Origin of the sequence: Pseudomonas lini (genome assembly GCF_030812475.1) — a bacterium.
GTDB lineage: Bacteria > Pseudomonadota > Gammaproteobacteria > Pseudomonadales > Pseudomonadaceae > Aquipseudomonas > Aquipseudomonas lini_A.
Map to the genome: position 1 here is coordinate 1 of NZ_JAUSSR010000008.1, position 345,504 is coordinate 345,504.

Annotated in this window: 286 protein-coding genes, 4 tRNA genes, 9 pseudogenes and 1 riboswitch; of the genes and pseudogenes, 143 read left to right on the top strand and 156 right to left on the bottom strand. The window is 59.5% G+C overall.

Translation table 11 applies throughout. The features are described 5' to 3' along the window. Positions 1–180 (top strand): hypothetical protein (locus tag J2W17_RS16210; RefSeq protein WP_307335887.1); only part of this gene is annotated, 180 nt, incomplete at its 5' end. Here the strand turns inward: J2W17_RS16210 and J2W17_RS16215 are convergent. The 11 genes from J2W17_RS16215 to J2W17_RS16265 all read right to left on the bottom strand — a co-directional run bounded on the left by J2W17_RS16215 (position 177) and on the right by J2W17_RS16265 (position 11,800). Continuing rightward, the gene (locus tag J2W17_RS16215; RefSeq protein WP_154852881.1) at positions 177–821 is read right to left on the bottom strand and encodes a methionine ABC transporter permease; all 645 of its coding nucleotides are present in this window, start codon (positions 819–821) and stop codon (positions 177–179) included. The genes J2W17_RS16210 and J2W17_RS16215 overlap by 4 nt on opposite strands. Next, entirely contained in the window at positions 811–1,944 is a 1,134-nt protein-coding gene (locus J2W17_RS16220; protein WP_307335892.1) for a methionine ABC transporter ATP-binding protein, read from the bottom strand. The genes J2W17_RS16215 and J2W17_RS16220 overlap by 11 nt, the downstream gene beginning before the upstream one ends. Positions 1,945–1,946: 2 nt before the next feature. After that, the gene (locus J2W17_RS16225) at positions 1,947–2,756 is read right to left on the bottom strand and encodes a MetQ/NlpA family ABC transporter substrate-binding protein (RefSeq protein ID WP_307335895.1); all 810 of its coding nucleotides are present in this window, start codon (positions 2,754–2,756) and stop codon (positions 1,947–1,949) included. 129 nt (positions 2,757–2,885) lie between these two features. After that, positions 2,886–4,253 (bottom strand): LLM class flavin-dependent oxidoreductase, encoded by a 1,368-nt coding sequence (locus tag J2W17_RS16230; RefSeq protein WP_307335898.1) that lies wholly within the window; start codon positions 4,251–4,253, stop codon positions 2,886–2,888. Then, on the bottom strand, positions 4,253–5,446 hold the full coding sequence (locus tag J2W17_RS16235) for an SfnB family sulfur acquisition oxidoreductase (protein WP_307335900.1): 1,194 nt from the start codon (positions 5,444–5,446) through the stop codon (positions 4,253–4,255). The genes J2W17_RS16230 and J2W17_RS16235 overlap by 1 nt, the downstream gene beginning before the upstream one ends. A gap of 37 nt (positions 5,447–5,483) precedes the next feature. Then, complete coding sequence (locus J2W17_RS16240; RefSeq protein WP_307335903.1) at positions 5,484–6,725, bottom strand: SfnB family sulfur acquisition oxidoreductase; 1,242 nt, start codon at positions 6,723–6,725, stop codon at positions 5,484–5,486. 325 nt (positions 6,726–7,050) lie between these two features. Beyond that, the gene (locus J2W17_RS16245; RefSeq protein WP_307335905.1) at positions 7,051–7,815 is read right to left on the bottom strand and encodes a hypothetical protein; all 765 of its coding nucleotides are present in this window, start codon (positions 7,813–7,815) and stop codon (positions 7,051–7,053) included. Positions 7,816–8,294: 479 nt separating this feature from the next. After that, positions 8,295–9,050 carry an L-cystine ABC transporter ATP-binding protein TcyN gene (tcyN, locus tag J2W17_RS16250; protein ID WP_307335908.1) on the bottom strand — a complete coding sequence of 252 codons (756 nt, stop codon included), beginning with the start codon at positions 9,048–9,050 and terminating at the stop codon, positions 8,295–8,297. Between the two features lie 4 nt (positions 9,051–9,054). Then, complete coding sequence (tcyL, locus tag J2W17_RS16255; protein WP_010464804.1) at positions 9,055–9,720, bottom strand: cystine ABC transporter permease; 666 nt, start codon at positions 9,718–9,720, stop codon at positions 9,055–9,057. Continuing rightward, positions 9,720–10,514 carry a cystine ABC transporter substrate-binding protein gene (gene tcyJ, locus J2W17_RS16260; RefSeq protein ID WP_307335911.1) on the bottom strand — a complete coding sequence of 265 codons (795 nt, stop codon included), beginning with the start codon at positions 10,512–10,514 and terminating at the stop codon, positions 9,720–9,722. The genes tcyL and tcyJ overlap by 1 nt, the downstream gene beginning before the upstream one ends. Positions 10,515–10,807: 293 nt before the next feature. Then, on the bottom strand, positions 10,808–11,800 hold the full coding sequence (locus tag J2W17_RS16265) for a D-cysteine desulfhydrase (RefSeq protein ID WP_307335914.1): 993 nt from the start codon (positions 11,798–11,800) through the stop codon (positions 10,808–10,810). A gap of 311 nt (positions 11,801–12,111) precedes the next feature. Between J2W17_RS16265 and epsC the strand changes: the two genes are divergently transcribed. Both epsC and betT read left to right on the top strand, forming a co-directional pair. Next, positions 12,112–13,038 carry a serine O-acetyltransferase EpsC gene (gene epsC / locus J2W17_RS16270; RefSeq protein ID WP_064675376.1) on the top strand — a complete coding sequence of 309 codons (927 nt, stop codon included), beginning with the start codon at positions 12,112–12,114 and terminating at the stop codon, positions 13,036–13,038. Between the two features lie 424 nt (positions 13,039–13,462). Continuing rightward, positions 13,463–15,418 (top strand): choline transporter BetT, encoded by a 1,956-nt coding sequence (gene betT / locus J2W17_RS16275; RefSeq protein ID WP_307336694.1) that lies wholly within the window; start codon positions 13,463–13,465, stop codon positions 15,416–15,418. Between the two features lie 26 nt (positions 15,419–15,444). On the opposite strand, the gene J2W17_RS16280 is transcribed toward betT, so the two are convergent. Continuing rightward, positions 15,445–15,705, bottom strand: a complete 261-nt coding sequence (locus J2W17_RS16280; RefSeq protein WP_307335918.1) for a hypothetical protein — start codon at positions 15,703–15,705, stop codon at positions 15,445–15,447. 105 nt (positions 15,706–15,810) lie between these two features. Next, on the bottom strand, positions 15,811–16,551 hold the full coding sequence (locus J2W17_RS16285; RefSeq protein WP_307335921.1) for an SDR family oxidoreductase: 741 nt from the start codon (positions 16,549–16,551) through the stop codon (positions 15,811–15,813). Between the two features lie 128 nt (positions 16,552–16,679). On the opposite strand from J2W17_RS16285, the gene J2W17_RS16290 reads away from it, so the two are divergent. Beyond that, positions 16,680–17,570: a LysR family transcriptional regulator gene (locus tag J2W17_RS16290; protein ID WP_307335924.1), complete on the top strand. Its 891-nt coding sequence runs from the start codon at positions 16,680–16,682 to the stop codon at positions 17,568–17,570. Positions 17,571–17,754: 184 nt separating this feature from the next. Here J2W17_RS16290 and tauD read toward each other — a convergent pair whose 3' ends face one another. From tauD to J2W17_RS16325, 7 genes are all read right to left on the bottom strand, one after another. Then, positions 17,755–18,597: a taurine dioxygenase gene (tauD, locus tag J2W17_RS16295; RefSeq protein ID WP_307335927.1), complete on the bottom strand. Its 843-nt coding sequence runs from the start codon at positions 18,595–18,597 to the stop codon at positions 17,755–17,757. A 144-nt stretch (positions 18,598–18,741) separates the two neighbouring features. Beyond that, positions 18,742–19,575, bottom strand: coding sequence for a taurine ABC transporter permease TauC (gene tauC / locus J2W17_RS16300; RefSeq protein ID WP_307335930.1), 834 nt, complete (start codon positions 19,573–19,575; stop codon positions 18,742–18,744). Continuing rightward, positions 19,572–20,366: a taurine ABC transporter ATP-binding subunit gene (gene tauB / locus J2W17_RS16305; protein WP_307335933.1), complete on the bottom strand. Its 795-nt coding sequence runs from the start codon at positions 20,364–20,366 to the stop codon at positions 19,572–19,574. Before tauB ends, tauC begins: the two co-directional genes overlap by 4 nt. Positions 20,367–20,381: 15 nt before the next feature. Then, on the bottom strand, positions 20,382–21,359 hold the full coding sequence (tauA, locus tag J2W17_RS16310) for a taurine ABC transporter substrate-binding protein (protein ID WP_307335936.1): 978 nt from the start codon (positions 21,357–21,359) through the stop codon (positions 20,382–20,384). A 405-nt stretch (positions 21,360–21,764) separates the two neighbouring features. Continuing rightward, positions 21,765–23,348, bottom strand: a complete 1,584-nt coding sequence (gene gshA / locus J2W17_RS16315; RefSeq protein ID WP_307335939.1) for a glutamate--cysteine ligase — start codon at positions 23,346–23,348, stop codon at positions 21,765–21,767. A gap of 255 nt (positions 23,349–23,603) precedes the next feature. After that, positions 23,604–23,987: a PaaI family thioesterase gene (locus tag J2W17_RS16320; RefSeq protein ID WP_307335942.1), complete on the bottom strand. Its 384-nt coding sequence runs from the start codon at positions 23,985–23,987 to the stop codon at positions 23,604–23,606. After that, positions 23,987–26,311, bottom strand: a complete 2,325-nt coding sequence (locus tag J2W17_RS16325) for a Tex family protein (RefSeq protein WP_307335945.1) — start codon at positions 26,309–26,311, stop codon at positions 23,987–23,989. The genes J2W17_RS16320 and J2W17_RS16325 overlap by 1 nt, the downstream gene beginning before the upstream one ends. A gap of 360 nt (positions 26,312–26,671) precedes the next feature. Between J2W17_RS16325 and ompR the strand changes: the two genes are divergently transcribed. Beyond that, the gene (ompR, locus tag J2W17_RS16330; RefSeq protein WP_307335947.1) at positions 26,672–27,412 is read left to right on the top strand and encodes an osmolarity response regulator transcription factor OmpR; all 741 of its coding nucleotides are present in this window, start codon (positions 26,672–26,674) and stop codon (positions 27,410–27,412) included. A gap of 101 nt (positions 27,413–27,513) precedes the next feature. Beyond that, a complete protein-coding gene (locus tag J2W17_RS16335; protein ID WP_307335950.1) occupies positions 27,514–28,827 on the top strand; it encodes an ATP-binding protein in 1,314 nt (437 codons plus the stop codon). Positions 28,828–28,940: 113 nt separating this feature from the next. Here the strand turns inward: J2W17_RS16335 and rimK are convergent, their stop codons facing one another. From rimK to rimA, 3 genes are read right to left on the bottom strand one after another with little or no spacing between them, the layout of a single operon-like run. Beyond that, positions 28,941–29,846: a 30S ribosomal protein S6--L-glutamate ligase gene (gene rimK, locus J2W17_RS16340; protein ID WP_128873839.1), complete on the bottom strand. Its 906-nt coding sequence runs from the start codon at positions 29,844–29,846 to the stop codon at positions 28,941–28,943. Continuing rightward, entirely contained in the window at positions 29,843–30,322 is a 480-nt protein-coding gene (gene rimB / locus J2W17_RS16345; RefSeq protein ID WP_064675392.1) for a retropepsin-like aspartic endopeptidase RimB, read from the bottom strand. The genes rimK and rimB overlap by 4 nt, the downstream gene beginning before the upstream one ends. Positions 30,323–30,338: 16 nt before the next feature. Further along, a complete protein-coding gene (gene rimA / locus J2W17_RS16350) occupies positions 30,339–31,118 on the bottom strand; it encodes a S6 modification regulatory phosphodiesterase RimA (RefSeq protein ID WP_307335955.1) in 780 nt (259 codons plus the stop codon). Positions 31,119–31,234: 116 nt separating this feature from the next. Here rimA and J2W17_RS16355 point away from each other — a divergent pair, with 116 nt between their 5' ends. The 3 genes from J2W17_RS16355 (at position 31,235) to J2W17_RS16365 (ending at position 34,457) form a co-directional block, all read left to right on the top strand. Next, a complete protein-coding gene (locus tag J2W17_RS16355) occupies positions 31,235–31,642 on the top strand; it encodes an RNA-binding S4 domain-containing protein (protein WP_307335958.1) in 408 nt (135 codons plus the stop codon). Positions 31,643–31,831: 189 nt separating this feature from the next. Then, positions 31,832–32,734 (top strand): Hsp33 family molecular chaperone HslO, encoded by a 903-nt coding sequence (gene hslO / locus J2W17_RS16360; RefSeq protein WP_307335961.1) that lies wholly within the window; start codon positions 31,832–31,834, stop codon positions 32,732–32,734. 181 nt (positions 32,735–32,915) lie between these two features. Further along, entirely contained in the window at positions 32,916–34,457 is a 1,542-nt protein-coding gene (locus J2W17_RS16365; protein ID WP_307335963.1) for a phosphoenolpyruvate carboxykinase, read from the top strand. A 74-nt stretch (positions 34,458–34,531) separates the two neighbouring features. Here J2W17_RS16365 and J2W17_RS16370 read toward each other — a convergent pair whose 3' ends face one another. The 5 genes and pseudogenes from J2W17_RS16370 to J2W17_RS16390 form a co-directional block, all read right to left on the bottom strand. Then, positions 34,532–35,803, bottom strand: coding sequence for a type II toxin-antitoxin system HipA family toxin (locus J2W17_RS16370; protein WP_307335966.1), 1,272 nt, complete (start codon positions 35,801–35,803; stop codon positions 34,532–34,534). Positions 35,804–35,805: 2 nt separating this feature from the next. Then, positions 35,806–36,294, bottom strand: coding sequence for a helix-turn-helix domain-containing protein (locus tag J2W17_RS16375; RefSeq protein ID WP_307335969.1), 489 nt, complete (start codon positions 36,292–36,294; stop codon positions 35,806–35,808). 363 nt (positions 36,295–36,657) lie between these two features. Then, positions 36,658–36,957 (bottom strand): annotated as a pseudogene (locus J2W17_RS16380) (hypothetical protein). A 386-nt stretch (positions 36,958–37,343) separates the two neighbouring features. Continuing rightward, positions 37,344–37,676: a hypothetical protein gene (locus tag J2W17_RS16385; RefSeq protein ID WP_307335972.1), complete on the bottom strand. Its 333-nt coding sequence runs from the start codon at positions 37,674–37,676 to the stop codon at positions 37,344–37,346. 274 nt (positions 37,677–37,950) lie between these two features. Then, positions 37,951–39,024 (bottom strand): S8 family peptidase, encoded by a 1,074-nt coding sequence (locus J2W17_RS16390; RefSeq protein WP_307335975.1) that lies wholly within the window; start codon positions 39,022–39,024, stop codon positions 37,951–37,953. Between the two features lie 266 nt (positions 39,025–39,290). On the opposite strand from J2W17_RS16390, the gene J2W17_RS16395 reads away from it, so the two are divergent. Beyond that, the gene (locus J2W17_RS16395; protein WP_307335979.1) at positions 39,291–41,219 is read left to right on the top strand and encodes a RecQ family ATP-dependent DNA helicase; all 1,929 of its coding nucleotides are present in this window, start codon (positions 39,291–39,293) and stop codon (positions 41,217–41,219) included. 191 nt (positions 41,220–41,410) lie between these two features. Beyond that, entirely contained in the window at positions 41,411–41,842 is a 432-nt protein-coding gene (locus tag J2W17_RS16400; RefSeq protein WP_307335982.1) for an acyl-CoA thioesterase, read from the top strand. A 69-nt stretch (positions 41,843–41,911) separates the two neighbouring features. On the opposite strand, the gene J2W17_RS16405 is transcribed toward J2W17_RS16400, so the two are convergent. From J2W17_RS16405 to J2W17_RS16420, 4 genes are all read right to left on the bottom strand, one after another. Next, positions 41,912–42,400, bottom strand: coding sequence for a glycine zipper domain-containing protein (locus J2W17_RS16405; protein WP_307335985.1), 489 nt, complete (start codon positions 42,398–42,400; stop codon positions 41,912–41,914). 345 nt (positions 42,401–42,745) lie between these two features. Next, positions 42,746–45,094 carry an FdhF/YdeP family oxidoreductase gene (locus J2W17_RS16410; RefSeq protein ID WP_307335988.1) on the bottom strand — a complete coding sequence of 783 codons (2,349 nt, stop codon included), beginning with the start codon at positions 45,092–45,094 and terminating at the stop codon, positions 42,746–42,748. Beyond that, entirely contained in the window at positions 45,091–45,945 is an 855-nt protein-coding gene (gene fdhD, locus J2W17_RS16415; RefSeq protein ID WP_307335991.1) for a formate dehydrogenase accessory sulfurtransferase FdhD, read from the bottom strand. The genes J2W17_RS16410 and fdhD overlap by 4 nt, the downstream gene beginning before the upstream one ends. Before the next feature lie 92 nt (positions 45,946–46,037). After that, on the bottom strand, positions 46,038–46,925 hold the full coding sequence (locus J2W17_RS16420; protein ID WP_307335994.1) for a LysR family transcriptional regulator: 888 nt from the start codon (positions 46,923–46,925) through the stop codon (positions 46,038–46,040). 136 nt (positions 46,926–47,061) lie between these two features. Here J2W17_RS16420 and lysM point away from each other — a divergent pair, with 136 nt between their 5' ends. After that, positions 47,062–47,502 (top strand): peptidoglycan-binding protein LysM, encoded by a 441-nt coding sequence (gene lysM, locus J2W17_RS16425; protein WP_307335996.1) that lies wholly within the window; start codon positions 47,062–47,064, stop codon positions 47,500–47,502. 124 nt (positions 47,503–47,626) lie between these two features. Here the strand turns inward: lysM and yrfG are convergent, their stop codons facing one another. Continuing rightward, positions 47,627–48,289, bottom strand: a complete 663-nt coding sequence (yrfG, locus tag J2W17_RS16430) for a GMP/IMP nucleotidase (RefSeq protein ID WP_307335999.1) — start codon at positions 48,287–48,289, stop codon at positions 47,627–47,629. Between the two features lie 90 nt (positions 48,290–48,379). Between yrfG and nudE the strand changes: the two genes are divergently transcribed. Both nudE and cysQ read left to right on the top strand, forming a co-directional pair. Further along, complete coding sequence (gene nudE / locus J2W17_RS16435) at positions 48,380–48,946, top strand: ADP compounds hydrolase NudE (protein ID WP_307336000.1); 567 nt, start codon at positions 48,380–48,382, stop codon at positions 48,944–48,946. Then, positions 48,943–49,770 (top strand): 3'(2'),5'-bisphosphate nucleotidase CysQ, encoded by an 828-nt coding sequence (gene cysQ, locus J2W17_RS16440; protein WP_307336003.1) that lies wholly within the window; start codon positions 48,943–48,945, stop codon positions 49,768–49,770. Before nudE ends, cysQ begins: the two co-directional genes overlap by 4 nt. A gap of 149 nt (positions 49,771–49,919) precedes the next feature. On the opposite strand, the gene J2W17_RS16445 is transcribed toward cysQ, so the two are convergent. From J2W17_RS16445 to J2W17_RS16455, 3 genes are read right to left on the bottom strand one after another with little or no spacing between them, the layout of a single operon-like run. Beyond that, a complete protein-coding gene (locus tag J2W17_RS16445) occupies positions 49,920–50,375 on the bottom strand; it encodes a thioesterase domain-containing protein (protein ID WP_307336006.1) in 456 nt (151 codons plus the stop codon). 40 nt (positions 50,376–50,415) lie between these two features. Beyond that, positions 50,416–51,810: a sigma-54-dependent transcriptional regulator gene (locus J2W17_RS16450; protein ID WP_307336008.1), complete on the bottom strand. Its 1,395-nt coding sequence runs from the start codon at positions 51,808–51,810 to the stop codon at positions 50,416–50,418. After that, positions 51,807–53,615 carry a sensor histidine kinase gene (locus J2W17_RS16455; protein ID WP_307336011.1) on the bottom strand — a complete coding sequence of 603 codons (1,809 nt, stop codon included), beginning with the start codon at positions 53,613–53,615 and terminating at the stop codon, positions 51,807–51,809. Before J2W17_RS16455 ends, J2W17_RS16450 begins: the two co-directional genes overlap by 4 nt. Before the next feature lie 131 nt (positions 53,616–53,746). Between J2W17_RS16455 and J2W17_RS16460 the strand changes: the two genes are divergently transcribed. From J2W17_RS16460 to fic, 7 genes are all read left to right on the top strand, one after another. Next, a complete protein-coding gene (locus J2W17_RS16460) occupies positions 53,747–56,659 on the top strand; it encodes an aminotransferase (RefSeq protein ID WP_307336014.1) in 2,913 nt (970 codons plus the stop codon). Positions 56,660–56,986: 327 nt separating this feature from the next. Then, positions 56,987–57,865: an N-carbamoylputrescine amidase gene (gene aguB / locus J2W17_RS16465; protein WP_307336018.1), complete on the top strand. Its 879-nt coding sequence runs from the start codon at positions 56,987–56,989 to the stop codon at positions 57,863–57,865. Positions 57,866–57,870: 5 nt separating this feature from the next. After that, the gene (aguA, locus tag J2W17_RS16470) at positions 57,871–58,977 is read left to right on the top strand and encodes an agmatine deiminase (protein ID WP_307336021.1); all 1,107 of its coding nucleotides are present in this window, start codon (positions 57,871–57,873) and stop codon (positions 58,975–58,977) included. A gap of 243 nt (positions 58,978–59,220) precedes the next feature. Beyond that, positions 59,221–59,433 carry a hypothetical protein gene (locus J2W17_RS16475; protein ID WP_307336698.1) on the top strand — a complete coding sequence of 71 codons (213 nt, stop codon included), beginning with the start codon at positions 59,221–59,223 and terminating at the stop codon, positions 59,431–59,433. 519 nt (positions 59,434–59,952) lie between these two features. Continuing rightward, positions 59,953–61,239, top strand: a complete 1,287-nt coding sequence (locus J2W17_RS16480) for an OprD family porin (protein WP_307336024.1) — start codon at positions 59,953–59,955, stop codon at positions 61,237–61,239. Between the two features lie 381 nt (positions 61,240–61,620). Next, entirely contained in the window at positions 61,621–61,884 is a 264-nt protein-coding gene (locus tag J2W17_RS16485) for a type II toxin-antitoxin system RelB/DinJ family antitoxin (RefSeq protein ID WP_138969480.1), read from the top strand. A 317-nt stretch (positions 61,885–62,201) separates the two neighbouring features. Beyond that, positions 62,202–63,326, top strand: coding sequence for a protein adenylyltransferase Fic (fic, locus tag J2W17_RS16490; RefSeq protein WP_128873813.1), 1,125 nt, complete (start codon positions 62,202–62,204; stop codon positions 63,324–63,326). A 64-nt stretch (positions 63,327–63,390) separates the two neighbouring features. On the opposite strand, the pseudogene J2W17_RS16495 reads toward fic, so the two are convergent. Then, positions 63,391–63,683: pseudogene (locus J2W17_RS16495) on the bottom strand (DUF3077 domain-containing protein). Between the two features lie 734 nt (positions 63,684–64,417). Next, positions 64,418–64,740: pseudogene (locus J2W17_RS16500) on the bottom strand (helix-turn-helix domain-containing protein). Between the two features lie 220 nt (positions 64,741–64,960). Here J2W17_RS16500 and J2W17_RS16505 point away from each other — a divergent pair. From J2W17_RS16505 to J2W17_RS16515, 3 genes are read left to right on the top strand one after another with little or no spacing between them, the layout of a single operon-like run. Continuing rightward, the gene (locus J2W17_RS16505) at positions 64,961–65,182 is read left to right on the top strand and encodes a tautomerase family protein (protein ID WP_064675421.1); all 222 of its coding nucleotides are present in this window, start codon (positions 64,961–64,963) and stop codon (positions 65,180–65,182) included. Next, positions 65,179–65,835, top strand: a complete 657-nt coding sequence (locus J2W17_RS16510; protein ID WP_307336029.1) for a DsbA family oxidoreductase — start codon at positions 65,179–65,181, stop codon at positions 65,833–65,835. The genes J2W17_RS16505 and J2W17_RS16510 overlap by 4 nt, the downstream gene beginning before the upstream one ends. Before the next feature lie 42 nt (positions 65,836–65,877). Further along, a complete protein-coding gene (locus tag J2W17_RS16515; protein ID WP_154979423.1) occupies positions 65,878–66,588 on the top strand; it encodes an SDR family NAD(P)-dependent oxidoreductase in 711 nt (236 codons plus the stop codon). Positions 66,589–67,535: 947 nt separating this feature from the next. On the opposite strand, the gene J2W17_RS16520 is transcribed toward J2W17_RS16515, so the two are convergent. The 3 genes from J2W17_RS16520 to J2W17_RS16530 form a co-directional block, all read right to left on the bottom strand. Next, the gene (locus J2W17_RS16520; protein ID WP_307336035.1) at positions 67,536–67,841 is read right to left on the bottom strand and encodes a rhodanese-like domain-containing protein; all 306 of its coding nucleotides are present in this window, start codon (positions 67,839–67,841) and stop codon (positions 67,536–67,538) included. 51 nt (positions 67,842–67,892) lie between these two features. Then, positions 67,893–68,570: an ArsR/SmtB family transcription factor gene (locus J2W17_RS16525; protein WP_307336037.1), complete on the bottom strand. Its 678-nt coding sequence runs from the start codon at positions 68,568–68,570 to the stop codon at positions 67,893–67,895. Between the two features lie 88 nt (positions 68,571–68,658). Beyond that, positions 68,659–69,435 carry a sulfite exporter TauE/SafE family protein gene (locus tag J2W17_RS16530; protein ID WP_307336040.1) on the bottom strand — a complete coding sequence of 259 codons (777 nt, stop codon included), beginning with the start codon at positions 69,433–69,435 and terminating at the stop codon, positions 68,659–68,661. Between the two features lie 360 nt (positions 69,436–69,795). Here J2W17_RS16530 and J2W17_RS16535 point away from each other — a divergent pair, with 360 nt between their 5' ends. After that, positions 69,796–70,419 (top strand): class I SAM-dependent methyltransferase, encoded by a 624-nt coding sequence (locus tag J2W17_RS16535; RefSeq protein WP_307336043.1) that lies wholly within the window; start codon positions 69,796–69,798, stop codon positions 70,417–70,419. An 87-nt stretch (positions 70,420–70,506) separates the two neighbouring features. On the opposite strand, the gene J2W17_RS16540 is transcribed toward J2W17_RS16535, so the two are convergent. The 11 genes from J2W17_RS16540 to J2W17_RS16590 all read right to left on the bottom strand — a co-directional run bounded on the left by J2W17_RS16540 (position 70,507) and on the right by J2W17_RS16590 (position 85,142). Then, on the bottom strand, positions 70,507–70,782 hold the full coding sequence (locus tag J2W17_RS16540; protein ID WP_307336046.1) for a hypothetical protein: 276 nt from the start codon (positions 70,780–70,782) through the stop codon (positions 70,507–70,509). Next, positions 70,779–71,759 (bottom strand): integrase domain-containing protein, encoded by a 981-nt coding sequence (locus tag J2W17_RS16545; protein WP_307336049.1) that lies wholly within the window; start codon positions 71,757–71,759, stop codon positions 70,779–70,781. The genes J2W17_RS16540 and J2W17_RS16545 overlap by 4 nt, the downstream gene beginning before the upstream one ends. Before the next feature lie 903 nt (positions 71,760–72,662). After that, positions 72,663–73,991 carry a tyrosine-type recombinase/integrase gene (locus J2W17_RS16550; RefSeq protein ID WP_307336051.1) on the bottom strand — a complete coding sequence of 443 codons (1,329 nt, stop codon included), beginning with the start codon at positions 73,989–73,991 and terminating at the stop codon, positions 72,663–72,665. A 421-nt stretch (positions 73,992–74,412) separates the two neighbouring features. After that, positions 74,413–75,231 (bottom strand): hypothetical protein, encoded by an 819-nt coding sequence (locus J2W17_RS16555; protein WP_307336054.1) that lies wholly within the window; start codon positions 75,229–75,231, stop codon positions 74,413–74,415. Further along, complete coding sequence (locus J2W17_RS16560; protein ID WP_307336057.1) at positions 75,231–76,772, bottom strand: AAA family ATPase; 1,542 nt, start codon at positions 76,770–76,772, stop codon at positions 75,231–75,233. The genes J2W17_RS16555 and J2W17_RS16560 overlap by 1 nt, the downstream gene beginning before the upstream one ends. An 11-nt stretch (positions 76,773–76,783) precedes the next feature. Beyond that, entirely contained in the window at positions 76,784–78,442 is a 1,659-nt protein-coding gene (locus J2W17_RS16565; RefSeq protein WP_307336059.1) for a restriction endonuclease subunit S, read from the bottom strand. Then, positions 78,435–79,982, bottom strand: coding sequence for a class I SAM-dependent DNA methyltransferase (locus tag J2W17_RS16570; protein WP_307336705.1), 1,548 nt, complete (start codon positions 79,980–79,982; stop codon positions 78,435–78,437). The genes J2W17_RS16565 and J2W17_RS16570 overlap by 8 nt, the downstream gene beginning before the upstream one ends. Positions 79,983–80,857: 875 nt before the next feature. Then, on the bottom strand, positions 80,858–81,838 hold the full coding sequence (locus J2W17_RS16575) for an integrase domain-containing protein (RefSeq protein ID WP_307336061.1): 981 nt from the start codon (positions 81,836–81,838) through the stop codon (positions 80,858–80,860). Then, positions 81,816–82,175: a hypothetical protein gene (locus J2W17_RS16580; RefSeq protein ID WP_307336063.1), complete on the bottom strand. Its 360-nt coding sequence runs from the start codon at positions 82,173–82,175 to the stop codon at positions 81,816–81,818. Before J2W17_RS16580 ends, J2W17_RS16575 begins: the two co-directional genes overlap by 23 nt. Continuing rightward, positions 82,159–83,559, bottom strand: coding sequence for a YfjI family protein (locus tag J2W17_RS16585; RefSeq protein WP_307336065.1), 1,401 nt, complete (start codon positions 83,557–83,559; stop codon positions 82,159–82,161). The genes J2W17_RS16580 and J2W17_RS16585 overlap by 17 nt, the downstream gene beginning before the upstream one ends. Before the next feature lie 1,082 nt (positions 83,560–84,641). Beyond that, positions 84,642–85,142 (bottom strand): LasR-specific antiactivator QslA, encoded by a 501-nt coding sequence (locus J2W17_RS16590; protein ID WP_307336068.1) that lies wholly within the window; start codon positions 85,140–85,142, stop codon positions 84,642–84,644. Between the two features lie 154 nt (positions 85,143–85,296). Between J2W17_RS16590 and J2W17_RS16595 the strand changes: the two genes are divergently transcribed. The 3 genes from J2W17_RS16595 (at position 85,297) to J2W17_RS16605 (ending at position 87,211) form a co-directional block, all read left to right on the top strand. Further along, positions 85,297–85,656 (top strand): hypothetical protein, encoded by a 360-nt coding sequence (locus tag J2W17_RS16595; protein WP_307336071.1) that lies wholly within the window; start codon positions 85,297–85,299, stop codon positions 85,654–85,656. A 68-nt stretch (positions 85,657–85,724) separates the two neighbouring features. Next, the gene (locus J2W17_RS16600) at positions 85,725–86,768 is read left to right on the top strand and encodes a hypothetical protein (protein WP_307336074.1); all 1,044 of its coding nucleotides are present in this window, start codon (positions 85,725–85,727) and stop codon (positions 86,766–86,768) included. Positions 86,769–86,863: 95 nt separating this feature from the next. Beyond that, the gene (locus tag J2W17_RS16605) at positions 86,864–87,211 is read left to right on the top strand and encodes a hypothetical protein (protein WP_307336077.1); all 348 of its coding nucleotides are present in this window, start codon (positions 86,864–86,866) and stop codon (positions 87,209–87,211) included. Positions 87,212–87,235: 24 nt separating this feature from the next. Here J2W17_RS16605 and J2W17_RS16610 read toward each other — a convergent pair whose 3' ends face one another. The 8 genes from J2W17_RS16610 to J2W17_RS16645 form a co-directional block, all read right to left on the bottom strand. Then, a complete protein-coding gene (locus J2W17_RS16610; protein ID WP_307336080.1) occupies positions 87,236–88,558 on the bottom strand; it encodes a tyrosine-type recombinase/integrase in 1,323 nt (440 codons plus the stop codon). A 164-nt stretch (positions 88,559–88,722) separates the two neighbouring features. Then, a tRNA-Thr gene (locus J2W17_RS16615) sits at positions 88,723–88,798 on the bottom strand. 129 nt (positions 88,799–88,927) lie between these two features. Next, positions 88,928–90,169: a nucleoside deaminase gene (locus J2W17_RS16620; protein WP_307336084.1), complete on the bottom strand. Its 1,242-nt coding sequence runs from the start codon at positions 90,167–90,169 to the stop codon at positions 88,928–88,930. Positions 90,170–90,466: 297 nt separating this feature from the next. Then, complete coding sequence (locus J2W17_RS16625) at positions 90,467–91,696, bottom strand: methyltransferase (protein WP_307336087.1); 1,230 nt, start codon at positions 91,694–91,696, stop codon at positions 90,467–90,469. Continuing rightward, complete coding sequence (locus J2W17_RS16630) at positions 91,677–92,366, bottom strand: ABC transporter permease (protein ID WP_307336090.1); 690 nt, start codon at positions 92,364–92,366, stop codon at positions 91,677–91,679. The genes J2W17_RS16625 and J2W17_RS16630 overlap by 20 nt, the downstream gene beginning before the upstream one ends. After that, positions 92,363–93,058, bottom strand: a complete 696-nt coding sequence (locus J2W17_RS16635) for an ABC transporter permease (RefSeq protein WP_128873806.1) — start codon at positions 93,056–93,058, stop codon at positions 92,363–92,365. The genes J2W17_RS16630 and J2W17_RS16635 overlap by 4 nt, the downstream gene beginning before the upstream one ends. A gap of 78 nt (positions 93,059–93,136) precedes the next feature. Beyond that, positions 93,137–93,883, bottom strand: a complete 747-nt coding sequence (locus J2W17_RS16640) for an ABC transporter substrate-binding protein (protein ID WP_307336097.1) — start codon at positions 93,881–93,883, stop codon at positions 93,137–93,139. A gap of 13 nt (positions 93,884–93,896) precedes the next feature. Then, positions 93,897–94,670 (bottom strand): ABC transporter ATP-binding protein, encoded by a 774-nt coding sequence (locus J2W17_RS16645; RefSeq protein WP_307336100.1) that lies wholly within the window; start codon positions 94,668–94,670, stop codon positions 93,897–93,899. Positions 94,671–95,231: 561 nt separating this feature from the next. On the opposite strand from J2W17_RS16645, the pseudogene gabP reads away from it, so the two are divergent. Beyond that, a pseudogene (gabP, locus tag J2W17_RS16650) lies at positions 95,232–96,622 on the top strand (GABA permease). A 75-nt stretch (positions 96,623–96,697) separates the two neighbouring features. Here gabP and J2W17_RS16655 read toward each other — a convergent pair. The 4 genes and pseudogenes from J2W17_RS16655 to J2W17_RS16670 form a co-directional block, all read right to left on the bottom strand. Beyond that, positions 96,698–97,150: a hypothetical protein gene (locus J2W17_RS16655; RefSeq protein ID WP_307336103.1), complete on the bottom strand. Its 453-nt coding sequence runs from the start codon at positions 97,148–97,150 to the stop codon at positions 96,698–96,700. A 6-nt stretch (positions 97,151–97,156) separates the two neighbouring features. Beyond that, positions 97,157–97,573, bottom strand: a complete 417-nt coding sequence (locus J2W17_RS16660; RefSeq protein ID WP_150763326.1) for a hypothetical protein — start codon at positions 97,571–97,573, stop codon at positions 97,157–97,159. A 37-nt stretch (positions 97,574–97,610) separates the two neighbouring features. Continuing rightward, the gene (locus J2W17_RS16665; RefSeq protein ID WP_307336107.1) at positions 97,611–98,585 is read right to left on the bottom strand and encodes an alpha/beta hydrolase family protein; all 975 of its coding nucleotides are present in this window, start codon (positions 98,583–98,585) and stop codon (positions 97,611–97,613) included. 116 nt (positions 98,586–98,701) lie between these two features. Further along, a pseudogene (locus J2W17_RS16670) lies at positions 98,702–99,139 on the bottom strand (DUF1016 N-terminal domain-containing protein); the annotation flags it as partial. A gap of 262 nt (positions 99,140–99,401) precedes the next feature. On the opposite strand from J2W17_RS16670, the gene J2W17_RS16675 reads away from it, so the two are divergent. Then, positions 99,402–99,851 (top strand): carboxypeptidase regulatory-like domain-containing protein, encoded by a 450-nt coding sequence (locus J2W17_RS16675; RefSeq protein WP_307336110.1) that lies wholly within the window; start codon positions 99,402–99,404, stop codon positions 99,849–99,851. A 150-nt stretch (positions 99,852–100,001) separates the two neighbouring features. Here J2W17_RS16675 and J2W17_RS16680 read toward each other — a convergent pair whose 3' ends face one another. The 5 genes from J2W17_RS16680 to J2W17_RS16700 form a co-directional block, all read right to left on the bottom strand. Then, positions 100,002–100,439, bottom strand: a complete 438-nt coding sequence (locus tag J2W17_RS16680; RefSeq protein ID WP_307336112.1) for a hypothetical protein — start codon at positions 100,437–100,439, stop codon at positions 100,002–100,004. Positions 100,440–100,670: 231 nt separating this feature from the next. Next, positions 100,671–100,746 (bottom strand) — tRNA-Phe (locus tag J2W17_RS16685). 103 nt (positions 100,747–100,849) lie between these two features. Beyond that, entirely contained in the window at positions 100,850–101,122 is a 273-nt protein-coding gene (locus J2W17_RS16690; protein ID WP_008149405.1) for an oxidative damage protection protein, read from the bottom strand. Beyond that, entirely contained in the window at positions 101,119–102,186 is a 1,068-nt protein-coding gene (mutY, locus tag J2W17_RS16695) for an A/G-specific adenine glycosylase (protein WP_307336119.1), read from the bottom strand. The genes J2W17_RS16690 and mutY overlap by 4 nt, the downstream gene beginning before the upstream one ends. After that, positions 102,183–104,399 (bottom strand): AsmA family protein, encoded by a 2,217-nt coding sequence (locus tag J2W17_RS16700; RefSeq protein WP_307336122.1) that lies wholly within the window; start codon positions 104,397–104,399, stop codon positions 102,183–102,185. The genes mutY and J2W17_RS16700 overlap by 4 nt, the downstream gene beginning before the upstream one ends. A gap of 238 nt (positions 104,400–104,637) precedes the next feature. Between J2W17_RS16700 and hisB the strand changes: the two genes are divergently transcribed. From hisB to J2W17_RS16730, 6 genes are all read left to right on the top strand, one after another. Then, entirely contained in the window at positions 104,638–105,231 is a 594-nt protein-coding gene (gene hisB / locus J2W17_RS16705; protein ID WP_307336125.1) for an imidazoleglycerol-phosphate dehydratase HisB, read from the top strand. Next, entirely contained in the window at positions 105,231–105,869 is a 639-nt protein-coding gene (hisH, locus tag J2W17_RS16710; RefSeq protein WP_307336128.1) for an imidazole glycerol phosphate synthase subunit HisH, read from the top strand. The genes hisB and hisH overlap by 1 nt, the downstream gene beginning before the upstream one ends. After that, the gene (locus J2W17_RS16715; RefSeq protein ID WP_050682512.1) at positions 105,870–106,127 is read left to right on the top strand and encodes a DUF2164 domain-containing protein; all 258 of its coding nucleotides are present in this window, start codon (positions 105,870–105,872) and stop codon (positions 106,125–106,127) included. It begins immediately after the preceding gene. Positions 106,128–106,169: 42 nt separating this feature from the next. Next, the gene (hisA, locus tag J2W17_RS16720; protein WP_307336135.1) at positions 106,170–106,907 is read left to right on the top strand and encodes a 1-(5-phosphoribosyl)-5-[(5-phosphoribosylamino)methylideneamino]imidazole-4-carboxamide isomerase; all 738 of its coding nucleotides are present in this window, start codon (positions 106,170–106,172) and stop codon (positions 106,905–106,907) included. 9 nt (positions 106,908–106,916) lie between these two features. Beyond that, positions 106,917–107,687 (top strand): imidazole glycerol phosphate synthase subunit HisF, encoded by a 771-nt coding sequence (gene hisF, locus J2W17_RS16725; protein ID WP_007897430.1) that lies wholly within the window; start codon positions 106,917–106,919, stop codon positions 107,685–107,687. Between the two features lie 80 nt (positions 107,688–107,767). Further along, positions 107,768–108,523 carry a substrate-binding periplasmic protein gene (locus J2W17_RS16730; protein WP_307336155.1) on the top strand — a complete coding sequence of 252 codons (756 nt, stop codon included), beginning with the start codon at positions 107,768–107,770 and terminating at the stop codon, positions 108,521–108,523. Here the strand turns inward: J2W17_RS16730 and J2W17_RS16735 are convergent. The 6 genes from J2W17_RS16735 to gpmI form a co-directional block, all read right to left on the bottom strand. Continuing rightward, positions 108,504–109,820 carry a Vps62-related protein gene (locus tag J2W17_RS16735; RefSeq protein WP_307336158.1) on the bottom strand — a complete coding sequence of 439 codons (1,317 nt, stop codon included), beginning with the start codon at positions 109,818–109,820 and terminating at the stop codon, positions 108,504–108,506. The genes J2W17_RS16730 and J2W17_RS16735 overlap by 20 nt on opposite strands. A 115-nt stretch (positions 109,821–109,935) precedes the next feature. Next, entirely contained in the window at positions 109,936–111,144 is a 1,209-nt protein-coding gene (locus tag J2W17_RS16740; RefSeq protein WP_307336161.1) for a trypsin-like serine peptidase, read from the bottom strand. Between the two features lie 103 nt (positions 111,145–111,247). Further along, positions 111,248–112,039: a divergent polysaccharide deacetylase family protein gene (locus J2W17_RS16745; RefSeq protein ID WP_307336163.1), complete on the bottom strand. Its 792-nt coding sequence runs from the start codon at positions 112,037–112,039 to the stop codon at positions 111,248–111,250. Between the two features lies 1 nt (position 112,040). Then, positions 112,041–113,360, bottom strand: a complete 1,320-nt coding sequence (locus J2W17_RS16750; RefSeq protein ID WP_307336166.1) for a S41 family peptidase — start codon at positions 113,358–113,360, stop codon at positions 112,041–112,043. A gap of 34 nt (positions 113,361–113,394) precedes the next feature. Then, complete coding sequence (locus J2W17_RS16755; RefSeq protein ID WP_307336169.1) at positions 113,395–114,693, bottom strand: murein hydrolase activator EnvC family protein; 1,299 nt, start codon at positions 114,691–114,693, stop codon at positions 113,395–113,397. 241 nt (positions 114,694–114,934) lie between these two features. Beyond that, positions 114,935–116,464, bottom strand: coding sequence for a 2,3-bisphosphoglycerate-independent phosphoglycerate mutase (gene gpmI, locus J2W17_RS16760; protein ID WP_307336172.1), 1,530 nt, complete (start codon positions 116,462–116,464; stop codon positions 114,935–114,937). A 154-nt stretch (positions 116,465–116,618) separates the two neighbouring features. Here gpmI and J2W17_RS16765 point away from each other — a divergent pair, with 154 nt between their 5' ends. Genes J2W17_RS16765 through secB form a run of 3 tightly spaced genes read left to right on the top strand, consistent with a single transcriptional unit; the run spans position 116,619 to position 117,815 of the window. Next, positions 116,619–117,032: a rhodanese-like domain-containing protein gene (locus tag J2W17_RS16765; protein WP_307336176.1), complete on the top strand. Its 414-nt coding sequence runs from the start codon at positions 116,619–116,621 to the stop codon at positions 117,030–117,032. Position 117,033: 1 nt separating this feature from the next. Further along, positions 117,034–117,288 (top strand): glutaredoxin 3, encoded by a 255-nt coding sequence (gene grxC / locus J2W17_RS16770; protein ID WP_307336179.1) that lies wholly within the window; start codon positions 117,034–117,036, stop codon positions 117,286–117,288. A gap of 41 nt (positions 117,289–117,329) precedes the next feature. Beyond that, positions 117,330–117,815, top strand: a complete 486-nt coding sequence (secB, locus tag J2W17_RS16775) for a protein-export chaperone SecB (protein WP_307336184.1) — start codon at positions 117,330–117,332, stop codon at positions 117,813–117,815. Positions 117,816–118,000: 185 nt separating this feature from the next. Here secB and J2W17_RS16780 read toward each other — a convergent pair whose 3' ends face one another. Then, the gene (locus J2W17_RS16780; RefSeq protein WP_007949025.1) at positions 118,001–118,456 is read right to left on the bottom strand and encodes a tRNA (cytidine(34)-2'-O)-methyltransferase; all 456 of its coding nucleotides are present in this window, start codon (positions 118,454–118,456) and stop codon (positions 118,001–118,003) included. On the opposite strand from J2W17_RS16780, the gene J2W17_RS16785 reads away from it, so the two are divergent. Next, positions 118,455–118,895: a hypothetical protein gene (locus tag J2W17_RS16785; protein ID WP_307336189.1), complete on the top strand. Its 441-nt coding sequence runs from the start codon at positions 118,455–118,457 to the stop codon at positions 118,893–118,895. The two genes, J2W17_RS16780 and J2W17_RS16785, sit on opposite strands and share 2 nt — an antisense overlap. 858 nt (positions 118,896–119,753) lie before the next feature. On the opposite strand, the gene ntrC is transcribed toward J2W17_RS16785, so the two are convergent. The 5 genes from ntrC to glnA all read right to left on the bottom strand — a co-directional run bounded on the left by ntrC (position 119,754) and on the right by glnA (position 125,341). Next, positions 119,754–121,190 (bottom strand): nitrogen regulation protein NR(I), encoded by a 1,437-nt coding sequence (ntrC, locus tag J2W17_RS16790; protein ID WP_150763344.1) that lies wholly within the window; start codon positions 121,188–121,190, stop codon positions 119,754–119,756. Continuing rightward, positions 121,187–122,272, bottom strand: a complete 1,086-nt coding sequence (gene glnL, locus J2W17_RS16795; protein WP_307336195.1) for a nitrogen regulation protein NR(II) — start codon at positions 122,270–122,272, stop codon at positions 121,187–121,189. Before glnL ends, ntrC begins: the two co-directional genes overlap by 4 nt. Positions 122,273–122,502: 230 nt before the next feature. Further along, the gene (locus tag J2W17_RS16800; RefSeq protein ID WP_307336198.1) at positions 122,503–123,123 is read right to left on the bottom strand and encodes a DUF4124 domain-containing protein; all 621 of its coding nucleotides are present in this window, start codon (positions 123,121–123,123) and stop codon (positions 122,503–122,505) included. Next, positions 123,120–123,635: a DUF4124 domain-containing protein gene (locus J2W17_RS16805; RefSeq protein ID WP_307336200.1), complete on the bottom strand. Its 516-nt coding sequence runs from the start codon at positions 123,633–123,635 to the stop codon at positions 123,120–123,122. The genes J2W17_RS16800 and J2W17_RS16805 overlap by 4 nt, the downstream gene beginning before the upstream one ends. Positions 123,636–123,934: 299 nt before the next feature. After that, complete coding sequence (glnA, locus tag J2W17_RS16810) at positions 123,935–125,341, bottom strand: type I glutamate--ammonia ligase (protein WP_307336202.1); 1,407 nt, start codon at positions 125,339–125,341, stop codon at positions 123,935–123,937. A gap of 332 nt (positions 125,342–125,673) precedes the next feature. On the opposite strand from glnA, the gene thiI reads away from it, so the two are divergent. Together thiI and typA are read left to right on the top strand one after the other, a co-directional pair. After that, positions 125,674–127,128, top strand: coding sequence for a tRNA uracil 4-sulfurtransferase ThiI (gene thiI, locus J2W17_RS16815; RefSeq protein WP_307336205.1), 1,455 nt, complete (start codon positions 125,674–125,676; stop codon positions 127,126–127,128). A gap of 139 nt (positions 127,129–127,267) precedes the next feature. After that, positions 127,268–129,088, top strand: coding sequence for a translational GTPase TypA (typA, locus tag J2W17_RS16820; RefSeq protein ID WP_150744900.1), 1,821 nt, complete (start codon positions 127,268–127,270; stop codon positions 129,086–129,088). A gap of 179 nt (positions 129,089–129,267) precedes the next feature. On the opposite strand, the gene J2W17_RS16825 is transcribed toward typA, so the two are convergent. Next, complete coding sequence (locus tag J2W17_RS16825) at positions 129,268–129,708, bottom strand: YkgJ family cysteine cluster protein (protein ID WP_102136469.1); 441 nt, start codon at positions 129,706–129,708, stop codon at positions 129,268–129,270. 258 nt (positions 129,709–129,966) lie between these two features. Between J2W17_RS16825 and J2W17_RS16830 the strand changes: the two genes are divergently transcribed. From J2W17_RS16830 to J2W17_RS16850, 5 genes are all read left to right on the top strand, one after another. Beyond that, positions 129,967–132,417 carry a glycogen/starch/alpha-glucan phosphorylase gene (locus J2W17_RS16830; protein WP_307336210.1) on the top strand — a complete coding sequence of 817 codons (2,451 nt, stop codon included), beginning with the start codon at positions 129,967–129,969 and terminating at the stop codon, positions 132,415–132,417. A 302-nt stretch (positions 132,418–132,719) separates the two neighbouring features. After that, positions 132,720–135,941, top strand: coding sequence for a DUF2339 domain-containing protein (locus J2W17_RS16835; protein ID WP_307336212.1), 3,222 nt, complete (start codon positions 132,720–132,722; stop codon positions 135,939–135,941). Then, the gene (locus J2W17_RS16840; protein WP_307336216.1) at positions 135,938–137,308 is read left to right on the top strand and encodes a DUF3999 domain-containing protein; all 1,371 of its coding nucleotides are present in this window, start codon (positions 135,938–135,940) and stop codon (positions 137,306–137,308) included. The genes J2W17_RS16835 and J2W17_RS16840 overlap by 4 nt, the downstream gene beginning before the upstream one ends. A 303-nt stretch (positions 137,309–137,611) precedes the next feature. Then, positions 137,612–138,622 carry a class 1 fructose-bisphosphatase gene (locus J2W17_RS16845; RefSeq protein WP_307336219.1) on the top strand — a complete coding sequence of 337 codons (1,011 nt, stop codon included), beginning with the start codon at positions 137,612–137,614 and terminating at the stop codon, positions 138,620–138,622. A 3-nt stretch (positions 138,623–138,625) separates the two neighbouring features. Further along, positions 138,626–139,228 carry a DUF924 family protein gene (locus tag J2W17_RS16850; RefSeq protein ID WP_307336222.1) on the top strand — a complete coding sequence of 201 codons (603 nt, stop codon included), beginning with the start codon at positions 138,626–138,628 and terminating at the stop codon, positions 139,226–139,228. Between the two features lie 118 nt (positions 139,229–139,346). Here the strand turns inward: J2W17_RS16850 and J2W17_RS31140 are convergent. Continuing rightward, positions 139,347–139,489, bottom strand: a pseudogene (locus J2W17_RS31140) (hypothetical protein); the annotation flags it as partial. A gap of 236 nt (positions 139,490–139,725) precedes the next feature. Between J2W17_RS31140 and J2W17_RS16855 the strand changes: the two are divergent. Together J2W17_RS16855 and J2W17_RS16860 are read left to right on the top strand one after the other, a co-directional pair. Continuing rightward, positions 139,726–139,980: a hypothetical protein gene (locus tag J2W17_RS16855; RefSeq protein ID WP_128872236.1), complete on the top strand. Its 255-nt coding sequence runs from the start codon at positions 139,726–139,728 to the stop codon at positions 139,978–139,980. A 31-nt stretch (positions 139,981–140,011) separates the two neighbouring features. After that, a complete protein-coding gene (locus J2W17_RS16860; RefSeq protein ID WP_307336226.1) occupies positions 140,012–140,581 on the top strand; it encodes a lipocalin family protein in 570 nt (189 codons plus the stop codon). 201 nt (positions 140,582–140,782) lie between these two features. Here the strand turns inward: J2W17_RS16860 and J2W17_RS16865 are convergent, their stop codons facing one another. Next, a complete protein-coding gene (locus J2W17_RS16865; RefSeq protein WP_307336229.1) occupies positions 140,783–142,147 on the bottom strand; it encodes a formimidoylglutamate deiminase in 1,365 nt (454 codons plus the stop codon). Between the two features lie 200 nt (positions 142,148–142,347). Between J2W17_RS16865 and hutC the strand changes: the two genes are divergently transcribed. The 11 genes from hutC to hutG all read left to right on the top strand — a co-directional run bounded on the left by hutC (position 142,348) and on the right by hutG (position 155,640). Further along, positions 142,348–143,016, top strand: coding sequence for a histidine utilization repressor (gene hutC, locus J2W17_RS16870; protein ID WP_237140722.1), 669 nt, complete (start codon positions 142,348–142,350; stop codon positions 143,014–143,016). Positions 143,017–143,025: 9 nt separating this feature from the next. After that, positions 143,026–143,595 carry a HutD/Ves family protein gene (locus tag J2W17_RS16875; protein ID WP_307336232.1) on the top strand — a complete coding sequence of 190 codons (570 nt, stop codon included), beginning with the start codon at positions 143,026–143,028 and terminating at the stop codon, positions 143,593–143,595. Positions 143,596–144,118: 523 nt separating this feature from the next. Next, positions 144,119–145,801: a urocanate hydratase gene (gene hutU / locus J2W17_RS16880; RefSeq protein ID WP_307336235.1), complete on the top strand. Its 1,683-nt coding sequence runs from the start codon at positions 144,119–144,121 to the stop codon at positions 145,799–145,801. A gap of 144 nt (positions 145,802–145,945) precedes the next feature. Then, positions 145,946–147,418, top strand: coding sequence for a purine-cytosine permease family protein (locus J2W17_RS16885; protein ID WP_307336238.1), 1,473 nt, complete (start codon positions 145,946–145,948; stop codon positions 147,416–147,418). A 68-nt stretch (positions 147,419–147,486) separates the two neighbouring features. After that, a complete protein-coding gene (locus tag J2W17_RS16890) occupies positions 147,487–148,455 on the top strand; it encodes an ABC transporter substrate-binding protein (protein WP_307336241.1) in 969 nt (322 codons plus the stop codon). A 70-nt stretch (positions 148,456–148,525) separates the two neighbouring features. Continuing rightward, positions 148,526–149,377, top strand: a complete 852-nt coding sequence (locus J2W17_RS16895) for an ABC transporter permease (RefSeq protein ID WP_008058061.1) — start codon at positions 148,526–148,528, stop codon at positions 149,375–149,377. After that, positions 149,374–150,204, top strand: coding sequence for a quaternary amine ABC transporter ATP-binding protein (locus J2W17_RS16900; RefSeq protein ID WP_307336245.1), 831 nt, complete (start codon positions 149,374–149,376; stop codon positions 150,202–150,204). The genes J2W17_RS16895 and J2W17_RS16900 overlap by 4 nt, the downstream gene beginning before the upstream one ends. A gap of 144 nt (positions 150,205–150,348) precedes the next feature. Beyond that, a complete protein-coding gene (gene hutH, locus J2W17_RS16905) occupies positions 150,349–151,872 on the top strand; it encodes a histidine ammonia-lyase (protein WP_307336248.1) in 1,524 nt (507 codons plus the stop codon). Positions 151,873–151,989: 117 nt separating this feature from the next. Continuing rightward, on the top strand, positions 151,990–153,522 hold the full coding sequence (gene hutH / locus J2W17_RS16910) for a histidine ammonia-lyase (protein WP_307336251.1): 1,533 nt from the start codon (positions 151,990–151,992) through the stop codon (positions 153,520–153,522). Positions 153,523–153,623: 101 nt separating this feature from the next. Further along, positions 153,624–154,847: an imidazolonepropionase gene (gene hutI, locus J2W17_RS16915; protein WP_307336254.1), complete on the top strand. Its 1,224-nt coding sequence runs from the start codon at positions 153,624–153,626 to the stop codon at positions 154,845–154,847. Beyond that, positions 154,840–155,640, top strand: coding sequence for an N-formylglutamate deformylase (gene hutG, locus J2W17_RS16920; protein WP_307336257.1), 801 nt, complete (start codon positions 154,840–154,842; stop codon positions 155,638–155,640). The genes hutI and hutG overlap by 8 nt, the downstream gene beginning before the upstream one ends. Before the next feature lie 26 nt (positions 155,641–155,666). Here hutG and J2W17_RS16925 read toward each other — a convergent pair. Beyond that, positions 155,667–155,744 (bottom strand): annotated as a pseudogene (locus J2W17_RS16925) (outer membrane lipoprotein carrier protein LolA); the annotation flags it as partial. Between the two features lie 119 nt (positions 155,745–155,863). Here J2W17_RS16925 and pip point away from each other — a divergent pair. The 6 genes and pseudogenes from pip (at position 155,864) to J2W17_RS16955 (ending at position 163,908) form a co-directional block, all read left to right on the top strand. Continuing rightward, entirely contained in the window at positions 155,864–156,835 is a 972-nt protein-coding gene (gene pip, locus J2W17_RS16930) for a prolyl aminopeptidase (RefSeq protein WP_307336260.1), read from the top strand. Continuing rightward, positions 156,832–157,269, top strand: coding sequence for a D-aminoacyl-tRNA deacylase (dtd, locus tag J2W17_RS16935; protein ID WP_307336264.1), 438 nt, complete (start codon positions 156,832–156,834; stop codon positions 157,267–157,269). The genes pip and dtd overlap by 4 nt, the downstream gene beginning before the upstream one ends. A gap of 319 nt (positions 157,270–157,588) precedes the next feature. Continuing rightward, positions 157,589–159,409 (top strand): glucan biosynthesis protein, encoded by a 1,821-nt coding sequence (locus J2W17_RS16940; protein ID WP_307336268.1) that lies wholly within the window; start codon positions 157,589–157,591, stop codon positions 159,407–159,409. Continuing rightward, positions 159,402–161,972 carry a glucans biosynthesis glucosyltransferase MdoH gene (mdoH, locus tag J2W17_RS16945; RefSeq protein WP_307336271.1) on the top strand — a complete coding sequence of 857 codons (2,571 nt, stop codon included), beginning with the start codon at positions 159,402–159,404 and terminating at the stop codon, positions 161,970–161,972. The genes J2W17_RS16940 and mdoH overlap by 8 nt, the downstream gene beginning before the upstream one ends. Positions 161,973–162,168: 196 nt before the next feature. Then, positions 162,169–163,181: pseudogene (locus J2W17_RS16950) on the top strand (transporter substrate-binding domain-containing protein). Continuing rightward, positions 163,174–163,908, top strand: a complete 735-nt coding sequence (locus J2W17_RS16955; RefSeq protein WP_307336274.1) for an amino acid ABC transporter ATP-binding protein — start codon at positions 163,174–163,176, stop codon at positions 163,906–163,908. Before J2W17_RS16950 ends, J2W17_RS16955 begins: the two are co-directional and overlap by 8 nt. A gap of 398 nt (positions 163,909–164,306) precedes the next feature. Here the strand turns inward: J2W17_RS16955 and J2W17_RS16960 are convergent, their stop codons facing one another. From J2W17_RS16960 to ubiE, 11 genes are all read right to left on the bottom strand, one after another. Further along, a complete protein-coding gene (locus J2W17_RS16960) occupies positions 164,307–167,906 on the bottom strand; it encodes a fibronectin type III domain-containing protein (protein ID WP_307336277.1) in 3,600 nt (1,199 codons plus the stop codon). 368 nt (positions 167,907–168,274) lie between these two features. After that, on the bottom strand, positions 168,275–170,191 hold the full coding sequence (locus J2W17_RS16965) for a methyl-accepting chemotaxis protein (protein WP_307336280.1): 1,917 nt from the start codon (positions 170,189–170,191) through the stop codon (positions 168,275–168,277). A gap of 218 nt (positions 170,192–170,409) precedes the next feature. After that, positions 170,410–171,117, bottom strand: coding sequence for a 16S rRNA (uracil(1498)-N(3))-methyltransferase (locus J2W17_RS16970; protein ID WP_307336283.1), 708 nt, complete (start codon positions 171,115–171,117; stop codon positions 170,410–170,412). Then, positions 171,114–171,908 carry a twin-arginine translocase subunit TatC gene (gene tatC, locus J2W17_RS16975; protein WP_373459985.1) on the bottom strand — a complete coding sequence of 265 codons (795 nt, stop codon included), beginning with the start codon at positions 171,906–171,908 and terminating at the stop codon, positions 171,114–171,116. Before tatC ends, J2W17_RS16970 begins: the two co-directional genes overlap by 4 nt. Next, positions 171,905–172,357 carry a Sec-independent protein translocase protein TatB gene (gene tatB, locus J2W17_RS16980; RefSeq protein ID WP_307336285.1) on the bottom strand — a complete coding sequence of 151 codons (453 nt, stop codon included), beginning with the start codon at positions 172,355–172,357 and terminating at the stop codon, positions 171,905–171,907. The genes tatC and tatB overlap by 4 nt, the downstream gene beginning before the upstream one ends. Before the next feature lie 10 nt (positions 172,358–172,367). Then, positions 172,368–172,646, bottom strand: coding sequence for a twin-arginine translocase TatA/TatE family subunit (locus J2W17_RS16985; RefSeq protein WP_064675486.1), 279 nt, complete (start codon positions 172,644–172,646; stop codon positions 172,368–172,370). 25 nt (positions 172,647–172,671) lie between these two features. Then, positions 172,672–173,004, bottom strand: a complete 333-nt coding sequence (locus tag J2W17_RS16990) for a phosphoribosyl-ATP diphosphatase (protein ID WP_003220849.1) — start codon at positions 173,002–173,004, stop codon at positions 172,672–172,674. Next, positions 172,997–173,398 (bottom strand): phosphoribosyl-AMP cyclohydrolase, encoded by a 402-nt coding sequence (gene hisI / locus J2W17_RS16995; protein ID WP_307336311.1) that lies wholly within the window; start codon positions 173,396–173,398, stop codon positions 172,997–172,999. Before hisI ends, J2W17_RS16990 begins: the two co-directional genes overlap by 8 nt. Positions 173,399–173,479: 81 nt before the next feature. Next, positions 173,480–175,084 (bottom strand): ubiquinone biosynthesis regulatory protein kinase UbiB, encoded by a 1,605-nt coding sequence (gene ubiB, locus J2W17_RS17000; RefSeq protein ID WP_307336314.1) that lies wholly within the window; start codon positions 175,082–175,084, stop codon positions 173,480–173,482. Beyond that, entirely contained in the window at positions 175,081–175,704 is a 624-nt protein-coding gene (locus J2W17_RS17005; RefSeq protein ID WP_307336317.1) for a ubiquinone biosynthesis accessory factor UbiJ, read from the bottom strand. Before J2W17_RS17005 ends, ubiB begins: the two co-directional genes overlap by 4 nt. After that, a complete protein-coding gene (ubiE, locus tag J2W17_RS17010; RefSeq protein ID WP_007989286.1) occupies positions 175,704–176,474 on the bottom strand; it encodes a bifunctional demethylmenaquinone methyltransferase/2-methoxy-6-polyprenyl-1,4-benzoquinol methylase UbiE in 771 nt (256 codons plus the stop codon). Before ubiE ends, J2W17_RS17005 begins: the two co-directional genes overlap by 1 nt. A 155-nt stretch (positions 176,475–176,629) precedes the next feature. Here ubiE and J2W17_RS17015 point away from each other — a divergent pair, with 155 nt between their 5' ends. The 3 genes from J2W17_RS17015 to J2W17_RS17025 all read left to right on the top strand — a co-directional run bounded on the left by J2W17_RS17015 (position 176,630) and on the right by J2W17_RS17025 (position 178,420). Next, positions 176,630–176,905 (top strand): polyhydroxyalkanoic acid system family protein, encoded by a 276-nt coding sequence (locus tag J2W17_RS17015; RefSeq protein WP_307336320.1) that lies wholly within the window; start codon positions 176,630–176,632, stop codon positions 176,903–176,905. A gap of 248 nt (positions 176,906–177,153) precedes the next feature. Beyond that, positions 177,154–177,576 (top strand): phasin family protein, encoded by a 423-nt coding sequence (locus J2W17_RS17020; protein WP_307336323.1) that lies wholly within the window; start codon positions 177,154–177,156, stop codon positions 177,574–177,576. A 10-nt stretch (positions 177,577–177,586) separates the two neighbouring features. Further along, entirely contained in the window at positions 177,587–178,420 is an 834-nt protein-coding gene (locus J2W17_RS17025; RefSeq protein WP_307336326.1) for a phasin family protein, read from the top strand. A gap of 174 nt (positions 178,421–178,594) precedes the next feature. On the opposite strand, the gene J2W17_RS17030 is transcribed toward J2W17_RS17025, so the two are convergent. The 10 genes from J2W17_RS17030 to J2W17_RS17075 form a co-directional block, all read right to left on the bottom strand. Beyond that, positions 178,595–179,215: a TetR/AcrR family transcriptional regulator gene (locus J2W17_RS17030; RefSeq protein ID WP_307336328.1), complete on the bottom strand. Its 621-nt coding sequence runs from the start codon at positions 179,213–179,215 to the stop codon at positions 178,595–178,597. Between the two features lie 177 nt (positions 179,216–179,392). Next, positions 179,393–181,075, bottom strand: a complete 1,683-nt coding sequence (gene phaC / locus J2W17_RS17035; protein WP_307336330.1) for a class II poly(R)-hydroxyalkanoic acid synthase — start codon at positions 181,073–181,075, stop codon at positions 179,393–179,395. Between the two features lie 128 nt (positions 181,076–181,203). Next, positions 181,204–182,058 (bottom strand): poly(3-hydroxyalkanoate) depolymerase, encoded by an 855-nt coding sequence (phaZ, locus tag J2W17_RS17040; RefSeq protein WP_307336334.1) that lies wholly within the window; start codon positions 182,056–182,058, stop codon positions 181,204–181,206. A 154-nt stretch (positions 182,059–182,212) separates the two neighbouring features. Continuing rightward, complete coding sequence (gene phaC / locus J2W17_RS17045) at positions 182,213–183,892, bottom strand: class II poly(R)-hydroxyalkanoic acid synthase (protein WP_307336337.1); 1,680 nt, start codon at positions 183,890–183,892, stop codon at positions 182,213–182,215. Positions 183,893–184,146: 254 nt separating this feature from the next. Further along, positions 184,147–184,524: a DUF971 domain-containing protein gene (locus J2W17_RS17050; RefSeq protein WP_307336340.1), complete on the bottom strand. Its 378-nt coding sequence runs from the start codon at positions 184,522–184,524 to the stop codon at positions 184,147–184,149. Positions 184,525–184,665: 141 nt separating this feature from the next. Continuing rightward, on the bottom strand, positions 184,666–186,003 hold the full coding sequence (hslU, locus tag J2W17_RS17055; protein ID WP_154853144.1) for an ATP-dependent protease ATPase subunit HslU: 1,338 nt from the start codon (positions 186,001–186,003) through the stop codon (positions 184,666–184,668). A gap of 55 nt (positions 186,004–186,058) precedes the next feature. Continuing rightward, a complete protein-coding gene (gene hslV, locus J2W17_RS17060) occupies positions 186,059–186,589 on the bottom strand; it encodes an ATP-dependent protease subunit HslV (protein ID WP_007948954.1) in 531 nt (176 codons plus the stop codon). A 232-nt stretch (positions 186,590–186,821) separates the two neighbouring features. Further along, on the bottom strand, positions 186,822–187,529 hold the full coding sequence (locus J2W17_RS17065; protein WP_307336348.1) for an SPOR domain-containing protein: 708 nt from the start codon (positions 187,527–187,529) through the stop codon (positions 186,822–186,824). Position 187,530: 1 nt separating this feature from the next. Continuing rightward, the gene (gene argS / locus J2W17_RS17070) at positions 187,531–189,267 is read right to left on the bottom strand and encodes an arginine--tRNA ligase (RefSeq protein ID WP_307336351.1); all 1,737 of its coding nucleotides are present in this window, start codon (positions 189,265–189,267) and stop codon (positions 187,531–187,533) included. Between the two features lie 237 nt (positions 189,268–189,504). Then, a complete protein-coding gene (locus tag J2W17_RS17075; protein WP_307336354.1) occupies positions 189,505–191,724 on the bottom strand; it encodes a primosomal protein N' in 2,220 nt (739 codons plus the stop codon). A gap of 285 nt (positions 191,725–192,009) precedes the next feature. Here J2W17_RS17075 and rpmE point away from each other — a divergent pair, with 285 nt between their 5' ends. Both rpmE and J2W17_RS17085 read left to right on the top strand, forming a co-directional pair. Further along, entirely contained in the window at positions 192,010–192,240 is a 231-nt protein-coding gene (rpmE, locus tag J2W17_RS17080) for a 50S ribosomal protein L31 (RefSeq protein ID WP_007899231.1), read from the top strand. Positions 192,241–192,636: 396 nt separating this feature from the next. Beyond that, positions 192,637–193,905 carry a malic enzyme-like NAD(P)-binding protein gene (locus J2W17_RS17085; protein WP_064675503.1) on the top strand — a complete coding sequence of 423 codons (1,269 nt, stop codon included), beginning with the start codon at positions 192,637–192,639 and terminating at the stop codon, positions 193,903–193,905. 270 nt (positions 193,906–194,175) lie between these two features. Here the strand turns inward: J2W17_RS17085 and J2W17_RS17090 are convergent, their stop codons facing one another. After that, complete coding sequence (locus J2W17_RS17090) at positions 194,176–196,626, bottom strand: penicillin-binding protein 1A (protein WP_373459987.1); 2,451 nt, start codon at positions 196,624–196,626, stop codon at positions 194,176–194,178. A 214-nt stretch (positions 196,627–196,840) separates the two neighbouring features. Between J2W17_RS17090 and J2W17_RS17095 the strand changes: the two genes are divergently transcribed. The 11 genes from J2W17_RS17095 to hemE all read left to right on the top strand — a co-directional run bounded on the left by J2W17_RS17095 (position 196,841) and on the right by hemE (position 212,812). Further along, a complete protein-coding gene (locus J2W17_RS17095) occupies positions 196,841–197,905 on the top strand; it encodes a pilus assembly protein PilM (RefSeq protein WP_307336362.1) in 1,065 nt (354 codons plus the stop codon). Continuing rightward, positions 197,905–198,468 (top strand): PilN domain-containing protein, encoded by a 564-nt coding sequence (locus tag J2W17_RS17100; RefSeq protein WP_307336366.1) that lies wholly within the window; start codon positions 197,905–197,907, stop codon positions 198,466–198,468. Before J2W17_RS17095 ends, J2W17_RS17100 begins: the two co-directional genes overlap by 1 nt. Beyond that, on the top strand, positions 198,465–199,088 hold the full coding sequence (pilO, locus tag J2W17_RS17105) for a type 4a pilus biogenesis protein PilO (protein WP_307336368.1): 624 nt from the start codon (positions 198,465–198,467) through the stop codon (positions 199,086–199,088). Before J2W17_RS17100 ends, pilO begins: the two co-directional genes overlap by 4 nt. Continuing rightward, the gene (locus tag J2W17_RS17110) at positions 199,085–199,612 is read left to right on the top strand and encodes a pilus assembly protein PilP (RefSeq protein ID WP_307336371.1); all 528 of its coding nucleotides are present in this window, start codon (positions 199,085–199,087) and stop codon (positions 199,610–199,612) included. The genes pilO and J2W17_RS17110 overlap by 4 nt, the downstream gene beginning before the upstream one ends. A 13-nt stretch (positions 199,613–199,625) precedes the next feature. After that, entirely contained in the window at positions 199,626–201,704 is a 2,079-nt protein-coding gene (gene pilQ / locus J2W17_RS17115) for a type IV pilus secretin PilQ (protein ID WP_307336374.1), read from the top strand. A gap of 4 nt (positions 201,705–201,708) precedes the next feature. Next, the gene (gene aroK / locus J2W17_RS17120) at positions 201,709–202,227 is read left to right on the top strand and encodes a shikimate kinase AroK (RefSeq protein ID WP_010464421.1); all 519 of its coding nucleotides are present in this window, start codon (positions 201,709–201,711) and stop codon (positions 202,225–202,227) included. Between the two features lie 150 nt (positions 202,228–202,377). Beyond that, the gene (aroB, locus tag J2W17_RS17125) at positions 202,378–203,478 is read left to right on the top strand and encodes a 3-dehydroquinate synthase (protein ID WP_064675510.1); all 1,101 of its coding nucleotides are present in this window, start codon (positions 202,378–202,380) and stop codon (positions 203,476–203,478) included. 9 nt (positions 203,479–203,487) lie between these two features. Then, positions 203,488–205,083: an AAA family ATPase gene (locus J2W17_RS17130; RefSeq protein ID WP_307336380.1), complete on the top strand. Its 1,596-nt coding sequence runs from the start codon at positions 203,488–203,490 to the stop codon at positions 205,081–205,083. Between the two features lie 509 nt (positions 205,084–205,592). Further along, positions 205,593–210,038, top strand: a complete 4,446-nt coding sequence (gene gltB / locus J2W17_RS17135; protein WP_307336383.1) for a glutamate synthase large subunit — start codon at positions 205,593–205,595, stop codon at positions 210,036–210,038. 33 nt (positions 210,039–210,071) lie between these two features. Next, positions 210,072–211,490, top strand: coding sequence for an FAD-dependent oxidoreductase (locus J2W17_RS17140; RefSeq protein ID WP_064675513.1), 1,419 nt, complete (start codon positions 210,072–210,074; stop codon positions 211,488–211,490). 254 nt (positions 211,491–211,744) lie between these two features. After that, positions 211,745–212,812: a uroporphyrinogen decarboxylase gene (hemE, locus tag J2W17_RS17145; RefSeq protein ID WP_307336388.1), complete on the top strand. Its 1,068-nt coding sequence runs from the start codon at positions 211,745–211,747 to the stop codon at positions 212,810–212,812. Between the two features lie 180 nt (positions 212,813–212,992). On the opposite strand, the gene J2W17_RS17150 is transcribed toward hemE, so the two are convergent. Further along, positions 212,993–214,234 carry an MFS transporter gene (locus J2W17_RS17150; RefSeq protein WP_444965462.1) on the bottom strand — a complete coding sequence of 414 codons (1,242 nt, stop codon included), beginning with the start codon at positions 214,232–214,234 and terminating at the stop codon, positions 212,993–212,995. Between the two features lie 151 nt (positions 214,235–214,385). Between J2W17_RS17150 and J2W17_RS17155 the strand changes: the two genes are divergently transcribed. The 3 genes from J2W17_RS17155 (at position 214,386) to J2W17_RS17165 (ending at position 216,451) form a co-directional block, all read left to right on the top strand. After that, positions 214,386–215,288 carry a LysR family transcriptional regulator gene (locus J2W17_RS17155; RefSeq protein ID WP_307336395.1) on the top strand — a complete coding sequence of 301 codons (903 nt, stop codon included), beginning with the start codon at positions 214,386–214,388 and terminating at the stop codon, positions 215,286–215,288. Between the two features lie 533 nt (positions 215,289–215,821). Then, positions 215,822–216,157: a DUF6124 family protein gene (locus J2W17_RS17160; protein WP_307336397.1), complete on the top strand. Its 336-nt coding sequence runs from the start codon at positions 215,822–215,824 to the stop codon at positions 216,155–216,157. A 6-nt stretch (positions 216,158–216,163) separates the two neighbouring features. Further along, positions 216,164–216,451: an addiction module antidote protein gene (locus J2W17_RS17165; RefSeq protein WP_307336400.1), complete on the top strand. Its 288-nt coding sequence runs from the start codon at positions 216,164–216,166 to the stop codon at positions 216,449–216,451. Positions 216,452–216,546: 95 nt separating this feature from the next. Here J2W17_RS17165 and J2W17_RS17170 read toward each other — a convergent pair whose 3' ends face one another. The 19 genes from J2W17_RS17170 to J2W17_RS17260 all read right to left on the bottom strand — a co-directional run bounded on the left by J2W17_RS17170 (position 216,547) and on the right by J2W17_RS17260 (position 234,034). Next, positions 216,547–217,773, bottom strand: a complete 1,227-nt coding sequence (locus tag J2W17_RS17170) for a beta-ketoacyl-ACP synthase (protein WP_307336403.1) — start codon at positions 217,771–217,773, stop codon at positions 216,547–216,549. Beyond that, positions 217,773–218,501, bottom strand: a complete 729-nt coding sequence (fabG, locus tag J2W17_RS17175) for a 3-oxoacyl-ACP reductase FabG (protein ID WP_307336406.1) — start codon at positions 218,499–218,501, stop codon at positions 217,773–217,775. Before fabG ends, J2W17_RS17170 begins: the two co-directional genes overlap by 1 nt. Next, a complete protein-coding gene (locus tag J2W17_RS17180; RefSeq protein WP_307336408.1) occupies positions 218,498–218,959 on the bottom strand; it encodes a hotdog family protein in 462 nt (153 codons plus the stop codon). The genes fabG and J2W17_RS17180 overlap by 4 nt, the downstream gene beginning before the upstream one ends. Continuing rightward, complete coding sequence (locus J2W17_RS17185) at positions 218,956–220,152, bottom strand: beta-ketoacyl-[acyl-carrier-protein] synthase family protein (RefSeq protein ID WP_307336411.1); 1,197 nt, start codon at positions 220,150–220,152, stop codon at positions 218,956–218,958. The genes J2W17_RS17180 and J2W17_RS17185 overlap by 4 nt, the downstream gene beginning before the upstream one ends. Continuing rightward, entirely contained in the window at positions 220,149–220,631 is a 483-nt protein-coding gene (locus tag J2W17_RS17190) for a hypothetical protein (RefSeq protein ID WP_373459988.1), read from the bottom strand. The genes J2W17_RS17185 and J2W17_RS17190 overlap by 4 nt, the downstream gene beginning before the upstream one ends. A gap of 143 nt (positions 220,632–220,774) precedes the next feature. Beyond that, positions 220,775–222,022: an NAD(P)/FAD-dependent oxidoreductase gene (locus J2W17_RS17195; RefSeq protein ID WP_307336416.1), complete on the bottom strand. Its 1,248-nt coding sequence runs from the start codon at positions 222,020–222,022 to the stop codon at positions 220,775–220,777. Then, positions 222,009–223,169, bottom strand: a complete 1,161-nt coding sequence (locus J2W17_RS17200) for a sodium:proton antiporter (RefSeq protein WP_307336419.1) — start codon at positions 223,167–223,169, stop codon at positions 222,009–222,011. The genes J2W17_RS17195 and J2W17_RS17200 overlap by 14 nt, the downstream gene beginning before the upstream one ends. After that, complete coding sequence (locus tag J2W17_RS17205) at positions 223,166–225,505, bottom strand: MMPL family transporter (RefSeq protein ID WP_307336422.1); 2,340 nt, start codon at positions 225,503–225,505, stop codon at positions 223,166–223,168. The genes J2W17_RS17200 and J2W17_RS17205 overlap by 4 nt, the downstream gene beginning before the upstream one ends. Next, positions 225,489–226,193 (bottom strand): outer membrane lipoprotein carrier protein LolA, encoded by a 705-nt coding sequence (locus J2W17_RS17210; protein ID WP_307336425.1) that lies wholly within the window; start codon positions 226,191–226,193, stop codon positions 225,489–225,491. Before J2W17_RS17210 ends, J2W17_RS17205 begins: the two co-directional genes overlap by 17 nt. Beyond that, positions 226,190–226,615, bottom strand: coding sequence for an acyl-CoA thioesterase (locus tag J2W17_RS17215; protein WP_307336428.1), 426 nt, complete (start codon positions 226,613–226,615; stop codon positions 226,190–226,192). Before J2W17_RS17215 ends, J2W17_RS17210 begins: the two co-directional genes overlap by 4 nt. Continuing rightward, positions 226,608–228,152: an HAL/PAL/TAL family ammonia-lyase gene (locus J2W17_RS17220; protein ID WP_307336431.1), complete on the bottom strand. Its 1,545-nt coding sequence runs from the start codon at positions 228,150–228,152 to the stop codon at positions 226,608–226,610. Before J2W17_RS17220 ends, J2W17_RS17215 begins: the two co-directional genes overlap by 8 nt. Beyond that, a complete protein-coding gene (locus tag J2W17_RS17225) occupies positions 228,133–229,074 on the bottom strand; it encodes an LpxL/LpxP family acyltransferase (protein WP_307336434.1) in 942 nt (313 codons plus the stop codon). The genes J2W17_RS17220 and J2W17_RS17225 overlap by 20 nt, the downstream gene beginning before the upstream one ends. After that, complete coding sequence (locus tag J2W17_RS17230; protein WP_307336437.1) at positions 229,071–229,805, bottom strand: glycosyltransferase family 2 protein; 735 nt, start codon at positions 229,803–229,805, stop codon at positions 229,071–229,073. Before J2W17_RS17230 ends, J2W17_RS17225 begins: the two co-directional genes overlap by 4 nt. Further along, positions 229,798–231,480 (bottom strand): acyl-CoA synthetase family protein, encoded by a 1,683-nt coding sequence (locus tag J2W17_RS17235; protein WP_307336440.1) that lies wholly within the window; start codon positions 231,478–231,480, stop codon positions 229,798–229,800. Before J2W17_RS17235 ends, J2W17_RS17230 begins: the two co-directional genes overlap by 8 nt. Continuing rightward, positions 231,477–232,022: a hypothetical protein gene (locus tag J2W17_RS17240; RefSeq protein WP_307336444.1), complete on the bottom strand. Its 546-nt coding sequence runs from the start codon at positions 232,020–232,022 to the stop codon at positions 231,477–231,479. Before J2W17_RS17240 ends, J2W17_RS17235 begins: the two co-directional genes overlap by 4 nt. Continuing rightward, the gene (locus tag J2W17_RS17245; RefSeq protein ID WP_128872907.1) at positions 232,019–232,273 is read right to left on the bottom strand and encodes an acyl carrier protein; all 255 of its coding nucleotides are present in this window, start codon (positions 232,271–232,273) and stop codon (positions 232,019–232,021) included. The genes J2W17_RS17240 and J2W17_RS17245 overlap by 4 nt, the downstream gene beginning before the upstream one ends. 9 nt (positions 232,274–232,282) lie before the next feature. Next, complete coding sequence (locus tag J2W17_RS17250) at positions 232,283–232,543, bottom strand: phosphopantetheine-binding protein (RefSeq protein ID WP_307336450.1); 261 nt, start codon at positions 232,541–232,543, stop codon at positions 232,283–232,285. Beyond that, positions 232,524–233,333: a lysophospholipid acyltransferase family protein gene (locus J2W17_RS17255; RefSeq protein WP_307336453.1), complete on the bottom strand. Its 810-nt coding sequence runs from the start codon at positions 233,331–233,333 to the stop codon at positions 232,524–232,526. Before J2W17_RS17255 ends, J2W17_RS17250 begins: the two co-directional genes overlap by 20 nt. Then, positions 233,309–234,034 carry a beta-ketoacyl synthase chain length factor gene (locus J2W17_RS17260; protein WP_307336456.1) on the bottom strand — a complete coding sequence of 242 codons (726 nt, stop codon included), beginning with the start codon at positions 234,032–234,034 and terminating at the stop codon, positions 233,309–233,311. Before J2W17_RS17260 ends, J2W17_RS17255 begins: the two co-directional genes overlap by 25 nt. Before the next feature lie 353 nt (positions 234,035–234,387). Here J2W17_RS17260 and J2W17_RS17265 point away from each other — a divergent pair, with 353 nt between their 5' ends. Next, on the top strand, positions 234,388–235,158 hold the full coding sequence (locus tag J2W17_RS17265; RefSeq protein ID WP_154992687.1) for a ParA family protein: 771 nt from the start codon (positions 234,388–234,390) through the stop codon (positions 235,156–235,158). 169 nt (positions 235,159–235,327) lie between these two features. On the opposite strand, the gene trxC is transcribed toward J2W17_RS17265, so the two are convergent. Beyond that, entirely contained in the window at positions 235,328–235,762 is a 435-nt protein-coding gene (gene trxC / locus J2W17_RS17270; RefSeq protein ID WP_307336461.1) for a thioredoxin TrxC, read from the bottom strand. 195 nt (positions 235,763–235,957) lie between these two features. Here trxC and J2W17_RS17275 point away from each other — a divergent pair, with 195 nt between their 5' ends. Both J2W17_RS17275 and J2W17_RS17280 read left to right on the top strand, forming a co-directional pair. Continuing rightward, complete coding sequence (locus J2W17_RS17275) at positions 235,958–236,245, top strand: type II toxin-antitoxin system HigB family toxin (protein ID WP_307336464.1); 288 nt, start codon at positions 235,958–235,960, stop codon at positions 236,243–236,245. A 5-nt stretch (positions 236,246–236,250) separates the two neighbouring features. Beyond that, a complete protein-coding gene (locus J2W17_RS17280; RefSeq protein ID WP_307336466.1) occupies positions 236,251–236,652 on the top strand; it encodes a helix-turn-helix domain-containing protein in 402 nt (133 codons plus the stop codon). A gap of 6 nt (positions 236,653–236,658) precedes the next feature. Here J2W17_RS17280 and selO read toward each other — a convergent pair whose 3' ends face one another. From selO to J2W17_RS17295, 3 genes are read right to left on the bottom strand one after another with little or no spacing between them, the layout of a single operon-like run. Then, entirely contained in the window at positions 236,659–238,122 is a 1,464-nt protein-coding gene (gene selO, locus J2W17_RS17285) for a protein adenylyltransferase SelO (RefSeq protein ID WP_307336470.1), read from the bottom strand. A 48-nt stretch (positions 238,123–238,170) separates the two neighbouring features. Further along, positions 238,171–241,521: a mechanosensitive channel MscK gene (mscK, locus tag J2W17_RS17290; protein ID WP_307336473.1), complete on the bottom strand. Its 3,351-nt coding sequence runs from the start codon at positions 241,519–241,521 to the stop codon at positions 238,171–238,173. Positions 241,522–241,555: 34 nt separating this feature from the next. After that, the gene (locus J2W17_RS17295) at positions 241,556–243,298 is read right to left on the bottom strand and encodes a potassium/proton antiporter (protein ID WP_307336475.1); all 1,743 of its coding nucleotides are present in this window, start codon (positions 243,296–243,298) and stop codon (positions 241,556–241,558) included. 314 nt (positions 243,299–243,612) lie between these two features. Here J2W17_RS17295 and J2W17_RS17300 point away from each other — a divergent pair, with 314 nt between their 5' ends. Next, positions 243,613–243,843, top strand: coding sequence for a hypothetical protein (locus J2W17_RS17300; RefSeq protein ID WP_307336478.1), 231 nt, complete (start codon positions 243,613–243,615; stop codon positions 243,841–243,843). Next, positions 243,840–244,142, top strand: coding sequence for a cell division protein ZapA (locus J2W17_RS17305; protein WP_064675547.1), 303 nt, complete (start codon positions 243,840–243,842; stop codon positions 244,140–244,142). Before J2W17_RS17300 ends, J2W17_RS17305 begins: the two co-directional genes overlap by 4 nt. Positions 244,143–244,388: 246 nt before the next feature. Here J2W17_RS17305 and J2W17_RS17310 read toward each other — a convergent pair whose 3' ends face one another. Beyond that, the gene (locus J2W17_RS17310) at positions 244,389–246,191 is read right to left on the bottom strand and encodes an acyl-CoA dehydrogenase (protein WP_307336482.1); all 1,803 of its coding nucleotides are present in this window, start codon (positions 246,189–246,191) and stop codon (positions 244,389–244,391) included. Between the two features lie 245 nt (positions 246,192–246,436). Beyond that, positions 246,437–250,387 (bottom strand): trifunctional transcriptional regulator/proline dehydrogenase/L-glutamate gamma-semialdehyde dehydrogenase, encoded by a 3,951-nt coding sequence (gene putA, locus J2W17_RS17315; protein WP_307336486.1) that lies wholly within the window; start codon positions 250,385–250,387, stop codon positions 246,437–246,439. A gap of 463 nt (positions 250,388–250,850) precedes the next feature. On the opposite strand from putA, the gene putP reads away from it, so the two are divergent. The 3 genes and pseudogenes from putP (at position 250,851) to J2W17_RS17330 (ending at position 255,578) form a co-directional block, all read left to right on the top strand. Next, positions 250,851–252,335, top strand: a complete 1,485-nt coding sequence (putP, locus tag J2W17_RS17320) for a sodium/proline symporter PutP (protein WP_307336489.1) — start codon at positions 250,851–250,853, stop codon at positions 252,333–252,335. Between the two features lie 318 nt (positions 252,336–252,653). Then, a pseudogene (locus tag J2W17_RS17325) lies at positions 252,654–254,558 on the top strand (RHS repeat-associated core domain-containing protein); the annotation flags it as partial. Between the two features lie 180 nt (positions 254,559–254,738). Next, a complete protein-coding gene (locus J2W17_RS17330; protein WP_307336492.1) occupies positions 254,739–255,578 on the top strand; it encodes a 23S rRNA (adenine(2030)-N(6))-methyltransferase RlmJ in 840 nt (279 codons plus the stop codon). 163 nt (positions 255,579–255,741) lie between these two features. Here J2W17_RS17330 and msrA read toward each other — a convergent pair whose 3' ends face one another. The 5 genes from msrA to aceE all read right to left on the bottom strand — a co-directional run bounded on the left by msrA (position 255,742) and on the right by aceE (position 265,754). Further along, positions 255,742–256,389: a peptide-methionine (S)-S-oxide reductase MsrA gene (msrA, locus tag J2W17_RS17335; protein WP_307336494.1), complete on the bottom strand. Its 648-nt coding sequence runs from the start codon at positions 256,387–256,389 to the stop codon at positions 255,742–255,744. Positions 256,390–256,559: 170 nt separating this feature from the next. Continuing rightward, a complete protein-coding gene (locus tag J2W17_RS17340; protein WP_307336497.1) occupies positions 256,560–259,253 on the bottom strand; it encodes a putative bifunctional diguanylate cyclase/phosphodiesterase in 2,694 nt (897 codons plus the stop codon). Between the two features lie 222 nt (positions 259,254–259,475). After that, positions 259,476–260,870, bottom strand: a complete 1,395-nt coding sequence (locus J2W17_RS17345) for an alkaline phosphatase D family protein (RefSeq protein WP_307336500.1) — start codon at positions 260,868–260,870, stop codon at positions 259,476–259,478. Between the two features lie 268 nt (positions 260,871–261,138). After that, the gene (gene aceF, locus J2W17_RS17350) at positions 261,139–263,097 is read right to left on the bottom strand and encodes a dihydrolipoyllysine-residue acetyltransferase (protein ID WP_307336503.1); all 1,959 of its coding nucleotides are present in this window, start codon (positions 263,095–263,097) and stop codon (positions 261,139–261,141) included. Positions 263,098–263,108: 11 nt separating this feature from the next. Continuing rightward, the gene (gene aceE, locus J2W17_RS17355; RefSeq protein WP_307336506.1) at positions 263,109–265,754 is read right to left on the bottom strand and encodes a pyruvate dehydrogenase (acetyl-transferring), homodimeric type; all 2,646 of its coding nucleotides are present in this window, start codon (positions 265,752–265,754) and stop codon (positions 263,109–263,111) included. Positions 265,755–266,137: 383 nt separating this feature from the next. Here aceE and glnE point away from each other — a divergent pair, with 383 nt between their 5' ends. The 16 genes from glnE (at position 266,138) to J2W17_RS17435 (ending at position 285,097) form a co-directional block, all read left to right on the top strand. After that, complete coding sequence (glnE, locus tag J2W17_RS17360; RefSeq protein WP_307336510.1) at positions 266,138–269,074, top strand: bifunctional [glutamate--ammonia ligase]-adenylyl-L-tyrosine phosphorylase/[glutamate--ammonia-ligase] adenylyltransferase; 2,937 nt, start codon at positions 266,138–266,140, stop codon at positions 269,072–269,074. Between the two features lie 183 nt (positions 269,075–269,257). Continuing rightward, positions 269,258–270,292, top strand: coding sequence for a lipopolysaccharide heptosyltransferase II (gene waaF / locus J2W17_RS17365; RefSeq protein WP_307336513.1), 1,035 nt, complete (start codon positions 269,258–269,260; stop codon positions 270,290–270,292). Next, positions 270,293–271,354, top strand: coding sequence for a lipopolysaccharide heptosyltransferase I (gene waaC / locus J2W17_RS17370; RefSeq protein ID WP_307336516.1), 1,062 nt, complete (start codon positions 270,293–270,295; stop codon positions 271,352–271,354). It begins immediately after the preceding gene. Then, entirely contained in the window at positions 271,354–272,478 is a 1,125-nt protein-coding gene (locus tag J2W17_RS17375; protein WP_307336519.1) for a glycosyltransferase family 4 protein, read from the top strand. The genes waaC and J2W17_RS17375 overlap by 1 nt, the downstream gene beginning before the upstream one ends. After that, complete coding sequence (gene rfaP, locus J2W17_RS17380; protein ID WP_307336522.1) at positions 272,475–273,281, top strand: lipopolysaccharide core heptose(I) kinase RfaP; 807 nt, start codon at positions 272,475–272,477, stop codon at positions 273,279–273,281. Before J2W17_RS17375 ends, rfaP begins: the two co-directional genes overlap by 4 nt. Then, complete coding sequence (locus J2W17_RS17385) at positions 273,281–274,015, top strand: lipopolysaccharide kinase InaA family protein (protein WP_307336524.1); 735 nt, start codon at positions 273,281–273,283, stop codon at positions 274,013–274,015. The genes rfaP and J2W17_RS17385 overlap by 1 nt, the downstream gene beginning before the upstream one ends. Continuing rightward, positions 274,012–274,764, top strand: coding sequence for a lipopolysaccharide kinase InaA family protein (locus J2W17_RS17390; RefSeq protein WP_307336527.1), 753 nt, complete (start codon positions 274,012–274,014; stop codon positions 274,762–274,764). Before J2W17_RS17385 ends, J2W17_RS17390 begins: the two co-directional genes overlap by 4 nt. Further along, complete coding sequence (locus J2W17_RS17395) at positions 274,764–276,215, top strand: lipopolysaccharide kinase InaA family protein (protein WP_307336531.1); 1,452 nt, start codon at positions 274,764–274,766, stop codon at positions 276,213–276,215. The genes J2W17_RS17390 and J2W17_RS17395 overlap by 1 nt, the downstream gene beginning before the upstream one ends. Positions 276,216–276,465: 250 nt before the next feature. Beyond that, positions 276,466–276,798, top strand: a complete 333-nt coding sequence (locus tag J2W17_RS17400; RefSeq protein WP_307336714.1) for a YceK/YidQ family lipoprotein — start codon at positions 276,466–276,468, stop codon at positions 276,796–276,798. Between the two features lie 176 nt (positions 276,799–276,974). After that, positions 276,975–278,732 (top strand): carbamoyltransferase family protein, encoded by a 1,758-nt coding sequence (locus J2W17_RS17405; protein ID WP_307336533.1) that lies wholly within the window; start codon positions 276,975–276,977, stop codon positions 278,730–278,732. Further along, the gene (locus J2W17_RS17410) at positions 278,716–279,846 is read left to right on the top strand and encodes a glycosyltransferase (RefSeq protein ID WP_307336536.1); all 1,131 of its coding nucleotides are present in this window, start codon (positions 278,716–278,718) and stop codon (positions 279,844–279,846) included. Before J2W17_RS17405 ends, J2W17_RS17410 begins: the two co-directional genes overlap by 17 nt. Next, entirely contained in the window at positions 279,846–280,742 is an 897-nt protein-coding gene (locus J2W17_RS17415; RefSeq protein WP_307336539.1) for an antimicrobial resistance protein Mig-14, read from the top strand. Before J2W17_RS17410 ends, J2W17_RS17415 begins: the two co-directional genes overlap by 1 nt. A gap of 8 nt (positions 280,743–280,750) precedes the next feature. Further along, positions 280,751–282,181 carry a PIG-L deacetylase family protein gene (locus J2W17_RS17420; protein WP_307336542.1) on the top strand — a complete coding sequence of 477 codons (1,431 nt, stop codon included), beginning with the start codon at positions 280,751–280,753 and terminating at the stop codon, positions 282,179–282,181. Further along, positions 282,178–283,134, top strand: coding sequence for a glycosyltransferase (locus J2W17_RS17425; RefSeq protein ID WP_307336545.1), 957 nt, complete (start codon positions 282,178–282,180; stop codon positions 283,132–283,134). The genes J2W17_RS17420 and J2W17_RS17425 overlap by 4 nt, the downstream gene beginning before the upstream one ends. Positions 283,135–283,189: 55 nt before the next feature. Further along, positions 283,190–283,951: a glycosyltransferase family 2 protein gene (locus J2W17_RS17430; RefSeq protein WP_307336547.1), complete on the top strand. Its 762-nt coding sequence runs from the start codon at positions 283,190–283,192 to the stop codon at positions 283,949–283,951. Positions 283,952–283,999: 48 nt separating this feature from the next. Continuing rightward, entirely contained in the window at positions 284,000–285,097 is a 1,098-nt protein-coding gene (locus J2W17_RS17435) for a glycosyltransferase family 4 protein (RefSeq protein ID WP_307336550.1), read from the top strand. Here the strand turns inward: J2W17_RS17435 and J2W17_RS17440 are convergent. Next, positions 285,092–285,658, bottom strand: a complete 567-nt coding sequence (locus tag J2W17_RS17440; protein WP_307336553.1) for a toluene tolerance protein — start codon at positions 285,656–285,658, stop codon at positions 285,092–285,094. The genes J2W17_RS17435 and J2W17_RS17440 overlap by 6 nt on opposite strands. A 149-nt stretch (positions 285,659–285,807) precedes the next feature. On the opposite strand from J2W17_RS17440, the gene J2W17_RS17445 reads away from it, so the two are divergent. From J2W17_RS17445 to hldE, 3 genes are all read left to right on the top strand, one after another. Beyond that, the gene (locus J2W17_RS17445; protein ID WP_307336557.1) at positions 285,808–286,980 is read left to right on the top strand and encodes an O-antigen ligase family protein; all 1,173 of its coding nucleotides are present in this window, start codon (positions 285,808–285,810) and stop codon (positions 286,978–286,980) included. 15 nt (positions 286,981–286,995) lie between these two features. After that, entirely contained in the window at positions 286,996–288,804 is a 1,809-nt protein-coding gene (msbA, locus tag J2W17_RS17450) for a lipid A export permease/ATP-binding protein MsbA (protein WP_307336560.1), read from the top strand. A 181-nt stretch (positions 288,805–288,985) separates the two neighbouring features. Further along, positions 288,986–290,410, top strand: coding sequence for a bifunctional D-glycero-beta-D-manno-heptose-7-phosphate kinase/D-glycero-beta-D-manno-heptose 1-phosphate adenylyltransferase HldE (hldE, locus tag J2W17_RS17455; RefSeq protein ID WP_307336563.1), 1,425 nt, complete (start codon positions 288,986–288,988; stop codon positions 290,408–290,410). 258 nt (positions 290,411–290,668) lie between these two features. On the opposite strand, the gene J2W17_RS17460 is transcribed toward hldE, so the two are convergent. The 4 genes from J2W17_RS17460 to J2W17_RS17475 form a co-directional block, all read right to left on the bottom strand. Continuing rightward, on the bottom strand, positions 290,669–291,637 hold the full coding sequence (locus J2W17_RS17460) for a metal ABC transporter ATPase (protein ID WP_307336566.1): 969 nt from the start codon (positions 291,635–291,637) through the stop codon (positions 290,669–290,671). 32 nt (positions 291,638–291,669) lie between these two features. Continuing rightward, the gene (locus J2W17_RS17465; protein ID WP_307336569.1) at positions 291,670–292,482 is read right to left on the bottom strand and encodes an aldo/keto reductase; all 813 of its coding nucleotides are present in this window, start codon (positions 292,480–292,482) and stop codon (positions 291,670–291,672) included. Then, positions 292,479–293,654, bottom strand: coding sequence for an NAD(P)/FAD-dependent oxidoreductase (locus J2W17_RS17470; protein WP_307336571.1), 1,176 nt, complete (start codon positions 293,652–293,654; stop codon positions 292,479–292,481). Before J2W17_RS17470 ends, J2W17_RS17465 begins: the two co-directional genes overlap by 4 nt. A 197-nt stretch (positions 293,655–293,851) precedes the next feature. Then, positions 293,852–294,184, bottom strand: a complete 333-nt coding sequence (locus J2W17_RS17475; protein WP_008027887.1) for a DMT family transporter — start codon at positions 294,182–294,184, stop codon at positions 293,852–293,854. 103 nt (positions 294,185–294,287) lie between these two features. Between J2W17_RS17475 and J2W17_RS17480 the strand changes: the two genes are divergently transcribed. Further along, entirely contained in the window at positions 294,288–295,208 is a 921-nt protein-coding gene (locus J2W17_RS17480) for a LysR family transcriptional regulator (protein ID WP_307336578.1), read from the top strand. Further along, a complete protein-coding gene (gene waaA / locus J2W17_RS17485) occupies positions 295,201–296,478 on the top strand; it encodes a lipid IV(A) 3-deoxy-D-manno-octulosonic acid transferase (protein ID WP_307336581.1) in 1,278 nt (425 codons plus the stop codon). Before J2W17_RS17480 ends, waaA begins: the two co-directional genes overlap by 8 nt. A gap of 124 nt (positions 296,479–296,602) precedes the next feature. On the opposite strand, the gene J2W17_RS17490 is transcribed toward waaA, so the two are convergent. Then, positions 296,603–298,036, bottom strand: coding sequence for a TolC family outer membrane protein (locus tag J2W17_RS17490; protein ID WP_307336584.1), 1,434 nt, complete (start codon positions 298,034–298,036; stop codon positions 296,603–296,605). A 191-nt stretch (positions 298,037–298,227) separates the two neighbouring features. Beyond that, positions 298,228–298,333: riboswitch (TPP riboswitch) on the top strand. A gap of 163 nt (positions 298,334–298,496) precedes the next feature. On the opposite strand from J2W17_RS17490, the gene thiC reads away from it, so the two are divergent. Together thiC and cytX are read left to right on the top strand one after the other, a co-directional pair. Further along, complete coding sequence (gene thiC, locus J2W17_RS17495; protein ID WP_307336587.1) at positions 298,497–300,386, top strand: phosphomethylpyrimidine synthase ThiC; 1,890 nt, start codon at positions 298,497–298,499, stop codon at positions 300,384–300,386. A 165-nt stretch (positions 300,387–300,551) separates the two neighbouring features. Further along, positions 300,552–301,844 carry a putative hydroxymethylpyrimidine transporter CytX gene (cytX, locus tag J2W17_RS17500; RefSeq protein WP_307336590.1) on the top strand — a complete coding sequence of 431 codons (1,293 nt, stop codon included), beginning with the start codon at positions 300,552–300,554 and terminating at the stop codon, positions 301,842–301,844. Here the strand turns inward: cytX and J2W17_RS17505 are convergent. Further along, positions 301,813–302,559 (bottom strand): RsiV family protein, encoded by a 747-nt coding sequence (locus J2W17_RS17505; RefSeq protein ID WP_307336593.1) that lies wholly within the window; start codon positions 302,557–302,559, stop codon positions 301,813–301,815. The genes cytX and J2W17_RS17505 overlap by 32 nt on opposite strands. A gap of 206 nt (positions 302,560–302,765) precedes the next feature. Between J2W17_RS17505 and J2W17_RS17510 the strand changes: the two genes are divergently transcribed. The 9 genes from J2W17_RS17510 (at position 302,766) to J2W17_RS17550 (ending at position 312,190) form a co-directional block, all read left to right on the top strand. Next, positions 302,766–303,383 carry an NUDIX domain-containing protein gene (locus J2W17_RS17510; protein WP_307336596.1) on the top strand — a complete coding sequence of 206 codons (618 nt, stop codon included), beginning with the start codon at positions 302,766–302,768 and terminating at the stop codon, positions 303,381–303,383. After that, positions 303,374–303,826 (top strand): DUF1249 domain-containing protein, encoded by a 453-nt coding sequence (locus J2W17_RS17515; RefSeq protein WP_307336598.1) that lies wholly within the window; start codon positions 303,374–303,376, stop codon positions 303,824–303,826. Before J2W17_RS17510 ends, J2W17_RS17515 begins: the two co-directional genes overlap by 10 nt. 97 nt (positions 303,827–303,923) lie before the next feature. Next, positions 303,924–304,739: a 3',5'-cyclic-AMP phosphodiesterase gene (gene cpdA, locus J2W17_RS17520; RefSeq protein ID WP_307336600.1), complete on the top strand. Its 816-nt coding sequence runs from the start codon at positions 303,924–303,926 to the stop codon at positions 304,737–304,739. Positions 304,740–304,960: 221 nt separating this feature from the next. Further along, the gene (locus tag J2W17_RS17525; protein WP_307336602.1) at positions 304,961–305,569 is read left to right on the top strand and encodes a YqiA/YcfP family alpha/beta fold hydrolase; all 609 of its coding nucleotides are present in this window, start codon (positions 304,961–304,963) and stop codon (positions 305,567–305,569) included. Positions 305,570–305,610: 41 nt separating this feature from the next. Then, positions 305,611–307,515 carry a DNA topoisomerase IV subunit B gene (gene parE, locus J2W17_RS17530; RefSeq protein ID WP_307336604.1) on the top strand — a complete coding sequence of 635 codons (1,905 nt, stop codon included), beginning with the start codon at positions 305,611–305,613 and terminating at the stop codon, positions 307,513–307,515. Then, positions 307,515–308,504, top strand: a complete 990-nt coding sequence (locus tag J2W17_RS17535; protein WP_307336606.1) for an esterase-like activity of phytase family protein — start codon at positions 307,515–307,517, stop codon at positions 308,502–308,504. Before parE ends, J2W17_RS17535 begins: the two co-directional genes overlap by 1 nt. Then, a complete protein-coding gene (locus J2W17_RS17540; RefSeq protein ID WP_307336608.1) occupies positions 308,501–309,025 on the top strand; it encodes a retropepsin-like aspartic protease family protein in 525 nt (174 codons plus the stop codon). Before J2W17_RS17535 ends, J2W17_RS17540 begins: the two co-directional genes overlap by 4 nt. 7 nt (positions 309,026–309,032) lie before the next feature. After that, positions 309,033–311,300: a DNA topoisomerase IV subunit A gene (gene parC / locus J2W17_RS17545; protein WP_307336612.1), complete on the top strand. Its 2,268-nt coding sequence runs from the start codon at positions 309,033–309,035 to the stop codon at positions 311,298–311,300. 176 nt (positions 311,301–311,476) lie between these two features. Next, on the top strand, positions 311,477–312,190 hold the full coding sequence (locus tag J2W17_RS17550; protein WP_307336615.1) for a PqiC family protein: 714 nt from the start codon (positions 311,477–311,479) through the stop codon (positions 312,188–312,190). A 249-nt stretch (positions 312,191–312,439) separates the two neighbouring features. On the opposite strand, the gene J2W17_RS17555 is transcribed toward J2W17_RS17550, so the two are convergent. Then, positions 312,440–313,969: an AhpA/YtjB family protein gene (locus J2W17_RS17555; protein WP_307336618.1), complete on the bottom strand. Its 1,530-nt coding sequence runs from the start codon at positions 313,967–313,969 to the stop codon at positions 312,440–312,442. 134 nt (positions 313,970–314,103) lie between these two features. On the opposite strand from J2W17_RS17555, the gene serB reads away from it, so the two are divergent. Further along, positions 314,104–315,318 carry a phosphoserine phosphatase SerB gene (gene serB, locus J2W17_RS17560; protein ID WP_307336621.1) on the top strand — a complete coding sequence of 405 codons (1,215 nt, stop codon included), beginning with the start codon at positions 314,104–314,106 and terminating at the stop codon, positions 315,316–315,318. A gap of 146 nt (positions 315,319–315,464) precedes the next feature. On the opposite strand, the gene J2W17_RS17565 is transcribed toward serB, so the two are convergent. Beyond that, complete coding sequence (locus J2W17_RS17565; protein ID WP_307336624.1) at positions 315,465–317,243, bottom strand: molecular chaperone; 1,779 nt, start codon at positions 317,241–317,243, stop codon at positions 315,465–315,467. Positions 317,244–317,556: 313 nt separating this feature from the next. Here J2W17_RS17565 and J2W17_RS17570 point away from each other — a divergent pair, with 313 nt between their 5' ends. Next, on the top strand, positions 317,557–317,958 hold the full coding sequence (locus tag J2W17_RS17570; protein ID WP_150797022.1) for a lectin OAA family protein: 402 nt from the start codon (positions 317,557–317,559) through the stop codon (positions 317,956–317,958). Between the two features lie 56 nt (positions 317,959–318,014). Here the strand turns inward: J2W17_RS17570 and asd are convergent, their stop codons facing one another. From asd to J2W17_RS17585, 3 genes are read right to left on the bottom strand one after another with little or no spacing between them, the layout of a single operon-like run. Next, entirely contained in the window at positions 318,015–318,875 is an 861-nt protein-coding gene (asd, locus tag J2W17_RS17575) for an archaetidylserine decarboxylase (RefSeq protein ID WP_307336629.1), read from the bottom strand. Positions 318,876–318,893: 18 nt separating this feature from the next. Continuing rightward, on the bottom strand, positions 318,894–319,709 hold the full coding sequence (rhdA, locus tag J2W17_RS17580; protein WP_307336632.1) for a thiosulfate sulfurtransferase: 816 nt from the start codon (positions 319,707–319,709) through the stop codon (positions 318,894–318,896). A 43-nt stretch (positions 319,710–319,752) separates the two neighbouring features. After that, positions 319,753–321,291, bottom strand: a complete 1,539-nt coding sequence (locus J2W17_RS17585) for an HDOD domain-containing protein (RefSeq protein WP_307336634.1) — start codon at positions 321,289–321,291, stop codon at positions 319,753–319,755. A gap of 178 nt (positions 321,292–321,469) precedes the next feature. Between J2W17_RS17585 and motA the strand changes: the two genes are divergently transcribed. Beyond that, entirely contained in the window at positions 321,470–322,321 is an 852-nt protein-coding gene (gene motA, locus J2W17_RS17590) for a flagellar motor stator protein MotA (protein ID WP_307336637.1), read from the top strand. 3 nt (positions 322,322–322,324) lie between these two features. Then, a complete protein-coding gene (gene motB, locus J2W17_RS17595) occupies positions 322,325–323,353 on the top strand; it encodes a flagellar motor protein MotB (protein WP_307336640.1) in 1,029 nt (342 codons plus the stop codon). Between the two features lie 90 nt (positions 323,354–323,443). On the opposite strand, the gene rsgA is transcribed toward motB, so the two are convergent. Then, positions 323,444–324,475: a small ribosomal subunit biogenesis GTPase RsgA gene (gene rsgA / locus J2W17_RS17600; RefSeq protein WP_307336644.1), complete on the bottom strand. Its 1,032-nt coding sequence runs from the start codon at positions 324,473–324,475 to the stop codon at positions 323,444–323,446. A gap of 107 nt (positions 324,476–324,582) precedes the next feature. Here rsgA and orn point away from each other — a divergent pair, with 107 nt between their 5' ends. Together orn and J2W17_RS17610 are read left to right on the top strand one after the other, a co-directional pair. Next, positions 324,583–325,125 (top strand): oligoribonuclease, encoded by a 543-nt coding sequence (orn, locus tag J2W17_RS17605; protein ID WP_307336647.1) that lies wholly within the window; start codon positions 324,583–324,585, stop codon positions 325,123–325,125. A gap of 200 nt (positions 325,126–325,325) precedes the next feature. Next, the gene (locus J2W17_RS17610) at positions 325,326–325,937 is read left to right on the top strand and encodes a trimeric intracellular cation channel family protein (RefSeq protein ID WP_307336652.1); all 612 of its coding nucleotides are present in this window, start codon (positions 325,326–325,328) and stop codon (positions 325,935–325,937) included. A 94-nt stretch (positions 325,938–326,031) separates the two neighbouring features. Here the strand turns inward: J2W17_RS17610 and queG are convergent, their stop codons facing one another. Further along, the gene (gene queG / locus J2W17_RS17615) at positions 326,032–327,096 is read right to left on the bottom strand and encodes a tRNA epoxyqueuosine(34) reductase QueG (protein WP_307336656.1); all 1,065 of its coding nucleotides are present in this window, start codon (positions 327,094–327,096) and stop codon (positions 326,032–326,034) included. Positions 327,097–327,159: 63 nt separating this feature from the next. Here queG and J2W17_RS17620 point away from each other — a divergent pair, with 63 nt between their 5' ends. From J2W17_RS17620 to J2W17_RS17675, 12 genes are all read left to right on the top strand, one after another. Continuing rightward, complete coding sequence (locus J2W17_RS17620; protein WP_307336659.1) at positions 327,160–328,659, top strand: NAD(P)H-hydrate dehydratase; 1,500 nt, start codon at positions 327,160–327,162, stop codon at positions 328,657–328,659. Continuing rightward, positions 328,647–329,117: a tRNA (adenosine(37)-N6)-threonylcarbamoyltransferase complex ATPase subunit type 1 TsaE gene (tsaE, locus tag J2W17_RS17625; RefSeq protein ID WP_307336662.1), complete on the top strand. Its 471-nt coding sequence runs from the start codon at positions 328,647–328,649 to the stop codon at positions 329,115–329,117. Before J2W17_RS17620 ends, tsaE begins: the two co-directional genes overlap by 13 nt. Next, on the top strand, positions 329,118–330,545 hold the full coding sequence (locus J2W17_RS17630) for an N-acetylmuramoyl-L-alanine amidase (protein ID WP_307336665.1): 1,428 nt from the start codon (positions 329,118–329,120) through the stop codon (positions 330,543–330,545). A gap of 8 nt (positions 330,546–330,553) precedes the next feature. Further along, positions 330,554–332,446 (top strand): DNA mismatch repair endonuclease MutL, encoded by a 1,893-nt coding sequence (mutL, locus tag J2W17_RS17635; RefSeq protein ID WP_307336716.1) that lies wholly within the window; start codon positions 330,554–330,556, stop codon positions 332,444–332,446. Then, on the top strand, positions 332,446–333,417 hold the full coding sequence (gene miaA / locus J2W17_RS17640; RefSeq protein WP_307336668.1) for a tRNA (adenosine(37)-N6)-dimethylallyltransferase MiaA: 972 nt from the start codon (positions 332,446–332,448) through the stop codon (positions 333,415–333,417). The genes mutL and miaA overlap by 1 nt, the downstream gene beginning before the upstream one ends. Before the next feature lie 95 nt (positions 333,418–333,512). Further along, positions 333,513–333,779, top strand: a complete 267-nt coding sequence (gene hfq, locus J2W17_RS17645) for an RNA chaperone Hfq (protein ID WP_064675613.1) — start codon at positions 333,513–333,515, stop codon at positions 333,777–333,779. 12 nt (positions 333,780–333,791) lie between these two features. Then, the gene (gene hflX / locus J2W17_RS17650) at positions 333,792–335,093 is read left to right on the top strand and encodes a ribosome rescue GTPase HflX (RefSeq protein WP_307336673.1); all 1,302 of its coding nucleotides are present in this window, start codon (positions 333,792–333,794) and stop codon (positions 335,091–335,093) included. A gap of 96 nt (positions 335,094–335,189) precedes the next feature. Beyond that, positions 335,190–336,362, top strand: coding sequence for an FtsH protease activity modulator HflK (hflK, locus tag J2W17_RS17655; protein ID WP_154847981.1), 1,173 nt, complete (start codon positions 335,190–335,192; stop codon positions 336,360–336,362). Further along, a complete protein-coding gene (hflC, locus tag J2W17_RS17660; RefSeq protein ID WP_154847982.1) occupies positions 336,362–337,231 on the top strand; it encodes a protease modulator HflC in 870 nt (289 codons plus the stop codon). Before hflK ends, hflC begins: the two co-directional genes overlap by 1 nt. Before the next feature lie 314 nt (positions 337,232–337,545). After that, the gene (locus J2W17_RS17665; protein ID WP_307336680.1) at positions 337,546–338,733 is read left to right on the top strand and encodes an ATP phosphoribosyltransferase regulatory subunit; all 1,188 of its coding nucleotides are present in this window, start codon (positions 337,546–337,548) and stop codon (positions 338,731–338,733) included. Between the two features lie 54 nt (positions 338,734–338,787). Then, on the top strand, positions 338,788–340,077 hold the full coding sequence (locus J2W17_RS17670; protein WP_307336683.1) for an adenylosuccinate synthase: 1,290 nt from the start codon (positions 338,788–338,790) through the stop codon (positions 340,075–340,077). Between the two features lie 150 nt (positions 340,078–340,227). Beyond that, positions 340,228–342,162 carry a methyl-accepting chemotaxis protein gene (locus tag J2W17_RS17675; protein WP_307336686.1) on the top strand — a complete coding sequence of 645 codons (1,935 nt, stop codon included), beginning with the start codon at positions 340,228–340,230 and terminating at the stop codon, positions 342,160–342,162. A 115-nt stretch (positions 342,163–342,277) separates the two neighbouring features. Here J2W17_RS17675 and J2W17_RS17680 read toward each other — a convergent pair whose 3' ends face one another. The 4 genes from J2W17_RS17680 to J2W17_RS17695 form a co-directional block, all read right to left on the bottom strand. Beyond that, positions 342,278–343,843: an ABC transporter permease gene (locus tag J2W17_RS17680; RefSeq protein WP_307336689.1), complete on the bottom strand. Its 1,566-nt coding sequence runs from the start codon at positions 343,841–343,843 to the stop codon at positions 342,278–342,280. Next, positions 343,843–344,853, bottom strand: a complete 1,011-nt coding sequence (locus tag J2W17_RS17685; protein ID WP_307336692.1) for an extracellular solute-binding protein — start codon at positions 344,851–344,853, stop codon at positions 343,843–343,845. Before J2W17_RS17685 ends, J2W17_RS17680 begins: the two co-directional genes overlap by 1 nt. A 307-nt stretch (positions 344,854–345,160) precedes the next feature. Further along, positions 345,161–345,247, bottom strand: a tRNA-Leu gene (locus tag J2W17_RS17690). A gap of 165 nt (positions 345,248–345,412) precedes the next feature. Continuing rightward, positions 345,413–345,499, bottom strand: a tRNA-Leu gene (locus tag J2W17_RS17695). Positions 345,500–345,504: the final 5 nt, after the last annotated feature.

Below are 345,504 nucleotides of genomic sequence, written 5' to 3' on the forward strand. Positions count from 1 at the left end.
ACCATCGCAAGCAAGCTTGCTCCCACAATGGATCGCGTCGTACGCAAATCCTGGGTTCACAACCGATCAACTGTGGGAGCGAGCCTGCTCGCGAAGGCGATATCACTGGCGCCTGATGACTTGGATCAGACTCGGCTGCAAGGAGCTACCGCAGGCTGCGATCTTTTGATCTTTGCTTAACGCTTGTTCAAACCTCGCGCCAATCTATCGCCGCCCAGTTGGATGATCGCCACCAACACCACCAGCAACACAATCACCGTCAACATGATCTGGCTGTCGAACCGCTGATAGCCATACCGATAGGCAATGTCTCCCAACCCACCGGCACCAATCGCCCCGGCCATGGCGGAGGAGTTGATCATGGTCACCAAGGTGATGGTGAACCCCCCGACAATCCCCGGCAACGCTTCAGGCAACAGCACATGCCAAACAATATGCCAACGCCGACACCCCATCGCCTGCGCCGCTTCGATCAGCCCATGGTCGACCTCGCGCAGGCTGACCTCGGCAATACGTGCAAAGAACGGCGTGGCGGCAATGGTCAGCGGCACTACGGCGGCCCAGACACCGTACGTGGTGCCGACAATCAACCGGGTAAACGGAATCAGCGCCACCATCAAAATCAAAAACGGAATCGAGCGGAACAGGTTCACGAACGCGCCCAGTGCGCGGTTCAATGCCGGCGCTTCGTAGATGCCGCCCTTGGAACTGGTCACCAGAATCACTGCCAGCGGTATACCCGCCAGCAGTGCTATCAACGACGACACGCCGACCATCAGGAAGGTGTCGATGAAACCTTGCAGCAAGCGATCAAACCACATAACCCAACACCTCCACCTGTTGTGCCCAACGGCCGGCGCGTTGACGCAACTCTTCGGCACCGAGGGACGAACCGGTTACCGCCAGCAGCAGCTGCCCGAGGGCATGGCCCTGAATCCGTTCGACGCCACCTTGCAACAAGCGCACGCGGCCACCGAGGGCGCTGAACAGTGCGGCCACGTCTGGTTCCTCGTGTGCGGCTCCGGTGAATTGCAGTCGCAGCACCACGGCGTCCTCGGCAGACGTTGGCTGCGAGCGCAACCGGCTTTGCAATTCTTCCGGCAGCGCGTGTTGCAACGGCGCGAGCAACGTCTTGCTGACCTCATGCTGCGGATTGCCGAACACCTCCCACACCGGTCCTTGCTCGACGATGCGTCCATGCTCCAGCACCACGACCCGGTCGCAGATATCGCGAATCACCGCCATCTCGTGAGTGATCAGCACAATGGTCAGACCCAGGCGCTGATTGATCTCGCGCAGCAGGCCGAGGATCGATTGCGTGGTTTCCGGGTCCAGCGCTGAAGTCGCTTCGTCGCACAGCAAAATCGCCGGGTCATGCACCAGCGCCCGGGCGATGCCGACACGCTGCTTCTGCCCGCCTGACAACTGCGCCGGATAAGCTTTGTGCTTCTCTTGCAGGCCGACCAGTTCCAGGAGCTCGCGGACTTTCTGTTCGCGCTTTTCCTTGGGCACCCCGGCCACTTTCAGCGGCAACTCGACGTTCTGCCAAACCGTCTTGGCCGACATCAGGTTGAAGTGCTGGAAGATCATGCCGATGCGTCGACGCAGGGTTACCAGGCGGTCTTCATCGAACTCGCCAATATCGATCTGGTCGATCAGCACGCGACCGGTGCTCGGTTGTTCCAGACGATTGATGGTGCGGATCAGCGACGACTTGCCGGCGCCGCTGCGGCCGATGATGCCGAACACTTCACCGCGCTGGATCGCCAGGTCGATGCCGTGCAATGCCGCCACTGGACCTTGCTGACCGTTGTAGGTTTTGCCCAGGCCGATAAAGCGCACGTGGGCGCGATTGAGGTCCGGGTGCAATTCAGTCTGGTCGACAGGCTTCGGGATAGGGCGGGCCTCTGGAGTTTCCAGTCGCCGTTGGATCGCGGCCGTCATGCTCAGCTTTCCCAGCCGGCTTGGTAGAGCTTGCCATGGGCTTTATCCAGGGCTGCGCGAACGGCGGGCGAGTGCTGATAGATGTCGACGAACTTGATCAGGCGTGGATCGGTCTTGCTGTTCGGCTGGATCACGAACTGAATCACGTATTCCTTGTGGTCGAGGCCGTCGAACAGCAGGGCAGAGCCGGCATCGAAGGTCTTCGACAGGCGGATGTAGGCCGGGTAGCCCTGGACCAGATCGGCGTCGTCATAGGCGCGTACCAGTTGCACTGCTTCGACCTGAAGGATTTTGATGTTCTTCGGGTTGGCGATGATGTCTTCTTCGGTGGCCTTGTAGCCGACACCGGGTTTAAGCGTGATCAGGCCAGCCTTGGCCAGTAGTTGCAGACCACGACCGCTGTTGATCGGGTCGTTGGCGATGGCCACGCTGGCGCCTTCGGGCAGCTCATCGAAGCTTTTGTATTTTTTCGAATAGAGGCCGACGTTGTTGATGATTCCCGGGGCGAAGGGCACCAGGTCGAAACCGGCGGCGGTCTTGGCGTTTTCCAGGAACGGGATGTGCTGGAAGTAGTTCACGTCGATGTCGCCGGCGGCGAGGCTGACGTTGGGGGCGATCCAGTCGCTGAATTCCACCAGGTCGACTTGCAGGCCTTGTTTCTTGGCTTCTTCGACGGCGGCTTCCAGGGGGATGGCGAAGGCGGCGGTGGTGCCGACTTTCAGCGGCGCGTCGGCGGCGAAGGTGATGGAGCTGAAGAGGCCCAGGGCCAGAGCCAGTGCTTTGACTGGGTGAGAGAGGTGGTTCTTTTTCATGATGGAGTTTCCAGTCAGTGCATTAATTTTTTCGGTGTCTGTTCGGGCCTCTTCGCTGGCAAGCCAGGTCCTACACTGGATCTGTGAACGCTATAGATCCCTGTAGGAGCTGGCTTGCCAGCGAAGCTTTTAGCGGCGGTACGTCGAACCGGTATGTTGCGCAGGCAGATATGCCCCTTCATGAAACAGCTTTTCGCGCAAAGAGCCCTTGTCGTAAGCCGTCTTGTACGACCCCCGACGCTGCAACTCCGGTACCACCAGCTCAATGAAATCCACATAGCTTTCCGGGGTGACAATCCGTGTCAGGTTGAAGCCATCGAGCCCGGTTTCAGCAATCCACGATTCCAGCTCATCAGCCACTTGCTCAGGCGAGCCAACCACCGTGATGTAGCGTCCGCCGAGGGCGTGTTGCTCGAGCAATTTGCGCCGGGTCCAGTCGTTGTTTTGCAGGTTCCTGGTGGCCGACTGAATCGCGTTGCTCTTCACGTACTGGATCGGCTCATCGATCTCGTATTCGGAAAAATCGATCCCGGTGGACGCCGAGAAATGCGCCACCCCGGCTTCGGCGCTGGCATGGCTCAGATACTCGGCATGCTTGGCCCAGGCTTGTTCTTCAGTGGCGCCGACAATCACATTCAGTCCCATGAACACCTTGATGTCCTCGGGGTTGCGCCCGGCCTCGACCGCACTGGCGCGAACCTTGTCCACCTGAGCCTTGGTCGACGGTTTGTTCTGGCCGCTGATGAACACGCACTCGGCATGGCGCCCGGCGAACAGCAAACCGCGATCGGAGCTGCCCGCCTGGAACAGCACCGGCGTGCGCTGCGGCGACGGCTCGCAGAGGTGATAGCCCTCGACCTGATAGAACTCGCCCTTGTGTTCGACCTTGTGCACTTTTTCCGGTTGGGCGTAGATCCGTTGTTTTGGATCGTTGAGCACCGCGCCGTTTTCCCAGCTGCCTTCCCAGAGTTTGTAGAGCACTTGCAGGTATTCGTCGGCCTGGTCGTAGCGGCGGTCGTGCTCGACCTGTTCGCTCAGGCCCATGGCCTTGGCGGCGCTGTCGAGGTAGCCGGTGACGATGTTCCAGCCGACCCGGCCGCGGCTCAGGTGATCGAGTGTCGACAGGCGTCGGGCGAACAGGTACGGCGCTTCGTAGGTCAGGTTGGCGGTCAGGCCGAAGCCAAGGTTCTTGGTGACGGCGGCCATGGCCGAGACCAGGAGCAGCGGATCGTTGACCGGTAACTGAATCGACTCTTTCAACGGCACGTCCACCGAATTCTGGTAGACGTCGTACACCCCGACGATGTCGGCGATGAACAGTCCATCGAACAGCCCGCGCTCCAGCAGTTGTGCCAGTTCGGTCCAGTATTCGATGGTTTTGTACTGGGTGGAGTTATCCCGTGGATGCGTCCACAGGCCGTGGTTGATGTGCCCGATGCAATTCATGTTGAAGGCGTTGAGCAGGATCTTTTTTTTGCTCGTTTGAGGCGTCGCCATTAGAGGGTCCCCCGCAACGGCGGGTTTTCATCGTTGAGGTAGTAGTTGCCGATGGCGTGATACTTCCAGCGCACCGGGTCGTGCAGGGTATGCACCCGAGCGTTGCGCCAGTGACGATCCAGACCGTGTTCGGCCAGCGTGGCCTGGCTGCCGGCCAATTCGAACAACGTGCTGCCGGCGGCGAGAGAGATTTCGGTGCTGATGGCCCGGGCTTCGGCGACGGCAATCGATGCGGCGGCGACGGTCTCTGCGTCAGTCTGGGCCTGGGCCTTGTCGAGCAATTCGCCGGCGCGTTCCAGCAGCGCTTCGGTGGCGTGCAGACGAATGCTCAAGTGGCCGAAACTCTTGATGGTCAGGGGGTCTTCGGTGGCTTTGTCGTTGCCCGAATCGATCCACGGGCGGGTCTTGGTGCGCACGAAGTGCAGCGCATCTTCATAGGCGGCGCGAGCGATGCCGGTGTCGATGGCGGCGTGAAGAATCTGCGCCAGCGGACCGACGGTGGTCGGACGTTCGAAAGCGCTCTGGAACGGGATCACGTCTTCAGCGGCGACATAAACGTCTTCGAAGACCACCGAACCGCTGCCGGTGGTGCGCTGGCCGAAACCGCTCCAGTCGTCGATGACCGTCAGGCCCTTACTGTTGCGAGGTACGAAGGCCAATTGCTGCACGCCGTGTTCGTCCACCACCGAGGTCGGGATGCGCTGGGCGTAGATGGCGCCGGTGGCGTAGAACTTGCGGCCGTGGATGCGATAGCCCTCGCCGTCGCGAGTGAGGCGGGTAACGCGGTCGTGGGCGGTTTTTGTGCCGAGTTCGGCCAGTGCATTGCCAAAGCGCTGACCGGCCAGCACTTCTGCGTACAGACGTCTTTTCTGCTCGGCGCTGCCATTCACGCGCAGCACTTCGAGGGCATAGAAATGGTTCTGCGGAATCTGTCCAAGCGAGCCGTCAGCCTGGGCGATCAGCGCGATCACCTTGGCCAGCGTGACATTGGAAACGCCGGCACCGCCGTACTCCTTGGGCACACTGATGCCCCACAGGCCCGAGCGGGAAAACACTTCGAGTTCCGGGTGTGGCAAACGCCGTTCGCGATCGCGCAGGGCGCTGTCGCGTTTGAAGTCCTCGGCCAGATCACTGGCGACAATCAGGGCTTGCTCGTCGCTGGTTATGACCGCGACGTGGTGAGAAAAAGTCATGTGTTTCTCCAGAGATCTGGTCAAAAGGTTCTGGTCGTCAAATCCAGGAGTGGCGTGCGGGCAGCGTGCCGTTCAAGTGGTAGGTGCCAACGGCGTGGTATTTCCAGCGAACGGGGTCGTGCAGCGTGTGCACGCGAGCATTGCGCCAGTGGCGGTCGAGGTTGAATTCGGCGAGGGTGGCGCGGCTGCCGGCCAGCTCGAAGAGTTTTTCACTGGCCAGCAACGAGATCTCGGTGGTCAGCACCTTGGCTTCGGCCACGGCTATCGAGGCACGCGCGGCGGATTCGGCAGTGAGCGGTGCGGCGTTGACCTGATCGAGCACTTGCCCGGCCTTGCGCAACAAGGCTTCGGCGGCGTGCAATTCGATCTTCAGTTTGCCGATGTCAGCGATCACGTAAAGGTCGTCGCTGGCCTTGTCGACCTTGGCATCGATCCATGGCCGGGCCCGGGTTTTCACGAACTCAATGGCGTCGTCGATGGCGCCCCGGGCGATACCGGCGTCGATGGCCGCCTGAATCAATTGCGATACTGCCCCCTGGATGTTCGGCCTGTCGTTGATCTTCCAGGTATCCACCACCAGCTCGGCGTCGACCCGCACGTTGTTGAGCAAAATCGTGCCGCTGGCAGTGGTGCGCTGCCCGAAACCGGACCAGTCATCGACGATGCGCAGACCCGGTGCGCCGCGACGGACGAAGGCCAGCACTTGCCTGCCATCGTCGTTCAGCGCCTTGACCGCGACCCAGTGGGCGAACAGGGCGCCGGTCGAATAAAACTTCTGGCCGTTGATGACGAAGCCATCGCCGTCGGCGGTGATCCGCGCTTTGAGTTCAAGGGTGTTTTTGGTGCCGCGCTCCGGTCCGGCATTCCCGATTCGCCAGCCTTCGAGCACGCTTTTGAACAGCTGCTTTTTCTGTGATTCGGTGGCGCTGCCGAGCACCAGGTTGAGTATGCCGAACTGGTTCTGCGGAATTTGCCCGAGCGCCGGGTCGGCCGCGGAAATGATCGCGAACACATCGGCCAGGGTGACGAATGAAACCTGTGGGCCACCGTACTCGCGCGCAATGGCAATGCTGCCCAGCCCGCTACGGGTGAACTGTTCGATTTCCGACCATGGCAGCTTGCGCTGGCGGTCACGTTTGGCCGCTTGAAGGCGGGCGACTTGCGCCAGCTCATGGGCGGCCTTGATGGCTTGAGCGTCGTTGCGCAAGACTTGCGCGGGCAACAACAAGGGGGCGATGTCCAGATCACTCTGAACGATTGCATCTGCCAGACTGGACATCAGTGCCGCTCCTTGGCTGCACGCAATGCCCTGGCGATCTGCACTGGGGTGATTGTGTTCCGGACCATACCTACCTCACATCTCATGAAAACGCCGCGATCAGTGCGGCGAACGAAAACAAGAATGTCCGGTGGTCCGGTTCATATACCCTAAGCGTGTATAAAAATAAAATAAACTAACTTTTAGGAATATAGATAGAAGAGGTGGCACATATCCCTGTAGGAGCGAAGCTTGCTCGCGATGGTCGTTAACGATAACGCGTGCTTACTGGCTAAACGCGGCGCTCTTGGGTCCATCGCGAGCAAGCTTCGCTCCTACAGGGATCTCAGTGTTTGCGGGCTTCGGCGGCCATGAGCAGTTCCTTCGGCCGGGCTTTCAAGTACGGATTCGCACAACCGATCTTCAACCTGCGCGGCGGTGCCCAGCGCGAATTGTTACCGACCCGATCGAGGATGCAGTACGTCACTTCCAGCCGAAGGTCTTCCCCTGCCTCGAGAATGATTGCCGGCGGCACCCAGACCTGGATCGGGCGGCCGACGTCGCAGGCCTTGAGACTGGGCAAGTCCATGCGCACGTCGCCCCAGCGCAGGGTTATTTCGTCGTCAGCGGCCATGTTCAGATAGGGCTCGATGGTCACCGGAACGCCGCGCTTGATCTGATTCGGATTGACCCCCTGACGACGAATCGTCTCGGGGAGGCTCACTGGCGCCAGGCTCTGGTTTTCGTCGCCGAACATTGCGCACGGTTGGCCACCGGGACAGTCGAGTTTGATCTGGACGCGCACGGCGGGTGACAGGGCTGCACACAGACCGACTCGCATGATCCGGTAGTGGATGCGTGAAGCACCGTTGGCAATAAAGCTTTCCGGTACCCGCAGGCTGACAGTGTTGCCGACATCGTGGGCACTGAGCACCCTGGAGGCCACGTAACAGTTGTCCCAGAACAGTTCGATCAGGTCGCCTTCATCCATGCCGGGATAGGGCGCCACGTCGACCAGCAGGTGAGCCGCCGAGGTGATGTTGATACCGTTCTTATGTGATTGCGCCAGGGAGGGCGTAGCCAGTTCGGGCTTGTTCGAGATGCTTTTCATGGGTTCTCCTTGAAGTCTTGCAACGAAGTCCATTTCTGAAATAAAAAATGCGAATTCCAAACAATAAAATCGCTTATTACCTGAATTGAACAATGATTGAGCGTGTCGACAATCTATTGCTGGAAGCTAGATAAGAGTGAACTTGTATAAGTGTCAATAGAGTGGATTAGTCAAAAACAAAATTCGGCATAATTCAGAAAGTTCCTACGTGTCGAGGTTAAGAAGCCCTATCAATCTGTCGAAGATACCTGTTGAATCTCCCTGTTTTTGGCAGATGATGCGGTGGTTGGACGTCTGTGACCAAATGTCAGGCTCAAGCGTATTGGATGTGGTCAATCTGTGAAAGGGCATATGAATGTATCGCGCACGCGCACAAAAACTTATGAATTGCGCGGAAACATTCAACTAAGTGCAGGGGGACTGATTGAAGAGAAGAGGGACTTCCATCCATGGAAGTGGACCTGTATTGCGTGGGTGTTTCAGGAGTGGGCGTTAGTCAGGAACTTGCTGAGAAACTGTTTCGTCCGTTCTTCTTTCGGGTTGGCGAACAATGCCTTGGCTTCGCCTTGCTCGACGATGACCCCTTTGTCGAAAAATACCACACGGTTGGCCACGTCCCGGGCGAAACCCATTTCGTGGGTGACGATGACCATGGTACGTCTCTCTTCGGCCAGGCTGCGGATGGTCGCCAGCACTTCGCCGACCAACTCGGGGTCGAGGGCCGAGGTGGGTTCGTCGAACAGAATCACTTCCGGCTCCATCGCCAGCGCGCGGGCAATGGCCACACGCTGTTGCTGACCACCGGAGAGGCGACGCGGATAAGCGTCTTCCTTGCCCGCCAGGCCGACCCTGGCCATCAGCTTTTTACCCAAGGCGATGGCTTCGGCCGGGGGGATTTTTTTCACGATGATCGGGCCTTCGATGACGTTTTCCAGCGCGGTTCGGTGGGGGAACAGATTGAAGTTCTGGAACACAAAGCCCACGTGCTGACGCAGGCGACGCACCAGGCTCTGCTGCTGGTTCAAAGGGCGGCTGCCATCGATCTCGATGTCACCGACCTTGATCCGGCCGCTGGTGGGCTCCTCAAGGAAATTCAGGCAACGCAGGAAGGTGGTTTTGCCCGAGCCGCTGGGCCCGATGATCGCCACCACCTCACCTTCCTTCACTTGCAGATCGATGCCGTTGAGCACCACTTGACCCTTGAACTGCTTTGTCAGTTTTTCCACGACAATCATTGGGTCAGGACTCCTGGTCGTGCCGATTGACCCGCTCTTCCAACTTGTTCTGCAGGTGCGAGAGCACCGTGGCCAGAATCCAGTAGATCAGTGCGGCGGCAAGGTACATGGTGAACACTTCGAAGGTGCGTGCTGTGATCAGTTGCGCCTGGCGGAACAGCTCCGGCACCTGGATGGTGGCGGCCAGCGCAGTGTCCTTGACCAGCGAAATGAAGCTGTTGCCCAGCGGCGGCAATGCGGTGCGCATCGCTTGCGGGATGATGGCCCGGCGCAGGGTCTGCGCACGGGTCATGCCGATGCTGGCGGCAGCTTCCCACTGACCGCGCTCGATGGAGCTGATCGCGGAACGCAGGATTTCACAGGCGTAAGCGGCCATGTTCAGCGAGAAGCCGATCAGGGCCGCCGGCAGCGGATCGAGTTCCATGCCCAATTGCGGCAAGCCGTAATAGATCACGAACAGTTGCACAAGCAACGGCGTGCCGCGAAAGAACGACACGTAGATGCGGGCGATCCAGCTCACCAGCTTGAAGCGCGACAGGCGCATCAATGCCAGGCCGAAGCCCAGCATGAGGCCGAAGAACATCCCGCCCAGGCTCAAGATGACCGTGTAGTAGGCCCCCTTGAGCAGGAAGGGCAAGGAGTCCAGTGCGAGTTGGAAAGCTTCTTCCATTATTGAGTGACGTCAGCGCTGAAGTATTTTTCCGAAAGCTTTTTCAGCGTACCGTCGGCACGCAGCTTGTCGATGGCTTTGTTCACCGCAGCCAGCAACTCAGGCTCGCCTTTGCGCAGGGCAATACCGGCTTCCTGGCGGGAGAACGCTTCGCCGGCGGCGACAGTGTCCTTGGCCTTCTTGGCGTATTCCAGTGCGGCGAGGCGGTCGATCAGAATGGCGTCGATGCGGCCGACGCGCAGATCCTGGAACTTGGTCGGATCATCGTCATAGGTCTTGATGATGGCTTTCGGTTGGTTGTCCTTGAGCCATTGTTCGTAGTTGGTGCCCAGGCCTACACCGACTTTCTTGCCGGCCAGGTCGGCGGCGGTCTTGATGGTGTCTTTGTTCTTGGTCAGGGTCAGCGCCTGAATCCCGGAAACGGTGTACGGCTCGGAGAAGTCGTACTTCTTCTTGCGCTCTTCGGAAATGGTCACCTGGTTGACCACGGCGTCCAGACGCTTGGATTCCAGGGCTGCGAGAATGCCGTCCCATTTGGTCGGTTGCAGTTTGACCTTCACGCCCAGCTCTTTGGCCAGGGCTTCGGAGAACTCGACTTCGAAGCCGGCCAGTTTTCCGTCGGCGTCGACGAAACTGAACGGTGGGTAAGTGCCTTCCAGACCCACGTTGATCACGCCGGCGTCCTTGATTTTTTGCAGCTGCTCACCGGCAACCGCTTGCCCCAAGAAGCCGGCGCTGAGTGCCAAGCCGAGCGAACCGACCAGCAGATTTCGACGTAGTGCGGAAAAATTCATGACAAGCCCCTGTGTTTTCTTATGAAGACGCTTTAGGAAAGTTGGCAAATTCGGGATTTGAACGACTGCGATATCCTGCCCTAAAGCAGTCTATGCGTCTTGTTTCAAATTCGCCTGCGGCGTGACTATATGATGAGCTTTTTAGATTGGAAAATAATAAATAATCTTCTTGTTATTATTTTTTAATATATGCAATGTTTTCTGAAAAGATCGCAGCCTGCAGCACTCCTACATGGATGGGGGTACACCTGGGAGCTGCCGAAGGCTGCGATCTTTTTGATCTTCTGTGCCGTTTAAAGAAAATCTTTATAGGCAAACAACGCCGGCGCCCCACCGGTGTGCAGGAAGATAATCGGACCCTCATCGAAACGCTGACGCCCGATTCCATCCAACAACCCGGCCATGGCCTTGCCGGTGTAGACCGGGTCGAGCAACAATCCTTCCTGACTCGCCACCAGCTTCACCGCCGCTAGCGTGCCGGCATTCGGCTCGCCATAGCGCGGGCCGAAATATTCGTCCCACAGCTCGACTTTGAAACTTGCAGGCAGGCTTACATCCAACAACTTCGCGGTCCGCTCGGCGAGGCCCTGGACCTTCGGTCGCTGATCTTCATCGCTGCGCGAAACCGTGACGCCGATTACCGGCAATTGCGGCAGTGCTTCGCTCAATGCCAGCGCCAGGCCACTGTGGGTGCCGGCGCTGCCCGAGGCCAAAACAACAGCGGCGAAGGTGATGCCGGTGTCCTTGATCTGCTCGGCCAGTTCCAGCCCGGCGCGCACATAACCCAGGGCGCCCAATGCATTCGAGCCGCCAATAGGAACCAGATACGGTTTTTTGCCGTTGCTGCGCAGTCGTGCGGCCAACGCCTCCAACTGTTCATCGGCCTTATCCAGGTTTTCTACCAACTCAACCTTGGCATCGAACAGATCCAGCAACAGCCGATTGCCATTGCCCACATAGTTTGTGTCGTCGGTGCCAAGAGGATTTTCCAGCAGTGCCACGCAGCCGAGACCAAGCCTGGCCGCCACGGCAGCGGTTTGGCGCACATGGTTGGACTGAAGCGCACCCGCGGTAATCAATGTGTCTGCGCCTTGTGCCAGGGCATCGGCCGCCAGGTACTCGAGCTTGCGCAACTTGTTGCCGCCCATGGCCAGTGGCGTCAGGTCATCGCGCTTGACGTACAGATCGCGATCCAGCCAGGCCGACAGGCGTTCGAGTTTTTCCAGGGGGGTAGGGTGGCCGAGCAGATCGAGGCGGTCAAAACGGGCGAGCTGTTGTTTGATCATGGTTTTCCGTACTGGCGCAAGAATGTAGGAGCGAGCTCGCTCGCGATGATCGCTAACGATAACGCGATAAAACTGACACCCTGCGTCGGGTTCAGGTTTTTCGCGAGCAATCGAGCGTCGACCGGCTGCTCCTACAGGGAGAGGTCTCAGGACTATAGGCAGGCCTATTTATCGGAGCAACCGCCAATCGCTTATAGCCAAAAGTGTGTGGGTCAGCACTATTGGTTCTTAATTCGTCGTCCAGACCTTGCCGTAAAGTAATCGCCGTCAGCGCGGCCAGGCAGTCCGGCCGCCCATGAGGAGTTTTTACCTTGAGCGAGCGTTCCAGCCATTGGCAATTGCAGACCATCGTCAGCCAGCTGCGTTCGGCGCGTGACGAATGGCGTGCCCAAAACGGCCGCGCCAGCGGCGAACAGGGCGGCCGCGAGTTGCCTTCCCGAGCGGCCATGGCGGAGATTCTCGAAGCCTTGTGTGGTGCGTTGTTTCCGATGCGCCTGGGGCCGGTGGACCTGCGCGAAGAGAGTGAAGACTTCTATGTCGGCCACACGCTGGACGTGGCATTGAATGCATTGCTGGCCCAGGCGCGACTGGAACTGCGTTACGCCGCGCGCCACGGTGCCCGGGGCGAGACCGAAGTCGAGGCCAGGACCATCCAGATCATTCAGGACTTTGCACTCGCCCTACCAGGCTTGCGCAGTCTGTTGGATACCGACGTGCTGGCGGCATATCACGGTGACCCGGCGGCGCGCAGCGTCGATGAAGTGCTGCTCTGCTACCCGGGTATCCTGGCGGTGATTCACCATCGCCTCGCCCATCACTTGTATCGCGCCGGGCTGCCGCTGCTGGCGCGGATAAGCGCGGAAATCGCGCACTCGGCCACCGGTATCGATATTCATCCGGGAGCGCAGATCGGTCGCAGCTTCTTCATCGATCACGGGACGGGCGTGGTGATCGGCGAGACCGCGATCATCGGCGAGCGGGTACGGATTTATCAGGCCGTGACCCTGGGCGCCAAGCGCTTCCCGGCGGATGAAGACGGTCAGTTGCAGAAGGGCCAGCCACGACATCCGATTGTCGAGGATGATGTGGTGATCTATGCCGGGGCGACCATCCTGGGCCGGATCACCATCGGCAAGGGCTCGACCATCGGCGGCAACGTCTGGCTGACCCGTAGCGTGCCGGCAGGGAGCAACCTGACTCAGGCGAATCTGCAGCATGATGACGGGACGCAGAAGTAAGACCCGACATCTTTATTGTCATGACGCCGCCTTCGCTGGCAAGCCAGCTCCCACAGGGGGTATTTGTGTTCACGGAATTTGTGTACGACACATAACCTGTAGGAGCTGGCTTGCCAGCGAATGGCCTCAAGCCGAATCGAGATAACGGCATTTGGCTGATTTCCTGGTGAACGAATCCCCCAAACCCCGCGTCATACCCATCCTTAAGCTAGCGTTCAAGCAGCATCGCCAAGCCCTGCGATTAGTCCTTAGCACGCTATTTATGTTTAACTTGAACGCTCATTCAAGTTAAACCGCCGGTTTGCTGCCCGCTCACAACAGGATGCTTGCCTTTGCCGAGTCCGTTTCTGATTGCCCTGCTTCACCCCCGCGAGGTGCATCTTTCATGAGTGCATCGTCCCTTCCTCCAAGCGGCCAGGTCCGCATGAATCCGCCGGTGTTCTACTTTGCGGCGAGTTTCATTCTGTTGTTCGGCGGCGTCGTGATCGCCATGCCCGAACAAGCCGGTGCCTGGTTGCTGGCAGCGCAAAACTGGGCGGCCAATACGGTCGGCTGGTACTACATGCTCGCGATGACGCTGTATCTGGTCTTCGTGGTGGTCACCGCCTTGTCCGGCTACGGCAAGATCAAGCTCGGTGCCGACCACGACGAACCCGAATTCAGCTACCTGTCCTGGGCCGGCATGTTGTTCGCCGCCGGGATCAGCATCACCTTGTTTTTCTTTTGTGTGTCGGAACCGCTGACCCACCTGGCGCAACCGCCTCAAGGTGAGGCGGGCACGGCGGACGCGGCACGTCAGGCGATGCAGATTCTGTTTCTGCACTGGGGCCTGCACGGCTGGGGTGTGTTCGCCTTTGTCGGCATGGCCCTGGCTTACTTCGCCTATCGTCACAACCTTCCGCTGGCCCTGCGTTCGGCGCTCTATCCGCTGATCGGCAAGCGCATCAACGGCCCGATCGGTTACGCGGTGGACGGCTTTGGCATCATCGCCACGGTATTCGGCCTCGGTGCCGACATGGGCTTTGGCGTGTTGCACCTCAACTCGGGGCTGGACTACCTGTTCGGCATCGCTCATACCCAGTGGATTCAGGTCGGCCTGATCACGCTGATGATGGGCGCCGCCATCCTGGTGGCCGTGTCCGGCGTCGATAAAGGTGTGCGGGTGATGTCCGACATCAACATGCTGCTGGCCTGTGCCCTGCTGCTGTTCGTGTTGTTCGCCGGGCCCACCCAGCACTTGCTCAACACCCTGATCCAGAACGTCGGCGACTACCTCGGCGCCTTGCCGATGAAGAGTTTCGACCTCTACGCCTACGACAAACCCAGTGACTGGCTGGGTGGCTGGACGGTGTTCTACTGGGCCTGGTGGATTGCATGGTCGCCGTTCGTGGGCCTGTTTATCGCGCGGATTTCCCGTGGCCGGACCATCCGTGAGTTCGTTTTCGGCGTGCTGCTGATTCCGCTGGGCTTCACCCTGGCCTGGATGTCGATCTTCGGCAACAGCGCCATCGATCAAGTACTCAATCACGGCATGAGCGCCTTGGGCATGTCGGCGATCGACAATCCATCGATGACCCTGTACCTGCTGCTGGAAACCTACCCGTGGAGCAAAACCGTGATCGCGGTCACGGTGTTCATCAGCTTCGTGTTCTTCGTCACCTCGGCCGACTCCGGCACCGTGGTGCTGTCGACGTTGTCCGCCAAGGGCGGCAATCCGGATGAAGACGGGCCGAAATGGTTACGGGTGTTCTGGGGCGCCATGACCGCACTGGTAACCAGTGCGCTGCTGTTCTCCGGCAGCATCGATGCACTGAAGTCAGCGGTGGTGCTGACCTCCTTGCCGTTCTCGTTGATTTTGCTGTTGATGATGTGGGGGCTGCACAAGGCGTTCTATCTGGAATCGCAGAAGCAGATCGCGCAACTGCATTCCCTGGCACCAGTCTCCGGCTCGCGCCGTGGCGGTTGGCGTCAGCGCTTGAGTCAGGCGGTCCATTTCCCGTCGCGGGATGAGGTCTACCGTTTCCTCGACACGACGGTGCGTCCGGCGATTGAAGAAGTGACTGCAGTATTTGCCGAGAAGGGATTGCACGTGGTCGCGCAGCCCGATCCGGCCAATGACAGCGTCAGCCTGGAAATCGGCCATGGCGAGCAGCATCCGTTTATCTATCAGGTGCAGATGCGTGGCTACTTCACGCCGTCCTTCGCCCGTGGCGGCATGGGTTCCAAGGAGCTCAATAACCGTCGTTACTACCGGGCTGAAGTGCATTTGAGCGAGGGCAGTCAGGACTACGATCTGGTGGGTTACACCAAGGAGCAGGTCATCAACGACATCCTCGACCAGTACGAGCGGCACATGCAGTTTTTGCATTTGGTGCGTTGAACCCATCGGCGGCGGGGTTGGAGTGTTCAGGTTTCGGTGCTCAGCACCATGAACAACACCAGCGCCGCCACCGGCACGCCAAACACAATGCTGCCTACCACCATTTCTGTCGTGACGGACTGGCCGGCGGTGACCACGCCGACGACGCCGTTGATCATCGTCAGCGCCAGCCATAGCACGATGAAGCTGTAGGTCAGCGTCTGGCGGCTGAAGCCGATTTTTTCGCCGATGAACAGCATCAGCGCCAGCAGGACAAGGCCGAAGAAGATGATGATGGTGGTGTGCATGGTGGGTTTTCTCCCTGCGGATGTTTGGTGCTTTTGAGGCGGTCTTCGCTGGCTTGTCGGATTGCCGTACCGCAGCGAAGGCGTCGAGCCTGCCTACACAGCAGCTTAAACCAACCCACCATTGACCCGCAGAATTTGCCCGTTGACCCACCCCGAGCCGGGACCCGCCAGGAAGGACACAACGCGGGCGATGTCTTCCGGCTGTCCCAACCGTTCCAGCGGGGCCATCCTGGCGAAATTCTGGATCTGCTCTTCGCTCTTGCCGTGCAGGAACAGCTCGGTGGCCACCGGTCCCGGGGCCACGGCATTGACGGTAATGTTGCGCCCGCGCATCTCCTTGGCGAACACCTGGGTCAGGGACTCCACCGCCGCTTTGCTGGCGATGTACACCGCGTAACCCGGCAGGTTCAGGCCGACGGTGCTACTGGAGAAATTGACGATCCTGCCGCCGCTGTTCAGCCGGTTGGCGGCTTCACGCAGGGTGTTGAATGTGCCGCGAGCGTGGATGTTGAAGTTCTGGTCGAACAGCTCGTCCGTGTGTTGCGCCAACGGCATCACTTTGAGGATGCCTGCGTTGTTCACCAGCACGTCGACCTTGCCCAGTTGCGTTTCGGTTTCGTCGAACATCCGCCGCACATCGTCGGCGTTGGCTACGTCAGCCTTGATCGCTATAGCCTGATGGCCGGCCTGACGCAGTTCAACGACCAGCTTCGAGGCTTCAGTGGCGCTGCTGGCGAAGTTGATGGCAACGGCGAAGCCGTCGCTGGCGAGTTGTCTGGCGATGACCGCGCCGATGCCGCGGGAGGCGCCGGTCACGATGGCAACTTTCGAAGTTTGAGTAGTCATGGCGATGAATCCTTTAAAGGTGTTTGCTGGGGTGAAGCCAGATTCACATGTTTACTCCGGCCGATAAATGCATGAGAGTTGCCTTGACTGTTCAATAATCGCCAACAATCAACGGCCCGGAGTGCAACGTGGATCAAGTCAAAGCGATGAAGGTTTTCGTACGGATCTACGAGCGCAGCAGCTTCACCCTGGCTGCTGATGATCTGAACCTGCCACGGGCAACGCTGACCCACACGTTGAATCAGTTCGAGGCCTGGCTCGGTACGCGATTACTCGAGCGCAGCACTCGTAAGGTGCGCCCGACGCTCGATGGCGAGGCTTACTACCAGCGTTGCGTGCAGTTGCTGGCGGAACTGGAGGAAGCCGAACTGGCATTTCGCAGCGTGGCTCCGAAGGGTCGATTGCGCGTGGATTTGCACGGCACGTTGGCCAAGCATTTTGTGATTCCGGCGTTGCCGCAGTTCATGGCACGTTATCCGGACATCGAATTGTCCATCAGCGAGGCAGACCGTTTTGTCGACCTGATCGCCGAGGGTGTCGATTGTGTGTTGCGTGCAGGCACCCTCGGCGACTCCGCGCTGATCGGCAAACGCGTCGCCAACCTGCGACAGATCACCTGCGCAAGCCCCGCCTATCTGCGTAAGTACGGCGAACCGAGAAACCTCGAAGACCTGAAAAACCACCGCGCGGTGAACTACGTTTCGCGCACCACTGCCAAGTTGTTTCCGTTCGAATTCATGGTCGATGGCGAGTTGAAAGAAGTCGCCATCGATGGCGCGATCTCGGTGTTCGGCGCGGAGATTTATGCCGCTTGCGCCATTGCCGGACTGGGCTTGATCCAGTGTCCGCATTACCGGATGGAGACCCTGATTTCACAGGGCATGGTGCAGGAAATCCTGATCGATACGCCGCCACCGCCGATGCCGGTTTCAGTGTTGTACCCACACAACCGACACATGTCGCCACGGGTTCGGGTGTTTGTGGACTGGGTGGGGGAGGTGTTTGCTCAAATTGCGTAAAGATAAAAAGATTGGAGCCTTCGGCAGCGCCTTCACCAACAGATATACGCCGAGCATTGTAGGAGCCGGCTTGCTGGCGAAAGGGCTTCAGGCCATACGGTGCTCCAGGGGACGCCTTCGTTACGGTGCGGCGATCCGACTTGCCCGCGATGGGGCCATCAAATTCAGTAAAGAGACTGGATATTCACCTGAAAAACGGCACATCCCCCAACACCGTAGCCCGCTGCATCACCCGCCGCGCCGGCCGGTAATCATCGACCGCATAGTGCTGCGTCACGCGGTTATCCCAGAACGCCACGTCATCCTTCTGCCAGCGCCAGCGAATGGTGAATTCCGGCCGGGTCGAATGGGCGAACAAAAATTTCAGGATCGTCTCGCTTTCGGTCTCCGACAGTTCGTTGATCTTCGACGTGAAACCTTCATTGACGAACAACGACCGCCGCCCGCTCACCGGGTGCGTACGAATCACCGGGTGTGACAGCGGCGGATTTTTCCTGCGCGTTTCTTCCCATTGGGCCAGCGCTTCGGGCGTGTTGCCATAACGCTCCAGCGGGAACGAGCGGGTGAAGTCGTGGGTGGCGGTCAGTCCTTCGAGCAAGCTTTTCAGCGGCGCAGACAGTGCTTCATAGGCCGCAATGCCGCTGGCCCACAGCGTGTCGCCACCAAACTCCGGCAGCAACTTGGCGCTGAGTACCGCGCCCATGGCCGGGGTCGGCAGGAAGGTCACGTCGGTGTGCCAGATCGCGTTGTCACGCACATCGGTGACGGCGGTATCGAGGATCAGCACTTCCGGCTGCTCCGGTACATTGGGGTAGATCGGGTGTATGTGCAGGTCGCCGAAACAGGCAGCGAAACGCGCTTGCTGTTGCGGCTCGATCGGCTGGTCGCGGAAAAACAGCACCTGATGTTTGAGCAGCGCCTGCTCGATGGCGTCGCGCTGTTGCAGGTTCAGCGGCTGGCTGATGTCGACGCCGCTGATTTGCGCGCCGAGGGCCGAGCTTAAAGGGACGATTGTCAGGCTGCTCATGGTATTTCTCTTCGAGTTCGGGGGGCGAGTTTTTGTGGGAGCGAGCCTGCTCGCGATAGCGGAGTTTCAGGCGACATGGCTGTGGCTGATACACCGCTATCGCGAGCAGGCTCGCTCCCACAGGGTTTTTCATTTGATGATTTTTCAGTGAGCCTGGCCATGCCATGGCACCAGCTTGCGTTGCAGGGTGCGCAGGCCCATTTCCATGGCGAAGGCGATCAGGGCGATGACCAGAATTCCCAGCACCACCACATCGGTGACCAGGAACTGCGCAGCCGACTGCACCATGAAGCCCAGGCCGCTGGTGGCGGCGATCAACTCAGCGGCGACCAGGGTCGACCAACCCACGCCAAGACCAATGCGCACACCGGTCAGGATGTCCGGCAACGCGCTCGGCAGAATCACATGGCGAATCAACTGTGCCCGGGTCGCGCCCAGCGACTGCGCGGCGCGCAATCTGGCCGGATCGACGGTGCGCACGCCGGTCGCGGTAGCGATAGCGATCGGGGCGAAAATCGCCAGGTAGATCAGCAGCACCTTCGACAACTCGCCGATGCCGCACCAGATCACGATCAGCGGCAGGTAGGCCAATGGCGGGATAGGGCGGTAGAACTCGATCAGCGGATCGAGAATGCCGCGGGCGACGCGATTGTGGCCGATGGCGATACCGACCGGGACCGCGGTCAATATCGCGAAGCCAAGCCCCAGACCGATCCGGCCGAGGCTGGCGCCCAAGTGCTGCCACAAGGTCGAATCCATGTAGCCGGTGGTTACCAGCAGCCAGCCTTTTTGCAGCACGGCGGACGGTGACGGCAGGAACAACGGCTCGATCATTCCGGTGGCGGTGACAGCCCACCAGATGACAATGAGCGCGACCAGTGTCAGCACACTGATCCAGCGCGTGCTCAAACTGCGACGGACCGGCGTCACCGTAGCGCCCGGTTTCACCGCCGCAGCGGGAATTTCATAACTGCTCATGCGCGCTCCTGCCGCGTGACGGCGCTGCGTTGGGAGAACACTTTGGCGAGCACGTGTTCGCGGGTTTCGATAAAGCGCGGGTCGGACTTGATTGCCCGTGCCGATTCACCGGCGGCATACCGCTGACCGAAATCCAGGCTCAGGCGCTCGACGATTTGCCCGGGATTCGGCGCCAGCAGAATCAGATCCGTGGCGAGAAATACCGCCTCCTCAATATCATGGGTAATCAGGAACACCGGTTTGGCGGTGCGCTGCCAGACTTGCAGCAGCAACTCCTGCATCTGTTCGCGGGTGAACGCATCCAGGGCGCCGAAGGGTTCGTCCATCAGCAGCACGCGAGGATCGGCAGCGAGCGCGCGGGCCAGGCCGACACGTTGCTTCTGGCCGCCCGAGAGCTGCCAGATGCGGCGGTTCTCGAACCCGGAAAGATCCACCAGCGCGAGCATTTCCCGGGCGCGGATTTCGCGTTTGTCCCGGGTTACACCGGCCAGTTCCAGGCCGAATCCGACGTTGGCCAGCACGTCCTGCCAAGGCAGCAGGGCATCGTCCTGGAACACTACGCCACGTTCGGCGCTCGGGCCTTTGACCGGCACGCCGTCAAGGGTGATGCGTCCGGCGCTGGGGTCGACGAAACCGGCAATCAGGTTCAACAGCGAAGTCTTGCCACTGCCGGACGGGCCGAGGGCGACCAGCAATTGCCGGGGCCCGAGGCTCAAGGATATATCCGCCAGCACAGGGTCGGGGCTGCCGGGGTACTGTGCGCTGATGCGCTCCAGCTGAAGCAAGGCCATCGCGGTCAACTCCGATCAATTGGTGATGAATTTGGCACTGACGTAGGGGGCGTAGTCCGGCAGCACGGCTTCGACCTTGCCTTGTTCCTTGAGGAAGGTGGCTGTGTCGGTGATGGCCTTGGTGGTCGGCGCGCCGAGGCTGATCACCTGATCGGCCGCCAGCGGGTAGACGTTGCCTTGCAGCAGCAATGGAATGTCGCCGGCCTTGGCGCCAGACAGTTTTACAAGCTTGTCGACGTTGCTTTGATTGGCGAGCCAGGCTTTCGGGTCTTTGCGGTAATCGGCGTAGGCATCGAGCGTCACTTTGGCGAATGCGGTGACGATTTCCGGGTGCTTCTCGGCGAAGTCCTTGCGCACGATCCAGGCATCGAACGTCGGCGCACCGAACTTGGCCAGTTCGCCAGAGGTGATCAGTACTTTGCCGTTTTCCTTGGCCACACCGAGCGCGGGGTCCCACACGTAAGTGGCGTCGATGTCACCGCGTTTCCATGCAGCGATGATCGCGGGCGGTGCGAGATTGAGCACGGTGACTTTCGACGGGTCGATGTTCCAGTGCTTCAGGGCGGCGAGCAGGCTGTAATGGCCGGTGGATACGAACGGCACGGCGATTTTCTTGCCGACCAGATCCTGCGGGGTCTTGATCCCGGAACCGTCGCGGGCGACCAGAGCTTCGGCGGCACCGATCTGGGTGGCGATGAGGAAGGTTTCCACCGGTACTTTACGGGTAATTGCGGCGGTGAGGGGGCTGGAGCCGAGGTAGCCGATCTGTACGTCGCCGGAAGCGATGGCGGCGATAATGTCGGCCCCGTTGTCGAATTTGCGCCAGTCGATTTTGGCGTTGGTGGCTTTCTCATAGGCGCCATCGGCCTGGGCGACTTTGGCCGGGTCGACGGTGGTCTGGTACGCGACGGTGACCTCGGCGGCCTGGGCAAAGAAACTCACCGCAGCCAGGGATGCGGCCGCCAGGAGGCGAAGGGGGAAATTCAGTTTCATCGAGAAGCTCCTTGTCAGGCGACCGGGTGTCGGCGTGAAAGGAGACTAAATGATCTAAGAACTCGAAAATAAATAACTTTTTAGAATGAGCTTATGAGCGGAAAATTCTAAGGGAGATCGCCGCCCGGCCTTCACTGCAGGAGCGAGCCTGGTCGCGAAAAAACCCGACAACGCCGCGGGGTATCAGGTTTGCAGCGTTATCGTTGACGATCTTCGCTGGCAAGCCAGCTCCTACAGGGGGGTGTGTTGGGCCCGTGATTTTTGCGGGAACCCCGATCTGTAGGAGCCGGCTTGCTGGCGAAGGGCCCTTGAGGCATGCGGCGGTGCCAAGCGCCCCGTCGCTACCCGGTGCGGCGATCCGACAAGCCAGCACCTACAGTGAAAGCTCCGCAGTGCCTTCAGAGGTTAGTTGCTAATGGCCAGAATGCTCGCCTGATACGACCCGACAAACACATCGAAATCGCCGACTTCGTTCTGCTCCAGCTCCACCTGCTGCGCCAGCGACGAACGCGCCCGCTCTTCGAACTTCGCCTGCTCCTCAGTGCTCAGCGGCTCGCTGCGGAAAAACTCCGCATGCACCTGGCTCTGACGCAAGGAAAACTGAGCAAAACTTTCCTTGTGCTCAGCCATCGCCGCCAGCACCTGGGCCGATGGCGTCAGGGACGGATCCCGGACCTTGGCCAGTTGCGCATCCAATGCCTTGCTGTGGGACTCGCCGCCGTGGCTCTGGTCCAGCAGCGCGGCCAGCGGCGCAATGTTCTCCAGCAGTTCGCTGGCCCACTCTTTCATGTCCACCGACTGACCATCGCGTTGCAGTTGCAGGCCCGGACGGCGACCCTCCTTGACCACGCTGAGGAAGTTCGAGGTCGCATTACCGCATGAGGTACTGGCCAGCAACGGGCTGTCGTTCAGCGCGCAATACAGCAGGAATGCGTCGAGGAACTGCGACTCCGGCAGGTCGATGCCCATTGGCAGGAATGGGTTGATGTCCAGGCAGCGCACTTCGACATACTGGATGCCACGGGCCACCAGCGCCTGGATCGGCCGTTCGCCGGTGTAGGTCACGCGTTTGGGGCGGATGTTGGAGTAATACTCGTTCTCGATCTGCAGGATATTGGTGTTGAGCTGGACCCACTCGCCATCCTTGTGCGTGCCGATCTCGACATAGGGCGCATAGGGTGTGGCCACCGCTTTGCGCAGGCTGTCGGTGTAGCTGGCCAGATCGTTGTAGCAGGGCGTCAGACCCGCCTGGGCGTTGCTTTGGTAGCCCAGGTCGCTCATGCGCAAGCTGGTGGCATACGGCAGGTACAGGGTGTCCGGGTCCAGTTGTTCCAGTTGATGCGAACGGCCGCGCAGGAAGCCGGCGTCCAGCGCTGGCGAAGCGCCGAACAGGTACATCAGCAACCAGCTATAGCGACGGAAATTACGAATCAGCGCGATATAGGCCGACGACTGATAGTCGCGGTCGGTGCCGACGAAGCCCTCAGAGGCCTTGAGCAGCGGCCAGAGCTTCTCCGGCAGGGAAAAGTTGTAATGGATCCCGGCAATGCACTGCATGGTCTTGCCGTAGCGCAGGGCCAGGCCCTTGCGGTAGACGTACTTGAGCTGGCCGATGTTGGAGGTGCCGTAATAGGCGATCGGGATATCTTCCTCGGCCGGCAGCGGGCACGGCATCGATGGGCTCCACAGGTACTCGTTGCCGAGCTTGCTGTAGGCAAAACGGTGAATCCTGTCCAGGCTCGCCAGGGTGTCTGCCGGATCGGGCAGGGCGGGGGTGATGAACTCCAGCAGCGACTCGGAATAGTCGGTGGTGATTTGTTCGTTGGTCAGCGCGGAACCCAATTCTTCCGGGTGCGGCGTTTGCGCCAGGCGACCTTCGCCGGTCACGCGCAGGCATTCACGTTCGATGCCGTGAAGACACTGCTCGAGCAGAGAGAGGTTAGCGCGCTCGCCGAGCAGAGCCAGGCGGCGGTTGAGAAGTTCGCTCAAGTTGGATTCCTTCACGCGTCAGTCGCCCCAATATGGGGGTGGGCAAGACGGTCTACAAGGGTGAAGTTAAAACTGGCGTTTTCGCCTGGTTTTGGATCGCACAAACCTTCCCCTGTAGGAGCGAGCTTGCTCGCGAAGAGCCTGAGGGCGGCGCGTTCATTCAGAAAGCACGCGTCATCGTTAACGTCCATCGCGAGCAAGCTCGCTCCTACAGGATGCATTGCGCTGAAATTAACTCAAATCGATGAGATCTAGCTACAGGACAGCGAACGTGCCCTGTGCTTTTGCGACAAGTTTTTCGCCTTGCATCACGTCAGCCTCGACCACCAGCGTGCGGCGGCCCGGGTGAATGACCCGCGCCGTGCACATCACCTCACCGTCGGAAACGGCGCGAATGTAGTTGATCTTGCACTCGATGGTCACGCTCTGCTGGTCAAAACCATGGCTGCTGGAACAGGCCAGCCCCATGGCAATGTCCGCCAGACTGAACAAGGCCCCGCCGTGCAGCTTGCCGCCGCGGTTACGCAACTGCGGCTCAAGCGCCAGGGCGACTTGCGCCACCCCGGTTTCCAGGCTGTGCAAGCGACAGCCCAACAGCTTGAAATACGCGCTTTCAGTCAGTCCGGCAGGAATGTCCATCAGCGTTTCTTCAACTGCTTGGCGTTGGCGAACAGCGAAGCCATGGCGTTGTTGGCCGGGGCTGCTGCCGTGGTTTCCTTGCGCGGTGCGCTGTTCTGGGACTGGCGCGGCGCCGACCCGGGACGCGCGCCACGGGCACCGTCGATTTTCTCGCCAGGGGTGTCGCTCATGCGCATCGACAGGCCCACGCGTTTACGCGGGATGTCGACTTCCATGACCTTCACTTTCACCACGTCGCCTGCTTTGACCGCTTCGCGGGGATCCTTGATGAACTTCTCCGAAAGCGCTGAAATATGCACCAAACCGTCCTGATGTACGCCGATGTCGACGAACGCGCCGAAGTTGGTCACGTTGGTCACCACGCCTTCGAGGATCATGCCTGGTTGCAGGTCCTTGAGGTCTTCGACGCCGTCCTGGAACTCGGCGGTCTTGAACTCGGGACGCGGGTCGCGGCCGGGTTTTTCCAGCTCTTGCAGGATGTCGGTAACCGTCGGCAGACCGAAGGTTTCGTCAGTGTACTTCTTCGGGTCAAGACGCTTGAGGAACGTGGCGTCGCCGATCAGCGAGCGGATGTCGCGGTCGGTCTCGGCGGCGATGCGTTGAACCAGCGGATAGGCTTCGGGGTGAACCGCAGAGGAATCCAGCGGGTTGTCACCGTTCATTACCCGCAGGAAGCCGGCGGCCTGTTCGAAGGTTTTTTCACCCAGGCGCGCGACTTTCTTCAACGCCGCACGGGTCTTGAAGGCGCCATGCTCGTCGCGATGGCTGACGATGTTCTGCGCCAGGGTCGCGTTGAGGCCGGAGATACGGGCCAGCAGCGCCACGGACGCGGTGTTGACGTCGACGCCCACGGCGTTCACGCAGTCTTCGACTACAGCGTCCAGGCCGCGCGCCAGCTTCAGCTGTGAAACGTCGTGCTGGTACTGGCCGACACCGATGGATTTCGGATCGATTTTCACCAACTCGGCCAGCGGATCCTGCAGACGGCGGGCGATCGACACTGCGCCACGGATCGACACGTCGAGGTCCGGGAACTCCTTGGAAGCCAGTTCCGATGCCGAGTAAACCGAAGCGCCGGCCTCGGAGACCATGACTTTGGTCATCTTCATCGCTGGGTATTTTTTGATCAGCTCAGCCGCCAGCTTGTCGGTTTCGCGGCTGGCGGTGCCGTTGCCGATGGCGATCAGGTCCACCGAATGCTTGGCGCACAGGGCGGCAAGGATCGCGAGGGTCTGGTCCCATTTGTTGTGCGGCACATGCGGGTACACCGTGGCGTGATCCAGCAGCTTGCCGGTGGCATCGACCACGGCGACCTTGCAGCCGGTGCGCAGGCCCGGGTCGAGGCCCAGGGTGGCGCGTGGGCCCGCAGGGGCCGATAGCAGCAAGTCATGCAGGTTGTGGGCGAACACGTTGATGGCTTCGGTTTCCGCGCCATCGCGAAGCTCGCCCAGCAGGTCGGTTTCCAGGTGGGTGTAGAGCTTGACCTTCCAGGTCCAGCGCACCACTTCACCCAACCATTTGTCGGCGGCGCGATTCTGGTTCTGGATGCCGAATTGCTGGCCGATCATGCCTTCGCACGGGTGCATGGTGCCCGGCAGCTCGTCGCCGACTTTCAGTGCCGAGCTGAGGATGCCTTCGTTGCGGCCACGGAAAATCGCCAAGGCACGGTGCGAAGGCATGCTTTTGAGCGGTTCGTCGTGTTCGAAGTAGTCGCGAAACTTGGCGCCAGCCTCTTCCTTGCCGGCGATGACGCGGGCACTGAGGGTGGCTTCCTGCTTGAGGTAGCTGCGCAGCTTGTCCAGCAGGCCGGCGTCTTCGGCGAAGCGTTCCATCAGGATGTACTTGGCGCCTTCGAGGGCTGCCTTCACATCCGCGACGCCTTTTTCGGCGTCGATGAAACGGGCTGCTTCGGTTTCCGGGCTCAGGGTCGGGTCGTTGAACAGGCCGTCGGCCAGCTCGCCGAGGCCTGCTTCCAGGGCGATCTGGCCCTTGGTGCGGCGCTTCTGCTTGTACGGCAGGTACAAATCTTCGAGGCGGGTCTTGGTGTCGGCGAGCTTGATGTCGCGTTCAAGCTGCGGGGTCAGCTTGCCTTGCTCCTGGATGCTGGCGAGGATGCTGATGCGCCGTTCGTCGAGTTCTCGCAGGTAACGCAGACGCTCTTCCAGATGACGCAGCTGGATGTCATCGAGGCTGCCGGTCACTTCTTTCCGGTAACGGGCGATGAAGGGCACCGTGGAGCCTTCATCGAGTAGCGCGACGGCCGCTTCGACCTGTTGTGGGCGGACACCGAGTTCCTCGGCGATGCGGCTGTTGATGCTGTCCATAAAACCACCTGACAAATTGTGAAAGCAGGCTCGCAGGCGCAAAGATAAAGGCTTGGCGAGTCTGGTTGAGCGGCCTGGCCTGCGCCGCTACCTGGATCAACAGGCTTCCCGTTGACCCGTGAAATCGAACATTTACTGCCGGCGCCATGAAAATAAAAAGCGGCCGCTGCAGGCATGATCAGACGTTGCCTGACACAAAAGGCCGCGCATTATAACCAGCGTTCGGTCATTCGGGGGCATCCGAGGCTGCAGGCACAATGCCTGGATTCCTGGCGGTGAAGGAAAAATCTGCTAACAATGCACACGGTGCGTATAACGACAGCTACGCCATAATGCGCGCCGAGATCAAAGGAGCATCCAATGAGCAGCACTGCAAACATTGCTGAAGGCGAAAAAATTCTTATCGTTGACGACGATCCTGGGCTGAGCAGCCTGCTGGAACGTTTTTTCGTCAGCAAGGGCTACCGCGCCCGCGCCGTCCCGAACACCGAACAAATGGACCGCCTGCTGGCGCGTGAAGTGTTCAACCTGGTTGTCCTCGACCTGATGCTGCCTGGCGAAGACGGTTTGACCGCCTGCCGCCGGCTGCGCGGCGCGAACAATCTGATTCCGATCATCATGCTCACCGCCAAGGGCGATGAGTTGAGCCGCATCAAGGGCCTGGAACTGGGTGCCGACGATTACCTGGCCAAGCCGTTCAACCCGGACGAGCTGATGGCGCGGGTTAAAGCGGTCCTGCGGCGTCAGGCAGCACCGGTGCCGGGCGCACCGGGCAGCGAAGACGAAAGCGTGACCTTCGGTGACTACGAGCTGTCCCTGGCGACCCGCGAACTCAAGCGCGGCGACGAAGTGCACATGCTCACCACCGGTGAGTTCGCGGTGCTCAAGGCGCTGGTGATGAACGCTCGTCAACCGCTGACCCGCGATAAACTGATGAACCTGGCCCGTGGTCGCGAGTGGGATGCGCTGGAACGTTCCATCGATGTGCAGATTTCCCGTCTGCGCCGGATGATCGAACCTGATCCGTCCAAGCCACGTTACATCCAGACAGTATGGGGCGTAGGTTACGTGTTCGTGCCGGATGGCGCTGCCACCAAGTGATCGGCAATTTGTAGGAGCGGGTCTTGCGGATGAGTTGTCCGCAGACTCGTGAACCGCAATGTGCGAGCATCGCTCGCTCCTGCAAGCGTTAACGGTTATTCATGAAAACCCCGGTCTGGTTTCCCCAAAGCTTCTTCTCCCGCACCCTGTGGCTGGTGCTGATCGTCGTCCTGTTTTCCAAGGCGCTGACCCTGGTTTATCTGCTGATGAACGAAGACGTGCTGGTGGACCGCCAATACAGCCACGGCGTCGCACTGACGCTTCGCGCCTACTGGTCGGCTGATGAAGAGAACCGCGAGAAGATTGCCGACGCGGTGCCACTGATTCGAGTAGTGGGTGCCGGCGTGCCGGAAGGCGAACAGCACTGGCCCTACAGCGAGATCTACCAACGGCAGATGCAGACCGAATTGGGCCCCGACACCGAAGTCAGACTGCGCATGCATTCGCCACCGGCGCTATGGGTCCGGGCACCAAGCCTGGGTGACGGCTGGCTGAAAGTGCCACTGTATCCGCACCCTCTGCGCGGTCAGAAAATCTGGAACGTACTCGGCTGGTTCCTGGCCATCGGCTTGCTGTCGACCGCTTCGGCGTGGATCTTCGTGAGTCAGCTCAACCAACCGTTGAAACGTCTGGTATTTGCCGCGAGGCAACTTGGCCAGGGTCGCAGCGTGCGCCTGCCGATCAGCGACACGCCCAGTGAAATGACCGAAGTGTACCGAGCCTTCAACCAGATGGCCGAAGACGTCGAACAGGCGGGCCGCGAGCGCGAGCTCATGCTGGCCGGGGTGTCCCACGACTTGCGCACGCCGTTGACCCGTTTGCGGCTGTCCCTGGAGTTGATGGGCGACCACAGCGACCTGACGGACGACATGATCCGCGACATTGAAGACATGGACGCGATTCTCGATCAGTTCCTGGCCTTCATCCGCGACGGCCGTGACGAGTCGGTGGAAGAGGTGGACTTGACTGACCTGGTGCGCGAAGTTGCCGCGCCGTACAACCAGAATGAAGAAAAAGTCCAGCTGCGCCTGGAGCCCATTCAACCCTTTCCGTTGCGACGGGTGTCGATGAAGCGGCTGCTGAACAACCTGATCGGCAACGCGCTGCATCACGCTGGCAGCGGGGTCGAAGTGGCGGCTTATGTGTCCGGGGATATCAGTGCACCCTATGTGGTGCTGAGTGTCATGGACCGTGGCGCGGGGATTGATCCGTCGGAGCTGGAAGCGATCTTCAACCCGTTCACTCGCGGCGATCGTGCCCGGGGCGGTAAGGGGACCGGGTTGGGGTTGGCCATCGTGAAGCGGATCGCCTCGATGCATGGCGGCAATGTCGAGTTGCGCAACCGGTCCGGTGGCGGGCTGGAAGCGCGGGTGCGATTGCCGTTGGGGTTGATGTTGCCGCGGGATGCGGTCTGACGACAGCTACAAGCCTCAAGCCTCAAGCCTCAAGCTCAAGCGAAAAGCAGGTCCAGCGTTAGACCGCCGTCGCTTTTCCCTTGCAGCTTGAAGCTTGCCACTTAAAGCTGCCTTTATCCTTTGCCTTTGGTCCGAGTCATGTTCGGCCCGCCATTCTTCTCCAGATGCTCGATGATGATCCCCGCGACATTCTTGCTGGTGGTGGTTTCAATACCCTCCAGCCCCGGCGACGAGTTCACTTCCATCACCAGCGGGCCATGATTGGAGCGCAGGATATCCACACCGGCCACCGCCAAGCCCATCACCTTTGCCGCACGCAATGCCGTCATGCGCTCTTCCGGCGTGATCTTGATCAGGCTGGCGCTGCCGCCCCGGTGCAGATTGGAGCGAAACTCCCCGGGCTTGGCCTGGCGTTTCATCGCCGCAATGACCTTGTCGCCGACCACGAAGCAGCGAATGTCCGCACCTCCGGCTTCCTTGATGTATTCCTGAACCATGATGTTCTGCTTGAGGCCCATGAATGCCTCGATCACCGACTCCGCTGCGGTCGCGGTTTCACACAGCACCACACCGATACCCTGGGTGCCTTCCAGCACCTTGATCACCAGCGGCGCGCCATTGACCATCGCGATCAAATCGGGAATGTCGTCCGGGGAGTGGGCAAAACCGGTGACCGGCAAGCCGATCCCGCGCCGAGACAGCAATTGCAGCGAACGCAGTTTGTCCCGCGAGCGGGCGATGGCCACCGATTCGTTGAGCGGAAATACGCCCATCATTTCGAACTGGCGCAACACCGCGCAGCCATAAAACGTCACCGACGCACCTATCCGCGGAATCACGGCGTCGAAACCTTCCAGTGGCTTGCCGCGGTAATGAATCTGCGGTTTGTGGCTGGCAATGTTCATGTAGGCGCGCAGGGTGTCGATCACCACCATTTCATGGCCACGTTCGGTCCCGGCTTCAACCAGACGACGAGTGGAATACAGACGCGGGTTCCGCGACAGCACAGCGATCTTCATGCAACACCTGTGGAAGAGGTAGATACCGGGAACACCGGCTTGTCTTGTACGTATTTAATGCCCGGATTGACCACCAGCTGGCCGTCGATCAGGGCTTTGGAACCGAGTAACAGGCGATACCGCATGGATTTGCGGCAGGCGAGGGTGAACTCGACCCGCCAGACCCGATCCCCGAGGGCCAGGGTCGTGCTGACCACGTAACGCATCTGCGCGTGGCCATTGGAGCTCTTGATGGTTTTGCGCGTCACCAGCGGCGCTTCGCAGCGCCGGTGACGCAGTTGCACCACCGTGCCCAGGTGCGCAGTAAAGCGCACCCACTGTTCGCCCTCGCGCTCGAATGGCTCGATGTCGGTGGCATGCAGGCTGGAGGTGCTGGCGCCGGTGTCGATTTTTGCCCGCAGGCCCGCGACTCCCAAATCCGGGAGCGCCACCCACTCGCGCAGACCGACAACGGTCAAATGGTCAAATGTCTTCAATAGGAAAAACCGGCGGTTAACGCGTCCAGGCGCCAGGTGGGACCTGGGCCAACGCTTTGAATGCGGGCCTGGCGAACCAGTAGCCCTGCATCAGAAATATTCCACAGTCCGCCAGGAAATCCCGTTCTCCAGCGCTTTCAATGCCTTCGGCAATGACTGTAACGTCCAACTCCGCACAGATTGTGACGATCCCTCTCACGATAGCCTGACGAACACGATCGCGGTCGACATCGCGTATCAGTGCCATGTCGAGTTTGATCAGGTCCGGTTGGAAATCAGCCAGCAGATTGAGCCCCGAGTAGCCGGCACCGAAATCGTCGATGGCGGTCATGAAGCCGAATTCGCGGTATTCACGCAGAATATTGGTCAAATGGCGATAGTTATCTACGTGCTCGCTTTCGAGGGTTTCGAAAATCAGCCGCTCGATGGGAAAGTTGTGCTTTTTAGCCGCCTCCAGGGTACTGCGAATACACAGCTCCGGACGGTACACGGCGTTAGGCATGAAGTTGATCGACAAGTGTGTCTGCATATTTAAATTCGCCGCGCCTTCAATGGCCCGGGTCCGGCAGAGCTGGTCGAAGCGGTAGCGATTGTCGTTGGTGATCCGGTCGAGCACCGACAACGCACCCTCTCCGGCAACGCCCCGTACCAAGGCTTCATGGGCGAAAATCGACCGGTCGCGCAGATCGACGATCGGCTGATAGGCGAAGGCAAAGTCGAAACCCAGTGGCTCGCTTTGTTGGCAGCCCAGGCAAACAGCCTTGGGCGAGGTCAATGACGACGGAAATAGGGTCACTCGATCACTCCATGCCGGTGAGCCGGCCTTGATCACATTCTATCTGGCGAGCCTGCTTCTTGCGCCCGACAGAAACGGTAGTACAGTTCCGACTATGGGCTCAAAGAGGAATTCAAGTGACACAAAAACAGGAAGAGGACGACAAGGTCCGTCTCGATAAGTGGTTGTGGGCTGCGCGTTTTTATAAAACACGTGCCTTGGCCAAGGCGGCGATTGAAAGTGGCAAGGTGCATTGCCGGGGCGAGCGCTGCAAACCGGGCAAGGAACCCAGGATTGGTGACGAGTTTCAGATTCGCCAAGGCTTCGAGGAGCGCACGGTGGTCGTTCGGGCGTTATCCGTGGTGCGCCGTGGTGCGCCCGAGGCTCAGGCGCTCTATGCTGAAACCGAAGCCAGCGTCGCCAAGCGCGAAGCGGCGGCGGCCATGCGCAAGGCCGGTTCGCTGGGCATGAGTACCGATGGCAAGCCCAGCAAGAAACAGCGACGGGATTTGTTCAAGTTTCGCGGCAGTAGCAACGACGAGTAGTCCTGTTGATTCTGTGTCGTTCGGGCGAAATCTTGCGAAACTCGAGCAGCGCAGGTTTCACCTTGCTTGGAACAAACTGCGGATTGTTCATAAAATGCCTTCCTTGGCTGAATGTTGCGCACACGGGTGCAACAGTCGCAATGTTCACCGCTTGTAACCCTATCGCCATTACTTCAGATACCCAGACCTATGACCGACCTGACGGATACCGACTACACCCAACGCTTCATCTTCGATGACAGCGACACCCGCGGCGAGCTGGTTACGTTGGAGCGAAGCTATGCCGAAGTCCTTGCCAAACACGCCTATCCGGAGCCGGTTGCACAACTGCTCGGCGAACTGATGGCGGCAGCATCGTTGCTGGTCGGCACCTTGAAGTTCGACGGCTTGCTGATTCTCCAGGCCCGTTCCGATGGCCCGGTGCCGCTGCTGATGATCGAATGTTCCAGCGAACGTGAGATCCGCGGCCTGGCCCGTTACGAGGCCGACAGGATCGCCCCTGATGCGACCCTCGCCGACCTGATGCCCAACGGTGTATTGGCGCTCACCGTCGATCCGACCCAGGGCCAGCGTTACCAGGGCATTGTCGACCTCGACGGTGAAACCCTGTCGGACTGTTTTACCAACTACTTTGTCATGTCGCAGCAGGTGAATACCCGTTTCTGGCTGTACGCCGATGGCCGTCGTGCCCGCGGCCTGTTACTGCAGCAATTGCCCGCCGACCGTCTGAAAGATGAAGAAGAACGCGCTGCCAGCTGGCAGCACATCACCGCGCTGGCTGGCACCCTGACTGCCGACGAATTGCTTGGTCTAGACAACGAAACCGTACTTCATCGCCTCTACCACGAAGAGCAAGTCCGTCTGTTCGATGTGCAAAAACTGCGCTTTCGTTGCAGCTGCTCGCGCGAACGTTCTGCCAATGCATTGGTCAGCTTGGGACTTGAAGATGCGCAGTCCCTGGTCATCGAACACGGTGGCAACATCGAGATAGATTGCCAGTTCTGCAACGAGCGCTACCTGTTCGACGCCGCCGATATCGTTCAATTGTTCGCTGGTGCGGGCGTCGATACGCCGTCAGATACCCGTCACTAAAACGGTTCAGCGCAGGTAAATTCACTGGTTAGTGCCGGATTAACGCCGTTACGACGGGAGGGCCCTACTATTTTTGGGCTTTTCTGGCATAATCCGGCCCACTTTTTTCGCGGTAGTAGTGCACGACTTTCTACTACAAAACGTTTGGAGCACACTCGGCCATTGGCCGACGGGGAACCTCATGACGCAAGCCAATAACGCCGTGTACACCGATCTGAGTGTTGATGATCTGGTTAAAGAAGCCCTCAATCGCGGTGAAGGCGAGCTTGCCGATACCGGCGCGCTGGTTGTTCGCACCGGTCACCGTACCGGCCGCTCGCCAGTCGATCGTTTCATCGTTGAAGAACCGACCACCCAGGACGCCATCGCCTGGGGCCCGATCAACCGCAAGTTCCCGGCCGACAAGTTCGATGCCCTGTGGGCTCGCGTCGAGGCGTTCAACAACGCGCAAGAGCACTTCGTTTCCCATGTGCATGTAGGTGCGTCGGAAGACCACTACCTCGCCGTGAAGATGACCACCCAGACTGCCTGGCAGAACCTGTTCGGTCGTTGCCTGTTCATCAATCCGCAAAAGTACAACCCTGCTGGCCGTGATGAGTGGCAAGTGCTCAACGTTGCCAACTTCGAGTGCGTGCCAGAGCGTGACGGCACCAACTCCGACGGTTGCGTGATCCTCAACTTCGCACAGAAGAAAGTGCTGATCGCCGGCATGCGTTACGCCGGTGAAATGAAGAAAGCCATGTTCTCGGTGCAGAACTTCCTGCTGCCGGCCGCCGACGTGTTGCCGATGCACTGCGCCGCCAACATTGGCGAAGCGGGCGACGTGACCCTGTTCTTCGGCCTGTCCGGTACCGGCAAGACCACCCTGTCCGCCGATGAAAGCCGTTACCTGATCGGTGACGACGAGCACGGCTGGGGCGAAGGCGTTGTCTTCAACATCGAAGGCGGCTGCTACGCCAAGTGCATCGACCTGTCCGAGAAGAACGAGCCGGTCATCTGGAAAGCCATCAAGCACGGCGCGGTCCTGGAAAACGTCGTTATCGATGACGCCAAGCACGCCGATTACGCTGATGTCAGCCTGACCCAGAACAGCCGCGCCGCCTACCCGCTGGAGCACGTTGCCAAGCGTTCAGAGAAAAACCTCGGTGGCGAGCCAAACGCTGTGATCTTCCTGACCTGCGACCTGACCGGCGTGCTGCCGCCAGTGTCGATCCTCAGCGAAGAACAAGCGGCCTACCACTTCCTGTCCGGCTACACCGCATTGGTGGGCTCGACTGAAATGGGTTCCGGCAGCGGCATCAAGTCGACCTTCTCCACCTGCTTCGGCGCACCGTTCTTCCCGCGTCCGGCCGGCGAATACGCCGAGCTGCTGATCAAGCGCATCCGCGGCTTCGGCTCCAAGGTCTACCTGGTCAACACCGGCTGGACCGGCGGCGGCTACGGCGTCGGCAAGCGCTTCAACATCCCGACCACTCGCGGCGTGATCGCGGCGATCCAGAGCGGCGCGTTGATCGGTGCTGAAACCGAACACCTCGACACCATCAACCTCGACGTGCCACTGGCCGTACCGGGCGTTGAGACTGGCTTGTTGAACCCACGTAACACCTGGGCCGACAAGGCTGCTTACGATGAGTCCGCTAAAGCATTGGCTGGGTTGTTTGTTGAGAACTTCAAGAAGTTCGATGTGAGCGACGCGATCAAGGCTGCTGGGCCTAAGCTGTAAGGCTTGGATTTAGCGAATGAAAAGCCGCCCTTCGGGGCGGCTTTTTTGTAGGCGAAAGGCGAGCAGTACGTGAGTCACTTGGCAGACAGGTGAAACGCGGGAGCCATATTGTCTTGTTCTCGCTTTGACAGCCCCACTGCGCTGGCCACTTTTGCCCACTGACCCACGACCTCTTGGAAACTCTCAATAATTTCTTCCGCATCAACACGGCTAACTCGAAAGTATCCTGCCACTTCGCGAGCAAGTTCGAGATCCAAAGCATTGTCGGCATCTGTAATGTTGAGCTTTAACCCCTCGGCTTGTGCTACCGGGTTCATGTCGTAGGCGTCAGACAGGCGCCACCCCCGGCCGGGGTCAAGGAGAAAGCCATGGTTGCGCATGTGGTCGTCGGTATTGGAGACCAGGATGTTGAACACGATGCGCGACCATAACTCGCGCAGGTCTTTGTCGGGTTCTGAGCCATGCTCCATGAGTACTTCTGCCAGCTCCAGATAGCTGGCGCCCACCGATGCATCGTCACCGTCCACGCGGTCAGTCATCGTCATGGCTGAGGCGAAATGTAGCCGCCTACCCGTTTCGGTACGGTCGAAGCGTTTGACCATGAAGCAGTGATGGTCGCTCGCATAGCATTGTGCAATACCCTTCGCCACTCGCAGACCGCATTGATTCGCCAGAACACTCACCACGAATTCCCATCCGCCGACGTCATAGTCGTCCCGGGTGCTCGGAAACTTGGCGATCCACAGATGACCATTCTTGTCAGCAACACTGGCTTTGGGCCTGGCGCCGCCCAATGAACCACCGGGTGCGATCAACATTCTCAGCCACTCGCGCCCATCGAGTGACGTATTGTCTGGATCGTTTTCCAACGCTCGACTTGCCTGCTCCAACGCGCGTAACTCGACAAAAGGAGGCGCCGCCAATCCATCTCGGTCATCCAGAAAATTGCCTTCGTCATTGAGCTTGTAGCGAATAGCACCGACTCGATAAAGGTCATGGACGCCTAACAGGAAATCCGCCTCATAGAGCTTGGTACCCTTCGGAGCCAAGCCGTCGCGGATGTCCCGTTCCAGTCGGCGTTTCATCAGCAATTGCCCCCAGCGATCCGGGCTTGAGTCGGCAAAAACGCCGAAGCGGGTCTGGTGCTGCCCTGGGAACTGTCGCCCTTCGAAGAGTTTGATGCGGGGATCCAGCGTCGTGAAATTCAACTCGGGATCGGCCAAAGCAGCAGTGTCGTACTCAAACTCGAACACGTTAGTGGAGCGAGTCTTTCCGGCATGAAGAAACCCAAGACGCCTTGGTCTTTGCAGGGTTTCCCAATCGGCATACACCGCGATCAGTGTCATTTTTAATCCGTCCCGGGTTTAGTTTTTTTCTTGGTAAACAAACTGGAAAAAGAGTGGGTGTTCAATGGGAAATCAACCTCAAGATCCGAATCGGAGATGGGGCTTTCCGGTGTTTGCGTCGCCCGCTCTTGAATGGGTGACGATGCTTTCGGTGGAGCCACGTTGCGCACTCGTCGGCGTTTACTGGTTGCGGCGCTCGCTCGTTGAGTTAATTGCGCGTCTTGCAGTTGGCGTCCCAACTCATCCGTTGCGGCGAGCTTGCTCAAGTCTTTCTCCAGGCCCAGAACCTGCATCACGGACATATAGGCCCCCATCGTCACGCCTGAGCCGCCTGACTCCAATGAGCGTAGCGTCGTCAGCGACATGCCTGCTCTCTCAGCCACTTGCTTGGCTGTCAGCTTGCGACGTAGCCGAGCGAGTTTGAGTCGTTCGCCAAACTCGGCGAGCAACCTGGATGCAGCCGGCAACAGGGGCGCTGTTTTTTTAGCCATGTGCCATTATTCCTTCGTTTTTAGGCCTTAACTGCCAGAATAATAGCACTTATATGGTGATTTGCTGGGTTAGGTCCAACGAGTAGCAAGGCCTTTTCTGCCAAACGCCACTCAAGATATAAGTGGGAGGCGATTATGGAAACTGCCATTATTCCAACTTAAATTGCAAAAAAAAGCCAGAATATTGCCACTTAAGTGGTTGGATAGATCTCTTCCAGAGTTTTTGTATCCCACCGTTGCGACTTTGATCGTTCTAGGTCTGAGTGGGAATGCAGCCCGAGACCTACTGCGTCCCAAGAGCCGAACGCGGAGCGTCCGTAGAGACATTCCCACGCAGCGCGTGGGAACGATCGCCAGGTCGCGTCAGGCCGGGGCTTTCCAGTTCAGCATGCGTTGCTGGGCGACTTTTAGCAGGTCGCAGCCGTCCTGGGTCAGGAGGTAGAGCGCGTGGGTGATGTGGGGGATGTCTTCGAGATCACCTTGCTAGAAGCCTTGGCAATGCAGGGTTCGGAGCAGCTCGCTGGAGGCTCGGATGCGCTGGAGGGCGGCTTCGAGTATGTCTTGGGGGTTGGCTTCTGTGTCGATAATCAGGGGCGGGGAATCGGTGAGGTTGGTTAGGAGTGGGCGGTAGCGATCGTGGGTGAATGGATTCCATTTATTCATGAAGTGCAATCTCGAGTGCGTCAAAAGGAGTCGCCGTCATCGTGACCAAACGATGGGAGGCGACTGTGTTCAGGTTGGTCAACCGGTGAGATCGCACGCTTACCCGGTACGCCCGAAGGCGTCCCAAACACAGCCGCCATAAAGCGTGCTGACGCAAAAAAGCGCCGGCAGCATACAACGGGTGCGTGCGTAGATCTAATTCAGGTGACCAAACCTGCGTCGCTGATTTGGCAGCGACAGTTCGGACTATAGATATGAGTCACCGGTTGGCGATAGTCGACAAGGCGTCTGTGGTTGTAGGACCGGGATGAAGCTTGGATAGGGCATTGCCTACAGACTTATCCCTTCCGGGTTTGAGCGGTTTGGTTTTTATCTGGTAAACCGCGTTATCGTTCTTCGCGAGCAGGCTCGCTCCCACAGGGACATCGACTGGCGGTGGTTTTTGGTAATCGCTGGCGGGCGACTTCGAGCAGTTCGTGACCGTCCTGTGTCAGCAGGTAGAGGGCGCTGACGATGTTTGGGATGTCACTCGCGTCGGCCTGTTTGAAGCACAGGCAGTACAGAGTCTCGAGCAGGTCGCTGGCGGCGCGGATGCGTTGGTGGGCGGCGTCGAGGATTTCGTGAGGGTCGGCTTCGGTGTCGATGACCAGCACGGGGGTGTCGCTGTAGCTTGTCCTGAGCGGGCGGTAGCGGTCTGTGAGCGGATCGGGGTTGTTCATCGAGGTCAGTCCTGTGGGTAAGTCGGGCAGTCTCGCCGGCAGGCCGACATTACTGTTTCAGCCTCGCTGGAAACTATAGAAGGGGGACGCGCTACGGGACAAGACGGCCGCGATGGACAGGTTTTGTAGGGGGTTTACCGGCCCTTTGGGATTCGGACTACAGGTTTGCGCGGCTTTTTACAGCAGATTCCCTGAAAGTAAAAAATCCCACGGGTTTGTCAGGCGGAGCGCGACACTCCTCGGTACGGCGCTCGCCAGACTGTGTACGACTTTTCTAAAGTATCTGGTCGTGATTGCTGGCCGGGGGCTGGCGTGAGGCCGCTTCCAGGTCCATCAATCCTCTACCGTACGCTTCACTGTTGGCATAGATGCCCGTCCGGTTCGCCGTTGCCAGCAGGCGTTCGCGTACTTGCTGCGCGGTAAGCTCGGGATAGCGGCTGTGCAATGCCGCCAGGGCACCACTGATCAGTGCAGCAGCTGGCGAGGTGCCTGCGGTCTGTACATATTGCCCGTCCTTGCTGGTGGTCAGCAGGCCTTGCCCTGCGCCGGAATCGCCACCCGGTACGGCGATGCACCAGGCTGCTGCCACACCGCAATAGTTGGACTTGGCGTTGATGCCGCTGCCGTCGCTTTTTAATGCCACCACGGCGATCCAGCCCTTTTCCAGTTCGGGCAGGGCGAGAGGCAAGCCGGGTTCGGCCAGGGGTTCGCGTTTCAATTCGTTACCGGTAGGGAACACAAATACCGCGCCGTCCCGGACCAGTTTTCGCGCGGTCACCAATGACTCCGGCATGACCTGGTTGTAGCGTGCCTCGTTGATCTCGGGCGCCGGGATGGCATTGGCCCACGAATTGTTGAGAATGCGCGCGCCCTTGTCAAAACCGGCCTGCCAGGATTGTGCAATCTCACTGTCAAAGAAAAATGGCTCGTTGTCGTCGCCGAAACGAAAGGGGATCAGTTGTGCGTTGAACGCGACGCCGTGCATGCCATGGTCATCCTTGTTGGCCGCGAGAATGCCGGCCATCTGGGTGCCGTGACCGATCCGGTCGAGGGTGCCGGCCTTGTTCTCGACATAATCGAAGCCCGGATCACGGATTCTTCCCTGAAACGCTGGCAGGCTGCTGTTCAGGCCTGAGTCGACCAGGGCTACGGCCACCCCTTGACCGGTGCCGCCGCGGGCATAAAGGGTTGACGCGTGAATGACTGCCAGGCCCTTCTGGGCTCGATACTCCGGTGTTTCGAACCGGGTCGGATCGGTGGCAGGTTGCACAGGGTTTGTGAGGCAGCCACTTAACAGCAATGGCAGCGCCAGCGCAGGGGCGAGCGAAAAGCCGGATGGTTGAAGCATGGTCGTTCCTTGATGGATATCCGCGCGCCTCGGTTGTCCTGCCGTGATGAAATTTCGCGCAGAGCGGTTATTCGAAGGTCAACCTTACCGGCGCAATGGAGTGCACGGGATAGGGGCAAAGTGCTCCGATTGTTTCGACCTGTGGCGAGGGTTGACCCGGTGGACGCTGTATCATCCCGTATCGTTTTTGCCCCAAACCTTTTCTCGACTCGCTGCGATCGCCGGCTAGGCTTTTGGCATCGCAGCAGTCAACGGAGTGACAGCTTATGCACAACACCCTGGAGCAGGTTTTCGGTTATCCACAGTTTCGGCCCGGTCAGGAAGCGGCGGTCAGCGCGGTGCTGGCCGGGCGCTCGGCGGCGGCGATTTTTCCGACGGGCTCCGGCAAGTCGCTTTGCTACCAGTTGCCGGCCTTGTTGCTGCCGCACCTGACGTTGGTGGTCTCGCCGTTGCTGGCGCTGATGCAGGATCAATTGGCCTTCCTGCAACGCCACGGCATTGCGGCGGGCAGTATCGATTCGGCCCAGAGTCGCGAAGACGCCAATGATGTGATGGCCCGGGCGAAGTCCGGCGAGCTGAAGATTTTGATGATCTCCGTGGAGCGCCTGAAAAACGAACGTTTCCGCAATTTCCTGCAGCAGGTACCGATCTCGCTGCTGGTGGTGGACGAGGCCCACTGTATTTCCGAATGGGGTCATAACTTCCGTCCAGACTATCTCAAGCTTCCCGACTACCAGCGCCAGTTCAACATCCCTCAGGCGCTGCTGCTGACCGCCACGGCGACACCCAAGGTGATCGCCGATATGGAAGCGAAATTCGCCATCGCCCCGGATGATGTGGTGACCACCGGCTTCTATCGGTCCAACCTCAATCTGTTGGTGGAACCGGTGCGCGGGCAGGACAAGCGCCAGCGCCTTGTCGAGTGGATGAGCCAGCGGCCCGGTCAGCCGAGCATTGTCTACGTCACCCTGCAGAAAACGGCCGAGCACATCGCCGAACACCTGGGCCGCAATGGCATTCAGGCCGAGGCGTACCACGCCGGTCTGCCCCATGAGCAACGGGAAGCGATACAGAAGCGGTTCATGGGCGGACAGTCCAATTGCATCGTCGCCACCATTGCCTTCGGCATGGGCATCGACAAGAGCGACATCCGCAACGTGGTGCATTTCGACCTGCCCAAATCCATCGAAAACTACAGCCAGGAAATCGGCCGCGCCGGGCGTGATGGCAAGCCGTCCGACTGCCTGGTCTTGGCCAACCGCGACAGCCTCAACGTACTGGAAAATTTCGTTTACGGCGATACACCGGAACTGGACGGCATCCGCTGCGTGCTGGATGAGTTGCAAGCCGCCGCGCCCGAGGGACAGTGGGAGTTTCTACTGGGACCGCTGGCGGATCAGAGCAACATTCGTCAGTTGCCGCTCAAGACCTTGCTGGTGCAGCTGGAGCTGCGCGGGATCATCGCGCCGCGATATGCCTATTACGCGGAATACCGTTTCAAGTATCTGCAGGAGCCCGAGTTTCTGCTGGCTCGTTTCGAAGGTGAGCGCAGGGATTTCGTCGCGGCGATCGTCCAGACCTCCACCCGTGCGCGGAGCTGGGCCACGGTGAACTTCGAGGCGCTATACCAACAGTATCAAGCCGAGCGCAATCGAGTGGTCAAGGCGCTGGATTATTTCCAGGAGAAGGGTTGGGTAGAGCTTGAAAGCAAGCAGATGACCGATGTCTACAGCCTGCTGCAAACGGATTTCGACAGCGAGGCCCTGAGCGCCGAGCTGCACGCTTGTTTCACTCAGCATGAACGCACGGAAATCGCGCGGATTCACGCCATGCTCGAGCTGTTCGCCACCGATCATTGCCTGGGTTATCGCCTGGCGGCGTACTTCGGTGACGAGAATGCGCCGCGGCAATGCGGGCATTGTTCGGTGTGTCACGGGCAGGTGGCTCGACTGCCGGCACCCCCTGAGCTACCGGCGCTTGTGGATAAAAACTTCGAAGCGTTGTGCACCAATTTTATCCACAGGCATGAGCAGTACACCGGCAGCGTGCCATCGGCCGAGCGTGTGACGCGGTTTTTGTGCGGGATCAGCGTACCGCTGTTTACCAAGCTCAAGGCGCGGTCGATTTCGGGTTTTGCGGTGCTGGAGGATTATCCCTATGCCGAAGTGCGGGAATGGGCCGAGATGCACCTCTGACCTGTACGAGCTGCCGCAGGCTGCGATCTTCTGATCTTGATTTTTGGCCATTCCGGCACTGCCAAAAATCAAAAGATCGCAGCCTGCGGCAGCTCCTGCAGGTGAGGGTTGTCTTTGGTCGACTTGCTCGCGAAGAACGATAACGCGGTGTTCGCCTTAAACTCGCCATCCAACTCCAGGAACCGACACTGATGTCCACCCCGATGCCCCAACGCACCGACTATTTCCACTTCCAACCTATCACCACCCGCTGGCATGACAACGATGCCTATGGCCACATCAACAACGTCACCTACTACAGCTTTTTCGACACGGCGGTGAATACCTATCTGATCGAAGTCGGCGGCCTGGATATCCATGACGGCGAAGTCGTGGGTTTTGTCGTGAGTTCGGCTTGCGATTACTTTGCCTCCATCGCCTTCCCTGACCGGATCGAGATCGGTTTGCGCGTGGGCAAGTTGGGCAACAGTTCGGTTCAGTACGAGCTGGCGGTATTCAGGGCTGGCGAAGATGAAGCCTGTGCGGCGGGGCGCTTCGTGCACGTGTTTGTGGATCGTGATTCGAATCAGCCGGTGGCGATTCCTTATCGGTTGCGCGAGGCGCTGGAACGGCTGGTGGCTTGACGGGCAAAAAAAATCGCAGCCGTTGGGCTGCGATTTTTTGATCTACCAGGCAGTGAAGCCGTTCAGGCCTCAGCGATGACGGTATTTGTTGTGGTGTTTGCGATGCCCATAGGCATGGCCACGACCCGGGTGGCCGTCCCGGTAGTAGCGACGGTCATCGCCGCCACGATGGGAGCGACGATTATCATCGTCGTCATCGCTCTTGTTGCCCATGTAGTTACCCAGCGCGCCACCGGCGCCGCCACCTGCTGCGGAGCCGATCAGGCTGCCGGTGGTGCCGCCCATGCTGCGGCCGACCACGTTACCGCCTGCTGCGCCCAACGCACCGCCGATGGCGGCTTCGCCACGGCTGCGTTTGTCTGCGCCAACTGCGCTACCACCCGCGCCGCCCAGGGCCGCGCCAATGGTGGAACCTGTACTGCCGCCCAACGACTGACCGACGACCGAGCCCAAAACCCCGCCCAATGCGCCGCCCACACCTGCTTCGGTGGTGCCGCCGGCAGAAGCGAAGCCACTGACCAGGCCAAGGGACAACAAGAGAATCGAGGAGAACTTCATAGAGAAACCTCAAGGGGATGACGACGCGATCCTGAGGCTGTCTCATGGTTGTGACAATCGAAATCCGACGAGTAACACGACTTCAACACATTTCTATAAGTTACTGTTTTTTAGGCGGAACTTAATGATTTTTAGCGGGTCTTTAGTTACTTCGGAATGGCCGTTTTTGTGATAGAACGGCCTTTTTTGTGGGTGTTTGAAAAGTAATTGACCCGCAAGATTCATTGAATGTTCTATCGCCTTCGCGAGCAAGCCCGCTCCTACATTCGATCGCGTTCCTTCTGGAAGAACTCGGTCAACTGTGGGAGCGGGCTTGCTCGCGAATAGGCCGGCTCAGGCGCCGCATCAAGCCGATTTGGTCATGATAAGCCCAGTCTCGCTCGCCGCTTCCAACCGGATCGCTACAAACTTCGACGTCGGCGTCTGGCTGCCATCTCCAATGCTTTCCAGCGGCACCAGCGGATTGACCTCTGGATAGTACGCCGCCGCTTGCCCGGCAGGAATATCAAACGCCAGCAGCGTAAAGCCTTTCACCCGGCGCTCGCGACCATCATCCCAAATCGAAACAATGTCCGCCTTCTGCCCTGGTTTGAACCCCAGGCGAATGATGTCGGCCTCATTCACAAACAACACGTCGCGCTGTCCTTTGACCCCGCGATAACGATCATTGAGGCCATAAATGGTGGTGTTGTACTGATCGTGGGAGCGCATCGACTGCATGATCAGGTCCGGCAACACCCCGGTGGCACGGGTGCGCTCGTGCACCAGATCCTTGGGCAGGCTATTGGCGCGGAAATTCGCCCGACCGGATGGCGTTTTCCAGCGACGGGCCGCGGCGCTGTTGTCCAGGTAAAAGCCGCCTGGAATGCGAATCTTATCGTTGAACTCGCGAAAGCCTGGAATGGTGTCGGCGATCAGGTCGCGGATACGGTTGTAATCGGCCACCAGCCAGTCCCAGTCCACCGGCTGGCTACCCAGTGTTGCAGCAGCGATACCCGCGATAATCGCCGGCTCCGAGCGCATCTGGTCGGACAGCGGCTGCAATTGGCCGTTTGAGGAATGGACCATGCTGAACGAGTCTTCCACGGTCACCGCTTGCGCGCCTTCGGTCTGGATGTCGATGTCGGTGCGGCCCAGGCACGGCAGGATCAGCGCGTCCTTGCCATGGGCCAGATGGCTGCGATTGAGCTTGGTGCTGATCTGTACGGTCAGGTCACAGTTGGTCAGGGCCTGGAAGGTGCGGTTGCTGTCCGGTGTGGCTTGGGCAAAGTTGCCGCCCAGGCCGATGAACACTTTCGCCCGGCCATCGGCCATGGCATGAATCGCCTCGACCACGTTGTGGCCGTTTTTCCGCGGCACCTTGAACTGGAAGCGTCGCTCCAGCGAATCGAGGAATTCCGCCGGTGGACATTCGTTGATGCCCATGGTCCGGTCGCCCTGCACGTTACTGTGGCCACGTACCGGGCACAGGCCGGCGCCCGGACGGCCGATGTTGCCGCGCAGCAGCATCAGGTTGGCGATTTCCTGAATGGTCGCCACCGAGTGGCGATGCTGGGTGATGCCCATGGCCCAGCACATGATCACGTTATTGCTCTTGGCGTACATGCGGGCGGCTTGCTCGATCTCCAGCAGCGTCAGGCCGGACTGCTCGACGATATGCTCCCAGGAGGTGTCGTCGATGACGCTGAGGTAATCCAGCACGTTGACGCTGTGTTCATCGAGGAATTCATGATCAAACACTGCGGGTTTGCCAGCCTTCTGTGCGTCGCGCTCCCATTGCAGCAGGTATTTGGCCATGCCGCGCAGGATCGCCATGTCGCCGCCCAGCGCCGGGCGGAAGTAGGCGGTGTTGGTGGGCTTGTCGCCGTTGGTGAGCATTTCGATCGGGTGCTGGGGGTGCTGGAATCGCTCCAGTCCCCGCTCTTTCAATGGGTTGATGCAGACCACCTGCGCGCCGCGTTTCACTGCTTCGCGCAAAGGCTCGAGCATCCGCGGATGGTTGGTGCCGGGGTTCTGGCCCCATACGAATATCGCATCGGAGTGTTCGAAGTCATTGAAGGTTACGGTGCCTTTGCCGACGCCGACACTTTGCGCCAATGCCACGCCGCTGGCCTCGTGGCACATGTTCGAGCAGTCGGGGAAATTGTTGGTGCCGTAGGCGCGCACGAACAGCTGGTACAAGTACGCCGCTTCGTTGCTGGCTCGACCCGAGGTGTAGAACTCGGCCTGATCCGGACTGGACAGCCCTTGCAAGTGTTTACCTATCAGCGAAAACGCCGCTTCCCAAGTGATCGGCTTGTAGCGATCGGTCTCGGCGTCGTAGCGCATCGGCTCGGTCAGACGGCCCTGGTATTCCAGCCAATAGTCGCTTTGTCCCAGCAACGAACTGACGCTGTGCCTGGCGAAGAACGCTCCATCGACACGCCGTTTGGTCGCTTCCCAGTTCACCGCTTTGGCGCCGTTCTCGCAGAACATCACCAAGCCCTTTTCCGGAGAATCGCCCCATGCACAACCGGGGCAGTCGAAGCCGCCGTTCTGGTTGGTCTTGAGCATGATGCGCAGGTTTTTCAGCGCGTTGTCGCTGGTCAACCAGGCCTGGGCCACGCTGATCAGGGCACCCCAGCCACCTGCCGGGCCCTTGTAGGGCTTGTAGCGGGGGACGGGTTTCTGGTCGGCTTGACGATGTTGACTCACGCTTGATTCTCCAATGCCGGGCTGTAGACCCGCGGTGCATTTTTCTGGGGCAGATGGATGAGGTTGAGGTTGTGGCGGCGGGCCCATTGCACGGCAAGGCCGGTGGGCGACGACAGGCTGACCAGCGTCTGGATGCCTGCTCGCAGTACTTTCTGGATCAATTCAAGGCTGCAACGGCTGGTGACAATCGCCAGGCCGCCTTCAGTCGGAATCTTCTGGCGGATCAGCCCGCCAATCAGTTTGTCGAGGGCGTTGTGCCGGCCGATGTCTTCACGGCCCAGCAGCAATTCGCCCTTGGCGTCCATGAACACCGCCGCGTGCACCGCGCCGCTGTACTGGCCGAGGGGCTGGAACGCGCCGATGCGCTGGCGCAGGCCATCGAGCCATTGCGCAGGCGGCAGTGGGGCGCCGGGCAAGACTTTGAGGTCGGGCAATGCCTGTTCGACCGCCTCAACCCCACAGAGTCCGCAACCGCTGGTGCCCGTCATTTGCCGACGCTGTTGCTTGAGGTTCCAGAAGGCTCGGTTGGCGATTGTCACTTGCGCGTACTGCGCCGAACCCGAGCCGCTGAGTTGCAAGTCGTAGATGTCGCAGACGTCTTCGATGATGCCGCTGCCGAGGCTGAAGCCGACAATGAAATCCTCGAGATCCGTCGGCGTCACCAGCATGACTGCCTGGCTGATGCCGTTATAGGCAATCGCCAGCGCGACTTCCTCGGCCAGCGCGGTGCTGTCCGATTCGGCATTTTGCGGTTCGGTGTGAGGAAGGTTGCTGTAGCTGTAGGTCTGGCTGGCAGCGGGCGCAGGCGTTTCGAGTGCAGGCGCCGCGCCAACAGGGCGCTTGGCGTTCATGGTGTCACCGACGGGTTGGTCAGCTTTAAGCCTAGGCGCGTCAACTTGTCGCGTCTAATCGCTATTACTGATCTGCTGATAGATGCCATCGATCAAGAAGCTATCGACGATTGCTGGTAAATCGCGAAACACGCCTCTGCCAATGCCGAACGCGGTGCACTGCGACGCATGATCAGACCCAATTTGCCGAGGGTTTGCGCGTTTTCGATGGGCTGCAGGCGCAAATGATCGGTGATGTTTTCCAGGCCGCCCTCCAATGGCATCACGGCGCAGCACAGGCCCCCGTGCACGGCTTGTATCAATTGATGCACCGCGTCGGTCTGTAACAACGGCTGCGGGGTCAGGCCGCGGTTGTGGAAGTTTTGGTCGATGGACTGGCGAAAGTGCATGCCGCTGGTCAGCATGCCCAGCGGCAACTCGATTAGCGATTCCCAACTCAACGCTGCTTCGCCGAACGTGTAGAAGCGTTGATCGTAGAGCAGACCCATCCGGGTTTCACTGAATGCCAGTGAATCGAAGCGCTCGCCGTCCAGGCGTTCCAGGTACGAGACGCCGATGTCCAGACGATTGTTTGCCAGTTGCTCGAGGATTTGTTCGGAACTCAGGGACGAGAGTTCGAAGCGCAGGTTGGGGTGCTCGGCGTGCAGTCGTTGCATCAATGGCAGCGGATCGAAACTCGACAGTGGCACTACGCCCAGCCGCAGGGTACCGACCAGGTTGCCGCGACAGGCAGCAGCTTCAGCCTGCAAGCCGTCGCAGGCGGCCAGTACGGTGCGCGCCCATGCCAACACCCGCTCGCCCGGTGCGGTAAAGCCTTCGAAACGCTGGCCACGGTTGACCAAGGGTAACTCGAGCTCTTCTTCGAGGCTGCGCAGGCGCATGGACAGGGTCGGCTGAGTAATATGGCAGCGCGCGGCGGCCTGGCCGAAATGTCGGGTTTCGTCGAGGGCGATGAGGAATTTCAGCTGCTTGATGTCCATCTTCGCTCCAGGGTGCGGTGAGGCTCCGGATTCTAGCGCCTGGGGGGAAGCGGCGTCATTGGTCGGGTGGCAATCGCGGTCCGCCGGCTTGGTCTAATCTTTTGCCTCTGGACCCCACTCCCAAGGAGAAAACACCATGAGTATTTTTAGTTTTGTGAAAGAAGCAGGCGAAAAGCTTATCGATCTGCTGACGCCGGGCAATGCCAATGCCAGCGAGCAGTTGAAGGAGCACATCAGTAAGGTCGGCCTGGGTAACCCGAATGTGCAGGCGACAGTGGATGGCGACAAGGTCACCGTGAAGGGTGAAGTCGGCAGTCAGGAAGAGAAGGAAAAGATTCTGTTGGCGGTGGGCAACATCGCCGGCGTGGGGAGCGTCGATGACCAGATTACGGTGACCGGGCCGGTGGTGAAGGCTGCAACCTTTGTCACGGTTGTGAAGGGCGACACCCTTAGTGCGATTTCCTTGCGCGTGTATGGCGATGCCAACAAGTATCAAAAAATCTTCGAGGCCAATAAGCCGATGCTCAAGGATGTGAACAAGATTTATCCGGGGCAGTCGTTGCGGATTCCGGAATAACCTTTAGACCGAGTCGCCTGCATCGCGGGCAAGCCCGCTCCCACACGTTTTGTGTCGTTCACAGGCTTCGTGAACAACCCAGATCCTGTGGGAGCGAGCCTGCTCGCGAAGCAGGCGACCCGGTCTAAAGCCCTGCAATGAGCTCCCGATAATCCCCGACAGCCGCAAACTCCGCCGTATCCTTGGGCCCCTTGCGACTGTCCGGCTCACTCACCGCCAACAAATGCGCCACGCCAAAATCCCGCGCACTGCGCAGAATCGGCAAGGTGTCGTCAATAAACAGGCTGCGCGCCGGATCGAAACCGATGTCCGCCTGCAAGGCATCCCAGAACTGCGGGTTTTCCTTGGCGAAACCGTAATCGTGAGAGCTGATCAACCGCTCGAAGTACGGCGCCAGTTCGATTCTTTCCAGCTTCAGTGACAGCGAATCGCGATGGGCGTTGGTGATCAGCACTACGCGCTTGCCAGCCTGTTTGATCGCCGCCAGGAACGTGTCCGCGTCCGGACGCAGGGCGATCAAGTGAGCGGTTTCCAGTTTCAGCTCGCGCACCGACAGCTTCAGTTCGGCGCTCCAGAAGTCCAGGCAGTACCACTGCAACTGGCCAGCATGACGCTCGAACAGTGGCTGCAGTTCCATCTCGGCCATGGCCCGGCTGACCCCGTGCAACTCGGCGTAACGCTGGGGCAGGTGCTCCATCCAGAAATGGTTGTCGAAGTGCAGGTCCAGCAGCGTGCCGTCCATGTCAAGCAGAACGGTGTCGATGTCGTGCCAGGGCAGCAGGGACATAAAAAACTTCTCCAGCGGTAAAAAAGATATCCGGAGTAAACAATCAGGATAGGCCGGGTATAGTAACCCGCTATCACCCAGGAGCCGCTCATGCGCCAGAAACCCACCATCCTCGCCCGCGAGATTGTCGCCACCAGCCGTTTATTTTGCGTCGAAGCGTTGCAGTTGCGCTTTTCCAACGGTGTGGAGCGCACGTATGAGCGACTGGTCGGCAAGGGCGCCGGGTATGGCGCGGTGATGATCGTTGCGATGCTGGATGCGGACCATGCGGTACTGGTCGAAGAGTATTGCGGTGGCACCGATGAATACGAGTTGTCCCTGCCCAAGGGCTTGATCGAGCCAGGCGAGGACGTGCTGGCGGCGGCCGAGCGTGAGCTCAAGGAAGAGGCCGGGTATGGCGCGCGGCAACTGGAGCATTTGACCGAGTTGTCGTTGTCGCCCGGTTACATGAGTCAGAAGATTCAGGTGGTACTGGCCACCGATCTGTATGAAGAACGTCTTGAAGGCGACGAGCCTGAGCCCATGGGCGTGGACAAGATCAACCTGCGTGAATTGTCGGCGTTGGCGCAGAACCCGCGGTTCACCGAAGGGCGTGCCTTGGCGTCGCTGTATCTGGTCCGGGATCTGCTGACTCAGCGCGGGGTGTTTCTGCCATGAACTTCCCTCATCCGTTGATGGCACCGGTGGTCGAGCTGGCATTGAAGGCGGGAGAGTCGATCCTGCCGTTCTGGCGCATCGGCACTGCGGTGACCGCCAAGGCTGACGACTCGCCGGTCACTGCCGCAGACCTGGCCGCCCACCATCTGATTCTGGATGGGTTGACCGCGCTGGACCCGACAATTCCGGTGTTGTCCGAGGAGGACGCCAACATCCCGCAGAGCGTCCGCGCCGGCTGGCAGCGCTGGTGGCTGGTGGATCCGCTGGACGGGACCAAGGAATTCATCGCCGGCAGTGAAGAATTTACCGTCAACATCGCATTGATCGAGCAGGGGCGAGTGGTATTTGGCGTGGTGTCGATGCCGACCAACGGCCGCTTTTATGTCGGTGGCGCGGGGCTGGGCGCCTGGCGTGGCGACAAGGGTGGCGAACCGTCGCCGATTCAAGTGCGTGACGTTCCAGCGATGGGTGAAGCGTTCACGGTCGTAGCCAGTCGTCGGCATTCCAGTCCAGAGCAGGAGCGTTTGCTGGCCGGTTTGAGCGACAGCCTCGGTGAACTGCAATTGGCCAATATCGGCAGTTCGCTGAAGTTTTGTCTGCTGGCGGAAGGGGCGGCCGACTGTTACCCGCGCCTGGCGCCTACTTCGCAGTGGGACACGGCCGCAGCGCAGGGTGTGTTGGAAGGGGCCGGGGGCGAGGTATTGGATCTGCGCGGGCAGCCGTTTTGCTATCCGGCGCGGGAGTCGTTGTTGAATGAGTATTTCCTGGCGCTGCCGGCGAAGGCTGCGTGGCGGGAAAAACTGCTGCAGCTGGCACGCTCCTGACGGGGACGAGACAACTTGCCCAAATGCCAGCCAGCTCCATGAACCAAGCGGGCTTGCTCGCGAAAGCGGCATGCCAGTCGCCATCATCGTTGACTGACACGACGCCTTCGCGAGCAAGCCAGCTCCCACAGGTTTTGTGGTATTCAGATTTACCTGTGCAGCACGTACTGTCCGGTAAACGTCACCGCATCCTCCTCACTCCCCGCATTCACAATCCGTGAATGCAACGTCAACCGCGCCCGGCCATAGCGCTCATACATCGCCATAAACTTCTTCCACACCGCCGCACTCGGCGCCTGGCAAATTGCCGTGGCATCGCTGGTCACCGGCAGCGGATAGCTGATGTGACCTTCCTGAATCACGATATGCCCGTCCTCGATGCCGGCTTCACGCAGGCGCAAATGCAGCCAGCCCCAACCGGCCAGCACCGCGCCGCAATACAGACTGCCGCCGAACATGGTGCTCTTGTGGTTGACGTTGGCTTCCAGCGGCAGGTGCAGGCGCAGTTGCTGGTCGTGCCAGTCGAGTACTTTGAGGCCCATGTCCCGCGTCAGGGGAATGTCGTGGTGAAGGATCGATTCCAGGTGATGGCTGTCGCGGTTCATTAACGGGCCTCAGGCATGAAGACGATGGTTTGACGGTCGCTCAGTCGAGCTCGTCGTTGGTGGGATGGGCACCGCTGTCGGCGAAGTTCAGCCCGTGTTTACGCAATTTGTCATGCAAGGTCTTGCGCGGAATGCCCAAGGCTTCGGCAAGGCTGCGCACGGAACTGTGAGAGCGCGCCAGTTCTGCGGCAATCAGGCTCTTTTCGAAGTTTTCGACTTGTTCGCTGAGACCACCGCTGACCATCTCTACCGTACTCCCAGCCGCCGCGTCAGGGGCGCTGTTGTCCAGCGCAAGTTCCAGGCCCAGGGCAAAGCGTTCGGCAGCGTTCTGCAGTTCACGCACGTTGCCGGGCCAGGTGTGGCGCAGCAGCAGGGCGCGTTGCCCCGGTTGCAGTTCATGGGGTGGCAAGCCATGACGGGCGCTGGCTTCATCGGCGAAATGCTGGAACAGCATCAGCGCATCTTCACCGCGCTCACGCAGGGGAGGAATGCGCAGCGGCGCAACGTTGAGGCGGTAATACAAGTCGGCGCGGAAGCGTCCCTGATCGGCGGACTGGCGCAGGTCTTCCTTGGTCGCGGCGATGATGCGGATGTCCAGCGGTATCAGCTGGTTGCCGCCCAGGCGCTCGACCACGCGCTCCTGCAGCAAGCGCAGCAATTTCACCTGCACGTCCAGGCTCATGCTTTCGATTTCATCGAGGAACAGCGTGCCGCCGTTGGCGAATTCGAACTTGCCGATGCGGCGCTTCTGCGCGCCGGTAAAGGCGCCGGGCTCGTGGCCGAACAGCTCGCTTTCAACCACCGACTCGGCCAGGGCCCCGGCGTTGATCGCCACGAACGGACCGTTACGCCGACTCGACAGGTCATGCAACGCCCTGGCCACCACTTCTTTGCCGGCACCGGTTTCGCCGAGGATCAGCACGTCGGCCTTGGTCGCGGCCAATGCCCCGATCTGTTCGCGCAGGCGCAGCATCGGCGCCGATTGCCCGACCAGCCGGGCGCTGAGCGCGTTACGATCGCTCAGCGCCAGACGCAGGCTACGGTTGTCCAGCACCAACCGGCGCAAGGCCAATGCGCGACGTACGCTGTCGAGCAGCGCGTCACTGGCGAAGGGTTTTTCCAGAAAGTCATAGGCGCCGGCGCGCATGGCTTGCACCGCCAGCGGTACATCGCCGTGACCGGTGATCAATAGCACCGGCAGCTCCGGATCCTGGGCGTGAAGCTCGGTCAGCAATTCGATCCCGTCCATGCCGGGCATACGGATGTCACTGACCACCACGCCGGGCCAGTCGCGCTCCAGTTGCCCGGCCAGGCCCTGGGCTTCGGCGAGCGGCAGGATCTTCAGGCCGGCGAGGTCCAGGGTCTGGCCCAGGGCCTGGCGCAGATGGGGATCGTCGTCGATCAACACGACCTGTATGCGATTGTCGATGGTCATGCACTTCGGTCCTCGGACGGTTGCAGGCTCACGCCCGGTGCGCCTGGGCGCAACTTCAGGGTAATCAGGGCGCCGCCTTCCTTGTGGTTGGAGAACGACAGTTCGCCGCCGAAGGCGCGCATCAGGGTTTCGCAGATCGCCAGCCCCAATCCAAGGCCCTGAGTGCGGGTCTTGGTGGTGTAGAACGGCTCGCTGGCGCGACCCAGTGCTTCCAGGCAGAACCCGGGCCCGTTGTCGCGAATGTACAGCGTGACGCCGTCGGCGGTGGATTGGGCACTCAACCAGAGTTTACGCGGCGGGCCTTTTTCCGTCAGGGCGTCGAGGGCATTGGCCAATAGATTGCCCAGCACCTGGCGCAGACGGGTTTCCCCGGCCTCGACCCACAGGGCGGCGGCCGGCAGATCCCGGATCAATTCGACTTCCATGCTGCGGCGGCGCTTGGCCAGCAGCGCCAGGGCATCGTCCAGCGCCGGTTGCAGGGCGACGCTCTCCGGGGCGTGGCGATCACGCCGGGCGAAGGCGCGCAGGTGAGCAATGATCGAGGCCATGCGCCCGGTCAGTTCGCTGATCAACTTGAGATTGCCGCGGGCATCGTCGGTGCGCTGGTGGTCCAACAGGACTTCGGCGTTCTCCGCGTAACTGCGGATCGCGGCGAGCGGTTGATTGAGTTCGTGGCTGATGCTCGCCGACATCGTGCCCAGCGCCGACAACTTGCCGGCCTGCACCAGATCGTCCTGGGCGCGAACCAGCTCCTGTTGGGCCTGTTCGCGCTCGAGCACTTCCTCTTTCAATCGTCGGTTGAGGCCTTCCAGGTCGCTGGTCCGCTCGGCTACCCGACCTTCCAGTTCGTGCCGGGCCTTGGCTTCGAAAGCGATCCGGTCCAGGTAATGGCGTCGGCGCTGCATCATCAGGCCGAGCAACAGCATCAACACCAACAGTGTCGCGCCACCGATGGCGACCACGGTGCGCACCGGGCGATCGATCAGGGTTCGAGGGGCGAGGATGCTGACGTTCCAGCCGGTTTCTTCGATCTGTTGGGTCTGGGTCAACCAGGCGGCGGGGTTGAGATTCAATGGTTTTGGATCGCGGGTCGGGTAGGGTTGAATCGCAATGATGGCCTTGCGTTCTTCTTCACTCAACGGCCGGGTCGAACGGAATCGCCACTCGGGCCGTGAAGTGAGAATGACCACCCCGTTATGGTCCGTCAGCAGCAATTGTTCCGGGGTATTGCCCCAGAGGCTTTCGGTATGGTCCAGGTCAACCTTGACCACCAGCACGCCGAGAATTTTCTCGCCATTGCGCACTGCAGCGGCGAAGAAGTAACCGCGTTTGGCCGACGTGGTGCCCAACCCGAAGAAGCGTCCGAGCCGCCCAGCCATCGCTTCGCTGAAATAGGGCCGGAAGGAAAAGTTACGTCCGACGAAACTGTCGTGTTTATCCCAATTGGACGCGGCCAGGGTCTTGCCCGTGGTGTCCATCAGGTACATGACCTCGGCACCGGTCTGGGCGCTGATATTTTTCAACAAACGGTTGGCGTTGCCTTGGGTGACGCTATCGTCCGGCGCGCCCAGGACGGCTCGCAGGGCCGGCAGCTCACCGAGGATCTGCGGCAGCACTTCATAGCGGTGCAGGGTGCCCAGCAGGTTGGCGACGTAGAGATCGAGGGTCTGACGGTTCTGTCCGGCCAGTTCGCTGCGGTAATAGCGCTCGGCCAGATGCTCCAGCGGCCAAAGCAATGGCGCCAGGCATAGCGCGAGCAGCGCCAGGCTGCGCCAGCGGGGTCTGCGAGGTAGGGTCGAAGTCATGAGCATCAAACGCCTGGGGGTACAGGCGCATTATGCCTAGGCTTGCGGGCGCAGTCTGCGCGGCGTGGGGGTTGTGTATTGTCCCCGGCAGTGGCGATATAAGCGCCTAATAAAATTTCAGGGGTCATTGTATGCCGCTTGCCACGTTGATTCATCGCGCCAGTCTTCCCGGTCCGCAAGTGTCCGTGGAGCAGGCTGTGCAGTTACTCGAAGGGCATTACGGGCTGAGCGGCAAGTTGAAGGCCCTCGGCAGCCAGCAAGACCTCAACTACCGCGTTGACAGTGACCAGGGCCAATTCGTCCTGAAAATCTGTCGTGGCGATTACTCCGCGCTGGAGCTGCAAGCCCAGCATGCGGGGCTCAGGCATTTGGCTGAACATTGCCAGGTGCAGGCGCCGCGGGTGATCCCTGCGAAAACGGGTTCAGACCTGCTTACCCTTGAAGTCGACGGCCAGGCGGTGCATGTGCGCCTGCTTGATTTCATCGAAGGGCAGTCCCTCACGCACCTGGACCATCTGCCGGTTTCGGTGGTGGCCGGGTTCGGTCGACTGTGTGGCGAAATGGATCTGGCGTTGGCCAATTTCGACCATCCGGGTCTCGAACGCACGCTGCAATGGGACGCTCGCCATGCCAGCGCGTTAATCGCCCATTTGCTGCCAATCATCAAGGACGACCAGCAACGCGCGCTGATCGCCGGCGTGGTCGAGCGTGCCGAGCGCCAATTACAGCCGCTTGTGGATAAGTTGCCGGTGCAGGCCATCCACATGGATATCACCGATGACAACGTGGTCTGGCAGCGCGATTTGCAGCGCCAATGGCAATTGCAGGGCGTGATCGATTTCGGCGACCTGGTTCGCACCTGGCGCATCAGCGATCTGTCGGTGACCTGCGCGGCGTTGTTGCATCACGCCGGTGGCGATCCTTTCTACATCCTGCCGGCGGTCCAGGCTTATCACGCGCTAAATCCGTTGCAGCCTGCAGAACTGCGGGCGCTCTGGCCGCTGATTGTCACGCGGGCGGCGGTGCTGGTGCTCAGCGGCGAGCAGCAGGTCAGTATCGATCCGGGTAATGAATACAGTCGTGACAACCTGACCCATGAATGGGAGATCTTGCGCGTTGCCACCTCGGTGCCCTCGGCGTTGATGGAGGCAGCGATTCTTGCCGCGGTCGGTCAGAGCCTGCCGAGCATCGAGGACGAAGGTTTTGCACCGCTGCTGCCGGGACTGGTGGGGCGTGAGTTTGCCCTGATCGATTTGGGCGTGCTCAGCCCGCATTTCGACGCGGGTAACTGGGAGCAGGCAGGAATCGACCAGCGCCTGTTGGCCGAAGCCGCGACAACGCACGGTCTGGCGGCCAGCCGTTATGGGCAGTACCGGCTGTCTCGTACCCGACCGGACAGCGCGATTGAGCCGGACACTTTCCCACTGCACGTCGAGTTGCAAGTGCCCCATGGCACTGCTGTGGAATCGCCGTTTGCCGGAGTGGTGCATCAGCCTGCGCCAAATTTGTTGCAACTGGACGGCCCGCAATTGAGCGTGCGGTTATGGGGCGTGACGCCGTCGCTGCACAGCGGTGCGGCGCTGGTCAAAGGCCAGGTGCTGGGTTCAGTCAGCGGGCCGCTGGTGGTGCAGTTGTGCCGAGGCGCATCGTTCGATGCTCCGCTGTTTTGCACGCCATCGCGCGCTGCCGCCTGGCAGGCGTTGTGCCCGTCGCCGGCGGCGTTGCTGGGGCTGGCCTGCGACGCACAGGAGGAGCTCGACTCGGCGACATTGCTGGCGCGCCGCGACGCCAGTTTCGCCCGCACGCAAAAACACTACTACCTCGACCCGCCACGCATCGAGCGCGGCTGGCGCAATCACCTGATCGATATGCAGGGCCGGTCTTACCTCGACATGCTCAACAACGTCGCGGTGCTGGGCCATGGTCACCCGCGCATGGCGGCGGTCGCCAGTCGCCAGTGGTCGCTGCTCAACACCAACTCACGTTTCAACTACGCGGCGGTTGCCGAGTTCTCCGAACGCTTGCTGAAGTTGTCACCGGACTCCATGGACCGCGTGTTCCTGGTCAACAGCGGCAGCGAGGCCAATGACCTGGCGATTCGCCTGGCGTGGGCCTACAGCGGCGGGCGCGACATGCTCAGCGTGCTGGAGGCTTATCACGGCTGGACAGTGGGCGCGGACGCGGTCTCGACCTCGATCGCCGACAACCCCAAGGCGTTGAACAGCCGCCCGGACTGGGTGCATCCGGTCACCGCGCCGAACTCTTATCGCGGCGAATTCCGGGGTGCCGACAGCACACCGGACTACGTGCGCAGCGTCGAACACAACCTGGCAAACATTGCCGGGCAGAACCGTCAGCTCGCCGGTTTCATCTGCGAACCGGTGTACGGCAACGCCGGCGGTATCTCGCTGCCACCGGGCTACCTGAAGCAGGTCTATGAACTGGTTCGCGCCCAAGGCGGCGTGTGCATCGCCGACGAAGTGCAGGTCGGGTACGGGCGCATGGGCAACTTCTTCTGGGGCTTTGAAGAGCAGGGCGTGGTGCCGGATATCATCACCATGGCCAAGGGCATGGGTAACGGCCAGCCGTTGGGCGCAGTCATCACCCGCAGGGAAATCGCCGAAGCGCTGGAGGCCGAGGGGTATTTCTTCTCGTCGGCAGGCGGTAGCCCGGTCAGTTGCCAGATCGGCATGGCGGTGCTGGATGTGATGGAGGAAGAGAAACTGTGGGAAAACGCTCAGGTCGTGGGCGGATATTTCAAGCAGCGTCTGGAGGCGCTGATCGATATCCATCCGCTGGTGGGCGCGGTGCATGGTTCGGGCTTTTATCTTGGGGTCGAGCTGATTCGAAACCGTGAAACCCTGGAACCGGCGACGGCAGAAACCACGGCACTGTGTGATCGTCTCCGGGAGTTGGGCATTTTCATGCAGCCGACCGGTGATTACCTGAACATTCTCAAGATCAAGCCGCCGATGGTCACCTCGCGCCAGAGTGTGGATTTCTTTGTCGACATGCTGGCGAAGGTGCTCGCCGAAGGTCTGTAAACACCCGACCCCTGTAGGAGCTGGCTTGTCGGATCGCCGCACCGCAGCGAAAAACGCCAAGGCACCGCGTTCAAGCAGAAAACACGCGTTATCGTTGACGGCCATCGCGAGCAGGCTCGCGCCTACAAAGGGACTGAAAATATCGATTATTATCGGTTTATTTTCCTGAAAATAAGACAGAAGGAAGTGGTAAGGCTTTTAAAGCCGATTTTTATCGGCTATAAAGTCACCGCTGCCCCGGTGTGCCTCACCACACCCGGTGCTTCCCATTTCTGTCATCGGTCGATGCCACACTCGACCCTCAAGCACCTGCTCAGGAGCCGATTCATGAGCCGTATCGTTACCGTCGCCGCTACCCAGATGGCTTGTTCCTGGGACCTGGAAGCCAACATCGAGACCGCTGAGAAGCTGGTCCGTGAGGCCGCGGCCAAAGGCGCGCAGATCATTCTGATCCAGGAGCTGTTCGAGGCTCCCTACTTCTGCCAGAAGCCGAACCCGGATTACCTGCAGCTGGCGACGACCGTTGAAGACAACGTCGCGATCAAGCATTTCCAGAAAGTCGCCAAGGAACTGCAAGTGGTGCTGCCGATCAGCTTCTACGAATTGGCGGGGCGTGCACGTTTCAACAGCGTCGCGATCATCGATGCCGACGGCAGCAATCTCGGGATTTATCGTAAAAGCCACATTCCGGACGGCCCTGGCTATCACGAAAAGTACTACTTCAACCCGGGTGATACCGGCTTCAAAGTCTGGAACACCCGTTACGCGAAAATCGGCGTGGGCATTTGCTGGGACCAGTGGTTCCCCGAGTGCGCCCGCAGCATGGCGCTGCAAGGTGCGGAAATCCTGTTCTATCCGACCGCCATCGGCAGCGAGCCCCACGACAAGACCATTTCGTCCCGTGACCACTGGCAGCGTGTGCAACAAGGCCATGCCGGCGCCAACCTGATGCCGCTGATCGCCAGCAACCGCATCGGTAACGAAGAGCAGGACGGCTACGACATCACGTTCTACGGCTCGTCGTTCATCGCCAACCAGTTCGGTGACAAAGTTCAGGAGCTCGACAAAACCGAAGAAGGTATTCTGGTGCACAGTTTCGACCTCGACGAGCTCGAGCACATCCGCAGCGCGTGGGGGTCGTTCCGTGATCGTCGCCCGAACCTGTACGGCGCGCTGAAAACCCTCGACGGTTCCCTGGAGTCCTGATCGCCATGACCACTTTGAACAGCACCCCTCGCGCCGACGGCTTTTACATGCCGGCCGAATGGGCACCCCAAACCCAGACCTGGATGATCTGGCCCGAGCGCCCGGACAACTGGCGTCTGGGTGGCAAACCGGCGCAAGCCGCGCACGTGGCGGTGGCCAAAGCCATCGCCCGTTTCGAACCGGTGACCGTGGCGGTGTCCGCCGGTCAATACGAAAACGCTCGCGCCCGTCTCGACGTACCGAATATCCGTGTGGTCGAAATGTCCAGCGATGACGCTTGGGTTCGCGACACCGGCCCTACGTTCGTGATCAACAACAGCGGCGAAGTCCGCGGTGTGAACTGGGACTTCAACGCGTGGGGCGGTTTCGACGGAGGCCTGTATTCGCCATGGAATCGTGATTCGCAGGTCGGCGGCAAGATCCTCGAGATCGAGCGTAGCCAGCGCTACCGTACCGAGGGTTTTGTGCTCGAAGGCGGCTCGATTCATGTCGATGGCGAAGGCACGCTCATTACTACTGAAGAATGCCTGCTTAACCGCAATCGCAATCCGCACATGAGCCGTGCAGAAATAGAAGCGGTGCTGAGCGCGAATCTGGCCGTGGATAAAATCATCTGGCTCCCGGACGGCTTGTTCAACGACGAAACCGATGGTCATGTGGATAACTTCTGCTGCTACGTGCGTCCGGGTGAAGTGCTGTTGGCCTGGACCGACGATCCGCAAGACCCCAACTACCCACGCTGCCAGGCCGCCATGAAAGTGTTGCAAGGCAGCACAGACGCCAAGGGTCGCCCATTCACGGTGCACAAGATGCCGATTCCGGGGCCGCTGTATGCAACCGAAGAAGAATGCGCAGGTGTCGACCCGGTGGATGGCACTCAGGAACGCAATCCGACGGTTCGTCTGGCCGGTTCCTATGTGAACTTTCTGATCGTCAACGGTGGCATCATCGCGCCAAGCTTCGACGATCCCCTGGACGGCCCGGCAAAAGAGTTGTTGCAGGCGCTGTTCCCACAGCACGAAGTGGTGATGGTGCCGGGGCGGGAATTGTTACTGGGTGGAGGCAACATCCACTGCCTTACCCAACAACAGCCGGCGCCACACCTGCAATGAGTGCAGTTGTAACAGCTTGAGTTACATGCAAAATCCACCGGGCAAGGCGTTTTTCCCGGCGCTTTGCAAAGAGCCCGCGGCCCATCAGGGTTGCGGGCTTTTTTGTATCCGTCGGTCGACGAGTCCGAAACCTTGGCACAGCTCTTGTATCTGTTCTGGAGTAGAGCAGGGGGGGAGAACTGCGATGTTCTGTCATAAACCTTGGATAAGTTAGCCGCTCACGAACCAGGAGAGCGCGTGGAAATGAACGCCGAAGTGAATGTAATGGGAGAGCGGGCGTTGCATCCCCTGGCAGTAAACAGCGAATCGCTCCAGATCCTGGCGCACTGGTTAAAGTCCAATGGAACGCGTCCGATCGAAGACACAGATCCGCGCCTGATGATGATCGAGCGTTACCCTGCTGGCTTATTCAGCGAAGCGGAGCTGGAGGCGCTGTGGGATGTGATGGAAGGATAAGAAGCACAACAACGGATTGATGGAAGCGCTGCCGGGATGGTGGCGCTTTTTTTATGGCGAGACGTTTTTCGGGGGGTATCTGTGATTGAAGGCGATGTAAGAGGTTTCAGATCATGCTCACCCAGGCTACGCGGGTTACGCCCGATGACATTTGCGCTGTAACTGTGCCAATGACATATTCTCAAATAGATTGTTTGTAACCCCTTATATGACTCATTAACGTGTTTGCGCTCAAGATAAAATGGGTTAAAGCGGGCAGGCATTTAACACAGATAAATCTTTTCTCGGACGATTTCTGCCTGTTCACAGACGATGCATGAAATTGACACGTTGTTGACGGCGCGGCTACGATTCGCCCAACGCCTGTGGCTAACCGCCATGACTCATAAAATTACAATAAGGCCCGCCGCGACTCGTCGTGGGCGGGCCTTATTGTTTTAAGGTGAAAAAAGAGCGCAAAAGCGCCATTTCAGCCGTTGGACACAGCGCGTATCAACCCGTAATAAGGAAAAGAACAAAATGTTGAACAAGCGAATCAGCCTGATCGCTCTGGGGATGTTGAGTGCCACACAAGCCATGGCCAACGACCAGGCCGAATCCAAGGGTTTTGTTGAAGACAGCAGCCTCAAAGTGCTGCTGCGCAATGCCTACATGAATCGCGACTACAAAGACGGGAACCCGGACAAAGCCGAATGGGGCCAAGCGGCCATCGGTACCTTCTCGTCCGGTTTCACCCAAGGGACCGTGGGTGTGGGCGTGGATGCTTTCGGCCTGTACGCATTGCGTCTGGATGGCGGCAAAGGTCGCAGCGGCGCACAGGGTATCGACTTCTTTAAAAAGGGCGACAGCGGCAGCGCGGCAAATGACCTGTCCAAGGGCGGGGCGGCGGTCAAGTTCCGTCTCTCCAGCACGACGCTGACCTACGGCGACCAGATGCCGGTGTTGCCGGTGCTGAGTTACGACAACTCGCGCCTGCTGCCGGAAAGTTACACCGGCACCCTGATCACCTCCAAGGAGATCAAAGGCCTGGAGCTGAACGCCGGTCGCTTCACCGCCGAGTCGCGCAAAAGCGCGGAAGGCCGTGACAGCGGTGGCTTGAAATCGATCAACGTGCTGGGTGGTAGCTACCAGTTCACCGAGCAGTTCAAGGCTGCGTTGTACGCCTCCGACGTCGAAGACGTGCTGAAGAAGCAATATGTGAACGCCAACTACGCGATCCCGATCGATAAGGATCAGTCCCTGAGCCTGGACTTCAACGGCTACCGCACCAAGCTGGACGATTCCTATGTCCGCGAAAGCGGTGCCACGGGTGATGACAACAAGATCTGGAGCCTGGCCGCCACCTACGCCACCGGTCCCCACTCGTTCACCCTCGCGCACCAGCGCAGCACAGGTGACAGCAACCTGGGCTACGCCTACGGCGGCTACCAGAGAGATCAAGGTCGCGTCGGCGATGGCGGCAACACCATCTACCTGGCGAACTCCTACTGGTCCGACTTCAACGCAGAAGACGAGCGCAGCTGGCAGCTGGGCTACGGCCTCGACTTCACCACGTTCGGGGTTCCAGGCCTGACCTACAACGTCGCCTATGTGCGTGGCAGCAACATCACCACGTCCACCAGCGAAGGCGGCACCGAGCGCGAAATCTTCAACCAGTTCAAGTACGTCGTGCAAAGCGGCGCGGCCAAAGACCTGAGCGTGAGACTGCGCAGCTCGGTCCTGCGCGTGTCGCAGAAATCCAGCGAATACAACGTCAGCGGCAACGAAGTACGAGTATTTGTGGATTACCCGATCAACGTTTTCTGATGATCGGTTGCGGTATACAGGCTTGATTCAAGGCTGAGAGAAAACAAGCCCCGACTGGTTCGTAATGCTGGTCAGTTAAGCCTTTGTAGGAGCGAGCTTGCTCGCGATGGTCGCCAACGATAACGCGTGTTTGCTGGATAACACGCGGTGTTCTGGAATCCATCGCGAGCAAGCTCGCTCCTACAATGTCCTTAACTGAACAGCATTGCCGAATGGTTCGGGGCTTTTTTGTGCGTGCGATTCAGAGCTCGGCACTGTCAGAAATTTCCTCCATTGAATCGGGACGGTTCTGGAGTGCGAAAGGGATCAGGCTGATATTTATTGCGTGCTTGAACGATTGAAAATGCTGGACCAGAAATCCAACTGATGGTGGTTATTACTATGGTTGTATTGTTGAAATCCACATATGTGTGTTGTCGAATTGATAAGGATCTGAAGGCGTGTGCGGCTAAAGTCTTGAGCGCCAGCGGTCTTAGTATCAATGACGCCATGCATCTTTTTCTTCGTCAGGTCGTAGCAACTCAGGGGCTTCCGTTCGAACCGCGACAACCATCGGAGAAGACGGCCAGTGCCATGATGGAAGCACGAGATATTCGCCAGCGATTTTGCTCGAAAAAGGACGAGATTTCTGATGAGTGCGGATAGCGCTGTATCACTGTGCAAACCGTGATCGTCAATTAGAACACCGAACTCTGTGGGAGCCAGGCGTGCTGGCGAAGGCGTCCTCAGGATCGCTATCGCCGGCAAGCCTGGCTCCTACGAAAAGCGATCACAACGCTCATGTCGTCAAAATCCCGTTTCGGTAACACGTGTCGCCAACATGTCGTCCGCGGCGACATGTTCCCAAGACGTGTCGCAAAAAGCGGAAAATTGCGACACGTTAAGGCCTCATGTCTACACTGGCGACATGAGTGAAGCCTCTCTCTGCTCAAAAAACATACAAAATGATCAGGAATGCATCCATGACCGAACCGCTTCTGCCATGGCAGGCCGACAGGCCCTACAACCAACTGCCGCTGCTACCGCCAGCGATCGAGCTGGAAACACGTGCAGTCCTCAAAAAATGCATTGAGGCGCGCACCGCGCTGGCCGAGTTGAAACAGGCAGCAGAGCTGATTCCGAACCAAACGGTCCTGATCAATACCATTCCCCTGCTGGAAGCCAAAGACAGCTCGGAAATAGAAAGTATCGTCACTACCACGGACTTACTGTTCCAGCATGCTCAAGACACTGAAAACCATGCGGACCCGGCGACCAAGGAAGCATTGCGTTATCGAACAGCGCTGAACCAAGGCTTTCTATCCTTGGCCCAACGACCGTTGTCCACCAACACCGCCGTAGAAATCTGCCGCACCCTGAAAGGCGTGAAACTGGATATCCGCCGCACGCCAGGCACTCAGCTCGCGAATGACCGCACCGGTGAAGTCATCTATACCCCGCCCGAAGGGGAGGAGCACTTGCGCGACCTTCTCGCCAACTGGGAGCGCTTTCTTCACAACGAAACCGAGCTCGATCCCCTGGTTCGCATGGCTGTCGGGCATTATCAGTTTGAAGCGATCCATCCCTTTATCGACGGGAACGGTCGTACAGGACGGGTCCTCAACACCCTGTTTTTGATCCAGGAAGGCCTCCTGAACCTGCCGATCCTCTACCTCAGCCGCTACATCATTGCCTACCGTGCCGATTACTACCGGCTACTGCTGGAAGTTACGACCAAACAAGCCTGGGAACCATGGCTGTTGTTCATGCTAAGCGCGGTAGAAGAGACCGCTCGCTGGACGACGGCCAAGATTTCGGCCATCCGTGCATTGTCCGAACACACCATGCAGTTTGTGCGTGAGCAACTGCCGAAAACCTACACGCGCGAACTGGTGGATGTGATTTTCGAGCAGCCTTATTGCCGTATCAGCAATGTGGTCGAAAAGAAAATTGCTCAGCGTCAGGCTGCATCTCGTTACCTGAAAGATCTGGTAGAGATTGGCGTATTGGAAGAGATTCAGGTGGGCAAGGAGAAGCTTTTTATCCATCCGAAGCTGATGCAATTACTCATTCGCGACAGCAACGAATTCAGGCATTACGTTGGTTGAGAGGTGGCTTTTGAACCTCGGAAAGCCCCGATCAATTCGGGGCTTTTTCATACATGCGATTCGCCTATGGAGCGAGGTTGCTGGCTCGGTTGTTACATGGTGCGTCGAGCACCTTCACCACATCATCGATGATCGCCTTGCTCATATCCTGCAAATAATGCGACGCCCAGGCATGCCGGTCGGTGTCGCGAACCATGGCCGCATCGGATGCGAGCAGTTTGGCAACGTGGAGCAGATCGGAGGCGTGAGAGAGGGCTTGGATCACCGGGACACCGGCGTTGATGCGGAACAGCGGTTCGTTGGCGTGGTAAGAGAAGTGGTGAGACCGATGGTTTTCAGGTTTTGGGGGTTGGTCATTGTGCGCCTCCGCTTTTTGGACGGTGGTGGGTGATGACCGGTGCAGCAAAGGTGGAAATTTTCGACGGTACTATGGCGGGCATTAGCAAAAACTCCTGAATCAAGTTAGAGCTACCACGTTCGTTCTCAGGCGAATGGGTGGCAGCTATGCGCGGGCTGAGAAACCGGAGATACAGGAACCCGGCAGACCCGAAGGTCTCCCACGCACAGCCGCCATTACACGGAAATGCAGGCACAAAAAAACGCCGACAATCGTGACTTGGGGCGCTTGTGCGCCTGTATCTTACTTGGGTTCTCAGGCCCGGTCGCTGAATTGGCAGCGACGGTTTTAAGATAGCTTGAGGGCGGCGGATGCGCAATCGTGGCCAGGTGCTGGTGTGGGTTGAAGGTTTTTGTGATTTTTATGACTCGGCAATAATTATTGGCCAGCCATGATGTTCATAATTTGAAAGCCTGCCGATGGCCTATTTGTATTGCTGAAGGAGGCATTTAGAAATGGACATTGAATTGGGTCAGTTTCAAAAGGATTTGCTGGAATCTGTATGCGAAATGAATGAGTGCCAAGCCCATCCTATCGCTGAGGTTAGGCCATTAATGCAGGAGCGATTTGATTCAAACATGTCGTCGTCTGCGACACGTTCACATAACATGTCGCAGAAATTGAAAAAATGCGACACGTAACAAAACGGACTACATCAGAAGGGGCTGAGTCCTACAGTAAAGTCGTACAACATCTAGCAGGCGTTAGCTTGTGAAATAACGATCTGAGGCGTGGCCCCGGCATCGTTGAACGGCAATGTAAAAGTGGCGCGAAAGCCCAGTTTATCCAGCATGTCCATCATTGCATCGATCGTGAATTTCTCGATCTTCCCAGTGGTGAGCTCTGAAATGCGTGATTGGGTCACGTTCAACCTGGTTGCGGCCGCACTCTGGTTAAGACCAAGGGTTTGATGCAGTCAGTGATGAACACCGAAAGCTCCATCTTCAGCGCGATTTTACTGGCGACTTCTTTTCCATGCGTGACATGGAATGGACTGTCGAAAAATTGAATGGCCATGAATGTCTCACTCCTTTGAGTTATCTAAAATTTTCGATAAATGCAGGCTATTCGATTGATCCTTTATAGGCAAACGAGTAGTGCTTGCGCGACAGCATCCATTACACCAAGTAACTAATGATGTTCCCGCCCCCATCTTTATCCCCCGCAGCCAACCTCATACATTGAGCTCCAACACCTACCCATCACCCCGATGAGCAGGTCACTGGAGATCTTCCTCATGCCTTTCGTAAGCGTACGCATCACCCGCGATGGCGTTACCTCTGAGCAGAAAGCTCAGGTGATCGCTGAAATCACTGAAACACTGGAACGCGTGCTCAAAAAGGATCCGCACCTGACCCACATCGTGATCGAAGAAGTCGACACCGATAACTGGGGCTACGCCGGCATCACCACCACCCAATACCGCAAGCAACTGGCTGAAGGGGAGGGCAAGTCGTGACGCCGTCGGTCTCCATCGATTTCATCTCCGACGTGGTGTGCCCTTGGTGCGCCTTGGGTGCAACGGCACTGGAGCAGGCGATCGAGAAGGTGGCGGGTGAAGTTTCGGTCGAGCTGACCTACAAGCCCTTCGAGTTGAACCCGGACATGCCGGCGGAAGGCGAGAAAGCGGTCGAGCACTTGATGCGCAAATACGGGCGCACCGCCGAAGACGTCGCCGCTGGCAAGGCGATGCAGATCGAACGTGGCGCGACCATCGGTTTCACGTTCGATCTGAAGAAGCGCACTCACTTCTACAACACGTTCGATGCTCACCGGCTGATGGTGTGGGCGTTGCAGGAAGGGCGGCAGGTCGCACTCAAGAAAATCCTGTTGCGCGCTTACTTCACCGATGGCCAGAACCCGAGCGATCGCGAGACGCTGGTTCGTCTGGCCACTGAAGCAGGACTGGATGCGGCGGCGGCTCACGAGGTGTTGGCGTCCGGAGCGTATGCCAAAGAAGTGCGTGAGCTTGAAGGGTTTTACCGCCAGCGCGGGATCAATTCGGTGCCGGCCATGATCCTCAACGGTCGTCACCTGGTGTCCGGTTCGCAGTCGGTCGAGTACTACGAACAGATGTTGAGACAAATGGCGAAGGTCCCCGCTGAAGCCTGATTACTTACTTTTCAAATCATCATTTATTAGTAGAGGTTCATCATGAGCAATTCGAAAAAAGTCATCGTTATCACTGGCGCCTCGCAAGGTCTCGGCGCAGGCATGGTCAAGGCTTTCCGTGACCTGGACTACAAGGTCGTCGCCACTTCACGTTCGATCAAACCATCCACCGACCCGGATATCCTCACTGTGGCGGGCGACATCGGCAACCCGGAGGTCGCCCGGCAAGTTATCCGTGAAACGATCGAACGTTTCGGCCGCATCGACACCTTGGTTAACAACGCCGGAATCTTCGTCGCCAAACCGTTTACCGAGTACACCGCTGAAGACTACGCCAATGTGCTCTCGGTAAACCTGAATGGCTTCTTCTACATCACCCAACTTGCGATTACCGAGATGGAGAAACAAGGCAGCGGTCACGTGGTGAACATCACCACCAGCCTGGTGGACCATGCCATTGACGGCGTGCCGTCGGTACTCGCTTCGCTGACCAAAGGTGGCCTGAACGCGGCGACCAAATCCTTGGCCATCGAGTACGCCAAACGCGGGATTCGGGTGAACGCGGTTTCTCCTGGCATCATCAAGACGCCGATGCATGGTGAGGAAACTCATGAAGCGCTGGGGAATCTGCACCCGGTTGGGCATATGGGTGAGATCAGTGACATTTCTCAGGCGGTTGTGTATCTGGACAGCGCCAATTTTGTTACCGGGGAAATTCTGCACGTTGATGGTGGGCAGAGCGCCGGTCACTAAGGCCAGTTTTCCAAATAGCAGTTACAACAAAGCCCTCGAGGAAATGCGAGGGCTTTGTTGTAGAGAGACAGGACTGATGAGCTTATTAGGGTGCTGCAGATGTCGAAAAAGTTGTCCTTTTTTTGCTATCACAAGCGAATACGTGGACTTAGATGAGAATCAACAGAATATTTGGAAAAAATAACCCGTGGCTGCAGTGGATCAGAACTATTGTGATGTGATGACTGGCACTTCGCCACTCATCATCTACAGGTGAATTCGATGGAGCGGTATAAAAATCTCAGTGGCGATTCGAATGTAGTCGCTTATGAGCTAGGACAAGGATCAATCACTGTTCAATTCGCTACCGGTACGCATAGGACGTATCTCTATGATTCGGTTAGGCCCGGCGCGGCGATGGTCACAGAGATGCGACGTTTAGCAGTGGCGGGACGGGGGTTGAACAGCTACATCGGGCGTGTTGTGAAGGGCGGCTACTCAGGGAAACGATAATCAGGTAGCAATATTTCCAAGGAGCTGAGCCAGAATTTCGAAACCCCAGAAACATCAAAGCCCTCGTATTTCTACGAGGGCTTCGTTTTGTATGGTGCCGGCACCAGACGAACGGTATGTTTCGGCGGGGCTAGGTTTTTCGGGCGTCTGGAGTTCGTTGGAAAATTCGGCGTACCCCAACTAGTAACTATAAAGAAATCAGATAGTTATGGCGTTCGATGGAATCGAACTTGGGATTTTTGAGATGTCAGCACGTTGTCGGTCTGCAAGTAATTCAGAGCCGCATACGAATGGTAAACCTCCTGAATTTGAACATTGTCGATCATCCCTTCCGTAGAGAATAGGCAGGAATCCGCCAGTAGCAGCCCATCGCGAAGGCTGTGCCCGACAAATAGCAGACGCTCAGCGAGCTTGCTAACACCTGCTAAATGCATCGGAAATGACGGGGCTCAGTCCTACTCTGCCTGCCAGTCTTTGACGCCGCCGCTCAAGGGGCGGACGTCCGCGAAGCCCGACGCCTGTAGTAAGTCGGCTGCCCCACATGAACGCTGACCACCAAAATTGCAGACGGTTACGATAGTCCCGCCAGGTGCAAGCTGGCTGGCATGCGACTGCAAGTGGTCGGCGGGTATGTTAATGGCACCTTCGACATGGCCTACCGCGAATTCCTCGGGTGATCGCACGTCGATGATCGTTAACATTTCCTTATGCGCCATTAACGCCTTAAGTTCGTTGGGCTGGATGAAGGTACGCTCGCTCATGGGAATGCTCCTGGTTTGGATTAAAGCTTTCCGCCAGAACGCGAAGCGTAGTTAGGCGGAGGTCGATTCGGTAGCGAGCCCAGCGGCGCGCCATTCTGGATAGCCTTCCTCCAGACGTCGAACGTTGTAGCCCTTGCCTCGCAGGCGAACGACCGCGTCGAACGACATCACGCAGTACGGGCCACGGCAGTAGGCAACGATCAGTTGCTGTTTCGGCAACTGCTCTAGGCGATATTCCAATTCGCTCAACGGCATGGAGAGGGCGCCTGGCAAATGGCCAAGGTCAAACTCATGCTCAGGCCGCACGTCGATCACCGTTACTTCCCCGCCGCGCAATTGTTCCAGCAGCTGTTCGCGACTCAGTGCATCAAGATTGTCACGCGCTTGGAAATAGTCGGTCATTACCTGCTGTACTTCCGCACGATTGCGCTCGCCGACCCGGCCCAGGGAGCCAAGAAGCCCTATCACCGCCTCATGGCCGGCCAGTCGGTAGAAGACTTGCTTGCCTTGGCGTTCGGTTTCCACCAAGCGGGCGCGCCGCAGAATCTGTAGATGACGAGATGTATTGGCAAAGGTCAGTTGGCAGCTCTGCGAGAGTGATTCAACGCTATGTTGGCCCTGACCCAGCCGTTCGAGCAGTTCGATCCTGTGAGGATGACCTACTGCCTGGGCAATTTCTGCCAAGCTTGCGTAGATTGCCTGCTTGGGGCTGGGCTGCGTTGGGTTCATGGATCGCATCGCTCATTCAGCAGATTAATGGAATAACCCAGCGACTTTAAACCGTTGTGCTGTCGGCGCCTACCGTCAGGCTCACCTGCTACGCGAAGGCACGCCAGATGTAGTGCAGCCCCACGACGATACCGATAGCACCCAGCATGCGCCTGAGTAATTTCTCGGGTAACCAGGGTTGCAGTGCAGCTCCTGCATAAGTACCTGCGAAACCGCCTGCGCCCAGCGCAAAACCCATTGCCCAATCAGGAGAAATAGCGCTGCCGTTGGCAGCCGCTATAAGTAAATAGGTGGCAAGCCCGGCAATCGAAGTGACCAACGTTGAAGCCAGCGCCGCAGGCGCCACTTCAGCCACTCCATACCCCATGCCGACCAAAATGGGCGCTAACAACGAGCCCCCGCCGATGCCATAAATCCCACCAATCATGCCTACGATCAATGCTATGCCGAGGACAGGCGCCCGATGCTTGAGGTGTACCTCGCCAGTGCCTAAGGCGGCACTATTGCGTCCAAATACCAGCCAGATACCCAAGGGGATCAGCACCCCGGCAACCACCAGTAGGAACGCCCCAGGCCCAGTCAGCCAGTAAACCCTGACCGCTGCTCCCGCAATAGTCCCAGGGATGGTGCCGATGATGAGCAGACGTGTCAGTGACCACTGGATCTTGGCACGGCGGTTATAGCGCAACAGCCCGCCAGGTATCGCTACAAGGTTATAAAGAAGGTTAGTCGGAGTGGTCGCCGTGGTAGGAACCTGCAACACGCTCATCTGTACAGGCAGCAAAAACACAGCCCCAGAAACGCCTACTGGCGCGGTGATGGCGGCTATCAAGAATGCAAGGCATGCAGCGATCAGTAGTGTCATTGCGCCACCTGCCTAAAATCTTGAGAGGCCCGCCCGGTTGAAGGGATCAAGTGCCGGATTTGAAGATAGAGAAGACGCATATTTTCACCATTCGAATCGATCAATCATTATTGAAACCGATTGAATGATAGCGATCAAGCTGGTTTACTTTTGTAGGTTCTCTAATTTTCAGAAATCTCAAAACTTCGCGATCTCAGTCAGATGTGGCGCTGGCTTTTGATTTGATGGGAGCGCAGAACCTTATGTTGTGGACTTCCTATCCATGCTCAGGGTACGAGCACAACGGCTTTCCTGACGTGGAGCTGGTCGGCTGGTTGACCTATTTTTCACCAGCCCAGCAAGCGATTTGAAGAGGTGTGTATGCAAAGCAAAGATCATTGGGAAAAGGTCTACAGGGAGAAGCCATTTGACCGTGTCAGCTGGTATCAGGAGAACGCTGAGATGTCTCTTGCCCTAATTCGTCGGTTCGTACCACACCTGGACGCCCAACTGATCGATGTCGGCGCAGGAGCTTCGACCTTGGCTGACGATCTTCTTCGCCTGAGCTATGAGAACCTAACGGTGCTTGATATTTCAGCTGCCGGATTAGACGTGGCGCGCAAGAGACTGGGAGCGAATGCAGAAAGGGTCACTTGGATAGAGGCAGACATTACATCCGCCCCTCTTCCAAGTCATCGATACGACCTATGGCATGACCGAGCGGTATTCCATTTTTTAACGGAACCGGAGGATCGAGCCAAGTACATACGAGTCATGAGTGCAAGCCTCAAACCTGGCGGAGTTGCGATCATCGGCACGTTCGCTGAAGAGGGGCCCAGTCATTGCAGCGGACTTCCGACCGAGCGCTACAGCGCTGCAAGTTTAGCCACAATATTTGGTAGCCAGTTTGAAGTGCTTGAGCATGCGTATGAAGAGCACTGCACACCCAACGGCGGTACGCAGAAATTCCTATACGTTTGTTTTAAAAAGCTACCCCCACAATAAGATCTGACCATTGCACTGCTCAGGCCTTCATGACCAGCCTTCCGCTGCATCGACCGGTTGAATCCACAGTCGTTTTCTGAGCTTTGTTTAGCGGTTGAACTGCCAGGGTTTTCCTAAGCGATGAGTGAGTAATTGCATTGTCAGCAAATAGTAATAGCGCGTCGATTCATTGTGCTGGTTTAGGTGGTGATTCAAAAACCACGCAAGGTGTTTTCTCTGCCAAGTCCATGGATTGTCGCGTTGCCAGCGACTAGCAATCGCCATCTGAATAGCCTTCGCTTGGCGAAGGTGACGCTGACGCGTGGAATGCGACCCTGTCAATACACCCGCCAGGAAAAGCTCCATATCGAATGGTTTGCTCATGGTCGACCGCCGATGTACGCCGAAACCACGTCGATACGACCGTGCCCCAGCTCATAGCTGATTCGTGCGCGTGCCTCCTGATCGAGGCGTCGGTCGAGCTGGCAGCACCTGCCACCGTTGATGGGTGCAAGATGCTGAGTGATTTGCTCGTAGCGTTCGCACGCATAGGCTGCCCGCAATTCGTGGAAGCCTTTGAGGTTGTGTGTATGGAGGACCTCCCGTGCGGGGCGGACGATTTCCCGTTGGAAATCAAGGTAGCTTTGATTCGGTGCCAGTAGGTTGCGGCTGCCATGCGGTAAGACCTGCTCGGCATATCTGAGTGCTTCGCGAACATGGTCATCCACCATGATCCAGCGAGGTGCTGTTGCTCCGCCGCGGCCACCTTTGGTTCCGTCCTGGATGTTGATCCTCCCGAGTTGCTCGGCTTCCCGTTGCAGTCGAGGAAGGTCGGCCAAAATGGCCTCGCGCAAGCGCATTCCGGCGGCTCGCGCCAAGTGCACAATGGCGGTAGCGCGTTGCATTTGGTGTTCGCAGAGTACGTCGACGATCCGTTTCACATGTTCGCGGTCTTGGCCTTGCGGCACTGAATGACGAACACTAGTGCGCCGCATTCCCAGCGCCTTACTCGGGCTCGGCACTTTCACATATTGATCACCGCGAAGCGCGGCCATGGTCCGATTCACACTGGACAACCGGTTTTGCGCAGTGGCGATGGCCAGCTCACCTTGTTCAACTTGTTGGCGCAGATGTCCGGCGTAGTCCAGCAAGGTCTGGCAATTAATCTGACGCGCATTGTTAAACCCCGGCCCTTCCTCCGACCGACACCAGCGTACAAACGCCTGCCAGCGATCACTGTGAGCCTTGACCGTGCCGTAATGCCCGCCGCCGAATAGATCGCGCAACGCCTGCGGTCCGGCATAGTTCAGTTGCCGGCCATAGCCAAAATTGCGCCCATCACGTTTACCTACCAGTGCCATGATCAAACTCCTCTCGAAGCCAAAACTTTTAAAACTTTCCCCACGTCATCCCGCCAAGAATGTTGAGTGTTATCAGGGATCAAGGCCCCTGCGACCTGTGAGGGTTGTCCACTAACGCGGGACTGACGACTCCTTACGACCGGGAGTTTGGGCATCTCATGATCTGGCCTCCTGAACACTTCCGAAGAAGTGGGCGGGTGGAAGCTGCATTGGCTGACGAGACCGACGCCGCGAGATCCTGAGTCGGGTGAAGGCAGTGACGCGATGACCGGGGCATGCCTGACTGTCAGTCAGGTGCAGTCCATTCCGTGGGCTGCGGCACCATAATCTGCATCGCTGTTGCTGGTGACTTCGGTGTTTGTCACGCCGATTGTCACTAGGGGGAATGCCGCAAAGCCTTTTACGAGTTGGGCTGCAGCAGCGGTTGGAGCGCCCGTCTCTTTCCGGGAGAAAGAGACGGGCGCAGGTTGGCGCAGTGAAATGGCCAAGCGGAAAGGTTGCTGCAGGGCAGCTGGGTAGGGGATGTATTTGCCGCAATGGCAACGTTCTGAAGTAGGCATCCATCACTCGGTGAGTGACCGTGCGAGCCGCCGGACGCTAATCGCACTTTGGGAGAACCACCACAATGTGGCGTAGCCTTAAAGGTTCTGGCTACCTGGGTTGCTGTCAACGACAGCGCTTGCCCGATCTTTTCTACGCCTGTGGATAATTTGGGTCAAGGCTCGAATTTTCGGGAACTCTGCGGCTGTGGATGAAATTATCCACCGGTGGAAATCCGTGGTTTTCCACAGACAGTTGCGTGGGCTTTATATTTTATAAGTGAGGTCCATCCAAGCAGGGCGGCTTTGCAGCCCCGCTTGGATGGACCCGCGTGGAAGGGCGGACTGCGGTGATCTCATTGGCTTACCCACGTTTGGATGCGCCACGGCTATTTTGTAGGGCGGTGATGTTGTCGCCGACGGGGTGAGCGAATTCGTGGGGCGTCACATGCCCATGGCGGTTGGCGTCGATGTAGTTGCTCCACCACGCCATGATCAGCCGGCGCTGCTCCAGAAATTCAGCTTTGTGGATATACGCGGCGCGCACGCGGTTGCGTTCCTTGTGGCTCATTTGTCTTTCGATGGCTGCGTCGGTCCACAACCCGGACTCCAGCAGGGCGCTACAGGCCATGGTCCTGAAGCCGTGGCCGCACACGTCCTTGCTGGTGTCATAGCCGACGTTGCGGAGCATGGTGTTCACCGTGTTCTCGGACATAGGCTTCCAGTACTTGTGGTCGCCCGATAGCACCAACTCTGAAAAGCGACTGAGGCTGCGCAGGCGCTCCAGTATTTCGATGACCTGTGGCGATAGCGGAACCATTTGAATGTCGCCATTCATCTTGGTCTCTCGTGTGGAGTTGCGTACCCCTTCAATCGGTGTGCGCGTATCGGGGATTTCCCACATGGCGCGTTGGAGGTCGAACTCACTCCATCGAGCGAAGCGCAGTTCGCTGGAGCGGACGAAAACATGCAACGTCAACAGGACGGCGAGGCGCGTCAGCTCGCGGCCGTTGTAGTTGTCGATCCGGTGTAGCAGTTCGGGTAGGCGGTTGAGGGAGAGGGCCGGGCGGTGGACTGTGCGCGGGGCGTGAATCGAGCCTGCCAGATCCAGTGCAGGATTCATGGTGATCTGCCGAGCCCTTTTGGCCCCGCGCATGATGGTGGATAAGTAGTTCTGTACCCGTAACGCCACATCCATGGTGCCGCGTTCCTTGATGCGCTGGGTGATCTCTAGCAGGTCATGGGTATCGAGTTCAGCGATGGGTCGTTGGCCGATCAGAGGGAAGACGTGGGTACGCAGTCGGCTCATCACGGTTTTTGCGTGTCCTTCGGTCCAGCGACGGGACATATCGGCATGCCACTCCAGAGCAACGGTTTCGAAAAGCAGTGCCGCCCGCTGGGCTACGATCTTGGCCTTCTTCTTTTCTTCCATTGGGTCGAGGTTGTCGAGCAGCAACGCCTTGGCTTCGTCTCGCTTACGTCGTGCGACGGAAAGGGTAACGATGGGGTAATTGCCGATGATGAGCGTACCTTCCTTGCCGCTGGGCTTGGTGTACTTCAAGCGCCAGGTCTTCACGCCATTGGGTTTGACGAAAAGGTACATGCCGCCGCCGTCGAACAGTTTGTAGGCGCGTTCGCGGGGTTTGGCCGTGCGGCATTGCAGGTCGCTGAGGGGGATCGCTAGACGTGGCATAGGGGTACGCGCTCCTGACCGGGAAATCGCAGTACCCCTAACATACCCTCGGGGAAGGGGGATTTTGTTGGATCCCGACAGAGGGTCCTGGAACGAAAAAACCCGCCAAAGGGCGGGTTTTCGGGGCTTCCAGAGCATTCGGTGGAATGCAATGGAGCCTAATGTGGTGCGGCACCAGGAGTCGAACGTCAGGGCTTTTGGCGAGTAAAATATATAATTCATGGTAAAAATTATTTGGGAGTACCCCCATTTGTACCCCTAAAAAGCAGCAAGCCGGTCATATTATGTGACCAGAGAGTGTTCGATTGGAAGGACGGTACGCTTCCACGTGAGTGGTAAAATGGAAGCGTCGACGCCGATTTTTACCCGTCTTCAAGAGACTAAACATATTTTCCCGTTAAATAACAATAGGATTGTAGTGTTAATCTATTTGTAGGATTTCTTTAATTTCTGGAAGATCCCGATGTTGACGCATAAAGACAATAGCTGCCCTAGAAAGCATTTCGGTGTCTCTAACCATCTTCCGTAGACTGATTTTCGCCTCCTGTATAGATTCGCTGTCTCGTTCGGTCAATGCTTTTTTTAGTTTGTTTATATGCTTTTCAATATTCAGTCTAACCTGATTTCTTTTTCTTACGATTTTTGACTCGTGCAGGTGAAAAATATCGATGGTATTCTGCACTTTTTCGTTGTTGGCTAATTCGGAACTAGGGTTTAACATTGGCTTTCCGTCATTATCGAACCAAAGTAGCTTCCAGTCTTCAGGGTCGAGAGGGTCAAGGAAGTTAGGCTCTTCCAACACCTCAGCTCCAGGAATAAAAGCTCTGTTTGAAGGATTGATTAGAGGGAACTTACAGCCTTTTCCTCCGGTCGATTCTTCAAAGTTTCTAAGGCTGTTACAGAACGTACAGGCACACCTATAGTTCTTCCAGTCAAAAGAAAGCCACCAGTAACCATTATGACCTTGTTCACCTTCGATCTTACCTTTGGGTCTAAAGTGATCAACCGGCATGTCAGACCGTATTTCTTCAGACTCACAGTACCAACATTTTTTCTTTAAATGTTCTGGCAGAAGTTCGTAGAAGTCGCGCCATACCTTGCTGCTTGAAGAAAGCTTAAGTACGGCTTTTTTTTCTTCGTTCGTTACAGCTATATCCAATGTAGCTCTCGCATTACTCGCTGCAAGTCTCCAACGTTCTGTTAAACGCTCCTCGATGTCGTCTTTGCAAATCCATCGCATTAGAGTGGTACCTTGGGTGTGGAGTGGTATTTGCTTAACAAGTAGTCCATATAGTCTGGATCATCGCTGGATAGACTGAATCCAAGATTATCCAGCTCTATGTTTTTTTGTCTAAGCTCTAGATCCTCAGTAGGAGAGAGCGTTTCTTTACTGGCAAGTTGGTTTCTTCGCGTCAAGGTTTCGTGTGTGATACTATCTAAGGTGGTTACTAGGCCGAAAATATCACTCCGCAGTATTAAATTAATGCCCATGCCTCTTGGGCTTTCAATTGGCATCGCAGCGTGAATTTTTCCATCTTCTCTCTTCATTACCTGAACCTGGCCTTTCTCTAGTTCCGCAATCGCTAGAGGATGGTGGGTCACCATTAGTAGATGGCTTGTACTGTGGCTGGGTACAAATTCCCGAAGGAACTCAAGATACTTTACGGCCCAAGAGGGGTTAAGGTGTGTGTCGGGCTCATCTAGAAGAAAAAGTGAGTCCTTGCCGCCTGTGAATTTAAGTAAGCCTAGTATAGTGAGTAACTGTTGTTCTCCTTCGCTTAACTCCCGAAAGGTAAGTGCGGTTTCGCTATTTGTGACTTTGACTCGAATGCTAACTTCCGAAATTATTTCTGAAAGTAATGTGCTTTCAAGCATTTTGAAAAGCTCGTCAGGAGTCAGATCTTTTGCGAAATCTTTAAGTGAGTTTAAATCAGGTAAAAAAAGATGGAAAAATTCATTTTTGATGTTTTTTCCTGTAAGAGTTGTGTCTTCCTTTCGAGTTACTTTTACGGGCGCGATCGCGTACGGGTAAAGAGCATCCAGAAATTTACGTACAACACCTGATGCACCCCAGAATAGCTCCGACTTGTCTTTGGCCCATGACGGTTGACGCATTACAAAATGGATGCTGTCTAAACTTTCTATACCTAAATGTTTACATATGAAGAGGCGCTCTGGGCTATCTTTTTCGGCCAAGAAAAAGGCAAGTAGCACAAATTGGCTATGATTCGGTTTTGCGTAAAATAGAGGGCGTATATCTCCCTTCAAATTGATGTCGTTTTTTAAAAGCTTCTGATAAAAGTCGGTTCGGTGTTTCCGAAAGTATTTTTCAAGTCTATCACTAGGGCCGGAGTAATATGCAAATAGGTATTTAGGTAGATACTGCGCTACACCAGTTTTCTTATTTCTGGAAACCTTTGATAGTGGGGTTGCTATATTGTCATCCGCAGTTTCTAAATGGTCATTTGCTTTTTTTAAGTTCCGTACCGTAATTTCATATTGCTTTGTAAGTGCCCCTCTTGTGGGGTCGGCGTCAATAGTGATTTCTTCCCAGCGGCCGGAATTTTTTTCTCCGAGCTGATAAGTAATGACGTAGTAAAATGGCGGTGACTCTCCAAGATCTAAGTTTCTAAAAATCGAAACCAGCGCTTCCAATACGTTCGACTTTCCTGAGCCGTTACGACCAACAATGACCGTCATAAGATGATTTTCATCAAAGTCTACTTGTACATTCTCTAGGTTTTTAAAGCTAGAGCGAATATATAATTTATCGACTTTCAATGTTTAGTCCTTTAACTTAACGAAAAGTAGTCTTGGTCGTTGATCTTTGAGCGCTTTTTAGTTATGGTTCCAGAGATAAGGTGAGCTCTAATATCTAAAAAAAATTGTTCCATTTGCTCGGTGCTGGCATCTCTTGGATAGCCAGATTGCTTCAAAAGATCTTGACCTGTCAGAGCAGTGCCAGCGGCTGAAAGTGCTTCAATAACAGAGACTATTTTGCCAAGTTTCATGCTAATACCTAGCTTTGGTTTATCCGGTTTTCTGAAGCTTTTTGGAATGGGGGCTTCGGCTTGGTGAGATCGGATGCGCGCGAGAAGGTCGCAGACCGGCTCTTCATCGTAATCTTGCGAGACTAACTCACCTCGAAATGCTTTGGCTAGGATACTTTTTGATAAGTTTCCAATTAGTGATTTTGCTGAATTGGCCTTGCTTTCTAGTTGGTCTGCAAATGTGAAAAGCTGCTCTATTCGATGGATTATTGCAGTCTGTTCAGCTAAGGGTGGCATAGTAAAAGTTAATGATTTTATTTCTTCGCTATTTATATTATTGACGCCACTTGTTGATTTTGCGATACGCTCTATTGTTTCTCGAATGACAGGTGATTTAATCCAGAAATTAACATATTTAGATAATGCTTTATTTTTGTCGAGGCGGGCGCGTATTAAATACCCAGCAAAAAGAAGTCCTGACTCTCTTCGAGTTACTAATGCCGATCTGCCGACAAGCTCTACACTGCCGTTTGAACGGACTATAACTAAGTCATCTTCTTCTAAGGCTAGTTTTAGTATTTCTGACTCTTTGAAATTTGACGATTTAAGGTCTGAAAGACTGATGCCGCTTTCACCTATATTTGGAATTCTTAAGACACCTACAGTACCCCCGTCATACTCGCACTTCTGAGCAGTTCCGTACCTAAGATCTAAAATTACTGAGGAGAAATTTACTTCCTTCCAGCCAGAAGGGAGTATTTTATTGTCCTCCTCGGGGGGATTCTGAGGTTCCAAATCAGGCTGGTTTTGGTTCTTAAAACGCCAGTCTTTGGTCAGTTCGCCCGAGATGGCTGCTGATAGAACGGATTGACGAAAGCGTCTTAAAAGGTGTGGTATCGCGTTAATTCTGGTATTGAGAGTTTCTACCTGAGCTAGTAAGTCATCAAGTTTCTGGGCGATGCGTATCTGTTCACCTTGCGGGGGGATCGGAAGCTTTAACTCTCCAAGTTTCCCTCTTGCAATTCTTTTTCTTGTTGTGCCTGATGAGTTTAGTTCAATTTCTGCCCTGATAGATGGTGAGTTTATAAGATGCATCAAGAATTTACTTGAGATGCCGGTCTTTCCTGTACGAAAAACTGCAACGTCTACGACAGTAAGGCATCGTTGGGAAAGTTTTGGCATCAGACACGCACGACCTAATGGGTCAGGCATACGTGCAATCAGAACATCACCTTCCTTGAGTTCGGTGCAGTTCAAAGACTCAAATTTTTCATTGTTTACAAAACGAGAAGACTTATTCGCGAAATAGCCGTCCCCAATGTCAGCTAGCTGAAGTAACCTATTTTCACCCTTAGGGTCTTGATCTTTACTTTCGATCCAGTCACCGTCGGAGAATAGGCATCCATCCCCCAGTAGCTCATTCAATGATGCAAGGGCCCAATGTTCGGGAATTTCATTCATCTTGGAACTCCTCCTCCAAAACTAGTCCCATGACTTCAGCCAAAAGCTTCTTTTGAGCTATCACCTCATCACCCGCGCCGAGCGCTTTCATTAACTCATCTAACTCGCGCATTGCTTCTGTGAGCTCAGCCATGGCCTCACCCGCGAGTACTTCGGGAGGTGGAAGATCATCGCCGTTGACGGCATCAGTATTCTTCAGCCAGCTTATATCTAGAGAGTCCGCTCTCTCACGAATGAATTCGCGCGTAAATACACGAAAGCGGCTCATCTCTCCAATTCCTTCGATATTCTCGGCGCGCGGACTTTCGCCATCGCGGTCAACGCCGAATGCGTCTTCAAAGGGTTTGAGATAAGCTGAGCCGAATGGATTGCGTTTACCAAACCGAGGCATATTGCTTCGAAGATCGTATACCCATACCCGAGTCGTACATCCTTGCTCTTGATTAATGTTTTTGGGGCTGCCTTTTTGAAAGAACAGCACATTTGTTTTCACGCCCTGGGCATAAAAAATCCCGGTTGGTAGTCGAAGAATAGTATGAAGATTGCATTTTTCCATTAGGTCTCGACGAACATCTGCACCAACACCAGCTTCAAAAAGAACATTATCTGGCAATATAACTGCTGCACGACCACCCGGTTTTAGTCCGCGATAGATATGTTGTAAAAAAGACAGCTGCTTATTGCTGGTGTAGTAGTCAAGGTCTTTCCGGGTTGGACCACCCCCACCTTTGGCGCTACCGAAGGGTGGATTGGAGAGAATAATATCTACCTTTGGTAGTTCTTCTCCAGTGTGGCCTAGGGCATTTCCTAAGTTAATAATACCTTCATGGTTACCTTCGATTCCATGCAATAAAGCATTCATCAATGCTAGACGGCGAGTGCCAGGGACTAGTTCGACACCAATGTACGCTTGCGTACGCTGAAAGTCTCGGGCTCTTTCATCTAGACTTTTAAGGTCGTTAGTTATGGTTTTTATATAAGCATCCGCGGCTATTAGAAAGCCCGCAGTCCCTGCCGCAGGATCTTGAATTGTCTCTCCAGGCTTTGGCTTCACACATCGTATAATGCTGTCAATTAGTGGGCGAGGTGTAAAATATTGCCCAGCACCCGATTTAGTCTCGCTAGCATTCTTTTCTAGCAGGCCTTCGTACAGATCTCCCAAGCCATCTTCGCGGATGCTAAACCAATCAATGCTGTCGAGTGTTTTGATAAGCTGTTCGAGGTGCCGTGGTTCTTTGAGGCGAGTTTGAACTTCGGCATAAATTGCGGAAATTCGTGTGTCGCTGTTTGTTCCTAGACTGCAAAGTGTCTGCTGGTAATGTTCCAGTAGTTTGGTCCCTGTTTTTTGGGCTAGGTCTGGCCAGCGTGCGCCGTTGGGTAGCTTATGACCGAAATCGTCCCTGTTCTGTACCTGCTCGTATTCCATTTTGATAAAAAGAAGCAGCACTAGCTCCGTGACGTAATCGCTATAATTGATTCCGTCGTCACGAAGGATGTCGCATAGGCTCCAGAGTTTTTGCACTATGTCGCTGTTGGTCATGGTTGGCCTGTGTATACGTTGTGAGTGCGGCATGTACGTTCCGCTGTGTGCTTGGATAGGTCCATGCTCCAGCCTTGCGTTGACTTCAATGTGTTCGTTCACCGGCAGATACGTCTGCTCCTGCTCATGCCGTAGACATCCTGTACTGAGCGTGACCTTATCCAGCATACGGGTTACCTGAAATGCCTCCGCCAGGACGAAAATGTTGCGATCCCTAGGCTAGAATTCTCATGTCATGGGTACTGGCTCGTCGTGAGGCCGGATTCATCCGCTACTCTGTGAATTTATTTCCAGCGCAGATTTTACCCTACTGTAGGCTATAGGTTGTCATTCGACGCTACCTAAGGAGCAAATACGCTCATCGGCCTGAAGGCTGCACCTGTTGATGGTTTTCATATCGGCACCTGTCCTACAGACGTTGACGTGCGATCGGTTTGTACCGACCCGATGATTTTAAAAGTGCTCATCTCTGCTTTTCTGGGCAGAAAACTGAGCATCCGGGCATACCTAGCCGTCCCGGCCAAGACATTTTCCATGCGTAGAGGTCACCCAGGCCGTGTTAGACGCAGGTAATGATCCAGGGTGAACCTCATGAAATTATCTTGCCAAGGTGAGAGACCAGTTTTTTTTTAGGCGTCTGCAAATTAACTGCGTCGTGAGGAGATAAGAGTAGCGGGTTGCTGGAGCGTGATTTTTTAGATATCGACTCAGGAACCATCGAATGTGCTTTAGCTGCCAGCGCCATGGAGTATCGAGTTTCCATCGCTTTTGAATAGCAATGTGCATGATGTGTGCTTGTCTACGGTGGCGCTGTCGGGTGGCATGGGCGCCGGAGAGCAATCCGTCGAGGAATAGCTCCATATCGAAGGATTTGCTCACTTTCGACCTCCGATGTAAGCGGATGCAACATCGACTCGGTTGTGACCAAGCTCGATGCTGAGTTGTTTGCGGGCTGTACGGTCCAGCTGGGGATCTTGTAGGTACCCCTTACCGCCGTTCACCGGGGCAAGGTGCCCGGTGATCTGCTCATACCGCTCGCAGGCGTAGGCTGCTCGTAGTTCGTGAAATCCCTTGAGGTCAAAGTTGTGCAGGATATCCCGAGTGGGGCGAACGACTTGCTGCAGGAACTGCAGGTAGCTCTCATCTCGAGAAAGCAAGTTACGGCTGCCGTTGGGGGAGCAGTTTCGGGCAATTTGCAGTGCATTTTTCACCAGTTCGGTGGCGACTATCCAACGTGGAGCTGATGCGCCAGATCGACCACCTTTGGTGCCGTCTTGAATGTTGATCCTGCCAAGTTGTTTGGCCTCACGATGCAGTCGTGGCAGGTCAGCCAATATCGCTTCTCGAAGGCGCATTCCGGTTTCACGTGCCAGAAGCATGATGGCGCAGACCCTGTGTTGCTTCTGATCGTTGAGCTCCTGTGCAATTCGCTCAATTAGCTGTCGATCCTGGCCTTGCGGCGCGATACGGCGAATTGTCGAGCGCTGAAATCCTAACGCCTGGCTCGGGCTCGGGATCTTCACATACTGATCACCGCGAAGCGCTGCCAACGTCCGGTTGACGCTGGACAATCGGTTTTGCGCGGTGGCGATGCTGAGGGCACCGTGGTCGATTTGCTCACGCAGGTGCTGGGCGTATTTCAGTAAGGTTTGCCGACCAATCTTCCGTGCATCGTTGTAGCCTGGCCCCTCTTCGGATCGACACCAGCGCACGAACGCCTGCCAGCGGTCATTGTGGGCTTTGACTGTTGCGAAATGACCACCACCGAACAGATCCTTGAGCGCCTGCGTACCGGCGTAGCTCAGTTGGCGGCCATAGCCAAAATTGCGACCATTACGCCTGCCGACCAGGGCCATCCTGGATCTCCTTTTCATGCTGGCGCAGGTAAGCCAATAGCTCGCGCCAATGGTGACCGACAAGAGTAAGTTGGCCCCAGTCGCTGGGACGAAAACACAGCCTGTTGTCTATGATGAATAGTTCGGCACCTTCCTGGTGTAGGCGCTCAATCACGTCGCTGATGTGGGACCCGTTCCCCTGTTTTTTGGCGACAGCGGCGACAGCGGCGACAAGCCCCGTGGTACCTGGCTTGGAGCGTGGCGACAATGTGGCGACAGTGGTGGCGACAAGTTGTAAATGTTGAGTGTTTTTCGCTTGGGCGCACCGATTGCGTAGGGCTTCATTGAGTCGAAACATGGCGCACCTCGAAGGAGTGTCCGTCTGTGCCCAGCCATTGATGGGTGATCAACTCGACCAGCAGGGCCAACGTGTGATGGCTACTTTTGCGCGCGAAGCGCGGGCCGTTGCGCAACAGATCCCGAACCGTGAAACGGCACCACTGTTTTTCCTGCAGCCAACGCAGCAGCCGATCGGCTTCTTCACGCTGGGTGTTGACCGGTTCCTGCTCAGTCAGCCGTTGGATCTCGGTCAGGTAGTAATCCATCAGCGAGGAAGCGCGCTGGATGTGGGTGACCTCGATCAGTTCGCGGTCTTCCAGTACCGCAAAGACGCCGGCGATCCGTAGCAGATTGTCCGCGGCCTTGGAGGCGCTGGGGCGCACGTTGGCTAGTTCGTCGAATTCGCCGAGTTGGGCTTCGATGGTGTCGTGCAGGTTGATCCAGATTTGCCGGGCCAGGCTTCTGAGGGGCAGGGCTTTGGGGTGTAACGCGCCATCGCTGCCGATTGCCCAAGGACGTTGCAGCAAGTCGGTGATTCGCTGGGTGTAGCGTTTGAGGCTGATGTCTTGGGTGAGATCCACCGGCTGATAAAAGCGCTGTCCGGCCAAGCTCTGTGGCCAGGTGATCAGGCAACGGGCGAAGATGCCTTGGCCGTTGAGTAGTGGATCCTTGAGCAGTTGTCCCGCCAAATAAGGTTGCAGCATCAAATGCAGGCTCAAGCGCCGGTCATAGGCGCGCAGGCTTTCTCCGGCCATGGAACGAGAGCGATCGATGGGGTTGCCGTCCCACAGCGAGGACAGGGTGGTCACGGCCTTGAGGCGGTTGTCCCGGCTCATGGTGCTACTGCCGAGGAATTGGCCGCCCTCGTCGCTGAACAGCCCCATGCTGGGCAGACCCAAACACAGGCTTTTGGTCAGGGCTTCGATGGTCGGTTCGCAGCTGATCAGTCGTGGTGCTACGGGCTCTGACTCTATCTGGATTGGCGTGTCGGTATGGCTATCGATCGTTGCCATCTGCTTCTGAGATCGCACCAGCGTGGCGCGGTAGCGACTGAGTTTTTCGTGGTAGGCCTGCCACTGCAGGCGTTCCCATTCGCGTGCTGGCTGCAAGGCCAGCTTATCCACCGCCGTCTTGCGATCACCTGAAGCCGCAACGGTGAGCAGGTACAGCGACAGCGGATAGACCCGGCCATCCAGCTGCACATTGGCATGCCCCTGAGTGGCCAAGGCCGAGGCCGCCAGCACCGATTGTGCGGCCATGGCCTGCGGCACACCCATCACATCGGCTATGCGCTCGACGGCCGGTCCCAGCAGATCACCGAGGGCTGCCACCGGATAATTTAATGGCGTCGGGTTGGCCTCCAGCAAGGGTTGCGGCGGCAAGCTCCAGGTTGATTGCAGCATCATCTGTCTCCTGTTCAGCAGTTGTTTCCCTCACGCTCCCGCCACGGATGTTGAGTGTTATCAGGGATAAAGGCCCCTGCGACCTGTGAGGGTGTTCACTGACGCGGAACGGACGGCTCTGTACGACCAAGAGCGCGGGCATTTCCCATCGTCTGGCTTCCTGAACGCATCCGAAGATGCGGGCGGGTGGAGGCTGCACCGGTTGACGAATCCGGCGCCGCGAGATCATGGGCGGGAGGAGGGCATCATCGTCGCGAGCGGGGCATGCCTGACTGTCAGTCAGGTGCAGCCTGTCCTGGGCTGCGGCACCGTCGCCAGCGTTAATGCGAGATGTGTCGAATCGGTTTTGTCACGCCGATTGTCACGCGGTGAAGTGCCGCAAAGCCCGTTCAGACGTGGGCTGCAGCAGTGGTACGAGCGCCCGTCTCTTTCCCGGAGAAAGAGACGGGCGCAGTCTGGCGCAGCGAGATGAGCCAAGGGAGGAGGTTGCTGCAGGGCGCATGTGAAGAAGCAGGCAGTCTGCGGCACAGACGCACAGGAAGAGTAGGCATCCGTCACAAGGGTGTTGTGAGCGTGCGAGCCACCGGACGCTGATCGCACTTAGGGTTGAACCACCACTGTGTGGCGTAGCCTCGAAGGTTCGGGCTACCTGGGCTGGTGCTGTCAACGACAGCGATCCATGCGCCAGTAACTACGCCTGTGAATAAAATCGGTCAAGCCTTTAACCGACACCGGCGACAAAATGGCGACTGTCGCCACAGGTGTCGCCACGCGCAAAGCCAGATACCACGGGGCTTGTCGCCGCTGTCGCCGCTGTCGCCAGTATCCTTAACAATTAGCTGTTCGCCGCTAGGAGAAGTGGAAGGTCAACCCATCGTCGATCTATGAATCCCACGGAGATGCGAGGAATGCATATCGCTTGAATGTCGTGGTGATCTTGATATCGCTAGGCTAAATCTCCGGCAAGCGGCGTGAGCAAGCTCTCTTGGCCGGAGCTTTTTGAGTAAAACGCACAGGGCTAGACGTGTCTGGCCCTGTGGCTCTCATGCTTCAAAGCGGGTGGATGTGGGAGGTGGAGTAGACTACAATTGCACTAGTCGTTGCTGCAAACGTAACAAGAAGCCTGCTTCGAAGGAGTCCTGGCAATCGCCCGCCCAATGTCTTTTACGGTGGTGGGAAAGGGCCCACCAAAGGGGAAGCGATGATGAATCATCCAGCCATTCTTCTGCACATAGCACGCCGTCTTCGATCATGGGGGCGTAGTCGGTGCTCCAAGGCGTTCGGATACCAGGTATGCCATCCGCAGCGGGAATCGAGTAGTACTCTTTATATTTTCGTTTTGCCCGTTCGGGAGGGCGCCCCAATAAGCGTTGGAAGGCCATGTCGTACAGCACTGCCGCATCGTCTAGTAATTCAACCACCAAATCTTGCTGCCCTGCGGCATGTAAGACCAGGCTCTGAGCCCCGTTCAGGCGAAGGCGGGCAGATCGGCGCAAGGTTACGGCAACTTCTTCTTGACTCAGTGATGAGGTATCGATGGTTTTAGGTTTGGGTAAGCTGCTCAAGAGGGAATGATCAAGCATGGGGAGGTCCTCCCCGTTGGATTGAGACAATGATTAACAGTCCCTGCAGACATCATTTTTGATGCGCTTCCTTGAAATCAGCATGCTTCGCATCCATGAATGCTCGGTCTGCTCGAAAGGACTTAGGGTCCTTATCCACCACCGAGGAAATGCAATGATCGAACCCTACGAGAAGAGTCGAACACCAGAGCTAAAAAAGTTGCTTAAGCTGTTTTCGGAGCATCAAGTCTCTAACCCAGATGATGATCCAGACCTCTCCGGCACCTCTTTCAAGAATGCCACCGACCACCGAAGCCAAGAGTTGCTAGAAAAAATCGAAGAAGTCGGCCGAGTCGTTCTGTTCGATCACAATGGAAATCAGCAGGGGCAGAGTCGTGCAGCAATTCGCCGCGCTGGATTTCGCGTTGCTGTGGTGGGGGACCCCTACGATGAAAACGAGCGTTACAAGACGACAGTTCAAATTGAAACCCCACATGGCCATGTGACCATTGACGCATCCCGCATCACCCGCTGACTGCTCAACTTGTAGGTAACCGTCGACTGCCTATTGTTTCAGGACCGAGAATGAGGATGGCAAACGTCATGGAAAACCCAGAACCAATTCTAGATGCGGAATTCCCGATGCATGATGATTTGGCGCATGCGTGCAAGCACGTCGCTACTTTGGGTGTTCACCGCTATAGACCGGACCGTCAGTTTGTGCCGCATCCAGATGAGCCAACCGGTACCGTGACCTTCATAAGGCTGAGAGAAAAAACATATGCGGTTACTGCGGCTCACGTGGTGGAAGAACTAAATAAGTATGCAGTTAAACACGGTATACCGGAGGGGAGCTTCTTCTGTCCTAAAGCCCCCGGTGTTCAGATTTCTGGTCCTTTTTTGGTGCCCCCGGCTACATACCCTTTTCCTTCTCCGGACCTTGCCCTGCGGCCTATCAATCCAGAGCTACCGGCCTATCTTGATAAGGTCGCATTCGAGATTAGGCCGGAGGACGAACCAGAGTGGCCGCTTACGCATGGTTTAGCCGTTGGATTCCCTACTCTAGAAAAGCACGACATTGATCACCAAAATCATGGAACTCAGGTGAGCATGCGTTGTGTGCATGCGGTTGCAAGGGGGCTCACCAGTCGTGGTGACAGTGACCAAATGCAATTCCACAGCTCTCTGGCCTCATTGCCCGATGTTAAAAGTCTAAGCGGTGTAAGCGGGGGCGCGATTTTCTGGAGCAGCGAAGATCGTTATGGTCTAGTTGGTTTCGTCAAAGAGGCTTTAGATGTGATTCCAAAAGAGGGTGAAGAATCATTCTATAGTGAGCCCAAGGTCCACTTCCTCGGTACCCGAGCTGACTACCAGACATTATTGCGATGGGCTGACTATGTAGATGCAAACTGGCAGAAAGAGCGGGACATTATCAACCAGACAATTCGTCTGGAGGAGGAAAGTAAGCGTCCTACCATACCTCCTCCGGAAGGGCACAATGTCATCACCGAATACGGTGTCCAAGAGCGAGTTCTCCCGGGGGATCTGCTTTGGCGTCACGAAGAATCCAAATGGGCAGTCGCCAGCACCTCTGAGGTTGGCAGTTGGCTCGTTGGCTATCACGGTGTAGCTCGTCAATGCTCCTAGCTTGTATGCTTGCGGCTGCCTATGGCTATCCCCAAGAGGGGCTAGCCTCTGGGTAAGGTGCTCAGTCGACAATCCGTGCATAAAGTGAGGTTTACATGAGTTACAAAACTGATGAGGACTCCGAGGAGTTGCTCGCCCGACGTATCAAGGCGATGCACATAGCTGCAGCTGCTGCTAATGGGACGCCAAGAGATGCGGCGGACTTTAATTACGATCAAACTATGGCGCTCAGGGAGCACTACAGCGGAGATCCAGGTGTGAACCCGGTCGAGGGTGTCTTCATAAATCCTGAGGGAGAATCTCTTGATCACCCCGAGCCAGGCTCGGCTGCGGCAGCAATCAAAGCAAACGGAATTCTGAAGGATTTGTTGGGCGACGAATTTTCACCTAAACACCAATGGAATGTAGCCCACTTCGTGAAGCTGGATGCCGATAAAAAGTGAAAGTCTGTCACTTTTATCTTCCCTCTATACGTCCACGCCATGCTTTTGCTTGATACGAACAACGTTCTTGCCAACATGATTGGCGAATTCGTGGGGAGTTAAGTGCTGGTACTGGTTGGCGTCGATGTAACGACTCCACCATGCCATGATCAACCGACGCTCCTCTATGAACTCAGCTTTGTGAATATAGGCGGCCCGCACATTGTTGCGTTCTTTATGGCTCATCTGCCGTTCAATTGCTGTCTCCGACCATAGCCCCGACTCGATCAACGCACTACAAGCCATGGCTCTAAATCCGTGACCGCAAAGCTCAGTCTTGGTGTCGTAGCCCATGGTGCGGAGCGCCTTGTTAACTGTGTTCTCCGACATGGGCTTCCAGTACTTCGTGTCTCCTGGAAAAACCAATTCAAAGCGTCCGGTCAGCTCACGAATTTGTTCGAGTAAGACAAGTGCCTGAGGGGATAGGGGAACAAGGTGGATGTCTCCTGCCATCTTGGTGCCGCGTGTAGAAAACGGTACGCCTTCCAAAGCAGGCCGGGTATCCGGGATTTCCCACACACCTCGTTTGAGATCAAATTCGCTCCAGCGAGCGAAGCGCAGTTCGCTGGAACGTACGAATACGTGCAAGGAAAACAGAACGGTCAGGCGAGTCAGATCGCGGCCATGATAGGTCTCGATACGCCCAAGCAGCTCGGGTAGCCGGTTGAGGGGTAAAGCAGGACGGTGGACTGTCTTTGGCATTTTGACCGTGCCGGCGAGATCTAGGGCCGGATTGGCACCAATCTGCCGTGCGCGTTTGGCTTGACGCATTATACTGCTCAGATAATTTTGTACACGTAAAGCAACATCGAGGGTGCCACGTTCTTTGATGCGTTCAATGGGCTCTAGCAAGTCGTGGGTGTCGATGTCGGCAATAGGGCGCCGACCAAGGAAGGGAAATACGTGAGTTTTGAGACGACTCATGACGGTGGTTGAATGTCCCGGAGCCCATTTGCGGGACATTTCAGCATGCCACGCCAATGCTACTTCTTCGAAGCGTAAGCCTTCCCGTTGCGCTACGGTCTTGGCCTTCTGCTTCTGCTCAATAGGGTCGAGACCTTCCGCCAGAAGTGCCCTAGCTTCTTCACGCTTTTTCCTGGCTGATGCAAGCGTTACGACAGGGTAGTCCCCGAAAACGATAATGCCTTCCTTGCCGCTGGGCTTGTAATACTTCATGCGCCAGCTTCTTACGCCGCTGGTTTTTACCAGCAGAAACAGACCACCGCCGTCGAACATTTTGTAGGGGGAGTTACGAGGTTTAGCCGAGCGGCAAAGGGCGTCACTGAGGGGGGCACAAGTGCGAGGCATAGGGGTACGCTCCCAATTGTCGAACCGTTGTATACCCCTACTAATACCCCTAAAAAATGCGGTATTCAAAAGAATCCGACGGAACGCCAAAACGAAAAAACCCGCCAGAAGGCGGGTTTTTCGGGGGTTTCAGAGATTTTGAAAGCCTTCTCTGGAACCTTGTATGGTGCCGGCACCAGGAGTCGAACCCGGGACCTACTGATTACAAGTCAGTTGCTCTACCAACTGAGCTATACCGGCGTGTTGGGCGACGATTATAGCGATTGGGTTGGTTCTGTAAACCCCTGAATTCAGACTATTTTTGCGCAAGCGTCAGGCCAGCCCCGCAGACGCTTGCGCGGGGCTGGCCAATGGGATTGCTTTAGCGCCTTACACGCCGTTTTTGACAGCGTTGATCAGGTCCTGGCTCAGCACCTGCGCCGGCGCCACTTGTACGCTTTGGGTGTAGAACGGCGGCAGGTTCTGGGCCAGTGTCGACAACGCCTGTGCAGTGGTGGCGCCCGGGAGCAGCACGTATTGCAGGTTGGACGGATAGCTCTGTGGCACGGGGCCTTCCATGGTCGAGCCGTAAGCACCGAAGGTCATCACGGCCTGCGGTGTGGTGGGGTCGGGGGCATAGAGGAACACGAAGGTGCCGTACTTGGGGTGCGTCAGGTATTGCTCCGCCTGGGCGCGAACGGCCGGGTCGGGGTCGTTCATCAGGGTCCAGCGCAGGAGTGCGTAGTTGCGGGTGGTTTCCATGAAGGCTGTGCGAATCGGTGACTCATCCTCGACGCCGGCCTGGCACACCAGCAGGTTGCCGAACGGGTCGATGAGGGCGACCGAGTTGAAGACTGTGCCTTGCTGCGCGGTTTTCAGTAGCGGCGTGGCGAGTTCTGCGCCGGGGTCGCGGGGGGTGGCGGATTGGACGGTCAGGGCAAACGGGGTGAGTGCGGTCAGTGCCTGGCGCACTTTGCTGTTGGCCGGCAGGTTTGCCGGGTTTTGCAGTTGATCCGGCGGCAGGCCGCTGTTGTTGCTGGCCTCGCGCACGGTGTTGACGCTGGCGGAGAAGATGGAGCTGGTGAGGAAGTAGGCCGCCGAATCGATGGTCTCGCCACCGAACACCGGGCTGTTCGAGCCCTGATAGGCGCGGCTGACCGGTGCCGCAATCGCGTAATAGCCCCAGGTGTCTTGCGCCTGTTGGCGGATCTGCGGCGGTAGCGACGGGAAGGTGAACTGGCTGTTGTAGTTGATGCCGGCGTAGTCATCGATTGCGCTGACGGCGATGTTGAAGCCTGCGGTCAGTAGTGAACCGGCGCACATGGCACAGGGATCCAGGGTGGTGACTACGGTCAATTGGCCGGGTGGTGGCAGGTTCAGTGGCGCGACGTTTTCGTAGTACCAGTCCACCAGTTGTCGTTCACCGTGGGCGGTCGGGTCATGGGGCAGGAAGTAGGGGGTGCCACCGCCAGGAAAGGGCATCAGCACGTTGTTATGCAGCGCGGCGATGACTTCGCCGGTGGCATTGTTGATGATGGCGCCGCCTACGGCGAAGGTTTGCTGCAGCGCCGCCTCGATGGCCTGGTTGGCGACGGTGTCGACGGCTTCCTGTGCACTGTTCAATATGCTCATGCTTTTCCCAGCTCCTTGCTGATTGCGCGTCAGACAATTCTGGCGCTTGGCAAAGATAGTCGAGGAACTACGGGGTGGTTATGTTCATTTGGCGTAGCGCTTATGCACAACGAGATCTTTCCTGCACCTGCTTAGAGACAAAATTGCGGATCCATTCTCGTTTGCTCGCAAATACCTGTTTTTCCGGTTTTTTTACAGGTGTACGAAATTTGAACAGTTGTGTTTCAGCCCCGAAACAGCCGGATATATTGGATCCAGGAAAATTTCATCAACAGACTTATCCACAGGCTGAGGCGTTTATGAACGCTCGGCGAGGAGCAGGAAATTACGTGGCGTCAGTGCAGTATCACAGAAGGTGCCGAGGCGAACGGTGTATGCCTGCTCGGAGAGGAAAAGCGCCCGATCGAGATTCAGCCACAGCTCCAATGGGCGTCGGAAAAGTCCGCGCAGCAACTCCAGGTTGCGCACTTCGGCCAGCCGCAGCCATCCGGCCGCTTCCAGGGCTGACCAGTCCTGCTGTCCGATTGTGGATAAGTCTTTAAGCGCGGCCAAATGATGGCAGTAATCGGCGAAGGATCTATCCAGCCAGGCGCTGGGCAGGGAAGGGGTGGGCAGGTATTCGTCAATGCCGCGCAGTTGCCGTTGCAGCAAGTCGAAGCCCAGGCGCCGGGCCATTGAAGCGTCGCGCTGACGTCGGACGCGGGCGCCTGCGGTGACTGTTTCGCTCATCGGTAGCGAAAGGTCATCAAGTGACAGTTGCAGGTCGGAACCCTTGGCCGTGACGGATAGCGGCTGATACTGGCTGCCACTGATCCGGTTGTAGCAGCAGGGCGCAATGGCCATCTGTTTGCAACCTGCCGTGCTGGCGAGCTGCATCAGACGCACATGCAGATCACCACAGGCGTGCAACGCGACTGGCGTGTGATCAGTATTCAATAAGGCGGTGACATCCGGCGTGAGTACGTCTTGCTCGACATGTAGCGCATGCAGGTGATGCCGTTGGCTGAGGGCCTGGCCGCTGGCGACCAGCGCCGGATCATATTCCAGGCAAGTAAGCTGCTGGCCGGTTTGCAGCAAGCGTCGCCCCAGATGTCCTTTGCCCGAGCACCAATCCAGCCAGTGTTTCGGCACAGTGACAAATGCCAGCCGGCTGGCGAACGCCTCAATCTGCTGCCACTTGCGCCCTGGCACATCGACGTTCAAGCGATGGGGGGCCGCTTCAAGCGCGTGCGCCGGCAATTCACCCACCGCGCTTAATTCTCGGGACAACGTCGCCAGTGAAGCATAGGGCTGCGGTGCATCCACCAAGCCAGGTTGGTTATGGCTGTTTTCCGCCTCTTCCAGCGAACGCTTCCGTAGCCAAAGCGCCAACGCTGGGTATGACGTTTCCCAGGGAAGTTGCAGATGGGTGAAGGGTCGCGGTTTCCACAGCGCTTGATGCTCGAACAGAAAAGCATCCAGCGCGGCGAAACGGGCGAGCAAGTCGTCGCCCGTCAGCACGCGACAGTCAGCGACCCTGGCAGGCATCGACGCGCAGCCAGCGCTCCAGCAGCTTGAAGCCGCGAACCAGCACATACGCCATCAACAGGTAGAACATGCCCGCGGCGAAGAAGATTTCCACCGGCAGATAAGTCCGGGCAATGATGGTGCGGGCCATGCCGGTGAGCTCCAGCAGGGTCACGGTGCTGGCCAGGGCGCTGGCCTTGAGCATCAGGATCACTTCGTTGCTGTAGGCCGGCAGGCCGATACGCGCGGCCCGGGGCAGGATGATGTAAAACAGTGCCTTGGCTTTGGACATGCCCAGCGCCCGCGCCGCTTCGATCTCACCCGGTGGAATCGCCTGGATCGCGCCGCGCAGGATCTCGGCGATGTAGGCCGCGGTATGCAGGGTCATGGTCGCGGTGGCGCACCAGAACGGATCGCGCAGGTACGGCCACATCGAGCTGTTGCGGATCGCGTCGAACTGCGCCAGGCCGTAGTAGACCAGGAACAACTGGACCAGCAGCGGCGTGCCGCGGAAAAAGAAGATGTAGCCGTAGGGAATTGCCCGCACGTACCAGAGGCGCGAAGAGCGGGCGATGCCCAGCGGAATCGCCAGCAACAGCCCGGCAATCACGGCGATAGCGACCAACTCCAGGGTCAGGGTCGCGCCCTGGGCCAGTTTCGGCAGCCATTTGATGATGACTTCCCAGTTCATTGGGTGCTCCTCGCGAAGCCGCGAGCGGCGCGTCGTTCCATGAAGTGCATACCGGTCATGGCCAGTATGGTCAGGCCCAGGTACATGAAGGCGGCCACCATGTAGAAGGTGAACGGTTGCTTGGACACGGTCACGCCGATTTGCGCATGACGCATGATTTCTTCCAGGCCGATCACCGACACCAGCGCGGTGTCCTTCATCAGGATCATGAACAGGTTGCCCAGGCCCGGCAGGGCGATGCGCCACATCTGCGGCATGATCAGCCGGGTGAAGATGCGAAACTTCGACAGGCCCAGCGCCACGCCGGCTTCACGGTGACCCTTGGGGATTGCCAGGATCGCGCCACGAAACACTTCCGTGGCGTAGGCGCCGAAGCACAGGCCCAACGCAATCACGCCGGCGGCGAAGGCATTGAGTTCGAGGTCGGGGTTGCCGAAGAACTCGCCCAGGGCGCGCATCAGGTTGACCGTGCCGAAGTAGATCAACAGCACCCAAAGCAATTCCGGGATGCCGCGCACCAGGGTCGAATAAGTGCCGCCAAGCCATTGGAGCGGCTTGTACGGGGAAGTCTTGGCCAAGGCGCCGAGCAGACCGAGCACCAGCCCCACGCACAAGGCCGAGAGTGCCAGTTTCACAGTCATCAGCGCGCCAGCGGCGAGCGCCGGGCCGAATCCGTAGAGATCGATAGTCATGGGTGTCTTTTCAAATCGCGGCAGGCAATGCCAGGGACGGGCGTCGTCAGAGAACGGCACCCGTCAGGCACGTCAGGATCAATAGATGCTGAACGGGAAGTACTTGTCGTTGATCTTCTTGTAGGTGCCGTCAGCGACGATTTCTTTCAGCGCGGTGTTCAACTTCTCGCGGATCGGGTCGTTTTTACGCACCGCGATACCGATCTTGTCGCTTTCTTCCACCGGGTCGCCCTTGAATTCGTAAGCGCGGCCGGCGTCGCTTTTCAACCATTCATAGTTGACGTACTTGTCGGCCAGGATGCCGTCCAGGCGACCGGAAGTCAGGTCCAGGTAGGCGTTTTCCTGGGTGTCGTAAAGTTTGACTTCAACGCCTTCCATGTTGTCTTCCAGCCAGGTACCGGCGAGCGTCGCACGTTGAGCGCCGATCACTTTGCCTTGCAGGGAGTCCTTGTCGGTTTTGAAGTCGACGTCTTTCTTGGCGATGAATTGCAGCTTGTTGGAGTAGTACGGGTCGGTAAAGTCCACCGCTTGCTTGCGCTCGTCGGTGATCGACATCGAGGAGATCAGGAAGTCGAACTTCTTGGCGTTCAGGGCCGGGATAATGCCGTCCCAGTCGGAGGTGACCACGGTGCATTCGACTTTCATCTTGGCGCACAGGGCGTCGCCGATTTCCTTGTCGAAGCCGACGACATTGCCACTGGCATCTTTATTGTTGAACGGCGGGTAGGCCGCTTCGATGCCCATCTTCAAGGTCTCGGCGGCGGCACCGGCGCTGAAGGCCAGGGTGGCGGCGGCAGCCAGGAAGATCTTTTTGTAGTTCTGCATGCGGGTAGCTCCGTTAGCGGTTGCTGGACATGAATTGTTTGCAGCGCGCCGAAAGCGGGTTTTCGAACACCTGCTGTGGCGATCCTTGCTCTTCTACCAGGCCCTGGTGGAGGAACACCACTTCGCTGGAAACCTGACGGGCGAATCCCATTTCATGGGTGACCAGCAACATGGTGCGGCCTTCTTCGGCCAATGCACGGATGACATTAAGTACTTCCTGGACCATTTCCGGGTCAAGGGCAGAAGTGGGTTCGTCGAACAGGATCACCTTGGGTTGCATCGCCAGGGTGCGGGCGATGGCCGCGCGCTGCTGTTGGCCGCCGGAGAGTTGTGCCGGGTAGGCGTGGCGCTTGTCGGCGATGCCGACCTTGGCCAGCAGGGCTTCGGCGACTTCGGTGGCTTCGGCCTTGCTTTGACCGAGCACGCGGCGCGGGGCTTCGATGATGTTGTCGAGCACGCTCATGTGCGGCCATAGATTAAAGTTTTGAAACACAAAACCGATCTCGCTGCGCAGGCGGTTGATCTGCTTGCCGTCGGCAGCGACCAGTTCACCATTCTTCGCGGCCTTGAGCTTGAGTTCTTCACCGGCCACCAGGATCTGGCCCTGGTGCGGGTTTTCCAGCAGGTTGATGCAGCGCAGGAAGGTGGACTTGCCGGAACCGGAGGAACCCAGGATCGAGATCACATCGCCGTCGCGGGCGGTCAGCGAGATGCCTTTGAGCACCTCAAGCTGTCCGTAGCGTTTGTGCAAGTTGCGGATTTCAAGCGCGGGCGCGGCCTCAGCCATGTGCGTTCCTCATAATGTTTCGCTCCTGCTGTTGGTGGCCTTCCTGGCGAGGCGGCCAAGCTAGCATAGCGTCTGAACGGCAGCCAACAGCGCTACGAGCGGTAAACGGGCGGTGTGTGACAGGTTGTCGCATCGGTACAGCAGACTGTCGCGCTGCTATCAACCGAACAACCGTTTGAACCCTGCTTTTCTTGAAAAGCGGGGCGGGTCTCACAAAAAGGGGCGCGATGTTGCCAGCTTTGGCAGGGAGGTGGAAGCGCTAACCGCCCAAACGTTGCGGATCTGCACTTTTATTGTGCGTCAAGAATTTTTCGGGTGTGTTTCCGGTGCGCTGTTTCGTTCTTGAAATGGGTCGCAGGGTAACGTTCTGGCGAAGTGCCATGTATTTCAATGACTTGCGATGACTGCCCAGGCTCGCTACAAGCCCCGGCTTTGGGGAGCTTGTAATATTTTGGCGCAATTATTGCGTGCAGAATAAGGAACGCTCCGTTGGTTTCTTTTTACAAGAAGGAATGTCCGACGGGATGTACGCATTCGCTTTTCCTTACAAAGGTAGTTTCAATGAGCAGTTCCCCAAGCTCCAATGGCCTCGAACAGGGGCTCAAACCGCGTCATGTGACCATGCTGTCGATCGCCGGGGTTATCGGTGCCGGCCTGTTCGTCGGCTCCGGCCACGCCATCGCCGCAGCGGGCCCTGCTGTGCTGTTGGCCTATGCCGCCGCCGGTACCCTGGTGGTGCTGGTGATGCGCATGCTCGGCGAAATGGCCGTGGCCTCGCCGGACACCGGTTCCTTCTCGACCTACGCCGATCGCGCGATCGGCCACTGGGCCGGTTTCACCATCGGCTGGCTCTACTGGTGGTTCTGGGTTTTGGTGATCCCGCTGGAGGCCAACGCCGCCGCAACCATCCTGCATGCCTGGTTCCCCAACGTGGCGATCTGGGCGTTCACCCTGGTCATCACCTTGCTGCTGACAGTGACCAACCTGTTCAGCGTGAAAAACTACGGTGAATTCGAATTCTGGTTCGCCCTGGTCAAAGTCCTGGCCATTATCGGTTTTATTGTCCTGGGCGTTCTGGCGATATTCGGCTTTCTGCCAACCAGCCAGGTCAGCGGCGTATCGCATCTGTTCGATACCAAGGCTTCTTGCCCAACGGCATGGGTGCCGTGTTGGCGGCGATGCTGACGACCATGTTCTCCTTCATGGGTACCGAGATCGTGACCATCGCGGCTGCGGAATCGAAGAACCCGGGCCAGCAAATCTCCAAGGCCACCAACTCGGTGATCTGGCGGATCGGCTTGTTCTACCTCGTGTCGATCTTCATCGTCGTGGCGCTGGTGCCGTGGAATGATCCGGTTCTGGCCGCCGTCGGTTCCTACCAGACCGTGCTTGAGCGCATGGGCATCCCGAACGCCAAGTTGATTGTTGACATCGTTGTCCTGGTTGCCGTGACCAGCTGCCTGAACTCGGCGCTCTACACCGCCTCGCGGATGTTGTTTTCCCTGGGCAAGCGCGGCGATGCACCGGCCGTGTCCACGCGCACCAATGGCAGCGGCACGCCGTATTGGGCCGTAATCCTGTCCACTGCAGCTGCGTTCCTGGCGGTATTCGCCAACTACGTTGCTCCGGCCGCCGTGTTCGAATTCCTGCTGGCCAGCTCCGGCGCCATCGCGTTGCTGGTGTACCTGGTGATCGCGGTTTCCCAACTGCGCATGCGCCAGAAGCGCGTGATTGCCGGCGAGAAGATTGCCTTCCGGATGTGGCTGTTCCCTGGCCTGACCTACGCGGTGATCGTGTTCATCGTCGGCATCCTGACGATCATGCTGTTCCAGGAAGCCCATCGCGTGGAGATCCTGGCGACCGGTCTGCTGAGTCTGTTGGTGGTGGCTACCGGTTTGCTCGTGGCTCGCCGTCGCAAGCAGCAGAAGCTGGGTGCGGTGGTGCTGAACTGATTCGTACCCCGTGACGCAAAACGGCCGCTGTCAGTGATGACAAGCGGCCGTTTTGGTTTTTGAAGGAGAGGGTGGTTACTCGCCTTTTTCTTCCTGTGCATCCAGCGTCTTGCTATAGGTATCCAGCGCCTTGCCGAAGTCGGTGATGAACTGCGGATCGGTCAGCCAGGCCTGGGCCACATCGCGGTCCATGCCGTCGGCCCACATGCGGTAGTCGATCAGCATGTCGGCAGCCAGGTGGGTGGCAGCCATGGCTTCGTTGTCGGCGTTTTCCATGTCAAGCAGGTCTGGATGGTCGCTGATGATGTCGGCGAGATTCGACAGCAAGGTTTGCAGCATGTCGTCGCGGCTGGTGGCTTCCGCGTCGCGCATTTTGCTGAACATCGCCAGGGTGTATTCCGGAATCGGTTCGCCGATGTCGCCCAGGTCATCGTCCAGTGCAGCGGGTTTTCTGCCGTGGATGTTGATTTGCCTGGCTTTGATCTTGGCGCGTTTGGCGCGTTTCTGTTGCTTGTTCAGGGAGGCCATGGGAACTCAGTTCGGTTTCTGTTGGTTTTGGGCTGCGATGATTTCGGACGCGGCCACGTAATCTGCCTGGAAGGCCGGGGATTCGATCCACGCCAAGGCGCCGGCTTCGTCCACTTCGGTGGACCATTGGCGGTACTCGATCAGCGCGCCGATGATGAAGTCGGTCGCTGTTTCTTCACCTTCCTGCTCAAGCACCAGCGCGAGCAGCGGGTGTTCAAGAAAGGCCGCGCACATGGCTTGCTGGCTGATCTTTTGCGCCTCGATCATTTCTTTGAACAGGTCGGTCAGGTCCACCGATTCGAAGTCGATGCGATCGTCGTTCGGGTCCAGCTCGACCGGCGCGGCAGCCCGTTGGGTGCGGTTCTGCTTGGCCTTGGCCTTGGCGCGGGTGGCGCGTTTTTGCTGTTTGTTGGCGGAAGCCATGGGCGTCGTTCCGTATTTCGTTAAGAGGGCAAGTCGATCAACTGCGTGGCACTCGCCGCCCGGGGGTATCGGGGGCCAGTTCGCCGCTTAGCAGCCAGGACAATGCAATGGGCCATAGTGTGGCTTGGTATGGGCTGCGAAAAAAGGCGAAATGTCCGACTTCTTCTTCGCCGATGTCTTTAGGAGCGATTCGCAGGTGGGTGTTCGTGCTGTTACTGAAGTAGCCCAGCAGGCGTTCGATGGCCGGGATTGTGCCGTAAGGATCGTCGCTGATGCTGATGGCCAGGGTTTTGGCTGTGACTGAGGCGAAGGGCAGCCCTCCGGCGTTGGCAATGATTAGTCGACCACTGGGGCGCGTTTCGTATCGAGTGGTGGGCGTGCTCCAGTCGCGGACTACGCCGGCGGGCGTATCTTCCAGCCAACCGAGACGTTTTCCGGGGAAGTAGCCGTAGACCATTGTCAGCAGTGGCATCACCAAGTGCCACTTGCCGAACATCCGCCAGCGATGAGCGGGCGCATAGTCGCGCCAGTAAGCGAATTGCGCACCCACGGTCACCAGGCGCCGGATCAGATGCCCAGAGGCTCCCAGGCCCGCTGCACAGCCTCCAAAGCTGTGGCCGACGACATCGATGGGCTGGCCCGGAAACTCTCGCTGGGCGCGCTTGAGCATCGCCTCGAAATCCAGTGCGCCCCAGTCGGACCATGTGGCTTGCAGGCCTTTGAGTGAAGTCGGTCGAGACTCACCGATGCCGCGGTAGTCATAGGTGATGACGTCGAAGCCGTTGGCGAACAGGTAATCGGCAAAGCGCGAGTAATGCCGGCAGCGAACCGAAGTGGCGGCGTTGATGATGACGATCGGGCGCGCGATGTCCGCAGAGGCGTGCCGCCAAGTGAAGCCGCCGAGGATGAAGCCGTCTGCGGCGGGCTCCCTGAACGCTTCGCCAGCAGTGGCGGTGTACGGCGGTAACTCGATTTGAGAGGGCGCCAGCGGTGGCATGTCCTGCAAGTTCATCGGCTTCGGACCTTTGCGGGTAGCTGCCAACGATAATCCTCGCGCAGCTTATGGACAATCCATCCGTATGGGGCCGTGTGCCTGATTCAACAGCCGCTCTTCAATTGCGGCCCGTTCTGGCGTTCCAGGGCGCGAGATGACCAGTTCTGGATGGCTGATTCATTCATGTACCAATGGCGAGCGTGTTCGTTCTCGACGCGCAGCAATCTGCGGTAGTGGGTCCAGCTCAATTCGTGACGCAGTGCGTCACGAATCGGGAATGCCTGGTAAAACAGGCGCATGTAGCGAAGGTTGGAGATGTCAAAGCCTTTGCCAAACTCCTCTGTCAGGCTTTGCGCCAGCTTCGTCAGCAACTGTTTCCCATATTCCGCCCGCCGAGCCCCTTCCTGCTCGAACTCCACAATATGCCGCCCGATCTGCCAGCAGGTTTGCACCTGAACCGTATCGACCGCTCGTAGCACCTTCTGGCGTGCATCGCGGATCAATTCGCCAAGATTGCCAAGCAGCGAGGCGAGTTGGGGGTCTTGAGTGTTATCGGGCTTGAGTGCGCTCATGAAGTCTTCCGCCAATGGATGAACAGGCAGAAGAGGATTGCAGAGGCGGATGGGTCGACGATGCCGGGCGTATCCGGGAAATGAGAAGGAAAGCCCGATCGGTTTTGCGGGAACGCTCCGACGGCCATCACAGCTTGAGCGATACAGCCTGTAGTCCATTTCGCAGTGAGCCCAAGGTCGAATCAGTCTAAAACTTGGCCGGATGGAGGGAAATCCAAGAAATGGTAACGATTGGGTTCTGCAGAGCCCAGGAGTACCCATCATGAAACATGTCCATGCATTCATTTTGCCGCTCGCCGCGATGGGGTTGTTGATGTTCCCCGTCATGTTGCAGGCGGCCAGCCTGGAGCCGATCGACAGCTCAGGTGTGCAAGTACAACGGCAGGAGCAAAACGGGATTACCTACCTCTCCGGCGGAGTTGGCGAGGATGAGGCCAAGGCCATCCAGCAGGCCACTGGCTACAACCTGCACATGACGTTCGCAATCGGACCGGAAAACAAATACATCCCCGATGTGGATGTGGTCATTCAAAAAGCCCAGGGGCAAACGGTGCTGACCTTGAGTCAGGCCGGCCCGCTGGTCTACGTTCAGCTGCCGCCCGGGAAGTACACCGTAGTCGCGACGCGTAATGGTGAGGAGCGGCGTGACACAGCTGAGGTTGGCAGTGGTGGCGCGCACAATCTGGTTTTTCACTGGAATGGTGGTGAATAGCTGCGTTGTCGAGACAAGCGATTTCGTTAGCGCTCAAATCCGCAAACAGTCGATTTTGACGAGCTGTTTGCGGAGTGCCACGCGCCAGGGTTTGCGGTTTGCCAAAGCGCGACGGATGGTTTGCTGACGAATCACCTTGGGGAGGATGAGTTAGCGGATGCTGCGGATGTTGCCTTTGTTGCCTTTTACGGTGACGGAAACTTTTTTGAAGATGAAGTAGTTTTCTTCGCTCACTTCATAGCGTGGGGCGACGATCAGGTCGGCGCCGGAAGACTTGACCGCTTTGTAAGCCGCTGCCGATTTGACCGCGCTGACGGGATCCAGGCCAAGGCTGCCCAAGCCACCACTCTGGCCGCCATAGCTCACGCCATCGGCGAACTGGGAGTCGCCGCCAAACTTGAGGAAGCCGAACAGGACGTTGACCGAAGACTGACCGGAGATGGCGTCACCGACAGCGATGTCCGCTTTCAGGTCTGCTTTGACGGTGCTGTCAATCGGCGACGATGGCTGGCTGTTGTTGTAGCTGACACAGCCGCTGGCTGTGGCAATGATTGTCGACAGGGCGAGGAACTTCAAAAGCGTATTCAAGAAATGTTTCCTTACTTTGAAACGTTGAATGCAGGCAAATTTGCTGCTGCATTAGTTTCGCTTTGTAAGGGCGGAGACTCCATGAGACGCATCCTGAAGCGATGTATGAAGGCTTTGTACAGTTGGAAGGAAAAGGACGTAATGGATGTAGGAATATTCAGTGGTGCTGGGGCTTGCTAAATCCCGGGCATAAAAAAACCCTGAATCTTGCGATTCAGGGTTTTCGGTATTTGGTGCCCAGAGACGGAATCGAACCGCCGACACGGGGATTTTCAATCCCCTGCTCTACCGACTGAGCTATCTGGGCAACGGGGCGCATTAAACGGGTTTTTCAGGGGGTCGTCAAGCAAGTTTTCAAAAAATATTTAATTATTACCGTCGCTTACGATCCGGCCCCCGAGAAAGCGGGGTCATTCGGCCGGCGGAACGTAGCCGTCAGCCTTGGCGTATTCCTCGCCGGAAAAGAACTTGTCCATCTCGCCCTGAAGATATTTGCGGTCTTCGGCGTTCATCATGTTCAGGCGTTTTTCGTTGATCAGCAGGGTCTGGTGTTTTTGCCAGTCGGCCCAGGCCTTGGCCGAGACGTGGTCAAAAATGTCCTGGCCTTTGGCGCCCGGGAATGGAGCGCGCTCCAGGGCGGGCAGTTCTTCTTTGTACTTGCGACACATGATGGTGCGGGTCATGACGACTCTCCTGCGTTCAATACGGCAGCCGCGCGTTCGAGCAAGGTTTTGACCGGGGCGGCAAGGCCCAGGCGCGGCGGGGTGGCGAGGTTATACCAGAGCCAGTCGGCCTCGGCCACGTGATGGCCAGCCTCCTGGACCTGAACCAGCCAGGGTTCGATAGCCAGCTGGAAATGGCTGAAGGTATGGATCAGGCTCGGCAATGCCTGTTGGCTGCCAAGCTCCAGCGAGTGCTGCGATGCGAGATGTGGCAGGTCATCGAGGTCGTCGAGTTCCGGCAGGCTCCAGAGACCGCCCCACAGGCCCGTGGAAGGGCGCCGGTAAAGCAGGATCGCGCCTTCGCCGTTGGCGAGCATCGGCATCAGCGTGCGCTTCTGGGGGATGGCCTTGCGCGGCTTGGGGATCGGGTAGCGGGTCTCGAGGCCGAGCATGTGCGCCTCGCAGCCCTTTTCCAGCGGGCAGAGCAGGCAGCTCGGCTTGCTGCGGGTGCAGAGCGTGGCGCCCAGATCCATCATCGCCTGGGTGTAGGCATTGACCCGATCATGCGGCGTAAAGCGCTCGGCATTGGCCCACAGCTGCTTGGCGACCTTGGGCTCGCCCGGGTACCCCTCTTGCGCGGTAAAGCGCGCCAGCACCCGTTTGACGTTGCCATCGAGGATCGGCGCCCGCAGGCCCATGCTCAGGCTGGCGATGGCGCCCGCCGTGGACAGGCCGATACCCGGCAGATCCGTGAGTTTGTCCACGTCCCGCGGAAACTCGCCGCCATAGTCGGCGACAATGATCTTCGCGGTCTTCTGCAAGTTGCGCGCGCGAGTGTAGTACCCGAGCCCGGTCCACAGGTGCAGCACTTCGTCCTCCGGTGCGGCGGCCAGGGCTTCGACCGTCGGCAATGACGCCATGAAGCGGTCGAAGTAATTCAGCACGGTGCTGACCTGGGTTTGCTGCAACATGATCTCCGAGACCCACACCCGATAGGGGGTGATGCCCTGTTGCCAGGGCAAATCGTGGCGGCCATGGCGGTCGTACCAGTCCAGCACCGCCGAAGAGAACTGCTCGTCTCTCATCGCTTGAACAGCCCCTTCAGCGCATCTTTCAGTTCAGGACTGACCTTGTCGCCCAGCTTCTCATCGATCTTTTCGCTGATTTTGTCGCCGGCCATCTTGCCCGCGACCTGGCCCATGCGTTCGTTGTCGAGGCGGCAAGCCTTGGCGCCGAGCTCAAGCGGACCGCGGCAACGCAGCGGCCATTCGATGCCGACGAATTTCTCGCCCACCTGGCAGGCCGGGTCCGGCATGTCGCTCTTGTCGCCTTCGACGATAATGCCCACGCGGTAATCCATGCCCAGTACTCGCAGGTCGACATCGCCGTCACCGTTGACGGTCATGCCCGGGATCCGCACTTTCAGGTCCGGGTTGCTGGCCACGCCATTACGCAAGGTCAGGTTGCCCTTGAGCTCCTGGAACGGCGTGTCCTTGCCTCTTGGCTCTCCGCTGAGGGTTTTGCGGTTGAGGGTGGCGATGCCTTTACAAAGTTGCTGCTCGAGATTGGCATTGAGCAATACGCCATTGTTGATGACGAAGCTGGCGTTGCCGTTGAGGCTGTCGATCAGCGCGCTCTGGCTGTTGCCGCTGCCGGTCAGGTTGCTGTTGAGCGTGACCAGGCCTTTGACCGGCGGATTTTTACCCTGGCTTTCGAGGATTTTTTCCACCGGTACCTGGGTAATGCGCGTCTGCATGTTCAGCGCCGGCACCGACTGGCGCACGTCCAGGGTGCCCTTGGCTTCGAAGTTGCCGTCGTACAGGTTGCCGCGCAGGTTCTCCAGCGTCAGCAGGCCGCCCAGGCCGGTGGCCTTGAGTGCAGCGTTCTGGATCGGCAGCTTGTCGAGGGTCAGCTGGCCGAAGGTCAGGTCGGCGTCTACATCGAGTTTGCTCAGGCGTTCCACCGGCAGCAGTCGCGCAGTGCTCCACGGGCCTTTGGTCGGTGATTGCGGCAATGGAGTGCTGCCGGCACCGGCCATGGCATTGGCCTCGGTGTTGGCGACTTCGGCCTCGCGCACCTGTTTCGCGCTGTTGGCTTCGGCGGATTTTGGCGGCAAGTAACGATCGACATTGAAGGTGTCAGCCTTGAGGCTCGCCCGCAGCGATTGTTTGGCGAAGTCCTCGACGGCGATACGACCGCTGAAGGTGCTGTCGTCGACCTTCAGGTTGATGTCGTCGAACGACACGCTGGTCGGTGTACCGGAGAGGCGGCTGGCCAATTCGACTTTGCTCAGGCTGCCTTCAGCCATGGCCGGGAGTTTCTGGCCGATGCTGTCGACGAATTTCGCCAGGTCGAACTGGGCAATCGACAGGCCGCCGCTGATCTGCGGGGTCTTGTCGAGGTCGTTGACCTTCAGTTCACCCAAGGCGCGCAATTGGTTGGCAGATAGCTTGATGCCGGTCCATTCGGCGACGTTAGCCGCTTTATCCAGCAGCAATTGGCCTTGGGCGGCGAAGGTGATGGTTTTGCCTTGCAACGGATCGCCGGCGACTTCACCGGACAGTTTCATGTCTTCGAATTTGTAGCGCTGCAGCGCACGCTCGAAGCGCAGTTCGCCATTGAGCTCGGTGCGGACTCGCAGAACTGGTTGGTTGGAGCCGAGAAACGCGGTGAGCTTGATTGGAATATTGGTCGAGTCGTGAACCGGCCCGGTGCTGAGCTGAATGCTTTCGGCGCTGTACAGCTTGCCGGTTTTTTCGTCGTTGTATTCAACACGGGCGTTATTGACGGTCAGGCTGTCTATGTCCAGGCGGATCGGCTGGGCCGGTTTTTCCGCTTGGGCGGTGGTCTGCGATGCTGGTGATTCGGTGGTGGCGGGTGGCGTGGTCGACGCCGGGGCCTTGCCGATGTCTTCCCAGTTTCCGTGGCCGTTCATGTCGCGATTCAGGCGCAGGTTCAGGCCCTCGACGCGTACGTCGCTCATCTGCACTTCACGGCGCAACAACGGCAGCACGCGCACCGAGAGGCCCAGCATCTTCAAGTCAGCGAACGGCTCGGTGGGTTTGGTCAGGGTCGCGACACTGGCTTCGTGCAATTCCAGGCCCAGCCAGGGAAACAGGCTCCAGCCGATGTCGCCATTGAGCGTCAGCTCGATGTGGGCCTTGTCGCGGGCAATCTGGCGAATCTCGTCTTTGTAGTCGTTGGGATCGAAGAGGTGGGTCAGGGCAAAGCCCAGCGCCACAATGATCAGCAACAGCCCGAGGAGTACCAGACCCAGGATTTTGCCGAACGCTTTCATGGGCGAGTCCTTGTAGTTAGTCGAATTTGAAATTTAGCCGGGGAGTATAGCGCTCCGAAACGGGTGACCGGTCAGCGATGATGCAGCCGTTCATAATGATTCCGGGTTGTATGGACATGTCTATCGCCGACGGCACTGAATTCAGTCCGTCAGTGATATCACCTCTCGTGTTTCTGTTTCCGGCCCGCGCCCCTATAATGGTTGCCTTTTTCGCCCAATGATTTTTGCGGAGCTGGTGATGGCCGAACGTATGGCGTCTGTCGAGCGCGACACTCTGGAAACCCAGATCAAAGCCTCGATCAACCTGGATGGCACCGGAAAGGCCCGATTTGATATCGGTGTTCCTTTTCTTGAGCACATGCTGGACCAGATCGCCCGTCACGGGCTGATCGACCTGGATATTGTCTGCAAGGGCGACCTGGAAATCGACGACCACCACACCGTGGAAGATGTCGGTATCACCTTGGGTCAGGCCTTCACCAAAGCCATCGGCGACAAGAAAGGCATCCGTCGCTACGGCCATGCCTACGTGCCGCTCGATGAAGCGCTGTCGCGCGTGGTGATCGACTTCTCCGGTCGTCCGGGCCTGCAGATGCATGTTCCTTATACCCGCGCCACCGTCGGCGGTTTTGACGTTGACCTGTTCCAGGAATTCTTCCAGGGCTTCGTCAACCACGCCAACGTCACCCTGCACATCGACAATCTGCGTGGGCACAACACCCACCACCAGATCGAAACCGTGTTCAAGGCTTTCGGCCGCGCCCTGCGCATGGCTGTAGAGCTCGATGACCGCATGGCCGGTCAGATGCCGTCGACCAAAGGCGTTCTGTAATGCAGACGGTCGCGGTTATCGATTACGGCATGGGTAACCTGCACTCGGTGGCCAAGGCCCTCGAGCACGTCGGTGCCGGCAAGGTCCTGATCACCAGCGATGCCGATGTGATTCGCGAAGCCGACCGGGTGGTATTCCCCGGCGTTGGCGCGATTCGCGATTGCATGGCGGAGATCCGGCGTTTGGGTTTCGATTCGCTGGTGCGTGAAGTCAGCCAGGACCGTCCGTTCCTCGGCATCTGCGTCGGCATGCAAGCCTTGCTCGACCGCAGTGAAGAGAACGACGGCGTCGACTGCATCGGCCTGTTCCCGGGCCAGGTGAAGTTCTTCGGCAAGGATTTGCATGAAGACGGTGAACACTTGAAAGTGCCGCACATGGGCTGGAACGAAGTGAAACAAACGGTCACGCACCCGCTGTGGCACAACATCCCGGACCTGGCGCGATTCTACTTCGTGCATAGCTACTATATCGCTGCCGGCAACACTCGGCAGGTGGTAGGTGGCGGTCATTACGGCGTCGATTTTGCTGCGGCGCTGGCCGACGGCTCGCGTTTCGCCGTGCAGTTCCACCCGGAGAAGAGCCATACCCATGGCCTGCAATTGCTGCAGAACTTCGCTGCGTGGGATGGTCGCTGGTAAATGGCCGTCAAGAAGAAGCCGCCGATCCTGACCCTCACTCCTGAGCAGGAGAACGAGGCCAACCAGAAGATCAAACGCTTCATGGAGGATCGCTTCGAGCTGGACCTGGGTTCGTTCGAAGCGGCCGAAATCCTTGAGCTGTTTACCCGCGAAATTGCGCCGCATTATTACAACAGGGCGATTTTCGATGTGCAGACGCACCTCAAAGAGAGGTTCGAAAGCATCGAAAGCGACTTGTGGGCGCTCGAGAAAAACTGATTTTCGAGCGAAGCTGAACAATCGAATTTGAAGGTTTGCCAGATGCTGATTATTCCCGCTATCGATCTTAAAGACGGTGCCTGTGTTCGTCTGCGCCAGGGCCGCATGGAAGATTCCACAGTGTTCTCCGATGACCCGGTGAGCATGGCTGCCAAGTGGGTGGAGGGCGGCTGCCGTCGTCTGCATCTGGTCGACTTGAATGGCGCTTTCGAAGGCCAGCCGGTCAACGGCGAAGTGGTGACCGCCATCGCCAAGCGCTACCCGAATCTGCCAATCCAGATCGGCGGTGGTATCCGCTCGCTGGAAACCATCGAGCACTACGTGAAAGCGGGCGTGAGCTACGTGATCATCGGCACCAAAGCCGTGAAAGATCCGGCTTTCGTTGCTGAAGCCTGCCGCGCGTTCCCGGGCAAAGTAATCGTCGGTCTGGATGCCAAGGACGGTTTTGTCGCCACTGACGGCTGGGCTGAAATCAGCACCATTCAGGTGATCGACCTGGCCAGGCAATTCGAAGCTGACGGCGTGTCCGCGATCGTCTATACCGACATCGCCAAAGACGGCATGATGCAGGGCTGCAACGTTCCGTTCACCGCCGCGCTGGCTGCAGCCACCCGCATTCCGGTGATCGCGTCCGGCGGTATCCACAATCTGGGTGACATCAAGTCGCTGCTCGACGCGAAAGCGCCAGGCATCATCGGCGCGATCACCGGTCGGGCGATCTACGAAGGCACCCTCGACGTCGCTGAAGCACAAGCTTTCTGCGATTCGTACAAAGGCTGAGGACTGACCATGGCGCTGGCCAAACGCATCATCCCTTGCCTGGACGTGGATAACGGCCGGGTGGTCAAGGGCGTCAAGTTCGAAAACATCCGCGATGCCGGTGACCCGGTGGAAATCGCCCGTCGTTACGACGAGCAAGGTGCCGACGAGATTACCTTTCTCGACATCACCGCCAGCGTCGACGGTCGCGACACCACGCTGCATACCGTCGAGCGCATGGCCAGCCAGGTGTTCATCCCGCTGACCGTGGGTGGCGGCGTGCGCACTGTGCAGGACATTCGTAATCTGCTGAATGCCGGCGCGGACAAGGTCTCGATCAATACCGCTGCGGTATTCAATCCGGAATTCGTTGGCGAAGCGGCGCAGCATTTCGGTTCGCAGTGCATTGTCGTTGCCATCGATGCCAAGAAGGTCTCCGGCCCGGGCGAGACCCCGCGCTGGGAAATCTTTACCCACGGCGGTCGCAAACCTACCGGGCTCGACGCGGTGGAGTGGGCGAAAAAAATGGAAGGCCTGGGCGCCGGTGAAATCCTGCTGACCAGCATGGACCAGGACGGCATGAAAAACGGCTTCGACCTGGGCGTCACCCGTGCCATCAGCGATGCCTTGGGCATTCCGGTGATCGCGTCCGGCGGTGTCGGCAACCTGCAGCACCTGGCCGACGGGATTCTAGAAGGCCATGCCAGTGCGGTGTTGGCGGCGAGCATTTTCCATTTCGGCGAATACACCGTGCAGGAAGCCAAGGCGTACATGGCACATCGCGGAATCGTCATGCGCTAAAACAAATCGATGCCGGGCCAGTGGACAGCATGGCGGGCTCAAGGCACTCTTGAGCACGCCATGGATTTCGGTAGCCAGACATGCTTAGACGCCTTCTTCTTGCCCTCGCCAGCGCTTGCGTATTGCTCGTCAACGGGGCTCATGCGGTAGAAAGTCTTGACGCCGACCTGGTGCTGCTGACAGAAAATTTCCCGCCCTACAACATGGCGAAGAACGGCAAGAATTTCGCTCAGGACGAGAACATCGAAGGCATCGCCGTGGACATCGTCCGCGAGATGTTCAAACGCGCCGGCATCACCTACAGCCTGACGCTACGTTTCCCCTGGGAGCGAATCTACAAGATTGCCCTCGAGAAACCTGGTTATGGCGTCTTCGTGATGGCACGGTTGCCGGACCGCGAAAAACTCTTTAAATGGGTCGGCCCGATCGGTCCGGATGACTGGATCATGCTGGCCAGGGCGGACAGCAAGATCAGCCTCGAAAAACTGAACGACGCGCGCAAGTACAAGATCGGCGCGTATAAGGGCGATGCGATTGCCGAGACGCTGGCTAAACAAGGCTTGAAACCGGTAGTGGTGCTGCGCGATCAGGATAATGCCAGGAAACTGGTCAACGGCCAGATCGACCTCTGGGCCACCGGTGACCCGGCCGGGCGCTATCTGGCGCGCCAGGACGGAGTGACCGGTCTCAAGACCGTTTTGCGTTTCAACAGCGCAGAGCTGTACCTGGCATTGAACAGGAACGTTCCGGACGATGCAGTCGCCAAGTTGCAGGCCGCGCTGGATCAGATGCGCAAGGACGGTGTGGTCGACGAGATCATGGCGCGGTATCTATAGCTGTCGACACGTCTGCCTCTGGCAAAGTGGCGGTGGTTTCACTGTCTACCTCAGGCGGATATTCGGCCAGGTAGAAACTGTCGCTATCGGTGTAAGCGATGTTGACCCCAGCCTGTGAGCCGTCTTTGCGCAGAAGTTCGTAGTGGCTCTGCAGCTGATATACCGCCAGGATCTTGTTTTTCGGAATGATGGCGACGACTTCTACGGATTTAGATGTCATCCATCCGCTGGATGATGTTTCGGTGCGAGTGAAACTCTTGCTCAATCTTGCCGAGAATTTTATTGGCAAGACACGCCCCGACGTCGCGATCGGCCACTCGGTTCTGAACTGTATGGATGTGTTGTCGGTGAATATCCGCAGTAGGGTACGGTCCAGAACCCGACGCGCTGTCCATCTGAAAAACTTGCCCTTGGTTCCTGTGTTATGGCCGTACCCGACCAGCACGTATCTGTCTGTTCTTTCCAACTGGTAGAGCGGTGATCTGGTTAATTTTTCGATAGGTTCCAGGGCATCGTCTTCCACTGCGAACCAGGGAATAGTGGCAACCTGAGTGGCCTCGGATGATTCATGTGGTGGAGCACTGAATCCCGTGAGTACGGGAACTTCTGATGGGGGATTTGCCTGGAGGGGGATTTGCATCCGCAATGAATAAGCAGCGACGTGCGTCGCAGGTTTGGAAAAGCTGGCGGCACCGATGAAGGTGCCCGATGCAAAGTAGATTTCTCCCGCCGCTGCGACCGGAGGATCGGTGCTCCAGGCGCTGAAGTTCTGTTTGGCGCCGCTGCCCCGGTCGTTCCAGATCACGTCGCCGACGCTTGACGCGATCACCAGGTCTGCCCGGACACAACGTACTGCATTGAGCGAAGGCTTTTCATGGTTATTGGAGCTCACCAGACCCAACGCCACATAGCCATCAGGAGGGATCGGACGCCATATCGAACCGTCCGTCCTCGATCCTGAACCCGAATCTTTCCAGACTTGTTCATAGTCATTGGGCCGGCTGAGTGCTTTTCCCTTGGTGGCACCCTCGCTCTGCGGATCACCCTCACAGACAACCGCCATCACTCTTTTTCCGTTGATGTTGTCGTGTCCGGAGACGGCAAGGTCACCCAGCGGGAAGAAGCCAGGTAGTGCATCAGGGGCCGGGGTTGGGCGCCAAAAGGCCCCTGGTTTTGCTTTCGAGCCCTTGGTATCCCAGATCCGGTGAAACTCCGTCGTGAAGTTGATCAGCAGGTTTTCTACTTTTAATGATTCCATTTGCCTCGCGGGCAATGCGACATCGTCATTAGTGTTCATGATCAATCCTGATAGTTGAAAGGCGACTCGGGGGAGTCGCGACCTGTTGCAGGTCTCACTATTCAGGGATTGGCTAGGTAGCTGGCGGTAACTATGTATAGGTCGTGACCGGGTATTACCGTCTTGCCAAAAACACAGCTCTGGTAAACACGTTATTCAATGTTGCCCTTGTCAGGCTCTGTTGAGCGGAGCCGACGCCGATGATGCAAAGTGCATGCGCACCGATTGCCGGCCCGATTTCGTTATTGATGTAAGCGTCAGCAGTGTTGATGGCGGCGCTGTAGTGCTGGGGAGCCTTGCAGTCCTTGGCATCACGGACTGTTTTATAGCGATAGAAGGGCGCATCGAGCGAAAAACGGAAGTTCCAGGTCGGCAGCACAACCTGTCCATCCACATTTTCTGTGCGATGAACGTATGACTTTAGATTCCAGGGCTGTGCGACGGTCAACTCGACCGTTTCCAAAGAACAGTCCGGTCCATTAGTCGTGAAAATACCGTTGATAAAACAGGCGTTCAGGAAGTTGGCAGGGTAGCTGTAGTTGAAACGGGCAGCCATGCAGGATGGCGAATCCTCGCAACCGGGCGGCACTGGCGTATTACCCGATATCGCGATTTTGCTGACAATGCCGGTTATCTCATTGGTGCGGCGGTTCAGCATCGGGCTGCCGGAGCTGCCAACATGCAGGTCGCATCGGTTTCTCATGGCTAAAGGGAATACCCCCGGATGATCAATGAACGTTCCAGCGGTTTGCTCGGTGCAAGCGCTCAATCGAAGCCCGTTTTCCCTGAAGCCTCCAGGTGCGCCTACGTTAAGGACGTCTTGACTCTGATCGGTTTGATGAGACGCCAGATTGAGCGGATTGATGCCGGCCTGGATCAACGACGCTAAAGTGGCGTCTACCTCCAGTACGGCGAGATCGGTCCCGACCAGGCTGTTCCATCGTGCGATCCGGACTGCGTATGGACGTTGCCGCTCGGGAGTATCATGAAAGTATTTGAAGGTGACGACTGCCCTCATCGGCAGATTTGTTCGCGCCGAGCCGTATTCAAAAAGTACGCAATGGCCGCTGGTAAGCAGATAGCCAGGACCTGTGGCTTGACCTTGCCTGTTTCGCGTGTTCAGGAGAACGGCGCTACAGGTTTCTCCGGATTGCAGGGTCAGTCGCCCGATGCCGCTCCATATTTCGTAAAGGCGTTCGCTGTTTTGCAGCGCTCTCGACATCGAGCCGTTGACTGCGCCCTCTCCGAGGTCGCGTGCCATTACCGCTGAATCTGGCAAGAGGCCAATCAGGGCAGTGAGATAGAAGCAGTTGAGATATTTCATGGCAATCCTTGGTGATGAAATTCAGGTGTGCACGATCGTGGCACGGCGCTGAACACCAAGAGACATACATAGTTATTGCGCGATAAAGGTGTGACTGGGGCAACTATCGGGCGGGAAGGGGGCGGTACACGCCATCCTTGCCGTGCGCATCCGTTGCACGGTTACCACGCACGCTGATCATCTGCCTGATATCGATCCAGTCGATTCCCTGAGCCTTGAGCTTGGGCAATTCACGCTCCAGCACCGCCAATGTCTGCGGGTACGGATGCCCGATCATTACGGCCGAACCCTGCTTGCGCGCCAGGCTGATGGCGGTCTGCAGTTGCGTGAAGATCGCCGTTTCCGTTGGCTCGTCATCCAGAAACACATCCCGCGAAACGCTCGCCAATGCAATCTTCTGCGCTTGGGCTGCGGCGACGGTCTGGGCGCTGGTTCGACTGTCGACGAAAAACTTGTGTCGCCGCTGCAAATCAGCCATCAACCAGGCCATGGCGGCCGGTTGAGCGGTCATGCGGCTACCCATGTGGTTGTTGATGCCAGCGGTGTAGGGGACGACCTTGAGCGCCGCATTCAAGCGTTTCTCGAGTTCTTCGATCGGTAACTCGGGATGCCAGGCGAACGGTCCGGTGGCCGGGGCCATCGGCATGTGCAGAATGACGATCTTGCCGGCGCGATGGGCTTCGCGAGCGAACTCGGTGGCGTGGGGGGTATCGGGCATGATCGCTGCAGTCACCGGCCCGGGCAGGGCCAGTACGCGGCGGTCCTGGTGCAGGTTTTGCCCCAGGTCATCGATGATCAGGCTCAAATAGGCCTTTTGAGGCGGCGTCGCGACGGGCGTCGCGTGAGCAACACCCGCCAGAGAGCCCAACAGTGCGAGGATGAACCGCAAGCGCATCTCAGCGGCCAGAGGTGATGCTCAGGCCTTTGAGCAGGCTCAAGGCCTGGGCCAACTGATAATCGTCATCCTGCGGCATCGCCTTGGCTTTGCCGCCCGAGCCGGTAGGCTTGTCGGCGCCGCCATTGCCATTGCCCAGGTGGCCTTGCAGATCGGCTTCCTTGAAGTACTCGCCGTCCTGCTCGTTGGTGATCTTGGCCTTGCGCACTTCGATGTCCGGGACGATGCCCTGCGCCTGGATCGAGCGACCGTTAGGCGTGTAGTACAGCGCCGTGGTGATTTTCAGTGCGCGCTCGTTATTGAGCGGCAGCACGGTCTGGACCGAGCCCTTGCCGAAACTGGTGGTGCCCATGACCACCGCACGTTTCTGATCCTGCAAGGCGCCGGCGACGATCTCCGAAGCCGAAGCGCTGCCGCCGTTGATCAGCGTGACCATCGGCACGGCTTCGCTTTCGTCCTTGCCGGTGGCGGAGAAGCGCAGTTCGGAGTTGGCGATGCGGCCCTTGGTGTAAACGATCAAGCCCTTGGTGATGAAGTGATCGACCACTTCCACTGCCGCTTGCAACACGCCACCCGGGTTGTTGCGCAGGTCGAGGATGATCCCGTTGAGCTTCTTGCCGTTGTCTTTGCGCAATTTGGCCAGGGCCTTGGACACCTCTTCGCCGGTCTTGACCTGGAACTGGGTGATGCGGATGTAGCCGTAGCCGGATTCCAGCAACTGGCTCTTCACGCTCTTCACTTGAATGATGGCGCGGGCCAGGGTTACGTCGAACGGCGTGCCGCCGTCGCGCACCAGGGTCAGGGTGATTTTCTGGCCGATCTTGCCGCGCATCTTGTCCACGGCTTCGGTCATGCTCTGGCCGCGGGTCGGCTGGCCGTTGATCTTGACGATGAAGTCGCCGGCCTGAATGCCAGCCTTGGACGCCGGGGTGTCATCGATCGGCGAAACCACCTTGATGAAGCCGTCTTCGGCGCCGACTTCGATGCCCAGGCCGCCGAATTCGCCGCTGGTGCTTTCCTGCAATTCAGCGAAGTCTTCCGGCCCCAGGTAAGCGGAGTGCGGGTCGAGATTGCTGAGCATGCCCTTGATCGCGTTTTCCAGCAGGGTCTTGTCGTCTACCGGTTCGACATAGGCCGCCTTGATCCGGTCCATGACCTCGGCAAAGGTGCGCAACTCCTCCAGCGGCAAGGGCGCCTTGGTGGTCGCAGCAGTGCCCGCAGGTGCGACCGCCGGAGCAGGTTGAGCGGCGAACGCCAGAGGCGCGCCGATCACCAGGGCGATCGTCAGGGCCAGCGAGGTAAGGCGAGACAAATACAGCATGTCGAACGAACTCCTAATGTAGGTGATTCAGCGCCTATCCTTGCGCGCGGCACCATTGCGCCGGATCACTCGGGTGACCCTGCTGACGAATTGCGAAATACAGCGCTGGTGTGTCCTGACCGCCACTGTTACCGACGGTGGAAATGGACTCACCGGCTTTTACCACGTCACCCGCAGCCTTGAGCAACGTCTGGTTGTGACCGTAAAGACTCAGGAAACCGTTGCCGTGGTCGAGGATCACCAGCAATCCGGCGCCACGCAACCAGTCGGCGAACACCACGCGACCGCCATGCACGGCGTGTACCTGGCTGCCGGCGGAGGCGCTGATCATCACGCCGTCCCACTTGGTGCGGGCGTCGTCGCCACGGCTTTCGCCAAAGCGTGCCAGCAGTCGACCATCAACCGGCCACGGAAGTTTTCCCCGACTTGAAGCAAAGGGGCCGCCAAAGGTCTCGCCTGAACTTGAAACCAGAGCGCCGGGTGTCGATTTAACGGGTTTACGTGGGGCGTCAGTGGCGTCTGCATCTGCTGCAGCCTGAGCCTCACGTAAACGCTTTTTTTCGGCTTCCTGCTGGGCGATCAGCGCTTTTTGCCGCGCTTCCTCTGCCTCACGAGCCTGGCGGGCCAGGGTTTCCTCGATGGTTTTAAGGACTTTAGACAGGTCGGCTTGATCCTGCTCGCGGGCGGCAAGTTTCTGATCGCGCGCCTTGACGTCGTCGTTGAGCTTGGCCAGGACTAGCTGGCGCTCCTTGCGGATTTTGTCGAGTTCGTCGCGCTGGCTGTCGAGGCTGCTCTTCTGCACGAGCAATTGCGCCTGCTGCATGGCGATGTCTTTTTCGACATTGGCCAGTTGGCGCAAGGTTTCGTTGAAGTTCTTCAGCTGCTCCAGGCGAGCCTGGCTCAGGTAGTCGTAATAGGTGAGGGTGCGGGCGAATTTTTCCGGGTTTTGCTGGTTCAGCAACAGCTTCAGGTACTCCTGACGACCGTTCTGATAGGCCGCGCGGGCCTGAATGGCGATCAGTCGTTGCTGTTCAATGCGCGCGCTCTGGAGTTTTTTTTTCTCTGCATCGAGTCGCTGCAGCTCGGATTCGCTTTTCTGCAGCTCTTTTTGCAGGGCATCGACCTGCTTCTCGAGCTTGCCCATCTCGGTCTCGGTGCCCTTGAGATCTTTTTGTACCCCGGACTTTTCTTCCTGCAACTTGCCCAGCAGTTTCTTCAGCTCGGCGATGTCCTGACGCGTGGCGTCCAACTGTTGTTGGGTTTGTGCGCGCTCGTCAGCGAAGGCCGGTTGGAGCAGGCAAGTCAGGGCGAGGGCTATCAGGACGCGAAGCATAGAGGCGGGTGATACCAGGGAAAGGGACGCCCTAGTATGCCCGGCAAGCGCTGCAAAAAAAACGCCCAATTGGGGCTGTGTGATGACTGGCCCCGAGTTGCATCGAAAAACACCCCAAAACCACTGTGGGAGCGGGCTTGCCCGCGATGGCGTCCTGACATTCAACATAGATGTTGGCTGTCAGATCGCTATCGCGAGCAAGCTCGCTCCCACAGGGTTTGGTGGTGTTTGGAAGGTTGGATTACACCAGTATCGAAGTCCCGGTCATTTCAGCCGGCTTTTCCAGGCCCAGCAGCTTCAGCATGGTCGGCGCCACATCCGCCAGAACGCCGCCTTCGCGAACCTTCAGGTCCCGCTTGCCGACATAAATGAACGGCACCGGCTCGGTGGTGTGGGCCGTATGCGCCTGGCCGGTGGATTCGTCGGACATTTGCTCGACGTTACCGTGGTCTGCAGTGATCAACGCTTCGCCACCGACTTTCTCCAGCGCCTCGACGATCCGGCCGACGCACAGGTCCAGGCATTCGACGGCTTTGACTGCCGCGTCGAACACGCCGCTGTGGCCGACCATGTCGCCGTTGGCGTAGTTGACCACGATCACGTCGTAACGCTGGTTTTCAATGGCATCGACGATGCGGTCGGTGACTTCCGGCGCGCTCATCTCCGGCTGCAAGTCATACGTGGCGACTTTTGGCGACGGGATCAGGATGCGTTCCTCGCCCGGGAACGGTTCTTCACGACCGCCGGAGAAGAAGAAGGTCACGTGAGCGTATTTCTCTGTTTCGGCAATGCGCAGCTGGGTCTTGCCGTTTTTCGCCAGGTAGTCGCCCAGCACGTTGTCGAGGCTGCCGGCGGCGAAGGCTGATGGCGCAGGAATGCTGGCGGCGTATTGGGTCAGCATAACGAAGCCGGCCAGTTTTGGCTGGCGTGCACGTTCGAATTCCTTGAAATCGTCTTCGACGAATACACGGGTCAGTTCGCGGGCGCGGTCGGCACGGAAGTTCATGAACACCACGGCGTCGCCGTCTTCGATCTTGACCGGCTCGCCGATGGAGGTGGCCTTGACGAATTCGTCGCTCTCGCCACGTTCGTAGGCGGCTTGCAGGCCTTCCTGGGCGGTGGCGGCATTGAATTCGCCATTGCCATCCACGATCAGGTTGTAAGCCTGGGATACGCGGTCCCAACGGTTGTCGCGGTCCATGGCGAAATAACGACCGATAATGCTGGCGATCCGACCTTTGCCGAGGGCCTGGAAGGTCGCGTCGAGCAGTTCGATGGACGACTCAGCGCTTTTTGGCGGCGTGTCGCGGCCATCGAGGAAGGCGTGCAGGTAGATTTTTTCAGCGCCGCGCTTGTAGGCCAGTTCAGCCATGGCCACCAGATGATCCTGGTGGCTGTGGACACCGCCATCGGACAGCAGGCCCATGAAGTGCACGGCTTTGCCTGCGGCAACCGCTTTATCGACGGCGGCGCAAATGGTCGGGTTTTCGAAAAACTCGCCATCGCGGATCGATTTGGTCACGCGCGTAAAGTCTTGATACACAACCCGGCCGGCACCGAGGTTCATGTGGCCGACTTCGGAATTGCCCATCTGGCCGTCCGGCAAGCCGACGTCCATGCCGCTGCCGGAGATCAGGCCGTTCGGCACGGTGGCCCAGAGTTGGTCCAGCACGGGCTTCTTCGCGGCAAAGATGGCGTTGGATTCAGGGCTCTCACTGTGACCGAAGCCGTCGAGAATAATCAGGACCAAAGGTTTGGGCGTGGTAGTCATGGATTCTACTCTGGCTTAAGTTAAAAAGAGGGCGATGGAAAAGGGAGTGGCAGTTTAAAGCGAAGTTCCGGCGCCGTCACCGCCGGACGGGGTTTGGCCCACCATAGTGGCTGTGTATACTGGCCGACATTTTAACGCCCTGGAACCTCCTTCGATGGTTGCTCACCTGATTGAATTCGCCACTAACCACTATCTGCTCGTCGGTATCTTCGTCGTACTGCTGGCGTTGCTGATCGCTTATCAGATGCAAGGCGGCGGCCGCAGCCTGAGCACCGGTGAACTGACCGGGCTGGTCAACAAGGACGCAGGCGTCGTCATCGACATTCGTTCGAACAAGGATTTTGCCGCTGGTCACATCGTGGGTGCGGTGAACATTCCCCACGACAAACTGGCCGCTCGTGTCGCTGAACTTGAAAAGCACAAGGCCAAGACCATCATCCTGGTCGACGCCATGGGCCAGACGGCCGGCACCCATGCCCGCGAACTGATGAAATCCGGCTTCACCGCCGCCAAGCTCTCCGGCGGTATTTCCAGCTGGAAGGGCGACAACCTGCCACTGGTGAAGTGATATGAGCAACGTCGTCGTCTATTCCAGCGATTACTGCGGTTATTGCTTCCGGGCCAAACAACTGCTCGAGAACAAAGGCGTAGCCTTCGAAGAGATCAAGGTCGATGGCAAGCCGCAAGTGCGCGCCGCCATGGCCCAGAAAGCGGGGCGCACGTCCGTGCCGCAGATATGGATCGACGGCACCCACGTTGGCGGTTGTGATGATTTGTTTGCCCTGGAGCGCGCCGGTAAGCTGGACGCCATGCTCAAGGCGTAACGCCTTCCCTATTAAGACCCCTAGATCAGAAAGGATCTGAGATGACTGACCAACAGAACACTGCAGCTAGCGAAGAAGAAACCGCACCGCAATTCTCCTTGCAGCGCATCTACGTACGTGACCTGTCCTTCGAAGCCCCGAAAAGCCCGGCGATTTTCCGCCAGCAGTGGGAGCCGAGCGTCGGTCTGGATCTGAATACCCGTCAAAAGGCCTTGGAAAACGACTTCCACGAAGTCGTTCTGACCCTGTCCGTGACCGTGAAAAACGGTGAAGAAGTGGCGTTCATCGCTGAAGTGCAACAGGCCGGGATCTTCCTGATCAAGAACCTGGATGACGCTTCGATGAGTCACACCCTGGGCGCGTTCTGCCCGAACATCCTGTTCCCGTACGCGCGCGAAACCCTGGACAGCCTGGTGACCCGTGGTTCGTTCCCGGCCCTGATGCTGGCCCCGGTGAACTTCGACGCGCTGTACGCACAAGAACTGCAGCGCATGCAGGCGGCGGGCGAAACTCCGACTGTGCAATAAGCGTTCGATGCAGTAACGAAAAAAGCGCCGTAACAGGCGCTTTTTTCATGGGGCATACGAAAACCGCGTGGCCGGTGGAGACCCCCGTAGGAGCTGGCTTGCCAGCGAAGAGGCCTTAACGGTCAACATTTGCGTTGGCGTTACACCGCTTTCGCTGGCAAGCCAGCTCCTACAGGATTGTGGTGTTATTTGAAGCCTAGCTGGCGCCAGCCTTCATACACGGCAACAGCCACTGTATTCGACAGGTTCAGGCTGCGGCAGCCTTCACGCATCGGCAAGCGCAGGCGTTGTTCGCCGGGCAGGGCATCGAGCACCTCCGCCGGCAGGCCTCGGCTTTCCGGGCCGAACAGGAACGCGTCACCCTCGGCGAAGCTGGCATCGTGGAACGGCCGCGAGCCCTTGGTGGTGAAGGCGAACAGCCGAGGATGACCAAGGCTTTCCAGGCAGCTGGCGAGGTCTGCGTGACGCTGCAGGGTGGCATACTCGTGGTAATCGAGGCCGGCGCGGCGCAGGCGCTTGTCGTCCATCTCGAAGCCCAGCGGCTCGATCAAATGCAGGTGGCAGCCGCTGTTGGCGCACAGCCTGATAACGTTGCCGGTATTCGGCGGAATTTCCGGTTGGAAAAGGATGACGTGAAACATGCACGGCTCCGAAGGTAAAGATGACCGGCATTCTACGCCGCCAGTGGACAAGCGATCGAAACTATTCCCGCGGGTGATGGCTTCGCTGGCGATTGTCGGGGTGATGGTGGGGCTGATGATCGGCCGATTGACCACCCCCGACCCCAGCGAACTGCAGCAGGTCGAGGTGACGGGCGACGGGCTGGTAGTGTGGTTCAACAATGAACCCAAGAGCCGTGGCGAATTCGTCGACGGCAGCCTCGCGCTGTTGTTCGAGGCCGAAGGCAAGGCACAGAAAGGTCAGCTCAAGCTCAACGACAAGCGTGCGAACTGGCAAGTGCGGTTAAGTGATAAGGGGTTGTTGCTGACAGTGGTGGCGGCCCGGCCGCTGCAGGGCGAGTGGACCGGTAGCGAGGTCGATGATCGCTGGCGACTGGAGATCCATCTCCGAGAGCAATAAAAGAGGGAATCCCCGGCCTGCCTGTACCAAGGTTCCCGAAACGGGCGGGCTCATCGCTAGTGCGTTGTGAGCCCGGTGTAAAAGAGGGAATCCCCGGCCTGCCTGTACCAAGGTTCCCGAAACGGGAGGGCTCATCGCTAGTGCGTTGTGAGCCCGGTGTAAAAGTGGGAATCCCCGGCCTGCCTGTACCAAGGTTCCCGAAACGGGAGGGCTCATCGCTAGTGCGTTGTGAGCCCGGTGTAAAAGTGGGAATCCCCGGCCTGCCTGTACCAAGGTTCCCGAAACGGGCGGGCTCATCGCCAATGCGTTGTGAGCCCGGTGTAAAGAAGGAACCCCTGACCTGCCTGTATCAGGGGCCCCAAAACTGCGGGGCTCGTCGCTTGTGCGGTGTGAGCCCGATGTAAAGAGGGGAATCCCCGGCCTGCCTGTACCAAGGTCCCCGAAACCGGGTAGTGAACTGAATCACTGAATGGACTATTGCAGGGGGCATGCCAGGTTTTAACAAGTTGATACAGAAAGACGCTGTGCAGCATTGAAAGCCCCGTATTTAGGGGCTTTCGTGTTTTTTCGATAGGGATTCGATTGCGAACGCGGGCGGGATTTCGAATCAGTTGCCGTGCGCTATTGCGGTTCGCGATGCATTAGTGCGGTGCATGGAGTTCTAAATGTGGGAGCGGGCTTGCTCGCGAAAGCGGTGTCACAATCAACGATGATGTTGAACGTGATGGCCCCCTTCGCGAGCAAGCCCGCTCCCACATTCGTTCGGTGTTGACCACACAATGATGGTCTTGCACAAAACCAGTGGGAGCGGGCTTGCCCGCGATTGGATGTAACTGTCAGCGAGTTTCTAAAGGCTGTTTAACCCTCTTCCCCTTCATCATCATCCCCACCATCAACCTTCATCCCCAGTTCCTTGATCTTGCGCGTCAGGGTGTTACGCCCCCAACCCAGCAATACCGCGGCATCGCGACGGCGGCCGGCGGTATGTTTGAGCGCAGTCTCGATCATGATCCGCTCGAAGGCGGGCACCGCGCTGTCGAGCAGGCTCGACTGACCGCGCGCCAACGCCTGATCGGCCCACTGGCGCAGCGCCTGCTCCCAGTTGGTCACCGGTGCCGAATCCTGCGGCAGGCTCAACAGTTCCGGCGGCAGATCACTGATATGCACTTCGCGACCGGACGCCATCACCGTAATCCAGCGGCACGTGTTCTCCAGCTGGCGTACGTTGCCGCCCCACGGCAGGTTTTTCAGGTATTCCTCGGTTTCGCTTTTCAGCAGCTTCGGTTCCACCGCCAGTTCTTGCGCGGCGCGGCTGAGGAAGTGCTTGGCCAGGGTCGGTATATCTTCGCGACGGTCCGACAGCCTTGGGATATGAATGCGGATCACGTTGAGACGGTGGAACAAGTCCTCACGGAATTTCCCCGCGTGTACCAGGGTTTCAAGGTTCTGGTGAGTCGCGGCGATGATTCTCACATCGACCTTCACCGGCACGTGGCCGCCAACGCGATAGAACTCGCCATCGGCCAGTACCCGCAACAGACGGGTCTGGGTGTCGGCTGGCATGTCGCCGATTTCATCGAGGAACAGCGTGCCACCGTCCGCTTGCTCAAAACGCCCTCGGCGCAAGTTGGCTGCACCGGTGAACGCACCTTTCTCATGGCCGAACAGCTCGGACTCCATCAGGTCTTTCGGGATCGCCGCCATGTTCAGCGCGATGAACGGCGAAGATGCCCGTGGGCTGTGACGGTGCAGCGCGTGGGCCACCAGTTCTTTACCTGTACCGGATTCGCCGTTGATCAACACGGTGATGTTGGAGTGGCTCAAGCGCCCGATGGCGCGAAACACTTCCTGCATCGCCGGCGCTTCGCCGATGATTTCCGGGGTGCGGGTCAGGGCGACCGGGACTTCCAGGCCTTGCTGTTCCTGGGCATGTTGGTTGGCGCGCTTGACCAGAGACACCGCTTCGTCGACATCGAACGGCTTGGGCAGGTATTCGAACGCACCGCCCTGATAGGACGCGACAGCGCTGTCCAGGTCGGAGTGCGCAGTCATGATGATCACTGGAAGCCGTGGGTGTTGTTCGCGAATCCGCGCCAGAAGGTCCAGGCCGCTGGCACCGGGCATGCGGATGTCGGAGATGATCACATCCGGTTGCTGGCGCGCCAGGCGGCTCATCACGCCATCGGCGCTGTCGAAGCTTTGCGTGGTCATCCCTTCTTGCTGCAGGGCTTTTTCCAGGACCCAACGGATAGAACGGTCGTCATCGACGATCCACACGGTTTCACTACGGCTCATGTCGATGTGGCTCCTTGTTCCAGTGGCAGAAAGATCGAGAACGTGGTGTGGCCTGGATGGCTGTCACATTCGATCAGGCCCTGGTGCTGGCTGATGATGTTCTGGGTAATGGCCAGGCCCAGCCCGGTACCGTCCGGGCGGCCGCTGACCATGGGAAAGAAGATGGTTTCCTGCAGCTCGGCGGGAATGCCCGGACCGTTGTCGATGATTTCGATCTTGGTCACCAGGCGATGGCGCACGTGGCCGATGGTGAACTGGCGCATGGCGCGGGTGCGCAGGGTGATGCGGCCAAGGCGCAGCTCGTTCTGGGTGCTGATGGCCTGCATCGCGTTGCGCACGATGTTCAGCACTGCCTGAATCATTTGTTCGCGATCGATCAACACATCGGGAATGCTTGGATCGTAGTCGCGCACCAAAGTGATGCAACCCTGGCTTTCAGCCTCGACCAGTTGGCCGACGCGCTCAAGCACTTCATGGATATTGCACATGGCCAGGGACGGCAGCTTGTTGGAGCCGAGCATGCGATCGACCAGGTTACGCAGGCGGTCGGCTTCCTCGATGATGACGTTGGTGTAGTCACGCAAGCTTTCTTCCGGCAATTCCCGGGCGAGCAATTGCGCCGCGCCGCGAATCCCACCCAGTGGATTCTTGATTTCGTGAGCGAGGCCGCGCACCAGCATCTTGCTGGTTTCCTGCTTCGACAGCTGGGCCTCTTCCTTGGTGATCCGCAGCAGGCGGTCACGGGGATGGACTTCCAGTAGCAACAGGGTGGCGCCGCTGGCCAGGATTGGCGTTACTGCGTAGTCGACGGTCAAAGTCTGGCCGGTGAGGGCCGTGAGCATCGCTTCGCGCTTGGTGAACGGGTGCGCCTGCTCGACCGCCTGGCGCAGGGAGTTAAGGGCTTCGGTGGATTCGGTGAACAACTCGCTGATGAACTGCCCATGGCTGCGCTGGCCGCTGATGGCCAGGAGCATCTCCGCCGCCGGGTTCATGTACTCGAGGCGCAGATCGGCATCGAGCAGGATGGTGGCGGTCGTCAGGTTGTCGAGTAGCAAACGGTGTAGTGCGTCGCTTATGGTCATCAGGACCTCTTTTGGAGCGGAGCGTGCGCAAGAAACAAGCGTTGGTTGAAGGAAAATGCAAAAACCAAACCAAGGCTCCGAAAAGAAGCGTTTAAAGCCATAAACAGGCGATTGGCGCTCGTTTGCGTGGCGTACTGCCGGCTTTCACGGGTACTTTCGAACCAAAATGGGTTGGCTTATGCGCAAGCGGCAATTTGACGCCCCAATATAGTGCGCAAAGCCGAGGAAAGTTAGAAGAAGGGCAGGAAGGAGCTTTTCTGTTCTTCGGGTCTGTCTTTGAGAGGGCATTCAGGTCGTTGGCCGTAATCTTCCTGCGCGCAGGGTTTGGCCTGACGTTTCTGCGCGAGGGATATGCGCAGCATGTGGAACGGCTGATTGGCCGTGCGCTCGACGGTGCGGCCCTGTTCGTCGAGGATCTCCACGGACAGGTGATGACTGCCGCGGTCGACGTCGCTCAGGGGAAAAACCGGGCTGGGACCGGGTTCGGCAACGGGTTCGTCATCGAGTAACAGACGGAAACGGTGACCGCGTTGCAATCCGGGCTCGCTGGTGACGCTGACGATCAGTTCACCGGCGCTGCTGCGGACAGTGGCATCGGGCTCCGGTATCAGCACTCGCACCATGTCGTAGTGGAAGGGCGCCCTGGCTTCATTCTTTTTACCTGCCGCAACGGGTGGTGCAGCGGTCGGGTTGGCGGACATGCGGTTACTCGGGGTAATCGGCACTCGCTTGGCGTTGCCGGCGCCGGGCCGGTCGGTGAAGACGCGATTGCCCTGGGCGTCGATGTAGGTGAACACGTCAGCCGTTACGGGCAGGGCGATCAGGCAGGCGACCAGCAGCCAATACCTCACGGCTTATGCACCCGTTGTACGGTGAAGGTCACGCTCGGACTCTGCTGGACGATGCTTTCCCCATCGATGACCTGCACGGCGAGGCTATGCAAGCCGCGATCGATGTTCACCAGTTGCAGGGCAGGTACGTTGCTGGGCTGGCCGTAGGGTTGGTCGTCCAGCAACAGCCTGAACAGATGCGGACCTTGTAGGCGGGGCTTGATCAACACGGTGACGGTGAAGGTGCCGTTGTTGGCGCGCAGGGCTTCGGTGGTCGGCAGGCCGGTCAACTCCAGCACCTCGTAGGCACTGCGAGGTTGCTCGCGACCGGTGGCGTCGGCAGATGGCGCGGGTACGCTTGGCGTCGGGGACTCGACACTGTTGAGCGGCGGCAGCTCGACCGGCTGCGCCTTCACGCCGTCGGGCGGTTGGTTGCTGTAGGCGGTGTTGCCGTTGGCGTCAGTGTACTTATAGATCTGCGCTGCGGCGGGCAGGGCGAGCAGCAGCAGGATGAATGGAAGGCAGCGACCCATAAAAACGACCAGAAACGAAAGCGTTGGAGTGCAGCATAGGTCAGGGGTGGCGGCTGACCCAAGTTGTTAACATTTGGGCATGATTTACCATGTCTCCCAAACACCACAGAACCCCCTGTGGGAGCGAGCCTGCTCGCGAAGCGCCGGGTCAGTCAATATCAATGTTGAATGATCGACCGCTTTCGCGAGCAGGCTCGCTCCCACAGTGTTCTGCGTCGGTCGCTGAATCGTGGGCATAAAAAAGGCCTCCTGCGAAGGAGGCCTCTTTTTGTCACGCTGCGTGTCGCAGCGCTACCGGATCAGCAGCTGTAGTACAGCTCGTATTCCAGTGGGTGTACGAAGGTACGTACTTTGATTTCTTCTTCGCTTTTCAGGGCGATGTAAGTGTCGATGAAGTCGTCGCTGAAAACGCCGCCTTTGGTCAGGAACGCACGACCTTTGTCCAGCTCTTCCAGGGCTTCTTTCAGACTGCCGCAAACTTGTGGGATCTCTTTCGCCTCTTCAGGCGGCAGGTCGTACAGGTTTTTGTCAGCTGCGTCGCCAGGGTGGATCTTGTTCTGGATGCCGTCCAGGCCAGCCATCATCAGGGCCGCGAAAGCCAGGTAAGGGTTGGCGGCCGGGTCCGGGAAGCGCGCTTCGATACGGCGACCCTTCGGGCTGTTCACGTAAGGAATGCGGATCGAAGCGGAGCGGTTGCGTGCCGAGTAGGCCAGCATGACCGGTGCTTCGAAACCTGGGACCAGACGCTTGTAGGAGTTGGTCGACGGGTTGGTGAAGCCGTTCAGGGCTTTACCGTGCTTGATGATACCGCCGATGAAGTACAGGGCGGTGTCGGACAGGCCGGCATAACCTTCGCCGGCGAAGGTGTTCTTGCCGTCTTTGGAAATCGAAACGTGAACGTGCATGCCCGAGCCGTTATCGCCGTACAGCGGCTTAGGCATGAAGGTCGCAGTGCGGCCATAGGCATCCGCAACGTTGTGCACGCAGTATTTCAGGGTCTGAACTTCGTCAGCCTTGGCGACCAGGGTGTTGAACTTCACACCGATTTCGTTCTGGCCGGCAGTCGCCACTTCGTGGTGGTGAACTTCGACGGTCTGGCCCATTTCTTCCAGTGCGTTGCACATGGAGGTACGGATTTCATGGTCGAAGTCGAACGGCGGGACAGGGAAATAGCCGCCTTTCACGCCTGGACGGTGGCCTTTGTTGCCGCCTTCCACGTCCTGGTCGGTCATCCACGAGCCTTGCTCGGAGAAAATTTTGAACATGGAGCCGGAGATGTCGGATTTGAACTTCACCGAGTCGAAAATGAAAAACTCAGGCTCCGGACCGAAGAAAGCGGTGTCGCCGATACCGGTGGACTTGAGGTATTCCTCGGCACGGTGGGCGATGGCGCGTGGGTCGCGGTCATAGCCTTGCATGGTCGAAGGTTCGATGATGTCGCAGACCAGGATCAGGGTCGGCTCTTCGGTGAACGGATCGAGCACGGCAGTGCTGTCGTCTGGCAGCAGGATCATGTCGGAGGCTTCGATGCCTTTCCAGCCGGCGATGGAGGATCCGTCGAACATCTTGCCGACTTCGAAAAAGTCGTCTTCCAGTCCGTCGCGAGCCGGCATGGTCACGTGATGCTGAGTGCCTTTGGTATCCGTGAAGCGCAGATCAATCCACTTGACGTCATGATCTTTGATGAGTTGAACCGACTTCGACATAGTGTCCTCCGGGTGGATTCGGGCTTTGGTAGTGGATGGCCCTTGAAATGTGGGTGATGCCGGCGCGAATACTCTGCCAAGGCAACCTGCCTCACAAGGGAGCAAATTGCATGCCAGTGCCCCATCATGGTTTTTTTGCCCCAAAATCACGCTTATAAGGGTGCAATCCATCATAAAGAACAAAACAGCGCCCTGTTTTGTGGCGCACAATTCAACAAACGACCTGTTTTGGTGCGCGACAAACCTTCTGTACATTAACTGGTTAAACCTTGAGCAATTTCCGCTATAATCCGCGCCCCCCTTTTTCGGCTGGCCCAGCGCGCGCTGTTTTCATGAAACTAATCGTAAAAGTCTTTCCCGAGATCACCATCAAGAGCCGCCCGGTACGGATGCGTTTCATCCGCCAATTGGCCAAAAACATCCGCACCGTGCTCCGCGACCTGGACCCGGCCGTGGTGGTGAACGGTGTGTGGGACAATCTCGAGCTTGAAACCCGCGTAGCCGAGCCCAAAGTACTGAAGGAGATGACCGAGCGTCTGAGCTGCATGCCGGGTATCGCGCATTTCCTGCAGGTCGACGAGTACCCTTTGGGCGACTTCGACGACATCGTTGCCAAGTGCAAACAGCACTTCGGTGATGCATTGGCAGGGAAGATTTTTTCGGTGCGTTGCAAGCGTGCCGGCAAGCATGAATTCAGCTCGATGGACGTCGAGAAATATGTCGGCAGCCAACTGCGTCGTCAGTGCGGCGCCGCCGGAATCTCGCTGAAAGAGCCGGAAATCGAAGTCCGCATCGAAATTCGCGACAAACGGTTGTTCGTGATCCACAACCAGCACAACAGCATCGGCGGTTATCCGCTGGGTGCCCTGGAACAGACGCTTGTGCTGATGTCCGGCGGCTTCGACTCCACCGTGGCCGCGTACCAGATCATGCGCCGCGGCCTGATGAGCCATTTCTGCTTCTTCAATCTGGGCGGAAGGGCCCATGAGCTGGGCGTCATGGAAGTCGCGCACTTCATCTGGAAGAAGTACGGAAGCTCCCAACGCGTGTTATTTGTCAGTGTGCCGTTCGAGGAAGTACTGGGAGAAATTCTCGGGAAAGTCGATAACAGTCATATGGGTGTAGTTTTGAAGCGTATGATGTTGCGCGCTGCTTCCCGTATTGCCGATCGGCTGGAGATCGAAGCGCTGGTCACCGGCGAAGCGATTTCCCAGGTGTCGAGCCAGACGCTGCCGAACCTGTCCGTGATCGATTGCGTGACCGACAAGCTGGTCTTGCGTCCGCTGATCGCCAGTCACAAACAGGACATCATCGACCTGGCCAACGAAATCGGGACCGCCGACTTCGCCAAGCACATGCCGGAATACTGTGGGGTCATCTCGGTGAACCCCAAGACCCACGCCAAGCGTCCGCGCGTGGAGCATGAAGAGAAAGAATTCGACATGGCGGTGCTTGAGCGTGCGCTCGAGAACGCCAAGCTGGTGCCGATCGATCGCGTGATCGACGAATTGGGCCAGGACTTGCAGATCGAAGAAGTCAGCGAAGCACTGGCGGGCCAGATCATCATCGATATCCGTCACCCGGATGCCGCTGAAGACGAGCCGCTGGAGCTAGCTGGCATTGAGGTACAGACGATGCCGTTTTATGCATTGAACGCTCGTTTCAAGGAACTGGACCCTACTCGCCAGTACCTGCTGTATTGCGACAAAGGCGTGATGAGTCGCCTGCATGCCCACCATTTGCTCAGTGAGGGGCATGCCAATGTGCGCGTTTATCGACCGAGCTAAGAGCCCGGGGCTGTTTGCCTGTGGCCTGCGTCACCGGCCCCCCGACGCCGCCGTCAAGCAGTAACGGCAAGGCCTGACTCTACTGTTAATCGCTGCCAAGACTTGTCAGCACACCGAATCCTCTGATCGAGATACACAAGTGATCGAAAATCTACGCAACATCGCCATCATTGCTCACGTTGACCATGGTAAGACCACCCTGGTAGACAAACTCTTGCGTCAATCCGGCACCCTGGAGCGCAACGAGCTCAACGACGAGCGCGTGATGGACTCCAACGACCAGGAGAAAGAGCGCGGTATTACCATTCTGGCGAAAAACACCGCCATCAACTGGAACGGCTACCACATCAACATCGTGGACACCCCGGGCCACGCCGACTTCGGCGGCGAAGTTGAACGCGTAATGTCGATGGTCGACTCCGTTCTGCTGCTGGTTGACGCTCAAGACGGCCCTATGCCGCAAACCCGTTTCGTGACCAAGAAGGCGTTCGAAGCCGGCCTGCGTCCGATCGTGGTGATCAACAAGGTTGACCGTCCAGGCGCGCGTCCGGACTGGGTTCTGGACCAGATCTTCGACCTGTTCGACAACCTCGGTGCTACCGAAGAACAGCTGGACTTCAAAGTCGTCTACGCCTCGGCCCTGAACGGCATTGCCGGTCTGGAACACACCGACATGGCTGAAGACATGACCCCGCTGTACCAGTCGATCGTCGACAACGTACCGGCGCCGAAAGTCGACCGTGACGGTCCGTTCCAGATGCAAATCTCGGCACTGGACTACAACAGCTTCCTGGGCATCATCGGCGTTGGCCGTATCGCTCGTGGTCGCGTCAAGCCGAACACCCAGGTTGTGGCGATCGATGCCGACGGCAAGCGCCGTAACGGCCGTATCCTGAAGCTGATGGGTCACCACGGCCTGCACCGTGTAGACGTTGAAGAAGCAGCTGCCGGCGACATCGTCTGCATCAGCGGCTTCGACCAGCTGTTCATCTCCGACACTCTGTGCGACCCACTGAACGTCGAAGCGATGAAGCCGCTGACCGTTGACGAGCCAACCGTTTCCATGACCTTCCAGGTTAACGACTCGCCGTTCTGCGGTCGTGAAGGCAAGTTCGTCACCAGCCGTAACATCAAGGAGCGTCTGGACAAGGAACTGCTCTACAACGTTGCCCTGCGCGTTGAAGAAGGCGACACCGCCGACAAGTTCAAAGTCTCCGGCCGTGGTGAGCTGCACCTCTCGGTACTGATCGAAACCATGCGTCGCGAAGGCTTCGAAATGGGTGTCGGTCGTCCGGAAGTGATCATCCGCATGGTTGACGGCGTCAAGCACGAACCGTACGAAAACGTGACCATCGACCTGCCGGAAGAATCGCAAGGTTCGATCATGGAGCAGATCGGTATCCGTAAAGGCGACCTGACCAACATGGTTCCGGATGGCAAGGGCCGTGTGCGCCTTGAGTACAACATCCCGGCTCGTGGCTTGATCGGTTTCCGTAACGAGTTCCTGACCCTGACCTCCGGTGCAGGCATCCTGACCTCGATCTTCGACCGTTACGACGTGATGAAGTCCGGCGACATGTCCGGCCGTCAGAACGGCGTGCTGGTGTCGGTTGCCACTGGTAAGGCTCTGACTTACTCGCTGGAAACCCTGCAAGCTCGCGGCAAACTGTTCCTGGGTCACGGCGAAGACGTGTACGAAGGTCAAATCGTCGGCATCAACAGCCGCGACAACGACCTGGGCGTCAACCCAACCAAAGGCAAGAAGCTCGACAACATGCGTGCTTCGGGTAAAGACGAAACCATCGCTCTGGTTCCGCCTATCCGTTTCACCCTGGAACAAGCGCTTGAGTTCGTGCAAGAAGACGAACTGTGCGAAGTCACTCCCAAGTCCATCCGTCTTCGCAAGAAGATCCTGGGCGAAAGCGAGCGTACCCGCGCTGCCAAGAAAAGCGGCAACTGAGTTTCGACTTCGTTAGCAGCTAAAAAAACGCCCCCGGATCGTGAGATCCAGGGGCGTTTTTTTATGTCTGGGATTTATGCGGTGTTTGTTCCGGCCTCTTCGCTGGCAAGCCGGCTCCTACAGGTGTACGCGGTCAATTGTAGGAGCTGGCTTGCCAGCGAAGGCGGCTTAACGGTCGATCAGAACTTCTCGAGGGTCCGACGGCTCTCGCTGGTCTCACGCGCCACTTCTTTAGGTTTGTAAGCGCAATACCCCGGCCGAGGTCCGATTTTCGGGTGATTACGGCAGGTATCCGGGCGCTTTTCATAAATAGTGCACAGACGGCTCTTACGATCCAGGTACAGGCAATCGTTGTTGCTCATGCGCTGGAGGGTGAAGATTTCGGATTTCTGATTGTAGCGCTCGACGATCCCTTCCTTCTGCAGGCGCTTGGCGATGTTTTTCGCTGGCTCGCCGCGCTCGAATTCGTCGACAATGCCGATCCGGATCAGGTCCTTGATCTTGACCTCGACCGGCAGTGTGCAGCAACTGGATACACAGGAGCCGCACATCGGCGCAGAGTATTTGGCCCAGGTATCGAGGCGATCGATTTCCGCGGCGGCGATCAGGTTGGACTTCATCATCGGTTGTACCAGCGTGTGCATCAGGGCGCGCGATCATACCGGGACTGGTGGATTTTTGAACAACCTTTCGCCAGAATTTTTCATGAAATGCCCAATAACGGCTGTATTCCGGCACGGGGCCTGCATTCTTTCCGGTGTGCGACAAGGTAATGTCCATCTATCTCGCACTAACGGGACAAACTGCCGAACCAGAGTTCCAACGGCCTGTCTGACCGTCTAGGCTCAACTATTCCATGCTCGCTCGAGGTCCTATCGATGACTCAAGAACCACTTGTTCGCGAAGCAGAGGTGGCCGCATTTCGCGACGCCGTCTTGACCAAACTCACCTATGCGGTGGGCAAAGACCCGGATCACGCCTTCGACCACGACTGGTTCGAAGCCATTGCCCTGGCCGCGCGCGATCACATGGTCGAGCACTGGATGGACCATACCCGGCAGATCTACCGCAAAGGTCAGAAGCGGGTTTACTACCTCTCCCTGGAATTTCTCATTGGCCGGCTGCTCTACGATAGCCTGAGTAATCTCGGTCTGCTGGATGTGGCCCGCGAGGCGCTGACCGAACTCGGCGTCGACCTCGAGCGCATCCGCCTGCTGGAGCCCGATGCGGCCCTTGGCAACGGTGGCCTCGGTCGTCTGGCCGCATGCTTCATGGAAAGCATGTCGACCCTGGGCATCGCCGGGCACGGCTACGGCATTCGTTACGAGCACGGCTTGTTCCGTCAGGCGATCGTCGATGGCTGGCAGCAGGAACAGACCGAGCACTGGCTGGATTTCGGTAACCCGTGGGAATTCGAGCGGCCGGAGGTGGTTTATCCGATCGGTTTTGGCGGCAGCGTCGAAACCGTTACCGACGACACAGGCAAATCCAAGCAAGTCTGGACCCCGGCTGAAACCGTTCGCGCGATCGCCTACGATACCCCGGTGGTCGGCTGGCGCGGGTCGAGCGTCAACACGCTGCGCCTGTGGCGTGCCCGTGCCATGGAAGATTTGCACCTGGAGCGTTTCAACGCCGGCGACCACTTGGGTGCCGTAGCCGAAGTCGCCCGGGCCGAAAGTATTTCCCGCGTACTCTACCCGGCCGACAGCACCGAAGCCGGCCAGGAACTGCGCCTGCGCCAGGAATACTTCTTCGTCGCCGCGTCTTTGCAGGACTTGCTGCGGCGCCATCGCAACATGCACACCTCGGTCCTGACCCTGGGCGACCACGCGGCCATCCAGCTCAACGACACTCACCCCTCGATCGCAGTGGCCGAGCTGATGCGTCAGCTGGTTGACGTGTACGACGTGGCATGGGATGCCGCCTGGCAGGTCACCGTCGACACGCTGTCCTACACCAACCACACGCTGTTGCCGGAAGCGCTGGAAACCTGGCCGGTCGGGTTGATGGAGCGCATGCTGCCGCGGCACATGCAGATCATTTACCTGATCAACGCCCAGCACATCGACTCGCTCAGGGCCAAGGGGGTCCATGACTTCGAAGTGCTGCGGGCGGTGTCGCTGATCGAGGAAGACAACGGTCGTCGTGTGCGCATGGGTAACCTGGCGTTTCTTGGTTCCCACAGTGTCAACGGCGTGTCCGCGCTGCACACGCAGCTGATGCGCAAAACGGTGTTCTCCGAGCTGCACAAGCTCTATCCGGAGCGGATCAATAACAAGACCAACGGCATTACCTTCCGCCGCTGGCTCTATCAGGCCAACCCCGAACTGACCTCGATGATGGTCGATGCCCTCGGCCCGGATCTGCTCAATAACCCTGAAGAGCGTTTGCGCGACCTGGAACCTTTTGCCGAGAAGGCCGTGTTCCGCAAGGCGTTTGCCGACCAGCGCCTGCACAGCAAGAAAGCCCTGGCGTATATCATCCACGAGCGACTGGGGGTGGCGGTCAACCCGGCGGCGATGTTCGACGTACAGGTCAAGCGGATACACGAGTACAAACGCCAATTGCTGAACTTGCTGCACACCGTCGCGCTGTATCAGGCGATTCGGGCGGAGCCGGAAATCGACTGGGTGCCGCGGGTGAAGATTTTCGCCGGCAAGGCCGCCGCCAGTTATCACCAGGCCAAGCTCATCATCAAGTTGACCAACGACATTGCCCGGGTCGTCAACAACGACCCCACCGTGCGCGGCTTGCTCAAAGTGGTGTTCCTGCCCAACTACAACGTCAGCCTGGCGGAAAGCATCATTCCGGCTGCGGATTTGTCGGAGCAGATTTCTACCGCAGGGTTCGAGGCGTCGGGCACCAGCAACATGAAGTTTGGCCTCAACGGTGCGTTGACCATTGGCACCCTGGATGGCGCCAACGTGGAAATGTGCGAGTTCATCGGTGCCGAACACATGTTTATCTTCGGCCTGAGCGCCCAGCAGGTCGAGGCGCGCAAGCAGAACCAGGAGTTCAATGCGACGCCTGATATTGCCGCGTCCCATCGGCTCAATGACGTGCTGCAGGCGATTCGCGGCGGCGTGTTCTCGCCAGATGATCCGTCCAGGTATACCGGGCTGATCGATTCGCTGATCGACTATGACCGCTTCCTGGTCTGTGCCGATTTCGATTCGTACTGGGATGCGCAGATGCGAGTCGAAGCCCATTGGCACGATTCTCAGGCATGGTGGCGTTCGGCGGTATTGAACACCTCGCGGATGGGCTGGTTCTCTTCCGACCGGACTATTCGTGAGTACGCCACGGATATCTGGAAAGCGCTGGAATAACTTTTAACAGTAATTGCGAGCCAGGTCCGACGGTTGTCGGGCTTGATCGATATACTCGGCACCAACCTGATCCCTGTGGGAGCGGCGGTGCGGCGATCCGACTTGCTCGCGAAAGCGGACTGACATTCGACATCATTGTGAATGTGATGGCCTCTTCGCGAGCAAGCTCGCTCCCACATTGGGTTTGTGGTGCAGATGCAAGCTGCGCTCACACTGGATTCCGGGGGGCTGGTCATTAGACTGAACCAGGCGCTGTACCGTCTGGATTTGCCCCACGGTGGGGCTGCTTAGGGATATCGACCATGCAATGGATGCTCATGCTGATTGGGCTGGTGCTGGGCTGGATGCTCGACGAGTCGTTCAGCGATGCGCTGTTGGGCGCACTGCTCGGATTGGGGATCGGTCAAGCCATCCGTATCAGCCGTCTGGGTTCACAGGCGGCGGAGCAACGCTTGCTGCTTGAGCAGGCACAGGTTGCGCTGCATGCGGTGGAGCAACGTCTGGCTTTGCTGGAGGTGTCGGGCTGCAAACTGCCTGAAGCCAGTGAACCCGCTCCGTCCGCTGACATCATTGTTGATATAGCCTCTATCGAATTCCCCGAATTGATCTGGGAGCTGCCGCCCGAACTCGAACCGATGGCCGTCGCGGCCATCGAAACCACGCGTGCGCCCTATGTCGATGCCTGGAAACCCGAACCGGTTTCCCGCGAACCTCAACCGCCCACAATTCCCCGCGACCCCGATTTCATAGAGCGCACGATCAGCGTCGCCCGCGCCTGGCTGTTGGGTGGCAACACCGTGCTGCGAATCGGCGTGGTGCTGTTGTTCCTCGGCCTGGCGTTCCTGCTGCGCTATGCCACCGAAGGTATGGTGGTGCCGATTGAATTGCGTTACGCCGGTGTCGCGACGGCGGCATTGGGCCTTCTGGGGCTGGGTTGGTGGCTCAGGGCGCGCAACGGTCATTACGCATTGATGTTGCAAGGTACCGGGATTGCGGTGTTGTACCTGACCGTGTTTGCCGCGATGCGCCTGCATCCGCTGCTCGATCCCTCCGCCGCGTTAGGCTTGCTGGTCGCGGTGACAGTGTTCTCGGCGATTCTGGCCATTACCCAGGACGCTTTGGGACTGGCTGCCGCTGCGGCACTTGGCGGTTTTGCGGCACCGCTCCTGACCTCCACCGGAGCCGGCAGCCACGTCGCGCTGTTCAGTTACTTTGCCTTGCTCAACGCCGGCATCTTCGCCATCGCCTGGTTCAAGGCCTGGCGGTTGCTCAACCTGATCGGTTTCGTCGGCACCTTTGGCATCGGTGTCGCCTGGGGCCTGCGTTCCTATACGCCGGACCTGTTGTGGAGCACCGAGCCGTTCCTGATTCTGTTCTTCCTGATGTACCTGGCCATCGGTCTGCTGTTCGCCCGGCGCAAGCTGCTGGAAATGCCCGACGCGACCGAGGAGGACCGTCGCGAGGCCCTGCTGCGTGGGGTGGCGCGCAAGGGCGACTATGTCGACGGCACCCTGCTGTTCGGCCCGCCGCTGGTGGGCTTCGGTTTGCAGTTCGCGCTCGTCCAGCACTTGGAGTTCGCCGCGGCATTCAGTGCGTTGGCGCTGGGCATGATCTACCTGGGGCTCGCCCGATTGCTGATGGGGGGCCGGGCCTTGCTGCTGGCAGAGACCTGTCTGGCGTTGGGTGTGATCTTCGCCAGCCTGGCGATTCCGCTGGGGCTCGACGCCCGCTGGACAACTGCAGCCTGGGCAGTGGAAGGCGCGGGTATTTTCTGGCTCGGCCTGCGTCAGCAACGAACGCTGGCCCGGGCCTTTGCCTTGCTGCTGCAACTGGGTTCGGCACTGGTGTTCCTCAGTGAACTGCGAGCGGGCGAAAGCAGCCTGCTCGACGGGGCGCCGTTGGGTGCGTTGATGCTCGGCGCGGCGTTGTTGTTCAGCTTCTATCAGTTGCGCAGAGCTTTGCCTGAACAGATTTCGCGGTGGGAGCGTGACGGGCAGCCGGTGCTGGCCAGCCTCGGCCTGGCCTTTCTCTACTTGCTGGCGCCGCTGGTCTTCTTCACCCAAGGTACGGCAATCAGTTGGGCGCTGGCGGGGTTGGCGACGCTGTTTGTCGGCCTGCGCCTGCATTCGCGGACGTTCCTGTTCAGCGCTTTTGCCGTGCAATTACTGGGCGGTGCGGCGTTCCTGCTGGCCGGGCACGGTCTGCTCGGGCCATTGGCTGGCGAAGGTCTGCGCCCCTTGGCGCATGGCGGTTTCTGGCCCCCCCTGGTGCTGGGCCTGGCCGCGCTGGTCGGAGCCTGGCGTTTGCAGCTCGGCAACCATGGCATGGCTTTTGATTCATTGAACATGCCGCGTTTGTCCGACGTGTTGCTGATGTGGGGCGCGGGCTGGTGGACGCTGGCGTGGCTCAGTGAAGTGCTGCGTTTTGCTCCGGTGCATCTGCAAGCGACGTTGTTGCTGTTCGTCGCGGCAATCAGTGTCGCCTTGTGGGCAATGTTGGCGCTGCGTCTGAAATGGCCGTCGCTGGGATTGCTCTGCACCGTACTGATCCCCGCTGCCGGTCTGGTGTTGCTGGCGGGTTGGCACTCGCGTTATCACCCGGCTGCCAATATCGCCTGGCTAGCCTGGGCAGCAGTGTTCGTTGTGCATTTCATCTCCCTGCGGCGCCTGGCGCCGATGATGCCGGCGCGCCCCCTGGGTGTCGCCCATGTCCTCGGCTGTTGGCTGCTGATCGGTGTGCTGGCGCTGGAACTGCGCTACGGCTTGCTGTCGTTGTCCGAGCATTACAACGCCTGGCGCTGGTTGGGTTGGGCATTGCTGCCGAGCCTGTATCTGGTGCTCGCGGCGGTGCCCCGTACCTGGCCTTGGCCGGTGTCGGCTTATCCCCTGCAATACCGAGTGTACGCGGCAGTGCCCCTGGCAATCTTGATGCTCGGCTGGTTCTGGCTGGCGAACATCGTCAGTGATGGCGCTGCCGAGCCGCTGCCCTATGTGCCGCTGATAAACCCGCTGGAGTTGGGCCTGCTGTTCACGCTGTTCGGCCTATTCGTCTGGTCCCATAGCGCGGTGACGCAAGGGGGGATTCGCAAGGATTGCGCCGCGCATGCCACGCAGTTGATCGCCGGGATTTCGCTGTTTGCATTCTTTACCGCGCTGGTGATGCGCACCGCCCACCACTGGGGCGATGTGCCGTTCGAGCTGGATGCCTTGCTCGAATCCATGCGGGTGCAGGCCGGTCTTTCCATCGTCTGGACCTTGATCGCCCTGAGCCTGATGATCGGCGGTCATCTGCGACATCGCCGCGAGGTCTGGCTGATCGGAGCGGCGCTGATCGGCGTAGTGGTGGCCAAGCTGTTCTTCGTCGAATTGAGTAACCGCGGTGGGCTGGCACGGATCGTGTCGTTTATCGGCGTCGGCGTATTGCTGTTGGTGGTCGGCTATTTCGCCCCGTTACCTCCCAAGCGCACTGATGCTGTGCCTGATCCTGCAGCACCGGCCCCGCAAACCGAAGGAGTGTCACCTTGAGTCAGAAGCTGATCCTCTGGTTGGGCGCTGTTGCGATGGGTGTTGCGCTGTCGGCTCATGCCCGGGAAACACCGGCGGATTTCGCTACGCAGGTGCCGTTGACCGTCAGTGGTCAAGGCCCATGGTATCGATTCGAGTTGCCTCTGGATGTGCAACTGAAGGCGCGACAAACCGACCTGGGCGATGTGCGCGTGTTCAATGCCGCCGGTGAGGCCCAGGCCTACGCCCTGGCTCGGGCGCCCGTGCGAACCAGCCAGAACCGCACCCTTACCGAGGTGAAATGGTTCCCGCTGTACAACTCGGCGGATGCCGCCGAGCAAGCGCCGAGCATCCGGGTGCGATCAAGCGCCAACGGCACGCTGGTCGACGTGCAACCCTCCACTCAGCTGGAGGCGGGCGAAGAAGTGCTGCGCGGCTGGCTGCTCGACGCCAGCGGTATCAAGGCGCCGTTGCAGCAATTGATCCTCGATTGGAGCAGCGAGCGCGAAGGCTTCCAGCGTTTCAGCATCGAGGTCAGTGACGACTTGCAGCATTGGCAATCCTGGGGTGAGGGCCAGATTGCGCGATTGACGTTTGCCGACGAACGGGTCGAGCAGCATGAAATCGCTCTTCCAGGTCAATCGGCGCGCTATCTGCGCTTGCTGTGGAATGCGCCGCAGTCGGCGCCGATACTGACTTCGGCGCAACTGGAGAGTGTCACCACTCGCAGCCTGCCGACGCCATTGGTCTGGTCACAATCATTGGCCGGCACTGCCATCAAGGCCGGTGAATACACCTGGCAATTGCCGATGGGTTTAAATGTCGAGCGTTTGCAGGTTGAACTCAGCCAACCCAACAGCCTGGCCCCCGTGACCTTGTCCGGCCGTCGGGAAAGCAGTCTACCGTGGCAGCCGTTTGGCGCTGGTTTGCTCTATCGACTGACCCAGAATGGCGAGGATGTGGTGCAGAACGAATTGCTGCTGCCGGGGCATACCGTGCAGCAATTGAAGCTGACAGTGGATGAGCGAGGCGGAGGCATCGGTGAGCAAGCGCCGACGGTGAAGTTTGCGGTGCGCTCCATACAACTGGTGTTCCTGGCGCGCGGAGCCGGCCCTTACACGCTGGCGTTGGGGAATGCGACGGTGAAGGCGGCGAACCTGCCGCTGTCGACGCTGATACCGGACTTCAGCGCGGCGAAGTTGGCGACGTTGGGCAAGGCTACGGTTGATGGCGGGGCGGTTGGCACGTCGACTTCGACGGTAACAACGGCGGTGACACCTGACGCGAACTGGAAGACATTCGGGTTATGGGCGGTGTTGTTGCTGAGTGTTCTGTTCCTGGGGGCGATGGCGTTCAGTTTGTTGCGCAAGCCTGCTGCCAGATCCTGAGAATGGCTGGCGCTGCGCGCCATTCGCGAGCAGGCTCGCTCCCACAGTTGTTCCCGGCCGTACTCAGAACTTGTGCCCGCTGGAGATCAAGTGTGGGAGCGAGCCTGCTCGCGAAGACTGAATGACAGGCAAAGAAAATCTCGAATCTGCCATCAATCTTCAGCTCACATCCCATCCGTTTCGAACTACGCTCAACTGGGCACATGAACTCTATTGGGTGTAACACGTCTGATAGGAGGAAATGCGCCCCGACTCGCGTTAAACTGCGCGGGTTTTTAGCCCCCCATTCCACCGGAGCCGTCCATGTCCCGCGTTACCCTGAGTCGCTATTTGATTGAGCAGACCCGTAGCAATAACACCCCTGCCGATCTGCGTTTCCTGATCGAAGTGGTGGCGCGTGCTTGCAAAGAGATCAGCCACGCCGTGTCCAAAGGCGCCCTGGGTGGTGTTCTGGGCAGCATGGGCACTGAAAACGTCCAAGGCGAAGTGCAGAAGAAACTCGACGTGATCTCCAACGAGATCCTGCTCGAAGCCAACGAATGGGGCGGTCACCTGGCCGGCATGGCGTCCGAAGAAATGGACAACGCCTACCAGATCCCGGGCAAATACCCGAAAGGCGCGTACCTGCTGGTATTCGACCCGCTGGACGGTTCATCGAACATCGATATCAACGCACCGGTCGGCACCATCTTCTCGGTACTGCGTTGCCCGAACGAGCATCTGAGCCAGAACGAATCCCTGAGCGAAAAAGCCTTCCTGCAGCCAGGCACCCAGCAAGTTGCCGCCGGTTATGCGATCTATGGTCCACAGACCATGCTGATCCTGACCCTGGGGGACGGCGTGAAAGGCTTCACCCTGGACCGTGAAATGGGCAGTTTCGTGCTCACCCATGAAGACATCAAGATCCCGGAGTCCACTCAGGAGTTCGCGATCAACTCGTCCAACCAGCGTCACTGGGAAGCTCCGGTACAACGCTACGTCAGCGAATTGCTGGCCGGTGAAGAAGGCCCGCTGAAAAAGAACTACAACATGCGCTGGGTCGCCGCGATGGTTGCCGATGTGCACCGCATCCTGACCCGTGGCGGCTTGTTCATGTATCCGCGCGACAGCCGCGAGCCGTCCAAGCCGGGCAAGCTGCGCCTGATGTACGAAGCCAACCCGATGTCGTTCCTGGTTGAACAGGCCGGCGGCGCTTCCACCGATGGCCATCAGCGCATCCTCGACATTCAGCCTGAAGGCCTGCACCAGCGCGTGGCGGTGTTCCTCGGCTCGAAAGAAGAAGTCGCACGCGTCACGGCTTACCACAAGGAATAAACCATGCCCGCGCCCTGGCAGCCGTTGCTTGATTGGTGGTTCGGAAGCTCCGGGTCAGCGAGGGAAGTGGCGGCGCAGAAGGGCAAGTTGTGGTTTGGCAAGCGCGACAGCCAGGACCTCGATGCGCGCAAGCGTTTCGGGGACTGGACCGGGCAGGCACTGGCCGGCGGATTGACCGAGTGGATGCAACATCCCGAAGGTTGGCTGGCCCTGGTGCTGTTGCTCGATCAAATCCCGCGAATGATTTTTCGCGACTCTCCCAAATCCTTTGCTGGCGATCTCAGAGCTCAAGCCCTGGTAGCGCAAGGCATTGCTGCGGATTTTGATTGGCAGTTGCGGCCTATCGAACGGGTATTCATCTACCTGGTGTTCGAGCACTGCGAAAATCTGGCTGTGCAGAATGAGGCCGTTTCCCGGTACATCGATCTGGTTGCGCAACAGCCGGAGTCCGATCGGACACTGTTCAATGATTTTCTGAATTATGCCGAGAAGCATCAGCAGGTGATTGCGCGGTTTGGACGGTTTCCGCACAGGAATGCGGTGTTGGGAAGGGAGAGTACGGCTGAGGAGTTGGCGTTTCTCTCCAAGCCTGGATCAAGGTTCTAGATATTTGTTGTTGCTGATGCCGTCATCGCGGGCAAGCCCGCTCCCACAGTGTTCTCCTTCGTACACAGATTTGTGGTCATCGAAGATCGCTGTGGGAGCGGGCTTGCCCGCGATGAGGTCAGTGAGAGCGATTTAGCCTGAAGCTCCCCACCAACTGCTTCAATCGCGCCGCTTGCCGCTCAAGATCGGCACACGCACGCAATGTCGCCTGCAGGTTCTCCACCCTTGCTGGTTCAGCGTGTTGATCTCGGTAATGTCGACTTGTGTAGGAGCGAGCTCGCACCTACTTGTGTCGACTGGCCGGCGCCTAAGATTAGGCGACTTTCGCCAAAAACGACGAAATATCCAACCGCACAATAAAGGGGCTGATTTTGCGCAAATCACGCAGACCGATGGCAAAACAAATAGCCGAACGGTCAGGGAACCACATGAGGGTTTTCTCTTCTAAGCTTCTGCTTGGCAGACATGCCATTCCCTTTCGCCCCAGGAGCTACACCATGTCGCTGCGTTCTATCGCCCTGCTTTCGTTTTGCGTGTTGTTGGCTGCGTGCAGCAAGGTCAATCAGGAAAACTATTCGAAGCTGTCGGCAGGCATGCCCAAGGCCGAGGTGGAAACCTTGCTGGGTAAACCTGCCGACTGCTCGGGCGCGCTCGGCATGTCCAGCTGCACTTGGGGCGACAAAAACAGCTTCATCAGCGTGCAGTACGCCGGTGACAAAGTGCTGATGTTTTCCGGCCAAGGTCTGAAGTAATCCGGGGCTATACGCCCACGGGAGAAAAACAATGAAGCGGTTACTGATCTTACTTTTTGCCGGCCTGATACTAGCCGGCTGCGCCACTTCTGGCGAAGACCCGTTGGCACCCAAGACCGTCGACAGTGTCAACCTCAAGCGTTACCAGGGGACCTGGTACGAACTGGCTCGTCTGCCCATGTACTTCCAACGCAACTGCGCGCAGTCCGAAGCCCATTACACCCTCCAGCCTGACGGCAACGTGCTGGTGTTGAATCGCTGCCTGACTTCGGACTGGCAATGGGAAGAGGCCAAAGGCACGGCGTATCCGCAGGTACCGGGCAAGACCGACAAGCTCTGGGTCGAATTCGACACCTGGTTCTCGCGTTTGCTGCCAGGTGTGGCAAAGGGGGAATACTGGGTGCTGTACGTCAGCGACGACTACAAGACCGCCATCGTCGGCGACCCGAGCCGCAAGTATCTGTGGCTGCTGTCACGCACCCCGACGGTCAATGGGGTCGTGCGTGAAGAACTGCTGAGTAAGGCGCGTCAGCAGGGTTACGACACCACGCGGCTGATCTGGCGCACGTCGGACACGAAGATGGCCAAGACCTCGAACTGAGTACGCATACCCCCTGTAGGAGCTGGCTTGTGTAGGAGCTGGCTTGCCAGCGAAGGCGGCCTATCAGTCAACATCATCGTTGAATCTGGTAGGTGGCCTATCAGGCAATATCATCGTTGATTCTGATGCCCTCTTCGCTGGCAAGCCAGCTCCTACAGGGGTTATGCGTCAGTCCAGCCGGTCGCGTACAGGGGTTTTGCGTCAGCCCAGCAACTCGCGCAAGACCCGGGTAAACGCCCGATTGCTCTCTTCTTCGTCGGCATGACGCCTGTCACGCACAACCCACTGGCCATTGACCAGCACATCGCGCACCTGGCGATCGCCACCGGCAAACAACCACCGATTCAAAATCCCGTCACCACTGGCCGTAGCCAGGTATGGATCATTGCCATCCAGCACCAGCCAATCCGCGCGCTTGCCAACTTCCAGTGCGCCGATCGCCTGCCCCAGCGCCTGAGCCCCGCCATCCAGCGCAGCGTCATACAGCGTGCGGCCAACCATTGGCTGATCCGCGCCATACAGCCGGTTGCGCCGCTGATCACGCAGACGCTGGCCGTACTCCAGCCAGCGCAATTCTTCCACCACACTGAGCGACACATGGCTGTCGGAACCGATGCCCATGCGCCCGCCCTGGGCAAGGAAATCCACCGCCGGAAAAATCCCGTCGCCGAGGTTGGCTTCGGTGGTCAGGCACAGGCCGGCGATGGCGCGACTCCTGGCCATCAGTGTGACTTCTTCCGGGTTGGCGTGGGTGGCGTGGACCAGGCACCAGCGTTGATCGACTTCGGTGTTTTCGTACAGCCATTGCAGCGGACGCCGGCCACTCCACCCCAGGCAGTCATCGACTTCCTTCTGCTGTTCGGCGATGTGAATGTGTACCGGACACGTTTGGTCGCTGGCAGCCAGCACTTCGCTGATCTGTTGCGGTGTGACTGCGCGCAACGAGTGGAAACACAAACCCAGCGACTGTGCCGGCTGTTGCGCCAGGATGGGCTGCAAGCGCGACTGCAGCTTGAGATAGCTGTCGGTGCTGTTGATAAAACGCCGTTGGCCGTCGTTCGGGGCCTGGCCGCCGAAACCGGAATGGCTATACAGCACGGGCAACAACGTCAGGCCGATGCCGGCGGAACTGGCCGCCTGGCTGACGCGCAGGGCGAGTTCGGCGGGGTCTGCGTAAGGCTGGCCATTGCCGTCGTGATGCACGTAATGAAATTCCGCGACCGAGGTGTAACCGGCCTTGAGCATTTCGATGTACAGCTGACGCGCGATGACGCCCAGTTGATCCGGGCTGATTTTTCCGACGAGGCGATACATCAGATCGCGCCAGGTCCAGAAACTGTCGTTCGGATTACCCGCCACTTCCGCCAGCCCGGCCATGGCCCGCTGGAATGCGTGGGAGTGCAGATTGGGCATTCCCGGCAGCAGCGGACCGCTTAGCCGTTCGGCGTCATCTGCATGAGAATCGGCCTGGATGTGGGTCAGGATGCCCTCGGCATTGACCTCAAGACGTACATTGTTGGCCCATCCACTAGGCAGCAGCGCGCGTTCGGCAAAGAAGGCGGACATGGTTCAGCACCCCATCGTGTGTTATTTGTATATACATATACAGACGTTTGCCTGCCCGGTAAACTCCGGCAAGCTAGCAATCTCTATCAGATGAACAAGGATTCACCGTGCCGACTCCGCCAGCCACATTGCCGCCAAATGCCAATCTGAGCGCCAATCTGGGCGACAGTCCGGCGCCCTTGTACGCCCGCGTCAAGCAAATGATCACCCAGCAAATCGACAGTGGAAACTGGCCGCCGCACTACCGCGTTCCGTCGGAAAGCGAGCTGGTCAGTCAGCTGGGCTTCAGCCGCATGACCATCAACCGCGCCCTGCGCGAGATGACCGCCGACGGTCTGCTGGTGCGCATGCAAGGCGTCGGGACTTTCGTTGCCGAGCCAAAAAGCCAGTCCGCGCTGTTTGAAGTGCACAACATCGCCGACGAGATCGCCTCCCGCGGCCATCGCCATGCCTGCAAGGTGATCATCCTTGAAGAAGAAGCGGCCGGTTCCGAGCGGGCCCTGGCGCTGGACATGCGTGAAGGCCAGAAAGTTTTCCACTCGCTGATCGTGCATTTCGAAAACGATATCCCGGTGCAAATCGAGGACCGCTTCGTCAACGCGCTGGTGGCGCCGGATTACCTCAAGCAGGACTTCACCCTGCAAACGCCCTACGCCTATCTGAATCAGGTCGCGCCGCTGACCGAAGGCGAGCACGTGGTCGAGGCGATCCTGGCCGAGCCGTCCGAATGCAAATTGCTGCAGATTGAAAAAGGCGAGCCGTGCCTGCTGATTCGTCGCCGGACGTGGTCCGGCCGTCAACCGGTGACGGCCGCCCGTTTGATCCACCCGGGTTCGCGCCATCGCCTGGAAGGGCGCTTTCACAAGTAAGGGGCATTGATGAGTCAGTTGAAGATCTTGCGCGCGGCCGACTACCCGCGCATGCCGTGGAAAAACGGCGGCGGTAGCACTGAAGAAATTACCCGTGATGCAGGCGCCGGTCTTGATGGTTTCGGTTGGCGCCTGTCGATTGCCGACATTGGCGAATCGGGCGGCTTCTCGACGTTCGCCGGTTATGAGCGGGTGATCACCGTGCTGCAGGGCGAGGGCATGACCTTGCGCGTCGACGGCCAGGACACTCGGCCATTGTTACCGCTGGACCCGTTCGCCTTCAGCGGCGAGAGCCAGGTGTCCTGCGCACTGCTTGGCGGGCCGATTCGCGATTTCAACCTGATTTATGCACCGCAGCGTTATAGCGCACGGTTGCAATGGCTGGCGGGTGAGCAGCGGTTTTTCAGTTCGGCCGGGACTGTGCTGGTGTTCAGTGTTACCGAAGCGCTGGAAGTGAAGGTAAGTGACAGCGACGCTCAGTTGGGTCGCCATGATTGCCTGCAGCTCGACGGTAACGCGGGTTTGCTGGACGTCTCCGTGAACGGCCAATGCTGCGTGATTGAACTGACTGCACGCTGATCCACCACCCTGTCGCGGGCAAACATGGCCCCTTGTAGGAGCGAGCTTGCTCGCGAAGGTCGTGAACGATAACGCGTAGAACCAGATGCCCCGCGGTGCGTTCAGGTTCTTCGCGAGCAAGCTCGCTCCTACAGGGGGTCATGTTTGCCCGCGATGTCGTTTCCCTCCCCCAAATCCGTTTCTCACAGCGCACCAACTTGTTACCGAACGCCCCAGCGTGGCGCAAAACCATGCTCAAGTAACAGCCTTCACCCTCCCGCAAAAACTCCCCCGAAAAATTTCATCTTCGTCAGAGCCCTTGATCCAGGGCTCTTTCAGCCCTTTCAAAGCTTTTCTTGAATTCTCATCCAACAAGTTGGCCGCTCGATTGCATATGCTTGTATGTACAAGTAAAGACGTATGCGTATGAGTCGATCGAGACTCCTCGCAACGTTCACTGATTCGCTTGTGGCGCAACGATGCGCACAGGCTGGCTTGCCCACCGCCAGGGTTGGTTTGGATTGATCGCTGAGGAGTCTTTTTCGTGACTGAGAATAAACCTACAAAGTTTCGTAACGTTGAAATCCGCGCTGCCCGCGGTACCAAGCTGACCGCCAAAAGCTGGCTGACCGAAGCGCCGCTGCGGATGCTGATGAACAACCTCGACCCGGAAGTTGCCGAGAACCCTAAGGAATTGGTGGTTTACGGTGGTATCGGTCGTGCGGCACGTAACTGGGAATGCTACGACAAGATCGTCGAAAGCCTGACCAACCTGAACGACGATGAGACCCTGCTGGTGCAATCCGGCAAGCCGGTCGGCGTGTTCAAGACCCACAGCAATGCCCCGCGCGTACTGATCGCCAACTCCAACCTGGTGCCGCACTGGGCGAGCTGGGAACACTTCAACGAACTCGACGCCAAAGGCCTGGCCATGTACGGTCAGATGACTGCCGGCAGCTGGATCTACATCGGCAGCCAGGGCATCGTCCAGGGCACCTACGAAACCTTCGTCGAAGCCGGTCGCCAACACTACAACGATGACCTGAAAGGTCGTTGGGTCCTGACCGCAGGCCTCGGCGGCATGGGCGGCGCTCAACCACTGGCCGCCACCCTGGCCGGCGCTTGCTCGCTGAACATCGAGTGCCAGCAGGTCAGCATCGATTTCCGCCTGAACAGCCGTTATGTCGATGAACAAGCCACCGACCTCGACGACGCGCTGGCCCGCATCGCCAAATACACCAAGGAAGGCAAGGCGATTTCCATCGCGCTGCTGGGTAACGCGGCTGAAATCCTGCCGGAACTGGTCAAGCGCGGCGTGCGCCCGGACATGGTCACCGACCAGACCAGCGCCCACGACCCGCTCAACGGTTACCTGCCGGCCGGCTGGACCTGGGAAGAGTACCGCGCTCGCGCCAAGACCGAGCCTGCTGCCGTGGTCAAAGCCGCCAAGCAATCGATGGCTGTGCACGTTAAAGCGATGCTCGAATTCCAGAAGATGGGCATTCCAACCTTCGACTACGGCAACAACATCCGTCAGATGGCCCAGGAAGAAGGCGTGGAAAACGCATTCGACTTCCCAGGCTTCGTACCGGCTTACATCCGTCCGCTGTTCTGCCGCGGCATCGGTCCATTCCGTTGGGCCGCGCTGTCGGGCGATCCGCAGGACATCTACAAGACCGACGCCAAGGTCAAAGAGCTGATCCCGGACGACGCCCATCTGCACAACTGGCTGGACATGGCCCGCGAGCGCATCAGCTTTCAGGGTCTGCCGGCACGTATCTGCTGGGTTGGCCTGGGTCTGCGCGCCAAGCTGGGTCTGGCTTTCAATGAAATGGTGCGCAGCGGTGAGCTGTCGGCACCGATCGTCATCGGTCGCGACCACCTGGACTCCGGTTCCGTAGCCAGCCCGAACCGCGAAACCGAATCGATGCAGGACGGTTCCGATGCCGTTTCCGACTGGCCACTGCTCAACGCTTTGCTCAACACCGCGAGCGGCGCGACCTGGGTTTCCCTGCACCACGGCGGCGGCGTCGGCATGGGCTTCTCCCAGCACTCGGGCATGGTGATTGTCTGCGACGGTACTGACGAAGCGGCCGAGCGTATCGCTCGCGTGCTGCACAACGACCCGGCGACCGGTGTCATGCGTCACGCCGATGCGGGTTATCAGATCGCGATCGATTGCGCCAAGGAACAGGGGCTGAACCTGCCGATGATTACCGGCAAATAACACCGGCCTAGGCTTGACGCAAAACCTGTAGGAGCGAGGCTTGCCCGCGAAGGCGTCTTTTCTGACACACCGCGGTTCGCGAGCAAGCTTCGCTCCTACAGGGGATTACACCAACACCGAATAACAATCCACAGAGGTTGAATCATGGCTGTTAACAGCGATCGTGCAGGCAACAAACCGTTGATCGAGAAGCGCTCGATCGACTACATCCCGGAAGCGGAGAGACACGGTCGTCTGTTGAGCCAGTTCACCCTGTGGATGGGCGCCAACCTGCAGATCACCGCGATTGTCACCGGGGCTCTGGCCGTGGTGCTGGGCGGTGATGTGTTCTGGTCGTTGATCGGTCTGTTGATCGGTCAACTGCTCGGCGGTGGCGTAATGGCGTTGCATGCGGCCCAAGGGCCAAAGCTTGGCCTGCCGCAGATGATTTCCAGCCGCGTGCAGTTCGGCGTGTATGGCGCGGCCATCCCGATCGTGCTGGTGTGTCTGATGTACCTGGGTTTCACCGCAACAGGCACCGTACTTTCCGGCCAGGCTTTGGGCCAGTTGTTCGGCGTCAGCGACAGCGTCGGTATCCTCATCTTCGCCAGTGTCATCGTGCTGGTCACGGTGCTCGGTTATCGGGTGATCCATTTCATCGGCCGTGTCGCCAGCATCATTGGCGTGATTGCCTTCGTTTACCTGTTCAGTCGCCTGATGAGCCAGACCGACGTTGGCGCACTCCTGCAAATCCGCCACTTCAGCTGGACCAGCTTTCTGCTCGCGGTGTCGCTCGCGGCGTCCTGGCAGATTGCCTTCGGCCCCTATGTGGCTGACTATTCACGCTACCTGCCGAGCAAGACTTCTTCGGTGAAGACCTTCTTCGCTGCAGGCGCGGGTTCGGTCATAGGCGCACAGGTGGCGATGATTCTCGGCGTCTTTGCCGCCGCCATGGCCAACGGGCAATTCGCCGGCCATGAAGTGGCCTACATCGTTGGTTTGAGCGGCAGCGGTGCCACCGCCGCGCTGCTGTACTTCAGCATCGCGTTCGGCAAGGTCACCATCTCCACGCTTAACTCCTACGGCAGCTTCATGTGCATTGCGACCGTCATCAGCGGTTTCCGTGGTGATCTGAAAGTAACGCGCTTGCAGCGTCTGGTCTTCGTGCTGGTCATCGTCGGCACTGCGACCCTGATCGCGTTGCTCGGTCAGCACTCGTTCCTCGGTGCGTTCAAGTCCTTCATCCTGTTCTTGCTGGCGTTCTTCACGCCATGGAGCGCGATCAACCTGGTGGACTACTACTGCATCACTCGCGAGCGTTATGACGTGCCGGCGCTGGCCGATCCAAAGGGTCGCTACGGCCGCTGGAACCCCCTCGGTATCAGCGTCTATGTCTTCGGTGTGCTGGTGCAATTGCCGTTCATCTCCACCAAGTTCTATACCGGTCCGTTGGTGGAGGCCCTGGGTGGTGTGGATATTTCCTGGATCATCGGTCTGGTGCTTCCCGCAGCCCTGTATTACGTGTGTGCAAAAAGATGGCACAGCGCAGTACCTGATCACCTGATCCTGCCGGTCGAGCAGGACAGCGATGTACAACCTGAAACAAGCGGGGCCGGTCGCGCTGCTGCGCAGGCCTGATTGGACGTGGACAGGGCTGGATGCCTCTTGACTGCCGTAAGCCCATTCATGATTAGGAGCGTCACATAATGAAATCGAACAAGACCCTGCTGACCACATTGCTTTCCATGGGCCTGCTCGCCAGTGGCGGCGCCACCCAGGCAGCCGGTTGGTGCGAGTCGGGCAAACCGGTGAAATTCGCCGGCCTGAACTGGGAAAGCGGCATGCTGCTGACCGACGTCATGCAGGTGGTGCTGGAGAAAGGCTACGACTGCAAGGTCGACAGCCTGCCTGGCAACTCGATCACCATGGAAAACGCCCTGAGCAGCAACGACATTCAAGTGTTCGCCGAAGAATGGGTCGGCCGCAGCGAAGTCTGGAACAAGGCCGAGAAGGCCGGCAAGGTCGTCGGTGTCGGCGCTCCGGTCGTCGGCGCGATCGAAGGCTGGTATGTGCCGCGCTACGTGATCGAAGGCGACGCCAAGCGCAAGCTGGAGCCAAAAGCCCCGGACCTGAAGGCGATTGCCGACCTGGGCAAATACGCCAGCGTGTTCAAGGACCAGGAAGAGCCCTCCAAGGGCCGTTTCTATAACTGCCCGGCCGGCTGGACCTGTGAGCTGGACAACAGCGAAATGCTCAAAAGCTATGGTCTGGAAAGCACCTACACCAACTTCCGCCCAGGCACCGGCCCGGCGTTGGATGCGGCAGTGCTGTCGAGCTACAAGCGTGGCGAGCCGATCCTGTTCTACTACTGGTCGCCCACCCCGCTGATGGGCCAGGTCGATCTGGTCAAGCTGGAAGAAAACCCCGGCGTCGACAAGAGCGTGACCATCAAGGTCGGCCTGTCCAAGACCTTCCACGAGCAAGCCCCGGAACTGGTAGCCGTGCTGGAAAAGGTCAACCTGCCGATCGACCTGCTCAACCAGAACCTGGGACGCATGGCCAAAGAGCGGATCGAGTCGCCAAAACTGGCGAAAATCTTCCTCAAGGAACATCCTGAAGTCTGGCATGCATGGGTAAGCGAAGACGCCGCCAGGAAGATCGACGCGGCCTTGTAGGTCGAGCCTCACCGACTGCCGTCAGCGGCAGTCGGATGCTTGATCGCAACCCCTTGATTGAGAGCCTCTTATGTTTCCCGAAAGCTTTACCTTTTCCATCGCCGACTGGGTCAACGGTTGGGTCGATTCACTGGTCACCAACTACGGCGATGTGTTCCGCAGCATCTCCGACACCCTGTTGTGGGCCATCGTCAATCTTGAAGGGCTGCTGCGTGCGGCGCCCTGGTGGCTGATGCTGGCGATCGTGGCGGGCGTTGCCTGGCACGCGACCCGTAAAGTCGTGACCACCGCCGTCATAGTCGGTTTGCTGTTTCTGGTAGGCGCGGTCGGCCTCTGGGACAAGCTGATGCAGACGCTGGCACTGATGATGGTGGCAACGGTCATCTCGGTGCTGATCGGCATTCCGCTGGGCATTCTTTCGGCGCGCAGCAATCGCCTGCGTTCGGTGTTGATGCCGCTGCTGGACATCATGCAGACCATGCCGAGTTTCGTGTACCTGATTCCGGTGCTGATGCTGTTCGGCCTGGGCAAGGTCCCGGCGATTTTCGCCACCGTGATCTACGCCGCGCCGCCGCTGATCCGTCTCACCGATCTGGGCATTCGCCAGGTCGACGGAGAAGTAATGGAAGCGATCAACGCCTTCGGTGCCAACCGCTGGCAGCAACTGTTTGGCGTGCAACTGCCGCTGGCCCTGCCGAGCATCATGGCCGGGATCAACCAGACCACCATGATGGCCCTGTCGATGGTCGTGATCGCCTCGATGATCGGTGCCCGTGGCCTGGGTGAAGATGTGTTGGTGGGGATTCAGACCCTCAACGTCGGACGTGGCCTTGAAGCCGGTCTGGCGATCGTGATTCTGGCCGTAGTGATCGACCGCATTACACAGGCGTACGGTCGTGCACGGCATGAGGTGAGCAAATGAACAACGCAACCGTGAGCAAGATCGAAGTCAAAAACGTCTTCAAGATTTTCGGCAACCGTTCCAGGGAAGCGCTGGCCATGGTCGGCCAGGGCAAGACCAAGGATCAGGTGCTGGCCGAAACCGGCTGCGTGGTCGGCGTGAACGATTTGTCCCTGAGCATCGGCAGCGGCGAGATCTTCGTGATCATGGGCCTGTCGGGTTCCGGCAAGTCCACCCTGGTGCGTCACTTCAACCGCTTGATCGACCCGACCAGCGGCGCGATCCTGGTGGACGGCGTGGACATCCTGCAATACGACATGGAAGCCCTGCGCGAATTTCGTCGGCGCAAGATCAGCATGGTGTTCCAGAGCTTTGGCCTGCTGCCGCACAAGACCGTGCTGGATAACGTCGCCTACGGCCTGAAAGTGCGGGGCGAGAGCAAGCAGATGTGCGCTGAGCGCGCGCTGCACTGGATCAACACTGTGGGCCTCAAGGGCTACGAAAACAAATACCCACATCAGTTGTCGGGCGGCATGCGCCAGCGTGTAGGCCTGGCACGCGCATTGGCGGCGGATACCGACATCATCCTGATGGACGAGGCATTCAGCGCCCTTGACCCGTTGATCCGCGCCGAGATGCAGGACCAGCTGCTTGAGCTGCAAAAGACCTTGCACAAGACCATCGTCTTCATCACCCATGACCTTGATGAGGCGGTGCGGATTGGTAACCGCATTGCGATTCTCAAGGATGGGCGGTTGATTCAGGTGGGCACGCCGAGAGAGATCCTGCATTCGCCGGCGGATGAGTACGTCGATCGGTTCGTACAGCGGCGGGCGGCGGTGGTTTAAAGAGATTTGCGGTGTCTGTGCCGGCCCTTTCGCGAGCAGGCTCGCTCCCACAATTGGAATGCGTACCCCCTGTGGGAGCGGGCTTGCCCGCGAAGGCGTCGGTGAAGCTGCATCAATATTCAGGTTGTACGCACGAGGTCAAAGATGTCCCAGGCTGAAAAAATCGTTATCGCCGACGCCCCCTTGCGTTGGCAGGATGTGGTCGCCGTAGCGCGCCATGGCGCTCAGCTCGAGTTGTCGCCCCAGACCTGGGCGCGGATCGAGAATGCGCAGGCCATCGTCCAGCGCATCGTCGCCAGCGGCGAGCGCGCCTATGGAGTCAATACCGGCCTGGGCGCGCTGTGCAACGTCTCGCTCAAAGATGAGCAACTCAGCCAGCTGTCGCGCAATACATTGCTCAGTCACGCCTGTGGCGTTGGCGCTCCGTTGGCCGACGATCAGACCCGCGCAATCATGTGCGCCGCGATCCGCAACTACTCCCATGGCAAATCCGGTATTCACCGCCGAGTGGTCGAGGCTCTGCTGGCGCTGCTTAACCGCGGCATCACCCCGCAGGTGCCGTCCCAGGGTTCAGTCGGTTACCTGACCCACATGGCCCACATCGGTATTGCGCTGCTGGGTGTCGGTAATGTGAGCTATCGCGGGCAAGTTGTTTGCGCGCAACAGGCCCTGAGCGAAGAAGGTCTGCAACCGGTTCAGCTCGGCGCTAAAGACGGGTTGTGCCTGGTCAACGGCACGCCCTGCATGACCGGTCTCAGCTGCCTGGCGATAGCCGACGCCACGAATCTGGTGCAGTGGGCTGATGTGATCGGGGCCATGAGCTTCGAAGCCCAGCGCGGTCAGATCGCAGCGTTCGATGCCGAAATCATCGCGCTTAAACCGCATCCGGGCATGCAACAGGTCGGGATCAACCTGCGCGCCTTGCTCGATGGCAGTGAAGTGATTGCCGGCAGCAAGGGCATTCGCACGCAGGATGCATTGAGTATCCGCTCGATCCCGCAAGTCCATGGCGCTGCTCGCGACCAGTTGGAACACGCCAGAAAACAGATCGAAACCGAACTCAACGCCGCCACCGACAACCCGCTGCTGCTGGGTACGCCGGACAATTTCCGCATCATGTCCCAGGCCAACCCGCATGGTCAGTCAGTGGCATTGGCTGCCGATTTGCTGGCCATCGCCATGGCCGAAATCGGCTCGATCGCCGAGCGCCGCCTTGACCGTTTGATCAACCCGCACGTCAGCGGTCTGCCGGCGTTCCTGGTGGCCAACCCGGGGGTGAACTCCGGGATGATGATCGTCCAGTACGTCGCTGCTTCCTTGTGTGCGGAAAACCGCCAGTTGGCGCAACCGGCCGTGCTCGACAACTACGTCACCTCGGGCCTGCAGGAAGACCACCTGAGCATGGGCACCAATGCGGCACTGAAACTGCATCGCGCCCTGGAAAACTGCACGCAGATTCTCGCCATCGAGTACTTGCTGGCGGCTCAGGCATTTGAATTCCTCAAGGAACAACGCTTCGGCGCCGGCACCGATGCCGCATGGCGCCTGCTGCGCGAGCGGGTTCCAGCCTACGATCAGGACCGCTGGCTGGCACCGGACATCGCCGCTGCGGCCGGGGTTTTGAAAGATTCGAATGTGCTGCACAAGGCTTTGCCGAACCTGAACTGATTTCTACATCAAACCAGCGTGCCAAGGCGCCAGCCCCCTACAAGGCGGGAAGCGACGGACAACGGACATCTCCGGAGCGTCTGGTTAGTTCATAAAACTCTCAAAAGGAGAATAAAAGTGACTGCGCTAAACCTGATTCCCGGCCAACTGAGCCTTGCCCAACTGCGCGATATCTATCAGCAGCCGGTGAAAATCACCCTCGATGACAGCGCCTCGGCCCAGATCGAAGCCAGCGTCGCGTGCGTGGAGCAGATCCTCGCCGAGAACCGCACGGCTTATGGCATCAACACCGGTTTCGGCCTGCTGGCCTCGACCCGCATCGCCAGCGAAGACCTGGAAAACCTCCAGCGCTCGCTGGTGCTGTCCCACGCCGCCGGTGTCGGCGAGCCGATCAGCGATGCCCTGGTGCGTCTGGTCATGGTGCTCAAGGTCAACAGCCTGAGCCGTGGTTTTTCCGGCATTCGCCGGGTGGTGATCGACGCGTTGATCGCGCTGATCAATGCCGAGGTGTATCCGCACATTCCGTTGAAAGGCTCGGTCGGTGCCTCCGGCGACCTGGCGCCGCTGGCCCACATGTCGCTGGTGCTGCTGGGCGAAGGCAAGGCGCGCTACAAGGGCGAATGGCTGGAAGCCACCGAAGCCTTGCACATCGCCGGCCTCAAGCCGCTGACCCTGGCTGCCAAGGAAGGTCTGGCGCTGCTCAACGGTACTCAGGTGTCCACCGCGTACGCATTGCGTGGCCTGTTCGAAGGTGAAGACCTGTTCGCCGGTGCCGTGGCGCTGGGTGCCCTGACGGTCGAAGCGGTATTAGGCTCGCGCTCACCGTTCGACGCACGCATTCATGCCGCACGCGGCCAGAAAGGCCAGATCGACGCCGCTGCGGCTTACCGCGATCTGCTGGGCGAGCGCAGCGAAGTCTCCGATTCGCACCAGAACTGCGACAAAGTTCAGGACCCCTATTCCCTGCGCTGCCAGCCGCAAGTCATGGGCGCCTGCCTGACCCAGTTCCGTCAAGCCGCCGAAGTGCTTGCCGTCGAAGCGAACGCGGTCTCCGACAACCCATTGGTGTTCGCCTCTGAAGGGGATGTGATCTCCGGCGGTAACTTCCACGCCGAACCGGTGGCCATGGCCGCCGACAACATGGCCCTGGCCATCGCTGAAATCGGCGCGCTGAGCGAACGCCGCATCTCGCTGATGATGGACAAGCACATGTCGCAATTGCCGCCGTTCCTGGTGGCCAATGGCGGGGTGAACTCCGGCTTCATGATCGCCCAGGTGACCGCGGCGGCCCTGGCCAGCGAGAACAAGGCGCTGTCCCATCCGCATTCGGTAGACAGCCTGCCGACTTCGGCGAACCAGGAAGACCACGTGTCCATGGCGCCGGCGGCTGGCAAGCGTCTGTGGGAAATGGCGGAAAACACCCGTGGGGTGCTGGCTGTGGAGTGGCTGGCGGCAGCTCAGGGCCTCGACCTGCGTGAAGGTCTGAAAACCTCGGCCAAACTGGAAAAGGTCCGGGAGATTTTGCGGGCTGAAGTGCCGTTTTATGAGAAAGACCGGTTCTTTGCGCCGGACATCAATGCGGCGACCCAATTGTTGGCGACGCGTTGCTTGAATGAGCTGGTCACGGCGAAGTTTTTGCCTAGCCTGTGATGGCCTCTTCGCTGGCAAGCCAGCTCCTACAGGGGATCGCGTGAACCCGGTAGGAGCTGGCTTGCCAGCGAATCGATTTTGAACAAGACGAGGAACTCGGGATGAAAACTCTCTGGCAACACTGCCACGTCGCAACCATGGCGCAAGGCGTCTACTCGATCATAGAGGATGCGGCCATCGTGACGTCCGGTGCGCACATTGAGTGGATCGGCCCACGCGCTGAACTGCCGTCGGGTGAATACCCGGCCGTCAACGATTTGAAGGGGGCCTGGGTGACGCCGGGCCTGATCGACTGCCACACCCATACGGTGTTCGGCGGAAACCGTAGCGGTGAATTCGAACAGCGACTGCAAGGCGTCAGCTACTCGGAAATCGCGGCAGCCGGCGGCGGCATCGCCAGCACCGTGCGCGCCACTCGCGCGGCAACCGAGGACGAACTGTTCGCCAGTGCCGCCAAGCGTCTGAAAAGCCTTATCCGCGACGGGGTGACCACGGTCGAGATGAAGTCCGGCTACGGTCTGGACCTGGCCAGCGAGCGCAAGATTCTGCGGGTGATCCGCCGTCTCGGTGCCGAACTGCCGGTCAGCGTGCGCAGCACCTGCCTGGCCGCCCACGCCTTGCCACCGGAGTACAAGGATCGCGCGGACGACTACATCGATCACATCTGCGCCGAAATGCTCCCGGCCCTGGCCGCCGAAGGGCTGGTGGATGCAGTGGATGCATTCTGCGAATACCTGGCGTTCTCGCCGCCACAGGTCGAGCGCGTGTTCATCACCGCACAGGAACTGGGCTTGCCGGTAAAGCTGCATGCCGAGCAGCTGTCGTCCCTGCACGGTTCGAGCCTGGCGGCGCGTTACCAGGCACTGTCGGCCGATCATCTTGAGTTCATGACCGAAGACGACGCCATCGCCATGGCCGAGTCCGGCACCGTCGCGGTGCTGCTGCCTGGCGCGTTCTATTTTCTGCGGGAAACGCAACTTCCGCCGATGGACGCCCTGCGCAAACACGGGGTGAAAATCGCCATCGCGAGCGACCTCAACCCCGGCACCTCGCCGGCGCTGTCATTGCGCTTGATGTTGAACATGGCCTGCACCTGTTTCCGTATGACCCCGGAAGAAGCCCTTGCCGGTGCGACGATTCATGCCGCCACCGCGTTGGGCATGGCCCAGACCCATGGTTCGCTGGAAGCCGGCAAGGTCGCGGACTTCGTCGCCTGGCAAATCGATCGTCCCGCCGACCTGGCGTACTGGCTGGGCGGTGACCTGGAAAAACGCGTCGTGCGTCACGGCGTCGAAACAAGCATTCAGGAGAACAGTCGTGGATAAGGTTCTGAACTTCAAACAAGGCCGCGTACCGCTGCTGATCAGCATGCCCCATGCCGGTCTGCGCCTGACCCCGGCGGTCGAGGCCGGGTTGATCCCCGATGCGAAAAGCCTGCCGGACACCGACTGGCACATCCCAAGGCTTTACGACTTTGCCGCAGAGCTGGGTGCCAGCACCCTGGCCGCCGAGTTCTCGCGTTTCGTCATCGACCTGAATCGGCCATCCGATGACAAGCCTTTGTATGCCGGCGCCACCACCGGACTGTACCCGGCGACGCTGTTCGACGGCATTGCGTTGTTCCGGGAGGGCATGGAACCGTCGGCGGCCGAACGCGCGACCTATCTTGAGCAGATCTGGACGCCGTACCACCGCGCCTTGCAGAGCGAGCTGGCGCGATTGAAAGCCGAATTCGGTTACGCGCTGCTGTTCGATGCGCACTCGATCCGCTCGGTCATCCCGCATCTGTTCGACGGCAAACTGCCGGACTTCAACCTCGGCACCTTCAACGGCGCCAGTTGCGATCCTCTGTTGGCCACTCAGCTGGAAGCGATCTGCGCGCGTCACGCCGATTACAGCCATGTGCTGAACGGTCGCTTCAAGGGCGGCCACATCACCCGTCACTACGGCAATCCGGCCGAGAACATTCATGCGGTGCAACTGGAGCTGGGTCAGTGCACGTACATGGAAGAGTTCGAGCCGTTCCGCTATCGACCGGACCTGGCAGAGCCGACGCAGGTAGTGCTCAAGGAATTGTTGCAAGGGTTGTTGGCCTGGGGTGAAAAGCACTACGGATAACAGGGTCCGACGCAATCGCCGGCCCCTGTAGGAGCGAGCTTGCTCGCGAAAAACCTGAGGGCGCCGCGGGGCGTCAGACTTGACGCGTTATCGTTAACGACCATCGCGAGCGAGCTCGCTCCTACAGGGGATCGTGCTCAGACGTAATTCGGGTTTATGATGCCGGACGGCAGACTAATAGAAGTCCCCCCAGGGATGACCTCGACCCCTTACGGAGCGCGCAATGCAGACTTTGTACCCGCAGATCAAACCCCACGCCCGGCACGATCTGGCCGTCGATGCAACTCACACGCTGTATGTCGACGAAAGCGGTTCACCGGAAGGATTGCCGGTAGTGTTCATTCACGGCGGCCCGGGCGCAGGGTGTGATGCCCAGAGCCGCCGGTATTTCGATCCGAATCTGTATCGCATTGTGACTTTCGACCAGCGCGGTTGTGGTCGCTCCACCCCCCACGCCAGCCTGGAAAACAACACCACCTGGGATCTGGTTGCCGACCTCGAGCGTATCCGCAAACACCTGGGGATAGACAAGTGGGTATTGTTCGGCGGCTCCTGGGGTTCGACCCTGGCGCTGGCCTACGCGCAAACCCACCCCGAGCGTGTACACGGCCTGATTCTGCGCGGGATTTTTCTCTGCCGTCCGCAGGAAATCGAGTGGTTCTACCAGGCGGGTGCCAGCCGCCTGTTTCCTGACTACTGGCAAGACTACATTGCACCGATCCCGTTGGATGAGCGCGAAGATTTGCTCTCGGCTTTCCACAAGCGCCTGGTCGGCAACGACCAGATCGCACAGATGCACGCGGCCAAGGCCTGGTCCATGTGGGAGGGCCGCACAGCGACCCTGCGTCCGAACCCGCTGGTAGTCGACCGTTTTTCCGAGCCGCAGCGCGCATTGTCCATCGCCCGCATCGAATGTCATTACTTCACCAACAATGCCTTTCTCGAGCCGAACCAGCTGATCCGCGACATGGGCAAGATCGCCCATCTGCCCGGGGTGATCGTCCACGGTCGCTACGACGTGATCTGCCCGCTGGACAATGCCTGGGAACTGCATCAGAACTGGCCGAACAGTGAACTGCAGGTGATTCGTGACGCTGGCCACGCCGCTTCCGAGCCAGGTATTACCGATGCGCTGGTGCGTGCCGCCGATCTGATGGCCCGACGCCTGCTCGATCTGGCGCCGGACGAAGCATGAAGGCTCTGCTGCAACGCGTGCGAGGCGCGCGGGTCGAGGTAGCAGGGCAGGTGGTTGGTGCCGTGGACCAGGGTTTGCTGGTGCTGGTGGCCGTCGAGCCAGAGGACACTCGAGCCAGTGCAGATAAACTTCTGCATAAGCTGCTTAACTATCGAGTGTTCAGCGATGCCGAGGGCAAGATGAATCTGTCCCTGGCAGATGTCGACGGCGGGTTGCTGCTGGTCTCTCAGTTCACCCTGGCTGCCGATACCCGAAGCGGGCTGCGTCCGGGTTTTTCGACCGCTGCCCCTCCGGCCCTGGGAGAAGAGCTTTTCGGCTATCTATTGGAAAAGGCAAAACAGGTGCATGGCACTGTGGCATCAGGTAGATTCGGCGCGGATATGCAGGTGCACCTGGTCAACGATGGACCGGTCACCTTTCTGTTACAGACCTGAAAGTGCTTGAAACATGCTTTTTAAGCGCTTTTCGGCTGGAAACAGGGAATTTTCGCGAGAAATACTGGGCTGCCCCTGATGTGTTGTAACGCGGCATACTAGATAATCGCGCGTTACGGGGATCAGCATTCGTTGGCCCATTTTGACTTAGGTAGAGACTTGTCCGGGACCTGTTGGGGAATCATTTAGCCCCAAAGGGGTCGGAACAATGCTCGCCAACTTGGCAAGAGTGGTTCGCAGGGTCGGTTTTTCACCGCACACCGTGCGGGCACTTTAACTGGCCGTTGGTTTTTTGATCTGTTTTCGGCGAGGGTTGCTCGTGATTGTTAGTCCCTGTAATGCACCAAAATTGTCTGCCAAACGGTTCCGAAGCGCTCTGGTAGCGGGCTCTGCACTGCTCTGCCTGCTCAGCGCCGGCCAGCTTTGGGCATTCAACCTGGATGATGTATCGGTCAAGGCAAAAGAGCTGGCCGGGCAAAAATACGAAGCCCCGCGCAGTAACCTGCCGAACGAATTCCGCGAAATGAAATTCGCGGACTATCAGAAAATTCGTTTCCGCACAGAGAAAGCCGAATGGGCCGATCAGAAAACCCCGTTCAAGCTGTCGTTCTATCATCAGGGCATGCATTTCGATACTCCGGTTAAAATCAACGAAATCACGGCTAACACCGTCGAAGAGATCAAGTACGACCCTGAACGGTTTGATTTCGGCGACGTAAAGTTCGACCCCAAAGCCACCGAGCAACTGGGTTATGCCGGATTCCGTGTGCTGTACCCGATCAATAAGGCCGACAAGCAAGACGAGATCATGACCATGCTCGGCGCGAGTTACTTCCGCGTTGTCGGCAAGGGTCACACCTATGGCTTGTCCGCCCGCGGCATGGCCATCGACACCGCGTTGCCGTCTGGTGAAGAATTCCCGCGTTTCACCGAGTTCTGGATTCAACAGCCGAAACCGGGTGACAAGCACCTGGTGATCTTTGCCCTGCTGGATTCGCCGCGTGCCACCGGTGCTTATCGCCTGACCCTGCGTCCAGGCAGCGATACCGTGGTCGACGTCAAGGCCAGAATGTTCTTGCGTGACAAGGTCACCAAGCTTGGCGTTGCGCCATTGACCAGCATGTTCCTGTTCGGCGCCAACCAGCCGTCGAAAGTGCTGAACTACCGTCGCGAACTGCATGATTCCAGCGGCCTGTCGATCCATGCCGGCAACGGCGAATGGATCTGGCGTCCGCTGAACAACCCGAAACACCTGGCTGTCAGCAACTTCTCCATCGAGAACCCGCGCGGTTTCGGCCTGCTGCAACGTGGCCGCGACTTCAGCCACTATGAAGACCTCGACGACCGCTACGACAAGCGCCCGAGTGCCTGGATCGAACCGAAAGGCGATTGGGGCAAGGGATCTGTAGACCTGGTCGAAATTCCGACCGCCGACGAAACCAACGACAACATCGTGGCGTTCTGGAGCCCGGAAAAGTTGCCTGAACCTGGCCAGCCGCTCGACGTTGCCTACCGCATGCACTGGACCATCGACGAAGCCGCGCTTCATGCGCCGGACAGCGCCTGGGTCCAACAGACCCTGCGCTCCACCGGTGACGTGAAACAATCCAACCTGATTCGTCAGGTGGATGGCAGCGTTGCCTACCTGGTGGACTTCGAAGGCCCGTCGCTGTTGGCATTGCCTGCAGATACGGAAGTTCGCAGCCAGGTCAGCGTCGGCGAGAATGCCGAGCTGGTCGAGAACAGCGTACGTTACAACCCTGAAACCAAGGGCTGGCGCCTGACCTTGCGCATGAAGATCAAGGACCCGAGCAAGGCCACGGAAATGCGTGCCGCGCTGGTCAAGAACATCGTGACCGCCGACCTGGCCAAGCCCGTACCTGCCTCCAACTCTTCCGTTGCCAAGGCCGACAAGGTCGCCGCCAGGCAGCAGGAGAAACTGGATAAGGAAGCCAAGGAAGCCAAGCAAGCTGAAGCCAAACAGGCCGAAGCCAAGCCTGCGGCAGACTCCAAGGATCCGGACAACAAACACGCCAAGCAGCCTGCAGCTGCCGACGCGGCCCCAGCCACACCGGAATCGGCGCCGACTGAAGAAGTCCTGACCGAGACCTGGAGCTACCAGTTGCCTGCCGATGAGTAATTCTCAAGTACAGCCAGAGACGCTTGCGGAGTATCTGGCGCATCTACCGATGACCGACGAGCAGCGCGCGGAACTCGCGGGCTGCCAGTCCTTCAGCGAATTGCACGAACGCTTGTCGTCTTCGACGTTCGACGCACCGACCGAGGCTGCGCAAGCCTCGGTGGGTCGTCGCCTGACCCTGAACACCGCCGAAGAACTGGCGGACGCCGAAATGCTGGTGCTCGACGCCAGCGGCCGGGTCTGCCTGCGGGCGACTCCGCCGATTCGTCGGACCAAAGTCGTGCCGGAGCCATGGCGTACCAATATTCTGGTGCGCGGCTGGCGCCGCCTGACCGGCCGCACCAACCCGCCGAAGCCACCGAAAGACGAAAACGTGCTGCCGGCGGCTCGCTGGCGCACCGTCGGTTCGATCCGGCGCTACATTCTGTTGGTACTGATGCTCGGTCAGACCATCGTCGCCGGCTGGTACATGAAAGGCATCATGCCGTACCAGGGCTGGTCGTTCGTCGACTTGAATGAAGTCCTGCACCAGCCGTTCCTGCAAACCGTCACGCAAGTGCTGCCGTATGCGCTGCAAACCAGCATCCTGATACTGTTCGGGATTCTGTTCTGCTGGGTGTCGGCCGGTTTCTGGACTGCATTGATGGGCTTCCTCGAGTTGCTCACCGGCCATGATAAATACCGGATTTCCGGGAAAAGCGCCGGTAACGAACCGATTCCGAAGGACGCTCGAACCGCCCTGGTGATGCCGATCTGCAACGAGGACGTGCCGCGGGTGTTCGCCGGTTTGCGAGCGACCTTCGAGTCGGTCGCAGCAACGGGTAATCTTGATCGCTTCGACTTCTTCGTGCTCAGCGACAGCAACGACGCCGACATTTGTGTGGCCGAGCAACAAGCCTGGCTGGATGTCTGCCGCGAAGCCAAGGGCTTTGGCAAGATCTTCTACCGTCGCCGTCGCCGCCGCGTGAAACGTAAAAGCGGCAACCTCGACGACTTCTGCCGTCGTTGGGGTGGCGATTACAAATATATGGTCGTGCTCGACGCCGACTCGGTGATGAGCGGCGAATGCCTGACCAGTCTGGTGCGCTTGATGGAAGCCACGCCGGACGCCGGGATCATCCAGACCGCGCCGCGGGCGTCGGGCATGGACACGCTGTATGCACGCATGCAGCAGTTCGCGACCCGTGTATACGGCCCGCTGTTCACTGCTGGTCTGCACTTCTGGCAGTTGGGCGAATCCCACTATTGGGGCCACAACGCAATCATCCGCATGAAGCCGTTCATCGAGCACTGCGCCCTGGCGCCTTTGCCCGGTAAAGGCGCGTTCGCTGGCGCGATTCTGTCCCACGACTTCGTCGAAGCTGCGCTGATGCGCCGTGCCGGCTGGGGCGTGTGGATTGCCTACGACTTGCCCGGCAGCTATGAAGAACTGCCGCCGAACCTGCTGGATGAACTCAAGCGTGACCGTCGCTGGTGCCACGGCAACCTGATGAACTTCCGGCTGTTCCTGGTCAAAGGCATGCACCCGGTACACCGGGCGGTATTCCTCACCGGCGTGATGTCGTACCTGTCGGCGCCGTTGTGGTTCTTCTTCCTCGTGCTGTCGACGGCGCTGCTGGCGGTCAACACGCTGATGGAGCCACAGTACTTCCTCGAACCCCGTCAGCTTTATCCGCTGTGGCCCCAATGGCACCCGGACAAGGCGATCGCGCTGTTCTCGACCACCGTCGTGCTGCTGTTCCTGCCGAAGTTGCTGAGTATCATCTTGATCTGGGCCAAGGGCGCGAAAGAGTTCGGTGGCAAGTTCAAGGTGACGTTGTCGATGCTGCTGGAGATGTTGTTCTCCATGCTGCTGGCGCCGGTGCGGATGATCTTCCACACCCGTTTCGTGCTCGCCGCGTTCCTCGGCTGGGCCGCGACCTGGAACTCGCCGCAACGTGACGATGACTCCACACCGTGGAGCGAGGCAGTAAAACGCCATGGTCCGCAAACCTTGTTGGGCTTCTTCTGGGCGCTGTTGGTGATCTGGCTGAACCCGAGCTTCCTCTGGTGGCTGGTGCCGATCGTCGGTTCGTTGATGCTGTCGATCCCGGTGTCGGTGATCTCCAGTCGTGTCGGCCTGGGCCTCAAGTCCCGTGACGAAAGCCTGTTCCTGATCCCCGAGGAATACAATCCGCCACAGGCGCTGCTGGCAACCGACCAGTACACCCATGAAAACCGCTGGCATGCGCTGAACGACGGCTTCGTCCGGGCTGTGGTCGATCCACAGCAGAACGCCCTGGCGTGCTCGTTGGCGACTTCGCGCCACCTTCAGGCCGAGCCGATCGAATGGCTGCGGATCGAGCGGGTTCGCCACGCAATGAAAGTGGGGCCGGACGGGCTGACCAATAAAGAGCGTGTGGAGTTGCTCAGTGATCCGGTGGCCCTGGGTCGCTTGCATGAGCAGATATGGGACGAAAGTCACCCGGAATGGCTGCAAGCATGGCGCAAATCGGTGAAGGCCGATCCCCATGCGCCGCTGTTGCCACTCAAGCCGCTGAGCGTGCAGCCTCAGTTGGCGTGATCAAAAATCCCGCGAAAGCGGGGTTTTTTTTGTGCGCCAGGGATGGCGCGTTGCGCGCAAGCGCAACCAGCTTGGCTGTGGTGGCCTCGCTGGTGACTTGGAGGTGCAAGTCCTCTACACACCCGGCAAGGGGAAGTGTTAGCCGGAGGCAAGGGTGTCGCGGGTGACTGCGAATCTGAAGGAAGCCCGAGGCAAAATGCTGGTCGGCGTCACGGCTTTGGTTGCAATCAACACGGCGCAGGCCGGTGCCATCGATGACGCGGTCAAGCGCGGCACGCTGAAAGTCGGGATGGACCCGACTTACATGCCGTTCGAAATGACCAACAAGCGCGGCGAAATCATCGGTTTCGAAGTCGACATCCTCAAAGCCATGACCAAGGCCATGGCGTCAAGCTGGAGCTGGTGTCCACCGGCTACGATGGCATCATCCCGGCCCTGATGACCGACAAGTTCGACATGATCGGCAGCGGCATGACCCTGACCCAGGAACGCAACCTGCGCCTGAACTTCAGCGACCCCTTCATCGTGGTCGGCCAGACGCTGCTGATCCGCAAGGAGCTTGAAGGCACCATCAAGTCCTATAAAGACCTGAACACCGCCGACTACCGCATCACCTCCAAGCTCGGCACTACCGGTGAAATGGTCGCCAAAAAGCTGATCTCCAAAGCCAAATACCACGGCTACGACAACGAGCAGGAAGCCGTGCTTGACGTGGTCAACGGCAAGGCCGACGCGTTCATCTACGACGCGCCATACAACGTTGTAGCGGTGAACAAGGTCGGTGCCGGCAAGCTGGTGTTCCTCGACAAGCCGTTCACCTACGAGCCGCTGGCCTTTGGTTTGAAGAAGGGTGACTACGTGGCGGAGATCATCCGTTCCGGTGTGCAGTCGATCGCCCGAGGCCAGAATGAAGCGGCGCGCTCTCTGGGTTTGAGTGCCGGTCAATCGATGCGACATGTCGTGCTGCCTCAAGCATTGAAGCGCGTACTGCCGCCCTTGGCCGGGCAGTTCATCAGCCTGGTGAAAGACACCTCATTGGTGTCGGTGATCGCGATTACTGAATTGCTTAAAAGCGGCCGCGAAGTCATCACCACCTCGTTCTCGCCGTTCGAGATCCTGTTCTGCGTGGCCGGTCTTTATCTGTTGATCAACCTGCCGCTGTCGAAAATCGCCAACCGGCTTGAACGGAGGCTCGCGCAAAGTGATTGAAGTTCGCGATCTGGTAAAAGTCTTCGACACCCGCGGCCAGGTGGTTCTGGCTGTGGATAACGTCACGACGCACGTGAAACGGGGTGAGGTGCTGGTGGTGATCGGCCCGTCCGGCTCCGGCAAGTCGACCTTCCTGCGGTGCCTCAACGGTCTGGAAGAATTCGATTCGGGTTCCGTGAGTATCGACGGCCTGCAACTGGCCGATCCTAAAACCGACGTCAACGCCTATCGCCGTGAAGTCGGCATGGTGTTCCAGCATTTCAACCTGTTCCCACACATGACCGTGCTGGAAAACCTCTGCCTGGCGCAGAAAGTTGTGCGCAAACGCGGTAAGAAAGAGCGCGAGGCCAAGGCGTTGGCGTTGCTGGAAAAGGTTGGAATCGCACAGAAGGCCAATGAATTTCCATCGCGCTTGTCCGGCGGACAGCAGCAACGTGTGGCGATTGCCCGCGCGCTGGCGATGGAACCGAAGGTCATGCTGTTCGATGAACCGACCTCGGCGCTCGATCCGGAAATGGTCGGCGAGGTGCTAGACGTGATGAAGACCCTGGCCGTGGAAGGCATGACCATGGTCTGCGTGACCCATGAAATGGGCTTTGCCCGGGAAGTGGTGGATCGGATGTTGTTCTTTGATCACGGCAGATTGTTGGAAGATGCTTCGCCGGACGAGTTCTTTGCATCGCCCAAGGATCTGAGGGCTCAGGCGTTTTTAAGGCAGGTGCTGTAAGGTTCCTGGCGAATAAGGCCGTGAAGATCACAGTCTGCGGTTGCTGAAAACTTCATCCGCACAGTTTTCAGCGGGATTTCCAAAGGTGCTACGTACACGGGCCGCTCGTATTTCGACTCCCCATGACGGCATGCCTCATGCAGCCGTCATGGTGGACCGCTTTCATCCAAGCCCGCGAAGTTGGCCTTGCTGGCCGCCTGTACCTTCGATCAACCTCTGATAGAGGCTGGGTCGGAGTATTTCCCATCGCGTATCGCGCGCACCTCGAAGAGATACGTAGTACCCGCTGCCAAATCATTGAACATGAAATTAAGTTCCGATATCTCCCGGATGACGCGTCCATCCCGAGATAGCCCAAGGCAATCGGCTGCAACGCTGAAGCGATGTACTTGCGACGCCTACGGGCTCGTGGCTGGGTCTGAGTCGGTATAGTACCCGTCAACATCCTGTGCCCGCACCACGATTGACCACGGAGTAACCACGTCTTCGGTCATAAAGGCTAGCGTGCCCGAGTGGTGATTGACCTTGCCCACCGGATCGCCGTTTCGCCGAATCTCATAGAAGAAATCTTTATTGCTCGTCGAACCGTCCCACATTATGTAGGTGCGGCCCATCAGGTCCGTGGCCTTGACGTTGGTTGGCTTGGAAGGGCCGCTTGTGTCTATTGTTTTGACTGGCAGTGTATCGGAGTCGGCATAGTTCCCCGCAGCGTCCAGCGCGCGCACTTTGAAATAATAGGAGGTAGCACTGGTTAAGCCACTGACCGTGTAACGAGTGTTGTTAATTGTGGTGATCGGATCGTTGTTGCGGAAAATTACATAGCCCGTGACCGCGACGTTATCACTGGATGCTGCCCACTCCAGCGTGACGGAGTTACCGGTGATGCCGGTGGGTCGCAAGTTTAATGGCTTGGAAGGGGCGGTTGCGTCTGGTGTGGTGACAGGCAGTTCATCGGAATCGGCAAAGTTACCCGCAGCATCCATCGCGCGCACCTTGAAAAAATAGGAAGTACCGTCGGTCAAGCCATGGGCGAGGTACAACGTGATGTCGGTCATGTCGATCGGATCGTTATTGCGGAAGATTCGATAGCCCGTGACCGCGACGTTATCACTGGATGCATTCCACTCCAGGACGGCGTAGTCGCTTGCGAGGCCGACGGTTCGGAGGTTGGTTGGCTTGGAAGGGCCGGTTGTGTCTTGTGTTTGGACTGTCAGCGGATCGGAATCTGCAAAATTTCCGGCAGCATCCAGGGCGCGCACCTTGAAGGTATAGGTTGTACCTTGGGCCAAGCCGGTGGCTGTATAGCGGATACTGCCAACGGTGTCGATCACCTCATCGTTTCGGAGGATCTGATACCCGGTCACCCCGACGTTATCAATTGACCCTACCCACGACAGGGTGACGGAATTGTCGGTGACCGCCGTGGCTACCAGGTGGGCTGGCTTGGATGGGGCGGTTTCGTCTGGTGTGGTGACGTGCAGTTCATCGGAATCGGCAAAGTTACCCTCAGCATCCAGCGCGCGCACCTTGAAAATATAGGAGGTAGCACTGGTTAAGCCACTGACCGTGTAACGGGTGTCGTTGATTGTGGTGATCGGATCGTTGTTGCGGAAAATCTGATAGCCCGTGACCTCGACGTTATCACTTGATGCTGTCCACTCCAGCGTGACGGAGTTGTCGGTGATGGTGGTGAGTCGGAGGTTGGTTGGCTTGGAAGGGGCGTTATGCACTGTCTCGGAATCGGCAAAGTTTCCAGCAATATCCCGTGCCCGCACCCCGATTGACCACGGAGTAATCACGTCTTCAGTCATAAAGCTTAGCGTGCCCGAGTAGTGATTGACCTTGCCCACCGGTTCGCCGTTTCGCCAAATCTCATAGAAGAGACCGTCATTGCTCGTCGAACCGTCCCATACTATGTAGGTTTTGCCACCATAGTCCGTAGCCTTGAGGTTGGTTGGTCTGGAAGGTAGTGGCATGCCAATCCTGAACCTTAACTCGTCGGAGTCGGTAAAGTTTCCACTCGTATCCAGAGCGCGCACCTTATAAGTGTAGGTACCGTCGAGGACGGTTTCGCTGAAAACGTTACTGTCAACCGTTCCAATCGGTGTCGAGTTGCGGATGATCTGGTAGCCGGCGACGGCAACGTTATCACTGGACGGATCCCACTTCAGAGTGACGGTATTATCATACGTCGCAGTGGCTTCAAGATTGGCAGGTTTGGTGGGTGGTATCAGGTCGCCGATCGCTGACAGCGGATCAGAGTCAGAATAGTTGCCGCTGGTATCCACAGCGCGAACTACGTAGGTAACCCCAGAAGTTTCATTGATTTGAAAGAGTTCATCAGTGGTTGTACCTATTGGGTTGGTTTCGTGGTTGCGATAAATCTTGTAGTGTCTGACGGCGACGTTATCAGTCGACTTTTCCCACGAAAGGAACGATATCGTGGGATTAGTAAAATCATAGGTCTTGATGCGCAGGTGATAGGGTCTGCTGGGGCTTGTGACGTCTGGAATTGCCAGGGTAGCTTCAGCAACAGCACCGATTCCATCGGTGAAGTTGGCGATAACCTGGAAGTGATACGTTCTTCCGTCAGCTAATCCTGTGATCGAATATTCTCTGGGGTGGGAAGGGACGGTAGCAAGATAGGTTCCGTTCTGGAAAATATTGTAGTCGCGAAGGCGTCCAGTTTCTGATGGGCTCTCCCATTTCAATTGAGCGTCATGTTTGCCTATCAGGTTGACGGTAAAGCCCGAGGCGACAGTTAACGCGGCTTTATTTGCCCTGTCTCGCGTGGCATTTATGCATCTGTCGACTACGCCAGTTCCAGCGAAAAAGTCGAGGTAAATCATATTGCCCCTGGTGGGCTGGCGATAGCTACTCGATCCCACGCGGCTAAAAAAACGCTCCCAATGAATCGCTGAAGAGTTAAATCGTATAGGGCCCAAAATATCGTAGCCGCATGCAAACACTGACCAAAGTCCGGTTGGCTGCGTTTTGCCCCAGATGTCGTCCATGTGCATGGCAACGGAGTGTTCGTCATTTAAATCCTGTTTATTCCATGTTTGGCTAACAGTTGTCCAGCAAACTGGATTTGGAAGGCTCCAGGCGACAATGACATTCTTGCCAGGGTATCGTTTTCGGATCTGTTTGATCGTCAGGTCACGCGCGTCGGCGGGAATGCAGTGATCACGGAGTACAAATAACAACTGTTCTAAGGCGGCCAGTTGAACTGTCTGGTCTTGATCAACTTTCTGAAAATCTAAGATCACTATCTCCCCGGGATTTTGTGCTGCGAACTCCTTGACTGCATTGATGCAATGGTATAATCGACGGCTTGCGTGAAAGCCGCTGTGTTCAAACCTGTAACCGTGGTCCGCCCAAACCATGCGCAGATCAAACGCTCGAATACCATTCTTCAGTTGATAGGCGAAAGAGTCGTCTTGACAAGCCCCCCATTGATCCGCCGGCCAACCAGCGCCTTCCTGGTCGACACCCGCATGATGGGTTTCGGCTAATACCAGATCATGTATTTTCAAGTGTTCCAGGGAAGTGCCGATATCTGTCATCCAGCGGCTGTAATCAGTCAAGACTATAGGGTGTTGAAACATCAGGTTGTAGCGGATACTGCTGAAGGATTGTTTTTCCAGTGTGCCATCGTTACTGACCATCAGGATGATGACAAGGTTTGTGTTGTCGCCCAACTTGGCCAGCTCATCAAGTGGCAGTTCACAGGAGAATGTTGATGCACCTGTCGCATCGTCCACGGGTATGGCTTCTGCCAATTCAATGACACCGCGGCGCCCATCGGCGTAAGTGCATTCGCAATGTAGCCATAGTTTTGACTGGCTGTTGATTCCGATCCAAGGCGGAACTTTTACGATTGGGCTGGTCGTGAGGTTGTTGTAGTTCAATACATCATTTTCTGTGTCAGACACGGTGGGCGGTAATAAAAAAGAGTTAGGTGTTTGAAGTTCGTGATTTTGTTCCTGGATTGACATGAGGACACCTTTGGATGAGGGTTAACAGGGTTGATTAACACTCAAAAAAGCCTCGGCGACCACTATCAGAACTGTTAGTGGATAACGCGTTTAAAGAGGTCTAGCATCAAAGTTTTGTTTGGAATAAGGCTCTGATTTCCCCCATTCAAGAATGACCTGGCCTCTGATTGGATAAGCCCGACGCTGCTGTCAGTCAGGCTGCGACCTTCTGATCTGGGACGGTGAGGTTCGATTCAAATGTATCGAGCTACCTTCGGGACAAAGGGTCGCGGGCCTGTTGATAACCTGCCATTGTCGAAATCGCCAGTCAGCTTGAGTGGAGGCGTTCTAGCGGCAGGTTTTGTCACTCTGAAGTTTTGTGGTGCTTCCTAAACCTTGAACCGTCCCACCAGCATCTGCAGATGCGTTCCCAACCGCGCCAGTTCAACACTGGAGGCTGCAGTTTCCTCACTGGCAGCCGAAGTCTGCTCGGACACGTCACGCACGTTCAGCACGCTGCGGTTGATCTCTTCGGCCACGGCGCTTTGCTGCTCGGCTGCGGCGGCGATCTGCTGGTTCATCGACTGGATCGCCGACACGGTGCGGGTGATGTTGGCCAGTGAGCCACCCGCGCGGCGGGTCAGTTCGACGCTGCTGTCGGTCAGGCTGCGGCTGTTGTCCATGATGGTCGCCACTTGCTGGGTGCCGGTTTGCAGGCCGACGATCAGCTCTTCGATTTCTTCGGTGGACTTTTGGGTGCGCAACGCCAGGCTGCGGACTTCGTCAGCGACCACGGCGAAACCGCGCCCGGCTTCACCGGCGCGTGCGGCTTCGATGGCGGCGTTGAGGGCCAGCAGGTTGGTTTGCTGGGCCACGGATTTGATCACGTCGAGCACGCTGCCGATCTTGTCGCTTTCGCGCTTGAGATCGCCCATGGCGACGGTTGAGTGGCCCACTTCGAGGGCCAGGCGCTCGATCTGGGCGATGGCTTCGCCGACCACTTTGTCACCTTCGCGGGCCTGCTGGTCGGCGGCGACGGCGGCTTCGGAGGCCTCTTCAGCGTTGCGCGCGACCTCCTGGACCGTGGCGGTCATTTCGTTCATGGCAGTTGCAACCTGATCGGTCTCGACCTTCTGGCTGTTGACTCCGGCGCTGGTCTGCTCGGTAACGGCGGATAGCTCTTCAGCCGCGCTGGCGATTTGCGTGACGCCATCGCCGATGCCGCCGATCAGTTCGCGCAGGCCTTGGGTCATGCTCTGGATGGCGCGTTGCAGCTGGCCGAGTTCGTCCTGACGCTGCGAAACGAGATTGTGCGTCAGATCACCCGCGGCGATGTGCTCGGCGACTTTGAGTGTCTGGTTGAGAGGAGCCACGATCTGACGGGTGATGACCCAAGCCGCGAGCACACCGAAAGCCAGGGCCAGCAGGGCCGCCAGCAACAGCATGTTTTTGGCGTGCGCGGCATCGCTGTCACGCACCACGGTTTGCGACGCCGTCAGCTTCTTGCTCAGATCGATCAGGATGTTGCCTTGTGTAGCCATGTATTGCAGGGCGGTGGCGTTTGCCACCTGCGAGTCACGGAACTGGCTGACGGCAGCGCGATAACCTTTCAGCGATTCGGTGGCCTGTTGCAGATTGGCGAGGTGCTGAACCGGCACTTTGGACGGCAGGTCCGCGAGGCTTTGCAGGGCTTTTTCGATAGCGTCCAACGCCGGTTGTTCGGCTTCGGCCTTGCCGCTGTAGGTATAGCCGCGAACCTGATAACGCGCTTGCTGGAGCAGTTTGCTCAGCTCGATCACGTTGTTGTAGTCGGCGACGCTTTCACCTTGCAGCAGGGTTTTTTCCACTTCGGCGACCTGGGCCACGGCGTTGTCGGCGGTCGCTCCCAGCTTGCTGCGGGCGTCTTCACGAGTGGCGTTGGCCTGGGTCATGTCGGCAAAGGCACGCTTGTACTCGGCAACGGCAGCCAATTGCTGGTCGACCATGGCGGCGTCGGCGGGTTGTTCGATCATCCTGCGGGCGGTTTTCAAGCCGGTGTCGAGCTGGCCCAACAGGTCGTTGACCGCTCCCGGGCCCTGTTCGCCGCGACGCATGTCGTATTCCAGGCGGGCAATGCGCAGGTCCTTGCTCAGCTCATTGAGGCTGGAAATGAACCCGAGTTTGTCGCCACGGTTTGTCACCCCGTTCAGGCCGGTCCAGCCGGTGAAGGTGATCAACAATGTCAGCAGCAGCACCAGACCGAAGCCGACCCCCAGTTTGCGATTGACGCTGACGTTCCCCAGTTTCTCGGCTAGCCATTGGTACATGTTGCAACTCCATCGAACCATATATTGGTTGTATCAGGGGTATATCGGCTGGCGGGCGGGAATCTGTAGGGGTACAGGTTGGCTGGGACGATGAATTTTCCTGTGGGAGCGAGCTTGCTCGCGATGGCGGTGGGTCAGTCAACACATGTGTTAACTGGCAGTCCGCAATCGCGAGCAAGCTCGCTCCCACAGGTTCTATGTCTAGAATGGAGTGCGGATTAGTACAGGCGGGCGAGCAACGCGGTGACGGCGGTTTCGACCCGCAGGATGCGTTCGCCGAGCTGCACCGGTTGCAGGCCGGACTTGCCCAGCAAGTCGATTTCGTAAGGGATCCAGCCGCCTTCGGGGCCGATGGCCAGGGTCACCGGTTCATCCAGGCCACGAGGGCAGGGCGGGTAGTTGCCAGGGTGGCCAACGAGGCCGAGGGTGCCTTCGGTCATCGCTGGCAGGCGATCTTCGACGAATGGCTTGAAGCGCTTCTCGATGATGATTTCCGGCAGCACGCTGTCCCGCGCCTGTTCGAGGCCGAGGATCAATTGCTCACGAATAGCTTCCGGCTCCAGAAAAGGGGTTTGCCAGAAGCTCTTCTCGACGCGGTAGCTGTTCACCAGCACGATTCGCGGCACACCCATGGCCGCAACGGTCTGAAACACCCTGCGCAACATTTTGGGCCGTGGCAGGGCCAGTATCAGGGTCAATGGCAGCTTGGCTGGCGGGGTTTGGTCGAGGGTAACGCGCAACTCCGCTTCATCGGCGTCCAGGCGCAGCAATTCGGCCGAGCCCATCAATCCGCCGATACGCCCGACCCGCAGGCTGTCGCCCACCACCGAACGATGGACTTCCTGCATGTGAGTCAACCGGCGATCGCGCAGGATGGCGCGGTCGGCCGCAATGAAGTCGGCCTCTTCGAGGAGCAGCAGGTTCACGGCTGGGTCGCTGGCGGCTGGTCGTTGTGATCGTCAGCCGGCTGGTCGTCCGGGTGCTCGCCGCGTTTGCTGATCAGGCCGCTGAACAGGATGCCGATCTCGAACAGCAGCCACATCGGTACCGCCAGCAGGGTCTGCGAGAAGATGTCCGGCGGAGTGAGGATCATGCCGACCACGAAGCAGCCGATGATCACATAGGGACGGATCTTCTTCAGGTAGACGACGTTGACCACGCCGATCCACACCAGCAGCACTACGGCTACCGGGATTTCGAACGCCACGCCAAAGGCGAAGAACAGTGTCATGACGAAGTCGAGGTAGCTGCTGATGTCGGTCATCATTTCCACGCCGGCCGGGGTGGCGGCGGCGAAGAATTTGAAGATCAGCGGGAACACCAGGTAATAGGCGAACGCCATGCCGGTGTAGAACAGCAGGATGCTCGATACCAGCAAAGGCACCGCGATGCGTTTCTCATGCTTGTACAGCCCCGGCGCGATGAAGCCCCAGATCTGATGCAGGATCACCGGGATTGCCAGGAACAGCGACACCATCATGGTCAGCTTCAGCGGCGTCAGGAACGGCGAGGACACGTCGGTGGCGATCATCGTCGCGCCGACTGGCAGGTACTGGCGCAGCGGCGTGGAGACAAAGGTGTAGATCTGCTGGGTGAAGGCGAACAACCCGGCGAAGATGATGAAAATCGCCGCTACACAGCGCAGCAGGCGGGTACGCAACTCGGTGAGGTGCGAAACCAGCGGCATGTGCTGGTCGTTTTCAGGAAGATCGCTCATGGGGCTCGCGGCGGCAATGTGGGGTCATGAGGGGCAGGCGCCACAGGCGCAGCCGCGGGTGTGACGGGTTCAACCGCAGGTGCTGCAACCGCCGGCGGTTCAATGACAGTCACCGTTTCGGTAGAGGCAGCAGGCGCAACGACTGTCATCGGCGATTGAACTGTCTGCTCCGTCACAGGCGCAACGGGTGTCGGTTCCTGCTGGGTCGGCGCGAAAATCTTCCGCGCCTCCTGCTCCATCGACAGAATGTGCTCGTTGTGCAATTGCCGACGGATCTCGTCGGCACCAATTTCACGTTCAACTTCCTGTTTGATCGCGTTGAAGCTGCGCTTCAGGCGCCCGACCCACAGGCCGGCGGTGCGCGCGGCGCCCGGAAGACGCTCGGGGCCCAGCACCAGCAGGGCCACGAGGCCGACGAGCAGCAGTTCAGAGAAGCTGATACCAAACATTAGTCAGTGCTCACACGTCTTTGCGAATCGGCTCTTCGACTTTTTGCGCCTGCACGTCGATGGTGTGCGGCGGGTTCACGGACTGTGTGGTCTGAGGTTGAGCAGGCGGAACCGGTTGTTGCGGGGTCACCGTCGGGTCAGCCGGCTTTTCGTCATCGTTCATGGCCTTGCGAAAGCCCTTGATCGACTCGCCCACGTCGGTGCCGAGGTTTTTCAGCTTTTTGGTGCCGAACACCAGCACCACGACAACCAGGATGACGACCCAGTGTTTCCAGTCAAAAATGCCCATGATGCTGCTCCTCTCAAATAGTTGTTCAGGCGGACGGGCGCGAGGCTTTCTCGACGTGTCCGGACAGACCGAAGCGACGGTCGAGTTCATCGAGCACAGCCTGTGGATGTTGCCCCAGTTGGGCGAGCATGACCATGCTGTGGAACCATAAATCGGCGGTCTCGTAGATCACATCGCTGCAGTCGCCGCTGATGGCGGCATCCTTGGCGGCAATGATGGTTTCGACCGATTCTTCGCCGACTTTTTCCAGGATCTTGTTCAAGCCCTTGTGGTACAGGCTGGCGACATACGAGCTGTCGGCGGCGGCGCCTTTGCGCTCTTCCAGTACCTGGGCCAGGCGGGTCAACGTATCACTCATGGGTGTGTCCTGTGCTGTAGATGGCGTGCGGGTCTTTCAGGACCGGATCGACGGTTTTCCATTCGCCGTTCTCGAAGACACGGTAGAAGCAGCTCTGGCGGCCGGTATGGCAGGCGATGTCGCCGATCTGTTCGACCATCAGGATGATCACGTCGGCATCACAGTCCAGGCGCATTTCATGCAGCGTTTGCACGTGGCCGGACTCTTCGCCCTTGCGCCACAGCTTGCCACGGGAACGTGACCAGTAGATGGCGCGATTTTCGGCAGCGGTCAGTTCCAGCGCTTCCCGGTTCATCCAGGCCATCATCAGGACGCGTCCGGTCTTGTGATCCTGGGCAATCGCCGGCACCAGGCCATCGGCGTCCCATTTGATCTCGTCCAGCCAGTTTTTCATCATCGACTCCGACAGCGGGCCCGACACTTCATTAGTCGGGCACAGGCGTTGAAACAGTGTGCCAGCGTGCGGTGGCGCTGGCTATCGACGAACGACCAGATACAAGCCGACGGCCACCATGATGCCGGCCGGCCAATGGCCCATTTCGTTCAATGGCCCGCCCGCGGCGAGTATCGTCCCGCCGGCCAGGTGCGCACAACCGAGCAGGCGCAGGAGCCAGTCGTCCTTGCGTCGATGCCAGGGTGGTGGTGGATCATTGGCGTGGGGCTGGGACATGCGTTCGAGCAGGTCGCGGGCCATGTTCGCCAGGTGCGGCAATTGTTCGAACTGGCTCTGCACGTTGCCGAGCAAGGCTTTGGGGCTGACCCTCTCGCGCATCCAGCGTTCGAGGAACGGCTGGGCGGTGTTCCACAGATCCAGGTCCGGGTATAGCTGACGGCCCAGGCCTTCGATGTTCAACAGGGTTTTCTGCAACAGCACCAGCTGCGGCTGCACTTCCATGTTGAAGCGTCGAGCGGTCTGGAACAGGCGCATCAGTACCTGGCCGAAGGAAATATCTTTTAACGGTTTTTCGAAGATCGGCTCGCACACGGTACGGATCGCCGCTTCGAATTCGTTGAGTTTGGTTTCCGCCGGTACCCAGCCCGAATCGATGTGCAATTGCGCCACGCGACGATAATCGCGCTTGAAGAACGCGAACAGGTTGCGCGCCAGGTAGTCCTGGTCTTCCGGGGTGAGGCTGCCGACGATGCCGCAGTCGATCGCAATGTATTGCGGGCTCCACGGGTTGACCGTACTGACGAAGATGTTGCCCGGGTGCATGTCGGCGTGGAAGAAGCTGTCGCGGAACACCTGGGTGAAGAAAATCTCCACACCGCGCTCGGCGAGCATTTTCATGTCGGTGCGCTGATCGGCCAAGGTGGCCAGATCGGTGACCTGGATCCCGTAGATGCGCTCCATCACCAACACTTTCGGCCGGCACCAGTCCCAATAGACTTGCGGCACGTACAGCAGCGGCGAGCCGTCGAAGTTGCGCTTCAACTGGCTGGCGTTGGCCGCCTCGCGCAACAGGTCGAGTTCGTCGTAGATGGTTTTTTCGTAATCCTGGACCACGTCCACCGGGTGCAGCAGACGCGCGTCCGCCGAGAGCTTTTCGGCCGCGCGGGCGAGGATGAACAGCCACGCCAGGTCCTGGGCAATGATCGGTTTCAGGCCCGGGCGGATCACCTTGACCACCACTTCTTCGCCGGTTTTCAGTTGCGCGGCATGCACCTGCGCCACCGAAGCCGAGGCCAGCGGTTCGACGTCGAAGCGGCTGAACACTTCACTGATCTTTTTGCCGAGCTGCTCTTCGATCAGCCTGATCGACACTTGCGAGTCGAACGGCGGCACCCGGTCCTGCAGTTTCATCAGCTCATCGGCGATGTCTTCCGGCAGCAGGTCGCGGCGAGTGGAGAGAATCTGCCCGAACTTGATGAAAATCGGTCCCAGATCCTGCAACGCCAGACGCAATCGCGCTCCGCGGCTCAGGTCCAGGGTCTTGCGCGGGAACCAGCGCCACGGCAAGGCGTAGCGCAGCGCCAGCAAAAACCAGGGCAGGGGCAGCGCGAACAGCAGGTCATCGAGGCGGTAGCGGATCACAACGCGCTGGATGCGCAATAAACGGCGGACGGCAAGCAGCTTCATGCGTTATCGCTTGGGTCGAGGGATCGGGAGAGGCGCTCGAAACGCGCCTCGAGACGTTCCAGATCGAGTTTGATCTGGTCCAGTTCACTGAAGCGGGCTTCGGCTTCGCGCTGACCGACGAGGGTGCGCGACTCTTCGGCCAGGTATTCGCCCAGGTTCTGATTCAGGCTGGCGAACCCTTGCTGATACCAGCGAGCGCGACTGCGCAGGTGACCGCCGAGCAGATGCGTGGCGACCGGACCCAACCAGCGCGAAAGTTCGTACTCCCAGTCCAGCTCAAGATCCTGAAGAATCGCCGCCAGTTCCAGCAGCACACCGCTGTCGCCGTCGAGTTCGACTTCCGGACCATGCAGGACCGAGGTCTTGTCCTTGCTCATCGCCAGTTTCAACAGGCTCGAAGCGGGAGCACGCAGGGTGCAGTCGGCGCCGGTTTCCCAGTGGGAAGCGAGCATCAGGCCTTCATCACTGGGCAGGATGAACAGCTGCAGTGCCGGGTTGCGGCAGTCGACGGCAATCACCTTGCCACTCAAATGCCCCAGTCGCGGCAACGCCGTGCTGTCGAGCCGCAGCACCCGGTTCAGACCGAGTTCGACGCTGGCGAGCAGGCCGGCCAGCAACATCAGGGTTTGATGCCGCGGTGCAGGGCAACGATGCCTGCGGTCATGTTGTGATAGGTCACGCGGTCGAAGCCGGCCTCGACCATCATCGACTTCAGGGTTTCCTGATTCGGGTGCATGCGGATCGATTCGGCCAGGTAGCGATAGCTTTCCGAGTCGTTGGTGATCAACTTGCCCATCAGTGGCATGAAGGCGAACGAGTAGGCGTCGTAGGCCTTGGACATCAGCGCATTGGTCGGCTTGGAGAATTCCAGCACCAGCAGACGACCACCCGGTTTCAGCACGCGCAGCATCGAGCGCAGGGCGTCTTCCTTGTGGGTGACGTTGCGCAGGCCGAAAGCAATGGTCACGCAGTCGAAATGGTTGTCCGGGAACGGCAGTTTTTCCGCGTCGGCCTGGACGAACTCGACGTTGCCGGCCACACCCAGATCCAGCAGGCGGTCACGACCGACCTTGAGCATGGATTCGTTGATGTCGGCCAGCACGACCTGGCCGGTCGGGCCTACCAGGTGCGAGAATTTTCTGGTCAGGTCACCGGTACCGCCGGCGATATCCAGCACACGGTTGCCGGTGCGAACGCCCGACAGCTCGATCGCGAAACGCTTCCACAGACGGTGCATGCCGCCCGACAGGAGGTCGTTCATCAGGTCGTACTTGGCCGCTACGGAATGGAATACCTCGGCGACTTTTTCCGCTTTCTGGCTTTCCGGAACGTTTTTGAAGCCGAAGTGAGTGGTGGGTTCGGCATCGCTGCCTTTGCGCTGATCAGTCATATCGCTGTCACCAAAAGAGAATGCGGGACATTCTAATCCCGGTGGCCTGCTTTGTCTTGGCAAGGCTGAGGGTAAGATGGGCAATCGCCGGGACGTTTTGCCGCAGCAGCGGTCAAGATGCTTCAGGAAAGTATCCATAAAACAGGAGTCATTCGATGGCCCATATCAGTGTTGAACGTGCCCACGGCCTGGGCAAGGAAGCGGCCCGCGAGAAGGCCGACAAGTTGGCGCAGAAGCTGTCCGAGCAATATGGCCTGGTGCCGCAATGGTCCGGCGATACGCTGAACCTAAAGCGTTCAGGTGTGAAAGGCGAGGTGCATGTGGGTGAGGATTCGATCAGGGTCGATGTGGAGCTGGGTCTGTTGATGTCGGCCATGAGTGGCACCATCAAGTCGGAAATCGAGAAGGCGCTGGATAAAGCGTTGGCCTGATCCGCGACCTTCTATGAAATGCGATTGAATGTGGGAGCGAGCCTGCTCGCGAAAGCAATCTTTCAGTCAACATCAATGTTGAATGTGAGGCCTTATTCGCGAGCAGGCTCGCTCCCACATTTTTTGCGGCGTACCCAAGGGTTGATGTCAGTTGTTAGGGTGCCGTTTCTAATTATTCTCACTACTTTGTGCCTGAGCCCGACGCTTTCGCGGGCAGTTCCTCAAACCTTCTGCGCGTGAGGTGCACCATGGCCAAAGTTATTCTGAAGAAAAAAATCGACGCTTCGACAACGGCTCTGAGCGACGTCAAATCCTATGCTCGCAAGATCTGGCTGGCAGGCCTGGGGGCTTACGCCAGGGTCGGCCAGGAAGGTAGCGAGTATTTTCAAGAGTTGATCGTGGCCGGTCAAGCTGTTGAAAAGAAAGGCAAAGAAGCCGTTGTTGAGAAACTTGAAGCGGCTAATGCCGAAATCGATGAAGCCAAGACTGAAGTCAGCTCTTTCAAAGACAAGGTCGAAGTTCAACTCGACAAAGTCGAGAGGGCTTTCGACTCGCGTGTCGCAAGTACCTTGAATCGTATCGGCATTCCGTCTAAACATGACGTGGAGACACTCTCTGCCAAGCTCGATGAGCTGACGGCATTGCTCGAACGCGTCGCGCGTAAATCTTAAGGAGAACGGGATGGCTGGTAAAAAGAACACCGATAAAGAAGGCAGCTCGTGGATTGGGAAAGTCGAAGACTACTCCCGCAAAATCTGGCTGGCTGGTTTGGGCGTGTACTCGAAGATCGACACTGACGGCAGCAAGCTCTTCGATGCATTGGTTAAAGATGGCGAGAAAGCCGAGAAGCTCACCAAGAGCGCTGTCGATAAGAAAGTCGATGCCGCCAAGGATTCCGCTACTTCGGCCAAGTCGCGTATCAGCGGTGTGAAAGATCGTGCAATGGGCAAGTGGGATGAGCTGGAAGGGGCTTTCGACAAGCGTCTGAACAGCGCCATTTCGCGCCTGGGTGTACCGAGCCGCAATGAGGTCAAGGCACTGCACAGCAAGGTCGATACCCTGACCAAGCAAATCGAAAAACTCACCGGCGCCAAGGTTGCGCCTGTTGCGGCGAAAACCGCGGCAGCCAAACCTGCGGCAAAATCGACGGCCAAGCCGCTGGCCAAGGCTGCCGCCAAACCGGTAGCCAAAGCCGCAACGAAAGTCGCATCCGCGGCGAAGTCGGCGACTAAAACTGCCGCCGCTAAACCGGCAGCAGCCAAGACGGCGGCCAAATCGGTTGCTGCCAAAACTGCGGCTGCCAAGCCGGCCACCAAGCCAGCGGCAAAACCTGCCGCCGCGAAGAAGCCGGCTGTGAAAAAACCGGCAGCGCCGAAAGCCGCTGCACCAAAACCGGCAGAGGCTACCGCGAAACCGGCGACCCCGGTCAGCGCATCGAACTCCGCTGCTGCACCGACCCCAGCTGCAACTTCGACTGCCGCGCCAGCTCCATCGACGCCAACCAGTCAGTCCTGATTTTTCCGGGACTCAAGAAAACGCCCGGCCTGCAAAGGTCGGGCGTTTTTGTTTGTGCAATAACCGCTGCAGATCCCCTGTAGGAGCTGGCTTGCCAGCGAAAGCGTCCGTTCAGGCGAGGAATGTTTCGACTGACCCGCCGCCTTCGCTGGCAAGCCAGCTCCTACAGGGGGGTTATTCGTGTTCTTCGAGGTATTGGAGCGCCATTTGCTCGGTCGCCGCCTTGATCGGCGGCCGCAAATGCGGTGCCACCAACATCATTATCTGATACACCACCAATCGCACCTCACCCTCACGATCAAGAATCCGCTGATAGTCCAGCGAGAACAGCAGTGTCATGGTGATCTGCTCGACCAACTGCCCCAGCGCCTGGGTGTCGCTGACCAACTGCCCCTGGGCCTTTAATTGCGCCAGCAATGACGCCAGCGTGCGCTTGAGCGCGTTTAGCAGGTTGCGGATGCCCTTAGCCAGCTTCGGCAGGCGTCCGGCCAGGTTCGACAGGTCCTGGAACAGAAAGCGGTAGTGCGCCAGGCGCTCGACGATCAGGTGCAGGAACAGCCAGTAATCTTCGGGGCCCAGTTCGACATCGGACGGCGGATCGAGCAGTGGCGCAAGTTCAGCCTGGAAGCGCTCGAACAACCCGAGTATCAGCGGTTCCTTGCCGTGGAAGTGGTAGTAAAGATTGCCCGGGCTAATCCCCATTTCATTGGCAACTTCCATGGTGGAGACGTTCGGTTCGCCCTTTTCATTGAATAATTGCAGGGCACATTCGAGGATCCGGTCGCGGGTTTTCATCCAGTCTTCTTAATGATCGAGTCATGCCACTGCCAGTGCCTGTCCCTGTAGGAGCGAGCCTGCTCGCGAGAAACGAAAGGAGCACGTGGTTGACCAGGCAGCACGCGTTATCGTTAACGTCCATCGCGAGCAAGCTCGCTCCTACAGGATTGAAGGCTGGCTGCAGCGTTTTAAGGTTCAGCGCACGCGCACGTAGGTGCCGGGTGCTGCCTCCATCGGTGGATAATTCGGATTTCCAAGCGTCACCCGGGTTTCTTTCAGTGCGCCCGAGCGCTCCTGAATCCAGCCCAGCCACTGAGTCCACCAGCTGCCGTCGACCTGCTTGGCGTCGTAATACCAGGCCCGTGGGTCGCTGCTCAGCTTCGTACTTTCGACGAAGTTGGCTTTCGGGTTGGAGGGCGGGTTGAGAATGCTCTGCACATGCCCGCTATTGGAGAGTACGAAGCGCCGCTCGCCACCCAGCAGCAGGGTGGAGCGATACACCGCGTCCCATGGGGTGATGTGATCGTTGATGCCGGCGACGCTGAAGCTGTCGACCGTGACTTTCTGCAAATCGATCGGAGTACCGCACACTTCAAGGCCGCCCGGATGATTCAATGGATTGTGCTTGAAGAAGTCCAGCAGGTCGCCATGGAGGGCTGCTGGCAGGCGGGTGCTGTCGTTGTTCCAGTAGAGGATGTCGAACGCCGGCGGTTCCTTGCCCAACAGGTAGTTGTTGACGAAGTAACTCCAGATCAAATCGTTGGGGCGCATCCAGGCAAAGACCTTGGCCATGTCTCGACCGTCGAGCACGCCTTTCTGATAGGAACGGCGCTTGGCCGCCTCGAGGGTCTGCTCATCGGCGAACAGGGTCGCGGGCGAGTCCATCTGACTGTCGAGCAGGCTCACCAGGTACGTCGCGCTGGATACCCTGCGCAGTTGTCGCTTGGCCTGCAAATGCCCTTGCAGGGCGGCAATCGTCAGGCCGCCGGCGCAGGCGCCCATCAGGTTGACCTCCCGGGCGCCGGTGATCGCCCGGCAAACGTTCATCGCTTCTTCGACGGCTTCAACGTAGGTCGACAGTCCCCATTCGCGATGGCGCACATCAGGGTTGCGCCAACTGATCATGAAGGTTTGCAGGCCGTTCTTCAGCGCAAACTGGACGAAGCTGTTGTGGGGGCTCAGGTCGAAAATGTAGTACTTGTTGATTTGCGGCGGCACCACCAGCAAGGGTTTGGAATACTGCTTTTCGCTCATCGACTTGTACTGGATCAGCTCCAGCAGCTCATTGCGAAACACCACGGAGCCGGCAGTGGTGGCGACCGTTTTGCCCACTTCGAAAGCCTGCTTGGTGACCTGTCTGGGCAGGCCGTCGTTGTGCAGGAAGTCGTCGACCAAATGACTGATGCCACGCACCAGGCTGTTGCCGCCGGAGTTGAAGATCTCCTTAATCGCCAGCGGATTGAGCAGGCTATTGGATGGCGCCAGGGCGTCGTTGAGCAAAGCGAACGCGAAGTGAGCGCGGGCACGATCGTCCGGGCTCATGTTGCTCTCGTCGATCCAGTTTTTGACTTGTTTCTGCCAGCTCAGATAAGCCTGCAAGCTGCGGCGATAAAAAGGGTTGAGACTCCATGCGGGGTCGGCAAAGCGATTGTCATGCGGATTGGTCGGGTGCAGGGTTTCACCCAAGAGCACTCGACCCAACTGGCCGCCCAGTTTCAAGGCGTGTCGGGCGGTGTGCACCGGGTTGCGCAAACCATGGGTGGCAACGCTGCGCAGGGTTGAAAACAGATCCCGACCACGCAGGCCGGTAATCGCACTCTGTGCGTTGATGAACGCGGCGGGAGTCGGTGAAAACTCCCTCGCTGGTTTGTCGCGCATGACTCAACACTCCTTGGTCTTCAGGCCTAAAACAAACACGTCGGACCAGAACACCATAGACGCTGTTACGGGTTGTTGCGCGGGCCGGCGTCCTGCCGACCCCTCTCGTGAACAAAAACCGGGGCCGGTTAACCGCCCAATGGTGCCGGATGCGGATGCATGACCGCTCGCTGTCGTTCCTCCTCGAGGAATTTCATGATGATCGGTGCCACTGCTTCGGCCCGGGTAATCAGGAACAGATGCCCGTCATCGATGATGTGCAACTGAGCATTGGGAATCCGCCATGCCAGAACCCGCATGTTGATCAGCGGGATAAGCGGATCGTCGTCACCGGCCAGTACCAGGGTTGGCTGGTTGATTTTGTGCAGCCAGTGAATGCTGGTCCAGCCGACGCCCGCGAACAACTGCCAGTAGTAACCGAGCTTGCCCGCGGAGCGCACCTTGGCGGCGTGGCTGGCGGCGAGGGTTGGATCGCGCCGGAACGCACCGCCGTAGATCATCGGCGCAATGCGGATCACGTGAGACGGCTGGATATAGCGACGTGGGCTGGCCATCAGCCAAAGCACTTTGGGCTTGCCCGGCACCATCACCGCGCCGGCTGCCGTAGCCGCCAGAACGAGTTTTTTGCAACGCTCGGGATAGTCGTAGGCGAACTGCTGGGCCAGGGCACCACCCCAGGACACGCCGATCACGTTGACTTGTCCATAGTCGAGATAGTCGAGCATCCGCGCCGTGAGTTTCGCCAGGCCCGGAAAACGATACGGTCGGTTTGGTGTCGACGAGCCGCCGACACCGGGTACATCGAATGCGATGACTTCCAGGTCCGGGTCCAGCGCTGCGACGAACGGAAACACCAGCTCCAGGTTGGCGCCAATGCCGTTGAAAATCAGCAAGGGCGTCAAGTGAGGCTTGCCGGGGCGTACCGCCGTGCGGAGGGTCTGGCCATCCAGGTCGACGGTACGAAAGATGAACTGTTGCGGCATGCTTCAGGCCCTGTGGGTTGATTCGTTCCCGATCCCTTGCAGGAGCGAGCTTGCTCGCGAAAAACGTGAGGGCAACGCGTTATCCAGGGATTAAGCGTTATCGTTAACGTCCTTCGCGAGCAAGCTCGCTCCTACAGGTTGCGAGGTGTATCGGTTACCGCTCGTGTACGTAAGTGCCGGGTGCCGCCTCGCCTGCCGGATACGCCCTGTTGCCCAGTTTCGCCGGGGCCTTTTTCAGGTTGCCCGAACGCTCGGCCTGCCAGGCCTGCCAGTGCAACCACCAGGAGTCCGTGTGCTTGGTGGAGTTTTCCTGCCAGTCCTCGGCCTTGACCGGCATTTCGGCGCTGGTCATGTAGCGCGATTTCGGATTGCCCGGCGGATTCAGGATGCTCTGGATATGCCCGCTGCTGGACAGCACGAATTCCACCTTGCCGCCGAACAATTGCGCCGACTTGTAGCAGGACTTCCACGGTGTGATGTGGTCGTTGGTCCCGGCCAGGGAATAAATGTCGACCGTGACCTGCTTCAGATCGATCGGCGTACCGCACACTTCCAGTGCATCGGCGCGGATCAACGGGTTGGTTTTGAACAATTCGATCAGGTCACCGTGGAATGCCGCAGGCAACCGTGTGGTGTCGTTGTTCCAGAACAGAATGTCGAATACCGGGGGCTCGTTGCCCAACAGGTAGTTATTGACCCAGTAGTTCCAGATCAGGTCATTGGGGCGCATCCAGGCGAAGACTTTCGCCATGTCGCGGCCTTCCAGCACCCCTGCCTGATAAGAGTGGCGCTTGGCGGATTCGAGGGTTTGTTCGTTGACGAACAGCGCCACGTCGCTGTCCAGCGTGGTATCCAGCACGCTGACTAGCAGGGTGAGAGCATTGACCTTGTTCTCGCCGAGCGCCGCATAGTGGCCCACCAGCGCGGTGCAGGTGATGCCCCCGGAACAGGCGCCGAGCATGTTCACGTCTTTGCTGCCAGTGATCGCGGTGACCACGTCGACCGCTTCCTTGAGCGCCTCGATGTAGGTCGACAGCCCCCACTCGCGCTGCTCCTTGGTCGGGTTGCGCCAGCTGACGATAAAGGTCTGCACGTTACTGCGCAGGCAAAAGCGCGCCAGGCTCTTGTCCGGACTCAGGTCGAACACATAGAACTTGTTGATCTGCGGCGGTACCACCAGCAAGGGACGTTCGTACACCTGCTCGGTGGTCGGCCGGTACTGGATCAGCTCCAGCACGTCATTGCGGAAAACGACTGCGCCTTCGGTCACGCCCAGGCTTTTGCCGACTTCAAAGGCGCCCATGTTGACCTGGCTCGGCATGCCGCCGTTGTGCACCAGATCCTTGGCCAGATGCGAGAGGCCGTCGAGCAGGCTTTTGCCGCCGGTTTCGAAGAAGCGTTTGACCGCCGCCGGGTTGGCCGCGCTGTTGGTCGGCGCCATGGCTTCGGTCATGAGGTTGATCACGAAATGCCCGCGACTGGCATCGTTGGGCGACAGATTGCTGTGCTCGATCCAGTCGTGGAGTTCCTTGCGCCACGCCAGGTAGGTTTGCAGATAACGTTTGTAGAGCGGGTTCTGGCTCCAGGCCGGATCCGCGAAGCGACGGTCATCGCTTGCCGGTTGCAACCCGGACTTGCCGAGCAGCACGTGCGTGAGTTCACGACCGAAATGGGCGACATGCCTGGCACTGTGAATCGGTTGCTTGATGGCTTGCCTGAGCACCATCCGGGCAGACGCCAGTAGATCCTTGCCACGCAACCCAACGACAGGATTCAGCCCCAAGGTATTTTCCGAGGCCTGATACTTCAAGTCATCGTTATTCTTGTTACTCATCTACGACGCTCCATTGTCCCGACGAATACCCGCGCCGGCTGCGCAGTCTCACAGCCAACGCCAGGTACTACTGCTCGGGTGACCGTTAATTCTGATCGCTGCTTTTCAGTTCAGCGAGCACTGCAGGGACCTTGCCAGTTCCATTGGTTACCCGAGTTTAATTTTTTTCGCAAGCAGGCCAATCGTTGGCCTGTAAGCCGAGCATTCAAACAGATGAAATTAGAAAATGCCCTCTAAAGAGCAAGAGGTCCGACTTAGAGCATCAACTTGACGACGGATTCGTTCGGGTCGCGGGTTTTTCCAGCCGCTTTGAGCTCGGCAAGATAATCGCTCCAGAGATCCTCTTGGCGCACGCCTAACTGGTACAGATACTCCCAGGTGAACAGGCCGCTGTCGTGGCCGTCGTCGAAGGTCAATTTCAGGGCGTACTGACCGGCCGGTTCGACCTTGGTCAGGCCTACGCCGATCTTGCCAAATTGCAGGATGGGTTTGCCGTGGCCCTGGACCTCGGCGGAGGGAGAGTGCACGCGAAGGAATTCGGCGGGCAGGTGAAATTCCTCGCCGGACGCATATTTCAGCGACAGGGTTTTCGAGGCTTTGTGCAGTTTGATGTCGGTGGGGAGTTGGGTCATGGCCGAATGTCCGTCTGTGCGGAACCTTGTGGGAGCGAGCCTGCTCGCGAAGGGTTATCACATTCAACATCATCGTTGACTGTTATACCGCTTTCGCGAGCAGGCTCGCTCCCACAGGTCCGCTACCGCTGTAAGAGTTTCTTACAGGATATAACGGGACAGGTCTTCGTTCTGCGCCAATTCACCCAAATGATTGTTGACGTAGTCCGCGTCGATCAGGATCGCCTTCTCATCGTGGGCGCTGGCCAGATCGCCGGCGCTGAACGACACCTCTTCGAGCAGGCGCTCGAGCAGGGTGTGCAGGCGACGGGCACCGATGTTCTCGGTCTTCTCGTTGACCTGCCAGGCGATCTCGGCAATACGCTTGATACCGTCCGGCTGGAACTCGATGACCAGTCCTTCGGTTTTCAGCAGTGCGCAATACTGCTCGGTGAGCGATGCGTGCGGCTCGCTGAGAATACGTTCGAAGTCTTCAGGCGTCAGTGCCTTGAGTTCGACGCGAATCGGCAGACGGCCTTGCAGCTCCGGTACCAGATCGCTCGGCTTGCTCAGGTGGAACGCGCCGGAGGCGATGAACAGGATGTGGTCGGTCTTGACCATGCCCAGTTTGGTGTTGACGGTGCAGCCCTCGATCAGCGGCAGCAAATCGCGCTGCACGCCTTCACGGGACACGTCGACGCCGCCGGAATTGCCGCGCTTGGCGACCTTGTCGATCTCGTCGATGAACACGATACCGTGCTGCTCGACCGCTTCCAGCGCCTTGGCCTTCAACTCTTCTTCGTTGACCAGGCGACCGGCTTCTTCGTCACGCACCAGTTTCAGCGCTTCCTTGACCTTGATCTTGCGGCTCTTGCGTTTGCCCTTGCCCATGTTGGCGAAGAGGCTCTGCAACTGGTTGGTCATTTCTTCCATGCCCGGCGGCGCGGAGATATCCACGCCAACCACTTCGGCGACTTCGATTTCGATTTCCTTGTCGTCCAGTTGACCTTCGCGCAGGCGCTTTCGGAACAGCTGGCGGGTATTGGAGTCGGTCGACGGCGCGGCGTCTTCATTGAAACCCATGCGTGCCGGCGGCAACAGGGCGTCGAGGATGCGCTCTTCGGCGGCATCTTCGGCGCGATGGCGAACCTTGGTCATTTCCTGTTCGCGCAGCAGTTTGATGGCCGCGTCGGCCAGGTCCCGAATGATCGATTCAACGTCACGACCGACATAACCGACTTCGGTGAACTTGGTCGCTTCGACTTTGATGAACGGCGCGTTGGCCAGTTTGGCCAGGCGACGGGCGATCTCGGTTTTACCTACGCCGGTCGGGCCGATCATCAGAATGTTCTTGGGCGTTACTTCAACGCGCAGCTCTTCAGGCAGCTGCATCCGGCGCCAGCGGTTACGCAACGCGATGGCGACGGCGCGCTTGGCATCGTCCTGGCCGATGATATGGCGATTGAGTTCATGGACGATTTCACGGGGAGTCATGGACATAGTATTTGGCGGACCTCAAGCAAGAATGAGCCGTGGCACAAGGGCCTGAACAGGCTTATTCGGCGCAGTCCTGCTCCTCAATGGTCTGGGTGTGGTTGGTGAATACACAGATGTCGCCGGCGATGCCGAGTGCGGTTTCGACGATTTCCCTGGCGGACAGATCGGTTTTCTTCAACAGCGCGCTGGCGGCGGCCTGGGCATAACCACCCCCGGAACCCATGGCGATCAGCCCTTCTTCGGGTTCGACCACGTCGCCGTTGCCGGTGATGATCAGGGACGCGTCTTTGTTGGCGACCGCGAGCATGGCTTCAAGGCGGCTGAGGGTACGATCGGTACGCCACTCTTTGGCGAGTTCGACGGCGGCGCGAACCAGGTGGCCCTGATGCTTCTCGAGCTGGCCTTCGAAACGCTCGAACAGGGTGAAGGCGTCAGCGGTGGCGCCGGCAAAACCGGCGATCACCTGGCCGTGATACAGGCGGCGAACTTTCTTCGCATTGCCTTTCATCACGGTATTACCGAGGGAAACCTGGCCGTCGCCGCCCATGACGACTTTGCCGTGGCGGCGAACTGAAACGATGGTGGTCAAGGGAGAGTCTCCACGCAGCGGGGCGAAAATGCCTTCTGCCAACTCATATGGGGGTGGTGATGGGTTTTTCAACTGCGGGGAGGGAGAGAGGACGAGCGGTGTGTGGCGGGGGAGGGTGTGTTGATAGGGCAGGCGCCTTCGCCGGCAAGCCGGCTCCTACAGGGGAATCGCGTAAATCCTGTAGGAGCTGGCTTGCCAGCGAAGAACGACAACGCGGTGGTGCTGACGTAAATCAGCGGCTCTGGCGTTGTTGTAACAATAAATTGCTGAAACCGCTGCCGGCCAGTTGTTTCTGGGCGGTGGTCAACTGCTCGCGGTTGCTGAACGGTCCGACCAATACCCGATACCAGGTTTCATCCTTCACGGTCCCGGATTCAACCGCCACCGCCTGTCCAAGCAGGATGATCTGCGCCCGAACCTTGTCCGCGTCTGCCTCCTTGCGGAACGAACCGGCCTGCAGGAAGAATCTGGTCACCGGTGCCGCTTTGGACACCGGAGGCGCTGGCGGCGGGGTAATCCCGGCCAATGCAGCCTGAGCGCGCGCGGTGTCGATCTTCGCGGCTTGCTCCGGCGTCACCGGCGTGGTCGCAATGGCCGGCACTTGCGGCGTCGGCAGGGTTTTCTCCGGCACGGCATCCGGCGGCACGATCACTTCCGATTCCGGCAGCAAGGTATAGAAGTCGTATTTCGGCTTCGCTGGCTGTGTCGGGCTCGGCGGGGTCTTGTTGGCCTCGGCGATCCTGGTGGCTTTCTGTTGCTCGACTTTCTCGCGCTTGACGCTCTCGCTGCCCTTGCCCGGTTCCAGCTTCATCAGGAACACGATGAACGCGCCGACCGTCAGGCCGATGGCCATCCACAGCCAACCCGGGATCGGTTGCTTCGCAGGAGCTTGGTAACGGCTGGCGCCACGCTTGGGTGCAGGTTTTTTCTTGGCGGCCAACTTACATACGCTCCAGAGTTTCCAGACCCAAGAGTTCCAGGCCTTGCTTGAGAGTGCGACCGGTCAGCGCGGCGAGGCGCAGGCGGCTTTGCATTTGCGCCGGGGTATCGGCACCGAGGATCGGGCAGTTCTCGTAGAAACTGGAGAACAGGCCGGCAACATCGTACAGGTAGGTGCACAGAATGTGCGGCGTACCTTTGTCAGACACGTTATTCAACACTTCACCGAACTGCGCCAGTTTCGCTGCCAGTTCGTGTTCGTGTGGCGCTTCAAGGACGATCTGGCCCTCGACTTCGCTGAAATCCTTGCCGAGTTTGCGGAACACGCCGGCCACGCGGGTGTAGGCGTACAGCAGGTACGGCGCGGTGTTGCCTTCGAAGTTCAGCATCAGGTCGAAGTTGAAGCTGTAGTCGCTGGTGCGATGCTTGGACAGATCGGCGTACTTCACGGCGCCGATACCCACCACCTTGGCGATGTTGCGCAACTCGGCTTCGGCCAGCTCCGGGTTTTTGTCCTTCACCAGGGTATAGGCACGTTCCTGGGCTTCGGTCAGCAGGTCGATCAGTTTCACGGTGCCGCCGTCACGGGTCTTGAACGGACGGCCATCGGCGCCGTTCATGGTGCCGAAGCCCATGTGTTCCATTTCCATCGGATGAGTCACGAAACCGGCCTTGCGAGCGACGGCGAACACCTGCTGGAAATGCAGGGCCTGACGCTGGTCGACGAAATACAGCGCGCGATCAGCGTTCAGCTTGCCGCTGCGGTAGCGTACCGCCGCCAGGTCGGTGGTGGCATACAGGTAGCCGCCGTCGGCCTTGACGATGATCACGGGCAGCGGGTCACCGTCGGCGTTCTTGAACTCGTCGAGGAACACGCACTGGGCGCCGTTGCTCTCGACCAGCAGGCCGGCGGCCTTGAGGTCGTTGACCACGTTGATCAGGTCGTCGTTGTAGGCGCTTTCGCCCATCACGTCGGCCATGGTCAGTTTTACGTTCAGCAGTTCGTAGATTTTCTGGCAGTGGGACAGCGAGATGTCTCTGAACCGGGTCCACAGCGCCAGGCAGTCCGGGTCGCCGGCTTGCAGCTTGACCACCAGGCCACGGGCGCGATCGGCAAACTCTTCGGATTCATCGAAGCGTTGCTTGGCCGCGCGGTAGAAATTTTCCAGGTCCGACAGCTCGTCGCTGGTGATCGGGTTTTCCTGCAGGTAGGCCATCAGCATGCCGAACTGGGTACCCCAGTCGCCGACGTGGTTCTGACGGATCACTTCGTCGCCGAGGAATTCGAGTACGCGGGCCACGCCGTCGCCAATGATGGTCGAGCGCAAGTGGCCGACGTGCATCTCTTTGGCCAGGTTCGGCGCCGACAGGTCGACCACGGTGCGCTGGACGGGACCCGCCTTGCGCACGCCGATCTTGTCATCGGCCAGGGCGGCATCCAGGCGAGTGGCCAGGGCTTGGGTGTTCTGGAAGAAATTGAGAAAGCCCGGGCCGGCGATTTCGGCTTTGGAGACGTTTTCGTCAGCCGGCAGCGCGGCGATGATTTTCTCTGCCAGGTCGCGCGGCTTCATGCCGGCCGGCTTGGCCAGCATCATCGCGATGTTGCTGGCGAAATCGCCGTGAGTCTTGTCGCGGGAGTTTTCCACCTGTATCGCCGGCGACAGGCCTTCAGGCAACACACCTTCGTTGACGAGTTGGGTGATGGCTTGTTGGATCAGCTGGCGAATGGTGTCTTTCATGGTCTTCTCTTTCGACCGCAAGCGCGGCGGCGCTTCGATGCGCTGGTGGAAAAACTGGGCATTATCCGTGGCGAAGGCGGGCTTGCCAACTATAGCGGGCAGGATGTGGATATATGGTGACTATTCGGCCGCTTTCGCCGGCAAGCCAGCTCCTACAACGATCTCGGTTGCTCACATATTATGTGCCCACCACAAATCCCTGTAGGAGCTGGCTTGCCAGCGAAGACGATCTTCCAGTCAATACAAATCCACCGGATCCACATCCAAAGACCACCGCACCGCCCGCCCACTCGGCATCTGCTCCAAAACCAACAGCCAGCTGCTTAACAGTCGGTGCAGCGGCGCCCGCGCCGTCGCCTGCAACAACAATTGCGCGCGATAACGTCCGGCGCGCCGTTCCATCGGCGCCGGCACCGGCCCCAGCAGCTCAATCCCGCTCAGGTTCTGCTCAGCCAGCAAACGCTCGGCTTCGCTGCACGCCTCGTCGAGAAAACCTTCGGCCTGCCCGGGTTTGTGCGCTTCGGCTCGCAGCAGCGCCAGATGTGCAAAGGGCGGCAGCCCCGCCGCGCGACGTTCGCTCAAGGCCTGCTCTGCAAACGCGAAATAGCCCTGTTCGGTCAATTGCACCAGCAGCGGATGATCTGCAAGGTGGGTTTGAATAATCACCTTGCCCGGCTCTTCAGCCCGGCCCGCCCGGCCTGCAACCTGGACGATCAACTGCGCCATGCGTTCGCTGGCGCGGAAGTCGCCGGAGAACAGCCCGCCATCGGCATCAAGTATCGACACCAGGGTCACCCGGGGGAAGTGGTGCCCTTTGGCAAGCATCTGCGTGCCCACCAGGATGCAGGGATGGCCTTTCTGGATGGTGGCGAACAGCTGGTTCATCGCGTCCTTGCGGGAAGTGCTGTCGCGGTCGACCCGCAGCACCGGGACGTCGGGGAACAAAATCCCCAGTCGTTCCTCGGCGCGCTCGGTGCCGGCACCTACAGGGCGCAGGTCGACCTTGCCGCACTTGGGGCAATGCCGGGGTACGCGTTCGACGTACCCGCAATGGTGGCAACGCAGCTCGCCGGAGCGCTGGTGCACTGTCATTCGTGCATCACAGCGTTGGCACTCGGACATCCAGCCGCAGTCGTGACACAGCAGCGTCGGCGCAAAACCGCGCCGGTTGAGAAAAACCAGCACCTGCTGGCCCGCCGCCAGCGTCTGGCCGATGGCCTGTTGCATCGGCCCGGAAATGCCGCTGTCCAGCGGGCGACTCTTTACGTCAAGACGCAGGAAACGCGGTTGCCTGGCGCCACCGGCGCGCTCATTCAGGCGCAGGAGTCCGTACCGGCCGGTGTAGGCGTTGTGCAGGCTCTCCAGGGACGGCGTGGCGGAGCCCAGGACAATCGGAATGTTTTCCTGCCGTGCACGTACCAAGGCCAGGTCGCGAGCGTGATAGCGCAGGCCCTCCTGCTGCTTATAGGAACCGTCGTGCTCTTCATCGATGATGATCAGGCCGGGGTTCTTCATCGGGGTGAACAGTGCCGAGCGGGTGCCGATGATGATATCGGCCTCGCCGTCCCGCGCGGCAAGCCAGGCTTCCAGGCGCTCACGATCATTGACTGCCGAGTGGATCAGCGCGATGCGTGCGTTGAAGCGCTGCTCGAAACGCGCCAGGGTCTGCGGGCCGAGGTTGATCTCGGGGATCAGCACCAGTGCTTGCTTGCCCGCTTCGAGTGTTTCGCGAATAAGCTGCAGATACACTTCGGTCTTGCCGCTGCCGGTGACCCCGGCCAGCAGAAACGCGTGATAACTGTCGAAACCGGCGCGAATCGCTTCATAAGCCGCGCGCTGCTCGGGATTGAGCGGCAACTCAGGTTGCGCCAGCCAGTGTTCGTGGCGCGCGCCAGGGGCGTGCCGGCGGATGTCCACCTGCACCAGGTCTTTGGCCAGCAACAGGTCGAGGCTGTCCTTGCTCAGCATCAGTTTGCTCAGCAACTGATGGGCGACGCCGTGGGGGTGCTGGGCCAGGGTCGCCAGGGCCTCACGCTGACGCGGAGCACGGGCGATGCGCGGGTCATCGAGGCTGGCGCCCGGCGCAGCAGACCAGAAGCGCTCCTGACGCGCTTCGGCCAGCTCGCCCTGGCGCAACAACACCGGTAGCGCCCAGCTCAAGGTATCGCCGAGGCTGTGTTGGTAATATTGCGAGGTCCACAGGCACAGCTTGAACAGCGCTGGCGGCAATGGCGGCGTGGCGTCGAGCAGGGCCAGCGCCGGCTTGAGTTTTTCCGCCGGGACTTCGCTGGTGTCGGTGACCTCCACCAGGATCCCGATCATCTCCCGTCGTCCGAACGGCACCCGCAGGCGCATTCCCGGATGCAACTGGGCGCGCAGGACGCCGGCCGGGGCCCGGTAATCGAACAGGCGGCGCAGTGGCGAGGGCAGGGCTAGGCGCAGTATGGCGTCGGGCACGCGGGGGGATCTCTTTGGGCGGGCAGTAAGAAAGGCTGAGCACAATCCCTGTGGGAGCGGGCTTGCTCGCGAAGGTATTCCAGCCGCTGAGTGGCGTTGGTTGTACCTTTTTCGCGAGCAAGCTCGCTCCTACAGAGCAATGTGCTTTGGGTCGGGAGCCTAGCAGACGGTCGGTGTAAGGGACAGCTTGCGTGATTTCAAACCTCTGGTAGAATCCGCGGCCTAATTACGTGCGGTATTCAACAATGGTGTTGAGTGGCGGCACGCTAGCCTGAGGAATTCACCATGAAAGCCGATATCCATCCAACATACGAAATCACCGCAGTTACCTGCAGCTGTGGCAACAAGTTCGAAACTCGTTCGAACCTGGCCAAGCCTCTGGCGATCGACGTATGCAACGAGTGCCACCCGTTCTACACCGGTAAGCAGAAGACTCTGGATACTGGCGGCCGTGTACAGCGCTTCGCAGACCGTTTCGGTGCTTTCGGCAAGAAAGCTCCTGCTGCTGCAGAGTAAGGTTACAAAGCCCCACGGGTTTTACCTTGCTGATAAAAAAGGCGTCCCTTGCGGGCGCCTTTTTTGTGTCTGCGTTTTGGCGGTGTGCTGCCCAGGCTTTTTGCCGGTCCGCGGTGGCTTGGCGTTGGTCGCACGGTGGTGGTCTGAAAAACGAGCCGGTACGTTGGTTAGTGCCCTTGACCCGGCGGGCGATGTTGCAAGCACCGACCTGAAGAAAAATTGTAGACATTTTTTGCGACGATTGTGAACAGTCTATCCCTTGTGTTCCGTGGCTCTTGGCCCAAAGTCTTAGGGAAGGCCGCTTGACAGGGGTGACCAGTCAGTCTTGTAGGGACTTTGCGACACGCGTATCCTCGGCGGTCCGTCTGTCCAACAGTAAAAAAGCGGAATGCCCACATGTCTGATCTGAAAACTGCCGCTCTCGAATATCACGCCCATCCTCGTCCAGGGAAGCTGAGTGTCGAGCTCACCAAGGCCACCGCTACCGCCCGCGACCTGTCGCTGGCCTACAGCCCCGGCGTAGCCGAACCAGTTCGCGAAATCGCTCGCGATCCTGAGCTGGCCTACAAGTACACCGGCAAAGGCAACCTGGTTGCAGTGATTTCCGATGGCACCGCGATTCTCGGCCTGGGTAACCTCGGCCCATTGGCTTCCAAGCCGGTCATGGAAGGCAAGGGTGTACTGTTCAAGCGCTTCGCCGGTATCGACGTGTTCGACATCGAAGTCGACTCCGAAAGCCCGCAAGCCTTCATCGACACGGTCAAGCGCATCTCCATCACCTTCGGTGGCATCAACCTGGAAGACATCAAGGCCCCTGAGTGCTTTGAGATCGAACGCGCCCTGATCGAGCAGTGCGACATTCCGGTGTTCCACGATGACCAGCACGGCACCGCGATCGTTACCGCGGCCGGCATGATCAACGCCCTGGAAATCGCTGGCAAAACCCTGGCTGACGCCAAGATCGTCTGCCTGGGCGCCGGTGCTGCCGCCATCTCCTGCATGAAGTTGCTGGTGAGCATGGGTGCCAACATCGAAAACATCTACATGGTTGACCGCACCGGCGTGATCCACTCCGGCCGTGACGACCTGAACCAGTACAAGGCTGTGTTCGCTCACGCGACCGAGAAGCGCTCCCTGGCAGACGCGCTGGAAGGCGCGGACGTGTTCGTTGGCCTGTCCGGCCCGAACCTGCTGAGCGCTGAAGGCCTGAAATCCATGGCGGCCAACCCGATCGTGTTCGCGTGCTCGAACCCGGATCCGGAAATCTCCCCGGAGCTGGCCCATGCCACCCGTGACGACGTGATCATGGCCACCGGCCGTTCGGACTACCCGAACCAGGTCAACAACGTACTGGGCTTCCCGTTCATCTTCCGTGGTGCCCTGGACGTTCGCGCCAAGCGCATCAACGAAGAAATGAAAGTGGCTGCCGCCAACGCCCTGCGTGAACTGGCCAAACTGCCAGTGCCTCAGGAAGTATGCGACGCCTACGGCGGTATCAAGCTGGAATTCGGTCGTGAGTACATCATCCCGAAACCAATGGATGCCCGCCTGATCACCCTGATCTCCGATGCCGTGGCCAAGGCTGCGATCGAGACCGGTGTGGCGACCCTGCCGTATCCGAAGAACTACCCGCTCAAAAGCGTGGATGATGTGTTCAACGGCTAAGCCGTAGTCGCATCAAGCAAAAAGCCCTGGCTCTAATGAGTCGGGGCTTTTTTTTGTCTGTGGGTTTTTGCGGTGTTTGTGCGGGCCTCTTCGCTGGCAAGCCAGCTCCTACAGGGGGCCGTTGCACGCCTCAGATCCCCTGAAGGAGCTGGTTTGCCAGAGAAGACGGTCTGACAGGCGACGGGCCTCTTCAGTCTGTACCCAAAATCCACGTGCAAAAAAAGCCCCGCGCTTCTCTCGAAGGCGGGGCTTTTTGGAGTAGCTACGCGATCAGAACAAATCGATCGGTGCGCCTTCATCCGCAGGCAGCGGGCTGCCCGGCGCATTGCCGTTGCCCAGCTCGTTACCCGACGGTGGCGTGTCCTCGGCCTTGAACAGTTCGAAGTAGGCGCCTGGGGTGCCTGGACTGGCTGCACGGCCACTGATCGGGTCGACCCGCAGGCTGAGGATGCCTTCCGGCTCCCGCTGCGTATGGGGCGGCTTGTCTTTGAGCGCGGCGCCCATGTAGCTCATCCAGATCGGCAGCGCCACAGTGCCGCCGAACTCCCGGCGACCCAGGCTTTCAGGCTGGTCGAAGCCGGTCCAGACGGTGGTCACGTAGTCAGCGTTGTAGCCGGAGAACCAGGCGTCCTTGGATTCGTTGGTGGTGCCGGTCTTGCCCGCAATGTCGCTGCGGCCCAAAGCCAGGGCGCGGCGGCCGGTGCCGCGTTTGATCACGTCCTCAAGCATGCTGTTGAGGATGAACGTGGTGCGGCCATCGACAATGCGTTCAGCCACGGCTGGGGGTGGTGGCGCTGGCTGGGCCGTCAAGGTGTCGCTTGGCGTTGCGCTGACGGTGAAAGCGTCGGCAGTCGGAGCCGGGGCCGGGGCCGCTATGCCGTCGCTGACTGCTTCGCCTTTCGGAACGCTTGGCGGGTTGGCGACGAACAGCGTGTCGCCGTTGCGGCTTTCGATCTTTTCGATGATGTACGGCGTGATCTTGTAGCCGCCGTTGGCGAAGGTGCTCCAGCCGGTGGCGATTTCCATGGGTGTCAAAGTGGCGGTGCCCAGGGCCAGGGACAGGTTGCGCGGCAGGTCCTGTTTGTTGAAGCCGAACTTGCTGATGTAGTCGATGGTGCGATCGACACCCAGCGCTTGCAGCAGGCGGATCGATACCAGGTTGCGCGATTTGTAGAGCGCCTCACGCATGCGGATCGGGCCGAGGAAGGTGTTGGTGTCGTTCTTGGGGCGCCAAACCTTATCCAGGTATTCGTCGACAAACACGATAGGGGCGTCGTTCACCAGGCTGGCGGCGGTGTAGCCGTTATCCAGCGCGGCGCTGTAGACGAACGGCTTGAAGCTCGAGCCCGGTTGACGCTTGGCCTGCAAAGCGCGGTTGTAGTTGCTCTGCTCGAATGCAAAGCCGCCGACCAGGGAGCGAATGGCTCCGTTTTGCGGGTCGAGGGACACCAGTGCGCCCTGGGCTTGTGGGATCTGGCTGAACTTGAGCGAGTTGTCTGTCTGACGCTGGACGCGAATCAGATCGCCGACCTGGGCCACATCCGACGGCTGCTTCGGATTAGGACCCATGCTGTTGGTGTTCAGGAACGGACGCGCCCATTTCATGGTGTCCCAGCTGACGTGTTCTTCCCCGGTGCGGGTCAGCACCTGCAGCCCGGTCTTGTCGACCTGAATGACAATGGCCGGCTCAAGGCTGCTGATGGTGCGCTGTTTGGTCAGTTCGGTAGCCCAGGCCTCGCGGGTCTTGCCCGGCAGGCGTGACTCGGGGCCACGATAGCCATGGCGCTGGTCGTAGCTCATCAGACCTTCGTGGACCGCGGTGTTGGCCATTTCCTGCAGGTTGCTCGGCACCGTGGTGGTGACGCGGAAGCCTTCGGTATAGGCATCGCTGCCATAGCGTCCGACCATTTCGGCGCGGGCCATTTCGGCGATGTACGGCGCATTCACCTCCGGAGTCGGCACGTGATAGCTGGCGTTGAGCGGCTCGTTTATCGCGGCGGTATACTCGGCTTCGGTGATTTTGCCCAGCTTGTACATGCGCCCCAGGATCCAGTCGCGACGCTCCTTGCTGCGGGTCGGGTTGGCCAGCGGGTTGAAGCGCGACGGCGCTTTGGGCAGGCCGGCGATCATCGCCATCTGTGCCAGGCTGACGTCTCGAATCGATTTGCCATAATAGACTTGCGCTGCGGCCTCGATGCCGTAGGCGCGGTTGCCCAGATAGATCTTGTTCACGTACAACTCAAGGATTTCGTCCTTGGTCAGTTGCCGTTCGATCTGCAGGGCCAGGAGGATTTCGGTGGTCTTTCGCGAGAAGCTGCGTTCACTGGTAAGGAAAAAATTCTTCGCAACCTGCATAGTGATGGTGCTGCCGCCGGACTGGATGTGTCCGCTCTTGATCAATTGAGTGGCGGCGCGCATCAGGCTGCCGGGATCGACGCCGTAGTGGTTGGCGAAATTGTCGTCTTCGGCGCTGAGCAGGGCATTGATGAAATTGGGGGGGATGTCGGCGAAACGGATCGGCGTGCGGCGCATTTCGCCAAATTCCGCGATCAATTTGTCGTCGCTGCTATACACGCGCAATGGAATCTGCAACTGAATGCTTCTCAGTGCCTCCACGGATGGCAATCCGGGGCTAAGGTATAGAAACGCGCCGCTCAGACCAAGGAGCAGTCCGCAGAAGACGGCGACGATGGACCACCCGAAAAATTTCAGCAGACGAATCAAGGCTTTTGGATATCCAGGGCAAAGAATGAATTAGGCTCAGGGTTCAGGTAAACAGGAAAACCCGCGCTTGAGTAAATGCGGAAAAAAATCGCTGGGCATTATAAGCATTTTTCCGTCGAGGGCGTCATTTGCGCTGCTGTCAAGACGGGTGGTTTGAACGCAATGGGTATTACGGAGTCCGTAACTCACGGAAAGTCATAGGGAATTGGTAGTGCTAGGACTCTTCAATAAAAAGGCCAATACGCTCCTGGGGATCGACATCAGTTCCACGTCGGTAAAGCTTCTGGAGCTCAGCCGTCAGGGTGATCGCTATCGGGTCGAGGCCTATGCGGTCGAGCCGCTGCCCCCCAATGCGGTGGTCGAGAAAAATATCGCCGAGCTCGAAGGCGTGGGTCAGGCCCTCGCACGCGTGCTGCTAAAGGCCAAAACCAGCCTGAGAAACGTCGCCGTGGCCATCGCCGGTTCGGCGGTGATCACCAAGACCATCGAGATGGATGCCGGTCTTTCCGACGACGAGATGGAAAACCAGCTGAAGATCGAGGCCGATCAATACATCCCTTATCCATTGGACGAAGTCGCCATCGACTTTGAAGTCCAGGGTGTGTCGGCGCGCAGCCCCGAGCGGGTCAACGTGCTGCTGGCGGCGTGTCGCAAGGAGAACGTCGAAGTCCGTGAGGCGGCCTTGGCCCTGGCAGGCCTCACCGCTCGGGTAGTCGATGTCGAGGCCTACGCGCTGGAGCGATCATACGGCTTGCTGACGCGTCATCTGGCGGCCTCTCAGGAGGGGTTGACGGTGGCGGTGGTCGACATCGGCGCCACCATGACCACCCTGAGCGTGCTGCACAACGGGCGCATCATCTATACCCGGGAGCAATTGTTCGGCGGTCGTCAGCTGACGGAAGAAATCCAGCGCCGTTACGGGCTCACTATCGAACAGGCGGGGCTGGCGAAGAAACAGGGCGGGCTGCCGGACGATTACGTCAATGAAGTCCTGCAACCATTTCGCGAGGCGCTGGTGCAGCAAGTGTCCCGTTCATTGCAGTTTTTTTTCGCCTCCGGCCAGTACAACTCGGTTGATCACATCCTGCTGGCCGGCGGTACCGCTTCGGTCTCGGGGCTGGACCGCTTGATCGAGCAGCGACTGGGCACTCCCACGCGAGTGGCCAACCCTTTCTCCGAAATGAGCCTGAGCAGCAAGGTCAACGCCGGTGCCCTGGCCAGTGATGCGCCGGCCTTGATGATTGCCTGCGGGCTGGCCCTCAGGAGTTTCGACTGATGGCGCGGATCAATCTTTTACCCTGGCGCGAGGAGCTGCGTGAAACGCGGCGCAAGCGCTTTTTGCTGGCGTTGGTCGGTGTGCTGGCGGGTTCGGTGGGTGCGGTGCTGATTGCCGACCAGGTCATCAAAGGCGCCATCGATCGACAAGTGGCCCGTAACGACTACATCGGCAAGCAGATTGCCGTGGTCGATGAGCGGATCAAGCAAATCAGCGACCTCAAGGCCCGTCGCCAGCAACTGGTCGAGCGCATGCGCATCATCCAGGATCTGCAGGGCAATCGACCCATCAGCGGGCGAATCTTCGATCAGCTGGCGCGTACCTTGCCGGAGGGCGTGTATTTCACCGAAGTGAAAATGGCCGACAAGACCTTGTCCATTTCGGGTGCGGCAGAATCCAATAATCGGGTGTCGGACCTGATGCGCAATCTGGATGCGTCCGACTGGTTCGATGCGCCCAACCTCACGGAAGTCAAAGCGACCACCGCCGGTCAGCTGGATCAGGCCAATGTCTTCCAGTTGACTGTTCGTCAGACCCAGCCGGCTCTGGAGGGCGCCAAATGAGGCTTTCCGAATGGTTCGAAGGCTTGCGCAAGATCGATATCAACGATCTGGATACCAACAACATGGGCTCCTGGCCGCCGGCGATCAAGGCATCGGCGGGTATCCTGCTGATGGTATTGGTGCTGGCGCTGGGGTACAGCTTGTACGTCAGCGATCTGGAGGGTCACCTCGATCTCAAGCGCGAGGAAGAATCGGCACTCAAGGAGCAATTCGCCACCAAGGCCCACATGGCAGCGAACCTGGAGCTGTATACCCAGCAGATGAAGGAAATGGAGAACTCCTTTGGCGTGCTGCTGCGGCAATTGCCCAGTGATACCGAAGTGCCCGGCCTGCTGGAGGACATCACCCGCACCGGCCTGGGCAGTGGCCTGGAGTTCGAAGAGATCAAGTTGTTGCCGGAGGCCTCCCAGCAGTTCTATATCGAGCTGCCGATCCAGATCACCGTCACCGGTGCCTACCATGACCTGGCAACCTTCGTCAGTGGCGTGGCGGGGCTGCCGCGCATTGTAACCTTGCATGATTTCGATATTGCTCCGGCCAATCCCGACGGCGGCCCGAGGTTGCGCATGAGCATCCTTGCCAAGACTTACCGCTACAACGACAAGGGGCTGCAAAAATGAGCCCGATTCGTTGTGTCTCGATGATGGTATTCATCGCCGGCCTGGCCGGTTGTGGCGGCGACAATGACGTCAGCGACCTCGATGCCTACATGAATGAAGTGCGCCTGCGACCGCGGGGCAAGATTGAACCAACCCCGGTATTCCGGTCTTACCCCACGTTCACCTACAGCGCCGCCAACCTGCGAAGCCCGTTTTCCAAACAGGTCAGAGTCGATCTGGCGGGTCAGAAACACGGCTCGCGCAACGTCAAGCCCGACCCCGGTCGGGTCAAGCAATACCTCGAAGGTTTCAACATCGAGCAGTTTGAAATGGTCGGCACCCTCTCCAATGCGACCGGTTCCTTTGCGCTGTTGCGCGGAGCGGGCGGTGTGCATCGGCTGAAAGTCGGCGATTACCTGGGACGTAACGATGGGCGGATCGTCGCCATCAGCGGCTCGCAGGTCGATGTGGTCGAAATCGTTCCGGACGGCCAGGGCGCCTGGCTGGAGCGGCCGCGGACCATTCCTTTGAAAGAGCACTCATAGTGGAACTCGAACAATGAACAGGATTTTCTCCACCCTCGGTATTTCGCTATGGATAGCGCTGCTGTCGCCGATGGTGCTAGCGGCCAACCTCAAGACGCTGGAGGTCTCGGCGTTACCGGGCGATCGCGTCGAGTTGAAGTTGTCTTTCGATGGACAGCCCCCGACGCCTCGTGGTTACACGACGGAGTCGCCGGCACGGATTGCACTGGATCTGCCCGGGGTGGTCAGTCAACTGAAGAGCAAGAATCGTGAGCTGGGGGGCGGCAATGCCCGCAGCGCCACGGTAGTGGAAGCCAAGGACCGCACGCGGCTGATCATCAACCTGACTCAGTTGGCCCCGTATAACGCGCGGGTCGAGGGCAACACGCTGTTCGTGGTCGTCGGCCAAGGCGCCGCGAAGGCCGCGCCCCGACCCGCCAGTGCACCTCGTGCTGCCACCGCAACGCCAGCCCCGGCCAGGACGTATGCGCCGGTGGGCAAGGCCATCCGGGGCGTGGATTTCCAGCGCGGCACCCAGGGCGAAGGCAATGTGGTCATCGATCTGTCGGACCCTTCCATCGCCCCGGACATCCAGGAGCGAGACGGCAAGATCATTCTCGGCTTCGCCAGGACCCAGCTGCCCGAACCATTGCGGGTGCGCCTGGACGTGAAGGACTTCGCCACTCCCGTGCAGTTCGTCAATGCCAGCGCGACAGGCGACCGGGCCACCATCAGCATCGAGCCCACCGGAGCCTTTGACTATTCGACCTATCAGACCGACAACAAGCTCACGGTCAGCATCCGGCCGATGACCGTCGACGACCTGCAAAAACGCAACGCCGAGCGTTTCGCCTACACCGGCGAAAAGCTCTCGCTGAATTTCCAGGACATCGATGTGCGCTCGGTGCTGCAGCTGATCGCCGATTTCACCAACCTCAACCTGGTGGCCAGCGACACGGTGCAGGGCGGCATCACCCTGCGGTTACAGAACGTGCCATGGGACCAGGCGCTGGACCTGGTGCTGAAAACCAAAGGCCTGGACAAACGCAAGATCGGCAATGTGTTGCTGGTAGCGCCCGCCGATGAGATTGCCGCGCGCGAACGCCAGGAGCTCGAATCGCAGAAGCAGATTGCCGAATTGGCGCCTTTGCGTCGCGAATTGCTGCAAGTGAACTACGCCAAGGCGAAGGACATCGCCGAGTTGTTCAAGTCAGTGACCAACAAGCAGGCGGAAACGGACGAGCGCGGCTCGATCACCGTCGATGAGCGGACCAACAACATCATTGCCTACCAGACCCAGGACCGCCTTGACGAACTTCGCCGTATCGTTGCGCAGCTGGATATTCCGGTGCGGCAGGTGATGATCGAGGCGCGAATCGTCGAGGCCAATGTCGACTATGACAAGAGTCTCGGGGTGCGCTGGGGCGGTTCGGTGCAGAACAAGGGCAACTGGAACGCTTCGGGGGTCAGCTCCGGCTCGTCGACCACCATCGGTACGCCAGGCAGCACCAGCACCAACTCGCCGTTCGTCGATATGGGGACCACCGGCAATACTTCGGGGCTGGGCATCGCGTTCATCACCGACAACGTGTTGCTCGACCTCGAGCTGACAGCGATGGAGAAGACCGGCAACGGCGAAATCGTCTCGCAACCCAAGGTGGTCACGTCCGACAAGGAGACCGCGAAAATCCTCAAGGGCACTGAAATTCCCTACCAGGAGGCCAGTTCCAGCGGTGCCACGTCGGTGTCGTTCAAGGAGGCCTCGCTATCGCTGGAAGTGACGCCGCAAATCACCCCTGACAACCGGATCATCATGGAGGTCAAGGTCACCAAGGATGAGCCGGACTACTTGAACAAAGTCCAGGATGTGCCGCCGATAAAGAAAAACGAGGTCAATGCCAAGGTGCTGGTCAATGACGGCGAGACCATCGTAATCGGTGGGGTTTTCTCAAATACTCAGAGCAAGGTTGTAGATAAGGTGCCATTTCTCGGCGATGTGCCGTATCTTGGCCGCCTTTTCCGGCGTGACGTGGTTTCGGAGAAAAAATCCGAGCTGCTGGTATTTCTCACTCCGCGTATCATGAACAATCAGGCGATTGCTGTGAGTCATTGATTCTGTGCGAAATTTGATTCTTGTTGGACCGATGGGGGCTGGAAAAAGCACCATCGGCCGTTTGCTGGCCAAAGAGCTGCGCCTGCCGTTCAAGGATTCCGATAAGGAAATTGAATTGCGCACGGGCGCCAATATCCCGTGGATTTTCGATAAGGAAGGCGAGCCGGGCTTTCGTGACCGCGAGCAGGCGATGATCGCCGAGCTGTGCGGCTGCGATGGCGTGGTGCTGGCAACCGGTGGCGGCGCGGTCATGCGTGAAGCCAATCGTCGGGCGCTGCATGCCGGTGGTCGGGTGGTGTATCTGCACGCGTCCGTCGAGCAACAGGTCGGTCGCACCTCGCGTGACCGCAATCGTCCGTTGCTGCGTACTGCCGATCCGGCCAAGACCCTTCGAGACCTGCTGGCGATTCGCGATCCGCTTTATAGGGAAATCGCCGATCTGGTGGTGGAAACCGATGAGCGCCCGCCGCGAATGGTGGTGCTTGATATTCTCGAGCGCTTGCAACAGCTGCCTCCCCGTTAAAGCGCAGCGCGAAATGCGCTATCCTCGGGCGCTGTCACGGCCGCTCAAGGTTGTGGCGCATGGCTACCGAACGGCGTCACACCAGCAGACGCCGTAGACATTGGTTAACCCAAGGCAGGACGCCTGATTCCATCTTTACTGTGGGGACACATGCAGACACTCAAGGTCGATCTAGGCGAGCGCAGCTACCCGATTCATATTGGCGAAGGTTTGTTGGATCAGCCTGAGCTGCTGGCCCCGCATATCCGCGGACGGCAAGTGGCGATCATCTCCAACGAAACCGTTGCGCCGCTCTATCTCGAGCGTCTGACCCGCAGCCTCGCACCATTCTCGGTCATTTCCGTGGTGCTGCCCGACGGCGAAGCCTTCAAGACCTGGGAAACCCTGCAGCTCATCTTCGACGGGCTGCTGACCGCGCGTCACGACCGTCGCACCACGGTGATTGCCCTCGGTGGCGGCGTAATCGGTGACATGGCCGGTTTTGCCGCCGCCTGCTACCAGCGCGGTGTCGACTTCATCCAGGTCCCGACCACGTTGCTGTCGCAAGTCGACTCGTCGGTGGGCGGCAAGACCGGGATCAATCATCCACTGGGCAAGAACATGGTCGGCGCCTTCTATCAGCCGAACGTGGTGCTGATCGATACCGCCACCCTCAATACCCTGCCGGCCCGCGAACTGTCTGCCGGGCTTGCTGAAGTCATCAAGTACGGACTGATCTGCGATGAGCCGTTCCTGACCTGGCTCGAAGAAAACGTCGATCGCCTGCGTGCCCTGGACCAGGTTGCCCTGACCTACGCCATCGAGCGTTCCTGTGCCGCCAAGGCAGCTGTCGTGGGTGCCGACGAGAAGGAGACGGGCGTTCGCGCCACGTTGAACCTGGGTCACACCTTCGGTCACGCTATCGAAACCCATATGGGCTATGGTGTCTGGCTGCATGGTGAAGCGGTGGCAGCTGGCACCGTAATGGCTTTGCAGATGTCCGCACTCCTGGGCTGGATCAGCGAGCAGGAGCGCGATCGGGGCATTCGACTGTTCCAGCGCGCCGGGCTGCCGGTCATCCCGCCTGAAGAAATGACTGAAGCCGATTTTCTCGAACACATGGCAATTGACAAGAAAGTGATCGACGGTCGTTTGCGCCTGGTGCTGCTGCGCCACATGGGCGAAGCGGTGGTGACCGACGATTATCCGAAAGAGGTTTTACAGGCCACGCTGGGAGCGGATTACCGCGCCCTGGCTCAGCTTAAAGGTTAATAGATCCCGATGACTAGTTTGCATGCCGACGAGGCTTTCCTCGGCCATTACCAGTTGAGCCATGACCCTTTTGCTCCGCGGGTGCCTGGTTTCAAGTTTTTCCCTGCCCAGCGCAAGCCGGTGCTGGGACAGTTGCATCACCTGGCGCGCTATAGCCAGTTGCTGTTGGTCGTCACCGGTCCGCAAGGCAGTGGCAAGACCCTGTTGCGCCAGGCCCTGGTGGCCAGTACCAACAAGCAGACTGTGCAGAGTGTGGTGGTTTCCGCCCGTGGTGCCGGTGATGCAACCGGCGTGCTGCAGCAGGTGGCCCAGGCGCTGAACGTTGCACAGCCGGAGATCGGAGCGATTCTGGCTCAAGTGGTGCAACTGGCGCTCACGGGGCAGGAAGTCTACCTGCTGGTGGATGATGCCGAGCAACTCGACGAGTCCGCGCTGGACGCCTTGATGGCCTTGGCGGCGGGCGCACCGGAAGGTCGTCCGCATGTGTTCCTGTTCGGCGAGTCTTCGCTGATCGCACAGCTGGATGCATTGACGCTTGAGGAAGAGCGTTTTCACGTTATCGAGTTGCAGCCCTACACGGAAGAAGAAACCCGGGAATATATGGACCAGCGGCTCGAGGGCGCCGGTCGCGGAATCGAACTTTTCACCGCAAAACAGATCTCTGATATTCACGAAAGCTCCGACGGTTGGCCTGGCACCATCAACCAGGTTGCCCGCGATGCGATGATCGAAGCCATGATTGCCAGCCGCTCAGCGGTCAAGCGTCCAAGTATGGGGTTCAATATGCCGAAGAAACACGTATTGGCGATTTCCGCCGTCGTCGTGGTCGCGGTAGCCGCCGCCTGGTTGATGCCGGGTCGCAGCAAAGCACCGACCACTGGCGCGCCCGCCAACGAACAGGCGCAACAACAGCCCGGTCAGGGTGCGCCGCAATCTGACAGCAACGGTGCTCCGGCCATGGAGTTCAACGGTAATTCGCAACCGATGCCGTTACCGCTGGTCGGTAACTCGCAACCGGTCATGCGCGGTCCCCTGGCCGAAGCGGCCGGCGGTATCACCGAAGGCGACGACGGCGTTCCGATTGAGGGTTCCAGCGCCACGCCGCCGACCGTGACGACAACTGCGCCACCTGCCGGCATCCAGCCAGGGCCGGCACCGACTCCGGCGACCAAGCCAGCGCCTGCTCCGACTCAGGTCGCAACGGCCAAGCCTGCCCCGGCACCTGCGGCGAAACCGGCTCCGGCTCCGGCGCCCGCCAAGCCAGCCGTTGCGCCTGCCAAGCCTGCCGACAAGCCAGTCACCGTGGCTAAAGCCGCCGGTGGCACCTGGTACGCCGGTCAAGCACCGACCAACTACGTGGTGCAGATCCTCGGCACCAGCTCCGAAGCGTCCGCGCAAAACTTCGTGAAAGAGCAGGGCGGCGAGTACCGTTATTTCAAGAAAGTGCTCAACGGCAAACCGCTTTACGTCATCACCTATGGTAGCTTCACCAACCGCGATGCAGCCCTTAGCGCCATCAAGGCCTTGCCAGCGAAGGTTCAGGCTGGTAAACCTTGGCCTCGCACTGTCGCCAGCGTCCAACAGGAACTGGCAGCAACTCGCTGAAGATTCGGCGGCCTTACCCAGGCCGCCTCTCCAGGCACCTCAAAATTTTCCGCAAGTGTGCGCTGCCTAAAGGGGGCTGCTGGCGCTTGCTGACGACCGCGTTGCGCGCCAACTAGCGCGAGGCTGCGTTGCGGGATTTGCCAAGGGAAGAGCCATTGGCAGCATTCCGCGCCTTGCCTCGCACATGTTGGCATCGCAACGCGGTTCGTCAGCAAGCACCAGCGGACCCTGGGCCGCGTGCCTTGTGGTGTCTGCGTCACAGTAGTCTTTGAGTCGTAGCGGTCAAAATTAAAAAAGTTTTGACTAGCACAGCGGATCGCTTTAAACCTTTCACAAATGCGACATAGATTTGCGACAGTTCGTCGCCAAATTTGTGAGGCCAAGTGTCGGTGTGTACAATGACCTCCCTTTTGCCCCTGCAAAGCTGACGTACGTTCGGCGCGGATGGCAAGCGGTTGAATTGAAAAGAAATTTGCCCTGATAAGGGGCAGCCTGGTGAGAAAGTGTCTATGAAAGCAGGTCTGTACCAACCAGATGAATTCAAGGATAACTGCGGTTTCGGCCTGATAGCCCATATGCAGGGCGAACCCAGTCATACCCTTTTGCAAACGGCCGTAGAGGCCCTGACCTGCATGACCCACCGCGGTGGGATCAACGCCGACGGCAAGACCGGTGACGGTTGCGGTCTGCTGATTCAAAAGCCGGACGTGTTCCTGCGAGCCATCGCCCAGGAAACGTTCGGCGTCGCACTGCCCAAGCAATATGCAGTGGGCATGGTCTTCTTCAACCAGGACCCGGTCAAAGCCGAAGCCGCTCGCGAGAACATGAACCGCGAGATCCTGGCCGAAGGTCTGACCCTGGTCGGCTGGCGCAAAGTGCCGATCGACACCAGCGTCCTCGGCCGCCTGGCCCTTGAGCGCCTGCCGCAGATCGAGCAGGTGTACATCGGCGGCGAAGGCCTGAGCGACCAGGACATGGCGATCAAGCTGTTCAGCGCTCGTCGTCGCTCGTCCGTGGCCAACGCCGCCGACGTCGATCACTACATCTGCAGCTTTTCCCACAAGACCATCATTTACAAAGGCCTGATGATGCCGGCGGATTTGACCGCCTTCTATCCAGACCTCAGCGACGAGCGCCTGCAAACTTCGATTTGCGTGTTCCACCAGCGCTTCTCCACCAACACCCTGCCGAAATGGCCGCTGGCTCAGCCGTTCCGCTTCCTCGCCCACAACGGCGAGATCAACACCATCACCGGCAACCGCAACTGGGCCCAGGCCCGGCGCACCAAGTTCACCAACGATCTGATGGATCTGGAAGAGCTCGGCCCGCTGGTCAACCGCGTAGGTTCCGACTCCTCCAGCATGGACAACATGCTCGAGCTGATGGTCACCGGTGGCATCGACCTGTTCCGCGGCGTGCGCATGATCATTCCGCCTGCGTGGCAGAACGTCGAAACCATGGACCCGGACCTGCGGGCGTTCTACGAATACAACTCGATGCACATGGAACCGTGGGACGGCCCGGCCGGCGTGGTAATGACCGACGGTCGCTACGCGGTGTGCCTGCTCGACCGTAACGGTCTGCGTCCGGCGCGCTGGGTCACCACCAAGAATGGCTTCATCACCCTGGCCTCGGAAATCGGTGTCTGGAACTACCAGCCTGAAGACGTGATCGCCAAGGGGCGCGTCGGCCCGGGCCAGATCTTTGCCGTGGACACCGAAACCGGCCAGATCCTCGACACCGATGCCATCGACAACCGCTTGAAGTCCCGTCACCCGTACAAGCAATGGCTGCGCAAGAATGCCCTGCGCATCCAGGCGACCATGGAAGACAACGACCACGGTTCGGCGTTCTACGACGTCGATCAGCTCAAGCAGTACATGAAGATGTACCAGGTCACGTTCGAAGAGCGCGACCAGGTGCTGCGTCCGCTCGGCGAGCAAGGCTACGAAGCTGTCGGCTCGATGGGCGACGATACGCCGATGGCCGTGCTGTCCCAGCGCGTGCGCACGCCGTACGACTATTTCCGTCAGCAGTTCGCGCAGGTGACCAACCCGCCGATCGACCCGCTGCGCGAAGCGATCGTCATGTCGCTGGAAGTCTGCCTCGGCGCCGAGCGCAATATCTTCCAGGAGTCGCCGGACCATGCCTCGCGCGTGATCCTCAGTTCGCCGGTTATTTCCCCGGCAAAGTGGCGCTCGCTGATGAACCTCGACCGCCCAGGCTTCGAGCGTCAGATCATTGACCTCAACTACGACGAGAGCGTTGGCCTTGAAGCGGCGGTGCGCAATGTCGCCGATCAGGCCGAAGAAGCCGTTCGCGCCGGTCGCACCCAAATTGTGCTGAGTGACCGTCACATCGCCCCGGGCAAGTTGCCGATCCACGCTTCGCTCGCTACCGGTGCGGTGCATCATCGCCTGACTGAAAAAGGCCTGCGTTGCGATTCCAACATTCTGGTCGAGACCGCCACTGCGCGCGATCCGCACCACTTTGCAGTATTGATCGGTTTCGGCGCCTCTGCCGTTTATCCGTTCCTGGCCTACGAAGTGCTGGGCGACCTGATCCGAACCGGTGAAGTGCTGGGCGACCTCTATGAGGTGTTCAAGAACTACCGCAAAGGCATCACCAAAGGTCTGCTCAAGATTCTCTCGAAGATGGGGATTTCGACCATTACTTCGTACCGCGGTGCGCAACTGTTCGAGGCTATCGGCCTGTCCGAAGAAGTCTGCGACCTGAGCTTCCGTGGTGTGCCAAGCCGCATCAAGGGCGCGCGTTTCGTCGACATCGAAGCGGAGCAGAAAGCCCTGGCGGCCGAAGCCTGGAGTCCGCGCAAGCCGATCCAGCAGGGCGGCCTGCTGAAGTTCGTCCACGGTGGCGAATATCACGCCTACAACCCGGACGTGGTCAACACCCTGCAAGCCGCTGTGCAGCAAGGCGACTACGGCAAGTTCAAGGAATACACGGCGCTGGTGGATAACCGCCCGGTGTCGATGATCCGCGACCTGCTCAAGGTCAAGACCCTCGATACGCCGCTGGACATCAGCGAGATCGAACCGCTGGAATCGGTGCTCAAGCGCTTCGACTCCGCCGGCATCTCCCTTGGCGCCCTGTCGCCGGAAGCCCATGAAGCCCTGGCCGAAGCCATGAACCGGCTCGGTGCGCGTTCCAACTCCGGCGAAGGCGGCGAAGACCCGGCGCGCTACGGCACCATCAAGAGCTCGAAAATCAAGCAAGTCGCGACCGGCCGTTTCGGGGTGACCCCGGAATACCTGGTCAACGCTGAAGTGCTGCAGATCAAGGTTGCCCAAGGCGCCAAGCCTGGCGAAGGCGGTCAGCTGCCGGGGGGCAAGGTCAACGGTCTGATCGCCAAACTGCGTTACGCAGTGCCGGGCGTGACCCTGATCTCGCCGCCGCCGCACCACGACATTTATTCGATCGAAGACTTGTCGCAGCTGATTTTCGACCTGAAACAAGTCAACCCGAAGGCCCTGGTCTCGGTGAAGCTGGTTGCAGAAGCAGGCGTCGGCACCATCGCCGCCGGTGTGGCCAAGGCCTACGCGGACTTGATCACCATCTCCGGCTACGACGGCGGTACCGGTGCATCGCCGCTGACTTCGATCAAGTACGCAGGCGCTCCGTGGGAACTCGGCCTGGCCGAAACCCACCAGACCCTGCGCGGCAACGACCTGCGCGGCAAAGTCCGGGTGCAGACCGACGGCGGCCTGAAAACCGGCCTCGACGTAATCAAGGCGGCAATCCTCGGCGCTGAAAGCTTCGGCTTCGGCACCGCGCCAATGATCGCCCTGGGTTGCAAATACCTGCGCATCTGCCACCTGAACAACTGCGCTACCGGCGTCGCGACTCAGAACGAGAAGCTGCGCAAGGATCACTACATCGGTACCGTCGATATGGTGGTGAATTTCTTCACCTACGTCGCCGAAGAAACCCGTGAGTGGCTGGCGAAGCTGGGCGTGCGCTCCCTCGAAGAGCTGATCGGTCGTACCGATCTGCTGGACATCCTCGAGGGCCAGACCGCCAAGCAGAACCACCTGGACCTGACTCCGTTGCTGGGCAGCGATCACATCCCGGCAGACAAGCCTCAGTTCTGCCAGGTCGACCGCAACCCGCCGTTCGACAAAGGCCTGCTGGCCGAAAAAATGGTCGACCTGGCCACGTCGGCCATCAACGACATGAGCGGCGCCGATTTCGCCCTGGATATCTGCAACTGCGACCGTTCCATCGGTGCACGGATCTCCGGTGAAATCGCACGCAAGTACGGCAACCAGGGCATGGCAAGCGCGCCGATCACCTTCCGCTTCAACGGGACGGCCGGTCAGAGCTTCGGTGTGTGGAACGCCGGCGGCCTGAACATGTACCTGGAAGGCGATGCCAACGATTACGTCGGCAAAGGCATGACCGGCGGCAAACTGGTCATCGTTCCGCCCAAGGGCAGCATGTACAAGACTCAGGACAGTGCCATCATCGGCAACACCTGCCTTTACGGCGCCACCGGGGGCAAGCTGTTCGCCGCCGGGACCGCGGGCGAGCGCTTCGCGGTGCGTAACTCCGGTGCTCACACCGTGGTTGAAGGCACTGGCGATCACTGCTGCGAATACATGACCGGTGGTTTCGTCTGCGTCCTGGGCAAGACCGGTTACAACTTCGGCTCAGGCATGACTGGCGGTTTCGCCTACGTGCTCGACCAGGACAACTCCTTCGTTGACCGGGTCAACCACGAACTGGTGGAAATCCAGCGGATCAGCGGTGAGGCGATGGAAGCCTACCGTAGCCACCTGCAACGCGTGCTGAACGAATACGTCGAGGAAACCGACAGCGAGTGGGGTCGTAACCTCGCCGAAAACCTCGATGACTATTTGCGTCGTTTCTGGCTGGTCAAGCCCAAGGCTGCCAACCTGAAATCGTTGCTTTCCAGCACCCGTGCCAACCCGCAGTGATATGCGCCTGAAGAGTTTGATGAGGTTTTAACAATGGCTGAACGTCTGAATAACGACTTCCAGTTCATCGATGTCGGGCGCAAGGATCCGAAGAAGAAACTGTTGCGTCAACGCAAGAAAGAGTTCGTGGAAATCTACGAACCCTTCAAACCCCAGCATTCGGCCGATCAGGCCCACCGCTGCCTGGGTTGCGGTAACCCGTATTGCGAATGGAAGTGCCCTGTGCACAACTTCATTCCGAACTGGCTGAAGCTGGTGGCCGAGGGCAACATCCTCCAGGCCGCCGAACTGTCGCACCAGACCAACACCCTGCCGGAAGTCTGCGGCCGGGTGTGCCCGCAAGATCGTCTGTGCGAAGGTGCCTGCACCCTCAACGACGGTTTCGGCGCGGTGACCATCGGTTCGGTCGAGAAGTACATCACCGACACCGCGTTCGCCATGGGCTGGCGCCCGGACATGTCCAAGGTCAAGCCGACCGGCAAGCGTGTCGCGATCATCGGTGCCGGCCCTGCCGGCCTGGGTTGTGCCGACGTGCTGGTGCGTGGCGGCGTGACCCCGGTGGTGTTTGACAAGAACCCGGAAATCGGTGGTCTGCTGACCTTCGGCATCCCTGAGTTCAAGCTGGAAAAGACCGTACTGAGCAATCGCCGCGAAGTCTTCACCGGCATGGGCATCGAGTTCCGCCTGAACACCGAAGTGGGCAAGGACGTGACCGTCGAGCAACTGCTCGAAGAATACGATGCCGTGTTCATGGGCATGGGCACTTATACCTACATGAAAGGCGGCTTTGCCGGTGAGGATCTGCCGGGCGTGCACGACGCTTTGGATTTCCTGATCGCCAACGTCAACCGCAACCTGGGCTTTGAAAAGTCGCCGGAAGATTTCGTCGACATGAAAGGCAAGAAGGTGGTGGTGCTCGGTGGTGGCGACACGGCGATGGACTGCAACCGTACGTCGATCCGTCAGGGCGCCAAGTCGGTGACCTGTGCCTATCGTCGTGACGAAGCGAACATGCCGGGCTCGCGCAAAGAGGTGAAGAACGCCAAGGAAGAAGGCGTGAAATTCCTCTATAACCGTCAGCCTATCGCGATCGTCGGTGAAGACCGCGTCGAAGGCGTGAAGGTGGTCGAGACCCGTCTCGGCGAACCGGACGCTCGCGGCCGTCGCAGCCCCGAGCCGATCCCGGGCTCCGAAGAGATCATCCCGGCGGACGCCGTGGTCATCGCGTTCGGTTTCCGTCCAAGCCCGGCACCGTGGTTCGAACAGTTCAGCATCCAGACCGACAGCCAGGGCCGCGTCGTGGCGCCGGAGCAAGGTCAATACAAGCACCAGACCAGCAACCCGAAAATCTTCGCCGGTGGCGATATGGTTCGCGGGTCCGACCTGGTGGTGACGGCGATCTTCGAAGGGCGTAATGCCGCGGAAGGGATCCTGGATTACCTGGGCGTCTAAACCCTGATTTCGATTTGAAATGGGATCAAAATGTGGGAGCGAGCTTGCTCGCGATAGCGGTGGATCAGTCGACAGAAGTGTTGAATTTGACGCCGCCATCGCGAGCAAGCTCGCTCCCACAGTTGTTTCGCGGTGTTGCTAAATTCCGCATTCCACCGCGACAAATTGACCCGATAGACAAAAGGCTGACCTGCAACCGTGCCTTTTGCGTCGCGCTCTGAGAAAATGCCCGCACTTTTTTTCCGGATGCCGACATGACTGCCCTGAAGAACGACCGTTTCCTTCGTGCCCTGCTCAAGCAACCCGTGGACGTCACCCCTGTGTGGATGATGCGTCAGGCCGGTCGCTACCTGCCGGAATACCGCGCCAGCCGTGCCAAGGCCGGTGATTTCATGAGCCTGTGCATGAATCCGGAGTTCGCTTGCGAAGTCACGATGCAGCCGCTCGACCGCTATCCGCAACTGGACGCGGCGATCCTGTTCTCCGACATCCTCACCATCCCGGACGCCATGGGCCAGGGCCTGTACTTTGAAACCGGTGAAGGTCCGCGCTTCAAGAAAGTCGTCAGCACCCTGGCGGACATCGAAGCCCTGCCGATCCCGGACCCGCACAAAGACCTCGGCTACGTCATGGACGCGGTCAGCACCATTCGCCGCGAACTGAACGGTCGCGTGCCGCTGATCGGCTTCTCGGGCAGCCCATGGACCTTGGCCACCTACATGGTCGAGGGCGGCTCGTCGAAAGACTACCGCAAGACCAAAACCATGCTCTACGACAACCCGCAAGCCTTGCACCTGCTGCTGGACAAACTCGCGCAGACGGTCACCAGCTACCTCAACGGCCAGATCATGGCCGGCGCACAAGCGGTGCAGATCTTCGACAGCTGGGGCGGCAGCCTCTCGGCGGCGGCGTACCAGGAATTCTCCCTGGCTTACATGCGCAAAATCGTCAGCGGCCTGATCCGCGAACACGAAGGCCGCAAAGTACCCGTCATTATCTTTACCAAGAACGGCGGCCTGTGGCTGGAAAGCATCGCCGACGCCGGCGCTGACGCACTGGGCCTTGACTGGACTTGCGACATCGGCAGCGCCCGTGCTCGCGTCGGCGATAAAGTCGCCCTGCAAGGCAACATGGACCCGACCGTGCTCTACGCCAAGCCTGAAGCCATTCGCACCGAAGTCGGCCGCATCCTCTCCAGCTACGGCAAGGGCAGCGGCCATGTGTTCAACCTCGGCCATGGCATCACCCCCGAAGTCGATCCGGAACACGCCGGTGCGTTCTTGCGTGCAGTGCATGAGTTGTCGGCGCAGTATCACGAGTGATCGTGACCCGATAAAAAACGCCCGGCATTCGCCGGGCGTTTTGCATGAGGTATCAAGTAAAATCTCGATCAATGTGGGAGCGGGCTTGCTCGCGAATGCGGCTGAACATTCACATTGATGTCGACTGACCCACCGCTTTCGCGAGCAAGCCCGCTCCCACAGGGGGAAGTATCTACAGCTTCAGGCTTTTACATCGCCTAATGGCGGCAACTTCGCCAGCTTCAAAGCGATCAGCAATGCCACCACCAGCAGCGCTCCGATAAACAGCCCGATCCCGTTCCACCCGCCCAGATGCCAGAACACCCCACCTGCCGTGCCGGCAATGCTCGAGCCGGCGTAATAGCTGAACAGGTACAGCGATGACGCTTGCCCCTTGGCCTTGAGCGCACGGCGGCCGATCCAGCTGCTGGCCACCGAATGGGCGCCGAAGAAGCCGAAGGTGAAAATCAGCATGCCGACGATCACCATCGGTAACGGCGTGAACAGGGTCAGGGCGAGGCCGGCAATCATCAGCACGATGGTGGCCCAGAGCATTTTGCGCCGACCGAGTCTGTCAGCCAGGGCGCCGACTTTTGCCGAGCTGTAGATGCCCGACAGGTACACCACCGAGAGCAGCCCGACAAAGGCCTGATCCATGTGATACGGCTCGGCCAGCAGGCGATAACCGATGTAGTTGAACAGGGTGACGAACGCGCCCATCAACACAAAGGCTTCGAGGAACAACAGCGGCAGGCCGGCATCGCGAAAGTGCAGGGTGAAGCCGTCCAGCAGGCTGCGCGGGTGCAATGAGCGAGGGCGGAAGTTGCGCGACTCGGGGAGAATCTTCCAGAACACCGCCGCCGCGATCAGCGCCAGGCCGCCGATCACCAGCATCGCCGCGTGCCAGCTGATGAAGTCGATCAACACCCCGGTAATCAAGCGTCCGCTCATCCCGCCGATCGCGTTGCCGGCGATGTACAGGCCCATGGCCAGGCCAAGGTGCTGCGGGTGGATCTCTTCGCTCAAGTACGTCATGGCCACCGCGGCCAGCCCGCTCAATGACAACCCGATCAGCGCACGCATGAGCAACACGCCGTGCCAGCTCGGCATCATGGAGCTGGCGATGGTGCACAGCGCCGCCGCGAACAACGCCGCAACCATGACCGGTTTACGCCCCACACGGTCAGAGAGGGGGCCGGTGATCAACAAGCCGATGGCGAGCATGCCAGTGGCCACCGACAGAATCAGGCTGCTCTGGGCCGCGTTGATGGCGTACTCGTGGGACAGCAGCGGCATCATCGGTTGCACACAGTACAGCAGGGCGAAGGTCGCGAAGCCGGCGGAGAATAACGCCAGCACCGTGCGCATGAACAGCGGCGTGGCTTTTTCGATGTAAATGTCATTCACCTGCGCGACGACGTCGACTTGCACGGCGGGCGGAATGTCATGGGCGAGTGGAGCGACAGCAGTTTTCACTTCAGACCTCGGAGGGCGCAGCCGATCAGGCAATGGAAAAAGCATATAGCTGCCTAATGATTCAATCCAATATATTGTTCGACCTGTTTGAGAGGTTTTACGACCTAATGGAGCTTTCATGGAACTGCGTCATCTGCGCTACTTCATCGCCGTTGCCGAAGAACTGCATTTCGGCCGCGCTGCACAGGTGTTGGGCATCTCCCAGCCGCCGCTGAGTCAGCAGATCCAGGCGCTGGAACAGGAAGTGGGCGCACGGCTGTTCGAACGTACCAATCGTCGGGTCGAGCTGAGTGAGGCCGGTCGCTTGTTTCTGGAAGAGGCGCGATTGGTGTTGGCGCAGGTCGATAAAGCGGCGGATGTGGCTCGGCGGGCACAGTTGGGTGAGTTGGGCGAACTGAAGATCGGCTTCACCTCGTCCGCCCCATTCAACTCGACGATCCCTCAGGCGATTTTTTCGTTTCGCCAGCGCTTCCCTGCCGTGCATTTGAACCTGCGGGAAATGAGCAGCACCCAGGTGGCCGACGCACTGCTGGACGATTCGATCGAGGTCGGCATCATGCGCCCGCTCGGGCTGCCGGACTCACTCAGCGTGGTGGAGCTGATGCGCGAACCTCTGGTGGCGGTCCTCAGTTCCAAGCATCCGCTGGTGGCCGGTAACGAAGAAGGATTATTCCTCTCGGCCCTGGCTCACGAACCCTTCGTATTTTTCCCGCGCAGCTACGGCAGCGGCCTGTACGCACAATTGCTCAGCCTGGCCCGGGATGCCGGCTTCAACCCGCACTTTGCGCAAGAGGCGGGGGAGGCGATGACCATCATCGGTTTGGTCGCGGCGGGATTGGGGGTATCGGTGCTGCCGGCGTCTTATCAACGGATGCGCATTGATGGTGTGGTCTATCGGCCGTTGCTGGATCCAGCGGCGGTGTCGGCGGTGTGGCTGGTACAGCGCAAGGATCAGAAGTCGCCGATGGCGAAGGCGTTTATCGAGCTGCTGACGAGCAAGGTAGAGCCGCTGAGGCCGTGACTGCTGCGTCCGAACGCGGCCCGAGTCAATCGCGGGCAAGCCCGCTCCCACAGGTCCAGCGGTGTGAACCCGATTTTCGCCCCACTGCCGAACCCTGTGGGAGCGGGCTTGCCCGCGAAGGCGCCAGCAAGAACACCAAAAAAGGGGCAGTTGTCCAAGACGATGGAGTATTCACCCTATCAGAAGATATACCGCTTGCTGTAGGACGTCTCCGAAGTAATCCGGAGAGGCTACAGCGCCTTGCGGTGTTGCCTACAACTAATCCAGAATCCGCCGGCTTGTGCGCCTTGGGACCCGCCGGTAACTTGATTCGCGTCACTGATTCCCAGTGATCGGGTTTAGTAGCCCGGTGTTTTCCAGGGCGTATAGCGCATCAGACAGTCAGGTACCCCATCCCTGCACTTTATGGTGGCTGTGCGTAGGGCGCTCTCGGGCGCGCCGGCTTCCTGGATTCCCGGTCTACTAACCTGCGTACAGCTACCACCTCTTGTTTAGTAGCTTGATGGTGGTCGCCCTGACTTTGGTATCCAGGAATGCTCAAATCGACTACAAGTTCACCGGACACTGATCCGTCCGCTTTATCCGAATCTACCGATTCAGAAGCGCGCGACGAAGCCGCCGATAGAGCGGCGCCCACTAACCAAACACAACGCACACCCAGCGAAATCTTCCTCATCGCCCCCGGTATCGACAATCTAACCCTGCTGGAATACGCCTGCGAATCCCTGGCATCAGCGAATGTCATGGCGAGTGACTTCGCGAGGTATCTGCAAGGATCGCAATGCAACACACTGCTGGGGATTCAGCAGTCGATCATGTTGGGAGAGCTGGCGGTGAATCGGGTGCTGGATAACCTTGATCCACGCTAATAGGCCATGACCGAACAGTTCACTCGCTGGGACTCTGCCGAATACCTCAAGACCGAAGAGGACATGGCTAATTATCTGGACGCTTGCATGGAAGAGGCGGGAGATGATCTCGCGTTCATCGCCAAGGCTCTCGGGACCATTGCACGTGCACGCGGCATGACTCAGGTCGCTAGGGGTGCAGGGCTTTCTCGGGAAAGTATCTACCGCGCCTTGTCAGGTGAGGGGAATCCTGATTTCGGCACCATTCTGAAAGTCATCAAGGCGTTAGGATTGAAATTACACGCCAGTACCTGACTTGCCGAAATAAAAATGGCAAACGGAAGTTGTGAAGGGGCGCCGAAAGGCGCCCTTTGTCGTTCTGGTGGTACTGGAAACGTTGAACCACCCGGCTACGCCCACCGCCGAAAGATCAACGACGTATTAACCCCGCCAAACGCAAAATTATTGTTCATCACATACTGATTGCTCATCTGCCGAAACTCGCCGCGCAGGTAATCGAGCTTGCCGCAGTTCGGGTCGACCTCATCCAGGTTGAAGGTGTGGACGTACAGGTCGCGGTTGAGCATTTCGATGCTGAACCAGGACTCCAGCGCACCGCAGGCGCCCAGGGTGTGGCCGAGGAAGCTCTTTTGCGAGCTGATCGGCATGTGTTCGCCGAACAGGCTGCTGGTGGCCAGTGTTTCAGCGATGTCGCCTTGTTCGGTTGCCGTGCCATGACCATTCACGTAGCCAATGTCCGAAGGCTGCAGCCCGGCGTCTTCCAGGGCCAGTTCCATGGCCCGGCGCATGGTGGACTGCTCTGGTCGGGTGGCGTGTTGGCCATCGGCATTGCTGCCAAAACCGACGAGTTCGGCATGGATATGCGCGCCGCGAGCCAGGGCATGCTCCAGTTCTTCGAGCACCAGCATGCCAGCGCCTTCACCAATCACCAGGCCGTCGCGTCCGGTGTCATAGGGGCGCGGGCTGGTTTGCGGGGCATCGTTTTTCAGGCTGGTGGCGTAGAGCGCATCGAATACCATGGCTTCGGTGGGGCAGAGCTCTTCGGCACCGCCGGCGAGCATCAGTGGCAGGCGCCCGAATTTGACCGACTCGTAGGCGTAACCGATGCCCTGGCTGCCGCTGGTGCAGGCGCTGGAGGTGGGGATCAGGCGTCCGGTGAGGCCGAAGAAGATGCTGATGTTCGCCGCGGTGGTGTGCGGCATCATGCGCACGTAGGAGTTGGCGTTCAGGCCTTCGGCCACCGAATTGAGCAGCATGTTGCCGAAGGCCTTGATCTCGTCGGTGCTGCCGGTGGACGAGCCACAGGCCACGCCCATGCGCCCGTCCTTGATCAACGCGTTACCCAGCAATCCGGCATCGGCCAACGCTTGCTCGGCAGCACTCACAGCCAGCCGCGAGACGCGGCCCATGCTGCGCAATTGCTTGCGGGTCCAGTGGCTCGGTACCTTGAAGTCATCGATCGGCCCGGCCAGGCGCGTGTTGAGTTCGGTGAAACGATCCCACTCGTCCATCCGGCGGATACCGCTGCGGTTGGCCGCGAAGTTACCGGCGATGGTCGCCCAATCGCTGCCCAATGACGTGATGCCGGCCATGCCGGTGACGACGACGCGTTTCATCAGCACAGGCCTCCATTGACGGCCAGTACTTGCCGGGTGATGTACGAGGCTTCCGCCGACATCAGGAAATTCACCGCGCCAGCCACTTCTTCAGGCGTGCCCATGCGTTGTGCGGGGATCATTTTCATCAGTTCTTCCACCGGCACGTTTTCGTCGAGCATCGCGGTGTCGATCAGGCCGGGTGCGACACAGTTGACGGTGATTTTGCGCTTGCCGAGTTCGATCGCCAATGCCTTCGCCGCGCCGATCAAACCGGCCTTGGAGGCGCTGTAGTTGACCTGGCCACGGTTACCGATCAACCCGGACACCGAGGTTATACAGACAATGCGCCCGGCGGCGCGACGACGAATCATCGGCATCATTACCGGGTGCAGCACGTTGTAGAAACCATCGAGGTTGGTGCGCATCACCACATCCCAATCATCCTCGCTCAGGGCCGGAAAAGCACCGTCGCGGGTCAGGCCGGCGTTCAGCACCACGCCGTAATAGGCGCCGTGGGTTTCCACGTCGGCCTCGAGAACGGCTTTGCAACCGGCGCGGTCGGACACGTCGAATTGCAGGATGCGCGCAGCGCGTCCCAGTGCCTCGACCTCGGCTTTCACGGCGACGGCGTCAGTCAGGCCGCTGCGACAATGCAGCACGATGTCATGCCCGGCCTGAGCCAGGCGCAAGGCGATGGCGCGGCCGATGCCACGGCTGGAGCCGGTGACCAGTATGGATTCAGTCATGACTGGACTCCTTGGGATTCATGAAGGTATTGGGCGGCCTGAGGCGGGCGGAACACGTTCAGACGGGCGGTGGCGTGTATGCCGGGAGCATTGATGTGGCATTCGAACACGCCCATGCCGTTGTCGTCCTCCAGAGAGCGCAGCCCATGGATGGTCAGCTCGGTGCCGGCGGGAAAATGTTCGACGTTGCACTCGAATTTACGCGTACCCAGCAGGAACCCCAGCGCTACCGCATCACCGCGCTGGCGCGCATGGCAGCCGGCATAGGCGGCAACGCTCTGGGCCATCAGTTCGATACCGACCCACGCCGGCAGGCTGCCGTCGGCACGGCTGAACAGGCCATCGGGCCTGACGGTGAGGCGAGTGTGAATCTGCTCGTCATCGAACGACAAGATCTGTTCGATCAGGATCATGTCGCCAGCATGGGGCAGCAGTTCGGCGAGCGGCCAGTCAATCATGGGGCGTCTCCGATAATCAGGCTGACGTTATTGCCACCGAAGGCAAAGGAGTTGCTCATCAGGTAGCGAGGTGCAATGGACGTCAGGCGATCGGCCGGGGTCACCCACTTCAAGGCCGGCAGTTCGGGGTCAGGCTGGCCGTCCCAGATATGCGGCGGCAGGGCGTGCTCGCGGTTCTGCGTGCTCAGGCTCAGCCAGCAGAACGCCGCTTCCAGTGCGCCGGCAGCGCCCAGGGTGTGACCGGTCATCGGTTTGGTCGAGGAGCAGGGCACTCCATGGGGGAACAACGCCGTCACCGCCAGGCTTTCCATGGCGTCGTTGTGTTGGGTGGCGGTGCCGTGCAGGTTCAGGTAGTCGATCTGCCCGGGTTGCAGGTTGGCGCGGCTCAAGGCCTTGCGCATGGCTTGCAAGGCACCGCGACCGGTCGGCTCCGGCGCGGAGATATGATGCGCGTCGGAGCTGGCGCCGCTGCCCAGCAGGGCAATCGGCGGGTTGTCGCCTGCATTTTTTGTCATCAGAAACAGCACCGCCGCTTCGCCGATGTTGATGCCGTTACGGTTGACCGAGAACGGATTACAACGCTGTTCAGAGACCGCTTCCAGTGCCGAGAAGCCGTTGAGGGTCAGCTTGCACAACGTGTCGACACCGCCGCACAACACTGCATCGCAAAAGCCCAGGTCCAACAGGCGCTGGGCACTCATCAGCGCCCGGGCGCTGGAGGTGCAGGCGGTGGAAATCACATAGGCCGGGCCGCTCAATTGCAGCCAGTCGGCGAGGAAGTTCGCTGGTGCGCCGAGTTCCTGCTGCTGATAGTCGTAATTGGCCGGGAACTCATGCTCACGAATGTAATGCGCCAGGCCCTGGCTGGCTTCATCGATGCCTGACGTGCTGGTGCCCAGAACGACACCGATACGGTCGCGGCCGCAGGTCTGGATTGCCTGGTCGATGTCTTCGCGGATTTGCAGCGCGGCTTGCATCAGCAATTGATTATTGCGACTGCTTTGCTCGGACAGCTCAGGTGGAATCGGCGGCAATTCAACCTGTACAGCCGCCACTGGCAACGAGCGCTCCGCCACCCAGCCTGCTGTGGTGCGCATGCCAGAGCAGTCACCGGCAAACAGGTTGCGGGCGACTTCGGGCTTGTCGCGGCCCAGGGCACAGATCACCCCGAGGGCGTTCAGATAAGCGGTCATGGCGCGTCCCCGTTCAGGGGCGTGACTTGATAACTCGGGCCTTTGGGCAGGTTCAATTCAAAGCTCATCGGTTGTGAATAACGGACATCCCAGCGCGAGGGCAGGGATCGTTGCGAACCATGTTGCCAGGCAGAAGGGTAGTTGCCCGAGAGTTCTTCCTTGGGCGTCAGCGCAAACAGCAGGGCGGCGAACAGTTCCCGCGCTTGCGGATTGGGCGGCAGCAGACCGTCGGACTGCCACTCGCCGTCGACCAGTTTCTGCCGCGCCTGCGGAATGCCTAGCAAGTCCATCATCGACCAGCGAATGCCAGGGTCTTCGCGCTGGATCACCAGCACCCAGTCCTGACGTTGGCCGGCCTCGAGTCGCTGGATGTGCAATTGCAGCGGCAGCGCCAGGTTCGGGGTTTGCTCGGGCAGTGGCGCCCGGCTGGCGCAGGCGCTCAGGAGCAGGACTGCGCCGAGTAGCAACAATTGCATCAACATCGCACACTTTGTAAAAGCGAGCCTGCTCGCGAATGCGTCGGCACATCCAACACTTCTATTGACTGACGCACCGCTTTCGCGAGCAGGCTCGCTCCCACAGGGTTTTGTGAGAGTAAACATCAAACAGCACCTTCCAAGACTCACGTGGCATCCCTTGCACAGAGTTCCGACAGCATTCGCAGCCGACGCCTGGGTTCGGCGACGAACGGATTGCGCTCGTCCCAGGCATACCCGGCAAGGATCGAGCTGATCATGCGGCGGATGTCGGGCGAGCCACCCTCATGATAAATCACATCCTGGAAAGTTCCGGCGTACCAGCCTTCGACATAGCAACGAAAGGTGTCGACGCCACGCTTGAGCGGTGTGGCGAACTCGGTTTGCCAGTCGACGCTTTCGCCTTGCAACTGACGGTGCAGGACCGCAGCGGCCATGCTGGCCGAACGCATGGCGATGGTCACGCCGGAGGAAAACACCGGGTCAAGGAACTCGGCGGCGTTGCCCAGCAAGGCAAAGCCCGGCCCGTGGAGGGTTTTGACGTTGGCCGAATAACCGCCAATGGTCCGCGCCGGGGTGTCCCACACGGCGTTGGTCAACACACCGGACAAGCTTGGGGTTTGCGCGATGAACCCGCGCAGGCAGTCGTCGAGATTCTCGGTACGGCCTGCGAAATGTTCGGCGGCCGCCACCACGCCCACCGAGCAACGACCGTTGCTGAACGGAATGGTCCAGAACCAGATGTCGCGATGGGTCGGATGGGTGGTGATGAGGATTTTTTCCCGCTCGAAAGCCGGGTTGTCGATATGGTCTTCGACGTGGGTGAACACCGCCTGGCGCACAGGGAAATTCGACGGGGCTTCAAGGTCGAGCAAGCGCGGCAGGACACGACCGTAGCCGCTGGCATCGAGCACGAAAACGGCTTCGACGCGGTACTGGCTGCCGTCTTCGCGCTGCACATCGAGTTGCGGTCTGGCCAGGGTGAAATCGGCACTGACGATCGCTTCGCCGTAGCGTACTTCCACGCCCTGGAGTGCTGCCTGATCGGCCAGCAGCTTGTCGAAGTCGGCGCGCTGGACTTGAAAGGTGGTCGGTTTGCCATCGCCGAAGGTGTCACCGAAATCAAAGGCGCTGTAGTGCTCGCCCCAGGCGAATGCGGCACCGTTTTTCAGCTGGAACCCGGCGGCGTTGACCGCCTCGAGCATGCCGGCTTCTTCGACGAAATCCAGGCAGTGGGACAGCAGGCTTTCACCGATGGAGAACCGCGGGAAATGCTGGCGTTCGATCATCAGCACGTCGTGGCCTTTGCGCTTGAGCAGCGCGGCGGCGATGGCGCCCGAGGGCCCCGCACCGATCACCACAACCTGGCGACGTTCCATTTCAACTGTTGGCACTGGAGCTCCTTGCCGGGACGGCGATGTTCAAACGGGTTCGATGCATGCCGACGAGCGCCGGCAGCAGTGTCGCGATCAAGCCCATCACCATCAGCGCAAAATACAGCGCCGGGCTGATGAGCTGTTGTTGTAGCAGCAGGTTGAGAAAGACGATCTCGCTCAAGCCACGAATATTGAGCAGGATACTTTCCCGCCAGCGACTGGCGCCTTCAAACGAGGCGCCGGCCCAGCCGAGGCCCAGCCAGTTGCCCAGCAGTTTACTGATAATCGGCAACAGCAGCAGCGCAGTCAGTTGCACCCAGCCGAGGCTGGTCATGGCCGCGTGGACGTTGATCTGCACGATGCCGAACGTGAGGATCAGCGGGATCGCGATATACGTCTGCACATGACTCATCCAGATCACCGGCAACGGCAGCACCAGCGGCACCTTGAGCACGGCCATGCACAACAGGTAGCCAATGCCGACAATCAATGCATTGAGCTTGAAGTGCTCCGCCGCCACCAATAGCGCGAAGAAGCAGACGCTATGCAACAGCGGTTGGCGCAGGCGCAGCAGGCGCAACAGTAACGGCAGGCAGGCCGCGGCCAGCGGCAGCAGCAGGCTGCTCAGGTGCAGGCTGCCCTGGGCGATGGCGAACAGGGTCCAGCAGGTGAGGTCGATGAGGATGGCAGTCTGCACCAGGCGCCGGGTAGCGGCAGGCGGGTAGTGGATGTGCCGCAGGTACAGATACAACACCGGAATGGCGGTGATGGCGAACAGCAGGCCGACCGCCAGGGAACTGATCCAGAGTTGCGGCGGTAACAGCCAGACCGCTGTCGCGAGCCCGCAGGTGAACGGAATGCAGAAGCTCGGCAGGGCGATTTTCAGGCTCTGGCGGTCGAGTCGCAGGTCGATCACGTCGCTGAGAATATGCCCCAGGAGCAAGGCAAAGCTCAGGCTGTAGAGATTTTTCAGCCAGGCCGGCGCCACCAGGGCGGCACCGCTCAGTTGCCATTGGGGTTCGATCCAAAAGAACATCAGCAACGGCAGGCCGAAGGTGGCCAGCAGCAACTGGCTGACGATCGGGATCACACCGAAGTGACGACCGACACGGGTGGCCACGGCGAACAACACCAGGGCCATGAGCCAGAACAGGACGACCATCATGCTGCCGGCTCCGTGACCGCGACCGCATGGACCTGGCGTCCAGCCCAGGGTGCGAGGAGGAAACTGAAGGCCAGGCCGAGGCTCACCGACAGACCGAAGTTGCTCACCGCCGGCGTACTGGACACCGCCAGCAGCCCGAACGACAGCCAGGTGGTCAGCGCCGCCAGCAGGGTGCCCAACAGGCTCACGGCGACGCCGCCGACCTGTTCGCGCATCAGGATCGCGTAGTCGACGCTGATGGCCGTGACCAGCAGCAGGCCGAACAGGCTGAACAGCGTCAACGGCTGCCCGAGCCAGCCGAGACTGGCCAGGCTGCACAGCGCCGCCAGCAGTGGCAGGGCGACGATGCGTAGCGCGCCGCCCAGGCCGAACGGCAGGATCAGTACCAGCACGATCAGCACACAGGAGGCGAGTTTCAGTTCAGCGGCACTGACCTGGGTCTCGGCGAAGACCTCGTTCAGTTCGCCGAGGCGATCCACCAGTTCCACGCCGGGCAAATCCATGGCCTGGACCCGCAACAAGGACGGGTTGTTCAGGCCTTGCAGGCTGACCATCGCCGCTACGCCGTCATCGATCGGGCCTAGCCACAGGGCGCGATAAGGTTCGGCCAAGGGACCGACCAGCGCCGCGTCGATATCTTCGATCGGCAGCGCCTGCAACCTGGCCAGTTCACCTTGCAGTGCGGCGGCCGGCACGCCGAGATCGAGCAAGGGTTGCCAGAATTGCGGCAGCTTTTTCAACGCCTCGCGCACCCGCAGCTGTTCGCTGGGCGGGCTGACCAGTTGATTGAGTGACAGATAACCCTCGAGTTTGTCCAGGTTGACCAGCTGATCCAGCCGCTCGCCCAGCGCGGTCTGGCGTTCCAGCAGTTGCTGCTGATTGGCCGCGCGCACCAGGAAGAACTGGCTGGTGGGTTGATAACCGGTGATGCGCGCAATGGTCTGGGCTTCGTCGGTCAATTGCTGCGGTGCGCCGACCCACTGGCGAATATCGTTGCGGGCCTCGAGCTGCAACAGACCGCCCACACAAAAGGCAATCAGCAGAGCCAGCAACACCGGGGTGCGCGCAATGTTCAGCAGCGCTTCACGGCGATCCAGCAAAAACTCGGCAACTCGCAGTGGCCACTGCGCCGGACGCAATTCGACACCTTTAAGCAGTGCCGGCAACAGGCACACGGCGCACAGGTAGGCGCCCACCAGCCCGGCGGCGGAGAACACGGCAATCTGGGTCAGTGCCGGGAACGGCGTCCAGGCCAGAGCCAGGTAGCCGATGCAGCTGGTGATCAGGCTCAGGGTCAGCCCGGGCAGGGTCAGGCGCAACGCCGGCCAGCTGTGCCAGGGTTTCAGGCTCCAGCTCTTGGACAGGTAATGCAGCGGGTAATCGACAGCGACGCCGATCAGGCTGGAGCCGAGCACCAGGGTCATCACGTGCATGTGCCCGAACATCGCCACGCAGGCCACCGCACCGAACAGCATGCCCACCAGGACCGGTACGAATGCCAGCAACACCCGCCAGCGGCGGAAGGCAAGCAACAGCAGCAACAGAATGCCCGCCGTGGCGCCGCCGCCGACCCAGGTCATTTCCCGGGTGGCTTGCCGTTGACCACTGGCGGCGTAGAGCAAGCCGCTGGCGGCCAGCAATTGCACATTGGCATGGGCGGCTTGTTCCCGGCTTTGCTGGAGCAGATCGGCCACTTGCAGCGGCAGGTTCATGTCGAAGGCGTTGCCGGTGGTCCGCGCCCGCAGCAGCACCCAGCTCTTGCCGTCGGCATCGGCCACCAGCGCACCGCTGCCGATGTCCAGTTGCACGGAGCCGTGTTGCGGCTGGCTGTTCTGGACGCGCCCGGTCAGGCCCAGCCAGTCATCCTCGCTGGGTACCAGGCTGAAGCCGGTGAAGGGGTCGAACAGTGCCTGGACCCGTTGCTGGATAAACGCATCGGGGTGCTCGATCAATTGTTGCCGATCCGTCGCCGAAAGCATCGCCAGGCGACCTTGCAGCAATTGCGTGCGCAACGCAGGCAAATCCGCTTGCAGGTTCCACTGGACCTTTTTGAACAAACCGCTGGCCTGCCACTGCTCACCCAGTGTCTGCGCCATGGCGATGGCTTGCGGGCGATCCTTGTGGCCGACCAGCACCAGCATTTCGCGGTTCAGCGGTTCTTGCATGCGTTGCTCGGCGCGCAGTTCCAGCGCATCCGGCGCCGTGCCCGGCACCAGTTCCATCAGGTTGGCCGACAGCGGTGCGCCGTCACGCCATTGCCAACCTGCAAGCGCGAGCACCGCCAGCAGCACGATCAAAAACAGCTGCGGCAGCCTCCGTTCACCCGGCAAAATCATGTTGCTCCGCTTCGCTCAACGGTTGAGTGCCGGTGCTGTCCTGCATGCGCAACAGCGTGCTGTCGCCCTGGGTTTCCAGCAGCTGGATGCTGTGCACCAGTTCGCCGCCGGTGATATTGATCTGATTGAACACCTGCTTGAGCAGCATCGAGCGCGGCACCAGGGTCAGTGTCCAGTTCTGCGCGTCGCCGCTCAGGGACAACTCGAAGTCCCGTTGCAGTCCGCTGCTGTCACCTTGCAGCACGGCGAGGAACAAGCGGTTCTGCTCGGCACCGGCACTCTTGCCGGGCAGCATTTGCCAGCCGCTGGCATCACGTCGGGCAATGCCTTTGGCGTTGATGCGGTAATCCTGTTGCAGCGGAGTTTTGAGTAGCCACAGCAGGCCGTGGTTTTTCGCCAGGACAAAGGTGCCCTTGCTGGTCAGCGGCTGGGGCAGGGCGCGCAGGTGTTTTTCCTGGATGAAGTTGCCGTGGATTACCTCGGGTTTGCTCAACTGATCGCTCAACTGCTGCAAATCAAATGCGTTGGCCAACCCAGGAATGCTCAGTAACACGCAGAACACTGTAGGAGCGAGCTTGCTCGCGAAAAACCTGAGAGCGCCGCGGGGTGTCAGGTGCCCAGCGTCATCGTTAACGACCATCGCGAGCAAGCTCGCTCCCACAGGGGAGTGGGGGTGGCAGTAAATCATGGCAAGGCCCTCTCTACGGCGTCGGTGAACACCTTCGGCGAAGCCAACTGCATTTCACGACTGCCCATGTCGACGGCCACCTGCACGGAACAGGCCCGGGTCAGGCGTTCGCCGGTGTGCAGATCGCTGATCAGGTAGCTGATCTTCAGACGGTTCTCCCACTCCACCAGATTGGCCCGCACATTCAGCTTCTGGCCGAACACGGCCCCGCGCACATAGCGCAACTGCAAGTCGATCACCGGCCAGGCGTAGCCCGAGGCAACCATGGCGTCGTAGTTGTGGCCGATCTTGTCCAGCAGCGCACAGCGGGCGACTTCCAGGTATTTGACGTAATGGCCGTGCCAGACGACGTTCATGGTGTCGACGTCAAAAAAAGGCACCAGGATTTCAGTATCGGCATGAAGCACTCCCTTGCTACGCATGCAGCCTCCAGTGTTGTTCGGCAATACGTTTCAGGCACAGGCGCAAATCACCCTCCAGGGCACGGTCTTCGATGACCGGCGCAAAGTCCTTGGCCAATTCCTCGTGCATGGCGGCCAGGGCGGGTGGCAGGGGGCGGGCATCTTCAGCCAGGCCGCGCAGCCACACGCCCTGGTTGGCCGCCAGCAGCGTGGCGGCGGCCACCTGTTCGGTCAGCTCCAAAACGCGGATCGCGTCCCGGGCGGCAATGGTGCCCATGCTGACTTTGTCCTGGTTGTGGCATTCGGTGGAGCGTGAGAAAACGCTGGCTGGCATGGTGTTTTTCAGCGCTTCGGCCGTCCAGGCGCTGGTGCCGATCTGCACCGCCTTGAAGCCGTGGTTGAGCATCGCCCGGTCGGCGGTGGCGCCGGACAGGTTACTCGGCAAGCCGTGGTTGTAACGCTCGTCCACCAGCAAGGCGAGTTGACGGTCGAGCAGGTCGGCGACGTTGGCCACCAGGTTTTTCAGGCTGTCCATGGCGAACGCGATGTGGCCGCCGTAGAAGTGACCGCCGTGCAGCACGCGTTCGGCTTCGGCGTCGATGATCGGGTTGTCGTTGGCGCTATTGAACTCGATCTCGATGAACGAGCGCAGCCAGTTCAGGCTGTCGGCCAAGACGCCGAGGACGTGGGGCGCGCAACGCAGGGAATAACGGTCTTGCAAGCGATGCAACGGCGCGGTGGGTGCGTCGATCGCCAGATCCTTGCGCAGCCAGGCGGCGACTTGCATCTGCCCCGGGTGCGGTTTGGTGGCGAACAGACGCTCGTCGAAATGCTCCGGGTTGCCTTGCAACGCGACCACGTTCAGCGCGGTGATGCGGGTGGCCAGTTGCAGCAGGTAATCGGCGCGGGCAAAGGCCAGGCACGCCAGGCCGGTCATGACCGCGGTGCCGTTCATCAGTGCCAGGGCTTCTTTCGGGCGCAGTACCAGCGGTTGCCAGCCGAGTTCGCGATGCACGTCGGCGGCTTGTCGGCGTTCACCGCGGAACATCACTTCGCGCTCGCCGGACAAGGTCGCGGCCACATAGGACAGCGGCGTCAGATCACCGCTGGCACCCACCGAACCTTCTTCCGGTATCAGTGGCAGGATGTCGTGTTCGAGGAAGGCGTGCAGGCGTTCGAGCAGTTCCACGCGAACCCCGGAGACCCCGTGGCACAGCGACTGCAAACGCGCCGCCAGTACCGCGCGAGTGGCCTGGGCATCGAGTAGCTTGCCCAGGCCGCAGCCGTGAAAGGTGTACAGATGACGGGGCAACGCCTCGACGTGATGCAACGGCACCGCGACCACGCAGGAATCGCCGTAACCGGTGGTCACGCCGTAGATCACGCCTTCCTTGTCCAACAGGGAATCGAGGAATCGCGCGCCCTTGGCGATACGCTCGCGGTACGCGGAGTCGCCTTGCAACTGCGTCGGCACCTGACGGTTGGCCAGGGCCAGCACGTCTTCGATACGCAGAGGGAGTTCGCCGAAGGTTACCGGCTCAAGCGTTGACGTCGTCATCGGTCTTCCAGAAAGGGTAAAAGTTGAACCATTGTTGGGGCGCTTGCAGGCAATAGTGACTCAGGCGTTCGGCGTAGCGGGCCGCCCACTGATGAATGACCTGATCGCGGTCGCTGCGCTTCCACACCACGGCCTGGGTAAACGGTTCGAGGGTCACCCGATATTGGCCCGTCGGTTTTTTCAGGCACATCAACAGATTGATCGGGCATTTGAGCAAACCGGCCAGCAACCACGGGCCTTGGGGGAAGGCGGCTTGATGGCCGAGAAAATCCACGGTCACGCTCCGTCCGCCGTGCAGCGGCACGCGGTCGCCGGCGATCGCCAGCCACTCGCCGCGCTCCAGGCGCTCATGCAATTGCAGCATGATGACCGGGTCGAGCTCGCTGACCTGGATCAGCCGCAGGTTGGTCGCGCCCGCTTCACCCAGCAGGCGATTGAATTGCTCGGCGTGCTTGGTGTGCACCAGGACGTTCATGGTGACCTTTTCGCCGATCTCCGCCAGTGCGCGGCAGACCTCGAGGTTGCCCAGGTGCGCACCCACCAGCATCTGCCCGCGTGTACCGCGCAATTGATTGCGCAGCAGCGCCGGGTCGATGATTTCGATCTGCTCGATGCTCAGCTTGCCATTCCATACGTCGAGCTTGTCGAGCATGGAATCGGCGAACGCCATGAACTGGCCGAACACTCGCCAATGGGTCGGGCGCAGTTCAGTGCGACCGCTCCAGTCGGCGAGCCGTTGCTGGTATTGCCAGGCACTGTGGCGGGCGCTGCGTCCGAATACAAAAAAGTACAGGACGATGCCGTACAACAGTGGGCTCAACAGTCGACGGCCAAGCACCCTGGCGCCGAACGCCGTGAGTTTCATCAGCCAGAAACTGCCGCGCTCCTGGCGGTCGGCCCAGTGTTGCCGGTCTGCGCTCATGCTCGCCACCGCCGCCAGAGGATCATCGGGGCCCGCACCAGCATGCCGAAGAACAGGCGGGTGTGCATGCTCGTTATCAGCACGTTGTCGCGGAACAGGCGGAAATGCGAGACGCCGTCCAGCGGGTAGTGAACCCTGGTTTGCAGCCACTGCATCGGCTGGTTGCGCCAGGCCAGGCGTACCAGGATGTCCGAGTCGAAGTCCATGCGCTTGCCGATCTTGGCGGTGTCGATCAGTGCCAGGGTCGGTGGCAGCGGGTACAGGCGAAAGCCGCACATGGAATCGCGGATCTGCAACGACAAGGTGTTGATCCAGACCATGACGTGAGTCAGGTAGCGGGCGTACAAACGACCTTTGGGCACGCTGGCATCGTACTTGGGATAACCACAGATCACCGCCTCGGGGTGCAGGCGCGATTGTTCGATGAAGGTCGCGACGTCCTGCAGGTCGTGCTGGCCGTCGGCATCGACCTGCAAGGCATGGCTGAAACCCAGGCGTGAAGCTTCGCGAAAGCCGGTCATGACGGCGGCACCCTTGCCCTGGTTAGAGGCCAGGCGGATCAGGAACACGTTGTCGCGCCGGGCCAGTCGATCCAGTACCGCGGCGCAGGCCTTATCGCTGGCGTCGTCCACCAGCAGGCACGGCAGGCCGCTGTCGAGCACGGCATCGACCACCGTGGTGATGGCGGTTTCGTGGTTGTAGACCGGGATGACGGCGCAGGGGTTATGCATCACCCGCAGCCTCCAGCAATATCCGCCCACTCGAGCAAGTAGCGGTCTCGTTGCGATAGGCGAAATACAGCTTGCCCCGTGCCGGGTCAAAACGCAGGTGCAGTTGGATTTCATCTCCCGGGCGCACCAATTGCTGGAATTTCAGCACTTCCATGCCGGCGAACTTTGCCGGCAGGACCATCAATCGTTGGCCCAGCGTGAGCGCCCACTCCACCTGCACTACGCCGGGCAATACCGGCGCCTGGGGGAAATGGCCACTGAAATACGCCAGGTCCGGCGGCACTGCCAGTTGCAGGCTCCACTCGCCATCGACTTCGACCTGTTCCAGCACCTCGGGCGCCTTTGGGCGCGGCGCCAGCAGCTGGGCTTCAACGTCGGCCTGGGGCAGTTTGCCTTGGGCGTTCAGCGGCAATTGACGCAGCAAGCGCCAGCGGCGTGGCAGGGCAATAGCCTCGCAATGCTGGCTCAGGTGCTGACGCAATGCTTGCGTCAGGGTCCGCCGGCCTTGATTGCGCAAGGCATGCAATCCCCGTTCGCTCAGCACCAGCAGCACGCCTAATGAGGCACGATTTTCCTGAACCACGCCAAGGCGCGCTTCGGCAACCCACTCGTGGTCCATCAACGCCTTTTCCAGCATCGGCAGGGAAATGCGTTTTTCTTCCAGTTTGACGATCCGGTCCAGTCGCCCGAGCAATTCGAAGCGGCCATCGGCTGCGATTCGCGCGGCATCCGCGGTGTGTTCGATATGGCCGGACGGCAAGTAGGGCGAGGCAATGAGCAGCGCACCATCGCTGTCCTGGCTCAACTCGATGCCGGCAAAGGGCTGCCAATAATCCTGTCCCAGGCGCCAGGCAATGCCACCGGTTTCCGAGCTGCCGAAGATTTCCGTCGGCCATTGGCTCAAGCGGTCGTGCAGGCTTTGCGCGGCCTCGGCCGGTAATGCGCCGCCGGAGGAAAACACCCGTCGAACTGCGCTCAGGGCCGGCCAGTCGAGATTGTCGCCCATGCGCTTGAGCAGCGCCGGGCTGGCGACCCAGGCGAACGCCGGGTGTTCACGGCTGGCGCGCTGCAAGTCTTCCGGAAAGGCCAGTTGCTTGCGCACGAACGAGCGCCCGGCGCACAACGGCCACAACACCCGGAACAGCAGGCCGTAGATGTGCTGGGTAGCAACGCTGCCGATGATGCAGGCCTCATCCAGATCGGCACCCCACAGACGCTCCAGCGCGTCGACTTCATTGGCCAGCTGACGCAGGCTTTTGTCGATGCGCTTGGGCTCACCGCTGGACCCGGACGTGCACAGGCTAAGCTGGCAGCGATCCAGATCCAGCGTGGCGGCGCTCAGTGGCGAATGCCGATAATCGCTCAGCTGCGCGTCTTCGGCCTGATCGGTCAGCCACAGATCGACTTCCTTCGACCAGCGCTGGCGAGTCTGGGCTTGCAAGTCGGCAGGCAGCAGCACGCTGACCCCGGCACGCCAGGCGCCGAGCAGGGCAATCGCCAGGTCGGCGGCGTCTTCCAGGTGCACGGCAACGCGCTGTATACCCTGGGCCTGCAGGCCCGCGGCCAGGCTCAATGCCTGGTCGCACAGTTGCGCGTGATTCAGCGCCGGCCCGGCCGTCACGGCACGTTCCGGCTGAGCCTTGAGCAACAGGTGCTCAAGTTTTGTCCAATTCATGGGTGGCCTCGTACCCGTTGTCGCATGAGCCATTCAATGGCAAACAGCAGGCCCATCAATCCATAGGAAATCAGACCGGTGTACAGCATCCACCACTTCAGCGGCGCCCAGAGTGTCAGGGCGGCGGCGAGCAAACCGTTACAGAGGAAGAACACACACCAGACGATGGTCACCTGGCGGGTATAAACAATCGCCTTCGCCGGCAGCTGCGGTTCACGCAGGCGTGCCAGCCGTTCGACCGTCGGCGGGCCATACTTCAGGCTCAGCCCGAACAGCCCGAGCATGAATGCGCTGATCAGTACCGGGTACCAGCGCAGCAACAGTTGGCTATCCAGCAGCGCCAGCAACAGGCAAAAAGTGATCGCGCCGATCGCCATCCACAGACTGCCGGGCTTGCGCGCACCGAACAGCGCCCGGGCCACCCACAGGCTGCCCAGCAGCAGACCGAACTGCCACGGGGCAAAATGCTCCATGCCGAAATACACCGCAAAGGGGTACAGCAGGGCCGCCAGCAGCAGGACAAGGCCGATCAATCGACTCATGCGGCCGGATGAACCAGTCGATAGACCGCCTCGACCACGTCGCTGACGGTACGCACCGATTTGAATTCTTCGGCGGCGATTTTCTTGCCGGTCTGGCGCTTGATGTGATCGATCAGGTCGACTGCGTCGATGCTGTCGATTTCCAGGTCCTGGTACAGATTGGATTCGAGACTCACACGCTCCGGGTCCAACTCGAAGAGTTCGACCATGGCATCGCGCAAGGTGTTGAAAATGTCGTCACGAGTTTGCATGGTCCGGTCTCAGGCTGCCTGTTTTGCGGTGACGAACGCCGCGAGGCTCGCCACATTGCTGAAGTGATTGCGTGTGTCCTTGGCGTCGGCGTCGATCTTGATACCGTACTTTTTCTGGATGGCCAGGCCGAGTTCCAGTGCGTCGACCGAATCCAGGCCCAGGCCTTCGCCAAAGAGCGTCTGGTTATCGTCAATGTCTTCGACGCTGATGTCTTCAAGGCCCAGGGCGTCGATGATCAGTTCTTTGATTTCACGGTGTAGATCGCTCATCTTCGGCGAGCTCCTTGATAAAGTAATGATGCAGATAATCGTTGAGCTTGCGCGACGCCTGAGGAGCAGGGCCCAGCGCAGCGAAGGCTTGTGGATCTATATCGGCTCCGACACGGAAACTGAAGTGCACGCGACGTTTGGGGATCCGATACCAGGGCTCGGCCTTGGTCAACGTCGTGGGGCTGACCTTGATGATCACCGGGGTGAGGATTTTCGCACCGCGCAACGCGATGGCCGCTGCACCCCGATGAAAGGCTGGCGCGTGGCCTGGCCGGGTGCGCGTGCCTTCGGGGAAGATGATCAGGGTCTGACCACTTTTCAGTGCATCCGCAGCCGCATCGAGCATATCCATACTGCCATCATTGCTGATGTATTCGGTGCGGCGTAGCGGGTCGCGGGTAAAGGGGTTCTCCCACAGGCTTTGCTTGACCACGCAATTGGCATGGCGCACCAGACCGATCAGGAACACGACGTCGATCAGCGATGGGTGATTGGCGATGATCATTTGCCCTGGTCGACCGAGCTTTTCAGCGCCCTGGATGTCGTAGGTCAGCACACCGGTGCGGGCCATGAAGCGGACGAAAAACCAGAAACATCTACTGACAGTTTGCCGCGCCCGCAACCGATGCTTCCGCGCATCGCCGGGCAGGCAGCTCAGTAGCGGGAAAACCACCAGGCGCAGGCACAGCCCGCCCAACCCGAACAGGGTGAAGCTTGCGGCGGTAGCCAGCAGACGCCAGTAATAGGCGTCCCGGTTTTTATCATTTACAGGTTGCGTTGCCAGGTCCATACACGATTTTTCCAGGCATGTTGGCAGGTAGTCTGCTGGCCGAGCAGCGTACGCAAGAGATCCAGGGCATGGGGCCAGTGGGCTTTGGACAACGCATCCGGGTTGCTGTTCAGGGACAGCTGCCAGTCATTGCCCTGGGTAATCAGCAGGCCGACCGCATAAGGAAACGGCACATCGTCGATCCAGGTGGAATAGGCTTCGGGTGGCTGCTCTTCAGTGACCACCAACAGGACAGCCGTTGCACCTTCGGCAAGCAATGCCGCGGCCTCCAGCATGCCGTGTTCAAGGCCGTCGCCGGCTGCTGCGAGGGCCGTCATCTCACTGGTTTCGCCACGCAGGATCGACCACAGGCCGATCACCGCGTTGTGCACCGACAGGCTGAACTGGGTAGGGGACAGCGGTTGATCGGCCGCCAGCTCGCTGAGGATTTCAAAGGTGCGCGGGGTTTCGCCGTGGCGGGAAATAAAGACCAACGGCAAGTCCTGGCGCCCCTCGGCCAATGGCCAGCCAACACTGAATGCCATTCGCGCCAGGCGGCTGAGTCGCCGGCGTTGCATGGCCGGTAGAAAAGAGACGTCGGGGGCGGCATCGCTGCCCGGGAGCACGACCGGCTGTCGGCACCAGGCCTGCCAATCGTCCACGCTGTCGAGCCCGGGGGCCCACGCGCGCCATCGGGCGATGTTGAAGTTAATCACAGACATTCATCCCGCCCCTGCGGGCTTCCTTGACGCGGTGAATCGCAAAAACAGCGAAAGACGCTACCGTGGCGCATAACGCCGAGTGGCGCGCATTATCCCGGTGCGGCGAGCCCGTAGCAAATGCTGGTTACATTTTGCTCAACAAACGGACCGGTTGGTGCGCATCGATCTTCGTATGGCCATTATCCATAGTGCGCCTGCCATGTCTGTCGGCTCATTTTGCGATCAGTGGATGACTTAGCCGCTTTTTCGTCAAGAGATCGCACCTGACTGTGTAGTCCCTGTGCCGGCGAGGTAGCTAAGCAGAGCCGTGGCCTACTACACTCGATCATTCTTTGATACACGGAGGTTTTGACATGCGGCGCGTGGTGTTCAATCAGAAAGGTGGCGTAGGCAAATCGAGCATTGCCTGCAATCTGGCGGCGGTCAGTGCCAGCGAGGGTTATCGCACCTTATTGGTGGATCTCGATGCCCAGGCCAACTCCACTCAGTACCTGACAGGACTCACCGGCAATGACATCCCGATGGGCATTGCCGATTTTTTCAAGCAGACGCTGTCTTCCGGGCCGTTCTCGAAAAAAAGCCAGGTCGATATCTACGAAACCCCGTTCGACAACCTCCACGTTATCACCGCCACGGCCGAGCTGGCTGACTTACAGCCCAAGCTCGAAGCCAAACACAAGATCAACAAACTGCGTAAATTGCTCGAAGAGTTGGACGGCGACTACGACCGTATCTATCTCGATACACCACCAGCGTTGAATTTTTATGCAGTTTCGGCATTGATCGCCGCTGACCGCGTGCTGATCCCCTTCGACTGCGACAGTTTCTCGCGTCAGGCGCTATATGGCCTGCTGGCGGAGATCGAAGAATTGAAGGATGACCACAACGAAGGGTTGGAAGTCGAAGGCATAGTCGTCAATCAGTTCCAGGCCCGTGCCAGCCTGCCCCAGCAAATGCTCGACGAACTGATCGCCGAGGGCTTGCCGGTGCTGCCGGTGTATCTGGGTAGCTCGGTGCGGATGCGCGAGTCGCATCAGGCCAATACGCCGCTGATTCATCTCGATCCTCGGCACAAGCTGACCCAGCAGTTCGTCGAGCTGCACAACCTGCTCGAAAACACCTGAGTCCGGCAATCAACACCGAACCACTGTGGGAGCGAGCTTGCTCGCGATGGTCGTTAACGATAACGCGTATTTGCTGGTTAAAAGCGGCGCTTTTGAGTCCATCGCGAGCGAGCTCGCTCCTACAAGTCGGATCGCCGCATCGCCGCTCCCACAGTGGTTTATGGTGGCTTTAGATCCCCTGACTACGCAACCAACTCATCAACTGCGGTAAAGGGAAGGCCCCGCTCTGGCGCGCCACTTCCCGGCCGTTCTTGAACAGAATCAGGCTCGGGATCGAGCGGATTCCTAACTGCGCCGACAACTGCTGATTCGCCTCGCTATCGAGTTTCGCCAGCCGACACTTGCCAGCCAGCTGACTCGCGGCCTGCTCGAACACCGGCGCAAACGACTTGCACGGCCCGCACCAGTCCGCCCACACATCCACCAGCAGCGGCAGGTCGCCCTTGATCTGACTGGCGTAATCGCCTTGTTTCAATTCGAACGGTTTGTCGAGCAGGACCGCGGCCTTGCAGCGACCGCATTTTGGATGGTCGTTGAGGCGCGCGGCGGGAATGCGGTTGAGGCCGTTGCAGTGGGGGCAAGGGATGAGCATTGGATCGGTCATGAGAGTGGTCCTGTTAGAAGCCGATCATTCCTATTTGGAGACGTTTGCTCATGTTTTCAATCGAGCGGCACCCGGAGGTGACACTACGCTGGATTGAGTCAGGAGAGACCGTTGGTCTGTTCGACCTGTATCGCAGCTTGCGATAATTTTGGTCTGTGATTAACTTCCCATAGCAGAATGCGATAAAGATGTTGCATGCATGTCATCACTGAAAAACGTATCCGTGAAGCCAAGACCAAATGGCCAAATGCAGCCACCGCATTGGATCACTGGTATCACTTGGCCGCAGGAGGTAAACCATCGGATTTTGCGGCGATGAAGGCCCTGTTTCCTACTGTCGATAAGGTGGGTGAGTTTCACGTTTTCGATATCGGTGGCAACAAGTTACGCCTGATTGCCTACGTCAGATATCGATCTCAGAAGCTATACATCAAGCATGTGCTGGATCACCGCGAATACGACCGCGGAAAATGGAAGGAGTAAGTAGCATGAGTGTTCTGATCAAAAGAGCTGCCGAGCATTGGGAGTTCGTCTCGCCCTTGCTGCGCAAACCCAAAAATGAAAATGACTACGACATGTTGGTGCAGGCGCTAGACGAGTTATTAGCGATGACCGGCGATGATGAGTCCCATCCGTTAATGAGTCTGGTGGAGATCATTGGTGACTGGATTGAAGAGTGGGATCACAAGCATCACCCAATGCCCAAGCCCAGCGGTGTCGATGTTCTCGGCTATTTGATGCGTGAACACGGCCTGACTCAGAGTGACCTGCCCGGGGTCGGTACCCAATCGGTTGTTTCGGAGATTTTGAGCGGCAAGCGCCAGCTCAACCTGCGCCAGATACGCTGGCTGGCTGAGCGCTTTGGTGTATCGGTGGAGACCTTTATCTGACCAGTCTCACGACGAGCAACTGATCTCCAGATGCTTGCCCCATTCCGGCGGCCGCTCGGCGTAACCCTGCATTCCCGGCTGCTCCTCGAACGGATTGCTCAGCACCGCATGCAGCCGACGAACTTCTGAATAGTCGCCACTTTCCGCCGCATCGATGGCTTTCTGCGCCAGGTAGTTACGCAGGATGTAGAGCGGATTGACCGCATGCATCCGTTTGCGGCGCTTTTGCTGATCTGCCTCGCCTTCACGGGCAACCCGAGCGACATAGAGCTCGCCCCAGGCATCGAAGCCCTTGATGTCGACGAAGTCGTCGCGCAAGCGGGCGAGCGCCTGCTCAGGTGATTCGTCCCCCAGGCGGCGGAAGAACAGGCTGTAGTCGACGCCACTGTTCTGCATCAGTTGCAGCAGGTGTTCCAGCAGTTTCTGGTCATCGTCCTCGGCAGTGGTAAAACCGAGGCGGCGGCGCATCAGGTCCAGGTAGTGGGCCTGGTACAGCGGCAGGTACAGCCCGAGGGTTTCGCGCAGGGCCTCGACGCTGATGAATGGCGTGAGGGCCTGGGCCAGAGCGCTGAGGTTCCACTGGCCGATCGGCACCTGGTTGCTGAAGGAATAACGGCCCCGGTCATCGGAGTGGTTGCAGATGAAGTGGGCGTCGAAGTCGTCGAGGAAAGCGAAAGGGCCATAGTCGAAGGTGATGCCCAGGATCGACATGTTGTCGGTGTTCATCACCCCATGGCAGAAGCCATAGGCTTGCCACTTGGCAATCAGTTCGGCATTGCGCTCGACGATCTCGCGGAACATCGCCAGGTAGGGCTCGGGTTGTTCCAGGCACTCCGGAAAGTGCATGGCCAGCAGGTAGTCGCCGAGTTCTTTCTGCTTCTCGGGGCGCTTGGTGTAATAGAAATACTCGAAATGGCCGAAACGCACATGGCTCGGTGCCAGGCGCAGGACCATCGCCGCGCGTTCCTGCTTTTCGCGCCAGACCGGGGTGTCGGAGCCGATCACGCACAGTGCGCGGGTGGTCGGAATATTCAGGGCATGCAGCGCTTCGGAGGCGAGAAACTCGCGAATTGATGAGCGCAGCACCGCGCGTCCATCACCCATGCGCGAAAAAGGCGTCTGGCCAGCGCCCTTGAGGTGCAGGTCCCAATGCTCGCCGGCCTGGTTATAGACCTCGCCCAGCAACAAGCCGCGACCGTCGCCCAACTGAGGGTTGTAGGACCCGAACTGATGACCGGAATAGACCATCGCCCTGGGAACCGCGTCGGCCCAGAGCTTGTGGCCGCTGAACAGCTCGGCGAACGCCGGGGTTTCGGCCTCGGCCGGATCGAGGTCGAGCAGCGCCATGGCGGCGGGGCTGGCCACCACCAGGCGCGGATTGTCGATGGGCTCGGGCAGCACGTGGACGGAAAACGTATCGCCCAGGCGGGCGAAGCGGTTATCGAAGGTCAGTTCGTCGAGGGCTTTCAAGGGCCATCTCCAGCAGAATGTCCGAGCATTCTGCTAGGGATAGGCCGGTTAGTCGAGCTTGGCGGCCGGCGGCTCTTGAGGAACTTGACCCTCGGTCTTGGGCACGATGGTTTTGGCTTCCGGATCGACTGGCACCATCCTGTATTCCTGACCCTGGATGTTCTTGAGGTAAACCTCCATCTGCCGGAACGAAATGTTGATGTGCTGCTTCTTGAATTCGCGGTTGATGAAGCGATTGACCTCGTCGAGTACCGGGTTACGGTCACCAAGGTCGCGCACGTGCATGCGCAACTCGTGGTCGAGGGTGCTTTCGCCGAAGTTCAGGAAGTACACATGGGGTTCAGGCTCTTTGAGTACCCGTGGGTTTTCCCTTGCCGCCTTCAGCAGAAGTTCTTTCACCAGATCCAGATCCGAGCCGTAGTCCACCCCGAGCTTGAGGGTGACCCGGGTGATGGTGTCGGTCAGGGACCAGTTGATCAATTGACCGGTGATGAACGTTTTGTTCGGGACAATGATGTCCTTGCGATCGAAGTCGGTAATGGTCGTGGCGCGGATCCGGATCTTGCTCACCGTGCCCGACAGGTTGCCGATAGTGATCGTGTCGCCGATTCGCACCGGGCGTTCGAACAGAATCATGATCCCGGAGATGAAGTTGGCGAAAATCTCCTGCATGCCGAACCCCAGGCCCACCGAAAGCGCCGCCACCAGCCATTGCAACTTGTCCCAACTCACGCCGAGGGTGGACAGGGTCGAGACAAAACCGATACCGGCGATCACGTAGGACAGCAATGTGGTGGTGGCGTAGGCACTGCCTTGGGCCAGGTTCAGCTTCGACAGCACAAACACTTCCAGCAGACCTGGCAGGTTGCGGGCGAGGGCGAAGGTGATGCCGATGATGATCAGTGCGCCGAGCATGTCGCCGATGCTGATCGGCACCATGCTCATGTTGGCACCGGTGCCGCTGGTGTATTCGTAGAGGGTGATGTTGTCCAGGTACGAAAACACCGAGATCAGGTCCGACCAGACCCAGTACAGCGCCGCCATGAACCCGCCGAGCAGCGCCAGGCGGATCAGGCGCAGGGACTGTTCGTTGACCTTCTCGATGTCCAGGGTCGGCTCTTCGATCACCGCTTCGCCGTCGCCCGCTTCCTTGGCGGCCTGGCGTTTGGCCAGGGCGCGCTGATAAGCCAGGCGCCGCGCCGCAACACTGAGGCCGCGCACGAAGGTCGCCTCGATCACCAGCCAGAACATCAGCAGGTAAAGGGTGTTGATCAACCGGTCGCTGAGTTTCAGTGCGGTGTAGTAATAGCCGAAGCACACGGCCACGAACAAGGCGATCGGCAGGGCGGTGAACAAGATGGCCACGGCCTTGCGGAACAGCGAGGCGTTTTCGTGGGTAGGGCTGCTGATCAACAGGCGGCTGAGCAACCAGGCCATCAGGGCGTAGCACGTCAGCACCACAGGCATGCCGAGCACGTCGTCAGCCAGCGCCGCCGGTTGCAGTTCGGCGACGGCCACCACCGCGACCAGGGCCATTACCACCAGCCCGAGTCGGCGAATCCAGCCCTGGAGGAATTCGACCTGGGGTTTTTCCCAGCGGAAATGCAATTCGGCTACGCCACCGGGTGAGAGGATCCGGTAGGCGGTATAGAACACCAGCCAGGCCTGGGCCATCTGCAGCAGCGCCGCGCCCATGTTGGCGTTCTGCCCGCGAGCGTCAATCTGCAAGGCCAGGCCGCACAAGGCCAGGCCCAGGGCGACCGGCATTGCCAGTAAAATATTGATCAGGATCGCTTGAGGCGTGTGCCACTGGCTGTCGCGCTTGAAGTGACCAATGTCCTGGTGAACCTTGTTCAGGCGGGCGTACAAACTCGTGCGCCGCCACAGCAGGGCGCCGATCAGCAGCGCCAGCGGCAGGAACAACAGTGGTCGCTGGGTCAAGCCGTCGGTGAGTTCACTCAGGCTCGAAGCCCATGGCAGCGTAGTCACCTGTCGTTGCAGGCGCTCCGGCACGGCGCGCATCCATTCAGGATCGAGTGGCTTGTTGCTGGGAATCCAGAACATCTGCTCTTCCAGCGTCGCCCTCAGGCTTTGCGCGGTGCTGAGCAGTTGTTTTTGATTGAGTTGCAACGTGATGGATTCGTTGAGCACGGCGCTCAGTTCGCGGTTCAATCGCTCCAGCAGGTCGGCGCGAGTGAGGGCCAGTTCCATCAGGCTCTTGCGCAGCTGCGGGGTCACTTGCTCCGGCGGCTGGGCCGCCAGCAGGTTATCGACGTACGTTGCCGGATTGCTAAGCAGTTCCCGCTGCTGGCTGACTTCGAACTGATACAGGCGGATGTCGGCGATCTGGTCGGCCAGGTCGCGGTCGACCTTGAGGTGCGGCAGACCCTGCTTCTGCTTGTAGAGAATCTTGGAGAGCAGCAGGCTGCCCTTGAGCACGTTGATTTGCTCGTCCAGGGCTGAATCGCTCTGAGTCACGTTGTCCAGCTGCTGTTTGGTCTGCAGGTTCTGCTGGGTGACTTCGTTGAGACGGTCGGTGCTTTTGAGCAGGTAGTCCGAGAGTTTCAGGTTGGCCGCACTTTCGGTGGCCAGCAGAACGCTGCCCCCGGACTTCTGTGCTTCGATGGACTGCTGGGTCACCGTCTCCTGGGACTGGGCCAGGCGTTTCTGGCTGATCAGGTTTTGCAGCTCCTGGATTTCCCTTTCCAGGCGGTCGGATTTTTCCGAGAGCAAGTCATGCTGGCTGTTGCCCAGATCCTGCAGCTGACTGTTGCCGGCCAGTTCCTGGCGACGCAGGGGGATCAAGGCATTGAGCGCCGCGAGTTCAGCACTGAGCTGGTCCCGTTGCTCGCCGCTCAAGGTCTTGCCGTTCTCTTTGCCGGCCTTGAGGATGTTGTTGATCTGCTGGATGCGCGTCTGGCTGGCGGAAATTTCCGCCTGGGCGCGCTCGGGGCGGGTCTGGGCGGTAATGACCAGGCTGTTGGCGTCGGCCAGGGCTTTTTGCAGATCGCTTTGCTGGGTCGAGCGCTCGGTCAGCATTTGCTCGAGCTGCTGAATCGACTCCTTGGCGTAACGCTGCGCCACCGGCACCACGCTGGTGGCCTTGAGGCGGGTCAGTTCACGCTGATTCTCGATGTTCTGCTTTGGCGCGGTGGCCAGTTGTTGCTTGAGCTCAACCAGCTTCTGCTCGTAATCACGCTTGCTGGTGAGCTGTGTCAGGGTGCTTTGTAGAATGCTCTGCAGGGCTTTTTGATCAGCTTCCGGCAGTTTGCGCTCGGCGATCTTGTCCAGGTTTGTCTGCACGGCTTCGCTGGACGGCGGCTCTGCCGCTTGCAACGTGCCGACAGAAAGACTCAAGCCCAGCAGGGCCGTGACGAAAAAGGTGCGCAGGGTTGACATAGAGACCGATCGAAAACGAGGCGAAGTGTGGAGTTTAGAGGAAGAGGCCGGGACCCGGGCGACTTCCTTCGGGGAATCTGACGCCCACTTTGCCGATCTTGTTCCCTTCCATGACCGCGACGGTCCAGATGGTGTTGTTCCACTCAACCTGGTCGCCGACTACAGGCGCACCCCCCACTTTATGGGCAATGAAGCTGGCCAGGGTCATGTCCGGATCGATGCCTTCGACTTTCAACCCGTACAGGGCTGCAACCGCGGCCAGCTGGGCGTCTCCTTCAAGTACGAAGTCGCCGAAAAAGCGCAGATCGAGGCCCCGTTGCGGCGCCTGGCTGAAGAGCTTTCCGAGGGCCGGAAGATTGTGCTCATGGCCGATAACACAGAGCAAATCGTCGACTTCGAGCACTGTACTACCCGACGGATGGAGCAGTTGCTGACCCCGAAACAGTGCTGCGATCCGGGTACCTTCGGGCATTTTCAGTTCGCGCAGGGGGGAGCCGATGCACCATTTTTCGGCCCCGAGGCGATAAACGAACAATTCCCACTCGCTGGTGACGTGGACTTCCAGGGCTGATCGGGAAATCGGCAAGGGCTCTGGCGGGACGGTCACTTTCAAAAGCTTCGCCACCCAGGGCAGGCTGGTGCCTTGCACCAGCAATGACACCAGCACGATAAAGAACGCCAGATTGAAATACAGCTGAGCGTTAGGCAGCCCCGCCATCAAGGGGAACACTGCCAGAATGATCGGGACCGCGCCGCGCAGGCCAACCCAGGAAATGAATGCTTTCTCACGTCCATGGAACGCCTTGAATGGCAGCAGACCGACCAGCACCGACAGCGGACGGGCAAACAGAATCATCCACAGCGCCAGGCCCAGCGCCGGCAGGGCGATCGGCAGCAGGTCATGGGGGGTCACCAACAGGCCCAGCACCAGGAACATGCCGATCTGGGCCAGCCATGCCATGCCGTCGAGCATATGCAAAATGCCGTGTCGGCTGCGGACCGGACGGTTGCCGATCACCAGGCCGCACAGGTACACCGCCAAAAAACCGCTGCCGTGCAGGGCGTTGGTCAGGGCAAACACCACCAGGCCACCGGCAATCACCAGGATTGGATAAAGCCCGGCGGCCAGGTGGATACGGTTGACCAGTTGCAACATCAGCCAGCCGCCCCCGAGGCCGATCACACCACCAATGCCGAACTCGCGCACCAAATGTACCAGCAGGTTCCAGTGCAAGCCGGTCTCGCCGCTGGCGAGCATGTCGATCAGGGTCACGGTGAGGAACACCGCCATCGGATCGTTGCTGCCGGATTCGATCTCCAGGCTCGCGCTCACCCGTTCGTTCAGGCCTTTGCCGCCCAGCAGCGAGAACACCGCTGCGGCGTCGGTAGATCCCACGATAGCGCCGATCAGCAGGCCTTGAATCAGATTGAGGTCGAACAGCCAGGCCGCCGCCATGCCGGTCAGCCCCGTGGTGATCAACACTCCGACCGTGGCCAGGGACAGCGCCGGCCATAACGCAACGCGGAAACTGGATACCCGCGTGCGCAAACCGCCATCGAGCAGGATCACGGCCAGGGCGAGGTTGCCCACCAGATAAGCCGTTGGGTAGTTATCGAAAATAATGCCGGCGCCGTCGACCCCGGCCGACATGCCTACCGCCAGGATAATCACCAGAATCGGGATGCCGAGGCGGGACGAAAGTGAGCTCACCAGAATGCTTGCACCTACCAGCAACGCGCCGATCAAGAACAGGCTGTTGATGGTCGTCGCATTCAAAGGCAGTACTCCAGAAAGCTGAAAGGCGGGCACAAACTGACCATGCAGTCTGCGTGCCAGCGATTCTAACCTGTTGAAATGTGATGCTGTCAAAAAGGTTTTGCGACAGGAGAGGACCAAGGCGCTCTTGGGTTTTTATCCTGCAACCGTCCCGGCGACGAAGTGCAGGAACCAGATTGGCCAATCAGAGTCTCTACAGTTCGCGAAGAAGGTCGTCCGCCAGCAAAATCAAGGCCTTGAGCCCGGATAACCCTGGCATACGTGGTGACTTTTCTTTATCGTACGTGCCCTTTGAAAACGCCTGGAAAATCAAAATGTTGGAAGCATCCCTTAGCCAATTGGAACAACTGGTCAGCGATCTGGTGCAACAGAACCAGGCGCTGCTTGCCACCAACCAGTCCCTGAACGCCGAACTGGCTCAGACCAAGGACGAAAACGAAAGCCTGCAATTGAGCCTGATGGAACAGGAAGAGAAACAAGGCGCCACCACGGCCCGCATCCAGGCGTTGGTTGAGCGCGTCAGCGCCAGCCCGGTCAGCGCATGAATCACGGCGCCGCAGAGGTGAAAGTCGTCTCGATCCTGGGGGAGGACTATTCGATCAGGGCGCCGGCCGGGGAAGAGCAAACCCTGCTGGACGCCGCGCTGATGTTGAAGGCTGCACTGGCCGACACTAAAAAGAAATACCCGACACTGATCGGTGACCGCTTGCTGGTATTGGCCGCCATGAATCTGTGCTCCCAGCAGATTGAAATGAAGAAACAGCATCAGCAGGAACTCGACCGTTACCAAGAGCAAGTCAGCGCCACGGTTGAAGTGATCTCCAAGACGATCAATCAGGCCTGATCGGCTTTGCGCACAACCAAAGAATTGCTGTGAGGATTGTCAGACTTCACAGCGGTTGGCGGATGATCTGGCGCGGCAGATGGGTCGGTTTCGGTTGAGCCGATTCGCCGTCAGCGCGGGCCTCTTCGCGGGCAAGCCCGCTCCCACACTCGATCTGCTGTGAACACATAATCTGTGAACGCCGATGATCAAATGTGGGAGCGGGCTTGCTCGCGAATGGATTTCAGCTGCCCAACAAGGCTCAAATCAGAACCACTCATCCCGCATTCCCAGACACACATCATCCCGCGCCTCAAGAATCGCCAGTTCATGGTGGCAACCCGGCACTTCCCATGTCAGGAAATATCGCGCCGCTTGCAGCTTGCCTTTATAGAAGTTCACATCTGCCCCATTGCCCCTGGCCAGTCCATCCTCGGCGCGAATCGCCTGTTCCAGCCAGCGCCAGCCAATCACCGTGTGCCCGAACACTTTCAGGTACAGCGCCGAGTTCGCCAGGCTGCTGTTGACCTTGCCTTGCCCCAGATCCGTCAGCAGGCCGAGGGTCACCGTTTGCAGGCGCGCCACCAGTTTCTCCAGGGGCTCGCGCAACCTGGTCAGCGACCCATGCGCCTGCGCCCGCTCGGCCGTGTCGGCGATCAGGCGGATCAATTGCTTGAGCCCCGCGCCGCCGTTCTGGGCCAGTTTGCGCCCCAGCAAATCCAGCGACTGAATGCCGTGCGTACCCTCATGGATCGGATTCAACCGGTTGTCGCGATAATACTGCTCCACCGGATATTCACGGGTGTAACCGTGACCGCCAAGAATCTGGATCGCCAGTTCGTTGGCCTTCAGGCAAAACTCCGATGGCCAGGATTTGACGATGGGTGTCAGCAAATCCAAGAGCTCATGGGCTTGCTTGCGTTCGGCCTCAGTCTCAAGGGTTGTGGTGTCATCGAACAATCGTGCGGCGTACAGGCCGAGGTCAAATGAGCCTTCCACGTAGGCTTTCTGGGTCAGCAACATGCGTTTGACATCGGCATGCCGGATGATCGCCACCGGCGCAGTATTCGGGTCCTTGCTGTCAGGGACGCGACCTTGCGGACGTTCGCGGGCGTATTCCAGCGAGTACAGGTAACCGGCGTAGCCGAGCATCACCGCACCCATGCCGACGCCGATCCGCGCCTCGTTCATCATCTGGAACATGTAGCTCAGCCCGTGGTGCGGCTTGCCCACCAAGTAGCCGACACACTCGCCGTTGTCGCCGAAGTTCAGCGCGGTAGAGGTGGTGCCGCGCCAACCCATCTTGTGGAACAGGCCTGCGAGAAGCACGTCGTTGCGTTTGCCCAGGCTGCCGTCCTCGTTGACCAGAAACTTGGGGACGATAAACAGCGAGATTCCCTTCACGCCGGCTGGTGCATCCGGCAACTTGGCCAGGACCATGTGCACGATGTTTTCAGACAGCGGATGATCGCCGCCGGAGATGAAAATCTTGTTGCCCTTGAGTCGATAGGTACCGTCAGACACCGGCTCGGCTCGGGTACGAATATCCGATAACGAAGAGCCGGCATGCGGTTCGGTCAGGGCCATGGTGCCGAAGAAGCGCCCGTCGATCATCGGTTGCAGGAAGCGTTGCTTCTGCTCATCGGTGCCGAAACTTTCAATCAGGTTGGCCGCGCCCATGGTCAAAAACGGGTATGAGGTCGATGCCGCATTAGCCGCTTGAAAGTGAGCGAAACAGGCTTGGGACAGTAGGGTAGGGAGTTGCATGCCACCCGCATCGAAACTGCGCGCCGCATTGAGGAAGCCGGCTTCGAGGAAAGCATCCACCGCGGGCTTCACTTCCGGAATCAGGATCGCCTGACCGTCTTCGTAGCGCGGTTCGTTCTCGTCGCCCTTGCGGTTATGCGGGGCGAAGAACTTCTCGGCGATGCTGCGAGCGGTACCGATGGCGGCATCGAAGGTTTCGCGATTGTGTTCGGCAAAACGCTCACGCCGGGTCAGGCCCTCGGCATCGAGGACTTCATACAGCTCGAAAGCCAGATTGCGGGAACTGAGCAGCGTCTCGGACATGGCGGCCTACCTTTTTTTGGGTTGGGCCGAGTCTAGGCGTGGGGAGGGCGGGCTGAAAGGATGATTGATGTGGGTGATGGTGCAGTCCGGGCACCGCTAATCAAATGTGGGAGCGAGCCTGCTCGCGAAGAGGTCGGCACATTCAACATCTATGTTGGATGTGCCGACCTCTTCGCGAGCAGGCTCGCTCCCACAGGGATTCAATGAGCCAGGCATCCATTGCGAACGCCTGGTTTTGACGCGATTTAGCCGATCGTCATCAAGCTCGCATTACCACCCGCCGCAGCCGTGTTGACGCTCAACGCCCGCTCGATCACCAGGCGCTCCAGCGCAATGCCGGTTTCGCCTTGCGACAAACCATGAACCCCAACGATCGCGCCAGCACGCTTGGCCACTTGCTGGCACACCGCACGCAGCTGATCGGAATGGCCATGATGCAGCACCGCATCAAACACCACTTCATCCTTGTTCCAGTCGGCAACCAGCTTGATCCGTGCCTGAACGTCTTTCGGCAGACGGGCGAACACTGCCTTGGTCAACTCAGCTTCCGGCCACACTGCCGAACCGCCCACCGCCAATACCGCGGCGAGTTGGGTCAGCAGATCGCCTTCGACGTCCGCCAGGCACAGCACGTGTTCACGCGGCAGGATGGCATAGCTGTTGCGTTCGCCGGTCGGGCCTGCCAGGACACGCGTGATCCCGCTTTGCGATTGCGCGGCGAACTGCACGCACAGGGTGCTCAGGTCGGCGAACTTGTGTTTATCGGCCCAGGCCTTCAGGGCCGTCAGCGGTTTGCTCATGGCATCGCGCAGACGAACATCCGGCGCAGTAATCGCGTCACCGCGAGCGAAGGATTGTTCAATCGCATCGGTAGGACGCGTCGACAGCAGACGGTACAGATACAACGGACCACCGGCTTTCGGGCCGGTGCCCGACAAGCCTTCGCCGCCGAACGGTTGCACGCCCACCACGGCACCCACGATGTTGCGGTTCACGTAGACGTTACCGGCGTTGACGTTGTCGATCACCTTGGCGATGGTTTCGTCGATACGGGTGTGCACACCCAGCGTCAGGCCGTAGCCGGAGGCGTTGATCTGAGCGATCAGTTGGTCGATGTCTTTGCGCTTGTAGCGAACCACGTGCAGCACCGGACCGAAGATCTCCCGTTGCAGCTCGTCGAAGCTTTCCAGTTCGATCAAGGTTGGCATCACGAAGGTGCCGCGCTTGACTTCGTCGGTATTGGCGATGGCCACCTGGTACACGCTGCGGCCTTTGTCGCGCATGCCCTGGATGTGCTTGTCGATGCCCGCCTTGGCTTCGGCGTCGATCACCGGGCCGATGTCCACGGACAAGCGCTCCGGGTTGCCTAGACGGCATTCAGCCATGGCACCCTTGAGCATTTCGATGACGCGGTCAGCGGAATCTTCCTGCAGGCACAGGACCCGCAGCGCTGAGCAACGCTGGCCCGCGCTGTCGAAGGCCGAGGATACGACGTCGATCACCACTTGTTCGGTCAGCGCCGAAGAGTCGACGATCATCGCGTTCTGGCCGCCGGTTTCGGCGATCAGCGGAATTGGACGGCCTTGGGCATCCAGGCGACCGGCGACGTTGCGTTGCAGCAAGCGAGCGACTTCGGTAGAGCCGGTGAACATCACGCCTTTGACGCGATCGTCGCCAACCAGACGAGCACCGACGGTTTCGCCACGGCCCGGCAGCAGTTGCAGCACGCCTTCGGGAATTCCGGCCTCGAGCATCAGGCGCACGGCTTGAGCCGCCACCAGCGGAGTCTGTTCTGCAGGCTTGGCCAGCACCGGGTTACCGGCAGCCAATGCAGCGGCGACCTGGCCGCTGAAAATCGCCAGAGGGAAATTCCACGGACTGATGCAGACCACCGGGCCCAGTGGGCGGTGGGCGTCGTTGCTGAAGTCGTTGCGGGCCTGAACCGCGTAATAACGCAGGAAATCCACGGCTTCGCGCACTTCGGCGATGGCGTTGGCGAAGGTCTTGCCGGCTTCGCGGGCCAGCAAGCCCATCAGCGGCTGAATCTCGCCCTCCATCAAATCGGCGGCACGTTCCAGGATCGCGGCGCGTTCGGCGGGCGGGGTGGCCTGCCAGATCGGTGCGGCTTTCAGCGCGCACTGAATCGCGTTGTCGACGTCTTCAACAGTCGCTTCCTGCACATGACCAACCACATCACGCAGATCGGAGGGGTTCAGCACCGGTGCAGGGGTTTCGCTGCTGGACGCGCAACCGAGCATCGGCGCGGCTTTCCAGTGGTTGTGTGCGGTGGCCAGCAAGGCACAGGACAGCGAAGCCAGACGATGTTCGTTGGCCATGTCGATGCCGCTGGAGTTGGCGCGCTCGGCACCATATAGATCACGCGGCAGCGGAATACGCGGGTGCGGCAGGCCGAAGCCGCCTTCCAGCGTCGCCATCTGCTCGATGCTGGCCACCGGATCGGCCACCAGCTCCTGAATCGAAATGGACTGGTCGGCGATGCGGTTCACGAACGAGGTGTTCGCACCGTTTTCCAGCAGGCGACGGACCAGGTACGCCAACAGTGTTTCGTGAGTGCCGACCGGTGCGTACACGCGGCACGGACGGTTCAGTTTGCCGTCGGAAACCTTGCCTACAACCTGTTCGTACAGCGGTTCACCCATGCCGTGCAGGCACTGGAACTCGTACTGACCGGGGTAATAGTTCTGACCGGCGATATGGTAAATGGCCGACAGGGTGTGGGCGTTGTGCGTGGCGAACTGCGGGTAGATGACTTCCGGGACCGACAGCAGTTTGCGGGCGCAGGCGATGTAGGACACGTCGGTGTACACCTTGCGGGTGTAGACCGGATAGCCTTCCAGGCCTTCGACCTGGGCGCGCTTGATCTCGCTGTCCCAGTACGCGCCTTTCACCAGGCGGATCATCAGGCGATGACGGCTGCGACGGGCCAGGTCGATCACATAGTCGATCACGTAAGGGCAGCGCTTCTGGTAAGCCTGGATCACGAAGCCGATGCCGTTCCAGCCGGTCAATTGCGGCTCGAAGCACAGGCGTTCCAGCAGATCCAGCGACAGCTCGAGGCGGTCGGCTTCTTCGGCGTCGATGTTCAGGCCGATGTCGTATTGCTTGGCCAGCAGGGTCAGCGACAGCAGGCGCGGATACAGCTCCTCCATCACGCGCTCGTACTGCGCACGGCTGTAACGCGGGTGCAGGGCCGACAGCTTGATGGAAATGCCCGGACCTTCATAAATCCCGCGACCGTGGGACGCTTTGCCGATCGAGTGAATCGCTTGTTCGTACGAGGCCAGGTATTTCTGGGCGTCGTGCTCGGTGAGTGCGGCTTCACCCAGCATGTCGTAGGAGTAACGGAAACCCTTGGCTTCGAACTTGCTGGCGTTGGCCAAAGCTTCGGCGATGGTTTCGCCGGTGACGAACTGCTCGCCCATCAGGCGCATGGCCATGTCGACGCCCTTGCGGATCATCGGTTCGCCGCTCTTGCCGATGATGCGGCTCAGGGACGAAGTCAGGCCGGCTTCATTGTGGGTGGCGACCAGTTTGCCGGTCAGCAGCAGGCCCCACGTGGCGGCGTTGACGAACAGCGACGGGCTGTTGCCGAGGTGCGGGTGCCAGTTACCGGTGCTGATCTTGTCGCGAATCAGTGCGTCACGAGTGCCTTTGTCCGGGATACGCAGCAGCGCTTCGGCCAGGCACATCAGCGCCACGCCTTCCTGGGACGACAGTGAAAACTCTTGCAACAAGCCCTGAACAATACCGGCACGGCCGCCGGCGCTCTTCTGATTGCGCAGTTTCTCTGCAATCGAGGCGGCGAGTCTGTTGGTGGCTTCGGCCATCGCAGCCGGCAGGCGAGCCTGTTCGATCAGCATCGGCACCACTTCGGGTTCCGGGCGACGGTAGGCGGCGGTAATCGAAGCGCGCAGCACTGATTGCGGCAGGATGCTCTCGGCAAACTCAAGGAAGCACTGATGGGCATGATCCAGCGGCACGTCGACGGCTTCGTCGGAATCCTTGGTCAAACCGTTCAGCTCGGTCAGGGTTGCACCACCCTCGAGTTTTTCCAGGTAATTGAAAATTGCCTGCTTGATCAACCAGTGCGGCGTGCGGTCAATCGAGGTCGCGGCGGCCTTGAGGCGCTCGCGGGTCGGGTCGTCAAGTTTGACCCCAAGGGTGGTGGTAGCCATATTTTTATCCTCATGTTTGCCACGACCACGTGGCATCAGCTGGGGGCAAGATTAGCTGCGCAATCGGCGAGGTGCAACCGGGTGCAACCCTTTTTTTGTCGGAAGGGGGCGCAGCTCGTCAGGAAGTCAATTCCCCGACCCTCTATCGTGCTTGCCGTGGTTCAGTTACTTCCGGTTACGAGCTCTGCATGCACTGAAAGGGCGCAAAAACAGGGCTTTTGCGGATAAATCCGACTAGGTGCAACTTATTCCAGAGAAACTGGTTGCACCTTATTTGCTTTGTTGAATAGCATTCGAGCCCAAGGTGCAACCGGTCATAAAAGTCTGGTGTACCGGCTGATGGCTTTCCTGGGGAAACATCAGTCATAAATGCGCGGAATCCAGGATCGTCTGTCAAACGTCATCGTTTGCGAGCGGTTCACCAGCCGCCGCTACATAAAAACAAAGCCAGGGCGTCACTTAAATGAGCGTAAGCAATCCAACCCTGATCACGTTCGTGATCTACATCGCAGCAATGGTGCTGATCGGCTTCATGGCCTATCGCTCCACCAATAACCTTTCCGACTACATTCTCGGCGGTCGTAGCCTGGGCAGTGTCGTGACGGCATTGTCCGCCGGTGCCTCCGACATGAGCGGCTGGTTGTTGATGGGCCTGCCGGGCGCCATCTACATGTCCGGTCTTTCCGAAAGCTGGATCGCCATCGGCCTGATCGTCGGTGCTTACCTTAACTGGCTGTTCGTTGCCGGTCGTCTGCGCGTGCAGACCGAGCACAACGGCGATGCACTGACCCTGCCGGATTACTTCTCCAGCCGTTTCGAAGACAAAAGCGGCCTGCTGCGGATCATTTCCGCGGTCGTGATCCTGGTGTTCTTCACCATCTATTGCGCCTCCGGCATCGTGGCCGGTGCCCGTCTGTTCGAAAGCACCTTCGGCATGTCCTACGAGACGGCGCTGTGGGCCGGCGCTGCGGCGACAATTGCCTACACCTTTGTCGGTGGTTTCCTGGCCGTCAGCTGGACCGACACCGTACAAGCCACGCTGATGATCTTCGCCCTGTTGCTGACGCCGATCATCGTGCTGCTGGCCACCGGTGGCGTCGACACCACATTCCTGGCGATCGAGGCGCAAGACGCCAGCAACTTCGACATGCTGAAAAACACCACCTTCATCGGCATCGTCTCGCTGATGGGCTGGGGCCTGGGCTACTTCGGCCAGCCGCACATCCTGGCGCGCTTCATGGCGGCGGATTCGGTCAAGTCGATTGCCAAGGCTCGCCGTATCTCCATGGCCTGGATGATCCTGTGCCTGGGTGGCACCGTGGCGGTGGGCTTCTTTGGTATCGCTTACTTCTCCGCACACCCTGACGTGGCCGGTCCCGTGACCGAAAACCACGAGCGTGTGTTCATTGAACTGGCGAAAATCCTGTTCAATCCGTGGGTCGCCGGTGTGCTGTTGTCGGCCATTCTGGCGGCGGTTATGAGTACCTTGAGCTGCCAGCTGCTGGTGTGCTCGAGCGCCCTGACCGAAGACTTCTACAAAACCTTCCTGCGTAAAACCGCTTCCCAGGTTGAGCTGGTCTGGGTCGGTCGCGCCATGGTGCTGCTGGTTGCCCTGGTCGCCATCGCATTGGCCTCCAACCCGGAAAACCGCGTATTGGGTCTGGTCAGCTACGCCTGGGCCGGTTTCGGCGCCGCGTTCGGCCCGGTCGTCCTGATCTCCGTGATCTGGAAGGACATGACCCGCAACGGCGCACTGGCCGGTATCCTGGTCGGCGCGATCACCGTGATCGTGTGGAAACACTTCGAGCTGCTGGGTCTGTACGAAATCATCCCGGGCTTCATCTTCGCCAGCCTGGCGATCTACCTCGTCAGCAAGCTGGGCGCGCCGACTGCCGGTATGCTGCATCGCTTCGCGGCAGCCGAGGCAGATTTCCGTTTGAACAAGTGATTGTGATGGGGTGAGCGCTTCCCATCCCTGATAAAAGAACGGCTCGCAGCCTTAAGCTGCGGGCCGTTTTTTATTGGTGCGGGGCAATGTCTGTAGTTATTTGTTCCGATTCTTGTGGGAAATAGCTCTAAAAAAGCAGGACACATCTGAATTTTCTCCCGGCTCCTCACCACCCGTTATCGCTCATGCAGAATCGCCCCTCTTCACTTTGCAGAGACACATCGGATGTTCGTTCCTGCTAATCAACTGCCTTACACGTCAGCGGTCGATGGCCTCGACCTCACCGATGCCAGCGAGCCCGTGAGCTCTGGCAGCGACTATCGCTATGATGAAAATGGTCGATTACTGTCGATCCGCTACCCGGACAACAGCCAGCATGTCTTCGTCTGGAATGGTCCCGGCCAACTGGTTGAAGAAACACTGCCGGACGGTGGTCAGCGGCGCTTTTCCTACGATGCATTGGGTCGGCAGATCAGCCGTCGGAACGAACACGGTGCTATCACCCGGTACCGGTGGGACGCCTTCAGCCGCCTGATTCAAACGACCCTCCCCAACGGTGCCAGCCGCACCTTCAGCTACAACGCCGACGGCAAGATCAGCGCCGAGCGCGATGAATTCGGTCAAGTCACTCAATACCAATACGCCGATGATGGGCTGCTCATCAGCCGGATCGATTCCGCCGGTACGCAGCAGTGTTATCGCTACGACAGCGCACAACGGTTGCTCACGGAGATCGAAAACGAATCCGGCGAACAGTACCGGCTGGAGTACACGCCCAGCGGTCTGATCCGCCAGGAAACCGGTTTCGACGGTCGTCGCACCGCGTATACCTACGACCCCAATGGCCGCCTGTTGGAGCAAACCGAATTCGGCGATGAGGGGTTGCAACAGATCACTGGCTTTCAACGCGATGCAGCGGGACGGTTGCTGGTCAAGAGGTTGCCCGATGGCAACAAGGTGAACTATCGCTACGATTGTCTCGGCCGCCTGGTCGGGGTCGATGACGGACAGTCCCATCCGCTGGCATTTGAGTACGACCAACAGGACCGCCTGATCACCGAGCATCAAGGCCGGGGTACACTGCGTTATGGCTATGACGCCTGCGGTCAGCTCACTCACTTGTGCCTGCCTGACAACAGCCAAATCGATTACCGATATGCCAAGGGCGGCGCGTTGACAGCCATCGATCTCAATGGCACACGGCTCACCACCCACGAATTCGTCTTCGGCCGTGAACAGCAACGCCAGCAAGGTCAACTGACCAGCCAGTACCACTACGACGAGGAGGGTCGATTACAAGCCCACGCGGTCAACCAGCCAACTCGCCCATTGTACATGCGCCACTACTGCTACACCGTCAACGGCAACCTCGCCTCCATCGCCGACAGCCGTCATGGTCAACGCAGCTATTATTACGACGCCCGCAATCAACTGACCCGCCTTCGCCACACCCGTGACGACGTGGCGCAAAACTTCGGCCACGACCCGGCGGGTAACTTGCTCATGCAGGATCGTCCAGGCCCGGCCATCGTCAAAGGTAATCGACTGTTGATGCAAGGCGACTGCCATTACGACTATGACGCCTTCGGCAATCTGATCCGTGAACGTCGCGGCATCGGGCAAAAAATCGTCACCGAATACCATTACGATTGTCAGCACCGGTTGGTCGGCATCACGCTTGCGGATGGCAGCAGCGTCAGCTACCGCTACGATGCCCTCGGCCGTCGCATCGGCAAAACCGTCGACGGCAAAACCACCGAGTTCTTCTGGCACGGCGACCACCTCGTCGCCGAACTTAGCCAGAACCATTACCGTAGCTACCTTTACGAACCCGGCAGCTTCCGTCCGCTGGCCTTGCTTGACGGCGAAGGGTGCCACCAGGAGGCCTGCGCGTTTTATTACCAGCTCGATCACCTGGGGACGCCGCAGGAGCTGACGAGTTGCGGCGGCGAGATTATCTGGTCGGCCAAGTACGACGCCTTCGGCAAAATCGCCCACCTGTGGTTACCAGAGGCCGATCGGGTCGAGCAGCCGTTGCGTTTCCAGGGGCAATACTTCGATGCCGAGAGTGGCCTGCATTACAGCCGGCATCGCTACTACAACCCGGATACGGGGCGCTACCTGACACCCAGACCGCTCAATCTGGAGGGCGGTATGAACCCGTACCGATACGCGCCAAATCCGACGGGGTGGATTGATCCAATGGGGGTGGCTTGCCAACCGTGGCCTGCAGAGAAGGGGCGGCGAAATATCAGGGTGAGGTCGACGGACGTGTACTTCAGGTCGTAGCGGTTCATGAGCGTGTTCGGTCCGCGCAGGGTTGCCGCAACCGCCCGCTCGGCTGCGAATCCCTGACGTCCAGCCCGGTACAAGGTAAACTTGGCGCCCTTCGCAGGAGCAGCCATGAATTATCGTCACGCCTTCCATGCCGGCAATCACGCCGATGTGTTCAAACACCTGACCTTGACCCGCCTCATTGCCTTGATGTCGCGCAAGGAACAGCCGTTTGCCTATCTCGACACCCACGCTGGCATTGGCCTGTATGACCTGCAGGGCGATCAGGCCAGCCGTACCGGTGAGTACCTGGAAGGCATCGCGCGGTTGTGGGATCAGCCGGATCTACCGGCATTGACCGCCGATTACATGAAGGTGCTGCACGAGATGAACCCGGATGGCCAGTTGCGCTATTACCCGGGATCGCCGGAGTTGGCGCGGCGCCTGACCCGAGCGCAGGATCGAGTGTTACTAAACGAGAAGCACCCCGAAGACGGTGTATTGCTCAAGGACAACATGAAGGGCGATCGTCGGGTGAAGGTGCACCTGGGCGAAGGCTGGCACGTGCCGCGGGCAATGTTGCCGGTGCCGGAGAAACGCGCGGTGATGTTGATCGATCCGCCGTTCGAGCAGCTCGATGAGATGCAGCGCTGTGCGGCGTCGTTGAAAGAGGCGATCGGCCGGATGCGCCAGACCGTGGCGGCCATCTGGTATCCGGTGAAGGATCAGCGCCTGTTGCGGCGTTTTTATCAGGACCTGGCAGGCACAGGCGCGCCGAAGTTGTTGCGGGTGGAGCTGCTGGTGCATCCGCTGGATACGCCGAACAGTCTCAATGGCTCGGGGTTGGCGATTGCCAATCCGCCGTGGGGGCTTGAGGAAGAATTGCGTGAGTTGCTGCCGTGGTTGTCCAAAAAGCTTGGGCAGACTCAGGGTGGGTGGCAGATGGATTGGTTGATTGCCGAGAGTTGAATTGTTGCATGAGTGGCGTCTGATCCGACGCCATCGCTGCGGTGTGGCGATCCAGACACATAACCCCCTGTAGGAGCTGGCTTGCCAGCGAAGGCGGCCCCGAGCCTTGCATTGCCCATGAAGACGCCTTCGCCAGCAAGCCGGCTCCTACAGGGGGCCTGTGTCAGATCGGGCAGGTCACGCCTGTGCCGCCAATCCCGCAGTAGCCTTCAGGATTCTTGGCCAGGTACTGCTGGTGATACGCCTCGGCGAAGTAGACCGTCGGGGCTTGTTCGATTTCGGTGGTGATGGTGCCTTTGCCGGCCTTGGTCAATTCGACCTGGAACACTTCTTTGCTGTGTTCGGCGGCGGCCAACTGCGCCGGGCTTGTGGCGTAGATGACCGATCGATACTGGGTGCCGATGTCGTTGCCCTGACGCATGCCCTGGGTCGGGTTGTGCAGTTCCCAGAACATCTTCAGTAGCTCGTCGTAGCTGGCTTTTTCCGGCTCGTAGACCACCAGCACGACTTCGGTGTGCCCGGTCAGGCCCGAGCAGACTTCTTCGTAGGTCGGGTTCGGCGTGAAGCCACCGGCATACCCCACCACGGTGCTGACTACGCCTTCACGCTGCCAGAAGCGACGTTCCGCACCCCAAAAGCAACCCAGGCCGAAGATTGCAAAGTCGACATTGGTGGCGAACGGGCCCAGTAGCGGGGCGTCGTGGACGAAATGTTTTTCCGGCAGGGACATTGGCGTTTCACGGCCGGGCAGAGCTTGTTCTTTGGTAGGGAGCACGTTTTTGTTTACCAGAATTTCCGAGCGCAGAACCATTATCAGTCCTCTCAGTCAGGTTGAATGTGAATTGTCAGACATGCAGTTTGCCCAATGCCGGCCGGTTACGCACTACCTTGTGGGAGCGGGCTTGCTCGCGAAAGCGGTGTGACAGTCAACATCAATGTTGTGAGATAGACCGTATTCGCGAGCAAGCCCGCTCCCACAGGTCAGGCGATCGGGCCACGCGGGTAGCGTTTGAGCTTTTCGATCAGATCGGCGCCCGGAATCGGTCGATCGAACAGGTAGCCCTGACCGACGTCGCAACGGTGGCGCCGCAGGAAAGCCAGCTGCTCGGCCGTCTCGATGCCTTCAGCCACGACCTTGATTTTCAGATTGTGGGCCATGGCAATCACCGCGGAGGTGATTTCCATATCGTCCTGGTTGTCGGGGATTTCATGGATGAAGCTTCGATCGATCTTGATGATGTCGATCGGGAATTTTTTCAGGTAGCTGAGCGAGGAGTAACCGGTCCCGAAATCGTCCATGGCCAGGGTCAGGCCCAGGCGTTTGAGTTGGTCGAGCTGCAAATGGGTGTCTTCGGTGGCTTCGAGCAGCAGGCCCTCTGTCAATTCAAGCTCCAGCAGATTCGCCGGCAATGCTTCTTCCTTGAGGATACTGGCGATGGACGCCACCAGGTCCGGGTCTGAGAACTGTTTGGGCGACAGATTGATCGCCACCTGAAGATTGCCCAGGCCCGCGGCCGTCAGGTCCTTGCTCATGCGGCAGGCCTGGCGTGCGATCCATTTACCGATCGGGATGATCAGGCCGGTTTCTTCGGCGACGCTGATGAACTGATCCGGGCGGATCATGCCTTTTTCCGGATGGTTCCAGCGCAGCAAGGCTTCCATCCCCAGCAGGCGACCGCTACGCAGGCAGAGCTTGGGCTGATAAAACACGTCCAGTTCGTTCTGGGTCAGGGCGCGGCGCAGGTTGTTTTCGACGAACAGCTTGTAGCTGGCCTCGGCGTTCAACGCTTCGGTAAACACCTGGACCTGATGTTTGCCATTGGCCTTGGCCTTGTGCAGTGCCAGCCCGGCGTTGCGCATCAGGGTCTGCGGGTCGCGCCCGTGCAGCGGCGCGCAGGCCAGCCCCACGGAACCGGTAACGCTGATCAATTGGTTGTCGACGAACATCGGCTTGTCGAGGGTCGCCAGCAACTGGTTGGCGACTTGCTGGCCTGCCGAGATGTCGGTGTTGTCCAGCAGCACAGCGAATTCGTTGCTGGCAAAGCGCGCCAGACTGCCACTCGGGCTGAGGCTGTTGCGCAGCCGCCGGGCCAGGCTGATCAGCAACTTGTCACCGGTCTGATGGCCAAGGCTGTCGTTGATCCGCTTGAAGTTGTCGATGTCCACCAGCAACAGGCTGATCGGCGTATCGCGGTCCCGGGCGAAGCGTTCATCGAGGTTGCGGATGAATGCCGGGCGGTTGCCGAGGTTGGTCAGGTTGTCGGTGTAGGCCAGGCGCTCGATGCGCTGCTGGGCAAGCTTGGTCTGGGTGATGTCTTCGTAGATGCCGATGTAATGGGTCAACTCGCGGTTGTCACCATAGACTTTGGAAATCGACAACTGACCCCAGTAGGGTTCGAGGTTTTTGCGCCGGCTTTTGAATTCACCTTGCCAGCTGTTGCTCATGGTCAGCGCAGACGGGGCGTCAAACAACAGTTCGCTGAGGTTTGCCAGCGCCGGCAGTTCCGACAGTCGCTGGCCGTGGACTTCATCGGTGGTGTACTGAGTGATCTCGGTGAAGCTCGGGTTGACGTACTCCACCACACCGTCGCAATTGACCAGCAGGAAGGCGTTGGCGCTTTGTTCCACCGCACGCTGGAACAGGTGCAAGGCGCTGGTGGCGGTGCGGCGCTTGTGGTTGTTGATGACCTGGGCAAACTGATCCGCCAGCTCGCCCGCGAAGGCGATTTCATCCGACTGCCAGGGACGGGTCGTCCCGGTCTGTTCAAGACAGAGCACGCCGACGACCTGGCCATCGACACGAATACTGGCGTCGAGCATGGCATTCACGTCGCGCGGGCGCAGGCTTTCGGCCATTACCCGGGTGCGCGGGTCACGCATGGCGTTGTGGGCGTCAATGGCGCGGCTTCCATGCAGGGCTTCCATGTAATCGGGGAAGCCACTGACGTCGATCGACTCTGGCAGTTGATATTCCTGGGTGGCGCGGTGATAGGCCGAGATGGGCGAGAGTTGCGAACCTTCGAGGTTCCACAGGCTGGCGCAGTCGATTTCGTAGATCTCGCAGGCGCTACGGGTGATCAGTTGGGCCGCTTCATGCAGGGAGTTGTTGGAGCTGTAGCGTTGGCGGGTCAGCAGCAGGATCAGGTCTTGTTGGGCGCGCACCCGGTCCAGGTGCAGGAGTTGGTCCTGCTGGGCGCGCTGATTGAGTTCCAGCGCGATCTGCAGGCGCGAGTTCTGGGTTTCCAGATCCAGCGTCGTCAGTCGTTGTTCTTCCGCGAATAATCCGTCTGCGACCATCAGGTAGCCGCGCAGCAGGTGGCGATTGTGCTGTCGGTAGGCTTCGCCGAGTTCGAGCAGGTTCAGGGAGCCTTTGGCGGTGTGCAGAGTATAGCGCACCAGGTAATGCGGGCTGGTACTGAGTTGCAATTGAATCGCGTCGTGCAGTCGATAGCGCGCTTCGGGCTCCATCAGGCTGGCGTAAGGCGAGTCGACCAGGGCACAAAGCTCCGTGGCCGGCTGACCAAACTGTCGTTCGCAATTGGGGTCCAGAAACAACAGCGCCCAGCTCGGTTCATTCAGCCGTTCGAAACGCAGCATGCCCAGCCGCGAGGGCACAGGCAACTGCGTCACTACCTCGGCCACCATACGGCTGGCGGCATCGGGCTGGCTTTTCATGAGGGGAGACTCGCTTCGAAGGTGCTGGTCGCGCCGGGCTCGCGCCCTCTTTTCTGTTGCGTGACGCAAGGTTGCATCATTGCGCCACCGCCTGACAAGAGAGATGAAAGCCAAGTGCTATAAGAATGTGTCGGCAGGGAGCAGGAATTCTGCAAGGGCGGTACGAAAGTAGTGTTCCAGCCCGTAAGGGTCGCAGCACGGCAGGCTGCGACCGGGAAGTTTTCAGCGCAATGGAATGTCGATTCTCTGCAACAGGTTGCCCGTCCTGCCGTGATAGCTGATGCAAATCTTTGCAGTTTCGATCACCAGATGGGCAAAGTTGTCCTGGCTGACCACCTCGCCGGCCAGCTCATGGCGATACTCGCCCGATTCGGTTTTGGCCAATGGCTGATCGAGAACGAAGCTGGAAACCTTGGCATAGGGCAACATTTTGCTGTTGCTCAGCGGCGATGACACCAGGGTGTGAATCTCGAATTCCGGGTCCTCGCTGTGGGTCATTCGGCTGACCAGCGAGCCATGCACGTCGCCCGAGACGATAAAGACGTTCCTGAGGCGGTGCTTGCGGATGGTTTCCAGCAGGCGCAGTCGTTGCTCGGGAAACCCTTTCCAGCCATCCTCAGCGCCTTTTATCAGGTCGGGGTACAGCATTACGCTGGTGACCACGAACTTGACCCGGGCGGTGCTGTTGATCAGCCACTCGCACAGTGCGTGCTCCTGCTCTTGATCAATCATGCGTCGGTCATTGCCTGCGAGATTGCGCCGGGTGCGGCAATCGATGACGAACCATTCGATATCTCCCTCGGAAAACTGATACCAATATCGCTCGGATGCTGGATTGATCTGGCCGTTATCGAGCAGTGGGTGAGTCGGGCTGTGGCTGGCCTGATATAGCTCGTAAGCGAGCATTGCATTTTTATACATATAATCGTCACCAGGTTTTCTCCTGGCCGGCCAGTTGTCCTCTATTTCATGATCGTCAAGAATCATGTAAGTGGGAATTGTGGACATCAGCTGACTTATATTGGGTTGGGAAAAAGCCGTGCGATATCTGACGAGCATTTGATTGAGCTCGCGGTCGGGAGCAATTGCGTTCAAGTCATCCAGATAAACCTGGTCGCCGATCATCAACATTGCGCTGACAGGAGGATCACTTTGCTTTGCCAGCGTTGTGATCGAGGCGAAAATCCGGTCGCTGAGGTGCGGCAATATCGGTACTCCGCCAGTCAACTGCAGGTATCGGCACGAGCCGAAGATATAAGCGCGTGGTTGATTGGCTTCATCGGAAGGCGTGCGAAACTGGTAAATGTCCTGGGGCCATTGCAGTGGAAGCTCCGCGACTGTCTCCAGGGTATGCGCCGGGCTTGCAAGGCTGAACCAGCCGGCCTGGTATTCGTATTCAGTGTCGGCAACGAGATCATTGAGGGCAATGACCTGGGACATGTCGCGTACGGATTCGAGTTTGGTAAAAACGCTATCCAGCCAACGTTGGTCTCCCCGCGGTCGATATCGGATACCGGCAAATGTCCGGGCGTTCATCTGGAACTTGCCACGCACAAAAATACGCACGTGGTTAATTGTCGTGTGGCCAATAATCGGGCCGACCGTTGGTTTGAACATACTAGAGTCCATTCAGTGTTGCGCTTATCAATCGACTATTGATTTGGCGCGCATCGTTAGAGTCGTCTCATCAAGACTATTGATTGGACCCTAAAAAATACTGGGCAGAAATGGACTGGAGTTGTGGGCGATATCAGCCACAACTGTAGGAAGTAAAAACATCAGACAAAAAAAAGCCCCGCCAAATGGGCGGGGTTGAGGTACGAGCGTGGCGCTCGGAAAACGTGGAACGCAACGGGCCCTCCGGTGAAGGAGGGCCGGTGGCGTGTTACAGCAGGATGGTGCGGATGTCCGCCAGCAGGGCGCTCAAACGCTGGGTGAAGCGTGCTGCAGCAGCGCCGTTGATCACTCGGTGATCGTAGGACAGCGACAGTGGCAGCATGAGTTTCGGCTGGAAGGCTTTGCCGTCCCAGACTGGCTGGATGGTTGCCTTGGAGACACCGAGGATTGCCACTTCCGGCGCGTTGACGATCGGCGTGAAGCCGGTGCCGCCAATGTGGCCGAGGCTGGAAATGGTGAAGCAGGCGCCTTGCATGTCGTCAGCGGTGAGCTTCTTGTCGCGGGCCTTGGCCGCCAGTACGGCTGCTTCGGCCGCCAGCTGCAACAGGCTCTTCTGGTCGACGTTCTTGATGACCGGTACCAGCAGGCCATCTGGCGTATCGACCGCGAAACCGATGTTCACGTATTTCTTGCGGATGATCGCCTTGCCACTTGGTGCCAGCGAACTGTTGAAGTCCGGCAGCTCCTTGAGCATGTGCGCGCAGGACTTGAGCAGTAGCGGCAGGATGGTCAGCTTGACGCCGGCCTTTTCCGCGACGGCTTTCTGAGCGACCCGGAAGGCTTCCAGCTCAGTGATATCAGCCGAATCGAACTGAGTCACGTGCGGAATGTTCAGCCAGCTGCGATGCAGGCTCGACGCGCCGATTTGCATCAGGCGGGTCATTGGCACTTCTTCGATTTCGCCGAAACGGCTGAAGTCGACGACCGGAATCGGCGGGATGCCCGCGCCACCGGTTGCACCGCTCGCGGCGGCCGGTGCTTCCTTGGCCTTCTGCATCATGGCCTTGACGTAAACCTGCACGTCTTCCTTGAGGATGCGACCGTGCGGACCGCTGGCGCCGACCGCGTTCAGCTCGACGCCGAATTCACGAGCCAGCTGGCGAACAGCCGGGCCTGCGTGAACCTTGGCGCCGGGCTTGGCCGGTGCTGCAGCCGGTGCCGCGGGTGCCGCAGCAGCCGGCGCAGCGGCGGCTGGAGCTGGAGCTGGAGCTGGAGTGCCAGGAGCCGCAGCGGCAGCAGCGGCCGGAGCGGCAGCAGGCGCGGCGCCTTTGACTTTCAGTTTCAGGATCAGGTCGCCGGTACCGACTTCGTCGTCCAGCTTGATGGAAACGCTTTCCACCACGCCTGCGGCAGGCGATGGAATTTCCATGCTTGCCTTATCGGATTCCAGGGTGATCAGCGACTGGTCGGCTTCAACGGTGTCGCCGGCCTTGACCAGGACTTCGATGATCTTGGCCTTGCCCGCCGAACCGATGTCCGGGACATGAATGTCCTGAACCGTGTCGGCAGCCGGGGCCGCCGGGGCCGCAGCGGCGGGTGCCGGAGCAGCGGCGGCAGGCGCAGCAGCCTGGGCAGGCGCGGCAGCAGCCGGTGCCGCAGCGCCCGCCACTTCCAGATCCAGAATCAGATCGCCAGTGCCGACTTCGTCGTTGAGCTTGACGCTGATGGCCTTGACCACGCCAGCGACAGGCGACGGGATTTCCATGCTGGCCTTGTCGGATTCCAGGGTGATCAGCGACTGATCAGCCTCGACGGTGTCGCCGACCTTGACCTGGATCTCGATGATCTGGGCTTTGCCCGACGAACCGATGTCCGGCACGTGCACTTGCTGAACCGAAGCGGCAGCAGGCGCGGCGGCAGGTGCAGCAGCCGGTGCAGCTTCAGCCTTGGCAGCCGGCGCAGCAGCGGCAGGCGCAGGGGCCGCAGCAGCGGCACCTTCGACTTCCAGCTCCAGCAGTTCGTCGCCTTCTTTCAGGCGATCGCCCAGCTTCACTTTCAGGCTCTTGATGATGCCGGCTTTCGGCGCAGGCACTTCCATGCTCGCCTTGTCCGACTCAAGTGTCAGGATGCTCTGCTCGGCTTCGATACGGTCGCCGACCTTCACAAACAGTTCAATTACTTCACCTTCACCGCTGCCGATGTCAGGTACGCGAATGAGTTCGCTCACAGAGTGTCTCCTCAGCAGTCCAGTGGGTTGCGTTTTTCCGGGTTGATCCCGAACTTGGCGATGGCTTCAGACACCACTTTAGGTTCGATATCACCACGGTCAGCCAGTGCTTCCAGGGCTGCCAACACCACGAAATGACGGTCGACTTCGAAGAAGTGACGCAGCTTCTTGCGGCTGTCACTGCGGCCGAAACCGTCGGTGCCCAGGACTTTGAATTCCTTGGACGGGACCCACTGACGAATTTGCTCGGCGAACAGCTTCATGTAGTCGGTAGACGCGATGACCGGACCTTTACGGCCGTTCAGGCACTCTTCGACATAGCTCAGTTGAGGCTTCTGGCCCGGGTGCAGACGGTTGCTGCGCTCGACGGCCAAGCCATCGCGACGCAGTTCGTTGAAGCTGGTAACGCTCCAGACGTCAGCGCCGACGTTGAACTGTTCACGCAGGATCTTCGCCGCTTCACGGACTTCACGCAGGATGGTGCCGGAGCCCATCAGCTGAACGTGGTGCGCCGCTTCGCGGGTGTCTTCTTCGAGCAGGTACATGCCCTTGATGATGCCTTCTTCGACACCGGCCGGCATGGCTGGCTGTTGGTAAGACTCGTTCATCACGGTGATGTAGTAGAAGACGTCCTGTTGCTGTTCGGTCATCTTCTTCATGCCGTCCTGGATGATCACCGCCAGCTCGTAGCCGTAGGTTGGATCAAAGGTGCGGCAGTTCGGGATGGTGGCAGCCAGGATGTGGCTGTGACCGTCTTCGTGTTGCAGGCCTTCGCCGTTCAGCGTGGTCCGGCCTGCGGTACCGCCGATCAGGAAGCCACGGGTGCGGCTGTCGCCAGCGGCCCAGGCGAGGTCGCCGATACGCTGGAAACCGAACATCGAATAGAAGATGTAAAACGGCAGCATCGGCTGGTTGTGGCTGGAGTACGAAGTACCGGCAGCGATGAAGGAGCTCATGGCGCCCGCTTCGTTGATGCCTTCTTCGAGGATCTGGCCTTTCTTGTCTTCCTTGTAGAACATCACCTGGTCTTTATCGACTGGCTCGTAGAGCTGGCCGACGGAGGAGTAAATGCCCAACTGGCGGAACATGCCTTCCATACCGAAGGTACGGGCTTCGTCCGGAATGATCGGGACGATGCGCGAACCGATTTCCTTGTCCTTGACCAGCTGCGCGAGGATCCGCACGAAGGCCATGGTGGTGGAAATTTCACGGTCGCCCGAGCCGTCCAGGATTGCCTTGAGGGTATCCAGCGGTGGCGTCGGGATGTCGAAGCTCTTGGCGCGGCGCTGTGGCACGAAACCGCCCAGTGCAGTGCGGCGCTCGCTCAGGTAGCGGGCTTCGGCGCTGTTCGGCTCCGGCTTGAAGAACGGCAGGTTTTCCAGTTCTTCGTCCTTGACCGGAATGTCGAAGCGATCACGGAACAACTTCAGGCTGTCGACATCGACTTTCTTGGTGTTGTGCGCAGTGTTTTTCGCTTCGCCAGCACCTGTGCCATAACCCTTGATGGTCTTGGCCAGGATGACGGTCGGTTGTTCTTTGTGGTTGACCGCTTCGTGGTACGCCGCGTAGACCTTGTACGGGTCGTGGCCGCCACGGTTGAGCTTCCAGATCTCGTCGTCGGACAGATCGGCAACCATCGCCTTGAGTTCTGGCGAGTTGAAGAAGTGCTCACGCACGAATGCGCCGTCTTTGGCTTTGTAGTTCTGGTACTCGCCGTCGATGACTTCGTCCATGCGACGTTGCAGGATGCCGTCGACGTCCTTGGCCAGCAGTGGGTCCCAGAAACGGCCCCAGATGACTTTGGTCACGTTCCACTGCGCACCGCGGAACACGCCTTCGAGTTCCTGGATGATCTTGCCGTTGCCGCGAACCGGGCCATCGAGGCGCTGCAGGTTGCAGTTGATGACGAAGATCAGGTTGTCGAGCTTCTCGCGGCCGGCCAGCGAGATCGCGCCCAGGGATTCCGGCTCGTCGCACTCGCCATCGCCCAGGAAGCACCAGACTTTCTGCTTGCCTTCAGGGATGAAGCCACGGGCTTCCAGGTACTTCATGAAACGTGCCTGGTAGATCGCCTGGATCGGGCCCAGACCCATGGATACGGTCGGGAATTGCCAGAAGTCAGGCATCAGCCAAGGGTGCGGATAGGACGACAGGCCCTGACCGTCGACTTCCTGGCGGAAGTTGTTCATCTGGTCTTCGGTGATGCGGCCTTCCATGAACGCGCGGGCGTAGACGCCTGGCGAGGTGTGGCCCTGGAAGTAGATCAGGTCGCCGCCGTGCTCGTCGGTCGGAGCCTGGAAGAAGTAGTTGAAGCCGATGTCATACAGGGTCGCACTGGAAGCGAAGCTGGAGATGTGACCACCCAGGTCAGAATCTTTCAGGTTCGTACGCATTACCATGGCCATCGCGTTCCAGCGTACCAACGAGCGAATGCGGCGTTCCATGAACAGGTCGCCAGGCATGCGTGCTTCGTGGGTAACGGGGATGGTGTTGCGGTACGGCGTGGTGATGGCGTAAGGCAACTGCGAACCGCTGCGGGTCGCGAGTTCACCCATACGGGTCATCAGATAGTGAGCACGGTCTTCGCCTTCTTTGTCGAGAACCGATTCCAGGGCGTCCAGCCATTCCTGGGTTTCGACGGGATCGAGGTCTTGCATGGCTTGCTCCAGGGCGGAAAGGCTTCCAGAATCGGTTGCCTGAGTTTGCGACTGGCCTTGTGGGCAGACGATATAAATTCTTGGATTGCCGAGAGGTAGTTCCGGCGGCGTGTAGTTTTACTACAAATCATCGGGCATTTCAGCCTTTCGAATGTATAGACGAGTAGTAAAACTACAGATGAGTGGCTTGTCGCCTCCAGCTGCGTTGTGAGAATAATCGTTAAGGTTGGTCTTTTGCCAACCAGAAAAGGTGAAAGCTTGATGCTGTCTGCCAAAAATGAAGAAATTTCCGCTATTTCTAACCTTTGTTCGACAGTCGATCAGGTAGTGTGTTTTCGAAAATCACTACATGCAGCCCTCTACACGCCGACCAAGGATAGACCATGAGCCTCCCTTCGCTTGTTGAACTGCCCGCCGGCCTCCTGCCGTTTGTCTCCCGCGCCGAGCAGTCGTTCCGTACGGCCGCCGCCGGGCTGGACGACGACCAGGGTCTGTCCGGCTGGCCACCTGAGCGCTGGGCTCAATTCGCCCGGGTCACCGCTGCCAGCGACTTCGTGATTGAACAAACTGCGCGCGACCCTTCCATGTTGCTGGAGCTGGTGCAGTCCGGGGAACTGGACCGCAGTTATGCGCCCGGTGAGTTGTGCGGGCAGATTGCAGCCGCGGTGAGTTCGGTTGAAACCGACGATGAACTCGGTCGGGTCCTGCGCCGCCAGCGAAATCGCCACCAGGTGCGAATCATCTGGCGCGACCTGACCCGTCAGGCCGATCTGGTCCAGACCTGCCGCGACCTCTCGGACATGGCCGATGCCAGCATCGATCAGGCCTATCAGTGGTTGTACTCGCGGCATTGCCAGCAATTCGGCGTGCCGACCGGCCGGCGCAGTGGCGAACCGCAACAGATGGTCATCCTCGGCATGGGCAAGCTCGGCGCGGTGGAGCTCAACCTGTCGTCGGACATCGACCTGATCTTTGCCTACCCCGAGGGTGGAGAAACCGTCGGCGTGAAGCGTTCGCTGGATAACCAGGAGTTTTTCATTCGTCTCGGCCAGCGTCTGATCAAGGCGCTCGACCCGATGACGGTCGATGGCTTCGTGTTCCGCGTCGACATGCGCCTGCGGCCATACGGCTCGTCAGGCGCACTGGTGCTGAGCTTCAACGCACTGGAGCAGTATTACCAGGATCAGGGCCGCGACTGGGAACGCTACGCCATGATCAAGGCGCGGGTGGTGGCCGGCGATCAAGTGGCCGGCGCGCAGTTGCTCGACCTGTTGCGGCCGTTCGTTTACCGGCGTTATCTGGACTTTTCGGCCATTGAAGCGCTGCGCACCATGAAGCAGCTGATCCAGCAGGAAGTCCGACGCAAGGGCATGGCCGACAATATCAAGCTCGGCTCCGGCGGGATCCGAGAGGTCGAATTTATCGCCCAGGCCTTTCAGTTGATTCACGGTGGTCGCGACCTGAGTCTGCAGCAACGTCCTCTATTGAAAGTACTGAGCACCCTGCAAGACCAGGGTTATTTGCCGCCGGTGGTGATCAGCGAACTGCGCGAAGGCTACGAATTCCTGCGCTACACCGAACACGCCATCCAGGCGATTGCCGACCGTCAGACCCAGATGCTGCCGGACAGCGCTCAGGATCAGGCGCGCATTGCCTTTATGTTGGGTTTCGACGATTGGGCCGCTTTCCATGAGCAGCTCATGTATTGGCGCGGTCGGGTGGCGTGGCACTTCGCTCAGGTGATCGCCGACCCCGACGAAGAACAGGGCAGCGAAAGCGAAGTGGTGGTCGGCGGTGAATGGCTGCCGCTGTGGGAAGAAGCCCAGAACGAAGAAGCGGCCTGCCGCCAATTGGAAGAGGGCGGGTTCACCGATGCCACCAAGGCGCTGAAAGCCTTGGCCGGCCTGCGCGGCAGCCCGCAGCTGCGCGCCATGCAGCGCCTGGGACGCGAGCGCCTCGATGCCTTCATCCCGCGCTTGCTGGCGCAAGCCGTGGAACACGCCAACCCCGATCTGGTGTTGGAGCGGGTGCTGCCATTGGTTGAAGCCGTGGCCCGTCGTTCTGCATACCTGGTGCTGCTGACCGAAAATCCCGGCGCGCTGCGGCGCTTGCTGACCCTGTGCGCCGCGAGCCCGTGGATCGCCGAACAAATCACGCGCTTCCCGCTGCTGCTCGATGAACTGCTCAACGAAGGCCGGCTGTTCAAGCCGCCCTTGGCGCCGGAACTGGCCGCCGAGTTGCGCGAGCGCCTGACCCGGATTCCCGAGGACGACCTCGAACAACAGATGGAGGCCCTGCGGCATTTCAAACTGGCGCACCGCTTGCGGGTGGCGGCCTCGGAAATCGCCGGCAGCCTGCCATTGATGAAAGTCAGCGATTACCTGACCTGGCTCGCCGAAGCGATTCTCGAACAAGTGTTGGCCTTGGCCTGGCGCCAGACCGTGGCGAAGTACGGCACGCCACTGCGTACTGACGGCACGGTGTGCGATCCAGGGTTTGTCATCGTCGGTTACGGGAAAGTCGGTGGCCTGGAATTGGGGCACGGTTCGGACCTGGACCTGGTGTTCATCCACGACGGCGATCCGCAGGCGGAAACCGACGGGCCCAAACCTATCGATGGCGCCCAGTTCTTCACTCGGCTCGGGCAGCGGATCATTCACTTGCTGACGACCCAGACCAACTCCGGCCAGCTCTACGAAGTGGACATGCGTCTGCGTCCGTCCGGTGCCTCGGGGTTGCTGGTGAGTTCCCTGGGTGCGTTTGCCCGTTATCAGGAAAACGAAGCCTGGACCTGGGAGCACCAGGCGCTGGTGCGGGCGCGGGTACTGGTGGGCAGCGAAGATGTCGGCCGGGCGTTCGAACAAGTTCGTGCCGCCGTGTTGGGCAAATCACGAGATCTGGCGACCTTGCGCCAGGAGGTCAGCGAGATGCGCGCCAAGATGCGCGATAACCTCGGCAGCAAGAGCACCGCGGCAGGCACCGGGGCAAATGCCTTCGAGGCCACGGCGCCATTCGATCTCAAGCAAGACGCCGGAGGTATCGTCGATATTGAATTTATGGTGCAATACGCGGCTCTGGCGTGGTCGCAAACGCATCCGTCATTGCTGCGATGGACCGATAACATCCGCATTCTGGAAGGGCTGGAGGAGGAAGGGCTGATGCCCGCCGAAGACGCCAGCCTGTTGCGCGAGGCTTATAAAGCCTACCGCTCCGCCGCCCACCGGCAGGCCTTGCAGAAGGACCCCGGCGTGATACCCGGCGACCAGTTCGCGGACGAACGACGGCAGGTACTGCGGATCTGGCGTGAGCTAGGGTTGTAGGAGCTAGCTTGCTCCGGGCGGCGTTCCGACGATGGTCGTTAACGATGACTCGGCTAACCTGATACCCCGCGGTGTGCTCAGGTTCATCGCGAGCAAGCTCGCTCCTACAGTAGATCTGCAGTGTTTTGTAGAGTTCTCGAGGCGGGGAGGCATATGCCTCCCCGGTTCGTTTATGGAAACCACATGAAAATTCTGATCGTTGGGCCCAGTTGGGTCGGTGACATGGTGATGGCGCAGACACTTTTTCAGTGTCTCAAGCAACGCCACCCGCAATGCGAAATCGACGTGCTGGCCCCCGAGTGGAGCCGGCCGATTCTCGAGCGCATGCCCGAAGTGCGCCAGGCCCTGAGCTTTCCGCTCGGCCACGGCGTCGTGGAGCTGGCGACCCGTCGACGCATAGGCAAATCCCTGGTCGGCCAGTACGACCAGGCGATCCTGTTGCCCAATTCCCTGAAGTCGGCCCTGGTGCCGTTCTTCGCCGGTATCCCGAAACGCACCGGCTGGCGTGGCGAGTTCCGTTATGGCCTGCTCAATGACGTGCGCACGCTGGACAAGGAACGCTACCCACTGATGATCGAGCGCTTCATGGCCCTGGCTTACGAGCCCGGCCTTGAGCTCCCCGAGCCCTATCCGCGGCCGAGCCTGCAAATCGATCCGGTCAGCCGGGAAGCGGCACTGGCCAAATTCGGTCTGGCCCTAGACCGTCCGGTATTGGCGCTGTGCCCCGGTGCCGAGTTCGGCGAATCCAAGCGCTGGCCGTCCGAACACTACGCCAAAGTCGCCGAAGCGAAGATTCGTGAAGGCTGGCAAGTCTGGTTGTTCGGTTCGAAGAACGATCATGCCGTCGGCGAAGACATCCGGTCGCGGCTGATTCCCGGCTTGCGTGAAGAGTCGGTGAACCTCAGCGGCGGCACGTCGCTGGCCGAAGCCATCGACCTGATGTCCTGCGCCGACGCGGTAGTCTCCAACGACTCCGGCCTGATGCATGTCGCCGCTGCGCTGAATCGCCCCCTGGTGGCGGTCTACGGCTCGACCTCGCCGGGTTTCACGCCGCCATTGGCCGAACACGTCGAGATCGTGCGCCTGGGCATCGAATGCAGTCCGTGCTTCGATCGCACGTGCCGCTTCGGGCATTACAACTGCCTGCGTCAGCTGATGCCGCAAGCGGTGAACGAAGCCTTGCAGCGGTTGCAGGGCACTGTGGTCGAGGTCAAATAATTGCGGGTTCTGCTGATCAAGACTTCTTCGCTGGGCGACGTGATCCACGCGTTGCCGGCGCTGACCGACGCGGCGCGAGCGATCCCCGGCATCCAGTTCGACTGGGTGGTGGAAGAGGGCTTTGCCGAAATTCCGACCTGGCACCCGGCTGTGGGCAAGGTGATCCCGGTGGCGATTCGTCGCTGGCGCAAGCATATCTGGCAGACCCTCAAGAGTGGCGAGTGGAAACGCTTCAAGCAAAGCGTTCGCGCCACCCACTACGACTTGGTGATCGATGCCCAGGGCCTGCTGAAAAGCGCGTTGCTGACCCGTTACGTCAAGGCCCCGGTGGCCGGGCTGGACAAGGATTCGGCGCGCGAGCCGATCGCGGCACGCTTTTATTCCCGGCGCCTGGCCGTGGCCCGTGGACAACACGCGGTGGAGCGGGTGCGTCAGCTGTTCGCCGTGGCGTTGGGTTATGACCTGCCCAAAGGGTTGGGCGACTACGGACTGAATGTCGAACGACTGGTGGAACTGCCGCGCAAGAATCCTTACGTAGTGTTCCTGCACGGCACCACCTGGGACACCAAGCACTGGCCTGAAGCCTACTGGCGGGAGCTGGCCGAGCGAGTCGGCTATCTCGGTGTAGCGGTGAAGCTGCCGTGGGGCAATCCGATCGAGAAAGCCCGGGCCGAGCGCATCGCCAAAGACATGAGGCACGTCGAAGTGCTGCCCAAACTGAACCTGGCGGGTGTCGGCAAAGTGCTGGCCGGCGCGCAGGCCTGCGTGGCGGTGGACACCGGTCTCGGTCACCTCGCCGCAGCGCTCGACGTGCCGACTCTGTCGTTGTTCGGGCCGACCAATCCGGGTCTGACCGGTGCCTACGGTAAAGCGCAGATTCACATCGCCAGCGATTTTCCCTGTGCGCCGTGCATGCAAAAGAAATGTACGTATCAACCGACGGCCGAAGATGCCCGTCAGTTCGATCTTAAGCGCGAGTGGCCCCTGTGCTTCACGCGTCTGAACCCCGAGCGTGTCGCGAGCCGATTGAGCACGTTGTTACTGGCTGAGGAGCTGCGCTGATGCAATTGGCATTTGTCTTGTACAAGTACTTTCCTTTTGGCGGCTTGCAGCGTGATTTCATGCGCATCGCCCTGGAATGCCAGCAGCGAGGCCATCAGATTCGCGTCTACACGCTGATCTGGGAAGGCGACATTCCACCGGGCTTCGAAGTGCTGGTGGCGCCGGTCAAGGCGTTGTTCAACCACCGGCGCAATGAAAAGCTCAGCGAGTGGATGGAAGCGGACCTGGCCAAGCGTCCGGTAGACCGTTTGATCGGTTTCAACAAGATGCCGGGCCTGGACGTTTACTACGCCGCTGACGGTTGCTTCGAAGACAAGGCGCAGAATCTGCGCAATTCGCTGTACCGTCGCTGGGGTCGCTACCGGCACTTCTCCGAGTACGAGCGCGCGGTGTTCGCCAAGGACGCCAGGACCGAAGTGCTGATGATTTCCGAAGTGCAGCAGCCGCTGTTCATCAAGCATTACGGCACGCCGCTGCAGCGCTTCCATCTGCTGCCGCCGGGCATCTCTCAAGATCGTCGCGCGCCAGCCAATGCCGCCGAAATTCGTGCCGATTTCCGGCGCGAATTCAACCTGAAGGACGATGAACTGTTGCTGGTGCAGATCGGTTCAGGGTTCAAGACCAAGGGCGTGGATCGCAGCCTCAAGGCGCTGGCCGCATTGCCCGCCAATCTGAAGAAGCGCACCCGGCTATTTGTAATTGGCCAGGACGACCCCAAGTTATTCCAAATGCAAAGCGCTGCCTTGGGGCTTGGCGACAACGTGACGTTCCTCAAGGGCCGTAGCGATATTCCGCGTTTCCTGCTCGGTGCCGATCTGCTGATTCACCCGGCGTACAACGAGAACACCGGGACCGTGTTGCTCGAAGCCGTGGTGGCCGGGTTGCCGGTGTTGGTGAGTGCGGTATGCGGGTATGCCCACTACATTGCCGAGGCCGATGCCGGTCTGGTGCTGGACGAACCTTTCGATCAGGCACAGTTGACGCAATACCTGACCGGTATGTTGAACGACGATCAAGCACGGGCGGCCTGGAGCCGCAACGGTCTGGCTTTCGCCGAGACGGCCGACCTCTATAGCATGCCGCAGCACGCGGCCGATGTGATTCTGGCGGAGCACGTGCAATGAAGTTGATGCTGGCTGAACCGTTCAAGAGCCTCTGGGCCGGACGCGACCCGTTCGTCGAAGTCGAGAAGCTCGAGGGCGAGGTGTACCGCGAGCTTGAGGCGCGCCGCACGCTGCGTACCGTCGTTGACGGCAATGGCTTTTTCGTGAAGATCCACCGCGGCATTGGTTGGGGCGAGATCGTCAAGAACCTGATCACCGTCAAGCTGCCCGTGCTCGGTGCCGGCCAGGAATGGAAAGCCATTCAACGCCTGCAAGAAGTCGGCGTGCCGACCATGACCGCCGTCGCTTACGGCGAGAAAGGCAGCAACCCGGCCGATCAACACTCGTTCATCATTACCGAAGAACTGGCACCTACCATCAGCCTCGAAGATTTCAGCATCAATTGGGTCAAGCAGCCGCCATTGCCCAAGCTCAAGTGTGCGCTGATCGCCGAAGTTGCGCGCATGACCGGCATGATGCACCGCGCCGGCGTCAATCACCGCGACTGTTACATCTGCCACTTCCTGCTGCACACCGACAGGCCGGTAACGGCTGAAGACTTGAAGCTGTCGATAATCGACCTGCACCGCGCCCACACCCGCCCGACGATTACCCAACGCTGGCGTAACAAGGACCTGGCGGCGCTGTATTTTTCGGCGCTGGACATCGGCCTGACCCGTCGCGACAAACTGCGCTTCCTCAAAGGTTATTTCCAGCGGCCCCTGCGGCAGATCCTTGGCGAAGAGGCCGGGTTGCTCAGCTGGCTCGAAGGCAAGGCCAACAAGCTCTATGAGCGAAAACAGCGATATGGGGACGCGCTCTGATGGCGGGTTGGAAACTGGAGCCTGCTTACAGCGATCTGGCAGAAGATTTCGGCAGCCTCGAGGCGGTGTTTGCGCTTGAGGGTGAGCGTTTGACCCGCGACCCGTTGTCCGAAGTCATTCGCGTCAAACGCAATGGCGTCAACTATTACGTCAAGCGCTACGTCGGTGCGGGCAAAGGTCTGCGTCGTTACCTGGGCAAGCCCCGGGTCAAAGCCGAGTGGCAGAACCTCAAGCGCTTCGCCAAATGGGGCATTCCCACGGCCGAGGTCGTGGCCTGGGGCCTGGAGCGGCGCGGTGCGGCTTACGATCGCGGCGCGCTGATCACCCGTGAGCTGCCCAATACCGAAGATCTGTCCGCCCTGGCCGAACGGCATGATCCCAAGCTGGCGGACCGCGCCTGGGTCGACTCCGTCAGTCGACAGTTGGCCAGCTACACCCGGACCATGCACGATCATCGCTTCACCCATAACGATTTGAAGTGGCGCAACCTGTTGATCGACGACCAGGCGCGGTTGTTTCTGATCGACTGCCCCAACGGTGATTTCTGGCGCGGCTTCTGGCTCAAGTACCGTATCACCAAGGATCTGGCCTGCCTGGACAAGGTGGCCAAGTATCAACTGTCGGCCACCCAGCGCCTGCGCTTTTACCTGCAATACCGGCAACGTCCCCGGCTCGATGCGGCAGACAAAAAACGGATCCGCCACGTGGTGAGATTTTTCGAGGGGCGCGAATGACTGATTTTCTCGCCCCTGAAGACCGGGCGCTGCTCGCGCGTCACGGCCTCGACACCTTCGATGCACTCTGGGCCAGGCAACTCGACGCAGTGGATGAGCCCAACACCGCGCGCGGGGGCTGGAGCAGTGTGTATCGGCTTGATCTGGAAGGTCAGGGGTTCTACCTCAAGCGCCAGAGCAACTATCAGATGCGGACCTTGCATGCACCGTTTGGCGAGCCGAGTTTCGCCCGTGAATTTCGCAACATCAGTCGCTATGAACGCTTCGGGATACCCGCATTGAAGGCGGCGTTTTTCGGTGAGCGCAAAGTCGACGGCGAGGTTCGGGCGATTCTGTTGACCCGTGCCCTGGATGGCTGGGATGACCTGGATTCGTTGTTGCAACGCTGGTCGGACTTGAGCGCCGCCCAGCACTCGATGATTCTGCAAGCCTGTGGACAATTGGCCCGGCGCCTTCATGGCGCCCGTCAGGTTCACGGCTGCTTCTACCCCAAGCATATTTTTCTCCAGGCCGCCGGCGAGGGTTATCAGGCCAAGCTGATCGACCTGGAAAAGACCCGCCCGTTACTGTTCGGTTCGCGTGACCGGGCCAAAGACCTGGAGCCGTTGCTGCGCCGGGCGCCACAGTGGAACGACGCGCAGTTGCGCGAGTTGCTGGCTGCCTATCTGGATCAATCCCCGGACAGCACGCTGATCGACAGCTGGCTCGCGCGACTGACCGCGCGACGTAGCCATAAGGAGACCCGCTGATGCGTTTGTCCGAGTTGAAAAATGCTGGCCGCAGTCCTGGCCTGCCATTGAGCATTTCCCTGGCCGATGCCGCCGGCCCTGCCGAGTTGCAGTTGCTGAGCTTGTTACGGGTATTGCCAGGGCAGCGTTATGTCGGCGCGGGTGTCTGGCGTGGTCGGCCGGTGTTGGCCAAATTGTTGGTCGGCAGCAAGGCGGCGCGACATTTTCAGCGTGAACTGGATGGCGTGCGCTTGCTCGCCGCCCAAGGCCTGACCACTCCGCAGCTGTTGGCCGACGGCCTGAAAGAGGGCGAGGGCGGGTGGCTGCTGTTTGATTTTCTTGAAGGCGCCGAGAGCCTGGGGGAGGCCTGGAAGCAGGTCGAGCAGTTGCCCGTGTTGGCAGATGAGCAATCGGCGGTCCTGGCGGATGCGCTGGGCGCGATTGGTCAGCTGCACCGCAAAGGCCTGTGGCAGGAAGACCTGCATCTGGACAATCTGCTGCGCCAGCGCGGCCGGCTGTATTTGATCGATGGCGCGGGCATCCGTGTCGAGACGGCCGGAAAGCCGCTGTCGCGGCAGACTGTGCTGGAAAACCTCGGCGTGTTTTTTGCCCAGTTGCCCAAGTCACTGGAGCCCTTCACCGAAGAGCTGCTGGTGTATTACCTGCTGAGCAACGGCGAGCACGCCCTGCCCATGGAAGCCTTGCAGGCGCAGATCGACAAGGTTCGGCGCTGGCGCCTCAAAGACTTTCTGATCAAGGTCGGCCGCGAATGCACGCTGTTCAGTGTCCAGCGCGGGGCGTTCGGTTTGCGGGCGATTCGCCGCGAGGAAGAAGCCGCGATGCTGCCGGTGCTGGCGCAGGCCGACGCGTTGCTCGACCAGGGTCATCTGTACAAGACCGGCGGTGCGGCGAGCGTCGGCAAGGTTGACGTGGCGGGTCGTACACTGGTGATCAAGCGCTACAACATCAAGGGCTTCGCTCACTGGCTCAAACGCTTCTGGCGTCCGAGCCGGGCCTGGCACTCCTGGCGCGAAGGCCATCGGCTGGCGTTTCTGGGTATTGCCACGCCCAAGCCACTGGCATTGCTGGAAAGGCGGTTTCTCTGGTTGCGCAGCCGGGCTTATCTGATCACCGAGTACTTGTCGGGGCCGGACATCATTGAGCGCTTTGCGCCGTACATTGAGAGTGGCGATGCGCCGGAGGCTGAGCTGGCGGCGCTGGATCATCTGTTTGCGCAGTTGATTAGCGAGCGGATCAGCCATGGGGATTTCAAGGGGCATAACCTGTTCTGGCAGGAGGATCGCTGGGCGCTGATCGACCTGGACTCGATGTGTCAGCATGGCTCTGCGGGCAGCTTTGCCCCGGCGTATGCGCGGGATCGGGCGCGGTTCATGCGTAACTGGCCGGAAAGTAGCGCGCTTTATAAAGTCATCGATCAGCGTCTGCCCAGAGACATCTCCAGCGCTGCCTGAATCGGGTCTTCGACCCTATCGCGGGCAAGCCCGCTCCCACAGGTATGGTGGGTGACGCAGGATTTGAGCAAGACGCGGACACTGTGGGAGCGGGCTTGCCCGCGAAGAGGCCGGCACCTCCAGCGAGAATGTCGTGAGTGTCACGAGAGGACAATTTTTTCTGAAAAGTCCTACATGAACTCCAGACCCCATGAACTATGCCCTCGATAGCCACGATGCTAGCTTGCCTGATGTATTTAGAGGGCAGGTAGTGGCTATGAAAAGGGCTGTTGTAATTGGAGCGTTCTCACTGGCCTTATCCGGCTGCGGGACTGCCGTGACAATGCTGCAGGATGATGCCGAAACAGCAAAGGATCTCCGACAAAGGCAGACCTACTGTCAATCCATCCCGCGTGCCTACAGCGGCCTGGCCTACGATTTCTGCATCCTCAATGCGCCGCCTGGCAATACGGCAGGTACAGCGCAAATGGGGTTTATACCCCTGATCTTTTTCGACCTCGTCGCTTCCGGGGTACTGGATACGGTCATCCTGCCTTACACCATTTATCTCCAGAGTCAGGACGGGAGCCTCTGGATCAGGTGAGGCACCGCAATAGCGGTGCGTTCTGTCGCGACAGACCTGTGTAAACAACCGCAGGGTCATTCCCGCCATGTTTACGCTATAATCCCGCCCTTTAGCTGTCACTCGCCCCTTGCGAGGGGCACATCAATTTTCGAGGCGCATTGCGCCTGCATGCAGACTAAAGAGGCTAGACCCCTGTGGCATTGACGATTCTTGGCCTGTCCGGCGCCCTTAGCCATGATCCTTCCGCAGCCTTGTACATCGACGGCAAGCTGGTGGCGGCAGCTGAAGAAGAGCGCTTTGTACGCGATAAACATGCAAAGAACCGCATGCCTTACGAGTCGGCGAAATTCTGTCTCGAGCAGGCCGGCATCAAGCCGTCCGATGTCGACGTGGTCGCGATTCCGTTCGCACCGATCAGCCTGTTCGGCAAGGCCCGTTGGCAATACGCCAAGCGCTACTGGTACGCCCCGGACCGCGCCCTTGACGCGATCCTGATGGGCAACCGTCGCTACAAGCGCTATCGCAACAAGATTGTCTGGTGCCTGGAGCAACTGGGCTTCGATCCGAAAAAGATCAAGATCGAGCCGGTCGAACACCACCTGGCCCACGCCTCCAGCGCATACCACTGCTCCGGCTTCAAGGAGAAAACCGCGATCCTGGGGATCGACGGCAAGGGTGAGTACGCCACGACCTTCTTCGGCTACGGCGAAAACGGCAAGATCCACAAGATCAAGGAATTCTTCGATCCGGACTCCCTCGGCGGCCTGTATGGCGCGATCACCGAGTTCCTCGGTTTCGAGATGCTCGACGGCGAGTTCAAGGTCATGGGCATGGCGCCGTACGGCGATGCCAGCAAATACGATTTCTCTCGGCTGGCCTCGTTCGAGAACGGCGAACTGGTGATCAATACCGAGTACGCCAACGTCATCGGCCTGCGTCGCTATAAAGAAAAGGGCAAGGGCTTCTACTTCTCGCCGAAGCTGATCGAGTGGCTGGGTCCCAAGCGCGAAGGCGATATCGCCGACGAACCGTACATCCACTACGCCGCGAGCATGCAAGCGCTGTTCGAGAAACTGGCGTTGCAGATGATCGACCATTACCTGGGCGATGTGCTCAAGGAAACCGGCAAGCTGGCCTACGCCGGCGGCTGTGCATTGAACGTCAAGCTCAACCAGAAAATCATCGCGCGCGATGACGTCAAGGAACTGTTCGTCCAGCCTGCGTCCGGCGATGCCGGCACCGCGGTTGGCGCGGCAGCTTATGTGTCCCACGCCCGAGGTGTGCCGGTCGAGAAGATGGAACACGTCTACCTCGGTCCGTCGTACAGCAACGAAGACGTGCTCGCCGCCTGCGCCCGTCACCCGAGCAAGCCGGTATGGCGCAAGCTTGGGAACATGCCGGAGAACATCGCCAAGATCATGGTCGATGGCCATCCGGTGGCCTGGTTTCAGGGCCGCATGGAGTTCGGTCCGCGTGCCTTGGGCGGTCGTTCGATCATAGGTTGCCCAAGCGCGACTGGCGTGGCTGACCGCATCAACCACCAGATCAAGTTCCGCGAGCGCTGGAGGCCTTTCTGCCCGTCGATGCTCGACACCGTTGCTCCGCAGATGATCAAGATCGATCACCCGGCGCCGTTCATGACCTTCACCTTTGAAGTGGCTGAAGAATGGAAGACCCGCGTGCCGGAAGTCGTCCATGAAGACGGCACTTCCCGGGCCCAGGTGCTCAAGCGCGAATACAACCCGCGCTACTACGACATGATGAAAGCGCTGGAAGTGCTGACCGGCAACGGCGTGTCGCTGAACACCTCGCTCAACCGTCGTGGCGAACCGATGATCTGCTCGCCGACCGATGCCTTGAACATGTTTTTCGGTTCCGATCTACAGTATTTGATCATGGAAGACATCCTGGTGGTCAAAGAGGGCGCGAACGCATATGACACGCTCGGCTGAACGCCATGTGCTGCAGTTCTGTCACGGCTATGACGGGCCGTTCCTGGACTGCGCACGGCAGTACGCCAGCCTGTTCGCGGGGACCGGTTATCGAGTGACCACGGTGTTTCTGACCGGGGTTGCCGATGCCGAAGTCGCCGCGGGCTGCGCTTCCGATGAAGTGCTGTTCATGGAATACAGCTCCAAGGCCATCCGTGGCCTGAAGCTGGGGGCCATCGGCGATTTGCGCAAGATCGCCGCCTCGCGCAATTTCAGTTTCTGTATCGCTCACCGTTTCAAGCCGATTTATATCGCCTTGCTGGGCACTTCGCTGCCGGTGATTGGCGTGCATCATGCCTTTGACGATTACAAGCGTGGCACCCGTAAGCTCTTCGCGAATATTTTTCGCAAGCGCTTGTGCCTGCTTGGGGTTTCCGATGCGGTGCGTGACGACATGCGCAGTTGCCTGCCGAAATGGCCGACCGCGCGTATTCAAACGCTCTATAACCGAATCGATGTACCGGCCTTGCAGGAGCGCCAGTTGTCGGTTCGCGAAGCTCGGGAATCCCTTGGTCTGTCGATGGATGCCTGGATCGTCGGCAACGTCGGGCGACTGCACCCGGACAAGGATCAGGACACGCTGTTGCAAGGTTTTGCCACAGCGTTGCCGGGTTTGCCGATCACCAGCCAACTGGTGATTCTCGGCGCCGGTCGACTGGAGCAGGACCTCAAGGCGCTGGCGCGTGAGCTGGGTATCGGCGACCGCGTGCTGTTCCTCGGCCAGGTGCCCGAGGCTCGACGTTATTTCCGGGCCTTCGATGCATTTGCCCTGAGCTCCGATCACGAACCGTTCGGCATGGTATTGCTGGAGGCCATGGCCGCCGGTGTGCCGTTGCTCGCCACAGCGTGTGGCGGTGCGAAGGAAGTGGTCGAAGGCGTAGGCATTCTGTTCCCGCTGGGCGATGCCGGGCGTTTGGCTCAAGGGCTGCAACATCTGGCCGCAATGGACGAGCAGCAACGTCGTCAGTGTGCCGAGTTGATGCTCGACCGCTTGCAAGAGCGCTTCTCCGACCGCGCGGTGCGTGACGCCTTCTGGCGTTTGCCGCCTGTTACCGAACTGGCACCGAGGGGCTGATGCTCAACCGATTTCAAGGCTGGCGCGAACGTGGCTGGACGGTCGTCGACGCGTCGACCTACGCCGAAGCCTGGCAACGTTATGGCGGCAGCGTCGCGACTCATCCCATGGTGGTCGAGCGGCTGGCGCGGCTGGCTGACATCCCGGTGCGCTACCTGGCCTGGGAGCAAGACGGCGAAGTTAAAGCCGCGATCCCGACCTGGGGTCGCGACCTGGCCTTATCCAAGGATGTGCTCAAGCGCCAGGGTAAAAAGGGCTTGTTCGACCTCGGCAATGCCGAATTCATTCTGCCGGCGGCGGTCGATGCCCAGGCCCCGCTGCGCCATCGCGGGCGCTATCTGTCGGCGTTGAATGAAGGTCGCTTCACCGGTATCAGGTTGCAGGCCGAACAATTGGCCATGGCCCGCACTCCCGAAGAACTGTCGAAGAAGTTCCGATACAACCAGCGCCGCGAATTGCGGCTGCTGGAAGAAGCGGGTGGAGTGGTGCGACCGGTCAGCGAGTTTTCCAGCAGCGAGCTGGCGGCCATTTATTGCGATCTGTTCCAGCGTCGCTGGGGTTTCCCGGCGACGGGCGCCGAACGCATGGCCGAGGTCATCGGGTTGTTGCGTGACCTGTTGATCGGCTCGGTGATTTTCCTCAACGATGCGCCGATAGCGATTCAACTGGTTTACCGTGTGGAGACACCCGAGTGGATCAGTGTCGAGTACATCAACGGTGGCGTCGATCCCGAAACCCGTGAATTCAGCCCTGGCAGCGTCTTGAGTTTTCTCAACACCCAAAGCGCCTGGGAGCATGCCCGGGCGCTGGATAAACCTCTGCGCTTTTCTTTCGGTCGCGCCGACCGTGAATACAAGGACCGCTGGTGCAATCCTGTGCCGGTGTTCACCGTGTGAGCCCGCCCATGAACCGCAAACAGCAACTGCTCAAGCGCCATCGGCGCAATAAACGCATCGGCCTGTTGATTGCGCTGGCGCTGTTGATTGCCTGCGGCGTGCTGGTGGTCTGGTGGCTGCCGGTGCTGCTTGCGGTCCTGGGCTGGATTGCCCACGAGGCATGGTTTGCCGACCATCTGTTTTATTCGCCCTCCGACGATTACCAGTACAGCTTCCCACCGTATACCCAGCAGCCCAAGGTGCACCTGGACGGGGACCGGTTGCGGTTGGACGAAGGCGTGATGCTGGTCGATAACGCCACCCTGATACTGGCGCTGCGGATAAAAAGCACCTGGCTGGGACGCTTTATCGACCCCGTTGTCGAGCTGGCCGGTGGTGCCGATCCGGACCACCAGACCTTCGAGCGTGGCGTCGATGGTTTGCGTTACCTCAATCTCACGGGGCAGGCTTCTGTTCTCTCGCAAGGCGAGTTGCGTCTGCGCGGACGCTTCTGCCGATTGCTCGGCGAGCCAGTGCTCTGGGCGTTCGAACATCCGGATTACAGTCGTCAGCGGGTGATGGTGATCGCGCCCCACGCCGACGACGCCGAACTCGCCGCATTCGGCTTGTACAGCAGTGCTGAACAAAGCTGGATCGTGACCCTCACCGCCGGTGAAATCGAGGCCGGGCACTACCGGCAAATGGGGCTTGATGGCGTCGAAGCGTCTCGGCTGAAGGGTTCGCTGCGCGCCTGGGACAGTGTCAGCGTGCCATTGTGGGGAGGCGTGCCTCAGCAACGCTGTATTCAACTGGGTTACTTTTGCCTGCAGTTGCCTGCCATGCAGAGCGCACCGACCGAAGCCGTAGCGTCCCGTGAGGCACAGCTGGGCGATACCCGATATTTCCGCCGATTCAATCCATTTGCCCTGGGCAGCGACGTCGATGGCATGCCATCCTGGAATAATCTAGTGGCTGATCTGCGTGAGTTGATCGAGCGCGTCGAGCCGCAGATCATTGTCTTGCCGCACCCGCACCTGGATCCGCATCCGGACCACCTGTGTTCGCAGCAGGCGGTGATGCAGGCCTTGAGTGGCACGGCGTGGCAGCCGGAAACATTGCTGCATTATGCCAATCACCTGCACGACAACGATCGTTGGCCAATGGGCGACGCGGGCACAGGCGTGGCACTGCCGCCCCAGATCGGAGCGCATGAATCGTTGCGTCCCTGGACGCTTTGTCTGTCGACCGACATCCAGTGGCGCAAGGCTATGTCGCTGGGCATGATGCACGACCTTCAACCCCCGCCGCCCTTCAAGCGTCTGCTGCGCCGGGCGATACAACGTTGCCTGGCGGGCCGACGCTGGCGGGCGTTCGGCGAAAATGATTTTATGCGTAAAACGGTACGACGCCACGAGTTGTTCTGGGTCCAAGAGTTGTCTGGAAAGAGAGAGTCCAATTGAAAGTCCTGTTTCTGGTGCAGAAAGAGCAGCGGGCGATTCTCGATCGGCTGTATGACGGCATCGCCGAGCATTGCGAGTGCGACAAGCGCGAACTGTCCAGTGAAGAGCAGGACGACTTGCGTGGGTATTTCCGCAAGAATGTCGATGTGACCCGCTATGACCGTATCGTGTTTTTCCTGCGCTTCAAAAAGGAAATCAGGCAGGTAAGGTTCATCCAGACCGTGCCCAACCTGGTCATTCTCGAGCACGATGCCTACCAGAATTACATTCCCTGCAAATACACCGGCAAGTTCAGCGCCCATTATCGCAAGCTGCCCTGGGCGCGGGTGATCAGCTCCGGTTTCATGGTCAGCGAGCGTTTGCGCGCAGAGGGCTTCGACGCGGTATTTGTTCCGAAGGGCTACGACCAGACGTTACTGCAGGACCAGGGCCGTGAACGGGATATCGAGCTGGCGTTTGTCGGCAGTACCAACAGCGTCGCCTACAGTGGCCGCAAGGCGCTGCTCGATGAGTTGGGACGAGTCGAATCGATGGTCGTCACTCGCACCAAGTCCGGTGAAGAGTACTGTGACACACTCAACCGCATTCGCTTCTTCGTCAGCGCCGATGTCGGCATGGGCGAATTCATGATCAAGAACTTCGAGGCCATGGCATGCGGCTGTGTGTTGCTGGCCTACGATCAGGGCTCGGCGGAAAGCAGCGCGCTGGGTTTGCAGGACATGCATAATGTGGTGCTCTATCAAGATGTCCCGCAGCTCCAGCAGAAGCTGGCCGTCTTGCGGGCCGACCCGGAGCTTGCGCAGCGCATCGCCGTCAATGGTCGCGAACTGGCGGTCAGCCAGTTCAGTTTCGCGCGGATTGGCCAGCGTATCGTCGAAGCGCTCGAGCCTGCACTGCGCCCTGGCACCCCGCTGGGACTGCTGGAAAAAGTGCGTCTGAAACTGGGCGTTTGACAAGGGCTGTCCAGCCGTTGACAGGGCTGGCACTTTGACTTTAATCGGAAATCAGGTGCACTTTTCTAAAGAAAGTAACATCACATTAGTGGTTACCAGCTGTGGCCGCCTGGACCTGCTCAAGATAACTCTCGAGAGTTTCGACCGGTTCAATACCGCCGCGATCCGCGAAGTCTTCATCACTGAAGATGCCGGCGATGATCGGGTGCACTCGGTCATTCCCGTCCATTGGAAAGATCACTGCACGGTGTTCGTCAACCGCCCGAAGCTCGGCCAGCTGGCGTCGATCGATCTGGCGTACGAACACGTCAGCACGCCCTACATCTTTCATTGCGAGGATGACTGGGAGTTCTATCGCCCGGGGTTTGTGGAGGATTCCATGGCCATCCTCGAGTTGCGCCCGGAAATTCTCCAGGTGTGGTTGCGCAACTATATTTACGATCTGTGTGTGCACAGCCCCTACATTCACCTGGGAGCCCGTGAAATTATCGGTGGGGTGCCGTGTTACCCGCTAATCTCCGATAAACCCGAGTGGCAGAGTTTTTCGCTGAACCCCGGGCTGCGTCGCATGAAGGAATATCGGCTCTGTGCCCCCTTTGCCGAACACGGTGGGGAAAAGGCGTTGTCGCAGCGTTACGCACAGCTCGATTTGACTGCGGTGACGCTGGAAGGTGATGCCGTTCGGCATACCGGATTTGGCCTCCATGTACAGACGTCGGTTGAGCGTCGCCGCAAGGCGCGGCGCAGTCGACGTGATCATGTGAAGTCCGGGTTGCTACTATTGCTGGGAGTCTGCATTGGCTGGTTCATCAACTAAGTGCACCACCGCTTGTCACTCAGGACCCATGCATTGGCTTGTTGCTCTATGAATATCCTTAACGTCATGTGGTCCGGTGGTGCTCCATACGCATCGATTCACAAGGTTCATCAGCAAATTCTCTCGCAGGCTGGCCCCACTGCATCAGTGAAGACCTGGCTGCTGCAAGGCAGCGTGTCCGAGTGTGGGCTGAGCGTTGGCGACGCCCGGGAATGGAAACTGTCCTCAGCCCGTCTGAAAGGGCGGCATTTCTGGCGGTTGACGAAGCCCTGGATGCAGGCCGGCTTTCAGAAGGCGCTCACGCAGAGCGAGGCGCACCTGCTACTGCTCGATGGCCTGGGCGTCGCACGCACGGTTTTGCCCCTTCTCAAAACAGTGCCACGGATCCGCGCGGTGGTGATTTTCCATGGTTCCACGCGTCTGCGTGCTGCTGATCGAGCGCTTTTCGAGCAGCTCACTGCGTCTTCCCGGCTGACCCTGGTTGCAGTGTCCAATACCCTGGCCACCCAGTTGAGCGCCGACCTCCAATTGCCCGTGATGACCATGCGCAGTGCGTTCGACCCGGCCTCCTTCCGTTCGGCAGTGCTCTCGCGAGAGCAGGCCCGTGCCCGGTTGGGATTACCCCTGGACAATTCGCCGGTGCTGGGTGCGGTCGGACGATTCGAGGATAAGAAGGGGTTTGCGTGTTTGATCGACGCCTTTACTTCGGCCTTGCGGCAACGACCCGATTTGCGCCTGGTGATCATTGGCGAAGGATCGACCCGGACAGCGCTGCAAGCACGCATCGATCACCTGGGATTGGGTGCCCGTGTCTCGTTGCCAGGTCATCTCAACGAGGCTGCACAGCTTTACAGTGCCTTCGACTGGGTCGCGATCCCTTCGCTCAGCGAGGGGCTGGGGTTGATCATGCAAGAGGCGGTGATGGCGGGCGTGCCGGTCATGTCCAGCGAATTGGCGGTGTTTCGCGAGCAGCTGGCTCATACGGGCTGGTACGCCGCCGTCGATGATGTCAGTGCCTGGAGCGATGCCATCGTGCGCGCGTTCAGCGTCTCTGCGAAAGACGTCGCAGCGAAGCAGTATCTGGAACTGGCGCCGGACCAGGCCTGGTCGGACTTCACTCAAGTTGCCCGTCAATTGCTCTCATGACGGCAGAACGGCTCGCTCCAATGCTTGCATTGGAAAGCTGCCGTTCAGGTTCTCTCGGGCAATATAGCGAGCGAAGTGTTGCAGGTTGCGCTTGATCAGATGCCTGGGCAGCGGGGCCCGCAGGAAACGCATGTCCGCCACATCGATCAGGCCCATGCGATTGTCCGGCGTCACCACGATGTTTCCCAGGTGCAGTGAACGAAAGTAGATACCCGAGGCATGAAGACTGCGTATCAGGCCCGCCAGGGCAGGCAGGTTCTGCTGCCAGTTGAAGCCCTCCTTGTCGGCAATCTGGCGCAGGGTTTCTCCGGGTAAAGGCCGGTAGAGCACAGCCGTCATGCCAGGGGCCTGCAGTCGAAAGAACTGCAGGACCTCAAAGGTCGGCACACCCAGCTTTTGCAATTCGATGGCATTGTCGATGAAGCGCTTCGAATACGGACGAAACATCGCGGAAGAAAAAATACGCTTGCGCCGGAACAGTTTGAGGATATTCCCATCCTGCAACAGGTAGACTTTCGGGCCGAAGCTATCGGCCTCCAGAATTCTGGCGCCTTCAATCATTCGATTTAAAGCGTCTTGCGCAAGTCGGGAGCATTGCATGTAGGAAGCCTTGTTGGAATAGCGGGGCACTGTGGCGGGCAATGATGCCGAAAAGTTTCAGTTTTAACCATGCCGGGTTAGGCGGGGTGAACCAATCAAGGAGCACATTGATGCAGGAAACACGCTGGGCGCAAGCATGGATGACGATCGGTCTGCTGTGGTTCCTGTTGGCCATCGCCCTCGCGCCGACAAATAAACTCTATCAGCAAGGTCTGGTCGCAATGCTCTGGCTGCCGGCCATGATGTTCGCCTGGTCGGCACGGGCCAGGCTCGCGGAACTGATTGACAAGCAACGCTGGGTCTACCTGCCATTGCTCGGTCTGATGGTCTGGTCATTGATCAGTCTTACGTGGACCAACGCCGAGGACCCGGGTCGCGAAGCCAAGCGTTTGTTGTATATCAGTGTATTTCTGCTGTTCTTCCCGGTCTTTGCCAATGCCCGACCCGAGCGGGTCATACGCGTCATGCAATGGGGCGGCTTGGGGTTGGCGTTGACCGCGTTGGCGGCGATGGTCAAATTCTACGTGATCAATGGCAGCGTCTGGTATGCGCGCGTCGAGGGTCTGGGCGAATTGGCCCATCCGATTCTGGGGGGGTATGTCATTGGGCTTGCGGCCGTGTGGCTGATGCATTGGGTCCCAAGCGATCGCCGGCTGCAAGCAGTCTGGGCGCTCGCGCTGGGGTTGCTTGGGGCCTTCGTAGTGCTGAGCCAGAGCCGTGGCGCCGCATTGGCGCTGTTCCTGACGTTGCTCGCCATGCCCATCTGGTGCCGCGATCGTCGCAGCCGCATCGTTGCCGTGTCGGCATTGCTGGTCGCGATGCTGGCTTTCTGGTTTCTGGAACCTTTGGTGTTGGCCCGCGGTGTTTCCTATCGTCCGCAAATCCTGATGGCAAGCCTGCAGATGATCGCCGAACATCCCTGGCAGGGGTTGGGACTGGGTGGCGCCTACAGGGTGTTCGCCGACGGCATTTACTTTGACCATGCCCATAACCTGTTCACCCATGTCGCTATCGAGCTGGGCGTGCCGGGCCTGTTATTGTGGTGTGCGGCCTGGATTGCAATCCTGCATGGGGCCTGGAAGGCCCGGGAAACACTCTATGGTCAAGGTATCATCGGCATCTGGCTGTTTTCATCCCTGGCCATGCAATTCGACGCGGCCAGCCTGACTGGAACCCCAAGGGCGGAGTGGTTCATCAGTTGGTTGCCAGTAGGCCTGGCCGGTGTTTTGGTCTGGGCGCGGGCCGATTCCGGCGCTTGTGATAAAATTTCGCGTTCTTCCTAACCAGTGAGCTCTACGATGAGTGAAGCACCGCCCAAAGCGGGACAGGATTCCAGCCTGAAAATCTATTTTCGGCTGTTGGGGTATGTAAAACCCTATACCGGCCTTTTCCTGCTGAGTATCGTGGGCTTCGTGATATTTGCCTCCACTCAGCCCATGCTGGCGGGGATTCTCAAATATTTCGTCGATGGCCTGAGCAATCCTGAAGCGGTGCTCTTCCCCAACGTCCCCTACCTGAAAGACTTGCAGTTGCTGATGGCCGTGCCATTGCTGATCATCCTGATCGCCGCGTGGCAAGGCCTGGGGTCATTTCTGGGTAACTACTTCCTGGCGAAGGTTTCACTGGGCCTGGTCCACGACCTGCGTGTCGAATTGTTCAACAAGCTGCTGGTATTGCCCAATCGTTATTTTGATACCCACAACTCCGGGCATCTGATCTCGCGCATCACCTTCAACGTGACCATGGTGACCGGCGCAGCCACGGACGCCATCAAGGTGGTCATCCGTGAAGGCCTGACCGTGGTGTTCCTGTTTGCCTACCTGGTGTGGATGAACTGGAAACTGACGATCGTGATGCTGGCGATCCTGCCGATCATCGCGTTCATGGTCGGCAATACCAGCAAGAAATTTCGCAAGCAGAGCAAGAAGATCCAGGTGGCGATGGGCGACGTGACTCACGTGGCTTCCGAGACCATCCAGGGGTATCGCGTGGTGCGCAGCTTCGGCGGCGAAAGCTATGAAAAGCGTCGCTTTGCCGAGGCCAGCCAGGGCAACACCGACAAACAATTGCGCATGACCAAGACCGGTGCGGTGTATACGCCCATGCTGCAGTTGGTGATCTATACCGCCATGGCCGTGCTGATGTTCCTGGTTCTGTTTCTGCGCGGCGACGCCTCCGCCGGTGATCTGGTGGCCTACATTACCGCGGCGGGTCTGTTGCCCAAGCCGATTCGACAGCTGTCGGAAGTCAGTTCCACCATCCAGAAAGGCGTCGCCGGTGCCGAAAGCATTTTCGAGCAGCTCGATGTCGAACCTGAGGTCGACAACGGCACCGTCGAACGTGATCGCGTCAGCGGCCACCTGGAGGTACGCAACCTGAGTTTCACTTACCCGGGGACCGAGCGTGAAGTGCTGAAAAACATCAACTTCACCGCGGCCCCGGGGCAAATGATCGCCCTGGTCGGCCGCTCGGGGAGCGGCAAGTCGACCCTGGCCAGCCTGATTCCGCGTTTCTATCACCACGACATCGGCGACATCATGCTCGATGACGTGGAGATAGAAGACTATCGCCTGCGCAATCTGCGTCGGCATGTGGCGCAAGTCACGCAGCATGTGACCCTGTTCAACGACACCATTGCCAATAACATTGCCTACGGTGACCTGGCGGATGCACCGCGTGCCGATATCGAAAAGGCCGCCACGGATGCCTACGCAATGGACTTCATCTCGGAAATGCCCGAGGGGCTGGACACTCAGGTCGGGGAAAACGGCGTGCTGCTGTCCGGCGGACAGCGTCAGCGTCTGGCGATTGCCCGAGCCCTGTTGAAGAACGCACCCTTGCTGATACTCGACGAAGCGACGTCGGCGCTCGATACCGAGTCCGAGCGGCATATTCAGGCGGCCCTGGATCATGTCATGAAAGGTCGCACGACCCTGGTGATCGCGCACCGCTTGTCGACTATCGAGAAAGCCGATCTGATCCTGGTCATGGACCATGGGGAAATCGTCGAGCGTGGCACCCACGCCCAGCTGCTGGCGCAAAATGGCTACTATTCGCGCCTGCATGCGATGGGGCTGGACGAATCTGTATCGGCCGGCATCGCTTGAACCGGCGAGAGGGTGGGCCTGGCTCACCCTCTCGCATGGCCGACGTGCAATGCGTTCGGTGCCATGCCCACAGCCATGAATGGAAAACCCAGTCGAATCATCCCGTTGCAGCCGTCACACAAGCCCACGCCAAGCCTGTGTTAATATCGCGGCCCTGTTCATTTTGTATGTGGGTTGCACCATGAAGTTGTCCATGCCGCGATTCGATCAAGCCCCTGTCTTGGTGGTTGGCGATGTCATGCTCGACCGCTACTGGCATGGTGGTACCTCACGGATTTCCCCTGAGGCGCCGGTACCGGTAGTCAAGGTCGAGCAAATCGAGGACCGCCCGGGCGGTGCCGCCAACGTTGCGTTGAACATTGCAGCACTCGGCGCCCCGGCGTCGCTGGTCGGCGTCACTGGCGACGATGAAGCCGCCGACAGCCTGGTCAACAGCCTCAAGGGGGCGGGCGTGCGGGCATTGTTCCAGCGCATTGCCCACCAGCCGACCATCGTCAAGCTGCGGGTGATGAGTCGTCACCAGCAACTGCTGCGTATCGACTTCGAAGAACCTTTCGCTACCGACGCCTTGGCGTTGGGCGATCAGGTCGACGAACTGCTCGAAGGCATCAAGGTTCTGGTGCTGTCGGACTATGGCAAAGGCGCGTTGAAAAACCATCAGGTGCTGATCCAGGCCGCCCGTGCCCGCGGCATTCCGGTGCTGGCCGACCCCAAGGGCAAGGATTTCTCTATCTACCGTGGTGCGAGCCTGATTACCCCGAACCTCAGCGAATTCGAGACCATCGTCGGCGGCTGCGCCGATGAGCACGAGTTGGTGAGCAAGGGCGCGCAGTTGATGCATGACCTGGACCTCGGTGCATTGCTGGTAACCCGTGGCGAACACGGCATGACCTTGTTGCGTCCGGATCATCCGGCGTTGCACTTGCCGGCCCGTGCCCGTGAAGTGTTCGATGTGACCGGTGCCGGCGACACAGTGATTTCCACCCTGGCGGCAGCGATTGCCGCCGGTGAAGAATTGCCCCACGCGGTAGCCCTGGCCAACCTGGCGGCGGGTATCGTGGTCGGCAAGCTCGGTACGGCGGCCATCAGCGCCCCGGAACTGCGGCGGGCCATCCAGCGTGAGGAAGGCTCCGAGCGCGGTGTGCTGGGGCTTGAGCAACTGGTGCTGGCGGTCGCCGATGCGCGTGCGCACAACGAGAAGATCGTCTTCACCAATGGTTGTTTCGACATTCTGCACGCCGGCCATGTGACCTACCTCGAACAGGCACGGGCCCAGGGCGATCGCCTGATCGTGGCGGTCAACGACGATGCGTCGGTCAGCCGGCTGAAGGGCCCGGGTCGACCGATCAACAGCGTCGACCGTCGCATGGCGGTACTGGCAGGGCTGGGCGCTGTGGACTGGGTGATCAGCTTCCCTGAAGGCACTCCGGAAAACCTGCTGCGCGAAGTCAAGCCGGACGTGCTGGTGAAGGGCGGCGATTACGGGATCGAACAGGTGGTGGGCGCGGACATCGTGGCGGCTTACGGTGGCATCGTGAAAGTGCTGGGGCTGGTTGAAAACAGCTCGACCACCGCGATTGTCGAGAAGATCCGCCAGTCTGAATGACAGCCCCCTTGTAGGAGCTGGCTTGTCGAATCGTCGCACCGCAGCGAAGGTCGTCAACGATAACGCGTGTATTCCTGAATCAACGCGGCGCCCTCGAGTCCTTCGCTGGCAAGCCAGCTCCTACAGGGCGAAGGTCGTCAACGATAACGCGTGTATTCCTGAATCAACGCGGCGTCCTTGAGTGCATCGCTGGCAAGCCAGCTCCTACATGGGTATGTGTACACCTGCGTGAGCTGCCGAAGGCTGCGATCCTTTATTTCAAGAACTGACTTTTTTCTGCGGCACGATCTTCTTCAGCAGTTGCCTGGCCTTCCCGCGCAACCGCGCCAGGCCGGAATCCTTCCCCGGCGGGGTCAGTCCCTGCTGCCGCACCCAATCCTTCCAGCGAATCCGTTCGTCGCGCACCAGCCAGCCTTCCTGTAGGGCGAAACTTTCCGCCAGGTACAGCCCGCGAGTGCTCGCCGGGTACAACTGGTCCTTTTTCAACGTAAAGAGCTCAGCCATCGGCTGGCCGTCTTGCAGTGGCATCAAATACAGGTCGGGACGCTTGCGGTCGAGCCGGGCCACCAGTTGATCGCCTTCCAGTCGCTCGTCGACATGAAACAGGCTCAGGGATTTGGCTTCCTTGGGCACGTCCAGGCGCAAATCGTAGATCAGTTGCAATGAAGCGGTCGGCAAGTGCACGTAAGCCCGCGGTCGTTCGATCAGCTGCATATTGGCGCAACGCACCGGTCGCGCTGCGCCGGACAACGGGGTCAGGCGAAAGGGCAAGGCTTCACGGTAATGCAGGGCCGAAGAGTAGGGCGCCGGCAACCAGGTGTCGTTGAAGCGTCCGCCGAGCCAGCCTTCCGGCGTTTCCAGCAGGCATTCTTCGGCAATCTCCTGGATCGCGGTGTGCAGCGGCAGGTTCAGCTCGTGGGCCGGTACGTAGCCTGAGATCAGCTTGAGCACCACGTCGCCGCGGTCCTGCCGCCGTTGACGCACCAATACCCAGTAATCGCGATTCTGCCAATGCAGGGTCAGGCGCACCGAGACCCCGAGATTGGCCAGCTCCAGCGCGAAGCGTTCGGTATCGGCCACCGTTACCGGGCGGCGACGTTGCAGGGTCTGGGAAAAATTGAGCGGCATCCCGACGCTCTGGTAACTCAAGCCTTCGGGAGTCGCTTCGACGAATAACGGCAGGGTCTTGAAGTTGCTCGGGTTCTTTCTTATGAGCGTACGCGGCATGTCGGCTCCTGCTTAAGGCCGCGTGGGCGGCATCAGTTTCTACGTAGGACCTGGGCAACGGTCGCGACGTTGTGGGCGAGGTGCAGCGGATCGATAGTCCCGACAATAGCACTGGCGACACCCGGATGTTCAAACAACAATTCGAAGCTGGCACGCACCGGGTCCACGCCCGGACTCAGGCAGACGTGACCGCTGGCGAGGGCTTTCTTGACCAGGATCGCTTTGCCGTGGGCAGCAGCATAGTCAATGACCGGCTTCTCGTGCTGTTCGTTCAGATTGTAGGTGACCATGGCGCAATCACCTTGTTCCAGAGCCTTCAAACCGCCTTCGACGGTTTTTCCCGAGAAGCCGAAACCGCGAATCTTGCCTTCGGCTTTGAGCTCGGCGAGGGTCCCATAGACTTCGCTGCCATTGAGGATTGCCAGGTCGTTGCCATCGGAGTGCACCAGCACCAGGTCGATAAAATCCGTTTCCAGACGTTGCAGGCTGCGTTCCACCGAGAGGCGAGTATGCGCCGCACTGAAATCGTGTCGGGACAGACCGTCGGCAAACTCTTCGCCGACCTTGCTGACAATCACCCAATCCTGACGCTGACCACGCAATAACGGGCCAAGGCGTTCTTCGCTGCGGCCATAGGCCGGGGCCGTATCGATCAGGTTGATGCCCAGGTCGCGCGCGAGTTTGAGCAGCATGCGCGCTTCGTCATCGCCAGGGATCTGGAAACCGTTGGGGTACTTCACACCTTGATCACGACCGAGTTTTACCGTGCCCAGGCCCAGCGGTGAAACCAGCAGGCCGGTGCTGCCCAGAGGGCGATGCAAATCGTGCAGGGTCGGTTGGCTCATGGCAGCAGTTGCTCCCAGGCTGGAATGCCCATCGGCGGTCTTGGCAATTGCGGCAGCGGTGCCGAATGGCCTGGCTGGATGCCGTCCCGTTGCAAGGTACCTATGACACGGTCGGCGAAGTCCGGCGCCAGGGCCAGTTTCGTGGGCCAGCCGACCAGCAATCGGCCTTCTTCGGCAAGAAACGCGTTGTCGGGGCGGGTCAATCCCGATTGTAGAGGCTCGGCGCGATCCACGCGCAAGGTCGCCCATTGCGCGGTGCTCAGGTCGATCCATGGCAGCAACTGACCGAGTTCTTTGCGGGCCGTGGCGATTTGCGCGGCGGGTTCGCGGGCGACACCTTCGGCTTCGGCGATATCGCCACCCAGGTACCAGACCCATTGTCCGTCGGCGGCGGGGTGCGTGGTCACGGTGAGACGCGGCTTGGTACCACCGCCCAGGCAGTGGGCGTACAGCGGCTTGAGGCCCGGGCCTTTGGCGATGATCATGTGCAACGGTCGGCGTTGCATGGCGGGATGGGTCAGTCCCAATGTTTCAAGCAGGCTCGCGGTGCCGGCGCCGGCGCTCAAGACGATGCGCTGGGCGCGGATCTCGCGCTCGTCCACCTTCAGGCCGATCAGTTTCCCACCTTCGAGCAAGGGTTCGACCTTCTGTCCGGCGAGCAGGCTGTCACCCGCCAGATCGGCCAGACGCTGGATCAGGCTGGGCACATCGATGACCAGTTCTGCCAGCCGATAGACCTTGCCTTTGAAGCGCTTGTCTTGCAGGGCAGGGGGCAACTGCTCCCCGGTGACCTGGTCGACGCGACCGCGCACGGCTTTGCTGGCGAAGAAGCTGGTGAGATTGCCGGCGATCGTGCCAGGGGACCAGAGATAATGCGCGTCGGACAGCAGGCGCACGCCGGACAGGTCCAGCTCACCGTTCCCGGCCAGCGCTTCACGCCAGCGGCGGGGCATATCGGCGATGGCTTCCGAGGCACCCGTCAGGGCGCCATGCAGTGCGTACTTGGCGCCGCCGTGGATGATCCCTTGGGATTTCATACTCTGCCCGCCACCGAGGCTGGCGCTTTCCACCAGCACGGTCGAAAAACCCTGGCGGCGCAGGCGCGCATTCAGCCAGAGCCCGGCGACACCAGCGCCGACAATCAGGACGTCGGTGGAAATAACGGATGGCATGCAGCGACCTCAGTGTTCAAGACGAGGGCGCAGTATACAGACTCGACGAAGAGGGGATTTGTTGGCAATCAACAGGGCGCATGCAAAAACCTGTGGGAGCGAGCTTGCTCGCGATAGCGGTGGGTCAGTCAACGTTGATGCTGAATGTCATGTCGCCATCGCGAGCAAGCTCGCTCCCACAGGGGATGGGGTGTCAGTTAGTGTCCGGCGGTTTTGGAGAAGAGCTGGATCACTACGACACCCAGTACGATAAGCGCCATCCCCAGCATCGCCGGCACATCCAGTTTCTGCCCGTAGATAAACAGCGCCGCGACGCTGACCATCACGATGCCCATGCCGGCCCAAACGGCGTAGGCCACGCCCACCGGAACGCTGCGCACCACCAGCGTCAGCATCCAGAACGCAATGCCATAACCGACGATGACCAGAATCAGTGGCAGAGGTGTACTGAAACCCTTGACCGCTTTCATCGAAACAGTGGCGATCACTTCGGCGCAGATGGCAATGGCCAGGTAGTAGTAAGCGGTCATAGGTGCATCCTCATGTGAAGCGTTGCTTTCTGAGTTCGGCATTCTAGAGATTCGCCAGATGCGGTAAAGTCATTACCTATCTGTTCTAGCGATGGGTTTGGCCATGAACATGCAATGGAATCTGGATCAGCTGCGTTTGTTTGTCAGCGTAGCGGAACAGCGGTCGTTCTCCGCCGTGGCGCGGGAGCAGCGCAAGGCGCAATCGGCCGTCAGCAGTTCGATTGGGTTACTGGAGGAGGACTTGGGTGTCAGCCTGTTCGATCGCAGCAGCGGCCGCCAGCCAAGGCTCACCGACGCCGGTAATGCCTTGCTGGAAGAGGCGCGGGAAGTGCTGCGCCAGTGTGAACGCCTCAACGGTCGGGCGCTGGCGATGATGCAGGGCCAGGAGGCACGCCTGTGCGTTGCTCAGGATGAAGCGATGCCTTTTCAACCGGTCATCGACAGCCTGGAAGCCATGGCTGAGCAGTTCCCCAGCCTGGAGGTTCAGCTGTCCAACGGTACTCAAGGTGATGTGGCGCGCAAACTGGTGGAGCGCAAGGCCGACCTGGGGCTGCTGTTCTACCATGATCAAATCCCGCAAGCCCTTGAGCGGCGGGTGTTGGGCAGTATTGAAATGGTCACGGTCTGCGGGGTCGACCATCCATTGGCGGCCCAGGGTAGCGTCAACTGTCAGCAGATGGCCCAGCATCGGCAGTTGTTGATGGCCACACAGTCCAGTGTCTATCCCGGCAGCGAGCCGGCCAGCCCGCAAGTCTGGCGTGCCGACAGTTTTTACGTGATGGCCGAACTGTTGATGCGCGGCCTCGGCTGGGCCTGGTTGCCGAGAAACGTGGTGCAGTATCCGGCCTATCAGGGGCATATCGTCGAACTGGTCAGCGAATGGACTCCGCCGGCATTGATCGTGGAACTGGTCTGGCGCCGCGACGAGCCCCTCGGTCCGGCTGCCCGTTGGCTGGCGGAACGTTTTGCCGTGCATTTGCGGGCGATCGGCGAAAAACCCGATAAACTCCGCCGCCATGAATAGAACTCTCTACACCGCGCTGTTTTACCTGGGGCTGCCATTGGTAGCGATTCGGCTGTGGCTGCGGGCGCGCAAGGCGCCGGCCTATGCCAGACGCATTGGCGAACGCTTCTCCGTCGGACTGCCAGCGATGCAACCGGGCGGTATCTGGGTGCACGCGGTCTCCGTGGGCGAAAGCATTGCCGCCGCGCCGATGATTCGCGCCTTGCTGCAACGTTATCCGACACTGCCGATTACCGTGACCTGCATGACCCCGACCGGTTCGGAGCGCATCCAGGCACTGTTCGCCAATGAACCGCGCATTCAGCACTGCTATCTTCCATACGACTTGCCCTGCGCCGCGGCGCGATTTCTTGATCGGGTCCGGCCGACACTGGCAGTGATCATGGAAACCGAGCTCTGGCCGAACCATATTCATCAGTGCGCCAAGCGCGGGATTCCCGTGGCGCTGGCCAATGCGCGCCTGTCCGAGCGTTCGGCCAAGGGGTATGGTCGTTTCAGGAAATTGACCCGGCCGATGCTCACCGAGATGAGCCTGTTCGCGGTGCAGACCGAGACCGAGGCCCAGCGCTTCCTTGACTTGGGTGCGCGTCCGGAAACGGTCGAAGTGACCGGTTCGATCAAGTTCGACCTGACCATCGACCCGGCATTGCTCCAGCGCGCTGCCGCGTTGCGGGAGCAATGGCAGGCGCAACAGCGACCGGTCTGGATCGCCGCCAGCACCCATGACGGTGAAGACGAAGTGGTGCTGGCGGCTCATCGTCGGTTGCTCATCAGTCATCCCGATGCGTTGCTGATTCTGGTTCCGCGCCATCCGGAGCGTTTCAACGCGGTGTTCGTGTTGTGCCGGCAGCAGGGTTTCGCGACCCTGCGGCGCTCCACGGGCGAGCCGGTGACCGCGGGTACTTCGGTGTTGCTGGGCGACACCATGGGTGAATTGTTGTTTCTGTATGCCCTGGCCGACAGTGCCTTTGTCGGCGGCAGCCTGGTGCCCAATGGCGGACACAATCTGCTGGAACCGGCGGCATTGGCCAAGCCGGTGCTCAGCGGGCCGCACCTGTTCAACTTTCTCGAAATCGCCGCGCAGTTGCGCAGTGCCGGGGCGTTGCAGGAAGTGGAGGATGCCGAAGGCCTGGCGGTGGCGGTGCAGCGGCTGTTCGAGTTGCCCCGGGATGCGCAGCGGATGGCAGAGGCGGGGTTGAACGTGATGCGCAGCAACCAGGGTGCGTTGCAGCGGTTGCTGGACGGGTTGGGGCGGTTGATCGAGCGCTAATCTGTAGGAGCGAGCTTGCTCCGGGCGGCGTTCCGACGATGGACTCAAGAGCTCCGCGTTTAACCGGTAAACACGCGTTATCGTTAACGACCATCGCGAGCAAGCTCGCTCCTACAGGGGGGGCTCAAGGTCTGGCTTTGAGCTGATCCGCTGCAGCCTTGGCCAGGTCCGGCGGCAGGAAGTCCTTGTCCGGGTTGTAATCGGGCTTGAGATAGCGCTTGAGATCCTGCAGGTCCCCAGGGTTCAAGGTGCCGGCAGCCTGTTTCAGACGCAGGTTGTCGAGGATGTAGTCGTAGCGGGTGTTGTTGTAGTTGCGCACAGAGGTGTACAGCTGGCGCTGGGCATCCAGCACATCAACGATGTTACGCGTACCCACCTGATAACCGATTTCGGTCGCTTCGACGGCGCTCTGGTTGGAAATGATCGACTGCTTGCGCGCCTGCACCTGCTCGACGTCGGTGTTCACCGCACGGTGCAGGTTACGGGTATTTTCCACCACTTGCCGACGCAGGCCTTCGCGCTGTTGTTCGGTCTGGTCCAGGCGTGAGTAAGACTCGCGAACCTGTGAAGTGGTCAAGCCGCCGCTATAGATCGGGATACTCAACTGCAGCGCCAGCGTGCGCTGCTCGACGTTGCCGCCGTAAGCCTGGCCGAAGGCGTTCGGGTTGCTGAAACCCAAGGCGTCGTTGTCACCCTTCTCGTATTTGGCCACGGCATCCAGGGTCGGGGCGTGACCGGCCTTGCGTTGCTTGAGGGTTTCTTCGGCGGCGCTGACCGCGTAGTTGCTGGCCAGCAGATTCAGGTTCTGCCTGGCGGCAGTGTCGACCCAGGCTTTGGCATCGTTCGGTGCCGGCGGCAGGATCGGCAAGGTGTGGACGATGCCCTGGATCGAGTTGTACTGCCGGTTGGTCAGGGTGATCAAGGCTTCGAACGCGTCGTCCACCTGGCGTTGCGCAACGATCCGATTGGCACGCGCCGTGTCGTAGCTGGCCTGGGATTGCAGCACATCGGTCTTGTCCGAGAGGCCGACATCGAAGCGTTCGTTGGATTGATCGAGCTGGCGCTTGAAGGCCGCTTCTTCGGCCTTGGTCGAGGCCAGGTTGTCCTGGCTGCGCAGCACGTTGAAGTAGCTTTCGGCCGTTTGCAGGATAAGGTTCTGCTCGGTCGCCGAAAGTTGCAGCGCTGCCTGCTCGTTGACGTTCTTGGCGGCCTGATACTGGAACCAGCGATCGGCACGGAACAGTGGCTGGGCCAGGGTCGCCTGGTAAGAGTTGGCGCTGCGATTGGCAATGGCCGCCGGTTGATCGATATCGGTACGCACGTTGGCGACCTGGGCGCCACCGGAGAGGTTTGGCAACAGGCCGGCGCGGGCCTGGGGCACGACTTCCTTCTGGGCGCCGTACTGGGCCCGTGCCGCCGCCAGGTCGGCGTTGTTATCCACCGCTTCCTGATAGACGCTGACCAGGTCGGTGTTGGTCGATAAGGGCGCTTCTGCTGCCCAGGCCATTCCATTTGACGCACAAGACACGGCAAGGGCCAGTGAGAGTTTGCGCAGCATGAGGCCATCCCTAAAAATTACGCTGATAATTTGAGCGCCAAGGCTACGGCGCGGGCCCTGCAGCGTCAAGGCGCGGCATGGCTTGGCGAGTGTAGTTGCGCACACGTTCGGCAACAATCCTGTAATTACGCCATTCATCATGGTGTTTAAAGCGGTGTTGGCGTTCTTTGCCAGTTGTGTCTAGACTGGCCACGTTCTTGTCGGGGTGCCTTGCTATGAGGCTGAGATCGAATAATTTCGGATCCCGTTGAACCTGATCAGGTTAGCGCCTGCGTAGGGAACAAGATTTCTCGTCCCCCGGCGAGTCCTCTTGTGCTTCGTCCGGGATGTTGTTCGACAATCGAACAGCCCTCGTGCACCGAGCACAGCACAGCTGGTTTTCCAGCGCCCGTGCGTCCATTCGTTTACAGGTTCGCTCCGACAAAAAATCCACTGCCTGGATGTGTTCGGAGAGCCCGTGATGACGATAAAACTAAAAGACAATACGAACCTGAGTGACTCGGCCAAGGTCGATCAGCAATCGGTTCAGCCGTTTACCCGCTCGCAAAAAATCTACGTTCAAGGCTCGCGCCCGGACATTCTCGTGCCGATGCGCGAAGTCAGCCTCGACGTGACCCCGACCGAATTTGGCGGCGAGATCAATGCGCCGGTGGTGGTGTATGACACCTCGGGCCCTTACACCGACCCCAACGTTATCATCGACGTACGCAAAGGCCTGGCCGATGTGCGCTCGCCGTGGATCGAAGCCCGTGGCGACACCGAGCGTCTGTCCGGCTTGAGCTCGAACTTCGGCCGGGAGCGTCTTGCCGATCCGGAACTGACCAAGCTGCGTTTTGCCCACGTGAACAACCCGCGCCGTGCCAAGGCCGGGGGCAACGTCACCCAGATGCACTACGCCCGCCAAGGCATCATCACGCCCGAGATGGAATACGTCGCCATCCGTGAGAACATGAAGCTCGAAGTGGCCCGCGCCGCCGGGCTGCTGGACCAGCAACACGCCGGTTACAGCTTCGGTGCCAGCGTGCCGAAAATCATCACCCCTGAATTTGTCCGTGAAGAGATCGCACGCGGTCGCGCGATCATTCCGGCGAACATCAACCACACCGAACTGGAACCGATGATCATCGGCCGTAACTTCCTGGTGAAGATCAACGGCAACATCGGCAACAGCGCACTGGGTTCGTCCATCGAAGAAGAAGTGGCGAAACTGACCTGGGGCATTCGCTGGGGCGCGGACAACATCATGGACTTGTCCACCGGCAAGCATATTCACGAAACCCGCGAGTGGATCATCCGTAACTCGCCGGTGCCGATCGGTACCGTGCCGATCTACCAGGCCCTGGAAAAAGTCGGCGGCGCGGCCGAGGACCTGACCTGGGAGCTGTTCCGCGACACACTGATCGAACAGGCCGAGCAGGGCGTCGACTACTTCACCATCCACGCCGGCGTGCTGTTGCGTTACGTACCGCTGACCGCCAAGCGCGTGACCGGCATCGTCTCCCGGGGCGGTTCGATCATGGCCAAGTGGTGCCTGGCGCACCACAAGGAAAACTTCGCCTACACGCATTTCGAAGAAATCTGCGAAATCATGAAGGCCTACGACGTCAGCTTCTCCCTGGGCGATGGCCTGCGTCCGGGCTCGATTGCCGATGCCAACGACGCGGCACAATTCGGCGAACTGGAAACCCTCGGCGAGCTGACCAAGATCGCCTGGAAGCACGACGTACAGACCATGATCGAAGGCCCTGGCCACGTGCCGATGCAGTTGATCAAGGAAAACATGGACAAGCAGCTCGAGTGCTGCGACGAAGCGCCGTTCTACACCCTCGGCCCGCTGACCACCGACATCGCACCCGGCTACGACCACATCACCTCAGGCATCGGTGCGGCAATGATCGGCTGGTTCGGCTGCGCCATGCTCTGCTATGTGACGCCGAAGGAACACTTGGGCCTGCCGAACAAGGATGACGTGAAGACCGGGATCATCACGTACAAGATCGCCGCGCATGCCGCCGATCTCGCGAAGGGCCATCCGGGCGCACAGATACGCGACAATGCCTTGAGCAAGGCGCGTTTCGAATTCCGCTGGGAAGACCAGTTCAACCTGGGCCTCGATCCGGACACCGCGCGTTCGTATCACGATGAGACCTTGCCGAAGGATTCGGCCAAGGTTGCGCACTTCTGCTCCATGTGCGGGCCGAAATTCTGCTCGATGAAAATCACCCAGGAAGTCCGTGAATACGCGGCCAACCAGCGGATCGACTCGATCGATGCCGAAGTTGCCAAGGGCCTGGCGGAACAGGCGGAGCGGTTCAAGCAGGAAGGCAGTCAGCTGTACAAGAAGGTTTGATCTGACCTGTGATTGACGGCGCCTGTGCTGCCGTCTTCGCGAGCAAGCCCGCTCCCACATTTGTCCTGCGAACACAGGTCAATGTGGGAGCGGGCTTGCTCGCGAAGGCGCCAGGCCAGGCACCGAGTCTCTCAATGACACACTTATCCCTCCGAGATAACACCCTTGAGCATTCAACCCAGCACTTATTCCCCCGACATCGCGGTGCCGACCGACAAACGTGTCTTCGGCGGTCGCGATCTGTTTTCCCTATGGTTTTCTCTCGGCATCGGCCTGATGGTGCTGCAGACCGGTGCCCTGCTCGCGCCAGGCCTGGGTTTGTCCGGCTCGCTGCTGGCGATTTTCCTCGGTACCCTGGTCGGCGTTCTGCTGCTGGCCGCCGTCGGCGTGATCGGCAGTGACACCGGCCTGTCGTCGATGGCCGCCCTGAAACTCAGCCTCGGCAAACACGGCGCGAGCCTGCCGGCGGTACTGAACCTGCTGCAACTGATCGGATGGGGCTCGTTCGAAATCATCGTGATGCGCGATGCCGCCAGCCTGTTGGGCGCTCGTGCCTTCAGTGAAGGCAGCCTGCTGTCCAGTCCGCTGCTGTGGACCTTGTTCTTCGGTGGACTGGCGACCTTGCTGGCCGTCAGCGGGCCATTGACGTTCGTGCGGCAGATCCTGCGCAAGTGGGGCATCTGGCTGCTGCTGGCCGCATGCATCTGGCTGACCTGGAACCTGTTCGCCAAGGCCGATCTGGCCGCGTTGTGGGCGCAGGCCGGTGACGGTTCGATGCCGTTTGCCGTGGGCTTCGACATCGCCATCGCCATGCCGCTCTCGTGGCTGCCGCTGATTGCCGACTACTCGCGTTTCGGCAAGCGCGCCAAAAATGTGTTCGGCGGTACCGCAATAGGTTTCTTTATCGGTAACTTCTGGCTGATGAGCCTGGGCGTGGCCTACACCCTGGCGTTCGCGCCGAGCGGTGAAGTCAATGCCTTGCTGTTGGCGCTGGCCGGTGCTGGCCTGGGGATTCCGCTGCTGCTGATTTTATTGGACGAGTCGGAGAATGCCTTTGCCGATATTCACTCGGCGGCCGTGTCCAGCGGGATTGTGTTGCGCCTGAAAATCGAGCATCTGGCGTTGGCCATCGGCGTGATCTGCACCTTGATCGCATGCCTGGCGCCACTGGCCCAGTACCAGAACTTCCTGCTGTTGATCGGCTCGGTGTTTGCGCCGCTGTTCGGCGTAGTGCTGGTGGATCACTTCATCTTGCGCAAGCGTTCCGCGCAAGTGAAGGCAGCCGCATTGCGCTGGCCGGCGCTGCTCGCCTGGCTGGGCGGGGTGAGCACCTATCACTTGCTGGCCAATCTGTACCCGGATGTCGGCGCAACCCTGCCGGCGCTGGTCCTGGCAGGGCTGCTGCAACTGGTACTGGGCCGGGCCTTCAGCTACGGCCGGGAAACAGCTCGGGCTTGAGAATGCCGTTCAGGCGAGGGTAGGGGATCTTCAGTTCGACGTGACCCAGCGCGTAAGGCGCAATGGTGCTCACTTCGTACTTGAGGATCACCCCGCCATACGTCAGTGCCACGTTCTGGGTCTTGACGAAGGGCCAGCTTTTCACAAATTCCGGTTCCTGGTCGAGCTTGGTACTGATCAGCCAGCTGTTGTGCGCGACTTGCGCGGCTTTCCAGAACGCTTCTTCCTGCCCCGGCACCAGCATGTCCGACAGGGTCAGCACCTTGTGCTGCTGGCGCGAATAGTTGATGAAGCTACGGCCCGGCGTGCCGTGGGCACCGCCGGTGTCCAGGTAGCTGGAAAACTCGACGATCACCAAGCCGTCATGCTGCTCACGTACCTTGGCTTGCAGGTAGCTGCTGTGACGCGGGCCGGCACTGCTCAGAAATTGCTCGCGATACGCGGCCAGAGTCGGCGCCACCGGTGCGTCGGGCGAGGTGCGGGTCATTTGCAGCAAGCGTTTTTCGATGATGCCATCCAGTGCTGGTTCGGCCGGGAAGCGCAGGGTGTCGATGTTCACCAACGGGCAGTCCTGGCTGGTGCAGCCCGGTTTCAGCTGTTCGGAGGCATCGCGGGTAGTTTCCAGCGGTGCCCGGTAGCTGGGCTGGAACAGACTCTGGCAGGCGCCCAGGGTCAGGGCGATTGCAGCCACGGAGGCGATTTTAAAAAGCGACATGGGCGTCCTTCATAAAACAGGGAAAGGCAAAAAGTTACCCGCTTCGACTCTCGGCGCAGGAATCAGTTCGCCACTAAGCTAATTAGAGTTGGTTTCACCCTCACCGTCTATCCCGCTCGCTGGAAAGGGGCTGCATCAAAGGTCACAGGCGCGTTAGGATGGCGCGAAGTCGAGGCTGGAGCCTCGGTGTAGAAACGAGGATTGTCATGACTGATTTTGCCAACGCCATTCCGACCGCCGTTGAGATCGTTCGGCGCGAAAAGTGCTTCGAGGGCTTTTACAAACTCGACCGCGTGCACTTGCGCCACGAATTGTTCGCCGGTGGCATGAGTCGCGAGATCAGTCGTGAAGTGTTTGTGCGCCATGACGCCGTGTGCGTGCTGCCTTACGATCCGCAGCGCGACGAAGTGGTGTTGATCGAGCAGTTTCGCGTCGGCGCCATGGGCAAGATCGACAATCCGTGGCTGGTCGAGCTGGTCGCTGGTCTGATCGATAAGGATGAAGAACCGGAAGAAGTTGCTCACCGCGAAGCGCAGGAGGAAGCTGGGCTTGTATTCGGGGCGCTTTGGCCGATGACCAAATATTTTCCATCGCCGGGCGGCAGCAATGAATTCGTGCATTTGTACCTGGGGCGCTGCGACAGCGCCGGGGTCGGCGGCCTGCATGGGCTGGAGGAAGAAGCAGAAGATATCCGCGTCACGGTCTGGGCCTTCGAAGACGCCCTGCAGGCCGTACGCGACGGGCAAATTGCCAACGCGGCCAGCATCATTGCCTTGCAATGGCTAGCTTTGAACCGCGCTGAAGTGAGGGGGTTATGGTCGTAAACAAGCTGCGCGATCGCTATCGGGTAGACCTGGCAGGGCTGCAAGCGTCCTGCGAGGCCAACTACGCGCGCCTCATGCGACTGTTGCCGGACATGCGCAACGAGCCCGAGGCGCGGCGCATTGCCGTGACCCATGGCGACCAGATGCTCGGCGTACTGGCCCTGGAGGTGCTGCAGGTCTGTCCGTACACCACGACCCTGCAAGTGCGCCAGGAACACAGCCTGCCCTGGCTGCCGGTGCCACAACTGGAAGTTCAGGTCTATCACGACGCGTGCATGGCCGAAGTGGTCAGCGCCGAACATGCACGACGCTTTCGCGGCATCTATCCTTACCCGAACGCCGCGATGCACCAGCCCGACGAAAAGGCCCAGCTGAATATGTTCCTGGGCGAATGGCTGAGCCATTGCCTGGCTTGCGGGCACGAGTATGCGGTTGTGCGCTGACGTGAACGGCGTCAGGTTTACCGTTTCCCCTTTTGGTCGTCCCCCAGCATAATTGCGGCACTCATCCATCCCCGTGATCACGCCCCGGGAGAACGCCTTGCCACGCGTATCCACATTGACAACCGCCGATCCGGCGTTGCTGGTACAACTCTCCGACAGCCATCTGTTTGCCGAGGCGGCTGGCACATTGCTGGGCATGAACACCCTTGACAGCCTGCAACGCGTCATCGAGCTGGTCCGCCTGCAACAGCCACGGATCGATCTGATCGTTGCCAGTGGCGATATTTCCCAGGACGGGACGCTGGAGTCCTATCAGCAGTTCCGCGACCTGACCCGCCAGCTCGATGCTCCGGCGCGCTGGATTCCCGGCAATCACGACGAGCCGCGGATCATGGCTGAAGCGGCCGTGCAGAGTGCATTGCTCGAGCCCGTGGTGGATGTCGGTAACTGGCGAGTCACGTTGCTCGATTCGGCAGTGCCGGGCTCGGTGCCGGGGTATCTGGAAGACGAACAGTTGCAGTTGCTGGCCCGCGCGCTGAGCGAGGCGCCGGAAAGGCATCATCTGGTGTGCCTGCACCACCATCCGGTGGCCATTGGCTGTGCGTGGATGGAGCCGATAGGATTGCGTAATCCAGAGGCGCTGTTTTCGGTTCTGGATCGATTCCCGCAGGTGCGTGCTGTTTTGTGGGGGCATGTTCATCAAGAAATCGACCGGGAGCGTAATGGCGTGCGGTTGATTGCATCGCCGTCGACCTGCATCCAGTTCGAACCGGGGAGCGATGATTTCAAGGTGGGGGAGCAGGCGCCGGGGTATCGGTGGTTGCGGCTTATGCCCGATGGCGAGCTCGAAACCGGCGTGGAGCGCGTGACAGGCTTCGAGTTCCAGGTCGATTACGGCTCTGACGGCTACTGACACCTTTCCTGCTGATGTCCCCGTTCCCCTGTAGGAGCTGGCTTGCCAGCGAAGGTCGTCAACGATAATGCGTGTATGCCTGAATGAACGCGTCGTCCTTGAGTGCATCGCTGGCAAGCCAGCTCCTACAAGGGATCGCGTTCTTTCCGAAGTTGATGGCACCCAACACCCCCCGACACCCTGTAAACTGCGCCTCTTTACCCGACGCACAGGGAGCTCCAATGTCCGGTTCGATCCTTTATATCCACGGCTTCAACAGCGCGCCGGCGTCGAACAAGGCCACTCGGTTGATCCAGGTGATGGACCAACTGGGCTTGAGCGATCAGTTGCGCGTTCCGTACTTGCATCACCATCCTCGTGAGGCCATCGGTCAGCTGGAGCAGGCGATAGAGGAGCTCGGACGGCCATTGCTGGTCGGCAGCTCACTCGGCGGCTACTATGCGACTCACTTGGCCGAGCGCCATGGCCTCAAGGCTCTGTTGATCAACCCTGCCGTCAGTCCGCACCGGATGTTCGACGGGTATCTGGGGGCGCAGAAAAACCTGTACACCGACGAGGCCTGGGAATTGACCCACGATCACGTGACGGCCCTGGCCGAGCTGGAAGTGGCGGCGCCCCAGGATCCGCAACGCTTTCAGGTGTGGTTGCAAACCGGCGATGAAACGCTGGATTACCGCCTCGCCCAGCAGTATTACCGGGCCTGTGCCTTGCGCATCCAGGCCGGCGGCGACCATGGGTTCCAGGGTTTTGCCGAGCAGCTGCCGGCAATGCTGAGTTTTGCCGGCATCGGCGCAGATTTGTATCAGGCGATTGACTTCACTGCACTGTGAGTCATCGCCCCTTTTCACAAAACATTTGACGACGAGACCCCATGGCCACTCCCAGCGCTAGCTCTTATAACGCAGACGCCATCGAAGTCCTCTCGGGCCTCGACCCGGTGCGCAAACGCCCCGGCATGTACACCGACACCAGTCGGCCGAACCACCTCGCCCAGGAAGTCATCGACAACAGCGTCGACGAAGCCTTGGCCGGGCATGCGACTTCGGTGCAGGTCATCCTGCACGCCGATCATTCCCTGGAAGTCAGCGATGACGGCCGTGGCATGCCGGTGGACATTCACGCCGAAGAAGGCGTATCGGGTGTCGAGCTGATCCTCACCAAGCTCCATGCCGGCGGCAAGTTTTCCAACAAGAACTACCAGTTCTCCGGCGGTCTGCACGGGGTGGGTATTTCGGTGGTCAACGCCTTGTCGACAGAAGTCCGGGTGCGCGTAAAGCGTGACGGCAATGAATACCAGATGACCTTCGGCGACGGTTACAAGAAAACCGAACTGGAAGTGATCGGCACCGTCGGCAAACGCAACACCGGCACCAGCGTGTTCTTCGCGCCGGACCCGAAGTACTTCGATTCCCCGAAATTCTCCATCAGCCGCCTCAAGCATGTGCTCAAGGCCAAGGCTGTTCTGTGCCCGGGGCTGCTGGTCAGTTTTGAAGACAAGGCCACCGGCGAGAAGGTCGAGTGGCATTACGAGGACGGCCTGCGTTCCTATCTGGTCGACGCCGTCAGCGAATTCGAACGCCTGCCCGACGAGCCGTTCTGCGGCAGCCTGGCCGGCAACAAAGAAGCGGTCGACTGGGCGCTGCTGTGGTTGCCGGAGGGCGGCGACAGCGTCCAGGAAAGTTATGTCAACCTGATCCCGACGGCCCAGGGCGGTACTCACGTCAACGGGTTGCGTCAGGGCTTGCTCGACGCCATGCGCGAGTTCTGCGAGTTCCGCAGCCTGCTGCCGCGGGGCGTGAAGCTGGCGCCGGAAGACGTCTGGGAGCGCATCGCCTTCGTCCTGTCGATGAAAATGCAGGAGCCACAATTTTCCGGCCAGACCAAAGAGCGCCTGTCGTCCCGTGAAGCGGCGGCGTTCGTTTCCGGGGTGGTCAAGGACGCGTTCAGCCTGTGGCTCAACGCCAACCCGGAAACCGGCATGCTGCTGGCGGAGCTGGCGATCAACAACGCCGGCCGTCGCCTGAAGGCCAGCAAGAAGGTTGAGCGCAAGCGCATCACGGCGGGGCCGGCATTGCCGGGCAAACTCGCCGACTGCGCCGGGCAGGACCCGATGCGTTCCGAGCTGTTTCTGGTGGAAGGTGACTCCGCCGGCGGTTCGGCCAAGCAGGCGCGGGACAAAGAATTCCAGGCTATCCTGCCGTTACGCGGCAAGATCCTGAACACCTGGGAAGTCGACGGCAGCGAAGTGCTGGCCAGCCAGGAAGTGCACAACATCGCCGTGGCCATCGGCGTCGACCCGGGCGCGGCGGATATGAGCCAGCTGCGTTACGGCAAGATCTGTATCCTCGCCGACGCCGATTCCGACGGTTTGCACATCGCCACGTTGCTCTGCGCGTTGTTCGTCCAGCATTTCCGCCCGTTGGTGGATGCCGGTCACGTCTACGTCGCGATGCCGCCGCTGTACCGCATCGACCTGGGTAAAGAGATCTACTATGCCCTGGACGAAGCCGAGCGCGATGGCATCCTCGATCGCCTGGTGGCCGAGAAGAAACGGGGCAAGCCCCAGGTCACCCGATTCAAGGGGCTGGGTGAAATGAACCCGCCGCAGCTGCGCGAAACCACCATGGACCCGAACACCCGGCGCCTGGTGCAGCTGACGCTGGACGATTTCGAAGCGACCTCGGAAATGATGGACATGTTGCTGGCGAAGAAACGCGCCGGCGACCGCAAGTCCTGGCTGGAATCCAAGGGCAACCTGGCCGAGGTTCTGGGCTGATGTGCCGAGGCTTTGCCTTGGTATGTGCGTTGCTGCTGACCTCGATGACGGTGGCTGCGCAGTCGGCGCCAGAGTTGCGGCTGTTATCCGAGCATGCCGTCGATGGCATGCGCGGCGGCAACCTGTCCGGGCTGGCCCGGTGCGGCAAGGATTTGTGGAGCGTATCCGACCGGGACGATGAACAGATTTACCTACTCGATACCCGTGACCCTGTCTGGCAAGCCGAACCCGTGCACATCGATGTGCCAGCGGTGCCGGACAGCGGCTTGCCCTGGGGGCTGCGTTCGCGGACCTGGGCGGCCTCGTTGGCCCGTGGCGGCGACCTGGATTTCGAAGGCATCACCTGCGACAACGCCGGTAATCGCTACATTGTCAGCGAATCTCATGGAGCGGTGCTGCAAGTGCCCCCAGCGGGACCCGCCTCCTGGCTGAAAATCTCGCCGATCCTGATTCGTGAAGCACGCGCCAGCGGCATGTTGCTGAAATTCAATGCGCTGTTCGAAGGCCTGGCGATCAGTCCTGAAGGTGATCAATTGTGGCTGGCCGCCGAGCGTGAAAGCCGCGGGTTGCTATTGATCAAGCGCCAACAAACCCTCTGGGACTGCGATGGGGGTTGTGTGCTGCTGAGTGAGGCCGGGATGGAAATGCAGCCGGCACAATTTCCCGGCGCCAGGGCGGTGCCGCGGGACTTCGCCGACCTGTCATTGTTCGACGGCAAGTTGTTCACCCTCGAACGCAATGTCTTCGAGATATGCCGCCGGGACGCGCAGACTGCCAAGGTCGAGCGCTGCTGGTCATATGCCGCCGAGGCGTTGCAGGAAAACCGGCGTTATCCACAGGCCTTTGGGCTGGAAGAAGCATTGATCGTGGACGCCGACGGTGCCTGGATCGGCATCGACAACAACAACGGTATACGCGCCGATGGCGAGGTCCGTCCGATCATCATGCGCTTTGCCGCGCCTGAGGGTGGCTGGAGTGCCAGGTCATGAGTCAGCAGCCGCCGGGCAAGCGCATCGGCCGCGTATTGATGGTGCTGGCCTGGTGCGCCGCGCTGTTTCTGGCCACGCGGTTTTTCGGGCAATGGGAGCAGCGCCAGCAGAATCCCAACGTCGTGGTCAGCTCGGAACAGGGCGAAGGTTTTATCGAAGTGAAGCTTGCCAGCAACAATCAGGGACATTTTGTCGCCAGCGGCCAGATCAACGGTCAGCCGGTGGACCTCATGCTCGATACCGGGGCAACCGATGTGGCGATACCCGGCGGTATGGCCGAAAGACTGAAACTGGAAAAGGGCTTCCCGGTGACCTTGAGCACGGCCAGCGGTCGTGCCGAGGGCTATCGAACCCGTATCGACCGCCTGCAACTGGGCGACATTGTGCTGCGTGATGTGCGCGCCCTCGTCGTACCAGGCCTGGAAGGCAATCAAGTGCTGCTCGGTATGAGCGCGCTGAACAAACTTGAATTTACCCAGCGCGGTGGCACCATGCTGCTGCGCCAGACAACGAACCAATGAGGCCCGCATGAGCGACTCCCTTGATCTCAGCCTGGACGGTGTAGAACGCCGGTCATTGGCTGACTTCACCGAAAATGCCTACCTCAACTATTCCATGTACGTGATCATGGACCGTGCCTTGCCGCATATCGGCGACGGCCTGAAACCGGTACAGCGGCGCATCATCTACGCGATGAGCGAGTTGGGGCTGGACGCCGATTCCAAACACAAGAAGTCGGCACGTACCGTCGGTGACGTGCTCGGCAAGTTCCATCCGCATGGCGACTCGGCCTGCTACGAAGCCATGGTCCTGATGGCCCAGCCGTTCAGCTACCGCTACACACTGGTCGACGGGCAGGGTAACTGGGGTGCGCCGGATGATCCCAAGTCCTTCGCTGCCATGCGGTACACCGAAGCGCGGCTGTCGCGTTATTCCGAAGTGCTGCTCAGCGAGCTGGGCCAGGGCACGGCGGACTGGGGGCCGAACTTCGACGGTACCCTCGACGAACCGCTGGTGTTGCCGGCGCGTCTGCCAAACATCCTGCTCAACGGCACCACCGGTATCGCCGTGGGCATGGCCACCGACGTCCCGCCGCACAACCTGCGCGAAGTCGCGACCGCCTGCGTGCGTCTGCTCGATGAACCCAAAGCCACGGTCGAACAGCTCTGCGAACACATCCAGGGCCCGGATTACCCGACCGAAGCGGAAATCATCACGCCTCGGGCCGATTTGCTTAAAATGTACGAAACAGGCAAGGGCTCGGTACGCATGCGTGCCGTGTACCACATCGAAGACGGCGACATCATCGTCACAGCGCTGCCGCATCAGGTCTCCGGTGCCAAGGTGCTGGAACAGATCGCGGCCATGATGCAGGCCAAGCCGTCCAAGGCGCCGCAGATTGCGGACCTGCGCGACGAATCCGACCATGAAAACCCGTGCCGGATCGTGATCATCCCGGGCGCCCGCAAGAATTTTGACCACGATGCCCTGATGCAGCACCTGTTCGCCAGCACCGAGCTGGAGTCGAGCTACCGGGTCAACATCAACATCATCGGTCTGGACGGCAAGCCGCAACTGAAAAACCTGCGCGCGTTGCTGGTCGAGTGGCTGCAATTCCGGGTTCAGACTGTACGTCGCCGCCTGCAATTCCGCCTGGACAAGGTCGAGCGTCGCCTGCACCTGTTGGACGGTTTATTGATTGCCTACCTCAACCTGGATGAAGTGATTCACATCATCCGCACCGAGGAGCACCCGAAAGCCGCGCTGATCGAGCGTTTCGCCCTCAGCGAAATCCAGGCCGACTACATCCTCGACACCCGTCTGCGTCAATTGGCGCGACTGGAAGAAATGAAGTTGCGTGCCGAGCAGGATGAACTGCTCAAGGAACAGGCCAAGCTGCAAGCCCTGCTGAGCAGTGAAGCCAAGCTGAAAAAACTGGTCCGCACCGAGCTGATCAAGGACGCCGAAACCTATGGCGACGACCGTCGTTCGCCAATCGTCGAGCGCGCCGAGGCCAAGGCCCTGACCGAACACGATCTGCTGCCGAACGAGAAGGTGACCGTTGTCCTGTCGGAAAAAGGCTGGGTGCGCTCCGCCAAGGGCCACGAAATCGATGCCACCGGGCTTTCCTACAAGGCCGGGGATGGTTTCAAGGCTTTGGCGCCCGGGCGCTCCAACCAGTTTGCGGTGTTTATCGACTCTACTGGCCGCAGTTATTCGGTGGCCGCGCACACCTTGCCGTCGGCCCGTGGCCAGGGCGAGCCGTTGACCGGCCGTCTGACGCCGCCGCCAGGGGCGAGTTTCGAGTGCGTGCTGATGCCGGAAGACGATGCGCTGTACGTGATCGCCTCCGATGCCGGTTATGGTTTCGTGGTCAAGGGTGAAGACCTGCAAGCCAAGAACAAGGCGGGCAAGGCCCTGTTGAGCCTGCCGAACAACGCCAAGGTGATCCTGCCGCGTCCGGTGGCCGATCGTGAACAGAACTGGCTGGCCTCGGTGACCACCGAAGGTCGCCTGCTGATCTTCAAGATCAGCGATCTGCCACAATTAGGTAAAGGTAAAGGCAATAAGATCATCGGTATTTCCGGGGAGCGTGTTGCCAGTCGCGAAGAATATGTCACGGACATCGCCGTACTGCCGGAAGGCGCCACATTGGTGCTGCAAGCCGGAAAACGAACGTTGTCGCTGAAAGCGGACGACCTCGAACACTACAAAGGTGAACGTGGACGTCGTGGCAATAAACTGCCTCGTGGCTTTCAGAGGGTGGATGCGCTGCTCGTCGAAAACCTCAATTAAGCGTCCTAGAGCGCTCGATCTACGATTTAACGCGTAGATCGACGCATTGGCGCTGGAGTCGGAACGCATATTCACGGATGATATGGCCTTTCAAGCGCCGGCGTGGCTGAGCGTTCTTCATATTTTTTGAGTATTTTCACTGTGGTTAGCCTTGTGGCAACCACCTGGATGGGACGATGACTGCTCTGCGCCTTCCGTTTTTTTTGATGCTCGCCGGGGTCCTTGGCCTGGCGGGTTGCAGCGTTCACCAACCGGTGTCGCTGTATCAGCTGGACAGCGGAAGTCCGGCTCAGCCTGCGCAAAGCGCGGGCATGGCCGTGTTGCTGGGGCCGGTGACCGTTGCCGATTATCTGCAACGTGAAACCTTGTTGCAGCGTCAGCCCGACGGGAGTCTTCAGGCTGCCACTGACGGCCGATGGGCGGGTAGCCTTTCGTCCGATATCGATCAGCTGTTGCTGCGCCAGGTAGCGGGGCATCTGGATAGCCAGCGCGTGGTGCTGGCGCCAGCGACGGTAGGTTTCACCCCGGACGTTCAGGTGCTGCTGACCATCACCCGCCTGGATTCGGGTAAGTTGCAACCGGCGATCCTCGACGCGCAATGGCGTTTGATCGACCGTCGTGGTCAGGTTCGCGATAACCGCATCATTCATCTGCAGGAACAGCATGCCGGTGGTACGGCAGCGCAGGTTCAGGCTCAGGGTGTGTTGTTGCAGAAACTTGCCCAACAGCTGTCGACCGCGCTCAAGCCATTGGCTAACCAGCCACCCATTGCAGAAGCGCCGAAAAAGCCGGCCGCCAAGCCTGCAGCACCGGCGGCGGAACAGGAAAAACAGCCGAAGATCCCGATGGCTGCGCCGATCCGCACCGATATGGAAGTGTTCAGGTTCTAAGGCTGGATTGATTCAATGCAAAGCCCGCCATGGATGCGGGTTTTGTTGTTTCTGGGGAGTGAGAACTTCGGTGCTGCTGATGGCCTCTTCGCTGGCAAGCCAGCTCCTACAGGGTTGCGTCATAGCCACATAGAGTGAACGACACGGTACCTGTAGGAGCTGGCTTGCCAGCGAAGGCGTCCGCACAGGCAATAAAAAAGCCCGCAGACGATCACTCATCTGCGGGCTTCTTCACATCAAGGCTATCGCTTAAGCCCGGCGCTCATGCATCCGCGCCAGTTGCCGCTCCAGCATCGACGGATAAGGTTCCATCAGCCGCTCTACGCAGCACGCGCCTTCCGGGCTGGCGATCGGCCGGATCCGGGCACGCTGACGGATCAGTGCGTCGTCGCTGATCTTGCGCTCCACCAGCAGCAGGTTGCGGCTGTGTTGCGACAGGGCCAAGGCGTCTTGGGCCGATTCGGTCAACAGCAGATCGATCTGGCTCATGCCGAACAGTTCGTCGCCCAAGGTCAGGCCCAATTGCAATTGCAGGGTGATGCCGCTGTCCGCGACTTCGATTTGCAACTGATGGCCCAGGGCCCGCAGCAACTCACCGCAGCAAATGGCATTGGTCAAGTAATCGTCGCCGCTGTCTTCGTTGTGGAACAGCATCAGCGTGCTGCCGTCGTTCAGGGTATGCAGCTCACTCTGGTAAAGCGAAGCGGCCTGATCGAGGCAATCGCGATAGCGTTTGAGCAGTTCTTCCAGGCGTGCCCGAGGCAGGCGGCGCAACTGATCCTGTGCACCCAGTTGCACGGCGAGCACGGCACTGTGTTGCGGTACGTTCGATGACTTTGGTTTTACCAGCGGTTTCGGCGCGCTGTCCGAGGAGACATCACGCAGGTCGGCAAACGGATCGTCGTCGTCATCGTCATCCTCGACGGTGCTGACGATGCGCCGCGGTGCAGGCTTCAACGCGGCAACCGGGCGACTTTCGTCAAAGCTCGGATCGCGCAGGTTGCGCACTTCAAAGGCCGGATCGGACTCTTCGTCGTCATCGACCTCGTCGAACTCAGGCTCCGGCACGGGTTCCGGCTCAACCGGTTCCGGTGCGAAGTCCGCGTGCAACTGGCGAGCGAGGTCGCCGATTTCATCCTGGCGTCCAGTGCCCGGCGTGTGTTCGTCGATATTGCGCAGCCATACGCGCAATTGCATCAGCGGCGTGGAAAGGTTGCGCCCCATGCGCAGGCTCAGGGCCAACGACAATGCCAGCAGAATGGCACTGAGAATGCCCATGCTTTGCAGGCTGATGGTCATCGGCTGCTGGAATTGATCCATATCCAGGCTGATACGCAGTTGGCCGGCGGTCACGTCCTGAAAGGTAATCTTGCTCTGGTACATGCCTTCGGCTTCGCCTAACAGGCTGTGCTTGGGCCGCTGACCAGCCTCGGCGAGGATGCGGTTATCCACGCTGTAGATGGCGGCATGGGCCACCAGCTTGTTCTTGGTCAGGTTGTTGAGCAACACGTTGAGGCTGAGGATGTCGTTGGACACCAACAGCTCCGTGGCCGACGTGGCGGTCTGGGTGGTCAGGCTTTCGCCCAGGGCATCCGCCTGCTCGTGCATGGCCTGCTTGAACTGCAAACCCATCACGCAGGCATAGATCACCAGGGCCAGAGCGACCAGGATCACGTTATGGCTGGCGATGCGTAATGCAATCGGTACACGGCGGTGGCGCAGTGCCCGGAAGATCAGCAGAAAGAAGTTATCGGTTTTTACTGGCGTGGGCCGGTTCACTTGAGCTCGGCTCTTTGTCCGTGAAGTTGACGCGCAGTATAGCGACAGGCCCTAGGCCGTCAAAGCGCTCACGGTGCCCGATGGTCACTGAATGTGGGTAGAATGCGGTTTTTTTCCACCTGCGGGGGTGCGCCTTGCGCGAAATCGTCCTGATAAACATCACCGGAGTCGACCGTCCGGGTCTGACTGCGGCCATTACCGGCGTTCTGGCCCAGGCTGGTGTGAACATTCTCGACATCGGTCAGGCGGTGATCCACGACACCCTGTCGTTCGGCATCCTGGTTGAAATTCCTGATACCGAGCAAGGCAAGTCGGTGCTCAAGGACATTCTGTTCACGGCTTACAAGCTCGATCAGCAGGTACGTTTCACGCCGGTGTCCGAAGAGGACTACCAGCAATGGGTCGGCAATCAGGGCAAGAAACGCCACATCGTGACGTTACTGACCCGCAAGGTGACGGCCGAGCAATTGCAGCGAGTCAGTTCGATCACGGCCAAGTACGGCCTGAACATCGACCACATCGATCGACTGTCCGGGCGTATGCCGCTGGATACCCCGGCCGATCAAGGCAAGGGCTGCATCGAGTTTTCCGTGCGCGGTGAAGCGGCCGATCCGCAAGCGTTGCGGGCGGAGTTCTTGAGCGTGGCCCAGGAACTGAACGTCGACATCGCCTTCCAGGAAGATTCGCTGTTCCGCCGCAACCGTCGCCTGGCGGTGTTCGACATGGACTCGACGCTGATCGAAGCCGAAGTCATCGACGAGCTGGCCAAGGCCGCCGGTGTGGGTGACCTGGTGTCGGCCATCACCGAGCGGGCGATGGCCGGCGAGCTGGATTTCCGCGCCAGCTTCAAAGAGCGCCTGGCCTTGCTGCAAGGGCTGGACGTCAGCGTACTGGACTCGATCGGCGCCTCGTTGCGCCTGACCGAAGGCGCGGAAACACTGTTCGCCGAACTCAAGCGTCTGGGCTACAAGACGGCGATCCTGTCGGGTGGCTTCACTTATTTTGCCAAGCAGTTGCAGGCGAAGCTGGGTATCGACTACGTATTTGCCAACGAACTGGAAGTGGTCGATGGCAAGGTCACCGGCGTGGCGGTTGAACCGATCGTCGATGCGCAGCGCAAGGCCGATCTGTTGAAAGAGCTGGCGCACAAGGAAGGTTTGCGTCTGGAGCAGACCATTGCAGTCGGCGACGGCGCCAATGATTTGCCGATGCTGGCGATTGCCGGGCTGGGCGTGGCGTTCCGCGCCAAGCCGCTGGTCAAGCAGTCGGCGAAGCAGGCGATTTCCACCCTTGGACTGGATGGTGTGCTGTATCTGCTGGGCTTTCGGGATCGTGACGGGCAGCTCTGATATCCCGGTTGCCTGAGCGGGCCCCTTCGCTGGCAAGCCAGCTCCTACAGGTTCTTCGGTGTGCACACTATGTATCACGCACTGGAGATCACTGTGGGAGCGAGCCTGCTCGCGAATGGTGGCGCCGCGGTCTTACGGATTCACCCTCAAAGCGTTTTCCACAACGAATCGAACTCCTGTTCGATACCGGCCACACCGCTCCCCCCGGCCTCCGCGTTTGCGGCAGTCTCTACCAGGCGATAGGCAAACTGATTGAAACTGTGGGTGCTCGCCAACCGCCGATCCAGCCCGGCCCGGCGTTCCTCGCCATGGGTATTGATTACTACCTTTTGGCTTTCCTGAAAGGGCAGGCGCGGAGCGAGCAGCGTCGGCGGCAGGTCTATCGCACTGATGGCCGGTAATAACAAAGCGCGCAGGTAGTGACTGTGACCGTCATGGTCACGCAGCAGTTGCAGCCCGCAAGGTTCGGCGCAAGGCGCGACCTGTTCGATGCCCATTTGCGTACCGCCGCCACGCACCTGACGGATCCAGCGCACCACTGCAATGCTCCAGCCCTGACCTGCAGAATCCTCGATGCCAACCATTTCGCCCGCCTGCAGTTCGGCGGGCACTGCGCCTGGCCAAGCCAGGCAATAGCCGCCAGGACTGTGATTGATCACCGACAGGACATACGTCACAAACTGTTGATTTCGGTCGGATGCCCCATGGCTGTCATCATTCTGAAGTTGCGGGTATTCGATTTCTTCATAGGGCAGCAGATCGACCACGTTGTCGTTGGGCGTCGCAGGACTCCACAGGTCTTTCACGCGACCTGCAGGGGATATTGCCGAGAATTGCGCGTGTCGGGAGCCCGAGTGCTTCAAGAGGTCACTGAACGAACGTTGCCCGCCCAGATAATAGTGCAGCGCGCTCATGCCGATACACAGGGTCAGGGTGCCTTGGCCGACCGTGCGCTGGAAACCGCGTTCGGCTGTCTGGCCCCAGGCAGCGTGCAGGTGTTGCAGCGTATCGAGGCTCAGCCCTGCAGGTACTGGCAACGGTGTCGAACTGTCGGTTTTTTGCAAATGAGCTTCGATGGCTGCAACTAACGGCTGCGGATCGATCCCCAGCAGGCTGTCCTGCTGCTCGGGGCGAAACCGGGCGCTATAACGAGGCCCGGTGTCGATATCCGATGCGATGGCAAATAGTCCTTCCGCGCGTTTACCGGGTTGCAGCTTGATCCATTTACTCCAGGGCTCCAGCACTTCGGCAACCCGGGCAATCTGGTTTTGCCGCAGTTGGTTGCAACGGGAGGCACCCAGCAGCAACGCGACGACGTAGGTCTGTTCGATGCTGAGCGTTTGCGTCTGGCTGGCCAATTCATCGCGCAGGCTCAGGTGCTGCAACTGGTGCTCGCAGGCGATTCGATACAGCTGATGCAACTCCAGCCACAGCCCTTCCGGTACCGGGCAATAAAGCTCGGTGGCGCGGATCAACGGCCCGTTCAGGCAATGGATCGCACGTTGCAACGCCTGGGTCAGCAATGGCGCACGGTCCTTGCTGAAACGCGGTGAGATGCGCACGACAATCTGTTTATAGCCAATCGCCAAGTGATTTTGCAGCGCCTGGCAGAGGTTGGCGATCTTGCGCGAACGTTCGTCGAGGACAATCGACTGATGCAGGAAATGCCGTTCGAGGTGTTTGCAGACGTAGTACACCTCGGGCCTGAACAGCTCGAGCATTTGCAGGCGATTATCGCTGGGCGTCAGCAGCTGATTGAGTTCACTCAAGCCTTGATAGAGCTGGCGAGCGGTTTCGCCGATGTTGGCTTTAGGCAGATCGGCAATCCAGCGCTTGAGGTCGCGCGGGGTGGCTTCACAGAACGTCAGGCGCGACTGCTTGGGAATGGGTGCGCGGAGCAAGAGATGGGGAGCGGTTTCATTCATGCCGTGGACAGGCTCCAACAAAAAAAATGGGCAGTGAATGACATGACTGTAGCAGCTATGGCCTGAGTAGGTGCTGCCGAAGGCTGCGATCTTTTGATTTCGGCGGTAGTGATGATGTTGAAGATCAAAAAATCGCAGCCTTCGGCAGCGACCGAGGGAAATGCTGGCAGACAGGAGATTACCGTTTGTCTGTCATTCTGGTGAGCTTCGGGTGTCCTACTAATCTGACAGTCGTGCGACTGGATACGCACAGTCGTACGGCCTGCCGCAGACGCAGGGCAGGTCTCTTCGTAACTTCAAGGAGATGAGGTTCATGTCTAGATACGTAGTGGCAAATCAATGGGGCGGTAGTTCGGCACCCTGGCACCCAGGTGGAGACTGGGTACTGGGCGCGCGGGACAACCAGAACGTTGTCGCGATCGAAATCAAATCGGGCGATGGCGGGAAGAGCTTCACCGGCACCATGACTTATGCCGGCGAAGGTCCCATTGGCTTCAAGGCTCAACGCACGGGCCAGAACCAGTACAACGTTGAAAATCAGTGGGGCGGTAACGATGCCCCATGGCACCCGGGTGGCAAATGGGTCATCGGTGGCCGGGATAATCAGAACGTTGTCGCGTTGAGCGTGACCTCCAATGACGGAGGGAAAAACCTCAGTGGTACCAATACCTACGCCAACGAAGGGCCAATCGGCTTTCGTGGACAGATAGAGTAGCGGCACCACCGACGTGTCCGGCCCCGCGAAGACGTTCGCGGGGTTCGGATCAGGCATCAGGCTGTTGGCAGACCCATGCCCTGGCCCATCTGCACCGGCGAACCGGCCGCCAGTTCTTCCGCCCATTTCACCTGGTCCGGCCCGAACAGCACCACGGCTGTCGAACCCAGTTTGAAGCGACCCAGTTCCGCACCTTTTTCCAGATGGATCGGCGCACGGGCCGCTTCGTCGTAGCGGAAGGTTTTCAGCTCGCGCTTCGGTGGCGTGACCAACCCGGCCCAGACCGTTTCGATCGATGCCACGATCATGGCACCCACCAGCACCACGGCCATTGGCCCGCGCTCAGTGTCGAAAATGCACGCCACACGCTCGTTGCGGGCGAACAGCTCCGGGACGTTTTCGGCGGTGGTCTGGTTGACGGAGAAAATCCGCCCCGGAATGTAGACCATCTCGCGCAGAGTGCCAGCCAATGGCATGTGCACACGATGATAGTCCTTCGGCGACAGATAAATGGTGGCGAAATCGCCGCCCATGAAGGGTGCGGCATTGGCAGCGTCACCGCCGAGCAACTCCAGGACGCTGAAGCTGTGGCCCTTGGCCTGGAACACGCGGCCGTGTTCGATCGGGCCGAGTTGGCTGACGGCGCCGTCGGCGGGGCTGAGGATGGCGCCCGGCGTCTCGTCCAGCGGACGCGCACCCTCTTTCAAGGCGCGTGTGAAGAACGCATTGAAGTGCTCGTAAGCGGTGAGGTCTTCGACCAGTGCCTGGGACATGTCCACCTGATAGCGCTTGGCGAACCACGCCGTAAAGGCGTTCTTGAACCAGCGCACGCGGCATTCGGCAATGCAGCCGGCCAGTCGCGACAGCAAATGGTGGGGCAGCAGGTATTGGCTGAGGATAAACAAACGCTTATTCATTGACGGTCCTTAAAAACCTTATTTCTCTACAGGGGTGTCGGGATGGTTGCCCCATTCGCCCCATGAGCCGGCGTAGCCTTTGACCCGCGGATAACCGAGGGATTTGGCCACCAGATAGGTGAAGCCAGAGCGATGGTGGGTCTGGCAGTGGGTGATCACTTCTTTGTCTTTGCTGATACCGAGTTGCTCCAGGATCTTCGGCATGTCCGTGCGAATGCGCAGGTGGCGCGCCGGATCCATGCCCGCGGTCCATTCGAAATTGACCGCGCCGGGAATGTGTCCTGCCTTGGCCGCGAGGACTTTCTCGCCGGAGTACTCCAGCGGTCCTCGAGCGTCCCAGATCGCCAGGTCGGCCGCGCCCAGGCGGCTTTGCAGGTACTCGCGGGTAGCGATGGGTTCGTCGTGCAAGGTCAGGTGGAGCGGACCGCCGACCGCCGGCGGGATCTGGATCGACATGGGCAGGCCTTCCGCCAGCCAGGCCTTCAGACCGCCGTCGACATAGTGGTAGTGGCGATGGCCGATGACGTCCAGAAGCCAGATAAAGCGTCCGGCCCAGCCGCCGCCCTCGTCGTCATAGACGACATAGACCGCATCGGGGTTGTGGCCCAGTTCGCCAAACATTGCTTCAAGCGCCGCCTTGGTCGGCAGCAGGCCTGGCGCAGGCGCCTGACCCAGTTGCGTACGCTTCGGATCGACAAAGCGGGCGCCGGGAATGTGCCCTTCGGCATAACGGGCGCTGCTGGTCAGATCCACCAGAATCAGTTCGCGGGATTCGAGACGGGCGAGCAGTTCGCTCGGCTCGATCACCAGGGTCAAGCCAGAGAAGTCAGACATGTGAGGTCTCCAGAGCACAAAGGGTTGGATTGTAGCGCAGCCTTCATTGGCCGCGGTGGCTAAAGCTGTGCAGGGCTTTTTCGATGCACTGCGCGGTTTTGCCGAAAGCTTGTACGGTGAGCTCCGAGAACGGCCCGCCGCCCTGGTCCGCCACCAGGATCATGATCACCCGGCCGTTGTTGACCAGTGAGCGCAGTAACAGATGTTCACCATCGAACTGCGAACGCAGGCTGGCCGGTAACAGGGCCGAGAATTGCGCGTTGTTGGTCGGGGTCAGGCGCAGCTGCGCCTGTTGCGAGAGCAGGCGTTGCAGCGCGGTGCTTTGGTCGACAGGGAAATTCAGACGGGTGGCTTCCTTTGACAGGCCGAAGGCCTGGTGGACCCGCAAATTGGCGTGAGTGCGGTCGGCCATCAGAATCATCACCCGTCGCATGCCGCAGGCAACCAATGCGTCGCGAGCGCAGGTGGTCAAGTGCAGGGCATTGGCGAAGCGACTGGGTTGCATCAGCAATTCGGCGCATTGCCTGCGCCATTTCACCAGATCTTCGGCGATCGGTGCCGCGGCCGGCGGTAAACCCCCGTGAGCGCGCTTGATGCCCCTCGGCCAGATCAGTGAAATGGCCGGGTGCCACAGGTCTGGCATGGCGTGATGACGGGCGCTGGTGACGGCCTGTCGGTGCAACTGCTGCTGAACTTCGTCCATCGGCATTTGCAGGTAAAGGCCGGTGAGATAGTGCCAGCGTTCAGCGTGCGGACTGTCCCAGGCCTGCTGGGCCGACAGTGCCAGGCCATTGGCCAGCAACACGGTGTTGGCCGGTTGATTGAGCCAGCGGCGCAACGCTGGATCGTCATCGAGGCGGTTCTGCTGGCGCAACGGGTGATCACTGTCGCGAGCGATGCGCAGGACCTTGACCAGTTCCCGCTGTTCGCTGAGCAGCAGCCGATAACCTTGCTGTACCCAGATCGGCAGGTGCCAGAGGTCCACCAGGGCCTGGCCTAGTTGCAGCAGGCGTACGCCGAACAACTGCTTCTCGACCTCGCGCGCCGGTTCGCCGTTATGGATGACCCGCCGCTCCCACTCTTCAAGCAACTGCGGATGGGTCAATGCCATCGGCCACAACGGCGAGAGAAACAGCAGGCTGCCCCAATGGATGTCCTGCCACAGCCGCGCCAGGCGACTGGCGAAAAAGCCATTGGCCTGTTGGGTCGCGTGCTGGCTGATCAACTGCAGCTGGCGCAGGGCGATGGGGATCTTTGACAGCGGCTGGGCGGGCAGCCGGTCGAGCAGTTCTTCGGTGCGCTGCAAGCCGAGGCGGGTGAGCGCTACTTCAAGGTTTTCAGCGGGAGTCGTCAGGCTGCCACGGGCATGCCGGTTGGCTTCGCGAATCACGCTCAAAGCCAGGGCAGGGCTGTCCTGCATGATGTCGGCGATATCGCGCAGCGAACGTCGCTTGTCGCGGAGGGCCTTGCAAACCCGATCATGACTGGCGAGCGGAACGGGCAGTCGTACGCTGTCGAGCAGCTTGACCCAGCCGTCGAGCGTGCTCGGAGCCGGCGTTGGAACGTTCGTGTCGTTAGCCATGTGTGGACGCGATCATCGTCTGCTTTATCCATGTTCGGAGCGTATGCCCGGAACGGGCAAATTGGCTTTTCGCCTGAACGGGCTATAGTCTGGCGCAGTTTTGCCGATAAGGAGAAGAAGAGATTTTTCAGCTTCCGGATATGACCTTGAACCCGACTCAGTAAGTGCTCCCCACCCTATGGCTAAAATAATCGGCATCATCGTCGTATTCGCGAGCGTGCTCGGCGGATACGTGCTCTCCCATGGTAAAATTGCCGCCCTGATCCAGCCCTTCGAGGTGATGATTATCGGTGGCGCGGCCCTGGGTGCGTTCCTGCAGGCCAACCCCGGTCACATGACGATGCGCGTGTTCAAGAAGTCCTTGAGCATGTTCAGTTCGCGCTTCACCCACACCTTCTACCTCGAGGTGCTGGGCCTGATCTACGAGATCCTCAACAAGAGCCGCCGCGAAGGCATGATGGCCATCGAAGGCGACATCGAAGACGCCGCCGCGAGCCCGATCTTCGCCAAGTACCCGGCGGTTCTGAAAGATGAACGCATGACGGCGTACGTCTGTGATTACCTGCGCATCATGTCGTCCGGCAACATGGCGCCCCATGAGCTGGAAGGCCTGTTCGACATGGAGCTGTACAGCCTCAAGGAAGACCTGGATCACCCCTCCCACGCAGTGAACGGCATCGCCGACGCCATGCCCGGCTTCGGTATCGTCGCGGCGGTATTGGGTATCGTGGTGACCATGGCGTCCCTGGGGGATGGCGATCAGCAATCCATCGGCTTGCACGTCGGTGCGGCACTGGTCGGTACCTTCTTCGGTATTCTTGCAGCCTATGGTTTCTTCGGCCCGCTGGCCCACTCCCTGGCCCACGATGCCAAGGAAGAACTGAATGTCTACGAGGCCATCAAGGCCTCGCTGGTGGCTTCCGCGTCCGGCATGCCGCCATCGCTGGCGGTGGAGTTCGGGCGCAAGGTGCTTTACCCGGCGCACCGCCCCAGCTTCTCCGAGCTGGAACAAGCGGTTCGCGGTCGCTGAGTCATGGAGAATAACCAGCCGATCATCATCAAGCGCGTCAAGCGCTATGCCGCCGGGCATCATGGGGGCGCCTGGAAAATCGCCTTCGCCGACTTCGCGACGGCGATGATGGCGTTCTTTCTGGTCCTGTGGCTGCTGTCCAACGCAACACCTGAGCAGAAGATCGCCATCGCCGGTTACTTCAAGGATCCGATCGGCTTTACCGAAAGTGGCACGCCCTACATCATCGACCTGGGTGGTTCGCCGACCCTGGCCCCAGAGAACACGCTCAATCCCGAGATCAAATCCCAGCCTCAGCCGGACAAGGTGACCGTCGGTAACGAACAGGCCGAAGGCATGGCCGAGCAGGTCGAGAAAGATCGGCTGGAACTGTTGCTGCAAGAATTGCAGAGCAAGGTCGATGAAAATCCTCAGTTGCACAAATTCAAGGACCAGATCCAGTTCGAGATCATTGCCAATGGGTTGCGCATCCAGATCATGGACGCGGAGAACCGGCCGATGTTCGACTCGGGCAGCGCTCGGCTGAAACCGTATTTCGAAGATATTCTGCTGGCCATGGCCGACACCATCAAAGCCGTGCCGAACAAGATCAGCATCAGCGGCCACACCGATGCCACACCCTATTCGGGTACCGGTGATTTCGGTAACTGGGAACTGTCGGCCAACCGAGCCAACGCGGCCCGCCGTGCGCTGGTCGCCGGCCGCTACCCGGAGTCTCAGGTGGCGCGAGTCGTCGGATACGCTTCATCGGCGCTGTTTGATCGAGAAAAACCCTTCAACCCGGTCAATCGCCGCATCGACATCGTGGTGCTGACCAAAAAAGCCCAGCGAGCCATTGAAGGTGCACAAGGTGCGGAGCCTGCGCCGGAGTCGACGCCAGGGCAGGGCGCCCCGGGCGAATCGCCGGCCACGCCCGTCGACCCGAATGCGTTGCCGGTTGATAAAGAGCCGTTACCGGCGCATGAGCTTCGCGAGCGCTTGAATCTGTTCGATGACCCGGCGCCGAAGCCGGGTGGGTCGCCGAAGCAGTGACCCACAAAAAAGCCGACAGCGATGTCGGCTTTTTTGTTTCTGCTGCCTTTTGCGGATTATTTTCGTGGCATCACGAAAATAATCAGCTACTTAGTAGCTGCTCTCCGGCAAGCTGGCGATGATCGAGCGATAGCTGTTCATCCGCTGCTGCTGCACGCGGCCTTCTTCCAGGGCCTTGAGCAAGGCGCAACCTGGTTCGCGGTCGTGCTTGCAGTCGCGGAAGCGGCAGGTGCCGATCAGGTCGTTGAACTCGATGAAGCCGGCTTCGACGTCGGCCCGGCTGACGTGACCCAGGCCGAATTCGCGGATACCAGGGGAGTCGATCAACTCACCGCCACCTGGGAAGTGGAACAGGCGCGCGGTGGTGGTGGTGTGGGTGCCCTGGCCGGACAGCTCGGAGAGCGGACCGACGCGGGTTTCGACTTCGGGCAACAAGCTGTTGACCAGCGACGACTTGCCGACACCGGACTGGCCGACGAACACGCTGATGTGCCCGTCCAGTTGCTTTTGCAGTTGCTCCATGCCGTTGCCGTGGTGCGCCGACACTTCCAGTACCGGGTAGCCCAGCGTGCGGTAGACCGCCAGCAAGGCATTCAACGCCGGGGCGTTTTGTTCGTCGATCAGGTCGAATTTGTTGAGCAGCAGCAGTGGACGAATCCCCGCATGCTCGGCCGCGACCAGATAACGGTCGATCAGGTTGGCGTGGGGCTCGGGCAGTGGCGCGAAGACAATCACGATCATGTCTACGTTGGCCGCTACCGGCTTGAGCTGGCCACGGCTGTCCGGACGGCAGAGTTCGGTTTTACGCGGCAGTTGCGCCACGATCACGCCGATGCCCTGGTTGCCGGCGCGCCAGACCACTTGGTCGCCGGTCACCAGCGCCGGGAGGTTGGCGCGCAAGTGGCAGCGGAATACCTTGCCGGCCAACTCGCCATCGAGCGCTTCGACTTCGACCTGCACACCGAAGTGCGCGATCACCAGGCCGGTCTGTTCCGGACCCAGGTCACCACCCTCGAGTGCCTCGACAGCCGAGGACTCGCGTTTGGCGGCGCGGGCAGCGCGTTCGCCCTGAATCTTTTCGATGCGCCAGTTTTGACGACGATTGAGTTGGCGTTTGGCCATGGGTGTTCCGTATCAAGAATGCAGCGATTAGGTAAAACGGCCGCGAGTTTAGCACGCCCGGCCGGTCGCCTAGGCTAAACTGCGCAGCATTGCCTAGGAGTCGACACATGCAAAATTCGCAGAATCTGATCTGGATCGATCTGGAAATGACCGGTCTGAACCCTGATACCGACGTTATCATCGAGATGGCCACCATTGTCACCGACAGTGATTTGAACACCCTGGCCGAAGGGCCGGTGATCGCCATTCATCACAGCGATGAGATCCTCGCCGGCATGGACGAGTGGAACACCCGTCAACACGGCGGCTCGGGCCTGACCCAACGGGTTCGCGACAGCCGCATCAGCATGGCCGACGCCGAAGCCGAGACCATCGCCTTCCTGGAAAAATGGGTGCCGAAAGGCAAGTCGCCGATCTGCGGCAACAGCATCTGCCAGGACCGTCGCTTCCTTTATACCCACATGAAATCCCTGGAAAGCTATTTCCACTACCGCAACCTCGACGTGTCGACCCTGAAAGAATTGGCCGCACGCTGGGCGCCAAGCGTGCGCGACAGCTTCCAGAAAGGCAGCACCCACCTGGCCCTGGACGACATCCGTGAATCCATCGCCGAGTTGCAGCATTACCGCAAGAACTTTATCAAATTCTGATTTTGCGGTGTCCTCAATGGCCCCTTCGCTGGCAAGCCAGCTCCTACAAGGTGCGACATACCTGTAGGAGCTGGCTTGCCGGCGAAGAGGCCCTTGAAAACACCATCGCCACCAAGCCGGCTCCTACATTTACTAAATGCCCCCTTTTGGTGCCCGGACGATCTGGCTAGACTGCGCGCCTTCCCGCAAGGACCGCCCCCATGTTACTGATGCTCTACCTGATCGCCATTACCGCCGAAGCCATGACCGGTGCCCTGTCTGCCGGTCGTCGCGGCATGGATTGGTTTGGCGTGGTGCTGATCGCCTGCGTGACGGCCCTGGGTGGCGGGTCGGTGCGTGACGTGTTGCTCGGCCATTATCCGCTGACCTGGGTCAAACACCCGGAATACTTGGTGTTGACCTCGATCGCAGCGATGTTCACGGTGTTTGCCGCACGCTGGATGCGCCACCTGCGTTCACTGTTTCTGGTACTCGATGCCGTAGGCCTGGTGGCCTTTACCCTGATCGGCTGCATGACCGCGCTGGAAATGGGCCATGGCATGCTGGTGGCGTCGGTCAGTGGCGTGATCACCGGGGTGTTCGGCGGCATTCTGCGCGACATCTTCTGTAACGACATCCCGCTGGTCTTCCGTCGGGAGCTTTACGCCAGTGTGTCGTTCGCCGCGGCGTGGTGCTACATGTTCTGCATCTATCTCGAACTGCCTGGCGAACAGGCGATCCTGATTACCCTGTTCGGGGGGTTCCTGCTGCGTCTCCTGGCGATCCGTTTCCATTGGGAAATGCCAAAATTCGTCTACAACGACGAAGCCTGACACGGTCACTGTAGGAGCTGGCTTGCCAGCGAAGGCGGTATAACAGCCAACATGGATGTTGACCGTTATGGCCTCTTCGCTGGCAAGCCAGCTCCTACAGGGTTTCGTGTTGTTTCAGGGCCCATTCCACATGTTCGCGAACCAGTTCCGAGGGGTATTCGCGTCGCGCCTTCAACGCTTCCAGCACCGGAATGCTCGACGGCGCATTGCCCAGGCCCACCGCCAGGTTGCGCAGCCAGCGCTCGTAACCGGCCCGGCGTAGCGGCGACCCCTCGGTGCTGCTCAAGAATTTGTCTTCGTCCCACATGAACAATTCAGCCAGTTCGGCATTGTCCAGATTGTGCCGCGGCTTGAAGTCGCTCTCCCCGGACGGACGGGCAAAGCGGTTCCATGGGCAGACGATCTGGCAGTCATCGCAACCAAACACCCGATTACCGATCAGTGGTCGCAAATCTTCCGGAATCGCGCTTTTCAGTTCGATGGTCAGATAGGAAATACAGCGTCGGGCATCCAGCACGTAGGGGCCAACGAAAGCATTGGTCGGGCAAATGTCCAGGCATGCGGTGCAACGGCCGCAGTGTTCGGTAGCGTGAGGCGGGTCTACGGGCAGCGGCAGGTCGACGAACAACTCGCTGAGAAAGAAATAACTGCCAGCCTTGCGGTTCAAGACCAAGGTGTTTTTGCCGATCCAGCCCAGACCGGCCTTTTGCGCAATGGCCTTTTCCAGTACCGGTGCACTGTCGACGAACGCGCGGTAGCCGAACGGGCCGATCACCGCCTGGATTTTTTCTGCCAATTGTTGCACGCGTTTACGGATCAATTTGTGGTAATCGCGGCCCAAGGCATAGCGCGAAACGTAAGCTTTTTCCGGTTGCGCCAGTCGCTGGGCCATTTCCGTGTCGCCGGGCAGGTAGTCCATGCGCAGGGAGACGACCCTTAACGTGCCCGGTACCAGCTCTTGCGGGTGCGAGCGTTTGCTGCCGTGGGCGCCCATGTATTCCATTTCGCCGTGGTAGCCGGCTTCGAGCCAGCGCTGCAGGTGCTGCTCATGCTCGGCCAGGTCCAGGCCGCTGATGCCGACTTGCTGAAAGCCCAGCTCGCGGCCCCAATCCTTGATGGATTGGGCGAGGGCGGGCAGGTCTGTGGTAATAGCGGGCATGAGACGAGAGAAACCGGAGCTGAGGTGCGTATAATTCTGCCAGACATCGGAGCCCGAAGACGCATGCCGCACACTAAAGATGATTTACCCGACGCGCTGTACAGTGCCGCGCAAGTGCGAAGGCTCGATGCGAGCCTGATCGCAGCCGGCACTCCGGGCTTCGAATTGATGCAGCGGGCGGCGCGAGCCACCTGGCGTGCGCTGGTCCGTCATTGGCCGACGGCGAACGAGCTGAGTGTGGTGACCGGTCATGGCAACAACGCCGGCGATGGCTATTTAATAGCTGTTTTGGCCAGGCGTGCAGGCTGGCATGTGCGCGTCCTGGCAGTCGGCGATCCTCAGCGTTTGCAAGGCGATGCTGGCCTGGCCCACGCCGATGCTGTGGCCGAAGGCATTGCCGTTCAAGCCTGGAGCGCGCAGTCCGGGTTGCGGGGTGTCGTGGTGGACGCCATGCTCGGCACCGGTTTGACCGGAGAAGTGCGAGAGCCCTATGCCGGTGTCATCGCAGCGATCAATGCCAGTGGCTTGCCGGTGGCGGCAGTGGATATTCCTTCGGGACTTTGCGCCGATACGGGACGTGTCCTTGGCTCGGCCGTTCGGGCTGATCTGACCGTGACCTTCATTGGCTTGAAATTGGGGCTGTTCACCGGCGACGCGGCGGACGTGGTGGGGGAGTTGGTGTTCAATGATCTGCAGGCCGCCCCTGAGTCCTTTAATGGGGTCGACGTCAGTGCGCGTCTTCTGACGGCCAGCAATGTCCCTCGCCTGGCCAGCCGCGCTCGGGCTGCCCATAAAGGCAAGTTCGGCCACGTGCTGTTGATCGGCGGAGACCGAGGTTTTGGCGGCGCGATCCTGCTGAGTGCACAAACTGCGCTGCGCAGTGGCGCGGGCATGGTGTCGGTATCGACGCGCAGTGAACATGTTCCCGCCGCCCTGGCGAGGCTTCCCGAAGCCATGGTGCTGGGCACTTCGTCGGCCAACCAACTGATGGGATTGCTGGAAAAAGTTTCCGTGCTGGTCGTCGGTCCAGGACTGGGGCAGGCGTCTTGGGGGCGCAGTCTTCTGTCGGCGGCGGCCAACGCACCGCTTGCGCAAGTCTGGGACGCCGACGCCTTGAATCTGTTGGCTGAAGAGCAGGTGGAATTGCCCAAGGATTGCGTGATCACGCCGCATCCGGGCGAAGCGGCTCGGTTGCTTGGGCTGTCGACAGCCGAGGTCCAGGCCGATCGTCCAGCCGCTGCCCACGCATTGAGCAAAAAATACACAGCGGTTGTGGTCCTGAAAGGCGCCGGCAGCCTGATCGCCAGTCCCGATGGGCGTCTGGCGGTGTGCGACCGGGGGCATCCGGCAATGGCTACCGCCGGATTGGGCGATGTACTGGCCGGATTGCTGGGCGCGCTGCTGGCCCAAGGCATGAGCACCTTTGACGCCGCGTGCCTCGGGGTCTGGCTGCACGCCAACGCCGGTGCACAAGAAGGTAAATCGGGCCGTGGGCTGGCGGCCAGTGATCTGATTCCAGCCATTCGTCAGTTGTTGGAGGAGCAAGCACCGTGTCTGAAGTAACCCTGTACCTGGCTGATGAAGAGGCGATGACGGCGTTTGGCGCACGTATCGCGAAAACCACCGAAGGGCACGGTCTGATTTTTCTGAAAGGGGATCTGGGGGCGGGGAAAACCACGCTGTCCCGAGGCATCATCCGGGGGCTGGGGCATGTGGGTGCGGTAAAAAGTCCGACCTTCACCCTGGTCGAACCTTACGAGATCGACGACATCCGGGCCTTCCATTTCGACCTGTATCGATTGGTCGATCCTGAAGAGCTGGAATACCTCGGTATCCGCGACTACTTCGAAGACGATGCGTTGTGCCTGATCGAGTGGCCCGAAAAAGGTGCAGGCTTTTTGCCAAAGCCTGACCTGACCATTACCATTAGCCCGCAAGACAGCGGGCGTTCGCTGAAAATTTTGTCCCAAGGCTCGCGTGGCGAGTCGTGGTGTGCCGCTTTGGCATTGGAATCCAATTAAATGATGGGGTCAGGTATGCGCTTTCGCGCGATGGTAGCTGCCGTAGGGTTGTTGTTTCTGGCGGTAACCGTCGACGCTGTGGCCGAGACGAAGGTCAACAGCGTTCGCCTGTGGCGGGCTCCGGACAACACACGACTGGTGTTCGATCTGACGGGGCCTGTCCAGCACAGCGTGTTTACCCTGTCCGCTCCGGATCGACTGGTGATCGACATCAATGGTGCGAGCCTCGGGGCGCCCTTGAGCGTCAATAGTTCGAACACCCCGATCACCGCGATGCGTTCGGCCCAACGCACGCCGACCGACCTGCGGGTGGTCATCGACCTGAAAAAAGCCGTCACGCCGAAAAGCTTTACCCTGGCGCCAAACGCCCAGTACGGTAACCGGCTGGTGGTGGATCTGTTCGATAATCCTGCCGACGCCGCGCCGATTCCGGCGCCGACCAACGTCGCGACAGTGGCCCCGGTGCCGGTCACTCCGGTCGACCCGCCGGTCAAATTGCCGCCAGCCCCGGCCGGCAAGCGCGACATCGTCGTGGTCATCGATGCCGGCCACGGTGGCGAAGACCCGGGCGCTTCCGGTTCTCGCGGTCAACGCGAGAAAGACGTGGTGCTGGCCATCGCTCGCGAACTGCAGCGCCAGGTCAACGGCATGAAAGGCTTCCGTGCCGAACTGACCCGTACCGGCGACTACTTCATTCCCTTGCGCGGCCGTACCGAAATCGCCCGCAAGAAGGGCGCCGACCTGTTCGTCTCGATCCACGCCGATGCCGCGCCTTCGGCCGCCGCCTTCGGTGCGTCGGTGTTCGCCCTGTCGGATCGCGGCGCCACGTCCGAGACGGCGCGCTGGCTGGCCGACAGTGAAAACCGTTCCGACCTGATCGGCGGCGCCGGTAACGTCAGCCTCGACGACAAGGACCGGATGTTGGCGGGCGTACTGCTCGATCTGTCGATGACCGCCTCCCTGACGTCCAGCCTGAACGTCGGCCAGAAGGTCCTGAGCAACATCGGCCGGGTCACGCCACTGCATAAACAACGGGTGGAACAGGCTGGATTCATGGTGTTGAAGTCGCCGGACATCCCGTCGATCCTGGTGGAAACAGGGTTCATCTCCAACGCCAACGAAGCCTCGAAACTCGCTGCGTCAAGCCACCAGCAGGCGCTCGCGCGATCGATCAGCAGTGGCGTGCGTCAGTTCTTCCAGCAAAATCCACCGCCAGGCACCTACATTGCCTGGCTGCGTGATTCCGGCAAGATCGCCCAGGGACCGCGCGACCACCGGGTGAGCCCGGGGGAAACGTTGGCGATGATCGCCGTTCGCTACCAGGTGTCGCCGGCCACCCTGCGCAGCGTTAACAACCTGGCAAGCGATGAGCTCAAAGTCGGTCAGCACCTGACGATTCCGGGCACTGAACTGGCGGCCAAAGAATGAATCAGGCCCTGAGCAACACCGCTCGTATCGAGCTGCTCAGTCCCCGGCTGGCGAACCAGATTGCCGCCGGCGAGGTGGTCGAGCGCCCGGCTTCGGTGATCAAGGAGTTGCTGGAAAACAGCCTCGACTCCGGTGCCAGGCGCATCGATGTCGATGTGGAGCAGGGTGGTGTCAAATTGCTGCGTGTGCGCGACGATGGCAGCGGCATTTCCGCCGATGACTTGCCGCTGGCCCTGGCCCGTCATGCCACCAGCAAGATCCGCAACCTGGAGGACCTCGAGCAGGTCATGAGCCTCGGCTTTCGTGGCGAGGCCCTGGCGTCGATCAGTTCCGTGGCACGGCTGACGCTGACGTCCCGTACCCAAGAGGCCGATCAGGCCTGGCAAGTCGAAACCGAAGGCCGGGACATGGCGCCGCGGGTACAGCCTGCCGCTCATCCGGTCGGTACCTCGGTCGAAGTGCGCGACCTGTTCTTCAATACCCCGGCACGCCGCAAGTTTCTCAAGACTGAAAAAACCGAGTTCGATCACCTGCAGGAAGTGATCAAGCGCCTGGCCTTGGCGCGTTTCGACGTGGCCTTCCACCTGCGCCATAACGGCAAGACCATCCTCAGCCTGCATGAGGCCCACGATGATGCGGCCCGCGCCCGGCGTGTGGCGGCCATCTGCGGTCCGGGCTTCCTGGAGCAGGCGCTGCCGATCGAAATCGAGCGCAATGGCCTGCATCTTTGGGGCTGGGTCGGCTTGCCGACGTTCAATCGCAGCCAGGCGGACTTGCAGTATTTCTTTGTGAATGGCAGAGCCGTGCGCGACAAGCTGGTGGCCCACGCGGTCCGCCAGGCTTATCGCGATGTGCTGTTCAACGGCCGTCACCCGACCTTCGTGCTGTTTTTCGAAGTCGATCCGGCGGGCGTCGACGTCAACGTGCACCCGACCAAACACGAAGTGCGCTTCCGTGACGGGCGCATGGTCCACGACTTCCTCTATGGCACCTTGCACCGCGCCCTGGGCGATGTGCGTCCGGAAGATCAATTGGCGGCGCCCGTGGCGACAGCCATCGTTCGACCGACCGGGATCGAGGCCGGCGAGTTTGGTCCCCAGGGTGAAATGCGCCTGGCGGCCAACGCGTTGCTGGAGCAACCCCAGGCTCAGCCAGCCTTCAATGCAACGGCTGGCTCGGGCGCCGGCGCCGGTTATCAATACACGCCACGACCGCAGTCCGGTGTTCCCGCCGCTGAGGCCCAGGCTGCCTACCGCGAGTTCTTCGCGCCGTTGCCCGAGGCCAACGCGGTCGCGCTACCGGCCGGGCAGGACGATATTCCGCCACTGGGTTACGCGTTGGCGCAGCTCAAGGGCATCTATATTCTGTCGGAGAACGCACAAGGCCTGGTGTTGGTGGACATGCATGCCGCCCATGAGCGGATCATGTACGAACGCCTGAAAATCGCCATGGCCAGCGAAGGCCTGAGTGGCCAGCCGCTGTTGGTGCCCGAATCCCTGGCGGTCAGCCAGCGTGAAGCCGATTGCGCCGAAGAGCATGTGGCCTGGTTCCAGCGCCTGGGCTTCGAGTTGCAGCGCCTTGGCCCGGAATCCCTGGCCATCCGGCAGATTCCGGCCTTGCTCAAGCAGGCTGAAGCCAATCGACTGGTCAGTGACGTATTGGCAGACCTGATGGAATACGGCACCAGCGACCGGATCCAGGCGCACCTGAACGAGCTGCTCGGGACCATGGCCTGTCACGGCGCGATACGTGCGAATCGGCGTCTGGCCCTGCCGGAAATGAACGGTCTGTTGCGCGACATGGAAAACACCGAGCGCAGCGGTCAATGCAACCATGGCCGACCGACCTGGACCCAATTGGGCCTGGACGATCTGGACAAACTGTTCTTGCGCGGTCGTTGATGAGCCAGCTCCCTCCAGCTATTTTCCTGATGGGACCGACTGCCGCGGGCAAGACCGACCTGGCTATCGAACTCACCAAAGTCTTGCCTTGCGAGCTGATCAGCGTCGATTCGGCGTTGGTCTATCGTGGCATGGACATCGGCACCGCCAAGCCTTCCAAAGAAATTCTGGGCGAATTCCCCCACCGTCTGATCGATATTCTCGACCCGGCAGAGAGCTATTCGGCCGCGGATTTCCGGCGTGATGCCCTCGACGCCATGGCCGACATAACCGCACGGGGAAAAATTCCGCTGCTGGTGGGGGGCACAATGCTCTATTACAAGGCTTTGGTCGACGGGCTGGCGGACATGCCAGCCGCCGATCCCGACGTCCGCGCACAGATCGAAGAAGAAGCCGCACGCCTTGGCTGGCAAGCCCTGCACGATCAATTGGCAGTGATTGACCCAGCGTCTGCAACGCGCATTCATCCGAACGATCCCCAGCGACTCAGTCGAGCGCTGGAGGTTTATCGAGTCAGCGGTCAAAGCATGACTGAGCTGCGCTTGCGACAATCTGCGCAAAGTACTGAAGCAGCCGCTTCGGGACAGCAACAATTGCCCTATACTGTCGCGAACTTGGCCATTGCTCCGGCAAATCGCCAGGTACTTCATGAGCGAATTAAACAAAGATTTACTTTAATGTTGGAACAGGGATTCATTGACGAGGTCGTAGCCCTGCGTAAGAGAAGTGACCTGCATGCCGGGTTGCCGTCTATACGTGCAGTAGGCTACCGACAAGTCTGGGACTACCTGGATGGCAAGCTGTCGCAAGCCGAAATGCAGGAGCGTGGAATCATTGCCACGCGCCAGTTGGCGAAGCGCCAGTTCACCTGGTTGCGCAGCTGGGCTGATTTACACTGGTTGGACAGCCTGGATTGCGACAATCTGCCGCGCGCCTTGAAATACCTGGGGACCATCTCCATATTGAGCTGAGTCCTTGCAATTGCCGTCTATCCTTGGGGGTCTGACGGCCACAAGCCATCTGTTTACCTATTTTTTTATATTGAATCCTTAAAGGAGTGCGGCACATGTCAAAAGGGCATTCGCTACAAGACCCTTACTTGAATACTTTACGTAAAGAGAAAGTGGGGGTCTCCATCTACCTGGTCAACGGGATCAAGCTGCAAGGCACGATCGAGTCTTTCGACCAGTTTGTTATCCTGCTGAAAAACACCGTCAGCCAGATGGTTTACAAACACGCTATCTCGACAGTGGTGCCGGTTCGTCCAATTCGTCTGCCTAGTGCCGCCGAAAGTGAACAGGGCGACGCTGAGCCTGCTCCGGGTAACGCCTGATAGGAGTCTCCTTTGTTCTTTGAGCGCCACGGTGGTGGTGAGCGGGCAATTCTCGTTCACTTGGATGGTCAGGACCCTGAGGCGCGCGAAGATCCGCAGGAGTTTCAGGAATTGGCAATGTCGGCTGGCGCCGAGACCGTCGCGTTTTTCAACGTGCCGCGTCATCGGCCAACCGCCAAATACCTGATTGGCAGCGGCAAGGTCGAGGAATTGCGCGACCTGGTCAAAGCCGAACAGGTGGATCTGGTGATTTTCAATCACATCCTCACGCCCAGTCAGGAACGTAACCTCGAACGTGTTTTCGAGTGTCGCGTGATCGACCGCACGGGTCTGATTCTCGATATCTTCGCCCAACGCGCCCGCACCCATGAAGGCAAGCTCCAGGTCGAACTGGCCCAGCTTGAGCACATGAGTACGCGCCTGGTTCGTGGCTGGACTCACCTTGAGCGGCAAAAGGGCGGTATCGGTCTGCGCGGCCCGGGTGAAACCCAGCTGGAAACCGACCGGCGCCTGTTGCGGGTTCGCCTGCGCCAGATCAAGGGGCGCCTGGAAAAGGTTCGCAGCCAGCGTGAGCAATCTCGCCGCGGGCGCAAACGGGCTGACATTCCGACGGTCTCACTGGTGGGTTATACCAACGCAGGCAAATCGACGCTGTTCAACTCGGTGACCGATTCCGATGTCTTCGCCGCCGACCAGCTCTTCGCTACCCTCGACCCGACCCTGCGCCGACTCGAACTCGACGACCTCGGTCCGATCGTGCTGGCCGATACCGTGGGCTTCATTCGCCACCTGCCGCACAAACTGGTCGAGGCATTTCGGGCTACGCTCGAAGAGTCGAGCAACTCCGACCTGCTGCTGCACGTGATCGACGCCCATGAACCTGAGCGTATGGCCCAGATTGAACAGGTGATGGTGGTGCTCGGGGAGATCGGCGCTCAAGACTTGCCGATCCTCGAGGTTTACAACAAACTCGATTTGCTCGAGGGTGTGGAGCCGCAGATCCAGCGCGATGCCGATGGCAAGCCGCAACGGGTCTGGTTGTCGGCCAGGGACGGTACGGGTCTGGATTTGCTCAAACAGGCTGTGGCCGAACTGCTCGGCGACGATTTGTTTGTTGGCACCTTGCGCTTGCCGCAACGTTTTGCTCGACTGCGTGCGCAGTTTTTCGAAGTCGGTGCGGTACAGAAAGAAGAACACGACGAAGAAGGCATTTGCCTGCTGGCCGTTCGTTTGCCACGAATCGAGTTGAATCGACTGGTGAGCCGCGAAGGATTGCAGCCGATGGATTTCATCGAGCAACACACTTTGCAATAAAAGCCTGAGAAAGCGGTTGTGCCGTAGTCACAGGCATTCTGTAGCATTGGTCGGCGCGCCGTGGGTGCGTCTTTGCTTTATCAGATGGAGAGCGCTATGGCTTGGAATGAGCCGGGTGGCAACTCGAATAATCAGGATCCTTGGGGTGGCAAGCGCCGCAATAACGGCGACCGCAAGGGGCCACCGGATCTCGACGAGGCCTTCCGAAAGCTGCAGGAAAGCCTGAACGGGTTGTTCGGTGGTGGTAAGAAACGCGGTGATGACGGCGGCGGTTCGGGCAGGAGTGGCGGCTTCGGCGGCATTCTTGGCATCGGCCTGGTCGTGTTGGCGGCCGTGTGGCTGTACAGCGCGGTCTACGTAGTCGACGAGCAGGAGCAAGCCGTGGTGCTGCGCTTCGGCAAGTACTACGAAACCGTCGGCCCGGGCTTGAACATCTACTTCCCGCCGATCGATCAAAAGTACCTGGAAAACGTCACGCGTGAGCGGGCGTATACCAAGCAGGGTCAGATGCTGACTGAAGACGAAAACATCGTCGAAGTGCCGCTGACCGTGCAGTACAAGATCAGCAACCTGCAGGACTTCGTGCTGAGCGTCGATCAGCCGGAAATCAGTCTGCAACACGCGACCGAAAGTGCCCTGCGCCATGTTGTGGGTTCCACCGCGATGGATCAGGTGTTGACCGAAGGTCGTGAGTTGATGGCCAGCGAAATCAAGGAGCGCCTGCAACGCTTCATGGACACCTATCGCACCGGTATCACCGTCACTCAGGTCAACGTACAGAGCGCAGCGGCACCGCGTGAAGTGCAGGAAGCCTTCGATGACGTGATCCGCGCCCGTGAAGACGAGCAGCGTTCGCGTAACCAGGCGGAAACCTATGCCAACGGCGTCGTGCCGGAAGCCCGTGGTCAGGCCCAGCGCATCATTGAAGATGCCAACGGTTACCGTGACGAAACCGTCTCGCGCGCCAAGGGTGAGGCCGATCGCTTCACCAAGCTGGTCAGCGAATATCGCAAGGCACCTGAAGTCACCCGCGAGCGTCTGTACCTGGACACCATGCAGGAAGTCTTCAGCAACACCAGCAAGGTTCTTGTAACCGGCAACAAGAATGGCCAGAGCAATCTGCTCTACCTGCCGCTGGACAAGATGGTCGAAAGTGGTCGCAACACCAGCACTCCGGTGACTGGCGCCGCAGCCACCAGCAATGAAGCGAATGCGCGTGCGGCAGCTGATCTGCAGCAACAGCAGGCACGTACCAGGGAGAGTCGCTGATGAGCAATAAATCGCTGATCGCCCTTATTGTCGTGGTCGTCGTGGCGATCGCCGCCTGGAACTGCTTCTACATCGTGGCTCAGACCGAGCGTGCGGTGTTGCTGCAGTTCGGACGCGTGGTCCAGGCTGATGTCCAGCCAGGCTTGCATGTGAAAGTGCCCTACGTGAACAAGGTGCGTAAATTCGATGCGCGCCTGATGACACTGGATGCACCGACGCAGCGCTTCCTGACGCTGGAAAAGAAAGCCGTCATGGTCGATGCCTACGCCAAGTGGCGCGTGAAAGACGCCGAGCGCTACTACACTGCGACTTCCGGCCTCAAGCAGATTGCCGACGAGCGTCTTTCCCGTCGTCTGGAATCGGGCCTGCGTGACCAGTTTGGTAAGCGCACGTTGCACGAAGTGGTGTCCGGTGAGCGCGATGCGCTGATGACCGATATCACCGCTTCGCTGAACAAGATGGCGGAAAAAGAGCTGGGCATCGAAGTGGTCGATGTTCGGGTCAAGGCCATCGATCTGCCGAAAGAAGTGAACCGCAGTGTGTTCGAGCGCATGAGCTCCGAGCGTGAGCGTGAAGCTCGCGAGCACCGCGCCAAGGGTAACGAACTGGCAGAAGGCATTCGTGCCGATGCCGATCGTCAACGTCGGGTGTTGCTGGCTGAAGCCTATCGTGAATCCGAAGAGGTTCGCGGTGACGGTGATGCCCAGGCAGCTGCAATCTACTCCAAGGCCTACGGCCAGGATCAGGAGTTCTACGGTTTCTACCGTAGTCTGCGCGCCTACCGTGAAAGCTTCGCAAACAAATCCGACGTCATGGTCCTGGACCCAAGCAGCGACTTCTTCCGTTACCTGGAAAAAGCCAAGCCTTGATACCTCGTTGACCTGAATCATCCCCGCCTGGCGGCTACAGCCTCGGGCGGGGTGATCCTTTGAGAAAACGAGTGTATGATGCGGCAGCCGGGAAATTCCCGGCTTTTTTGCGTCTGCACGTTTGATTGCTGTTCTTGTACAGGCGCCCGAGTTGAATGACTCGACAGGTTTTTCGAGGAAAGTGGTTGGCGAAGCCGATTTCAGGCTTTTCGCCCAGTTGTTCATGCGCGTGTTTTGCACATGGGCCGATCATTTTCTGCTTCACTCAAGGCTCGCCCATAGGCTGGCCGCCCGGACCATAGGGGAATGGCGTAATGGCAACGGTAGACCGCTGGCTGCTGCCAGATGGCATCGAAGAAGTACTGCCACCAGAAGCGGCGCGCATTGAAGTAGCGCGTCGTCAGGTGTTGGATCTGTTCCAGAGCTGGGGTTACGAGTTTGTCGTGACTCCCCATATCGAGTACCTCGAATCCCTGCTGACCGGCGCGGGCTCGGACCTCGATCTGCGTACCTTCAAGGTCATCGACCCGCAATCGGGCCGGCAGATGGGTTTCCGTGCTGACATCACGCCGCAAGTGGCGCGCATCGATGCGCACACCCTGCGGCGCGAAGGTCCGAGCCGTCTTTGTTATGCCGGTAGCGTGCTGCATGCTCAACCGCGCGCACTGTCGTCCTCGCGTAGCCCGATTCAGTTGGGCGCCGAGTTGTACGGCGATGGCAGCCCGAGCAGCGACGTGGAAGTCATCAGCCTGATGCTGGCCATGCTGCAATTGGCCGACGTGCCGGATGTGCATATGGACCTCGGGCATGTCGGTATCTACCGTGGCCTGGCCCGCGCCGCCGGGTTGTCCGGTGAAGTCGAGCAACAGTTGTTCGACGCATTGCAACGCAAGGCCATCGACGAGGTCATTACCTTGACCGAAGGCTTGCCTGCCAATCTGTCGGGCATGCTGCGAGCGCTGGTCGACCTGTGTGGGGGTCGTGAAGTATTGAGCGCTGCTCGCGAGCGTCTGGCGGATGCGCCGGCGCCGGTTTTGGCGGCGCTGGACGATTTGCTTGCGATTGCCGAGCGTCTGTCCGCGCGTTTCCCTGAATTACCGCTGTATTTCGACCTGGGCGAGTTGCGCGGCTACCACTACCACACCGGTGTGGTGTTCGCGGTGTTCGTACCGGGTGTTGGCCAGTCCATTGCCCAGGGCGGTCGTTACGACGACATCGGCGCCGACTTCGGTCGGGCGCGTCCGGCAACCGGCTTCTCCACCGATTTGAAAACCCTGGTGACCCTGGGGCGTGCTGATATCGAGTTACCGTCCGGCGGTATCTGGATGCCGGACAGTACGGATGCGGCACTCTGGCAGCAGGTTTGCCAGTTGCGCAGTGAGGGTCAGCGTGTCGTTCAGGCATTGCCTGGACAACTATTGGCCGCCGCCCGTGAAGCGGACTGCGACCGACAATTGATTCAGCAGAACGGGCATTGGCAAGTATCGCCACTGGCTTCTTGAGTTTTCCTGCCGGCTGCCGCCGGCACCAAGTTTGCGCGAATGAGGACAAGTGTTATGGGTAAGAATGTCGTAGTCCTGGGCACCCAATGGGGTGATGAGGGCAAAGGCAAGATCGTTGATCTGCTGACCGAACATGCTGCCGCCGTAGTGCGCTACCAGGGTGGCCACAACGCTGGTCACACCCTGGTGATCGATGGCGAAAAAACCGTCTTGCACCTGATCCCGTCGGGCGTGTTGCGCGAAGGCGTGCAGTGCCTGATCGGCAACGGCGTGGTGGTTGCACCCGACGCCCTGCTGCGGGAAATCATCAAGCTGGAAGAGAAAGGCGTGCCGGTGCGCGAGCGCCTGCGTATCAGCCCGTCTTGCCCGCTGATCCTGTCCTTCCACGTAGCGCTGGACCAGGCCCGTGAAAAAGCCCGTGGCGAGCTGAAGATCGGCACCACCGGTCGCGGCATCGGCCCGGCGTACGAAGACAAGGTTGCACGTCGCGGCCTGCGTGTTGGCGACCTGCTCAATATGCCGCGCTTTGAAGACAAGCTGCGTGAGCTGGTGGAATACCACAACTTCATGCTGGTGGGTTACTACAAAGAGCCCGCCATCGATTTCGAAAAGACCCTGGTCGAGTGCAAGGAATACGCTGAGCTGCTCAAGCCGCTGATGCTGGACGTGACGGCTGAGCTGCACGACCTGCGTCGCGCTGGCAAAGACATCATGTTCGAAGGCGCCCAAGGTTCGTTGCTGGACATCGACCACGGTACCTACCCATACGTGACCAGCTCCAACACCACTGCTGGCGGCGTTGCTACCGGTTCGGGTGTCGGCCCCATGTTCCTGGACTACATCCTGGGCATCACCAAGGCTTACACCACGCGTGTTGGTTCGGGTCCATTTCCGACTGAGCTGTTCGACGAAGTCGGTGCGCATCTGGCCAAGCAAGGTCACGAGTTTGGCGCGACTACCGGCCGTGCTCGTCGTTGCGGCTGGTTCGACGCTGTTATCCTGCGTCGCGCAATCGATGTAAACAGCATCTCGGGTATCTGTCTGACCAAGCTGGACGTACTCGATGGTCTGGAAACCATCAACATCTGCGTCGGCTACAAAGATGCAGAAGGTAAAGACGTTGCCCCGACTGACGCTGACAGCTACGTGGGTCTGCAGCCTGTTTACGAAGAAGTGCCGGGCTGGACCGAATCGACCGTGGGTGCCAAAACCCTGGAAGAGCTGCCAGCCAACGCTCGTGCTTACATCAAGCGGGTCGAAGCGCTGATTGGCGCGCCGATCGACATTATTTCGACGGGCCCGGACCGCAACGAAACCATCGTTCTGCGTCATCCGTTCGCTTGACAAGTCGTTGATGTAAAACACAAAGGCCCCTTGACAGGGGCCTTTGTCGTTTGTGCCTGTCCGACGGCATGACCTTTGCTGTGATCTTCATTAAGTGCATCTTTTTCAGGGTGCCATCAATTTAATGGCGTCAAAGCAGAAGGATTTCCTGTGTCGGCCGTTCTCTCTCTGTTACAAAGCCGTTTATTGCGACCCGTGTTCGTTACCTTGGGTATCGCTCTCCTGGTGCAGGTGCTGGTGGCTGTCGCCCTGACGCGGAGCACGGTGACTGCGCTTGAGGCCGATCTTGCGTTGCGCCTCGGTGCCGACAGTCAAAAGCTCTCCACTGAACTGGAGCAGGCAGGGCGTGAAGTCACGTCGAGCCTTGATAGCCTTTCTACCAACACGCGTCAGCGCCTTACGGCCGGTTTGTCCTCGCGATTGAAGGATGAGCAGGCGCAGTTGCGGGCGACGCTGGAGAAGGATCTGAAGGATTCCGCCAACGACATGGCACAGCTCCTGGCCTCCGTCGCACCCCGCGCCATGTGGGACAGCGATGTTCCTACCCTGTCCGAATTCGCCCGTCGGGCCCAGCGTAATCCCAACGTGCTGTTCGTGGTCTACGACGACGCCACGGGCCAGCACCTGACGCGTTACCTCAACAGGGAAAACCCGATCAACAAAGCCTTGCTGGAAAAAGGCCAGGGCGAGCGGGCGCTGGACAAGGTGCTGGACGCAGCGAAGAACGATCCGTCGGTGTACTACCTCGAGGCCTCGATCAACCCCAATGGCGTGGAAATCGGCAAAGTCCTGATGGGGGTCTCGACCGCCTCGGTAGAAACCGATGTAGCGGCGCTGGACAAGCGTTTCCTCGCGTTGATCGCCAGCAGCGACGAGCTGGTGGGCGACAGCCTCAAAGGCGCGGCGGCTGACAGCGCCACGGCGATGCGTGCGCGGCTGCAGTCGGCGCAGGCCACCGCGTCCGAGATGAAATCCAACACCACGGCGACTGTGCAGGAAGCTGCGACAACGTTGCGCTGGCGCATCGGCATGGGGCTGGCGGTCGTGGGCTTCGCTGTGCTGTTGCTGCTCGCGGTGGTGCTGGGGCGTCGAGTGGTCAATCGCTTGAGAACGCTCATCGCCGCCATGGATGACCTGGCAGCGGGTGAGGGCGACCTGACCAAGCGCGTGCAGATCAACAGCAAGGACGAAATCGGCGACATGGCCTCGGCGGTCAATCGCTTCGTGGACAAGTTGCAGCCGATCGTGCGTGAGGCGGGTGATGTGGCCCAGCGCACCGGTGTGGAAATTGGCGCCATGACCTTGCGCAACGCTGGCGCCGATGCGGCGGCCGGCCTGCAGCGTGATGAGGTGGCGGAGAGCTTGCGTGCGTTGTCGCAGATGGCGGATGACGCTCAGTCGGAAAGCAATGCCATGCAGGCGGCGCTGCAGCAGGTGGTGGATATTCGTTCGGCCACCGATGAAAACACTCGCACCTCGGCCAAGGTCGGCAGCCTGATCGAAGCGTTGGCCGGGCAGGTCGATACCGGCTCCAAGGTCATCGAGCGGCTGGCGCAGCAGAGTGAACAGATTGAAGTGGTGCTGACAGTGATTCACGGGATCGCCGAACAGACCAACCTGCTGGCTCTGAACGCGGCCATCGAAGCGGCGCGAGCCGGCGAGACCGGTCGCGGCTTTGCGGTGGTGGCTGACGAAGTGCGGGCGCTGGCGAGCAAGACCCAGAGCTCCACGGGCGACATCCAGGCGCATATCGTCGCGCTGCAAGAGGGTGCGCGTGAGGCGGTGGCCGCGATCGGTCAAGCCGGGCGGCAGGCCAGTGAAGGTTTGCTGGTGTTGCGTGACAGTGCGCGGTTGCAGCAGTCGGTACAGGCATCCGTCGAGCAGGTCCATGTGGCGATAGGTTTGGCGACCCAAGCGGCGGCCCATCAGGCGCGGGGTGCGCAAGCGGTGCGCGGGCGGGTCGAGACTATTCATGCGCAGGCCGAAAAGGCCGCTCAGGCGGTGGTGGAGACTACGGCCAGCGGCAAGGTGCTGGATGGGTTGGCGGCGCAATTGAAGGCGAGTCTGGGGCAGTTTAGGGCTTAGGATTTGTGTTGACTGGTCTGACGCCATCGCGAGCAAGCTCGCTCCCACAGTTGACCGGGTTTTTCCAGAAGGAATGCGATCGAATGTGGGAGCGAGCTTGCTCGCGATGGCGGTCTCAACGGCTCAGATACATCCGGGTTGTCAGCAGGTAAACCGGCAACCCCGACACCAGTATCAGCAGCGCCGCATAAGGCGCCGCCGCCGCAAATTCCACATTCGCGGTATGCGCCCAAACTTCCGTGGCCAGGGTGTTAAGTCCGGTAGGACTCAACAGCAACGTCGCCGTCAGCTCCTTCATCGCATCCAGGAACACCAGCGCAAACGCTGCGCCCAACGCCGGGAAGATGATCGGCAGGGTCACCCGGCAAAACGCACTGAACGACGACGCCCCCAACGTGCGCGCAGCCTCTTCCAGTTGTGGCGCAGCCTTGTTCAGGGCCGTGCGAATAGGCGCTTGAGCCAACGGCAGGAACAGCAGCGCATAGGCAATCAGCAACAACGTTGAAGTCTGATACAGCACCGGCACATAGTGCAGCGCGAAGTACACCAGCGTCAGTGCAATCACCAGCCCTGGCAATGCGTGCAGCAGATACGGCAGGCGCTCGGCCCAGATCGCCAGTCGACCCTTATGGCGCACCACCAGCAAGCCCACGGGAACGGCCAGCACCAGGCACAGTGTCGCGCCACCGAGGGACAGCGCCAGGGACGAGAGCAAGGCTTCGCCGATCGCGGCTACCGGGAACGCCGCTGACGATCCCACCGCCAACCAGTACGCCAGCATTCCCAGCGGAATGCCGCTGCCGACGATCGCCAGCGTCAAGCAATAGAGCTGTCCGACCGTCGCCCACGGACCGAGGCGAACCTGTTCCGCCCGGCGTGCCGCGCCTTGGCCGGTGCGCACGTGCCGGCCTTTGCCGCGCACTCGCAACTCCAGCCACAGCAGTATCAGGCACAATCCAAGCAGTACCGCCGACAGCATCGCCGCGTTGGCGTTGCTGAATTCCAGTTCGAATTGCTGATAAATCGCCGTGGTGAAGGTCTGCAGGCCAATGATCGACAAGGCGCCGAATTCCACCAGCATGTGCAGCGCGATCAGCAGTGATCCGGCGAGCAGCGATGGCCAGAGCAGTGGCAAGGTAACCCTGAAGAACACCCCCCAGCGATGCTGTCCCAGCGTGCGAGCGGACTCCTCGAGAGAGGGGTCGAGATTGCGCAGTGTCGCCGCCACCGGCAGGAATATCAGTGGATACTTGGACAGGGACATCACCAGAATTGCCCCGCCCAGGCCTTCGAAGTGAGCGCTCAGGGAGACCCAGGTAAAACTGCTGACGAACGCCGGCACGGCGAACGGCAGGCACAGGATCACGCCCCACACTCGGCGTCCCGGCAGATTGCTGCGCTCCAGCAGCCAGGCCAGTGACAGGCCGATCACACCGCAGGCCAGGGTCACACCGATCATCAGTGCCAGGGTGTTGCGCAGAAGGCCGAACACATACGGCCGCCACAGCAGGTGCAGCGCTTCGGCCCAGCCGGCTTGCCAGGTCTTGAGCCCGACATAAGCCAGTGGCAGCAGGCTAAGCACGACCAGCAGCAGAACCGGCAACAGCAACCAGATCGATGGCCGTTTGCGCCGTGGCACATAACCTCCGCGCGCGGCCGGGGCGGATACCGATGGGTTCATTAATTCAAACCAACGTCACGTTCCAGATCCAGGGCTTCTTCGGCATTGCCAAGATCGGCTGGCGTGACCTTTGGTGCCTCCAGTTCGCCGAACGGCTTGAGGCCGCGATCCGATTGCATGCCTTTGTGCAGCGGGTATTCGGCGGTGGTCTGGGTGATGACCCGCTGGCCTTCTTCACTGGCCATGTAGGCGAGGAATTGCTGGGCTTCTTGTGGATGTTTGCTGGATTTCAGCACAGCCGCGCTGGAAACCGTGATCAAGCCGCCGACGTCGCCACCGGTGAAGTAATGCAGTTTCGACTCGAGCTGGCCCTTTTCACGTTGCAGTGCGAACCAGTAGTAGTTGTTGACCAGCACGGTGGCGACTTCGCCGTTTTCCACGGCCTTCAGTGCAACCATGTTGTTACTGTAGGTTTTGCCGAACGCGCGCAGGCCGGTCAGCCACTCTTCAGCCGCGTCCATGCCGTGTACCTTGATGATCGCCACTGCCTGTTCCTGGAACGCGCCGCTGGTAGGCACGAAGCCGACCTTGCCTTGCCACTTCGGAGCGGAGAACTCCATTACCGACTTGGGCAGGTCTTTTTCGTCGATCAGTTTCGGGTTGAAAGCGACGACGCGGACCCGAGCGGTGATGCCGATCCAGGTGCCATTGCCGGCGACGTAGTCTTTTGGCAGGACGGCGAGCGTGGCGGCATCGGTCTGCGCCAGCAAGCCCTGTTCGCCGAGCTTGTTCAGCGGGGGTGATTCTTCGGTGTAGATCACGTCGGCGGGGGAGCGGTCGCCTTCTTCGACGACCTGGCTGGCGAGCTGGTTGCTGCTGCCCTTGCGCACATTGACGTGAATGCCGGTCTTGGCTTCAAAGGCTTTGGCGATCGCATCGCCGACTTCCTTGTGTTGTCCGTTATAGAGCGTCAAGGAAACTGGATCGGCGGCCTGGGTGAGGGGTGTGGCCAGTGCCAGGCCGAGCAGGGTGATGGTCAGGCCGCGGCGCAGGGTATTTCGAAACAACATTCGCAGGGTTCCTCACTGTCGCATTGTAAAATCTTGCAACAATGATAAACGATATTGTTTCTCATGTGCGCCTTGCGGGGTGGGCATGCTTTTGTTAGGAGGGCGCATCACCCTGTAGGAGCGAGCCTGCTCGCGATGGACGTGAACGAAAATGCTGTAAGCCTGATACCCCGCGGCGCTCTCAGGTTTATCGCGAGCAAGCTCGCTCCCACAGGGAGGGGGGGGTGATAGTTTCGGAAGCCGGAAACGCAAAAACCCGCTTTCGCGGGTTTCTGTGAAATTCAAGATCGTGACCTTGAATTTGAATTGGTGCCCAGAAGAAGACTCGAACTTCCACGACCTTGCGGTCACCAGCACCTGAAGCTGGCGTGTCTACCAATTTCACCATCTGGGCAGTATCTTCAGCGTTGCCGCTGTTGATGTGGCGCACTATACGGAGAGCTTTTTGATCTGTAAACCCCTGATTTGATTTTATAAATCAAAAGCCTCAAATGCAAAAAACCCGCTTTCGCGGGTTTTTGTGCGAGCCTTGAAATTGATCTAATCTCAAGCTCGAAATTGGTGCCCAGAAGAAGACTCGAACTTCCACGACCTTGCGGTCACCAGCACCTGAAGCTGGCGTGTCTACCAATTTCACCATCTGGGCAGTAT

Coding starts and splice junctions, on each gene's coding strand:
- J2W17_RS16215 (WP_154852881.1), bottom strand. CDS start 821: ATGTGGTTTGATCGCTTGCTGCAAGGTTTCATCGACACCTTCCTGATG.
- J2W17_RS16220 (WP_307335892.1), bottom strand. CDS start 1,944: ATGACGGCCGCGATCCAACGGCGACTGGAAACTCCAGAGGCCCGCCCT.
- J2W17_RS16225 (WP_307335895.1), bottom strand. CDS start 2,756: ATGAAAAAGAACCACCTCTCTCACCCAGTCAAAGCACTGGCTCTGGCC.
- J2W17_RS16230 (WP_307335898.1), bottom strand. CDS start 4,253: ATGGCGACGCCTCAAACGAGCAAAAAAAAGATCCTGCTCAACGCCTTC.
- J2W17_RS16235 (WP_307335900.1), bottom strand. CDS start 5,446: ATGACTTTTTCTCACCACGTCGCGGTCATAACCAGCGACGAGCAAGCC.
- J2W17_RS16240 (WP_307335903.1), bottom strand. CDS start 6,725: ATGTCCAGTCTGGCAGATGCAATCGTTCAGAGTGATCTGGACATCGCC.
- J2W17_RS16245 (WP_307335905.1), bottom strand. CDS start 7,815: ATGAAAAGCATCTCGAACAAGCCCGAACTGGCTACGCCCTCCCTGGCG.
- tcyN (WP_307335908.1), bottom strand. CDS start 9,050: ATGATTGTCGTGGAAAAACTGACAAAGCAGTTCAAGGGTCAAGTGGTG.
- tcyL (WP_010464804.1), bottom strand. CDS start 9,720: ATGGAAGAAGCTTTCCAACTCGCACTGGACTCCTTGCCCTTCCTGCTC.
- tcyJ (WP_307335911.1), bottom strand. CDS start 10,514: ATGAATTTTTCCGCACTACGTCGAAATCTGCTGGTCGGTTCGCTCGGC.
- J2W17_RS16265 (WP_307335914.1), bottom strand. CDS start 11,800: ATGATCAAACAACAGCTCGCCCGTTTTGACCGCCTCGATCTGCTCGGC.
- betT (WP_307336694.1), top strand. CDS start 13,463: ATGAATCCGCCGGTGTTCTACTTTGCGGCGAGTTTCATTCTGTTGTTC.
- J2W17_RS16280 (WP_307335918.1), bottom strand. CDS start 15,705: ATGCACACCACCATCATCATCTTCTTCGGCCTTGTCCTGCTGGCGCTG.
- J2W17_RS16285 (WP_307335921.1), bottom strand. CDS start 16,551: ATGACTACTCAAACTTCGAAAGTTGCCATCGTGACCGGCGCCTCCCGC.
- tauD (WP_307335927.1), bottom strand. CDS start 18,597: ATGAGCAGCCTGACAATCGTCCCTTTAAGCTCGGCCCTCGGCGCGCAA.
- tauC (WP_307335930.1), bottom strand. CDS start 19,575: ATGAGCAGTTATGAAATTCCCGCTGCGGCGGTGAAACCGGGCGCTACG.
- tauB (WP_307335933.1), bottom strand. CDS start 20,366: ATGGCCTTGCTTCAGCTGGAGCGCATCAGCGCACAGTACCCCGGCAGC.
- tauA (WP_307335936.1), bottom strand. CDS start 21,359: ATGAAACTGAATTTCCCCCTTCGCCTCCTGGCGGCCGCATCCCTGGCT.
- J2W17_RS16320 (WP_307335942.1), bottom strand. CDS start 23,987: ATGGACATTCCTGCCGGACTGACTGAAAGCGCGTATTTCAAGCTGTTG.
- J2W17_RS16325 (WP_307335945.1), bottom strand. CDS start 26,311: ATGGACAGCATCAACAGCCGCATCGCCGAGGAACTCGGTGTCCGCCCA.
- ompR (WP_307335947.1), top strand. CDS start 26,672: ATGAGCAGCACTGCAAACATTGCTGAAGGCGAAAAAATTCTTATCGTT.
- J2W17_RS16335 (WP_307335950.1), top strand. CDS start 27,514: ATGAAAACCCCGGTCTGGTTTCCCCAAAGCTTCTTCTCCCGCACCCTG.
- rimK (WP_128873839.1), bottom strand. CDS start 29,846: ATGAAGATCGCTGTGCTGTCGCGGAACCCGCGTCTGTATTCCACTCGT.
- hslO (WP_307335961.1), top strand. CDS start 31,832: ATGACCGACCTGACGGATACCGACTACACCCAACGCTTCATCTTCGAT.
- J2W17_RS16365 (WP_307335963.1), top strand. CDS start 32,916: ATGACGCAAGCCAATAACGCCGTGTACACCGATCTGAGTGTTGATGAT.
- J2W17_RS16370 (WP_307335966.1), bottom strand. CDS start 35,803: ATGACACTGATCGCGGTGTATGCCGATTGGGAAACCCTGCAAAGACCA.
- J2W17_RS16375 (WP_307335969.1), bottom strand. CDS start 36,294: ATGGCTAAAAAAACAGCGCCCCTGTTGCCGGCTGCATCCAGGTTGCTC.
- J2W17_RS16385 (WP_307335972.1), bottom strand. CDS start 37,676: ATGAACAACCCCGATCCGCTCACAGACCGCTACCGCCCGCTCAGGACA.
- J2W17_RS16390 (WP_307335975.1), bottom strand. CDS start 39,024: ATGCTTCAACCATCCGGCTTTTCGCTCGCCCCTGCGCTGGCGCTGCCA.
- J2W17_RS16395 (WP_307335979.1), top strand. CDS start 39,291: ATGCACAACACCCTGGAGCAGGTTTTCGGTTATCCACAGTTTCGGCCC.
- J2W17_RS16400 (WP_307335982.1), top strand. CDS start 41,411: ATGTCCACCCCGATGCCCCAACGCACCGACTATTTCCACTTCCAACCT.
- J2W17_RS16405 (WP_307335985.1), bottom strand. CDS start 42,400: ATGAAGTTCTCCTCGATTCTCTTGTTGTCCCTTGGCCTGGTCAGTGGC.
- fdhD (WP_307335991.1), bottom strand. CDS start 45,945: ATGAACGCCAAGCGCCCTGTTGGCGCGGCGCCTGCACTCGAAACGCCT.
- J2W17_RS16420 (WP_307335994.1), bottom strand. CDS start 46,925: ATGGACATCAAGCAGCTGAAATTCCTCATCGCCCTCGACGAAACCCGA.
- lysM (WP_307335996.1), top strand. CDS start 47,062: ATGAGTATTTTTAGTTTTGTGAAAGAAGCAGGCGAAAAGCTTATCGAT.
- yrfG (WP_307335999.1), bottom strand. CDS start 48,289: ATGTCCCTGCTGCCCTGGCACGACATCGACACCGTTCTGCTTGACATG.
- nudE (WP_307336000.1), top strand. CDS start 48,380: ATGCGCCAGAAACCCACCATCCTCGCCCGCGAGATTGTCGCCACCAGC.
- cysQ (WP_307336003.1), top strand. CDS start 48,943: ATGAACTTCCCTCATCCGTTGATGGCACCGGTGGTCGAGCTGGCATTG.
- J2W17_RS16445 (WP_307336006.1), bottom strand. CDS start 50,375: ATGAACCGCGACAGCCATCACCTGGAATCGATCCTTCACCACGACATT.
- J2W17_RS16450 (WP_307336008.1), bottom strand. CDS start 51,810: ATGACCATCGACAATCGCATACAGGTCGTGTTGATCGACGACGATCCC.
- J2W17_RS16455 (WP_307336011.1), bottom strand. CDS start 53,615: ATGACTTCGACCCTACCTCGCAGACCCCGCTGGCGCAGCCTGGCGCTG.
- J2W17_RS16460 (WP_307336014.1), top strand. CDS start 53,747: ATGCCGCTTGCCACGTTGATTCATCGCGCCAGTCTTCCCGGTCCGCAA.
- aguB (WP_307336018.1), top strand. CDS start 56,987: ATGAGCCGTATCGTTACCGTCGCCGCTACCCAGATGGCTTGTTCCTGG.
- aguA (WP_307336021.1), top strand. CDS start 57,871: ATGACCACTTTGAACAGCACCCCTCGCGCCGACGGCTTTTACATGCCG.
- J2W17_RS16475 (WP_307336698.1), top strand. CDS start 59,221: ATGAACGCCGAAGTGAATGTAATGGGAGAGCGGGCGTTGCATCCCCTG.
- J2W17_RS16480 (WP_307336024.1), top strand. CDS start 59,953: ATGTTGAACAAGCGAATCAGCCTGATCGCTCTGGGGATGTTGAGTGCC.
- J2W17_RS16485 (WP_138969480.1), top strand. CDS start 61,621: ATGGTTGTATTGTTGAAATCCACATATGTGTGTTGTCGAATTGATAAG.
- fic (WP_128873813.1), top strand. CDS start 62,202: ATGACCGAACCGCTTCTGCCATGGCAGGCCGACAGGCCCTACAACCAA.
- J2W17_RS16505 (WP_064675421.1), top strand. CDS start 64,961: ATGCCTTTCGTAAGCGTACGCATCACCCGCGATGGCGTTACCTCTGAG.
- J2W17_RS16515 (WP_154979423.1), top strand. CDS start 65,878: ATGAGCAATTCGAAAAAAGTCATCGTTATCACTGGCGCCTCGCAAGGT.
- J2W17_RS16520 (WP_307336035.1), bottom strand. CDS start 67,841: ATGAGCGAGCGTACCTTCATCCAGCCCAACGAACTTAAGGCGTTAATG.
- J2W17_RS16525 (WP_307336037.1), bottom strand. CDS start 68,570: ATGAACCCAACGCAGCCCAGCCCCAAGCAGGCAATCTACGCAAGCTTG.
- J2W17_RS16530 (WP_307336040.1), bottom strand. CDS start 69,435: ATGACACTACTGATCGCTGCATGCCTTGCATTCTTGATAGCCGCCATC.
- J2W17_RS16535 (WP_307336043.1), top strand. CDS start 69,796: ATGCAAAGCAAAGATCATTGGGAAAAGGTCTACAGGGAGAAGCCATTT.
- J2W17_RS16540 (WP_307336046.1), bottom strand. CDS start 70,782: ATGAGCAAACCATTCGATATGGAGCTTTTCCTGGCGGGTGTATTGACA.
- J2W17_RS16545 (WP_307336049.1), bottom strand. CDS start 71,759: ATGGCACTGGTAGGTAAACGTGATGGGCGCAATTTTGGCTATGGCCGG.
- J2W17_RS16550 (WP_307336051.1), bottom strand. CDS start 73,991: ATGCCACGTCTAGCGATCCCCCTCAGCGACCTGCAATGCCGCACGGCC.
- J2W17_RS16555 (WP_307336054.1), bottom strand. CDS start 75,231: ATGCGATGGATTTGCAAAGACGACATCGAGGAGCGTTTAACAGAACGT.
- J2W17_RS16565 (WP_307336059.1), bottom strand. CDS start 78,442: ATGAATGAAATTCCCGAACATTGGGCCCTTGCATCATTGAATGAGCTA.
- J2W17_RS16570 (WP_307336705.1), bottom strand. CDS start 79,982: ATGACCAACAGCGACATAGTGCAAAAACTCTGGAGCCTATGCGACATC.
- J2W17_RS16575 (WP_307336061.1), bottom strand. CDS start 81,838: ATGGCCCTGGTCGGCAGGCGTAATGGTCGCAATTTTGGCTATGGCCGC.
- J2W17_RS16580 (WP_307336063.1), bottom strand. CDS start 82,175: ATGTTTCGACTCAATGAAGCCCTACGCAATCGGTGCGCCCAAGCGAAA.
- J2W17_RS16585 (WP_307336065.1), bottom strand. CDS start 83,559: ATGCTGCAATCAACCTGGAGCTTGCCGCCGCAACCCTTGCTGGAGGCC.
- J2W17_RS16590 (WP_307336068.1), bottom strand. CDS start 85,142: ATGCTTGATCATTCCCTCTTGAGCAGCTTACCCAAACCTAAAACCATC.
- J2W17_RS16595 (WP_307336071.1), top strand. CDS start 85,297: ATGATCGAACCCTACGAGAAGAGTCGAACACCAGAGCTAAAAAAGTTG.
- J2W17_RS16600 (WP_307336074.1), top strand. CDS start 85,725: ATGGAAAACCCAGAACCAATTCTAGATGCGGAATTCCCGATGCATGAT.
- J2W17_RS16605 (WP_307336077.1), top strand. CDS start 86,864: ATGAGTTACAAAACTGATGAGGACTCCGAGGAGTTGCTCGCCCGACGT.
- J2W17_RS16610 (WP_307336080.1), bottom strand. CDS start 88,558: ATGCCTCGCACTTGTGCCCCCCTCAGTGACGCCCTTTGCCGCTCGGCT.
- J2W17_RS16620 (WP_307336084.1), bottom strand. CDS start 90,169: ATGAGCATATTGAACAGTGCACAGGAAGCCGTCGACACCGTCGCCAAC.
- J2W17_RS16625 (WP_307336087.1), bottom strand. CDS start 91,696: ATGCCTGCCAGGGTCGCTGACTGTCGCGTGCTGACGGGCGACGACTTG.
- J2W17_RS16630 (WP_307336090.1), bottom strand. CDS start 92,366: ATGAACTGGGAAGTCATCATCAAATGGCTGCCGAAACTGGCCCAGGGC.
- J2W17_RS16635 (WP_128873806.1), bottom strand. CDS start 93,058: ATGACTATCGATCTCTACGGATTCGGCCCGGCGCTCGCCGCTGGCGCG.
- J2W17_RS16640 (WP_307336097.1), bottom strand. CDS start 93,883: ATGCAGAACTACAAAAAGATCTTCCTGGCTGCCGCCGCCACCCTGGCC.
- J2W17_RS16645 (WP_307336100.1), bottom strand. CDS start 94,670: ATGGCTGAGGCCGCGCCCGCGCTTGAAATCCGCAACTTGCACAAACGC.
- J2W17_RS16655 (WP_307336103.1), bottom strand. CDS start 97,150: ATGGCCTCCCTGAACAAGCAACAGAAACGCGCCAAACGCGCCAAGATC.
- J2W17_RS16660 (WP_150763326.1), bottom strand. CDS start 97,573: ATGGCTTCCGCCAACAAACAGCAAAAACGCGCCACCCGCGCCAAGGCC.
- J2W17_RS16665 (WP_307336107.1), bottom strand. CDS start 98,585: ATGAACTTGCAGGACATGCCACCGCTGGCGCCCTCTCAAATCGAGTTA.
- J2W17_RS16675 (WP_307336110.1), top strand. CDS start 99,402: ATGAAACATGTCCATGCATTCATTTTGCCGCTCGCCGCGATGGGGTTG.
- J2W17_RS16690 (WP_008149405.1), bottom strand. CDS start 101,122: ATGACCCGCACCATCATGTGTCGCAAGTACAAAGAAGAACTGCCCGCC.
- mutY (WP_307336119.1), bottom strand. CDS start 102,186: ATGAGAGACGAGCAGTTCTCTTCGGCGGTGCTGGACTGGTACGACCGC.
- J2W17_RS16700 (WP_307336122.1), bottom strand. CDS start 104,399: ATGAAAGCGTTCGGCAAAATCCTGGGTCTGGTACTCCTCGGGCTGTTG.
- hisB (WP_307336125.1), top strand. CDS start 104,638: ATGGCCGAACGTATGGCGTCTGTCGAGCGCGACACTCTGGAAACCCAG.
- hisH (WP_307336128.1), top strand. CDS start 105,231: ATGCAGACGGTCGCGGTTATCGATTACGGCATGGGTAACCTGCACTCG.
- J2W17_RS16715 (WP_050682512.1), top strand. CDS start 105,870: ATGGCCGTCAAGAAGAAGCCGCCGATCCTGACCCTCACTCCTGAGCAG.
- hisA (WP_307336135.1), top strand. CDS start 106,170: ATGCTGATTATTCCCGCTATCGATCTTAAAGACGGTGCCTGTGTTCGT.
- hisF (WP_007897430.1), top strand. CDS start 106,917: ATGGCGCTGGCCAAACGCATCATCCCTTGCCTGGACGTGGATAACGGC.
- J2W17_RS16730 (WP_307336155.1), top strand. CDS start 107,768: ATGCTTAGACGCCTTCTTCTTGCCCTCGCCAGCGCTTGCGTATTGCTC.
- J2W17_RS16735 (WP_307336158.1), bottom strand. CDS start 109,820: ATGAACACTAATGACGATGTCGCATTGCCCGCGAGGCAAATGGAATCA.
- J2W17_RS16740 (WP_307336161.1), bottom strand. CDS start 111,144: ATGAAATATCTCAACTGCTTCTATCTCACTGCCCTGATTGGCCTCTTG.
- J2W17_RS16745 (WP_307336163.1), bottom strand. CDS start 112,039: ATGCGCTTGCGGTTCATCCTCGCACTGTTGGGCTCTCTGGCGGGTGTT.
- J2W17_RS16750 (WP_307336166.1), bottom strand. CDS start 113,360: ATGCTGTATTTGTCTCGCCTTACCTCGCTGGCCCTGACGATCGCCCTG.
- J2W17_RS16755 (WP_307336169.1), bottom strand. CDS start 114,693: ATGCTTCGCGTCCTGATAGCCCTCGCCCTGACTTGCCTGCTCCAACCG.
- gpmI (WP_307336172.1), bottom strand. CDS start 116,464: ATGACTACCACGCCCAAACCTTTGGTCCTGATTATTCTCGACGGCTTC.
- J2W17_RS16765 (WP_307336176.1), top strand. CDS start 116,619: ATGGTTGCTCACCTGATTGAATTCGCCACTAACCACTATCTGCTCGTC.
- grxC (WP_307336179.1), top strand. CDS start 117,034: ATGAGCAACGTCGTCGTCTATTCCAGCGATTACTGCGGTTATTGCTTC.
- secB (WP_307336184.1), top strand. CDS start 117,330: ATGACTGACCAACAGAACACTGCAGCTAGCGAAGAAGAAACCGCACCG.
- J2W17_RS16785 (WP_307336189.1), top strand. CDS start 118,455: ATGCACGGCTCCGAAGGTAAAGATGACCGGCATTCTACGCCGCCAGTG.
- J2W17_RS16780 (WP_007949025.1), bottom strand. CDS start 118,456: ATGTTTCACGTCATCCTTTTCCAACCGGAAATTCCGCCGAATACCGGC.
- ntrC (WP_150763344.1), bottom strand. CDS start 121,190: ATGAGCCGTAGTGAAACCGTGTGGATCGTCGATGACGACCGTTCTATC.
- glnL (WP_307336195.1), bottom strand. CDS start 122,272: ATGACCATAAGCGACGCACTACACCGTTTGCTACTCGACAACCTGACG.
- J2W17_RS16805 (WP_307336200.1), bottom strand. CDS start 123,635: ATGGGTCGCTGCCTTCCATTCATCCTGCTGCTGCTCGCCCTGCCCGCC.
- glnA (WP_307336202.1), bottom strand. CDS start 125,341: ATGTCGAAGTCGGTTCAACTCATCAAAGATCATGACGTCAAGTGGATT.
- thiI (WP_307336205.1), top strand. CDS start 125,674: ATGAAACTAATCGTAAAAGTCTTTCCCGAGATCACCATCAAGAGCCGC.
- J2W17_RS16825 (WP_102136469.1), bottom strand. CDS start 129,708: ATGAAGTCCAACCTGATCGCCGCCGCGGAAATCGATCGCCTCGATACC.
- J2W17_RS16830 (WP_307336210.1), top strand. CDS start 129,967: ATGACTCAAGAACCACTTGTTCGCGAAGCAGAGGTGGCCGCATTTCGC.
- J2W17_RS16835 (WP_307336212.1), top strand. CDS start 132,720: ATGCAATGGATGCTCATGCTGATTGGGCTGGTGCTGGGCTGGATGCTC.
- J2W17_RS16845 (WP_307336219.1), top strand. CDS start 137,612: ATGTCCCGCGTTACCCTGAGTCGCTATTTGATTGAGCAGACCCGTAGC.
- J2W17_RS16850 (WP_307336222.1), top strand. CDS start 138,626: ATGCCCGCGCCCTGGCAGCCGTTGCTTGATTGGTGGTTCGGAAGCTCC.
- J2W17_RS16855 (WP_128872236.1), top strand. CDS start 139,726: ATGTCGCTGCGTTCTATCGCCCTGCTTTCGTTTTGCGTGTTGTTGGCT.
- J2W17_RS16860 (WP_307336226.1), top strand. CDS start 140,012: ATGAAGCGGTTACTGATCTTACTTTTTGCCGGCCTGATACTAGCCGGC.
- J2W17_RS16865 (WP_307336229.1), bottom strand. CDS start 142,147: ATGTCCGCCTTCTTTGCCGAACGCGCGCTGCTGCCTAGTGGATGGGCC.
- hutC (WP_237140722.1), top strand. CDS start 142,348: ATGATCACCCAGCAAATCGACAGTGGAAACTGGCCGCCGCACTACCGC.
- J2W17_RS16875 (WP_307336232.1), top strand. CDS start 143,026: ATGAGTCAGTTGAAGATCTTGCGCGCGGCCGACTACCCGCGCATGCCG.
- J2W17_RS16885 (WP_307336238.1), top strand. CDS start 145,946: ATGGCTGTTAACAGCGATCGTGCAGGCAACAAACCGTTGATCGAGAAG.
- J2W17_RS16890 (WP_307336241.1), top strand. CDS start 147,487: ATGAAATCGAACAAGACCCTGCTGACCACATTGCTTTCCATGGGCCTG.
- J2W17_RS16895 (WP_008058061.1), top strand. CDS start 148,526: ATGTTTCCCGAAAGCTTTACCTTTTCCATCGCCGACTGGGTCAACGGT.
- J2W17_RS16900 (WP_307336245.1), top strand. CDS start 149,374: ATGAACAACGCAACCGTGAGCAAGATCGAAGTCAAAAACGTCTTCAAG.
- hutH (WP_307336248.1), top strand. CDS start 150,349: ATGTCCCAGGCTGAAAAAATCGTTATCGCCGACGCCCCCTTGCGTTGG.
- hutI (WP_307336254.1), top strand. CDS start 153,624: ATGAAAACTCTCTGGCAACACTGCCACGTCGCAACCATGGCGCAAGGC.
- pip (WP_307336260.1), top strand. CDS start 155,864: ATGCAGACTTTGTACCCGCAGATCAAACCCCACGCCCGGCACGATCTG.
- dtd (WP_307336264.1), top strand. CDS start 156,832: ATGAAGGCTCTGCTGCAACGCGTGCGAGGCGCGCGGGTCGAGGTAGCA.
- mdoH (WP_307336271.1), top strand. CDS start 159,402: ATGAGTAATTCTCAAGTACAGCCAGAGACGCTTGCGGAGTATCTGGCG.
- J2W17_RS16960 (WP_307336277.1), bottom strand. CDS start 167,906: ATGTCAATCCAGGAACAAAATCACGAACTTCAAACACCTAACTCTTTT.
- J2W17_RS16965 (WP_307336280.1), bottom strand. CDS start 170,191: ATGTACCAATGGCTAGCCGAGAAACTGGGGAACGTCAGCGTCAATCGC.
- tatC (WP_373459985.1), bottom strand. CDS start 171,908: ATGAGCGATCTTCCTGAAAACGACCAGCACATGCCGCTGGTTTCGCAC.
- tatB (WP_307336285.1), bottom strand. CDS start 172,357: ATGTTTGGTATCAGCTTCTCTGAACTGCTGCTCGTCGGCCTCGTGGCC.
- J2W17_RS16985 (WP_064675486.1), bottom strand. CDS start 172,646: ATGGGCATTTTTGACTGGAAACACTGGGTCGTCATCCTGGTTGTCGTG.
- J2W17_RS16990 (WP_003220849.1), bottom strand. CDS start 173,004: ATGAGTGATACGTTGACCCGCCTGGCCCAGGTACTGGAAGAGCGCAAA.
- hisI (WP_307336311.1), bottom strand. CDS start 173,398: ATGAAAAACTGGCTGGACGAGATCAAATGGGACGCCGATGGCCTGGTG.
- ubiB (WP_307336314.1), bottom strand. CDS start 175,084: ATGAAGCTGCTTGCCGTCCGCCGTTTATTGCGCATCCAGCGCGTTGTG.
- J2W17_RS17005 (WP_307336317.1), bottom strand. CDS start 175,704: ATGTTGCTGGCCGGCCTGCTCGCCAGCGTCGAACTCGGTCTGAACCGG.
- ubiE (WP_007989286.1), bottom strand. CDS start 176,474: ATGACTGATCAGCGCAAAGGCAGCGATGCCGAACCCACCACTCACTTC.
- J2W17_RS17015 (WP_307336320.1), top strand. CDS start 176,630: ATGGCCCATATCAGTGTTGAACGTGCCCACGGCCTGGGCAAGGAAGCG.
- J2W17_RS17020 (WP_307336323.1), top strand. CDS start 177,154: ATGGCCAAAGTTATTCTGAAGAAAAAAATCGACGCTTCGACAACGGCT.
- J2W17_RS17025 (WP_307336326.1), top strand. CDS start 177,587: ATGGCTGGTAAAAAGAACACCGATAAAGAAGGCAGCTCGTGGATTGGG.
- J2W17_RS17030 (WP_307336328.1), bottom strand. CDS start 179,215: ATGAAAACCCGCGACCGGATCCTCGAATGTGCCCTGCAATTATTCAAT.
- phaC (WP_307336330.1), bottom strand. CDS start 181,075: ATGCGCGACAAACCAGCGAGGGAGTTTTCACCGACTCCCGCCGCGTTC.
- phaZ (WP_307336334.1), bottom strand. CDS start 182,058: ATGCCGCAACAGTTCATCTTTCGTACCGTCGACCTGGATGGCCAGACC.
- phaC (WP_307336337.1), bottom strand. CDS start 183,892: ATGAGTAACAAGAATAACGATGACTTGAAGTATCAGGCCTCGGAAAAT.
- J2W17_RS17050 (WP_307336340.1), bottom strand. CDS start 184,524: ATGACCCAACTCCCCACCGACATCAAACTGCACAAAGCCTCGAAAACC.
- hslU (WP_154853144.1), bottom strand. CDS start 186,003: ATGTCCATGACTCCCCGTGAAATCGTCCATGAACTCAATCGCCATATC.
- argS (WP_307336351.1), bottom strand. CDS start 189,267: ATGAAAGACACCATTCGCCAGCTGATCCAACAAGCCATCACCCAACTC.
- rpmE (WP_007899231.1), top strand. CDS start 192,010: ATGAAAGCCGATATCCATCCAACATACGAAATCACCGCAGTTACCTGC.
- J2W17_RS17085 (WP_064675503.1), top strand. CDS start 192,637: ATGTCTGATCTGAAAACTGCCGCTCTCGAATATCACGCCCATCCTCGT.
- J2W17_RS17100 (WP_307336366.1), top strand. CDS start 197,905: ATGGCGCGGATCAATCTTTTACCCTGGCGCGAGGAGCTGCGTGAAACG.
- pilO (WP_307336368.1), top strand. CDS start 198,465: ATGAGGCTTTCCGAATGGTTCGAAGGCTTGCGCAAGATCGATATCAAC.
- J2W17_RS17110 (WP_307336371.1), top strand. CDS start 199,085: ATGAGCCCGATTCGTTGTGTCTCGATGATGGTATTCATCGCCGGCCTG.
- pilQ (WP_307336374.1), top strand. CDS start 199,626: ATGAACAGGATTTTCTCCACCCTCGGTATTTCGCTATGGATAGCGCTG.
- aroB (WP_064675510.1), top strand. CDS start 202,378: ATGCAGACACTCAAGGTCGATCTAGGCGAGCGCAGCTACCCGATTCAT.
- J2W17_RS17130 (WP_307336380.1), top strand. CDS start 203,488: ATGACTAGTTTGCATGCCGACGAGGCTTTCCTCGGCCATTACCAGTTG.
- gltB (WP_307336383.1), top strand. CDS start 205,593: ATGAAAGCAGGTCTGTACCAACCAGATGAATTCAAGGATAACTGCGGT.
- J2W17_RS17140 (WP_064675513.1), top strand. CDS start 210,072: ATGGCTGAACGTCTGAATAACGACTTCCAGTTCATCGATGTCGGGCGC.
- hemE (WP_307336388.1), top strand. CDS start 211,745: ATGACTGCCCTGAAGAACGACCGTTTCCTTCGTGCCCTGCTCAAGCAA.
- J2W17_RS17155 (WP_307336395.1), top strand. CDS start 214,386: ATGGAACTGCGTCATCTGCGCTACTTCATCGCCGTTGCCGAAGAACTG.
- J2W17_RS17160 (WP_307336397.1), top strand. CDS start 215,822: ATGCTCAAATCGACTACAAGTTCACCGGACACTGATCCGTCCGCTTTA.
- J2W17_RS17165 (WP_307336400.1), top strand. CDS start 216,164: ATGACCGAACAGTTCACTCGCTGGGACTCTGCCGAATACCTCAAGACC.
- J2W17_RS17170 (WP_307336403.1), bottom strand. CDS start 217,773: ATGAAACGCGTCGTCGTCACCGGCATGGCCGGCATCACGTCATTGGGC.
- fabG (WP_307336406.1), bottom strand. CDS start 218,501: ATGACTGAATCCATACTGGTCACCGGCTCCAGCCGTGGCATCGGCCGC.
- J2W17_RS17180 (WP_307336408.1), bottom strand. CDS start 218,959: ATGATTGACTGGCCGCTCGCCGAACTGCTGCCCCATGCTGGCGACATG.
- J2W17_RS17185 (WP_307336411.1), bottom strand. CDS start 220,152: ATGACCGCTTATCTGAACGCCCTCGGGGTGATCTGTGCCCTGGGCCGC.
- J2W17_RS17200 (WP_307336419.1), bottom strand. CDS start 223,169: ATGATGGTCGTCCTGTTCTGGCTCATGGCCCTGGTGTTGTTCGCCGTG.
- J2W17_RS17205 (WP_307336422.1), bottom strand. CDS start 225,505: ATGATTTTGCCGGGTGAACGGAGGCTGCCGCAGCTGTTTTTGATCGTG.
- J2W17_RS17210 (WP_307336425.1), bottom strand. CDS start 226,193: ATGATTTACTGCCACCCCCACTCCCCTGTGGGAGCGAGCTTGCTCGCG.
- J2W17_RS17215 (WP_307336428.1), bottom strand. CDS start 226,615: ATGCGTAGCAAGGGAGTGCTTCATGCCGATACTGAAATCCTGGTGCCT.
- J2W17_RS17220 (WP_307336431.1), bottom strand. CDS start 228,152: ATGACGACGTCAACGCTTGAGCCGGTAACCTTCGGCGAACTCCCTCTG.
- J2W17_RS17225 (WP_307336434.1), bottom strand. CDS start 229,074: ATGAGCGCAGACCGGCAACACTGGGCCGACCGCCAGGAGCGCGGCAGT.
- J2W17_RS17230 (WP_307336437.1), bottom strand. CDS start 229,805: ATGCATAACCCCTGCGCCGTCATCCCGGTCTACAACCACGAAACCGCC.
- J2W17_RS17235 (WP_307336440.1), bottom strand. CDS start 231,480: ATGAATTGGACAAAACTTGAGCACCTGTTGCTCAAGGCTCAGCCGGAA.
- J2W17_RS17240 (WP_307336444.1), bottom strand. CDS start 232,022: ATGAGTCGATTGATCGGCCTTGTCCTGCTGCTGGCGGCCCTGCTGTAC.
- J2W17_RS17245 (WP_128872907.1), bottom strand. CDS start 232,273: ATGCAAACTCGTGACGACATTTTCAACACCTTGCGCGATGCCATGGTC.
- J2W17_RS17250 (WP_307336450.1), bottom strand. CDS start 232,543: ATGAGCGATCTACACCGTGAAATCAAAGAACTGATCATCGACGCCCTG.
- J2W17_RS17255 (WP_307336453.1), bottom strand. CDS start 233,333: ATGGACCTGGCAACGCAACCTGTAAATGATAAAAACCGGGACGCCTAT.
- J2W17_RS17260 (WP_307336456.1), bottom strand. CDS start 234,034: ATGTCTGTGATTAACTTCAACATCGCCCGATGGCGCGCGTGGGCCCCC.
- J2W17_RS17265 (WP_154992687.1), top strand. CDS start 234,388: ATGCGGCGCGTGGTGTTCAATCAGAAAGGTGGCGTAGGCAAATCGAGC.
- trxC (WP_307336461.1), bottom strand. CDS start 235,762: ATGACCGATCCAATGCTCATCCCTTGCCCCCACTGCAACGGCCTCAAC.
- J2W17_RS17275 (WP_307336464.1), top strand. CDS start 235,958: ATGCATGTCATCACTGAAAAACGTATCCGTGAAGCCAAGACCAAATGG.
- J2W17_RS17280 (WP_307336466.1), top strand. CDS start 236,251: ATGAGTGTTCTGATCAAAAGAGCTGCCGAGCATTGGGAGTTCGTCTCG.
- mscK (WP_307336473.1), bottom strand. CDS start 241,521: ATGTCAACCCTGCGCACCTTTTTCGTCACGGCCCTGCTGGGCTTGAGT.
- J2W17_RS17300 (WP_307336478.1), top strand. CDS start 243,613: ATGTTGGAAGCATCCCTTAGCCAATTGGAACAACTGGTCAGCGATCTG.
- J2W17_RS17305 (WP_064675547.1), top strand. CDS start 243,840: ATGAATCACGGCGCCGCAGAGGTGAAAGTCGTCTCGATCCTGGGGGAG.
- J2W17_RS17310 (WP_307336482.1), bottom strand. CDS start 246,191: ATGTCCGAGACGCTGCTCAGTTCCCGCAATCTGGCTTTCGAGCTGTAT.
- putA (WP_307336486.1), bottom strand. CDS start 250,387: ATGGCTACCACCACCCTTGGGGTCAAACTTGACGACCCGACCCGCGAG.
- putP (WP_307336489.1), top strand. CDS start 250,851: ATGAGCGTAAGCAATCCAACCCTGATCACGTTCGTGATCTACATCGCA.
- J2W17_RS17330 (WP_307336492.1), top strand. CDS start 254,739: ATGAATTATCGTCACGCCTTCCATGCCGGCAATCACGCCGATGTGTTC.
- msrA (WP_307336494.1), bottom strand. CDS start 256,389: ATGGTTCTGCGCTCGGAAATTCTGGTAAACAAAAACGTGCTCCCTACC.
- J2W17_RS17340 (WP_307336497.1), bottom strand. CDS start 259,253: ATGAAAAGCCAGCCCGATGCCGCCAGCCGTATGGTGGCCGAGGTAGTG.
- J2W17_RS17345 (WP_307336500.1), bottom strand. CDS start 260,870: ATGTTCAAACCAACGGTCGGCCCGATTATTGGCCACACGACAATTAAC.
- aceE (WP_307336506.1), bottom strand. CDS start 265,754: ATGCAAGACCTCGATCCCGTCGAAACCCAGGAATGGCTGGACGCCCTG.
- glnE (WP_307336510.1), top strand. CDS start 266,138: ATGAGCCTCCCTTCGCTTGTTGAACTGCCCGCCGGCCTCCTGCCGTTT.
- waaF (WP_307336513.1), top strand. CDS start 269,258: ATGAAAATTCTGATCGTTGGGCCCAGTTGGGTCGGTGACATGGTGATG.
- J2W17_RS17375 (WP_307336519.1), top strand. CDS start 271,354: ATGCAATTGGCATTTGTCTTGTACAAGTACTTTCCTTTTGGCGGCTTG.
- rfaP (WP_307336522.1), top strand. CDS start 272,475: ATGAAGTTGATGCTGGCTGAACCGTTCAAGAGCCTCTGGGCCGGACGC.
- J2W17_RS17385 (WP_307336524.1), top strand. CDS start 273,281: ATGGCGGGTTGGAAACTGGAGCCTGCTTACAGCGATCTGGCAGAAGAT.
- J2W17_RS17390 (WP_307336527.1), top strand. CDS start 274,012: ATGACTGATTTTCTCGCCCCTGAAGACCGGGCGCTGCTCGCGCGTCAC.
- J2W17_RS17395 (WP_307336531.1), top strand. CDS start 274,764: ATGCGTTTGTCCGAGTTGAAAAATGCTGGCCGCAGTCCTGGCCTGCCA.
- J2W17_RS17410 (WP_307336536.1), top strand. CDS start 278,716: ATGACACGCTCGGCTGAACGCCATGTGCTGCAGTTCTGTCACGGCTAT.
- J2W17_RS17415 (WP_307336539.1), top strand. CDS start 279,846: ATGCTCAACCGATTTCAAGGCTGGCGCGAACGTGGCTGGACGGTCGTC.
- J2W17_RS17420 (WP_307336542.1), top strand. CDS start 280,751: ATGAACCGCAAACAGCAACTGCTCAAGCGCCATCGGCGCAATAAACGC.
- J2W17_RS17435 (WP_307336550.1), top strand. CDS start 284,000: ATGAATATCCTTAACGTCATGTGGTCCGGTGGTGCTCCATACGCATCG.
- J2W17_RS17440 (WP_307336553.1), bottom strand. CDS start 285,658: ATGATTGAAGGCGCCAGAATTCTGGAGGCCGATAGCTTCGGCCCGAAA.
- J2W17_RS17445 (WP_307336557.1), top strand. CDS start 285,808: ATGCAGGAAACACGCTGGGCGCAAGCATGGATGACGATCGGTCTGCTG.
- msbA (WP_307336560.1), top strand. CDS start 286,996: ATGAGTGAAGCACCGCCCAAAGCGGGACAGGATTCCAGCCTGAAAATC.
- hldE (WP_307336563.1), top strand. CDS start 288,986: ATGAAGTTGTCCATGCCGCGATTCGATCAAGCCCCTGTCTTGGTGGTT.
- J2W17_RS17460 (WP_307336566.1), bottom strand. CDS start 291,637: ATGCCGCGTACGCTCATAAGAAAGAACCCGAGCAACTTCAAGACCCTG.
- J2W17_RS17465 (WP_307336569.1), bottom strand. CDS start 292,482: ATGAGCCAACCGACCCTGCACGATTTGCATCGCCCTCTGGGCAGCACC.
- J2W17_RS17470 (WP_307336571.1), bottom strand. CDS start 293,654: ATGCCATCCGTTATTTCCACCGACGTCCTGATTGTCGGCGCTGGTGTC.
- J2W17_RS17475 (WP_008027887.1), bottom strand. CDS start 294,184: ATGACCGCTTACTACTACCTGGCCATTGCCATCTGCGCCGAAGTGATC.
- J2W17_RS17480 (WP_307336578.1), top strand. CDS start 294,288: ATGAACATGCAATGGAATCTGGATCAGCTGCGTTTGTTTGTCAGCGTA.
- waaA (WP_307336581.1), top strand. CDS start 295,201: ATGAATAGAACTCTCTACACCGCGCTGTTTTACCTGGGGCTGCCATTG.
- J2W17_RS17490 (WP_307336584.1), bottom strand. CDS start 298,036: ATGCTGCGCAAACTCTCACTGGCCCTTGCCGTGTCTTGTGCGTCAAAT.
- thiC (WP_307336587.1), top strand. CDS start 298,497: ATGACGATAAAACTAAAAGACAATACGAACCTGAGTGACTCGGCCAAG.
- J2W17_RS17505 (WP_307336593.1), bottom strand. CDS start 302,559: ATGTCGCTTTTTAAAATCGCCTCCGTGGCTGCAATCGCCCTGACCCTG.
- J2W17_RS17510 (WP_307336596.1), top strand. CDS start 302,766: ATGACTGATTTTGCCAACGCCATTCCGACCGCCGTTGAGATCGTTCGG.
- J2W17_RS17515 (WP_307336598.1), top strand. CDS start 303,374: ATGGTCGTAAACAAGCTGCGCGATCGCTATCGGGTAGACCTGGCAGGG.
- J2W17_RS17525 (WP_307336602.1), top strand. CDS start 304,961: ATGTCCGGTTCGATCCTTTATATCCACGGCTTCAACAGCGCGCCGGCG.
- parE (WP_307336604.1), top strand. CDS start 305,611: ATGGCCACTCCCAGCGCTAGCTCTTATAACGCAGACGCCATCGAAGTC.
- J2W17_RS17535 (WP_307336606.1), top strand. CDS start 307,515: ATGTGCCGAGGCTTTGCCTTGGTATGTGCGTTGCTGCTGACCTCGATG.
- J2W17_RS17540 (WP_307336608.1), top strand. CDS start 308,501: ATGAGTCAGCAGCCGCCGGGCAAGCGCATCGGCCGCGTATTGATGGTG.
- parC (WP_307336612.1), top strand. CDS start 309,033: ATGAGCGACTCCCTTGATCTCAGCCTGGACGGTGTAGAACGCCGGTCA.
- J2W17_RS17550 (WP_307336615.1), top strand. CDS start 311,477: ATGACTGCTCTGCGCCTTCCGTTTTTTTTGATGCTCGCCGGGGTCCTT.
- J2W17_RS17565 (WP_307336624.1), bottom strand. CDS start 317,243: ATGAATGAAACCGCTCCCCATCTCTTGCTCCGCGCACCCATTCCCAAG.
- J2W17_RS17570 (WP_150797022.1), top strand. CDS start 317,557: ATGTCTAGATACGTAGTGGCAAATCAATGGGGCGGTAGTTCGGCACCC.
- asd (WP_307336629.1), bottom strand. CDS start 318,875: ATGAATAAGCGTTTGTTTATCCTCAGCCAATACCTGCTGCCCCACCAT.
- rhdA (WP_307336632.1), bottom strand. CDS start 319,709: ATGTCTGACTTCTCTGGCTTGACCCTGGTGATCGAGCCGAGCGAACTG.
- J2W17_RS17585 (WP_307336634.1), bottom strand. CDS start 321,291: ATGGCTAACGACACGAACGTTCCAACGCCGGCTCCGAGCACGCTCGAC.
- motA (WP_307336637.1), top strand. CDS start 321,470: ATGGCTAAAATAATCGGCATCATCGTCGTATTCGCGAGCGTGCTCGGC.
- motB (WP_307336640.1), top strand. CDS start 322,325: ATGGAGAATAACCAGCCGATCATCATCAAGCGCGTCAAGCGCTATGCC.
- rsgA (WP_307336644.1), bottom strand. CDS start 324,475: ATGGCCAAACGCCAACTCAATCGTCGTCAAAACTGGCGCATCGAAAAG.
- orn (WP_307336647.1), top strand. CDS start 324,583: ATGCAAAATTCGCAGAATCTGATCTGGATCGATCTGGAAATGACCGGT.
- J2W17_RS17610 (WP_307336652.1), top strand. CDS start 325,326: ATGTTACTGATGCTCTACCTGATCGCCATTACCGCCGAAGCCATGACC.
- queG (WP_307336656.1), bottom strand. CDS start 327,096: ATGCCCGCTATTACCACAGACCTGCCCGCCCTCGCCCAATCCATCAAG.
- J2W17_RS17620 (WP_307336659.1), top strand. CDS start 327,160: ATGCCGCACACTAAAGATGATTTACCCGACGCGCTGTACAGTGCCGCG.
- J2W17_RS17630 (WP_307336665.1), top strand. CDS start 329,118: ATGATGGGGTCAGGTATGCGCTTTCGCGCGATGGTAGCTGCCGTAGGG.
- miaA (WP_307336668.1), top strand. CDS start 332,446: ATGAGCCAGCTCCCTCCAGCTATTTTCCTGATGGGACCGACTGCCGCG.
- hfq (WP_064675613.1), top strand. CDS start 333,513: ATGTCAAAAGGGCATTCGCTACAAGACCCTTACTTGAATACTTTACGT.
- hflK (WP_154847981.1), top strand. CDS start 335,190: ATGGCTTGGAATGAGCCGGGTGGCAACTCGAATAATCAGGATCCTTGG.
- hflC (WP_154847982.1), top strand. CDS start 336,362: ATGAGCAATAAATCGCTGATCGCCCTTATTGTCGTGGTCGTCGTGGCG.
- J2W17_RS17665 (WP_307336680.1), top strand. CDS start 337,546: ATGGCAACGGTAGACCGCTGGCTGCTGCCAGATGGCATCGAAGAAGTA.
- J2W17_RS17670 (WP_307336683.1), top strand. CDS start 338,788: ATGGGTAAGAATGTCGTAGTCCTGGGCACCCAATGGGGTGATGAGGGC.
- J2W17_RS17680 (WP_307336689.1), bottom strand. CDS start 343,843: ATGAACCCATCGGTATCCGCCCCGGCCGCGCGCGGAGGTTATGTGCCA.
- J2W17_RS17685 (WP_307336692.1), bottom strand. CDS start 344,853: ATGTTGTTTCGAAATACCCTGCGCCGCGGCCTGACCATCACCCTGCTC.